The organism is Haloarcula hispanica ATCC 33960 (assembly GCF_000223905.1).
In the GTDB taxonomy this organism is placed as follows: domain Archaea; phylum Halobacteriota; class Halobacteria; order Halobacteriales; family Haloarculaceae; genus Haloarcula; species Haloarcula hispanica.
In genome coordinates this window covers 1,104,131-1,558,826 of the sequence record NC_015948.1, presented here as the reverse complement: position 1 = coordinate 1,558,826, position 454,696 = coordinate 1,104,131, and the positions used below count along the sequence as shown (strand labels likewise).

Annotated in this window: 445 protein-coding genes, 6 tRNA genes and 2 pseudogenes (2 of these 453 cut by a window edge); 233 read left to right on the top strand and 220 right to left on the bottom strand. The window is 63.4% G+C overall.

All coding sequences use genetic code 11. The features are described from left to right. Positions 1-336, top strand: the 3' portion of a protein-coding gene (locus HAH_RS07880; protein ID WP_014040443.1) for an NUDIX hydrolase. The gene continues 147 nt to the left of window position 1, outside the view; only the last 336 of its 483 coding nucleotides appear in the window; its start codon lies beyond the left edge, outside the window; its stop codon occupies positions 334-336. A 3-nt stretch (positions 337-339) separates the two neighbouring features. Here HAH_RS07880 and HAH_RS07875 read toward each other — a convergent pair whose 3' ends face one another. Then, positions 340-1,059: a DUF7117 family protein gene (locus tag HAH_RS07875; protein WP_004961169.1), complete on the bottom strand. Its 720-nt coding sequence runs from the start codon at positions 1,057-1,059 to the stop codon at positions 340-342. A gap of 59 nt (positions 1,060-1,118) precedes the next feature. On the opposite strand from HAH_RS07875, the gene HAH_RS19920 reads away from it, so the two are divergent. Then, complete coding sequence (locus tag HAH_RS19920; RefSeq protein ID WP_004961170.1) at positions 1,119-1,265, top strand: hypothetical protein; 147 nt, start codon at positions 1,119-1,121, stop codon at positions 1,263-1,265. A gap of 177 nt (positions 1,266-1,442) precedes the next feature. Here HAH_RS19920 and HAH_RS20460 read toward each other — a convergent pair whose 3' ends face one another. Beyond that, entirely contained in the window at positions 1,443-1,784 is a 342-nt protein-coding gene (locus tag HAH_RS20460) for an amphi-Trp domain-containing protein (protein ID WP_175055157.1), read from the bottom strand. Between the two features lie 209 nt (positions 1,785-1,993). On the opposite strand from HAH_RS20460, the gene HAH_RS07870 reads away from it, so the two are divergent. Further along, complete coding sequence (locus HAH_RS07870; protein WP_004518082.1) at positions 1,994-2,269, top strand: PadR family transcriptional regulator; 276 nt, start codon at positions 1,994-1,996, stop codon at positions 2,267-2,269. 119 nt (positions 2,270-2,388) lie between these two features. Here the strand turns inward: HAH_RS07870 and HAH_RS07865 are convergent, their stop codons facing one another. Beyond that, complete coding sequence (locus HAH_RS07865; protein ID WP_079891613.1) at positions 2,389-4,443, bottom strand: sensor histidine kinase; 2,055 nt, start codon at positions 4,441-4,443, stop codon at positions 2,389-2,391. A gap of 450 nt (positions 4,444-4,893) precedes the next feature. On the opposite strand from HAH_RS07865, the gene HAH_RS07860 reads away from it, so the two are divergent. Then, on the top strand, positions 4,894-6,177 hold the full coding sequence (locus tag HAH_RS07860; protein WP_014040441.1) for an MgtC/SapB family protein: 1,284 nt from the start codon (positions 4,894-4,896) through the stop codon (positions 6,175-6,177). On the opposite strand, the gene HAH_RS07855 is transcribed toward HAH_RS07860, so the two are convergent. Further along, positions 6,174-6,500 (bottom strand): hypothetical protein, encoded by a 327-nt coding sequence (locus HAH_RS07855; RefSeq protein ID WP_014040440.1) that lies wholly within the window; start codon positions 6,498-6,500, stop codon positions 6,174-6,176. The genes HAH_RS07860 and HAH_RS07855 overlap by 4 nt on opposite strands. 158 nt (positions 6,501-6,658) lie before the next feature. On the opposite strand from HAH_RS07855, the gene HAH_RS07850 reads away from it, so the two are divergent. From HAH_RS07850 to HAH_RS07840, 3 genes are all read left to right on the top strand, one after another. After that, entirely contained in the window at positions 6,659-8,518 is a 1,860-nt protein-coding gene (locus tag HAH_RS07850) for a HAMP domain-containing sensor histidine kinase (protein ID WP_014040439.1), read from the top strand. Positions 8,519-8,644: 126 nt separating this feature from the next. Continuing rightward, positions 8,645-9,580: an HhH-GPD family protein gene (locus tag HAH_RS07845; protein WP_044952223.1), complete on the top strand. Its 936-nt coding sequence runs from the start codon at positions 8,645-8,647 to the stop codon at positions 9,578-9,580. A gap of 47 nt (positions 9,581-9,627) precedes the next feature. Then, positions 9,628-10,635: a sodium:calcium antiporter gene (locus tag HAH_RS07840; RefSeq protein ID WP_014040437.1), complete on the top strand. Its 1,008-nt coding sequence runs from the start codon at positions 9,628-9,630 to the stop codon at positions 10,633-10,635. Between the two features lie 21 nt (positions 10,636-10,656). On the opposite strand, the gene HAH_RS07835 is transcribed toward HAH_RS07840, so the two are convergent. Beyond that, positions 10,657-11,196: a GNAT family N-acetyltransferase gene (locus tag HAH_RS07835; RefSeq protein WP_014040436.1), complete on the bottom strand. Its 540-nt coding sequence runs from the start codon at positions 11,194-11,196 to the stop codon at positions 10,657-10,659. A gap of 248 nt (positions 11,197-11,444) precedes the next feature. Here HAH_RS07835 and glmS (HAH_RS07830) point away from each other — a divergent pair, with 248 nt between their 5' ends. The 7 genes from glmS (HAH_RS07830) (at position 11,445) to HAH_RS07805 (ending at position 16,692) form a co-directional block, all read left to right on the top strand. Beyond that, positions 11,445-11,891, top strand: coding sequence for a methylaspartate mutase subunit S (glmS, locus tag HAH_RS07830; protein ID WP_014040435.1), 447 nt, complete (start codon positions 11,445-11,447; stop codon positions 11,889-11,891). Positions 11,892-12,025: 134 nt separating this feature from the next. Continuing rightward, entirely contained in the window at positions 12,026-12,187 is a 162-nt protein-coding gene (locus HAH_RS19765) for a hypothetical protein (RefSeq protein WP_162470422.1), read from the top strand. Between the two features lie 109 nt (positions 12,188-12,296). Further along, complete coding sequence (locus tag HAH_RS07825) at positions 12,297-12,875, top strand: NADPH-dependent FMN reductase (RefSeq protein ID WP_014040434.1); 579 nt, start codon at positions 12,297-12,299, stop codon at positions 12,873-12,875. 87 nt (positions 12,876-12,962) lie between these two features. Beyond that, complete coding sequence (locus HAH_RS07820; protein WP_023843271.1) at positions 12,963-13,610, top strand: YIP1 family protein; 648 nt, start codon at positions 12,963-12,965, stop codon at positions 13,608-13,610. A gap of 26 nt (positions 13,611-13,636) precedes the next feature. Further along, complete coding sequence (locus HAH_RS07815) at positions 13,637-13,900, top strand: hypothetical protein (protein ID WP_004592637.1); 264 nt, start codon at positions 13,637-13,639, stop codon at positions 13,898-13,900. Between the two features lie 64 nt (positions 13,901-13,964). After that, positions 13,965-16,163, top strand: coding sequence for a DHH family phosphoesterase (locus tag HAH_RS07810; protein ID WP_014040432.1), 2,199 nt, complete (start codon positions 13,965-13,967; stop codon positions 16,161-16,163). 40 nt (positions 16,164-16,203) lie between these two features. Further along, the gene (locus tag HAH_RS07805) at positions 16,204-16,692 is read left to right on the top strand and encodes a cupin domain-containing protein (protein ID WP_014040431.1); all 489 of its coding nucleotides are present in this window, start codon (positions 16,204-16,206) and stop codon (positions 16,690-16,692) included. A gap of 4 nt (positions 16,693-16,696) precedes the next feature. Here the strand turns inward: HAH_RS07805 and HAH_RS07800 are convergent, their stop codons facing one another. Beyond that, positions 16,697-18,589, bottom strand: a complete 1,893-nt coding sequence (locus tag HAH_RS07800; protein ID WP_014040430.1) for a methyl-accepting chemotaxis protein — start codon at positions 18,587-18,589, stop codon at positions 16,697-16,699. A 148-nt stretch (positions 18,590-18,737) separates the two neighbouring features. Beyond that, positions 18,738-18,872 carry a hypothetical protein gene (locus HAH_RS20290; RefSeq protein ID WP_014040429.1) on the bottom strand — a complete coding sequence of 45 codons (135 nt, stop codon included), beginning with the start codon at positions 18,870-18,872 and terminating at the stop codon, positions 18,738-18,740. Positions 18,873-18,979: 107 nt separating this feature from the next. On the opposite strand from HAH_RS20290, the gene HAH_RS07795 reads away from it, so the two are divergent. From HAH_RS07795 to HAH_RS07760, 8 genes are all read left to right on the top strand, one after another. Beyond that, complete coding sequence (locus tag HAH_RS07795; RefSeq protein ID WP_014040428.1) at positions 18,980-20,635, top strand: tRNA uridine(34) 5-carboxymethylaminomethyl modification radical SAM/GNAT enzyme Elp3; 1,656 nt, start codon at positions 18,980-18,982, stop codon at positions 20,633-20,635. 346 nt (positions 20,636-20,981) lie between these two features. Beyond that, a complete protein-coding gene (locus HAH_RS07790) occupies positions 20,982-24,497 on the top strand; it encodes a CARDB domain-containing protein (RefSeq protein ID WP_014040427.1) in 3,516 nt (1,171 codons plus the stop codon). A 114-nt stretch (positions 24,498-24,611) separates the two neighbouring features. Further along, positions 24,612-26,087 carry a prolipoprotein diacylglyceryl transferase gene (locus tag HAH_RS07785; protein ID WP_014040426.1) on the top strand — a complete coding sequence of 492 codons (1,476 nt, stop codon included), beginning with the start codon at positions 24,612-24,614 and terminating at the stop codon, positions 26,085-26,087. 71 nt (positions 26,088-26,158) lie between these two features. Further along, on the top strand, positions 26,159-27,193 hold the full coding sequence (locus tag HAH_RS07780; protein ID WP_014040425.1) for an NAD(P)/FAD-dependent oxidoreductase: 1,035 nt from the start codon (positions 26,159-26,161) through the stop codon (positions 27,191-27,193). Positions 27,194-27,229: 36 nt separating this feature from the next. Next, positions 27,230-29,383, top strand: coding sequence for a ribosome rescue protein RqcH (gene rqcH, locus HAH_RS07775; RefSeq protein ID WP_014040424.1), 2,154 nt, complete (start codon positions 27,230-27,232; stop codon positions 29,381-29,383). A gap of 45 nt (positions 29,384-29,428) precedes the next feature. Continuing rightward, on the top strand, positions 29,429-30,460 hold the full coding sequence (locus HAH_RS07770) for an AIR synthase family protein (protein WP_014040423.1): 1,032 nt from the start codon (positions 29,429-29,431) through the stop codon (positions 30,458-30,460). A 148-nt stretch (positions 30,461-30,608) separates the two neighbouring features. After that, entirely contained in the window at positions 30,609-31,307 is a 699-nt protein-coding gene (locus HAH_RS07765; protein ID WP_044951844.1) for a DUF4013 domain-containing protein, read from the top strand. Positions 31,308-31,383: 76 nt separating this feature from the next. Further along, positions 31,384-32,451, top strand: coding sequence for an mRNA surveillance protein pelota (locus HAH_RS07760; RefSeq protein WP_014040421.1), 1,068 nt, complete (start codon positions 31,384-31,386; stop codon positions 32,449-32,451). A 322-nt stretch (positions 32,452-32,773) separates the two neighbouring features. On the opposite strand, the gene HAH_RS07755 is transcribed toward HAH_RS07760, so the two are convergent. Then, on the bottom strand, positions 32,774-33,556 hold the full coding sequence (locus HAH_RS07755; protein ID WP_014040420.1) for a helix-turn-helix transcriptional regulator: 783 nt from the start codon (positions 33,554-33,556) through the stop codon (positions 32,774-32,776). A 128-nt stretch (positions 33,557-33,684) separates the two neighbouring features. On the opposite strand from HAH_RS07755, the gene HAH_RS07750 reads away from it, so the two are divergent. Further along, a complete protein-coding gene (locus tag HAH_RS07750; RefSeq protein WP_014040419.1) occupies positions 33,685-34,347 on the top strand; it encodes an HAD family hydrolase in 663 nt (220 codons plus the stop codon). A 212-nt stretch (positions 34,348-34,559) separates the two neighbouring features. Next, positions 34,560-35,717 carry a sensor histidine kinase gene (locus HAH_RS07745; protein ID WP_044951842.1) on the top strand — a complete coding sequence of 386 codons (1,158 nt, stop codon included), beginning with the start codon at positions 34,560-34,562 and terminating at the stop codon, positions 35,715-35,717. On the opposite strand, the gene HAH_RS07740 is transcribed toward HAH_RS07745, so the two are convergent. Then, positions 35,714-36,472: an MBL fold metallo-hydrolase gene (locus tag HAH_RS07740; protein WP_023843268.1), complete on the bottom strand. Its 759-nt coding sequence runs from the start codon at positions 36,470-36,472 to the stop codon at positions 35,714-35,716. The two genes, HAH_RS07745 and HAH_RS07740, sit on opposite strands and share 4 nt — an antisense overlap. A gap of 273 nt (positions 36,473-36,745) precedes the next feature. On the opposite strand from HAH_RS07740, the gene HAH_RS07735 reads away from it, so the two are divergent. After that, on the top strand, positions 36,746-37,360 hold the full coding sequence (locus HAH_RS07735; protein ID WP_014040416.1) for a class I SAM-dependent methyltransferase: 615 nt from the start codon (positions 36,746-36,748) through the stop codon (positions 37,358-37,360). A gap of 23 nt (positions 37,361-37,383) precedes the next feature. On the opposite strand, the gene HAH_RS07730 is transcribed toward HAH_RS07735, so the two are convergent. Both HAH_RS07730 and HAH_RS07725 read right to left on the bottom strand, forming a co-directional pair. Beyond that, entirely contained in the window at positions 37,384-38,208 is an 825-nt protein-coding gene (locus HAH_RS07730; RefSeq protein WP_014040415.1) for an ArsR/SmtB family transcription factor, read from the bottom strand. Between the two features lie 146 nt (positions 38,209-38,354). After that, positions 38,355-39,227 carry a dihydrodipicolinate synthase family protein gene (locus HAH_RS07725; RefSeq protein ID WP_014040414.1) on the bottom strand — a complete coding sequence of 291 codons (873 nt, stop codon included), beginning with the start codon at positions 39,225-39,227 and terminating at the stop codon, positions 38,355-38,357. 97 nt (positions 39,228-39,324) lie between these two features. Here HAH_RS07725 and HAH_RS07720 point away from each other — a divergent pair, with 97 nt between their 5' ends. After that, positions 39,325-42,075, top strand: a complete 2,751-nt coding sequence (locus HAH_RS07720; protein WP_014040413.1) for an ATP-dependent helicase — start codon at positions 39,325-39,327, stop codon at positions 42,073-42,075. 63 nt (positions 42,076-42,138) lie between these two features. Here the strand turns inward: HAH_RS07720 and HAH_RS07715 are convergent, their stop codons facing one another. After that, the gene (locus HAH_RS07715; protein WP_014040412.1) at positions 42,139-42,465 is read right to left on the bottom strand and encodes a hypothetical protein; all 327 of its coding nucleotides are present in this window, start codon (positions 42,463-42,465) and stop codon (positions 42,139-42,141) included. A gap of 149 nt (positions 42,466-42,614) precedes the next feature. On the opposite strand from HAH_RS07715, the gene HAH_RS07710 reads away from it, so the two are divergent. After that, positions 42,615-43,076, top strand: coding sequence for a PH domain-containing protein (locus HAH_RS07710; RefSeq protein ID WP_004961231.1), 462 nt, complete (start codon positions 42,615-42,617; stop codon positions 43,074-43,076). Then, complete coding sequence (locus tag HAH_RS07705; protein WP_014040411.1) at positions 43,073-44,758, top strand: PH domain-containing protein; 1,686 nt, start codon at positions 43,073-43,075, stop codon at positions 44,756-44,758. Before HAH_RS07710 ends, HAH_RS07705 begins: the two co-directional genes overlap by 4 nt. Here HAH_RS07705 and HAH_RS07700 read toward each other — a convergent pair whose 3' ends face one another. The 7 genes from HAH_RS07700 to HAH_RS07670 form a co-directional block, all read right to left on the bottom strand. Then, positions 44,759-47,446: an AAA domain-containing protein gene (locus HAH_RS07700; RefSeq protein WP_014040410.1), complete on the bottom strand. Its 2,688-nt coding sequence runs from the start codon at positions 47,444-47,446 to the stop codon at positions 44,759-44,761. A gap of 69 nt (positions 47,447-47,515) precedes the next feature. Beyond that, positions 47,516-47,911, bottom strand: a complete 396-nt coding sequence (locus HAH_RS07695; protein ID WP_014040409.1) for a DUF2237 family protein — start codon at positions 47,909-47,911, stop codon at positions 47,516-47,518. Positions 47,912-47,962: 51 nt separating this feature from the next. After that, positions 47,963-49,171, bottom strand: coding sequence for an AAA family ATPase (locus HAH_RS07690; RefSeq protein ID WP_023843267.1), 1,209 nt, complete (start codon positions 49,169-49,171; stop codon positions 47,963-47,965). A 108-nt stretch (positions 49,172-49,279) separates the two neighbouring features. After that, the gene (locus HAH_RS07685; protein ID WP_014040407.1) at positions 49,280-50,707 is read right to left on the bottom strand and encodes a DUF7519 family protein; all 1,428 of its coding nucleotides are present in this window, start codon (positions 50,705-50,707) and stop codon (positions 49,280-49,282) included. Next, positions 50,708-52,039, bottom strand: coding sequence for a DUF58 domain-containing protein (locus HAH_RS07680; RefSeq protein WP_044951839.1), 1,332 nt, complete (start codon positions 52,037-52,039; stop codon positions 50,708-50,710). Further along, positions 52,039-52,977: a DUF7269 family protein gene (locus tag HAH_RS07675; RefSeq protein ID WP_014040405.1), complete on the bottom strand. Its 939-nt coding sequence runs from the start codon at positions 52,975-52,977 to the stop codon at positions 52,039-52,041. The genes HAH_RS07680 and HAH_RS07675 overlap by 1 nt, the downstream gene beginning before the upstream one ends. Further along, the gene (locus HAH_RS07670) at positions 52,974-55,214 is read right to left on the bottom strand and encodes a DUF4129 domain-containing protein (protein WP_014040404.1); all 2,241 of its coding nucleotides are present in this window, start codon (positions 55,212-55,214) and stop codon (positions 52,974-52,976) included. Before HAH_RS07670 ends, HAH_RS07675 begins: the two co-directional genes overlap by 4 nt. A 216-nt stretch (positions 55,215-55,430) precedes the next feature. On the opposite strand from HAH_RS07670, the gene HAH_RS07665 reads away from it, so the two are divergent. Both HAH_RS07665 and HAH_RS07660 read left to right on the top strand, forming a co-directional pair. Further along, the gene (locus HAH_RS07665; RefSeq protein WP_014040403.1) at positions 55,431-55,976 is read left to right on the top strand and encodes a hypothetical protein; all 546 of its coding nucleotides are present in this window, start codon (positions 55,431-55,433) and stop codon (positions 55,974-55,976) included. A 40-nt stretch (positions 55,977-56,016) separates the two neighbouring features. After that, positions 56,017-56,352, top strand: a complete 336-nt coding sequence (locus HAH_RS07660) for a hypothetical protein (protein ID WP_014040402.1) — start codon at positions 56,017-56,019, stop codon at positions 56,350-56,352. On the opposite strand, the gene HAH_RS07655 is transcribed toward HAH_RS07660, so the two are convergent. Then, positions 56,349-56,576 (bottom strand): ribbon-helix-helix domain-containing protein, encoded by a 228-nt coding sequence (locus HAH_RS07655; RefSeq protein ID WP_004518043.1) that lies wholly within the window; start codon positions 56,574-56,576, stop codon positions 56,349-56,351. The genes HAH_RS07660 and HAH_RS07655 overlap by 4 nt on opposite strands. Before the next feature lie 74 nt (positions 56,577-56,650). Between HAH_RS07655 and HAH_RS07650 the strand changes: the two genes are divergently transcribed. From HAH_RS07650 to HAH_RS07640, 3 genes are all read left to right on the top strand, one after another. Next, positions 56,651-58,000 carry an MFS transporter gene (locus HAH_RS07650; RefSeq protein ID WP_079891635.1) on the top strand — a complete coding sequence of 450 codons (1,350 nt, stop codon included), beginning with the start codon at positions 56,651-56,653 and terminating at the stop codon, positions 57,998-58,000. Between the two features lie 70 nt (positions 58,001-58,070). Next, positions 58,071-58,757, top strand: coding sequence for a glycosyltransferase (locus HAH_RS07645; RefSeq protein WP_014040399.1), 687 nt, complete (start codon positions 58,071-58,073; stop codon positions 58,755-58,757). Between the two features lie 42 nt (positions 58,758-58,799). Next, positions 58,800-60,587 carry an ArnT family glycosyltransferase gene (locus tag HAH_RS07640; protein WP_014040398.1) on the top strand — a complete coding sequence of 596 codons (1,788 nt, stop codon included), beginning with the start codon at positions 58,800-58,802 and terminating at the stop codon, positions 60,585-60,587. Positions 60,588-60,623: 36 nt separating this feature from the next. Here the strand turns inward: HAH_RS07640 and HAH_RS07635 are convergent, their stop codons facing one another. From HAH_RS07635 to HAH_RS07620, 4 genes are read right to left on the bottom strand one after another with little or no spacing between them, the layout of a single operon-like run. After that, the gene (locus HAH_RS07635) at positions 60,624-61,646 is read right to left on the bottom strand and encodes a lysylphosphatidylglycerol synthase transmembrane domain-containing protein (protein WP_014040397.1); all 1,023 of its coding nucleotides are present in this window, start codon (positions 61,644-61,646) and stop codon (positions 60,624-60,626) included. After that, a complete protein-coding gene (locus HAH_RS07630) occupies positions 61,643-62,500 on the bottom strand; it encodes a polysaccharide deacetylase family protein (RefSeq protein ID WP_014040396.1) in 858 nt (285 codons plus the stop codon). Before HAH_RS07630 ends, HAH_RS07635 begins: the two co-directional genes overlap by 4 nt. Then, positions 62,493-62,879: a DUF2304 domain-containing protein gene (locus HAH_RS07625; protein ID WP_014040395.1), complete on the bottom strand. Its 387-nt coding sequence runs from the start codon at positions 62,877-62,879 to the stop codon at positions 62,493-62,495. Before HAH_RS07625 ends, HAH_RS07630 begins: the two co-directional genes overlap by 8 nt. A gap of 2 nt (positions 62,880-62,881) precedes the next feature. Continuing rightward, positions 62,882-63,556 carry a glycosyltransferase family 2 protein gene (locus HAH_RS07620; RefSeq protein WP_014040394.1) on the bottom strand — a complete coding sequence of 225 codons (675 nt, stop codon included), beginning with the start codon at positions 63,554-63,556 and terminating at the stop codon, positions 62,882-62,884. A 178-nt stretch (positions 63,557-63,734) separates the two neighbouring features. Between HAH_RS07620 and HAH_RS07615 the strand changes: the two genes are divergently transcribed. From HAH_RS07615 to HAH_RS07605, 3 genes are all read left to right on the top strand, one after another. After that, positions 63,735-64,157, top strand: a complete 423-nt coding sequence (locus HAH_RS07615; RefSeq protein WP_014040393.1) for a cobalamin B12-binding domain-containing protein — start codon at positions 63,735-63,737, stop codon at positions 64,155-64,157. Next, positions 64,154-65,212 (top strand): methylmalonyl Co-A mutase-associated GTPase MeaB, encoded by a 1,059-nt coding sequence (gene meaB / locus HAH_RS07610; RefSeq protein WP_014040392.1) that lies wholly within the window; start codon positions 64,154-64,156, stop codon positions 65,210-65,212. Before HAH_RS07615 ends, meaB begins: the two co-directional genes overlap by 4 nt. 100 nt (positions 65,213-65,312) lie before the next feature. Next, positions 65,313-66,254, top strand: a complete 942-nt coding sequence (locus tag HAH_RS07605) for an alpha/beta fold hydrolase (RefSeq protein ID WP_014040391.1) — start codon at positions 65,313-65,315, stop codon at positions 66,252-66,254. 3 nt (positions 66,255-66,257) lie between these two features. On the opposite strand, the gene HAH_RS07600 is transcribed toward HAH_RS07605, so the two are convergent. The 5 genes from HAH_RS07600 to HAH_RS07580 form a co-directional block, all read right to left on the bottom strand. After that, the gene (locus HAH_RS07600) at positions 66,258-66,644 is read right to left on the bottom strand and encodes a Zn-ribbon domain-containing OB-fold protein (RefSeq protein WP_014040390.1); all 387 of its coding nucleotides are present in this window, start codon (positions 66,642-66,644) and stop codon (positions 66,258-66,260) included. Continuing rightward, a complete protein-coding gene (locus HAH_RS07595; RefSeq protein ID WP_014040389.1) occupies positions 66,641-67,807 on the bottom strand; it encodes a thiolase domain-containing protein in 1,167 nt (388 codons plus the stop codon). Before HAH_RS07595 ends, HAH_RS07600 begins: the two co-directional genes overlap by 4 nt. Positions 67,808-67,963: 156 nt before the next feature. Beyond that, positions 67,964-68,161, bottom strand: a complete 198-nt coding sequence (locus tag HAH_RS07590; RefSeq protein WP_008309112.1) for a DUF5800 family protein — start codon at positions 68,159-68,161, stop codon at positions 67,964-67,966. A 115-nt stretch (positions 68,162-68,276) separates the two neighbouring features. Next, the gene (gene gfcR, locus HAH_RS07585; RefSeq protein WP_014040388.1) at positions 68,277-68,915 is read right to left on the bottom strand and encodes a transcriptional regulator GfcR; all 639 of its coding nucleotides are present in this window, start codon (positions 68,913-68,915) and stop codon (positions 68,277-68,279) included. Between the two features lie 334 nt (positions 68,916-69,249). Next, entirely contained in the window at positions 69,250-70,125 is an 876-nt protein-coding gene (locus HAH_RS07580; protein WP_023843264.1) for a hypothetical protein, read from the bottom strand. Between the two features lie 59 nt (positions 70,126-70,184). Here HAH_RS07580 and HAH_RS07575 point away from each other — a divergent pair, with 59 nt between their 5' ends. The 13 genes from HAH_RS07575 to HAH_RS07515 all read left to right on the top strand — a co-directional run bounded on the left by HAH_RS07575 (position 70,185) and on the right by HAH_RS07515 (position 84,607). Further along, complete coding sequence (locus tag HAH_RS07575; RefSeq protein ID WP_014040386.1) at positions 70,185-71,174, top strand: aldo/keto reductase; 990 nt, start codon at positions 70,185-70,187, stop codon at positions 71,172-71,174. A 61-nt stretch (positions 71,175-71,235) separates the two neighbouring features. Continuing rightward, positions 71,236-72,312, top strand: coding sequence for a TrmB family transcriptional regulator (locus HAH_RS07570; RefSeq protein WP_014040385.1), 1,077 nt, complete (start codon positions 71,236-71,238; stop codon positions 72,310-72,312). 233 nt (positions 72,313-72,545) lie between these two features. Continuing rightward, positions 72,546-74,078: an extracellular solute-binding protein gene (locus HAH_RS07565; protein ID WP_014040384.1), complete on the top strand. Its 1,533-nt coding sequence runs from the start codon at positions 72,546-72,548 to the stop codon at positions 74,076-74,078. A 78-nt stretch (positions 74,079-74,156) separates the two neighbouring features. Further along, positions 74,157-75,137: a carbohydrate ABC transporter permease gene (locus HAH_RS07560; RefSeq protein WP_014040383.1), complete on the top strand. Its 981-nt coding sequence runs from the start codon at positions 74,157-74,159 to the stop codon at positions 75,135-75,137. A gap of 1 nt (position 75,138) precedes the next feature. Continuing rightward, entirely contained in the window at positions 75,139-76,140 is a 1,002-nt protein-coding gene (locus HAH_RS07555) for a carbohydrate ABC transporter permease (RefSeq protein WP_014040382.1), read from the top strand. A 4-nt stretch (positions 76,141-76,144) separates the two neighbouring features. Continuing rightward, the gene (locus HAH_RS07550; protein ID WP_014040381.1) at positions 76,145-77,341 is read left to right on the top strand and encodes an ABC transporter ATP-binding protein; all 1,197 of its coding nucleotides are present in this window, start codon (positions 76,145-76,147) and stop codon (positions 77,339-77,341) included. A gap of 1 nt (position 77,342) precedes the next feature. Then, the gene (locus tag HAH_RS07545) at positions 77,343-77,546 is read left to right on the top strand and encodes a hypothetical protein (protein WP_014040380.1); all 204 of its coding nucleotides are present in this window, start codon (positions 77,343-77,345) and stop codon (positions 77,544-77,546) included. 29 nt (positions 77,547-77,575) lie between these two features. Next, on the top strand, positions 77,576-78,652 hold the full coding sequence (locus HAH_RS07540) for a Gfo/Idh/MocA family protein (RefSeq protein ID WP_044951836.1): 1,077 nt from the start codon (positions 77,576-77,578) through the stop codon (positions 78,650-78,652). 40 nt (positions 78,653-78,692) lie between these two features. Further along, positions 78,693-79,757, top strand: coding sequence for a glucose 1-dehydrogenase (locus tag HAH_RS07535; RefSeq protein ID WP_014040378.1), 1,065 nt, complete (start codon positions 78,693-78,695; stop codon positions 79,755-79,757). Positions 79,758-80,031: 274 nt separating this feature from the next. Beyond that, the gene (locus tag HAH_RS07530; protein WP_023843263.1) at positions 80,032-81,408 is read left to right on the top strand and encodes an ABC transporter substrate-binding protein; all 1,377 of its coding nucleotides are present in this window, start codon (positions 80,032-80,034) and stop codon (positions 81,406-81,408) included. A gap of 179 nt (positions 81,409-81,587) precedes the next feature. Then, positions 81,588-82,640 carry an HTH-type sugar sensing transcriptional regulator TrmB gene (trmB, locus tag HAH_RS07525; protein WP_014040376.1) on the top strand — a complete coding sequence of 351 codons (1,053 nt, stop codon included), beginning with the start codon at positions 81,588-81,590 and terminating at the stop codon, positions 82,638-82,640. A gap of 427 nt (positions 82,641-83,067) precedes the next feature. Further along, positions 83,068-83,844: a helix-turn-helix transcriptional regulator gene (locus tag HAH_RS07520; RefSeq protein ID WP_014040375.1), complete on the top strand. Its 777-nt coding sequence runs from the start codon at positions 83,068-83,070 to the stop codon at positions 83,842-83,844. Between the two features lie 49 nt (positions 83,845-83,893). Continuing rightward, on the top strand, positions 83,894-84,607 hold the full coding sequence (locus tag HAH_RS07515) for a dolichyl-phosphate hexose transferase (protein WP_014040374.1): 714 nt from the start codon (positions 83,894-83,896) through the stop codon (positions 84,605-84,607). Between the two features lie 32 nt (positions 84,608-84,639). Here HAH_RS07515 and HAH_RS07510 read toward each other — a convergent pair whose 3' ends face one another. Genes HAH_RS07510 through HAH_RS07485 form a run of 6 tightly spaced genes read right to left on the bottom strand, consistent with a single transcriptional unit; the run spans position 84,640 to position 92,394 of the window. Beyond that, on the bottom strand, positions 84,640-85,224 hold the full coding sequence (locus HAH_RS07510) for a gluconate 2-dehydrogenase subunit 3 family protein (RefSeq protein ID WP_014040373.1): 585 nt from the start codon (positions 85,222-85,224) through the stop codon (positions 84,640-84,642). Between the two features lie 9 nt (positions 85,225-85,233). Beyond that, the gene (locus HAH_RS07505) at positions 85,234-87,240 is read right to left on the bottom strand and encodes a DUF7846 domain-containing protein (protein ID WP_023843262.1); all 2,007 of its coding nucleotides are present in this window, start codon (positions 87,238-87,240) and stop codon (positions 85,234-85,236) included. After that, positions 87,237-88,367 carry an ABC transporter ATP-binding protein gene (locus HAH_RS07500; protein ID WP_014040371.1) on the bottom strand — a complete coding sequence of 377 codons (1,131 nt, stop codon included), beginning with the start codon at positions 88,365-88,367 and terminating at the stop codon, positions 87,237-87,239. The genes HAH_RS07505 and HAH_RS07500 overlap by 4 nt, the downstream gene beginning before the upstream one ends. Then, entirely contained in the window at positions 88,367-89,989 is a 1,623-nt protein-coding gene (locus tag HAH_RS07495; RefSeq protein WP_014040370.1) for an ABC transporter permease, read from the bottom strand. Before HAH_RS07495 ends, HAH_RS07500 begins: the two co-directional genes overlap by 1 nt. 1 nt (position 89,990) lies before the next feature. Continuing rightward, positions 89,991-91,193, bottom strand: coding sequence for an extracellular solute-binding protein (locus tag HAH_RS07490; RefSeq protein ID WP_014040369.1), 1,203 nt, complete (start codon positions 91,191-91,193; stop codon positions 89,991-89,993). 37 nt (positions 91,194-91,230) lie between these two features. Next, complete coding sequence (locus HAH_RS07485) at positions 91,231-92,394, bottom strand: hypothetical protein (RefSeq protein WP_014040368.1); 1,164 nt, start codon at positions 92,392-92,394, stop codon at positions 91,231-91,233. A 218-nt stretch (positions 92,395-92,612) separates the two neighbouring features. On the opposite strand from HAH_RS07485, the gene HAH_RS07480 reads away from it, so the two are divergent. Genes HAH_RS07480 through HAH_RS07470 form a run of 3 tightly spaced genes read left to right on the top strand, consistent with a single transcriptional unit; the run spans position 92,613 to position 95,254 of the window. Further along, positions 92,613-93,356, top strand: coding sequence for a beta-ketoacyl-ACP reductase (locus tag HAH_RS07480; RefSeq protein WP_014040367.1), 744 nt, complete (start codon positions 92,613-92,615; stop codon positions 93,354-93,356). 1 nt (position 93,357) lies between these two features. Next, complete coding sequence (locus HAH_RS07475) at positions 93,358-94,941, top strand: acyl-CoA carboxylase subunit beta (protein ID WP_004961318.1); 1,584 nt, start codon at positions 93,358-93,360, stop codon at positions 94,939-94,941. Between the two features lies 1 nt (position 94,942). Continuing rightward, positions 94,943-95,254, top strand: coding sequence for a hypothetical protein (locus HAH_RS07470; RefSeq protein ID WP_014040366.1), 312 nt, complete (start codon positions 94,943-94,945; stop codon positions 95,252-95,254). Here HAH_RS07470 and HAH_RS07465 read toward each other — a convergent pair. After that, positions 95,251-95,436 carry a DUF7836 family putative zinc-binding protein gene (locus HAH_RS07465; protein WP_008309156.1) on the bottom strand — a complete coding sequence of 62 codons (186 nt, stop codon included), beginning with the start codon at positions 95,434-95,436 and terminating at the stop codon, positions 95,251-95,253. The genes HAH_RS07470 and HAH_RS07465 overlap by 4 nt on opposite strands. A 143-nt stretch (positions 95,437-95,579) precedes the next feature. Here HAH_RS07465 and HAH_RS07460 point away from each other — a divergent pair, with 143 nt between their 5' ends. From HAH_RS07460 to HAH_RS07445, 4 genes are all read left to right on the top strand, one after another. Beyond that, positions 95,580-96,734, top strand: coding sequence for an ABC transporter substrate-binding protein (locus HAH_RS07460; RefSeq protein ID WP_014040365.1), 1,155 nt, complete (start codon positions 95,580-95,582; stop codon positions 96,732-96,734). Between the two features lie 6 nt (positions 96,735-96,740). Then, positions 96,741-97,568, top strand: a complete 828-nt coding sequence (locus HAH_RS07455; protein WP_014040364.1) for a DUF7551 domain-containing protein — start codon at positions 96,741-96,743, stop codon at positions 97,566-97,568. A 64-nt stretch (positions 97,569-97,632) separates the two neighbouring features. Beyond that, positions 97,633-98,784 (top strand): thiolase family protein, encoded by a 1,152-nt coding sequence (locus HAH_RS07450; RefSeq protein WP_014040363.1) that lies wholly within the window; start codon positions 97,633-97,635, stop codon positions 98,782-98,784. Beyond that, positions 98,781-99,161: a Zn-ribbon domain-containing OB-fold protein gene (locus HAH_RS07445; protein WP_023843261.1), complete on the top strand. Its 381-nt coding sequence runs from the start codon at positions 98,781-98,783 to the stop codon at positions 99,159-99,161. Before HAH_RS07450 ends, HAH_RS07445 begins: the two co-directional genes overlap by 4 nt. Here the strand turns inward: HAH_RS07445 and HAH_RS19470 are convergent, their stop codons facing one another. From HAH_RS19470 to HAH_RS07435, 3 genes are all read right to left on the bottom strand, one after another. Next, positions 99,162-99,302 (bottom strand): hypothetical protein, encoded by a 141-nt coding sequence (locus HAH_RS19470; protein ID WP_014040361.1) that lies wholly within the window; start codon positions 99,300-99,302, stop codon positions 99,162-99,164. Between the two features lie 59 nt (positions 99,303-99,361). Continuing rightward, a complete protein-coding gene (locus HAH_RS07440; RefSeq protein ID WP_014040360.1) occupies positions 99,362-99,841 on the bottom strand; it encodes an HTH domain-containing protein in 480 nt (159 codons plus the stop codon). A 79-nt stretch (positions 99,842-99,920) separates the two neighbouring features. Continuing rightward, positions 99,921-100,505 carry a DUF7547 family protein gene (locus HAH_RS07435; RefSeq protein ID WP_014040359.1) on the bottom strand — a complete coding sequence of 195 codons (585 nt, stop codon included), beginning with the start codon at positions 100,503-100,505 and terminating at the stop codon, positions 99,921-99,923. Positions 100,506-100,653: 148 nt separating this feature from the next. Here HAH_RS07435 and HAH_RS19915 point away from each other — a divergent pair, with 148 nt between their 5' ends. After that, positions 100,654-100,803: a hypothetical protein gene (locus HAH_RS19915; protein ID WP_004961340.1), complete on the top strand. Its 150-nt coding sequence runs from the start codon at positions 100,654-100,656 to the stop codon at positions 100,801-100,803. Positions 100,804-100,938: 135 nt separating this feature from the next. Here the strand turns inward: HAH_RS19915 and dpsA are convergent, their stop codons facing one another. Then, entirely contained in the window at positions 100,939-101,472 is a 534-nt protein-coding gene (dpsA, locus tag HAH_RS07430; protein ID WP_014040358.1) for a DNA starvation/stationary phase protection protein DpsA, read from the bottom strand. A 177-nt stretch (positions 101,473-101,649) separates the two neighbouring features. Next, positions 101,650-102,039 carry a hypothetical protein gene (locus HAH_RS07425; protein WP_014040357.1) on the bottom strand — a complete coding sequence of 130 codons (390 nt, stop codon included), beginning with the start codon at positions 102,037-102,039 and terminating at the stop codon, positions 101,650-101,652. A gap of 133 nt (positions 102,040-102,172) precedes the next feature. On the opposite strand from HAH_RS07425, the gene acs reads away from it, so the two are divergent. Beyond that, positions 102,173-104,278 (top strand): acetate--CoA ligase alpha subunit, encoded by a 2,106-nt coding sequence (gene acs, locus HAH_RS07420; protein WP_014040356.1) that lies wholly within the window; start codon positions 102,173-102,175, stop codon positions 104,276-104,278. Further along, a complete protein-coding gene (locus HAH_RS07415) occupies positions 104,275-105,351 on the top strand; it encodes a phosphotransacetylase family protein (protein WP_014040355.1) in 1,077 nt (358 codons plus the stop codon). The genes acs and HAH_RS07415 overlap by 4 nt, the downstream gene beginning before the upstream one ends. 198 nt (positions 105,352-105,549) lie before the next feature. Here the strand turns inward: HAH_RS07415 and bioD are convergent, their stop codons facing one another. The 4 genes from bioD to bioB are packed head-to-tail and all read right to left on the bottom strand — an operon-like array spanning position 105,550 to position 109,726. Continuing rightward, a complete protein-coding gene (gene bioD, locus HAH_RS07410) occupies positions 105,550-106,284 on the bottom strand; it encodes a dethiobiotin synthase (RefSeq protein ID WP_014040354.1) in 735 nt (244 codons plus the stop codon). Further along, positions 106,281-107,483 (bottom strand): aminotransferase class I/II-fold pyridoxal phosphate-dependent enzyme, encoded by a 1,203-nt coding sequence (locus HAH_RS07405; protein WP_014040353.1) that lies wholly within the window; start codon positions 107,481-107,483, stop codon positions 106,281-106,283. The genes bioD and HAH_RS07405 overlap by 4 nt, the downstream gene beginning before the upstream one ends. A gap of 21 nt (positions 107,484-107,504) precedes the next feature. Beyond that, positions 107,505-108,608, bottom strand: coding sequence for a saccharopine dehydrogenase family protein (locus HAH_RS07400; protein ID WP_014040352.1), 1,104 nt, complete (start codon positions 108,606-108,608; stop codon positions 107,505-107,507). Positions 108,609-108,610: 2 nt separating this feature from the next. Further along, positions 108,611-109,726, bottom strand: coding sequence for a biotin synthase BioB (bioB, locus tag HAH_RS07395; protein WP_014040351.1), 1,116 nt, complete (start codon positions 109,724-109,726; stop codon positions 108,611-108,613). A gap of 105 nt (positions 109,727-109,831) precedes the next feature. Between bioB and HAH_RS07390 the strand changes: the two genes are divergently transcribed. Next, positions 109,832-110,647, top strand: coding sequence for a cytochrome c oxidase subunit 3 (locus HAH_RS07390; protein WP_044951831.1), 816 nt, complete (start codon positions 109,832-109,834; stop codon positions 110,645-110,647). Between the two features lie 22 nt (positions 110,648-110,669). Here HAH_RS07390 and HAH_RS07385 read toward each other — a convergent pair whose 3' ends face one another. Together HAH_RS07385 and HAH_RS07380 are read right to left on the bottom strand one after the other, a co-directional pair. Beyond that, entirely contained in the window at positions 110,670-111,194 is a 525-nt protein-coding gene (locus tag HAH_RS07385; RefSeq protein WP_014040349.1) for a hypothetical protein, read from the bottom strand. Between the two features lie 3 nt (positions 111,195-111,197). Next, on the bottom strand, positions 111,198-113,480 hold the full coding sequence (locus HAH_RS07380) for a DUF6789 family protein (protein ID WP_014040348.1): 2,283 nt from the start codon (positions 113,478-113,480) through the stop codon (positions 111,198-111,200). A 177-nt stretch (positions 113,481-113,657) separates the two neighbouring features. Here HAH_RS07380 and coxB point away from each other — a divergent pair, with 177 nt between their 5' ends. Continuing rightward, a complete protein-coding gene (gene coxB / locus HAH_RS07375) occupies positions 113,658-114,380 on the top strand; it encodes a cytochrome c oxidase subunit II (protein WP_014040347.1) in 723 nt (240 codons plus the stop codon). 27 nt (positions 114,381-114,407) lie between these two features. Here coxB and panB read toward each other — a convergent pair whose 3' ends face one another. Further along, positions 114,408-115,217 carry a 3-methyl-2-oxobutanoate hydroxymethyltransferase gene (gene panB / locus HAH_RS07370; protein ID WP_014040346.1) on the bottom strand — a complete coding sequence of 270 codons (810 nt, stop codon included), beginning with the start codon at positions 115,215-115,217 and terminating at the stop codon, positions 114,408-114,410. A gap of 97 nt (positions 115,218-115,314) precedes the next feature. On the opposite strand from panB, the gene HAH_RS07365 reads away from it, so the two are divergent. Then, positions 115,315-115,542: a DUF5822 domain-containing protein gene (locus HAH_RS07365; RefSeq protein WP_005534398.1), complete on the top strand. Its 228-nt coding sequence runs from the start codon at positions 115,315-115,317 to the stop codon at positions 115,540-115,542. On the opposite strand, the gene HAH_RS07360 is transcribed toward HAH_RS07365, so the two are convergent. From HAH_RS07360 to HAH_RS07350, 3 genes are read right to left on the bottom strand one after another with little or no spacing between them, the layout of a single operon-like run. Then, entirely contained in the window at positions 115,521-116,063 is a 543-nt protein-coding gene (locus HAH_RS07360) for an HAD family hydrolase (RefSeq protein ID WP_014040345.1), read from the bottom strand. The genes HAH_RS07365 and HAH_RS07360 overlap by 22 nt on opposite strands. A gap of 48 nt (positions 116,064-116,111) precedes the next feature. Continuing rightward, a complete protein-coding gene (locus HAH_RS07355) occupies positions 116,112-117,239 on the bottom strand; it encodes an acyl-CoA dehydrogenase family protein (RefSeq protein ID WP_014040344.1) in 1,128 nt (375 codons plus the stop codon). A 37-nt stretch (positions 117,240-117,276) separates the two neighbouring features. After that, positions 117,277-117,780, bottom strand: coding sequence for a helix-turn-helix domain-containing protein (locus HAH_RS07350; protein ID WP_014040343.1), 504 nt, complete (start codon positions 117,778-117,780; stop codon positions 117,277-117,279). A 131-nt stretch (positions 117,781-117,911) separates the two neighbouring features. Between HAH_RS07350 and HAH_RS07345 the strand changes: the two genes are divergently transcribed. Next, positions 117,912-117,996 (top strand) — tRNA-Leu (locus tag HAH_RS07345). 265 nt (positions 117,997-118,261) lie between these two features. Here the strand turns inward: HAH_RS07345 and HAH_RS07340 are convergent. Both HAH_RS07340 and HAH_RS07335 read right to left on the bottom strand, forming a co-directional pair. Next, positions 118,262-118,489 carry a DUF7511 domain-containing protein gene (locus HAH_RS07340; RefSeq protein WP_014040342.1) on the bottom strand — a complete coding sequence of 76 codons (228 nt, stop codon included), beginning with the start codon at positions 118,487-118,489 and terminating at the stop codon, positions 118,262-118,264. Positions 118,490-118,697: 208 nt separating this feature from the next. Further along, positions 118,698-118,782 (bottom strand) — tRNA-Leu (locus HAH_RS07335). 86 nt (positions 118,783-118,868) lie between these two features. Here HAH_RS07335 and HAH_RS07330 point away from each other — a divergent pair. Beyond that, the gene (locus HAH_RS07330; RefSeq protein ID WP_014040341.1) at positions 118,869-119,177 is read left to right on the top strand and encodes a transcription initiation factor IIB family protein; all 309 of its coding nucleotides are present in this window, start codon (positions 118,869-118,871) and stop codon (positions 119,175-119,177) included. On the opposite strand, the gene HAH_RS07325 is transcribed toward HAH_RS07330, so the two are convergent. From HAH_RS07325 to HAH_RS07265, 13 genes are all read right to left on the bottom strand, one after another. Continuing rightward, the gene (locus HAH_RS07325; protein ID WP_014040340.1) at positions 119,178-119,666 is read right to left on the bottom strand and encodes a phosphopantetheine adenylyltransferase; all 489 of its coding nucleotides are present in this window, start codon (positions 119,664-119,666) and stop codon (positions 119,178-119,180) included. A gap of 70 nt (positions 119,667-119,736) precedes the next feature. After that, the gene (locus tag HAH_RS07320; protein WP_014040339.1) at positions 119,737-120,303 is read right to left on the bottom strand and encodes a winged helix-turn-helix domain-containing protein; all 567 of its coding nucleotides are present in this window, start codon (positions 120,301-120,303) and stop codon (positions 119,737-119,739) included. A gap of 112 nt (positions 120,304-120,415) precedes the next feature. Beyond that, positions 120,416-121,495, bottom strand: coding sequence for a glutamate--cysteine ligase (locus tag HAH_RS07315; protein ID WP_014040338.1), 1,080 nt, complete (start codon positions 121,493-121,495; stop codon positions 120,416-120,418). Positions 121,496-121,602: 107 nt separating this feature from the next. After that, positions 121,603-122,235, bottom strand: coding sequence for a fibrillarin-like rRNA/tRNA 2'-O-methyltransferase (locus HAH_RS07310; protein ID WP_014040337.1), 633 nt, complete (start codon positions 122,233-122,235; stop codon positions 121,603-121,605). Next, a complete protein-coding gene (locus tag HAH_RS07305; protein ID WP_014040336.1) occupies positions 122,232-123,071 on the bottom strand; it encodes an NOP5/NOP56 family protein in 840 nt (279 codons plus the stop codon). The genes HAH_RS07310 and HAH_RS07305 overlap by 4 nt, the downstream gene beginning before the upstream one ends. A gap of 81 nt (positions 123,072-123,152) precedes the next feature. Then, entirely contained in the window at positions 123,153-123,935 is a 783-nt protein-coding gene (locus tag HAH_RS07300) for a DUF5803 family protein (RefSeq protein WP_014040335.1), read from the bottom strand. 10 nt (positions 123,936-123,945) lie between these two features. Beyond that, a complete protein-coding gene (locus HAH_RS07295; protein WP_014040334.1) occupies positions 123,946-124,620 on the bottom strand; it encodes a DUF2110 family protein in 675 nt (224 codons plus the stop codon). Then, positions 124,620-125,150 carry a transcription factor E gene (gene tfe, locus HAH_RS07290; protein ID WP_004592762.1) on the bottom strand — a complete coding sequence of 177 codons (531 nt, stop codon included), beginning with the start codon at positions 125,148-125,150 and terminating at the stop codon, positions 124,620-124,622. The genes HAH_RS07295 and tfe overlap by 1 nt, the downstream gene beginning before the upstream one ends. A gap of 191 nt (positions 125,151-125,341) precedes the next feature. Beyond that, entirely contained in the window at positions 125,342-125,593 is a 252-nt protein-coding gene (locus HAH_RS07285; protein WP_014040333.1) for a hypothetical protein, read from the bottom strand. Between the two features lie 96 nt (positions 125,594-125,689). Continuing rightward, entirely contained in the window at positions 125,690-126,247 is a 558-nt protein-coding gene (locus HAH_RS07280; RefSeq protein WP_014040332.1) for a dihydrofolate reductase, read from the bottom strand. Next, positions 126,244-127,596 carry a sulfatase gene (locus tag HAH_RS07275; protein WP_044951828.1) on the bottom strand — a complete coding sequence of 451 codons (1,353 nt, stop codon included), beginning with the start codon at positions 127,594-127,596 and terminating at the stop codon, positions 126,244-126,246. Before HAH_RS07275 ends, HAH_RS07280 begins: the two co-directional genes overlap by 4 nt. A gap of 58 nt (positions 127,597-127,654) precedes the next feature. Next, positions 127,655-128,194: a tRNA (cytidine(56)-2'-O)-methyltransferase gene (locus tag HAH_RS07270; protein WP_014040330.1), complete on the bottom strand. Its 540-nt coding sequence runs from the start codon at positions 128,192-128,194 to the stop codon at positions 127,655-127,657. Beyond that, positions 128,191-128,853 (bottom strand): DsbA family protein, encoded by a 663-nt coding sequence (locus HAH_RS07265; RefSeq protein WP_014040329.1) that lies wholly within the window; start codon positions 128,851-128,853, stop codon positions 128,191-128,193. The genes HAH_RS07270 and HAH_RS07265 overlap by 4 nt, the downstream gene beginning before the upstream one ends. A gap of 117 nt (positions 128,854-128,970) precedes the next feature. Between HAH_RS07265 and HAH_RS07260 the strand changes: the two genes are divergently transcribed. Beyond that, on the top strand, positions 128,971-129,897 hold the full coding sequence (locus HAH_RS07260) for an NAD-dependent epimerase/dehydratase family protein (protein WP_014040328.1): 927 nt from the start codon (positions 128,971-128,973) through the stop codon (positions 129,895-129,897). 8 nt (positions 129,898-129,905) lie between these two features. Here HAH_RS07260 and HAH_RS07255 read toward each other — a convergent pair whose 3' ends face one another. Then, a complete protein-coding gene (locus HAH_RS07255) occupies positions 129,906-130,361 on the bottom strand; it encodes a YbhB/YbcL family Raf kinase inhibitor-like protein (RefSeq protein ID WP_023843259.1) in 456 nt (151 codons plus the stop codon). 48 nt (positions 130,362-130,409) lie between these two features. Between HAH_RS07255 and HAH_RS07250 the strand changes: the two genes are divergently transcribed. The 4 genes from HAH_RS07250 to HAH_RS07235 all read left to right on the top strand — a co-directional run bounded on the left by HAH_RS07250 (position 130,410) and on the right by HAH_RS07235 (position 133,241). Next, positions 130,410-131,192, top strand: a complete 783-nt coding sequence (locus tag HAH_RS07250; protein WP_079891612.1) for a DUF2797 domain-containing protein — start codon at positions 130,410-130,412, stop codon at positions 131,190-131,192. A 77-nt stretch (positions 131,193-131,269) separates the two neighbouring features. Continuing rightward, a complete protein-coding gene (locus tag HAH_RS07245; RefSeq protein WP_023843257.1) occupies positions 131,270-132,286 on the top strand; it encodes a DUF7490 domain-containing protein in 1,017 nt (338 codons plus the stop codon). Beyond that, positions 132,279-132,581 (top strand): hypothetical protein, encoded by a 303-nt coding sequence (locus HAH_RS07240; RefSeq protein ID WP_014040324.1) that lies wholly within the window; start codon positions 132,279-132,281, stop codon positions 132,579-132,581. Before HAH_RS07245 ends, HAH_RS07240 begins: the two co-directional genes overlap by 8 nt. A 225-nt stretch (positions 132,582-132,806) precedes the next feature. Further along, positions 132,807-133,241: a hypothetical protein gene (locus HAH_RS07235; RefSeq protein WP_014040323.1), complete on the top strand. Its 435-nt coding sequence runs from the start codon at positions 132,807-132,809 to the stop codon at positions 133,239-133,241. Positions 133,242-133,391: 150 nt separating this feature from the next. Here the strand turns inward: HAH_RS07235 and HAH_RS07230 are convergent, their stop codons facing one another. Both HAH_RS07230 and HAH_RS07225 read right to left on the bottom strand, forming a co-directional pair. Further along, entirely contained in the window at positions 133,392-135,638 is a 2,247-nt protein-coding gene (locus HAH_RS07230) for a hybrid sensor histidine kinase/response regulator (RefSeq protein WP_014040322.1), read from the bottom strand. Between the two features lie 158 nt (positions 135,639-135,796). After that, positions 135,797-137,416, bottom strand: coding sequence for a long-chain-fatty-acid--CoA ligase (locus HAH_RS07225; RefSeq protein WP_014040321.1), 1,620 nt, complete (start codon positions 137,414-137,416; stop codon positions 135,797-135,799). A gap of 134 nt (positions 137,417-137,550) precedes the next feature. Here HAH_RS07225 and HAH_RS07220 point away from each other — a divergent pair, with 134 nt between their 5' ends. The 5 genes from HAH_RS07220 to HAH_RS07200 are packed head-to-tail and all read left to right on the top strand — an operon-like array spanning position 137,551 to position 142,239. After that, a complete protein-coding gene (locus HAH_RS07220; protein WP_014040320.1) occupies positions 137,551-138,510 on the top strand; it encodes a 1,4-dihydroxy-2-naphthoate polyprenyltransferase in 960 nt (319 codons plus the stop codon). Then, positions 138,507-139,553 carry a mandelate racemase/muconate lactonizing enzyme family protein gene (locus tag HAH_RS07215; protein ID WP_014040319.1) on the top strand — a complete coding sequence of 349 codons (1,047 nt, stop codon included), beginning with the start codon at positions 138,507-138,509 and terminating at the stop codon, positions 139,551-139,553. The genes HAH_RS07220 and HAH_RS07215 overlap by 4 nt, the downstream gene beginning before the upstream one ends. Continuing rightward, positions 139,546-141,069, top strand: a complete 1,524-nt coding sequence (locus HAH_RS07210) for an AMP-binding protein (protein WP_014040318.1) — start codon at positions 139,546-139,548, stop codon at positions 141,067-141,069. Before HAH_RS07215 ends, HAH_RS07210 begins: the two co-directional genes overlap by 8 nt. A 54-nt stretch (positions 141,070-141,123) precedes the next feature. Next, the gene (locus HAH_RS07205; RefSeq protein ID WP_014040317.1) at positions 141,124-141,861 is read left to right on the top strand and encodes an NRDE family protein; all 738 of its coding nucleotides are present in this window, start codon (positions 141,124-141,126) and stop codon (positions 141,859-141,861) included. A gap of 27 nt (positions 141,862-141,888) precedes the next feature. Continuing rightward, positions 141,889-142,239 (top strand): helix-turn-helix transcriptional regulator, encoded by a 351-nt coding sequence (locus HAH_RS07200; RefSeq protein WP_004517952.1) that lies wholly within the window; start codon positions 141,889-141,891, stop codon positions 142,237-142,239. 21 nt (positions 142,240-142,260) lie between these two features. Here HAH_RS07200 and HAH_RS07195 read toward each other — a convergent pair whose 3' ends face one another. Beyond that, complete coding sequence (locus tag HAH_RS07195; protein WP_014040316.1) at positions 142,261-143,214, bottom strand: 1,4-dihydroxy-2-naphthoyl-CoA synthase; 954 nt, start codon at positions 143,212-143,214, stop codon at positions 142,261-142,263. 95 nt (positions 143,215-143,309) lie between these two features. On the opposite strand from HAH_RS07195, the gene HAH_RS07190 reads away from it, so the two are divergent. Both HAH_RS07190 and HAH_RS07185 read left to right on the top strand, forming a co-directional pair. After that, positions 143,310-143,624 (top strand): hypothetical protein, encoded by a 315-nt coding sequence (locus HAH_RS07190; RefSeq protein ID WP_044951827.1) that lies wholly within the window; start codon positions 143,310-143,312, stop codon positions 143,622-143,624. Positions 143,625-143,682: 58 nt separating this feature from the next. After that, positions 143,683-144,636, top strand: coding sequence for a J domain-containing protein (locus tag HAH_RS07185; RefSeq protein ID WP_014040314.1), 954 nt, complete (start codon positions 143,683-143,685; stop codon positions 144,634-144,636). Between the two features lie 4 nt (positions 144,637-144,640). Here the strand turns inward: HAH_RS07185 and menD are convergent, their stop codons facing one another. Beyond that, positions 144,641-146,419 (bottom strand): 2-succinyl-5-enolpyruvyl-6-hydroxy-3-cyclohexene-1-carboxylic-acid synthase, encoded by a 1,779-nt coding sequence (menD, locus tag HAH_RS07180; protein ID WP_014040313.1) that lies wholly within the window; start codon positions 146,417-146,419, stop codon positions 144,641-144,643. After that, a complete protein-coding gene (locus HAH_RS07175) occupies positions 146,416-147,753 on the bottom strand; it encodes an isochorismate synthase (protein WP_014040312.1) in 1,338 nt (445 codons plus the stop codon). The genes menD and HAH_RS07175 overlap by 4 nt, the downstream gene beginning before the upstream one ends. A gap of 267 nt (positions 147,754-148,020) precedes the next feature. Here HAH_RS07175 and HAH_RS07170 point away from each other — a divergent pair, with 267 nt between their 5' ends. After that, complete coding sequence (locus HAH_RS07170; protein ID WP_004517946.1) at positions 148,021-148,236, top strand: ribbon-helix-helix domain-containing protein; 216 nt, start codon at positions 148,021-148,023, stop codon at positions 148,234-148,236. A gap of 71 nt (positions 148,237-148,307) precedes the next feature. Next, the gene (locus HAH_RS07165) at positions 148,308-148,589 is read left to right on the top strand and encodes a UPF0058 family protein (RefSeq protein ID WP_004517945.1); all 282 of its coding nucleotides are present in this window, start codon (positions 148,308-148,310) and stop codon (positions 148,587-148,589) included. Between the two features lie 80 nt (positions 148,590-148,669). On the opposite strand, the gene HAH_RS07160 is transcribed toward HAH_RS07165, so the two are convergent. Both HAH_RS07160 and HAH_RS07155 read right to left on the bottom strand, forming a co-directional pair. Next, a complete protein-coding gene (locus HAH_RS07160) occupies positions 148,670-149,188 on the bottom strand; it encodes an Lrp/AsnC family transcriptional regulator (protein WP_014040310.1) in 519 nt (172 codons plus the stop codon). Positions 149,189-149,337: 149 nt separating this feature from the next. After that, positions 149,338-150,195: an enoyl-CoA hydratase/isomerase family protein gene (locus HAH_RS07155; RefSeq protein ID WP_014040309.1), complete on the bottom strand. Its 858-nt coding sequence runs from the start codon at positions 150,193-150,195 to the stop codon at positions 149,338-149,340. Between the two features lie 43 nt (positions 150,196-150,238). On the opposite strand from HAH_RS07155, the gene HAH_RS07150 reads away from it, so the two are divergent. The 3 genes from HAH_RS07150 to HAH_RS07140 all read left to right on the top strand — a co-directional run bounded on the left by HAH_RS07150 (position 150,239) and on the right by HAH_RS07140 (position 153,986). Then, positions 150,239-151,636, top strand: a complete 1,398-nt coding sequence (locus HAH_RS07150; RefSeq protein ID WP_014040308.1) for a cryptochrome/photolyase family protein — start codon at positions 150,239-150,241, stop codon at positions 151,634-151,636. 182 nt (positions 151,637-151,818) lie between these two features. Beyond that, entirely contained in the window at positions 151,819-152,430 is a 612-nt protein-coding gene (gene sod, locus HAH_RS07145) for a superoxide dismutase (protein WP_008309249.1), read from the top strand. Positions 152,431-152,618: 188 nt separating this feature from the next. Next, a complete protein-coding gene (locus HAH_RS07140) occupies positions 152,619-153,986 on the top strand; it encodes an ABC transporter substrate-binding protein (protein WP_014040307.1) in 1,368 nt (455 codons plus the stop codon). A 24-nt stretch (positions 153,987-154,010) separates the two neighbouring features. Here HAH_RS07140 and HAH_RS07135 read toward each other — a convergent pair whose 3' ends face one another. The 4 genes from HAH_RS07135 to HAH_RS07120 are packed head-to-tail and all read right to left on the bottom strand — an operon-like array spanning position 154,011 to position 157,981. Beyond that, the gene (locus tag HAH_RS07135; protein ID WP_014040306.1) at positions 154,011-154,766 is read right to left on the bottom strand and encodes an ABC transporter ATP-binding protein; all 756 of its coding nucleotides are present in this window, start codon (positions 154,764-154,766) and stop codon (positions 154,011-154,013) included. After that, positions 154,763-155,593 carry an ABC transporter ATP-binding protein gene (locus tag HAH_RS07130; RefSeq protein WP_014040305.1) on the bottom strand — a complete coding sequence of 277 codons (831 nt, stop codon included), beginning with the start codon at positions 155,591-155,593 and terminating at the stop codon, positions 154,763-154,765. Before HAH_RS07130 ends, HAH_RS07135 begins: the two co-directional genes overlap by 4 nt. Continuing rightward, on the bottom strand, positions 155,586-156,869 hold the full coding sequence (locus HAH_RS07125; protein WP_014040304.1) for a branched-chain amino acid ABC transporter permease: 1,284 nt from the start codon (positions 156,867-156,869) through the stop codon (positions 155,586-155,588). Before HAH_RS07125 ends, HAH_RS07130 begins: the two co-directional genes overlap by 8 nt. After that, positions 156,866-157,981, bottom strand: a complete 1,116-nt coding sequence (locus tag HAH_RS07120; protein ID WP_014040303.1) for a branched-chain amino acid ABC transporter permease — start codon at positions 157,979-157,981, stop codon at positions 156,866-156,868. Before HAH_RS07120 ends, HAH_RS07125 begins: the two co-directional genes overlap by 4 nt. A 319-nt stretch (positions 157,982-158,300) precedes the next feature. Between HAH_RS07120 and HAH_RS07115 the strand changes: the two genes are divergently transcribed. The 6 genes from HAH_RS07115 (at position 158,301) to HAH_RS07090 (ending at position 163,289) form a co-directional block, all read left to right on the top strand. Further along, positions 158,301-159,512, top strand: a complete 1,212-nt coding sequence (locus tag HAH_RS07115; protein WP_014040302.1) for a helix-turn-helix transcriptional regulator — start codon at positions 158,301-158,303, stop codon at positions 159,510-159,512. 140 nt (positions 159,513-159,652) lie between these two features. After that, a tRNA-Glu gene (locus HAH_RS07110) sits at positions 159,653-159,727 on the top strand. An 80-nt stretch (positions 159,728-159,807) separates the two neighbouring features. Then, positions 159,808-160,503, top strand: a complete 696-nt coding sequence (locus tag HAH_RS07105; RefSeq protein WP_008309260.1) for a competence/damage-inducible protein A — start codon at positions 159,808-159,810, stop codon at positions 160,501-160,503. Positions 160,504-160,699: 196 nt separating this feature from the next. After that, on the top strand, positions 160,700-161,770 hold the full coding sequence (locus HAH_RS07100) for an ATP-NAD kinase family protein (RefSeq protein ID WP_014040301.1): 1,071 nt from the start codon (positions 160,700-160,702) through the stop codon (positions 161,768-161,770). 106 nt (positions 161,771-161,876) lie between these two features. After that, on the top strand, positions 161,877-162,911 hold the full coding sequence (locus HAH_RS07095) for a phosphate uptake regulator PhoU (protein WP_004592822.1): 1,035 nt from the start codon (positions 161,877-161,879) through the stop codon (positions 162,909-162,911). 147 nt (positions 162,912-163,058) lie between these two features. Beyond that, positions 163,059-163,289 carry a HalOD1 output domain-containing protein gene (locus HAH_RS07090; RefSeq protein ID WP_014040300.1) on the top strand — a complete coding sequence of 77 codons (231 nt, stop codon included), beginning with the start codon at positions 163,059-163,061 and terminating at the stop codon, positions 163,287-163,289. Positions 163,290-163,313: 24 nt separating this feature from the next. Here HAH_RS07090 and HAH_RS07085 read toward each other — a convergent pair whose 3' ends face one another. Further along, positions 163,314-164,501 (bottom strand): LEA type 2 family protein, encoded by a 1,188-nt coding sequence (locus HAH_RS07085; RefSeq protein ID WP_049826654.1) that lies wholly within the window; start codon positions 164,499-164,501, stop codon positions 163,314-163,316. A 114-nt stretch (positions 164,502-164,615) separates the two neighbouring features. Here HAH_RS07085 and HAH_RS07080 point away from each other — a divergent pair, with 114 nt between their 5' ends. The 5 genes from HAH_RS07080 (at position 164,616) to HAH_RS07060 (ending at position 167,532) form a co-directional block, all read left to right on the top strand. Continuing rightward, positions 164,616-164,819, top strand: a complete 204-nt coding sequence (locus HAH_RS07080; protein WP_004961543.1) for a hypothetical protein — start codon at positions 164,616-164,618, stop codon at positions 164,817-164,819. A 64-nt stretch (positions 164,820-164,883) separates the two neighbouring features. Further along, positions 164,884-165,111 carry a DUF7123 family protein gene (locus HAH_RS07075; RefSeq protein ID WP_004592831.1) on the top strand — a complete coding sequence of 76 codons (228 nt, stop codon included), beginning with the start codon at positions 164,884-164,886 and terminating at the stop codon, positions 165,109-165,111. 67 nt (positions 165,112-165,178) lie between these two features. Further along, a complete protein-coding gene (locus tag HAH_RS07070) occupies positions 165,179-165,610 on the top strand; it encodes an SRPBCC family protein (protein WP_008309269.1) in 432 nt (143 codons plus the stop codon). Then, a complete protein-coding gene (locus tag HAH_RS07065; protein WP_014040298.1) occupies positions 165,607-166,425 on the top strand; it encodes a carbon-nitrogen family hydrolase in 819 nt (272 codons plus the stop codon). The genes HAH_RS07070 and HAH_RS07065 overlap by 4 nt, the downstream gene beginning before the upstream one ends. 78 nt (positions 166,426-166,503) lie before the next feature. Next, positions 166,504-167,532, top strand: a complete 1,029-nt coding sequence (locus HAH_RS07060; protein ID WP_014040297.1) for a DUF4349 domain-containing protein — start codon at positions 166,504-166,506, stop codon at positions 167,530-167,532. 264 nt (positions 167,533-167,796) lie between these two features. Here the strand turns inward: HAH_RS07060 and HAH_RS07055 are convergent, their stop codons facing one another. Then, entirely contained in the window at positions 167,797-169,914 is a 2,118-nt protein-coding gene (locus HAH_RS07055) for an AAA family ATPase (protein WP_014040296.1), read from the bottom strand. Between the two features lie 85 nt (positions 169,915-169,999). Here HAH_RS07055 and HAH_RS20285 point away from each other — a divergent pair, with 85 nt between their 5' ends. Beyond that, positions 170,000-170,134, top strand: a complete 135-nt coding sequence (locus HAH_RS20285) for a DUF7128 family protein (protein ID WP_004517924.1) — start codon at positions 170,000-170,002, stop codon at positions 170,132-170,134. A gap of 41 nt (positions 170,135-170,175) precedes the next feature. Here HAH_RS20285 and HAH_RS07045 read toward each other — a convergent pair whose 3' ends face one another. Further along, positions 170,176-170,601: a DUF5796 family protein gene (locus HAH_RS07045; RefSeq protein WP_008309277.1), complete on the bottom strand. Its 426-nt coding sequence runs from the start codon at positions 170,599-170,601 to the stop codon at positions 170,176-170,178. Positions 170,602-170,722: 121 nt separating this feature from the next. On the opposite strand from HAH_RS07045, the gene HAH_RS07040 reads away from it, so the two are divergent. Both HAH_RS07040 and HAH_RS07035 read left to right on the top strand, forming a co-directional pair. Beyond that, complete coding sequence (locus tag HAH_RS07040; protein WP_014040295.1) at positions 170,723-172,267, top strand: alkaline phosphatase family protein; 1,545 nt, start codon at positions 170,723-170,725, stop codon at positions 172,265-172,267. A 76-nt stretch (positions 172,268-172,343) separates the two neighbouring features. Next, the gene (locus tag HAH_RS07035; RefSeq protein WP_023843253.1) at positions 172,344-172,874 is read left to right on the top strand and encodes an Rrf2 family transcriptional regulator; all 531 of its coding nucleotides are present in this window, start codon (positions 172,344-172,346) and stop codon (positions 172,872-172,874) included. 36 nt (positions 172,875-172,910) lie between these two features. Here HAH_RS07035 and HAH_RS07030 read toward each other — a convergent pair whose 3' ends face one another. Beyond that, positions 172,911-173,861: a zinc-dependent metalloprotease gene (locus HAH_RS07030; RefSeq protein WP_014040293.1), complete on the bottom strand. Its 951-nt coding sequence runs from the start codon at positions 173,859-173,861 to the stop codon at positions 172,911-172,913. 476 nt (positions 173,862-174,337) lie between these two features. Further along, positions 174,338-174,619 carry a hypothetical protein gene (locus HAH_RS07025; RefSeq protein ID WP_014040292.1) on the bottom strand — a complete coding sequence of 94 codons (282 nt, stop codon included), beginning with the start codon at positions 174,617-174,619 and terminating at the stop codon, positions 174,338-174,340. A gap of 114 nt (positions 174,620-174,733) precedes the next feature. On the opposite strand from HAH_RS07025, the gene HAH_RS07020 reads away from it, so the two are divergent. From HAH_RS07020 to HAH_RS07005, 5 genes are all read left to right on the top strand, one after another. After that, the gene (locus tag HAH_RS07020; protein WP_014040291.1) at positions 174,734-175,792 is read left to right on the top strand and encodes a M20/M25/M40 family metallo-hydrolase; all 1,059 of its coding nucleotides are present in this window, start codon (positions 174,734-174,736) and stop codon (positions 175,790-175,792) included. 73 nt (positions 175,793-175,865) lie between these two features. Then, entirely contained in the window at positions 175,866-176,048 is a 183-nt protein-coding gene (locus tag HAH_RS07015) for an LSM domain-containing protein (RefSeq protein ID WP_004592851.1), read from the top strand. Then, positions 176,045-176,218 (top strand): 50S ribosomal protein L37e, encoded by a 174-nt coding sequence (locus HAH_RS19090; RefSeq protein WP_004517916.1) that lies wholly within the window; start codon positions 176,045-176,047, stop codon positions 176,216-176,218. Before HAH_RS07015 ends, HAH_RS19090 begins: the two co-directional genes overlap by 4 nt. Before the next feature lie 14 nt (positions 176,219-176,232). Next, positions 176,233-177,675 (top strand): amidophosphoribosyltransferase, encoded by a 1,443-nt coding sequence (purF, locus tag HAH_RS07010; protein WP_014040290.1) that lies wholly within the window; start codon positions 176,233-176,235, stop codon positions 177,673-177,675. Positions 177,676-177,736: 61 nt separating this feature from the next. After that, positions 177,737-178,297: a GNAT family N-acetyltransferase gene (locus tag HAH_RS07005; RefSeq protein ID WP_044951824.1), complete on the top strand. Its 561-nt coding sequence runs from the start codon at positions 177,737-177,739 to the stop codon at positions 178,295-178,297. A gap of 85 nt (positions 178,298-178,382) precedes the next feature. On the opposite strand, the gene HAH_RS07000 is transcribed toward HAH_RS07005, so the two are convergent. Both HAH_RS07000 and HAH_RS06995 read right to left on the bottom strand, forming a co-directional pair. Continuing rightward, a complete protein-coding gene (locus HAH_RS07000; protein WP_014040288.1) occupies positions 178,383-178,943 on the bottom strand; it encodes a DUF420 domain-containing protein in 561 nt (186 codons plus the stop codon). Positions 178,944-179,004: 61 nt separating this feature from the next. Next, complete coding sequence (locus tag HAH_RS06995) at positions 179,005-180,540, bottom strand: sensor histidine kinase (RefSeq protein ID WP_014040287.1); 1,536 nt, start codon at positions 180,538-180,540, stop codon at positions 179,005-179,007. Positions 180,541-180,671: 131 nt separating this feature from the next. Here HAH_RS06995 and HAH_RS06990 point away from each other — a divergent pair, with 131 nt between their 5' ends. Further along, positions 180,672-181,424, top strand: a complete 753-nt coding sequence (locus HAH_RS06990) for a TrmB family transcriptional regulator sugar-binding domain-containing protein (RefSeq protein WP_014040286.1) — start codon at positions 180,672-180,674, stop codon at positions 181,422-181,424. A 77-nt stretch (positions 181,425-181,501) separates the two neighbouring features. Here the strand turns inward: HAH_RS06990 and HAH_RS06985 are convergent, their stop codons facing one another. Together HAH_RS06985 and HAH_RS06980 are read right to left on the bottom strand one after the other, a co-directional pair. Beyond that, positions 181,502-183,775 (bottom strand): CDC48 family AAA ATPase, encoded by a 2,274-nt coding sequence (locus HAH_RS06985; protein WP_014040285.1) that lies wholly within the window; start codon positions 183,773-183,775, stop codon positions 181,502-181,504. Then, the gene (locus tag HAH_RS06980; protein ID WP_014040284.1) at positions 183,775-184,020 is read right to left on the bottom strand and encodes a DUF7127 family protein; all 246 of its coding nucleotides are present in this window, start codon (positions 184,018-184,020) and stop codon (positions 183,775-183,777) included. Before HAH_RS06980 ends, HAH_RS06985 begins: the two co-directional genes overlap by 1 nt. A 147-nt stretch (positions 184,021-184,167) precedes the next feature. On the opposite strand from HAH_RS06980, the gene HAH_RS06975 reads away from it, so the two are divergent. Continuing rightward, complete coding sequence (locus HAH_RS06975) at positions 184,168-184,944, top strand: alpha/beta fold hydrolase (RefSeq protein WP_014040283.1); 777 nt, start codon at positions 184,168-184,170, stop codon at positions 184,942-184,944. Between the two features lie 25 nt (positions 184,945-184,969). Here HAH_RS06975 and HAH_RS06970 read toward each other — a convergent pair whose 3' ends face one another. The 4 genes from HAH_RS06970 to HAH_RS06955 form a co-directional block, all read right to left on the bottom strand. Next, the gene (locus HAH_RS06970; protein ID WP_014040282.1) at positions 184,970-185,656 is read right to left on the bottom strand and encodes a protein sorting system archaetidylserine synthase; all 687 of its coding nucleotides are present in this window, start codon (positions 185,654-185,656) and stop codon (positions 184,970-184,972) included. Between the two features lie 70 nt (positions 185,657-185,726). Then, on the bottom strand, positions 185,727-186,419 hold the full coding sequence (locus HAH_RS06965) for a metal-dependent hydrolase (RefSeq protein ID WP_023843252.1): 693 nt from the start codon (positions 186,417-186,419) through the stop codon (positions 185,727-185,729). Between the two features lie 191 nt (positions 186,420-186,610). Beyond that, on the bottom strand, positions 186,611-186,907 hold the full coding sequence (locus HAH_RS06960; RefSeq protein WP_014040280.1) for a hypothetical protein: 297 nt from the start codon (positions 186,905-186,907) through the stop codon (positions 186,611-186,613). Between the two features lie 14 nt (positions 186,908-186,921). Further along, on the bottom strand, positions 186,922-187,446 hold the full coding sequence (locus HAH_RS06955; RefSeq protein WP_044951822.1) for a DoxX family membrane protein: 525 nt from the start codon (positions 187,444-187,446) through the stop codon (positions 186,922-186,924). A 215-nt stretch (positions 187,447-187,661) separates the two neighbouring features. On the opposite strand from HAH_RS06955, the gene HAH_RS06950 reads away from it, so the two are divergent. Both HAH_RS06950 and HAH_RS06945 read left to right on the top strand, forming a co-directional pair. Next, on the top strand, positions 187,662-189,125 hold the full coding sequence (locus HAH_RS06950; protein WP_014040278.1) for an RNA-splicing ligase RtcB: 1,464 nt from the start codon (positions 187,662-187,664) through the stop codon (positions 189,123-189,125). A 55-nt stretch (positions 189,126-189,180) separates the two neighbouring features. Beyond that, on the top strand, positions 189,181-189,597 hold the full coding sequence (locus tag HAH_RS06945; protein ID WP_014040277.1) for a universal stress protein: 417 nt from the start codon (positions 189,181-189,183) through the stop codon (positions 189,595-189,597). Positions 189,598-189,612: 15 nt separating this feature from the next. Here the strand turns inward: HAH_RS06945 and HAH_RS06940 are convergent, their stop codons facing one another. After that, a complete protein-coding gene (locus HAH_RS06940; RefSeq protein ID WP_014040276.1) occupies positions 189,613-190,752 on the bottom strand; it encodes an acyl-CoA dehydrogenase family protein in 1,140 nt (379 codons plus the stop codon). A gap of 83 nt (positions 190,753-190,835) precedes the next feature. On the opposite strand from HAH_RS06940, the gene HAH_RS06935 reads away from it, so the two are divergent. Further along, positions 190,836-191,630 carry an RIO1 family regulatory kinase/ATPase domain-containing protein gene (locus HAH_RS06935; RefSeq protein ID WP_014040275.1) on the top strand — a complete coding sequence of 265 codons (795 nt, stop codon included), beginning with the start codon at positions 190,836-190,838 and terminating at the stop codon, positions 191,628-191,630. Between the two features lie 17 nt (positions 191,631-191,647). Here the strand turns inward: HAH_RS06935 and HAH_RS06930 are convergent, their stop codons facing one another. The 5 genes and pseudogenes from HAH_RS06930 to HAH_RS06910 all read right to left on the bottom strand — a co-directional run bounded on the left by HAH_RS06930 (position 191,648) and on the right by HAH_RS06910 (position 197,089). Continuing rightward, a complete protein-coding gene (locus tag HAH_RS06930; protein ID WP_014040274.1) occupies positions 191,648-192,556 on the bottom strand; it encodes a DMT family transporter in 909 nt (302 codons plus the stop codon). Between the two features lie 144 nt (positions 192,557-192,700). Continuing rightward, on the bottom strand, positions 192,701-193,186 hold the full coding sequence (locus HAH_RS06925) for an SRPBCC family protein (protein ID WP_014040273.1): 486 nt from the start codon (positions 193,184-193,186) through the stop codon (positions 192,701-192,703). Between the two features lie 63 nt (positions 193,187-193,249). Continuing rightward, entirely contained in the window at positions 193,250-194,506 is a 1,257-nt protein-coding gene (locus tag HAH_RS06920) for a Glu/Leu/Phe/Val family dehydrogenase (RefSeq protein WP_014040272.1), read from the bottom strand. Positions 194,507-194,814: 308 nt separating this feature from the next. Then, positions 194,815-195,198: a DUF5658 family protein gene (locus tag HAH_RS06915; protein ID WP_014040271.1), complete on the bottom strand. Its 384-nt coding sequence runs from the start codon at positions 195,196-195,198 to the stop codon at positions 194,815-194,817. A gap of 128 nt (positions 195,199-195,326) precedes the next feature. Further along, positions 195,327-197,089, bottom strand: a pseudogene (locus HAH_RS06910) (acyl-CoA carboxylase subunit beta). 107 nt (positions 197,090-197,196) lie between these two features. On the opposite strand from HAH_RS06910, the gene HAH_RS06905 reads away from it, so the two are divergent. Continuing rightward, positions 197,197-199,206 (top strand): PKD domain-containing protein, encoded by a 2,010-nt coding sequence (locus HAH_RS06905; RefSeq protein ID WP_014040270.1) that lies wholly within the window; start codon positions 197,197-197,199, stop codon positions 199,204-199,206. Positions 199,207-199,222: 16 nt separating this feature from the next. On the opposite strand, the gene HAH_RS06900 is transcribed toward HAH_RS06905, so the two are convergent. Continuing rightward, the gene (locus HAH_RS06900; protein WP_014040269.1) at positions 199,223-200,098 is read right to left on the bottom strand and encodes a class 1 fructose-bisphosphatase; all 876 of its coding nucleotides are present in this window, start codon (positions 200,096-200,098) and stop codon (positions 199,223-199,225) included. Between the two features lie 269 nt (positions 200,099-200,367). Here HAH_RS06900 and HAH_RS06895 point away from each other — a divergent pair, with 269 nt between their 5' ends. Continuing rightward, the gene (locus HAH_RS06895) at positions 200,368-201,225 is read left to right on the top strand and encodes a 3-hydroxyacyl-CoA dehydrogenase family protein (RefSeq protein WP_014040268.1); all 858 of its coding nucleotides are present in this window, start codon (positions 200,368-200,370) and stop codon (positions 201,223-201,225) included. Positions 201,226-201,330: 105 nt separating this feature from the next. After that, a complete protein-coding gene (locus HAH_RS06890) occupies positions 201,331-202,479 on the top strand; it encodes an acyl-CoA dehydrogenase (RefSeq protein WP_014040267.1) in 1,149 nt (382 codons plus the stop codon). On the opposite strand, the gene HAH_RS06885 is transcribed toward HAH_RS06890, so the two are convergent. Together HAH_RS06885 and HAH_RS06880 are read right to left on the bottom strand one after the other, a co-directional pair. Beyond that, positions 202,476-202,730 carry a hypothetical protein gene (locus tag HAH_RS06885; protein ID WP_014040266.1) on the bottom strand — a complete coding sequence of 85 codons (255 nt, stop codon included), beginning with the start codon at positions 202,728-202,730 and terminating at the stop codon, positions 202,476-202,478. The two genes, HAH_RS06890 and HAH_RS06885, sit on opposite strands and share 4 nt — an antisense overlap. A gap of 87 nt (positions 202,731-202,817) precedes the next feature. Then, entirely contained in the window at positions 202,818-203,108 is a 291-nt protein-coding gene (locus HAH_RS06880) for a PadR family transcriptional regulator (protein ID WP_023843250.1), read from the bottom strand. Positions 203,109-203,195: 87 nt separating this feature from the next. Here HAH_RS06880 and HAH_RS06875 point away from each other — a divergent pair, with 87 nt between their 5' ends. The 4 genes from HAH_RS06875 (at position 203,196) to HAH_RS06860 (ending at position 207,677) form a co-directional block, all read left to right on the top strand. Further along, positions 203,196-203,483 carry a DUF7111 family protein gene (locus HAH_RS06875; protein WP_014040264.1) on the top strand — a complete coding sequence of 96 codons (288 nt, stop codon included), beginning with the start codon at positions 203,196-203,198 and terminating at the stop codon, positions 203,481-203,483. A gap of 289 nt (positions 203,484-203,772) precedes the next feature. After that, a complete protein-coding gene (locus tag HAH_RS06870; protein ID WP_014040263.1) occupies positions 203,773-206,439 on the top strand; it encodes an alkaline phosphatase PhoX in 2,667 nt (888 codons plus the stop codon). 45 nt (positions 206,440-206,484) lie between these two features. Then, the gene (locus HAH_RS06865) at positions 206,485-207,231 is read left to right on the top strand and encodes a cell surface protein (RefSeq protein ID WP_014040262.1); all 747 of its coding nucleotides are present in this window, start codon (positions 206,485-206,487) and stop codon (positions 207,229-207,231) included. 23 nt (positions 207,232-207,254) lie between these two features. Further along, positions 207,255-207,677, top strand: coding sequence for a hypothetical protein (locus tag HAH_RS06860; protein WP_014040261.1), 423 nt, complete (start codon positions 207,255-207,257; stop codon positions 207,675-207,677). Between the two features lie 162 nt (positions 207,678-207,839). On the opposite strand, the gene HAH_RS06855 is transcribed toward HAH_RS06860, so the two are convergent. Then, positions 207,840-208,280, bottom strand: coding sequence for a universal stress protein (locus tag HAH_RS06855; protein ID WP_014040260.1), 441 nt, complete (start codon positions 208,278-208,280; stop codon positions 207,840-207,842). A gap of 271 nt (positions 208,281-208,551) precedes the next feature. Here HAH_RS06855 and HAH_RS06850 point away from each other — a divergent pair, with 271 nt between their 5' ends. Both HAH_RS06850 and HAH_RS06845 read left to right on the top strand, forming a co-directional pair. Beyond that, complete coding sequence (locus HAH_RS06850) at positions 208,552-210,087, top strand: TrkH family potassium uptake protein (RefSeq protein WP_044951820.1); 1,536 nt, start codon at positions 208,552-208,554, stop codon at positions 210,085-210,087. 73 nt (positions 210,088-210,160) lie between these two features. Continuing rightward, entirely contained in the window at positions 210,161-210,520 is a 360-nt protein-coding gene (locus HAH_RS06845; RefSeq protein ID WP_014040258.1) for a hypothetical protein, read from the top strand. A 16-nt stretch (positions 210,521-210,536) separates the two neighbouring features. Here the strand turns inward: HAH_RS06845 and HAH_RS06840 are convergent, their stop codons facing one another. Both HAH_RS06840 and HAH_RS06835 read right to left on the bottom strand, forming a co-directional pair. Further along, a complete protein-coding gene (locus HAH_RS06840; RefSeq protein WP_014040257.1) occupies positions 210,537-212,231 on the bottom strand; it encodes a potassium transporter TrkG in 1,695 nt (564 codons plus the stop codon). Between the two features lies 1 nt (position 212,232). Further along, entirely contained in the window at positions 212,233-212,916 is a 684-nt protein-coding gene (locus HAH_RS06835) for a potassium channel family protein (RefSeq protein WP_014040256.1), read from the bottom strand. A gap of 132 nt (positions 212,917-213,048) precedes the next feature. On the opposite strand from HAH_RS06835, the gene HAH_RS20280 reads away from it, so the two are divergent. After that, the gene (locus tag HAH_RS20280) at positions 213,049-213,183 is read left to right on the top strand and encodes a hypothetical protein (protein ID WP_014040255.1); all 135 of its coding nucleotides are present in this window, start codon (positions 213,049-213,051) and stop codon (positions 213,181-213,183) included. Between the two features lie 100 nt (positions 213,184-213,283). Here HAH_RS20280 and HAH_RS06830 read toward each other — a convergent pair whose 3' ends face one another. Next, positions 213,284-213,721 (bottom strand): hypothetical protein, encoded by a 438-nt coding sequence (locus HAH_RS06830; RefSeq protein WP_014040254.1) that lies wholly within the window; start codon positions 213,719-213,721, stop codon positions 213,284-213,286. A 139-nt stretch (positions 213,722-213,860) separates the two neighbouring features. On the opposite strand from HAH_RS06830, the gene HAH_RS06825 reads away from it, so the two are divergent. After that, the gene (locus HAH_RS06825; protein WP_014040253.1) at positions 213,861-214,739 is read left to right on the top strand and encodes a shikimate kinase; all 879 of its coding nucleotides are present in this window, start codon (positions 213,861-213,863) and stop codon (positions 214,737-214,739) included. Continuing rightward, entirely contained in the window at positions 214,736-215,029 is a 294-nt protein-coding gene (locus HAH_RS06820; RefSeq protein ID WP_008309354.1) for a chorismate mutase, read from the top strand. The genes HAH_RS06825 and HAH_RS06820 overlap by 4 nt, the downstream gene beginning before the upstream one ends. Before the next feature lie 5 nt (positions 215,030-215,034). Here HAH_RS06820 and HAH_RS06815 read toward each other — a convergent pair whose 3' ends face one another. The 4 genes from HAH_RS06815 to HAH_RS06805 form a co-directional block, all read right to left on the bottom strand. Continuing rightward, positions 215,035-215,715, bottom strand: coding sequence for a carbonic anhydrase (locus HAH_RS06815; protein ID WP_044951817.1), 681 nt, complete (start codon positions 215,713-215,715; stop codon positions 215,035-215,037). Positions 215,716-216,019: 304 nt separating this feature from the next. Beyond that, positions 216,020-216,200 (bottom strand) — tRNA-Trp (locus HAH_RS19465). A 54-nt stretch (positions 216,201-216,254) separates the two neighbouring features. Beyond that, positions 216,255-216,482 (bottom strand): DUF5795 family protein, encoded by a 228-nt coding sequence (locus HAH_RS06810; protein ID WP_004961693.1) that lies wholly within the window; start codon positions 216,480-216,482, stop codon positions 216,255-216,257. Between the two features lie 41 nt (positions 216,483-216,523). Beyond that, positions 216,524-217,411, bottom strand: coding sequence for a DUF5794 domain-containing protein (locus HAH_RS06805; protein ID WP_014040250.1), 888 nt, complete (start codon positions 217,409-217,411; stop codon positions 216,524-216,526). Between the two features lie 413 nt (positions 217,412-217,824). On the opposite strand from HAH_RS06805, the gene guaB reads away from it, so the two are divergent. Further along, positions 217,825-219,309 carry an IMP dehydrogenase gene (guaB, locus tag HAH_RS06800; RefSeq protein ID WP_023843249.1) on the top strand — a complete coding sequence of 495 codons (1,485 nt, stop codon included), beginning with the start codon at positions 217,825-217,827 and terminating at the stop codon, positions 219,307-219,309. Positions 219,310-219,514: 205 nt separating this feature from the next. Here guaB and HAH_RS06795 read toward each other — a convergent pair whose 3' ends face one another. Then, positions 219,515-219,739, bottom strand: a complete 225-nt coding sequence (locus tag HAH_RS06795; protein ID WP_014040247.1) for a hypothetical protein — start codon at positions 219,737-219,739, stop codon at positions 219,515-219,517. 87 nt (positions 219,740-219,826) lie between these two features. Here HAH_RS06795 and HAH_RS06790 point away from each other — a divergent pair, with 87 nt between their 5' ends. Both HAH_RS06790 and HAH_RS06785 read left to right on the top strand, forming a co-directional pair. Beyond that, positions 219,827-220,267, top strand: a complete 441-nt coding sequence (locus HAH_RS06790) for a GNAT family N-acetyltransferase (RefSeq protein ID WP_014040246.1) — start codon at positions 219,827-219,829, stop codon at positions 220,265-220,267. Between the two features lie 136 nt (positions 220,268-220,403). Further along, the gene (locus HAH_RS06785; RefSeq protein ID WP_014040245.1) at positions 220,404-221,195 is read left to right on the top strand and encodes a YihY/virulence factor BrkB family protein; all 792 of its coding nucleotides are present in this window, start codon (positions 220,404-220,406) and stop codon (positions 221,193-221,195) included. Positions 221,196-221,628: 433 nt separating this feature from the next. On the opposite strand, the gene HAH_RS06780 is transcribed toward HAH_RS06785, so the two are convergent. Continuing rightward, a tRNA-Lys gene (locus HAH_RS06780) sits at positions 221,629-221,702 on the bottom strand. A 255-nt stretch (positions 221,703-221,957) separates the two neighbouring features. On the opposite strand from HAH_RS06780, the gene HAH_RS06775 reads away from it, so the two are divergent. Beyond that, positions 221,958-223,421 (top strand): DHH family phosphoesterase, encoded by a 1,464-nt coding sequence (locus tag HAH_RS06775; RefSeq protein ID WP_023843248.1) that lies wholly within the window; start codon positions 221,958-221,960, stop codon positions 223,419-223,421. Here HAH_RS06775 and HAH_RS06770 read toward each other — a convergent pair. Continuing rightward, on the bottom strand, positions 223,418-223,717 hold the full coding sequence (locus HAH_RS06770) for a PRC-barrel domain-containing protein (RefSeq protein WP_008309371.1): 300 nt from the start codon (positions 223,715-223,717) through the stop codon (positions 223,418-223,420). The two genes, HAH_RS06775 and HAH_RS06770, sit on opposite strands and share 4 nt — an antisense overlap. A 285-nt stretch (positions 223,718-224,002) precedes the next feature. On the opposite strand from HAH_RS06770, the gene HAH_RS06765 reads away from it, so the two are divergent. Further along, positions 224,003-224,458, top strand: a complete 456-nt coding sequence (locus HAH_RS06765; RefSeq protein ID WP_014040242.1) for a redoxin domain-containing protein — start codon at positions 224,003-224,005, stop codon at positions 224,456-224,458. Here the strand turns inward: HAH_RS06765 and HAH_RS06760 are convergent, their stop codons facing one another. After that, positions 224,459-224,998, bottom strand: coding sequence for a GNAT family N-acetyltransferase (locus HAH_RS06760; RefSeq protein WP_044951815.1), 540 nt, complete (start codon positions 224,996-224,998; stop codon positions 224,459-224,461). Between the two features lie 55 nt (positions 224,999-225,053). Then, a complete protein-coding gene (locus HAH_RS06755; protein ID WP_044951813.1) occupies positions 225,054-225,572 on the bottom strand; it encodes a GNAT family N-acetyltransferase in 519 nt (172 codons plus the stop codon). Positions 225,573-225,689: 117 nt separating this feature from the next. Between HAH_RS06755 and nth the strand changes: the two genes are divergently transcribed. Continuing rightward, positions 225,690-226,373 (top strand): endonuclease III, encoded by a 684-nt coding sequence (nth, locus tag HAH_RS06750; RefSeq protein WP_014040239.1) that lies wholly within the window; start codon positions 225,690-225,692, stop codon positions 226,371-226,373. Between the two features lie 15 nt (positions 226,374-226,388). On the opposite strand, the gene HAH_RS06745 is transcribed toward nth, so the two are convergent. Then, a complete protein-coding gene (locus HAH_RS06745) occupies positions 226,389-226,895 on the bottom strand; it encodes a universal stress protein (RefSeq protein ID WP_014040238.1) in 507 nt (168 codons plus the stop codon). 90 nt (positions 226,896-226,985) lie between these two features. Further along, a complete protein-coding gene (locus tag HAH_RS06740) occupies positions 226,986-227,468 on the bottom strand; it encodes a DUF7321 family protein (protein WP_008309382.1) in 483 nt (160 codons plus the stop codon). Between the two features lie 87 nt (positions 227,469-227,555). On the opposite strand from HAH_RS06740, the gene HAH_RS06735 reads away from it, so the two are divergent. The 8 genes from HAH_RS06735 to HAH_RS06700 all read left to right on the top strand — a co-directional run bounded on the left by HAH_RS06735 (position 227,556) and on the right by HAH_RS06700 (position 232,735). Beyond that, entirely contained in the window at positions 227,556-228,461 is a 906-nt protein-coding gene (locus HAH_RS06735; RefSeq protein ID WP_014040237.1) for a DUF7319 domain-containing protein, read from the top strand. Positions 228,462-228,525: 64 nt separating this feature from the next. Further along, a complete protein-coding gene (locus HAH_RS06730) occupies positions 228,526-229,182 on the top strand; it encodes a halocyanin domain-containing protein (RefSeq protein WP_014040236.1) in 657 nt (218 codons plus the stop codon). Then, entirely contained in the window at positions 229,182-229,601 is a 420-nt protein-coding gene (locus HAH_RS06725; protein WP_014040235.1) for a DUF7318 family protein, read from the top strand. The genes HAH_RS06730 and HAH_RS06725 overlap by 1 nt, the downstream gene beginning before the upstream one ends. Position 229,602: 1 nt before the next feature. Continuing rightward, positions 229,603-230,469: a Rieske 2Fe-2S domain-containing protein gene (locus HAH_RS06720; RefSeq protein WP_014040234.1), complete on the top strand. Its 867-nt coding sequence runs from the start codon at positions 229,603-229,605 to the stop codon at positions 230,467-230,469. A 3-nt stretch (positions 230,470-230,472) separates the two neighbouring features. Then, the gene (locus tag HAH_RS06715) at positions 230,473-231,276 is read left to right on the top strand and encodes a cytochrome b (protein ID WP_008309387.1); all 804 of its coding nucleotides are present in this window, start codon (positions 230,473-230,475) and stop codon (positions 231,274-231,276) included. Between the two features lie 4 nt (positions 231,277-231,280). Next, positions 231,281-232,045: a cytochrome b family protein gene (locus HAH_RS06710; protein WP_014040233.1), complete on the top strand. Its 765-nt coding sequence runs from the start codon at positions 231,281-231,283 to the stop codon at positions 232,043-232,045. 110 nt (positions 232,046-232,155) lie between these two features. Beyond that, the gene (locus HAH_RS06705) at positions 232,156-232,455 is read left to right on the top strand and encodes a DUF7315 family membrane protein (RefSeq protein WP_014040232.1); all 300 of its coding nucleotides are present in this window, start codon (positions 232,156-232,158) and stop codon (positions 232,453-232,455) included. Between the two features lie 10 nt (positions 232,456-232,465). Continuing rightward, entirely contained in the window at positions 232,466-232,735 is a 270-nt protein-coding gene (locus HAH_RS06700) for a DUF7314 family protein (RefSeq protein WP_004517812.1), read from the top strand. Positions 232,736-232,774: 39 nt separating this feature from the next. On the opposite strand, the gene HAH_RS19460 is transcribed toward HAH_RS06700, so the two are convergent. The 4 genes from HAH_RS19460 to HAH_RS06685 all read right to left on the bottom strand — a co-directional run bounded on the left by HAH_RS19460 (position 232,775) and on the right by HAH_RS06685 (position 235,692). Beyond that, positions 232,775-232,951, bottom strand: a complete 177-nt coding sequence (locus tag HAH_RS19460) for a DUF7317 family protein (protein WP_023843247.1) — start codon at positions 232,949-232,951, stop codon at positions 232,775-232,777. A gap of 234 nt (positions 232,952-233,185) precedes the next feature. Beyond that, positions 233,186-233,647 carry a DUF7313 family protein gene (locus HAH_RS06695; RefSeq protein ID WP_008309394.1) on the bottom strand — a complete coding sequence of 154 codons (462 nt, stop codon included), beginning with the start codon at positions 233,645-233,647 and terminating at the stop codon, positions 233,186-233,188. A 41-nt stretch (positions 233,648-233,688) separates the two neighbouring features. Further along, the gene (locus HAH_RS06690; protein WP_044951811.1) at positions 233,689-234,402 is read right to left on the bottom strand and encodes an NAD(+)/NADH kinase; all 714 of its coding nucleotides are present in this window, start codon (positions 234,400-234,402) and stop codon (positions 233,689-233,691) included. A 54-nt stretch (positions 234,403-234,456) separates the two neighbouring features. Further along, entirely contained in the window at positions 234,457-235,692 is a 1,236-nt protein-coding gene (locus HAH_RS06685; RefSeq protein ID WP_014040230.1) for a digeranylgeranylglycerophospholipid reductase, read from the bottom strand. A gap of 111 nt (positions 235,693-235,803) precedes the next feature. On the opposite strand from HAH_RS06685, the gene HAH_RS06680 reads away from it, so the two are divergent. The 3 genes from HAH_RS06680 (at position 235,804) to HAH_RS06670 (ending at position 238,072) form a co-directional block, all read left to right on the top strand. Continuing rightward, the gene (locus tag HAH_RS06680; protein WP_014040229.1) at positions 235,804-236,970 is read left to right on the top strand and encodes a hypothetical protein; all 1,167 of its coding nucleotides are present in this window, start codon (positions 235,804-235,806) and stop codon (positions 236,968-236,970) included. Positions 236,971-237,038: 68 nt separating this feature from the next. After that, the gene (locus tag HAH_RS06675; protein WP_023843246.1) at positions 237,039-237,587 is read left to right on the top strand and encodes a COG1361 family protein; all 549 of its coding nucleotides are present in this window, start codon (positions 237,039-237,041) and stop codon (positions 237,585-237,587) included. Beyond that, entirely contained in the window at positions 237,587-238,072 is a 486-nt protein-coding gene (locus HAH_RS06670) for a metal-dependent hydrolase (RefSeq protein WP_014040227.1), read from the top strand. Before HAH_RS06675 ends, HAH_RS06670 begins: the two co-directional genes overlap by 1 nt. Before the next feature lie 22 nt (positions 238,073-238,094). Here HAH_RS06670 and HAH_RS06665 read toward each other — a convergent pair whose 3' ends face one another. The 4 genes from HAH_RS06665 to HAH_RS06650 form a co-directional block, all read right to left on the bottom strand. Beyond that, the gene (locus HAH_RS06665) at positions 238,095-239,465 is read right to left on the bottom strand and encodes a cryptochrome/photolyase family protein (RefSeq protein ID WP_014040226.1); all 1,371 of its coding nucleotides are present in this window, start codon (positions 239,463-239,465) and stop codon (positions 238,095-238,097) included. Positions 239,466-239,564: 99 nt separating this feature from the next. Then, positions 239,565-240,350 (bottom strand): methyltransferase domain-containing protein, encoded by a 786-nt coding sequence (locus HAH_RS06660; protein WP_014040225.1) that lies wholly within the window; start codon positions 240,348-240,350, stop codon positions 239,565-239,567. 256 nt (positions 240,351-240,606) lie between these two features. Beyond that, positions 240,607-241,470 (bottom strand): 2-oxoacid:ferredoxin oxidoreductase subunit beta, encoded by an 864-nt coding sequence (locus tag HAH_RS06655; protein ID WP_014040224.1) that lies wholly within the window; start codon positions 241,468-241,470, stop codon positions 240,607-240,609. Further along, on the bottom strand, positions 241,467-243,227 hold the full coding sequence (locus tag HAH_RS06650) for a 2-oxoacid:acceptor oxidoreductase subunit alpha (RefSeq protein ID WP_014040223.1): 1,761 nt from the start codon (positions 243,225-243,227) through the stop codon (positions 241,467-241,469). Before HAH_RS06650 ends, HAH_RS06655 begins: the two co-directional genes overlap by 4 nt. A gap of 205 nt (positions 243,228-243,432) precedes the next feature. Here HAH_RS06650 and HAH_RS06645 point away from each other — a divergent pair, with 205 nt between their 5' ends. After that, a complete protein-coding gene (locus HAH_RS06645; protein WP_044951809.1) occupies positions 243,433-244,068 on the top strand; it encodes an FAD-dependent oxidoreductase in 636 nt (211 codons plus the stop codon). A 62-nt stretch (positions 244,069-244,130) separates the two neighbouring features. Here the strand turns inward: HAH_RS06645 and HAH_RS06640 are convergent, their stop codons facing one another. Further along, positions 244,131-244,997 carry a universal stress protein gene (locus tag HAH_RS06640; RefSeq protein WP_014040221.1) on the bottom strand — a complete coding sequence of 289 codons (867 nt, stop codon included), beginning with the start codon at positions 244,995-244,997 and terminating at the stop codon, positions 244,131-244,133. A 125-nt stretch (positions 244,998-245,122) separates the two neighbouring features. On the opposite strand from HAH_RS06640, the gene HAH_RS06635 reads away from it, so the two are divergent. Beyond that, positions 245,123-245,413 carry a transcriptional regulator gene (locus tag HAH_RS06635; RefSeq protein ID WP_004592932.1) on the top strand — a complete coding sequence of 97 codons (291 nt, stop codon included), beginning with the start codon at positions 245,123-245,125 and terminating at the stop codon, positions 245,411-245,413. A gap of 36 nt (positions 245,414-245,449) precedes the next feature. Here HAH_RS06635 and HAH_RS06630 read toward each other — a convergent pair whose 3' ends face one another. Beyond that, a complete protein-coding gene (locus HAH_RS06630) occupies positions 245,450-245,866 on the bottom strand; it encodes a Rieske (2Fe-2S) protein (protein WP_014040220.1) in 417 nt (138 codons plus the stop codon). Positions 245,867-246,083: 217 nt separating this feature from the next. Between HAH_RS06630 and HAH_RS06625 the strand changes: the two genes are divergently transcribed. Further along, positions 246,084-247,142 carry a saccharopine dehydrogenase family protein gene (locus HAH_RS06625; protein ID WP_014040219.1) on the top strand — a complete coding sequence of 353 codons (1,059 nt, stop codon included), beginning with the start codon at positions 246,084-246,086 and terminating at the stop codon, positions 247,140-247,142. Positions 247,143-247,401: 259 nt separating this feature from the next. Then, complete coding sequence (locus HAH_RS06620; protein WP_014040218.1) at positions 247,402-248,703, top strand: alpha-amylase domain-containing protein; 1,302 nt, start codon at positions 247,402-247,404, stop codon at positions 248,701-248,703. A gap of 75 nt (positions 248,704-248,778) precedes the next feature. Here HAH_RS06620 and HAH_RS06615 read toward each other — a convergent pair whose 3' ends face one another. From HAH_RS06615 to HAH_RS06595, 5 genes are all read right to left on the bottom strand, one after another. Continuing rightward, on the bottom strand, positions 248,779-249,651 hold the full coding sequence (locus HAH_RS06615; RefSeq protein WP_014040217.1) for an aminotransferase class IV: 873 nt from the start codon (positions 249,649-249,651) through the stop codon (positions 248,779-248,781). Continuing rightward, positions 249,636-250,385, bottom strand: coding sequence for an anthranilate synthase component II (locus tag HAH_RS06610; RefSeq protein ID WP_014040216.1), 750 nt, complete (start codon positions 250,383-250,385; stop codon positions 249,636-249,638). The genes HAH_RS06615 and HAH_RS06610 overlap by 16 nt, the downstream gene beginning before the upstream one ends. Beyond that, entirely contained in the window at positions 250,382-251,851 is a 1,470-nt protein-coding gene (pabB, locus tag HAH_RS06605; protein WP_014040215.1) for an aminodeoxychorismate synthase, component I, read from the bottom strand. The genes HAH_RS06610 and pabB overlap by 4 nt, the downstream gene beginning before the upstream one ends. 70 nt (positions 251,852-251,921) lie before the next feature. After that, positions 251,922-252,506, bottom strand: coding sequence for a helix-hairpin-helix domain-containing protein (locus tag HAH_RS06600; RefSeq protein WP_023843244.1), 585 nt, complete (start codon positions 252,504-252,506; stop codon positions 251,922-251,924). Positions 252,507-252,556: 50 nt separating this feature from the next. Further along, complete coding sequence (locus HAH_RS06595; protein ID WP_014040213.1) at positions 252,557-253,354, bottom strand: shikimate dehydrogenase; 798 nt, start codon at positions 253,352-253,354, stop codon at positions 252,557-252,559. A gap of 133 nt (positions 253,355-253,487) precedes the next feature. Here HAH_RS06595 and HAH_RS06590 point away from each other — a divergent pair, with 133 nt between their 5' ends. From HAH_RS06590 to HAH_RS19455, 8 genes and pseudogenes are all read left to right on the top strand, one after another. Then, positions 253,488-254,849 carry a sodium:calcium antiporter gene (locus tag HAH_RS06590; RefSeq protein ID WP_007190461.1) on the top strand — a complete coding sequence of 454 codons (1,362 nt, stop codon included), beginning with the start codon at positions 253,488-253,490 and terminating at the stop codon, positions 254,847-254,849. After that, the gene (locus tag HAH_RS06585; protein WP_014040212.1) at positions 254,849-256,204 is read left to right on the top strand and encodes a D-aminoacyl-tRNA deacylase; all 1,356 of its coding nucleotides are present in this window, start codon (positions 254,849-254,851) and stop codon (positions 256,202-256,204) included. The genes HAH_RS06590 and HAH_RS06585 overlap by 1 nt, the downstream gene beginning before the upstream one ends. A gap of 103 nt (positions 256,205-256,307) precedes the next feature. Beyond that, a complete protein-coding gene (gene ftsZ, locus HAH_RS06580; protein ID WP_004592941.1) occupies positions 256,308-257,468 on the top strand; it encodes a cell division protein FtsZ in 1,161 nt (386 codons plus the stop codon). Positions 257,469-257,596: 128 nt separating this feature from the next. Next, a complete protein-coding gene (locus HAH_RS06575; protein WP_023843242.1) occupies positions 257,597-258,835 on the top strand; it encodes an ABC transporter substrate-binding protein in 1,239 nt (412 codons plus the stop codon). After that, on the top strand, positions 258,832-261,285 hold the full coding sequence (locus HAH_RS06570) for a methyl-accepting chemotaxis protein (protein WP_014040210.1): 2,454 nt from the start codon (positions 258,832-258,834) through the stop codon (positions 261,283-261,285). Before HAH_RS06575 ends, HAH_RS06570 begins: the two co-directional genes overlap by 4 nt. Positions 261,286-261,433: 148 nt before the next feature. Beyond that, positions 261,434-261,613, top strand: coding sequence for a protein translocase SEC61 complex subunit gamma (locus HAH_RS06565; RefSeq protein WP_004592944.1), 180 nt, complete (start codon positions 261,434-261,436; stop codon positions 261,611-261,613). A gap of 4 nt (positions 261,614-261,617) precedes the next feature. Beyond that, positions 261,618-262,055, top strand: a complete 438-nt coding sequence (locus tag HAH_RS06560; RefSeq protein ID WP_004516836.1) for a transcription elongation factor Spt5 — start codon at positions 261,618-261,620, stop codon at positions 262,053-262,055. A 133-nt stretch (positions 262,056-262,188) separates the two neighbouring features. Beyond that, positions 262,189-262,260: pseudogene (locus HAH_RS19455) on the top strand (transcription elongation factor Spt5); the annotation flags it as partial. Between the two features lie 126 nt (positions 262,261-262,386). Here the strand turns inward: HAH_RS19455 and HAH_RS06555 are convergent. Continuing rightward, positions 262,387-262,686, bottom strand: coding sequence for a DUF7565 family protein (locus tag HAH_RS06555; RefSeq protein ID WP_004516837.1), 300 nt, complete (start codon positions 262,684-262,686; stop codon positions 262,387-262,389). 115 nt (positions 262,687-262,801) lie between these two features. On the opposite strand from HAH_RS06555, the gene HAH_RS06550 reads away from it, so the two are divergent. Then, positions 262,802-263,563 carry a PHP-associated domain-containing protein gene (locus tag HAH_RS06550; protein ID WP_044951805.1) on the top strand — a complete coding sequence of 254 codons (762 nt, stop codon included), beginning with the start codon at positions 262,802-262,804 and terminating at the stop codon, positions 263,561-263,563. On the opposite strand, the gene HAH_RS06545 is transcribed toward HAH_RS06550, so the two are convergent. Next, positions 263,560-264,066: a metal-dependent hydrolase gene (locus HAH_RS06545; protein ID WP_008309440.1), complete on the bottom strand. Its 507-nt coding sequence runs from the start codon at positions 264,064-264,066 to the stop codon at positions 263,560-263,562. The genes HAH_RS06550 and HAH_RS06545 overlap by 4 nt on opposite strands. Positions 264,067-264,102: 36 nt before the next feature. Continuing rightward, positions 264,103-264,612 (bottom strand): CinA family protein, encoded by a 510-nt coding sequence (locus HAH_RS06540; RefSeq protein WP_014040208.1) that lies wholly within the window; start codon positions 264,610-264,612, stop codon positions 264,103-264,105. A 79-nt stretch (positions 264,613-264,691) separates the two neighbouring features. Between HAH_RS06540 and HAH_RS19910 the strand changes: the two genes are divergently transcribed. Together HAH_RS19910 and HAH_RS06535 are read left to right on the top strand one after the other, a co-directional pair. Continuing rightward, a complete protein-coding gene (locus HAH_RS19910) occupies positions 264,692-264,835 on the top strand; it encodes a hypothetical protein (RefSeq protein WP_004961837.1) in 144 nt (47 codons plus the stop codon). A 38-nt stretch (positions 264,836-264,873) separates the two neighbouring features. Next, the gene (locus HAH_RS06535; protein WP_014040207.1) at positions 264,874-265,992 is read left to right on the top strand and encodes a pyridoxal phosphate-dependent aminotransferase; all 1,119 of its coding nucleotides are present in this window, start codon (positions 264,874-264,876) and stop codon (positions 265,990-265,992) included. Positions 265,993-266,007: 15 nt separating this feature from the next. Here the strand turns inward: HAH_RS06535 and citE are convergent, their stop codons facing one another. From citE to glmS (HAH_RS06510), 5 genes are read right to left on the bottom strand one after another with little or no spacing between them, the layout of a single operon-like run. Next, positions 266,008-267,048, bottom strand: coding sequence for an L-malyl-CoA/beta-methylmalyl-CoA lyase (gene citE / locus HAH_RS06530; protein ID WP_014040206.1), 1,041 nt, complete (start codon positions 267,046-267,048; stop codon positions 266,008-266,010). Next, entirely contained in the window at positions 267,045-268,121 is a 1,077-nt protein-coding gene (mch, locus tag HAH_RS06525) for a 2-methylfumaryl-CoA hydratase (RefSeq protein ID WP_014040205.1), read from the bottom strand. The genes citE and mch overlap by 4 nt, the downstream gene beginning before the upstream one ends. Next, positions 268,114-269,382, bottom strand: a complete 1,269-nt coding sequence (locus tag HAH_RS06520) for a methylaspartate ammonia-lyase (protein WP_023843240.1) — start codon at positions 269,380-269,382, stop codon at positions 268,114-268,116. The genes mch and HAH_RS06520 overlap by 8 nt, the downstream gene beginning before the upstream one ends. Beyond that, a complete protein-coding gene (locus HAH_RS06515) occupies positions 269,372-270,835 on the bottom strand; it encodes a methylaspartate mutase subunit E (RefSeq protein WP_014040203.1) in 1,464 nt (487 codons plus the stop codon). Before HAH_RS06515 ends, HAH_RS06520 begins: the two co-directional genes overlap by 11 nt. Before the next feature lie 2 nt (positions 270,836-270,837). Continuing rightward, positions 270,838-271,278 carry a methylaspartate mutase subunit S gene (glmS, locus tag HAH_RS06510; RefSeq protein WP_004592954.1) on the bottom strand — a complete coding sequence of 147 codons (441 nt, stop codon included), beginning with the start codon at positions 271,276-271,278 and terminating at the stop codon, positions 270,838-270,840. Between the two features lie 121 nt (positions 271,279-271,399). On the opposite strand from glmS (HAH_RS06510), the gene mct reads away from it, so the two are divergent. The 6 genes from mct (at position 271,400) to HAH_RS06485 (ending at position 277,836) form a co-directional block, all read left to right on the top strand. Then, on the top strand, positions 271,400-272,590 hold the full coding sequence (gene mct, locus HAH_RS06505; protein WP_014040202.1) for a succinyl-CoA:mesaconate CoA-transferase: 1,191 nt from the start codon (positions 271,400-271,402) through the stop codon (positions 272,588-272,590). Positions 272,591-272,660: 70 nt separating this feature from the next. Further along, entirely contained in the window at positions 272,661-273,101 is a 441-nt protein-coding gene (locus HAH_RS06500; protein ID WP_014040201.1) for a TRAM domain-containing protein, read from the top strand. Between the two features lie 203 nt (positions 273,102-273,304). Next, complete coding sequence (locus tag HAH_RS06495; RefSeq protein WP_004516850.1) at positions 273,305-273,865, top strand: TATA-box-binding protein; 561 nt, start codon at positions 273,305-273,307, stop codon at positions 273,863-273,865. Positions 273,866-274,011: 146 nt separating this feature from the next. After that, on the top strand, positions 274,012-276,459 hold the full coding sequence (locus HAH_RS06490) for an ATP-dependent DNA helicase (protein ID WP_014040200.1): 2,448 nt from the start codon (positions 274,012-274,014) through the stop codon (positions 276,457-276,459). 75 nt (positions 276,460-276,534) lie between these two features. Then, complete coding sequence (locus HAH_RS19905; protein ID WP_004516852.1) at positions 276,535-276,696, top strand: DUF7563 family protein; 162 nt, start codon at positions 276,535-276,537, stop codon at positions 276,694-276,696. Between the two features lie 51 nt (positions 276,697-276,747). Then, positions 276,748-277,836: an ArsA family ATPase gene (locus HAH_RS06485; RefSeq protein ID WP_014040199.1), complete on the top strand. Its 1,089-nt coding sequence runs from the start codon at positions 276,748-276,750 to the stop codon at positions 277,834-277,836. Between the two features lie 32 nt (positions 277,837-277,868). Here HAH_RS06485 and HAH_RS06480 read toward each other — a convergent pair whose 3' ends face one another. The 4 genes from HAH_RS06480 to HAH_RS06465 all read right to left on the bottom strand — a co-directional run bounded on the left by HAH_RS06480 (position 277,869) and on the right by HAH_RS06465 (position 281,529). Continuing rightward, on the bottom strand, positions 277,869-278,693 hold the full coding sequence (locus HAH_RS06480; RefSeq protein WP_014040198.1) for an SDR family oxidoreductase: 825 nt from the start codon (positions 278,691-278,693) through the stop codon (positions 277,869-277,871). Positions 278,694-278,735: 42 nt separating this feature from the next. After that, the gene (locus tag HAH_RS06475) at positions 278,736-279,557 is read right to left on the bottom strand and encodes an endonuclease V (protein ID WP_174878658.1); all 822 of its coding nucleotides are present in this window, start codon (positions 279,555-279,557) and stop codon (positions 278,736-278,738) included. A gap of 2 nt (positions 279,558-279,559) precedes the next feature. Beyond that, complete coding sequence (locus HAH_RS06470; protein ID WP_014040196.1) at positions 279,560-280,498, bottom strand: rhomboid family intramembrane serine protease; 939 nt, start codon at positions 280,496-280,498, stop codon at positions 279,560-279,562. A gap of 86 nt (positions 280,499-280,584) precedes the next feature. Beyond that, a complete protein-coding gene (locus tag HAH_RS06465; protein ID WP_014040195.1) occupies positions 280,585-281,529 on the bottom strand; it encodes a response regulator in 945 nt (314 codons plus the stop codon). A gap of 412 nt (positions 281,530-281,941) precedes the next feature. Here HAH_RS06465 and HAH_RS20550 point away from each other — a divergent pair, with 412 nt between their 5' ends. Then, positions 281,942-282,076, top strand: a complete 135-nt coding sequence (locus HAH_RS20550; protein ID WP_023843239.1) for a DUF7503 family protein — start codon at positions 281,942-281,944, stop codon at positions 282,074-282,076. Between the two features lie 65 nt (positions 282,077-282,141). Here HAH_RS20550 and HAH_RS06460 read toward each other — a convergent pair whose 3' ends face one another. Next, positions 282,142-284,226, bottom strand: coding sequence for a caspase family protein (locus HAH_RS06460; RefSeq protein ID WP_014040193.1), 2,085 nt, complete (start codon positions 284,224-284,226; stop codon positions 282,142-282,144). A 225-nt stretch (positions 284,227-284,451) separates the two neighbouring features. Here HAH_RS06460 and HAH_RS06455 point away from each other — a divergent pair, with 225 nt between their 5' ends. The 3 genes from HAH_RS06455 to HAH_RS06445 are packed head-to-tail and all read left to right on the top strand — an operon-like array spanning position 284,452 to position 287,099. Continuing rightward, on the top strand, positions 284,452-284,904 hold the full coding sequence (locus tag HAH_RS06455) for a DUF5788 family protein (RefSeq protein ID WP_014040192.1): 453 nt from the start codon (positions 284,452-284,454) through the stop codon (positions 284,902-284,904). Position 284,905: 1 nt separating this feature from the next. After that, on the top strand, positions 284,906-286,642 hold the full coding sequence (polX, locus tag HAH_RS06450) for a DNA polymerase/3'-5' exonuclease PolX (protein ID WP_014040191.1): 1,737 nt from the start codon (positions 284,906-284,908) through the stop codon (positions 286,640-286,642). Continuing rightward, on the top strand, positions 286,635-287,099 hold the full coding sequence (locus HAH_RS06445; RefSeq protein ID WP_023843238.1) for a Mut7-C RNAse domain-containing protein: 465 nt from the start codon (positions 286,635-286,637) through the stop codon (positions 287,097-287,099). Before polX ends, HAH_RS06445 begins: the two co-directional genes overlap by 8 nt. A gap of 24 nt (positions 287,100-287,123) precedes the next feature. Here the strand turns inward: HAH_RS06445 and HAH_RS06440 are convergent, their stop codons facing one another. Next, positions 287,124-288,143 (bottom strand): LolA family protein, encoded by a 1,020-nt coding sequence (locus HAH_RS06440; protein WP_014040189.1) that lies wholly within the window; start codon positions 288,141-288,143, stop codon positions 287,124-287,126. A gap of 116 nt (positions 288,144-288,259) precedes the next feature. Here HAH_RS06440 and HAH_RS06435 point away from each other — a divergent pair, with 116 nt between their 5' ends. The 3 genes from HAH_RS06435 to HAH_RS06425 are packed head-to-tail and all read left to right on the top strand — an operon-like array spanning position 288,260 to position 290,728. Next, complete coding sequence (locus tag HAH_RS06435) at positions 288,260-288,967, top strand: ABC transporter ATP-binding protein (RefSeq protein WP_014040188.1); 708 nt, start codon at positions 288,260-288,262, stop codon at positions 288,965-288,967. Further along, positions 288,967-290,202, top strand: coding sequence for an ABC transporter permease (locus HAH_RS06430; protein ID WP_014040187.1), 1,236 nt, complete (start codon positions 288,967-288,969; stop codon positions 290,200-290,202). Before HAH_RS06435 ends, HAH_RS06430 begins: the two co-directional genes overlap by 1 nt. A 46-nt stretch (positions 290,203-290,248) precedes the next feature. Continuing rightward, positions 290,249-290,728, top strand: a complete 480-nt coding sequence (locus tag HAH_RS06425; protein ID WP_004516865.1) for a DUF5797 family protein — start codon at positions 290,249-290,251, stop codon at positions 290,726-290,728. 56 nt (positions 290,729-290,784) lie between these two features. Here the strand turns inward: HAH_RS06425 and HAH_RS06420 are convergent, their stop codons facing one another. The 3 genes from HAH_RS06420 to HAH_RS06410 form a co-directional block, all read right to left on the bottom strand. Then, positions 290,785-291,831 carry a DUF5787 family protein gene (locus HAH_RS06420; RefSeq protein ID WP_014040186.1) on the bottom strand — a complete coding sequence of 349 codons (1,047 nt, stop codon included), beginning with the start codon at positions 291,829-291,831 and terminating at the stop codon, positions 290,785-290,787. 40 nt (positions 291,832-291,871) lie between these two features. After that, the gene (locus HAH_RS06415) at positions 291,872-292,537 is read right to left on the bottom strand and encodes a DUF4013 domain-containing protein (RefSeq protein ID WP_225306753.1); all 666 of its coding nucleotides are present in this window, start codon (positions 292,535-292,537) and stop codon (positions 291,872-291,874) included. A gap of 367 nt (positions 292,538-292,904) precedes the next feature. After that, the gene (locus HAH_RS06410; protein WP_008309479.1) at positions 292,905-293,336 is read right to left on the bottom strand and encodes a bis(5'-nucleosyl)-tetraphosphatase; all 432 of its coding nucleotides are present in this window, start codon (positions 293,334-293,336) and stop codon (positions 292,905-292,907) included. Between the two features lie 95 nt (positions 293,337-293,431). Here HAH_RS06410 and HAH_RS06405 point away from each other — a divergent pair, with 95 nt between their 5' ends. Further along, positions 293,432-293,764 carry an uS10/mL48 family ribosomal protein gene (locus HAH_RS06405; protein WP_044951800.1) on the top strand — a complete coding sequence of 111 codons (333 nt, stop codon included), beginning with the start codon at positions 293,432-293,434 and terminating at the stop codon, positions 293,762-293,764. Between the two features lie 64 nt (positions 293,765-293,828). Next, positions 293,829-295,100, top strand: coding sequence for an amidohydrolase (locus tag HAH_RS06400; protein WP_014040183.1), 1,272 nt, complete (start codon positions 293,829-293,831; stop codon positions 295,098-295,100). A gap of 5 nt (positions 295,101-295,105) precedes the next feature. Here HAH_RS06400 and HAH_RS06395 read toward each other — a convergent pair whose 3' ends face one another. Continuing rightward, positions 295,106-295,498 carry a type IV pilin gene (locus HAH_RS06395; RefSeq protein WP_014040182.1) on the bottom strand — a complete coding sequence of 131 codons (393 nt, stop codon included), beginning with the start codon at positions 295,496-295,498 and terminating at the stop codon, positions 295,106-295,108. Positions 295,499-295,804: 306 nt separating this feature from the next. Further along, complete coding sequence (locus HAH_RS06390) at positions 295,805-297,223, bottom strand: geranylgeranyl reductase family protein (protein ID WP_014040181.1); 1,419 nt, start codon at positions 297,221-297,223, stop codon at positions 295,805-295,807. A 183-nt stretch (positions 297,224-297,406) separates the two neighbouring features. On the opposite strand from HAH_RS06390, the gene HAH_RS06385 reads away from it, so the two are divergent. Further along, positions 297,407-297,739 carry a 2Fe-2S iron-sulfur cluster-binding protein gene (locus tag HAH_RS06385; protein ID WP_014040180.1) on the top strand — a complete coding sequence of 111 codons (333 nt, stop codon included), beginning with the start codon at positions 297,407-297,409 and terminating at the stop codon, positions 297,737-297,739. A gap of 195 nt (positions 297,740-297,934) precedes the next feature. Then, positions 297,935-298,537: a DUF7110 family protein gene (locus tag HAH_RS06380; protein WP_008309489.1), complete on the top strand. Its 603-nt coding sequence runs from the start codon at positions 297,935-297,937 to the stop codon at positions 298,535-298,537. Positions 298,538-298,610: 73 nt separating this feature from the next. Here HAH_RS06380 and HAH_RS06375 read toward each other — a convergent pair whose 3' ends face one another. Then, the gene (locus HAH_RS06375; RefSeq protein ID WP_014040179.1) at positions 298,611-299,228 is read right to left on the bottom strand and encodes a stage II sporulation protein M; all 618 of its coding nucleotides are present in this window, start codon (positions 299,226-299,228) and stop codon (positions 298,611-298,613) included. Between the two features lie 136 nt (positions 299,229-299,364). Between HAH_RS06375 and HAH_RS06370 the strand changes: the two genes are divergently transcribed. After that, on the top strand, positions 299,365-300,342 hold the full coding sequence (locus HAH_RS06370) for a phosphoadenosine phosphosulfate reductase family protein (RefSeq protein WP_005534748.1): 978 nt from the start codon (positions 299,365-299,367) through the stop codon (positions 300,340-300,342). Positions 300,343-301,044: 702 nt separating this feature from the next. After that, the gene (locus tag HAH_RS06365) at positions 301,045-302,235 is read left to right on the top strand and encodes an MFS transporter (protein ID WP_014040178.1); all 1,191 of its coding nucleotides are present in this window, start codon (positions 301,045-301,047) and stop codon (positions 302,233-302,235) included. Here HAH_RS06365 and HAH_RS06360 read toward each other — a convergent pair whose 3' ends face one another. Both HAH_RS06360 and HAH_RS06355 read right to left on the bottom strand, forming a co-directional pair. Further along, positions 302,236-304,257: an AMP-binding protein gene (locus HAH_RS06360; RefSeq protein ID WP_014040177.1), complete on the bottom strand. Its 2,022-nt coding sequence runs from the start codon at positions 304,255-304,257 to the stop codon at positions 302,236-302,238. 143 nt (positions 304,258-304,400) lie between these two features. Then, entirely contained in the window at positions 304,401-305,270 is an 870-nt protein-coding gene (locus HAH_RS06355; protein WP_014040176.1) for an SDR family oxidoreductase, read from the bottom strand. 245 nt (positions 305,271-305,515) lie between these two features. Here HAH_RS06355 and HAH_RS06350 point away from each other — a divergent pair, with 245 nt between their 5' ends. The 5 genes from HAH_RS06350 to HAH_RS06330 are packed head-to-tail and all read left to right on the top strand — an operon-like array spanning position 305,516 to position 310,454. Next, the gene (locus tag HAH_RS06350) at positions 305,516-306,865 is read left to right on the top strand and encodes an ABC transporter substrate-binding protein (RefSeq protein WP_014040175.1); all 1,350 of its coding nucleotides are present in this window, start codon (positions 305,516-305,518) and stop codon (positions 306,863-306,865) included. Between the two features lie 9 nt (positions 306,866-306,874). Next, a complete protein-coding gene (locus tag HAH_RS06345; protein ID WP_014040174.1) occupies positions 306,875-307,819 on the top strand; it encodes a branched-chain amino acid ABC transporter permease in 945 nt (314 codons plus the stop codon). Continuing rightward, positions 307,819-308,967: a branched-chain amino acid ABC transporter permease gene (locus HAH_RS06340; protein ID WP_014040173.1), complete on the top strand. Its 1,149-nt coding sequence runs from the start codon at positions 307,819-307,821 to the stop codon at positions 308,965-308,967. Before HAH_RS06345 ends, HAH_RS06340 begins: the two co-directional genes overlap by 1 nt. Before the next feature lies 1 nt (position 308,968). Then, positions 308,969-309,724 carry an ABC transporter ATP-binding protein gene (locus HAH_RS06335; protein ID WP_014040172.1) on the top strand — a complete coding sequence of 252 codons (756 nt, stop codon included), beginning with the start codon at positions 308,969-308,971 and terminating at the stop codon, positions 309,722-309,724. Next, positions 309,717-310,454, top strand: a complete 738-nt coding sequence (locus HAH_RS06330) for a branched-chain amino acid ABC transporter ATP-binding protein (protein WP_014040171.1) — start codon at positions 309,717-309,719, stop codon at positions 310,452-310,454. The genes HAH_RS06335 and HAH_RS06330 overlap by 8 nt, the downstream gene beginning before the upstream one ends. 28 nt (positions 310,455-310,482) lie before the next feature. On the opposite strand, the gene HAH_RS06325 is transcribed toward HAH_RS06330, so the two are convergent. Beyond that, entirely contained in the window at positions 310,483-311,187 is a 705-nt protein-coding gene (locus HAH_RS06325; RefSeq protein WP_014040170.1) for a helix-turn-helix domain-containing protein, read from the bottom strand. A 108-nt stretch (positions 311,188-311,295) separates the two neighbouring features. On the opposite strand from HAH_RS06325, the gene HAH_RS06320 reads away from it, so the two are divergent. Further along, a complete protein-coding gene (locus tag HAH_RS06320; protein WP_014040169.1) occupies positions 311,296-311,880 on the top strand; it encodes a GNAT family N-acetyltransferase in 585 nt (194 codons plus the stop codon). A gap of 19 nt (positions 311,881-311,899) precedes the next feature. Here HAH_RS06320 and HAH_RS06315 read toward each other — a convergent pair whose 3' ends face one another. Further along, the gene (locus HAH_RS06315; RefSeq protein ID WP_014040168.1) at positions 311,900-312,373 is read right to left on the bottom strand and encodes an FKBP-type peptidyl-prolyl cis-trans isomerase; all 474 of its coding nucleotides are present in this window, start codon (positions 312,371-312,373) and stop codon (positions 311,900-311,902) included. Positions 312,374-312,501: 128 nt separating this feature from the next. Here HAH_RS06315 and HAH_RS06310 point away from each other — a divergent pair, with 128 nt between their 5' ends. Both HAH_RS06310 and mce read left to right on the top strand, forming a co-directional pair. Next, positions 312,502-314,184: an acyl-CoA mutase large subunit family protein gene (locus tag HAH_RS06310; RefSeq protein ID WP_014040167.1), complete on the top strand. Its 1,683-nt coding sequence runs from the start codon at positions 312,502-312,504 to the stop codon at positions 314,182-314,184. An 81-nt stretch (positions 314,185-314,265) separates the two neighbouring features. Next, the gene (mce, locus tag HAH_RS06305) at positions 314,266-314,655 is read left to right on the top strand and encodes a methylmalonyl-CoA epimerase (RefSeq protein ID WP_014040166.1); all 390 of its coding nucleotides are present in this window, start codon (positions 314,266-314,268) and stop codon (positions 314,653-314,655) included. A gap of 25 nt (positions 314,656-314,680) precedes the next feature. Here the strand turns inward: mce and HAH_RS06300 are convergent, their stop codons facing one another. Beyond that, on the bottom strand, positions 314,681-315,328 hold the full coding sequence (locus HAH_RS06300; protein ID WP_014040165.1) for an NUDIX hydrolase: 648 nt from the start codon (positions 315,326-315,328) through the stop codon (positions 314,681-314,683). A gap of 84 nt (positions 315,329-315,412) precedes the next feature. Between HAH_RS06300 and HAH_RS06295 the strand changes: the two genes are divergently transcribed. Beyond that, positions 315,413-316,381 (top strand): sugar phosphate nucleotidyltransferase, encoded by a 969-nt coding sequence (locus HAH_RS06295; RefSeq protein WP_023843233.1) that lies wholly within the window; start codon positions 315,413-315,415, stop codon positions 316,379-316,381. 28 nt (positions 316,382-316,409) lie between these two features. Here the strand turns inward: HAH_RS06295 and HAH_RS06290 are convergent, their stop codons facing one another. The 4 genes from HAH_RS06290 to HAH_RS06275 are packed head-to-tail and all read right to left on the bottom strand — an operon-like array spanning position 316,410 to position 320,095. Next, the gene (locus HAH_RS06290; RefSeq protein WP_014040163.1) at positions 316,410-317,129 is read right to left on the bottom strand and encodes a diphthine--ammonia ligase; all 720 of its coding nucleotides are present in this window, start codon (positions 317,127-317,129) and stop codon (positions 316,410-316,412) included. A 35-nt stretch (positions 317,130-317,164) separates the two neighbouring features. Next, on the bottom strand, positions 317,165-318,286 hold the full coding sequence (locus HAH_RS06285) for a DUF373 family protein (protein WP_014040162.1): 1,122 nt from the start codon (positions 318,284-318,286) through the stop codon (positions 317,165-317,167). Between the two features lie 40 nt (positions 318,287-318,326). Further along, entirely contained in the window at positions 318,327-319,322 is a 996-nt protein-coding gene (gene sppA, locus HAH_RS06280; RefSeq protein WP_014040161.1) for a signal peptide peptidase SppA, read from the bottom strand. Continuing rightward, the gene (locus HAH_RS06275; RefSeq protein WP_014040160.1) at positions 319,322-320,095 is read right to left on the bottom strand and encodes a proteasome assembly chaperone family protein; all 774 of its coding nucleotides are present in this window, start codon (positions 320,093-320,095) and stop codon (positions 319,322-319,324) included. Before HAH_RS06275 ends, sppA begins: the two co-directional genes overlap by 1 nt. Positions 320,096-320,146: 51 nt before the next feature. Here HAH_RS06275 and HAH_RS06270 point away from each other — a divergent pair, with 51 nt between their 5' ends. After that, complete coding sequence (locus HAH_RS06270; RefSeq protein WP_014040159.1) at positions 320,147-321,058, top strand: RsmB/NOP family class I SAM-dependent RNA methyltransferase; 912 nt, start codon at positions 320,147-320,149, stop codon at positions 321,056-321,058. After that, a complete protein-coding gene (locus HAH_RS06265) occupies positions 321,055-321,555 on the top strand; it encodes a DUF7122 family protein (protein WP_014040158.1) in 501 nt (166 codons plus the stop codon). Before HAH_RS06270 ends, HAH_RS06265 begins: the two co-directional genes overlap by 4 nt. A gap of 31 nt (positions 321,556-321,586) precedes the next feature. Here HAH_RS06265 and HAH_RS06260 read toward each other — a convergent pair whose 3' ends face one another. Further along, positions 321,587-323,395, bottom strand: coding sequence for an ABC transporter ATP-binding protein (locus tag HAH_RS06260; protein WP_014040157.1), 1,809 nt, complete (start codon positions 323,393-323,395; stop codon positions 321,587-321,589). Between the two features lie 150 nt (positions 323,396-323,545). Here HAH_RS06260 and HAH_RS06255 point away from each other — a divergent pair, with 150 nt between their 5' ends. The 4 genes from HAH_RS06255 (at position 323,546) to HAH_RS06240 (ending at position 326,816) form a co-directional block, all read left to right on the top strand. Then, entirely contained in the window at positions 323,546-323,842 is a 297-nt protein-coding gene (locus tag HAH_RS06255; protein WP_023843231.1) for a PqqD family peptide modification chaperone, read from the top strand. Further along, entirely contained in the window at positions 323,745-324,260 is a 516-nt protein-coding gene (locus tag HAH_RS06250) for a lasso peptide biosynthesis B2 protein (protein WP_318526335.1), read from the top strand. Before HAH_RS06255 ends, HAH_RS06250 begins: the two co-directional genes overlap by 98 nt. 424 nt (positions 324,261-324,684) lie before the next feature. Then, positions 324,685-325,599, top strand: a complete 915-nt coding sequence (locus tag HAH_RS06245) for a phosphoenolpyruvate carboxykinase (ATP) (RefSeq protein WP_014040155.1) — start codon at positions 324,685-324,687, stop codon at positions 325,597-325,599. Then, on the top strand, positions 325,593-326,816 hold the full coding sequence (locus HAH_RS06240; RefSeq protein ID WP_023843229.1) for a nucleotidyltransferase domain-containing protein: 1,224 nt from the start codon (positions 325,593-325,595) through the stop codon (positions 326,814-326,816). Before HAH_RS06245 ends, HAH_RS06240 begins: the two co-directional genes overlap by 7 nt. A 78-nt stretch (positions 326,817-326,894) precedes the next feature. On the opposite strand, the gene HAH_RS06235 is transcribed toward HAH_RS06240, so the two are convergent. Next, on the bottom strand, positions 326,895-328,463 hold the full coding sequence (locus HAH_RS06235; protein ID WP_014040153.1) for a DUF790 family protein: 1,569 nt from the start codon (positions 328,461-328,463) through the stop codon (positions 326,895-326,897). A 129-nt stretch (positions 328,464-328,592) separates the two neighbouring features. Next, complete coding sequence (locus tag HAH_RS06230) at positions 328,593-329,927, bottom strand: DEAD/DEAH box helicase (protein ID WP_044952212.1); 1,335 nt, start codon at positions 329,925-329,927, stop codon at positions 328,593-328,595. A 113-nt stretch (positions 329,928-330,040) separates the two neighbouring features. Between HAH_RS06230 and HAH_RS06225 the strand changes: the two genes are divergently transcribed. The 3 genes from HAH_RS06225 to HAH_RS06215 all read left to right on the top strand — a co-directional run bounded on the left by HAH_RS06225 (position 330,041) and on the right by HAH_RS06215 (position 332,755). Continuing rightward, a complete protein-coding gene (locus tag HAH_RS06225) occupies positions 330,041-331,126 on the top strand; it encodes a right-handed parallel beta-helix repeat-containing protein (protein ID WP_014040151.1) in 1,086 nt (361 codons plus the stop codon). 95 nt (positions 331,127-331,221) lie between these two features. Continuing rightward, a tRNA-Pro gene (locus HAH_RS06220) sits at positions 331,222-331,292 on the top strand. Positions 331,293-331,504: 212 nt separating this feature from the next. Continuing rightward, the gene (locus HAH_RS06215) at positions 331,505-332,755 is read left to right on the top strand and encodes a mandelate racemase/muconate lactonizing enzyme family protein (protein ID WP_014040150.1); all 1,251 of its coding nucleotides are present in this window, start codon (positions 331,505-331,507) and stop codon (positions 332,753-332,755) included. 78 nt (positions 332,756-332,833) lie between these two features. Here the strand turns inward: HAH_RS06215 and HAH_RS06210 are convergent, their stop codons facing one another. From HAH_RS06210 to HAH_RS06165, 10 genes are all read right to left on the bottom strand, one after another. Then, positions 332,834-334,705: a hybrid sensor histidine kinase/response regulator gene (locus HAH_RS06210; RefSeq protein ID WP_014040149.1), complete on the bottom strand. Its 1,872-nt coding sequence runs from the start codon at positions 334,703-334,705 to the stop codon at positions 332,834-332,836. Positions 334,706-334,759: 54 nt separating this feature from the next. After that, positions 334,760-336,421: an AMP-binding protein gene (locus HAH_RS06205; protein ID WP_014040148.1), complete on the bottom strand. Its 1,662-nt coding sequence runs from the start codon at positions 336,419-336,421 to the stop codon at positions 334,760-334,762. Continuing rightward, positions 336,414-337,268 (bottom strand): alpha/beta fold hydrolase, encoded by an 855-nt coding sequence (locus tag HAH_RS06200; RefSeq protein ID WP_014040147.1) that lies wholly within the window; start codon positions 337,266-337,268, stop codon positions 336,414-336,416. Before HAH_RS06200 ends, HAH_RS06205 begins: the two co-directional genes overlap by 8 nt. A gap of 61 nt (positions 337,269-337,329) precedes the next feature. Further along, the gene (locus tag HAH_RS06195; RefSeq protein WP_014040146.1) at positions 337,330-338,493 is read right to left on the bottom strand and encodes a branched-chain amino acid ABC transporter permease; all 1,164 of its coding nucleotides are present in this window, start codon (positions 338,491-338,493) and stop codon (positions 337,330-337,332) included. A 139-nt stretch (positions 338,494-338,632) separates the two neighbouring features. Next, entirely contained in the window at positions 338,633-339,622 is a 990-nt protein-coding gene (locus HAH_RS06190) for a branched-chain amino acid ABC transporter permease (protein ID WP_014040145.1), read from the bottom strand. Further along, on the bottom strand, positions 339,619-340,317 hold the full coding sequence (locus HAH_RS06185; protein ID WP_014040144.1) for an ABC transporter ATP-binding protein: 699 nt from the start codon (positions 340,315-340,317) through the stop codon (positions 339,619-339,621). Before HAH_RS06185 ends, HAH_RS06190 begins: the two co-directional genes overlap by 4 nt. Further along, on the bottom strand, positions 340,314-341,126 hold the full coding sequence (locus HAH_RS06180) for an ABC transporter ATP-binding protein (protein WP_014040143.1): 813 nt from the start codon (positions 341,124-341,126) through the stop codon (positions 340,314-340,316). Before HAH_RS06180 ends, HAH_RS06185 begins: the two co-directional genes overlap by 4 nt. A 2-nt stretch (positions 341,127-341,128) precedes the next feature. Then, on the bottom strand, positions 341,129-342,541 hold the full coding sequence (locus HAH_RS06175; protein ID WP_014040142.1) for an ABC transporter substrate-binding protein: 1,413 nt from the start codon (positions 342,539-342,541) through the stop codon (positions 341,129-341,131). A 397-nt stretch (positions 342,542-342,938) separates the two neighbouring features. After that, entirely contained in the window at positions 342,939-343,271 is a 333-nt protein-coding gene (locus HAH_RS06170) for a hypothetical protein (protein WP_023843227.1), read from the bottom strand. Between the two features lie 416 nt (positions 343,272-343,687). Beyond that, positions 343,688-344,392: a helix-turn-helix domain-containing protein gene (locus HAH_RS06165; protein WP_014040140.1), complete on the bottom strand. Its 705-nt coding sequence runs from the start codon at positions 344,390-344,392 to the stop codon at positions 343,688-343,690. A 153-nt stretch (positions 344,393-344,545) separates the two neighbouring features. Here HAH_RS06165 and ppc point away from each other — a divergent pair, with 153 nt between their 5' ends. Both ppc and HAH_RS06155 read left to right on the top strand, forming a co-directional pair. Beyond that, the gene (gene ppc / locus HAH_RS06160; protein ID WP_014040139.1) at positions 344,546-347,242 is read left to right on the top strand and encodes a phosphoenolpyruvate carboxylase; all 2,697 of its coding nucleotides are present in this window, start codon (positions 344,546-344,548) and stop codon (positions 347,240-347,242) included. Between the two features lie 97 nt (positions 347,243-347,339). Continuing rightward, positions 347,340-347,792: a universal stress protein gene (locus tag HAH_RS06155; RefSeq protein ID WP_014040138.1), complete on the top strand. Its 453-nt coding sequence runs from the start codon at positions 347,340-347,342 to the stop codon at positions 347,790-347,792. 24 nt (positions 347,793-347,816) lie between these two features. On the opposite strand, the gene HAH_RS06150 is transcribed toward HAH_RS06155, so the two are convergent. The 3 genes from HAH_RS06150 to glpA are packed head-to-tail and all read right to left on the bottom strand — an operon-like array spanning position 347,817 to position 352,178. Next, on the bottom strand, positions 347,817-349,187 hold the full coding sequence (locus HAH_RS06150; protein WP_014040137.1) for an anaerobic glycerol-3-phosphate dehydrogenase subunit C: 1,371 nt from the start codon (positions 349,185-349,187) through the stop codon (positions 347,817-347,819). Further along, a complete protein-coding gene (gene glpB / locus HAH_RS06145) occupies positions 349,184-350,458 on the bottom strand; it encodes a glycerol-3-phosphate dehydrogenase subunit GlpB (protein ID WP_014040136.1) in 1,275 nt (424 codons plus the stop codon). The genes HAH_RS06150 and glpB overlap by 4 nt, the downstream gene beginning before the upstream one ends. Next, complete coding sequence (glpA, locus tag HAH_RS06140; protein ID WP_014040135.1) at positions 350,448-352,178, bottom strand: anaerobic glycerol-3-phosphate dehydrogenase subunit GlpA; 1,731 nt, start codon at positions 352,176-352,178, stop codon at positions 350,448-350,450. Before glpA ends, glpB begins: the two co-directional genes overlap by 11 nt. Positions 352,179-352,528: 350 nt before the next feature. Between glpA and HAH_RS06135 the strand changes: the two genes are divergently transcribed. From HAH_RS06135 to HAH_RS06120, 4 genes are all read left to right on the top strand, one after another. Continuing rightward, a complete protein-coding gene (locus tag HAH_RS06135) occupies positions 352,529-355,072 on the top strand; it encodes an extracellular solute-binding protein (protein WP_014040134.1) in 2,544 nt (847 codons plus the stop codon). A gap of 128 nt (positions 355,073-355,200) precedes the next feature. After that, positions 355,201-356,733 carry a glycerol kinase GlpK gene (gene glpK / locus HAH_RS06130; protein WP_023843226.1) on the top strand — a complete coding sequence of 511 codons (1,533 nt, stop codon included), beginning with the start codon at positions 355,201-355,203 and terminating at the stop codon, positions 356,731-356,733. 3 nt (positions 356,734-356,736) lie between these two features. Continuing rightward, positions 356,737-357,828, top strand: a complete 1,092-nt coding sequence (locus HAH_RS06125; RefSeq protein WP_014040132.1) for a hypothetical protein — start codon at positions 356,737-356,739, stop codon at positions 357,826-357,828. 62 nt (positions 357,829-357,890) lie between these two features. Then, positions 357,891-359,066 (top strand): Cdc6/Cdc18 family protein, encoded by a 1,176-nt coding sequence (locus HAH_RS06120; protein WP_014040131.1) that lies wholly within the window; start codon positions 357,891-357,893, stop codon positions 359,064-359,066. A 30-nt stretch (positions 359,067-359,096) separates the two neighbouring features. On the opposite strand, the gene HAH_RS06115 is transcribed toward HAH_RS06120, so the two are convergent. The 3 genes from HAH_RS06115 to kdgK1 all read right to left on the bottom strand — a co-directional run bounded on the left by HAH_RS06115 (position 359,097) and on the right by kdgK1 (position 362,971). Continuing rightward, the gene (locus tag HAH_RS06115; protein WP_014040130.1) at positions 359,097-360,068 is read right to left on the bottom strand and encodes an ROK family protein; all 972 of its coding nucleotides are present in this window, start codon (positions 360,066-360,068) and stop codon (positions 359,097-359,099) included. Between the two features lie 52 nt (positions 360,069-360,120). Further along, the gene (gene pyk / locus HAH_RS06110) at positions 360,121-361,911 is read right to left on the bottom strand and encodes a pyruvate kinase (RefSeq protein ID WP_014040129.1); all 1,791 of its coding nucleotides are present in this window, start codon (positions 361,909-361,911) and stop codon (positions 360,121-360,123) included. Positions 361,912-362,011: 100 nt separating this feature from the next. Next, on the bottom strand, positions 362,012-362,971 hold the full coding sequence (gene kdgK1, locus HAH_RS06105) for a bifunctional 2-dehydro-3-deoxygluconokinase/2-dehydro-3-deoxygalactonokinase (RefSeq protein ID WP_014040128.1): 960 nt from the start codon (positions 362,969-362,971) through the stop codon (positions 362,012-362,014). Positions 362,972-363,307: 336 nt separating this feature from the next. On the opposite strand from kdgK1, the gene HAH_RS06100 reads away from it, so the two are divergent. Genes HAH_RS06100 through HAH_RS06090 form a run of 3 tightly spaced genes read left to right on the top strand, consistent with a single transcriptional unit; the run spans position 363,308 to position 366,911 of the window. Then, entirely contained in the window at positions 363,308-364,516 is a 1,209-nt protein-coding gene (locus HAH_RS06100) for an ABC transporter substrate-binding protein (RefSeq protein ID WP_014040127.1), read from the top strand. A gap of 2 nt (positions 364,517-364,518) precedes the next feature. Then, positions 364,519-366,441 (top strand): HAMP domain-containing protein, encoded by a 1,923-nt coding sequence (locus HAH_RS06095; protein ID WP_014040126.1) that lies wholly within the window; start codon positions 364,519-364,521, stop codon positions 366,439-366,441. Between the two features lie 47 nt (positions 366,442-366,488). Beyond that, the gene (locus tag HAH_RS06090) at positions 366,489-366,911 is read left to right on the top strand and encodes a hypothetical protein (RefSeq protein WP_014040125.1); all 423 of its coding nucleotides are present in this window, start codon (positions 366,489-366,491) and stop codon (positions 366,909-366,911) included. 174 nt (positions 366,912-367,085) lie between these two features. On the opposite strand, the gene HAH_RS06085 is transcribed toward HAH_RS06090, so the two are convergent. Further along, the gene (locus tag HAH_RS06085) at positions 367,086-367,682 is read right to left on the bottom strand and encodes a hypothetical protein (protein WP_023843222.1); all 597 of its coding nucleotides are present in this window, start codon (positions 367,680-367,682) and stop codon (positions 367,086-367,088) included. 597 nt (positions 367,683-368,279) lie between these two features. Further along, a complete protein-coding gene (locus HAH_RS20275; protein WP_004962120.1) occupies positions 368,280-368,402 on the bottom strand; it encodes a hypothetical protein in 123 nt (40 codons plus the stop codon). Between the two features lie 1,442 nt (positions 368,403-369,844). Here HAH_RS20275 and HAH_RS06075 point away from each other — a divergent pair. Both HAH_RS06075 and HAH_RS06070 read left to right on the top strand, forming a co-directional pair. Next, on the top strand, positions 369,845-370,258 hold the full coding sequence (locus HAH_RS06075; protein WP_014040122.1) for a DUF5805 domain-containing protein: 414 nt from the start codon (positions 369,845-369,847) through the stop codon (positions 370,256-370,258). Next, the gene (locus HAH_RS06070; RefSeq protein WP_014040121.1) at positions 370,255-371,292 is read left to right on the top strand and encodes a tyrosine-type recombinase/integrase; all 1,038 of its coding nucleotides are present in this window, start codon (positions 370,255-370,257) and stop codon (positions 371,290-371,292) included. Before HAH_RS06075 ends, HAH_RS06070 begins: the two co-directional genes overlap by 4 nt. Before the next feature lie 351 nt (positions 371,293-371,643). Here the strand turns inward: HAH_RS06070 and HAH_RS06065 are convergent, their stop codons facing one another. From HAH_RS06065 to HAH_RS06025, 9 genes are all read right to left on the bottom strand, one after another. Continuing rightward, positions 371,644-372,360, bottom strand: coding sequence for a helix-turn-helix domain-containing protein (locus tag HAH_RS06065; protein ID WP_014040120.1), 717 nt, complete (start codon positions 372,358-372,360; stop codon positions 371,644-371,646). A 42-nt stretch (positions 372,361-372,402) separates the two neighbouring features. Beyond that, positions 372,403-373,389: an amino acid ABC transporter permease gene (locus HAH_RS06060; protein ID WP_014040119.1), complete on the bottom strand. Its 987-nt coding sequence runs from the start codon at positions 373,387-373,389 to the stop codon at positions 372,403-372,405. Next, entirely contained in the window at positions 373,386-374,138 is a 753-nt protein-coding gene (locus tag HAH_RS06055; protein ID WP_014040118.1) for an amino acid ABC transporter ATP-binding protein, read from the bottom strand. The genes HAH_RS06060 and HAH_RS06055 overlap by 4 nt, the downstream gene beginning before the upstream one ends. Next, positions 374,135-374,815, bottom strand: a complete 681-nt coding sequence (locus HAH_RS06050; RefSeq protein WP_014040117.1) for an amino acid ABC transporter permease — start codon at positions 374,813-374,815, stop codon at positions 374,135-374,137. Before HAH_RS06050 ends, HAH_RS06055 begins: the two co-directional genes overlap by 4 nt. A 4-nt stretch (positions 374,816-374,819) precedes the next feature. Beyond that, a complete protein-coding gene (locus tag HAH_RS06045) occupies positions 374,820-375,608 on the bottom strand; it encodes a basic amino acid ABC transporter substrate-binding protein (protein ID WP_014040116.1) in 789 nt (262 codons plus the stop codon). Between the two features lie 59 nt (positions 375,609-375,667). After that, a complete protein-coding gene (locus HAH_RS06040; protein ID WP_014040115.1) occupies positions 375,668-376,990 on the bottom strand; it encodes a class-III pyridoxal-phosphate-dependent aminotransferase in 1,323 nt (440 codons plus the stop codon). Positions 376,991-377,163: 173 nt separating this feature from the next. Continuing rightward, the gene (gene rocF / locus HAH_RS06035; RefSeq protein ID WP_044951789.1) at positions 377,164-378,111 is read right to left on the bottom strand and encodes an arginase; all 948 of its coding nucleotides are present in this window, start codon (positions 378,109-378,111) and stop codon (positions 377,164-377,166) included. 6 nt (positions 378,112-378,117) lie between these two features. Continuing rightward, the gene (gene gdhB, locus HAH_RS06030; RefSeq protein ID WP_008309650.1) at positions 378,118-379,401 is read right to left on the bottom strand and encodes a glutamate dehydrogenase GdhB; all 1,284 of its coding nucleotides are present in this window, start codon (positions 379,399-379,401) and stop codon (positions 378,118-378,120) included. A gap of 733 nt (positions 379,402-380,134) precedes the next feature. Next, complete coding sequence (locus HAH_RS06025) at positions 380,135-380,941, bottom strand: IclR family transcriptional regulator (protein ID WP_014040113.1); 807 nt, start codon at positions 380,939-380,941, stop codon at positions 380,135-380,137. A 535-nt stretch (positions 380,942-381,476) separates the two neighbouring features. Between HAH_RS06025 and HAH_RS06020 the strand changes: the two genes are divergently transcribed. The 7 genes from HAH_RS06020 (at position 381,477) to HAH_RS05990 (ending at position 389,083) form a co-directional block, all read left to right on the top strand. Beyond that, positions 381,477-382,202, top strand: coding sequence for a DUF7260 family protein (locus HAH_RS06020; RefSeq protein ID WP_014040112.1), 726 nt, complete (start codon positions 381,477-381,479; stop codon positions 382,200-382,202). A gap of 242 nt (positions 382,203-382,444) precedes the next feature. After that, entirely contained in the window at positions 382,445-382,957 is a 513-nt protein-coding gene (locus HAH_RS06015; RefSeq protein WP_014040111.1) for a plastocyanin/azurin family copper-binding protein, read from the top strand. A gap of 1 nt (position 382,958) precedes the next feature. Next, entirely contained in the window at positions 382,959-384,941 is a 1,983-nt protein-coding gene (nosZ, locus tag HAH_RS06010; RefSeq protein ID WP_014040110.1) for a TAT-dependent nitrous-oxide reductase, read from the top strand. A gap of 30 nt (positions 384,942-384,971) precedes the next feature. Then, positions 384,972-385,772 (top strand): hypothetical protein, encoded by an 801-nt coding sequence (locus HAH_RS06005; protein WP_014040109.1) that lies wholly within the window; start codon positions 384,972-384,974, stop codon positions 385,770-385,772. Then, on the top strand, positions 385,769-387,154 hold the full coding sequence (locus HAH_RS06000) for a right-handed parallel beta-helix repeat-containing protein (RefSeq protein WP_014040108.1): 1,386 nt from the start codon (positions 385,769-385,771) through the stop codon (positions 387,152-387,154). The genes HAH_RS06005 and HAH_RS06000 overlap by 4 nt, the downstream gene beginning before the upstream one ends. Beyond that, the gene (locus HAH_RS05995) at positions 387,141-388,142 is read left to right on the top strand and encodes an ABC transporter ATP-binding protein (protein WP_023843219.1); all 1,002 of its coding nucleotides are present in this window, start codon (positions 387,141-387,143) and stop codon (positions 388,140-388,142) included. The genes HAH_RS06000 and HAH_RS05995 overlap by 14 nt, the downstream gene beginning before the upstream one ends. Beyond that, positions 388,139-389,083, top strand: coding sequence for an ABC transporter permease (locus HAH_RS05990; protein WP_014040106.1), 945 nt, complete (start codon positions 388,139-388,141; stop codon positions 389,081-389,083). The genes HAH_RS05995 and HAH_RS05990 overlap by 4 nt, the downstream gene beginning before the upstream one ends. An 8-nt stretch (positions 389,084-389,091) precedes the next feature. Here HAH_RS05990 and HAH_RS05985 read toward each other — a convergent pair whose 3' ends face one another. The 3 genes from HAH_RS05985 to HAH_RS05975 all read right to left on the bottom strand — a co-directional run bounded on the left by HAH_RS05985 (position 389,092) and on the right by HAH_RS05975 (position 392,130). After that, positions 389,092-389,988 (bottom strand): hypothetical protein, encoded by an 897-nt coding sequence (locus HAH_RS05985; RefSeq protein WP_023843218.1) that lies wholly within the window; start codon positions 389,986-389,988, stop codon positions 389,092-389,094. Positions 389,989-390,027: 39 nt separating this feature from the next. Continuing rightward, positions 390,028-391,125, bottom strand: a complete 1,098-nt coding sequence (locus HAH_RS05980; protein WP_014040104.1) for a hypothetical protein — start codon at positions 391,123-391,125, stop codon at positions 390,028-390,030. Between the two features lie 171 nt (positions 391,126-391,296). Continuing rightward, positions 391,297-392,130, bottom strand: coding sequence for an MBL fold metallo-hydrolase (locus HAH_RS05975; protein WP_014040103.1), 834 nt, complete (start codon positions 392,128-392,130; stop codon positions 391,297-391,299). 197 nt (positions 392,131-392,327) lie between these two features. Here HAH_RS05975 and HAH_RS05970 point away from each other — a divergent pair, with 197 nt between their 5' ends. After that, a complete protein-coding gene (locus HAH_RS05970; protein WP_007189911.1) occupies positions 392,328-392,777 on the top strand; it encodes a universal stress protein in 450 nt (149 codons plus the stop codon). 112 nt (positions 392,778-392,889) lie between these two features. Here HAH_RS05970 and HAH_RS05965 read toward each other — a convergent pair whose 3' ends face one another. Continuing rightward, positions 392,890-393,288, bottom strand: a complete 399-nt coding sequence (locus HAH_RS05965; protein WP_004962180.1) for a YlbF family regulator — start codon at positions 393,286-393,288, stop codon at positions 392,890-392,892. 275 nt (positions 393,289-393,563) lie between these two features. Between HAH_RS05965 and HAH_RS05960 the strand changes: the two genes are divergently transcribed. The 7 genes from HAH_RS05960 to HAH_RS05930 all read left to right on the top strand — a co-directional run bounded on the left by HAH_RS05960 (position 393,564) and on the right by HAH_RS05930 (position 401,783). After that, positions 393,564-394,838 (top strand): methyl-accepting chemotaxis protein, encoded by a 1,275-nt coding sequence (locus HAH_RS05960; RefSeq protein WP_014040102.1) that lies wholly within the window; start codon positions 393,564-393,566, stop codon positions 394,836-394,838. 54 nt (positions 394,839-394,892) lie between these two features. Further along, entirely contained in the window at positions 394,893-395,939 is a 1,047-nt protein-coding gene (gene dph2, locus HAH_RS05955) for a diphthamide biosynthesis enzyme Dph2 (protein WP_014040101.1), read from the top strand. Between the two features lie 64 nt (positions 395,940-396,003). After that, a complete protein-coding gene (locus HAH_RS05950; protein ID WP_014040100.1) occupies positions 396,004-397,935 on the top strand; it encodes a PAS domain-containing sensor histidine kinase in 1,932 nt (643 codons plus the stop codon). Then, positions 397,928-398,374 (top strand): response regulator, encoded by a 447-nt coding sequence (locus HAH_RS05945; RefSeq protein ID WP_044952200.1) that lies wholly within the window; start codon positions 397,928-397,930, stop codon positions 398,372-398,374. The genes HAH_RS05950 and HAH_RS05945 overlap by 8 nt, the downstream gene beginning before the upstream one ends. A 2-nt stretch (positions 398,375-398,376) precedes the next feature. Then, entirely contained in the window at positions 398,377-399,450 is a 1,074-nt protein-coding gene (locus HAH_RS05940; RefSeq protein ID WP_014040098.1) for a hybrid sensor histidine kinase/response regulator, read from the top strand. A gap of 96 nt (positions 399,451-399,546) precedes the next feature. Further along, on the top strand, positions 399,547-401,106 hold the full coding sequence (locus HAH_RS05935) for a sensor histidine kinase (RefSeq protein WP_023843216.1): 1,560 nt from the start codon (positions 399,547-399,549) through the stop codon (positions 401,104-401,106). Between the two features lie 50 nt (positions 401,107-401,156). Then, positions 401,157-401,783, top strand: coding sequence for an METTL5 family protein (locus HAH_RS05930; RefSeq protein ID WP_008309681.1), 627 nt, complete (start codon positions 401,157-401,159; stop codon positions 401,781-401,783). Here the strand turns inward: HAH_RS05930 and HAH_RS05925 are convergent. After that, the gene (locus tag HAH_RS05925) at positions 401,780-403,438 is read right to left on the bottom strand and encodes a rhomboid family intramembrane serine protease (RefSeq protein WP_014040096.1); all 1,659 of its coding nucleotides are present in this window, start codon (positions 403,436-403,438) and stop codon (positions 401,780-401,782) included. The genes HAH_RS05930 and HAH_RS05925 overlap by 4 nt on opposite strands. 115 nt (positions 403,439-403,553) lie before the next feature. After that, positions 403,554-403,973: a DoxX family protein gene (locus HAH_RS05920; RefSeq protein ID WP_014040095.1), complete on the bottom strand. Its 420-nt coding sequence runs from the start codon at positions 403,971-403,973 to the stop codon at positions 403,554-403,556. A gap of 136 nt (positions 403,974-404,109) precedes the next feature. Between HAH_RS05920 and HAH_RS05915 the strand changes: the two genes are divergently transcribed. Together HAH_RS05915 and HAH_RS05910 are read left to right on the top strand one after the other, a co-directional pair. Then, positions 404,110-404,460, top strand: coding sequence for a winged helix-turn-helix transcriptional regulator (locus tag HAH_RS05915; RefSeq protein WP_014040094.1), 351 nt, complete (start codon positions 404,110-404,112; stop codon positions 404,458-404,460). Positions 404,461-404,506: 46 nt separating this feature from the next. Then, complete coding sequence (locus HAH_RS05910; protein ID WP_008309691.1) at positions 404,507-404,833, top strand: hypothetical protein; 327 nt, start codon at positions 404,507-404,509, stop codon at positions 404,831-404,833. 1 nt (position 404,834) lies between these two features. On the opposite strand, the gene aglJ is transcribed toward HAH_RS05910, so the two are convergent. Further along, positions 404,835-405,905: an S-layer glycoprotein N-glycosyltransferase AglJ gene (aglJ, locus tag HAH_RS05905; protein ID WP_014040093.1), complete on the bottom strand. Its 1,071-nt coding sequence runs from the start codon at positions 405,903-405,905 to the stop codon at positions 404,835-404,837. A 328-nt stretch (positions 405,906-406,233) separates the two neighbouring features. Here aglJ and HAH_RS05900 point away from each other — a divergent pair, with 328 nt between their 5' ends. After that, positions 406,234-407,082, top strand: a complete 849-nt coding sequence (locus HAH_RS05900) for a TrmB family transcriptional regulator (protein WP_014040092.1) — start codon at positions 406,234-406,236, stop codon at positions 407,080-407,082. Here the strand turns inward: HAH_RS05900 and HAH_RS05895 are convergent. The 4 genes from HAH_RS05895 to HAH_RS05880 all read right to left on the bottom strand — a co-directional run bounded on the left by HAH_RS05895 (position 407,073) and on the right by HAH_RS05880 (position 411,793). Beyond that, complete coding sequence (locus HAH_RS05895) at positions 407,073-408,527, bottom strand: sulfatase (protein ID WP_023843215.1); 1,455 nt, start codon at positions 408,525-408,527, stop codon at positions 407,073-407,075. The genes HAH_RS05900 and HAH_RS05895 overlap by 10 nt on opposite strands. A 2-nt stretch (positions 408,528-408,529) precedes the next feature. After that, on the bottom strand, positions 408,530-409,507 hold the full coding sequence (locus HAH_RS05890; RefSeq protein WP_014040090.1) for an alkaline phosphatase family protein: 978 nt from the start codon (positions 409,505-409,507) through the stop codon (positions 408,530-408,532). A gap of 68 nt (positions 409,508-409,575) precedes the next feature. Further along, positions 409,576-410,757, bottom strand: a complete 1,182-nt coding sequence (locus HAH_RS05885) for a glycosyltransferase family 4 protein (RefSeq protein ID WP_044951784.1) — start codon at positions 410,755-410,757, stop codon at positions 409,576-409,578. Positions 410,758-410,845: 88 nt separating this feature from the next. Then, the gene (locus HAH_RS05880) at positions 410,846-411,793 is read right to left on the bottom strand and encodes an alkaline phosphatase family protein (RefSeq protein WP_023843214.1); all 948 of its coding nucleotides are present in this window, start codon (positions 411,791-411,793) and stop codon (positions 410,846-410,848) included. 183 nt (positions 411,794-411,976) lie between these two features. Between HAH_RS05880 and HAH_RS05875 the strand changes: the two genes are divergently transcribed. Continuing rightward, positions 411,977-413,377: a flippase gene (locus HAH_RS05875; protein WP_023843213.1), complete on the top strand. Its 1,401-nt coding sequence runs from the start codon at positions 411,977-411,979 to the stop codon at positions 413,375-413,377. A 3-nt stretch (positions 413,378-413,380) separates the two neighbouring features. Here the strand turns inward: HAH_RS05875 and HAH_RS05870 are convergent, their stop codons facing one another. Further along, positions 413,381-414,526, bottom strand: coding sequence for a glycosyltransferase family 4 protein (locus HAH_RS05870; RefSeq protein WP_044951781.1), 1,146 nt, complete (start codon positions 414,524-414,526; stop codon positions 413,381-413,383). Between the two features lie 105 nt (positions 414,527-414,631). Next, the gene (locus HAH_RS05865; protein ID WP_023843212.1) at positions 414,632-416,332 is read right to left on the bottom strand and encodes a glycosyltransferase family 39 protein; all 1,701 of its coding nucleotides are present in this window, start codon (positions 416,330-416,332) and stop codon (positions 414,632-414,634) included. A gap of 236 nt (positions 416,333-416,568) precedes the next feature. Here HAH_RS05865 and HAH_RS05860 point away from each other — a divergent pair, with 236 nt between their 5' ends. From HAH_RS05860 to HAH_RS05850, 3 genes are read left to right on the top strand one after another with little or no spacing between them, the layout of a single operon-like run. After that, complete coding sequence (locus HAH_RS05860) at positions 416,569-417,603, top strand: glycosyltransferase family 2 protein (RefSeq protein WP_014040085.1); 1,035 nt, start codon at positions 416,569-416,571, stop codon at positions 417,601-417,603. 25 nt (positions 417,604-417,628) lie between these two features. After that, on the top strand, positions 417,629-418,594 hold the full coding sequence (locus HAH_RS05855; protein ID WP_064287912.1) for a lysylphosphatidylglycerol synthase transmembrane domain-containing protein: 966 nt from the start codon (positions 417,629-417,631) through the stop codon (positions 418,592-418,594). 56 nt (positions 418,595-418,650) lie between these two features. Continuing rightward, complete coding sequence (locus HAH_RS05850) at positions 418,651-419,754, top strand: sulfatase-like hydrolase/transferase (RefSeq protein WP_014040083.1); 1,104 nt, start codon at positions 418,651-418,653, stop codon at positions 419,752-419,754. 24 nt (positions 419,755-419,778) lie between these two features. Here the strand turns inward: HAH_RS05850 and aglG are convergent, their stop codons facing one another. Beyond that, entirely contained in the window at positions 419,779-420,714 is a 936-nt protein-coding gene (aglG, locus tag HAH_RS05845) for a glucosyl-dolichyl phosphate glucuronosyltransferase (RefSeq protein ID WP_044951778.1), read from the bottom strand. Positions 420,715-420,810: 96 nt separating this feature from the next. Here aglG and HAH_RS05840 point away from each other — a divergent pair, with 96 nt between their 5' ends. Further along, positions 420,811-423,636, top strand: a complete 2,826-nt coding sequence (locus tag HAH_RS05840) for an oligosaccharyl transferase, archaeosortase A system-associated (protein WP_014040081.1) — start codon at positions 420,811-420,813, stop codon at positions 423,634-423,636. Between the two features lie 133 nt (positions 423,637-423,769). Here the strand turns inward: HAH_RS05840 and HAH_RS05835 are convergent, their stop codons facing one another. The 4 genes from HAH_RS05835 to HAH_RS05820 all read right to left on the bottom strand — a co-directional run bounded on the left by HAH_RS05835 (position 423,770) and on the right by HAH_RS05820 (position 425,422). After that, positions 423,770-423,949, bottom strand: coding sequence for an HEWD family protein (locus tag HAH_RS05835; RefSeq protein ID WP_014040080.1), 180 nt, complete (start codon positions 423,947-423,949; stop codon positions 423,770-423,772). Positions 423,950-424,079: 130 nt separating this feature from the next. Further along, positions 424,080-424,535, bottom strand: coding sequence for a hypothetical protein (locus HAH_RS05830; protein ID WP_014040079.1), 456 nt, complete (start codon positions 424,533-424,535; stop codon positions 424,080-424,082). A 110-nt stretch (positions 424,536-424,645) separates the two neighbouring features. Continuing rightward, positions 424,646-425,089, bottom strand: coding sequence for an acyl-CoA thioesterase (locus HAH_RS05825; RefSeq protein ID WP_014040078.1), 444 nt, complete (start codon positions 425,087-425,089; stop codon positions 424,646-424,648). A 57-nt stretch (positions 425,090-425,146) separates the two neighbouring features. Next, entirely contained in the window at positions 425,147-425,422 is a 276-nt protein-coding gene (locus HAH_RS05820; protein ID WP_004515723.1) for a PadR family transcriptional regulator, read from the bottom strand. A gap of 247 nt (positions 425,423-425,669) precedes the next feature. On the opposite strand from HAH_RS05820, the gene HAH_RS05815 reads away from it, so the two are divergent. Genes HAH_RS05815 through purM form a run of 3 tightly spaced genes read left to right on the top strand, consistent with a single transcriptional unit; the run spans position 425,670 to position 428,950 of the window. After that, the gene (locus HAH_RS05815) at positions 425,670-427,199 is read left to right on the top strand and encodes a TraB/GumN family protein (RefSeq protein WP_044951776.1); all 1,530 of its coding nucleotides are present in this window, start codon (positions 425,670-425,672) and stop codon (positions 427,197-427,199) included. Further along, positions 427,199-427,873, top strand: coding sequence for a site-2 protease family protein (locus HAH_RS05810; RefSeq protein WP_014040076.1), 675 nt, complete (start codon positions 427,199-427,201; stop codon positions 427,871-427,873). Before HAH_RS05815 ends, HAH_RS05810 begins: the two co-directional genes overlap by 1 nt. A 60-nt stretch (positions 427,874-427,933) precedes the next feature. Beyond that, complete coding sequence (gene purM / locus HAH_RS05805) at positions 427,934-428,950, top strand: phosphoribosylformylglycinamidine cyclo-ligase (protein WP_014040075.1); 1,017 nt, start codon at positions 427,934-427,936, stop codon at positions 428,948-428,950. 27 nt (positions 428,951-428,977) lie between these two features. Here the strand turns inward: purM and HAH_RS05800 are convergent, their stop codons facing one another. From HAH_RS05800 to HAH_RS05790, 3 genes are all read right to left on the bottom strand, one after another. Then, positions 428,978-429,157, bottom strand: a complete 180-nt coding sequence (locus HAH_RS05800) for a hypothetical protein (protein WP_014040074.1) — start codon at positions 429,155-429,157, stop codon at positions 428,978-428,980. A gap of 86 nt (positions 429,158-429,243) precedes the next feature. Further along, positions 429,244-429,786 (bottom strand): CBS domain-containing protein, encoded by a 543-nt coding sequence (locus HAH_RS05795; RefSeq protein ID WP_004515718.1) that lies wholly within the window; start codon positions 429,784-429,786, stop codon positions 429,244-429,246. Positions 429,787-429,856: 70 nt separating this feature from the next. Further along, positions 429,857-430,228 carry a DUF555 domain-containing protein gene (locus HAH_RS05790; RefSeq protein WP_004515717.1) on the bottom strand — a complete coding sequence of 124 codons (372 nt, stop codon included), beginning with the start codon at positions 430,226-430,228 and terminating at the stop codon, positions 429,857-429,859. Between the two features lie 273 nt (positions 430,229-430,501). On the opposite strand from HAH_RS05790, the gene HAH_RS19900 reads away from it, so the two are divergent. The 6 genes from HAH_RS19900 (at position 430,502) to HAH_RS05765 (ending at position 435,174) form a co-directional block, all read left to right on the top strand. Next, a complete protein-coding gene (locus HAH_RS19900; protein ID WP_004593118.1) occupies positions 430,502-430,672 on the top strand; it encodes a hypothetical protein in 171 nt (56 codons plus the stop codon). 102 nt (positions 430,673-430,774) lie between these two features. Continuing rightward, on the top strand, positions 430,775-431,488 hold the full coding sequence (psmB, locus tag HAH_RS05785) for an archaeal proteasome endopeptidase complex subunit beta (protein ID WP_014040073.1): 714 nt from the start codon (positions 430,775-430,777) through the stop codon (positions 431,486-431,488). A 201-nt stretch (positions 431,489-431,689) separates the two neighbouring features. Beyond that, the gene (locus tag HAH_RS05780) at positions 431,690-432,490 is read left to right on the top strand and encodes an FkbM family methyltransferase (protein WP_014040072.1); all 801 of its coding nucleotides are present in this window, start codon (positions 431,690-431,692) and stop codon (positions 432,488-432,490) included. Between the two features lie 44 nt (positions 432,491-432,534). Continuing rightward, entirely contained in the window at positions 432,535-433,902 is a 1,368-nt protein-coding gene (locus HAH_RS05775) for a phosphopentomutase/phosphoglucosamine mutase (RefSeq protein ID WP_014040071.1), read from the top strand. A gap of 64 nt (positions 433,903-433,966) precedes the next feature. Continuing rightward, complete coding sequence (gene cdd, locus HAH_RS05770; protein WP_004962275.1) at positions 433,967-434,353, top strand: cytidine deaminase; 387 nt, start codon at positions 433,967-433,969, stop codon at positions 434,351-434,353. Continuing rightward, positions 434,350-435,174, top strand: a complete 825-nt coding sequence (locus HAH_RS05765; RefSeq protein ID WP_014040070.1) for a nucleoside phosphorylase — start codon at positions 434,350-434,352, stop codon at positions 435,172-435,174. Before cdd ends, HAH_RS05765 begins: the two co-directional genes overlap by 4 nt. Positions 435,175-435,416: 242 nt before the next feature. Here the strand turns inward: HAH_RS05765 and HAH_RS05760 are convergent, their stop codons facing one another. Both HAH_RS05760 and HAH_RS05755 read right to left on the bottom strand, forming a co-directional pair. Then, positions 435,417-436,586, bottom strand: a complete 1,170-nt coding sequence (locus HAH_RS05760) for an NAD(P)/FAD-dependent oxidoreductase (RefSeq protein WP_023843208.1) — start codon at positions 436,584-436,586, stop codon at positions 435,417-435,419. Positions 436,587-436,731: 145 nt separating this feature from the next. Further along, positions 436,732-437,265, bottom strand: coding sequence for an Rrf2 family transcriptional regulator (locus HAH_RS05755; protein WP_004515710.1), 534 nt, complete (start codon positions 437,263-437,265; stop codon positions 436,732-436,734). A 110-nt stretch (positions 437,266-437,375) separates the two neighbouring features. Between HAH_RS05755 and HAH_RS05750 the strand changes: the two genes are divergently transcribed. Further along, positions 437,376-438,293 carry an NAD-dependent epimerase/dehydratase family protein gene (locus HAH_RS05750; protein ID WP_014040068.1) on the top strand — a complete coding sequence of 306 codons (918 nt, stop codon included), beginning with the start codon at positions 437,376-437,378 and terminating at the stop codon, positions 438,291-438,293. 56 nt (positions 438,294-438,349) lie between these two features. Then, positions 438,350-439,264 (top strand): arginase, encoded by a 915-nt coding sequence (gene rocF / locus HAH_RS05745; protein WP_014040067.1) that lies wholly within the window; start codon positions 438,350-438,352, stop codon positions 439,262-439,264. Here rocF (HAH_RS05745) and HAH_RS05740 read toward each other — a convergent pair whose 3' ends face one another. The 3 genes from HAH_RS05740 to gyrB form a co-directional block, all read right to left on the bottom strand. Beyond that, positions 439,265-440,311, bottom strand: a complete 1,047-nt coding sequence (locus HAH_RS05740; RefSeq protein WP_014040066.1) for an FAD-binding oxidoreductase — start codon at positions 440,309-440,311, stop codon at positions 439,265-439,267. A 178-nt stretch (positions 440,312-440,489) separates the two neighbouring features. Further along, entirely contained in the window at positions 440,490-442,937 is a 2,448-nt protein-coding gene (gene gyrA / locus HAH_RS05735) for a DNA gyrase subunit A (protein WP_014040065.1), read from the bottom strand. Then, positions 442,934-444,862 (bottom strand): DNA topoisomerase (ATP-hydrolyzing) subunit B, encoded by a 1,929-nt coding sequence (gene gyrB, locus HAH_RS05730; protein ID WP_014040064.1) that lies wholly within the window; start codon positions 444,860-444,862, stop codon positions 442,934-442,936. Before gyrB ends, gyrA begins: the two co-directional genes overlap by 4 nt. A gap of 138 nt (positions 444,863-445,000) precedes the next feature. Between gyrB and HAH_RS05725 the strand changes: the two genes are divergently transcribed. Further along, entirely contained in the window at positions 445,001-447,391 is a 2,391-nt protein-coding gene (locus HAH_RS05725) for a DNA topoisomerase VI subunit B (RefSeq protein ID WP_014040063.1), read from the top strand. 1 nt (position 447,392) lies between these two features. Further along, positions 447,393-448,499, top strand: coding sequence for a DNA topoisomerase IV subunit A (locus tag HAH_RS05720; protein WP_008309777.1), 1,107 nt, complete (start codon positions 447,393-447,395; stop codon positions 448,497-448,499). A gap of 26 nt (positions 448,500-448,525) precedes the next feature. On the opposite strand, the gene HAH_RS05715 is transcribed toward HAH_RS05720, so the two are convergent. The 5 genes from HAH_RS05715 to HAH_RS05695 form a co-directional block, all read right to left on the bottom strand. Beyond that, positions 448,526-449,809, bottom strand: a complete 1,284-nt coding sequence (locus HAH_RS05715; RefSeq protein ID WP_023843207.1) for an outer membrane protein assembly factor BamB family protein — start codon at positions 449,807-449,809, stop codon at positions 448,526-448,528. A gap of 145 nt (positions 449,810-449,954) precedes the next feature. Then, positions 449,955-450,434: a hypothetical protein gene (locus tag HAH_RS05710; protein ID WP_007187990.1), complete on the bottom strand. Its 480-nt coding sequence runs from the start codon at positions 450,432-450,434 to the stop codon at positions 449,955-449,957. A gap of 90 nt (positions 450,435-450,524) precedes the next feature. After that, positions 450,525-451,271, bottom strand: a complete 747-nt coding sequence (locus HAH_RS05705; protein WP_014040061.1) for an MBL fold metallo-hydrolase — start codon at positions 451,269-451,271, stop codon at positions 450,525-450,527. A 63-nt stretch (positions 451,272-451,334) separates the two neighbouring features. Beyond that, positions 451,335-452,999 carry an ATP-dependent DNA ligase LigA gene (ligA, locus tag HAH_RS05700; protein WP_014040060.1) on the bottom strand — a complete coding sequence of 555 codons (1,665 nt, stop codon included), beginning with the start codon at positions 452,997-452,999 and terminating at the stop codon, positions 451,335-451,337. 38 nt (positions 453,000-453,037) lie between these two features. Beyond that, positions 453,038-454,696, bottom strand: the 3' portion of a protein-coding gene (locus HAH_RS05695; protein WP_014040059.1) for a type II secretion system F family protein. It continues 789 nt past the right edge of the window; 1,659 of the gene's 2,448 nt are visible here — the last part of the coding sequence; its start codon lies beyond the right edge, outside the window — the gene reads right to left on this strand; its stop codon occupies positions 453,038-453,040.

The following is a 454,696-nucleotide window of genomic DNA, read 5'->3' as shown; positions in this document are numbered from 1 at the left end:
GACCGCCTGCTGTTCGTCTACGAGGACGACATCTGGAAGCTCCCGGGCGGCGGCGTCGAAACCGGCGAGACGCGTCAGGAGGCAGTGTGCCGCGAGGTCCGCGAGGAGACTGGTGTGCGTATCGCTGTCGACGAACTGGCTGCCGTCACCGAGGTCACAGTAACCGACGGCGACCGCGAGGCGACGTTCTTCTTCGGAACCTATCGCGGGACGGCAGATGCAACGGCGCTCGCGTCGGACCCCGGCCTCGACGGCGAATCGATAGAGACCGTCACGTGGCGGGACTCGGTTCCCGAAAACTGTCTGGACGAGTCGCTTGTACGGCGACTCCGGTGACGGTTACACCGTGTCGTCCTCGATTCCGGTGAGCCAGTTTTCAGCTCTGACGAAGGCGCTCTCGTCGCCGGTGATGTACGACCCCAGGTCCCGCGCTGCATGGACGAGGCGGTTCGCGTCCGCGGGGTCGACATCGCCGTCCAGCGCCTCGACCCGCTTTCGATGGTCGCGAATCCGACCGGAGAGCTGTCGTGCGGTCGGTTCCGAATTGGCGTCCAGATACGTCCGCACGTCGCGCTGATAGCTGTCGACAGCGGCCGCCATCGCCAGCCCGTACGGCACGCGAAGGGCCGACGGGACCTCGTCGACGGCCGGACGGTCGCCGTCATCAGCCCCGCCGAGCAGTTCATAAAAGTACCGCTCTGCCGGGTCGCCGCTGCGTAACTCCCGGGCGAGGTGTGCGCCGACGTGCTGGAGTTCGACCGCGGCGACGAACGTCGGGTCGAGCGGGCGGAGCTCGCCCGCGTCGATGAACCCCCGCTTGCGCGTGTACTCCCGGCAGCGCTCCGCTGCCGCGTCGGCGACTTCTCGGGTCGTATCCGCATCGATTCGGCTCCGCACCGGCGTCAGGTCGAGCGTGGCCGGTGCGTCGGTGTGTTCGGTGTGCTCGTCGATGCCGACACTGTGGATGCTGCCACAGTCCGGACAGGCAATGCTTCCCGTCTCGTAGTACCGCCACCGCGTGCCACAGTCCTGACACTCGCGCTCCCCGCGGACTTTCATACCTGATGCTGAGAGGGCAGCCCTCAAGATTGTTCCGTGAGGGCTGTCTACACCAACGTATGCGCTCGGAAGACGAGATCCGTGAGCAGTACGAGTTCCTTGCTGAACAGTTAGACGACGAGGAGATGGACCACGAGCGGGTCCGAATGATGTTTACCCACTACAAGCGGGCACTTGGATGGGTACTTGAGGAAGAACACATCTAGGTTAGTTACAGCTTACATTCGATTCTAATTCGATAACTAACATCTGCTGGACGGGGCCGGTACTTTTAAGTTATTCTGCCCCATTCGACCAAGTGACGCTTCGCTTGGAGGGCCGAAGCGTCAGCGGGGACCAATTCAGGGCGGCAAGCGGTCGCGTTTTTCGCGACCGCTTTCCACTTACTTCGCTGCTAACGACCAGATACGAGCGATTGCTGTACATCCGAAAAGGAACCGCTGGACGATACGACGTACTCGATAGACCACTCTGTGTCTGTCGCGTTCTCGGGCCACTCCGGTTCGACTCCGATACTGAGTTACCGTCGCCCACTCCGGACTCGCGCGCTCGGCGTTCACCTCGAACTCCGCCTGTGATGGCGGCGCGACGTGGCCCCGACCCCTCCCTGCGCTGAGCGTGATCTCAGATCTATCTCCCGGAGAGTCGACCACCGTTCTGAGATATGCTGCGACGGCGCTGTGGTCGAGTCCTTGCTCGCTTTCGAGCAGGACTGTTTCTACCAACCTCTCAGTGCCCTCCAGTGACAAATAATACTGTCGCCATCAGTTTCCGAAGAATGATGATATACTGACTGTATTTACCATTTGAACAAAACGATGACTGAGGGCCTAAATACAGAAAATTCGATACTCTGGACTACCGAAACAACATCAAGTTCTCTGGGCCGATATATTTAACAGTATAGATACTAAATCATTACATAGGAAAACCGATGCACGACTTGACAGGATTCCAGCGTGACCTTCTCTACGTGATCGCTGGCAGGGAAGAGCCCCACGGCTTAGCTATCAAGGAGGAGCTCGAAGCGTACTACGAGAAGGAGATCCATCACGGTCGTCTGTACCCGAACCTCGACACTCTGGTCGACAAGGGACTGGTCGAGAAGGGCCAGCGCGACCGCCGGACCAACTTCTATACGCTTACGCGCCGCGGGCGTCGTGAGATCGACGCCCGCCGCGAATGGGAAGACCAGTACGTCGACCTGTAAGAGTGTCGCACCGCCCCTTGTGCTGAGGCCGTCGTATCGTCGGTAGCGGTGGGTCCGTCTTCAGTGACGGGAGCGGGTAACGCTACGATGACAGCATTCGTCGCTGGAGTCGTTCAGCGTCATGTGGTGTCGGGTTGGTTCACCATAGGTGACTCGTGGCACTCGATCACGAACCTGGCTCCGCCGCTCTCGCCCTCAGTGGCTGATATGTCCCACCCGTGGGCCTGCACGATGTCTTTAACGATAGCGAGGCCGAATCCTGTCCCCTCCGCGTTTGTGGTATATCCTTGTTCGAACACTGCGTCACGTTCTTCGCTGGGGATACCTGCCCCGGTGTCTTCAACGTAGAACCCGACCGCGTCGGGTAAGGACCCGGCTTTGACGGTCAGGTCAGCCGACTCGTTGTGCTCGACGCTGTTTCGGAACAGGTTTTCGAACATATTCCGGAGCCGATTACGGTCGCCATCGATCTGGAGCGTCGTTTCGACGACGAGGGTCGCCCCGCCAGTCTCGACGCTCTGCCAGGCATCGTATGCGATCAGTTCGAGGTCTACCTCGTCGGTCTCAGTCACCGTTTCTCCTGAGCGAGCCAACGTGAGCGAGTCGTCGATGATCGACTCCATGCGCTCGAGTTGCTCCTGAATCGTCCCGATCGACGCGTCGTGGCTAGCGACATCGCTCTCAAGTAGGCTAAGTCGTCCACTCGCGACGTTCAGTGGGTTCCGGAGGTCGTGCGCAACGATGCTCGCAAACTGGTCGAGCCGTTCGTTCTGCCGTTCCAGTTTCCGCTTTCGCTGTAGTTGCTCGGTCACGTCCCGGGAGTTGAGGACGATCCCCTCGACGAACGGGTCGGCGAGCAGATTTGTTGCGTGCGCTTCGATGAAACGCCAGTTACCCGCTGCGTCGCGGAACCGCACGACGTACGTGCCGGAGTAGCCGTAATCGTCGACGTATCTGGCCAGGTCCTCAACAACACCCTGTCTATCGTCGGGATGGATGTATTCGACGACGTTCTCACCGACCAGCTCGGGGGGTTCGTATCCAAGTATCTTTTCGACCGGTTGGCTGACGTACGTGAACTCCCCGCCTTCGTCCAGTACAGTTACCATATCCGAAGACCGCTCGATGAGTCGCTGGAACCGCTCTTCGGCGATACGGCGCTCAGTCACGTCACGGTAGATGAGCAGTTTTCCGATCACCGAGCCAGTTTGGTCGGTAAGCGTTGAACGGTTTATATCGAAGTAATGGGGCCCACTGTCGGACTCAATGACGACATCGGCGTCGGCACTGTCGTCGCCGTCTGGTAGCGAGTCGTAGGACGGCATGACCTCCGTCGCAGACCGGCCCAGCGCCGTCCCTTCATTGTCGAGGAGGGCTGCGCCAGTCTCGTTTACGTCGACAAGCCGCTCGTCTTTATCGACGACGAAGACGGGGTCGGCCATTTCTTCGACGAGCGTGTGCCTCGCGACGGGCATCAGGTCAAGGAGGTCAAAGCGAAAGAGCGCGATCGCGAAGACAATCCCGGTAAAAGTGAATGCGAACGCCGTCTGGTCTGCGGATCCCATCGGACCGCTGCCGAAGACGAACACCACGCTCGCAATCAGCGGAATAATGCCGCCAAGCAACATCAACGTCGCCTGTGTTCGGTACCGACCGCTCCGCCTGAGTCCGAAGAGCGCGACGATGACGTACGTCGTCCCTATCAGACTATACTGGTACAGGAGATTGAGCCAGAAGATGGGGCCGTTCTCGCGCTCTGGATTCGCGAGCGGCGGTCCCTGCACGAACCCGTCGAGGGTCCACATCAGGTCGTGTGACTGTGCGGTCACGACAAACCCCAAAATGACGACCGGCGGAGCGAGCAGTAGCGCCCAGCGTCGGCGAGTGAGAACCGATTCCCGGCCGCTGTATGTCAGCCCGAACCAGAACTGCGTTGGCCCGAGTCCGAGCAACCCGAGGTATTTGACAAGGAGACCGGCCCGGTACGTCGACATAGACGTGCTTGCTGCCAGTATGCCGTTACCGAGCGAATAAACCGCTACGCAGACCATTATCGCGGCGAGCGGGACCGCTCCGCGGACTCCCCTCCGGCGGATCGCAATGCCAGCAATTCCCAGATTTATACCGAAAGCGATGAGGAGAATCCACGTCGGTATGCCTGGCGCTAATCCCACACAAAAGAGTTGATTTAGGGCTTGTTTATAACTTCCTTCTATTATCAATGTTGAATAAGTATGTCTGTGAGTACATACATTATGCCTGAATATACCGTCTTATCCATGGATAACGGAAGACAGTAGACAGCAATCAGGTAGTCGATGTTTGATTGAGTGATACTCGTGGGAATACAAATACCGGAAACTGAGGGCGGAGGTGTGTCTGTGCTAAGAGCGATGATGTAATATTTCACGCATACAGCCTCGATTATCGGCAGAATACACTGTCTGTTTCATGCCAGTATGTAGCTCTCAAGCCAGAGACAACTTCCGAGAGATGTAATAGGCTGTCATAGCGGAGAGAGGAGTGAATCAGTCGCCGCATCTCGGACATTTCAGACTAGACATCAGGTAAACGGGTGCGGAACGAATGTATGACATCACCAACTGTTAACTCACAACTCACGTATGGGCGCTATGTCGACCCTCCTGCAACTATCCCCGGAGCCGATTCAGGCGACCGTGTTTCGAATCCTGCTTGCGGGGGCGCTCGGGATGTTTCTGGGCCTCGAGCGGGAGTGGTCACAGAAGTCAGCCGGTGTGCGGACGTTTGCACTGATTAGCCTGCTCGCTGCGGTGTTCACGCTGGTCGAGAGCCAGGCACTGCTCGTCGTGGGAGGCGTGCTGGTCATCGTGCAAGGGATTTTGCTCGCAGTGCAGGGGCTCCTCGGCGATGCGGAAGCCGATGGGCTGTCACTGACCACATCCGTGTCGATGCTCGTCGCCTACGGCGTCGGGGCGCTGGTCGCACAGGGGTTCATCCTCGAAGGCGTCTCAGTCGCCGTCTTCTCGTCGCTGCTGCTGGTGCTCAAGCGGGAGCTCCACTCCCTGGCGTGGGGGCTCTCCCGCGAGGAACTGCGCTCGGCGACGGAGTTCGCCATCCTCGCTTTCGTCATCTACCCCTTGCTCCCATCAGAACCGGTCGAGATACCTGGGGGACTGCTGGACATCGCCGTGGAGTTGCGGGTCATCTGGCTGATGGTGGTGTTCGTCGCCGGCATCGGCATCGTCAACTACGCTATCGTCCAGACCTACGGCGGCCGTGGCATCGCCGTCACCGGCTTTTTCGGCGGCCTGGCGTCGTCGACGGCGGTGGTCGGCACGATGCTTGACCACGTCCGACAGCAGCCGGACGCGACCTCGTACGCGGTAGCTGCGATTCTGCTCGCCGACGCGGCGATGGCGCTCCGGAACCTCCTCATTACCGTGTTCTTCACCATCGAACGGGGCGTCCTGGTCGAGGCGATCCTCCCGCTGGGAGCCGTCATCGTCGGCAGTGTCGCCGTCGCCGCGTACACCGCCGACTGGTCAGAAACAGTCGAGATGGGGCTTGAAAGCCCGTTCTCGCTACGGAACGCGCTGGCGTTTGGCGGTGTGTTCCTGTTAGTCGTCGTCGGCGGCGGGTTCGCGGAAACGCAGTTCGGGACGGCGGGGCTCTACATCACGTCGGCACTCAGCGGCCTGGTTTCCAGTGCTGGGGCGACGACCTCGGCCGTGTTGCTGTACCGCGGCGGCGCTATCGACGGGCCGACGGCGATGTTCGCCATTCTGACCGCGACGGCTGCCAGCATCATGGTCAAAGCTGCACTGACTGCCCCAGGACCGAACCGCGCTTTCGCCACGCGCGTCGCGTTCTGGAGTTCGGTGGTCCTGGGTGTCGCAACGGTGCTGGCGCTCGGACTCTTCGTTTAAAACTGGTAGCGCCGGTCGTCCTTGTCCTGTTGCTGTGGGAAGTCGTTCCCGGTCATCTGATCGAAGGTCATCCCCGAGAGATACTCGTCGTACGTGCAGTCGTAGCTCGACCGGAGGTGGAAATCCAGCGTCCCGCGGTCGACGGTCGACTGGAACAGCATGTGAACTGCGCGCCTGACGAGTTCGTCCGGGTCATCCGGGTCGAGTGCGACAGACAGCATCGCGAGTTCGTTGCGCGTCTCGCGGTCGATAGATAGCTCGAAGTCGTCGTCGAAGTCACCGTACGCCGCTTCGATATCCTCCTGTAGGTCGTCGAGGCTCATACGAAGGGGGACGGTGAGCGCGAGGAAACCCCTTACGACTCGTCCGGGACCGCTCCCTCGAAACACGGATGTCTACGATTATAACATATGATAAATTATATCATGGACTGAACATAACGGTTGGTAGCGGTCAACTACCGAAGGATTCAGATTAGATAATGACAGGTGGTGGGGACGAGACAGCAGCGTCCAGCCAGCCCGACGGGCTGCTAGAGCGGCTTCACGCAGTCCTCCCGGACGTGTACACGCGTAACTACGTGGCGAAGTTCGCTGTCGCGCTGGCGGTAATCGTCGTCGTACTCGCAGCCGTCGGCTTCGGCAGCTACCTGCAGATACAGGACCGGGTCGTCAGCGACGCGGTGACGGACCTCGAAACGTCGGCCACGCATCGCGCCGACAGTATCGGGCAGTGGCGGACGACCACCGAGACGGAGGCCATCGCTATCGCAGCCGCAGGGGTGTACGGCACTGGGACGCCCGCAGATATCAGACAGTACCTTACGACAGCAGCCACGGCAGAGTCGTCACAGATTCGTTCGCTTCACTACGTCTCCACCGTCGACAACTCTCAGATAGTCGTCGCGAGCACCGGAACGAACACAGAAGGCCGGCCACCGCGGGCGGTCGAACCCGCGTGGGAGTCCCCTGTGATGGCGACGATGAACGGCTCCACCGACACTGGCACAGTGATCCACTCGACAGCATACGCGGACGGTGACAACCATTCGATGGCGTTCGTGACTCCCGTCTCCGATGGAGCACTAGTGCTGGTTGCCCGGGTCCCGGTCGAGCAGTTTCAGGACGGGCGCGACGGGTTCGAGACGCAACTGCTCACTGGGGACGGAGACCCGCTTATCAGCGACCAGGGTGGTTCCGTGCCCATCAGTCAGGACGGTCTCCGGGCCGCAACAGCGGGCCGAACGACGACTATCGAAACGGGGTCCCATGTCGCGACGTACACGCCCGTCAACGGTACATCGTGGGTGGTCACGACGAGTGCGACGCAAGAGACACTGTACGGAACGAGTCGGCTCGTCCGCTGGGGCTTCCTCGCTGTCATCGGGACGGCAGTCGCCTCGCTGGGCATCGCGGGATATCTTTTCGGACGGCATACGGTTCGGCCCCTGAGACAGCTCCGTAACCGGACGCAGGCCATGGAACAGGGTGACCTCGGCGTTGACATCTCGACAGCCCGGCAGGACGAGATCGGGAGGCTGTACGACGCCTTCGGAAATATGCGGGACACGCTCCGGCGTCAGATCCGCCAGGCCCAGGCGGCTCGTGAGGAGGCCGAGCGGTCGAGCCACGAACTCGAACGCCAGAACGAGCGGCTGGACGAGTTCGCGTCGACGCTGAGCCACGACCTTCGAAACCCGCTCACGGTCGCCCGGGGGCACGTCGAACTGCTTGCGACGCGGCTGTCGGACCCGGAGACGGACTCGGACGACCTCCAGACCCACATCGAGAAACTCGAAGACGCACACGACCGTATCGAGTCCATAATCGACGACGTGTTGACGCTGACGAGAAAGGGCGCAAGCGTCGAGGAGACGGCCCCGGTTCCGCTGGAGGCCGTCGTCACTGACGCGTGGGACAACATCGACAACAAAAACGCCAGCATCGAGGTCGCGGGCAGTCGAACCATCGACGCCGACCGGACGCGGCTCTTGCGAGCCCTCGAGAACCTGTTTCGCAACGCCCTCGACCACGTCGGCCCGAAGGTGACCGTCACGGTCGGGCTGACGGAACACGGCTTCTACGTTGCCGACGACGGGCCGGGGATTCCGAGCGAAGCGGTCGACAACATCTTCGAGTACGGTCACACGACGAGCGCGGACGGTACCGGGCTCGGCCTCTCTATCGTCAAGACCATCGCGGAGGCCCACGGTTGGCGGCTGTACATCGATACGACCTACCCCGACGGCGCGATGTTCGTGTTCGCGGACGTGTTCAGCGAGGACGAGCCGGACTGGTACGGGACCGAGTTCGAGTGGGGACGGTCCGAAGTCGACGACTGATACTGTTGGCTGTAACTACTGTAAGATATCCGCCATCTCAGGGCGGCGATTCTTTCCAGACGTACAGCCGACGGGATGGGCGGCAACGACCGCCACGCACAAATCGGGACAGGGCTAAACGGGGGTATGACCGACCAGTCGACAGCGACGGACCGTCATGGGGCCGTGCCCGCGGACCCGTCGGCTGTCCAGGACGCGCTCGTGGAGTGGTACGAGGCGGACCACCGCTCGTACCCGTGGCGGGAGACGACTGACCCCTACGAGATTCTCGTTTCCGAAGTGATGAGCCAGCAGACCCAACTGGACCGGGTCGTCGACGCCTGGGAGGACTTTCTGGACCGCTGGCCGACTGCGGCGGCCCTGGCCGAGGCCGACCGTTCGGATGTCGTGGGCTTCTGGACCAGTCACTCGCTGGGCTACAACAATCGTGCGAAGTACCTCCACGAGGCGGCCGGCCAAGTGGTCGACGACTACGACGGCGAGTGGCCCCGCGACCCGGACGGCCTCAGCGACCTGATGGGTGTCGGTCCCTACACCGCCAACGCCGTCGCCTCCTTCGCGTTCAACAACGGGAACGCCGTCGTCGATACGAACGTCAAGCGTGTCCTGTACCGCGCCTTCGACGTGCCGGACGACGATTCAGAGTTTGAAGCGGCCGCAAGCAAACTCATGCCCGGGGGCCAGTCGCGAGTCTGGAACAACGCCATCATGGAACTGGGCGGGGTTGCCTGCGAAAAGACGCCGGATTGTGACGGCGCACAGTGCCCGTGGCGTGAGTGGTGTTCGGCCTACGAAACGGGCGATTTCACCGCGCCGGACGTCCCGACCCAGCCCGAGTTCGAGGGGAGCCGTCGACAGATGCGCGGCCGCGTCATCTCGGCGCTCAAGGAGTACGACGAGCTACAACTGGACCAGTTGGGGCCGCGTGTGCGCGTGGACTACGCGCCCGAGGGGGAGTACGGCCGCGAATGGCTCCGAGGGCTTCTGGAGGATTTGGCCGACGACGGGCTAGTCGATGTCGAGAACAGCGACGGCGAGGCGGTCGCGCGCCTCCAGCGCTGACCGCCAGTGGCATACACCCTTGAACCCGTGCGGTCAATACGTCCACAATGGCTGGCTTGCTGGGTTCGGTCGCTCTCATCGTCGTCGCAACCGCTGTCATCTGGAAAGGGAGCGCGTACTTCGAGCGGGCCGCAGAACGGCTGAGCAAGTACTACGGGTTACCGGTGGCGGTTCACGGCGCAATCGTCGTCGCCGTCGGGTCGAGCTTTCCCGAGATAAGTTCGGTCGTTATCAGCACCGTCGTCCACGACGAGTTCTCGCTGGGCGTCGGTGCAATCGTCGGGAGCGCGATATTCAATCTGCTCGTGATTCCGGCCCTCGCGGCGCTGTCGAGCGAAGAACTCCGGTCGACGCGTGACATCGTCCACAAAGACGCCCAGTTCTACGTCATCAGCGTCCTCATCCTGTTCATCGTGTTCGCGCTCGGGGCGACGTACGTTCCGGGCGGGACCAATCGGGCGGCTATCCTGACCCCGACGCTCGTCGCCGTTCCGCTCATGGCCTACGGTATCTACGTCTTCTTGCACCAGCAGGACGCCAGCGAGCACGTCGCAGACGAAACCCACAGCGTCCGTCCGGGACGGGAGTGGGGAATGCTGGGGGTCGGACTCGTCGTCATCACGGTCGGCGTCGAGGGGATGGTTCAGGGCGCGCTCGCCCTCGGTGTCATCTTCGACACGCCGACGTTCCTCTGGGGGTTGACCGTCATCGCCGCCGGGACGAGCCTCCCTGATGCCTTCGTCAGCGTCCGGGCCGCGAAAAACGACGACAGCGTCACGAGTCTGACGAACGTTCTGGGAAGCAATACGTTCAATCTGCTGGTGGCGATTCCCGTCGGCGTCCTCCTTGCAGGGCGGGCGACAATCGACTTTCTCGTGGCGATTCCGACGATGGGGTTTCTGGGGTTCGTGACGCTGGTGTTCATCGTGTTCATCCGGACGGACCTCGAACTCTCTGACCGCGAAGCGTACACGTTGCTTGGTCTGTACGTGGTGTTCGTCTGCTGGATGGCCCTCGAATCGGTCGGGCTCATCGAGACGGTCAGTGGTATCTGAGACGGATCGCGTTTGCTGACGCTACTCGTCGCCTTCTTCGGGCGACAGCTCGCGGGAATACACGGCCTCGTCGTAGGGATCGCCGCCGATCGTGAGTGTCCGAGTCTTGGTCCGCTCGAAGCCGAGGTTCTCGAAGAACTCCCGGCTCCGGTCGTTCGAGGCCAGGTCGAGCGCCCGGAACTGCTCAACGCCGTGTTCCAGAAAGATGTCTTCGAGCCGGTCGTACAGCGCCGTCCCGACACCCTCCCCGTGGTAGTCCGGGTGGACGTACAGCCGCAGCATCGTCCCCATCGTATGCATGGTGATGCCCTGGGTGAAGCCGATGATTTCGCCGTCCTGTTCGGCAACCAGTAACGTCGCCTCGATGTCGTCGAGGTCGTTGGCGGGGACGCCGCCGGCCCACCCGTGGAGCGCGCTGCCCAGCGGGTCGGCGTACCAGTCGGATATCGTCTCGTCGATGACGTCGGAGTCCAGCGAGTCGTAGGCGTCGTGCCACGCCGCCCGTGCGACCCGGCGGATGCCGTCGGCGTCGGCGTCGAAGGCTCGGCGGATGGTCGTCATGCGTGTCCCGACGACGGACAGACAGATTGTTCCGAGCGGGTGCCACAGTGGGTGGACTGACGCGATAGGCGGCGCAGTACCCGGGGATCTGCCAGATGCTGAATCGTGTCGCGTACCATAGATGCTGTGTCTATCGGTTCGTTTGGGCTATCATGGCTAATATCCTCTCCCCGGTGTGTGAACCATTCCCATAATCTATCATGGTTTATCATTAGGTTTATGTAGTTGACACCCATTGGTGGTCTTGTATGAGGACAGTCATCCTCGGTGTCATCGGCTCCGACGCGCACGTCGTTGGGATTACCATTCTGGAACGAGCGTTCGAAGCGGCAGGGTTCAACGTAGTCAACCTCGGTGTCCAGTCGTCCCAGTCGGAGTTCATCGACGCCGCGGATGAACACGACGCCGAAGCGATACTCGTTTCGTCGCTGTACGGCCACGCCGAGCAGGATTGTCAGGGGTTCCAGCAGCAGATCAACGAGGCGGGTCTGGACGTGACGACCTACATCGGCGGCAACCTCGCTGTCGGGCAGGACTCCTTCGAGGAGACGCGCGAGACGTTCAAAGCGCTCGGTTTCGACCGGGTCTTCGATTCGGAGACCGACCCTGAGGAGGCTATCGAGGCGTTGAAAGCCGACCTCGGCCACCGCTCCCGTGAGGAAGCGTCGTCCGAGAAGGTTCAGCTCGGCTCCTGAGCCACGGACTCCTTTTGCAGCCGTTAGCGTAGCGAACATGCGTAATCCGCCAGCCACTCATCGACTGCTGTCGTCGACCACGCACAGCCCGGGGTGCTTTACGACCAGGGTCCCTATGGAGTATAATGTCACACATGACAGCTGAGCTGAGTGACGGCACCGAAATCAAGAACATTCACGACGTGGTCGAGGGGTCGAACGGTGTCCATCTGAAGAAGGAGGTCGGCAGTGGCGGGCTCGAACGTGTCGCGTACATCCCGTATCCGAACCTCCTCTACGTCTACCACGACAACTGAGCGTCGGCCAGAGCGACCTTCATGGCCTGACAAACCGACAGCCGGAAAGGGACTAGCGCTGCGCCTCGTCTCCCCCATCGATATACCGGCCCCACTCCATAGACCCGACATGTCCGAACCACACATCGTCGGTGTCGTCGGCAGTCTCAGAGAGGAGAGCTACACCAGGGTCGGTATCGAGCGCGCGCTCGTCGCCGCCGAGGAGTTGGGGGCGACCACGGAACTGCTGGATCTTCAGGAATTCGACCTACCGGTGTTCGATGCCGACCATCGCGAGGTCGGCGACGCTGTCGAGTTCGCCGATAGAGTTCACGCGGCTGATTCAATTCTGCTGGGGACGCCGGTGTATCACGGGTCCTATTCCGGCATGCTGAAGAACGCACTCGACTACTGTGGCTTCGACGAGTTCGAACACAAAACCGTGGGATTGCTAGCGGTCGCCGGCGGGGGCTTTCCCATCACCGCGCTCGAACACCTCCGCTCGGTCTGCCGGGCGCTGAACTGCTGGGTCATCCCGCATCAGGCCGCGGTTCCGAACGCACACAATCACATCGCTGACGGTCAGATAGTCGACGCCGATATCGAGGAACGCGTGACGTCGCTCGGTGAGGAAGCAGTCAAGTACGCGAACATCGAGCCGGACTCGGCGTGTTTCGAGAGTACGGAGAACGTCGGAGCGGACGATTAGCCGTGAGGACCGCTGTGCGTGTCCGAGCCGAAGGGGGCTGACGGATAGAAGGAAACGGTCAAACCGGCTCGCGCCCAAGTTTCAGGCGTGACTCAGTGGGTCGAGAATCCGACCGGTGGCCGGGACCGCGGGCCAGCCGCGCTGGTGCGTGCGTGGGTGGAAATACTCCGCCGTCCGCGGCGGTTCTTCCGGACCGGCGTCGCGCCGGGTGACCAGGCCCCGGGGCTGGTGTTTGCGGCGACAGTAGTCCTCTTCGAGGAGGTGAGCCGCTACGCCGTCGTCAAGCTGGCCCAGCGGGGACTGCTGTCTACGGGGCCGTTCGACTACCCCGCTATCGGTGGCTTCTCGCCCGGCGTCGCGGTACTGGCGCTGTTTGCTATTCTCGTGTTCGTCACGCCGGCGACGGTGCATCTGACGGCGGCGCTACAGACGCTGCTGTTGCTTCCCCTCGGACTGCTCCCCGTCGCGTCGGACCGCGGCGGCGTGAGCGAAACCGTCCAGGTGATGTGCTACGCGATGGCCCCCTGTCTGCTGGCGGGGCTGCCCAGCGCAGAAGTCCGAGTGCTCGTCACCGCCTGGGGCGCGGGCCTGTACCTGCTCGGCACTGCCGTCGTCCACAATATCCGGCACCCCGTGGCCGCAATCGTCGGAGCCGTCCCCGCCGCAATTATTTTCGGCTACGGCTTCCGGGGCTTTCAGGCCGTCTCGGTGCTGGCCGCTGACTACGGGTTTTAGGGTCCGCCGGCGTGCGTTTCCACACGATGCTCAGTATCGACATCGACCAGTTCATGCTGGAACTCAAAGATGGAGCGTTCAAGAGCGTCGGCCCGTCGAACAAGGAAGCGACGATCAAGATGTACGACGTGGAGGGTGTCGACGTTCGCGAGTACGGCGACAAGCGCGTGAAAATTGCCTTCGAAGACGAACAGGGAAGCGAAATCGAGGTCGCTCTGTTTCCTGAACAGGCGAAAGCGGTCGCTTCAGGGCTCGAACTACTGGAAGAAGAGAGCGAGATGTTCGAATAGCGGCCCCGTTTGGTTCGTCCGGAATTCGACAACCGTTTTAGGCCCGACATGCTTGCACCGTGTAATGGGTTCGTGTATCATCTGCGGCAAATCTGTCGAAGGACGCATCTGTGACCTCCACGAGGAGGACGCCCTGTTCGAGTTCCGTGGCTCGCGTGCCGACCAGCTATCGGTCGACCGCTACTACCGCGGCAGTGTTGACGGCTTCGCCGAGTTCGGCGTGTTCGTCGACATCGGCGACAGCGTAACGGGGCTGCTCCACCGGAGCGAACTGGACCAGCGGCTCGATTCCCTCGACTGGGACTCGGGCGACACCGTCTACGTCCAGGTCAAGAACGTACGGGACAACGGCAACGTCGACCTCGGCTGGTCGATCCGCCAGTCCGAACGCGAGTTCCGCGGCGTCCTCGTCGACGACCCGGAAATCGGCCACTCAGTCCTGCTTGAGAACGAAGACGACGAAGACGAGACACAGTCCGACGATTCGGACGAGGAGGCGTCTCGACCCTCAACTGACGAGTCAGCGGGACAAAGCGACGACGAATCGGACGCGGACGAAGGCACCGAATCCGACGACAGCAGCGCCACGAACGCCGGCGCAGTCAGTCGGGCCAGCGATGACGACCGCGTCGAAGGCACTGCGGCCGTCGGCGGCAACGACAGCGGGTCGAACACCGCCGTCATGACCGAGTCCGACGAGGAAGCCGACGCAGAGAGCGACGAAAGCGAGGAGCAGACGGACGAGGCGACCACGGCCGAACCGGTCGCCGCGGCTATCGGCGATCTCGACGACCACGTCGGTGCGGACGTTCGACTGGAAGGCGAAGTCGTCGGCATCCGACAGACCTCCGGGCCGACGGTGTTCGAACTGCAGGACGAGACCGGCACTGTCGATTGCGCGGCCTTCGTCGAGGCAGGCGTCCGCGCCTACCCCGAGGTCGAAGAAGACGACTACGTCCGACTCTCGGGCGAAGTCCGCGAGCGTCGCGGTGAACTGCAGGTCGAGACCGAGGAGCTCGATGTCCTCGAAGCCGAGGAGCGCGAGGAAGTCGAACAGCGGCTCGCCGACGCCCTCGACGACGAGGCCCGACCTGACACGGCCGAACCGCTCGCCGATGATACGGCGGTTGCGGCCCTCTCCGATGATCTGGTCGAAGCGGCGACCCAGATCCGGAAGGCAGTGCTGACGGACCGTCCGGTCATCGTCCGCCACGCCAACACCGCGGACGGCTATCTCGCCGGCAGCGCGCTCGAACGCGCCGCACTCCCGCTGGTCACCGAGCAGCACCGCCGCGCCGACGCGAAGTACCACTACTTCGACCGGCGACCAATCGAGGGCGGCGTCTACGACATGGACGACGCGACGAAGGACACGACGACGATGCTCGACAACCGGGAGCGCCACGAGGAGAAGCTCCCGCTGTTCGTCTTCGTCGCCGCCGGCGGCACGCGCGAGAGCCTTGACGGCTTCGACCTGCTGAACGTCTACGGCGCACCGAGCGTCGTCATCGACGACATCGACGTCGACGGCGCGGTCGTCGATACGGTCGACGCCGTCGTCTCCCCCTCGGCCGACACCGTTTCGGAGACCACCTCGACGGCGCTCGCGGCCAACGTCGCTGCACACGTCAACGAGGACGTCCGCGACGACCTGCAGCACCTCCCGGCCGTGAGCTTCTGGGAGGACATCCCCGAGCCGTACGTCGAGGCCGCCAGCGAGGCCGGCTACGACGAGACCGCCGTGTCGGAACTCCGCGAAGCAGTCGCGCTCGAAGCCCACTACCAGTCCTACGAGGACAAGCGCGAACTCATCACCGACCTCGTGTTCGGCGACGACGAGGAGGACGTGGGCGGCCTGGCCGGCCACATCGCCGAGCAGTTCCGCGAGAAGGTCGACGAAGAGGTGTCCACCGCCCGGGCCAACCTCGACCACCGGACCGTCGGTGACGTGGACATCGCCGTGCTCGACACGGACGCCTTTACCCACCAGTACGAGTTCCCGCCGGAGTCGCTCCTGCTGGATGAACTCCACCGGGATGTCCGCGACGAGAGCGACGCCGTGCTCGGCATCTCGACGGACACGATGTACGTCCGTGCCAACGGCGACCTGGACCTGCACGAGCTAGTCAGCGAAGTCAGCGAGCGAGTTCCCGAAGGCGGCGTCGCGACGCGGAGCGTCCGCGAGGGGACCATCCGCTACCTGGCCGGCGAGCGACCGGCCGTCCTCGACGCCACGCTCGACGTGCTGGCCGACGAACTGTAGCGCAGAGGACTTTTTCTATCCGCCGGCAGTCTGACCGGGCATGAGCGACGGCCCCGTCAACGAAGCCGACCTCGACTGGACCGACCACGACCACGGCGACCGGACGTTCAGGCGCAAGCAGCTTGGTGACGCCGCCGGGGGCGAACAACTCGGCGCGAGCCTCTATGCCGTCCCACCGGGGAAACGGCTCTGGGTGCGCCACTACCACGAAGGCAACGAGGAAGCGATATTTGTCCAGGCCGGGACCGGCACGCTCTGGCTCGGCCCCGACGCTGAGGAACACGCACTCAAGCCGGGCGATTTCGTCGCGCTTCCGGCCGGCGAGGAGAGTGCGCACGAAATCGAAGCCGGCGAGTCTGAACTCCGACTGTTGATGGTTTCGACGATGGAGGAACCGGATATCACCGTCTACCCCGACCGGGAGATGGTCGGGCTGTACGCCGGGTCACCGCCGGGCGGCGAGAAGGCGGACCGGACGTTGTCGACGTATCTCGACAGGAACGCGGAAAAAGAGTACTGGGAGGAGTGAGCCGCTATCGGCTGTCGACTTCGAACTCCGACAGCATCGTCTGGAGCCGTTCGGACTGCTCGGCGAGTGATTCGATGCTGGCACTGACCTGCGACATGGACGCGGCCTGTTCCTGCGCGGTCGCGGAGGCGGTCTCGGTCTCCGCGGCGGTCGCCTCGCTGATGTCCACGGCCTCCTCGACCATCGACACCGCTTCCTCGGTCGTGGCGGCCTGGTCGTCGGTCGTGTCGCTGATCTCCTGAATCCCGTCGTCGGTCGCCTCGGCGTTCTCGGCCACCTGCGTGAACGTGTTGACGACGTCTTCGACGGCTTCTGTACTCTCCTGCATATCCTGCTTTGCCCCCCGTGCCTCTGTGACCGTGGTTTCGGTCTGGGCCTGGGTCTCCGCGATGAGCTGTTCGATTTCGGTCGCAGAGGCCTGCGTCTCCTCCGCCAGCTGTTTGACCTCGTCTGCGACGACAGCGAACCCATCGCCGCCCGACCCGTTTCCGGCCCGTGCGGCCTCGATGTTGGCATTCAGGGCCAGCATGTTCGTCTGCTCGGCGATGTCGCCGATGAGATCGACGATCTCACCGATCTCTGCCATCTTCTCGTCCAGCCGCTCCACGTTTTCGACGGTCGAATCGATCGCTGTCTGGACCTCCCGGGAGCCCGCTATCGCTTCCTGTGCGGTCTCCTCGCCGTCGTCCGCGATCTTGGCTGTCTCGCGGGACCGTTCCGCGACGGTTTCGGCCGAAGCGGCGACCTCCTCGACGGTGGCTGACAGGTCGGTCATCTCGCTTGAGACGGTTTCGAGCATCTCACGCTGGTCGACCGCCCCGCTGGCGATGCCCTGAATCGATTCGCTCATGTCTTCGCTGGCACCTGTTGCCTCGTTGGCACCGGCTGTGGCCTGGTCGCTCGTCGACGCGACCTCCTGCGAGAACGTCTGTATTTCGGCCATCGCCGACTCCGTCTCCGTCATCATCTTGTTGAACGACTCGGCGATCTGTGCCATCGCGTCACTCTCGCTGTCGGGGTCAATCCGGACCGTGAGGTCTCCGTCGGCCGCCCGGGACATCGCCGCGCTGTAAGCGTCGGCCGTGGCTTCGAGGTGCTCGTTGAACTCTTCGACCTCTTGCTGTCGGGCCTCGGCCTCGGCTTTCGCCTCTTCGGCCTCGGCGATGGTCCGCTCCATCTCGGCTTTCTTCTCCTCCAGGTTTTCGACCTCTTGGGTCTTCTCTCTGGCCTGTTCGAGTTGTTGTTCCGCCGCTTCACGGGATCGCTCGGTCGACGACCAGTGCGCCATCAGCGCCGCGGCCAGCATCAGAACGAAGCCCGCGTGGATGAACGCCCACACCCACGGGTTGTTGATCGCCGCCGAGTGGTTGTACACCCGACTCGGGTCGATCATGCCGAAAATCCCGTGCTGGACGGAGACGTACCCGATGCCGAGGAAGAACGGCAGCCAGTCTTCGTAGACGGCAACCACAGCCATCACGACGAAAAAGTGGAAGTGAGCCTCGATGTACCCGCCGGAGAAGTGGACCAGGAACCCGGACGTCGTGACGAGTCCCATCGTCGCCAGCGCGGTTCGCGTTCGCCGACCGAACCAGGGCAACCTCGCTAACACGGCGAGGCCGACGACGACCCCGACCTCTGCGAGAACGTGGAGCGTGTCTATCTCGGGAAGCGTCGCGCCCGTGACGAGCGACTCAGTTCCCGAATACAGCCCGAGTGCCAGCAGGAACGGCACATGCGCAAGCAGCAGAATGAGGATATTACGGTGTCGGCCGCGCCATGTCTCGTCGGGGATCGTATCGCCACTCGGAATGTATGCAATGAACTCTTGGAACCGTTCCGTCGGCGTCAATTCCCGGGAGCGAGTTTGTGCAGACCCACTGGTCGTGTCTGGCATATATACACAGTCGAGGAGAGCAATGACTAAAAGACTCCCCTGGCAGTATCATTCGAAATAACGGGGTAGAGCGCCTGAGACGGGGCTTCAACGACTCTGGAGTTGTTTTCAGACGGCTCATTCGCTGCCGACTGCGACCCGGGTCCCGCTACGTATCAGTCGCCGAGACGGACCTGGCTGCCTTCTTCGCACCGTAGTACGCCCACTCCGCGCTGTAACAGAACACACAGCCGCGGAAGGTCGGTCGGTCGGGGCTCCTGGTGTCGTCCGTTTCGCTTCTCATACCTCTCTTTGGTGTGACAGCACAATGAACCCCACGGCCACCCCCGTCGCTGACGATACCCGAGCGACACGCTTATTCGGCCGAGACGCCGATTTCGCACAACGCCGATGAGCACGGAGACGCCGGACCCAGACGAGACAGAGACCTTCCAGCAGGTGTGTGCGGAGCTGGTCGACCGGATTCTCGCAGGCGAGGTCGAGCGCGACGACGTCGAATCGGCCAAGATAGATGTCTGTCGAGAGTATTCCGCGCCGAAAGTGCCGAAAAACTCCGAACTGCTCGATTACGCGCCACAGGAGCACCGCGAGGTGCTGGAGGAGGTCCTCCAGCGCAAGCCCGTTCGGACTGCCTCGGGTGTCTCCCCTATCGCTATCATGACCTCACCCGAGCGGTGTCCTCACGGGAAGTGCCTGTACTGTCCGGGCGGCCCGGATTCGGAGTTCTCCTCCGCGCAGTCCTACACCGGCCACGAGCCCGCGGCCGCACGCGGCGAACAGAACGACTACGACCCCTACGGCCAGGTCACCCTCCGGCTCAACCAACTGCGGGAAATCGGCCATCCTGTCGACAAGGCCGAACTCATCGTGATGGGCGGGACGATGACGGCCCGGAGCCACGACTACCAGGAGTGGTTCGTCAAGCGGGCCCTGGAGGCGATGAACGACTTCGACGTGGATTCGGAGCCGACGCCCGCGGAGGACGTGAGCTTCGCCGAGGACGACTACGAGTTCCGCTATCTGGAAGATGTCATCGCGGAAAACGAGACCGCTGACGTCCGCAACGTCGCCACCACGTTCGAGACGAAGCCGGACTGGTGTGATCCGGAACAGATCGACCGGATGCTCGACCTCGGCGGGACGAAAGTCGAGGTCGGCGTCCAGACGACCTTCGAGCGGATCAACCGCGAGATGCACCGCGGCCACGGCGTGCAGGCCTCTATCGACGCCAACCGCCGCCTGCGCGATTCGGGGTTCAAGGTCGGCTTCCACATGATGCCGGGCCAGCCCGGGATGTCCAAGGAGATGTGTCTGGAGGACTTCCGGCGCATCTTCGACCAGACGGACTGGCGGCCCGACTACCTCAAGATATACCCGACGCTGATTGTCGAGGGAACCGTCACATACGACTGGTGGCGCAACGACGAGTTCGACCCGCTTTCCAACGACGAGGCCGCCGAACTGGTCGCCGAAATCAAGGACATGATTCCCCGCTACACCCGCCTCCAGCGCGTCCAGCGGGACATCCCGGCGGACTTCATCGAGGGCGGCGTCTGGAAGTCGAACCTCCGCCAGCTCGCCTGGCAGCGGATGGAAGAGCACGACTGGACGTGTGACTGTATCCGCTGTCGGGAGGCCGGACACAGCGACGATGCCGCCGAGAACATCGAACTCGACGTGATGACCTACGAGGCCTGTGGCGGCACGGAGCATTTCATCTCCTTCGAAGACTTCGACAACGACGTGCTCGTCGGGTTCTGTCGGCTCAGATTCCCCAACGATCCGGTACGCCGGGAGCTACAGGACGCCGCAATCGTCCGCGAACTCCACGTCTACGGCAACGCCGTCGGCGTCGGTCAAGAGGGTGACGACGAGGACCACCAGCACAAAGGCTACGGCAAGAAACTGCTGGAAAAAGCGGAAACACTGGCACGGGACGCCGGCTACCCGAAATTGGCCGTTATTTCCGGTATCGGCGTCCGGCAGTACTACCGGGAGAAGCTGGGGTACAAGCAGGACGGCCCATACGTGAGCAAGCGTCTCTGATAGCCTCACAGCCTCAGTCTAATTCTTACCGGCCTCAGGTGTGTCCCTGAGCGTCTCATCGATAGATTACAGCCGCGCTGTTGTGGATCCCGCCAGCGAGAGATGCTTTCATCGCGCGACGAGTGACGGGCGCTGACCGAAAGAACAGCCGCCGTTTGAGGTACTATATGTATACCGACGTGCCAGCCCTGTGGGCTGGGTGCGCCGAGTGAGCCATTACTTGTAATGCCACCTTTCAGCCCTTATTAGGATAGAACCGGCGGTAGCGGACGGTATACGCGATAATAGTACCTTACTCTGCGATTCGTTCCCGCTAACTAATTACCATACTGTCATCGCCCCTCCCATGGGTAAGATTACGGGCCTGTGGCTATCAGCGATGACGCTACTGGCTGTGGTTGCGGTGTCGACGGCCCCGGTGTTCGGGCCGGGTGTCGCAGCCGCGTCCAATCACGAGACAGCGGCTATCGAGGTGACCGACGCCTCTGCGACAAAGACCAACAGTTCCGGTATACACGATGCGCCGTTCTCTGTCGTCTCCGGGATGGAGTTCCAGGTGGAGCTCACGGCTGAGAACACCGGAGACAGCGATGGGACGAAACAAGTAGCCGTCACGGCGGACGGCGAGGAAATTGAGCAAGCCGACGTTGCGGTTGGCGGCGGCCAGCAGACGACGGAGACTGTTCCCGTCACCCTCGACGACACCGGCGAGTACGACCTCGCCGTCGATGGAGTCCCGGCCGGGACGGTAACCGTCGTCGAACCGCCGAACATCACGGTCACCGAGACGACAGTCGACCGGGCTACTGTCACGCGAGGCGAAACCATCGAGGTAACTCATACGCTCGAAAACACTGGCGGGCAAACCGGCGAACTGACGATCATACCGAAACTTGAGAACACGGACACCGGAGCGTCCCGGATGGTCAACGAACTCGCCGTCGAGGTCGGTGGCGGCGACACGGAGACGACCTCGTGGACGCTGGACACCGGGACCCTCGACGAGTTGCCTGCCGGGGCGTACGAACTGCGGGACGGTTCCGGCTCGAACCCGACCATCACCATCGAGGAATCCAGGCAGTTCACCGTCGAGTACTCGCAGCTAAGCGACGACTCGACGATCACCGGCGAGCCCGTCGACCTGACGGTCCGGATGCAAAACCCCAGAGGCGGGGACGGGTCGGCGACAGAGGACGTCGTTCTGCAGACTGACAGCTCCGAAATCGCCACCCGGACCGTCGAAATCGAAAACGGCGATACGGAGACGCTGGAGTTCTCACCGAGCTTCGACAGCGAGGGTACTTACGACCTGACGATAAACGGCGAATCGGTCGGGACTGTCGACGTTGCGGACGAGGGCTCGCTCCAGATTCAGGACGCCGGGCTCATCGACACCCAGGTCAATACTGACACGGACACGGGTGGCATCGGGACCCGCGAGCCGGAGCTGTGGGTGACGGTGGAGAACACTGGCGGACAGACCGGAACGATTACGCTGCCTATCGAAGTTGGCGGCACGCAGGTTAGCCAGGAGTCGGTAACGGTCCCGGCCGGAGAGACAGTCAACGAGACACTCCTCTATCGACTCGAAGGAGCTGTTGACGAGGGCGACCACGAGGTCACGGTCGACGGCGTCATCGCCGGCACCCTGACTGTCGGCCAGCCCGATATTCAGGTCACCGACGCGAAGTGGAACAGAACAACGGTCACCCGGGGCGACGCGGCAGAACTGACGGTGACGGCCAGAAACGATGGGACCGTGACCGCAAAGCAAGAGTTCTGGGTCGAAACGGAGAACGAAGCCGTCGACGCCGTCTCGTTCGATCTGGAACCCGATGCATCCGATACGGACACGTACGTGCACACGTTCGAGGAGCCCGGCACGTACCAGTTCACGGTCGGTAGCGAGACTCAGACCGTCACGGTGGAGCAGCCAGCGACGTTCGAAGTCTCCGAAAGGGCGCTGAACACGACGAGGGTGGGCGAGGGCGAGAGCGTCGCGGTGACCGCGACGGTTACGAACACTGGCGACCAGACCGGTACCTACGAGGTCCCGCTTACAGTCGCTGACGAGCGGGTGAACGCCACGGAACTGCAATTAGGCCCTGGAGAATCGACGACTATCTCGTTCACGGAGTCGTTCACCGCCGTCGGCACGTACCCTATCGACCTCGACGGCGAGCGGGTCGGAACAGTTCGAGTCTCCGAGGCGGCGACGTTCGAAACCACTAGCGTCGACCTGAACCGGACGAGCGCTCGGACAGGCGAACCGATTGAGGTGACTGCCACCGTTGTCAACAACGGCGACGAGACAGGGACCTCCCCGGTGCGCCTCCAGACCAACGACGACATCGTGGACACGAGGAACGTCACGCTCTCGGGCGGTCAACAGACCGAGGTCTCCTTCGTCTACGTCTTCGAGAGCGGCGGAGAGTACGACGTGGCGGTCAACGGTGACTCCGGCGGAAACATCTCAGTGACCCAACCCGCGACATTCGAGGTTCGCGACGCCCGACTGAGTAATTCGTCCACCGAAACCGGCGAGTCAGTGGACGTGACAGCGACTGTCGCAAACGTCGGGACAGAGAGTGGGAACTACACCGCGGCGCTTACAGAGACCAACCAGACGCTCAAGTCCAGAACTATCGGCCCGATTGCCGGCGGTGAAACAGTAACTGTCTCGTTCAGTATCTCCTTCGACAACGAGGGCAACCGCTCGCTCGCTATTGGCAACGCCGCCACTGAAACGCTTGCTGTCGAAGCCGAAAGCAGTAGTGACGGCGGTGGCGGAGGCGGCGGAGGCGGCGGAGGCGGTGGCGGTGGCGGTGGCGGCTTCGATCTCGACGACGAGTCGGACGAGACCGACGACGGCGGCGGCGCAGAGGCGCCCGCGATCTCGCAGTCCCAGATCGACAACGGAGTCACTGTCCGAGTGACTGCCGACGCCGCGAACTCGACGGTCACCCAATCGCTGAACCGCTCCGGGCCGTCCGAGACCGCGCCAGCGTTCACCCTCTCTGCACTCTCGCTCGACGTGACCAACGACAGTGATGGGTTCAACGCGACGATGCTCGGCCCGCAGGCCACGCCGAACAACATGACCGAAGTTCAGGCAGACGGTGTGCGTGGGTACGTGACCGTCACTTCCGGCGCAAATGCGTCTGCCATCAGCCGGGTGAGGTACACCCTGCGGCTCAACGAATCGGCGCTGCCGACCAACGGATCGATGGACGCCGTCCGGGTGTTCCAGTACCACAACGGGTCCTGGAGTCAGCTACCCAGTAGCGCCAACGCGACGAATACGTCTATCCAGGCGTCATCGTCCAACCTCTCGACCATCGCTGTCGTCTCCCCGGTCGCTAATACGTCCACCCCGACGACGACAGCCAGCTCCTCGAATACGAATGCATCGACGCCGACGCCCGCAGAACTCACTGTTGCCGATGCATCCCTGATGGCTGACTGGGTCCGGGCCGGCTTCAACACATCAGCGCGAGCGACCGTCGAGAACCCGACCGACGAAACCGTCGAACAGACGCTGACGGTCACTGTCGACGGCGACCCGGTCGCTTCTCGGACCGTTCGACTCGACGCCGGCGAACAAACTACCGTGACGATGGAGTTCGAAGCTGTCGACGGCGCAGTCGCGGTCAACGGCGTCAGTGCAGGTGACCTCCGCGTTGGCTCGAACTCGGCCCCGAGTACGGGCGGGTCCGGGACTGCCGAGACTGGTGAAAGCGGCGGCGGTGCGGAGCCAGCCTCCGAGACGGTCTCGGCCTCCGGGCCCGGATTTACTGTCCAGTTAGTCACACTTGTGCTGGCGTTAATCGGCGGTCTCGTCCGAGTCCATCGTAGGGTGTAGAGGTCGTACGGACGGCGGATTTTCCGGCCACACTACCGGTTCTGTGTACGAAGGACGACCTTACCGAGGGTTTGGCTGCTGGGTAACTAATCCTTTACTCGCGTACCTCCCTGTATGAGCGAGGTCAAACAACTCTTTGCTGCTGTCACTATCGTTTTCGGCACCGCTGCGCTCGCGTCCGTATTCGCTGTCGGCAGCGTGGGTGCCTCCGGCGCCGGCCCCCAGAACGGTGTATCGGACGCCGCAGTGAGCACACCCGGAGCCGCCGTCGAATCTATTATCGAATCCGACTCTGAGAGACTGCTCGGGCAGGTGAACGAAACGGACACACCGGCCGACGGCGAGCAGACTGCGGAGGCCCAACAGACGCCGACGGAACAGCCACAGACAGACTCCGAAGAAACCGAAGACCCGACTGAAAGCGACCAGACGGAGGAACCTACGGAGAGCCCGGAGACACCGACTGAGAGCGAGGAAACGGAGGAATCGACCGAAAACGAAGAAACGGAGGAGCCGACGCAAACCGAGAACCCCACAGAAAGAGAACATACCGAGACACAGACCCAGACTGAAGAGCCGAATGACAGTGAGGAGACCGAGGAACCGACGGACGATGGAGAGACTGAGCAACCAACGGACAGTGAGGAGACCGAAGAACCAACGGACAGTGAGGAAACTGAAGAACCAACGGACAGTGATGAGACCGAGGAACCCACTGACCGTGAGGAAACTGAAGAACCAACGGACAGTGAGGAGACCGAGGCACCGACGGACAGTGAAAGAACTGAGAACGGTACACAGGAGGAAACTGAGGCGGATAGCGATGTCGGCGCTGCCGACACTGACGACTCAGGTGGCAACTCCGACGACGATACCGACTCCAGTGGAGACGGTTCGAACGACTCAGGCGACTCCGACAATAGCGGCTCCGAGGACTCTGACGGCTCGGACAACGACGATGACTCCCAGTCTGACGGTGGAATCTATGACGAGATCACGGGGTCGGATGGCAATGAAAACGGGACGTCGACCGATGGGACGAACGCAACCGCGCGGAACGGAACAACAGGCGGGGGCGCGCCTGCCGGCAACACGACCGGCGACGGAAACGAAACCGCCGGATTCGGAACCGAAGTGGGTACCGATGGGGAACCCACTCCCGAAGGTCAGGGGAACGCCGATTTGCAGATCAGGGAGGCCTCACTGTCGGCTGACTGGGTTCGGGCCGGGTTCAATACGACCGTGCGAACGACAGTAAAGAACGCCCGTCCGCGACCAGTCAACGAGACACTGACCGTGACGGTCGACGGCGAACCGGTGGCAACGAACGAAGTGGCGCTTGAGCCCGGTGAGGAGACGGTCGTCGAGACAGAGTTCGAGGCGGTCAACGGAACCGTTCGGGTCAACGGCGAGACGGCGGGCCCACTCACAGTCGAAAACCAATCCATTCCGGCCACTGACAGCGATGACAGGGCAACGACCGCGGCACAGGGCCCCGGGTTCTCACTCCGCCAAGTGGGCGTCGGTGTCGCGATACTCGCCGTGGTCGGCTGGACGCGTCGGGGTCTCCGACGCCAGCGGGACCGCTGAACCGGACCACTGGCGGGCGGTCCGAACTGGTTGTGTGGTGGATTTTTACTCACACCGTCCGACTGGCACGTATGGCTCGTAACCTCGCAGTCGTCGGTGCCGGTGGTGCCGGTGCGGCGGCAACGTACGCGCTCCACGACGCGGAAGTCGACGTAACGGTGTTCGAGAAGAGCCGCGGCGTCTGCGGGCGCGCCGCGACCCGGCGGCACGGCGACTGCACGTACGAGTACGGGGCGAACTATCTCAAGGCGGACGACGGGCGCGTGACGGAACTGGTCACGGAGGCGCTCTCGACCGAGGGACTCGTCGATATCGAGGAACCGGTGCACGCGTTCGACAGGACCGGGGAAATCGACGCTGGACGGGACGCTGACGAACACAAATGGACGTACGAGGCGGGCATTACACAGCTTGCAAAGCGACTGTTCGACGAGACCGACGCCGACGTAGAGAACGGCGTCCGGGTCGAACGACTGGAGCGGCAGCGCGACGGCTGGCGGCTCGAGGACGACGACGGAGCGGACCTGGGGCACTTCGACGCCGCGCTGCTGACACCGCCGGCCCCCCAGACAGCAGATTTGCTGGGACAGTCGCGGTGGGATCACGACGACTGCCGGGCGCTTCGGCAGGAAATCGCTTCGGTCCCCTATCGAACGGTCATCGCGGGGGTGCTGCACTATCCCTTCGAAATCGACGTGCCGTGGTATGCCGCGGTCAACAGCGACAAGGACCACGACATCGGCTGGGTCGGCCGCGAGGAGTGCAAGGACGGCCACGTCCCCGACGGCGAGTCCCTGCTGCTGGTGCAGATGAACGAACCGTGGTCGATTGCGAACTACGACGAACACCCCGATACGCTCGTCGACGACATCGCGACGCGGACGGCTCGACTGCTGGACGACGACCGGCTTGCCGACCCCGACTGGACCGACCATCAGCACTGGCGCTACTCCCAGCCCGAGGGCAAGGTCGACCACGATCTGCTGGCGTGTGCCGCCGAGCACGACCTGTACTTCGCCGGCGACTGGGTGGCCGGCGAGGGGCGACTCCACGCGGCGCTGCGGAACGGACTGGAGACGGGCGAGGCAATCGCCGACAGCGGGTAACGGAACGCCTTTGGGTGCCCGCCGACAGCCACCGACATGGACCACAAGCGGGAACTGACGAGCGTCGACCTCGCCGCCCTGGAGGGCGAACTCGCCGGCTACGAGGGCGCGAAGCTCGACAAGGCGTACCTCTACCCCGAGGACGACCTCGTCAGACTGAAGCTCCGGGACTTCGACCGCGGGCGCGTCGAGTTCCTCATCGAAGTCGGCGACGTCAAGCGCGCCCACGCTGCCGACCAGAGTCACGTCCCCGACGCACCGGGCCGCCCGCCGGACTTCGCGATGATGCTCCGGAACCGGCTGTCGGGCGCTGACCTCGTCCGCGTCGAGCAGTTCGAGTTCGACCGCATCATCGAACTGGAGTTCGACCGCGAGGACGCGTCGACGACTATCGTCGCGGAGCTGTTCGGCGACGGGAACGTCGCCGTGCTGGACGAATACGGCGAGGTCATCGACTGTCTTGAAACGGTCAGGCTCAAATCCCGAACCGTCGCACCCGGGACGCCCTACGAATTCCCGTCGGCGCGGTTCAACCCGATGACTGTCGATTACGACGGGTTTGTCGCTCGCATCAAGGAATCCGACGCTGACCTCGTGCGGACGCTGGCGACGCAACTGAACTTCGGCGGCCTCTACGGCGAGGAACTGTGTACCCGCGCCGGCATCGACTACAACGTCGCCGTCGACGACCTCGATGAGTCCGATTTCGAGCGGCTGTACGAACTCATCGACGAGATGGGGACGCGCCTGCGTGAGGGAGATGTCGACCCGCGGGTGTACTACGAAACGCTCGACGACGGTGACGGTGCAGGCAACGGGGAATCCGGCGATGACCCGGACCGCCGGCGCATCGACGTGACGCCGATTCCGCTGGCGGAGTACGAAGAACTCTACAGCGAATCTTTCACGGAGTTCAACCCCGCGCTGGACGACTACTTCTTCAATTTCCAGCGGGAGGAGGAAGTCGAGGGCGGCGAGACACAGCGCCCGGACTTCGAGGCCGAGATAGAGAAACAGCAGCGCATCATCCAGCAACAGGAGCAGGCTATCGAGGACTTCGAAGCCGACGCCGAGGTCGAACGGGAGAAGGCCGAGCTGCTGTACGCCAACTACGACCTCGTCGACGACGTGCTCTCGACGGTGCAGGCCGCCCGCCAGGACGACGTGTCCTGGGACGACATCGAGGCGAAGTTTGACGAGGGGGCCGACCGCGGCATCGCGGCCGCCGAAGCAGTTGTCTCGCTTGACGGGAGCGAGGGGACGGTGACCCTCGACATCGACGGGACGCGGGTCACAGTGGACGCCTTCACCGGCGTCGAGAAGAACGCCGACGAACTGTACAAGGAGGCCAAACGCATCGAGGAGAAGAAGGAGGGCGCGCTCGCTGCCATCGAGAACACCCGCGAGGACCTCGAAGCGGTCAAAGAGCGGCGCGAGGAGTGGGAGGCCGACGACGGCGAGGACGAAGCCGATAACGACGAGGCCGAGGACGAACCGACGGACTGGCTCTCGATGCAGTCCATTCCGACCCGGTCGACCGAGCGCTGGTACGAGCAGTTCCGCTGGTTCCACACCTCGGACGGCTTCCTCGTCATCGGCGGCCGCGACGCCGACGACAACGAAGAACTCGTCCAGAAGTATCTGGAGGGCGGTGACAAGTTCTTCCACGCGCAGGCCCACGGCGGCCCGGTCACGGTGCTCAAGGCCACCGGTCCCAGTGAGCCGTCCAAGGAGGTTGAGTTCCCGCAGTCGTCACTGGACCAGGCCGCCCAGTTCGCGGTCTCGTACTCCTCGGTCTGGAAAGACGGGAAGTTCGCCGGCGACGTGTACATGGTCGACCCCGACCAGGTGTCGAAAACGCCGGAAAGCGGCGAGTATCTGGAGAAGGGCGGCTTCGCCGTCCGCGGCGACCGGACGTACTTCGAGGGCACGCCGGCCGGCGTCGCCGTCGGTATCACCTGCGACGACGAGACGCGGGTCATCGGTGGCCCGCCGGCGGCTATCGAGGGACAGGCCGCGACGAGCATCACCGTTGAACCGGGCCAGTACGCCCAGAACGATATCGCCAAGCGCCTCTACCGCGAGTTCAAGGAGCGGTTCGCAGACGAGACGTTCGTCCGGAAGGTCGCCAGCCCGGACCAGATACAGGAGTTCCTGCCGCCGGGCGGCAGCCGGATGACCGAGGAGTGACGATGCCGGGGCAGAGAGAACACCGCGCCGGAGGTAGCTGGCTGCATGAGTGATCTCGGAAAAATCGACCGCGAACTGTTCGATACCGTCATCTACCCGGAACTGGGCGCGGACCGAGAGGACGTGACGCTGGGGCCGACCCACGGTATCGATTTCGGCGTCATCGACGTCGGCGGCGACGCCCTCGTCACGGCCACCGACCCATTGTCGGTCCTCCCCGATTTGGGGTTCGAGCGGGCCGGTCGGTTCGCGCTTGACGTGGTCCTGGCCGACGTTGCCGTTTCCGGTCTCCCGCCGTCGCATCTCTCCGTAACGTTCACCCTCCCACCGGCGATGAGCGACGACGAACTGGCGGCGATGTGGCACGGCTTTGCCGGGCGGGCCGAGGAAGTCGGCGTGAGCGTCGTCACCGGCCACACCGCCCGCTACGCCGGCGTCGACTACTCCTGGGTCGGTGGTGCGACGGTGCTCGGCGTCGGGTCCCACGACGACATCGTCCGGCCGGACGGCGCTCGGGCGGGAGACAAACTGGTCGTCGGCACCGGCCCCGGGGCCGAAGTCACTGGCCTGTTCGCCAATCTCTTTCCGGAACAGATCGGGCTGTCGCCCGACCGAACCGCCATCGCACAGGAGCGACTGGCCGACACCGCGCTCGTCGAGGACGCGATGGCCGCGACAAACGCCGGCAACGTGACGGCGATGCACGACGCGACGGAGGGCGGTATCACCGGTGCGTTCATCGAAATGGCCGACGGTGCGGGCGTCCGGTTCGACGTGGATAGCGAGGCGATGCCGGTCGCCGAAGGCGTCGGCGCGCTCTGTGACGCGCTCGACATCGACCCCTGGCACGTCAGTAGTTGCGGGACGCTTCTGGCTGCCGTCAACCCTGCGGACGCTGATAGCGTCGTCGACGCGCTCAGGGACCGTGGGACGCCAGCAGCCGTCGTCGGCGAAGTGACCAACGGTTCAGGGCTCTACGTCGACGGCACCCGACAATCGCACCCCGGTGCGGACCCGTCGTGGGAGGCCTTTGGACGCCTGCAGGCGGCTGCCGAGGGCGACACAGACCAGCGGTGAGACACGGAGACCCTCCCGACGCGAACTGACAGCACGTAACACTACTGCTATATGTACTTGTAAGACGTATTATAATTCAATGTGACACATCGTCGTGACTGACGTGGCAGCGGCCACGCCAGCCAGGCTACTGTCACGGAGCGTCATCATGTTCAAAGAAGCTATATCGTATCCGCAGGACGGCGACAGCGCAGTGAAAACCATCGCTATCGGGGGTGCGTTGCTGTTCCTGAGTTTCCTCGTCGTTCCGCTGTTCTTCGTGTTCGGGTACGTCGTCCGGTCACTCCGGGCCGTGATGAACGGGGAGACGACGCCGCCGGAGTTCGACGAATGGGGCGACCTGGGCATAGACGGGCTGAAGGCGTTCGCTATCGGATTCGTTTACTCGCTGGTCCCGACGGTGATCACAGGGACAGCACTGTTTCTCACTGTTGCCACCTTCGGACCCAGCGAGACCGTCTTCAGTGGCGTAATCACGGGATTGCTCCTCACAGTCGCCGCGCTCGGAATGCTCGCGATTTCCCTGGCCGCAGTGTACATTGTTCCGGCCGCCGTCGTCGCCTCCGTTCGGACCGACAGCGTCGCCGCGGCGTTCTCGCCGAGTGACCTCCGCCCGCTCCTGTTCAGCCGCACCTACGCTACTGGCTGGGTCGTCGCGTTCGGTATCAGCCTCCTCGCCGGCGTCGTCGTCAGCGTCCTGAGCGCCACCGTCGTGGGTTCCGTCCTGACACCCTTCGTAGTGTTCTACGCTTACGTGGCCGGGGCCTACGCTATCGGGACCGCTGTCAGGGAGATGCCGGAAATCGCCTCTGAACCCGCGACGCCCGCTGCAGGCTCGGTCGCCTGATTAGTTCGGTCACGGTTTTCCTGTCCCAGCGCGTCGAATGGCAGAACACTTGTGTCCCTGAAGCGGACGCTTCAGTATGCAAATACAGAGTCAGGAGACCACCGCCGAAGGGGCAGAGCGCATCGAGGTGGTCCCCGAGACGCTGGACGACCTCTGGCATCTCTCGTACGTCATCGAGCCGGGGGACCTCGTCTCCGGCGACACGACCCGTCGCATCCAGCGCAACGACGACAACCTCCGGGACAAAGGCGGCGAGCGAGAGCCGATGTGGATTCAGATCGAGGTCACCGACGTGGAGTTCGCGAAGTTCGCCAACCGCCTCCGGGTCGGCGGCGAAATCGTCGACTGCTCTCGGGAGGACCAACTGGGTTTTCACCACACGCTCAACGTCGAGGAACACACCGAACTCACCGTCGAAAAGCATCTCAAACCGGACCAGGCCGACCGCCTGGAGGAGGCCGTCGAAGCCACGGAGAACCCCGATGTGGCGATCGCGACCGTCGAAGAGGGTGAGGCCCACGTCCACACCGTCGCCCAGTACGGCACAGAGGAGCGGGCGACCATCACCTCGACGACTGGCAAGGGCGAGTATGCCCGCCCGCGCAAGGAACTGTTCGACGAACTGGCGTCAGTCCTCAAACGCCAGGACGTGGACGCCTACATCCTCGCGGGTCCCGGCTTCACCAAACAGGACGCGCTAGACCACTTTCAGGACGAGATTCCCGATATCGCCGAGCAGATTACCGTCGTAGACACGTCTGCTGTCGGCGACCGAGGCGTCCACGAAGTACTCAAACGCGGCGCTGTCGAGGACGTGCAACAGCAGACCCGCATCGCCGAGGAGGCGGATTACATCGACGAACTGATGGAGCGCATCGGGTCGGGTTCGGAGGTGGCCTACGGCCCGGAGGAAGTCGCCAAGGCGGCCGACTACGGCGCTATCGAGACGCTGCTCGTGCTCGACGAGCGGCTCCGACTGGAGCGGGCCGGCGAGGGCGACTGGGACATCGACGTCGACCAGATCATCGAGACGACAGAGCAGAAGGGGGGCGACGTGACCGTCTTCTCCGCGGAGTTCGCGCCCGGCCAGCAGCTCTCGAACCTCGGTGGCATCGCCGCGCTACTTCGGTACCGACTCGATTGAGACCGCGTACCCACGATACCTGTATGTTATTTTTCATTTCGCCGGTGGTTCCCCCGAAACAGCTCTATTGAAATCCTATTGATTCGACATTATCGCTACCGAAACAATCGATAGGTGGGTGTGTATTGACCGGAACGGGATCAGAATTTCTCATCTGGTGACTATTTAAACAAGACCAGCAAAGTGTGTGAGATATTTGGTTATCACGAGAGGAATCAGTGCCCGACACAAAGAATCGTTCCTCACGCCGTCAGTTGGGCGTGTGAGCGTCTGGTACACGATCATGAAGTTCTTCGGGGCGAGACCTTGTCGGGGAGTTTCCTTAGCGCGGCGTGGCGGTCGCCTTGATTTCGTCGTACCTCTCCGCTGCCCACCGTCGGAGCTCCGATTGCGACGGTGCTGCTATTACCGAGTGGGTTCGCATTCGTTCGTCGAACGCTCCGAGTAGCACCGTCTCGTCGATAATCCCAAGTGCGTACTCCGGGACCGAACCCGACTCGTAGAGTGTGATGTTTTCAGACGCCCCAATTGCGTCGAGCGTCTCGTCGTAGTCAGGCCTCGCAGATTCGTACCCTGATGGAGGTGCGACGACCTCAAGTGTCAGATCCTCGTCGATACACTCCTGGAGTGTGTCGATGTAGAGCGGATTGATGGTCGGCACGAATCCCTTGACGCAGGCCGCACCCATCACGTTCCGGCGGACGTGGTAGAGCGGCTCGAACGGAGTATCGGTCGTCGATATTGTAATGTCGCACGACATGAGCGTGTCCGGACCGATTGGGAGTTCGGCCGGGAACCGCTCGAAGAAGGGGCCGACCGAGGCTCCAAGTTCGACCGTCGAAAGCGCGTTTCTGACCGCTTTGCACGCGATCTCTCCCGCTACGGTGACCTCGTATCGATTCTCCGTAACGACTTGGGAGATGTACCCCTGGTTCTCAAGGGCAGTAAGATTCCGCCGAAGCGTTGACCGTGGGAGGTCAAGTTCCTCTCCGAGTGTGTCAGATGACGCCGCACCCTCCGAAAGCGACCGCAGTAGTCGGTACCGATTCGGAGACGCGATCAAGAATTCAAGTCGTTCCAGCGCGGTCTCGCCAGAACGATTCATAGTCTATCACTACCGGTATGACACTTCTGCGTTTCGGTACGTCGTGTTCACCCCATGAGCAGTACTCACCCTCTGAACGTATCCCACCAGATAGCGTTATACATTTGATGTATCATATACTATTTAAGATGAGCTACGACGCGGTACTGTTCGACTGTGATGGTGTCATCGTAGAGATGCCCGACAGGACGGTTATGACGGAGGCGATGCGCCGTGTTCAGCGGCGGTTTGAACTGTCCGACCCGCCCGAACAGATGGTCGCCGACTTCTTCCGGGGCAATCTTTCGTCTATCACCGAGCGCTGCCGGTCGGCTGGAATCGAGCGCGATACCTTCTGCGCCGAGGCCGCCCGCGAAGGAGTTCGGGCGCAACTAACCGAGATCCGGTCGGGGCTCCGCTCAGTATATGATGACGTCGCCGCCGTTAAGAAGTTGAACTACCCGATGGGTGTAGTTAGCGACAACCACCCGCACGTACTCTCGTTCCTCCTGGGGCGGTTTGACCTGACCAGCTACTTCGAGACGGTGAGAGGCTGTCGGTTCACGCCGTCGGGGCTGGAACGTCAGAAGCCCAACCCGCATAACGTCCAGGCTGCGCTGGAAACGTTGGGTGCTGAGAGCGCTTTGTACGTCGGTGATCAGCAGATCGATGTCAAGGCGGCTGATAACGCCGGCATCGACTCTGTACTGCTACGACGTGAACGTCCGACTGAGAGTGGGATTGACGTTGCACCGACATACGAGGTGTCCTCACTCTGGCAACTCCACAACATCTTATCCCAGCGCGACTGATGCCGCTGGTCGGCTCCAACAGTCGTTCTATTGGCTGGTAACTACTCAACCAATCTTGACCATTCAGAGTGATCGATTAATGTTAGCTCTGTACTGAGCGATTGAGCACGCAAAACTATCAACTGCTGAGGGTTTCAACAGAGCCCCCGAAACCGTTTTTTGCCCCGCTCACTATTGCTACGTAGTTCCAATGTCTGCGAGGAGTGGGTGATATGTCGTTCGAAGAACAACAGGACTTTGCCAGACAGGTCGCCGACCTGAACAAGTACGGGCAGGCGCTCAATCGGTGTGAGTCCGTCGACGAGGTCGTTTCCCTCACGCTCGAAGCGATGTCGCTGCTGTTCGAGTTCTCCTACTCTACGTTCGTCGAGGTTCGTGACGACGACCTCCGGGTCGTCCACAGCACGAACCCGAATCTCGTGCAGGGCGAGCCACCCAGTGACCTGGCTCGACGGGCGCAGGAGGCCGGCGAGACGCTCGTCGAACAGGGCGCTGACGCCGCTGTCACGGCCGACTCGGACGTGACGGGTGCGCTGGCTGTCCCGGCCCGGATGGGTGATGAGGTGACAGCGGTGTTGGTCACACGGTCACAAACCGTCGAGGAGTTCGGGGACGAGTACGTCAGACCGATGGAGATCCTCGCGACCCACGCCGCGACGGCCATCTCCAACATCCGTTCCCGTGAACGGCTAGAACGGGCACACCGGGACCTGGAACGGCGAAAGGAGATGATCGAGATGTACGACCGGCTTCTCCGCCACGACCTGGGCAACGACCTTCAGGTCATCGCCGGGTTCGCCGATGTCGTCGCGGGACAGGTCGACGGCCAGACCGAGGAGTACGCCGGCAAGATACAGCGCGCGGCCGAGAGCGCCGCTGACCTCATCCAGCGCGTCGGCGACCTCGTCTCGACGCTAGAATCGCAGGACAACCCGGAGCCACAGGACCTCGCGACGGTTCTCGGGGACACAGTCCGGGATGTCAGAGCCAACTACGGGTCACTGACTGTCGATTTCGAGCCGTCAGCGTTCGAGTATCAGGTGTACGGCGGCGATTTGCTCGACTCGGTGTTCACGAACATCATGTCCAACGCGGCGGTCCACAACGAGGGCGAGGTACACATGCGAGTGGCCCCGGTGGAAACCAGCTCCGACGAGATCACCGTCTGTTTCGACGACGACGGGAACGGTATCTCGCCGGACCTGCGCGAGAATATTTTCGAAATGGGTGTGAAGGGGCAGGAGAGTTCGGGGACCGGCTTCGGCCTCGGGTTCGTTCGGGCGCTGACCGAGTCCTACGGCGGCAGGGTCAGCGTGGCAGAAAGCGACGCCGGTGGAGCCGAGTTCCGCGTCACGCTCGAACGCGTTTAGGTCCTGTCGACGGTTATCGTCAGGCCGTCTTCGGCGAACTGCACGTCGCCGTCGTAGCTGTCCGCTATCGACTCCAGCATCTCCTCGTGTCGTCCCTCCGTATGTGGATACAAGTGGGTGAGATACACACGCCCGACCTCGGCGTCGGCATCGCGGAGCGTCGCTCCGAGCGTCGTCGGCGTCGGGTGGTTCGACACGTCCACGTCATCCGGGAACGAGCAGTCGTGGACGAGCACTGCCGACCCTTCGGCGAACTCGACGAGGTCCGTGAACGCCTCTGAGTCTGCGCCAAGCGTTATCGCCGGACCGTCATCGACTGAGAGTCGGTAGGCGAAACACTGCATCGAGTGGCGCGTCTCGCAGGTGTCGCCGCTGAACCCAGCCAGTTCGAACGGTCCGCCATCGAGGTCCCTGAGCGTCAGGTCCAGTCGGTCCTGCATGTAGTCGTGTGTTTCGAGGAGGTCCCGAACCAGGTCGGACGTGCCCGGTGGACCCGCTATCGTGAGCTCTGTTTCGCCGGCCAGCCAGCGGGCCTTCATCAGCACGTCGAGGTCGGAAACGTGGTCTAGATGGTGGTGGGTCAGCAACACGGTGTCGACGCCTTCGTAGCCCGCGTCTGTTCGGGCCAGCGAGTGCAACACGCCGCTGCCACAGTCGACGAGCAGCCGTTTTCCGTCGCGTTCCAGCAGATAGCCGGACTGCATTCGAGAGCCGGTGGGCATGGCGCTTCCGGTGCCGAGAAACGTGAGACGCATACCGGACGACAGCGAGCGAACGGACAAAGGCGTTGGCGTGTGGGGGCGGGGAGACTACCAGGGAGCGTCAGCGGAGTGAGGGCGGTGGCCGTCGGCGGGGACGGGGTCAGGGCGGCTCGGTGGCAGGTCACCCGTCGACGGCGCAGTTCATGCTTTGGACGGGGATAGCAAAAGCCCACCTGTGGCTCAAAACGCGTTTTAAGTGAACCCGAGCCGCGACAAAACCGCGAAACGGAGCGGGAGACACTTGTGCGAGCACGACGAGAAGCGAGTATGAAGAAATCACTCGACGAACACGCCGAGCGCTTCTCCGAACACGCCGACGCGTACGACGAGGACCAGGATTCGGCGGCGTATCGCGCCTGTGTCGACTTCGCTGTCGAGCACGCGGCCCCCGAAAGCGACGACGTAGTCCTCGACCTCGGCACGGGGACCGGAGCGATTGCGTTCGCACTCGCGCCCGACGCAGGGGAGATCATCGGCCGCGACATCAGCGACGGCATGCTGGAGAAAGCACGGGAGAAAGCCGACGAGCGAGGCACCGAGAACGTGAGCTTCGGCGACGGCCGCTTCCGCGCTCCGAACGTCGACGGCCCGGTGGACATCGTCACGTCGAACTTCGCGATGCACCACCTCGCGGACGACGAGAAGCGCGACGCCATCGACACTATCGCCGATCTGGGGCCGCGACGAATCGTCCTCGGAGACGTGATGCTGTTCGGCGACGACGACCCTGATGCGCCGTTTTACAGCCCCGAAGTCGACGACCCGGCGACGGTCGGTGTCCTGGCTGACGCCTTCACCGACGCCGGCTACGCGCTGACGGCCGTCGAGATGGTCACCGAGCAGGCTGGCGTGCTGGTCGCCGAACGGATCGATTCGGACTGAATCTACTGGACCGCTAAGCCGGCTCAGCGGTAGTTCTTGTACGCCCAGAACGAGACGTACAGCGTCAGGACCAGCAGCCCACCGAGGAAGAAGGCCACGCCGGGTTCGAGGTCGATACCACCACTGGCCGCGGCGTCGGTCGTCAGTTGCCGCGCTTCCTCGGTCATCGCTCTGTCCGGGGTATCGGCTTCCGGAACCGGGGTGCTTTCCGGGGCCGGTGTAGCTTCCGGCGTCTCCGTCGCCTCGGCTATCTGGAACCCGCTGTCGTCTGTCTCCGTCGGGGCTGACGTGGGTTCGTCCGTCGCGGCCGTTTCGTTCGCCGCCTCGAGACTCTCGGCGTCCCCGCCCTGGGCACCGTCACCGGTGGTTCCCGCGTCGCCGCCGGCCCCGGAACTCCCGAGCTGGATCGGGAACTGCCCGAGCAGGAGTTGCAGCATGACGCTAGCCGCGGTGAGAACCCCGATGACAGGCAGGACCCGGCGAACGAGCGACCGGAGCGACTGCTTGCGCTCCTGCGTCCCGACGAACAACACCAGCGGGTCCTCCGGGGGCTCGTACACCTTCATCTCTTGGCCTTTTTCCGAGTACTGGACCCCGGCGACGGTGATCAGCTCCTCGTCTTCCAGCTTTTCTAGGTGATAGGAGACCTTCTGTATCGACATATCGAGCCGGTCGGCCAGTTCAGAGGGTGTTCCCGGCTCGTCGTAGACGGTGTTGAGGATTTCTCTGGCCGTTTCCGAGGAGAGGGCATCGAGGACATCTGAGACGTCTTCGTCGACCCCGACGACCTGTAGCTCCCCGTCCTGTGAGGTGCTCGTGTCGGGACCGCGGGAGGGCAGCAACGACATATATTGCGTTCACTGCCGCCCAGCGTAATGAATCTCGTGGAACCTCACAGGGCCATTTGAGTCTCAGAGCTCGCTATCGATGGACAACGACACACCCGTCCGCGACAGCGGGACTCGATATACAGGACAGCGCGTTCTGATTGCCACTACAACAGCCCGGTCACGGACGCTACTGCGTCCGGTGAGAGCGAGTCCCGGGGCGGCCGCACCGTCGCGTGGTCGATGATGCCGCGGTCGGCAAGCAACGCCTTCACGGTGGGCGCGAAACCGAACTCGGCACACGCTTCTGAGAGTGGTGAGAGGATCTTCCGCTGGACCGCTCTGGCTTCCGCCACGTCGCCGTTGGCGACGGCGGTGCCCGCTCGTTCTAGCTCGCTGTACAATAGATGGGAGAGCGCGCTGACGCCGCCGTCGCCGCCCAGCACGAGCGACGGGACGAACAGGCCGTCGTGGCCCTGATAGACGGTGAAGTCCTCGGGCGTCTGGTTCAGGACCGCAGTGACGTACGGGAGGTCGCCAGAGGAGTCCTTGAGCCCCGCGACGGCGTCGGACTGAGCGAGCGCGGCGACCGTGTCGACGGATAGCTCCTGTCCGACGGCCCCGGGGATGTTGTAGAGGTAGACGGGCAGCGGCACGTCGGCCAGAACCGATTCGAAGTACGCCTCGTTGCCTGCCCCGCTGGCCTGGCCGCCGTAGTACGACGGCACGACCAGCGTGCTGTCTGCGCCCTGCTCGGCGGCGAACGCCATCCGCTCGTGGACGGTCGCAACGTCGGTGGCGGCTGTCCCGACGATGACGCGGCAGTCCTCGGGCACTGTCTCTGTCGTGGTTCGGACGACGGTCCGGTACTCCCCGGGTGAGAGCGTCTCGAACTCGCCGGTCGTCCCGCAGGGGACGATGCCGTCGACGCCGGTCGTGGCGACGTGCCGGACCAGTGATTTCAGGCCATCCACATCGAGGTCGCCGTCGGCGTCGAACGGCGTCACCAGCGGCGTCAGTACGTCGAAGGATTCGGCCATGCCCCAGGCCAGACACGGTGGTCGCTTAGGCGTTTTCCCCGTCGATATGGCGGAACCCACTTGCCGTGGCGGTCCTACTGGTCGGTAAGAGCCGACAATGGGAGGACGCGAGCGTCTCGCAGCGACGGACCCGACTTTCGACCCGGAGGCGGTCGACATCGACGACGCCGAGGTGCTTTCCCGCCTCGCGCCCGTCGTTCAGGAGTGGTGGGTCGAACAGTTCGGCGAGTTCGTCCCCGGCAACGGCGGCTTCTTCACGCCGCCACAGAAAGAGGCCATCCCGCTCATCCACGAGCGCGAGAACGCGCTGATCTGCGCACCGACGGGGAGCGGCAAGACGCTGGCCTCCTTTACCGGTATCATCAACGAACTGTTCGGGAAGGCCCGCGAAGACGAGCTTGAGAACTCCGTCTACTGCCTCTATGTCTCGCCGCTGAAGTCGCTGGCCAACGACATCCACCGCAACCTCGGACAGCCCCTCGACGGCATCACGGCCAAGCTTGAGGAGCGCGGCGAAGACGTGGAAATCCGACACGCCATCCGTCACGGCGACACCAGCGACAGCGAGCGCCAGGCGATGCTCGAAACGACGCCGCATATCCTCAATACGACGCCGGAGACGCTGGCCATCCTGCTGAACTCGCCGAAGTTCAAAAAGAAGCTCGAAACCATCGAGTACGTCATCGTCGACGAGATCCACAGCCTCGCCGAGAACAAGCGCGGGACCCACCTCTCCGTGTCGCTGGAGCGGCTAGAGGAGATGGTCGAGGAATCGCCCACGCGAATCGGCTGTTCGGCCACCGTCGAGCCGCTGGACACCGTCGCAGAGTTTCTGGTCGGCCGCGCAGAACCCGGCGGCGACCCTCGGGACTACGAGATCGTCGACACGCGCTTCGCCCGCGATTTCGACATGGAGCTGTCCTGTCCGGCAGACGACCTCATCAACACGCCGCGGGACATCGTCACCGAGCGGTTCTACACCCAGCTCCACGACCACATCCAGTCACACACCAACACGCTCGTCTTCACGAACACGCGCTCTGGGGCCGAACGCGTCCTGCATAATCTTCGTGAGAAGTTCGACGGCTACGACGAATCGAACTCCGGCTGCCACCACGGTTCGCTCTCGAAGGAGAAGCGCCGCGATATCGAGGAGTCGCTGAAAGCCGGGACGCTGGACGTGGTGACGACCTCGACGAGCCTGGAACTGGGCATCGACATGCCTCACATCGACCTCGTCGTACAGGTGGGCTCACCCAAATCCGTCGCCGCGCTGCTCCAGCGCATCGGCCGCGCCGGCCACCAGCTCGGTGAGACGGTCGAAGGTCGCGTAATCGCACTGGACCGCGACGAACTCGTGGAGTGTGCGGTAATGCTCGAAAAGGCCGAGCGGGGCTTCGTCGACCGCGTGTTCATCCCTGAGAACGCACAGGACGTGGCCACGCAGCACGTCTACGGCATGGCTATCAACGACGTCCGTCCCGAGGCGACGTTTAAGAACGTCCTCCGTCGGGCCTACCCGTACCGGGACTACGACGACGAGAACTGGGAGCAGCTGATGCGGTACATGACCGCCGACTACCCGGGGATGGAAGACAAGAACGTCTACGCCAAGATCTGGCGGGACACGAACGACGCGCCCGACGGGGAGCACCACTACGAGGAGTACGACGTGGGTGAGCACCTCATCGGCAAACGGGGTCGGCTCGCGCGGGTCATCTACATGACCAACATCGGGACGATTCCGGACTCCTTTACGTGTGACGTGGTCACCCGGAGCGACGACAGCTGGGTCGGCCAACTGGACGAGTCGTACCTGGACACCCTGGAGAAAGGCGACGTGTTCGTACTGGGTGGGAACAACTTCGAGTACCGCTACCGCCGCGGGTCGAAGGTGTACGTCGACCGGACCGCCGCCCGCCCGACGGTCCCGTCGTGGTTCTCCGAGCGGCTCCCCCTCTCCTACGACCTCGGCCGCGAGATACTGGACTTCCAGGGCCAACTACTGGACCGGCTGGCCGACGGCGGGATGTCGGAGGTCCGCAACTGGCTCCGGGGGTTCCCCATCGACGAGAACAGCGTTCGCGCTATCGCCCGGATGTTCCGCGAGCAGGTGGCCTACGCCGGACCTGACAGCGTGGCCACGACCGACCGACTCGTCCTCGAGGAGACGCTGGACCACGACGAGTACGAGCGTCACTACCACGTCCACTCGAACTACGGCCGACGGTTCAACGACGGCTTCTCGCGGCTGCTGGCCTACCACATCGCCCAGGCGGCCAGCGCGAACGTGCAGGTCGCCGTCGCCGACAACGGCTTCACGCTCTCGATGCCGCTGAACCGCAAGGTCGACATCGCGCGGATCGTGGGCGACCTAGACCCGGACACGGCCCGCGCGGACCTTCGGGCTAGCCTCGACGGGACAGACCTGCTCCAGCGGTACTTCCGTATCAACGCCACACGGTCGCTGATGATACTCAAACGCTACAAGGGCTACGAGAAGTCGGCCAGCGAGCAGCAGGTCTCCTCGGAGATGCTGCTGGGGTTCGCCGAGGACCTCGGGGACTTCGCCGTCGTCGAGGAGACCTACCGCGAGATTCTGGAGGACAAGCTCAACGTCGACGGTATCGAAACCGTCCTGCGTGCGATGCAGGACGGCGACGTGGGCGTGGTCCGGACTCGCGTTGACTCGCCGTCACCGCGCGCCTTCGGCCTCGCGACGCTGATGGCCAGCGACGTGGTCCTCGCCGAGGACGAGTCGGCCGTCTTACAGGATTTCCACCAGCGAGTGCTGAACGAAATTGCGGACGGAGACGGCGACGACAGCGCCGTCGCGACTGACGACTGAGGCCGACCAGGTCAACGAGCGCGTGTAGGCCGGCGGAGTCTGTTGCGGTCGTCACCGCGCGACTCACGACGCCGTCTCGTTTTCGGCCATCGTGTCGTTCGTCACGTCGTCACCCATCGACTCGCCAGCCGTGGACTCCGTCATCGACTCGGTCATTGCGCCGGGTCCCATCGACTCCGTTTCGTTCACCTGCTCCATCGAGCCGCTCGCTTCGCCGCCCGTCATGGAGTCAGTCATCCCTTCATCCTCCATCGAACCAGTCGCCCCGTCGTTCATTGTATCCGTCCCCTCGTCTCCGGATCGCTCGTCGCCGCCGGCACAGCCAGCGAGCGGGAGCGTGACACTTGCAGCGGCGAGCGTCGTCAGAAACGTCCGTCGGCTTCGTGACATACGCTTTGTCCGGCGTCGGGGCTATACAAAGAGATTTTTCGAAGTCTCGGACGATTCCGCCCATAGTTTGGTCCGTGCGTGGACCGGAACTCTTCCAATTTCGCCCCTGAGCCAAACCGTTAATCCGCGGCCGGCCCCACGGGTGAGACATGGAGTCGCTTCACCCGCGAGTGAGACTGCTGTGGGTTCTGTCGACAGTTATCCAGGCGTCGGTGCTCGGTGTCATCGCGTATCTTGTCGACCGGTTCGCGGTTTCACTGCCACAGACGGTGGTCGTCGGCGGCTGGGTTGTGCTGGTGCTTCTGGGTGTTGCCCATGCCATCGCTGCCCACCGGATTTGGCGTTTTGACCTACAGGACGACGCGCTCTTTCTCCTTCGCGGTGTCGTCACCCGGACCGACACGTCGGTCCCGTACGTTCGTGTACAGCACGTCGACACCACGCGCGGCCCAGTAGAGCGAGCTATCGGGCTGGCGAGTGTCGTCGTCTACACTGCTGGGACCCGCGGCGCGGACATCACGATTCCAGGCCTGCGGCCCGAACGAGCCACCGAATTGCGAGAACAACTCCGTGACCTCGCGAACGAGAGCGAGGCCACGGACGCGGTATGAACCGGCTCCACCCGCGAAGTGCGGTTCTGAGCGTCGCCCGAGCGGCGCTACAAGGCGGCTTCTTCGGCTTCTTCGGCGGGTCACTGGGAACCGGAATGCTCGGACTGCCAGCGTTTGCGGTTCCGTTACTCGGCCTGCTCGGCGCGCTGACGTTTAGCGGCTACGCGCTGGCGCGCTATTTCCGTTTTCAGTACGAACTCGACGGCGACACGCTTACTGTCGAATCCGGCGTCTTCGCCAGGCAGTCCCGCCAGATTCCGCTGGGCCGCGTCCAGAACTTAGACGTCGAGCAGAACATCCTTAACCGCCTGCTCGGACTCGCAATCGTCCGCTTCGAGACGGCCGGTGGCAGCGCGACGGAGGCTACGCTGGACGCAGTCGACGAGGCCGAGGTCAAACGCCTGCGGAACTACGTGCGGACCCACGACCGGGACCAGGCCGCCGAGGCAGAGACAGCCACCGCCGACGCGGTGTCCGAAGCTGCGACACCTGGCCGGTCGGCCCACGCCGATCTGCCCGGCGTGACCGGCCCCAAACCGACACACACTGGCGACACTCAGTCGAGGAATGACCTCGGGGAACCGGTTTCCGAATCGGACACGGCGGAACGCGACGAGCCGGACGGATCGCTGCTGTTCGCGTTCGACCAGCGCGAACTCCTGACGTACGCGCTCGTCTCCGTTCGGCCGGCCGCGCCGGTCCTGACGCTGGCGTCACTCCCGCTTGGGATGGACGTCGTCTGGGCGGTTCTGCGGTTCAATGCGACCCTTGCTGGCGCATCGCTGAGCGGGCCGGTAGTTCGCTGGCTGACCGGCTCACCGGAAACCACGCGGCTCGCCGTCTTTGCCGTACTCTCCGTCGTCCAGTTCCTCCTACTCGCACTGGTCGTCAGCGTGGCGCTGACCGTCATCGAGTACTACGGCTTCCAGCTCACGCAGGCTGACGGCGACCTCCGGTACGAGCGGGGGCTGTTGCGCCGCTACAGCGGCAACATCCCGCTGGAGAAGGTCCAGACGGTCACTATTCGAGAGAACGTCCTGATGCGGCGGTTCGGCTACGCGACGCTGGCCGTCGAGACGGCCGGCTACAGCGGTGGCAACCAGCAGTCCAGTCAGGGCGTCGCCGTTCCACTCGCACCTCGCGAGGAGGTGTACGAACTGGCCCGTGACATAGAGCCGTTCGGTGACCTCGACTTCGACCGGTCGCCGAAGCGCGCCCGCAGACGGTATCTCGCGCGCTTTTCACTGGCCGCGGCCGGGCTCACTGCAGTCGCCTACGCCGTGGACTCGCTGGTGCTGGAGACGGGCTACTGGTGGGTCGCCGCCCTCCTCTTCCTCACAGTTGTGCCGGCAGCCCACCTTCGCTGGCGACACCGTGGGTACGACCTGGACGAGTCCGTGCTGGCGACCCGGAGCGGGTTCTGGCGGCGGACGACGCGAATCGTCCCGTACTACCGGCTTCAGACGGTGTTCGTCACGCGGTCCCCGTTCCAGCGCCGTCGCGACCTGGCGACTGTGGGGGCCGACACGGCGAGTTCGTCGAGCCTTCTCGGTGGTATCGCCCGGGTGTACGACATCGACGAGGACATCGCAAAAGAACTCAGAGACACGCTTCGGGAGCGCCTCACCGCACACGTCGCAGGGCTGCGGACGGGCGACAGGGCTAGCGACGCGGACGCGTAGTCAGCCCCGCGCCCACTCGACCATTCGGCCGTACACCTCGTCGGTCGCCAGTGCGTCGCCGTCGCCGACGAGGACGAGCGCCTTCTTCGCTCGCGTGAGCGCGACGTTGATGCGCCGGTAATCCTCGAAGATGGGGCTGTCGAGCGTGCCCGTGGCGACGAAGGAGATGACGATAACCTCCTTGCTCGACCCCTGGAACCGGTCGACCGTGTCGACGGTCACGTCCGGCAGGCGCTTGGAAATCTCCGCGACCTGGGCGCGGTACGGCGCGATGACACCGATATCGTTGGCCGGAACTCCTGCGGATCGGTACGACGCGACGATTTCGGCGATGCGGTCGGCCTCAGCCGGGTTGGTGTTGCCGACCTGGCTTCCGTCGGGGGCGACGAACGCCACGCGGTCCTGAAGTATCTCTGGCAAGTCAGCCATTGAGACGCCGCCGAGGTCGTCGAGCCGCTGGGCGGCTACCTCGCCGGTCGCCGGCCGCAACTGCCCGTCGTAGAACTCCCGCGAGGCGAAGGCCTGGATGTGCTGTGCCATCCGGTACTGCCGGTCCAACATTACGCCGGCTTCCGGGTGGGCGTCGATGAGCCGCTCGAACAGCGAGGTCGACAGCGTCTCGTCCTCGGACTGGACCACTGGCGGGAGCTGCTGGTGGTCGCCGACGAGCACGAATCGGTCGGCGAGCGTCGTCGCCGCGAGCGTCCCCGGTTCGGTCAGCTGGCCGGCCTCGTCGACGACCGCGACGTCGAACTCCTGGGTCTGGAGCGTGCTCCCGCCGCAGGTGGCCGTGGTCGCTGCGACGACCTGCGCGCCCTGGAGCCGACTCGCACATTCGCCGGGGTCGCCGCTGGTCTCCAGTCGGTATTTCTGCATGTCATCGCGGACGCCGCTCTCCGTGCCGACTCGGACGATATCGGTGTAGCCCTGTTCTTCCAGCGCCTCCAGCAGATTGTCGACGGCGCGGTTGGTGAACGCCGAGAGCAGCACTCGGTCACCGCGAGCAACGAGGGCCCGAACCATCCGCGCCAGCGTGTACGTTTTGCCCGTGCCAGGCGGGCCGTGGACGAGCGCGAAGTCCGCCGCGCCGACGGCTAGCTGGACGGCCTCGTTCTGCGCGTCGTTGTTGTCGATGAACGTCTCCTCGACCGGATTGAACTCCGGCTCGCGCCGCCCGAACAGCACGTCTTTCTGCTCGGGCGACTGGAGGAGCACGGCGTCGTGGAGCGCGTTCTGGAGCCGGTCGGTCGTCAGTTCGGAGGGATACACGTCCAGTCGGCGGAGGTCCAGCGGCTCGTCGGCCGTGACGACGATTTCTTCGCCGAGACGTTCCACGCGGGCCAGTTCGGCGTTGCCGGTCACCGGGTCGCCGTCGCTGGCGAGCACGAGATTGCCTTCGCGGATCTTCGAGACGGCACCGGTCCCTGTCGCGCGGAGTTCCCAGCGGCCGCCGTCGAGTTCCCGGCGGCCGGTCGGTTCGAGACCGATGAGCGCCCGGTCGTTGTCGGCGCGCTCTTCGGGCGTTTGCTCCCAGAGCTTTGCGTACTCCCGGTGGACAGCACGGCGCTCGGCCTCGATTGCCGTGTAGAACCGCTCGAAGTAGTCCAGTTCCTCCTCCGGCACCGCTCGACCGACCGTTCCGGCCTTGGATTCTTGATCGAGCCGGCCGGAGACGGCCATACAGGTGTCCTGCTCGAAGCAGTACTCGCACTTCGCGTTTGCCTCGTAGCCCGTCGGCACGCCCGAATCGTACTCCATCGCCGCAATCGCGTTGCGGGTCCGGACGACGTAGTTCAGCAGGCCGCTCCCGATAGAGAACTCCTTGGCCGGCGAGAGGTCGCCGCTCTCCTCGTTGCGGTCGACGGCGGCGTTTTTCGTGTAGAGAAGCGTGCCTGTGTCCGGCGCGGCGTCGACGGCGCTGCCCGCGCCGGCAGCGCGTTCGCCCAGCATCAGCGCGTACGCTGTCGCCTGAATCTTGTCCTGGAAGCGGGGCTCCCGCTTGGTGTTCTTGCCGGTCTTGAGTTCGACGGGCATCCCCCGCCGGACGGCGTCGGCCCGCCCTTTCATCCCGAACCGCTCGGAGATGAGCGTCATCTCGGAGCGCCACTCATCAGTTTCAGTAAGCGTCCCCTGCTGGAGCCACCCCTGGATGGCCGACGCGTGGTCGCGCACGTCCCCGGCCACCTCGTCGGCCTCCCGGCCGAGCAGTCCGATGTCGAGGCCGGCGGCGTCGACCTGTTCCTCGATAGCGGTATCGAGGTCCCGGCCCCGAAGTAAGTCGCCAAAGACCTCGTGGACGACGGTCCCTTTCACCAGCGGGTAGGCGTGCTCTGCGCCGTCGAGTTTCCGGAGGTAGTACATCCGCGGGCACTGTACCCACGCCCGGATGTCGGTCACGTCGACGAGGAAATCCGGCTGGACGACGAGGGTGGCGTCGCCGCCGACGGAGTACTGCTGCTCGCCCTGATACTCCCGCTCGTCGGGGTTGTAGACGGCGACCTCCATCCCCGTCTCGATGACGGCGGCGTTCTCGGTCCACTTCCCCCAGAGCGTCACCGTCGTCGGCTCGCCGGCCCCGCGGTCCGGCCGGATAGTCACCTCACAGAGGTCGCTCTCGCCGTACTGGGTGTTCACCGTCTTCGGCTCCTCGATGTCGACGACGACGCCACGAACGCGGTCGACGCTCATCGTTTGGCCCTCCCCTGTTGCACGACCCAAGCGACGGGACGCCCCCTCAAAAGTCGTTCGCGCCGCGGCTCATTCAGTCGTCGCATCAGCATTCGAGTCACCATCGGCAGCGAACTCCTGCAGCGTCTCCAGCGACACGTCTTCGAGTACGTCCTCGCTCGTCGCGTCGAGGTTCACCGGCGGTGCGCGCCCGGCCTCGTGGGCCTCTATCCAGCGCGGGACGCAGACACACCAGTTGTCACCGGGGTCGAGACCCGGAAAATTCAGCTCCGGCCGCGGCGTCACGAGGTCGTTGCCCTGGGCCTTGCTGTACTCTAGAAACTCGGCCGTCATCACGGCACAGATTTCGTGCCGACCCGGGTCGCGCTGGAGCGGGTAGCAGTAGCCGTCGCGCATGAATCCGGTCTCCGGGTCCATCGAGCAGGGGGCCAGCTCCCCGCCGAGGACGTTGCGTTCGCTTTCCATACCACGTCTGGCTGTTCCGTGGAGTAAAGCCGTTCGGCTACCCGCCTGCGCTCACTGTCCGTGTCCGCTGTCATCATCACTCCGGTCCCGACTGTCACCTGACGAGTCGGTGGGCTGACCGTCATCTCCGTCCAGTTGCGTAGCTTCGTTCTCAGCTGCTTCACCAGCACTCCGTTCGGGGCGCTGCCCGCGAGAATCGCCGTCTGGTGTCGCCTCCGATGGTGAGTCAGCGCGTTCGGACCCGCCTGTTGTCGTCTGTTTGGGCGTGTCGTCCGTATCCGGCGCATTCGGTGAGACTGCGGGCACGTCGACGGCGTCCAGAGCGGCCTGAATCACGTCGGCCTTCTCCGTCCCTTCGATAGTCGCCTCCGTCGTCAGGACCAGTCGGTGACTCATCGTCGCGTTCGCCAGCCGCTTCACGTCGTCCGGGGTGGAATACCGCCGACCGGCGATGACTGCGCTGGCTCGGACTGCCTCGAAGACACGCTGGACGCCCCGCGGCGAGACGCCGATTTCTGTCCGGTCGTCTTCGCGTGTCGCCCGCGCCAGATCGACGATGTAGCGACGAACCTTGGTGTCGACGCGGACGTCTTCCGCACACTCCTGCAGGGCGCGCACCGTCTCTGGGCCCATTACCGGCTCGACTGACGGCGCGATTGTTCGCCGGTTGGCCCGCCGGTCGAGCAGCCCCATCTCCCCTTCGACATCGGGATACTCCATCGACGTTTTCACGCTGAAGCGGTCCCGCTGGGCCTCGGGAAGCTGGAATGTGCCTTCCTGCTCGACGGGGTTCTGGGTCGCGATAACGACGAACGGTGTCGGGAGCGGATGCGTCGTCCCGTCGACACTGACCTGCCGCTCTTCCATTGATTCCAGCAGCGCAGATTGGGTCTTCGGCGGCGCGCGGTTGATCTCGTCCGCGAGCACGACGTTCGAGAACACCGGCCCCTGTGCGAACTCGAACTCCCGCTCGTGTTCGTTGTACACGTTCGACCCGGTCACGTCCGCCGGCAGCAGGTCCGGCGTGAACTGTACCCGGTTGAATTCGAGTCCAAGTGACTCCGCCAACACCCGCGCCAGAACTGTTTTCCCCGTTCCCGGCACGTCCTCAACCAGAACGTGGCCTCTGGCGATGACGCCAGCCAGTGTCTCGAACAGCACCCGGCGTTCGACGACGACAGCCTCCTCAACTCGCTCCACAATGTCGAGGCAGTGGTTTGACGCAGCCTCGACGCTCAAATCCCCCGTTAACCCGGCCATGCCCCATGCGTTACACTGGGGAAGTATCAATGTGTACCATTAGCCCTCGTTTGTCGAGCCACAGTGGCTACTGACACATTCTGGACGGGCCAGCAGCGAAGCAGTCCCTCAGCCACGAAGCGGGGCGAGCAGCAGTAACACACCGATCGCGGCGAGTGCCATTGTCTCCGGCGATCCGATGGCGGCACCGACGGCGTGACGCGCTGTATCGACGAGACCGACGGCGGCGATACCGAGAAGGCCGACGCCGACGGCGAACACGCTGTGATACAGCTCCAGCCGGCGCGTTTCCGGCCGATGCCCCAGTTCCGCTGTCAGCCCCAGGCCGAACGTGCCAACGTCCCAGACAACGAGGCCGCCGACGACGCCAGCAAACACCAGTAACGATGACAGGTCGGCCTGTGCCGCACCGGTGCTCGCACAGATGAGTCCCGAAGCGGTCAGTGCCGCGGGGCCGGCACGCGCCGGCAACAGGCCAAACGTGAGTCCCCCGATGACGAGAACGAGAAGCAGATACACCACCAGTGGGAGCAGGAGGGCACCGAAGAACACCGCCGGGAGCGAGGCGAACCCGAAGATACCGATTCGCAGGAGGAACGGGGCTAGCAACACGACGTAGCCAGCGGCCGCGATGGCGGCCCCGACAGTCCGCACCGAAGCGGCGTCGAACTCAGTCGTGAACTTTCGGATGACAATCGCACCGCTACCAGCAAGCAACGCGCCGGCTGTGACTGCCAGAAGCGGCGCGAGAACGACCCACGACGACAGCAGCCGGATACCGAGACTGAACGGGGGGGACGCCACAAGCTGGCCAAACGGCGTTACCAGAAGCGCCAGCGGAACGACTACACTGAACGCTGCCGAACCGAGTGCGACCAGTTTGAGCGACTGGGTACCCCGTTTCAGTCTGTTCGCCATCGCGTCGCGGCGGCTCCGAGCTGTCAACTGCAAGAGCGGGAGCTGTGTCACAGCAAAATACAGGCAGCCCGACGCGGCGACGCCGAGTACACCGAGGCAGACCGTGGTGGCTATCGGCGACGCTCCACCGGCGACAGCGCTTACCACCTTCCAGCAAAGCCACGCGAGCGCGACGACGACCGTACCCACGACGAGGCCCACCACGGCGAACAGATACGAAACGACGCTGCTCACTGTCGCTTCCGAAACGGTCTCTCTGTCGAGCACGTCGGTCCAGGCGGTCGCGACGCCGACCATTGCGACGGCGACACCGAACGCGATGAGCGGGGCGACTGACACCTGCCCGACCGAGGCAACGACGCCAGTCGCTGCCGGCAGGAAACAGAGGTGGCCAATGACCGTCGGTCCCAGTCCGTCCCGGTCCAGTAGCGTCAACCCCGCCACGGCAATGCCGGCGAGGAGTGCGATACCGCTGAACAGTCGCGGGTCGCCGGACAGAACCCCTGTCGCCAGGGCGAACGCAGCGACGATAAGCGCGACGATAGTTAGGCTGGTCGCCCGCGGCCGCCCCTCGTCGCCGACGGCCGATGGTGTATCGAGTCGCGGCCCGCCGATCATTTACGCTCCGCCTCCCGGCTGCACACTGCCACGCGGCTGGTGCGCCGCAACGGCGAAGGCGTAATCGAGGATGAGCGGCAGCGGTGTCCCACGCCGCCAGTCGATTGTCCGGGCCCCAGACGCCTGACACCGCGCCAGACGGGTCCGACGGCGGACGTGCTCGTACTGTCCGCTGACGGTGCTCGCCGCGGTTACGTCCGTCGAGAGCATGGTTCGCTGGCAATCGAACGCCGCCCAGGACTCCATCGCGGCGACCGGCGCGTCGTCGAGCAACGGCGACACGAGCACCAGCTGGCAGCGCGGTCCGGCTACCTCCATCACTTTCCGGAACTGCCGCTGTGTGTCGCCCTCGTCTTCTGGACCACCAGCCGGGTCGCTCTCGGCAGCATCAGCAGCGGCCCGTAGCCGTTCGACAGCCAGCGACCGCTGGTTGGGTCCGTCGCCCGGCTGGAGCCACGTCAGTCCCGCTGGACCGTCGCCGTCGATGCCGACGATTGCCAGCCCGACTTCGTGACCGGCATCCAGCAGCGAGGTCACTGCGTGCGTCGTCGCGTACGCGCCGAGTTCGACTGCCGTCGGGCGACCGGGGCCGGCGGTCACCCGCGCCGGCGAGCGGGCGTCGACGACGAACACGACCGTCGTCGACACCCACTGCTCGTAGTTGACCGTCGACAGCGCTCCCCGCTTCGCGTACCCGCGCCAGTCGATGCGGCCGGCCGGGTCCCCGCGCTGATACTCCCGCGTCGAGTGGAAGGTGAAGCCATCGCCGGGGTCGTCGGTTGTGAGTTGGCCCACGCGGTCGGTCCCCTGGTCGGACAGCGGCGGTGCCTGGGCGTCAAGCTGACACACCAGCCTGTCATCGCCCTCCGCCTGTTGTCTCGCAGTCGCGACCTCGCCGGCTCCCGTACCCCGGACGCGGAGCCGCGGCTCGCCGAAGTCGTGTTCGCCTCGGCGGGCGATGAGCATGTACTCGAGCGTGACTGATTCGCCGGCCGCAAGCGTCTCGCCGCCGCGTGGCGTCCCTTCCAGCACTGTGAGGTCAGTCGGAACGCCGTCGACGACCCGGATGTCCGACAGCGTCTGCTGGCCGCTGTTTGTCACCGTCAACTGGACTGCAACCGGGTGCCCCGGCGGCGCTGGAGTCGGGTCGACCGCCCGCGACACGACGAGCTCTGCCGGGACAGCAGCAGTCGACAGGATTCCGTAGGCCAGATACGAGAGCGGGAGTGTGGCGGCCAGCAGGAGTGTCCCGCTCCCCTCCCAGATGCCCGCTCCGGCGAGTGTCAGTGCGGCGACGATTGCGCCGCGCCACCGCATGGCTCGTCGGCCCATCAGTCCTGCACCTCCGTCACATCGCCCCAGTCGGCCCCGTCGGTCGCTGTGGTATCCGTTCCGTCCTCGTCAACCGGCGTTGTCCCGCCAGCTTCAGACTCGGAGTCAGCCGGGCGGTCCGCGGCAGTTGCGCCCTCGGTGGCGGCTCCGTCGACGTGGGCACCGTCAGACGCGCCGTCTGCGCTGGTCCCGACGGCTTCCCGCTCGGGAATCGACCCGTCGACGGCCCGCTGGAGGCTCCCGTCAGCCGCCCGCTGCAGGTCGGCGACCGCTGGGGCGACGACTGGCACCGGACGCGGCGCCTGCTGGCCGACCACTGTCGGCAACGCGTCGTCGGCCGCGACGCTGACTGCCGTCATCGCCCGTGCGCACCGCTTTCGGACGGCTTTTTCGGGAAACAGCCAGGCCCACAGGCGCGTGCGAAACGGTCGGTCCGGTGGCGTGACGGATTCGTCCAGTACCGCGGCGGCAACCGGGTCGTCCGTCCAGGTCCCCGCGGCTAACTGTGCTTTCACCGAGTCGGGGTCGTGGCCGCCCTGGACCAGTGCCTCCGTGAGCGCCGCCCGAAGTGGTTCCCGAACGGGGCCGACGCTCTCGGCGACCGACCCGTCGTCGCGGGCCTGTGCAGCCGCCGCTTCGACGCGTTCCGCGAGTTCGGTTCCGGAGACGGCGTCGTCTGTCGGTGTCGTCTCCAGAAACCCCTCGGTGAACTTGTCGTCAGCAGTCCACGGCGACGGTGATACCGAGGGGTCGTCGGGCGTCCGGAAGAGCTTCCAGGAGGCCACGAGCACGCAGACGAAGAGGACGAGGACACCCGCCGCACTCGGCCCGGAATCCGCCGGCTCTGGCGTCCCTGTCAGCCCGAGGACCGCGCCGGCAGCCACGAGTAGCAGGCCACACAACACGGCGATTCCCAGCCCGACGCGACGGCGATTCACCCTTCGTCCTCCTGCTCGTCGCTCGCACCCACCAGCGCATCGTACGCGCTACGGGCCTGCTCGCGCCGGCTGTCGCTCGAATGGCCGCCGTATTCGACGTCCCGGAACGCCTCTGTCAGTGCTTCGACGGGTGCCCTCGGGAGGCCGCTGTCGATTGCGGCCCGGGACACCTCGCCGGGCGTCCGCGTCCGCCAGCGCCCGGGGACGACATGCTTGGCGAACGCACGCCAGAGGTCGCGAATCGATGGGAGAGCCGATTCGCCGCCGCCCGACGAGTCAGTGACCGACCCGCTCGGTCCGGGGTTAGACGCCGTAGTCGGGCGGTCCGTATCGCCGACCTGGCCAGCGATGTAGACACCGACCGCACCCAGTGCCACCCCGGCCCCAGCCACGACGGTACCGGCCGTGCCCCAGCGAACATAGCTCACTGTCACGATGACACACGAGCCGCCGAGCGTTGCAATCCTGCGTGGCGTGCTTTCAGCCCTGGCCACAGTGACCGCTCGATACCCGGCCGACCGGAGCCACCGCTGGAAGCGACGCCACAGCCCTGACAGCGTTAGCGGAAGCGATGAGAGCCACGTCGCCAGACGGGCGGCCAGTCGGCGGCCCATGTTCAGCGTGGCTTCGATACGGCCGACGAGCCAGAGTGCCGTTCGCCGGGTCCACTGAACGACGCGGGCGACGAAGCCAGCCGCCGTTTCACCGCCGTTCTTGGCCGCGTATGCGACCGCCTGTCCGCCCGAGAAAGCAGCCGTCCGATAGTGGTACAGCGCGACGACGCCCACGACTGCGAGCGCGACGACCAGCCCGTCCCGTTCCCAGAGCACGCCGATGACAAACAGCGAATCGAAGATTGTCCAGAGAATACCGACGCCGCGTGCGACCTTGGGGGAGTACATCACTGCGGCGATAGCGACGGTCACGACGGTTGCCACCAGCAGTATCGAACTTACCACGATGGTCCCGGTGTACGCGCCCCAGAGCGTCGTTCTCGCTGTCTGTCTGTCTGTTGCCGCTGTGACGGGAAGCGAGGGGTTTGCTGGGAGCGAGACGGCAACAGCGCCGTCAGCGCCAGTCTTTCCCCGGCGCTGGTCGCCGAGCGTGACAGTCGCGTTCTCGACCGGGTTTCCGTTTATCGTAGCGTTGACAGCGGCCCTGTCACCTGGTACCGGGAGGGCCTTCGCAGGCACGACGCGGACGTGTAAGTTCAGCACGTCGACGCGCGCGGACCCCTCGAACTCGCCGCGGGACACCGTTACTGCGGCGGTATCGCTGTCGGGGACTGTCAGTTGATACCGGCCGGCGGTGTCAGTTCGACCGACGATGTCGCCGTTGCGGGTCACGGTCGCGTTTCGGACTGGCACGCCGTCGACCGTTGCGACGAGCGGGACGGTCGACCCGGGGTACGGCTCGCCGAGCAGTGTCACGTTGACGCTCCCGCCGACACGGTACTGACCGGTGTCGTTGCCGGCCGCGGTCTGCTGGCGTGGGGCCGTCGAATCGACCATCCCAGATGCGCCAGGAACCGTCCCAAATGCGCCAAGGGTACTTCGTGCGTCCCCGTCCCCGTTTGAGACCGAGGTAGTCCCGCCAAGCGACAACACATCTCCTTCCACGAGGAGGCTTGCTGTTTCAGTATCCGATTCCTCGTACGGTCGACGGTAGAACTGACAGGGCTCTGTTCCCGGCGATTCGACCGTTACGTTCAGCTCGCGCTGGTACGGAACCTGTGCGGTCACCTGGCCGTTCTGGTCAGTCCGGCCGGCGTATCGGTCGTTGAACCAGACACGGGTCGCGGCCGCCGGTTCGAGGTCCTGATACACCAGAACGGTGAGGGGATGCCCGGCTTTCGGCTCTGACTCGACGAGGACGCCACAGCCGTCCGCAGTGGGCGGGGCGGTATCGCCGGGAATCGGAATCGGCTCTGTTCCTCCCGTGACGCCGCCGCTCCCACCTCCGTCGCGACGGTGTTCCCGTGTGCCTGCAGGTGTCTGGGTGTCGGTGACGCTGCCGCCCCCGCCACCGTCGCGGCGTTGTTCCCGCGTATCGGCTGGCGTCTGCGTGACTGGCTCGGTGCCGTGACTCCCGTCACCGCCCCCGCTGCTGATCCCGCTCTCAGTGATCGGTGGCGGGGCCAGAAACGCGGCGACGATCAGCCCGACGAGGCAGAGACTTACCAGTGCCAGCTGCCGCCAGTCGACGCCGCCATGGCCGGTCTCGGATGCTGTACCCACTTGTCGCCCCTCGTAACTTACGCCCGTACCGCGACACCCAACGCTGTTATCATGGATATCTGCGTGAAAGATAATCAATCCCCGGTATGGTCGCCGACAGCAGCGACAGTCGTGTGGGCACGCTGGCCAGTCCGTATCCACGACCTCCCTGCTTCCGCCCGGCGACGGTCAGGACCGATGGGTTCATTCTGGCCCAGGCCGAACGGGAAACTGACAATGCGCGTTCGCGACTGGCAGGACATTCTCGAAGACGTGATGGAGAGCAATGCCAATCCGGGGGACTGGCGTGCCGTCGGGGGCGACCGCGCGAACGGTATCGGCGAGGACATCTACTTCGGTCACCCCGACGCCGGTGTCTACCAGCTCAAGACCTACGCGAAGAACCCCTTCGAGGTACAGGGCGTCGGGTCACAGGTGGCCCGCCGTATCGACGACGACATCGACCCGCTGTTTCCGAACGACGGGTCGGGCATCTTCGGCGTCCAGCAGGGACCGGAAGACGAGGACGACGCCAAGGAGAAGGCCAAGAACCTCGAAACGGTACTCGAAACCCACGCGGACGCACCCACGTCGCCGCAAGCGCTGCTTGAGGACATGATGGACGCGATGGACTCCCCGGCCTACGGCCCGATGGAGTTCGACCACCACGACCGGCCCGACCAGATGACCGAACTCACGGAGACGTTCGAGGAAGCGGAGGAACTACTCGACGCGGAGTTCGAGGACGTCATCGAGGAAGACGTAGCGCGGGGCTTCTACTGATGGCCGAACCGACGCGCGCCACCGGTTTCGGGGGTCGCTAATGGTCGGCCCCTCGATGACGGACGCCGACCGGCGACGCTTTCTCAGATACACGCAGGTCGGGTTCGCGCTTCTCATCGGCGTCTCGATGGGGCTGGTGACGTTGTACGGCGGTGCGGAACTGCTGGTTGTCGCCGGAATGTTTGTTGGCGGAACCGTCGTTGGCGGTGGCCTCGCGTGGTACATCATCCCGGAGAGCATCGCGGAAACGCCGTACGAGTCAGTCGACAGAGGTCCGAAACCCGGCGCAAAAATGAAACAACAGCGGCAGGAAAACGACGGCTCCGGACAGCGGGCATCCGAGGACGACGGCCGACTCTCACAGAACCGCGACTAGAGGAAATCGTCCTGCATCGCGGGGTCCTGCTGTTCGGATGCCGTCTGGTCGAAAATCTCTTCGTCGAGTGTCTCGGTCTCTTCCGTCGTAGTGTTGTAGGCCGAAATCCCTCGCTTCAGGAGGTCTTCGACGGCCTGGTCGCGGTTGAGGAACTCGCCCTGTTCGACGAGTCGCTGGATGTCCGAGTCCACCTGGTCCGGAAGTGACACCTTGATCTTGCTCACACTTGCCGCCTATACTGTTCGGACATAAAAACCCACCCCTGGTTTTGGGAGGGGTGAAAAAGGTGCACGCGCAGATACGCGGAACCGTCACACACTTGCCGGCGGCCGACACGAACCAGAGTGTGAACGCGAACGACCGAGCGATTACCGCGCTGGTCATGCTCGCACACGGGCTGGTCCACACCTACGAGATGGCGGTCCCGATATTCGTCGTCATCTGGCTCACCGAGTTTGACCTCATCAACCTCGGTATCGCCCAGTTCGACGTGACGACGGCCACCGTCGGCGTCATCGTGACGCTGGGCTACGGCCTGTTCGGGGCTGGTGCGCTCCCGGGCGGTATCGTCGTCGACCGTATCGGCTCCCGCCGACTCATCACCGGCTGTCTGCTGGGGATGGGCGGCTCGTACATCCTGCTGGGACTGGCTCCGAGCATGGTCGTCATCGCGCTGGCGCTCGTCCTCTGGGGACTCTCGGCCAGCGTCTACCACCCGGCCGGGCTCTCGCTCATCAGCAAAGGCGTCGAACAGCGCGGAACCGGGCTGGCCTACCACGGTGTCGCCGGGAACCTCGGTATCGGCCTCGGCCCACTCGTCGCCGCAATTCTCCTGCTGGTCGCCGAGTGGCGGACGGTCGCGCTCGTCCTCGGCGTTCCCGCGTTGCTCGCCGCCGTCTACGCCTCGCGGGCGAGTTTCGACGAGACGGCAGCCGTGACGACTGCAACCGACGGCGGGTCGAAGGCCAGCAGCGGTATCGACTCGCTCGGGGAGTTCCTCACGGAGAGCAAGCACCTGCTGACAGGGAGCTTCCTGCTCGTGTTCGTCGTCGTCATGTGCTCGGGGCTGTACTACCGCGGCGTCCTCACCTTCCTCCCGGAACTCCTGCGGGACCTGCCGGGCTTCGAGCCCATCCCGATAGAGACGTTGTTGCCTCCCAGCGTCCTGTCGGCGCTCGGTATCGAGGCCGGGACGGGCCAGACGCTCAAGCCACAGGACTACTTCTACGCCGGACTGTTGCTCATCGGCGTTTTCGGCCAGTACGCCGGCGGGAAACTGAGCGACCGAATTCCCGTCGAGTACGGTATCGCCGGCTCGTTTCTGGTGCTTGCCGTCCTTGCAGTGCTGTTCGTTCCGGTGTCGGCGATGGGCTTCGGTCCGTTAGCGGTGCTTGGTGCGCTTCTGGGCGTCGCCCTCTTCGTCGTTCAGCCGATGTATCAGGCCGCAGTTGCGGAGTACACGCCCGCCGGCACGCGCGGACTCTCGTACGGCTACACGTATCTGGGCGTGTTCGGCGTCGGCGCGCTCGGCGGCGGGCTGGCCGGGTCGATTCTGGCCTTTGCGAACGCGACGGCGCTGTTCGGGACGCTCGCCGGCATCGCCCTTGTCGCCGTCCTCGCGGGAACCGCCCTCGCGCGGCGTTCGTGACTGCCTGAGACCGGGGACAGGCCGTCGCATCGCTTGCTATTTCTGTCTGTACGATGTACCTGCCTCTCAGATGGACGCCGCAGTCATCGTCCCGGCCTACAACGAGGCGGAGTCGCTGGCCCGCTGTCTGGCTCCCTTCGAGTCACAGCCCGTCGAGCTAGTGGTGGTGGTTGGCGGCGACGACGGGACAGAGCAGGTGGCCCGTGACACGTCCTTTGTCGACACTGTCGTTCGGTGCGACGAGGGCGGGGCGGGAATCGCCAGAAACCGCGGAGCCGCGGCCGCGACAGCGCCGATACTGCTGTTTACTGACGCTGATACGGTCGTCCCCGAGGACTGGGTTCGCCTGCATCTCAGGCACTACACCGACGACGATGTGGTGGGGGTCGGCGGCCCCGCACGCCCGCTTGAAGACGATTTCAAACATCGCGTGCTGTTCAAACTGCTGTCGGACTACTGGTATCGGGTGTCTTGGCCGCTGGGCTTCGTTCAGCAACCGGGCTTCAACTGTAGCTTCCGGGCCGCGGCCTTCGAGGCCGCGGGCGGTTTCGATGAGGACATCCCGTTCATGGAGGACACCGAACTCTCGCTGCGGATGAAAGACGACGGGCGAATCGTCTACGACCCGGATTCCTGTGTCGCTACGTCGGCCCGCCGCGAGGCTGACGAGGGCTATCTCTCGCTGTTTGCGAAGTACGTCCGCGGGTACGCGAACCACTACATCCTCCGCCGGGAGTTCGATGCCGACTATTTCTGAGAAGGGCAGCCTTTTCAACACACACCCCGGAGCAGTGACACGATGAGTAGCTGGCGGTCACTGTCCCGACGTGCTGTCGAACAGGTACGGTCGGATTTCCGGGACGACCCCTATCTCCGCTACGTGCTCCTGCTGTCGACTGTTATGGTCGGGTTCTGGTTCTGGCACCGCATCCCGAACTTCGCGACCCGTGACGAGTACAGTCGTCTCCTTGACGCGATGGTCGTCTACGGGTCGGTCCTCGAAGAACCGAGTTTCGAGGGGCTCAAGGCCGGCGTCGAGTGGGGCCGGGCCCCCTTCGGCGCGACGCTGTACCTCTATGCGCTGGCTATCCTCCCCGTCGTGCTCGTCGCCGCCATCACCGGCGACCTGGGCGCATTCACCACGATTGCCTTCCCTAGCTGGGAGTTCGGCCACTACGAAGTCTGGGCCGCCACGCCAGAGTGGATCTGGACCTGGAGCCTGGTCTTCATCCGGCTAACCAACGTCGTTGCTGCAATCTGTGCCGTCTACCTCACCTACCGCCTCGGCGTCGCCATCGAGGGCCGCAACGCCGGCCGGCTGTCGGCCGTCGTGCTCTCGCTGACCTTCGGCTTCCTCACCATCTCGAAGGAGGCCGGCGAAGATATGCCGGCGCTGGTGTTCGTCCTCCTCGCGCTGTACCTGCTGGTCAGGTACGTCCAGACGGACGACGGAACGCTGTTTCTGGCGGCGAGCGCCGCCGGCGGTGTCGCAATCGCGTTCAAACTGACGGCCGCGCCGGTCGTCCTCCTCATCGGTGTCGCCTTCCTGCTGCGTGCCCATGCCGCTGACGCGCCGCTGACGGAGACGCTGTACCGGCCGAAGCTCCTGCTGAGTGGCGCACTGCTCGGGTTCGCCATGATTGTCCTCGGGTTCCCAACCGCGCTCGTGGCGGGAGCCGAACCGTTCATCGAGCGGGTCTTCGGCGGCTCGACCTCGCGGATGAGCCATCCGACGGGCCCCGACGCCCCGATGTGGTGGTGGTTCCTCCGGGGCTACTTCAGCGCGCTGGGGCTACCGCTGTTTGCCGCGGCCGCAGCGAGCGTCGTGGCGACCGTCGCAACCATCCGTGACCGCGGCTCTGCCTTCCACGGCACCGTCCTCGTTCTGACGGGACTGGTGGCCTACATAGCGATGTTCTCCCAGTGGCACGACTTCCGCGTACACCACCTCCTGCCGACCTTCCCGCTCATCGCCTTACTCGTCGGGGGCCGACTGGTGCAGCTCCGCGAGCGCTCGACCAGTCTCGCTCGCCCGGTGTTGGCCGTTCTGCTGGTGACGACGGCGGTCTACGCCGGTATCGGGACGGCACAGTTCGCATCCATGCCCCGAGACGAGGCGACGGCCTGGCTCGAAGACAACAGCGACGAGGGCGACGTGGTGGAGACCTACCGCGTCCACATCCAGGACACCGCCGTCCCGCATTCGATGACTGCCCGACACGTCGCCGGTCAGGACTCGGAGGCGGAGGAGGCGATGGCCTGCCCGCGGTACATCCAGGTCGGGTATCGGGATCTGCTGTATCTCAAGGAGGACACCTACTACCGGAACGGCGATGCACAGGCGACCTACCTCCGGAATCTCCTGAACGAGGAGTACAACTACAGAATCGTCGCCGAGTTCGGGGAGCGGCCGCCGAACTTCGTTCCCCAGCGACCGACCCCCGGGTCGTTCACCGACCTGCTGCGGCTCGGTGTCGTCCCGCACACGGACCAGTTCGCCGACGAGCAAGAACTCGCGGCGAACCAGTACACCCTCATTCTGGAACGGGACGGCGAGTGCGACACGAGCCGGCATCCGCCGTTCTGAGCCGTTTTCTCGACTTCCCGCTCCGTTTTCCGCCGACTACTCCGTCGTCAATGACGTGACGTCGAGCCGAACGGAGGGATACCAGCCCGCGAGCGAGGGCAGGTAAATACTGAGGAACCGGTCGACGAAGATGATAGGGATGATGACCTCCGCTGGGATACCCAGCGCGACGAACACCGCCGTCGCCGTGGCCTCGGTGATGCCGATGCCGCCGGGCGTCAGCGGCAGAAGCGTCACGGTGTACGCGACCAAGAGATACAGCGGCAACGCGACCAGCGGTTCGAACGCGACGCCGAAACTCCCCAGCAGCAGGCCGACGCGGACACCGGGTGCGAGCACGAGGTCGACGGCCCAGCCGACCGCGTAGCGGAGCCACACTGCCGGCTCGCTCGCGAGCGACCGAAACGTCGTTGTCGAACTGTCGGTGAACTCAAGCAGGCCGTCGAGCCGTGCCGCGAGTCCCTCACCGAAGCGTGGAACCCGGACCGCGACCCCGGACAGCCAGCCGATGAGCCGGTCCAGATACGAGAGATTGAGGCCTCCAAACAGGATGGCGAGGCCGGCCGCGAAGTACAGGCTCGTCGCGAGCGCTAGCAGCAGAATAAGTTCGAGCCGGAGCAGTGGAATCGCTAGAACGAGCCCTGCGGTCGCCGCGACGCCGTAGTATATCGCAAAGATGCCGGTGTGAAGCGCCGACGCCGCGGCGGCGTCGCTGTAGGCCATTCCGGTCTGGCTCCGGAGGACGAACGGCGCGGCCAGCCGTCCCGAGAGCCGCGAGGGGAGCAACTGATTAACGAAGTTCACGATGAGCGTCGTCCCGGCGGCGGTCCGGAACCGGACCGGTGCGAGCGGGGTGATCACCGCGTACCACGAGTAGGTCCGGCCACAGATACCGAGAACGCTGACGGCGACGACCGCGAGCGCCGTTTCGGTTTCGACGCTGGCGAGCAGGTCGATTGCGCTCGCGATGTCGAACTGCGTGAGCAGCCACGAAAGCGCAACGACGGCGATACCGTACTGGGCGACCGTGATCCCCAGATCACGAGCTCGACTCGTCACGGTGTCTCGCCCCTCTGTAGCTGCGTCGCGGCCGTTTCACCACCCGCCAGCACCGCCTGTGCGGTCGTGAACTCGAAGTCCTGCTGTAAGATCCGCTCGACGGCCCGTCGCATCCAGTCACCGGTCCTGACGTACACTCGCGTCGGCACCCCCTCTACGGCCGGCAGGTCCACCAGTTCCCACGGGTGGACGTACAGCATCGGCGTGATGCCCCGGCGGGCCAGTAGCCTCATGCCCAGAATCGTGTACCGCGGGCCGAAAAACCGGAGCCAGGTCCCGGTGAGGGGCAACTGCAGCCCCGGCATGACGCTCGCCGGGAACTCGGTGATACTGTCCGGCGCGTCCGGGTGCACCGCCGACGCCGGAACCGGTCTGTGGATGTCGTACTCGCCGCCGTACCACCCCGGAATCGACCGGCTTGAGACGACGCTAGAGTCGTACGTGTATCCGATGTCGGAAAGTAGATCGAAGTGGTCGTCGGTGATGTCGAATGCGGGCGCGCGGAACCCGGAGACCTGCTCGCCGGTGACCCGCTCCAGCACGTCCTTCGACTCGGCCAGTTCCGCCCGTCGTCCGTCGCTGTCGAGGTCCGAGAGCAACTGGTGGGTGTGCGTGTGCGACGCGACTTCCAGTCCCGCATCCGCAAGTGCCCGGACGGCGTCGGGGTGGGACTGGGCGACTGATGACACCACGAACGCGGTGGCAGTCGCGTCGTACTCCGCCAATATCTCCCTGAAAAACCGGCCGCCGTCGAGACCGACGCCGTCGCGGTCCGTCGTCCCCGACGCGCTCCGGTACGCCGGCGTCTGGGTGAACAGCTCGAAATCTATCGACAGCACCGCGCGGTTACTCATCCTGCTGGTCCTCGGTCTGTAGCTGGTGTTCCTCCAGTTCGCTCCGGAGGAGGCTCAGCTCCTCGTTCAGCCGCGACAGCCGGTCGTACATGTGGCCGATGCGATTGAGCAGATACGTCACCGCCACAAACAGCGTCAGGTTCGAGATGACGAGGATGGCCCGGGCTTTCCACTCCAGGCCCAGCAGCCGCGCCACGACCTCGAACACGTTTGGGACGATGGCGACGACGATGAGCCCCGCGCCGAGCAGCAGCGACATCACGAACAGCTCCAGCGATTCGCGTTCGCTTCTGACGATGATGTACCCGTTCGCGAGGAAGGCCAGGCCGATGACCAGCGACAGGAGGTTGACCAGTGAGTAGTCGAATCCAAAGACCATGATTAGCGAAAGAGGAGGACGCGAAACACCGTGTCGGTCATGCGTAGCGGGTAGAGCACGAGCGTGTCGAGGCTGAACTGCGACTCGCCCTCGTCCCGGATCGGCATCTCTATCGATACTTCTTCGATCCGCTGGCCGCGCTGGGCCGCGTCGAGCGTCTGTTCGACCGCCCAGTGGTTGTCCGAGCGGTGGAGGATGTCCTGTAGCGCCGACACGCGGTAGACGCGGAAGCCGCTCGTCACATCGGTGATGTCGATGCCGCCGAGCTTCCGTACGACGGTCGTGAAGAAGGTGATTCCCAGCCGCCTGATGAGCGGGTAGTCGTCGATGCTCTCGTTCAGGTAGCGGCTGCCGATGACCATGTCCGCGTCCTCGGCGTGGGAAAGCAGGGTCGGAATCTTCTCCGGGTCGTGCTGGCCGTCGGCGTCGACCTGCACGACGAAGTCGTAGTCGTGGCGGATGGCGTACTGGTAGCCCGTCCTGACGGCTCCGCCGACGCCGGTGTTAAAGACGTGTGTGACGACGTGTGCGCCGTGCTCGCGAGCGATGGCCGCGGTGTCGTCCGACGACCCGTCGTCGACGACGACCACCTCGTCGACGTAGCGGCTCGTTCCGTCGATCACCGACCCGATGGTGGACGACTCGTTGTACGCGGGGATGACGGCGACTGTTCGCACTGGTGGAAACGCCGCTAGCAGCGAACTTAGAATTGTCGTTCTATGGAATGGTCCTATTCTGGTCTGTGAGCCCGCACTCGACCCGGCAGCATATTTCGTTCCCTGCGGGGACTCGCAATCGACATCGGTCATGATGAATAGGGCAAGAATGAAAACACACCGCGCGGTACGTACTGGCATGAGTGTCGAGCAGGAGCAGACGGAACGGACCATCAGGTGTCTGGTGGCGAAAGTCGGACTCGACGGGCACGACCGGGGCGCACACGTCATCGCGCGGGCGCTCCGTGACGCTGGCTTTGAAGTGATTTACTCAGGGCTCCATCGAGCGCCCGACGAAGTCGTGCAGGCCGCTGTGCAGGAGGACGTAGATGTTGTCGGCATCTCCATTCTCTCGGGGGCGCACAACACGCTGGTCCCAAAGATTCTCGACGGGCTAAGAGAGTATGACGCGTTCGATGACCGGCTCATCCTCGTCGGCGGCATCGTCCCGGATGACGATCAGGCGGAACTCCGCGGCCAGGGCGTCGACGAGATATTCGGCCCGGGCGCGTCCATGGAGGAGATGATCGACTACATCCACGAGAACGCGCCCGAGCGATGAGCGACCTCGTCGCTGACCTGCTTGCGGGCAAGCACAGCGCCCTCGCCAGAGTCATCACACTGATAGAGAACCGTTCGTCGGGGTACCGAGAGATAATTTCCGACCTCCACCAGCACACCGGGACAGCCGACGTTATCGGCGTCACGGGCAGCCCCGGTGCGGGCAAGTCCACGCTGGTCGACAAGGTCGCAGCGACCTACCGCGAGCAGGGCCAGACCGTCGGCGTCATCGCTATCGACCCGTCCTCGCCGTTCTCCGGCGGCGCGGTGCTCGGCGACCGGATACGGATGGCCTCGAATGCCGGCGATATGGACATGTTCTTCCGGTCGATGTCCGCTCGTGGCTCCCTCGGTGGGCTGTCGACGGCGACGACCGACGCCGTGACCGCGCTGGACGCGTTCGGCAAGGACAAGATCATCGTCGAGACGGTCGGCGCAGGCCAGAACGAGGTCGACATCGTCCGCACCGCCGACACCGTTGCCGTGCTCGTCCCGCCGGGCAGCGGCGACGACGTGCAGATGCTCAAAGCCGGCATCCTCGAAATCGGGGACGTGTTCGTGGTCAACAAGGCCGACCTCGATGGGGCCGACCGGACGGTCCAGCAACTCCGGGAGATGCTGCAGGGGCGGAGCGGACGGCCGGACTCCGGCCATCACGGCCCGACCGAACTCGCCGGTGACCACGGCGACGCGTCCGACGACGACTCCGATGACGAGGACGACGGGTCGGAAACGTGGAACCCCCCCATCGTGGAGACAGTCGCCAATCGGGGCGAGGGCGTCGAAGATTTCCTAGATGCGCTGGCCAACCATGGGGACTACCTGGACCGAACCGGCCGCCGAGAGGGCCAGGCGCGGGAGCGCTTCGCCGCCGAGATTCGGACCCTGCTTCGGGAGGACGCCAACGAACTACTGGTCGACGAACTCGACCGCCGCGGCGGCATCGAGCAGTACGTCGATGCCGTTATCGAGCGAAACACCGACCCGTACACCGTCGTCGACGAGGTCCTCGCGCCGCTCCGTGCGTGTCTCGACGAGCGTCGCGACGGGGCCTGAGTACGAGGCTGGCACCCACCGGACTGAGAAAGCTCTCGGGCAATCGACACCTGATGCTCGTCCAGCATGTATAACACACTCCGGGCCCCAAGATATCAGTATGAGACTCCGCAAGGCGCTCGGGGCGGTCGTTGGTGCGGTCGGCGCGACAGCCGCTGCCAACCGCGTGCTGCAGTCGCGGGCCGGCGCGTTCGAACCGATGCTCGACGGGGAACAGGGGACGTACCGCTGGCGCGGGTTCGATATTGCGTACACTGAAGCCGGGGACCCGTCGGACCCGGACCTCGTGTTGTGCCACGGCATCAACGCCGCTGCCAGCAATCACGAGTTCCACACGGTGTTCGACACGCTGGCCGAGGACTACCACGTCATCGCGCCGGATCTGCCGGGCTTCGGGCACACGGACCGGCCGCCGCTGCTGTACTCGGCGTCGCTGTACACGGCCTTCGTGCGCGATTTCATCGAGGACAACACCACCGATGCGACCGTCGTCGCGTCGTCACTGACCGGGGCCTACGCCGCCAGCGCGGCACAGGAAGTCGACGTCAAGGAACTCGTCCTCATCTGCCCGACGGACAGTTCGATGGGTAATCGTACCGTCTGGCTCCGCTCGCTGCTCCGCGCGCCGGTCATCGGCGAGGCCATCTACAACCTTACCGTCTCGAAACCCTCCATCCGGCACTTCCACGCCGACCACGGCTACTACGACATGGATAATCTCACCGAGGACGTCGTCGACTACGAGTGGCAGAGCGGCCACCAGCCCGGCGCGCGGTTCGCACCGGCGTCGTTCGTCTCCGGCTTCCTCGACCCGGAGGACGACCTTGGTGAAACGCTGGCCGGCCTCGACGTGCCCGTGACGCTGGTCTGGGGCGAGGACGCCGACATCACGCCGCTGTCGGAGGGTCGCGACCTGGCCGAACAGGCGGACGCGATGCTCGTCGTGTTCGGTGACTCGCTGCTCCTGCCCCACGTCGAACACCCCGGTGAGTTCGTCGACGTGGTCCGCGACAGAGTGACGTCGGTAACGGTCGAGAACTGAGTTCTAGCGCGGCCGGAACACGACGGCTCTGTCGCCGGTCGTCACGCGCTCGCCGACGTCGATACCGACCACGTCGCCGATGGCAACGTCGTCCGGGTCCACGTCACGGACGAGTCCCGTGACCGACACCGGTCCGAAGTCGGCGATGGCGGTGACGTAGGGCGCGTCGTCCTCGAACTGCGGCGTCGGGACGGTAATCGTCGTGTGGCTCGCGATTTCGCCGGATTCTGGCAGATCGACCGCCGAGAGTTCCTGGTCGTGACAGCGCGGGCACACCCGCCGGGGCGGCAGCCAGCCGTGGCCGTTCGAACATTCGAGGTAATAACCGTCGTCCGATTCGATGCTGTCGAGCCACTCGTCGTACTCGCCGTCTCGTGCGGATTCGGTCATTCTTGCACCTCCATGACGTGGACGGTCGTAGACGCGACTGTACCGCCCGCGTTGTGCGCGACGCCGACGGTGCTGTCCGGGACGGCGTCGGCCCGCGGGTGCGACCCGTCGAGGAGCCAGGCAACGGTCGCCAACTGGGCGACACCGGTCGCGCCGACCGGGTGACCTTTGGCTTTCAGCCCGCCAGAGAGGTTTATCGGGAGGTCGCCGTCACGGGTCGTCTCCCCGTTGCGCGCCGCGGCGATGCCCTCACCGCGCTCGTAGAAGCCCAGCGATTCGATTGCGAGTACTTCCGCGATAGTGAAACAGTCGTGGACTTCGGCGAAGTCGACGTCGTCTGGACCGACGCCGGCGTCCCCATAGGCCTCTTCGGCGGCCTTGTCGGCGGCGGGGGTCTGTGCCAGATGCGGGCGGTCCTGCAGTGCGAGATTGTCGCCGCCCTGTCCGGTGCCGGTGATGGCGACTGGGGCGTCCAGGTCGTGTTCCTCAGCGTAGGCCTCCGTCGTCAGGACGGCAGCCGCGGCCCCGTCAGTAATCGGACAGGAGTCATAGAGGCCCAGCGGGTCCGCAATCGTCGGGGCCTCCATCGCGTCCTCGACCGTGATTTCCTGCTGAATCTGGGCGTGCTCGTTGACCAGCGCGTGCTCGTGGTTCTTGGCGGCGATGTGAGCGAGGTCCTCGTGGGAGCCGCCGTACTGGTCGAAGTACGACCGGGCCATCAGCGCGTACGCCCCGGGGAAGGTCATCCCGGCGCGGACCTCGTAGAGGTCGTCGGCGGCGATAGCGAGCGCGTCCGTCGCCGCCGCCGTCCCGATATTAGTCATCCGCTCTGCGCCGCCGACGACGACGACCTCCGCTTCGCCGTTCCGGATCGTCTTGACGGCTTCACGAACGGCCGTACCGGCTGATGCACAGGCCGCTTCGACGCGGGTCGCCGGAACGTCCAGGCCAATGGCCTCGGCCATAAGCGGGCCCTGATGGCCCTGGTGTTCCGCGAGCTCTCCCATGAAGTTGCCGTAATAGAGGGCTTCAGCGTCGTCCGGGTCGATTCCGGATTGCGATAGCGCTTCGAGTCCGGCCTCGGCGAACAGGTCTCGGCCGGTTCGCTCGGGGTGTTTCCCGAAATGTGTCACGCTGGCCCCGGCGATACGTGGGTCTGACATTATCTCCCAGTGTGCGCTGACGGCTTAAATGCCTACTGCTCGGATGCTTAATTAGCGCATATTCGGGGCCATAAACGCCTAAAAACGGGGTATGGGTTCTTTATCGAGGTTATCTCCCACGAGGGGTCTATCGCCCAGAAAGGAACTATCTCCGCTTCAGTTCACGATCTCGGCGATACGCTGGGGTTCTCCCGATAGCGCGGGTTCCGGCTCGACCATCTGCAGCACTTCGTGATCGGTCACGTCGGGATACGACTTCTGGATGGCGTCCTCGATGAGGGCCTTTTCGAGGCGGAACTCCGTCCCCTCGTAGACGACATCTACGCCCTGTTCGTCGAACGACAGTACAGTCATGCCGCGGATTACGCACGGCACGAATAAAAGGATAGTCTCTCGCGCGGCCACACTGATTCAGGTGCTTCGACGGCCGCTCGACGTAACACGCGCTCCGCTCAGTCCGTCAGGATTGTTACGAGTCGCCGTCGCTGCCGACTCGGATGACCTGCAGCAGGGAGTACACCGGGACGCCGCGGATGTCGCCGACGCCGCGCTTGTCAGCCAGCACGACGCAGGCCACGGGGTTGCCGCCCTGTTCGTGGATCGCGTCGATGGTTTCGCCCATCGTCTTGCCGCTCGTGATAGTGTCGTCGACGACGTAGCAGTCGCGGTCCCGGATCTGCGCGAAGTTCCGGGAGAACGAACCGTCACTGGTCTCGCTCTCGTCGTCGTCCCACTGGTGTTTCGTCGGGGCGTACGTCCCGAGGTCGGTTTCCAGTTCCCGGGCAACAGTCGTCGCAAGCGGTGCGCCGGCCTTCTCGATGCCGATGGTGAGGTCCACGTCGTCGCCTTTCTTCGAGAGCAGGTCCGCCATCGCCGCCCCCGCGTGGTACAGCCGGTTGCTGTCCCGCCCGACGGCGGACCAGTCGACGTGGATGTCGTGGGGACCGCCGTCGTCGCTCGTCTCCGGTTCCGTGCCGGTGCCGCTGCGTTCGACAAGCCAACTCGCCGTCTCGCGGGAGACGTTGAGCTCGTCAGCGATCTCGCCCTTAGAGAGGCCACGCTGTGCCAGGTCGGACGCGCTGTCGACGAGGTCGTCGATATTCTTCATACCACCATCTCCGTGTGCGAGGATTTAATAGGCAGTGTTCTTCACTTACCGAAAATTTATTTACAACATCAGTTGTATATTTCTAGCGGCTGGGTTTCACTCCCCCTGCCGTCCGGGACCAGGTGGGACCACCGTTGGGTCACCAATGTTCCCCACCACTCCGACCCGGCCGACGTCAACCGTCTCACGGAGCATGGTTGTCCGCGGGACCGCACGCACCAGCGGTACAGGCGGGACTCTCCCACCGTTCCCGTCCATCGTCTCTCCGAACAGAACCCGGCTAGCGTCTCGAATCCCGGACCAGACACCGATTCGGCCGTTCCTGTACCTCGTTTCAGTTGTCGCTCACTTCAAAGGTGTAGAGGCGCTGCTCGCAGGTCGGACAGACGAGCGTCTCGTCGGGGTCCTGCCGTGGTCCCAGATGGCCGCCACAACACGACACCGACGACGACTCGACCAGTTCGGCGCCACAGACCGGACACCTGTCGAGAAACATCCGGAAGGCTTCCGCGCCAGCGACTCTGAGCCGCTCGTCGTCGAGACGTTCGCCGAGGACCTCGTACGCCGCGAGCTCGGCGACGACGACCGGTCGAGGAAGGAGCTGCTTGTGGTCGGAGCCGAGTGCGACCCACTCCGCGTCGTCGGCGTACGGTTCTGTGTAGTCGACTCGCGGGAGCGACGCCTGCAGCGCCGTCGAAAGCGAATCGAGCGAGCGGTCGGCCAGTTCGTCCATTCGCTCGTGCCACGCCGAGTCGATGGCCGTCGCGAGAAACAGTTGCGCTCCCTCGACTTCGATGACGCCAGCCGCCGATAGCTCCCGGAGAACGGTCTCGCCGTCCATCCCCACGTCGTCGGCCAGCGATTCGCTTTCCTGGCGAGTCACATCTTGTCGGGATGACTCTCTGTGCGATGGCTTTCCGTGGAACCACTCGTCCGGGACCGGTGACGCTGCCACCAGCCGCGGGGCAAATTCGGGCGTGTACGGAACCAGATACCCCCGAAGGTAGACCACTGCGACGCCGACAACGGCGACCAGCAGGCTCGCCCGCGGGCGGTTGCGTGCGCGAAGGAACACAACACCGATTCCAACGAGCCCCAGATTCAGGACAGTACACGGCCAGCATCTGTTCTCTCCGGTGTGCGACTCGTCGCTGAGCGTTCTGAGTGCGTCCATCGGATCTGTTTCCTTCGGTGCGGACTCCCGGCTCATGTTCGGACATCGGTATGCAGTCCCAAAATTCTTTAACAACAGCTGTGGTACAAAGTGGCATGAGTGATTCGCCGGTGACATACACCACGCTCGGGTCGACAGGGCTCGACGTGTCCCAACTCTGTCTCGGAACGATGAACTTCGGGAGCGCGGAGCCCTGGATGCTGAACGACGAGGCTGAGAGCCGCCGGATACTCGAACGGGCGCTCGATCTCGGTATCAACTTCTTCGATACTGCCAACGCCTACTCGAACGGGGAGAGCGAGCGGATTCTGGGCAGTGCAATCGACTCCGCTCGCCGCGGCGAACTGGTCATAGCCTCGAAGGTATACTTCGATATGCACGACGGCCCGAACGGCAGCGGGCTCTCGAAGAAACACATCATCGATCAGTGTCACGCCACCCTGGACCGCCTCGGCGTCGACTATCTGGACCTCTATCAGATCCACCGGTGGGACGACGACACGCCCATCGAGGAGACGCTGGACGCGCTGACGTATCTCGTCGACGAGGGGCTGGTCCGCTATATCGGCGCGAGCACGATGGCCAACTGGCAGTTCCAGAAGGCGCTGTACACGGCGGACATCGAGGGGTACGAGCGGTTCGTCTCGATGCAGCCGGAGTACAACGCCGTCGACCGCCACGAGGAGGCGAACCTCTTGCCGGTGTGTGAGATGGAAGGGGTCGGCGTCATCCCGTGGTCGCCGCTGGCCGGCGGCTTCCTGGCCGGGAAGTATGAACGCGACGACGACCTCTCCGAGGGCCGAGCAAGCACGGACGAGTACACAGCAAACCGGTTCAGCGACGAGAACTGGGCGGTCCTCGACGAGGTGCGGGCGATTGCCGACGCGAAGGGCGCGACACCGGCACAGGTCAGCCTGGCGTGGCTCTGCCATCAGGACGTCGTCGACGCGCCGATTATCGGCCCGCGGACCATGGGCCATCTGGAGGAGAACGTCGAGGCACTCGACATCGAGTTAACTGACGAGGAGTGCGCCCGAATCGAGGCTCCGAAACAGCCACAGTGGCCGGTCGAGGGCAAGGACTGACCTGTGGACCTCGATAGATAACCATGCACGTTAACTGCGTACTCAGTTTCCCTGTACACACATGGACGACAGCGAACTAACCGATGTCCTCGAAGATGCCGGTCTCTCCCCGTATCAGGCGGAGGCCTACGTGGCGTTGCTTGGGCTGGGGACCGCATCGGCGACCGACATCGCGGACTCCTGTGACGTTCCGGACCCGCGGATCTACGACGTGCTCCGGGACCTGGAGACGAAGGGGTATATCGAGACGTTCCAGCAGGATAGCCTGACCGCCCGCGCCCGCAACCCGGACGTAGTGCTTGAGGACCTGCGGTCCCGGTCGAGCAAGTACCTCGACGCGGCAGAGACGATCGAGGAACGCTGGAACCAGCCCGAGATATCAGACCACGAGGTCAGTATCGTCAAGCGGTTCGAAACGGTCGTCAGCCGAGCCCGGGAGCTCATCGAAGCGGCCGAAAACCAGATTCAGGTCGGTGTGGACCCGGAGCAGTTCTACGCGGTTCGTGAGGAACTCATTGCCGCCCACGACCGCGGCGTGAACATCAAACTCAGCATCTGTACGGGTCCTGGCGAGGAAGTACCGCCGCTTTCCGACATCGAAGGGACCTGTACGGAGGCTCGAAACCGTGAAATTCCAGCTCCGTTTTTCGTGCTGGTCGACCGGACCTGGACGTGTTTTGCGCCTCACCACGACTCAGTCAACGAGTACGGCGTGCTCGTCAAGGACCGGACCCACACCTACGTCTTCCACTGGTTCTTCCTGACCTGTCTCTGGGAGATCTGGGACACGCTGTACACCGAACGGACGCCGGAAACACCGACGACGTACGTCGACCTCCGCCACGCAGTCCGGGATATCGAACCGCTGCTGAACGAAGATGCGACTATCGAGGCCGTCATTGAGGGGTACGACACGGAAACGAAGGAGTCGGTCGAGCTGACAGGGCGCGTTACCGACATCGACTACACCGGGAGTAGCATCGGTCGGAAGGACCCCGTCCCACTGGCACAACTGGCCGGTCGAATCAGTGCGACGCTGGTCACCGACGACGGGACGTACGAGGTCGGTGGCTGGGGGGCCGTCATCGAGGAAATCGAAGCGACCGAGATTACAATTACGGACGTCACGTACGAGTGACACAGACGCCGTTTTTTCGGGACCAGTAAACTCTCCCTCAGTTTGCGCGTTTGAGCACCTCTGTGTGGCAAACAGCTGTTTGACCTATCCCTGCGTATATATACTGAAAGATTTATACGAACCCTACTGGTCAATGATATATCACGATTGCCGGGCTGAGGCCGACAATTAACAACACCTGTGGTTAATTATGGACAACCTTTAAGGTGTGTCCGGGATAGCTCAGAATAGATATGTCGGACAATGGCACAAGCGGCGAGCGGAACTCGACAGGCGTCTCCCGGCGACGGTTTGTCCGTGCCGCCGGAGCAGCAGGTGTTGTCGGTGGACTGGCAGGCTGTGCGGACTTCGTTGGTGGTGGCGGTGACGGCGGTAGCGGTGACGGCAGTGACGGTGGTTCGACTGGCGACGGTAGCAGCGGCGAGACGACGACGGTCCAGTGGGGCTTCGACCCGGTGGCCGTCCAGAACAACGGCGACGCAATCAAGCAGGCACTGCACGACAACGGCCTGTCGGACGACATCGAGATAGAGTTCGTCCCGCGCGACCAGGACACCGGTGCGGCCCGGTCGAACTACAACCGACTGCTCTCGGCCGGCGAGACGAACCCGGATATGTTCCTGATGGACAACGGCTGGACGAACATCTTCATCCAGCGGGGACAGCTCCAGAACCTCTCGCAGACGCTGCCGGAGGAACTCCTCTCGGACGTGTCGGACAACTACTTCTCGGCGTTTACGGACACGGCCCGGAATCCGAGCAACGGTGACCTGTTCGGTGTCCCGGTGTTCCCGGACTTCCCGACGATGCAGTACCGCAAGGACCTCGTCGAGGAGGCCGGCTACAGCCCCGAAGAGAACAACTGGGCGACCGAGCCGATGACGTGGGAGGAGTGGTCGAACATCGCCGCGGACACCTACGACAACGCCGATGTCGAGTACGGCTTTACTACCCAGTGGGACATCTACGAGGGGACCTCCTGCTGTACGTTCAACGAGGTCATGTCCTCGTGGGGCGGCGCGTACTTCGGCGGCCGCGACAACCTCTTCGGGCCTATCGGCGAGCGGCCGATCACGGTCAACAACACCGAAGTCATCAACTCCCTCAACATGATGCGGAAGTTCGTCCACGACGAGGAGTTCGACGGGCAGTTCGAGGGCTACGGCGGCGGCTTCACCCCGACCGAAATCCTCGGCTGGAAGGAGGAAGACGCTCGCGCGCCGTTCGTCAACGGCAACGCCGTCTTCCACCGGAACTGGCCCTACTCGCTGGCGCTCGGCGGCCGCAACCCGGAGGAGACCGAGGACCCGGCGCTCGGCGAGAACCTCGGCGCGATGCCGATTCCGTACGCCGTCTCCGAGAGCGATGCGGCACAGCCCGGTACGGGCGGTACCACGGCCGCCCTCGGTGGCTGGCACATGACGGTCAACCCCAACAGCGAGGACTTAGACGCCGTGACACAGGTCATTCGCGCCGCCATGGAGCCGGACTTCCAGCTCACGCTGCTGTCCGTCCAGGGGTGGCTGCCGCCGCGGCCTGAACTGTTCAACTCCAGCGAGGCCCAGAACGTGCCCGTCGTTGGCCGGTACATGGACACGCTGCAGGTCGCTGGTAACAACACGATGCCGCGCCCAGTGACGGCTGTCTGGAGCGATCAGTCCAGCAAAATCGCACAGCAGGCGAACCGCGCAGTCGGGCAGGAAGCCTCCTCGGCCGACGCGATGGCGACGCTAGAGTCCGCACTGGAAGAGACCGAGCAGTCCTGAAGCCACGGGCAACCGTTACAAAACCACCCCTGTGATTATTTACCATGACACATTCAAACGACGGACGGAGGTAACCGAATGAGTACAGAAACCGGCCGTGAATCCAGACGCTCGGGGGCACTCGTCAGCGTGATGCGCTGGATGGAGAACCTCAGCGACACGCAGTACGCGTATCTGCTGTTGGTGCCCGTGTTCGTCCTTCTGGGCATCGTCGCGCTGTACCCGCTGTTGCGCACCTTCGAGCTGTCGCTGTTCGCGCTCTCGGCGGACTTTTCGAGCACGACTTTCGTCGGCGCTGGGAACTACGTCGAGCTGTTCACCGGCGAGAAGAACCGGTACCTGCCGGGCGGAACGACGTTCCTTCCCGAAGGGTTTGGCACGAGTGCACTGCTGAACAGCGCACTGGTCGTCACGATAATCTTCGCCGTCGTGAGTGTGCTGTTCGAGACGCTCATCGGCCTCGGACAGGCGCTCATCCTCGACCAGGACTTCTACGGTCGGCGGTGGATTCGCGCGGCTATCATCATCCCGTGGGCCGTCCCAATCGTCATTCAGGGGATGATCTTCTTCCTGATGTTCAACTCGAACGTCGGGTTCCTGACGCCACCGCTTGCCGACCTCGGGCTGCTCGCGCCGACGAACACGCTGAACGACACGGCAAGTGCGACGTTTATCATCATCGTCGCCGACATCTGGAAGACGTCGGCGTTCATGGCCCTGCTCATTCTGGCGGGGCTGCAGAGCATCGACCGGGGCCTGTACGACGTGGCGAAGGTCGCCGGCGCGACGAAGTGGCAGCAGTTCAAGCTCATCACGTTCCCGCTCATCCTGCCGACTATCGGCGTTGCCGTGCTGTTCCGGTCGGTGCAGGCGATGCGGGTGTACGGCATCATCGACACGGTGTCGAGCTGTACCGTCGTGCCGTCGCTGTCGTGTATGGTCGTCGCGACGTTCACCACCCGTGAGGGGACGTCCGCGGCCATCGCGTTCGTGACGGCCGCCATCATCGGGACGGTCGTAATGGGACTCATCGTCTGGCAAGGGGAGGACGCGATCTAACATGGCAACGCCAACCGACACCCAGGAGCAGTCGAGCGACGGACCGCTACAGCGCTGGACCCAGAGCGCCATCCAGGACCCGGAAAAAGTGTACCGGGCGCTGTTCTACGCGGCGATGGTGTTTTTCCTGGTGACGACGCTGTTCCCCTTCTACTGGCTCATCGTGCTGGCGGTGACCCCCGAGGGGAACCTGCTCTCGGGCAGTTTCCTCCCGACCGTGGACCTCTTCGGCGTTAGCGGGACGTTCCCGCTACCGGTTCCGAAGGGCTTCAACCCGGGCGCGTTCGTCACGGTCTTCGAACAGGTGCCGTTCCACCTGTACATGCTGAACAGCTTCGCGCTGGCGGTCACGACGACGGTCATCGTGCTGTTCGTCGCCAGCCTCGCCGGCTACGTGTTCGGCCGACTTCGGTTCCCCGGCCGCGCACTGCTGATGCTCGGTATTCTGGCGATCAGCTACTTCCCGCCGGCCGCGTTCGTCATTCCGCTGTTCCAGGCCTTTGCCGGCAACGCCCCGATCACGATACCGTTCACGTCCATCCCGCTGTTTACCCCACCGCGGATGCTGAACACCCCGGGATCGATGGTGCTGCCGTTCAGTGCGCTGTTCATGCCGCTGTCTATCTTCATCCTGACGACGTTCTACGGCCAGATTCCCGACGGGCTGGAGGACGCCGCACGGGTCGAAGGAACGACGCGACTGGGCGCGCTGTTCCGGGTCATCATGCCGCTGTCTGCGCCGGGCGTGGCGACCGCGGCCGTGCTGACGTTCATCGCCGTCTACAACGAGTACTTCTTCAGCTCGATCATGGCGACCTCGCCGGAGGCGGCCAAGTGGTCGCCTATCGTCGGCGGGATTCTCAGCTACCAGACCCAGTACACGACGCAGTTCAACCTCATGGCGGCCGCGAGCATCGTCGGGGTTCTCCCCGTCGTCATCCTCGTGATCGTCGCACAGGAACGCATCGTCAGCGGACTGACCTCAGGCGCACTCAAGGAGTAACACAATGGCAAGAGTACGACTCGAACACGTAACGAAGCGCTACGACGACCAGGGTGACGTGGTCACCGCGGTCGACGACATGAACCTCGACATCGACCACGGCGAGTTCATCTGTTTTGTCGGCCCCTCGGGCTGCGGGAAGTCGACGACGATGGAGACCATCGCCGGGCTCACCATCCCAACCGAGGGCGAGATATATATCGGCGACCGCGAGGTGACGAACCTCCCGCCGAAGGACCGCGGCATTGCGATGGTGTTCCAGAACATCGCGCTGTTCCCGCACATGGACGTGTACGACAACATCTCCTTTGGCCTCCGACTGCGGGACTACCCGCAGGACGAGATCGACCGCCGCGTCGAGCGGGCCGCCGACATCGTCCAGCTAGAGGGGATGCTCAACCGGATGCCCGAAGAGATGTCCGGCGGGCAGCGCCAGCGCGTCGCCATCGCCCGCGCTATCGTGCGCGAGCCCGACGTGTTCCTGATGGATGAGCCGCTGGCGAACCTCGACGCGAAGCTCAAGGTCCATATGCGGACGGAGCTTCAGCGCCTGCACAAGGAACTGGACACGACGATCATCTACGTGACCCACGACCAGGAGGAGGCGATGACGCTATCCGACCGCATCGCCGTCCTCGATTCGGGGCAGCTCCAGCAGATCGACCCGCCGCTGACCTGTTACAACGAGCCGGACAACCTCTTTGTCGCCGGGTTCATCGGCTCGCCGTCGATGAACTTCGTCGAGGGGACAGTCACCGAGACCACACTTGAGACGCCGAACTTCTCCCTCGAATTCAATCCGTCGTCCATTGAAGGCGTCGGAGTCGGTGACGACGTGACACTCGGCATCCGCCCGGAGGACATCTACCCGGGCGAATTCAAGTCAGAGGTCCCCGACCCGTCGGGAATGATTACGGCGACGACCGACATTCTCGAACCGATGGGTGACGAGATATTCGCCTACCTGCTGCTGGGCGACGGCGAAACGTCGATGTCTCAGGAACTGGCGACGAACGACCAGTTGCTGATGAGCATCGATCCCGACTCGGACCTCGAAGAGGACGACGAGATCGGGGTCGTCATCGACCGACGGAACGTCCACCTGTTCGACTCGGCCACCGGCGACGCGATCGTCCATGACCTCATCCCGTACGAGGCCGAAGGCACTGCATCCAGTAGCGAAGTAGAGTCAGACGACTGATATGAGCAGCCACCTCGCGATGCTGTACTGGAGCGGGATGCTCGTGCTGTTTTTCTTCTGGGCGTACGGTATCGTGTCGTTCATCCTGGACCTGAAGAACAAAATCGTCCCCGGCATCATCCAGTATCGGCGCGGTCGACGCCGTGAGAAGGCAAAGCAGGAACAGGAAGAGGAACGCGAAGAGCGTGAAAAGCAGTTGTATTAACCCGACACCGGGTGCAGACTTCGAGAGACATGACTGAGACCGTTCGGATAGGCATCATCGGACTGGGGAACATCGCGGACATCCACTGTACCAACCTCCGACAGCTCGACCAGCCGGTCTCGATAGCGGCGGGCGTCGATGTCGATGCCGACGCGCGCCGCCGGTTCGCCGAGACGTACGACGCGGCGGTGTACGAGGAAGCCGCGGCGATGTTCGAGACGGTAGATGCCGTGCTGGTGACGACGCCGAACAAGTTTCACGAACAGTACGTCGTCGCAGCCCTTGAGGCAGGGCTAGACGTGCTCGTCGAGAAGCCGCTGGCCCACACGCTCGAAAGCGCCGAGCGGATCGCCGCGGCCGCCGACGCGGCCGACGGGTTCTGCATGGTCGGCTTCCACAACCGGTTCGCCGACCCGGTCCAGACGCTTGTGGGCTACCGCGATGCAGGCGATATTGGCGAGGTGTCTCACATCGAAGCGAACTACATCAGGCGTCGCGGCGTCCCCGGCCGGGGGTCGTGGTTCACGCGCAGCGACGTGGCTGGCGGCGGGTCGCTCATCGATATCGGCGCGCACGCTATCGACCTGGCGCTGCACGTCGCCGACCATCCCGAGGTCGTCGAGGTGTCGGGCGACACCCGCGCTCAGTTCGGCGTCGACGAGGAGTACGCGTACGTCGAGATGTGGGGCGAGGATCACGGTGCGGCCGAGTTCAGCGTCGACGATTCGGCGAGCGCCTTCATCCGCTGTGGCGACGGGACAACGATCTCTCTGGAGGTCGCGTGGGCGACGAACCGGCCGGACAGCCAGGAGTACTACGTCCGCGGGACCGGGGCGGGCGCGAAACTCGACCTCGCGGACCAGTCGCTGACGCTGTTCGAAACCGCCGATACCGGCCGGATGCACCACCGGACGACCGACATCGAGACGCAACGGTCGGACCCACAGCACCGGGAACAGGCGCGGTTCGTCTCCGCAGTCAGAGACGGGACGCCGCCGTCGGCGAACACCGTTGAACAGGCGCTTCGCGTCCAGCGTGTGATGGACGGAATCTACCGCTCCAGCGAGACTGGCACGGCCGTCAGTGTCGGTGAGGCAGAACCCTGAAGAAAGACTTAATCCCCAGTGTTCTCACTCTCTGCCTGGCATGAAAGTGATTGGTGTTACGCGGGACGACGACGGCCCACAGCTCTTAGAGCGGGAGCGACCGTCGCCTGACCCGGGCGAGGCACTCGTCCGGACGCTCCGCGTTGGTGTTGACGGCACAGACCACGAAGTCCTGAACGGGTCCCACGGCGGGTTCCCCGACGGGGCGGACCACATGGTTCTCGGACACGAGGCGGTCGGCGTCGTCGAAGAGCCCAATGGCACGGGGCTCGAGGCGGGGCAGGTCGTCGCGCCGACCGTCCGACGGAAACCGAACGGTGAGACGAACGACTACTTCCGCCGAGGTGAGCCTGATATGGCTCCGGACGGCGAGTACACGGAACGCGGCATCGTCGGTGACCACGGCTTCATGGCGGAGTACTTCACCTCGCCGGCGGATTTCCTCGTCCCGGTCCCCGAGTCAGTCGCGGAGCACGGCTTCCTCGTCGAGCCGCTCTCGATCACCGAGAAGGCCAACGAGCACGCCTACGCGACGCGGGAACCGTTCGACTGGCGACCGGAATCCGCCTGCGTGCTGGGCAACGGCTCGCTCGGCCTGCTGACGCTGTGGATGCTCGACCAGGAGTACGACCGGACCTACTGTGTCGGTCGGCGGAACCGTCCCGACCCGACGGTCGACATCATCGACGAGATCGGCAGCACGTACGTCGATTCCCGCGAAACGCCGGTGGACGAACTCCCGGAGGCCTACGAGGCGATGGACTATATCTACGAGGCGACCGGGTTCGCCCCGCACGCGTTCCAGACAGTCAAGGCGCTCGACCAGAACGGGGTCGGCGTGTTGCTCGGCATCCCGGAGCCGTGGGAGTTCGAAGTCGACGGTGGTTCGCTACACAACGAGATCGTCCTGCACAACAAGTGTCTCATCGGCACGGTCAACTCACACGTCTCGCACTTCGAGGACGCCGTCGAGACCCTACAGGAGCTTCCGGAGTGGCTGCTCGATGATCTGGTCACGACGGTTACCGACCCGGAACACGTCGAGGCGGCCTTCGAAGATGGGGACGACCAGATAAAGGCAGTCGTCGAGTTCGATTCGCTGTAACCCTCGGGCCGAACCGCGCCCGAGCTTTTTCACGGCAGTTTGGCCTGAACACCCCCCATTTAGACGGGGATATGTCGGTATATGTAAGATAGTAGATGTAAGATTGTGAGGTATTTACTCGCATTCGATTAATTTCTTTCTCCACTCAAACCCGAAGAATCGTGGGATATAGATGATTTATCGGGACCGACCCGAATGTCAAATGCTGATTTTCGCTATACAGAAGTATTAAGTGCGAATCTTCAATAAGGAATTATGAGGTATTGGTGCAACCATGGCTGATGACAATTCAAACAGACGGTTGACGCGGCGTAACGCTCTTCGGATTGCTGGTGCAGCAGGTGCGGCCTCGCTGGCTGGCTGCGGTGGGAGTGACGGCGGTGACGGCAGCAGCGGCGATGGCAGCAGCGGTGATGGTAGTGACGGCAGCAGTGGTGACGGCAGCAGCGACGGCGGCAGTACTGACAGCGGGACACAGTACAGCACACTTGAAGTCGCCCACTGGTGGGGCGAGGGCGACGGACTGGAAGCGATTCAGTCCGTAATGGATGCGTTCAAGGAGCAACACCCGGACGTCCCGTTCGACGAGAACCTCATCGCCGGCGGTGCGGGTGAGAACCTGCAGGCGAACATCCGGACACGGGTCCAGAACGGCAACCACCCGAGTACGTGGCAAGCCTGGCCCGGAAACAATCTGCTCCCCTTCACCGATGCGAACCTGCTGAAGGATATCGGCGACTCCGTGTGGTCAGAGAACAGCATGGAGGACGCCTACCTTCAGGGCGTCAAGGACGCGGCCCAGCCCGCTGGGAACTACGTGACGGTGCCGCTCAACATCCACCGGATCAACAACCTCTTCTACAACGTCGAGGTCGTCGAGGACGCCGGGGTCGATCCGGCCTCCCTCGAAACGCCGTCTGACCTCGTCGACGCGATGGCGACGGTCAACGATGCCGGCTACACCGGAATGGCACACCAGACCGGGTCGCCGTGGTCCAGCTTCCAGATGTTCGCGACTGTCCTCCTCGGCGAAACGGACGCCGAGACCTACAGCGCTATCTTCGTCGACGGTGAGGTCGACGCCAACAGCGACGCGCTCGAGTCGGCAGTCGAGACGACGCAGTCCTATCTCGACTACATCCCGAGCGACGCTGGTTCGATTTCCTGGACCGAGGCCAACAATCAGGTCATCAACGGCGAAGCGGCGTTCCTCCACCAGGGTGACTGGGCGGCCGGAACGTACCTCACGAACGACCTGACGTACGGCGAGGAGTGGGACCATGTGACATTCCCGGGAACCGACGGCTACTATGCCCTCAACATGGACTCGTTCCCGTATCCGGTCAACAACCCGTCCCCGGAAGCGACCACGCTGTGGTGCCAGTTCGTCGGGACGACGGAGGCACAGGAGATCTTCAACCCGAAGAAGGGGTCGATTCCGCCGCGGACCGACGTCAACACCGACCCGTTCAACGACTTCTCCAAGGACCAGATAGAGGACTTCCAGAACAGCGAGGCCCAGCCGCCGTCCGTCGCGCACGGTCTGGCCGCACCGCCGGCAGTCAAGTCCTCGCTCGAATCCGCTATCTCATCGCTGAACTCCGGTGCTGCGCCCGCGGACGTCGTCTCCCAGATTTCCAGCGCCTACTAATAACCCAGCGACAGCACGCAGTTTTTTTGCCGTGTCGACTCGAACGATCGGAGTCACAGGAGTAGGCAGCCGCTGTGACGGGACAACCAACAGTAGCACAGAGTCACATGACTGGTTCTGAAACTGGCTGCTGAATAGAGTGCCGAAGTTCTTAGTACTCGACTCGCAAACGCTCCACTATGTCTAGTGACGACTTGGAAGCATCGCTCGAACAGGTAATTGCGCGGTTCAATCTCGGCGAGTACGAGATTTCAGCCTACCTGGCCGTGTTGCAACACGGTGAGCTGACAGCGTCGGAGATCTCGGAGAACACGGACATTCCACAGCCGCGGGTGTACGATACGGTCCGGAGCCTCAGCGACGTCGGACTCGTCGAACTCAAGGAGTCCCGGCCGATGAAGGTCCTGGCTATCGATCCTCGGGAAGCCTTCGAGGGGATTCAAGACTCGCTTGATGACCTCGTCGACGACCTGTCTTCGCGCTACACGGCCCCCGCACGGGAGCCGGAAGCCGTCTCGCTCGTCAAATCCCGGCCGACGATACTCCGGTACCTCGAAGACATCATCGAGACGGCCGAGTACGAACTGACGCTGTCGCTGACCCCGGCCCTGCTAGAGCGGTTCGAAGACAGACTCGCGGCCCGGAAGCAGTCCGGCATCGCTATTGAAATTCTCATTTCACCGGGTGTGGACGCTCCCGACCCAGCGCGGTTCGATTACGAGTCCATCGCGACCACGGTGAAGGCCCGCCGCGGTATCACGACACCGGTCGTCGCCGTCGCCGATGGGAACTACTCGATGTACGCCACCCGCGAGAGCGTCCGCGGCGACACAGACAGATACGGCGTCATATTCAATCGGTCGGAACTCGGGTTTCTGGTGTCCGGGTTCCTCAACACGGTGCTGTGGACAACGGCCGAAACGATTGCCAGCGACGGGGACGGGCTGCCGTTCCCGCGCCGCTACGGGACGATCAGGCGCTGTATCTCTGACTTGATGACATTGGACGGGGAGTTCTACGCGACTATCGAGGGGCGGGACGTGGAAACGGGCGACCACCGGGTCGTCGAGGGCAAAGTGGACCAGGCGTCGTTCAGTTCGAACCGCGAGGTCGCGACGCTGGTCGTCGAGACGGCCGAGGGGCCGGTAGAAGTCGGTGGACAAGTCGCTGCGTTCGAGGATATGGAGGCGTACGAGATCCGGATCGGAACGGACGAACCGCCCGAGAACTGACACTGTCGGCTGTAGCTGTTTCTCACGGTGACCGCCTGACTACAGACGGTCGATACGGAACCGGCGGACGGAGTCCGAAGTAAACAGACGCGGCTGGACGAGACGACAGCGGAGACAATGAGCACCGTGGGCGGGCAACCCACGGTGATTGCATGACCCTTCGGGCTGGCGAAGTATGTCAGAGGCACGATATCGCCTGGCCCGAACGTGGCAGTTCCACAAGACCAACGTGCTCCATTGCGTTCAGCGGGGACGTGGTCTTACGTGGACAGCAACTGTGTCTGTGTCACGAGCGGTAAAAAAGATGGACACATTGGCTGCAATAATATCCAATGCCCGAGAGAATAGTACAGCTTCCGGAGAGAATTCCATTACAAATGGAAACTGATATGTGCGAAAAATATGAGCTACAGTATATGGGGACAGTATGGGCGTAGAATCAGTTATTCAGTACGTCCGAACGTCGTCCGTCCGGACGGACATCATCGGCTCGCTGTGTCCCGGAGCCAAGGCCACCAACGAACTGCTGTCAGCGGTCACTGCGAGCGAGTCCGCGATATACGATGCGCTCTCGAACCTCGAAGGCCGCGGTCTGGTCACCTCGATGGATGACGGATGGCGACTCACCGGTACCGGCCGCCTCGTCGCGGATACGATTCACCGCCAGCAACGCCTCGAGGAACTCTTCGCCGTGGCCCCGCAGTACTGGGAGTCCCACGATACGTCAGTTCTACCACAGCCGTTCCGGTGTCGCCTCCCAGAACTCGACGAGTACACGGTCATCCGTGGCACGCAGACCGATATCAACCGCCCGGTCCGCGAAGTCGTCACTCGCGTCGAGAGCGTCCAGAACTGCGACGTGGTCTCGCCCGTCTACCACCCAGAGTACGAGGAAGCGATGCCAGATAGCCCCGACTCGAGACTGGTGGTAAGCTGTGCTGTCATCGACGAGATACTCGGCAAGGAGTCCGTCTCGCTCGATATGAATCGATACGAGGAGACGACCGTTCGTGTCACGGAGGTCCCGTACGCACTTGCCGTCGCCGACGACTGGATGATCCTGACGCTCCCAGAACTCGACGGAGCCTGGCCGTCGGCGAAAATCGTCTCCGAAACGGACAGCGCTATTTCGTGGGCACGGGACCTGTTCGCGCACCTCTGGACGGATGCAACCCCGATAGAAACGTATCTCGCCGACCGCTGATTTTGGCAAACCTAAACATTCAAGAACCGTGGGTTCTGACGGATGAGCAATGGCTATTCAGGGTTCACGGAGCGACGAACCGGCCGGCTACACCTTCGACGACCTCGCGGTCGTTATGGGCACGTACAACGAGGAAGAAGCAATCGGCACCGTGCTCGATGACATCGCTGCAGTGACTGACGGGCGCGCCGAAGTCGTCTGTGTCGACGGGTCCAGCGACCGGACACCGGAGATCGCCCGCGAGCACGGCGCTACAGTCATCCAACAGGAACCGCAGGGGTACGGCGTGGCAGTCCGCGAAGCCGTGCTGACACCGGACCGGCCGGTCGTCGTCACGACGGACTGCGACGACACGTATCCGATGGAACGCCTGCCCGATTTCCTCGCGGAAATAAACGACGGGGCCGACGTCGTCAGCGGTGACCGACTGTACTACGGGGCCGAACAGATGCCGGCGATGAACAAACTGGGGAACGAACTGTTCGCGCTACTCGCGAGCGTGCTCATGGGCAAGCGCGTCCACGACACGACGACTGGAATGCGCGCGTACCGCCGCGAGGTCCTCCAGAAGATCGTCTGGACCGAGAACACCGGACTCTCGGCCGAACTGCTCATGCGGCCGCTGATGCGTGGCTACGACGTGCGTGAGCGCCCCATCGCGTACGACGAGCGGAAAGGCGAGACGAAGCTCGACCCGTTCTCCGGCGGGGCCGCCATCGCGAAATCTATCGTCCGCGTTGCGCTCGAAGAACGGTTCCGGTAACACCGCCGAAGCAGTCGACGACGGGACCCGGCTTATCGGTCGTTCGGTGGCTGCTGATAGCTACCCGTTCCACCGGGGTGGCCCTGTGGATTCTCGATGCCGACGAGCTTACCGCCGGTCGGCGAACTGTACAGCGCGAACAGGAGGTCGTTGACGAGGTAGTAGCGGACGCGGTGCCTCGGGTCGCCATGTGGGTCCGGATCAGAGGCCTTGACCCCCATTCCCCGAAGCGTATCTTCTTTCGTCGCAGCATCGACCGCCACGAAGTCGGTGCCTTCCCACTCTCGGGTGTACGTGTCCAGAGCCGAAACCGCTGCCGCCATGGCTTCGGCTCGTTCGGGGTCTGCCTCGACCCGTCCGGCGACGTAGCTGTCGACGAATCCAGCGACGCCCGTCACCTCGCTCGGATAGACGATAGCGGCGACGGCACGGTACGTCTCGCGTTCGTGGTCCCCGAAGCTCGATTCGGAACTGGCGGCGTCGGCCTCGGCTGACTCGTCAGCATCGTCGCTTGTCGACCTGTCCCAGGCGAGCGCCGCCGCGCCGCCGGCGACGGTGACACCCGCCGCGCCGAGTGCTTTCAGTGCGTCGCGTCTGGTGAGTTCGTAGTCAGTCATCGGTGAGTCTCACGTATTCTCGCTTGTCGTGGTCGCGTTCATGCTGATGCCATCGCGATGCGTGCCCGGGACGTAGGCCGCTTCGCCGCCGCAGCGGCGCTGGTCCCGACAGACTTCGAGCCGCGGCGTCAGCGCCCGGACGCTCTCGTCTGTCTGCTCGACCGGGAGTTCCGCGCGGTACTCGAACCCCGCGCCGGTGCCGTAGTCGACGAACATAATCAGCGTGACCGTCCCGTCTTCCGGCGTCGGGACGCTGACCTGGTCGTCGATTCCGTCGCCGGTGAGTCGCGTCCGATTCCGGTCGGTCGAGAGCTGCAGATCCAGCCGGTCCGTTCCGGTAACTGTCGCGTAGTCGTTCTCACCCTCGCTTGCGAGCCGGATCGAGACCAGCGCGGCCTGCTCCGGAACCGACGCCGACACGTCCGTTTGGACCGTCTCGCCCTCCGCGACCGACACCGGCTGGAGTCGCGGCTCGACGGGCAGCCCCAGATACGGGACCCACTCGCCGCGGAACACGTAGCGGTAGTAGTCCCGCTCGGGATAGGCGTCGAGCACCTCGAACTGGCGGTGTTGCATCGCGTAGACGGTGTCGCCGTCGAAGCCGGGGTCGTTGCGAACCGACTGGAACGGGTGGTTGAGCCAGTCGCCATAGGGCGTGGGAAGCAGGACGAGGCTATTGTCGAGGTCACGCTGCTCGAATGGTTCGTAGGCCTGCTCTAGCTGCTGGGTCACCGCGTAGTTGTCCGAGACCGGGTCGGCCGCCGCTGTGACGGCTGCGCCGCCGCCCAGCGCCGCACTACAGAGCGCTATCGTGAGCAGAACCGGACGGACGCGGTCGGCGCTGACTTGGTCGGTGACGAGTCGGCTCGTCCATCGAGCGACCGCAACGACCCCGACGGCACCGAAGGCCGTCAGCGGGACGAGCATGTCGACGTGGTAGAACGGCCCCAGGAAGGCGACCAGACCGTCGGTCGGGTCCGAGAGGTCCCCGAGCATGTTCACGGTGCCCCAGAAGTAGCCGTTGCCGAGCGGGACCGTCAGGAGGACGCCGGCCAGCGCCGCCTGTCGACCATCTATCCCGCGGCGCACGGCAGCCCCGAGTCCGACGGCTGCAGCGAGCGTTCCCAGCGGCCCGGCGACGACCCACTGGGTGACGAGCTTCCAGAGGAGTTCGGCGTTCGCGTCCAGCGACATCGCTGGCGTGAACTCGCGCGAGTAGCCCAGAATCTCTCGGTAGCCGAAGCCCGGGCCGTCCTGCGGGGCGAACACCTCGTAGGGGAACAACAGCGCGGAGCCGGTGACGACGCGGTTGTATGCAAGCGTCGCGGCAACGCCGGTGAGCCCGCCGATGGCAGTCAGCGACAGTCGCGTGAACCGCGCCGGGTCGCGCGTCCGGAGCGACCACAGCGCGTGGGCGATGAACGGCGTCGCAAACAACACCGCCGTGTACGGCCGTGCGAAAAAGGCGATGCCGATCGCGAGCCCAGCACACGCCGCCGTCTTCCGGCTCCCCGTCCGGTCGGCGTGGAGATACGCCGCGGCGAAGCCGAGGTTCCAGAGCGTCGTCGGCACGTACGAGAGGAACACCGACGCCTCGACGAGGAACAGCGGCGATCCGAGCATGAGGACGGTCGCTACCACGCCGGTTCGAGCGTCGAATGCCTCACGGACGGTGTGGTAGGTCAGCGCCAGCACGCCGGTCGAAATCAGTCCGAGCGCAATGCGGTAGCCGCCGAGTAGTTTCCCGACGGCGAACATCGCCGCCGGAACCGGCGCGTATTTCGGATACAGCCGCTCGCCGTCGGCGACGAAAAACCACGGCCGGAACGACTCCTCGACCGGGGGGTAAATGAACAGTTGCCCCTCCAGCAACATCGCGGCCTGCTGGAGGTAGACGCCCTCGTCATGGTTGGTGGTGTGGTGCGGAAAAACGACGTGGGCAAGCGTGAAAACGGTGATCCCGCCCAGCAGCGCCACCAGCCCCGCCTGTACCCCCGGCCGGCGCAGTCGATTCATTCCGTCGGGTACCAGGCCAGGTCGTGGTCCGCGACCAAGTCGACCTCGACGGGCTGGCCCGGTTCGAACGTCTCGACGTGGTTGTGCATGCAGTGGACGACGTCGCCGCTGTGGAGCTCGACCCGGTAGACGAACGAGGGGCCGTTGTACTGGCGATGGACGACGTAGCCGTCGGCTTTGGACTCGTTCGTCGGCATCGCCTGCAGGTCATCGGGCCGGACAAGCACGTCCACCATTGCGCCGTTGTACGCCGCAACTGGCCCGTTCAGCAGGTCCACGTCGAACGAGCCCAGCCCTGTCTCGATTTGGTCGTTAGTCACCCGGGCCGAGAGGAAACTCGCCTGGCCGAGGAAGCTCGCGACGAAGCGGCTCTCGGGGTTCTCGAACACTTCAGCGGGGTCGCCGATCTGAGCGATGGTCCCGTCGTTCATGATGGCGACGCGGTCGCTGATCGACAGCGCCTCCTCCTGGTCGTGGGTCACGGAGATGGCGGTGACGCCGGCCCGCTTGAGGATCTTGCGGACCTCCTCGCGCATCTCGACGCGCAGGCGCACGTCCAGGTTCGAGAACGGCTCGTCGAGCAGGAGGACGTCAGGCTCCGGGGCCAGCGAGCGCGCGAGCGCGACGCGTTGCTGCTGGCCGCCGGAAAGCTGGCTCGGCATCTTGTCGTGATGGGCCGACAGGTCGACCAGTTCGAGCAGTTCGTCGACCCGCTCTCCGACAGCGTCTTCCTCCATCTCGGTCAGGCCGAACGCGATGTTCTCGGCGACGGTGAGATGCGGGAACAGGGCGTAGTCCTGGAAGACGATACCGACGTTGCGCTCCTCGGGCTTCCGGAACGAGGTGCCGTCGGCGATGACTTCGTCGGCGATAGAGATTTGCCCGTCGGAGGGGCGTTCCAGCCCGGCAATCATCCGGAGCGTCGTCGTCTTGCCACAGCCCGAGGGACCAAGCAACGTCAGCAGTTCGCCGTCTTTCACGTCGAGCGAGAGGTTCTCGACGGCGACTTCGTGACCGTAGTCCTTGGAAACGTCGTCCAGTTCCAGGACGGTCCGGTTCGGGTTCGCTACTGCTGCGTCCACGTCGTCGAAGTCCGATGTTTGCTGTGTGCGTGTTTGTCGAGACATTAGCTTGTGTCCTCCCGTCGAAGAATGACCAGCATGGAGAGTCCGGAAAGGCCAACGAGCACGAGGGCCGGGACCGCCGCCTGTCCGTAGTAGCCGGCACCCTGGACGAGCCAGATGTACGTGACGAAGGTTTCGAAGCCCGTCGGGCGTAACATCAGCGTTGCCGGCAATTCCTTCATAGTCGTCAGGAACACCAGCGCGGCCCCGGCGGCGATACCCGGCGCGACGAGCGGCAAGACGACCTTCCGGAACGCCGAGAGCGGGTGGTAGCCCAGCGACCGCGCCGCCTCGATGTACTGCGGATCGACTTGGAGAATCGAGGATTCGGTCGTCCCGACGGCCTGCGGGAGGAACCGAATCACGTAGGCGAACACCAGCAGGATGACGCTCTGGTACAGGAAGGGGACGTACCGGAGCCCAAGGTACACCAGCGCGAGGCCGAGAACGACACCGGGGACCGCGTAGCCGACGTACGTGGCCCGCTCGGGAAGTGACGAAATACCCGACGTGCCCCGCGCGGCGAGGTACGCAATCGGGAGCGCCGCCACGACGCAGATAGCGGCCGCGGCGGCGGCCAGACCGACCGAGTTCCAGGCATAGGACGCCTCGAACGCGAAGCCACCGCCGCTGTAGCCCGTGCCGGAACGGAGGAGCCACTGGAGCAGGATACCGATGGGAAGCACCAGACACAGGGACGCGATGGCACCGCAAAACAGCAGTGCCGGGGCCTTCCAGTACCCGAGCCTGATGAGACCGGGCCGGCGCGAACCGCTGCTGACGTAGGCACCGTCCCGGCCCGCGCTGAGCCGGGATTCGACGGCGAGGATGCCGAGCGCCATCACGAGCAACAGCATCGAGAGCACGGAGGCGTAGTCCAGTCGGCGCGCGCCGAACTCGTTGTAGATCATCCGCGTGAACACGTCGTACTGCATAATCGCCGGCGTTCCGAAGTCAGAGAGCGCGTACAGTGCCACCAGCAGCGCGCCGGCGGCGATGCCTGGTGCGATCTGTGGTAGCGTGACGCGGCGGAACGCCTCCCAACGAGTGTGATTCAGCGTCCGGGCGGCCTCGACGACGGTCCCGTCGAACGACAGCAGCGACGCGCGCGTAGTCAAGAATACGTACGGGTAGGTAAACAGTGTCAGGACGAGTATTGCGCCGTGCAGGCCGTATATTGTCGGGATTTGCTCGATACCGAGCGGCGAGAGCAGGTCCGCGAGGACGCCACGGGGGCCAAAGGCCGAGACGAACGCGAAGGCCCCGATGTAGCTCGGAACGACCAGTGGCAACGCGGACGTGATCGTCCAGAACCGTTTGAACGGCAGATCGGTCTGGGCGGTGAGAATCGCCAGCGGGACGCCGATGAGAATCGATGCGACAGTGACACCAGTCACCAGCGCCAGCGTGTTCAGCGTCACCGAGACGGTCGTGTCGCTTGTCAGCAATTCGACCGCACGCGCGAACTCGATTTCACCTGCCCTGAGAAAGATCCAAACCAGCGGTGCCAGTAACAGCAGCGAGATCGCCAGCGAGACCACTGCGAGCAGCGTGTGCGGCGACGAGTCTCGTTCCGACGTCGTCGCCTGCTCCCGAAGCCGCTCGTACCGGTCTTTTGTGCCCATATTAGAGGACGCCAGCGTCCCGAAGTAAGTCCACGGTTCCGGCCACGTCGGCCAGTTCGGTCAGGTTGATGTCCGGTGGGTTCAGGTCGTCGATGCGCGGCAGGTCGCCGACCGGTGCGACGCCCGGAATCATCGGATACGCGAACGTCCGGGTGGCGAAGAACTCCTGGGCCTCCGCCGAGAGAACGTGCCGGACGAAGTTCGACGCCAGGTCCGCGTTGTCGGTTCCGTCGATGATTTCCAGCCCCGAGACGTTGACGAGCGCGCCGGCGTCGCCCTCGGTGAACGCGAGGCCGATGGGCGAGTCGTCGCGGGCGGACTGGACCCGAAGCGTGTAGTAGTGGTTGGCGAAGCCGGCGGTGAGTTCACCGTCGGCGCAGGCGTTGGAAACGCGGAACTCGTCGTCGTAGGTAGTGATACCGTGGTCCTGCATCGCCTGAAGCCACGACATCGTCTCGTCGTCGCCGCGGATGAGCCGCATCGCGGTGACAAAGGACTGGAACGCGCCGTAGCTCGGTGCCCAGCCCATGCTGTTTTCCAGCGCAGCTGTCTCGGGGAACTCCTGAACTGTCGATGGGATGTCGGATTCGGAGATCTGGTTCGTGTTGTACGGGATCGCCCGGGCGCGACCGGCGATGCCAACCCAGCGGCCCTCGCTGTCCTGGTAGGCTTCGGGGACCGTCGAAAGGGCCTCTTCGGGGAGACTCGCGGTCGCACCGGCGTTGGCCACGGCACCGAGCGAACCGGCGTCGATGGACATGAACACGTCGGCGGGACTCGCGCCGGCCTCGTTTTCCTCGATAATCGTGTTCGCGAGGTCGCTGGAGGCTTCGAGCCGGTGGTTCGCCGTGAAGTCCGGATACAGCTGTTCGAGCAGGTTGATGAGGTCGAGATACAGTCCACCCTCGCCACCGCCGAGATACAGCGTCAGTTCGCCGCTGAGGTCCGGCAACTCCTCGATGGAGGTGCCGCCGGGAGCGTCCCGCTGTTCCACCAGTGGGCCGGACCCACGGAAGTCCGAAAGGGAAATCTGCCCGGCGCCGGTATCAGTTCCACCGTCACTTCCACCCTCACCGCCATCGCCACCACCGAGAATGCCGGAACAGCCGGCAAGCGCTGTTGCGGCAGTCGCGCCGCCGAGAGCGAGGAAGCGCCGTCGAGACTGCGTCGCGTTACGTCCAGTCAGATCGTTAGAATCACTCATTGTTTGATTTAGGGTTGCCTAAACAACTTAGGCCTTTCTAGTCGTCGGCGGTCGCGGGGACCTGTTCCGTCGCGGCGGCGTCCAGTTCGTCGAGACATTCCAGCCAGTCGAGCATGAACTCCCCGCAGTAGTTAAGGAAGGCACCGTTTTCCCAGTCGCTGAAATCGCCGTCGGCCATCGCTGTCCCGATTGCGTCGAACACTTCGGCGTAGGAGTCGGCGTCCGCGCCGGCCTCGTCAACGATCTCCCAGACGTGCTCGTTGAGTTCGAGCCCGTGGACCTCGTTGGTCAGGTCCGAGAACGTCGAGCGGGGCGCTTTGTTGTGCTCACAGAGGGGGTCGCCGTTGTAGATCTGCTTGCCGAGCACGTCACAGGCCCGCTTGAGGAACACGCCCGACCAGATGTCGTCGAAGCGGCCCACGTCCCACTCGTTGTCGTCCATCGGGAGCTGGTAGAACGCCGGAATCACTTCCCGGCGGAACGCGAGGTTCATCGAGCAGACGGTGAGGTACTGGCCCTTGGCGGCGACGAAGTCCTCGCCGAAGTCCGCCTCGCTCGTCCGGGTCTGGGCCTGTCCCTGGAGGTCGCCGTCCATCAGGATACGAACGGCGTCGAGGTCCGGTACGTTCGTCCAGAGGCCTTGAGAGGCGACCACATCGTCGACCTGCGTCGCTTCCGTCGAAACTTCCTCGTCCATCGCGGCGTAGGGGTAGCCGCGCGGGTAGAGACCGTGCTCGTCCTCGTTCTGGTAGAGCACGTTGACCCACTGCTCGTCGGAGCTGACCGTCTCTATCTCGCCCTCGAAGGACAGGTTCGACATGTGGGTCCCGAAGAAGTCTGCGTCCTCGTGTGGCAGCGTGTCATCGTCGATAAACACACCGTACTCGTAGTCGTTGGCCCACATGTAGAGGAGGCCAAACGACGTCTGCGCGTGGCTCGCTTCGGGGATAAGGTGCGAATACTCGCTCGCGCCGTGGTTCTCAAACCAGGTTTCGCGAGCAGTCCCGTCGTAGACGGCCCCGTCGACGCCTTCTTCGTCGAGCATCTGTTCCATCGCGTCGGTGTCACAGAAGTCCTCGGTGATGAGCACGACGAACAGTCGGTCCAGGTCGAACCCGTGGTTCCGGGCGTTCTGGAAGTACGAACGCATGCATTCGTGGTTTCGAATCGTCGGCACCATCACGCAGATGTCGGCTGTCATGTACTGGCCCTACCTCTTTAGGCCATCCTAAAAGATTTGGCGTTCTCACTTTGCTGCCCTCGTAGATCTGTTTTCCAGACATCATGTGTCCCGAAACCGGAACATCATTATATTCTAAATCTGACGTTTAATGTTGTATTAGGAGAACTATTATCTGGCTGTGCTTTGCCAGATTAGGTGATGAGCGTACGAAGCAACAGGGCTCCGATCAACCACAAATGAACCTGGATAATCAGACCTGTGTCGTCACCGGGTCCTCGCGCGGTATCGGCCGCGGAATCGCCAAAGACCTCGGTGCTCACGGGGCCAACGTCGTCGTAAATTACCGGTCCTCGGAAGCGGAAGCCCGTGCCGTCGTCGAGGATATCCGCGAAAGCGGTGGCAATGCTATCGCGGCGCAGGCCGACGTGGCGAAACTCGATGAAGTCCGGGCGATGCGTGAGAGGGTGGCCGACGAGTTCGGTCCCACGGACGTGCTCGTCAACAACGCTGGTATCACCATCGACAAGAAATTCGAGAACATGACCCGTGAAGACTGGGAGACGGTTATCGACGTCAACCTGGGCGGCGTGTTCAACGGGACGAAGGCGTTCTACGACGACATCCGCGACGCCGAGCACGGCCGACTGATAAATATCTCTAGCGTCGTCGGCCAGCAGGGCAACATCGGGCAGGCCAACTATGCGACGACGAAATCCGGGTTGTTCGGATTTACACGGACGCTTGCGCTCGAACTGGCACACACGGGCTCGACCGCGAACTGCGTCGCGCCGGGCTTTGTCAAGACCGATATGCTAGAGGAGGTGCCCGAACGCGTGCAGGAGAAGATTCTGCGGGAGATTCCGCTCGACCGGTTCGCACGCGTCGAAGACATCGCCGGCATCGTGAGGTTCGTCGCCAGCGAGGAATCGAGCTATATGACAGGACAGGTACTTGGTGTTAACGGCGGGATGGAGTGGTAGGATGAGTCAACAGGAAGAACCAGACGACGAGACTGGGGCGCCTGACGACGCGGTCGAAGAGTTGCGACAGAAACGGGCCGAAGCCGAACTCGGGGGCGGTGAAGCCCGTATCGAATCCCAGCACGAGAAGGGCAAGATGACCGCCCGCGAGCGTATCGATTTCCTCGTCGACGACGGCACGTTCAACGAGGTCGATCCGTTCGTCGAGCACCGGTCGACGAACTTCGGCATGGAGGAGAAGCGCTTCGCCGGCGACGCGGTCGTCACCGGCTACGGCGAGGTCGACGGTCGGAAGGTGTTCCTGTTCGCCCACGACTTCACCGTCCTCGGCGGCTCGGTCGGCGAGGTCGTCGCCGACAAGATCTGTAAGGTGATGGACCGGGCCATCGAAAACGGCGTCCCGGTCATCGGCCTCAACGACTCCGGCGGCGCGCGCATTCAGGAAGGTGTCGACTCGCTGGTGGGTTTCGCCAAGATTTTCGAGCGTAACACCAAGGCTAGTGGGCTCATCCCGCAGATTTCAGCCATCATGGGGCCGTGTGCCGGTGGAGCCACCTACAGTCCGGCACTGACTGACTTTACCTTCATGGTGCAGGACACCAGCCACATGTTCATCACCGGGCCGGACGTCATCGAGACGGTGACCGGCGAACAGGTGTCGAAGGAGGAACTCGGCGGTGCGGGCTCTCACTCTACCAAGTCCGGCGTCGCTCACTTCTCGTACCCGTCAGAGGAGGAAGCGCTCGAAAACATCCGCCGCCTCCTGTCGTACCTGCCGGCGAACAACATGGAGGACCCGCCGCGGGTCAAGCCGTGGGACGACCCCGACCGGGAAATTCCCGGCGTGACTGATATCGTCCCGTCGGCCCCGCGCAAGCCCTACGACATGACGAAAGTCATCGACGCCATCGTCGACGAGGACTCCTTCTTCGAGGTTCACGGCAACTGGGCGCGCAACGTCGTCGTGGGCTTCTCGCGGATGGACGGCCAGTCGGTCGGCGTCGTCGCCAATCAGCCACGCGTGAGCGCGGGGACACTCGACATCGACGCGGCGGAGAAAGCGGCCCGTTTCGTCCGCTTCTGTGACTCGTTTAATATCCCCATCCTCACGCTCGTCGACGTGCCCGGGTTCATGCCCGGCACCGACCAGGAGCACAACGGCATCATCCGGCGGGGCGCGAAGCTAATCTACGCCTACGCAGAGGCGACGGTGCCCCTGCTGTCGGTCGTCGTGCGGAAGGCCTACGGCGGTGCGTACATCGTCATGTCCTCGAAGTTCCTCGGCAGCGACGTGAACTACGCCTGGCCGGGGTCGGAGATGGCGGTCCTCGGTCCACGGGGCGCGGTCAACATCCTCTACCGGAACGAAATCGCAGACGCCGACGACCCGGACGCCAAGCGCCAGGAACTGATGGACGAGTTCCGCGACGAGTTCGCCAATCCGTACGGGCCGGCGAAACGGGGCTACCTCGACGACGTCATCGAACCGAAAGAGACGCGCAAGCGCCTCATTCAGGACCTCGACCTCCTGCAGCGCAAGCGCGAGGACACGCCGCCGAAAGACCACGGCAATATCCCGCTGTAATATGGCGACTCGCAACACACCACAGTCGGACGCGGAGACGCCGCCGCTTACCGATATCGAGGACCCCGAGGACCTGTCGCTGTCGATACCGGCGGACGCGTCACAGGCAGAAGCAGCGGCTATCGCCGCTGCGATCAGCGCTCACCTGACCGACTGCCGGCGCGCTGCTAAAGCGTCATCGCAGCGCTCGGCCGTCGAGTACGTGGACGAGTGGACGCTGGCCGGACGGCTGGCGAGCGTGGGCAAGCGCCGCCCCCCGAACGACGTCAAGCGGGGCGAGGAGTGGAAGGCGGCGGCGCGAGCGCGGTACTAAGAGTCCGTAAACTCCTGCAGCACTTCGAGGTCGCGGGTGGTCCGCATGAACTCCGACAGCGCCCGTTCGGCCCCGCAGTCGTCACAGACGAACTGTGTCTCCGGGGCCGGGAGGTCGGACACTTGCTCTTCCCAGGCAACTGAACACGCCGGACATTGTAGTTGGAGCCAGGCCTCCTGCATATTTCGTGTGTGGTTAGCACACACGGATATACTTTGTGTGGATTCTCACTGTCGGGGGCTATGGTGCTGTTTGTCGATTCATGGTGTTTTTGGGCTACCTAAATATGGGAAGATTTAAACCATTTAGGCAAGCCTAAAAAGATATGAACCGACGAGAGTACATCGTTGCGACCGGTGTCGGGCTGGCAGGTGCCGTCGCCGGCTGCTCGGGTCAGTCCGAGGCCGGGAGCGGTGGTGACGGCGCGACTGATGACGCGACGGATTCCGGTACGACGACCGCGACAGCGACCACGGAACCGACGGAGTCGGGCTACTCCGTCGCGATGGAACCGGTGGGCGAGGTCACGTTCGAGGCAGTTCCGGAGGGCTGGGTCGCGAACAACGGGAGCTGGGCCGACATGGGGATCGCGCTCGGCCTCGACGCACCAGAGGGCGTCTGGCTCCCCTCCCGATACCACACTCAGTACTACGACGAGATCCCGGGCGTCAGCGTTGACGGGAGTTCGATCCAGAAGCTGTGGGGGGACAGCGGTGTCGGGAAAGAGCAGTTCTACGAGATAGACGCCGACATCCACGTCATGGACCCGAACTTCCTGCAGAGCCGCGGGTCCTGGGAACAGTCGGATATCGACGAAATCGAAACCCAGGTCGGTCCCTTCTTCGGGAACAGCATCTTCTCGACCGGCTACGAGTGGCACGACTACACCTACTACACGCTGTACGAAGCTTTCGAGAAACTGTCCCAGGCGTTCCAGCGGACCGACCGGTTCGAGGCGTTCCGGACTCTCCACGAAGAATTCCAGACGAGCCTGGAAGACCTCGTGCCGGACTCGGAGTCCGAACGGCCCGAGGTAGCTATCGTATGGGCCGGCAGCGACGAGCCCACCAGCTTCTCACCGTACCTCATCGAGGACGGGACCAGCTTCAAACAGTGGCGAGACCTCGGGGTACGCGATGCCTTCGCGAAGACCGATGTCAGGGACTTCCACGCAGACCGCAGCAAGGTCGACTTCGAGACCCTGCTCGACATCGATCCGGAGTACCTGCTCCTGCGCGGACAGGAGAACAAAACGCGCTCGGAGTTCGAGGACACGGTCGTCAGCTTCCTCAAATCGGACCAGAGCGGAAGCGAACTGACGGCGGTACAGAACGGGAACGTGTATCGCGGTGGCCCGCTGTACCAGGGGCCGATAACGAACCTGGTCCTCACGGAACGGGCCGCGTCGCAGGTGTACGACGTGGACCGGAACCTGTTCGACCGTCAGCGTGTCGCCGATATCGTCGCCGGAGAGCTGTAGGGCACCATGGTCGGACGAACACTCGCGGACATCCGTGACAGGCTCTCGGAACTCAGCGTGGCTGTCGGGCCGTATCGCGTCGTCAGCGCCCGGACAGGAACGCCGCCGTTCCCGGTGTCGGGAATGCAGTTCCCGGACCGCGAGACGGCTGCCGAAGCGGCCAGCGTCGCGACCGCCTACCGGAGTGCCCTCCGCCGCTACGACCCCCGTGTCACCGTCCACGGCCTCATCGTCTGTGAAGCGCCGTGGGGGACCGACGCCGTCAGGACTGGCCCGTCATCGCTCCCGGAGTACTGTCACACGGTCGCCGGGTCGCTGTTCGAGGTGCTGTCGGGGCGTCATCGCTCCGTCGAGCAGGCAGTCATCGACAGCTACCTCGAAGCGGCCGAGGAGACGGAGAACCGCGAGCGCCTCTGTCTGGCGATGCTCGAAAGTATGGCCACGGCGATCGCCGACAATCTCGACCCGGAAGTACAGGCGGACACCCTCCGCGAAGCCGCCGGCCAGTTACCGAGGAAGCCAAGCGGGCCTGAGCCGGTCCGGGACGCCGTCGCCGACCTCGAAACAGCGGGGCTGGTCGACGAGACAGCAATCGAACCCGCCGCGGTCGGTCCCGGCCGCTGTTCCAGATATATTACATTACAGAACTATCGCCCGACGCTGTCGGACCTCCGCTGCCCAGTGTTGCCGATTGCCGTCGAACTGCTGCGCCGGACGAGTATCACGCCACAGATGGCCGAAGCCGAGCGAACCCCGGACGGCTGGCGCCTGCTCGTCTCACTGGCCGGTGACCAACCCGCCGAAGGGCTGTCGGTCGTCACGACGACTGCGTGAACATTCCACTCGATCTATAGGTCGGACCGTAATACATACACGAGACCCCTGTGACGGCACAGGTATGGGAGTCGCAGTAATCGGCGCGTCAATGACGAAATTCGGGCAACGCGACGCCTGGATCCGCGAGTTGCTCTCGCAGGCGGGCGAGGAATGCCTCACGGACGCCGGCGTTGCGCCCGACGACGTAGAGCACCTGTACGTCTCGAACATGGCCAGTGGCGAGTTCGAAGGGCAGACGGGAATCATGAATCTGCTGGCCCACGACCTGGGAGTGCTTCCGGCCTACAGCGAACGGGTCGACCAGACCTCTTCCTCGGGCGGAGCAGGCATCTACGAGGCCTGGCAGTCCGTCGCCAGCGGGGCCAGCGATATGACGCTGTTAGTCGGCGGGGAGAAAATGACTCACAAGACGACGGGCCAGGCGACCGACATCATCGCCTCGATTACCCACCCCGACGAGTACAAGCACGGCGTGACGCTCCCGTCCTTTGCCGGGATGACCGCCCGGCACTATCTGGAGCGGTTCGACGCCCCTCGGGAGTCGCTCGCCCGGGTCGCGGTCAAGAACCATCGAAACGGCGTGGACAACCCCAAGGCGCAGTTCCAGACGGAGATCACGATGGAGAAAGCGCTCGAGTCACCCATCATCGCGGACCCGCTGCGTCTGTATGACTTCTGTCCGATCACGGACGGCAGCGCCGCGCTCATGTTCACCACAGAGGAGCGCGCCAAAGAGATAACCGACGAGTACGCCCTCGTCTCCGGCATCGGCGGGGCGACCGACACCCACGTCGTCCACGAGCGCGACGACCCGACGGTCATGGGCGGGGTCGTCGAGTCGAGCAAGGAGGCCTACGAGATGGCCGGCCTCGGTCCCGAGGACCTCGATGTGGCGGAACTACACGACATGTTCACCATTCTGGAGTTCCTCCAGCTAGAGGGTATCGGCGTCGCCGAGCAAGGGACGGCCTGGGAGCTGGCGATGGACGGTGCCACTGCAAAGGACGGCGACCTGCCGATCAACACCTCCGGGGGGCTCAAGTCCAAGGGCCATCCGCTGGGGGCAAGCGGTGTCGCGCAGGGCGTCGAAATCTACGAACAGCTCGTCGGCGAGGCCGGGCCGCGACAGGTCGACGCCGACACCGCACTGGCGTGTAACGTCGGCGGCTTTGGCAACTGTGTCATCACCACCATCATGGAGGCCGCAGAATGACGCTGGAAGCAGGCATGTGCGCAAACGGTCACGTCTCGTACCCCACCCATCCGCTGTGTCCGGAGTGTGGCGAACCACAGGACGCGACGTTCGACCTCGCGGACCGGACCGGCGAAGTGGTCACTTGGACCCACTCGACGGCGACGCCGCCGGGCGTCCGCGAGCCAAACACGCTGGCTATCGTTGAGTTCGACATAACGGACGTCTCCGATGCGAGCGACGAGTTCGTCCGCGCGCTCGGGCAGGTGACCACGGACGAGGTCGAAACAGGTGACACGGTCGAACCCGTCTACGTCGAGGAACTCCGCGACCCCGACGCGGGCATCAAAGTGCCCGAGAGTCAGGACTGGGACGGCTACCGCTGGGACCCGGTCTGATCAGCTCTCCTCACCCTGTCGGATAATCCGACCGTCTGTCGTCGGCGAAATCGTCCCCTGTTCCTCGATAGTGTTGCTGACGAGGTCGGAGAGGAGTGCGTCCTCGTTCGACGAGACGAGGACAGTTGCGTCGCTGAGCATGCTGTACCCGTCGGCGCCGCCGAAGACGACGTAGAAGCCGCGAACAGAACGTGAGTGCGCTATACGGTCGAAACCGTTGTCGAATAGGTGTCGGGAAGGGCCCCCGTCTCAGCCAGCTCGGCGATACACTCTTCGACGGACTCAGTTCGGCCTCTGTCGGCGAAGGGGGCAACCTGTACGAGGTCACCGCTCTCGTAGACTGCGAGGCAGACGGCCGGCATGACGAGTTCGCGGCGCTTCTCGCCCGTCGTCGAACTGTAACGGAGCCGGGTGTCGAAAAACGGCGCGAGGCAGACACCAGCCTCGCGGGCCCACTCCGCAAACTCGTTGTACAGGTCCCGCTCAGGTCCGTTACCGGAGCCCTGCAGCGGCACGCGCTTCTCCCACTCGACTGTGTCGACGTCGTCGAGTACGCCACGGCACACCAGCTCCTGTAGCTCACGTTCGATAGCGGTACAGCGTTTCTGTGACAGCGCTGGGAGGTCAGACCGGACGAACAGGGTCGCCCGACGACTGCCCGGAGCAGTAGAGCTGGACATCGGTATTCGTACCTAGCTCTGTGACATAATAAATCATTATGTTTCCAGGAGTGAAACTCTCACACTACGCTGAAGTTCTTTACTCCTCGTCGCTCCCCTCTCCGTCTTCGGGACCGGTGTCGTCCCTGTCTGGACCTTCGATATCGTCCTTTATCGACCGTAGTTCGGCGTCTACGTCCACTGGGACGTCAGTAACCTGGTCGGAGTCGACCTCCTCGCTCACCCCTGGTTCATTGGCTAATCTATCCTGGATCTGGCCACGCAATTGTTGGGCTTCCTGAATAAGCTCGCGGGCCTCTTCATCTTCCGGTGTCCCTTCGACAGCCTGCTGGAGGTCGGTCAACGCACCGTCGAGGCGAGAGAGCGTGGCCCGACTCAGATCACTCGCACGCTGTCGCACCTCATCCGAGGCGGACCCGGTCGATGTCGGCCGCCCTTCGGCCATTCGGAGGGCTCGACGGAGTATCTTCAGCGCCTCGATGTTGGTCTTCAACACCAGAATGACCGCAGGAATGGTCACGTCGCTGGTGAACCGGAGGAGTTCGCTCGGTGTCGGCGGCCGCGGCAGGCCGCTGTCGGTCGTAGGCTCGACCTCCGTCTCTAGCTCCTGCAGCGTCGTAACGAGGTCCGTAATCAGGGCGGAAAGGTCGTCGTCCGAGCTCATACCTCTCTCTTGTCGCCTCGGGTACTAAAGGCCGCGCCGTGTGGCCGGCCGGTTTCGTGTCGTCTCTGCCCCCGGTGTGGGGGCTGGCAGCCACAGATGATTAGGCCAACCAAAATCCTTTTAGCTTTAGGGGTGCCTAACTCAGGTAATGCCATCACAGACGGACGATGTCGAGACCTCCGAGGACCGCCCGGACGTTGCAGCACTGGACAGCGGTGCTGACAGAACCGTGTTTACCGAAGACGGGAACCGAGACGGTTGGATTTCGACCGACGTCACCGTCGACCTTCGACGGTAGTCCGTTCGTCCGCGCCGCGTTTCTCTTTCCTCTGACTCCTGAGTTACTTTCTTCACAGGCGGGTCTCTCCACGATCTGAACTGGGTAGCGACGCTACCAGTAACAGAAAATTCGGCAGAAGGCGGTGGGCCGACGTTAGTCCAAGACGAGCGTGTCGTCTTCGAGGTAGTGCTCGATGTGGTGTGCGTCTTCCTCGGTCTGCACGATGATTTCCCGGAGGATCTGCGCCGTCGCGTGGTCACCGAGGTTCTCCGCGAGGTCGATGTGATCACGGAGCGACTCGATGATGTCGCCGTACATCTCGAGGTCGTTTTCGAGCGACGTCCGGATGTCGTACACGTCCTGCCCTTCCGGTTCTACCGATGCGTGCTCTTCCTGTGCCTTGCCGCCGGCGACGGGTGTGCCGCCCAGGGCCTGGGCCCGCTCCGCGAGTTCGTCGGCTGCCTCTTCGGCGTTGCCGGCGGCGTCGCCGAGGAACAGGTGGAGGTCGCGGAACTCCGCGCCCTCAACGTTCCAGTGGTGCTTCTTGACCTGATGGTACAGCGTGTACGTGTCCGCCAAGTCCTGATTCAGCGCGTTGATTACTTGCTCGGACTTCTCCTTGTCGAGGCGGAGTTCGTTCTCTTCGACGTTCCCGAACTCGCGTCGGACATGCTCTTGTGTTGCCATAGTCATCTTATTGTACAGGGGGAAGCCACTTAAAGATTGTTTTGTGAAAATATGTTTTCGGGAACCCAAAAAATATGTTCTAAGATAGAATGGCTGGTTACCTGAACAGAAATATTATCCGCTGATACCAACCCTCGCTCGAGTCAGCACTCTGCGCTTGAAACAAAAGGGATAGGACTACTCCGACAACGGCCGGGAAACGACGAGTGCAACGGCGTCCTCGTCGATACCGCTGCTGTCGACCGCTGTTTCACGGAGGACTTGCTCCTGATGGACCGCGACGACTGCGGCGAGGAGGTAGTCGTCCAGACCGAGATGTGCGCCGTACTCTTCCCAGACAGTTTCTCTGACCGCCATAAAGAACGTCTCGGGCGTGCGACGTAGCACTGCGTCGTCGAATCGCTTTCGCCACTCGTAAACGAGGTCCTCGACACCGGGATTGTCACGCATCGTTTGCTGGTGGTCAGCGAGCGCGGTTCGCAACTGTTCCTCGTCGACGCTGTTTGCTCTTGCGACTCCACGGACCACTTCGTCGTCGAACGGTGCTAAGAGCGCTGCGTCAGTCATCGGACGCCGCTACGGGGGTGACGAACAAAAACACCGTCACACCGAAATCGCGGTAATGAATCGTCTAGATTCCCGCTCGCTGGGAGTTCCCCACACCTATATTCGGGCCCCCCTGTAACCACCAGGTAGAGGCATGGGACGATTATCGACGTTGTTTGCGCCGGAACGTGTCGCAGTGGTCGGGGCGACCGATTCGGAGGGGTCCGTCGGTCACGCGGTCACCACGAACCTGCTCGATTCGTTTGCAGGGGAGGTCGTGGCCGTAAACCCGAACAAAGAGACAGTGCTTGGATTGCCGTGTTACGACAACCTCGCCGGCCTGGAAGACCCCGGGTCGGTCGACGTGGCTGTCGTCGTCGTGCCGCCGACGGTGGCGGTCGACGTTATCGAGAACGCCGGGGAAGCGGGTATCGAAAACGTGGTCGTCATCACCGCTGGCTTCGGTGAGACCGGCAGTGATGGGGCCGAACGCGAGCAGCGGCTCCGCGAGGCGGCCCGCAAATACGACCTGAATCTGGTCGGCCCGAACAGCCTCGGCGTAATGTCGACCCCTGTTGGGCTCAATGCCACCTTCGGCAATGAGATGGCCAGCGATGGCGACATCTCCTTTATGAGCCAGTCGGGCGCGTTCATCACCGCCGTGCTGGACTGGGCCGCCGAGCGCGATGTCGGCTTCAAAGACATCGTCTCACTCGGGAACAAAGCGGTGCTAGACGAGAGCGATTTCGTCGCTGAGTGGGGTGACGACCCTGATACTGATGTCATTCTGGGCTATCTTGAGGACATCAATGATGGGTCCTCGTTCGTACAGACGGCTCGTGAGGTGACACAGGAGACGCCGATTGTGCTTGTCAAGTCCGGCCGCACGGACGCGGGTGCGAGCGCGGCGGCCTCCCACACCGGTGCGATGGCCGGTTCGGAGCGGGCCTACGAGGCCGGCCTCGACAAGGCCGGAACGCTCCGCGTCGAATCCGTACAGGAACTGTTCGACTACGCCCAGATTCTCGCCGGCCAGCCGCTCCCGGACGGAGACGAAATCGCTATCGTCACGAACGCCGGCGGCCCCGGCGTGATGACGACCGACGCCGTCGGCGACTCGGACCTGCAACTCGCGCAGTTCGGCGACGAGACGTTCTCCCGACTCCGCGAAGAGATGCCTGATGAGGCCAACATCTACAACCCGGTCGACATTATCGGCGATGCTCCCGCCGAGCGCTTCGAGACAGCCCTCGAAACAGTCCTTGCGGACGACAACGTTTCGATGGCCGTCGTCGTCGCCTGTCCGACCGCAGTGCTTTCCTTCGAGGAACTCTCGGAACGCGTCGTCGAACAGCAAGAGCGGTTCGAAAAACCCGTCGCGGCGACGCTGATGGGTGGGAAGTCCGTCGACGCCGGTGCGAACGTCCTGAGCGAAGCCGGCGTGCCGAACTACTTCGATCCGGCCCGCGCCGTCGGGAGTCTGGACGCTCTCAGACGCTATCGGGAGATCAGGACGACCGAGTACGAGGAGCCGACGACGTTCGACGTGGACCGCGAGCGGGCCCGCGAGATACTCGAATCCGGTGCCCGGCGCGGGTCGAACCGGCTCGGCGTGGAAGCGATGGAACTGCTCGACGCGTACGGGATTCCGACACCGCAGGGCGATGTCGTCTCCTCGCCCGTCGAAGCGGAGGCTATCGCCGAGGAAATCGGCGACGACGTGGTGATGAAAATCGTCAGCCCGGACATCCTGCACAAGTCAGACATCGGCGGTGTCGAGGTCGGTGTCCCCGTCGAAGACGTCCGGGACACCTACGAGGACCTCGTCGTCAGAGCGCGCAACTACCAGGAGGATGCGACAATTCTCGGCGTTCAGGTACAGGAGATGGTCGACCTCGACAACGGCGTCGAGACGATCCTCGGGATGAACCGCGACCCGCAGTTCGGGCCGCTGCTGTTGTTCGGCCTCGGCGGGATTTTCGTCGAGGTGCTCGAAGACAACACTGTCAGTGTCGCCCCCGTCAGCGAGACCGAGGCGAAAGGGATGCTCGACGACATCGACTCCGCACCGCTGTTGCGCGGTGCGAGAGGCCGCGACCCCGTCGACGAAGCGACGCTGGTCGAAACCATCCAGCGGCTCTCGCAGCTCGTCACTGACTTCCCCGCTATCGTCGAACTGGACATCAACCCCCTCGTCGCGACGCCCGACGGGGTGCAGGCGGTCGACCTGCGACTCACCCTCGATCAGGAGAAACTATGACCGACACGAACACGCTACTCGTCACGTCACTGGAGGAAGGTATCGGCAAGACGGCTATCACGCTCGCGCTAGCGACGCGTGCCCACGACGCGGGCTACGACGTCGGCTACATGAAGCCCAAGGGGACGCGCCTGCGGAGCGCGGTCGGCAAGACGCGAGACGAGGACCCGATGCTCGCCCGCGAACTGCTCGATCTGGAGACCGACCTCCACGACATGGAACCCATCGTCTACTCGCCGACGTTCATCCAGGAAGCCATCCGCGGGCGTGAGGACCCGGATGACCTCCGCAAGCGACTGCAAGAGGGCATCGAGACGTGTTCTGACGGGACCGACCTGCTCCTCGTCGAGGGGAGTAGCGACCTGACGACCGGCAGTATCGTCGACCTCACAGACATCGATATCGCGGAACTGCTCGACGCCCGCGTGCTGTTAGTCACCGGCTACGATACGCCCAGTGATACGGACGAGATTTTGTCCGCGGCCCGGGCGATCGGTGATCGACTCGACGGCGTCCTGTTCAACGGCGTCACCGACGCGACGGTGGACGAACTCGCCGACGACGTGGTTCCGTTCCTCGAAGGCGAGGGGATTCCAGTCCACGGCATTCTGCCGCGTGACCGCTCGCTCGCCGGCGTCACCGTTGCCGACCTCGCCCGGAACCTCGGCGCGGACATCCTCACTGGCGATGCCAACACTGACGTCCACGTCGAGCGGTTCAGCGTCGGCGCGATGAGCGGGAGCAGCGCACTCGAACGCTTCCGGCGGACGCGCGATGCCGTCGTCGTCACCGGCGGCGACCGCTCGGAGGTCCAGACCGCTGCTCTCGAAGCGTCCGGTATCAAGGCGCTACTCCTCACGGGTGGGTTCCAGCCCCCCAGTGCGGTCATCGGACAGGCGGCCGAGAAAAACGTCCCAGTGCTGTCAGTCCAATCGGACACGCGGACGACGATAGACAGGGTCGAGGAGGTGCTCCGGACCGGCCAGACACGCAACGAGGCAACAGTCGACCGTATGCAGTCGCTACTGGACGACGGTGTCGATATCGAGGCGCTGCTGTCAATCGATCTGTAGTACCGTCGTTTCGGCTGGGCGTTAGTCCGTTCCTAACGGAACATGGCCCCGCGCTAGGGCGAAACCTCCACATGAAACGTGCCTTACTATTTTAGTGGTTGGTAGTCAAGTATCAGATGGAGCCTTACCGGCTCCGTAGTGTCACACGACGGGGTTTTGCCCCCGTTCTATCCCCTTTGCTCGGCCACGTATGGACAGCTACTGGTCGATAGCTGGCCGTACCACCGACCGCGGGAGATCTGTGCTGATCCCCGAAATCACGCTGTCTGACGACTCGACGTCCAGCGGCGGAACGGGCCAGACGGAGCACCCGGTCATCCGTTCGATGACCGACGGATTCGTCCGCTCTGCGGTCGTCGCGCCTTCGTACTCGTTGAGAACGACACCGACGACTGGCACATCTCTCTGGCGGAGCGCTCGGACCGTCAACGCCGTGTGATTGAGCGTCCCGAGGCCCGAGCGGGCGACGACCAGCGCGGGAAGCCCGATATCCGAAACGAGGTCGATGATCTCCCGACCGTCCGCGAGTGGGACGCGCAGGCCACCGATACCCTCGACGACAGCCGTCTCGCTTCCTGCCACGACATCGGCGACTCCGTCGCGGATCGACTCGTAAGAAAGCGTGACATCGTCATCTGCTTCTCTTGCGGCCACTTCCGGTGCCAGCGGTGGCGACAACCGCTTCAGACAGACCGCGGCCTCGGTCGCACCGCAGACGGACTCGACGAACGCCGCGTCGTCGTCCGGCGGATATCCGGTCTGGCAGGGCTTGACGGCGACTGCCTCCGTACCCGCGTCCCGTAGCCAGCCCGTCAGCCCGGCAGTCACGACCGTCTTGCCGACGCCGGTGTCGGTGCCGACGACAAACACGCCGTCCTCCGCGATGCGGCCAGTCCCGCGGTCAAGGCCCGAATCCTCGCTCGTATCGCTCATAGCACGCCCACCTCTGTACCGGCGGTTCGGAAGGCGTCGAGACACTGCGCGATGTCGTCGGCGGTGTGTGTCGCCATCGGCGCGACCCGGATACGAGAGGTGCCCTCGGGCACTGTCGGCGGTCGGATCGCAGGCGCGACGATACCGTGGTCGCGGAGTCTGTCGGCCAGTTCCAGCGCGTCCCCGCGGTCACCGACGACGACTGGGAGGATATGCGTCTCGCCGAGCACCTCGTAGCCCATCGTCTCCAGTCCGTCCCGGAGCGTGGCCACAGTGTCCCAGAGTTCCGCCGCGCGGTCGGTCTCGCGAGCGATTCGCAGCGCTTCGCGGGCCGCCGCGGCGTTCGGTGGGGATAGCCCCGTCGAGAAGACGAACGACCGCGCGGCGTTCAGCAGATACTCGATAAGCACCTCGTCGCCAGCGATATAGCCGCCCTGGCTCGCCAATGCCTTCGAGAGCGTACCCAACTGCACATCGACGCGGTCGCTCAGCCCCTCGCGCTGGACGACACCGCCGCCGGTGTCGCCGAACAGCCCGGTCGCGTGCGCCTCGTCGATCATCAACCACGCGCCGTACTCGTCGACGGCGTCACAGATGGCCGATAGCGGCGCGATGTCTCCGTCCATCGAGAACACGGAGTCTGTGACGACGAGCCACTGTTCGTCTCCGCCGACATCGGCCGCTCGCGTGTCCATCTTTGCTCGCAAGTCGTCCGGGTCACAGTGGTCGTAGACGACTGTCTCGCTGGCTCCGACGCGACAGCCGTCGATAATCGAGGCGTGGTTCAGCTCGTCTGAAAAGACAATGTCTGGTGACAGCGCGTCGATAGTCCCGATGTTGGCCGCGTAGCCTGACGAGAACACCAACGCTCGCTCGGCCCCTTTCGAGGCTGCGAGGTCGCGTTCCAGCGCCCGGTGGACCTGCGTGTCGCCGGTGACCAGCCGCGAAGCCCCCGCGCCGGTGCCGACGGTCCGTGCGCCCAGTTCCGCCGCTCGCTGGACCCGGCTGTCGTCGGCCAGCCCGAGGTAGTTGTTCGAGGCGAAGACGACGGCTTCGTCGCCGAACTCCGGTGGTTCGCCTTTCGGGTCGTCGGCAAAGCGGGTCCGAGCCGAGACGGACTCGGCGACTTCCAGATGCCGGCGGAGGTTCTGTGCGTCACGCTGTTCGAGTCGGTCGTTCAAGTCGAAGCCGTGAGTCATGAAAAGCAGAATCAGGCGGTCTCAGAAGCCGGGCATCAGATCGGCGGGGCCGAACACGCCGTAGTGCCCGGCGCGGTTGTTCCGGACGCCGGCTTTCAGGTAGCCAAGCGCCGGGCCGTTGACGTTGGCCTCCATGCTGGTCACGTCGTCCAGTTCGAAGGTGTTCGTCCCCGTCTCCCCGTCGAATGTCGTGCCAGTCACGCTGACCGTCGTGGTGGTCGGTTTCTCGTCGGAGCGAACGTCGAGGACGCCGCCGACGTGGACGTCCTCGGCGTCACAGATGCCGGCCCGCTCCAGCAGCACGTCGTCGGCGTGTTCCATGTCGTGGAACTCCAGCACGCCGTCGTGCTCGTCGATGAGTGCCTCGATTTCGGCTTCGCTCATCTCCCTGGCCGTCTCGATGTCGTAGCCGTCGAGATGGGCGATGTCTTCCCGGACCGTCCCCCGGTTGTCCTCGTAGCCGGACTTGAGGCCGACGCCCCACCAGATCTCGACCTCCTCGACTTCGACGAAGGACTGGGCGGCGAGTGCCGCCGCGCCGGTGAGGAAGCCGGGGGTCGCGCCGGCCCCGCAGACGAACGTGATGCCGGACGCTTTCAGCAGGTCCTCGCGGTCGTCGAGCATGCCGATGACGCGGGAGCGTTTGAGCACGTCAATCATGACGCCCTCGTAGTCGGCCTCGGCGAAGCGCTCAGCCACGCGCGGGATGAAGTCGTGTTCGAGGTTCGGGAGCGCCAACAGCACGGCGTCGATAGCGTCGCTCTCGGCGATGATGTCGTCGATAGGTGTCTCCGTGGGTTCGCCCTGTTCGCTGGCGACGATACCGGACTGATCGCCATGTTGTTTGACGCCGCCACCCTCGACTGCGGCCGCCCCGCCGTCCGAGGCGTAGTCGTCCGTGGGTGCCGCGGGGGTCGAGTCGGATGCGTGTTCCGCCGGCCCACTCGCGATATTGCCTTCCGTCGCCGCCAGCAGTTCGTCTACGTCGAGGCCATCGTGGTCGAGAGCCACGCCGTTGCGGTCACAGGCCGCGACGGCGGTGAGGCCGTCCTTGTGCTGTGAGACTTCGAGCGTCCGCCGTCCGATACCACCGGTTCCAAGCACTGCAAAGTGTATGTCGTCCATTGTCAGTCGTCGGATTTGAGCTCTGATTTGGTCTGTGCTGTCCCTGCTGCCGTCTCGGCTTCTGTCTCGTCGGCCGCGCGTTCTTTGACCGCCTCGGGGTCGAACTCGTTGGCCTCCGTGTTGGGTTCCAGTCCGGCCTCTTCCATGATTTCGAGGTCGTCGGCCGCCGTCTGTCCCTCGGTAGTGAGATAATCACCAGTGAGGATGCCGTCAGCACCGGCCTCCAGCGCGGCCACCTGCCCGTCCGTGTCGAGATTGACCTCGCGCCCGCCGGTCAGGCGCACGCGGGACTCGGGATGGAGCAGGCGGTACACTGCGATGGTCTTGACGACTTCCTCGGTCGTGATGTCGGGCAGCCCCTGTTCGGCCATGGGGGTCCCAGCGACCGGATTCAGGATGTTGACCGGGAGCGAGGAGATGCCGATGTCCTGCAGGGCCATCGCCGCGTCGACTCTATCGGTCGGGGACTCGCCCATCCCCAGGATGACACCGGCACAGAGGTCCATACCGGCGTCCTTGGCGACCCGGAGTGTCTCGACCCGCTTCTCGAAGGTGTGGGTCTGGACGACCTCCGGGAAATACCGGGGGGAGGTCTCGATATTGTGATTGTAGTGGTTGAGTCCTTCATCAGCCAGAATCGCGGCCTCCTCCTCGGTCAGAATGCCGAGGCTCGCGTCGACCTCCACGTCCGTCTCGTCGCGGACGAGGCGGATGGCTTCGAGGACTTCCTCCCACTCCTCGGGGCGGTTCTCCTTCGAGACGCCCTTCTCGGCGACGACGATACCGAACCGCTGTGCGCCGTCGCGTTCGGCGCGCTTTGCGGCCTCCAGTATCTTCTCGGGGCCGAGAAAGCCGTAGTTGTCGATGCCGGTGTCGAAGTGGACCGACTGGGCGCAGAAGCCACAGTCCTCCGCGCAGTTCCCGGCTTTGGCGTTTACGATCGAACACGCGTCGACGGTGTCGTCACCCAGTTGCGTGCGCACGTAGTCGGCCCCGGCTGCCAGGTCGTCGACCGGCTGTGCGATGAGAGCCAGTCCGTCCCGTCGGTCGAGGCGTTCGCCGTCCAGCACGCGTGCGACAGCGTCGTCTACCGTTTGGTTGCCCGTCTCGTAAACCACACTCTCGCTGTCGGTTGACGGTATGATAAAGATTCGGGTGAGTCCGGCGATGGACGTGTCAGTCGCGGGGGTACCGTTTTACCAACCCCGATGCTACGGGTTCACATGGCTGGATCGACGGAAACGGCAACTGAACACGCCGCCGACAATGGCCACGAACACCGGAGTCGGTGGCCCCTAATAGCTGCAATCGGTGCTGCGTCGCTGTACCTGGGCGTCGGATTGGTGTTTGTCGGGCTCGATCTGGTCCCGTCCGTGGTCCCAGTTGTACTCGGCGGCGCTGGTGCGGTTGGCTTGCTGGCCGGACTCGCCGGGTGGGCCAACGAGGCGTTCATCGCCGATTACGTCCGGAACCGCAGGGACAGCGATTCCGACCTGTACGCCACGACGATGATTCTGTTTCTCGTCTCAGACGTGGCGACGTTCTCGGCGGGCTTCGTCTACTACGCCTTCATCCGGACCGGGTCGTGGCCGCCGGCCCACCTCCCGCCGTTGCTTGGCTCGCTGGTGGTCATCAACACGGCGCTGCTGCTGGCAAGCAGCGTAACGCTCCACTACGGCCACGAGGCGCTGGAACGCGGAAACCGACAGCGGTTCCTCGGCCTGCTCGGGGTGACGCTCGCGCTCGGCGTCGTCTTCCTCGCCGGACAGGTGTACGAGTACTACGAGTTCGTCGCCGTCGAGGGATTCAGCATCGGCTCCGGCGCGTTCGGGAGCGCGTTCTACGGCCTGACCGGCCTCCACGGCCTCCACGTCGCCCTCGGCGTGCTCCTGCTCGCTATCGCCTTCGCTCGTGCGCTCCGGGGCCATTACGCGCCCGAACGCGACACCGCCATCCGGACCACGTCGCTGTACTGGCACTTCGTCGACCTCGTGTGGGTGTTCCTCGTCGTCGTGCTGTACGTCGGCGCTGCGCTCTGAGCGAACACCGAGCGAGGGACCGCTACTCTGACCGGCCGGCCCGCTGTTCCAACCGCACCAGCCGCCGGTACAGCGGCGGGGCCAGGACGCCGAGGAACCCGAGCGCGATGGCGAACACCCCCAGCGGGAACTGTAGCGGCGCGGCCGCAAAGCAGGTGTTCTCGGCGACGAGGGTCACGTAGTACTGCTCGCCCTCGTAGGTGACGAGAGCCCCGCGGCGGAAGGCGTCGGCGTTGGGCACGTCACCCACGACCTGCTCCTCACCGACCGGGTCGTCTACGGCCGTCAGGAACGCCGTCTGTTCGTCCGAGGAGAGGTCGTCGAAGGCCAACTGCGGAAGCCGCGGTCCCGGCTCGTCCCCGCCGAACCGCTCCGCCGTTGCTTCGGGTGATTCGACACCGATGGTCGGGTTCCCGCAGTTCTCCAGGTCCGGCTCGATAATCGCGTAGCCGCCGGGCACGGCTCCGGCGATACCGACCGCGATGAGCAAGACGCCGACGAAGGGCGCGAGATACTGAAAGACGAACGAATCAGCGCCGTCGCTCATCTGTCAGCCGCCCCCGTCGGTCTGGGTCCGAAGCGTCTCGTCCGACTTGAGGTACTGGAAGGTCACGGTTAGCCCGATGCCGTAGGCCCAGTGAGAGACGAGTACGAAGGTGAGGTACCCGACAAACGCGAGCCCGCTCTGTCCGGTGTAGAACGCGATAGCAAACCCGCTGGATATCAGCGTTGCGAACACCAGCCCGGTCTCGAACAGCAAGCGACCGGGGAGGTAGTCGGAGAACGCAAGGAACAGGAGCGGCCAGGTGACGGTCCCACCGACGAGGAAGAGCACGGCCCCGATAGCCGGGCTCGCGGGCAGCCCGACCAGTTCGGCGATTTCACTGAAGGAAACCGGGTCGAGGACGCCGATGAGTATCGCTGTGATGAGCCCGCCGCTCATCAGGACTGTGCCGACAAACCCGCCAGCCGCGGCCATCCAGGCGTTTCGTGAGACGGTCTCGGCGACGGTACCGACGCCGCCGGCCAGTCCGGTCGGCTCGGCTTCAGGGGCGTAGGAGCGCCGTGTCGTCTCGGGCTCGGTCGGCTCCATATCGTACTTGTTCATCATGTGCTGTTCGAACCACTGCCACTCGCGGGTGAACTGGCTCGTCGCCTTCAGGCCCCACGGGTCCGTCGTCGACACGGGCGTCCCCCGCCAGTAAGAGACGAGCATGTTGTACAGCCACAGCAGGGCGCTCAGGCCGATGATGTAGCCGCCCACGGTCGCGATTTGCTGGGCGAACTGGTACTCCGGTGGGTAGATGGCCTGTCGTCGCGGCAGCCCAAGCCCGCCGATGACCAGCAATGTCATGAACGTCACGAACGAGCCGAAGACGATCAGCAGCGCCTGGAATCTCGCCATCCGCGTGTCGTACCACCGACCAGTGATGAGCGGGTACCAGTAGTAGCTCGCGGCGATCATCAGGAACGGGATGATGCCGACGACGATGAGATGGAAGTGGCCGACGACGTAGTAGGTGCCGTGATAGAGGATGTCGATCGGGATAACTGCGAGGAACACGCCGGTGACGCCACCGATGATGAACGTCCCTATCCCGCCAGCACAGAGGATAAACGGCGCAGTCAGGCGGATGTTCCCTTCCCACATCGTCGTGATCCAGTTGAACACCTTGATCGCGCTCGGAACGGCGATAGCGATGGAAACCGCCATGAACGACAGCTTGACCCGCGGGTCCGCGCTCGTCGTGAACATATGATGCGCCCAGACGCCGAAGGAGAGGACGCCCAGCCCCAGCGTCGAGTAGACGATGAACTGGTAGCCGAAGAGTTTCCGGCCGACGAACTTCGGCAAGATAAGGCTCATCAGCCCCGTCGCCGGGAGGAAGAGGATGTACACCTCCGGGTGGCCCCAGAACCAGAACAGGTGTTGCCAGAGGATAGCACCACCGCCTTCCGTCGCAAAGAACGTCGTCGCGAGGTTCCGGTCTAGCAGGAGCATCACGAGCGCGCTCCCCAGCAGCGGGAACGCGAACAGTGCAATCCCGCTCGTGACGAGCATGTTCCACGAGAAGATGTCGAGGTTCGCCCAGGTGACGCCCTCGCCACGTTCGTAGACGATTGTGGTGATGAAGTTGATAGCGCCGACCGTCGTGGCGATGCCGCTCAGGTGCAACCCGAGCAACAGCAGGTCTATCTGCGGATTGGGCTGTTGCACGGACAGTGGTGCGTACAGTGTCCAGCCGATGCTCACTTCGCGCATCGTGAGGAAAAACCGGATAGCGTTCGCCGGGAGCACCAGATTCAGAACCTGGCCGAGGACCTGGATCATGAGTCCCATCCGGACCATAATGAGTGCCGGCGGCAGGAGCCAGAACCCGATAGCGTTGACCCGCGGGAACGCCATGTCGTCGGCTCCGATGAGGAGCGGCAGGACGTAGTTCCCGATGCCGAAGAACACGGGCAGGACGAAGAATATCAGCATCGTCAGCCCGTGCGTTGTAAACAGCGCGTTGTACGTCTCCGGCGTCCAGATGTCCGCCGGCGGCGTCAGCAGTTCCGTCCGGAGCATCATCGCGTCGACGCCACCCCACAGACCGGCGGCGGTGCCGAAAGCGATGTAGAGCAGACCGATGTCCCGGTGGTCCGTCGTCGTCAGCCAGCGGGACACTTCAGACTGGAGTCGACCGATTTCGAATTCGATCTCCTCTCGGGTCGTGTAGCCGCCGTCGCTCTCCGGTCGTGCTTTCTGCCGCTCCCGGAGCCACAGAAGAAGCACCGACAGCGCCAGCACGGCCAGGGCAGTTCCCTCAACGATAGCCCTGTTTAGCATCTGTGTGTAACGTGCCGTCCCGGAACGATTGCTCGTCTCGTCATGCTACACGTTACCAATAATTGACACGCCCACATTCATAAAACTACGCTGGGAACCCGACACCAGTACGGGTCACCGGTCAGCTGTCATCACCTTGGGCAAGTTATTTGACACGGCGATTGGTACAGTGTGACAATGCGTCTCCGACGACGCGTGATTCAGGCGGGCCTTGTCGTGGTCGGGCTCTCGCTACTTGCTGCCCCGGCCACAGCGCAGTCGGTCAACAGGGCGGCTATCGACGACCTCAACGAACAGCTCCTGTACGTCGCTCTGCCGTTGACGTTGTTCGTCGAACTCACGCTCGTGTACGTGATCTACCGGTTCCGGAACAACGACGACCCGCAACCGACGGTCGACGACCCGGCGCTAGAGGTGACCTGGACGGCCGCGACGGGCGCAATACTTGTCTTTGTCGGGATCTCGGCGTTCGTGGTGATGGCTAACCCCTACATCACGCCTGCAGCGGCCGAGGCATCCGCCGGCGGAGGCGACGCCTTCGCGGAGGATACGGAGATAGACGTGCTTGCCTACCAGTGGGGATGGGAGTTCTCCTACGCCGAAGCGAACGTCACGACGGAGGAACGGCTGGTCCTTCCAGCGGACAGGAACGTCACGTTCAGGCTGCGGACGACGGACGTGATCCACGCCATCTACATCCCGCAACTAGGCGTCAAACAGGACGTCTTCCCCAGCCGGACGATAACGGCCCGAACGCACGCGACCGAACCCGGCGAGTACCGGCTGTACTGCGCTGAGATGTGCGGGTCCGGCCACAGCAAGATGAACGCCACCGTCGTCGTCAAGAATCAGTCCGCCTACGACGCCTGGATGGAGAATCAGACGGCTTCGGCCGACTAGCGGACTGCTGAGTAGGCGTGAAAAGCGTCAGTACAGGTCGTCGAGTTCGCCCTCGGTGTGGCTGTGGGACTCAGCCGGGAACTCGCCGGATTCGACGGCGTCGATGTACTCGTCGACAGCGTCGGCGACTTCGCCGCGAACGTCGCCGAACTGCTCGGCGAAAGGCGGGCTGGACTCGGAGAGGCCGACCACATCGGTGAACACGAGCACTTGCCCGTCACAGTCGCCGCCGGCTCCGATGCCGATAGTCGGGATGTCGACGGCCTCGGTGACCTGGGCGGCGAGGTTGGCCGGGATGTGTTCGAGCACCAGCGCGAACGCGCCGGCGGCCTCGTGTTCCCGCGCGAGGTCGAGGATCTCCTCTGCCTCCTCGCGGCCGGTCGCCTGCCTCGTGTAGCCGGTCTGGTTCACGCTCTGTGGCGTGAGTCCGAGGTGGGCCATCGTCGGGATGCCCAGCTCCGTCAGCCGCTCGGTCAGCTCGACCGTATGTGGCCCTGATTCGAGCTTGACCGCGTTTGCGCCCTCTTCTTTCAGCATCCGCCCGCAGTTCTGGATGCTCTCGCTCTCGTCCGTGCCGAAGGAGAGAAACGGCATATCGGCGACGACCAGCGCGTCGTCCGCACCGCGTGCGACCGCGCCGACCCGTGAGGCCATCTCGTCGAGCGTGACCGGGAGCGTGTCGTCGTGGCCGAGGACGGCGTTCCCCATGCTGTCGCCGACGAGAATGACGTCCACGCCGGTGTCGTCAACGATGCTCGCGGTCACGGCGTCGTACGCTGTCAGCATCGTGATCGGCTCCTCACCAGCCATCGCCTGCAGATCCCGGACAGTTGGCATATCCGAGCGGGGGCGCGCCTGCGCCTTACCTGTTCGGGTTGCGCAGTTCGCACAGGAAACCGCAAGGTGCTTGCCGCACCTAGCTGTACCATCAGCCGTGCCAACAGTCGAGAAGACGGACCCGGACGGCGTGGACTTCGGGTGGGTGATGCAGGTCACGTTCGTGACGACGATATTGGTCGGCTCGCCGCTCGTTGTGCTCGCGTCGACCGCGGTCACGCTCCAGACCTGGACCGCGCGGGCGATGTTCGCGGTCCGCGTCGGCGCACTCATCTGGTTCCTGACGGCCGTCTGCGTCTACCTCTACGCGCGATACCGGGCTTGATCGAACTCGCTCGCCCACTCGAATGCCATCCCGGCCCGCCGGGCGGCCGTCGCGTCGCTCTCTGAATCGCCGACGAACACGGCCGCGCCAGGGTCGACCCCGATTTCTTCGGCAATCGCCAGCAGACCCTCCGGGTCAGGTTTCGGTGACTCGACGGTGTCACGGCCGACGACCGGCCCAACGTGACCGTCGAGGCCATGGACATCCAGCGCGGCCCGACACGCCTCCTCGGCGTTGAGCGAGCACACGCCGACGGGGACGCTGTGTGGGAGGCCGTCGGCGAGGGTCAGTCGCTCCGACTCGTGCGCCCCGGTCCGCTCGTGGTCGGTGATCGCCGCCTCGACGGCGTCACGGTGGCCGGTCTCGGATGACAGCGTCAGCATCTCCCAGAGGTCGCGGTTCTCGGGGTCGACGTTTCGTTCCCGCAGGACCGTCGCGACGTCGCTGGTCACCGTAGCCCAGTCGACGGCCAGCCTGACGAGCGTCCCGTCGAGGTCGTAGATGACGGCGTCGTGTGTCACACCAAGCGATAGGGCCGACGCCCGCAAAACCGCTTCGCCCCGTCGAGCCTACTCCAGCAAGTCCTGTGCGATAATGTTCTGCTGGATTTCGCTGGTCCCCTCATAGATGGTCGTCACCTTCGCATCGCGGTAGAAGCGCTCGACGGGGTAGTCCGTCGTGTAGCCGTAGCCGCCGTGGATCTGAATCGCCTCGTTGGCTACGTCCACCGCCGTCTCGCTCGCGAAGTACTTCGCCATGCTCGCCGCCGCTCTCGCTCGCTCGCCGCGTTCCAGTTGCTTTGCGGCGTCCCACGTCAACAGCCGCGCCGCCTGCACGTTCGTCGCCATGTCCGCGAGCTTGTGCTGAATCGTCTGGAACTCGCTGATCGGCTGGTCGAACTGCTCGCGCTCCTGCGCGTAGTCGAGGGCCTCGTCGAGCGCGGACTGTGCGAGTCCGACGGCCTGCGCGGCGATGGCGACCCGACCGGTCGTCAGAATCGACAGCGCCGCGGCCAGTCCCTTGCCCTCCTCGGTCAGTTGGTAGCGCTCGGGCACGCGGACGCCGTCGAACTGGAGCGGAGTCGTGTCGCTCGCGCGGAGGCCGAGTTTGTCCTCTTTCTCGCCGACGGTGAGCCCGTCGGTGTCTTTCGGCACCAGAAACTGCGTTATCGAGTCCGGGTCGTCGGGGTCGGTCTTCGCGAAGACGATGACGACGCCCGACCGCTTGCCGTTGGTAATCCACTGCTTCTCGCCGTCGATGACGTACTCGTCGCCGTCGCGCCGGGCGGTGGTCGACATCTCCCGCGGATTCGACCCGGCCTGTGGCTCCGAGAGCGCGAACGCGCCGACCGGGCGGCCGTCGGCCATGTCGGGGAGCCAGTCGTCCTGCACTGCTTTGGAGCCGAACTGTGCGATACACGAGGTCGCGAGACAGTGGACCGACAGCGCCGTCGCGACCGCGAGCGACCCGTACGCGAGTTCCTCGTTGACCAGCGCGTACGTCGGCTTGTCGGCGTCGAAGCCGCCGTATTCGGCCGGTGTCGTCAGCCCAGTGATGTCGATATCCGCGAGCCCGTCCCAGCACTCTTCGGGAAAGGACTGCTCGCGGTCGGCATCGGCGGCTTTCGGACGGATGTCCTCGACCGCGAACTCTCGAACGGTGTCACGGATGGCTCGCTGTGCAGCGGAGAGATCCATACCGACCGTTACAGCGGAGTCACGAAAATATTCGGGGTCAGTTGGACTCGACGAGGTCGATGTCGAGGTACTGTTCGAGCGCCTTGATCGTCGACCCACCGACGTTCGCCTGCGTCGCGCGCCCCTGCTCGACAGCGAGGATGTCCGCTTCGTCAAGATCGAGCTCCTCGGCCAACTCACCTGTCTGGAGGCCCTCGCCCTGACGCGCCTCCGTCACGCGCTCGCCGTACTTGCTGACCAGATACGGGAGCTGGTCGTCGTCGTAATCAGCGCCGTCCTCCCAGTGGGAGGCATCGGCCTGCTGTGCGTCTTGCATCTTCGCCGCGTTCTGCGCGGCTTTGCGTTTCCGGTTCTGCTCGTCGCGCGAGCTGTCACTGCCCGTCGTTCGCTCGTTTTCCCCGTGGTCACGCGCACAGCTGTCACACACCTGGAGGGTCGCACCAGCGACGTTCGCGGTCTGGAGGTCGCCGCCGTCGCTACCGCAGAGCTCACAGCTCCCGCCGGCGCTATCGCCACTACTGCCGGTCGAGTATTTGGCCATGCCCCCCGTAGCGGTTTCGTGATATTTCAAACGTCCGGTTCGCGCGAGTGACACACCCTCCCGGGGCGGGTCCAAACGAAAGCGCTTTTATTATCCCACCGGGAACGATTGAATGCACTCAGCAAGAGCGCGCGTGGGTAGCCAAGCCAGGCCAACGGCGCAGCGTTGAGGGCGCTGTCCCGTAGGGGTCCGCCGGTTCGAATCCGGTCCCACGCATTCTCTGAGCGCGAACATATCGTGAGCGCTCGGTAAGTCGGTCGGAGCGAATTCGAACCTTGCGAGGAACGCACAGCGAACTGCTGTGAGCGAGCATTTCTTGCTCCGGTTCGAATCCGGTCCCACGCACTCTCAGAGTGCAGGTGCATTCCCTTGGGACTGCACCCACGCAAACTTACTTCGGACACAACGCTTCCAGAGCGTTCGCTGTCCCTTCTGTCGTCAAAAACAAACAGACACGACCCTGAGCGAGCCCACTCCTCGCTCACCGCATCTCGTCGAGCGCGACGGCGTGCTCGATGTCGACCGAAATCCAGTGGGTGGGGAGCTCATCGTCCTGATCGCTGAAGACGGTGAGCTCGGTCGGATTGTCCGCATCGTCGACCGCATACTCAAACCGAGTCGATCCCGCGGGGCGAGCAGACGGGTCACGGAGTGGGTCATACACCGACATCGTCAGTCCCTCGTTTGGAACGACGCGGACACTCCTCATAAGCGGCAGTTGTGATTCCTGCGGTGTGAGAATCAGCCAGTAGAGGCGGTGGATGCTATCGCCCCAGTAACTGTTCGGGTAGAGCGGTGTGCGGGACCGGATTCGAACCGGATGGAGACGGTCGGCCTCGCGTTGCTCGGCCGCTGCGACTCCCAGGGTTCGGAATCCGCTGGCGATTCTGCTGCTCGCGGTTTGCTCGCAGCAAGAATGCGCGGGACCGGATTCGAACCGGCGGACCCCTACGGGATAGCGTCCTAAGCGCTACGCCTTTGGCCTGGCTCGGCAACCCGCGCGCACCAGTCGGTATCCGCGTTGGCATCAAGAACCCTTCGCTTGCGGGCGACGAAGGTTTAGGTAGGATGGGGAACAACGAACTCGTATGTACCGCGCCAGCGACCGAATCGAGCACGACGAGTGGCTCTCCGACATCGAAGCCGCGTCGGATAGGCTCGACCTCGGGACGGAGGCGCGGTCCCACGCGGTCGACCTGTTTCTCTCGACAGTTCCGGACGAAGACCGGTCGAAACAGGCGACAATGGCTGCCAGCGTGTACGTCGCCGCGCTGGTCGCTGGTGAGGAGCGGTCCCAGTCCGCTGTCGCGGAGGCGACTGGCGTCTCCCGGTTGACGATTCAACAGCGCTGGAAGGACTTGCTGGAGACGGCCGGGCTGGAAGCGCCGGGCTGGTAGCTACGAAATGTTCTGACGGCCGGTGCGGTTCGGCGTGAGGTTCCCGTGTTCGTCGATTTCGCCCTCGACGATCCGGGTCGAAGAGATGATGTCGCCGTCCTCGGCGCGGACGTGCGGGACGACTTCGATTTCGAGCGGGTCGTGGCCCCGCTCCTCGCGGATCTCGTTGATGCGGCGGCCGCCGGTCTCCGTCTCGGGCGAGACGACGAGCGTGTCGAACTGCGGCTCCGTGGCGATACCGGTCGGCTCGGTGAGTTCCCGGACCGCCCATTCGCGGCCCTGGTCGGCGGCGAGCGTCGCGAGTTCGTCGGCGAGTGCAGATTTCCGTTCGCTGAACGGCCGAACGTGGCGCTGGTCGTGGCGCGTCTTCGGCGCGAGGTCGTCGCTGGTGAGGCCAACTGTCACGTCCCCGAGTTCGAATGCGCGTTCGAACAGCGCGCGGTGTCCGTCGTGAATCGGGTCGAACGTTCCCCCCAGCGCGACATTCATATCCCGGGCAACGGCGCGGGTAGGTTTAGTAATATCGACTCGCGAAACGGCTTGCAGGAACCCGTTTTGACTACACGTCGGCGTCGTCGTCGCCGCCCTCGGACCCGTTTCCTTCGTCGCCAGTGTCCTCGCTGGCGTCGGCGTCGTTCGTGCCGTCGTTCGCATCCTCGACCGAAATCGTTACCGGCTCGTCGTCGGGTTCCAGCGTCGTCTCGCCGCCGCCGATATGGTCGTCGAGGTTGAACACCGTGTTCAGTTCCGACTGGATGTCACCGACGATGGTGTTGACGAGGTCGCTCGGCGGAATAGCGCTGTACTCGTAGGGGTTGTTGCCCGCGCCGTCGCTCTCACGCTTCTGGCGGGTCACGACTTCCTCCTCGGTGAGCGCCGCCAGAGCCTCGCGGACCGTGCTCGGATACAGACCGGTCCCCTCGGCTATCTCCTCGCTGGTGCTCTCGGGATGCTGTCTTAGGTGGACGTAGATCCGCGCCCGCGTCTCCGTGTCGAGCACCCACGCCAGCAGGTCGACGATCCCTTCGTCGAACTGCTCGACCGCGCGGTCCGCCTCCTGTTCGATTCGTTCACGGACATCGCCTGTGTCCTCGAGGTCGTCGTGATCGTTGTCGTCTGCAGACATGCGTTGTCTCTGTGAGGACAAAAGCTACAGCTGGATAAAAACCCTTGGCTCAGACTCTCCTGTCGCTCCGCAGTATCGAGCAGGCAAGTCCGGCCGCGGACGACAGCCCAGATCAGGACAGGCGAAGCGAGTCAGCGAGCGCCATGACCCCCTCCTCCGCACGAAGCCGGCGCTGTCGCTCGGCACCGCTTTCGCGGTCGTACAGCTCCCACAGTCCGTCGATACCCAGCCGGTCGCTCTCCATCTCGACCAGTTCCTCGACCGAGCGTGTCGTCGAGATGTCACGCAATATCAGTTCTGCGGACTGGCCGTGGCGGATTGCACGCCACTTGTTCTCGTCGAGGAACTCCCGGCGGAGTCGCCGGCCGGACTCCCCGTCTTCGTAGCGCTCGGCGAGATCGACGACGAGTTCGCGGACGTACTCGACGAAGGCCAGCACCCGGTCCGGGTCGGCTTGCCCGTCCGGAGCACGTACCTCGACGGTGCCGTGGCCCGAATGCGGTCGCACGTCGAACCAGAGTTCGCCGCGGTCGTCGATACTACCAGTTTCGAGCATCCGCCGTTCGTAGGTCTCGAAGGCGTCGTAGTCGTCGAACGCTGTCGGCATCCCGGTGTTGGGCAGGCCCTCGAATATCTTCCCGCGGGCGGACTGCAGCCCGGTGTCGAAGCCGTTCCAGTACGGCGAGTTCGCCGACAGTGCAAGCATCAGCGGGAGATGCCAGCGGAGTTCGTTCGCCACCCAGACGGCCTTGTCGGCGTCGTCGACGCCGACGTGGACGTGCAGGCCTGCGGTCGTGTTGCGGTGCTGTGGGTACTGGATTCGGTCTAGCTGGGACTTGTACCGGGGCTTCTCGGCGTGTTCGAGTTCGCGCCACTTCGCCAGCGGGTGCAGTCCAGCAGCGGCGATACCGAACCCGTTCGCTTCGGCGTGGTCGACCAGCGCATCCCGGACTGACCGAAGGTGCTTCCCGGCGTCCGCCGGGTCGTCGATACGCGGCGTCTGCGTCTCGATAACGCACTTGAACAGTTCGTGGTCGAGCCGGCCGTCGAGAACCGCAGGCGGCTCCGTCTCGTAGACGAGTTCGTCCGTGCCAGACGTCGGGCGACCGAACTCGTCGACGACGTAGAACTCTTCCTCGATGCCGAGCGTCCCCATCCGGGTAAAATGCTCGGCAGATCCCGTCGCGTCCATTACTCAGCACATCGGAATCGACCCGGTAAAGCCTTCCGTCCCCGCCCGCTCAGCCCGCACAACTGGATTCCGTCTCGGACGATTATCGCGGGCAGTACCAATCCCAACTAGTCCTCTCGCGGCCGGGCAACGATACCGAGGTGGTCCTCGTGGAACGGGTCCAGACGCGCCGTCTCAAGCAGTTCGTACTCAGCGCTGAGTTCCGTACGCACACTGTCGAACACGGCGTCGGGGTCGGCGGTCACGTCTTCGCTTCTGGCCTTGATAGCCGCGAGGAGCCGCCCGTCGTCAGTCAAGAACTGTTTGTTGAGCGTCGCCACCCGAGCCTGCCCCCTGGTCGCCACGTCCTGCACGACGACGTCGACCGGTTCGACGACGTGGGCGTAGTTCTCAGGCTTGCGTGCGTCCTTGAGCAGCGGGAAGAGATTCCGCCGGCTCTCCGCGGCGTCCAGCAGTTCCCGCACGGGCCGGGGCGCGAACTCGACGGCGTAGGTCGGGCCGCCGAAATCGGCAACGTGACTCACGGTCGTCCCGGCCGCCGCACCGAGGTACAGGACGGTCTCACCGCCCTCCAGACCGGTGTCCATCCCCTGTTCGAGCATCGCGCCGAGCTTCGAGCGGTGCGGGTCCCACCGCCGCCAGTCGCCGTCGGTCCGCTCGCCGTACACCGGCTGACCCTGCGTGGCGAGGCTCGTCTCGCCGTCGAAGTCGTGGCGCTCGACGCCAGTCGGGAGCGTCATTCGTCGCCCTCCTCGGCCCGGGCCTGAATCCGCTCGATACGCCCGTCGAGTTCCGCCTGCAGGTCCGGCCGACGGTCGCCGCTGTAGTGGTCGACGCGAGCGGCGATTGAGAGCTTCCCGGCCAGCGCCCGCGCGGCAGACCCGCGGTCCGCACGACGGGTCCCGCGCACGTACTCGTGGGTGAAGATGACGCCGTGTTTCGGGGACGGCGCGTTCCCTTTGAGGTGTGCGAACAGCGCGTCTTCCGCGCCGAGGACCTGTACCGTCCCGCTCGGTTTCTTCGCCAGCGCTTCGAGGCCGCCGGCCAGTGAAATCAGGCGGGCCGCAAGCACCGGCCCGGCCAGCATCGAGAGGTTCGGCGCGACGGCGGGCGCGGTCCGTTCGATGTACGCCCGAAGCGAGTCCGCTTCGTCGGCCAGCTCGGCCGTCTGCCCGGCGAGCGACCGGAGGGCAGTGTCTCCCTCGTCCTCGTCGTCTCGGTCGGCCAGCGAGCGAGCGTACTCGACGCCGCTCCCGCTATCACCGTGCCGGCTCCCGCCCCACTCGGCGACCCGTTCGGCGAGTTCGTTTGCCGTGCGCTCGCAGTCGGCCATCGCCCGGACCGCGTGGACGAGCTGCTGGTCGTCAGCGCCCTCTCGTTCGGCGACCGCCGCGCTGGTGGCCGCCATCGTCACCTCGTGCAGACGGTCGTAGTAGTCCGCTTCGTCGTCTGCGAACCCCGCCTCGACTGCCTGCTGTGGCCAGTCCTCCGGCGTGTCGGCTCGCCCGGCCTCTATCTGTTCGACAGCGGCCGCGTCGTCGTCCGGGTCCAGCCCGGCGAACCACCCGTTGCTCATAGCCGTGTGTGTACGCCCGACGCGAAAAAGTGACCCGGTTAGCGCCTGCGAAACGCGTCGGATCTCGCTTTCGATCCGGCCTCAACGCATCCCTGGCGGCGGACCACGGTCCCGCGGGTCGTCGTCACCGTCCTCTTCTTCGAGGTCGATACCGGCCTCCTTGCGTCGGCGAATCACTTCCTGCAACTGCCGATAGTAGTACAGCGTCCCCACGACGCCGATGACGATGGCGATGGCCGACAGGCCGCCGAACAGCCACAGGTCGCGGTCAAGATAGTACCGGACGACAATCTGGTCGGAGGTCACCTCGTCCCAGCGGATGACCTGCTGGCCGTCGACGGTCTCCGACTCGTAGCCTCCCGGGCTGATTCGCGAGAGGAACGGAATCCCGGCCCCAGTGTTGGGCGGGAGCACGACCGTGTACGAGCCGTCCTCGACGAGCGTGGGGGAAGCGAAGCGCTTGCCGGTCCGAGCGACCGAGTAGCCCACCTTTCCGGAGACGTTCCCGGAGAGATTGACTGTCGTTCGCTGGCGACTCTCCGAAGCGCTCAGCGAGGAGTTTGCGGCGCTAACGACCGTCCCGTTCGCGTACCGGAACCGAAGCGCACTGATAGGGACACTCCGCTCGCGCCCGAGGCCGTCGACGGTGTACACGTCAAATGAGGTCTCGTTCTCCACGGCGTAGACGGCGGTGTATCTCGATTCCTCGATGACGATTGTTCCGTCTGCCGAGGTATTCCAGTCGTAGCTCGCGTTCTCGTTCAGCCGCTCCGGGTCGACCTCTTCGGAGCCGAAGAAGCCGCTACACCCCGAAAGGGCGACCAGTGCGAGAACGGCGACCAACAGGAGATGGCGGCGTTTCATAGCTCGAAAGTCAGGGCACGATTGCCAGCAGCTCCGACGGCATGTACTGCCCGATGTCGGCGAGCAGCCCCGGCGGGTCGGTGTCCGGGTTGCAGATGATGCTCTGTTCTAACAGGCCGATGCGTTCGACAGTGACGATGTCCTGTGCGTGGCCGGCGCGGTTGACCGTCGCTCGCGCCTCGGAGCGCGTGACGCTGTTCGCGTTGATACGACCGTTGTCGCCACGGGTCCACTCGTAGAGTCGGTCCTGTTCGACCTCCGCGAGGCGTGCTGGGTCGCCGGCGACGAACCGGAGCGGAAGGTGCTGGACCAGTCCGAACCGCTTCCGGATCTGGCTGGGCGTCCCCTGCCCGAGACCGAGCTGATCGGCCGGAATTCGGACCGTCTGCCCGAAGCCGACATCGAGGACGAAGCCGTCCTCGTCCCAGCTATCGAGCGTTCCGACGTACGTCTCGCCGTCCTCGTGGTCGGCGACCATCTCGCCGAACTCCTCGCGCAGCAGGTTCTTCGCGACCGTCTCGTCGGGGCCGTCGACGGTCACTGACGGGAACTCGTCGTCCCGGAGGCCGATGTCGTACGCCACGTCGAGGTCACCGAGTTCGTTGCCGACCATCGAGCGCAGGCCGTCGAGCGTACGGTCCCGGGCGTCGCCGGCGACGTACACTTTTGTACCGAGGACGACCATCAGGCTTCCACGTCCACGTCAGCGTTCAGTTCGTCTCTGAGCTCCTCGATGCGGTTCTCCATCGCGGTGACGAGACGGGTGTTCTCCATCGTCTCGACCTGATTACCACATTCGGGACACTCGAAGCCGAACTCCATCGCCTCACCGAACTCGAAGCGGATGCCGCAGTGTTCACAGAGGTAGAACTCGTTTTCCCGCTCGTACTCGCGGCGCTCTTCGAGGCCGTCGAGCAGGCGGTGCATCTCCTCTTGCAGTTGTTCGGGGATCTTCTCGTACTGGAACGTCCAGAGGTACGTGAGCCACCCGGAGTCCTCGTCGCGGAGCCGACGATAGGTCGCGAGGTCGTTCTCGTAGAGAATAAACAGCGCTCTGCGCACGTCGTTCAGTTCGAGCCCGAGCTCCTCGGCCAGTTCCTCGTCGGTCACTTCGCCGTCCGGCGGCGCGGCGGCGACCGGCATCCCTTTCGGTCCGACCAGCTCGTGGAGGTACTTCTGTATGACGGGGTCCTCCAAGAGTTCCTCAAAAGCCATTACCCGCACATCCGGGAGTCATGTGGTTAAAACCATCGGGTCGTCCTCTCTCGAACGCTGACGCAGAGGCCGGGGCCATGATGCTGTCGGGGAGTTCCCGATGTGCCCGCAAACGGGCCACAACGACGGACAGCAGTCCCTTTGTAATACCACCAGCACTGGAACCCGTTGCGACGACCTCGACAACCCCGCTATTCGATTTTCTCGACCGAGGTCCGGCAGGAGGAACAGGTCTCTTTGTCGATAGCGACGAAGACGGAGTCACAGGAGGGGCACTCGTAGAGATTCGATTCAGGTCCGTCGGCCGCGTCCGTACCGCTATCCCCGGCAGAACTGGCCTTGACTCGTTTCTCCGTCACTGCTCCGGCCTGTGGTCCGCTGTCCGACTGCCGTTTCCCACCCGAGAGTACGTCCGATACGGATTTTTTGATTTTGTCTAGCATCGCGAGTTGTTACAATATACTAGTCACTTGTATTACTTTAATAGCTGTGATTTCCCAGACAGTGACAACTCTAGTCGGTTTTCCCCTGATGAACAGTCAGAGGTCGTCGAGCGGTCGCGGCGACGCCTGTTCGTATTCGATAACGTCGAACCCGTCGTGGAACTCCCGGGACAATTCCGTCCATTCCGCTCCCAGGTCCGGGAAGTAGCGGTCCCCCTCGTTTCGCTCGTGGATGCGGCTGAGAAAAATCCGGCCGGCAAACGGGAGAAACAGGTCGTACACCGCCTCGCCACCGATGACGTAGGTGACGGGTGGCGAGTCGCTCGGTTCGGCTGAGTCGTCGCCAGCGAACGCTTCGGTTGCGCCAGCGCGGGCGGCGGCATCGACGGCTATCTGCGGCGTCGTGGCGTACTCGACCGTCTCGGAGTCGGCGCTCCGGCTATCATCGGTCGTCAGAACGACAGTGTAGCAGTCAGTTAGCGAGTCCATCGAATCGAACGTCCGGCGGCCGAGGATGACCGGGTGACCCGCGATGCGGTCCTTGTACTGGCGCACGTCCTCGGGATAGTGCCAGGGGACGCCGCCGTCCAGGCCGATGACGTTGTTCTCGTCGGCTGCGACTACGAGGACTAGTTCGGTGTGGGGTGCTGTCATTTGTAACCAAGTGCCTCCAGCCGGTCGTCGAGCGCCCCGGCAAACTGTGTGTCGGACGCGTCCTCGAACTCGGTGTAGCCATCGAGTAGCGTCGCGATATCCACGTCGGCGTACCGGTCGCTGTCGAAGTGGTTCCGGACGACAGTGGCGTCGATATCGCGGTCCTCGACCGTGCCGCCACAGCCCTTGATGACGGATTCGTGGGCACTGTCGCCCCACGCCGCCCGCTTTCGGACCTCGTCGCCGGGCCGGTCGTGGTAGACCAGTCGGGCGTGCTTCGCAAAGGGTGCGGCGTCGCCACAGATCCGTTCGGCCTCCTCGCGCATCGCCGGGCCGATGGGGGCCTGGGACGCGACGACGGTCCCGTTCGGCGAGGCGAACGCCGGGCCGTCCGCGTTGCCGTCGCCGAGTGCCATCGCGCGGACGGCGTCGGGGAACCGGCTGAGCGTCGCCAGGTCGGTGACGCGGTGTCCCTCCCGCTGGCCGGGGGCACGGACGACGAGTGGGACGTGATACATACTGTCGTGAGTCCCGATGCGGTGGCTGACGGCCGGCGGTTCCTCGGGGATTGCCGTTGGCTCGCCGAAGCCCTCGCCGTGGTCACCGGCGAAGACGACCAGCGTGTCGTCGAGGACGCCCTGTTCGTCCAGTCCGCGGATCAGTGTCTCGAAGATGGCGTCGGCCTGCCGGACCGCGCCGTCGTATATCTGTTCGAGAATGCCGGCAAAGCCAAGCGACAGGTTCCCGGAGAGGAACTCCCAGTGCCACTTGAACCCCATCGACTCCTGGAGTTCGCGGGAGCGCTCGTCGCTCCACTCGTCGTAGTCGGCGAGCGGTTCGTACGGGCGGTGGGTGTCCATCAGATTGATGCAGGCGGCCCACTCGTTCTCACGCTCGTCAATCCACTCCAGCGTCCGGTCGGCGTACCAGAAGCCGTTGGGCCAGTCACCCAGCGAGCCGTTCGTCTCGTAGGCCGAGTCGTACTGCTCGGGTGAGCCGATGGCCGTCTGGAACACCTCGTCGAGCCCCGACTCGTGGTCGGTCAGGAACGGATTGTCGGAGAACAGCCCTGTGTCATAGCCCGCTTCAGCCAGCTCCTCGAAGATCGTGTGGCCGGCGTCGAGTCTAGCGGTGTGGTCGACGCCGTGTTCGTGGGTCTCGTGGCCCGTGAACATGCTGACGTGGCTGGGGACGGTCCAGTTGCTCGGGCTCCGAGCCTGCGTGTACACCGTCGCCTCCTCGGCGAAAGCGTCGAGAAAGGGCGTCGTCTCCCGGCGATAGCCCAGTACGGAGGTGCTCCGGGCGCGGAGACTGTCGGCGACGACGACCAACACGTTGTGACGCGACATCTGCACCACAGTTAGCGTCGAGCGATAAAAGGCCCGCGGCACAACTGCGTGGGTATCGCTACTCGTCGGGGTCGACGACTCGTTTGCCGGTTTCCTGCGGGACGACGACTCTCTCGGGGTTCTCCCACTCGCGGTCCAGTTCCCGGCCCTCGAAGAGGCGGTCGAGGAAGACGGCCAGGGAAGCGACCTCGGAGTGTGGCTGGTTGGTGACGCCGACGTTCCAGTCGGCGTGTTCGTACACTTCGAACGGGACCTTCTCTGCGCCAACGACGACCAGCAGCGGTTCCTCGGTGTGGGCCTCGCGGACATCACCCTCGATATCTTGCACCGGTTCGCCGTACATCGTCAGGTGGACCACGCGGCCCTCGAAATCACGGATGAGCCGCTTCGGTTTCTCTGTCGAGGCCACGTCGAAGGGGCCGCCAAAGCGGTCGGTGATGTCTATCACCGTGTCGGCCTGATTGCGAGCGGCGTTGGCCAGCACGACTTTGTCAGCCCCGAGCGCGCGTGCGGTGAGACCGACGTGGGTCGTCATCCGCTCGTCCCGGCCGGGCCGGTGGCCCAGTCGAAGCACCGTCACCTGCGGCGACCCTTTCATCCGTCGCTCCGTGCCGCTTCGATAGCCGACCGAACCGGCTCGTAGGCGATTTCGCTCCACTCGACCCGCTCGTCGTTGACGAACACGGTCGGCGTCCCCTGGACGCCACGGTCGATACCGGCGTCGCGGTCGCCGGAGACCGTTGGACGGTACAGTTCCCCCGTCGCGGCCGCTCGAACCGTTTCGCCGTCGACGTCCAGTCCCTCCGTCAGTTCGGCGTAGGTGTCCGGCCCCAGCTGGTTCTGGTTCGCAAACAGGCGCTTGGAATACGTGAAGAAGGCCCCGTCGCCAACGTTGTCCTGTACGGCGCGCGCCGCGCTTGCGGCCTGCCACGAGATTTCCTCGTCGACCGGAATCGGGAAGTCGTGGTGCTCGTAGCGGACGGTTCCGTCAGCGAGGTAGTCGTCGCGGAGTTGCGGGAAAACGGATTCCGAGTAGGTCGCACAATGTGGACAGGCGTAGTCTTCGTACACCGCAACGGTCACGTCGGCCTCGGGGTCGCCCGCAACCGGCGTTGAGAGCGGTTGGCCCGGGAGCGGCGTCGGCGTCTCCGTTGTCCCGGCTGATTCCGACTCCGAGCTACCGCCGGCACAGCCGGCCATCGCGCCGATAGCGCCGACGGTGGCCGCCAGCAGCCCGCGGCGAGTGAATCGAGTCATAGCCGACTCTCACAGGGGAAGCTATAAAACGACGTTGTCATCCGTTACTGGGGTACGGATTCCCCTGGAATCGGCCGCGACCACAACGTTTTTTCTCGCATGGGAAGCATCGCACCTATGGACGTATCAGAGAAGCGAATAGTCGTCACCGGCGGGGCGGGCTTTATCGGGTCGCATCTGGTCGAGCGCCTCGTTCTGGACAACGACGTAGTCGTCGTCGATAACGAAGCGAACGGGCAGTCCGAGTGGGTCCACGAGGGCGCGACCTACCTCGATGGAGACCTCACCGATCCCGACGTCGTCGCCGAGGCCATCACCAGCGATGTCGACCTCGTCGTCCACCTCGCGGCGTCGAAACTGGTCGACACGGACACGCCCCGCCGACAGTTCGAGGACAACAGCGACATCACCTACAACATCCTCGAACGGATGCAGGAAGTCGGCGTCGAGAACCTCGTGTTTACGTCGTCATCTACTGTATACGGCGAAGCGCCGCGGCCGACTCCGGAGGATTACGCGCCGCTCGAACCAATCAGCGTCTACGGCGCGACGAAACTCGCCGAGGAGTCGCTCGTCTCGACGTACGCCCACAGCCACGACATCCAGTCGTGGGTGTTCCGCTTCGCCAACATCGTCGGCCCCCGCCTGCGCGGCGCGGTCATTCCTGATTTCATCAAGAAGCTCACCGAGGACCCGTCGACGCTGACGATTCTCGGTGACGGCCGTCAAGAGAAGTCCTATATGCACATCTCCGAGTGCATCGACGCGATGCTGTTCGCCGTCGAACACGCCGACAAGGACCACAACGTGTTCAATCTCGGGACGCGGACCACCACGTCAGTCGACCGCATCGCCAGCATCGTCGCCGACGAGATGGGCATCAACCCCGAGTACGAGTACACCGGCGGTGACCGCGGCTGGACGGGTGACGTGCCGCGAATGCGCCTCTCCGTCGACAAGCTCTCGGCACTGGGCTGGGAGCCCGAACAGTCGAGCGACGACGCGGTGCGGCAGTCGACCCGCGAACTACTCGAAGAACTCTGAGCGCGGCGTCAGGCCGGGTACGTACCGTTTAATTGTGCTTTTTCGACGACGTGGCCGCTGGCCGCGTCGTATACGTCGTCCTTGTCCGCTGCCGGGGAGAGGTCGAGCGTCGTGTCTAGCGCGTACAGCAGGAACCGGTACGTGTGCTCCCGGTCCGGCGGGCTCGGACCGCCCCAGCCGACCTCGCCGAAGTCGTTCTGTCCCTCTGTGGCCTCGTCGGGTGCCCATCCCTCTGGAATCCGGTCGATATCCGGCGGGATGTTCCAGATGAGCCAGTGGTCCCACACCTTCCCGGCCGGCTCCTCGGCGTCCGGGTCGTCGACGATGAGGAGGAGCGACGACGCGGCTGACGGGACGTTCTCGACTTCCAGCGGGGGGTTCGTGTTCGCTGCCGAGTAGCCGTGTTCCTCGGGGATGCGCTCGCCGTCGTCGAAGGCCGGACTCCGGAGCTGTAGGTCTGCCATGTCGGGAGATATGACAGACAAACACAAAAACGTCGTCCCGGCAGCCATTTGCGGCTCCGCACCGAACCGCCGGACGTGCAGGTCGTGGGCTACCATGCGCGGGTCGACGAACACGCCGCGCTCCTGTTAGCTGAGGACGGGAGCGTCACTATTGAGCGACTGGACCCGGGAACCGAACTCTCCTACACGCTCGGCGAGCGCCACTGTGCTGGCGCGGTTGACGGCGATCGACATTTTCACTGCGACAACGACCCCGCGCCGTACTGCCCGGAACACACCGACATCTGGCCGTGTGCCCGCTGTACCGGGGACTGCAACAAGCCGCTCGAAACGTGTGACGAGGAACACGCGGTGTATCTGGCGGCGTTCGCATCGGATACCGTCAAGGTCGGCGTCACCCGCTTCTGGCGACTGGAGACGCGGCTCCGCGAGCAGGGGGCCGACAGGGCCGCCCACCTCCGGACCGTCGCCGACGGCCGAATCGCCCGGCAGGTCGAGGCCGACATCGCCGTCGAGTTGGGAGACCGGGTCAGAGTTCCCACGAAGATATCGGGATTCGACCAGTCCGTCGACACGGACTGGTGGGCGTCGCTCTGTGAGCGCTACGACCCGCTGGCGACCTACGACTTCGAGTACGACCTGTCCCTTTCGGACCGTCCGATGGCCGAAACCCTGGCGACGGGGACTGTCCGGGGGACGAAGGGGCGAGTCGCTGTGCTTGAGAACAACAGCAGCGTCTACGCCGTCGACCTCCGACAGCTCGTCGGCTACGAACTCACAGACGGCGGAACGGACCGCAACCTCCAGTCGAGTCTCGGTGCGTTCAGGTAACACGCGAGACTGGCGTCGCTGTAATCCGTACTTGTCCGTGCAGAAGACATTTAGTGGCGGCTGTTGCCCATCCTCGTGTGCGACGTGAAACCCTCCTGACCGGTGGCGTGGTCGTGGTCGTCCTGACCATGCTCATCGGTGCAACAGCGGTCCCCGGCGCGCTCTCCGAACCACAGGACGACGTTCGCGAGAGCTATCTCGACCTCCGCGAGACGACCATCGAACCGGCGTCGGTCGACGGCCAGACAGTGACGCTCTCTATCGACGCCCGGCTCTCGCACCGCGGCGGTCCCGCCGAGAACGTCACCGTCGAGACGCGGGCCATCGACGCGGACACCGGCCTCGTCGCGACGACGACGCGGCAGTCAGTCGGCACAATCGAAGGGGAACGAGAGGTATCGGTGCGGTCGAACATCACGGTCGAGCGGGCAGGCGGCTATCGTATCGACACAATCGTCTACGAGGACGGTGACCGCGTCGAGACCGGTCAGCAATCGGTCCAGAACGTCGACGCGCTCACGCCGGCGTACGCCCGGAGTAGCGTGACCTTCCAGCGGTTCGAGAACGCCGGCGTCCCGCTCGATTCCATCACCTACCGAATCGACGGCGTCTCGGACAACCGGACGACACTGAACGTCTCAGTGTACGTCACGAACGCCGGCAACGACCCGTCTGATGACCTTTCGCTCCGGCTCCGGGCGCGGCAGGCCGACTCGAACGTCATCGCCGACGAGTCGACCGTGCGGGTCGGCCAGATTCGCCCCGGCCGGACGGAAATCGTCAGAACCCAGCTGACGGTGCCTGACGGCTACAACTACTGGCTCGACGGCATGCTGCTCTCCGACGGCGTCATCGTCGGGACCGAAAGTTCCCCGGCGAACCTCCATCCGACGGAGCGCCTCCAGGAGAACGAAACACGACAGGAAGTCGGCTTCCAGTCCAGCGACTTCGAACGGGACCGCCCCGAAGAACGAGAGATGGACGAACCACGGCAGACGATGGCTGAAGAAGGTCCCGGCTTCACGGCGCTGGCCGGCCTGATTGCGGTCCTCGCAAGCGCGCTCCTCATCGCACGGAGACAGACCAATGAGTGATACCTCCAACACCGACACAGTGGCACAGGATATCGACGCGGAGACCGGCGACACTGTCGGCGAGCCAGACGGCGACTCTGGTCCGGCGATAGCTATCTACGCGCAGTGGGCGGTGTTCGCTATTCTCACGCTCGTGGCGCTCATCGCGACACTGCAGTTCTACTTCTCCGCGTCGTCGGCGATTGATACGTTCGTGACTGACAGGTATCGGCCACTGTTCAACGCGGCGTTCAACCTCGCCGTGGTGCTCGCCTGTGGCCTCGGCCTCTCGGTGCTGGTCCGACGGCTCGCCTGAGCCCGGCACCATCCATGTCAAGCGCCCGCAGTCGCCGTTTCACTGTTCCGAGGTCTCAGGCGAGTTGCAGCGCCATCGCTGATATGAGTTCGGCTAACTGTACCGGGGCGACGAACCCCCCGAAGACAGCGCGATTCTCCGGACCAGCGCCCCCGCTGACCAGCTGTCTACTCGGGCTATCTCTGGACGGCAACCCTTTTCAGCGGGCCAACCAAAACCGGGCGTATGGCAGACGATGAACCCGAAAACGCTGACGAATCGGCGGACGCGACCGAGGACGGCGGCGAGGAGAAGTCCTTCCGCGAGCGGGTCGAGGAGATCCGACAGCAGCGCGCCGAGGAGCGCGAAGAAGGCGAGGGCGACGGCAAAGAGATGAGCCGCGAGGAGCGCATGGAAGAGATGATGGGCGGTGGCGGTGGCCCCGGCGGCATGGGCGGGGGCAACCCCTTCGCGCAGATGATGGGCGGCATGATGGGCGGCGGCCCCGGCGGCCCCGGTCCGGGCGGCCCCGGCGGCATGGGCGGCGGCCCGCCAGGGCAGCACGAGGAATCGGGCGGCAACGACAACGAGGAACTCACCCGTGAGATGCGAAAGCTCCGGGACGAAGTCCACGACATGCGACGCTCGCTCGACCGCATCGCCGACGCGCTCGAAGACTAACGGAACACGACTTGCCGACGTTTTTGCAGACAAACGAGGCAGAGACATCTCCTCCAGATAGATCGCGTCCGCTCACCATCGAACAGTGGCGAGGCGACGACCGGCTCCCAGTGAGTGCCAGCAAAACCGCAAACGACTCCTCGACAGTCGCTACACCTCGTCAAACGAGACGCCGGTAACCTCGAAGCGTGCACCACCGTCCGCGCTATCGCGAACGTTGATTTCCCAGCCGTGGGCCTCCGCGACCTTCCGGGCGATACTGAGCCCGAACCCGGTCCCCTCCGTGCTCGTCGAGTAGCCGACTTCGAACACGGTGTCGCGGTCGGCTTCGGGGATGCCGGGGCCGTCATCCGCGACGTAGAACCCGTCGTCTACCGCCCCGACCGTCACGGTTACGTCCGCCCCGGCGTGCTCGACCGCGTTCCGAACGAGGTTCTCGAATAGCTGTTTCAGACGGCTCTCGTTTGCCAGGACGGTCCGGTCGATGTCGGTGACGAGCGTGGCATCGGCTGTCTCGACGTTCGTCCAGCAATCTTCCACGAGCGATGCGAGCGCGACCGGTTCGCGGTCGGTCACCGTCTCCCCGTCCTGTGCCAGCGTGAGCAGGTCCGTTATCAGCGTGTCCATCCGCTCGTGTGCCCGCTCGACAGCGGCCAGATGCTCGCTCTCGCACTCCTCGCGTGCTAGTTCCAGTCGTCCCTCGGCGACGGTCAGCGGATTCCGCAGGTCGTGGGAGACGACGCTGGTAAACGCTTCGAGCCGGTCGTTGTGCTGTTCGAGTTCCTGCTGGTGGTCGCGCAACTGTTCGGTCCCTTCGACCTGCTTGAGCGCGCTGGTGACGTGTCCGGCCAGGATCTCACCGAGGACGACGTCCCGCTGGTCGAACGCCGCGGCCGTCTCCGAACCGGCCAGCAGGATTCCGTGCTCGCCGAGCGGGAGATATAGCTCGCTCTTGATCGGCGTGTCCGGGTTGTAGATGTCGGGGTCGGCATGGACGTCATCGACGGCGAGCGCGTCGCCGGACTCGTAGACACGCCACGCGATGCTGCCTCCGGGCGTGAAGGTCGGCAAATCGTCTAGCAGGTCGTATATCGCGTCGGACGCGGCGACCGGTTCGAGGGTCCGGTCGCCCTCGTCGTAGAGGTGGATCGTGTTCGCTTCGAGCCCGAGCACAGTGCACGCCGTGTCGACGCCGATCTCGGCGACTTCCTCGCGTGTGTCTGCCTGAAGGAGGTTCTGTACAGACTCACTGAGAGCTCTGAGGCGGTGTTCGTGTTCCTTCCGTTCAGTAATGTCCTGCTGGAACCCGACGTAGTTGACGACTGTTCCGTCGTCGTCGCGGACTGGGGCGATAGTCACCTGATTCCAGAACATCGTTCCGTCCTTCCGGTAGTTCCGGAGTTCGACCGACACGGGTTCGTCCGCGTCGATGGCCGCTCGCATCGCGTCGACTGGCTCTGACTCGGTCTCCTCACCCTGCAGGAACCGGCAGTTACGGCCATACACCTCCGACTCCGTGTAGCCGGTCAGTTCCAGAAACTGCCTGTTGGCGTAGGTGATCGGGTTATCATCTTGTTCGGGGCTGGTAATCGTGATCCCGACCGGTGCCTCGTCCATGGCACGTTTGATCCGGGAAAGTTCCTCTTCGCCGTCTCGCTGGTCGGAGATATCCCGGACAGTACAGACCAGTTCACCGCGGTCGGTCCGCGCGAGTACGTGGTCTTCCGTGAACGTGCTCCCGTCGGCACGGAGCCCGGTCGTCGTCCCACTCCAGTACCCAGTTTCATCGACAGTCGGGACGATCTCGTCGTAGATTCGCGGGATGTCCTCCGCCTGATACAGTAGCTCCCAGTGCTCACCGACCATCTCGTCCGGTTCGTAGCCGTAGAGGTCGGCGTAGGCTTCGTTGACGAAAATGAACGTCCCGTCTTCGTCGAGAATGCTGATTCCTTCCTGTGCGGTCTCGATGGCGTCGAGTTGGCGGTTGCGCTCGCGTTTGACGCGCTGTGACTCCACAGCGTTCGTGATTCTGTTCGCGAGCACCGCGTACTGGTCGGTGCCGCTTTGTTTCTGTAGATAGTCGGTGACACCGGCCGAAATCGCATCGCTGGCGATCTCCTCCGAGCCTTTGCCGGTGTAGAGAATGAAGGGGAGCGAACCGTACTCCTCGCGAACGGTTTCGAGGAACTGGATCCCGTTCCGGTCAGGCATGTCGTAGTCGGAGACGACGCAGTCGATGTCGGTGTCGGTCAGGATTTCCAGTCCCGCCGCGACGCTCGTCGCGGCCTGCACGTCCAGCCGGTCGTCCTCGCGTTCGAGAAACGTCGCCGTCATGTCGGCGAATCCCGGCTCGTCGTCGACGTGGAGAATACGCATCGTCCCAGCGATATCAGTCATAACTTTGCCCAGTAGTCACACATTACAGGACGCCGAATTAAAAGACCGTCTCTGTACTCAGAAGGTGACATATCGACGCCGTTAATGGTCAGTCTGGACTATATCTCGTCCCGAAGAATATTACACCTTTCTGATGTTTTTCCGTCTGTTGGCTGTTTCTATCCCTGGCCGACCATCTCGTCCTCGTCTTCCCACTCCTGTTCGCGGAGTTCGTACTTCTGGACTTTCCCGGTCGCTGTCGTGGGTAGTTCCTCGACGAACTCGACGCGGCGGACGACTTTGTAGGTTGCCAGTTCCTCTCGGGTGAAGTTCCGGAGATCCTCGGCCGTCACGCCCGGGTTGTCGGGGTCACCGGAGTTCGGGACGACGAAGGCCTTCGGCGTCTCGCCCCACTCGTCGCTCGGCGCGGGGATAACTGCGACATCGCTGACGGCGTCGTGTTCGTAGAGGGTGTCCTCCAGTTCGATGCTGGAGATGTTCTCGCCGCCGGAGATGATGATGTCCTTCTTGCGGTCGCGGATGGCGATCATGCCGTCCTCGTCGACTGTCGCCAGGTCTCCCATGTGGTAGTAGCCCTCGACGCGGTCGGAGAAGGCCTCCTCCGTCTGTTCGGGCTTGTTCCAGTAGCGGTCCATCACCTGATTGCCGCGGACGACGACTTCCCCCAGCGTCTCGTCGTCGTGTGGCACATCGTTGCCGTCCTCGTCGACAACCCGGACATCGGTCCCGAGGTAGCCGATGCCCTGGCGCTTCTTGACGCTGAAGCGGGCGTCGCTGCCGTCCTCGAAGAAGCGGCGAGCGTCCGAGGTCGTGACGAGCGGGCCGGTTTCGGTCGCGCCGTAGACGTGTTTCAGGTACCAGCCGAAGTCGTCCTCGACGGTTCGGATGACGGCCTCCGGCGGCGCGCTGCCGGCCGTCGCGATGCGCACGTCGTTGGCACCGGTCGTCTCGATCTCCCCGTCATGGTCCTCGTAGCGGTCCGCAAGGATGTTCAGCACCGTCGGCGCGCCACAGAGATAGGAGACGTCCTCGGTCCTGACGGCGTCGAAGATGCCCTCGGCGTCAACGCCGCGGGTACAGACGTGTTTCGCGCCCATGCCGGTAACCGAGAAGATGTGGCCCCAGCCGTTGACGTGGAACATCGGCAGCGTCCAGAGGTACACGTCGTCGTCCGAGATCTCCTGATGGAGCGCGACAATGTACGCGTGGAGCGTCTCCGTCCGGTGGGTCCGGCAGACGCCCTTCGGGTCGCCGGTGGTCCCCGAGGTGTAGTTGATGGTGATGAGGTCGTCCTCGTCCATCTCGGGCCGCTCGTAGTCGGTTCCCGCCTCCTCGATGATTTCGTCGAAGGACTCCCAGTCGCCGTCGACGGCATCCGTGTCGTTAGTAACGAAGATGTCGGTGGGCACCTCGTCACGGATCGGCTCGATCTTGTCCGCGTACTCGTAGTCCGCGTAAACGGCGTCGACTTCGGCGTCCGAGAGGATATATTCGAAGTCGTCCGGCACGAGCCGATAGTTCAGCGGCGTGTGGACCGCACCCAGTTGCATGGTCCCGTAGGCCGCTTCGAGCTGGTAGTGCGTGTTCGGGTCCAGCACGGCCACCCGGTCCCCCTTCTCGATGCCACGGGCGGCCATCGCCGCCGAGAACCCGTCGGCTCGCTCCCCGAACTCGTCGTACGTGAAGCGTTCACCGGTCGTGGCGACGACAGCCTCTTTGTCCCCGTAGTATTCCCGCGCACGGTCGAGAAAATCCGTGGTCAGCAGTGGCTTATGCATCTCAGACTATCGTATGGTTAATCATGATAAAGTGGTTGTGATACACCCCTGATCTTGCTGTCACGCGACGGGTCATATTTCGGGTATCGGTCGAACCGCAGTCGCTTTGGGGATAGCGTCCCCAGATTTCACCAATGAGTACAGCGACGGCGGACGTCTCGAAGCGGCAGGCGTGGGTGATGGCCGCGCGGCCACAGACACTACCTGCCGGGGCCGCGCCGGTCATCGTCGGGATGGGGCTGGCAGTCCACGCCGGCGTCTTCGCTCCATTGCCGGCGGTCGCAGCGCTTGTGGGCGCGCTGCTCATCCAGGTCGGAACGAACTTCGCGAACGACTACTACGACGCGGTGAAGGGGGCCGACACCGACGAGCGCGAGGGGTTCACCCGCGTGACGGCTGGCGGTCTCATCGACGCCGACGAAGTCAAACGAGCGATGATCGCGACCTACGGGCTCGCCGTCGTCATCGGTGTTTATCTCGTCGCCGTCGGCGGCCTCCCCATCGTCGTCGTGGGTCTCTCGGGTATCGCCGCCGGGATTCTCTACACCGGCGGTCCGTTCCCCTACGGCTACCGCGGTCTGGGTGATCTGTTCGTGTTCGTCTACTTCGGCCTCGTCGCTGTGACCGGCACGTACTACGTGCAGGCCGTTGCGAGCGAAAGCGGCGTCGGCACGTTCCCGATGACGCTTCCGGCGGGGTCGGTCACTGCCGCCGCCATTACAGCGAGTCTCCCGGCGGCCGGCCTGTCGACCGCGATTCTCGTCGTCAACAACATCCGCGACCGGGAGACGGACCGCGCCACGGGCAAGAAGACGCTGGCCGTCTATCTGGGCTACGGGTGGAGCCGCGTCGAGTTCCTCCTGATGGTCGGGATGGCCTACGTCGTCCCGGTCGTGTTCGCCCTCGACAGCCAGTACGGCCTGCCGGCACTGGCCCCCCTGCTGACGCTACCACTGGCGGCGATTATTTCGAAGACAGTCCTCACACAGACCGGCGGCGACGCATTGAATCCGACGCTCGAACGGGTCGGGCAGACGCTCTTTGTCCACTCCGTCCTGTTCGCGCTGGGACTCGCCGTCCCACAGCTACTATGAAGGTCGACCCGTTCTCGCTCCCGCTGTCGAGTCCGCTCGCCACCGCCCGCGAGACCATCAGCCAGCGCTCGGGGTTCGTCGTCCGCTACGACCACCGCGGCGAAACGGGTGTCGGCGAAGCCACGCCGCTTCCGGGCTGGACGGAGTCGGTCGACGACTGCCAGCGCGGGCTCAACGACGCTGCCACGGTTGCAATTGACGGCGGCCACACCGACATTCTCCTGTCGCTGGACGCCGCGTCCGTCCCCGCCGCCCGACACGGCTTTGCGACCGCGCTACTGGACGCCGACGCCAGAGCCGACGGCGTGCCGCTGTACCAGTGGTTCGAGCCCGACAGGCGATGCGACCGGGTCCCGGTCAACGCGACGGTCGGCGACGGGTCACCGGCCGAGACAGCCGACGCCGTCGAGCAGGCGGTCGAGGCCGGCTACGACTGCTGTAAGCTCAAAGTGGGAAAGCACACCGTTGATGAAGATGTCGCGCGCGTTCGGGCCGTCCGTGAGCGCGTGGGCGACGACGTGACGCTTCGCGCCGACGCCAACGGCGCGTGGTCTCGCAAGGAGGCCGCTAACGCCTTCGACCGCCTCGCGCCGCTGGACGTGGCCTACGTCGAACAGCCGCTTCCGGCCGACGACCTCACCGGGCACGCCGAATTGCGGGGCTCCGGGGTCGGCGTTGCGCTCGATGAATCCCTCGTCGACCGCCGGGTCGACAGCGTCCTCGATGCCGACGCAGCCGACGTGCTGATACTGAAGCCGATGGTGCTGGGCGGCCCCGGCAACGCCCACACGCTGGCACTCCGGGCACGCGAACAGGGTGTCGAGCCGGTCGTCACGACGACCATCGACGCCGTCGTTGCCCGCCTCGCGGCGCTGCACGTCGCCGCCGCGATTCCCGACGTGGCCGCGTGCGGTCTGGCGACCGGCGACCGACTGGCGGCCGACCTCGCGCCGGACCCGACGACAGTAACGGATGGTGCGATGTCGGTCCCCCAGTCGACCGGTCTGGGAATCGATCCGACAGAGGTGGGGACCGATGCGTGACCCCCTCAATTGGCCGACACAGGACCTCGTAACGCACCGCGCCGACACGACACCCGACCGAACGGCGATGGTCGCGGCGGCCTCCGGGAACGCGGTCACCTACCGGAAACTCGATGCTGCCGTCGATGCGGTGGCTGCCGAACTCGACCGGCGGGTCGACGCCCCGGACGCCACCGTCGCGACGCTCCTGCCGACACGGCCGGCAGTCGGGACGCTCCTGTTTGCGGCGATGCGACTGGGGGCGACACTCGCGCCGCTGAACGTCGAACTCGACGCGGCGACGCTCCAAAGCCAGCTCTCGACAGTTGACGCGGACCTGCTGGTCTGTGGAGACGGCACCGCGTCGCTGGCGGCCGACATCGACGGCTGTCCCACCGTTTCGGTCGACAGGGAACTGTCAGCGGCTGCCGTCGCCGACGAGACAGCAGCGGCGGGTTCGGCTGATGAAACAGCCACCGACGTGACCCCGGCACCCCTCTCCCGCACGGACACCCAGCTGGTCATCTTCACCTCGGGGACGACCAGCGAGCCGAAAGGCGTCCGACTGACCGTCGGCAACCTCGTCGCTAGCGCCGTCGCGTCGTCGTACCGCCTCGGCGTGCTTCCGGATGACCGCTGGCTGGTCTGCTTACCGACCTACCACATGGGCGGACTGGCTCCGTTCATCCGGAGCGCGCTATACGGCACTGCGGCCGTCGTCCAGCGGTCGTTCGACGCCGACGCGACACAGCAGGTGCTCGCGGAACACGGGGTGGCGGGCGTCTCGCTGGTGCCGACGATGCTCTCGCGGCTGCTGGACGCTGGCTGGGAACCACCGGCCTCGCTTCGCTTCGTCCTGCTCGGTGGCGGGCCGGCCAGCGAGACGCTCATCGAACGGTGTCGGGAGCGGGACGTACCGGTCTATCCCACCTACGGGATGACCGAGACGGCGTCACAGATAGCGACGGCGCGGCCCGAGACAGCCTTCGAACACGCCGGCACCGTCGGCCAGCCGCTCGTGTTCACCGACGTGACGGTCGTCGCTGACGGGGCCGCCTGTGACCCCGGCGAACGTGGCGAGATAGTCGTCGACGGCCCCACTGTGACGCCGGGCTATCTGAACGGCGACGATGACGCGTTCAGCGACCACGGCTTTCGGACCAGCGACATCGGCTACCGGGACGCGGACGGCCACCTCTGGGTCGAAGGCCGTGTCGACGACCAGATCGTGACCGGCGGAGAGAACGTCGACGCGTCGACGGTTGCTGACACCATTCGCGAACACCCGGCAGTCGAGGACGCGGCCGTCGTGGGACTCGCCGACGAAGAGTGGGGCCAGCGCGTCGCTGCACTGGTCGTCGGGAATGTATCGCCCGAGGCGGTTCGCGACCACTGCGCCGAGCGACTCGCCGCCTACGAAGTCCCGAAGACGGTGCAGGCTGTTGATTCGCTCCCACGGACGGCCTCAGGGACCGTAGACCGGGCCGCCGTCCGGTCGCATTTCGGGACTGCCAGCGAGTCGAACGAATCGGCATAGCGGATTGGGGCTCGCGGCCAAGCGGTTTTCTACGTCGATAGCGTATGCAGTCCCGTGTGTACAATCGTCCTCGCGTGGCAGGTCTTCGATGACACGCCGGTCGCGGTCGCGGCGAACCGCGACGAGCGACTCGATAGGCCGTCACAGCCGCCACAACAGCGCCACTGGGGGAGTCACGTCGTCGCGCCGGCCGACGAGGAGGCCGACGGGACGTGGATCGGCTACAACGAACACGGCCTGCTGGCGGCGGTGACGAACCGCTGGGTCGACGCTGACTTGGCCGGCGACCGCTCGCGCGGCCTGCTTGTCCGGGACGCGCTGAGTCACGAGAGCGCGGAGTCCGCAGCGCGCGCCGTCGAACAGGCCACCAGAGCGGCCGAGTACGCGGGGTTCAATCTCTTGCTGGCTGATGAGAACGCCGCTGTCCTGCTGGAATGGGACGGCCAACTCGCAGTCCGGAACTTCCAGCCCGGCGTCCACGTCGTCGTCAACGTCGGGGCGGACGGCGACTACCGGATTCCAGCCCACCGACCCGACGCGGGCGAGGAGCAAGCGAACAACGCGACGCGGTTGCGCGAGGCGCTGGTTCCGGAGCCCGGCGAATCCGCCGGCGAATGGATGGACCGTGCGGGCGACACCATCAGCGACCACGAGTACGGTGTCTGCGTCCACGGCGACGGCTTCGGCACGCGGTCGTCGTCGCTCATCACGCTTGGTGCCGACAGGGAGTATCAGTACGCAGATGGGCCACCGTGCCGGACGCCCTACCGCCCGGTCGAAGGTCAGATTTAAGCGGCCGTCTCACGGTGTACACAATACATGAGTTCAGCAGCGTCGGAGGCGGACCTTTCTGACGGCGAGCGGGCCGGGCTCGAACTGATTCGGGAGTCCGGTGGCATCCACCAGAGTGACTTCTGGAAGGAACTCGACGTCTCCTCGCGGAAGGGGAGTCGCATCGTCGAGTCCCTGTTCGAGAAGGACCTCATCCAGCGCGAGGAGACGGTGTACGAGGGGCACAACACGTACTACCTGACGCCCGCGGCCCGCGACCTCGACTTCTCGCTTCTGATGGCCGGTGACCAGCTCTCGCCGTTTATCGGCGACGAAGAGGTCGACCCCCACGACGACACCTTCTCGCAGTGGGTCATGACCCTCGCGTACGAGGACTGACCGACGGTTACGCGGCGTGCGTTAGTAGTGCCACGGCACGTCGTCGAAGTCCGGGTCGCGGCCCTCGTTGAACGCGTCCCGCCCCTCCTGGGCCTCGTCGGTCATGTAGGCCAGCCGCGTCGCCTCCCCGGCGAACACCTGCTGACCGACCATCCCATCGGAGTCGAGATTGAATGCGTACTTGAGCATCCGCATCGCCGTCGGTGACTTCTCGTTCATGCGCTCGGCCCACTCTATAGCAGTGTCCTCAAGGTCCTCGTGAGGAACCACGTCGTTGACCATCCCCATGTCGGCGGCTTCGGCGGCGTCGTAGGTCTTGCCGAGGAAGAACACCTCGCGGGCCTTCTTCTGGCCGACCTGTCGCGCGAGATACGCCGAGCCGAAGCCGCCATCGAAGCTCCCCACGTCGGGGTCCGTCTGAAGGAACTTGGCGTGCTCCTCGCTGGCGAGCGTGAGGTCACAGACGACGTGCAGCGAGTGGCCGCCGCCGACGGCCCACCCTGGGACGACGGCGACGACGGGCTTTGGGATGTGGCGGATCTGGCGCTGGACTTCGAGAATGTGGAGGCGGCCGACGTTCTCCGGCGCGTCATCTTCTACGCCGTCGCTCGTCTCTCGTGGGTCGCTTTGCTCCCCGCTCGCTGTGTCCGAGTCGCGTGGCGACTCGCTGTACTCGTAGCCGCTTTCACCGCGAATGCTCTGGTCCCCACCGGCACAGAAGGCCCAGCCGCCGTCCTTCTCGGAGGGGCCGTTCCCGGTCAGGAGGACACAGCCCACGTCAGTCTGGCGCTTGGCGTGATCCAGTGCCGTCGCGAGTTCGTCGACCGTCTCCGGGCGGAAGGCGTTGCGCTTCCCCGGTCGGTCGAAGGCGATACGCACCGCGCCCGTGTCGGTCGAGCGGTGATAGGTGATGTCGGCGAAGTCGAACCGGTCGATGGCCGTCCACCGCTCCGGGTCGAATAGTTCAGAGACCATACCGTGGCTCGGGACGGCCCTCGCAAAAAGATTCCTCGTACGGACTGTCACAGCGGAGGAAACCCTTTGGTGTCGCGCACCTGAACCGACTAGCGATGCCCTCCACATCGAACAAGAAAGCAATGGTGGGGATACTCGCGGGCCTCTCCATCGTTGTTGTCCTGTACAGTCTCATCATCGTCCAGCAGATTCTGCTCGGACTGATCGTGGCTGTGGTCCCATGGCTCCTGTATCTGGTTGTACGGTTCATCCTCACGCTCGAACGAATTGCCACGGCGCTGGAACGACTTGCGACAGCGCGCGCCCGTGAGTCGGAGTCGGCTGGGTCTGGATCCGCTGGAGACTACCAGCGACCGTCCGAGTCGTACGAACGCGGTACGGAGACCGAAGGGGGCGTCGAGAACGAGTGATTGAGTGCGGTAGCTGGCAGCGAACGTCGGTCGCGCGCTTACAGGTGTTACGCCCGGCATGACGGAGACGTTCTACGAGGTACTGGGCGTTTCAACCGACGCCTCGACGGCGGCTATCGAAGCGGCGTACCGGGAGCGGCTGAAGGAAACCCATCCCGACGTGAGCGACGCGGCCGACGCCGGCGAGGCGACACAGCGACTCATCGAGGCCCGCGACGTACTCACCGACGAGGACGAGCGGGCGCGATACGACCGGGTGGGTCACGACGCCTACGTCGCGGGCGAGAGCGATATAGCGGACGGCGGCGGCAGTGACGCGGCCGAAGCGGCACGGCGCGCGGGCTACGACGGGTCTGCGTCGGCCGGCGACCGGGCCGAAGCGAGCACTGACCGCAGTACATCTCGGACGAGCGCCCGGGAGCGGGCACGCCGCGAACGGGCCGCCAGGGACCGCGTCGCAGAGGACAGACACGAGCGCTCGACGGACGACACTGATGCGTCGTCGAGCGACGACAAGTCGAGCGAAACGACCAGCGAGACGGCGACAGCGTCTGAGTCAGATTCGGGCTGGCAATCCGGAACCACCGCGACCAGTGGCTTCAGCGACAACGCCGGCGGCGGTGCCACCTGGAGTTCGTCGTCCGCGTACTCTGTCCGCCAGACCGACACTCCCTCCCGCGGATCGCTTTTGGAGAAGCCAACCGGCCGGGGGCTGACACTGTTTGCCATTACCTTTGCGCTCTATCCGGTAATGCTGTTCAGCGCGCTGCTCCCGGCGTTCCCGCTGTGGGTCAATCTGACAATCGGGGTCTGCACCCTCTTCATGATCGGCTATCTCCAGTCCGAGCCCACTATCGCGATCATGGTATTCGGGAGCTGGAGCCTGACGACGACGGTGCTGCTGGTCACGCTGAACATCAGCGCGTTCTCGCTCATCGGGGCGCTCGCACTGTCGGGGACGTGGCTCCCGTTCGGACTGTCGCTGTTGACGGCGTCCGTGTTGCGGCTCTGAAAAATCAGTCGCCAGCGAGGGTTTCGGCGACCCGTTCGGCAAGCCGGGCTCTGACCGCGTGGCTGTCGCCCGCGTCGAACTGGACCTCGATGACTTGTGTCCCATCGGCTCGGACCGACTCGCCGAACCGCTCGCGGAACTGCCGGCGGTCGGCCACCCGCTCGAACTCCAGCGAGTAGAGCGCCTCCGTCGGCTCGAAATCGAGCCCGTGTGGCGTTCGGAACTGGTCCTCGAAGGTGGGGTGGTCATCGATTGGGAGCATGTGGAAGATGCCGCCGCCGTCGTTGTTGAGCAAGACGACCGTCGCGTCCACCGCACAGCGACCGAGCGCGAGGAGGCCGTTCATGTCGTGGTAGTACGCCAGGTCGCCGGTGACGAGCACGAGCGGGTCCGCCGTCGCGCTCCCGGCCCCGAGCGCCGTCGAGGTGATGCCGTCGATCCCGCTCGCCCCGCGGTTTCCAAGCACGGTCAGGTCGGCGTCACGGGGCCGGCCAAAGCGGTCCATGTCCCGTATCGGCATACTGTTGGAGACAAACAGCGTGGCCGGGTCCGGGGCCAGCGCGGCCACGTCAGAGAGGACGCCGCCTTCCCAGTAGGTTTCCGCGGCGGTTTCGCTCACGGCGTCCCAGTGGGTCTGTTCCGCCCTGGCGAACTGTTCGCGCCACGACGCCGCAACGCTACCCAGCGACCCTGCCGCGAGCGCATCCGCGGTGGCGTCGGGGTCGGCAACGAGCAGGTCCGTCGCCGTGAACTCGGCCTCCGACCAGCCGCCGGCCGGGTCAACGAGGAACTGCTGGCAGTCGGCGTCCCGGAGGTAGTGACGCAGCGGCTTCGAGGTCGGCGACGCGCCGAAGCGGACGACGGCATCGGGGTCGCTCCACTCGTCGACGCCGTCGCTTCCGAGATAGCCGTCGTAGCCGCCACAGACCGGCACGTCGAGCCGGTCGACGTGCGGGCCGAACCGCAGGTCCGACAGCGGATCCGCCAGAACGGGGAAGCCCGTGGCTGTTGCCAGCCGTTCAAGCGACTCTGCGCTGAGTCCCTGGTCGGCCGGCCCAGCGACGATGAGGCCTCGCTCGGCGGACCGAAGCGTGTCCTGTACCCGGCGCACCGTCCGCTCGTCCGGCGCAGCGACGCCCTGGCTCGTCGTGACGAACGGGCCGTCGCGGCCAACCTCGGCCGCGTCGTCGCCGCCCGCCCAGCCAGCGGGAACGCCCGCCGGGTCGTCATCTGGCATCGGCGTCGGCTCCAGCGGCTTCCGGAACCGACAGTTCAGGTGGACCGGCCCCGGGTCGGCGCCGGTGCTCTCTGCGAGCGCGCGGGCCGCGGTGGTCCGCAGCATCCGAATCTTCCGTGGCTCGGCCTCGGGTTCGGGCATGTCCCGATACCAGCGGACGGCGTCGCCGTACAGTTTCTCCTGGTCGACGGTCTGGTTTGCTCCGCTGTCGATGAGTTCCGGCGGTCGGTCCGCCGTCAGCAAGAGTAGTGGAACGCCTGACTGGTTCGCTTCGATGACCGCCGGGTGGTAGTTCGCCGCGGCAGTGCCGGAGGTACAGACCAGCGGCGTCGGCTCACCCGTCCGGCGGGCGCGACCCAGCGCGAAGAAGGCCGCCGAGCGCTCGTCGAGGTGGGAGAACACTTCGATGTCGGGGTGCTCGGCGAATGCCACCGTCAGCGGCGTCGAGCGACTGCCGGGCGAGAGACACACCGCGTCGACGCCACCCGCGGCGAGTTCGGAAACGAGCGTCTCCGCCCACAGCGTGTTGACGTTCGGGGCGGTCATTCTAGTTCGTCGAGTATCGGCCGGTATTTGAGCTGGACCTCGTCCCACTCGCGGTCGGGGTCGCTGTCCGCGACGATGCCCGCGCCTGCAAAGAGCGTCGCCTCGCGCTCCGTGGCGACAGCCGAGCGGATGCCGACGGCAAAGGTCCCGTTGCCGGCGGCGTCGACCCAGCCTATCGGCGCGGCGTACCAGCCGCGGTCGAACGCCTCCGTCTCGCGGATAGTCCGCAGCGCCGCGTCCGGCGGCAGTCCGCCCACGGCCGGCGTCGGGTGAAGTGCCTCGACCAGCGAGAGGACGTGCTCGTCGTCGTCGAGTTCGGCCGTTATCGACGTGCGGAGGTGCTGGACCGTGGCGAGCCGGCGGACGGTCCGGTCGCCGATGCGGACCGTCGAGGCGAACGGTTTCAGCTGGTCCCGTATCGCGTCGGCGACGAGCTTCTGTTCGTGACGGTCCTTCTCGCTGTCGAGGAGTTCGGCGGCGAGCCACTCGTCCTCGGCGGGCGTGTCGCCCCGCCCCGTCGAGCCAGCGAGGGCCTCCGTGCGGACGGTTCGCCCGCGGACCGACACCAGCCGCTCCGGCGTAGCCCCGAAGAAGGTGCCGCCGGAGTCGGGCGACAACATGAACCGGTAGCAGTCCGGGTACGTCTTCGACAACCGGGCCATCACGTCCGGGACCGATAGCTCCGCGTCCAGTGTGGCGCTGAGACTCTGGGCGAGCACGACCTTCTGGAGCTCGCCCCGGTCGATACTCTCTGTGGCGGCCGCCACCTGCTCGCGCCAGCCGTCCTGTGTTGGCGTGCGCTTCCGGTGTGAGATTCCCGGCGGTGTACCCGGATTGCGCTCGGAGTCTGCGACCAGCCGGTCGCGCCACTCCTCAAGCAGCGTCTCCGCTTCGGTCGCGGCCTCAGGTCCTGTCGCGACCGTTGTGAGCCAGGCATCGTCGTCCCTTCTGGTTACCTGTATTTCGGGGAGGAAAAACGCCGCACTGGGGAACCCATCCCAGGGAGAGTCCTCTCCTTCATGCGTTCCGTTGTGGAAAGCGAACCCGCCGAACGCTCGCGGTCGAGCGACGCTCGGGAGGTCGTCGGGAACTGAGCAGTCAGCGAACAGCGCTTCGACCGCTGTCCGCACGTCGTCGAACCGCGACTGCCCGTCGGCAGTCACAGTCGCCGCGCTCCCGCGGGCCGCGATTGACTCTGTACCGGCCGCCCAGAAGAACCGGGGGCGAGCGTCCGTTTCCAGTACCGCCCGCACCGGTGCATCGTCGAGGCGACACCCGCGTGCGACGACCGTTGTCTCACCAACCGTCGTCTCGTCACCACGCAGTGGTTCCATCAGCAATGCCTTAGGATTGCGTACCTTTGAGCCTAACTATACGCTCGATTCTGCGTAGTCGGAATCAATCGGACGGACACGGTGGAACTGTCGATTTCACGCCGTTCTGGCCCGCCACGTACTCTGCCGGCTATTGGTTCAGATTCGCGGAAATTAATCTCCGAGTTTACGAATTTCCTATCACGGTTCTACAATTGTAATTCTGCAATCTGCGAACACACCCCCGTCAGGTTTAAATAGGGCATAGTCGAAGCCCCCTATGTTGCGATGCCTAAGGTAGAGATCAATATCCCGGAACACCTGGAGATGCAGATCGCGCAGCTCGTCGAGAAAGGCGAGTTCCTCAACCGCGAGGAAGCCATCGAGGACCTCCTGTCGACCGGGCTCAAGGCGTACAAAACCTCCGGACCACAGGACGAAGACGAGGAGCCAGGGTTCGAAGAAGACGGCATGATGGGCCACGACGACGAGTACGTCTTCTGAAAATACGGGCGTGAGCGTCTGGTATCCCTTCTCAAGCAATTCTTATGGACGTGCCACCGCATACTATAGCTATGCACAAAGACGAGCTTCTCGAGCTACACGAGCAGATGGTGACGATCATGGAGTACTTCCGCGACGACATGGACTCGGTCGACCCGGACCTGTTCGACGCGTATCAGGAACTCGACGTGCGGCCATCGGACGTACACAAGTCAAAAAGCGAGCACAAACACGCCGTGTTCGTGCTCGGGAACTCCCTGGCGACGGCGATGAGCGAAGACGAGTTCTCGGACGCGGGCCGGGTCAGCAAGCGAATGAAGGAACTGGCCGAGGACGCCGAGCGGAAACTGTAAGCACGACGCTATCGAGTCGCAGTCTCTCTCGTCTTTATCTCGATCTGTCTTCCCTTGGTTACGATCGCTCTCCCCCTTGGTTACGACCGCTCCCCGTCGAGTTCGGTGAACAGCTCCGGGTCCGTCTTGAATTTCAGGACGTTGTGGACGACTGAGTTCCGGATGTTCTGAATCACGTCGCCGTGGTCCTTGTAGAAGTCGTGTATCCAGCGGGATTCGGCCGTCCGACTCGGGAACATCATCACTGACTTCCACTGATATTCGCCGTCGGAGAGGAAGTAAAACAGCGTGTGTCGGTCGTTGCGGATGGCGACCATCGCGTCGTGCCAGGAGTCGGCGAAATGCTCGGGGTTGAACTTGAACTCGAACAGCGCGAAATTGAACAGTTCCTCGTTCGGGACGATTGTCTCCCGGAAGACGCCCGCGTCACGCATCTCCCGGATCGATTCGCTGACCGTCACATGGGACACGTCGATGCCGTACTCGGACTCCAGCAAGTCCGCAAGCTCGCGGGACGACCGCTGTGGGTCCGCCGAGAGTTCGCGCAGAATGTACATGTCCCGCTCGCTGAACTCCCAGTCCGGGGGGTCGTCGGTCATGCTACAGTCGCCCTCCACTTGTGGGTGAAAGAGCGGGTAGTCGTGGTTCCGGTCGATGCTCGGTCCGGTGTGAGATGGATCGTAGCTGGCATCTGTCTTTCCGGTGGTGGCCGGGTGGACCAGTCCTGACGCTGGTCACAGCAATCAGTTTACTGACCCGTGAACTCCGGGTCACGTTTCTCGACGAACGCGGTTGCGCCCTCCTCGTGGTCGTCGGTCGTGAAAGCGACGCCCTGTGCGGTGGCTTCGTTTTCGAGTGCCTGTTCCAGCGAACTGTCCAGACTCCGGTTGACCAGCCGCTTGGCGTGGCCGAGCGCGACCGTCGGTCCAGCGGCGATGTCCGTGACGAGTTCCGAAAACTCCGATTCGAACGTCTCCGCGTCGAACACCCGGGTAAACAGCCCGAGTTTTCCGGCCGCCTCGGCGTCCAGCAGTTCGCCGGTAAACAGCAGTTCCTTGGCCTTGTTCGGGCCGACGATTCGCGGAAGGAAATAGGAGACGCCGGAGTCACTCGCCAGTCCGACCTGGCGGAAGCCGAAGCCGATCTGGCCGGCAGTGCTCGCGACCTGTATATCACAGGCCAGCGCGAGACCGGCACCGGCACCGAAGGCGGGGCCGTCGATTTTTGCGACGACCGGGAGGGGGCAGCTGTGGACGGTCCGGATCGCTTCGTGGAGCGACGAGACCACCAGTTCGACTTGTGCGGCCGGTGGTCGGTCGTGCTTCACTCCCTGTAGCATTGCATTGATGTCCCCGCCGGCACAGAACGCCGGTCCCGCGCCCTCCAGTACGACACACCGGGCGTCGCTGTCGGTCACCGATTCGAACTGGGCAGTGAGTGCTTCGGCCAACTCCGCCGACAGAGCGTTTCGCGACTCCGGCTGGTTCAGCGTCACTGTGGCAATCCCGTCGTCGACAGACAGCGTCACTGTCGCATCTTCCATGTGGTGGCTCTCGACCGGCGGAAAGATAACAGTGGTGTCCGTCAGCGCCTGCCAGACCAACATCGTTGGGCAGTACCTTTTGCCCGGGCTAGTCCGTGTACTAGGTATGCGCCTGCACTGGCATCGCCGTGACCTCCGGGCGACGGACAACGCCGGCCTCGCCGCGGCGACCCCGTCCGACCCCGTTGTCCCGGTGTTCGTCTTCGACAGGGACGTTCTTGACCACGCCGGCCCGCCCCGGGTCGCGTTCATGCTGGACGCGCTCGACAGTTTGCGCGAGTGGTACCGCGACCGCGGCAGTGACCTCGTCGTCGCCGAAGGCGACCCCACGGCCGTCCTGCCGGACCTCGCAGCCGAGTACGGCGCGGAAAAAGTCACCTGGGGCAAAGACTACTCCGGGCTCGCACGAGAGCGCGACGCCGCCGTCCGGCAGGCGCTGGACGACGCGGACGTGGCGCGCGAGGCGGTCCAGAACGCCGTGTTGCACGAACCGGGCGAGATTACGACGAACGACGGCGACCCCTACAGCGTCTTCACCTACTTCGGCCGGAAGTGGCACGACCGAGAGAAAGCGACTCCCTACGAACCCCCGCCAGCCGACGAACTGGCTGATGTCGACGGCGACGCGCTCCCGACACTGGCCGACCTCGGCTTCGATGAGCCAGAGGCGGACGTGCCTGCGGCGGGGACCGACGAAGCGCGGGCCCTGCTCGATGACTTCCTCGCGGAGAACGTCTACGAGTACGAGGAGCGCCGGGACTTTCCGGCCGACGAGTGCACCTCGCGGCTCTCGGCTCACCTGAAATTCGGGACCATCGGCATCCGCGAAGTGTACGACCGCACCGAGGACGCCAAAGAGGGGACTGGCGGTGACCGACGGGAGTCAGTCCGGGAGTTCCAGTCCCAGCTAGCCTGGCGGGAGTTCTACACGCAGGTACTGTTCGCCCACCCGCACGTCGTCAGTTCGAACTACAAGTCCTACGAGAACCCTATCGAGTGGGAAAACGACGAAGAGCTGTTGCAGGCCTGGAAGGACGGCGAGACGGGCTATCCCATCGTCGACGCCGGCATGCGACAGCTCCGGGAAGAGGCGTACATGCACAACCGCGTCCGGATGATCGTCGCCTCCTTTCTCACCAAGGACCTGCTCATCGACTGGCGGCACGGCTACGAGTGGTTCCGGGAGAAACTGGTCGACCACGACACGGCCAACGACAACGGCGGCTGGCAGTGGGCGGCCTCCACAGGGACCGACGCTCAGCCCTACTTCCGTATTTTCAATCCGATGACACAGGGCGAAGACTACGACCCGGACGCCGAGTACATCAAGGAGTACGTCCCGGAACTGCGGGATGCCGCGCCGGAAATTATCCACGACTGGAACGACTGCTCGCTCACGCAGCGGCGCAATGCCGCGCCGGAGTATCCGGACCCGGTTGTCAAGCACAGCGACCGTCGCGAGCAGGCGCTGGCGATGTTCGAGCGGGCCAGGGGTGACGACTAGGATGGGAACATTCTGCTGTGCTGGACTCTTCTGAACACTTACACCAGCGCCGGAGCCGAGATGTGGCAGTGCAACAACGGACAGTTACGGTCCCGTCCCGCTGTCCTTGTAGAGTGATACCAAATGCCTCCTAAACGTTTAACAGGCAGCCGCGCGACACGTATTGATGGAGGCGTTTTCATATGCCCGAACATTCCAATCCCGAACTGCCACCGCTCCCGTACGACTACGACGCGCTGGAGCCACACATCTCCGAGCAGGTGCTCACCTGGCACCACGACACCCACCATCAGGGGTACGTAAACGGCCTCGAATCGGCCGAGGAGACGCTCGCCGAGAACCGCGAATCCGGTGACTTCGGTTCGAGCGCGGCCGCGATGGGCAACGTCACCCACAACGGCTGTGGACACTATCTCCACACGCTGTTCTGGGAGAACATGGATCCCAACGGCGGCGGCGAGCCGGAAGGCGAACTCCTCGACCGCATCGAGGAGGACTTCGGGTCCTACGAAGGCTGGAAGGGCGAGTTCGAAGCCGCCGCATCAGCCGCCGGCGGCTGGGCGCTGCTCGTGTACGACCCCGTTGCCAAGCAACTGCGCAACGTGCCGGTCGACAAACACGACCAGGGCGCGCTCTGGGGCTCCCATCCAATCCTCGCGCTCGACGTCTGGGAGCACTCCTACTACTACGACTACGGCCCCGCTCGCGGCGACTTCATCGACGCCTTCTTCGAGGTTGTCGACTGGGACAAGGCCGCTGAAGAGTACGACAAGGTCGTCGGCCGCGTCGAATAAGGGGCGACACTCGACGTTTTTTCGCGGATGTGTTGAGAGTCCGAGTGACGTCTGTGCCGATAGCGGTTTCTCCGGCGTTAATATCTAACGCCGCCGACAAAAAATATCGGCGTGACTGGAGCAGACTACGGAACAGCAAGGTTACGGGAGGATATAGTTTTATAAGATGTGAATCAGTGGTAAGTGGTATGAGTCGCGATACCAATCGGCGAGCGTTCATGAAGCGCACTGGGGCGATAGGCACCGTGGGTCTGCTTGGTGGGTTGGCAGGCTGTTCAACCGAACAGACTGACGGTGGCGGCGGCGACGGCGGTGATGGTGGGATGACCGGTACCGGGACCGACTCGGGTGGCGACAGCGGCCCGGAATCGCCGGACGTGCTGATGGTCGTCGGCTATCCACAGAGCGGTGTGCAACTGTTCAAGGACTTCTACGCCGACTACGGCGACGACGCTGCTGACATCCTCGTCACCGACGGACTGCAGGACGGCGAGCTACCGAGTAACGTCGGCGACGATATGTCGAACGTCCGCGGCACGGCCCCGTCGGCGGCCGGTCCCGGAGTCGATACGTTCACGGAGCAGTTCACCTCCGAGTTCGACTACGACGAGGCCGGCGTGTTCACATCACAGGCCTACGATGCGACAGCGGTCCAGATTCTCGCCAACCTGCTGGCCGGGGAAAACGACGGACAGGCCGTCCGAGATCATATGCGTGTCGTCGCCAATCCGGGCGGCGACACGTACGGCCCCTCCGAACTGCCAGCGGCCGTCGAAGCGGCCGCCGCGGGCGAGAACATTCAGTACGAGGGGGCTTCGAGCGCGGTCGACTTCGACGAAAACGGGGACATGGCCTCGGCGCAGTACCAAGTCTTCGGCTTTCAGGACGGTGGGGGCGTCGATACGCTCAACACCGTCGACTTCGACGCGGGCGACGACATCCCGCAGCCGGAACCGAACGGCTCCGGGAGCGACCCCGGACGAACGGTCCGGTTCGGTGTGCTGATGCCCGAGACCGGCGATCTCGGGCCGCTCGGCAGGCCGATCCGCGACGGGGCGATCCTCCCGGCCCTGCAACTCGAAGGCGAGGTCGACTTCGAGTTCGATTACCAGGTCGGTGACACCCAGACCCAGGCACAGGCGGGCATCGACGCGGCCAACTCCCTCGTCAGCGATGGATATCCGTCGATTACCGGAGCGGCCAGCTCCGAAACGTCGATACAGGTCGCCAGAAATGTGCTCGTCGACAGTGGTGTCGTCGGCTGTTCGCCAGCGTCCACGTCGCCGACGATTACCGACCTCGAAGACAACGACTACATGTTCCGCACCCCGCCCAGCGACGCGCTGCAGGGACAGGTTCTGGCGCAAGTCGGTGTGGACGAGCTCGGTGCCGCAACCGCATCGACGCTGTACGTGAACAACAGCTACGGCCAGGCACTGCAGGAGGCGTTCGCCGGCGCGTTCGAAGCAGAAGGCGGGACCATCGTCAACCAGGTCGGCTTCGAGCAACAGCAGTCCTCCTACACGTCCGAAATCAACAGCGCGATGAACCAGTAACGGGGCCGCAACCGCTGTCCCGTTTTATCCGCCGAGGAAGTCCTGTCGCACCTGCTCGTCGTTGAGGAGAACCGTCCCCTCGTCCTCGTAGCGGTTCTGTCCCTGGACGAGGACGTAGCCCCGGTCACACCGCCGGAGCGCTTCCTTGGCGTTTTGCTCGACCATCAGAATCGCCGTCCCGTCGTCGTTAATGCGGTCGATACGGTCGAACATATCGTCGACGAGGTCCGGGGCCAGCCCGGCGGAAGGCTCGTCGAGCAACAGCAGGTCAGGGTCGAGCATCAGCGCCCGCCCCATGGCGAGCATCTGCTGTTGGCCGCCCGACAGCGTCCCAGCCGACTGGTCGGACCGCTCCCGAAGAATGGGGAACCGCTCGTACACGTCCTCGATGCGGTCTTCTGGGACTTCATCGAGGATGTACGCGCCCATTTCGAGGTTCTCGCGCACGCTCAGCGAGCCGAACACGTTGCCGGTCTGGGGGACGTAGCTGATTCCCTCGTAAATGATTTCGTCGGGATTGCGCCGGCTGATGTCGGTCCCGTCGAAGATGACGTCCCCGCCCATGTACGTCGTCAGGCCGAAGACGGATTTCATCACCGTCGACTTGCCGGCTCCGTTCGGGCCGACAATGACGACGTACTCGCCGTCCGCAACGTCCATGTGGACGTCGCTGAGGACCTGCAGGTCGCCGTAGCCTGCATCGAGGTTCCGGATGGCGAGGAGTCGCTCGGCTGGGTCAGGGAGCGTGACAGCCTCGGACTCCGTCGCGCGCTGGCTCATACGTCACCTCCCAGATACGCCTCCAGTACCCGCTCGTCCGACGTGATAGTCTCGGCGTCCCCTTCGGCGAGGACGCTCCCCTGGTGCATGACGATGATGTGTTCGCAGTTGTTCATGATGACGTCCATGTCGTGTTCGACGAGCAGGAAGGTCAGCCCCTGCTCCCGGCGGAGTTCGTGAATCCGCTCCAGCAGTTTCTCCTCCAGCGTCGGGTTGACGCCGGCCAGCGGCTCGTCCAGCAGAATCATCTCGGGGTCGGTCATCAGGACCCGCGCCATCTCCAGCAGTTTCCGCTGACCACCGGAGAGATTGCCGGCGTTCTCGTGGGCGAGGTGGTCGATCTCGAAGAACTCCAGCGTCTCCCACGCGCGGTCCCGGACGGCCGCCTCGTCCTTGATTACGTCCCCGCGCAGTCCCGGCGTCACCGAGCGAACGACGGATTCTCCGACTTGTCCACCCGGTGCGAGCATCACGTTCTCCAGGACCGTCATCTCGGACAGTTCACGGGCGATCTGGAACGTCCGGACCAGTCCCTGGTTTGCGAGTGTGTACGGCGGGAGCCCGGTAATGTTCTGGCCGTCGAAGGTGACCCGGCCACCAGTTGGCTCGTGAATGCCGGTGATACAGTTGAACGTCGTCGACTTGCCGGCCCCGTTCGGGCCGATGAGGCCGGTGAGCGACCCCTCTGCCACGGAGAACGTCGCCCCGTCGACCGCGACGACGCCGCCGAACTCCTTGCGGAGGCCGTCGACTACGAGCAGGGGAGAGTCAATAGCGTCGCTCGTGACGGCCGTTTCCCGTTGCTCTGCGACGTCGGGCTCACTCATCGGCCTCACCTCCGGACCCGGACTGCGGTCTGTCCAGACTCACGCTCGTTGCGGGTTCGTTCCGGTGGCCGAGCAGCCCATCTGGCTGGTTCTGGATGATGTATATCAGGACGACGCCGATGAGCACGAACCGGAGCGTGCTGACGTTGCTAATGGTGTATGCGAGGAGGGGGAGCGGGTCAAGTGACGCGAACCCGGCGACCGCGTCGACGATGTTGCCGGGTGCGCGAGTGCCGCCCAGCGAGACGTTCTCCCCCAGCCGCGCCGGCAGATAGAACAGCAGTCCGGAGAACGTCGCCGCCCCGACGATACTGCCGGTGTTGGACCCGGAGCCGCCGATGATGAGGGCCGCGAACACGTAGAACGTGATCGTCGGTCTGAACTGCTGGGGGCTGACGTAGCCCGCCTGTCCGCGGAACAGGACGCCGGCCAGCCCCATCAGCGCGCAGCCAATCATGAACGTCTTGATTTTGAACTGGCGGGTATCCTTGCCGAGTGACTGAGTCACGGTTTCGTCCTCGCGGATCGCCTTCAGCACGCGACCGAACGGCGAGTTCGTGATGCGGGCGAGCACCCAGTAGCTCCCGGCCACGACTAGCAGGAGGAGTATTCCGTACGTGAGATTCGCCAGGTTCGGCCCGGAGACGCCGACGCCCTCCGCGGCGGTTACGATCGGCTGCCCGACGCCGTTGATGAGCGTCGCCGCCACGTCGTTCGCGGACTTGAACGAGATGCCGGTCGCGCCGCCGGTGCCGACCGGCACCCCGAACAGTGAGAACTCGGCGAGGCCGCTCCAGTTGACGACAAGTCGGATTATCTCCGAGAACGCGACTGTCACGATAGCGAGGTAGTCCGCTTTCAGTCTGAGCGCCGGGAGCGCCGCAAGACCGCCGACGATAGCGGCCATAACCATACCGCCGATGAGGCCGACCCACAGCGGGAGGCCGAGCCCAGGGACCGCCCCGGCGGCCGGGTCAGTTGGCGCAGTGAGAATCGCCGTGGTGTACGCGCCGACGGCCATGAACCCCGCAATGCCGATGTTGAACAGGCCAGTGTACCCCCACTGGAGATTCAGTGCCAGCGCGAGGATTGCGTAGCCGCCGATGAGTACGGTCACGCTGCCGATGAAGCCGGCGGCGAGGTTCGCCCAGTTCGCCCCGCCGACAGCGATTGCCAGCACGAGCATAACGGCCCAGATACTGGCGATGAAGCCGACGACCAGCCCCACGTCCGGGAGCGCGTCCAGACGGTCTCGAACAGTGTCAACAGTACTCATGCTGTCGACACCCCCCCGAAGATGCCGGACGGGCGCAACAACAGGACGACGATGAGCACCAGGAACGCGGAGGCCCGCGTCAGCCCGGACGGCAGCCAGATCAGGGCCAGGCTATCGACCAGCCCGATGAGGATCCCACCGGCCATCGCCCCGTATATCGAGCCGATACCGCCGACGATGACAGCGGCGAAGATGAGCAGGAGCAGAATCCAGCCGAAGTTGAACGATATCGTGCCGCTTTCCAGCACGAGCAGGTAGCCACCGATGCCCGCCAGACCGCCACCGAGAATCCAGGTGAGCCGGATCACGCGCTCGGTCGGAATCCCGGTCACGCGTGCGAGGTCCTCGTTGTCGGCCATCGCCCGCATCGCTTTGCCGAGCTTCGTCCGCTGTAGCAGCAGGTGGACGCCGAGCATCAACAGGAGCGACACCACCAGGAGGGTGATTTCGTTGTCGGTGACCGAGATCATCGAGAACACCGTCACTCGGAGCCCGCCGCTTGCGACCCCGCTGGTCTGTGTTCCAAAGACGAACGCGATGAGGTATCGCAATGCGAGTGCGACACCGATTGACGCGATCAGCAAGGAGATGTTGTCCGTATCGCGCATGGGGCGATAGGTGAGTCGGTCGATGAGTAACACGATACCGATTGACCCGACCCCGGCGACGACGAGACCGAGAAGCACCGGAACGAACGTCGAAACGGTACTCAACTGCCGTCCAGAGTTGAGCATGAATAGTTCTGCGATCGGGGCACCGGTCCCGAGACCGGCGGTGATGTACGCGGCGACCCACCCCAGGAACGCCCCCACCGTCACTGTGTCCCCGTGTGCGAAGTTGGCGAAGTCGAGGATGCTGTACGTCATCGACAGGCCGATTCCGGCGAGGCCGACCGCCAGTCCGACGAGCAGTCCGTCCACCACCATCGAGAGCAACGAGCCCACGGTGAGGGACCCCCCCAGTAACCTGGTCCCGAGGAAGAACACGGTTGTCCCAGCGAGCTTTGCAACTAAATCCAGCAAGAGGAAGCCACTTACGGCGGCCACCACCGCTGCCCCCGGCCGGTCACCCATCACCACGCGGCCGTCTCTTGCGAACTCAGCAATTCCCATAGGTTACCGTTCGTTGGACCCTCCTGTCTAAATAACCCACCGGAAATTCGTGCGAAATAACCGTGTAGAAGCCAGGACACCGCTGTCAAAACAGGAATCGCCCCCTCCCATGGTCGCGTGTCAAGCGAGAGATTAGTGATACCACGGTACAGACTGGCGAATAGAGCCACTTCGAACCCAGCGCGGATCATGAATTCGAGCGCCCGCAGAGCGCGCGCCACCAGTTTCGGTCACCACCGCTTCGAGTCGTACCCGTACCGAGAAATCACCGGACACCGGCAGGATACTGGCTGAGAACGGTGCTATTCACAGCGCTTTTATGCGGTCCATCGATGATATACGACAGATGGTACGCCTGGTCGTCGCCAGTCTCGTGCTGGTTCTCCTGCTGGGGAGCGGTGCCGCGCCGCTGGCGATGTCACAGCCGGCCGACGAGAGCGTCGGCGTCCAGACGCCCGACAGGTTCGACCGGACGACGTTCCAGGTCACGCTGTATCAGAACGGGTCAGCCGAGTGGGCAATCGTCCACAGGACCCCGCTCGAAAACGACACCGACCAACAGCAGTTCGAGGAGTTCGCCGAGGCGTTCGAGCAGACGGAGCAACCGCTGTACCAGAATTTCGTCGAGCAGTCGACGCTGCTGACACAGTACGGGACGAACGTGACTGGCCGGAACATGAGTGCGACCAACTACGACCGGTCGGCATCGGTCGACCCGCTCCAGAACACCGGCACGGTTCGGATGTCGTTCCGCTGGCATAACTTCGCTGTCGTCGAGGGCGACTCCATCGTGGTCAGCGACGTGTTCGACGGCGGGTTCTACATCGGGTCGAGCCAGTCGTTCGTCTTCGAGCGCGGCCCCGAACTGGCATTCGTCAATGTCAAGCCGGAACCTGACTCACAGAGTACCCCGGACTCGCTCAAAAACAGCGAGAGCGTTACGTGGAACGGCGAGCAGTCGTTCAACGACCGCCGGCCCTACGTGGAACTGCAACCGCGCGAAACCGGGCAGAGCGCTGGTACTGAGCAGCGCACCACGGCTGGCGGTGATACACCTTCCGAGGCCGCCGGCGGGCCATCGTGGATGCTCCCGGCCGCCATCGTCGGTCTCATTGTCGTCGCCGGTGGCGTGGCCGCGTGGCGGTCCGGCGCGCTGGGACAGGTCCTGGGAACCGACAATGACGAACCACCCGCTGCGTCACCGTCGGCCGCTACGGACACGGAGCAGTCGTCGACGGCTCCGCCGGGCGATGCGGCGGCCACCGACACACCAGACGAACCGGCCGTCCCCGACGAGGAACTGCTCACCGACAGCGACCGCGTCCGCAAACTGCTTGAGGAAAACGGCGGCCGAATGAAACAGGTCGACATCGTCGACAGCACCGACTGGTCGAAGTCGAAGGTGAGCATGCTCCTCTCGGACATGGAGGACGACGGCGACATCTCGAAGCTCAGAGTCGGCCGCGAGAACATCATCAGCCTCGCCGGTCAGGAGCCCGACGCCGCTGGCTCGCCGTTCGACGACGAGTGAGACTGCCGGCTGTACGTCTGTACAGAACTCTGCCACTGTGAATACCGTGCCATAGTTACAGCCAACAGTATGAGGAACCAACACAGGGCGGGGCCGAAACGCAATGATTATACGTATCTCCTCGCTACGAATTTGTGTACGCTCCGTTGGTGTAGTCCGGCCAATCATATCACCCTCTCACGGTGATGACTAGGGTTCAAATCCCTGACGGAGCATTTCTCTGCGATTCGACGGATACACAGTTACCACGTTCTGTGACCGACAGTATTTGTGTCTCCCAGTCCAACCGGGCGGTATGCGCGTCGCGGTAGTCACCGTCGGAGACGAACTGCTCAGTGGCGAGACGGTCAACACGAACGCCGCGTGGCTGGGACAACAGCTCGCGCAGCGTGGCGTCACTGTCGGCCGCACGACGGTCGTCCCCGACGAGATATCGGATATCGCCCGCGTGGTCAACGAGTACCACGCGGAGTTCGACGCCGTCATCGTCACCGGCGGCCTTGGACCGACGCACGACGACAAAACCATCGAAGCCGTCGCCGCGGCGTTCGGCCGGGACGTCGTCGAGAGCGAGGACGCCATCGCGTGGCTGGAGGAACATGGCGGCTACACGCGCGAGGACCTGACCGACGGAACCGGCGAGGTGCCAGAGGGGTCCCGTGTCCTGCCAAACCACGAGGGCGTCGCGCCCGGCTGTGTCGTCGAGAGCTGTTACGTCTTACCGGGCGTGCCGGCCGAGATGAAGCGGATGTTCGAGGAGATTGCGGGTGAGTTCGCCGGCGAGCAGCGGTACGTTCGCACCGTCGACGCCGATGAGCCCGAGAGCGCGCTGCTGGATCGACTGGCGGAGGTACAGGAGCAGTTCCCGGTCAAGGTCGGAAGCTATCCCGGCGACCACGTAACCGTCCGGTTCGAGGGAACAGAGGAGGAGCTAGTCGAGGACGCGGCCGCGTGGTTCGGCGAACGCGTCGAGTCACCGACGGCGGAGTGACTACCGGTAGAGGTGGTTCAGCCAGAGAAACGTCAGGAGCAGGCCACCGAGCGTGATGACCGCGCCGGACGCGTTGATGATCCCTGTCTGAACGCCGCTCTGGAGTAGGACTGACATAGCTGTGCGTTCTTCGTGGGGTGGCTTGAAAGGCACGCTCCCGGGCCCCTTTTGCCGCGGGGTCGCCAAGAGGAAGCGAATGCGACGAATCGGTGTCGTGGTCAACCCCATCGCCGGGATGGGCGGCCGCGTCGGCCTCAAGGGCACTGACGGGAAAGTCGCGGAGGCGCGCCGCCGCGGCGCGGAGCAACGCGCACCGGATCGCGCACGGACTGCGCTGGAATCACTCGCCGAGGTGGAGACGGACGTGGAACTGCTCACGTACGGCGACCCGATGGGAGAGGGTATCGCTCGTGAGGCAGGGTTCGATCCGACGGTCGTCGGCGCTCCGGCGAGCGCTGACGAGACGACGAGCGAGGACACCCGACATGCGGTCCGGGCGTTCGTCGAGGCGGACGTGGACGCGATCCTGTTCGTCGGGGGCGACGGCACGGCCGTCGACGTAGCAACGACGCTTGACGACCTGGACGCGGACATTCCGATCCTTGGCGTCCCGGCCGGCGTCAAGGTGTACTCCTCCGTGTTCGGCGTGTCGCCGCGCGCGGCCGGGCGCATTGTGGCCCGCTTCTCCGAGACGGAGCGTGCGGAGGTCAACGATATCGACGAGGACGCCTTCAGAGGCGGGGAAGTGGTCACTGAACTCCGGGCTGTCGCGACGGTCCCCGTTGCCGACCAGCGCCAGTCGGCCAAGCAGTTGGGCGGCGGCAGCGTCGAGTCCCTCGCCGAGAGTCTGGCCAACGCCGTCGAAACGGGCGTCACGTACGTCCTTGGTCCGGGGAGCACTGTCGGCGCTATCAAGGAACAGCTCGGGTTCGACGGGACGACGCTCGGCGTGGACGTGTGGCGCGACGGAGAGGTGCTTGCCCGTGACGCCGCCGAGTCAGACATTCTCGACGCCCTCGGCGACCGAAACGTCATCGTGGTTTCGCCCATCGGTGGGCAGGGGTTCGTGTTCGGCCGGGGGAATCAGCAACTGTCACCGGCGGTCATCAGGCAGTGTGACCTCGAAGTCGTCGCCTCGCGGCGGAAACTGGACGGTATCGGGACGCTCCGGGTCGACACCGGTGACTCGGACCTCGACGAGGAACTGCGCGGCTGGCTGCGGGTCCGCATCGGCCGTCACGAGCGCCGACTCGTCGAAGTCGTCTAATCTGTATGGGCCTCCCCAGCCGAGAGACGTAAGCCATGATATATCGGCTCCGGTATTTTATCATGTATAGTCAAGATTAAGGTATCTCACGCCCCACAAAGGACATATGGAAACTCGGAAAGTCCAGCGATTGGGGCCGTCGACGCTCGCGATGACGTTGCCGGCGGAGTGGGCCAGTGCGCACGACGTCGAAAAGGGCGACGAGGTGTCGCTACGGATGGGCGGCAAAGGCACGCTGACAGTCATGCCCGAGTCCGTCCAGACCGAGGAATCAGAGGCTATCATCCACGCAGAGAACCTCGATGCCGCGTCTGTCGAGCGGGCCATCGTCGCCCAGTACGTGCTCGGACGGCGCGTCATCCACGTCGAAGCCCCGGAAGGCGAGACGCTGGAATCCTCTCACATTAACGCCGTCTACAACGCCGAAACCCAACTGATGGGCCTCGGCGTCATCGAGGAGACGCCGGACAGAATCGCGATTCGCTGCTCCGTCGACCCGGAGGACTTCACGCTCAACAACCTCCTCGAACGGCTGGAATCCACCGGCTCGACAATGCGAAACGAGGCGGTGAAATCCCTCGCCCACGGCAACCCCGACCTCGCTCAGCGGGCGCTCAACCGCGAGCGACAGGCCAACAAGATATTCGTCCTGCTGCTACGGCTCATCTTCACGGCCTACCAGAACCCCAACCTCGCGCGGGCTATCGGCCTCAACGACGGTTTCCCGCTCATCGGCTACCGCTCGATTGCGAAGAACCTCGAACTGACGGCGGACAACGCCGAGGACATCGCCGAGATCGCGCTAGAGACCGACGATCACTCGCTCAACGTCGACAGCTCGACGATGCGTCGCATCCGCGAGTTCACCGACCAGGTCAACGACATCACCGAACTTGCGGTCCAGGCGGCCGTCGACCGTAACTACGACACCGCGATCCAGGTCCGAGAGCTGTACAAGGACATCGGCGACAAGGAACACGAGATCCTCGATGACCTGCCGGAGATGGACAACGAGGCGCTGCTGGAAGTGCGTGAAGTGCTCGTCAGCCTCCAGCAGACCGCCGAGTTCGCGGTCCGGAGCGCCGAGATTGCGACGAACCTCGCGCTCAACGAGGAGTCCGAGCACACGACCATCGAGTGAGCACCGGCCACCGCCGACTCCCAGTTTCGGGTCATAGCGACAGCCCGGTTTTGACAATTCGTCGCCGCCCGCAATATCAGGTTCACTACAACGACAGGGAGTTGTGAAAAACGCGTGTCTCTTTGGGCTTCGAGTCGTAGTCCTCGTATGAAGCGCACTGTCGACCAATCGACTGCCGTTCACGTCGCAGTCAGAGAGGCCGTCGCGACGCTCGAGGACTGTCACCCTACCCAACTCGGGAGCCTCAGCCTAGTCGTCGACGGTGAACGACTGGACGCGGTGCTGGACGCCCCGCCAGAGGAGTTGCCGATGTTGTTCCAGTACTGTGGCTACACGGTATCAGTCGATGACACGGGGACGCTCTGTGTCGAGAACTGAGGGATAGTAAACTGGCAGTGCTGGCTACCCGAGCAGGCCGCCGTCGTCGGTTTCGGTCTCAGTCGCTGTCTCCGTCGGCGTCGCGGTTTCCGATTCTGTCTCCGTCTCGGTTGGCGTTGCGGTTTCCGTCTCAGACTCGCCGCCACCCAGTAGCCCGTCATCCGTCTCGGTCTCCGTCGGTGTCGGCGTCGGGGTTTCAGTTTCCTCGTCGCCGTCCGGTGACTCGTCGGCCGACCCGTTGTCGGGCTCAGCGCTCGTTCCGTTGCCGGTCGGGTACTGCGCTTTGTTGCCGAAGATATCCGTCTGGATCTCCTGTTGGTAATCGATAGCGTCCAGATCGACCCGGAACTGCTCCCCGCCGCCCTCCAGCACGAGGTAGAAATCGATGTAGAGGTCCGTCCGCTGGTTTCGCTGGAGGTGGGTCACCCACCAGCGGTCGAGGTTCCCGTTCTGGATAGCGGTGTTCGCTTCGAGTGTCGTCTCCTGGCCGGGGCTGAGGACGTAGCCACGGTCAGTCTCGCCCTCGCCGACGGTCACGTCGTTCATCCGGATGGTGTAACCGACTTTGGTGATCGTGTAGGGGTACGGCTTGGGGTTGTACACGTCGAACGCGAGGTTCAGCGGCGTCTCGGACTGGGTGAGGTTCTCCTGGTCCCACGCGCCGCGGGTCTCGTTGATGTAGATGACGGGGTCCGAGACAAGCGGCTGGTCCGCCTCGACGGGGCGCGTCTCGGTGGAGTTGAACTGGCTGAGGAGGTCCGTCTCGATGGTCCGCTCCTGGCTGAACGACACTGACCGGCCCCCGAGCGTTGAGGAGGTGACGGTAGCGTCGATACCGACCGTCGTCGTCTCGCCGTTGTCGATGTGGGTGACCCACCACGGCGGGATACGGTCGTTTTGCATCTCGGTGCTGAACGCGAGCGTCGAGTTGCCGGTCCCGAGGCCGATGCCCTGCCTGTCGCCCTGTGCCATCTCCACGCCGTTCATCGAGATGGTGTAATTGAGTCCGACACCGCCCAGCTGGACACCGACTGGGTTGGGGTTGGTCACGGTCAGGTTCGTCGCCACAGTAGTCGTATGGTTCGAGACACCTGCGAAGTGATTGTCCACCGACGCGACACTGGGCGTGCCCAGGACGCCGAGTGCGACGCTGCCCCCCGCGACAGCAGCGACTGCGACAACCAGCACGCCAACTATTTTCAACCGACCCATAGTTGCACATCCATCTCCCATGGGGAGGTATATGTCCTGTGGCCCCAGCCCGAATGAACTAAGTGGGCAACACCGAAAGCGTCGTACATGAGTTCCAAGGCGTCCAAAAGCGACATGGGGACGGGCCTGGCCCTGCTGTTCGGACTCGTCTCGGTCGGCGCGGCCGTAGTCACAGCAACCAACAGCTACAACTACGCGATTCTGCACGCACAGGAGCTTGAGACCGGCAATCTGCTCGTGACGTCCGGCGGCGCGTTCGGGCTCGCAATGCTGGCCGCGGCTGTGGCTATCGTGGCGATTCACGCCTACGACGCCTGACGCCTGGTATCAGCGGAGAGACTGTGAAGGGAACCGTTAAAAACGCTGAGACCCATTCTCTAGTATGGCCGATTACAGCGAGGAAGACCGACGCATTCTCGAATATCTCCGGGACAGCGTCTCGCGTGGAGAGAGCTACTTCCGCGCGAAGAACATCGCTGAGCAGCTCGGCCTCTCGTCGAAGCAAGTGGGAGCGCGGCTGCCACGCTTAGCTGAGGAGGCCGACGAAGTCGAGATCGAGAAGTGGGGACGGGCACGGTCGACGACGTGGCGCGTCACGCCGACCGGATAGCCGCTGCCGGGTTTTACGCACTGCGACAATCGGTGGATTCATCGGCCAGTAGTCCCGAGTACCTTCCATGACTGTCCGGGCCGAGCGAACGATGACTGTGCCGGCCACACCGGAGCGTGTCTGGGAATTCATCACTGACCCGGATAAACGGGCCCGGCCGATCAGCGTCGTCACAGACTGGGAAGTCATCGACGACACACACGCGAACTGGTCGATAGAACTCCCGATTCCGGTTGTCAGCCAGACGATGACGGTGAAAACCGAGGACGTCGAACAGCGCCGCCCGGAGTACGCCCGCTTCATCGGTCGCTCGAAAGTGATGACCGTCCAGGGCGAACACGAACTCGAAGAGACGGCCGACGGCGGCACGAAACTGACCAACCGGTTCATCGTCGACGGCAAGCTCCCGGGCGTCGAGCGGTTCTTCAAGCGGAACCTCGACGACGAGATGCAGAACCTCGAACAGGCGCTGCGGGACGACCTCGAAGTCGAAGCATGAGACTCACGCTTGCCCAGATAGACGTGTCGTCGGACGCGGTGGCAGAGAACGTCGGCCGCGCAACCACCGCCATCAAGGACGCGGCCGCGGACGGCGCGGACCTCGTCGTGCTCCCGGAACTGTTCAACGTCGGCTACTTCGCGTTCGACCGCTACGCCCGCGAAGCAGAGGGGCTGGAGGGCGAGACACTCACCCGAATCCGCGGCGTCGCCGCGGACAACGACGTGGCGGTGCTCGCCGGAAGTATCGTCGAGGACCTCGAAGCCAGCGCCGATAGCGGCTTCGACACGCCGGCTCCGGAGGGGATGGCGAACACCGCCGTGTTCTTCGACCGCGACGGGGAACGACAGGCGGTGTACCGCAAACATCACCTGTTCGGCTACGACTCGGCGGAGTCCCAACTGCTCGAAGCCGGCCGGAGGATTCCGACCGTCGACTTCGAGGGGTTCACCGTCGGCATTACCACCTGCTACGACCTCCGGTTCCCGAAGCTGTACCGCCATCTCGTCGACGAGGGGGTGACGCTGACGCTCGTCCCGAGCGCGTGGCCCTATCCCCGCGTCGAGCACTGGAAACTGTTCGGTCGCGCCCGTGCCGTCGAGAACCAACTGTACGTCGCCGCGGCGAACGGTGTCGGCCAGTTCGAGGACGCGGAACTGCTGGGTCGGTCAACGGTGTATGACCCGTGGGGAACGACGCTCGCCAGCGCCGACGACCACCCGGCGCTGGTGACTGCCACTCTCGACCCGGCTCGCGTCGACCAGGTCCGCGAGGAGTTCCCGGCGCTCGCGGACCGCCGGACGGACTGGTCGTAACTGCAGTCGCTGTTTTACAAAAAGCGGTTTTTGAGCGTTCGCCGTCGTTATGCCGCTCTCAGGACGAGTACGACCCGTATGGCTTCGCGAATCAGGGTCCTCGCTGTCGTCGGTCTCCTCCTCCTTGCCGGCTGTACCGGTATGGGTGGGAGCGGCGATGCGGGCGAGGCACAGGGCGGCGGTGACGGCGCACAGATGTCCAGCGGCGACGGCGGGTCGAGCCAACCCGTCGAAGCGGACTCCGAGGCGAACGCCGCGGATAGCGGGAATATTCAGGCCGGCGACGCGGCGGCTGACCGGGCCATCATCCGCAACGGTCGGATGGTGGTCGAAGTGGAGAACTACTCCACGACAGCCGACGCAATCGCTGCTCGGGCGCGCACGTCCGGCGGGTACGTGAGCGACTCCAACCGCGAACTCCACCGCAGCGACGGCGAGGCGTGGTACACCGGGTACACCGGGTACATCGTGGTCAGAGTGCCAAGCGAGGAGTACGAACCGACGCAGTCGATGGTGAGCGAGCAGGGGACGGTGCGCTCCGAGGAAACAACGACGAAAGACGTGACCGACAAACTGGTCGACCTCGAAGCGCGATTGACCAACCTCCGGGAGCGCCGCGACCGACTGCGGACCTTCTACGAACAGGCCAACAGCACGGCGGAACTGCTCCGCATCGAGGAAGAACTGTCGTCGGTCCAGAGCGACATCGAACGCCTCGAAGCACAGAAGCGCTCGCTCGAACAGCGGGTCGCCTATTCGACGCTGCGCGTCGAGATCCATGAGCCAGCGCCCGAGCCGTCGGCCCAGCAAGTGCCGTACCACGAGCGGTCGCTTGTCGCTGCGTTCCTCTCGTCAGTGACCGACGTGTACGTGTTCACTCGTGGGCTGCTGGTGACCGCCGCGAGTCTCGCTCCGTGGCTCGTCGTCCTCGCCGTCCCAGTCGTCGGTGGCCGACGGCTCCTTCGCGGTCGGTCGGTCCCGCTGCTGGGCCGACGTGGCGCGTCGGAACCCGCCACAGAAGACAGTGCCGGTGGAGGCGAAAGCGACGCCCCACAGCAGGAATCCACTGAGGAATCGGACATGGAGTCGCCAGACAGGGACGCGTAGCCGGAACCGAACACCGGGCCTTTTTTGCGTGTGCACTCGCTACGAGTAGCTGCCGGCAAGGCGCTTTTCACGTCGATGCCGGCGCTAACGCCCGTCTCGCTGCTCGGCCACTCGGCGTCGCTCGTCCGCCAAGGCTGTCCGGACAGCCTTTTCACTCCTCTCCCGGAGTCGATCCTTTCGCCTCTCCTCGTCTTTCGGATACTACCGACGAAGCGCTCCCGCTCAGCGGATAGTCCGACCAAGATTCCCAGCGAGCCACGCGAGCTACCGTGTGCGTTCCCGTTCAAGCGCTTCGCTGAAGTGTGCTGGTGTGATCTCCACTTCCTCAGCGTTCTCGGTGGCTTCTTCTGGTCCGTAGGCGGACGCGACCTCCCGGATAGCCAGCATTGACGCTTCGCGGACGACGGCCTCCAGCTCTGCGCCAGAGAAGCCGTCGGTCTTCTCGGCAAGGTCCTCGATATCGGTGTCAGCGGCGAGTGGCTTCCCGGCGGTGTGGACGGCGAGAATCTCCTCGCGGGCGTCACGGTCGGGGTTCGGGACCTCGACGTGCTGTTCGAGGCGACCCGGTCGCAGGAGCGCATCGTCGATCATGTCCCGGCGGTTAGTCGCAGCCAGCACGACCAGATTGGGGTTCTCGGTGATGCCGTCGAGTTCAGCGAGTAGCTGGGAGACGACGCGCTCGGTGACTTCGTTGCCCTGACCGCGGTGGCTGGCGATGGCGTCTATCTCGTCGAGGAAGATGATGCTCGGCGCGGTCTGGCGGGCGCGTTCGAACAGTTCCCGGACCGCTTCCTCGCTCTCGCCGACGTAGCGGTCCATGATTTCGGGGCCGGCGACGTGGATGAAGTTCACGTCGCTCTCGCCGGCGACGGCCCGAGCGAGCAGGGTTTTGCCGGTCCCCGGCGGGCCATAGAGTAGAATGCCGCTTGGCGGGTCGGTGTTCGTCGCGGTGAACAGTTCACCGTACGACAGCGGCCACTCGATGGTCTCGGTCAGCGTCTGCTTGACCTCGGCCAGCCCGCCCACATCGTCGAAGGTCGCCGTCGGCGACTCGGCGACGTACTCCCGCATCGCACTGGGGTCGACCGTTGCAAGCGCGGTCTCGAAGTCGTCCTGATGGACGTCGCCATCATCGCGGTCGGTCCGGAGCGCGGCCATCGCGGCCTCAGTAGTCAGTGATGCGAGGTCAGCCCCGACGAAGCCGTGGGTCTGTGCGGCGATCCGGTCCAGATCCACGTCGTCGTGCAGCGGCATGTCCCGCGTGTGGACGTCCATAATCTCGCGGCGGCCGTGTTCGCCGGGGACGCCGACTTCAATCTCGCGGTCGAAGCGGCCACCGCGGCGCAGCGCCGGGTCGATGGCGTCGACGCGGTTCGTCGCGCCAATGACGACGACGCGGCCCCGGTCTTCGAGGCCGTCCATCAGCGTGAGCAACTGGGCGACGACCCGGTTCTCCATGTCGGCGTCCTCGTCGCGAGAGCCGGCGATGGAGTCGATTTCGTCGACGAAGAGGATAGCTGGCGCGTTCGCCTCCGCCGTCTCGAAGGCCTCCCGGAGCCGCTCCTCGCTCTCGCCCTTGTACTTGGAGACGATTTCGGGGCCGGAGATAGTGTCGAAGTAGGCGTCGACCTCGTTTGCCACCGCTCGCGCGATAAGGGTCTTCCCCGTCCCGGGCGGGCCGTGGAGCAACACGCCGCTGGGCGGGTCGATACCCAGACGGCGGAACTCCTCGGGCTCCGAGAGGGGCATCTCTATCATTTCACGGATACGATCCAGTTCCTCGTCGAGGCCGCCGATGTCCTCGTAGCTCACCCCCGATTCCGTCTCGGCGGTCGGTGTGTTCGCCGTTGTTGCCTCACCGGACGACGACTGGCCCGCATCGCTGCCACCGTCGAGGCCCGGCAGCACAGTCACTGCCGTCGTGCCGGTGACGCGAACCGGCCCCGAGGGAGAGGTCTTGCGAACGAGGAACGTGCCCAGCCCTTCGATGTGGGTCCGCTCGTCGGCCTGGATTATCTGGTCGACCAGCCGCTTCCTGACCAGGCTCTCGTAGTCCTCGCTGCCCGGTATCGGTTCGACCGACTGGACGGCGATCTCAGTGGCCTCGGAGACCGACCCGCTGGTCACTGTAACCGTGTCGCCGATGTTGACCCCGGCGTTCGCTCTGGTGTCTGAATCGATGCGGACGAAGGAGCCGTCGTCGTCCGCGGGCCAGACCTTCACGACGGTTCTGTCGTCGCCTTCGATGATGACGGGCGACCCGCTCAACACCCCGAGTTCGGTCCGTGCGGACTCCGGTAGTCGTGCGATACCGCGCCCGGCGTCGCGCTTGTTCGCACCCTCGACGGTGAGTTCGACACCGGCGTCAGTGGACCCGCTCATGCCGCCTTCTTGCAATCCGACTCCCTTGAGGGTTCCCGTTGTGTTGCGGGAAAATAATATACGGTCGGCCGTCGGAATTTCAGGTATGGTTGTCCAAACCGAGCGAGACGAGGTCACTTGGTACAAGTGCGAGACCTGTGGCCTGATGTTCGACGACCAGAGCGACGCGCGCCAGCACGAGGAGAACTGTGACGACGAAGACCCGTCCTACATCCAGTAGCGGCCCTCGCCCTCGCAGTCACGCCACCCACACCACAGGCATCACGCCTCGACGATCTCGAAGCTCCGCTCGCCGAGTTCGTCTTCCTCGAAGACGAACACGCGGCCGTTCGTTACGTCGTAGTCCACTTCCACTTTCGTCCGCATCTGATTGTCCCGGACCGTGACGCCGGGGAACAGTTCGTCCTCCTCGCCGTCGTCGAGGATGACCCGTCCGACGCCTGTCTCTTCGAGAATATCGTCGTGGGTCCGGAGGTCGTTGACGTACACGAGGATGCCCGACGTCTCCGTCTCGTCGGTAATCAGGACGTGTGTGTCTTTTCCCGGCGCAGTCTGGATACTCCCTTCGACCGCCGTTGGGACGCCGTGATAGAACGCCTGGCGGCCGTCGAGGTACTCCACGACGACGCCGTCCTCGGTCAACTCGACCGAGACGGTGTCCGGTGCGATGTCCGACCGGTTGCTCATACCGGCCCTTCCGGCGGCGCGCTCAAAAGTGACGCGTTGTCCGTTTCAGCCGACCGGTCGGTTCCCAACCCCTTGGACGGGGTGCGAAAGGGACTAGTGACTCGCCTGTCTCCGTCGCAACATGACGAAGACCCTCGTCGTCGGACTCGACGGAGCGAGCTGGGAACTGCTCGACCCGTGGATCGAGGCCGGCGAGCTCCCGAATCTGGCCGCGCTGCGGGACACCGGCACCTGGGCGGGGACGCAGAGCTGTCTGCCGCCGGTGACGTTCCCGAACTGGAAGTGCTACTCCTCGGGCAAAGACCCGGGCGGGTTCGGCGTCTTCTGGTTCGAGAACGTCGACCTCGCCGCGGGCGAGATCAACGTGATGAACGGCGGCGACTACGACACCGCCGAGCTGTGGGACTACCTCAACGACGAGGGGCAGTCGGCCGGTGTCGTCAACATGCCGACGATGTACCCGCCGCGGGACATCGACGACCTCGTCGTCGCCGGGGGTCCGGACGCCGTCGAGGGCGAATACCGGTCGATCAGCTCCGGCTACACCTCGCCGCCGGAACTGGCCGACGAACTCGAATCACGGTTCGATTACAGCGTCCACCCGGACCCGCTGCTGTCCTCGAACGACGAGCGCGGCGCGGAAGTCGAGGCCATTCTGGACCTGCTAGAGAAGCGCTTCGAGGTGGCGACGACGCTCATGGACGAGCGGGACCTCGATTTCGTCCACGTCACGCTGTTCTATCTCAACGTCCTGCATCACTTCTTCTGGGACGACGAGCCCAGTCTGCGCGCGTGGCAACTGGTCGACGAGTGGGTCGGCCGGCTCGACGACCGCGAGGACCTGAACCTCGTCCTGATGTCCGACCACGGCTGTGACGCGACCCAGACGGAGTTCTACATCAACGAGTGGCTGGCCGAGAACGGCTACCAGGTCCGGGATACGAGCGTCGACGCCGTGCTCACTCGAATCGGGCTCGACCGCGAGAACCTGCTCGCGGTCGCAAAGCGGGCTGGACTGGTCGACACACTTGCCCGCGTCGTCCCCGAGTCCATCCAGCAACTCGTCCCGCAGCGCGACGGCGTCAAACGGGACCGCAAGCTCGAAGCCATCGACCTGGAACAGACGAAGGTCGTCGCCAGCGGGCAGGGGCCGGTGTACATCAACCCCCGGTTCGACGTAGAATCGGTCCGTGAGTCGCTCATGGCCGACCTCCGCGAGGTAGAAGACGAGCACGGCCCGCTGTTCACGGACGTCTACAGAGGCGAGGACGTGTACAACGGCCCCTACGTCGACGCCGGCCCGGAGGTCGTCGTCGACCAGCGCCCGGGCGTCCACGTCAACGACGGCATCGGCGGCGGGACCGTCCAGAGCGGCCCCGACCGCTGGGCGGCCGAGAACACGCCCTACGGCATCTTCGCCGCCAGCGGGCCGGACTTCGAGCCGCAGGGCGAACTCGACAGAATCAGCATTCTCGACATCGCGCCGACGGTGCTGGCCGCCCACGGCTGTGCGGTGCCGACGGACATGCGCGGCGAGGTCCTCCCGGTGTTCCCCCAGGACCCCGCTGTCGGCGAGCGTGCCCCACTCAGTATCGAGGACGCCCTCGGAAGCGACGACGGCGACGCCGTCGAAGACCGGCTGAAACAACTGGGATACATGGAGTAGGTCCGTCTATGAGTTCGACCGGCGTTCAAATGAGTGAACCCAATGGGATAAGTAGCCGCTCCCGATACACACCGGTATGGTTAGCATCGATCTGAACAACAGCCAGCGAACAATGCTTACGACGCTGGTAAACAGGTATCAACAGACCGGTGAGGCAGTTACCGGCGAGACAATCGCGGAGGAGATCGACCGGAACCCCGGAACGGTACGGAACCAGATGCAGAGTCTGACCTCGCTGGGACTCGTCGAAGGCATTCCCGGCCCGACGGGCGGGTACAAGCCGACGTCCGAGGCCTTCGACGCAATCGACCGCCAACAGATAGACGAGGCCGAGAGCGTCGTCGTTGCCCACGACTACGAGCGCGTCGACGTCACCGTCGAGGAAATCAACTTCACGAACGTCCACGACCCGGAGAAGTGCCGTGCCCGGTTCCACCTCCAGAGCTCGGTGCAGGACTTCAGCGAGGGACAGGCCGTCATTCTCGGGCCGACGCCAATCTCGAAGCTCGTCGTCGCCGGGACGGTTGTCGCCGTCGACGAATCGAACAGCGAAATCCTCCTCGACGTCGCGAAGATCGAAGCGCCTGTGGAAGAACCGGAGAAATAAGCGGTCCGTGCGGCCACGCGGCGTGTCGTAGCTCTTTCAGGGGTCGACGCGGTCGATCCACAGCGTCGGCGTCTCTATCTCGTCTTCGGTGGGGAGGGTGTCCGGCGAGTCCCAGACGCGCCCGGCCGCAGCGACGCCGCGGGCGTCGGCGACCGTGTCGAAGAACGCCTTCCCGCGCTCGTACTGCTGGCGCTTCATCCCGAGGCCGAGCAGCCGGCGCATGAGCGACGCGATGGGGCCACGCCCCTGCCGGCGCTCGTCGACTTTTCGGCGCAGGTCGTCGTACTCGTCGTCGAAGGCGCGGTCCATCAGCAGTTCCGCGTACCCCTCGACGGCGGTCATCGTGGTGTCGAGTTCGCCCAGCGTCGTCCGGTCGATGTTGCCGTCGGTGAGGTTGTCGATGGCGTCCTCCATCGCCGTTTCGAGGTGGTCGGACAGCCACGGGGCCGCGCCGAACTCCGCCGCGTGGGTGACCTCGTGGAACGCGATCCAGCGGCGGAAGCGGTCCCGCTCGACGTTCAACTGGTCGGCGACCCGATGGATGTTGGGGCGCACGAAGTACAGCGCGTGGGCGTCGTTGTCCGCGAGCAGGACGGGGTCGTACTGACCCAGGACGTTGTTCCCCAGAAACGAGAGCGCAACGGCCATCGATCCGGTGTTGACGACGCGGGCGATGCCGGGGATGTACTCGGCCTGCTGTTCAATCGGCTCCATCACGCGGCTGAACGTGGCGACGTTGGCGTCAATCCAGTGGTGGCGGTTCTGGATCTCGACGGTTTCGGGCAGGTCGAAGGCGAGTTCGCCGACCTCCCGGACGCGATCTCTGGCGTCCCGAACGTCGGTGGCGTAGCCGTCGCGTTCGGGCGTCTCGACGGTGAGGTCGCCCGTGTCCGTCGCGCCCTTCGCGGCGTCGGCGACGGCACTCCAGTCGATGGGGCCGTCACCGGTCGCACCGGCGACAGCCTGAACGCTGTGGTATATTCCCATACGTCTGAAATGTGGCCGGAGAAAATAGGCCTTCTCCCTGTGAAAACGACCACCGGCGTTCGGTTCGTGGCCTTGCTGTGGAGTTGGACGGCGTCTTACAGCGGGAGCAAGGCGAAAGCCCACCCCTTCAGGGGTGTGGATGAAGCCGACAACCCGGCAGCTTCGCCTGTAGCCTCACTCAGCCGGAGTTTTATAACCGGTGACACCGTATGCATGACCATACCGAGGCGGATCAGCCGCCCAGATAAACGGATAATATCGGGATTCAGGCCACGCTACGTCCAAAAGAATCCCTTTCGGGCCGCTGGCTGTGGATTCCGACACACGGTAACTCTGAATCCCCATACCGGGGATAGGAGTAACGGCGGCTTGGCCCCGCCAGGAGTCCGGTCATGCCGACCTGGCTACAAACCTGAAACTCCCAACCTAGCGGTGCGGTGCCGCGGGAATCCCGCGCCTTCAGGCGTGGGAGGAGGTCAAAGGGCTTCGTCGCTGTCGTCGCCGTCTGACCCACCGAGGTACAGACGCAGGACGACCGCGACGAGCCCGACGGCACCGAGTACCGCGAGCGCGAGGCGACCGACGTTACGGCCACCGTCAGCCTCAGCGTCCGTTTCGTTGGTCGTCTCGCTCGTCCGGGACCGGGACCACCGCGAAGTGCGCTCCGATTTTTCGTCATCGTCCGAGGAACTGAACGGAGCGTTCGCAGTGAACTCAGCGCCGTCGAGATGCAGTTCGAGGAGAGTGAATTCGGCCATACTGACAGTTCGACGCCGTGACTCTTAGCCGTGGCGGTACCAGAGCCACGGTGGGACGGTCCCAGACCACGTGCCGTCCGCTGTTTTCATGACCACGGGGTGATTATCCCGCATATGGACACACGACGACGCGAGTTCCTGGAATCGCTTCTGACGACGCCCGGCCCGTCGGGGTACGAGGCCGACAGCCAGCGGGTGTGGCTCGACTACGTCAGCGAGTTCGCCGACGAGGTCCGAACGGACGACTACGGCAACGCCGTCGCGAAGGTCGAAGGTGGCGACACGACCGTCGCGCTCGCGGGCCACGGCGACGAAATCGGCTTCATCGTCCGGGACCTCACCGACGACGGCTTCGTCAAACTGGGCCGCATCGGCGGCTCGGACAAGACCGTCTCGCGCGGGCAACACGTCACCATTCACACGGCCGACGGGCCGGTATCGGGCGTCGTGGGCCAGACCGCGATTCACCTCCGGGATTCGGACGACGACTCCGTGCCGGAGATCGCCGAACAGCACGTCGACGTGGGGGCCGAGGACGGTGACGAGGTGGAATCACTCGTCGACCGCGGCGACCCGGTGACGTTCGTCCAGACGCTGAGCGAACTGGAGAACGGCCGCCTCGCGGCCCGAGGAATGGACAACCGTATCGGCATCTGGGCGGCCGCTGAGGGGCTTCGGCGCGCGGCGGAGGCCGGTGCGGACGCGACGGTGTACGCCGTCTCCACGGTGCAGGAGGAGGTCGGCGTCCAGGGGGCGAAGATGGTCGGGTTCGATCTCGCGCCGGATGTCGCTATCGCCGTTGACGTGACCCACGCGACGGACTCGCCGGGTTCGCCGGGCAAAGCCGACACCGGCGTCGAACTCGGTGCGGGACCGGTCGTCGCTCGCGGGAGCGCGAACCATCCGGTCGCCGTCGACGCTCTCCGAGAGACCGGCAAAGAGGAGGACATCGACATTCAGTTGCAGGCGACGGGCAGCAGGACCGGAACCGACGCGGACGCCTTCTACACTTCTCGGGGTGGGATTCCGTCGGTCAACGTCGGACTGCCGAACCGCTACATGCACACACCGGTTGAGGTCATCGACCCCGACGACCTCGACGTGCTCGCAGACCTGCTGGCCGGCTTCGCCGTCCGAGCGGCCGACCGAGCGCCCTTTAGCGTCGACGTGTAGGGAAGCGGACCGGCCTCGCGCGTGCCACCATACAAACGGTACGTTTAAGCGCCCGTCACTATCCAAACCGTACATGAGTGGACGACCGCTGGATGTACTCGAAGCGTCCCTCGGTGAGACAGTCACCGTACAGCTGAAGGGTGGCGAAATCTTCGAAGGGGAACTCACCGGCTACGACCAACACATGAACCTCGTCGTCGAGGATGAAGACACAACGATTATACGCGGCGATAACGTCGTCTCAATTACTCCATGACTGGCGCAGGAACTCCGAGTCAGGGCAAGAAAAACACCACGACACACACGAAGTGTCGCCGGTGTGGCGAAAAGTCGTATCACACGAAAAAGAAGGTCTGCTCGTCGTGCGGTTTCGGCAAGTCGGCCAAGCGGCGTGACTACGAGTGGCAGTCGAAAGCGGGCGAATAACACACTCAACACAAATGCACGAGAAGTGCGGCGTTGTTGGCATCTCTTTGGAGGACCGTGACGCCGCCCGACCGCTTTACTACTCCTTGTACGCGCTCCAGCACCGCGGTCAGGAATCAGCCGGTATCGTCACCCACGACGGGTTCCAGCAGTACAGCCACGTCGAAATGGGACTCGTCGGTGACGCCTTCGACCCCGGTGACCTGGAATCGCTCAACGGCGCGAACGGTATCGGCCACGTCCGATACCCGACCGCCGGGAGCGTCAACGCCTGCTGTGCCCAGCCGTTCTCCGTCTCGTTCAAGTCGGGGTCGCTGGGGCTGTCCCACAACGGGAACCTCGTCAACGCCGACGAAATCGGCGACGAACTGGCCGACCTCGGCCATGCCTTCACGTCCGACGGCGACACTGAGGTCATCGCCCACGACCTCGCGCGTAATCTCTTAGAGGAGGATCTGGTTCGGGCTGTCAAGCGGACGATGAACCGTATCCACGGGTCGTACTCGCTGACGATTATGCACGACGAGACGGTGCTCGGCGTGCGCGACCCGCAGGGGAACCGACCGCTGTGCATCGGCGAACTCGAGGACGGCTACGTCCTCGCCTCCGAGTCGGCCGCCATCGACACGCTCGACGGCGAACTCATCCGAGACGTCAAGCCCGGCGAACTCGTCGTCTTGCACGCCGACGGCACCGGCTACGACACCTACCAGCTCGTCGAGCCCGAGAACACGGCCCACTGCTTCTTCGAGCACGTCTACTTCGCGCGACCGGACTCGACCATCGACGAGAACCTCGTCTACGAGGTCCGGCGCGAACTGGGCCGGAAACTCTGGGAGGAGTCCGGCGTCGAATCCGATGTCGTGCTCCCGGTTCCTGACTCCGGGCGCGCGTTTGCCTCGGGCTACGCAGAGGCCGCACAGGACGACGGCTCGGACATCGAGTTCGCAGAGGGGCTGATGAAAAACCGGTACGTCGGCCGGACGTTCATCATGCCGACTCAGGACGAGCGCGAACGGGCCGTCCGGTTGAAACTCAACCCCATCAAATCGACCATCGAGGGGAAAAGCGTCACCATCATCGACGACTCTATCGTCCGCGGGACCACCTCGACGCAACTGATTCAGTTGTTGAAAGACGCCGGGGCCGAGGAGGTCCACGTCCGTATCGGCGCGCCGCCCATCGTCGCCCCGTGCTACATGGGCATCGACATGGCCTCCCGCGATGAACTCATCGCCGGGAACCAGTCCGTCGACGAGATTCGCGACGAAATCGAGGCGGACTCGCTGTCGTATCTCTCTATCGATGCCATCGCGGAAACGCTGGACAAGAGCCGGGCTGACCTCTGTCTCGGCTGTGTCACCGGCGAGTATCCCTACGATATCGACGGCGAGGCGACGGACCGAGACGTTACCCGCCCGGATATCGGCACGCAGTCGCGCCCAGCTGACGACTAAGGCGGCTGTGAGCGGCCACAAAGACATCACGTTTTTACTGCCTCCGGGTGAGCGTCCAGCCATGCCTGGTCCCGCGTTTCTCGAAACCGAGCGGACAGCCCTCCGGTCACCAGACCGCGACGACCTCGACTGGATACGGCAGGTGTTCCACCACGAACAGGTCTGGGGGCTGGGGACGTACGCGAAACCCTCAACGGCCGACCAACTGGAGACGTTCTATGAGGAGACACTTTCCAATGAGGACTCGGTTCATCTGCTGGTCTGTGTCGACCCGGCCGGGAGTCCCGGACGGGTCGAGGACCGAACCGAACCGGTCGGGCTCGTCGCCATGACTGACCACGACCCGGAGCGGGGCACAGCCGAACTGGGCTACTGGCTTGACCCGGACGCCTGGGGCGAGGGGTACGCCACTGAGGCGGCGGGCAGACTGGTCCAGTACGGCTTCGACCAGCGGGCGCTCCGGAAGTGGTCGGCAAAGATTGTGGGCGGGAACGACCGCTCCGTCGCGGTGGTCGAACGGCTTGGATTCACGAAGGAAGGGACACACCGCGAGGAGTGGTATCTCGACGGCGCGTGGCGTGACATGTTGTGGTTTGGGTTGCTCCGAACGGAGAGCGACTGATAGTGAGTATTGCGACTGGTTGCCGCTCCGACCGCACGCTGTCGTGCGGTCGATGTGGTACTGACTCGCAATAATCACTATGACGTTACCAGACCAGATACAGCATCGCGTAGACGGCGATACCCATCGAGAAGGAGATCAGCCACAGCCCCGCGGCCAGCTTTCCGGCCCGCGGGTGGTTCGTCGACGGCAGTTCCGAGACGGGGTACGTGTAGGCCAGCAGCAGGACGTAGTACACCGCTGGGATGGCGATGATGGCAAGCAGGATGTGGATAGCGAGGAAGGGGAGATAGAAGTACGTCTCGACGACTGCCGGGCCGGTGAAGTCCGTCGGCCCTTCAAGCGTTATCCGGTAGAGGTACAGGACGAGAAACAGAGCGAACAGGCCGAACGAGGAGAGCATCAGCTTCCGGTGTCGGGCGACATCGCCGCGGCGGATCGCTCGGATACCGCCGACGATTGTTCCGATAGCGAGGGCGCTGACCACGGCGTTGGCGTGGGGGATCGCCCCGAGTACGCTCGCGGGCGCAGCCGGGAGAGCGGACTGTGGAATCGCCCCGAGAACGGCCCCGAACACGAGCGCGAGCGACACGACCGTCAACAGGCCAGTGAGTGCTGGCACGCGATACCGAGCCTGGAGATCCATACCACAACTCCGGACTGGACGCAAAATACGGTTTCGAGTCACGTACGGCGAGGCGGGGTCGTTACGTGGTTTTCGCTGCCGGCCGCTCGACGTTGGTTACGTCCAGTCGGACCCGTCCCGTCGAGTCGTTGGAGAGGGCGGTTTCCCACCCGTGACCGTGTGCGATTTCCCGGATCACGGCGAGGTGGAGCCCAACCCCTTCGTCACTGGAGGCGTAGTAGAGTTCAAACGGTTTCTCGTTTCCCGTCTCCAACGGGGTGCCGTCGTGTTCGAGGGCGAACCCGTCGACCGTGTCCGTGATCGTTATCTTCTCGGTATTGCCCTGCTCCGTCGCGAACCGGAAGAAGTTCTCCGCGAGCTGACACAGTCGGCCACTATCGGCCAGTATCGTCTCGGTACAGTCGATTTCGATGGTCGACCCGTCGGTGTCGACCGTCGTCCAGGCGTTCGCCATCACGTCGGAGAGTGTTACCGGCTCGACGATGTACTGTCGGCCGCCCTGACGGGCGATTTCCATGAGGTCGTCGATGAGAAATGACATGCGGGTGTGGCTGCGCTGGATGGCGTCGAACTCCTCGGCGGCGTGTTCCGCGGCTAGCAGTTCGACTCGTCCCATCGCCGCCTGAAGCGGGTTCCGGAGCTCGTGTGAGATTATCTGTGCGAGCTCTCGGAGTCGCTCTTTTTGTCGTTCCAGTTCCGTCGTCCGCTGCTGGAGCGCGTCTTTCGTCTGGCTCGCGTCGATAGCCAGCGCGATGTTGTGGCCGACCTCCCGGAACGTGTCCTGTTCTTCCGTGTCGAAGATATCGACGCGGTCTGCGTACACTCCGAGGACGCCGTACGACGTCCCATCGTACACCAGTGGGACAGCGAGAACTCGGGCGCAGTCCGTTTCCAGTGCGTCTGTGTCATTTGCGAACGTTGCTGGGTCGATATCCGCAACGACCAGTCGGTCCTCCGACTCGGCGCGGCACAACGGCTCCGGCACGGTGATGGAGACGCGGTCACGCTGTGAACCCAGCGCTCGAACGACTGGCCTGTCGTGCTGACAGGTCACCGTACAGGCCTCGCTGTATCTGGCTGTGCCCGCCAGAACCGCCGTGATGTCGCGTTCGATATCCACCCGCGACTGTGAGCGGACGAGCGCTTGATTGACCAGCCGGACGGCCTCGTTGAGCTGTTTTCGCTTGTTCGCCCGTTGACGGGCCGGGCTGGAAGCGACGGCGGCGTCGACCCGCGCTAGGAGCCGCTGGTGAGCGTCGCTCACTGTGCTCGGAACGTAGCCGAACACGTCGCGGCTGTAGGCCTCGCGGGCGATGTCGCCGTTTGTCACCTCGGCAAAGAGGACGACCGGGAGTTCGGGGTGATTTCGTTGCAGTCGATCGATAAGGGTCAACCCACCGAGATACTGTGTCCCGTCCGGGTTCTCCACTTCGCAGTTCGTGACGACACAGTCCGTGTCGTAGTCGCCGAGCGCACACTCCAGATCGCGAACACCGTCGAACTCGTGGACGGTGAGATCACTGTCCCGGAGCATCGAAATCGCGGCCCTGTCCTGGCTCGGACTACGGACAAACAGGACGGTGGGCTGTGACTTCATCACCCTTCCGAGGAGACACACGCATAAAGAAGTTACACCACGAAACACTCCATTATTGACACCTCCACCATCTCAGCGACACTATTGCCCATTTCAGGGGACGATTTATACACACGGCACCGTATCCTTTGATGATGGCACAACCGGGGCTGGAAATCCATCGGACCCAGTCGGCAGTCATCGATGCGATACAATCTCTTATCGACAGTGCCGAGGAGAGCCTCACGGTTGCGGTCCCGAAATCGTCCCTCCCGGAGTTTGTCCCGCAACTCAGCGCCGCTATCGAGCGGGATGTACTGGTACTGTTACTGGTCCACGGCGATGCGACGGCACCGACGCCCGCATACGAGGATATCGCAACGGCGGTCAGGACAATCGAGAGCGGTATTACCCCACTGCTCGTGACCGCAGATATCCAGCGCGGATTCACTGGGCATTCCGGACTGTTGACCGACTCGATAGCAGAATATCAGGCGACCGAGTTCGACAACGAAAACCTCGCTCACGACGAATTCGCGATGTTTCTCGGCACTCATTGGCTGATGGGGACGGAACACTACATCGCTAGCGTGTGTGCGTTCCCGCGAACGTTCTCCGCGTTCCAGTTCGCGGTACTCATGGCGGCGCTGGCGTTGCGCGCGGGGACGGCGATCACTGCTCGCGCTCGGGTCATCTCGACTGCGGACCGGACGGAGACGACGATATCGGGACCGGTGATAAACGTCCGGCAGAGCGTCGTCTATCCCGCATCGAGCACGAACCCGGCCGAACGGTCACTCACTATCGAGACCGATGCCGGACCGGTCACTGTCGGCGGGGCCGGTGCGACGAAGGAAGCCTACGAGTGTCGCGAGATCACGCTGGACAGGGCTGACGACGAATAACGCAGCGAGAAAATCGCCTGTAAGACGTAACAATCAGCGTCGGTGTGTCGACCGTCGCTATCGAGTGCCGACCGTCGCTACTGGAAGGTGCGACTGGCCGTGCTCTCGTCAGTGACGCCGGGTTCGGCCCGGTCGAAGCGCTGCTCGATTTCGTCGTAGCGCTCGCGGGTCTCCTCGGTGACGCTGGGGCCGACTTCGGAGAGCGCGTGCTCGAAGTGGTCCATCGTCACGCGGACGTTGCTGACACTGTCGCCGATGTCCTCGGGGTCCACGCTGTTGATGAACTCCCGGGTCGCGGCCATCGACGCCTCGCGGGCGACCGCTTCGATGTCCGCGCCGACGTAGCCGTCCGTGCGGCTGGCCAGTTCGTCGAGGTCGACGCCGTCGGCCAGCGGCTTGTCGCGGGTGTGGACCTGGAAGATGGCGCGGCGCGCTTCCTCGTCCGGGACGGGCACATGGACGTGCCTGTCGAGTCGGCCGGGGCGCAGGAGCGCGTCGTCGATGAGGTCCGGCCGGTTCGTGGTCGCGACGACCACGACGTTCTCCATGTCCTCGATCCCGTCCAGTTCCGTCAGGAGCTGGGAGACGACGCGTTCGCCGACGCCGGAGTCGGTCGTGCCGCCGCCACGTTCGCCGGCGATGGAGTCGATCTCGTCGAAGAACACCACGGTCGGGGCGTTCTCGCGGGCCTTGCTGAACACTTCGCGGACGCCCTTCTCGGACTCACCCACGAACTTGTTCAGGAGTTCCGGCCCCTTCACGGAGATGAAGTTGGACTGGGCCTCGTTGGCGACGGCCTTCGCCAAGAGCGTCTTCCCGGTGCCGGGCGGGCCGTACATCAGTACGCCCTTCGCGGCTTCGAGGTCCATCGACTCGAACACGTCTTCGTACTCGAGGGGCCACTGGATAGTCTCCCGGAGCCGTTCCTTGGTGTCTTCGAGCCCACCGACGGAGTCCCAGGTGACGTCCGGGACTTCGACGAACACTTCCCGGAGCGCGGAGGGCTCGATGCCCTTCATCGCCTCGCGGAAGTCTTTGTCGCTGATCTCCAGGCGTTCGAGCACCTCGGCGTCGATCTCGTCGGATTCGAGGTCGAGTTCGGGGCGGATGCGCCGGAGGGCGTTCATCGCGCTCTCTTTCGTGAGGGTCGCGAGGTCAGCGCCGACGAAGCCGTGGGTGTTCTCGGCGTAGTTCTCGATGTTGATCTCCTCGGAGAGGGGCATCCCGCGGGTGTGGACCTGCAGGATCTCCTTGCGGCCCTTCTTGTCCGGGACGCCGATTTCGATCTCGCGGTCGAAGCGGCCGCCACGGCGCAAGGCGGGGTCGATATCGTCGACGCGGTTGGTCGCGCCGATGACGATGACCTGTCCGCGCTCTTCGAGCCCGTCCATCAGGCTGAGCAGCTGGGCGACGACGCGGCGCTCCACGTCGCCCTGGGTCTCGCCACGCTTCGGGGCGATGGAGTCGATCTCGTCGATGAAGACGATAGCGGGGGCGTTCTCCTCGGCCTCTTCGAAGACCTCACGGAGTTGCTCCTCGCTCTCGCCGTAGTACTTCGACATGATCTCCGGCCCGGAGATAGTGGTGAAGTACGCGTCGATCTCGTTGGCGACGGCCTTGGCCATCAGCGTCTTGCCCGTGCCGGGCGGGCCGTGCAGGAGGACGCCCTTCGGCGGCTCGATGCCGAGCTGCTGGAACAGTTCGGGGTGGCGCATCGGCAGCTCGATCATCTCGCGGACCTGTTCGAGTTCGCGGTCGAGCCCGCCGATGTCCTCGTAGGTCACGTCGGGAGTGTCGCTCGCTTCAGGTGCGCCCTCGCCGCTGTGGACCTGCTCGGCGGGCATCTCGCTGACCTGGATGTCCGTGGAGTCGGTCACGACGACCGTGCCGGAGGGCTCGGTCTCGGCGATCTTCAGCGGGATTTTCTGGCCGGACATCGAGGAGAGCGGTCCGAGGCCGAAGCTCACCGGAACCGTCTGGCCCTGCGTGACGGCCTGGCCGCTGAGGTTGTTGCGGATCATCGGACCGACGTTGCCCCGGACCCGAAGGTTCTGGGGCAGCGCGACGGTGACCGAGGTCGCGGGGTTGACGTCGGCCTTCTCGATGTTGACGGGGTCGTCGATACCGACGTTGGCCTCCTGGCGGAGCTGCCCGTCGATGCGGACGATGCCCTTCCCCTCGTCCTCGGGGTAGCCGGGCCAGACCCGGGCGACAGCGCGACTGTCCTGCTTCCCCTCGAGAACTATGTAGTCGCCGTTCTCGAGTTCGAGTTCGTCCATCGCGGCGCGGTCAATCGCCGCGAGGCCACGGCCAGCGTCTTTCTGTTTGAGTGGTTTAACAGTAAGTCTCATCAGTTATCTCCCTCGCCGTCTGACAGTTCGATAGTGAGAACCCCGTGGTTGATAAACGCTCGTGCGTCGCCAGCGGGGATCTCCTGTTCGTACTGGTGGCCGTCTGCGACGACGATGACGGTCCCGTCGACCACATCGACACTCGCATCGGCGGCAGGTCCCACGTCCGCCGCGAACACGACGCTGTCGTCGTACTCGAATCGGCGGAGGGGCGTCTCGTCGAACAACTGCTGTTCTGAAGTCATGCTAACTCAAAGTAAGCGTGACAAGTATATAAATCTACCGCTGAAATACGCTGTACGGCGGAAAAATGAGTGTAGTTGCTTGAATGCGGTTCACACCTCAGCTGAGCGCGCCAACCTTTTATCCACACCGCTTCCGAACGGTGTCGCATGGAACGGGTCAATCACGACGGGCGAGTCACGGCGTACAGACAGACACAGCCTGCGGCATCGGGGCCGACGGCGCTGTATGTCCACGGCAGCGGGGCGACACACCGCGTGTGGGGTCGTCAGTACGCGCCATCCGGACCGGCTCACCCCGCCGTCGCACTGGACCTGTCAGGGCACGGAGATTCGGACGATATCGACACCGACGCCGGGACCACGACACTCGACGCCTACGCGGACGACGTGGTCGCTGTGGGGCGGGAGACAGACGCGGAGGTGCTGGTCGGGAACTCGCTGGGCGGGGCCGTCGCCCAGTGGGTCGCACTGGAGCGGGACTGGACGCCCGAGGCGATAGTGTTGCTGGGGACCGGCCCCGAACTCCCGGTGTTCGAGGGATTACAGGAGTGGCTCGCGGACGACTGGGACCGCGCCGTCGAGTTCCTGCACGAACGGGACCGCCTGTTCCACGACACCGGCCACGAGGCCGTGTCGCGCTCCCACGAGCAGATGGAGACGGTCGGGCAGGCGGTAACCCGCCGCGACTTCATGACGTGTCACGGTTTCGACGTGCGCGAACGACTGGGCGAGATTGACGTGCCCCTGCTGGCCGTCTGTGGCGAACACGACAAACTGACCCCGCGTGCGTATCACGAGACACTGGCCCGCGAGGTCCAAGACGGAGCGGTGTCGTTTATTCCCGACGCTGCACACCTCGCGATGGTCGAACAGGCCGAGACGTTCAACGACGTCCTAGAGGAGTTCATCGATGACACGGTCTGAGCGGGCCTGAGCGGCTGGAGAGGGGTTACTCTCCGGAGTAGACCCACGGCCCAAGCGCGAAAAACAGCAGCGAGATGGCGAGCATCGCCCGCGGCCCAGCCCGGAAGAACGCCGCTGGTGCGACGACGGCGACAGCCTGCACGACACCCATCGGGATGGCGTGTTTCGGCCCTGGCTTGGGGTAGTCGAAGGGCGCGATCATCGCAAGCGAGAGGCCGAGCGCGCCGACACTCAGCACGAGCGGGTTCGTGACGCCGCTCAGATACGCCGTCGCGATGATGATACTCCCGAGCGTGTTCGGCATACCCGGCCGCTCGTCGGGAGAATCGAAGTACGTCGAGTAGAACGCGGTCCGGACGATAGAGCACACGACGTACGCGGAGGCGAGCAGGGCGAGGCCGACGAACACGGCCGGGTGGGCGGACTCGATGCCGCCGTAGGCGTCTGTCAACAGCACGTACAGAAAGAGGCTCGGTGTCGCGCCGAAGGAGACCACGTCAGTCACAGAGTCGAGCAGCGGGCCGACCGCCGAACTGTCGCCGTTCCGGGCGACGATCCCGTCGATAGCGTCGGCGATAACAGCCAGCAGAATGAGCCGAGCGGCCAGATGCGGGTCGGTGAAGGCGATGGCTCCGGCGACAAACCCGACGACGGCGTTGAACAACGTCACCGTGTCGGCGACACTGAGTCGTCGGCGTACCTCGAAGCCCATGGTTCCCCGGTTGGCCACGGCGTATATGAAGGACTCGAAAACGAACGCTACGCAGTGCCGACCGGCCGCGTTACTCCTCCGGGAGGTCGTGGCCGATAACGAGGCGAGCGGTGGTGGCGAGCGTCCCAACGACGAGGACGACCAGTTCCCAGCCGCTTCGGGCGATGGGGAACACGCGGTCGACGTTTTCTGGTTCCGGTTGTCCCGGATTCGGGTCGATGCCGGTACTCATCTGTACCTCGCTGGAGTTGCCCATCGACTGCGTGGTCGACCCGCCGCTCCCGCCCGTGCCGGTGCCACCGGAAGCCTGAGAAGACGGCTCGGGCAGTTCGACGAACGTCTGGACGATGCCGCGCTGGCTCGACAGCTCCAGATGGCCGCTGAGCTGATAGAACTGGTCGTACAGCGGCCAGAAGAGGTTCGCACCGCCCGTAATCATGTCAAGCAGGACGTGGCCCACCGCATACACCACGACACAGAACCAACTGACTCGAACACCGTAGGCCCCCCATCGGCCCCTGATATACGAGTCGTCGCGCACGTACAGGTCAACTGCGATGAGGAGCGCCAGCACCGCGGGGATGACGAGGTTCGTCGTCGCAGCCCGGTGGCCGGCCTGCCAGTAGAGGCCCACGAACGCGTCTACATCGGGAAACGTGACAACAAGTATTGAAAGGAGCAGCGACCGCTTGTCGAATGCAGCACCCAGCAGCGTTGCGGCGAGTAACCCAACGAAGGCGTAGTGAACCACCAGCGAAGGCATATAGATATCAACACCACCACAGAAATGAGCGTTGTGGTGGGCGCTATCAGAATGAGAAACTACCCCACTTGATTAATATACCCATAGTAAATACGTTGTTAGTGGGGAATCGGTGGGGTGGTGCGGCACCCACTATCACTTCTGTAAACAGTATCGACACACCGAGTCAAAACAGCGAAAACGAGAACCGCTCAGTCTGCCGTGATTTCCTGCTGTGCCGTGGCCGTCTGATTCTTCATTGGGGCGACGAGCCTGTAGAGCGCGTACAGGGCCAGGACCAGGAGGCCGGCCAGGACCAGTCCGGTCCGGAGCGTCGGATCGATCATCGGGGTGGCGATGATCTCGCCCGCGTCGTTCGTCAGCGGTGCCGCGCTGTAGGGCTTACCCGCCAGTATCTCCACGATGCCGAGGACGACGACGCCCAGCAGCATCAGTCCGCCGCTGAGTGCCATCGCCGCTTTGTCGATGACGGTGGTGTGTTGTTGCATTGGTGGTCACCTCCTTAGCCGAGCAGGTACCTCAGTTTCGGGTGTCGTTTGACCAGTGTGGTCTTCTCGATGATCGCGTCGAGGCCGTAGTAGCGACCGGTAGCCAGCACGATCATCGTCATGAACAGCAGCATGCCCATGAAGTCGCTGTTGACCAGCCCGTGGCCGAACTCCGCGTTGCCGATCCAGAACAGGGCCATGAAGAAGACCCCGAAGACGGAGGCGAGCCTGACTAGCGCGCCGACCATCAGTCCCAGCCCGATGAGCGTCTCGCCCAGCGGGACCATTGCCTGAATGAGCCAGCCAAGGTATTCGCCCATCAGCACGGGGAGCGGACCGAGTGCCGTGCCAGTCATCTGCTTGAGATACGTCGGCCCGTAGCTGTAGGCCAGCCCGTTCTCGATGAGCTTCGTTACGCCTGCGTGGAAGAACCACCAGCCGGTTACGACACGCAGGAACGCCAGCCAGTATGCGGTCCAGGCCCCGCCGAGCTCGAGCTCGAAGTCGTCTGCCAGGGGGTTCGCCGCTTGATAGGACATCTGTGTCACCTCACATATGGAGTTCCGCACCACGGTGGCATATAAGGGAGAGGGTGTTCCCACCGAGTGAAAACACATCTCAGCCCCTGAGAAGGGATGTATCAGCCGTTTAGCGTTTCGACACCTGTTCGGTTGCGTTTTTATTTCCTCCGACGGGGAGACACCACGGGCCACCGTGAGGTTCAAACCATCCATGCAACTACGGTAGGACACCAATGGTACTCGAACTGACGGGCGAACACACCACAGCGCGGGTGATGGTCGACGACGAATCGCTCGTCGAGGCTGGGTGTCGGGAGCAGATAGAGACGCTCATCGACCATCCTGCGTTCACCGAACCGGTGCGGATCATGCCGGACACGCACTGGGGGGCCGGCGCACCCATCGGCTTCACGATGCCGCTTGGCGACCGCGTCGTCCCGAACATCGTCGGCGTCGACGTCGGCTGTGGGATGGCCGCGACGAACCTCGGGCCGGAGCTCCCGCTGGAAGACGAAGAGCGCGAGCGCCGCGTCCGCGAGGCGGTCCCGATGGGGCGGTCGGTTCACGACTACGACGACGCGGTCCATTTCGTCGAGGAGTTCCCGTTCGAGCGGGCCAACCGCATCTTCGAGCAGTTCGACGCGGCCTACGCCGAGCGGTTCGGCGAGCACATCGACCCTGTAGAGTTCGATTTCGACGGCTACGACGAGGAGTACTTCGAGTCGCTGTGTGACCGCGTGCTGGCCGACCAGCGCCAGGGAATGGGGTACATAATCAAGAGTGCGGGGACGCTGGGCGGCGGGAACCACTTCGTCGAGTTCGGCCGGGCACGCGAGTCGGGCGACTACTGGCTGGTCATCCACAGCGGGTCCCGGTATCTGGGTAAGTCTGTCGCCGAATACTGGCAATCGACGGCGACGGACCGCCGGACCATCGGCGAGATCCGCGAGCAGATCCCCGACGAGTACGTCGAGTATCTCAAGTTCGACCCCGATACAGTCGAATCCCGCGACCTTTACGCCTGGGTCACTGGCGGCATGGGCGAATCCTACATCCGGAAGGACCGCCTCCGCCGCGAACTGGACGGCAAGGAAATCGAGGACGCCTTCGACGCGCTGGGACAGGTCCAGGACGCCATCCACAGCAGCGACGACGAGGACCGCAACACGGACTTAGACTGGCTCGAAGGCCGCGAGGCTCACGGCTACCTCGTCGACATGCTGTTCGCCCAGCAGTACGCCCGCTGGAACCGCGAACTGATGAGCGACGCCGTCTGCGACGCGCTGGGGATCAACCCCGTTGACCAGTTTCAATCGATTCACAATTATATAGATTTCAGGGACCTGACCATCCGAAAAGGTGCGACCCCGGCCCGCGAGGGACAGCGGCTGCTGGTCCCGTTCAACATGGCCGACGGGTCGATTATCGCACGCGGGAGGGGCAACGACGAGTACCACCAGACAGCGCCGCACGGCGCGGGTCGCGTGATGAGTCGCCGGCAGGCCCACAGCGAGGTCGACATGGACGAGTTCGCCGCAGCGATGGACGGCGTCTACTCGGAGTCCGTCATTAAAGGTGTCCGGGACGAAGCGCCGATGGCGTACAAGGACGCCGAGGCCATCCTCTCGGCCCTCCGGCCGACAGCAGAGGTCGTCGAGTGGGTCGACGCGGTCCACAACCTGAAGGCGACTGAGTGAGCGGACCTGTTAGTTCGGCAGAAAGTGATTTGCACGCGAAGGCCTTGTGTCCTGTATGACCATTCTCGTGGCTATCGCCAACGATTCGGTCTCTCCGGCGGTCATCGATACGGCAGTTCGACTCGCTGACGGGCTCGACGAGGAACTGTACGTCGTCCACCTCGTCGACGAGGACACCGCCGACGGCACGGCCATGCAACTCCGGGACGAGATGCGCGAGCGGTTCCGCGACGCCACCATCGTGGCGACGGTCGCCATCGAACACGTCGGTCGGTCCGCGATGCGTTCGGGCACGCGGATCGGCAACGAACTACTGGAACTCGCAGCCGACGTGGATGTTCGGCACATCGTCATGGGCCACGAGCCGAAGGGGCTGGCCGGCAGACTCCGGGAAGGCGACGCCGCAGTCGCTGTCATCGACGCCGCCGACGTGCCCGTTACTATCGTCCCCGAACGCCCGTCCGACGTGTAAGCGTCGCTCTGAGTATCACAGACCCAGTTCCCGGCCGAGTACCATTCGCTGAATCTCGCTTGTCCCCTCGCCGATTTCCATGAGCTTCGCGTCCCGGTAGAACCGCTGTGGCGCGAAATCAGTCGTGTAGCCGTACCCGCCAAGCACCTGGACGGCGTCCTCGGCGACCTCACGACAGATTTCGCTGGCGTCGAGCTTTGCCAGCGAGGAGAGCCGCGTCACGTCCTCGCCTTGGTCGTACATCGTCGCCGCCTTGTGGGTCAGCAGGCGGGCGCGCTCGATTTTGCGGTCCATCTCGACGATCTTGTCCCGGACGGCGTCGAACTTCGAGATGGGGCGGTCGAACTGCTCGCGTTCGGTGGCGTAGGACTTCGCGGCCTCGAAGGCCCCCTGTGCGAGCCCCGTCGAGAGCGCAGCAATAGAGATGCGGCCGCCGTTGAGCGTCTTCAGCGTCTGCTCCCAGCCGTCGCCTTCGTCGCCGAGCAGTCGGTCCGCGGGAATCCGACAGTCGTCGAACTGGAGTTCGCAGGTCGGTGAAGCGTTCAGCCCCATTTTGTCCCACTCGGTCGTCACCTCCCAGCCGTCGTCATCGGGACCGACGATGAACGTCGAGATGCCGTCGTAGCCGGACTCAGGATCGGTGACGGCTTTGACTAGCACCGACCCGGCGACGGAGGCGTTCGTGATGAACTGCTTGGTGCCGTTGATGACGTACTCGTCGCCGTCCCGCTCGGCCGTCGTGTCCATGTCGCTGGCGTCGCTCCCGCTGCCCGGTTCAGTCAGCGCCCAGCCGCCGAGGTGTTCGCCGGAAGCGAGCGGTGTGAGCCAGCGCTCTTTCTGTGCATCTGTGCCAAACAACTCTATGGGCTTGCTTCCGAGCGAGGTATGGGCCACGTACGAGAGCCCGATGCTCCCGGAAACGCGCCCGAGTTCCTCGGCGACGAGCGCGTACATCAACGTATCGCCGCCCAGACCACCCCACTCCTCGCTGATCGGCACACCCATGACATCAAGCTCGCCCAGTTCCTCGAATATTTCCGCCGGAAACCGGTGCTCGTCCTCTATCTCCTGGGCTATCGGCTGAATCTCGTTCTCGCAGAACTCGCGGACCGAATCCCGTATCATCCGGTGTTCGCCGGGAACGTCGAACTCCATACCGAATCTATGTCTTGTGTTATTAAATAGCACACGGGGGCAGACACAAGCCATTTGCCCGTCCACGGCTTTTCTCAGGTGGAATGGCGTTCCGGCGACTCCTCCGCGGGACGGTCCCCTGGGAGCAACTCGAAGGCGTGGTGCGAGCGGTAATGGAGCGGTACGACGAGCCCGCGGCCCATGTGGCGTTTCTGGAGGCGGACAACTGGCTCTCGACTCCGCTGGTCGTCAATGATCAGTGGTTCGTGAAAGTCATCACGGGGCAGAACTCGCTGGTTCATACACTGTTGACCGCCGGCCGAAACATCGGCGCGTTCTCGTCAGGGACCGAGGGTTTTTTCGAGCATTTCGGGACGCCCTACGAGATGGCAGAACACGAACTGGCGGCGACCCGGCGGATGCGGGAGATCGGCGTCAACGCCCCCGAGCCGATAGAGGCCTTCGAATACGACGGGATGGGGGTACTCGTGCTGGAGTACATCCCAGACTTCGAACCGCTGGACGACCTCCCGGCCGAGACCGTCGAGCGACACAGCCCGACGGTGTTTGACTTTCTTCACCGGATGCACGAGGACGGCCTGGCTCACGGCGATTTCCGGTGTGAGAACGTGCTCGTGGCCCACGACGACCTGTACTTCATCGACGCCACGAGCGTGCGCGAGGAAGCGATCAGCGACGCTCGCGCCTACGACCTTGCCTGTGCGCTGGGCGCGTTGGAGCCGCTCATCGGTGCGCCACCGGCTGTCTCCGCCGCCGCACGCCACTACGATACGTCCGAGTTGCTGGCCGCGGAGGAGTTCCTCGACTTCGTCAACATCCGCCCGGACCACGACTTCGCCGCCGCAGAAATCCGCGGGGCCGTGGAAAAGCGCGCCTAGACTGGCTCGGAACAGTGTCAGTCCGCCGGCGTTGCCCCGACCGCCCGGCTTCTTGCGACAACGCCGATACCGACAAGCACGACGGCCCCGCCGGCGACGGTCGACGGCCCGGGTATCTCCGCGAGCAACAGCAGCGCCAGCAGCGCGCTCCCGACTGGCTCACCCAACAGCGAGACGCTAACCATACTGGATTCGACGTGTGCCAGTGCCCAGTTGAGGACGGTGTGGCCGAACACGCCGGGACCGACGGCCATCGCCAGGAACAGGGACCATTCCTGCGGCGGGTAGCCGGTCACGGGGTGGCCCGACACGACGACGAAGCCGAGGAGGCATATCGCGGCGACGCCGTAGACCACGGTCACGTAGGGGATGAGGGGGAACCGCTGGCGGAGCGAGCGCCCGGCGAGCACGTAGCCGGCGGCCATGACACCGCCGACGAGGGCCAGCGCGTTGCCGTACAGCGGACGCGGGCCGATGGCGCCACCGCCGAGCAGTTCGCCGACGGACATCACGACGATGCCGCCGATAGCGACGAGGATGCCCGCCGTCGTGCCGCGTGTGACGCGCTCGTCGAGCAGCGCCCACGCGCCGACAGCGACGAACAGCGGCTGGCACTGGACCAGCGTGACCGAGGCTGCCACGCTTGTCCACGCCAAACTCTCGAACCATGCGGCGAAGTGAATTGCGAGCGCGACGCCAGTCGCCGCAGCCGCCAGTACGTCCCGCCGGGAGAGCCGTCCGAACGCCGACCGATGCCGGCCCAGCGCCAGCGGGGCCAGCAGCGCGGTCGTCAACAGGACGCGATAAAAGGCCGCCACCGACGCCGCGGCCGCGCTCCAGCGGACGAGAATTGCGCTCGTACTGACCGCAAGTACGGCGACGGCCAGTGCGATTCGCGGGTCGATTCGCGGCTCGGTCACGCCCATCTCGCTCCGTTGTGGCGCGGAGACAGCAGGGCCCCATCAGTTACCGCGACGACACGTCCACTCATCCCGTGGCAGTATCAGGCATGGGAATAAAGAAACACCGGAGACCATAGTCGGGGCCGTGCCGTCCGCGGACAGGGCGAGTTACCCTTCGAGCAGTTCCTTCGTCTGCTGATGGCGATACCGGAACATCGGCTCCATCCCGAGACAGCCGAAGGGGCCAAGGGCCTGGCCCAGCGGTCCGCCGGGCAGTTCGAACTCGACGTGGTCGTGGACGAGCGTCTCCCTGTCGCTCAGCGCTTTGAACGTATGCGTGTGTTCCCAGTGGGGGAACGGCCCTTCCTCCATCACGTCGCGGAACATCGCTTCGTCCTCGCCCTCCTCCCGCGCAACGATATTCGAGACCCAGCGCTGGCGCGGCGGCACGCCGAACGGCTTGATTGAGGATTCGACAACCGACCCGGCGGTCAGTTCCTCGGGATTCGGCTCGCCATCCGGTCCCCGCTCCGCCTCGATGCGGATGTTCATCCAGTCGGGAGTCAGCGCGACCAGCCCATCGCCCGTCGCGTGGAACTTCCAGACTTCTGACAGCGGGGCTTCGACGCGAACCTGCCGCTCGTAAACGTTCATACACGCAGTAGGGGAAGCGCCGGCAAAACACCCGCGATAGCCACGACCGATGCCGGGACGGAGTCAGGGCCAGATACCGCCTTCCTCTGCGGCAGCGACGACGCGCTGGATGGCGACGACGTACATCGCCGTCCGGAAGTTCGGCGCGCCGGTCTCCTCGTAGGTCTCGACGAGGTCGTCAAACGCGTTCGTAATGATGGTCTCCAGTTCGTCGTTGACCCGCTCTTCGGACCAGTAGAACCGCTGGCGGTTCTGGACCCATTCGAAGTACGACACCGTGACGCCGCCGGCGTTGGCGAGGATATCAGGGAACACGGCCACGTCGCGCTCCGTGAATACGTCGTCCGCGTTCGGTGTCAGCGGGCCGTTTGCCGCCTCCACGACGATGTCGGCCTGTACGTCGCGTGCGAGGTCGCCGTCGATGGCGTTTTCGAGCGCCGCCGGAACGAGCAGATCCACGTCCATCGTCAACAGCTCCTCGTTCGTCAGCTCTTCCGTCGCGCCCTCGTAGCCGGCTAGCGACCCGGTCTCGCTTTTGAACGCCTTCGCGTCGCGTGCGTCGAGTCCGTCGGAGTTGTAGACGGCACCGGAGGAGTCGGACACTGCGACAATGTTCGCGCCCAAGTCCTCGATGAGCTTCGCCGCGACGGAGCCGGCGTTCCCGTAGCCCTGCACGGCCACGGTTGCGTCCTCGATGTCCTTGCCGAGATAGTCGAACGCTTCGCGTGCGGTGAGCATCACGGAACGACCCGTCGCCTCGACGCGGCCCGCACTGCCGCCCGACTCCGGGGCCTTGCCGGTGATGACGCCGGGCTCGGTGGTGTTCTCCAGCGTCTCGTATGTGTCTTTGATCCAGTTCATCTCGCGCTGTCCGGTGTTGACATCGGGCGCGGGGATGTCCCGGTCCTCGCCGATGATCGGGCGAAGTTCCTTCGCGAACGACCGCGTTATCCGCTCTATCTCGTCGGCCGAGTACTGGCGCGGGTCGATCTCGATACCGCCTTTCCCGCCGCCGTAGGGGATGTTAACGGCGGCGCACTTGTACACCATCCAGCCTGACAGCGCCTTGACCTCGTCGCGTGTGACCTGCGGGTGATAGCGGATTCCGCCCTTGTACGGCCCTCGGTCGCCGTTGAACTGTGAGCGATAGGCTCGAAACACCTCGACGGAGCCGTCGTCCATCTCCACGGAGAGGTTCGTCTCCAGCACTCGCTCGGGGTGTTTCAGCCGTTCGAGCACGTCGGTCGAATATTCGAGATAGTCCGACGCGTCGTCGATCTGCTCCTGTAAACTCTCAAACGGGTTTACCTCTGGAGACATACGCGGAATGTCTCAGACTGTGGGCAAAAGAGTACCGCCGTCCATGGGATTCTCTAGACGAGCGATACCCACAACGGCACTAGTCGGCCACATGGATTGCTGGCGATTGAGCACAGTCGTCCATGGCGATACGATCCGTGCGGAAACGGCGGTCCTGTACAAGCGACTGACCGGCGACGAGGCCGTGGTATCGCTACGATGCAGGTCGACGCTGCAGCAAGGGCGACACGCTCGTCTGTACGTTCGAGCGGACGGCCTTTGTCCAGCGTGCAGACGACTGAAATCGGAGGACGGAAACCCCGAGACGGCTACAGGCTAATCAAGAGGACCGCGTTTATCACGACGGCCGCCACCCACGGGAGCGCTAGCCCGAGCGGCACGACGACGCCGCGCTGCTCGTTCAGCAGCTGGCGGGTCAGCCCTGCAAGCCCGAGAACGCCGACTTTCGTCGCTCCGAGAACGGCGATCCCGAACGTCTCTATCGCGGCCCGCATCACGGGGTTTCCCTCGTGGAGGCCGTGCTGGAGGCCGACGTGTGTCAGCCACACGTCGATGATGAGCGTCACGGCGACTACCAGCCATAGCTCTCGCTCGACGGCTGCAAGTTCGTCAAGCAGGGCGCTACACCACCCGTCGATGATCCCTATCGGGACCGTTCGGTCCGTTGTGAACACGTCACCCTCCGCAACCACGCCCCCACGTGGTCTGTTTTCCTGTTTTCACCCAATGTATTAAATACACAGTGTTTACTACTGAAACGGATGGGGTAGGGGCTGTCTACTCCCAGGAAGCACGGGTGTATGGGCCGCCGCGAATACAGTCAGAGAATCGTCCCGTGTTTCTTCTCGGGCCGGTCCATTTCGACATCCTCGTACAGGTCAAACCGGGCAACGGTTTCGTCTCGGAGGTCACCCGGCGGAACGATCTCGTCGATGACGACTTCGCTCGCCATCCGGTGGACGTCGATGCCTTCGCGGTACGCCTCGCGTAGCTCCTGCTCGCGCTCGGCCCGCTCTTCCGGGTCGCCGATTGCGTCCAGTTTGTTCGCGTACACCGCGTTTATTGCGGCTTCGGGGCCCATAATCGCGATTTCGCTGCCCGGGAGCGCGAGTGTCGTTTCTGGGTCGTAGGCGGGGCCTGACATGGCGTAAATGCCCGCACCGTAGGCCTTCCGGACGACGACGCACTGCTTCGGAACGGTGGCCTGTGAGGTGGCGTAAATCATTCGCTTGCCGGCTTCGAGGATGCCCTCTTTTTCGACGGAGGAGCCAGCCATGAATCCCGGCGTGTCACAGAGGTACAGCAGTGGGATGTTGTAGGCGTCACAGGTCCAGACGAAGCCGGCCGCTTTGCGGGCCGAATCAGGGAATATCGCGCCGGCCCGCTGGCTCGGCTGGTTGGCGACGATACCGACGGGCCGGCCGTCGACTCTGGCGAATCCAGTCAGAATTTCGGCCCCGTACTCCGACTGCAGTTCGAAGAAGGAGTCGGCGTCGACGATGTGTTCGATAACTCGGTGCATATCGTAGCCTTTGTTCGGTTCTGCGGGGATGACCGAGTCGAGGCCCGCAGGGTCAACTGCCGGCGCGGTCCCGTCGGTCCGTGGCGGTTTCTCGTCAGCGTTATCGGGCAGATACGTGAGAGTTGCGCCACGAGCTCGCGGGCGTGGTCCTCGTCGTCGGCGACCAGATCCGCGCTGCCGGAGTGACGGGCGTGCAGGTCCGGCCCGCCGAGCGTTTCGAGGTCGATGTCCTCGCCAGTGACCATCTCGACCATTCGGGGGGATGCGATAGCCAGTGCGCTCATGCCACGGACCATGACGGTGAAGTCGGCGAACACCGGCGTGTAGGCCGCGCCAGCGATACACGGGCCGTATAGGACGCATATCTGTGGAATCGCGCCAGATAGCAGCGAGTGGTTGTAGTAGAACTTCCCGATCCCTTCGCGGTTGGCGAAGAAGCCTCGTTGCTGGTCGATACGGCCGCCCGAGGAATCGACCAGATACAGTAACGGCTGTCCGCTCTTCAGCCCGCGCTCTTGCAGTCGGAGGAACTTCTCGACGCCGTGGCGAGCGATTGATCCCGCCTTGACGGTGAAGTCGTTGGCGGCGACGTGTACCTGTCTGCCCTCGAAGGTCCCCGCGCCGGTGATGAGTCCGTCAGCCGGCAGCCGGTCGTCCTCGTCGTCCACGTCGGGACTGCTGGGATGCCACGAGTCGAAGTTCGCGAACCGGCCGTCCTCGAAGTCCAGGCCATCGTCGCCGAACCAGAGTTCGAGTCGGTCGCGGACGAACAGCTTCCCCTGCTCGGTGAGGCGGTCGCGGTACTTCTGCGGCCCGCCACGTTCGATGTCGGCGATCTCTTCACGGAGGCGTTTCTCTCGTTCCGTCGGTGCAGCGTCCGCCGAATCGCCGTCCACGGCTGTATCTTCGGCCCCATCTTCATCGGTCACCTCGCGGACTAACGTCGGGGTTTCATCGTCGCCGACGTACACTTCCACAGTTCGGCCGGTGTGTTCGGCGACGGCGGCCGCGATGGCCGACGCCTCGTCGCGCGTGGCCTCGGCCGCGATATGCACTTTCATACCACACCCAACGGACCCGGGGATCACAGTAGTTACCCCGCGTGCGATTATCACCTCTCGTAATGGTGGCGCACCATTGATATCGGGTGCCGGACTACTCATGTACCATGAGTGCCACCGGCCACCCCCGAGAGACGCCGCCGTCGGCCAGGCGTCGTCGCCGGTGGCTCCTGCTTCTCGCGGTATTCCTTTTGTTCCCGCTGCTCATTGCAGTCGCTTCTGGCACGGTCGCGGCCGAAGACACCGAGTCGCCGGAGTGGGGCAATGCGACGCGGGGCAACGCGACGACTATCGAGGTGTCCCTGTACGACGACGGTGGGTCGGTGGACACGAGTACGATTCAGGCAGCGGATTTCGAGCTAACCGCGGGTCGAGTGGAGAACGTCTCGGTCGCATCGATCAACGCCTCCGGCGAAAACAGGACCGGGGTGCGCGTCTCCCTGCTGCTAGAGAGAAAAGTCGACACAGACAACGTCACTGTCAGCCTCCGTGACACCGCCAGTATCACCGACGAAGCGGGGAACGAACTTCCCCACGAGTCGGTCACCGTCACCGGGATGGACGCCGTCGTGCCGAAGTACCAGTCGTTCGAGGTACGCCGCGTCAATAGCTCCACCGCCCGCATCTCTGTTGGGATTCACGAACCGATACAGCAGCTTCGAATCTCCGTCGGCGGCCCATCGCTAGACACACTCAACATCTCGGGATTCACCGAACGCACCGGTAACACGATCACGTACACACGAAAGTACACGTTCCCGGAGGAGGGTGAGTACTCGCTGCTGCTGATGTCGGTGACCGACGAGAACGGTAACGAGAACTCCTTTGGCCGACAGCGGACGTTCCTCTATGACGATTCCGCACCGAACGTCACCGTTGCCGGTCCGGAGAACGCGACGGTCGGCGAGTCGGTGACTTTCTCCGCGGCGGGGACGACAGACGATCAGGGCGTCGAGTCGGTCCGGTGGCAGGTGGGGAGCGATACGATCCTGACCGGCGAGAACATCACCGTGGCCTTCGCCTCGCCCGGCAGTCACGAAGTCACAGTGACCGCCGCCGATCCGCTCGGGAACACGGAAATTGTGACCAGAGTCGTGTCTGTGACGGGCAATGGAACCGCCGGGAATGTGACTGTGCGGCAGCCGAACGCGACCGTGGCGAACGTCTCGGTGAACGGGTCCGGCCAGACACAGCAGATTCGGCCCTCGGAGGGGCCACTCGTCACCAGTGAGAACGGAACGCTGGAGCGGCTTGCCGCGTCGTTCCCGCGTAACGAATCCGCCACACTCACCGTCCGCTCCCGCCAGCCCACGCCAGCGTTCACGACTGCCACCGGGCACACCGGCGTCAGCCGGTTCGATATCGACCACGGCTCCGTTCCGGCCGAGGACGCGACGTTCACGTTTACTGTTGACCGTGACGCGCTGGCGGCGGTCGACGCGGAACCCGATGCTGTGACGCTGTTCCGGAAAGACGACGGGTGGACGCCGTTAGCGACCGACATTGCCGGCCGGAGCGAGTCACACATCGTCTACCGGGCTGACTCTCCGGGCTTCTCGACGTTCGTCGTCGGAGTCGAACAGACAGCAGCGACAGACATGGATGCGGAGGCGGCGACAACCGACTCGGAAACGTCGACGGCCGAACCCGAGACGACCGAGACACAGACAGAAGAACCCGGACAGCCGGATATCGTGGTCACGAACGCCACGGCAGTTCCATCGGAACTCGGCCCCGGCGAGCGAACCGTCATCGCCGTCGAGCTTGAAAACCGGGGGACTGCGAGCGGGGACCACAACGTGATCGTCGCGCTCAACACCTCGATACTGACGACGCGGACGGTCACGGTCCCTGCCGGTGAGACACGAACGACGGAGTTTGCTCGCTCGGTACCCGCAAACAAGACTGGTGAGCTAATGGTCGACGGGCAACGCGTCGGGAACGTGACAGGCGGCAGCGGTGGCCTGCCGATTCCCGCGTTGCCGTCCATCGGGATTCCGAACCCGCTCTCGCTGTGGCCCGACGGCATCGTCGGCACCGTTCTCGGCGGGCTCCTGGGCGTCGCTGTCGGGCTGTACGGCGTTCTCAAAGCGCTGGCGATATATCTCGGTTACTGAAACAATATCCGAGCCGTCAGTCGATAGTCGCTTCGAGCCGGTCGATCAGGTCGTCGTTCCCGAGATACAGCGGCGTCCGCTCGTGTAGCTCGTCAGGCTCGATTTCGAGCAGCGACTGGTCGCCGTCGGAGGACCGACCGCCGGCCGATTCGAGGATATAGGCCATCGGCTGTCCCTCGAACTGGACCCGGAGCTTTCCTTCGGGGCGTGACTCCAGTGCGGGGTACGAGAAGATACCGCCGTAGGTGAGTACCTGATTGATGTCCGCGACCATCGCTCCGCCGTATCGGAGTTTCAGTTCGTGGCGGACCGACTCGGCGTACGATTCGAACTCGTCTGTCCAGGAGTCGACCCCGCCGCCGAACCCGAACACTGTGGGGTCCTCCGGAACCGTCACGTCGTCGTCGACGACCCGCTTGTCGCCGTCTTCGAGGATGTACTCGCGGACGCTGCCGTCCCGGGCGACGACCATCGAGGTGATGGGGCCGTAGATGACGAACCCGGCGGCGAGTAGATTGGTGCCGACCGTCGGCGGCTGTTCGCTGTAGACGCCGAAAATCGTCCCCATCCCGCTGTTGGGTTCGAGGTTGCTCGACCCGTCGAGCGGGTCCATGGCGACGTGGAGGCGACCGTCTGTCGTTTTCACGTCCGCGCGTTCCTCGCTGGCGTAGGAGGCGACACCGTCGATGTCAAGCACCCGCTCCTCGAACAGTTCGTCGGCGCGCAGATCAGCCGCGAGCTGGTCGTCGCCGGTGGGGTTGACGGAGTTGCTCTGGCCACGGTGGTCGGCGATGGCGCGGCGGACGTCCGGTGTCGTCGCGGCGATGGTCTCGATGACTGCTGTGACTGTCTGCTCGGCTTCGGTGGTCGAAATGTCGAGTGACTTACTCATTTGTCAGATTAGGGGCAGGGACTGGCCATCCGGTGACCAGTCGAATTTTTCTCCGAGCCTGCTGCCCGCAGGGTCTCTCATCACCAGTACGTTCCCCGGCACACCATAAGTATCTTTTTGCTGACATTTACTACATTTCGAGTGAATATTCAGCCGCGGGGCAGTGCTTGCCGCTAAGCCTGTGACAGGTTGACTCGGTCGGATTGGGGCCGCCATGCCGATCCGATACCGTCGGCAGACTTACACGACCGCCGGACGAAGGCGCGGGTATGCATCTCGAAACAGTCGACACCGTCGGCGTCGTCGGAGCCGGAACGATGGGTAACGGTATCGCACAGGTCACAGCGACGGCCGGCTACGACGTCGTCATGCGCGATGTAACAGACGAACTGGTTGCCGCCGGGTTCGAGGAGATCCAGTCGAGCTTCGAGACGCTCGTTGCGCGCGACACAGTGACAGAACAGGAAGCAGAAGCGGCAACAGCCCGCATCACCGGAACCACAGAGATGGAGGACCTCGCGGATGCCGACCTCGTCGTCGAGGCCGTAACAGAAAACATGGACATCAAGCAGTCCGTGTTCGAGGAGCTCGACGCCGTCTGCGGGCCGGACACGGTGCTAGCCAGCAACACGAGCACGCTCTCGATTACGACCATCGCTAGCGTCACCGAACGGCCAGAACAGGTCCTCGGACTGCACTTCATGAACCCTGTACCGATCATGAAAGGCGTCGAACTCGTCGTCGGTGAGAAAACGAGCGACGAGACGGTGACGCTGGGCCGCGAGTTCGCACACGACATCGGCAAGGAGACCTGGGAGGCCGACGACAAGCCCGGGTTCGTCGTGAACCGGGTGCTGATGCCCTGGATAAACGAGGGCATCCGGGCGTACGACGAGGGCGTCGCGGATAAGGCCGACATCGACCGCGGGCTAACTCTCGGAACGAACGTCCCCATGGGGCCGCTCGAACTGGCCGACCACATTGGCCTCGACGTGGTCCTCGATGCCTCCGAAACGCTGTATGAGGAACTGGGCGACCGCTACAAGCCCGCATACCTGCTCAAACGCAAAGTCACGGCCGGCGACCTCGGCAAAAAGTCCGGGCGGGGCTTCTACGACTACGACTGATAGATCTGCGGTGGCGAGCACAGATAGTAGCGAGCCGAGTACCATACCCGGCAACGGGCCGCGCGTTGGCCAACAGTAAAGACCCAACCCGCGTTAGAATCTGTCATGGACTTTAGCCCCACACAGGAACAACGCCAGATACAGGAAATGGTCTCGGAGTTCGTCGACGACGAGGTCAAGCCGCGGGCGGCGGAGATCGACGAAACCGACGAGTTCCCGTGGGACCTCGTCGACGAGATGGCTGATCTGGGCCTGATGGGAATGCCGATTCCGGAGGAGTACGGCGGGGCCGAACTGGACTACCACAGCTACGCGATGGCCCTCGAAGAGATTTCGCGGGGAAGCGGCGGGCTCGGCACAATCGTCGCCGCCCACATCTCGCTGGCCTGCAACATGATCTACGAGTTCGGCGACGAGGCTCAGAAAGAGACCTACCTCACGCCGCTGGCCGAAGGCGAGGAGATCGGCGCGTTCGCCCTCTCCGAAGCAGGCGCGGGCAGTGACGTGCCGGCGATGGATACCACTGCCGAACCGGTCGACGGCGGCGACGCCTATCTGGTCAACGGCGGGAAGCTCTGGATCTCCAACGGCTCCGTCGCCGACACTGTCGTCCTGTTCGCGAAGACCGACCCCGAGGCCGGCAACAAGGGTATCTCCTCGTTCATCGTCCGCCCCGAGGAGGACGACGGCTTCATCGTCGAAGGGACCGAGCACAAACTCGGCGACAAGGGCTGTCCGACCGCCGAACTGCGGTTCGACGATATGCGCATCCCCGCCGACCGTATGCTCGGCGAGGAAGGCCGCGGGTTCGTCCACGCGCTCAAGACGCTCAACGGCGGCCGCATCACTATCGCGGCCCGCGGCGTCGGCATCGCCCAGGCCGCACTGGACGAGGCACTGCAGTACGCGCAGGACCGCGAGCAGTTCGACCAGCCCATCAGCGACTTCCAGGCCATCCAGCACAAGCTCGCCGACATGGACACGAAAACGCAGGCCGCCCGCCTGCTGATGCATCAGGCGGCCGACAAGAAGATGGCCGGCGAGTCATTCGTCAAAGAGGCCGCCCAGGCCAAACTGTACGCCTCAGAGGTGTCCCGTGAAGTGGCGAACGAGGGCATTCAGGTCCACGGCGGCTACGGCTACACGAAGGACTTCCCGGCCGAGCGGTTCTACCGCGACGCGAAACTCAACGAGATTTACGAGGGCACCAGCGAGGTCCTCCGTAATACGATTGCCAGCGAGCTTCTCGATTAGGGAAACGAGAGGAGCGCTTCGACGACCACCGCACGCGTGAAGTAAAACGGCTTTCCGTCCGCACGGTAGCAGTTCGCACTGATTGTTCCGAGCGTGAGGAGTACCGCCACGCCGACGGTCCCGGCGAGCATCCCGACAATTTCCGACGGCTGAACAGCTGTGCGTGCGAAGACGTACGTTGCGACGCTGGCGAGCGCCGCGAACGGGAGGGCGTCCAAGCCTGCCAGGAGGAGCGAGCGGGACAGGGACATACCTGTGTTCTGTGGGAGCGGTCACAAAAAGGGTACCCCATCAACGGCGGCGCAACGAAATCCAGCAGAGGCTGGCAAGCAGCGCCGTCAACCGTCCTCACCAAGCGCTTCGCGCATCCACTCGAACTGGTCTCGAAGCCGCCGCTCACCGGCGTCGGTCAGTGAGTACTTGTCAGCGATGCCGTCCTCGCGGTGGGTAACGAACCCGGCCGATTCCAGCGCGTCGAGCGCGCCGTAGAAGCTCTTCGGTTCGATTCGCGTGTCGTAGCGGCGTTCGAGCCGCGTCTTCAGCCGCTGGCCGGAGAGTTCGCCGTCCTCGGCGGCGGCCAGCAGGACGCACATATCGCGCCGACGGCCGCTCTGAAGCCACTTCGCCATATGTGTCTCGTCACAGCCGTCCGGTTTCGCGTTTGCGGTTCCGAGCGGACCGCCAGGTTCGCATACCCCCGCTCCCTAGAGCCGCCGATGACCGACTCCGAACTCCCCGTCGAGGCGTCAGCGGACGGTATCACGGCCACCTATCGAGAGACCGACGAGGAACGGCTGCTGACATTCGAGAGCGACGGCGGGAGCGCCGCGGTCGCACAGAACATCGAGGGGTACGCGATGCTGAAGGTCCGACCGACCGCGGACGGCGACGAACTGGAGCGATACTACGGCTTCGACATGGCGCTCGACCACGCGGCGGAACTGCTGGGCGTATCCCCGAATGTGCTTCCGGTCCCAGAGCCGGCTGCCGACATGGGGATGTAGCCACCCGGCTCGCCCGCCACAGCGACTACTTGTTTGACTCGTGACTCGGTCGGGAGTGGGGCGACACTGTGCCAGCTACTCGAAGCGGACTGGTACGTAGGTGAGGACGAATCAGTGCGTGAACGACTGCAATCAGAGCTATTCAGTACCCATCCCGACAAAATAGCACTATTTCTGATACGTCTAATTCATTAGCAGTACGTATCGAACCGAGGCAATATGACCGCTCTAAAAACATCATACGAATATTATAAACTTGCTTTAATAATCACTGCTACCCCTCACTCGCATGGTCGATTTCACTCGACGGCAGGTACTTTCACAGTCGGTGGCTGCTGCGCTTGGGGCCAGCGTCATCGGCGTGGCAAGTGGGGAAGAGGTCGAAGAGACAGACACACCGGGCGCTCCGAGCGTCGCCGGGAGTCTCAAACGCTTCTCGACGACGGCGTTCGGTGCGGAGGTGACCGGCCCGTTCGTCTTCGAAGACGGGTCACTACTGTACAGTCTCCAGCACCCGGAAGGGGAGAACCCCGAACCGTTTGGACGGGCTGCGGTGGGCTATTTCAACGGATTCCAGTTCAAGTTCGACGGGAGTAACGACGATTTCCCGGAGGTGGGGGTTCCGGACACCGAGGAGAAACAGCGTCAGGTCCGGTCCGCAGCCGGCGACTACGAAATCCTCGTGCAGGGACGCGAACCAATCAACGGCGGGGCGGAACGGCTCGGTGTGGTCCAGACGCCTGACGGAACGGATATTACTCAGGAGAACTTCGCCGGCACCCAGTACGGCGGCGCGGCGACGAACCCCGACTGTAACCAGTTCGTCCCGAGCAACGACGAGGGAACCGAGGGCTACCTGTTCACGAACTGGGAGAACAGCCCCGGGTGCGTCTCGCGGGTCCCGCTCAGCCAGGACGAGAACGGTGAGTGGAGCGCGGACACCGGGAACGCAATGAACTTGACCAACACCGACTCCCTCCGTGAACACGGCGGGACGCGGATCAACTGCTACGGGGACCTCAGCCCGTGGGAGACGATGATTTCCGCCGAGGAGAACTACGCACACCCCCGAGTCAGTCTGACGGCGACGGTGAGCGACATCGTCGAGGCGGGGTCGGGCGAGGGACTCATCGGCGGATGTCAGTTCTGGAACCGGCCGAACCCGAGCGAGATATCGGGCGCGATCGAGTCCTACGCCGAGAGCGGCGACCTCGACGAGAACTTCGGCCCGCAGGGCTACTGGGCGCTGACCGGTGTCGAGTTCCTCGCGTACTACCTCGGCGCGGAGCGCGATGACCAGGGCGACGGCGAGAACCTCGCAACGACGCTGCTCGACGACGTGTATCCGAACCCGTACCGGTACGGGTACTTCGTCGACTTCCGCGAACCGACCGCCGACGAACCCGAAGCGGTCAAGTACTACGTGATGGGGCGGGCCTCGTGGGAGGCACCCGACATCGAAGGCGACCAGCGGACCGTCTACGGCTGTTCCGACGGCGACAGCAAGGGCATCTACAAGTTCGTTGCCGACGAGCCGATTCCGGAGTACGACGACCCAATGGACGTCGCCGGGACGCTGTACGCACCGAAGATCACGAACGACGCGGCCAACGCCGCCGAAGCCGGGGAGCGGAACTCCCCTGCACAGACCCCGCTCGAAATCGAGTGGATAGAACTCGGCCACGCCACGAACGGCGAGGTCGAGTCCTGGGTCGCCGAGTACGACGACGTGACCCAGGCCGACTACCTCAGCGCACACGCTGACTGGGAAGACGGCGACGAGGTGACCGAAGCGGCCATCAAGGAAGCCGATCTCTCCGTCATCGAGAACGGGAATCAGAACTACATCACGAACGAGGACATCGTCGAGTGGGCCGAGCAGTACGAGGCCAACGGTCCCGACGGCGTCGACGAGGACCTCCGGCGCGTCCCGTTCTTGGAGACCCGCGCGGCCGCCAAGGAAATCGGCGCGTCAATCGAGTTCAACAAGGCCGAGGGCGTCGACAGCGTCGACGACTCCCAACCCGGCGATTTCATCTACTTCGGCATTTCGGAGTTCAACGACGCGCTCGCGGACGACGAGGGCGACATCCAGATGGACCGCGTCGACGGCGGCGTCGTCTACCGCGGGGTGCTGGAATCGGACTACAACGTCTCGACGCTCGAACCGGTCATCACCGGCCCCGACTTCACCGACTCGCCGGAGGACGCAAACGACGCGCTCCGGAACATCGACAACGTCTACACGATGCGCGACGGCCGCGTCATCTGCTGTGAAGACGGCTTCGGCGGCCCCGCACGCTCGTATCCGAACGACGGCCTCTATGTCTACCAGCCCAACGTCGTCGTCAGCGCCAACTCCGCCGCGGTCGGCAGCGGGTCGACGGGTAGCGTCCCGCTGACCGCCTCGTCGCTCCCCGCTGGCTTCTCCGGCGCTCGGCTCACCGTCAGCGTCTCGAACCCCGAAATCGCGTCTATCACCGGTGTCTCCTTCCCCGACGCGCTCGGACTCACCGAGAGTTCCATCAGCGACGACGGCTCGTCGGCGACAATCCGGGTTGCCGACGTCAACACGAACGTCCAGTCCGGTGCGATGGACGTGCCACTCGCAACGCTTGACGTCCGCGCCAACGGCGGTGGCACGACCGACCTGACCGTCTCCATCGAGCAGATGGACGACGAGAACGGCAACGCCATCGAGGCAGAGGTCCGAAACGGCATCGTCGTGGGCGGCCCGAAGACGGTCGTCGGCGACGCCGCGCCGACCGATCCCGACGGCGACGGCCACTTCGAGGACCTCAACGGTAATGGCCGTCTCGACTACGAGGACGTGCAGGTGCTGTTCTCGAACATGGACTCCGACAGCATCCAGTTGAACACCGGCGCGTACGACTTCAACGAGAACGGCAAGATCGATTTCGCGGACGTGACAGCGCTCTACGAAGAGGTCAACTGACTGCCGCGACCGAGCCATCCTCCCATCTTTCGATACAGCAACACAATGACCGACGACACCACCTGTTCGATACGCGGTCGCGTCCGAACCGCCAGTCGCCCCCTCGCGCTCGTCGCGCTCGTCCTCCTCGCGGGGACGGTCCCCGCGCTCGCCACAGGGCAGAGCACGCCGACAATCAGCATCGAGGCCGGCTCCGTCGCTGCCGGCGAAACGACGGCCGTGCCGGTGGTCCTCACCAGCGCGCCGGACGGACTGGCCGGCTACCAGCTCGAACTCGCCGTCGACGACCCCGCTGTCGCCCGGTTCGAGAACGCGAGCTACCCCGACCGGTTCGGACTCACGACCGACCCCGTTGTCAGTTCAGACGGCGGGACGGTCACGCTCGAAGCGGCGGACCTCGACGGACAGATCGAGCCCGGAGCCAGCGACGTGGTACTCGCGACGGTCTCGCTTACCGGCGTCGACGGCGGTGAGACGCAGGTGACCGTCGCATCGAACCAGGTCGACGCCGACGGCGGCGGCGCAGTCGAGCCAGCGACCGAACCGGCGGCGCTCGCAGTGTCACCGGGCGCGACGACGGAGACAGTGGCCGCCGTGACCGAAGCATCGTCACCCGCCAGCGAGTCCACAGCCGAGTCAGCCGGCACCGCGAGCGTCGCAGGTGCCACAGAGGACGACTCCGCGGGCGGCGGCGACCAGTCGACGACCGGAGCGAACGGTCCACTCCCGATAGCGCTGGCCATTGCCGCACTCGCCGCGGTGGCGGCGCTCGCAGCCAGAACGAGCCGATGACCGTAGACCAGTCCAACCTATCCATGCCACAACCAGACACCACCGCTGCACCGACGGATAGCTCGACCTACCGCGAGTACATCCTCGACGTACGTATCGTCGAGCGAACGACAGGCGACGGCGACACGCGCTACCGATTCGAGGCCCCGGACCACCAGGGGGTCGAGTTCGCCGACCCCGAGATGGCGACGCTGTACGCCGACGTGTACTTCGACGTGAACGGCTTCCAGGAGGCCGGGACCGGCGACCGCGGCGTGCCGCCGACGGTCATACAGGCTGGCCGTGATACGCTCGTGGCGTACTTCCTCACACAGGACGGCGTCGACGTCCACTGGGCCGCGTCGTTCTACGGCGAGAAACCGGAGAAAATCGAACGGTACGTCTCACGCGTCCGCAAGCGGTCGGAGAAGATCCGCGAGGGGGCGAAAGCACAGGGCCACGCCTGAGACACGTCACTTCCATCCCTCTTCGGGGCCGGTCTGTGCAAGCGCTGTGAGTGTCACGACAGGCCTACCTTCGGTTCTCGAACAGCGCAGTTTAGCAATAGTTTCTCCGGGGTTTCAGCGTCGACAGCACCACCACGAGCTCCGGCGCCAGTTCCTCGGCGCTCACTCGCCCGAGTCCGTCTGCGGAAGCGCAATCACCGGGACCTCCGCGTTTGTCACAAGCTTCAACGAGAGATCACCGGAGAGGAACTGCATGAGGCGACCGCCACCGCGGGACCGGTATGCGATAGCGCTCGCCTCGACTTCCTCGGCGACATCGAAGATAGCCTCGACGACGTCCCGAGCGTACGCGGTGCGGTCGTCGGCGTCAGGGAACACCGTCCTGACGGCCGCATACGACTCTGCCGCCAGCTCTTCTGACTGCTCGACTGGCGTCTTGTCCGGAACACCCTCGCCTTTTTCGACGACGTGTAACGCCGTCACCTGCTCCGGCTCGTACGGTTCGAGCGCAGTCGCCGTCGTAAGCCCGTCGTCCTCGTTGGCAACCGGTAGCAAGACATGTGCAAGAATGTCCGTGGTTGTCTCGTTGGTGCTACTGTTCATACACAGACGGAGTAGATAGGTCGGTAAGAATGTGTCTACTTATATCGTATATTCGAACATTATTTAAATATAGATGTTCGAATTCGGAAAACCAACGTCGTCAACGGAACACTCGGATCGGTACCTGTCAGTATATATCGAGTTCCGTGGCGGAAGGGAAAACCCTACAGCAGCGCTGTTCCCGAGTATCTCCGTCAGAAGCAGCGCTGTTGGAACGTGGGGCTTTTTCATATCGGGAGTGTGAGCGTCAGTTAATGGTCGGTGATCAGTGATGTCGGTTCGCGTCGACTGGCGACAGAGTGTCGCCCTGACCGGCACAGTAATCAAGTATCTCGCCGTCGCAATGCTGGTCCCGCTGGGAATCAGTTTCGTGTACGGAGAAGATACCGTCGTGTTCCTGACTTCTATCGCAATTGCCATCGTGGTCGGCCTTGCACTGGAGCAAGCCAGCGACAGTCACGAACTCGGGCCACGCGAAGCGTTGCTGTTCGTCGGTCTCTCGTGGGGGGCCGTCGCGGTCATCGGTGCGATACCCTACATTATCGCCGGCTACGGGACTGAATCTGCGCTCCGACAGCCCGTGAACGCGTTATTCGAGTCGATGTCCGGTTTCACCACAACTGGGGCGACTGTCACCAACGAAATATCGTTTGCCCGCCACTCCCACGCGCTGTTGATGTGGCGACAGCTCACCCAGTGGCTCGGCGGGATGGGTATCATCGTTCTGATGGTCGCCATTCTTCCGGAAGCGGCCGTCAACGGGGCGCAGTTGATCGAATCCGAAGCGCCCGGCCCCGAACTCCAGAAGCTGACGCCGAAGATAGCCGAAACCGCACGGCTCCTCTGGCTGTTCTATCTGGGCTTTACCGTTCTGTATATCCTCATTCTGCTCGGCCTCCATTACACGGGCTACGCACCGAACATGGATGCGTATAATGCCGTCGCACACGGGTTCACGACGCTGCCCACCGGCGGGTTCTCCCCCCAGGCCGAGAGCATCGCCTACTTCTCACCGGCCGTCCAGTGGGTCGTCATCCCGTTCATGCTCATCGCCGGGATGAACTTCGCGCTGTTTTACCTCCTGTTACAGGACGAGTACGCCGCCTTCCTTCAGGACCGCGAACTCCAGGCGTACCTCGGTGCGAACGCCGGCGTGGCCGTCATCCTCTGGGGACTGCTCTTTACCGGGTCCGCGCCGCCGCTCGAACTCGGCGGTGTGACACAGGGAGCACTGGAGAACTCGCTCCGGCAAGCCACGTTCCAGGTCGCCTCGCTGCTGAACTCGACCGGGTACGCGACCAGTAACTTCGCCGAATGGGGTAACACCGCAAAGGGAGTCCTGTTGTTCGCGATGTTCATCGGTGGCTCCGCAGGGTCGACCGGTGGCGGTGTCAAGATAGTCCGATGGCTGGTCGTGCTCAAGAGCATCCGACGCCAACTGTTCACGACAGCTCATCCCAGCGCTGTCAAACCAGTTCGGCTCGGCGGGCAGGTCATCGACGAGGACGTCATCAACGCGATATACGGGTTCACGCTGTTGTACCTGCTCACGTTCGGTGTCGCGACAGTGTTTCTCCTCCTCGATGCGGGCCGTGTCGGGCTCGACCTGACTGTCTTCGAAGCCATCAGCGCAAGCCTGGCGACCATCGGGAACATCGGTCCCGGGTTCGGGTTTCTGGGGCCGTTCGGGACCTACGAACTCTTCCCGGAGACCAGCAAACTGCTGATGATATTCCTGATGTGGATCGGTCGACTGGAGATCATCCCGGTGTTCGTTATATTCACCGGCGCGTTCTGGAACGAGTGAGTCCGGGAGACTCGTTCCGTCGGCAGTTCTAGCTGGCAGTTCAGTTATGTACCTACCCGACGGAGACTTCGGTATGACCAGTCCTGCAGACGAACCGACACCACCTGAGGGGGTTCCGGACCGGGTGGCGACGGACCTACCGGAGTTGACGCCTGAAGAACTCCGCAACACGATCATCTACGCGCAGGAACTGCTGCAGTTCCACGACGAGACGGCGTCGCCGATAGAACCGGGTCCCAACGAAGACATCATCCGGGCAACCGAACGCGACGGCTACACTGAGGTGGTAAAGCTGGCTTCCTGTGCTCAGGGCTGTGACGACTGTCCCCACGGTCCGTATCTCTACCACGTCAAACAGGAATCCCGGCCCGAGGGTGGAACGAAGGCACGCTGGATGTTCCTCGGCGAGGTCTATCCCGACGACGGAGAGTAAGGGGCCGCCCGCTCAACTACGGTTCCAGCCCGTACAGTCCAGCGCGGATGAACACGAGTATCGGGATGATTTCCAGCCGGCCGACCCACATATTCAGCACGAACATCCCCTCTGCAAGCGGGGGCATCGACGGGCCGGTGATGCCCGAGGAGAGGCCGACGTTCCCCTGCGCGCTGGCGACTTCAAACAGGGCATCGGCGTAGCCGAACTCCGGTCCCGCGACGTTGGTGAGGACGACGCTGCTGGTCACCAGAATGATGAGCCACAGCAGCGTGACGATGGCCGCTTCGCTGAACTCCCGTTCCATCGACTCGCGGTCAAGCGTCCGGTCCCCGATGCGGGCCGTAATCACCGCGTTCGTCGGGAGGAACACCCGCGAGAACTGCCAGATGATGCCGCGAGCGATGGTGTAGCCACGGATGATCTTGATGCCGCCGACGGTGGACCCGGCAGCGCCGCCGAGCACCATCGCGCCGACCACGAGCACTTTCCCGCCAGCGAGCCAGCGGCCGATCGGGGCCGACTGGAACCCGGTACAGCTGAGGGCGCTGACCCACTGGAACGTCGAGTCCCGGACCGCATCGAGCTGTGCGGCGTCGAGCATCGGCACCGAAAACGGCAGGAACGACTGGGTGGCAAACGCCTCAGTCGTCGCGGGCACGGACCATACGTTCTGTGCCGAGAGCGCGACGACGCCGAGCGCGAGCAGGATGAACAGCCAGCGAGTCTGTAAGTCCGACACCAGTTCGCGAATCTGCCTGTCGTGCAAGACGACGTAGTGGACCGGGAACGCGACCGCACCGAGAATCATGATCGGCAACAGAACGGTTTCGACGAGCGGCGAGTTGTACGTCGCAATCGAGTTGTCCGTGACCGAGAACCCGCCAGTCGTGAGCCCGGTCATGGCGTGGTTGAGCGCCTGCCAGGCGACCTCCCACAGGGGGAGCGACTCGGCGTACTCGCTATCGCTGGCGAGGATGGCACCGAACAGGAGCGCGAACGAGAGCACCGTGTAGCCGACGACGAGTTTCCAGACCGTTCGGACGGTGGAGACGACGCTCGGGTGAATCTTCTCCTCGCGGGCCTCGCTCTGGTAGAGCGCGTAACTGCCGCTGCCGGGCCGCGAGAGGATGGAGACGGTCAGGACGATGACGCCGACGCCGCCGACGTACTGGATGAACGACCGCCACCACTGAACTGCGCGGGGGAGCGAGGGCTCGTGAATCGCCATCGTCAGGCCGCTCCCGGTCCATCCGCTCATGCTCTCGAAGAAGGCGTGAAGCGGGTTCCGGAAGTACGCCAGACTGGAGAGCGTCGTCGTCCCGCCGACCCTGATCGGCTCCCACGTACTCGTGTCCGCTCCGACTGGAACGAACGTATCCATGACGGCGGGGGGCGTGAACCACGCGGTCAACAGGAACGGCAGCGAGCCGAACGTGGCGACCAGCAGCCACCCGCCGGCGGCGATGACCATGCCGTGTTTCATCTCTGGGGCCGGCGCGTCAGTGAAGCCACGGTTCGCGAGACCGCCGACGGCGGCGGTCACCCCGGCCGCGGTGAAGAACCCGAGGGCGGCGTGGAACTCCCGAAAGCCGAGCGCAATGGCGGCCGTAATCGTCATCAGCCCGGCCTCCATCAGCAGGAGGGAACCGATGTCGCGGGCGATGGTCCGCAGGTCCATCGGGAACAGCCCGCCGTTCCGTCGCGACATGTCAGTTGTGGTCCTCGGAGTGACCGAAGATGTCGGTTACCTCCGGTGTCGCCCCCTCGCCCGAGTAGACCGTTAGCAAGTCGTCGGCCTCGATACGTGTATTGCCGCGGGGTGTTATCGGGTCGCCCTCGCCGTTGCGCTCGATGGCCACGATAAGTGTCTGGCCGCCGATGAGGCCTTCCGTATTGGCCTCCTGCAACGTTTTGCCCGCAATCGGTGCGCCGGGTGTGACAGTGATCTCGAACACTTCCGCCTGGTCGCCGATACGCATGAAGTCGACGATAGACGGCCGTTTGACGGCCCGATAGAGGTACTCGGCGATGAGCCGCTGTGGGTTCTGCATCGTGTTGACCCCTATCTGGCGGAACACGTTCATGTGCTCGGGGTTGTGGACGACCGAGACGATGTCCGGCACTTCCAGTTCCTGTGCCAGCAGACAGACCATGATGTTCGTCGCGTCCTGGTCAGTCGTCGATATGAGCGCGTCGGCACGGTCCGCACCGGCGTCCTCTAGCGTGTCTTTCGACGTCGCATCGTCGTTGATAACGAGACAGTCGTACTGTCTCGACGCACGTTCCGCTCGCTCCTCGTCCCTTTCGATGGCAACGACCTCGTTGCCGCCTGCTGTCGCGATTTCAAGCAACGGCGACCCGATATCACCGGCGCCGACGATGACGATATACATTTTTGCCAGTGTACTGAACCGATGGTTGAAAGACTACCGTTATCAATCACAAGCAGGACATTGCGGGTAGTTCGGTCTGTCAGTGCCTTCTCCTCCCAAACCACTATACTGTCCCCGATTGAACTGCTCGGTATGGCAAACATCACCGAGCAGTTCGACCATCCGGCCTGGCTGACAGCCGCCGGGACACTCGCCGGCTACGGCCTCATCCTTCTGTTCATGTTTCTGTTACTGTTCATCGTCCCGTACCTCCTCTTCCCGGCCTGAGACGGGACGGTGTAGATTATTTCCGGGTAGCTCCCGGCGTCGGAACAGACCGGGACATCGCGCAAACAATCCGTATGCGTCGAAGCCGTCCCACCGGCCGCTACTCGTACCTCGAATCGATGAGAAATCCGAGCGAGATGAGTCCACAGACCATCGACAGGAACCCGGTCATAGCGAGGCCAAACGGCGGTTCGTCGCCGGGATAGGTTACGAGTCCGCCGAAGGAGCCGATACTGATGCCCCACAGGCCGACCGTTAGCACGAGGTCCGCATACGTGTTCCAGGCGTCTTCGAGCGCGGGTTCGACGCGAGCGAGCCACCACCCGGTCGCGTCCTCCTGAGATGACGACCCGCGACCCAGAACCTGGCGAACTGCGGGCCGGCCGCCAGCGACGGCGAGTGCAGCAGTAGCGAGTACCGCAATTCCCGCCAGCACTGACACTGAGGCCGCCCGGACCTGCAACAACAGAAACAGGCTGACGTAGCCCAGAACCGCGATGCCTGCCGTGACTCCCCGGAGTGCGTTCCCGATGCTCATTTCCCGTTGCTGGTTCCCTTCGAACTGATCGGTATAGTGTTGTCCGTCTTACTGCGACGCTACTGCTTCGTACTGCGGTCAACGTGCCGCTACAGGGGTATCGCAGTTAGTAAATAGGTCCGCGAGGGAGTACACGTCGATGGAAGGGAAGGCAGCAGCGCCCGCAGCAGGGACGGTCCTCAACGCGCTCGCGACCGGCCGCGGTGCGGCGTTTGCTATCGACGAGTACACGACAGCGACCGTCACGCTCTCGACTGAGACCGACGGTGTCACTGGCGAGGTGGATGGTGCTCCGGACGCCGACACGCGGCTCATCGAACGCTGTGTCGAGTACGTCATCGACGCCCACGGCGGCCCACAGAACGTGGGCGTCCCGGCGGTCTCCGGCGGGACTGTCCGCACAGAGAGCGAGGTTCCGATGGCGTCGGGGCTCAAAAGCTCCAGTGCGGCCGCAAACGCGACCGTCATGGCGACGCTCGACGCACTCGACGCGACTGAGCGGATGAGCCGCGAGGACATGGCCCGCCTCGGCGTCATGGCCGCCCGCGACGTGGGCGTCACCGTCACCGGGGCCTTCGACGACGCGTCGGCGTCGATGCTCGGCGGTGTCACCGTCACCGACAACGAGGACGACGCGCTCCTTGCCCGCGAGGAAATCGACTGGGACGTGCTCGTCTGGACGCCGCCGGAACAGTCGTTCAGTGCTGACGCGGATGTCGAGCGATGCCGCCAGATCGCACCGATGGCCCGCCTCGTCGAGGACCTCGCACTCGACGGCGACTATCAGCGGGCCATGACGGTCAACGGCCTCGCGTTCTCGGCCGCGCTGGACTTCGAGACGGACCCGGTACTCGACGCGCTCCAGCACGTCGAAGGCGTCTCGCTGTCGGGGACGGGGCCGTCGTTCACTGCCGTTGGCGAGCGGGCCGCACTCGAAGCCGTACAGGACGCCTGGGACGAGCGACCCGGAGCGACCTGGCTGACGACGACACAGACCAAGGGAACACACACAGTATGAGCACGAACCCGAACCCAGAGGACATGTCGCTGGACGAACTGCGCGACGAAATCCGGACTATCGACCAGGAGATCGTCGAGAAGATCGCACAGCGAACCTACGTGGCCGACACCATCGCACAGGTCAAAGACGAGAAGGGGCTGCCGACGACCGACGAGCAACAGGAGCAAGCCGTCATGGACCGCGCCGGCGACAACGCGGAGCAGTTCGACGTTGACGAGAACCTCGTGAAAGCGATTTTCCGACTCCTGATCGAACTGAACAAGGTCGAACAAAGAGAGAGTCGATAGCGGGACTAGTACTCCCAGAGGCGGGTAATCCGCGAGTCGATATCGGGATGGGCCGCTCGGAGTGCGTCGACATCGGTTTCACCGTCGACGTTGATGACGTGGACTGCGCCTCGTCGGCCGCCGTACACGTCCTGAAAGTCGTAGACGACGCCGAACACGTCCACAGCGTCGGGAACGTCGTCGCTGCTGCGGAGGAACTCGACTTGCCTGTCGACGTTGTACTCGACGAGTCGGTTGACAGCCGCCGCCCGCTCGATGTCTTCGGGAAGGTGTTCCAGCGCGGGCTCAAGATGCGGTTTGAGAACGCCGAGGCAGTGCTCGATACCGGCCGGCTCATCGAGGCCGTCCGTCAGGTCGTCGTAGGTCGCCGTCACCGCTCCACAGCCGGTGTGGCCGACGACGATGGCGGTTTCGGTCATCGTGTGCTCGATGGGGTACAACACGTCACCCGAGACCGCCTCGCCGGACGCGGTCCGCTGGATGACTCGGTTTCCGATATTGCTACAGGTGAAGAGATGTCCCGGCTCGCTGTTGCCCCACATATGGTCCTGGAGCACCCGCGAATCGGAGCAACAGACCGTGACAGCGTCGGGCGTTTGCGAGTTCTGGACCTGGTCGAACCGGTCCCGGAACTCCGCCGCGTGGTCGGCGTTTCCGGCAAGTAAATCGCGTAATAACTGGCTCATGCGTGGGCAGATAGCCGCCATGAAGTAAACTCATTGGACTGGGGCAGTGTTGCCCTCCCAAACCTGACGCCGACTCGGAGCCGTGTTCGGAACGCTCTGGCTGCGTCGAGAGGGTGAAAACCGAGACTGAAGGGGCTTAGACGTACGACTACGGCGAAAACAAACGAACAGACGGATCTGGAAGAGTAACAGTATGGGATCGGAGATTATTTACCTGACTGCGAGACTCACTTCGTTCGTCTCGCGTGGCTCAAATCCACCTCTCAACAGTTCTGCCGCTCGCGTTATAGCTCGCGGCAGGAAATGGGGTCGGAGGGATTTGAACCCCCGATCGGCTGATATCTCCGTCCTGCGCCTCGGAACTCCAGAGGGTCATCGTCGCGAACCGGTGATCAGCCGGCCGCTCAGTATATCAGCCCTCGAAGTGTCGTCCCAGGCGCGTGGCCTCTGGAGTCAGCCGCCTTCCCGGACTAGGCCACGACCCCGCACTCCGGCGTAAGCCGACTCGCATTAAAGGGATTTCGATTGGCAGACGGCGATCAGTCGCGGTCGGTGTCGGACCAGTCGCACTCCTGGCATTTATACCCAGTAACAAACTCCAGCGCAGAGGGCATGTACCCCACGGAGATGACGTTCTCGCCGCATTCCGGGCAGTCGTCATCGGCGTCTTCGATAGGCTCTGCGTCCATAACACCGTCTCCTTCGATGAGTTCGGCCAGGCTCTCGGGGGTCTGCATCCGACCCTGGACCACGCGATTGTCGCTCATACCGGACGACCGGGCCTGAGAGGCCTAAAAGTTCTCCCTCGTCACAGCCACGGGGCGCGTTCTTGATCCGGTTCGTACTCGACCGCGGCCCCTTCGTCGGTCTGTTCGTCGGCTGCGACGCCCTGGGACGCGCCGCCGTCGGCGAAGGCGGCGGTGAGGTCCACAGCGTCGGGGCGGTATTCCGTGTGGCGCGTGCGGGCGTTCTCCGGATCGAACGACAGCAGCGCCGTGACGGCGAGCACGGCCAGCGCGACTGGTGCGTCGGTCGGCATCACGCCGAGGACGGAGAGGGCGAGCACGCCGAGCGCGACAGCGCTACCGAAGCGGAACCGGTCTATGTCGACGGCGTTGCGGAGCCACGGGCTCGCCAGCGCGACGGCGAGGGCGAAGCCGATACCGACGCCGGTGGTGGCAGCCGCGCGGAGCAAGACGCCGGGTTCGATGGCGGTGACCAGCGTCGCGCCGGCGGGGTCGAGGCTGGCCAGCAGGCCGAGCACGACGATGACGGCTGGACGCGGCAGGTACTCGCCGATCCGGGCGCTTGCGGTCTGTGCGGCGATGGCGAGGATGACGAGGCCGGCGAATCGTTCGAGGGTGCCCAGTTTGACAACCCCCGCAATCGTCGGTGCGAGCGCTGCTTCGATGAGCGCAATCGGCATCAATACGGCTCCGATGATGAGTACCGCGCGGGCCTGCTGGCGGGGACCGCCTTCGAGCTCGGCCAGCACGACGGCGACGGTGGCCGACCCGCCGAAGACCAGCAAGCCTACTTCGAGGACGCCCATCCAGGTCGAGAGTGCCCCCGCGAGGACGAGCACCGGGAAGATGCCGTCGACGAGCGGGAGGCCCATGACGGTCGCTAAGAGCCGGCCGCCGCGGCCGACCTGTTGCTCGATGTCGAGCGCAATCGGGTGTCTGGAGATACTCATGTCGTGTTACGGTCGAGCGTAACCCAACTCCCGTCGGGAGGTTCTCACTCGGTCCTGACAAACACGACAGAACTGCCAGAACTTGGTACCGAACCACGCGAACGCTGTGTTGCCCGACGCTGTAGGCGTCATCTGGCGGGCAGTACCGTTCCGTGCGGGTTCGGTGAGTCGCATGTTTTTAATTATCCTTCATTCCCACATAACCGTTGCGTGAGAACTGCGCACATACGCCACCGATTCTCCGAAATACCTCGATGTTTGTGGACGAATGTCTCACCTTCGAGAGCAGGGAATGACAAGTGCGGCATCACGGGCGTATTTCTGGAACGGGCTTCCCGAGACAAGTGTGGCATCGAACCCCACGTAGCGCCGAGTCTCGCAACGTTTTTGCCGGGCCGTCGTGGACGATTTACATGGCGAACGATTCCGAGCCTTTCTCAGAGAAGCTCCGAATGCCGGAGGCGCTGACGTTCGACGACGTACTCCTCAGACCCAAGGAGTCCCGGGTCGAACCAGACGAGGCAGACACGACGACGCGGGTCTCGAAATCCGTCGAGCTGACCGTTCCCGTCCTCTCCGCGGCGATGGACACCGTCACCGAGAGCGACATGGCGATCGCGATGGCGCGACAGGGTGGTATCGGCGTCCTCCACCGCAACATGAACGCCGACGAGATGGCGACCGAGATCGAGCGAGTCAAACGCGCCGACGAGCTCATCATCCGCGACGTCGTGACGGCCAGCCCGAACCAGACCGTCAGTGAGGTCGACGAGATGATGGAACACGAGGGTGTCTCCGGCGCGCCGGTCGTCGACGACGACAACGGCGCAGTGCTGGGCATCATCTCCGGGACGGACATCCGGCCGTATCTGGAGGTCGGCGAGGACGACGCCGTCACGGACGCGATGACCGACGAAGTCGTCACCGCCCCCGAGGACGTGACGCCCCGTGAGGCGCTGGAACTGATGTACGACCACAAGATCGAGCGCGTCCCCATCGTCGACGACGAGAACCGGCTCGTCGGGCTGGTCACGATGCAGGGCATCCTCCAGCGCCGCGAGTACGACCAGGCCGCCCGCGCGGACGACGGCTCGCTCCGCTGTGGTGCCGCCGTCGGTCCCTTCGAGATGGACCGCGCGCAGGTCGCAGACGAGGCCGGCGTCGACATCCTGTTCATCGACTGCGCGCACGCCCACAACGCGAACGTCATCGAGAGCGCCCGCGAGATCAAGGCCGAAGTAGACGCCGACGTGGTCGTCGGGAACATCGGCACCCGGGAAGCCGCCGAGGCCGTCGTCGACTTCGCCGACGGCGTCAAGGTCGGTATCGGTCCCGGTTCCATCTGTACGACCCGCGTGGTCACCGGTGCGGGAATGCCCCAGATCACCGCCGTCGCGCAGGTCGCTGACGTAGCGAGCCAGCACGACGTGCCGGTCATCGCCGACGGCGGCATCCGATACTCCGGGGACGCCATCAAGGCCATCGCCGCGGGTGCGGACGCGGTGATGCTTGGCTCGTACTTCGCCGGGACCGACGAGGCTCCGGGCCGCGTCATCACCATGAACGGCAAGAAGTACAAGCAGTACCGCGGGATGGGCAGCGTCGGCGCGATGAACGAGGGTGGCGGCGAGCGCTACCTCAAGGACGACGAGGAGGGCGAGGAGTTCGTCCCCGAGGGCGTCGAAGCCGCGACGCCGTACAAGGGTTCGCTGGCCTCCGAACTCCACCAGCTCGTCGGCGGGATGCAGTCCGGGATGGGCTACGTCGGGGCCGAGACGATTCCCGAGTTCAAGCAACGCGCCGAGTTCGTGCGGGTCTCCGCGGCCGGACAGCAGGAGAGCCACCCGCACGACGTGATGATTACGGACGAAGCGCCCAACTACAGCCCCGACAGCTAACGCTGACAACCGAAGGGGATGTAAAAAGCCGCAGCTGATTATACCGCGGTTTCGCAGGTCGGACTACACGCTTCTTTCCGTGCTGCATTCGCGTCGGGGTACGCTTTGAACGACTCACCACAGCTCGAACACTCGAACGTGTCGAAGTCGGACATAGCGGACGGCCGTACTCGCGCCGCGGAAAAAATTATTGCGGATACGTCGATTAGTCGTAGTAGTCTTCGTCCAGTGGCAGATCCGTCCCGGACGACGTGACTTTGTCGACGGTCGTTTCCAGGCAGAGTGTCTCGCTGCATTCGGGGCAGATGACGGCCACGTCGACCTGTAGAGAGTCATCGGAGTCGTAGATTCCCAGAACCTCTGCGTCAGAGGCGTACAGATACTCCGCCGACAGTTCGTGCTCGTGGTCGCGAGCGTAGTCGTACGTCATGCATGCCCGCTACACCCGGGTCTGTGTTGATGGTTTCGGCGATTCCCAGTAACAGCACATACAGGGGACCCGCTCGAAGTTGCGGTCATGAGCGACTACGCTGTCGAGGTTGGGACCTGGGACCAGTTCGAAGACGCGGCAACAGCCGTCCGAACAGCGGTGTTCGTCGAGGAACAGGGCGTCTCCGAGGACGAAGAACTCGACGGGAACGACTCGGACGCCGTCCAGTTTCTGGCCCGTGACGGCGAGTATCCTGTCGGGACCGCCCGACTCCGGTTCCCCGAGTCAACGGTCGGCAAGGTCGAACGGGTCGCGGTCCGCGAGCCCTATCGGGGCGACGGCGTCGGCGCAGCGCTGATGCGAGCCGTCGAAGACGCCGCTCGCGACGACGGCGCGACTACGCTCACACTCCACGCACAGACCCACGTCGAGTCGTTTTACGGGCAACTCGGCTACGAAACGGTTAGCGACGAATTCGAGGAAGCCGGCATCCCACACGTCGAGATGCGAAAGCGATTGGACGGCTGAGCTAACCATACGTGGCCCTGCAGGCGCAGTACGTCGTGAGGGCTGAGGACGGTCTGCGGACGACCAGTCGTAGCTGTCCCTCGACCACAGTTATCTCAGAACAAACATGTTTCCCTGCTTCCACCCTTTTCGGGATATGGTGCGACGAGCCGAGTGGGTGGCAACTGCGAAGACAGTCGCCAGCATCGCGTACGAGAGCGACATCAGGTACATCGCGACGTCGCTGGCGTACTACGCGTTCATCTCGCTCATGCCGGTGCTGTTGCTCGTTTTCATCGTCTTCGGCCGGCAACTGGCCGGCGTGGTTTCAGTCACGGGCGCGCAGTTTCTCACCCCTGACACACAGCAACTACTGTACGAGGGATTGACGGCGGCGACGGGCCGGACAGCGGCGACTGTCCTCTCCGTGGTCGTGCTGGCGTGGAGCGGTGCCAACGTCGCCGTCGGCGTCCTGACCGTCGTCGAGCGTATCGAGGCGGTGACAGAGCAGCCACTCGCGCGGCAGGTGTGTGACGCCGCAACTGTCCTCGGGACGCTTACGGCCGCCGTTCTGGTGATACTTGTCCAGAGCGTGTTTTTGGCTCTCTTTGCTACCGGCCCGCTGAGCGTACTCGTCGGGTTCGCCGTCCTGTTCGTCGCGCTGACCGTCACGCTGCTGCCCCTGTATTTCGTCCCGTCACGCGTCGCGAGTTCGCCACAAGATGCCCTCCCCGGCGCGATGACGACCGCAATGGGCTGGACCGCTCTCCACGCGGCAATCCAGTTCTTTGCCGCCAACGCCGGACAGTACGCCATCTACGGCGTTCTCAGCGGGCTCATCCTCATCCTCACGAGCACGTACGTGGCCGCGATTGTCCTGATGGTCGGCGTCGTCGTCAACGCAGTGCTCGCCACCGACACTGACGACCTGTACGACGTGAGTGGCTGAGTCTGTAAACGTCGCCCCCTTTCCGCCGCTCGTTCCATCGTTCACTCCGCCCGGTAGCTGCTTCGCTCTCACAGAGAGGGCGTCGCAAAAACGGGCCGGAATGGATTTGAACCACGGTCGGACGTGCTCGCTTCGCTGTGCACGCCCTCCTTACTTCAAATCCTTCTGGAGTTTTCACTTCTCACCGTCGTTCGCAGGAAAACGGGCCGGAATGGACTTGAACTACCTGCACTTCGCTCGTTGACACTCACTCGTGCCGTCATTCAAACCCATTCCTATCGAATTCGCGCCGCTCACGGTTTCGTTCGCGGCGCAAGAATACGGGCCGGAATGGATTTGAACCACCGGAACTTCGCTCCCACAGGTCGCTCGCTCCATCGTTCAAAACCGCTTCGTAGCCGCTTTGCTCCTCACGAAGTGTTCGTCGCAAAAGCGGGCCGGAAGGGATTTGAACCCTCGACCGACGGCTTAAGAGGCCGTCGCTCTGCCAGACTGAGCTACCGGCCCAGTGCACTCATTGCTCTGGACGGCCCGGTAAAATAGGTTTTCATTCGGACGCCTCGTGTCGGTCGGTCTCACGTTTCTTGTACACACCAGTCAGCTAGCGGTGCTGAACTGAGAGACCAATCGCACAGGGTCCGACTATGCCCACACTAGACGCCCTTTGACGCCCTCTCGAACCGATCTTTCGGGGAGCCGTTCCCAGTTGTTGGAGAAATAGCTGGCATTAAAGAGGCTTGACGCCAAGCGATATAGACACTAATGAGTACAGCCAGCGGCATCACGATGGCCTCTATGTCGACCTACGCCATCCTCGGGTGTGGGAGTGTTGGCCACGCCGTGGCGGAAGAACTCGTCGAGGAGGGGAAAGACGTACTCATCCTCGACGCGGACGAGGGGCGAGTCGAGGCGCTCCGCGATCAGGACCTCAACGCACAGCAGGCAGACATCTGCGAGACTGACGTCGCCCAGACGGTCGCCGACCGCGACGTGGTGCTCATCATGTCCCCGGACGTGAACGCCAACGCCGAAGCAGTCCGGAACATCCGGGAGTCCGGCGGCGAGCAGTTCATCGTCGCCCGCGCCGACGACCCGGTGTCGGCCGACGACCTCACTGAGCTCGGTGCGGACGTGGTCATCAACCCCTCGGCGGTCATCGCCGATTCGGCGCTTCGAGCGCTGGAAACCGGGGAACTGGAGTACAAGGCCTCACAGCTCGGGGACGTCATCGACGGGACCGAGGAACGCATGGCGATACTTATCCACCGGTCGCCGGACCCGGACTCCATCGCTTCAGCGGCCGCGTTGCGGGCCATCGCTGCGAGCCGCGACGTCGAGGCCGACATCATCTACGAGGGCGAGATTGGCCACCAGGAGAACCGCGCGTTCGTCAATCTCCTCGGTATCGAACTGACATCGAACGAGGACGTCGACCTCGACGAATACGACACGTTCGCGCTGGTGGACGTTGCCAAGGGCGGCGAACCGGCCATCGACTCGGTCGACATCGTCGTCGACCACTACGAGCACGAACACGAACTAGAACACGACGCCGCCTTCTCCGATATCCGGCCGAACATCTCGGCCACGTCGACGATTCTCACGAAATACATTCAGGAACTGGACCTCAATCTCGACCAGAGCGTCGCCACAGCGCTGCTGTACGGCATCCGCGCCGAGACGCTGGATTTCAAACGGGACACGACGCCGGCGGACCTGACCGCCGCGGCGTACCTGTATCCCTTCGCCGACCACGACACGCTCGAACAGGTCGAATCGCCGTCGATGAGTCCGGAGACGCTCGACGTGCTCGCGGAAGCGATCCGGAACCGCGAGGTTCAGGGAAGCCATCTCGTCTCCAACGCCGGATTCATCCGGGATCGCGATGCGCTGGCGCAGGCGGCCCAGCACCTCCTCAATCTGGAGGGCATCACGACCACAGCCGTGTTTGCCATCGCCGACGACACCATCTACCTCGCCGCGCGCTCGAAGGATATCCGGATGAACATCGGCAAGGTGCTGTCGGACGCGTTCGGCGGGATGGGCGAGACGGCGGGTCACTCCACGGACGCCAGCGTCGAGATACCGCTCGGCATCTTCACCGGTTTAGATACGAGCGACGACAACAGAGACACCCTGCTAGAACTCACTGAAGAAGCAGTCAAGCGGAAACTGTTCGAAGCGATGGGTGTCGACAGCAGTAGCGAGAGTTCGAACGGAAACTAGGCGGGGACTTCCTCTTCCTCGTCGCCGGCCTCGGGCTGGCGGAGCCGTTCGACGATATCGCTGACGATGACGACATCGCCGACAGCCTGGACCCACCGGTACGGAATGATGACGCCCCGGGCTGTGTTCACTTCTTCGTCGAACAGCTCCGTGTTGAGCTGGGTGAGTGCCAGCCCCGTCACTTCCTTGCGGTCGAGTTCCAGCCGAAGGTCTTCGACTTCGCCGACGAACACGCCGTTTTTCGAATACACCTCGCGACCCACGAGGGCTGTAATCTCCTGTGGTAGATTCTCCATTCCCATACGACGGTGGTTGGTCGGACGGCTTATAAAGCTTCTTTGCGACTGAAACGTCTCCAGCTCGGGGGAGCAAATGCTACGAGATGCCCCCGGACAACGACTGCTGGCCGCACTCTGATGCCGCTGCCAGCGTCCCTACACAGGGAGCAGTCGCCTGTCTATAGTAACAATTGAAACGAATTACACACTGATCGCACTGCCGTCGTGCGAGCAGGTGTGCACTGATTTTCAATGGCTACTATAGGTCGCGGGACTTTTGTCCCGCTTCCCCGTTCGCTCGGTATGCTCAGCCCTGGCGATCCGGCCCCGGACTTCGACCTGCAGGGGACCGCTGGCGGAGGTGTTGGTACCTATCGGCTGTCGGCCGCAACGAACCGCGCGCCGGCGGTCGTCGCCTTCGCTCCCGGCGACGCCTCCGATTCGCGGACCCTCCTCACCGAGTTAGCCGAGACAGACTGGGCAGGCGTCTCGGACGCTGTAGCAGTCTTTGGCGTTCTCCCGGCGGGTATCGACGACTGCCAGTCACTCGCGGCGGCGCTGTCGCTTCCCTACCCCCTGCTGGCCGACACCCACGGCGTCGCTGCGCAGTTCGGCGTCCGAAAACAGGACGGGAGCATGCAGCGAGCGGCGTTCGTCGTTGACAAGCGATGTCGCGTTCGGGCGGCGACAGCATTCGATGATTTGGACGGGACTGTACCGGACCTCGACACGGTTCTGCGTGGCCTCGCCGAGTTGTAGCTACTCACCGCGGTCCAGTTCGCCCTCTAGCAGTCCATAGAGATACACGTCCTCGTAGCGGCCGTCGCGGAACCAGTGGTCCCGCATCGTCCCCTCCCGCTTGAACCCCGCCTTTTCGAGCACGCGTTGGGACCCCTCGTTGCCGGCGAAGACCTTCGCGTACACCCGGTGGAACCGCCGCTCCTGAAAGGCGTACTCGGTGAGCGTCCGGACGGCGTCGGTCGCGTAGCCGTTGCCCCACGCGTCCGGCGTGAGCCAGTAGCCGACCTCGGCCATACCCATTCGGTCCGTGACGTCGTTCAGCCCGATGATACCGACCGCCTCGCCGTCAGCACAGACGAGCAGGTGGACGTCATCGGACTCGCCGCTGGCCACGGATTCGACCCACTCGCGTTCAGCCCGTTCGGAGATCGGCTCCGTGGCCGAGAGGCCGTGTCTGACATCCGGGTCGTTGATGGTCTCTTGCAGGAACGACACGTCTTCGTCTTCGACCGTTCGGAGCGTGATTGTCTCGCCCCGGAGGAATGTTGGTCCGGGCATACACAAGCCGACGAAGGGATGGTGAAAGAAGCTTCGGTAGGTGTGTGAGATATTTTCAAGGACACCACTCGTCAGCGAGCAGGCCATACTCCAGCAGGTCGACGTACTCGCCGTCGACGAAGGCGTGGTCGCGGCGTCGACCCTCCTGCTGGAACCCGACTTTTTCCAGCACACGCGCGGAAGCCGGGTTGGTGGCATAGCAGTCCGCTCCGAGTTTGTTCAATCGCAGTTCCTGAAACGCGTACTGTGCGAGGCAGTCGACAGCGTCAGTCGCGTAGCCGTTGCCCCAGCGGTCCGGACACATCGAGTACCCGAGCACACCAAACCCCCACGGGTGGTAGTCTTCGTGAAGCGAACACGTCCCCACCGGCTCGTCGTCTACACAGACGACGAAGTGCGTGTCGGCATCGCGGCTGTCGAGGTCTTCGGCGGCTGGCTCGGAGAGTGGCTCGGTGAACCCGATGTTTTGCCGGACCTGCGGCTCGTTTAATAGTCGCTGTAGCAGGTCGCTGTCGGTTGCTTGCTGTGGGTGGAGTGTCACCTGCTCGCCGTGGATGAACACTGGTCCTGGCACGTACAAGAGTACTCATAGTTGATACAAGGGTGTTGCCGTGGTATGTGTAATGATACCAGTTGTAGACCAGACAGCGAAGAACGACACGCCAAAGGGAACCCAGCACTGCTCTGAGGTATGGGAACGCTGCTGGAGTCACGCGAAGAACAGGCAACAGAGGTCGTCGACCGCCTCCACGAAGAATACCCCGATTCGGCTATCTCACTGAACTACAGCAACCGCCTGGAACTGCTGATCGCTGTCGTCCTCTCCGCGCAGTGTACCGACGAGCGGGTCAACGAGGTCACGGCGGACCTGTTCGAAAAGTACCAGAGCGCCGAAGACTACGCCGAAGCTACCGAGGAGCAACTCGCTGAGGACATCTACGGCATCACCTTTCACAACAACAAGGGCGGCTACCTCCAGGGAATCGGCGAAATTCTGGCCGAGGAACACGACGGCGAGGTGCCTGACACGATGTCGGCGCTGACCGACCTCCCGGGCGTGGGCCGGAAGACGGCGAACGTCGTCCTCCAGCACGGCCACGACATTGTCGAAGGCATCGTCGTCGATACGCACGTCCAGCGCCTGTCGCGGCGACTGGGCCTTACCGAAGAAGAGCGTCCGGAAGCCATCGAACAGGACCTGCTCGACGTGGTGCCCAGCGACGAGTGGCAACAGTTCACGCACCTTCTTATCGACCACGGGCGAGCGGTGTGTGGCGCGCGCTCCGCGGAGTGCGGAGCGTGCGTGCTCGCGGACATCTGTCCCTCCGAGAAAGGAGACAGCGACGTCGACCTCGCTAGCGGCGAGGCGTGGTAGCCCCGCGCGAGGGCTTCAGCTGTCGTCCTCTCCGAGGCGTACAGTGAGAACCGGCACATCGGACGTTCTGACGACTTTTTCGGCGACGCTACCGAGGAGATATCGCTCGACTCCTGTTCGACCGTGGGTCCCCATAACGATGAGGTCGATGTCGTTCTCGTCGACGTAGTCGAGGATCGCGCTGTGCGGTGGGCCGTGTTCGACGGCGGTGACGGTGTCGACTCCGTCGACCTCGTCTGCCGCCGCGTCGACGATGGCCTGTGACCGCTCCCGCAGCGACGATTCGATGTTGTGTTCTTCGTTGACCATCCCCGACTCCGACTCGTCGTGCTCCTCCGCAGTCATGCCGGTCGTTGCCCCTTCCGGGCCTGCGGCAGTCATCCCGATATGCGGCGACGACGTATCGAGGACGGTCATGATGTGTAACGTCGCGTTGTGCGTTTCGGCGAGAGTGCGTGCGTGTGCCAGCGCGGCTTCTGCTCCGGAACTACCGTCCGTCGGAAAGAGGATGTGTTCGTACATTGGAACCACAGCTAGCGATGGACATGCAATGCTAATGAAACATCTAGTCCGTTCGCAGATTCCGAGAATCAGATCCGCTATCGACGGCGCTCACGCCACGTAGCGGAGGGCGTACCGAGCGATACCGACCAGATACGCCAGCAGCCAGAAGATGACGTATCCGAACACGCCGATACGGAGCCGCGAGCGCCAGTGGCTGAACGTCTCGTCCCCGATTTCGTCCAGTAACAGGTCTTCGTCGTACTCGTTGTAGAGGTCGTGTTCCCGCTTTGCGCGGAAGATGCGAACGATTCCGGTTCCGCCGAAGGCAAGCAGCGCGTAGGCCTGCAGGCCGAGCATCGCGTGGACGGCGGACAAGCCACCGAGCTGGTCCGGCAGGCGTGGAATCATCCAGAACACCATCGGGACTGTGGTCAACACCAGCCCCGTCGTGACGAACTTCAGATGGTGCACGAGCACGTCCCAGGTGACCGGCTCCGTCTCGATGATGTAATACGCGCCGTACAGGAAACAGGGGAGGCTGAGGCTCACCGACAGTAACACGACTGTGGCCACGAGGCCGTCCGACACCATAGGCCGACCTAGGGACAGTGCTCGCTAAAGACTGCCGGATGCAGAAGGTCAGAACTTGTAAGCCGTCGCGGTCCGTACACCCGGGCAATGGCCGACCCGGACTCGACGTCTCCCACGGAGGACGAGCGCGGGAACACCCCTGCGGACGCGGTAGCTGCCGAAACCGAGCCCGGCGAACACGGGGCCAAGGATGACGGCGGCGAGACGGCCGACGACGGAGAGTCGGGCGAGGAACTCGACACGGAGGCACTCCGGAAGCAGGTCGAAGAGAAGTACGACTTCGACAACTTCGGCCCGGCGGACATGGCCGAGATGACTGCTGAGGAATGGGACGTTGCCTTCGACGAGGACTCCTGGATCACCGGCGACGACCTGCTCGACCGGGTCACGCGGGACCTGCGGAACCGCGTTGCAAACCGCGACGTGTTCGCCCGCATCGAACGCCATCGGGACCCGCCGCGAGTTCTCGCGTACTCCGACGAAGGCTACGCGGTTGTCTATCCGGACGGCAGCCTCGAAGGCGAGGGGACTGTCATGCGTGACGTGAAGCCCACGGTCGCGCTGTGTTCCATGGATTCCTACGACGTGCCAGAGAACGTCCCCGACAGGCCCCTTCCCGAACCGGAGTCAGTTCCCGAGGGTGGCGGCGAACTCGGTAACTGGATGTTACAGGCGATTGCCGGGGCGCAGCTCCTGGCCGGGATTGCCCTGCTCGGGGGCGCAGTACTCGCGACCGCTGGCGTCATCGGCAACAGGGGAACCAGCATTGCGCTCCTGGTCGTGGCTGGCGCTGCCTTCATCGGTGTGTCGCTCGTCCTCTTTTTCACCGTCGCAAACGCGAGGCTCTCGGACACGTTCCGCGCCGAAGAGTACCGGGACAGACTCCGGGCTATCGGACTCGAGGACGGCGAACGACCGGAGTTCGTTCCGGAGCTCGACCCACAGAATTCGGGGTCTGAAGACGGGGCGACCGAGACTGACGAAGCCGGGTAATGACGGTTCCTGCGGGTGGTATTCGGTGGGTTTATACAAACTCAGTCCTGATTCCAGAGTGTATATGAACAGACGGGAGTTCGTCCGGACAGCAGGGGGGGCCGCCGGTGCTGCGGCGACCCTCAGTGCCACCGGCGCAGCCGCCGCACAGGAGGAAGGCGGTGACGGTGCGAAAACCGTCCCGGACTACGGCGGTTTCCTGGATTCGGTCGGGAACTTCGATGGATCGACCGTCGATGCGACCGGACAGGACACAGTAACTGTCGAGGTCGGCGTGCAGGCCAACGGCGGCGCGTACGGGTTCGGCCCGCCAGCCGTCCATGTGGACAACGGGGCGACCGTCCAGTTCGAATGGACGGGCAACGGCGGCGGCCACAACGTCGTCTCGGACGGCGACGGACCGCTGGACTCCGGCAGCACAGCCTCCAGTGCCGGCGTCAACTACGAGCACACCTTCGAGGAGGACGGCATCTACCCGTACCTCTGTGTCCCCCACGAGGGACTCAACATGAAGGGCGCTATCGTCGTCGGCGAGGAGTACCCGACGCAGACAATCGGTGGCGGCGGCCCGGTCGAAGTCGACCCGCACTACGCCGGCGTCCCGATTCAGCCACACTACGTCGGGTTCGGCGCTGGCCTCGCAGTCATCATCCCGCTGATATTCACGTTCTTCCAGCTGAAGTACGGCGAGTCGCCCCACACTAGCGGAGGGAACAACTAATGGCGTCCGAAGGCTCCACGTACGGTGATATCCACCGGTACGAACCGCCGCGCGAGAGCACAGCAGCGGCTGTCGGTATCGTACTTCTGACGGTGATTCAGGTCGGCCTCGTCGGCCTCTTCACCTACGGCATGATCGCCGGATGGGCGTCCGGCATCGGCACGGTGTTGACGGTCCGTCTCATCGAGGCCAACATGTTCATGGGCGGCGTGCTGACGGCGATTTTCATCGACCTGGCGTTCATCATGCTGCTGTACCGAAAGGAGTTCCTCCCCGACGTAATGATCGTCAAGAAGCGCCGTCGCAAGTGGGAAGACCTCTATATCCGTCAGGAAGACGTCGACGGCACGACGATGGCGGACGGCGACAAGTTCGCAGAGACATTCAAACGCGCAGTGTACCCATACTACAAGAAATAATATGCCACTTGATGAAGACAAATATCCGGCTGAAACAGGCCGTCGTCGCTTCGTAAAGGGCGTCGTCGGGAGTGCGGCACTCTCCAGCGTCGGCGTCGGTGGCGCCGCAGCCGTCGACGCGACGACGGATGCCGCCGGCGAAGGTGGCGGAACGACGCCGTTCGTCGCCGTCGAGAACACTGACGGACCGGCTCCGCGAGGAATGCCGATCATCCCCATCGAGATCAACGGCGGCGAAATCAGCGGTATCTGGCCGGAATACGACGAGAACGCCGGTGCGGCGGTCGCATCCGACTTCGGCGGGAGCGGTATCGACTACTCCTCGCAGTGGTTCCAGTACTGCGGTATCCAGAGTACTGCGGCTATTTACCCGCAATCCGAACGGAACAACACGTTCCTCAACAGTACTGGATCCTTCTCCTGGCAAGGGGAGTACGAGTCCGGCAAGCCGATGACGGTCGACATGTTCGACGACTACCAGGAGTGGGGCAACGGCATCGGCGACCCTGGCGTCGGGAAGCCCGCAAGCGTCGTCTGGCGGACCAACAGCGAGGGCAAGAACGGCGCCCCAGTGCAGATAATCCGGTCAGTCGAAGTCGAGAAGATGGCCAACGGCGAGGGCGAGTACGCGAACCTTCCCGGAAACGTCCAGTCATTCGTCTCCGAGGCGACCGACCAGGGCTTCATCGCTTGGCTGAACAAATGTACACACTTCTGCTGTGTGCCCGGGTTCAAGACACAGGAGGGAAGCGCTAACTTCGCCGCAGCCAACGACATCTACTGTCAGTGCCACCAGTCCGTGTACGACCCGTTCAGTCCTGTGCAATCGACGTTCGTGGCGCTGCCACGCCCACCAAAAACGGAGTAATCAATGAGTCTCGAACGCAAAGACGAACACGACCACAAAGGCTGGATGGAATCGCGCGAGCTGACGCCGGTGGAATCGGTGTACTTGACCGTGCTCATCTGGCTCGACAGGCGACTGCGCGTCGTTGACTACCTAGAGATCCTCGAAGATCTCTACTACAAGGTCAACATGCAGATGCCAAAGAGCCACACGGAACAGTACAATCTCGACAACAAGTTCTGGTACTGGTACCCACTGTACGCACTCGGATCGTTCTCGACAGTTGCGTACGTCGTCGCCGCGATATCCGGCGCGCTGCTGGGCTTCTACTACGCACCGGCCGCCGCAGCTGCCGACGGGTCGCCGACGGTCGCGTACGATTCAGTGATGCTCATCATGGGCCAGCTCAACCTCGGCTACTTCCTGCGCTCGGTCCACCGCTGGGCCGCACAGATCATGGTCGCCGCCGTGTTCCTCCACATGCTCCGCGTGTACTTCACCGGAGCGTACAAGGAGCCGCGGGAGCTGAACTGGCTCATCGGCATCGTCCTGATTTCGCTGACGCTAGTGTTCGGGTACACCGGCTACCTGCTGCCGTGGAGCCAGCTCTCGTTCTGGGCCGGCCAGATCGGCGTCGAGATGTCCCTCTCCATCCCGCTTATCGGTGAGTGGGTCGCACAGCTGATGTTCGGCGGGTTCACGCTCTCGCAGGCCACGCTACAGCGGATGTACATCCTGCACGTGTTCTTCCTGCCGTTCATCACGACTGCCATCATCGCGGTCCACATCGGCATCGTCTGGATGCAGGGGATCGCTGAGCCACACTAATACTATGAGCGACAACGACACAGACGACGTTCGCACGGACGGTTCCGGCACCGGTATCGTCTCGCCGGACGACGAGACTCCCGCATGGTCCGAGCGAAAGGAGCGGACCCAGGGGCTCTCCCGGCTGACCTACGAGTACTTCGAGCGGGCGCGCCGCGAGGACCAGGACCTTCGCCAGCAGTCGGACTACGTCGAGCGTGACGTGCTCGCGTTCCCGGCCTGGCCCCACGAGATGATGCGCAACATCGCGCTGACGTCGTTCTTCGTGGGCATGATCCTGTTCGTCTCGGCGACGTTACCGCCAGAGATGCCGAACCCCGCTAACTCCGCTGTGACGCCGGCAATTATCCTGCCGGACTGGTATCTCTACTGGTCCTTTGGCCTGCTCAAGCTCGGCCCGCTGAACCCCGAGCTGAGCATCCTCGGCGGCTCGAAGCTCATGGCTGACCGAACCTACGGTGTGCTGGCAAACGTCGTGGTCGTCGGCTTCGTTGCCATCGTCCCCTTCCTGAACAAGGGGTCCGCGCGCCGTCCCGTCGAGCAGCCGTTCTGGGCTGCGGTCGGGATGTCCGGCGTCATCTTCAGCCTGACCATCGCCGCGCTGTCCATCAAGAACCTCGTCCCGATGGACTCGCACCTGCTGTTCGACCTGACGTTCCTCGTCCCTATCGTCAGCGCGACCATCACCTACGCGGTGCTCAAGACGATGCGCGAGGGCTACATGTTCGACCTCAACCGTCGGTACTACCGGCTGCGGCCGCCGAAGTAATCTGACCGGTCGATTTCTCCGTCGGTTTTTACATTCTCTGCTTACTACTACCGCGAGCGTTGCGACTGCATCTCGCCGCAGTAAAGTGGCTCCCGCCCGTACTAGCGACGATGACAGAGGACCAGTCAGCGGGGGCTGAGGACGGTTCGGAGCGGCGGGACGTTGTGGTGCCGCTGCGCGTGTACAAGGCCGTGACGGTGTTTTCGACGCTGTTTGCGGTCGTCAGCGTCGTCGCCGGATTCATCCTCGTCGACGTGGCGACACAGCGGGCCTCGGCGCCCGCCTCGGAGATCGACGTTCCGGTCGGCATCGCCGGGATCGCGTGCATCCTCGCTGGCACAGTCGTCTATGCGTTCTCGACGCGCTTCCGTACCGAGGAAATGGGAAAGTCTAAAGACGACGCTACCTAACGTTCGGATAATGGCTGACGAGTTCATGAAGGGGTTCGCGTGCCTCATGGTCGGCGGACTGGGCTGGATGACCATCAAGGGCTGGTACAACACGCCGAGTTTCGAGGGGGCACAGCTCACCGGCGAACTTACTATCGAGGAACCGACCACGTTCGATCAGATCGCCCTGTTCATGGGCGACGCGTTCTTCTGGTTCGCGGTGCTGGGCGCGCTGACCTTCTGGGTCGTGCTTCCGCTGATCAGTGAATTCCAGGCGTATCTCAACGAGCGGTCGGCGTAATAGTACGCAGTAGCCTTTTCTGCGGGACCGACGCCGCTCTCAGTTCGGAGTCCGGTCGACTGGCGCGCCGTCTTCGTCACGCACCTGAATGCCGCGCGAGCGAAGCGCCGTAGCGAATTTTGTCGGTGATACCCCGCTGTACGTCGCCGCCTCTTCGAGTGTGAGTGTTTCCCCGCGATACAGTGTCAGCGCCGTTGTGAGGGACCTGTGTGACATCTTCGTCTACACCGATACAAATACAGTGCGAGTATTAAACTATTTCGCCTACTTCTAAGCCAATCGGCCAGACTATCCGGAGAAAAGTGAATATATGGGGCCAATAAAGGAAAGAATGTGTACAAAAGTAAGATATTGAAGCCAGTATTGCTTGCCGACCACACACGTAGGGCTATCAGTACGCGCGACTAGCGGATTATAGGCACTCGAAGACGACAGAACGAGAAACCGTGTTTAGATGATGGCGCTCCAGGGACCCTTGATGACCCAGAACAGGCTCTGGTAGCCCGCGTACATGAACACTACGAGGGCAGCGACGATGGCCCCTTTCGGCCGTTCCAGCGGAATGTCACGGCGCGCCTCGACTTTCCGGGATTCGAACTCGAAGAAGTCAGTGATGACTGCGCCGAGGACGAGTACCGACAAGACCATCCCGCCGTGATGGTGGAGCGTCATGTAGAAAAACGACAGCACGACCAGCGCGATGTTGGTGAACGTGTGCGCCGGGTGGCGGCTGACCGCGTCCGCGCCATCGTTTTCGTACTGTTTGACGTGGCTTCTGTGGGCGAGCTGCCGGGTCAGGAAGTTGACGATTACCACTCCGAAGATGACGTATTCGATGAGGAGCGCGCCGCCGACCGTGGGGCTCCCCAGAATGGTATCCAGTGGCCCAAAGAACGTTACGGATGGCTGCATATGCAAAGCTCTGTCCACCGTCCATTAGTGTCTTTCCAATCTCACTCGAACCTGGACTGGCTCTCGTCGACGACGGCGGTCCGAACGGGGGAGCCGAGCGAGATCGTGATACTCTCCTGATAGCCCACGGGCTGCGATACGCGGTCATCGACGAGTAACTCGACGGTCGCCTCGTCGCGTTCCACCGAAGCACTGAGTCCGGCGACAGGCAACACCCAGTGATCCGGGTCGGTCGCAAACGGTGCGATCGGTGCCACCACTGCCTGGTCCGACGGCGCCAGAATCGGGCCGCCGACGCGGTGGACGTAGCCCGGTGAGCCAGCGGCCGTCGCGATTACGACGCCGTCGGCCCGGAACTGCCCGATGCGGTCGGCCGTCGACGCGATAGTGAACTCGGAGATGCGGGCCGCGTCGGCGGTAACGAGAGTCACGTCCCAGAACGCCTGTTCGACCGTTCCGTCAGGCATCGCCACGCGGAGGACCGGATGCGTCTCAACCCGGGCGTCAGCAAGCCCTGACACAGCGGCGACGGCGTCGTCTCGCGGTACTGATCGGACGCCGCGACCAGCCGCGACCGGCAACACGAGCGGGTCACCGTCGACCCGCGCCGCTGCAGCGACGGCGTCCTCACCGACTGCCACGACCCGGTCGGTCTTCGGAACAGTGCCGTCACTACCCCGTTCAACAGCCACGCCAGCGTCTCGAAGTTCGTCTGCTATGGCGTCGTCACCGACCACACCAACGGGGGTTCCCATCATCTGAAACTCCGGGCCGGCGGAAAAAAACCTGCCGCACTCCGCGCGGTCACTTCAAATATCGAGGCGACGGCGCGCGTATTCGACGAGAATCGGCATATCCGAAAGGTGGGTCAGCTTCGCAATCGCCCGACGGTCACCGCCGTTGATCTGCCTGAGGGTGTCCTGTCCGGTGCTCCGGAGGTCGTCCATCAGCTGATCGTACCGCTCGTTAGGAGCGAGATACAGCAGCTCCGTCATCATCAGGCGGGCGTTGTGTTTCGGGGCTACCTCGCTGTGCCAGAGCTGATCGTAGACAGAGAGGTTCTCCGCGGAGGTGTCGGGTTCGTCGGGCTTGAGCGCCGAATCGGCTGTCGCGGCGGCGGCGCGGGCCGACTTCATCCCCTTGTGGATGCCCTCGCCCCACAGCGGGTCGACGGTCGGGACGGTGTCGCCGATAGCCATGAAGTTGTCCGTGCTCATCGAATCGGGGGGCTGGATGTGGGCCGACCCGCGGTGGGCTTGCGTACCCTCGATCTTTTCGGCGTCGTCGAATCTGGGGTCCGAGTCGAGCCAGTACTCCAGATAGTCGTCGATGCCCATCCCGTCTTTCGCGTACTTCTGGTGAGAGCCGTTCTGGATGTAACAGAGGCCGACCTTCGCTGTGTCTTCACCGGTGTGGAAAATCCAGGAGTAGCCGCCCGGGGCGAGGTCGTGATCCAGGCGGAGCATCATCGCGTCCCGGAGGTCGGCGTAGTCGTCGTGGTTGACTTCGACGCCCTCGAACTCGTACTCGACACCGATAGCCTGATGATCCCGCTTGAGGTTACACACGTCGAGTTTCTTCGCCAGTGGCGCGGCAGGGCCGGTGGCGTCGATGACGATGTCGGCGTACACCTCCTCGTCGCCGTCGTACCGGACGCCGACGATCTCCCCGTTCTCCATGATCGGTGCTGAGACACGGGCGTCGAAGCGGTAGGTCGCACCCTTGCTCCGACCCTCCGAGACGAGCCACTGTTTGAACTCCGCGAACTCCAGGACCGCTCCGGTCTGATTGCGGACGTAGTGGTCGTTGGGGGATTCGAGCACGACGTCGTCCGTGTAGTTCATCACCACGTCATCGGGAATCGCAAAGCCCGTCATCGCCGACATGAACGTCCCGGCGGTGGACTTGTTGCTCTGACGCGGGAACTCGTCTTCGGACTCGGTTTCGAGAACGAGCACCTCGTAGTTTCGCTCCGCTAGATCACGGGCACACTGCGCTCCAGCGGGCCCGGCTCCGGCTATCACCACGTCAAAGCGCTCGCGCATGGTTGTGGGTATTCCCTGTCGGTAATCAGTCTTTCCGAATACACCGAGGGCGGTCTCGAAAGGGTAAAGACGGCCCCACTACCATGACGGGAACACCCGGGGCGACATACAATGTTCAAGACAGGCGCGGGCGTGCTCGCGGACAGGCGGCGGCTTCCCACGGCACTACGGGCAGTGCTGGGATACTACGCGGACACCGGCGTGTTCGACGCCGGCAGCCTCTCGCTGAAATCCGAGATCGACGACCGCACCGAGGCGATGGTCGACGACGTGACCGACCGCATCGAGGACGCCCTCGAAGACGAGTTCGGCCGTCCGGTCGAATTCTCCTATGACACGAAGCTCATCCTGCCCGCGCAGCTAACGCTGGGCTACGTCTACCGCAACGCTCGTCAGCAAGCACCCGGCGACCCCGTTATCGACGCTATCGCCGACGGCGTGCCGACTGTCGACGAGACGGCACTGGAACAGGGGCCGGCACAGGACCTCGCCCCCCGCGAGATGGTCGTCCGCGCCGAGCAGATGACTCGCCTCTCCATCGAGGCGCTTATCGACGGCGACATGCGTGACGCGATCAACGACGACGAGTTCGAAGATTTCGAGGTCGACTTTGACGCGAGTGAAGCCGACCGCCGCCGCGTCGCCGAGGTCGCCCAATCCGCGCTCCAGTCCCACCTCGACGGCCTGTTGGAGGATATGCCGCCTGTTGTCGAGAACGCCTACCAGTGGGCCGTCGACTACAGCGAGGCCCATCAGGACCGCGACGGCTACTTCCGGGAACTGATGACCGCGGCTGAGGACGGTGACGAGGACTCTCTGACAGATATCCGCGAGGAGTACAAGTTCGCCGAGTACGACGAGGAGCCGGCGACACTCACCGAGACCGAAAAGGAACTCCCCTACAGCAAGACCCAGTACGCGCGCGTCGGCGTCCTCTACGACGGGATGCTAGACCTCTACCGACTCGCCGGCCTCGATATCGACGACGAGTTCGCGAAGGCCATCGTCCTCGCCATCATCGGCGCGCAGGTGTGGCTCGACGACGTGGACGACTACGGCGACGACCGCGCGGAGGGGCAACTGACGCCCGTCACCGCCGAGTACCTGCTCGCACCCGACGACGAGGCCGCCTATCGGCGCGTCGTCGACGTGACCGAACAGTATCTCGACCTCGCGAAGTCGTACGCGACGGTCGCCGACTCGCCGCTGACCGGCGTCGCTGTCGAGTACATCTACCGCTCCGGCGAGCCGGACGTCCTACCCGGCAAGCCCGAGTAGGCGCACGAACGACAGCGACTCGACCCAAGCGCCAGAGTTTATATCCCGCCGCCCGCACCGGGATTTGAATGCTTCACTCGTGGGTGGGCAGGGTCGTCGCTATCTGTGGACTGTTGGCCGTGCTGTTCGCGCTCATGGTCGGACTGGGGGCGGCCACGCCCGCTCCGGCGCTGGGTGACTACCCAGCCGAGGACGCACTGGCCGAGGACTACGACAGCCACGTCGGCGAGTACGTTCAGGTGACCGGCACGGTCAGTGGGACCAGCCCCGTCGAAATCGCCGTCGAGTACGAGTACGCTACTGGCGGCGAGCGCCACAGCGGGACGCTCACAGTCACGGTCCGGAACGTCGACAGAGCCGTCGCCGAAGGCGAATCGCTGCAGGTGTACGGGACGCTCGGCCCGGATTGGACCATCACCGCGGAGAACAGCGTGAGTGTGCCCGCGACAAACTACGTTGCGATGTACCTCGTTTCTGCCCTCGCCGGCCTGTGGACCCTCGGGCGACTGATCTGTGGCTGGCGGCTTGACTGGCAAACGGGGGCACTGTGCCGGCGTGAAGAGCCGCTCAGGCCGATACGAGCGCTCCTTACGATGATGCGGGAGGTGCGTGCCTGATGCCGGATCTGCTCTCGCACGCTTTCATCGCGTTCACCATCTGCACCCTCCTGTCACTGCGGTACGACTGGCTCTCTGGAGAGTACGTCACCGTGGGGATGGCCGGCGCGTTCATCCCGGACATGGCGAAGATCAAGCTTCTCGTGGATGCTGCAACCGTCGAGGCAACACTGGATATCCCGTTCGACTGGCTGGGCGTCCATACGCTCGGCGGCGCTCTCGTCGCCGTCCTCGTTGGCGTGGTCGTCGTGAACCGCTCCGACCGACGGCGCGTGTTCGGTCTGCTGTCGCTTGGAGCCACCAGCCATCTGTTTGCCGATGCGCTCCTGTTGAAAGCCTCTGGGCGGTCCTACGAAGTGCTGTGGCCACTGACGCAGTACCACCCGCCGACGCCGGGGCTGTATCTGAGTACGGATATCTGGCTCACCGGCGTCACTGGGTCCGTTGCAGTGGCGGCCTATCTCTTTGTGCAGTACAGAGCGTAGCGCCACTTCCCTCGACCCTCCCTCAGCGTTTCCCCAGCGCTGTCTCGAACACGCGCTGGGCTCGCTCGTAGGCGGCGTTCCGGTCGACGATTGGATGTGGGTACTCCGGTGCCAGTTCCTCGCGTTCGCCGTTCGAGAGCGTCGGCCAGTCGACGATCATGTTCGCCGGAACGTCGCGAAGCTCTGGCACATACTCCGTGACGTAGTCCGCCCCGCTGTCGTACTTGCTCATCTGTGCGACCGGGTCGAAGATACGTACGTCCACGGAGTCGGTCCCGGTCGATGCTGTCCACTGCCAGTTCGCGGCGTTGCTGGCGGGATCGTGGTCAACGAGCTTCCGGCGGAAATGACGGGCCCCCTCGCGCCAGTCCACGAGGAGATGCTTCGTGAGGAAGGAAGCGACGTTCTGACGCGGTCGGTTGTGGATGTATCCCTCCCGTTCGAGCTGGCGCATGCCAGCGTCGACGAACGGATATCCAGTTTCGCCACGCTTCCAGGCCTCGAAGTCATCCGCGTCGTTTTCCCATTCGATGGGGTTCGGGAACGCCTTGTAGTTCTCCGACAGCAATGTGGGGTTGTAGTACAGTAGATGGTAGTTCTGCTCGCGCCAGGAGAGTTCGTAGCGGTACTTCTGGATGTTCCGCTGGGCGTCGCCGGTGGCTTCGGCGTGGCGGTCGGACGCGTCGCGCCACATCTCGCGGATGCCGATCATCCCCGCTGCGAGATACGGCGACATACGCGAGACGGCGCTGGTGGGCCGCTCAACGGCGGCCCGCATGTCGTCGCGGGTGTCGTTGTAGGTCTCGATACCGCCGGTGAGGAAGTCGTCGTACCGCTGCCGTGCGCCCTCGTAGCCGGGCGTCGGCAGGTCGATATCCGTATCGATGGTCGGGGCCGTCGTCGGGTCCGACACATCGACGAGCGAGTCCGAGTCCGGACTCCCGACCGGCGGTAGCTTGTGGTGGGCCTGCCAGTCGTCGTAGAAGCGACTGTGGTTCTCGTACTCGCGGTCAAGTCCGGCCGGGTCGACCAGCGCGAGGTCGGTCAGCGATTTCGTCGAGAGCGCGTCGTCGACGCGGCGTTGGCGGTTGCGTCGCGCGGGACGGTAATGCTCGTTGTAGTACACGCGGTCAGCGTTGTACTTTTCGACGACGTCCGAAAGCACATCGACGGCGGCCCCCTTCCTGACGAGCAAGTCCCCACCGTGGTCCCGATAGGCCTGTTTCAGCGCTCGCACACCGGCCAGCAGGAACGCCCGCTGGCGCTTCCCGACGCTTGCCAGCAGGTCTGTGTCGATAACGTACACCGGTAACACTTCGTCGTCTGCGGCGGCGGCAGTCAACCCCCGGTTGTCCGGTATCCGGAGGTCACGCTGGTGCCAGAAGACGTGCATACCTTTCATTGGGGATACCTGCATATGGGTCCGAACCCGATTCTATTGTGTGTGGGAATCAAGGCCACAGCACAGTCTGTGGTCGGGATACTGAGACCGCTACGCAGGCTTGTGAACGAGGTAGCAGTACTGCGTGAAACTAAAAAAGGTCTCCCCGTGAGCCGCCTGTTCTCGGAGGTCATCGGCCCAGGCCTGTGCCTCTCTCGGCCCGATTGCCTCGTGGTCGGCCGCGTAGTCCTCGATGAACGTCATGAGGTGGGCCGCGAAGGTGTCGTCGAGGCTGGTGTTGACGATGGTGTTCGGTTCGACCCGGTCAATCGTCAGTCCGGCCCCGCGAAGATGCGGGGCAAGGTGGGAACCCAGCCGCGGGTGCGGGCAGTGGTCGTCGAAGGCATCGAGAACGCGCGCCATTCGTTCGGGATTGGGGCTGCGCCACACCAGCGAGGAAAAGTCGGCGTCACAGACGACAGCTGTCCCGCCGGGCCGCAGAACTCGGGCCAGTTCCGAAACAGCCGAAGCAACTGTTTCGAGGTACTCGAACACCTGCACCGCAACGGCCGCGTCAGCCGATTCGTCGGCCACTGGGAGGTCATCGGCGTTTCCCTGTGCTAGGGTCACCTGCGGTAGCGGGGCACAGCGCGCTCGGGAGAGTTCGAGCATCGCCTTGCTCCGGTCGATACCGTGAACGTGTCCCGCATTGCCGACCGCCCAGCCGATCTCCGCCGGCTCAAAGCCCGGCCCACAGCCGATAGAGAGAACCTTGTCGCCTGGTTCGGGCGCGAACAGGTCCCGTACTCGATCCCGTCGCGCCACGGCCGCCGGCGTGCTGTATATCGCTTCCTCTTGCCGGGCTTCCGCCTCGTCGTAGTCGAGTGTGCCGCCCATTTCCGTACACTGCCCATTCAGCTGTCATAAATAAAACCATTCGGTAGCGTTGCACTCGACTCAACTCGGCCCTGGGATTTACTACTGAGAAACCGTCACTGTTACCGGTTCAAATAGAACCACCAGCATACGGCGGCCGCAGGCCGCCGTTTCACGACTTCGCGGCGCGCCGCGAAGTCGCCTTTTTAGCGTAGATTTTTGGGCGGGGGTTGAGCGCTCGCCAGTGGCGAGCGCGAACCCCCCGTCGAAAAAGGTACTAGTAGAACTCGCGGACGAGATCCATCGCACCTTCAGGCGCGCCGTCGGGGATCTCGGCCATCGAGCCCTCGACGCCCTCGCGTTCCTCGAAGGGAACGGAGTCTTCGTCCTGATACAGGACGCCCATGTACTCCTTTTCGCTTTCGAGGATCTTGTCCTTGGCCTGGTCGCGGTCGGACGGGTCGTGGTCGGTCTCGTCGAGGTCGACGATGGCGTCGCGGAAGTAGTCGTAGGTGTCCACGTCGTTGAACGTCACACACGGTGAGTAGACGTTCACGAAGCCGAAGCCGTCGTGTTCGACGGCCTGCTTGACGATCTCGGCGTGTCGCTGTGCGTTCGAGGAGAACGACTGCGCGATGAACGTCGCACCGGAGGCCAGCGCCAGCGCCTTCGGGTTGACCGGCGGCTGGTTCGGCCCGTCGGGCGAGGTCGAGGTCTCGAAGTCCTCGCGGCTCGTCGGCGAGGCCTGCCCCTTGGTCAGCCCGTAGATGCGGTTGTCCATCACGACGTAGCTCATGTCGACGTTCCGGCGGACGGCGTGGATGAAGTGGCCGGCACCGATAGAGTACCCGTCACCGTCGCCGCCCGAGACCATCACTTCGAGGTCCGGGTTGGCCATCTTCACGCCGATGCCCACCGGCAGGGCGCGGCCGTGGACGCCGTGAAGGGCGTAGCTGTGCATATACGTCCCGATCTTACCGGAACAGCCGATACCGGCGACGATGAAGGTGTTGTCGGGGTCGTTGCCCGTCTCTGCCAGTGCCTTCATCATGCCGTTCATCGTCCCGAAGTCACCGCAGCCGGGACACCAGGTCGGTTGCTTGTCGGATTTGAAGTCTGTGAAGCGAACGTCGGAACTCATTGTGTTGCCTCCGGGGGTGTGTCAAGCGTTTGCTTGATCTCGGTTGCCAGTTCGTCTGCTTTGAACCGCACGCCGTTGTACTTGTTGATGCGCTGAACCCGTTCGAGGACGTCGTGTTCGATGACGTCCGCGAACTGGCCGGTGGCATTACACTCGACGACGATGACGTCCTCTGCGGCTTCGATTTCTTCGGAGAGGTCCGGTCGCGGGAAGATGTACGGTACCGAGAGGAACCGCACGTCGTAGTCGTCTTCCTCCAGCAGCGTCAGCCCCTCGCGCAGGGCTCCTTCGTTGGAGCCCCAGGAGATGACGAGCGTATCGGCGTCGGAGTCGCCGAACTCGCGGTAGTCGAAGTCCTCCTGCTCGCGGGCGGTCTCGACTTTCCGCTGGCGCTTGTCGACCTGCTCGATACGCACGTCCGTGTCTTCGGTCCGCCGGCCGAGTTCGTCGTGTTCGAGGCCGGTCGTCATGTGCGCGCCGTCGGTCGTGCCGGGGAACGCACGCGGCGAGACCCCGTCTGCGGCCGCGAAGTGGGCCTGGAAGCGCCCCTTCTCGTCCAGCCAGGCGTCGATCTCGTTCTCGTCGACGACCTTCCCGCGGTCGATTTCGACTTCGTCCATGTCGAAGGTCTCGGGGGAGAAGGTCTGTTCCGTCACGGCCATTGCGAGGTCCGAGACGAGGAAGACCGGCGTCTGGTATTTTTCGGCGAGGTTGAACGCCTCGACGGTCTTCCAGAAGCACTCCGAGACGGTCGTCGGCGCGACGACGAAGCGCGGAATCTCGCCGTGGCCGCCGTACAGCGTCATGTTGAGGTCGCCCTGTTCCTGCTTGGTCGGCATCCCGGTCGAGGGACCGGAACGCATCACGTCACAGATGACCAGCGGCGTCTCGCTGGTGGCGACAAGCCCGAACGTCTCGGTCATCAAGTCGATACCCGGACCGGACGTAGCGGTCATGGCTCGGGCACCGGCGCGGGCCGCACCGAGGGCCATGTTGATGGCGGAGAGTTCGTCCTCGGCCTGGACGACCTTGCCGCCGAACTGGTCGACGCGGCCGGTCATGTACTCCATCACGTCCGTCGCCGGTGTGATGGGGTAGCCGGCGTAGAAGCGACAGCCGGCGGCGATAGCGCCCATGCCGATGGCCTCGTCGCCGTTGAGAAGCACGTAGTCCTCGTCGGTCGTCTCCATGTCGTAGTCGAACTCGCCGTACTCCTCCTGGACGTAGTGCTGTCCCTTCCGGGCGGCTTCCTTGTTGTTCTCGACGATGGCCTCGCCCTTGTCGCCGAAGCGTTTTTCGAGGCTTTCGTCGAGGTTCTCGATGGGGAAGCCGGTGACCTCACACGCCGCACCGAGGGCGACGACGTTGAGCATGATGGCCCCACCCGCGTCCTCGGCGAGTCGTTTCAGCGGTACTTCGAGCGCCGTCGCGTCGCCGGGCACTTCCACGTCCTGCATCGTCGAGCGCTCGCCGTCGTAGATGATGACGGAGTCCTCGTGGAGCTCGTCCTCGTTCTCGTGGATCGTGCGCTCGGTGAGTGCGATCAGGATGTCCAGGCGGTCGACGACACTCTCAACGCGGTCGACTGACGTCCGTACCTTGTAGGCAGTGTACCCGCCGCGGATGCGGGAGGCGAAGTCCTTTGAGGTGAAGACGTGTCGACCAGCCCGGGAGAGTGCCTGCGCGAAAATCTTCCCGGTGGAGTCGATTCCATCGCCGGCTTCGCCGCCGATGGCCCAGTTCAGGTCCTCTGGCATTATATCCCTCGGGTAGCCAGCGTGGCAGGAAAAGCCTTCCGTAACCGCCCGCGCGCGCACTACTCGGTTTCGAGTGAATTCCGCCGTAGTTTCGAGGGAATACCGGCATAATCCCCCGTATGTGGGAAAACACCGGCAACATATGCTGGCTAACGTGAAACTCCGCGACCGTAACCCCCTTGCCCAGTCACGGCAACTCTCAGGTATGGATGAACGAGTCCTCGACGTGGTTGCCGTCCGAGATGTCGGACCAGACACCGTGGCGATTGACTTCGAGACGCCGGACGCCTTCGACGCACAGCCGGGCCAGTTCGTCAAGCTGACGCTGACCGTCGACGGGGAGGACATCTCGCGGTTCTACACCATCTCCTCGCCGACGGTCGATGGGGCGTTCGAGATCACCGTCGGCATTGACCCCGACGGCGAGCTGGCACCACAGCTCGGCGCACTCGAAGCGGGCGACGGCGTCCGCATCGCTGGGCCGTTCGGTTCGGATTACTACGAGGGCGAGAGCCGCGTCGTCGTGCTCGCCGGCGGTCCCGGGGTCGGCCCGGCGGTCGGGATCGCCGAGCGTGCGCTGGACGACGGCAACGAGGCCGCAGTCGTGTACCAGGACGACGCGCCGGTCCACGAGGACCGACTGGACGCGCTCGCCAAGGCCGGGGCGCTCGTCTCGGTCATCGACGACGACGAGCCCCTGACTGAGCCGGTCGCCGAGGCCGTCGAGGACGGCGGTCAAGTGTTCATCTACGGCTTCGCGGACTTCCTCGATGCCGCCACGGAAGCGCTCGAAGACGCCGGCGTCAGTACCGACGACGCGAAGGTCGAGAACTTCGGATAGGTCGGTCAAGCGCCGTGTCACCGGTCGGTCCTGACTTCATCGATGGATAACCGGGAGCGATGTTAGCTTTCATCACCAGCGTCCGGCGCTCGAACAGTCATCACCGGCACCGGCGAGGTTCGGACCAGTTTTTCCGCGACGCTGCCCAGCAGGTAGCGGTCGATACCAGTGCGACCGTGAGTCCCGATGACCACGAGGTCGGCATCAGCCTCCTCGATGGCGTCGAGGATGGCCCGATACGGGACACCGTGCGTGATAGCTGTCTCGACAGTCTCGACTCCCATCCCGGAAAGTCGATCGGACGCATCTCCGACAGCATCCGTCGCGACAGACTCCAGTTCGTCGACGATAACGCTCGACCCGACATCGATGCCGAGTGATCGCGTATCCACGACCGAGACGAGATGGACAGTGGCATCGGTCGCGCTTGCGAGCGCGCCCGTCGGTTCGATAGCTGCCTCCGCGCCGCTACTGCCATCAGTCGGGAGCAGAATGTCGTCGAACGAGACGGTCCCCGGCTCCGCGTCGGCTTTGACCGAGAGGACTGGTACGTCGGCGAGGCGGACGACCTTCTCGGTAACGCTGCCGAGGAGGAACCGCCGGACACCGGTGCGGCCGTGAGTCCCCATGACGATGAGGTCGATCTCGTTCTCGTCGCCGTAGTCGAGAACCGCGTCGTGGACGACTCCCTCGCGGACCGCGGTGGTGACGGACAGGCCCTCGGTGTCGACGTGGTCGGCTTGGGACTCGATGAACGCTTCTGCTGGGGAGTCGCCGTCGTAGTCCCAGTCGTCCGTAGGCCCGTGTTCGTCGACGACCGAGAGAACGTGGACGGCTGCATCGTGAGTGCTGGCGAGCGTCGCGGCGACCTCGAACGCGCGCTCGGAACCGGGGCTTCCGTCGGTCGGAACGAGGATTCTGTCGAACATTGGGTGTCGCTATTCACCGCCGTCGGTGATAAAGTATCGTGGCTGGTACAGGAACGTGGGAGAGCGTCACTGCGACGCAGTGAGTCCGGAACAAAACCTATAACAATCGGATGCCAACATCCCCCATGCGCGAGGCAAGTCGGACGACGCGCCAGCGCATCGCTGACCAACTACGCGACGAAGCGATGGCCGCCGGGACAATCGCGAACGAGTTCGAAATACAGACCAGCGACGCGCTCACGCACGTAGAGCATATTTCGAAATCCCTGGAATCGACCGACGAACAGCTCCTCGTCGCGCCGCCGGAGTGCGAGGAGTGCGGCTTCACGGACTTCGACGACCTGACAAACCGACCAAGCCGGTGTCCGGAGTGTAAATGCGAAGCGGTCTCAGAGCCGGCGTACCGGATCAGCTAACCGGTACGGAGTCCCGGAGAAGCCGATTCCAGCCGCTCAGTTCCCGGAGAAGCCGATGCGACCGCGCGAAGAGAGGTCGTGGTCGCCGGACGGCCCCTGGTTTTCGAACTCGTAGCGCTCGTCGGTCAGGTAGACGACGTCGTCCTCGGTGGTAATCGAAACTTCCTCCAGAACCGCTCCTTCGCAAGGGCCGTAGTTACACAGCCCCGAATCGGATTCGAACGTCGCCCCGTGTTTCTCACACACCAGTTCCCCATTCCGAACAGTCGCCCCACTGCCTTTGTCGAGTCGGACGTCTGTCCAGTGTGGACAGTAGTTCTCGAACGCGACGACCGCGTCGGACAACTCGACGATAATCGCCTCCTTCGTGTCGAAGCCGTCGCGAACAGTGAACAGAAAGGTTCCGTCAGCGGGCACCTCGTCCAGCGCGACGATACAGCTGTCCTCGTCCATACTACGCATCCGTACGGACGTAACCCGTTTCAAACCGCCGATCCCGGCGAGTAACCGCGTGAAGCGCCACGGGCTATTCAGACGGAAACGGCACCGTGCAGTAAGAAGCGAGGCCAGAGCGCGGCCAAAGCTCTCGTGAAGTGAGTAGCCAGCGGTCACTGGTCAGGTTGTCGATTCAGTGTCAACTGTTATCGGGGGACGCTGCGAACGCGACGCTATGGGAGATGTCGTCATTTACGGCTCGTACGGCTACACCGGCAACATCATCGCACAGGCGGCCATCGACCGGGGATTAGAGCCCGTACTGGCCGGCCGGAACCGGGACGAACTCTCGACGCAGGCGATCAAACTCGGCTGTGAGTCCGAAGTCGTCGGGCTGGATGAACCCAAAGTGCTCGACGTGCTGCTCGACGACGCCGACGCCGTCGTCCACTGCGCCGGCCCGTTCAGCCGGACGTGGGAGCCGATGGTCGAGGCCTGCCTGCGAACCGGGACGCACTACCTGGACATCACCGGGGAGCTCGACGTGTTTGAGGCCATCCACAAGCGGGACAGCGAAGCACGGGAGGCCGGGATCGTGCTCCTGCCTGGTGTCGGTTTCGACGTGGTCCCGACGGACTGCCTCGCTGCACACCTCGCCGACCGGCTGCCCGACGCCGACACGCTGGCGCTGGCGTTTCACGCGGAGATGGGCGTCTCGAAGGGAACCGCGAAGACGATGGTCGAACACATCGACGCAGGCGGGGCGGTGCGCCGCGACGGCCGCATAGAGCGAGTGACCGTCGGGAGCGAATCGCGCGAGATAGACTTCGGCTGGGGACACGATGGGATGAACACCGTCTCGATCCCGTGGGGCGACGTGTCGACGGCGTACCACACCACCGGCATACCGAACGTGACCGTGTACATGTCGATGCCGCCGTCGGCGGCCCGACAGCAGCGATTTGCGGGGCTGTTCGCGCCCGTACTCGGTCTCCCGCCGGTGAAAGCCACGCTCAAGTGGTTTATCGAGCAGACGACCGAGGGACCCGACGCTGAAGAGCGCGCAAGTGTGTCCAGTTTCGTCTGGGGCGAAGCCAGAACTGACGACGGCGACCGCGTCGAGTCCCGACTGCGAGGGCCACACACCTACGACCTCACGGCGGCGACGGCGGTCGAAATCACCCAGCGGGTCATCGACGGCGACGCGCCCGCCGGGTTCCAGACGCCCGCCGGCGCGTACGGTCCCGACCTCATTCTCGCTGTCGACGGTGTCGAGCGCGAAGACGTGGTGTGAACGGACTACTTCGAGGTTGGTGAGAAAGTCGGGTATATATCACAAATAAAATAGGAGCGTCGAAGTGTGTCTTCCGGGAGCCGGAAACGCGGTAGAGATAGTGGTTCAGTCCCCGTATCATCGCTATATTACTGTTCAGGTGTGATTGACTTCCGATATGTAACAAATCATATATGCCAACTATTTATTGTGATGTAGAATCTCATCATCTTTTGCGGAAAAGCATGGTAGATAACATGAGACATACCTCGGAGAGCAAATGAATCGACCCCGAATTACCGGCAGTAAGCAGGCGTCTCGGCGAACCGTTCTGAAAGGAATCGGAGTGCTCGGTGCCGCAGTATTCGGCACCGCCGCCTCAGTCGGCAGTAGCGCGGCTGTCGGCGATAGCGCGGTGTACCAGTACTACCACACAGACTGGACAGAGATCACAGCGACGCTGGAAACAGTCGCACAACAGGGCTACGACGCGATTCAGGTCCCACCGGCCCAGCGGAGCCGCCTCGACCGGAGCCATCAGAACGGCGTCACCGACCCACCGCTTGGCTATCAGCCCGTCGACCTGACGGATTTCAACAGCGTGTTCGGCACAGAGGACGAGTACGAGGCGATGGTGCAGGAGGCCCACAATCAGGACCTCGACGTCGTCGCCGACGCGGTCATCAACCACATGGCCGCAAACGACGACTTCCGGGACGCGCCGGGCATTACCTTCGCGGACCTCCCCCGGTTCAGCGAACGCGACTTCCACCCGAAAGACGACATTAACTACGACAACCCGGAATCGGTCGAGGACGACTGGCTCGTCGGGCTGAAGGACCTGAAACAGGAGTCCGCGTACGTCCGCGGCGAGTTGCAGGCCTACGTCCAGAAGTACGCGGACCTCGGCGTCGACGGTATTCGCTGGGACGCCGCCAAACACGTCCCCGAGTCGTTTTTCGCCGACTACGCGAACCAGTGGGCCGACGACCTCGATCTCTGGACAGTGGGTGAGGTGCTCGACGGCGATATCGGCGTCTGCCAAGGGTACGCCGACACGGGGATGTCCGTCACCGACTACCCGCTCTATTACACGATGAAAGAGGAGGCGTTCCACAGCGACGGCAACATGCAGGCGCTCGACGGCGCCGGCATGGTGAATCAGTCGCCGTTCCAGGCGTTTACGTTCGTTTCAAACCACGACAGCGGGCCGCCGGACTACGAGAAACTCGCGTACGCCTACATCCTCACGTACGAGGGGTATCCACGCGTGTACAGCAACCGTATCAGCGTCGACGACGACGATATCCGGAACCTCCTCTGGATCCGGAACAACCTCGCGAGCGGCGGCTCACAGACCCGCCACGTCGACCAGGACCTGTACGTCTACGAGCGAGAGGGGAACCTCCTCGTCGGCCTGAACCGTGCGAGCGGCCAGCGGAGCAAGTGGGTCCCCACGAGCTGGACGAACCAGACACTCAATGATTACAGCGGCAACGCGGGCAATATCTCGACCAACGGCGATAGTTGGGTCCAGATCACCGTTCCCGCGACAAGTTGGGTCTGCTACGCACCCGAGTAGACCGCGGACGCGGACACCAGTAAGCTGGCACGCCAGCGACCCGCGCTGGCTCGCTTTCCACTACCTTCAGCGCGATCAGTAGTACCGCTCCTCGATTCGCTCGTCGAACAGCCGCTGAAGGAGCTTCGTCATCGGCCCGCTCCCCACGGAGATACCGTCGACGGTCGAAACGGGGCGGATCTCCCACGTCGAGTTGGTGAGAAACGCCTCGTCGGCGTCACGCAGGGCATCGAGCGAATAGTGACCGGTCTCGACAGGGAAATCCTCGCCGCGAGCGATGTCCATTACCACGTCGCGGGTGACCCCCGGCAGTAGGTCCAGATCCGTACTCGGCGTCCGGAGGCCGTTGTCCGTGACGAAAAAGAGGTTGCTCGTCGCCCCTTCTGCAAGGTTCCCGTCCGTGTCCCGGATGAGACACTCGTCGGCTGGTTCGCCGCCAGCGGCGGCCTTTCGGAGTTCGAGCCGGCCGAGAATCCCGTTGAGGTAGTTGTGGGTCTTCGCGTCCGCCGGGACGGCCTCGCTCGGAATCCGCCGGGTCCGGACCGTCTGGACCGACGCCGGCTCGTCCCAGACGCGTCCCCCCTCTAACCCACCCTTCGGGAGCCCCTTGCAGATGACGACGACCGTCGGGTCGACATCGCTCCCCGGCGTGAGCTTCCCAGGCTGGACGCCCCGCGTGACCGACAGCCGGACGTACGCCTCGTCGAGGTCGTTGGCCGCGAGCGTCTCGTCGACGCGCTCCCGGAGGTCACCAGGCACGGCGTCGGCAAACCCCAGCGTCTCGGCCGTCCGCTGGAGGCGGTCGCGATGGGCATCCCACCGGAACGGCTCGCCGCCGTAGGCCCGGAGCGTTTCGAACGCCGCGTCGCCGTACATGAACCCGCGGTCGCGCACTGACACCGTCGCCTCGTCTTCGGGGACGAGGTCGCCGTCTACGTGGTATTGCATAGCAGGCAGAAGTTCTCGATCATGGTCTTGCCGTGGTCGGTCAGAATGCTTTCGGGATGGAACTGGACGCCGATGTGCGGGCGGTCGCTGTGGCGGACGCCCATGACGACCTGGGACTCGTCCGTGCCGTCGGCGGTGGCAGGTTCGGACGAGTCTGGCGTCTCTGTGGCTCCGTCGGCATCGTCGTGGCCAACAGTGTACGCCGTCTCGGTCAGCACGTCGGGAAGGTCCTCGCGGTCGACCGCGAGCGAGTGGTACCGACCCACCTCGACGGGGTCCGGCAGGTCTTCGAACACGCCTGTTCCGTCGTGGGTAACCGACGACGATTTGCCGTGGACGACCGCCTCGGCGTGGCCGACTGGCGCGCCGTTGGCCGCACACAGCGCCTGATGACCGAGACAGACGCCCAGCGTCGGGTAGTCCAGCTCCTCGAAGATCGGCATCGAGACGCCCGCCTCTTCGGGCGTCCCTGGCCCCGGCGAGACGACGATGCCGTCGGGGTCCAGTTCGCGGATGCCCTCGATGTCGATGGCGTCGTTGCGCCGGACGATGACGTCGTCCTCAGTCCCGCCGAGTCGGAGGACCACCTCGCCGACGTACTGGACGAGGTTGTACGCGAACGAGTCGTAGTTGTCGACGACCAGCACGGTCGGAGCCAGCGAGTCCGCTGTCGGGCCACCCGCGGCGTTGGTGTCGCTATCGTCGCTGCCGTCGCTACCACGGGAGCCGCTCATTGCTGGTCCTCCATCGCCAGGTCGACGCGTCTCCCCAGCGCTTCGTCGACGGCGTTGACCAGCGCACAGCCCTTGTCAAGCGTCTCCTGATACTCGCTGTCCGGGTCCGAATCGTGAACGATGCCCGCGCCGACGCGGAGGTGGTACTCCTCGGCGTACCGGACCAGGGTCCTGATGACGATGTTCAGCGTCGCCCGGCCGTCGAAGCCGAACAGGCCGATAGAGCCGGTGTACGGCCCCCGTCGCGTGGCCTCAACCTCGTCGATGATCTCCATCGTCCGGGGTTTCGGTGCGCCGGTGATGGTGCCGCCGGGGAACACCGCGGCGATGGCTTCCTGCAGGGACGCGCCGTCACGGAGTCGGCCCTCGACGACCGAGACGAGGTGCATCACCTCTGAGTAGCGGTCAACGCGGCGGTAGTCCGACACCTCGACGCTCCCAAATTTGCTCACTTTCCCCAGGTCGTTGCGCTCCAGATCGACGAGCATCGCGTGTTCGGCCCGCTCCTTCCCGTCGTCGAGCAGGTCCGCTTCCAGTCGGTCGTCAGCGTCGGGCGTCTCGCCCCGCGGGCGGGTGCCAGCGATGGGTTCGGTCTCGATACGGTCGCCGTCGCGGTGCAAGAGGAGTTCCGGGCTGGCGCTGACGAGGTCAACGCCAGGGAACTCAAGCAGGGCAGAGTACGGTGCGGGGTTCACAGTTCGAAGCGCGTCGAACGCCTCGACGGGATGGACTGCGGCGGGTGCGCGGAGACGCTGTGAGACGTTCGCCTGAAACGTGTCGCCGTCGCGGATGTACTGCTTGACCGTTTGGACTCGGTCAGCGAAGGCCTCGGGCGTGCAGTCGCTCTCGAACGTGGCTTCGTCGGCCTCGACCGGCGGGTCCCCGACGGCGGGGTCACCCTGCACGGCCGCCCGGGCCAGGTCCAGAGCGTGTTGCTTGCCGAACTCGTAGGCCAGTTCGGGCGTTTCAAAGTCGTCGACCCGCGGGCAGGCTGTCACGCGCAGCGTCACCGACTCACCGCGGGGTTCCTCCCAAGCGGCGAAGCGGTCGTAGCGGGCCACCTGCAGGTTTGGGAGCGCGCGGTCGGCATCGGCGCTGTCGGGCAGTGACTCCAGTTCCCGCGCCACGTCGTAGGAGAGCCATCCAACGGCTCCGCAGGGATACGGCACGTCGCAGTCACCACGGACCAGCCGCTCGCCGTCGAGAAACTCAGTCAGTGCGGCGAGGGTCCCGCCAGCTCGGGGGTCGACCTCGCGGAAGTCCGCCGGAGCGGTCCCGAAGTAACCCCACCCCGACTGGCCGCCGGTCGTCGCCAGATACACGCCGCCAGTTTCGTCGCGCGCCCGGCGATAGGCGAGAAACGGGTCATCGACGTCCACTCGAACCTCGACAGGGACGCGCGCCGCTGGATGCGCGTCGGCCGCAAGGTCGGTGAACGTGGTCCGGTCGGTTTCGACCGATTGCATTACCGAACGAAAACAGTGCGGCGACTAATTCCCTTGCGGTTCGGCGCAAAAAGACGGAACGTCAACGGTTTCAGAAGTCTTCGGCCCGCTCGATCCAGCCCGAAACACGGCTCTCTGAGAGGTCGGTGTCTGCGGCGATGTCCGCTGCATCCGCAGCGGCCAGTTCGCCCACCGTCTCGATACCGATATCGGCGAGTCGGTCGGCGTAGGCGGGACCGATACCCTTTATTTCCGTGACTGGGGCAGTACTTTCCTCGTCCTCAGTCTCGGCATCAGCCTCGGCCGGTTCTTCGTCAGCGGTGGCTTCCGAGTCGCTGGCTTCGTCGTCGACCACTGGTTCTTGCTCGGACCCTGCTGGAGAAGCATCGGTCGCAGATGTCGATTCGTCGTCGGTAGTCGGTGACTCAGTAGTCTCCGACTCGTCTGTCTGAGCAGATGTTGCACTCCCATCCCCTGATTCAGTCCCGGCCCCGTCCGCGGTATCGGATGTGTGGGTCTCGGTAGTCGTCGCGGTGTTCGTCCCCTTCACAGCGTCTTCGTCTTCAGTAGAGGGCTCTCGCTCGACAGTCACGTCCACGTCGCGATTGGTTCCCGACGTGGATGACCCAGTCCCGTCAAGCCCGAGGGCAGATTTCAATTTCTGAAGCAGACCCATACATGAACGTATTTATCCCCAACACAAATCTCTTGCTGGTGACCGCTCCGTTACAAGTGTTCGCGCAATCGGCCGTTCATCCTGTCTACAGGTGCGTCCTCGCCAGTCCAGCGTTCAAACGCTTCAACCCCCTGATACAGGAGCATCCACGCGCCGTCAACGGTCGTTGCGCCCGCGGCCGCCGCGTCCTGTAGCAGACGGGTCTCGATTGGCGTGTACACCGCATCGAGCACCGCGAGGTCGCTGTGTAACGCGTCGGCGGGGACCGGCGTCTTGTCCTCCTCCATGCCGACGCTGGTGCAGTTGACGAGGATGTCGGCGTTTGCGAGCAGGTCGGAGAGCGAATCGAGCCCGTGGCCGGAGGCGTCCGGGACTTCATCGGCGAGCGCGTCGGCTTTAGACTCGGTCCGGTTCGCGATCCGCACCGACAGCCCCTCGTCGGCGAGACCGAACGCGGCCGCTCGCCCCGCACCGCCGGCCCCAACGACGACCGCCGTACCCGACAGCGACACGTCGTGGTGGTCCAGCGCTCGGACCGCACCGACCGCGTCGGTGTTGTAGCCCGTCGGCGTCTCACCCGCGAAATCAATGGTGTTGACCGCGCCGATGCGCTCGGCGAGCGGCGCGGGGTCGACGGCGTCGAGTACGTCCTGCTTGAACGGGATGGTAACGTTGAGGCCGTCGATTCCGAGCGTCTCCGCCGCTTCGACGGCTTCGGCACCGGCGTCAGCCGACGGTTCGAACGTGACGTAGCGCGCGTCAAGTCCCAGTGCCTCGTAGCCCGCCTCGTGCATCGGCGGCGACAGCGAGTGCCCGACCGGGTTCCCGATGAGTCCGTAAACGTCCATACCAACGCCAGCGCGCCCCGGTCGTATGAACGCCACGCTCTGTGGGAAGCACGGTCTGCAGCCGACACTTTCGCAAGCTTTTCAGCCAGACCCAGCCACACTTCCGACAGTGAGTCGTTTTCGCCATCCACTGATGCAAGTCGCAGTCGCGCTGGCCCTGACTGTCGGCTGGATTTACCTATTTATCTCCGGCATTGAGGTCGGGAACGTGACCACCGTCGCGGTCAGTGGGCTCGCCGTCCTCGGGGCGTCGTTCCTCTTGGCCTGGGGCGCTGAAACCGCCGAGAAAGACGTACCGAGGGCGTTCGCTATCGCCGTCCTCGCCATTCTCGCCGTGGCTCCCGAGTACGCCGTTGACGCGCTGTACGCCTGGAACGCCGGGGCTGGTGGGGCGACGACGGAGGCCTGTCGCCAGTTCACGGCGGCAGAAATCGAGTCCGCAAGCGGGGGGCTCGCTCGCGCCTGTCACGACGCGAACCTCGCGATTGCGAACATGACCGGCGCGAACCGCATCCTCATCGGTATCGGCTGGGCGGGTATCGCCGTGTTCACCGTCTGGCGCGCCGCAAAGACACGGGACCCCGCAGTCACGAAACGCGACGGCTTCCTGAAAGACGCCGTCCAGCTGGACACCGACATCGCAACCGAGATCTCCTTCCTCTTTCTGGCGACGCTGTGGGCGTTTCTTGTCCCTCTCGGCGGCGGTATCGGTATCTTCGATACGCTGTTTCTGGTGGGCCTCTACGTCGCGTACATCGGCCTCGTGCTCAAGTCCGATATCGAACACAGCGAGCACACCGTCGGCGTCCCAAAGTACTTCCAGGAGTGGTCGCTGCCGTGGCGGCCACTCGTCGTCTTGGCGTTGTTTGGCTACTCCGGCGCAATGATTTTCACCGCGGTTGAGCCGTTCGCCCACGGTCTCGAAGAGATCGGTGTCGCGAACGGGATTCCCGAGTTCTTCATGATCCAGTGGGTCGCCCCGCTGGCCAGTGAGTCACCTGAGCTCATTGTCGTCGCCGTGCTGGTCAACAAGGCCCGCTCGACGGCGGGGTTCAACGCCCTCATTTCCTCGAAACTCAATCAGTGGACGCTGCTCATCGGGACCATCGCAGTGGTGTACTCCATCGCACTCGGCGGGTACGGCGTCCTGCCGTTCGACGCCAGACAGGGCGCGGAGATCTGGATTACAGCGGCCCAGTCCTTCTTTGCGCTCGCCATTCTGGTCAACTTCGAGATCAGTATCCGGGAAGCAATCGGGCTGTTCGCGCTGTTCATCTCGCAGGTGGTTCTGGAGTTCGCCATCATCAGGGACCTTCTCGCTCTGCCGATATCGAGTCACGACCTTCTGCTGGCGTATACAGGGCTGTACGTCCTCCTCGGGGTCGGACTGTTCGTCCAGCGCCGCGAAGCGCTGAAACACCTGCTTGGGCTGGCCGGTGACGCCGTCCGGTCCGCGGTGGGTCGTGAACCGGTCCATCTGGAGAACGCCGATTGATGCTCGGAATCGTTGTCTCACACGCCGACGCGGCATCGATGCACATCGGAGAGCACCTGCGCTCATTGCGGGACTGGGAAACGAGCATCGACGAAACGCGGCCCGACGACGAAGGCGGCGGTACGGTGTACCAGATTGACAGCGTGGAACTCCGCGAGTTCGAGGCGTTACATCTGGACATCGAAAACGTCGCGGCAGCGTTCGACGACCCGGACCTGCTGGTGTTCGCCTCAAAACACGCCGGCGAGACGGACGAGCTCCTGACAGCCCACCACACCGGAAACTTCGGTGTCGCGGAGTACGGCGGCGAAGACGGGCAGTTCGCCCGCGCCTGTCCCGGGGCTCACAAGGCCGTGGTGTCGGCACTCCAGCGCCACGCTCCGCCGGACTACGAAGTCGGGATGGAGTGTACGCACCACGGCCCGACAGCAGTCGGTGTCCCGTCGATGTTTGTCGAGGTCGGCAGTGCGGAGCCACAGTGGGAGGACCCCGACGCCGCCGAGGCCGCTGCCAGAGCGATACTGGACCTCGCCGACGAACCGGCTGACAGGCCGCGTGAGAACGGGACGCGCCGCCACCTCCTCGGGGTCGGCGGCGGCCACTACGCCCCGCGGTTCGAGCGAGTTGTTCGTGAGACGGACTGGGCGGTCGGCCACATCGCCGCCAACTGGTCGTTGGACGCGCTGGCGGAGTGGGCCGTCAGCGACGCGGAGCGCGACACAGTGCTCGACCGCGCCTTCCGTGCCAGCGCGGCCGACTACGCTCTCATGGAGGGCGACCGGCCGGACCTCACGGCCGCCATCGAGTCGCTGGGCTACCGCGTCGTCAGTGAGACGTTCGTTCGGGAGACGACCGGTGTCGACCTGGGCCTCGTCGAGACGCTGGAAGACGCTGTCCGGCCGGTCGACGATGGTCTCAGGTTCGGAGAGCTTGCGTCCGGGTACGACGGGGAATGGACCGTAATCGACCTCCCGAACGAGCTTATTTCCGACGTGCGCGGCGTCGATAGCGAGGCACTGCGTGAGACTATCGAACGCCAGTCCATCGCGTACGCGACCGAGCAAAACGGGACTGTCCTCACCGGACCGATTGTCTGTCCGGCGGCGACAGAAATAGAAGCGGTCGTCGAACCGCTGGTCGAAATCCTCGAACGGCGCTTCGACAGCGTCGACTGGACCGCGGACGAACTGGTCGCCCGGGAGACGGCGTTCGACCCGGACCTCGCACGAACGGCCGGTATCCCCGAAGGGCCCAAGTTCGGGAAACTCGCCTCGGGCCAATCCGTCGAAATCGACGGCGAAGAGATTGACCCGGAGCGGTTCCAGCGCGAGCGTATACGTCGATATACGCTGTGAACACTGGCGCGTCAGCCGGTAAAACTATGACTCAACACGTCAGACGTGCGTCAGACGTAGGGGGAAAACTAATAACTGTTCGTCTGCAAGGGGGTTTTAAATTATGGATTCGATAATTGACGACGCTATCGACGAGGCAGAACAAGACGGGGAGGACGCGGCTGGCGGAACTGTCGACGAAACGACATCGACGCCGTCTCAAGACATGTCCACGTCCGGGACGATGTCCGACGAGGAACTGGCAAGCGTCGTCAAGGACCTGGAAACGAAGATCACGGTCGTCGGCTGTGGCGGTGCTGGCGGGAACACGGTCACCCGGATGATGGAGGAGGGCATCCACGGGGCCAAACTCGTCGCCGCAAACACCGACGCACAGCACCTCGCCGACGAGGTGGCCGCCGACACCAAGATTCTCATCGGCCGCAAGCGCACCGGCGGCCGCGGCGCGGGTTCGGTCCCGAAAATCGGCGAGGAGGCCGCCCAGGAGGACATCGAGGACATCCAGCAGTCTATCGACGGCTCAGACATGGTGTTCGTCACCGCAGGTCTCGGCGGCGGCACCGGCACCGGCGCGGCCCCGGTCGTCGCACAGGCCGCGCAGGAAGCCGGCGCACTCACCATTTCTATCGTCACGATTCCGTTTACCGCGGAGGGTGAACGCCGCCGTGCCAACGCCGACGCTGGCCTCGAACGACTCCGTTCGGTCTCCGATACGGTCATCGTCGTGCCGAACGACCGCCTGCTGGACTATGCGCCGTCGATGCCGCTGCAGGACGCGTTCAAGATTTGCGACCGTGTGCTGATGCGCTCGGTCAAGGGCATGACCGAACTGATCACCAAGCCCGGCCTCGTCAACGTGGACTTCGCCGACGTTCGGACCATCATGGAGAACGGCGGTGTCGCGATGATCGGCCTCGGCGAGTCCGACTCCGAGAACAAGGCCCAAGACTCCATCCGCTCGGCGCTCCGCTCGCCGCTACTTGACGTGGAGTTCGACGGTGCGAACTCCGCGCTCGTCAACGTCGTCGGCGGCCCCGACATGAGCATCGAGGAAGCCGAGGGCGTCGTCGAGGAGATCTACGACCGCATCGATCCCGACGCTCGCATCATCTGGGGCGCGTCGGTCAACAACGAGTTCGAGGGCAAGATGGAGACGATGATCGTCGTCACCGGCGTCGAGAGCCCACAGATCTACGGCCAGAGCGAGGCCGAACAGGAGAAGGCCGCCCAGCAACTCGGTGAAGACATCGACTACGTCGACTGAACTGCCTCGTCGTCTCAGTTTTCTGACTCTCCCTAGCTGCCGGTAAATGAATTTATATCCACACGTATGCTATCATAAATGATACTCTCGCCGAAAAGCGTTTATCCGGAAATTCTAACTCTCTTCGCATGTACTCAGATTCGAGGCGTAATGTTCTCAAAAAGTGTCTGGCCGTTGGGAGCTTGGGACTCTCATCCGGTTGTCTCGGCTCTCTGAGCGGAGGCGGTGACACTGTTCAGTTCGGTGCACTCCTTCCACTCAGTGGTGCGCTCGCCCCACTCGGACAACACGGCAAGCGCATGGTCGAGCAGGCGGCAAGCGACGTCAACGCCGCCGGTGGTATCGGCGGTAACGACGTCGAAGTGACCATTCTCGATACCGAGGCGAACGCCGAAACCGCGGTAGAGCAGTACGGAGCACTCGTCGACCGTGGTGTCATCGGCTTCGTCGGCGGCCTCGTCAGTGACGCGTCGCTCGCGCTCGCTCCGGAGGCAGCCAGCGACGAAATTATGGAGGTCAGCCCCGCCAGTACTGCCCCGCAGCTATCGACTGCCGGCCGGGCCAACGGCCGGAAATACTTCGGCCGAACAGTGCCGAGCGACGGGACGCAGGCAGTGGTGATGGCGAAGGCCGTCGACGACCCGCTGTACATCGATGCGGACTCCGTCGCGTTACTGAGCATCGACAACTCCTTCGGTGCCGGACTGGCGGACGCACAGCGTGAGGCACTGAACGCCGATATCGTCGCCGATATCCGATATGACCCGTCGTCGGGATCGTTCGACGACACGCTCGCAGACGTGTTCCAGAACGACCCTGATGCCGTCAGCTTCACCAGCGTCTCCGGCCAGGAGCGCGGTATCCTTGATGCGTACAACCAGTCGGAGTACGACGTTCCATGGGTGCTGTCTGCGGGGATGTTCGGCGGTGACCTCCCGTCGTACTACGACGGGTTCTACAGCGCGTCGCTGTCCTCTGCACGGACGCAAGCGTACTTCGAACTCGTCCGCCGGCTCTCGGATATCGACCAGCCCAGAGCGTACTCGGTCAATGCGTACGACGCGCTGTTTTTGATGGCGTGTGCCGCTGAACAGGCCGGTGAAGCCAGCGGTCCGGCAATCGCCGAGACCATTCAGTCGGTTTCCGGCGGGTCTGGACACACTGTCTCTGTCGGCGACTTCGGTCGTGTTCGGTCACTCACTGAAGCAGGCCGGGCAGTGAATTACCAGGGTGCGTCCGGAAGCGTCGACCTGACGGCTGACCTCGAACCGCTGAGTTCGTACCTGATCGAGCGGGTCACTAACGGGTCAGTCGAGTCGCTGGAGCTATTGCAACCACAGTTCTTCAAATCGGGAGGGTCCCGATGAGTTCGCTCCCGAGCCGGCTGGTTCAGGCAACGGAGCGTGCGCTCCCTGACGTCATTCGGCGTCGGTACGCGGCGAAGTTCGGCGTCCTGTTGCTCGGCGTGGTCGTCTTGCTCGCACTCGGTGGGGCAGCCATCAACCTCGAAACGGGGGCGCTAGTTGAGTCACAGACAGAGGATCAAATCCGCGGTGTCGCGGAGTCCCAATCGAGTTCCGTCTCAACTTGGGTCTCGAACAAGCAGTCGACGGCGTCGTTTCTCGCGGCGTCTATCGGTGATCGGTCCGAGTCCACCTCTGACAGAGAACACCAGCGGTGGCTCGAACAGAAGCTCATTGGGTTACCGGGAGACGTCCGGGCGCTTCATTACGTCGACGCCGCTGACGGTACAGTCACCGCCAGCACCGACGACGAACTGAACGGCGTCGCACTGAGCAACGTCGACGATCCGTGGACCGACGCGAGTGGTGCAGTCGTCTCGTCGGGTCCGACGGGCACGTCCGAAGCGTACAAGAGCAGTAACGAATCGGTTATTGCGTTCGTCCAGCCTGTCTCCGGCAGCGACGAATACGTCGTGCTGACGGCGTCGCTCGAAGCGCGCTCCCACGAGTTCACGTCACCGTTTGCGACCGGCGACGTGAAGGTCGTCGGGTCGAACGGACAGATCATTCTCGACAACCGGAAGAGTTCGATTCTCGAAGAGTACGCAGCGACCGGGGACGCGACCGACACGAGCGTCGAAGCGGCACTGAACGGCGAAACCGGCTACAAGTCCGTCTCCGCCAGAACGGGCATGGAAGACGGGCAGTACGTGATGGCGTACACGCCGGTCACCGGCACTGAGTGGGCGTTGCTGTATCACGTCCCGCAGGACCGCGCGTTCGCCCTGCAGTCGGCTGTCTCCGAGAACATCGCGCTCCTCCTGGCGCTTGCCGTGGGGGCACTGTTCGTCGTCGGCGTGACAATCGGGCGCGGAACCGCGAACGCGCTCTCCCGCGTGGCCGAAAGCGCCGAGGACATCGCCGCCGGTGAGATCAACAGCACCCTCCCCGAGACCACGCGCGTCGACGAGATGGGGCAACTGTACGACTCATTCGCGTCGATGCAGGCGTACCTGACGACCGCTGCGAATCAGGCCGACGCGCTCGCTGACAAGCGGTTCGACGACCCGGCGCTCGACGAGAGCATCCCCGGTGAGTTCGGCGCGGCGCTGGAGGAGATGGGCGAGGACATCCAGACGTTGATTACCGACGTCGAAGCCGCCAGAGACGAGGCGGAGGCGGCGAAGGAAGACGCCGAGGCGATGGCGTCCGCCCTCGAAGCGAAGGCGGCCGAGTTCAGCGACGTGATGGACAAGTCGGCGGCCGGGGACCTCACCCAGCGGATGGCCACCGACAGCGACTACGACGCGATGGTCGACATCGCAGAGAGCTTCAACGAGATGATCACGGAGCTCGAACGGACGGTCAACCGCATCGAAGGGTTCGCCGGAACCGTCGACAGTTCGACGGAAACGATCTCCGCGAGCGCACAGGAAGTGCGGTCGGCTAGCGAGTCGGTGAGCGAGTCGGTGCAACAGATCGCCGAAGGCGCTGACGAGCAAAACCGGAACATCCAGCAGGTGAGCGACGAGATGACCGACCTGTCGGCGACTGTCGAGGAAATCACCTCGTCGACCGACGAAGTCGCGTCGAAGTCCCAGCAGGCCGTCAACGACGGCGAGTCCGGCCGCGAATACGCCGAGCAGGCCGCCGCCGAAATCGAGGCGCTCGAACGGAAGTCCACCGAAGCTATCGAACAGGTGGAGTCCCTCGCAGAGGAGATGGAGCGCATTGGCGAAGTCACGACGCTCATCGACGAAATCGCGGAGCAGACGAACATGCTCGCGCTCAACGCGAACATCGAAGCCGCTCGGGCCGGTGAGGCGGGCGAAGGGTTCGCCGTCGTGGCCCGCGAGATCAAGACGCTCGCCGAGGAAACCCAGGAAGCGACGACCGATATCGAGTCGATGATCGACGACATTCGGTCCCGGACCGACACCACTGTCGAGGACATGCAGGAGATGGGTGAGAGCGTCGACACCGGGAAGAAAACGGTCGAAAACGCGACCGACTCGCTGACCAGTATCGTCCAGCAGGTCAACGAGGCAAACGACGGCGTGCAGGCTATCAGCGACGCGACCGACGAGCAGGCGGCCTCGATGGAAGAGGTCGTCTCGATGGCCGAGGAAGTCGGCTCGATCAGCGAGGAGACATCCGCAGAGGCCGAGAACGTCGCCGCGTCCGCCGAGGAACAGACGGCGTCGATCACGGAGGTCACCGAGAAGATACAGTCGCTCTCCAGTCAGGCGACCGACCTCAAGGACCTCATCGACCAGTTCGAAACCGGCGATGCCGGTGACGGTAGCGACCTTGGGACACACGGATCGGACGGGACTGCGTTGACCGACGACTAACCGAACGTTCGGGAACGCTCGTCCCGGTTATCGCCCCGTTCTGTCGGCTACTTTTTTTCTGTGACGCTGTACAGCTCGCTCTGTGACGGGTTCGGACTCGTCGCCGCGCACCACAATATAGAAAAGCCACCAGTGGGTACGACCCGCTATGGACGTTCCATACGATCTCACCTCCTACATCCGCGTACTCAAACTGGCGAGTACGCCGTCGTGGGAGGAGTTCTCCCAGATCGCGAAAATCGCCGGCGCGGGCATCGCGCTGGTCGGACTGCTCGGGTTCATCATCTTCGCCGTGATGACCTTCATCCCTGGCAGCAAGCCGGTGTAAACCGATGGGAATCTACGCAGTCAAAACCACGGCCAGCCAGGAACGCACCGTCGCAGACATGATCATCTCCCGCGAGGAAGACGAGATCCACGCCGCGCTCGCGCCGGACTCGCTCACGAGCTACGTGATGGTCGAAGCGGACGATCACAACGTCTTCGACCGCATCCTCGACGAGATCCCCCACGCCAACGGCGTCGTGCAGGGGGAGTCCTCGATGGCGGAAGTCGAGCACTTCCTCTCGCCGAAACCGGACGTGGAAGGCATCGCGGAGGGCGACATCGTCGAACTCATCGCCGGCCCGTTCAAGGGCGAGAAGGCGCAGGTCCAGCGCATCGACGAGGGCAAGGACCAGGTCACCGTCGAACTGTACGAGGCGACGGTCCCGATTCCGGTTACCGTGCGTGGTGACCAGATTCGAGTGCTGGACTCCGAAGAGCGGTAGACCCATATCCACCGGCGGAGCCGGTAGTTCACGGGCCTGAACGACTGAGGGCCCGCGTTTTCGCCCACGTTTTTCGAGGAGTGGTGCGCGAGCACAGTGAGCGCACCCGACGAAGAAAAAGGTGGAACAGTAGGAGGCGACGGTCCCGATTCCGGTCACCGTGCGTGGCGACCAGATTCGCGTTCTCGACTCCGAAGAGCGGTAGGCGAACGGGTCTCGTGCAATTCGAACGGATGCGTAGCGACCCGCAAGGGAGCAATCAAGCGTTTTCAGACTAGTTGGCAATCATTGTCGAGCAAAGTCAGGCACCGTCGTAAAACAGCGGTAGTTGCTACGCTTCGCCGCCTTCCAATCGGTCGATGACCTCGCTCATGTTGGCGGCGGCCTCAACGGATTCTTTTATCTGTTCACGACGACGGACCTCGGCGGCGGAGGCGTCGTAGGCGCGAACGTACTCCGCGCGGGAGTGTTCGTCGAAGGCGTGCTTGATAGCGAAGTAGCCGTCGGGGACGACGGCACCGCAGACCTTGCACTCGATGCGGTCATGCTCAACCGACTGGTGGATGATAAGCTCCTCGACGCGGTCGAACTGTCTGTCGTCCCCTTCGATGTCGCACTCCCAGCGTGGCATTTGCTCAGTGGCAGGCGACCCGGGGTTAAAAACGTTGGCTGCCACCTGTCAGAAGTCTGTCTCTCAGACTGCCAAAACGGAAACCCCTAATGGCAGTACGGAGTTAGCGTTCACCGTGCAACCCGAGGGGTACGCCGTTGATCTCCACGTGAAAGTGCTCGACGACGGGGTCGTCGAGCGTGCGAAGGCACGTGGTCTCGACGCGCTGGTGTACGCACCGCATTTCACGCGGCTGCCGGAGATACGGCGGCAAGCAGAGGCGTTTTCCGACGAAGAGCTGACTGTGTTTCCAGCCAGAGAGATATTTACTGGCACCTGGCAACAGCGCCGGCACGTACTGGGTATTGGACTCGAAGAGCCGATCCCGGATTTCATTACCTTCGACGGCGCGATGCGAGAGCTGGACCGTCAGGACGCAGCCGTGCTCGTCCCCCATCCCGGATTTCTCAATGTGAGCCTCGGACTCGACGACATCGAAGCGTACGACGACAGCATCGACGCGCTGGAAGTGTACAACCCCAAGCAGTTGTCCCACCACCGAGACCGCGCGCAGTCGTTCACGTCGGAGACCGGCCACGAGCCGTTCGTCTCGTCGTATGCCCACGTCCGTGGTACCGTCGGCGAGGCGTACGTGACCTTTACCGAGGCGTTCGAGGACGTGGCGGCGCTCAGTGCGGCGCTGAAAGACGACGTGGAGCGGTCGCTGTTCCATCGCGACGGCATCTCACACGACATCCGCCGGGCAGTCGAGTGGGCGCATCTGGGGCTGGAAAACACCTGGGGAAAGTTCGACCGGCTGATGCTGCAGGGGACCGAGCCGACTCATCCGGACCACGTCGCGTACAGCGGTCGGTTCGACGACGTGAAAGTGTACTAAACCAGAAACGCGCTGTTCTCGACGACGAAGGTACGGACCGACGGCGGCAGGTACTGTGGGAGCACATGTATCAACAGCCCGACCGCGGCCAGTTCGAAGATGGTAATCGCGACGGTGACAACCTCCGCATACTCACTGGAAGTCGTCACACCCGTCGGTGACCCGTACTCTTTGTCCGAGATGGGGTAAAACAGTGCGATGCCTCGGCGGGAACCGAAGTAGTCCAGCACGTAGTGGGTGAGGACGCCGAGCCACACCCACTGGAGATTGCCGCCGTGATACAGCGGATGGGCCAGGAAGATCACGAGGACAGGGATGTTGTGCAGCGTCTTGCGGTGCTTGCCGAAGGCGGTGTCGACATCGGGGAACAGTGCGCCCAGAACGACGGGAAGGAACACTTCCGTGATTGTCGCGAATGTCGTCACGTCGCCCGAGGGGTCAAGGACGTATCCCAGTCCGATGCTCAGGAGGACGGCGTTCAGGACGTGCCCACGTTTGTTCATCTACCGGACCGTCTGTGTCCCAACTGAAAGAGCTTACTACTCCTGTAGGGCGGTTTCCAGGTCCCGGAGCGCCTGTGTCGCGATGGCCGCTTTGACCTCGCGACGGGTGCCATCGAACTCGTAGCGGGACACTGTCACGCCGGACTCGTTGGTCCCCCACGGGGCGGCCTCGGCGACGGCGATGTACACCGTCCCGACGGGCGTTTCCGACGAGCCGCCGCTCGGCCCGGCCACGCCAGTCGTGGCGACGCCCCAGTCTGTCCTGGCGGTATCACGAGCGCCCTGAGCCATTTCGACAGCGACCGGTTCTGAGACTGCGCCGTGGGCGTCCAGCGATTCCCGCGAGACGGCGAGCAGCTCTCGCTTGGCCTCGTAGGAGTAGGTAACCAGCGAGCGGTCGAAGTAGTCGCTCGAACCGGGTATGTCCGTTATTTTCGACCCGACAAGGCCGCCGGTACAGGACTCCGCGGTAGCGACTGTGGCATCAGCTTCTCGGAGACGCTTGCCGACGCGCTTCTCGACTGGGTCCGCTGTATCGTCTGTCATTAGCGGTAGTTGTCGCGATGGGCGAATAAGCGTTCAGGGCGGGCCGGAATACTTTCAGTTCGGAGACACAACTGCGTGTATGAGCTATCAGACGACGCTTGGCTGGTCACTTGTTACCTCGGGTCTCGTGACGCTATTCCTCTGGGTCCTGCCGGGGTCGGACCTCCTGTGGGGGATGCTGTTGCTGGTCCTCGGCGGACTGACGCTGTACATCCGCCAGTAGACAGAAAAGCAAACGGGGCCGGCAGCCCGAGACCGGGTATGGACTACACGGAACCCCAGTTCTTCCGGGTCATGCAGTATGCGGCCCGGGCCGACCGGGACGTGGTGGACATGGTGTCGGGCAACCCCGACTGGGACCCGCCCGAGGGGCTTCGGGACGGGCTCAGAGACTACGCCGAGGCTCCGGCCGACGACTACCAGTATCCGCCCAGCGTCGGGCTGACGCCCCTCCGCGATGAAATCGCCGCTCGGCGTGGGGTGGACCGGAACCGAGTCCTCATCACGAACGGCGCGGGTGAGGCAAACCACCTCGCGATGACCGGCGGACTCCACCACTTCGACGGAAACGAGATTCTCCTGACGGACCCGGTCTACCCCTACTACGCCGGCCGGGCAAACTTCGTCGGCGCGGACATCTCCTTCGTCCCAGTCGACGAGCGCAACCGACTGGACCCCGCGGACGTTCGGGCAGCCGCGAGCGACGAGACGGCCGTCATCGTCGTCAATTCGCCGAACAACCCCACCGGCGCGGTGTACGACGCCGACGCGATGGCCGAGTTCGCAGCCATCGCCGAGGAGTACGACGCGCTGCTGCTCAGCGACGAGGTGTACGACCACTTCGACTACGCGGGTCGGTTCAGTTCGGCGCTGCACGCCGACTCCGACCACGTCGTCGCCACCAACTCCCTCTCGAAAACGATGGCGATCACCGGCTTCCGGGTCGGCTATGCAATCTTCCCGCCGGAGGACGGCCCGACCGGCGCACTTCTGGAACGCGCTCGCACCCAGCATATGCTCACGAACGTCACCGGGAGCCGGCCGGCGCAGTACGCCGTCCTGCGGGCGCTGAAGACCACGAGTCCCGACTACTACGCCGCGTGCCGACGGCGACTCGAAGACCGCGTCGACGATTTTTGCGCTGCGCTGGCGGAAGTCGGGGCCGAGTACAACCGCCCCGATGGCGGCTTCTACGTGATGGCGCGGTTCCCCGGCTTCCCCGGGTCGTTCGAGAACGTGTACGAACTCATCGACGAGGCCGGCGTCGCCGGGATGCCCGGCGAGGCCTTCGGCGAGTCTCGGCGTGACTGGATACGATTCGCACTCGTGACGCCTCGGGTGGACGAGGCAGCCCAACGGCTGGCGAACTATTTCGAGTAAAAAGCGACTGCCGGCTTAGCCGAAGATCAGTTCGACGTCTTTCGCCCGCGCCAGCAGGTCGTCGTCGTAGTACTCCTCGGTCTGGGCGGGATGGGTTTCGTCGATAGCCCGGACGGTTTTGACGGTGTTGGCGAAGTTCTTGTAGGTCGCTTCGTCGACCATCTGGCCGTCGACGACGACTGCGCCGGTCCCCTCGCGCTTGGCCTCGTTGAACGACTCGATCTTGTGGAGGTCTCGCTCCAGTTCCTCCACCGTCGGCATGTGGATGCGATTCGCCTGCTCGGTCTGCTTGGGGTGCAGCGACCACGAGCCGTCGATGCCGATGGTCGCCTCGTGTTCCACCTGGTCGGCGTACCCCTCGGCGTTGTAGTAGGTAACGCCGGCGCGCTCGTGGAACAACTGGTCGAAGGGGCCGCCGATGGCGACGATGTCAGCGGCGCTCGTCTCGTTCGAGAGAGCTTCGAGCAGGCCGTCCCAGCGGGGCCGTTCGCCGTTGAGCGCGCGGCCGCCGAGTTCCGCTGTGTAGTCCACCGGCCCGAACACGAGCCCGGAGAGCCGGGAGTCTGTGGCGTACTGGCAGATCTCGCGAAGGTCCGAGCGACCGGGAGCGGTCTCCAGAATGATCGCCATCTCCAGCGTCCCCTCGGGAAGCCCGGCATCGCGCTCCGCGTCGGCGACGACGCCCGCGGCGTCGCGCACGTCGTCGAGGCGGCCGACCTTCGGGAAGACGAAGCCGTCCAGTTCCTCGCCGACCTCGGCCGCGAGGCGGGTCACCTGCTCGATGCCGCGCTCGCGGGCGTCGGCGTCGTCGTAAGCCCATTCGACCCGCGGGAGAATGTCCCCGGCGAAGTCGTCGGCGTGGTCCGGGACGTGCTCGACGATGTTGTCGACGGCCTCGTCTTTCATCGACGGGGCGGTGCCGTCCTCAATGTCGGGAACGAGCCAGTCGGGGGCCTGAAATCCCTCGCTGGTGAGTCCCGAGACGAGGAACTTCGCGCTGTTGTCGTTCGGTATCGCGGCCGGTGCGGTCTGGAAGGTTCGGCAGAGTCGTGTCATTGGTGTCGCTGAATGTGTGCGGTTCGCCGGCCCGAGTAGACCGGGGTCTGCTCCTGATTGAACGCGACGTGTTCGAACGTGACCGCGCCGGCTCGTTCCGGCCCGGCGTCTGGGTCGCAGTCGAGGACGCGGGTGAAGCCGTAGACGGTGTCGCCCAGCGTGACGAAATCGTGGAACCGCTCGTCAGCAAACCGCTGTTCGCGGTAAGTCGCCTCGTCCGAGCGGGCGTGGGCCAGCGCAATCGAGCGGGTCACGTCGCCGTAGGCGACGATGTCGCCCGACGGCGAGTCGGCCATCTCGTCGCGGTTGTGGTGCTGGCGAGCGGTGTTGAGCGTCGAAAGCGGCAGGCCGGCGACCAGCTGGTCGTCCATCGTCCGCCCGCGTTCGTGGCGGTAGGCGACGGCGGCGTTCTCCTCGCGGGCGGTGTCGAGTGCCGCTTGGAAATCCCCGAAACGTTCGCCGTCGGGCGAGAGGAGAGTGTCAGGCATTGCCGGTCCGCCCTCGTCCTGTTCGCCGACAGCGCCGCCGTCGGTCGCCGCAGGCTCGCGGCGCGGAATCATATTCGTTCGCCGGTAGGAGACCAGCGTCTCGCCAGTCTCGCGGTCCCGACCCTCCGTCTCCCAGGTGACGATGCCGTACTTCGGCCGGGAGGAGGACGTTCGGGTGTCGACGACGGTCGAGGTGACCGACAGCGGCGTCCCGGCCGTCGCGGGCTGGTGGAACTCCACGTCGTCTCGGCCGAGGAAGTAGCCGCCCTTCTCCGAGAGGTCCTCGACGGTGATGCCCATCACGCACGCCAGCAGGTAGTCCGGGTGAACCGGGCGCTCCTCGAAGCCACGCTCTTGTGCGGTGTCGGCCCGCCAGTACGCCGGGTCGTGGTTGAGCGTCTGGCCCATCCACTGCTCGCTGCCGTGATGGGAGAGTCGGAGGCCGGGGTCGTGAGCGAGTTCGTCGCCCTCCGCGAAGAACTCGAAGAAGTGGCCCTTCTCCCTGGTATCGGCCCGGTCAAGCAGCGAGTCGAACGTCTCGCCGTCCGAGAGGTCCAGCGCGTCGGGATCGGTCCAGTCAGTCATCGGCCGGCACCTCCCGGGCGGCGTCTCGTCTGGCAAGCGCCCGCCGCATCTCGTTCGTGACGACCATGAACCCTTCGTCGAAGCCCATGCCCGGTTTCGCCAGCACCTGCGCGGCGTCGGTCGCCAGCGCGACGTGGGCACAGGCCCGCGCGGAGGTCACTGTCTCGTTACAGGTCCCGCCGACGTAGGCGCGGGTGTCCGTGCCCTCGCAGTACAGCACCGCTTCGGCCGAGCGCTGGATACCGCCGAGGTCCGGCGTCTTAATCTGGACCAAGTCGGCCGCTTCCGCGTCGACGAACGCCTGCACGTCCTCGAAGGTGTTGCACCACTCGTCGGCGACGATATCCACGTCGACGCCGGCGTCGGCCAGTCCCTCGCGGAGTTCGGCCATCGCGGTTATCTGTGCCTGCCGGCCGCCAGCGTCCATTGGCCCCTCGACCTGGAGGGGGTACGGCGCGGCAGCCTCCCGCAGCGTTTCGAAGTAGTCGGTAACTTCGGTCCGGTCGTACGGCGGCCCGAACACCTTCCCGAGGATGCCGTACACGTCGACGTGGAAGCGCGGCGAGTACGGCTCCGGCCCGAGCGCTGTGGCCCGGTCCGAGAGCCAGGCGAGGTAGTCGCGCAGCCCCTCGCCGTTCTCGCCGACCTTCTCGACGCTGTTGAACAGGCCGTGGGGCAGGACCGGAACGCCCTTGATGAGCATCTTCTCGGCGTTGATACGGCGCTCGTCGCCCGATTGCCCGAACACCGGGACCGGCGAGGTCGCCGGCTCGGTGTCGTAGGTGTCTGCGAGCACGTCCGTCGGCGTCACTCCCCGCGCTTGCGCGGCGGCGTTCAACAGCGCCTGCGAAACGCCGTAGCGGACCGCGGTGTGGAGCTGGTCGCCGCCCGACCGCTGTGCGTCCATCTCCTCAAGCATCGTCGCGTTGGCCCCGAACTGCGTCGCGTCCTGTCCACGGAGCGCGTCGGCGACGGGGCCCTCGACGACTGGGCGGTACTTCTCAGCCCGGAACAGCGGGTCGCGGCCGCCGGCCCCGGAGTACTGGACCGCGGCGCAGTCACCGGTCGCGATTGAGCCGTCAGCGAGTTCGATTTCCACGATGAGCGCCTCGCCTGCCTCGCGGATGCGGTCGAACCCCTCCGTGACCGGCTGGCCGTCGTAGGCGAACCCGCTCTGGGTCGCCCCGTCCTTGATGGCCTGCTGGTCGTCGAAGAAGAACCCCGAGAGGCCCGGAACCGTTCGAACGTCTTCAATCCGCATCGCTGGCACCTCCCGCGGGGCTGTTGTCGCCGGTTGGACGCCCGATGAGCTTCCCGTCGCTGATAGCGTCCACGTCGTCGGCGACCATCCGGAACGACTGGTCGCGGCCTTCGGTCTCGGCCCGCTCGCCGAGCCGCGCGGCGTGGATCTCCTTGATGTCGTCCGGGAGCGCGAGGTCCGCGAACTCGAAGATGCGGACCCGGCCGTCGTCGTCTCTGGCCGGCAGCACCGCGCCCTTGGCGGCGTCGCTGGGCGCAAAGGGAACATCCAGCGCGCCGCTGTCGAAGGCGTTGATGACCCCCCGTGCCACGTCGCCGTCGCCGGCGTCGTAGATCGCGTCCATCAGCGCCCGTGTCTCCCGCTCGATGAGCGCCTGTTCCTCGTCGATACCCCCGAGGTCGATGTCCTGTTCGATCATCATATCGATAAGCTGTCTCGTCGTCCGCAACCCGGCCGCGTTGGCCTCCTTCGTCGGCACGCCCTGGAACTCCTGGGCGGACTTCGTGATGACTTTGTCCGGCTGGGCGACGGCTGCCGTCGCGCCGCCGAGACTGATGACGCCGTTAGCGCGGGCCTCGTCCGGCGGGAAGCCGCCCATCCACTCGTGGAAGACGGTCGTGACGGTCACCTCGTCGCGGAGGTACTCGTTACCGAGCTTCCGCAGGGCGCGCAGCGCCGCCACGTCCTGCACGAGGTTTCCGACCTGCCCGTAGCCCAGCGTGAGCGACCGGACGCCCTGTGTCGCAGCAAGCTCGCCTTCGACGAGCATCACCGCGATGGCGATGCTCGGTGGGACGAGCGTGCCCGTCAGCGGGCCGAACGGTTCGCGGTTGATTGTCACGCCACGCTCGGTGTAGGCCCCACAGAGCCGGTCGACGAACTGCCAGTGCTCGATAGTCGTCGCGAGGTCGTGCCGCTTCGTGTACGGAATGTTGTATGAAATCGGCCCGCCCTCGAAGCTCTGGAAGCCGCCGGCAAGCGTGACCATCGCCAGTAGCCGGGCGTCAGGCGTGCCGTGCCGGACCTCGACCGGTGCGTCGAGCGCCCGGATGAGCCGCCGGCAGTCTTCGACGCCGTGGTTCACCGCGGGGAAGCCGTTCAGTTCGTTCTCGTCGCTGCCGCGGGAGGCGGCCAGTCCCTCCTCGGCCTTCTCGTACTCGTTGTCACGCGTGTACGAGTCGATGGTCGTCGGCAGGAGGTCCGCACCGCCCTCGTCCTGTAGATACCGCAGCAGGTCGATCTGTTCTTCGAGGCAAGGGACGCCCGCTCGCGGCTGGAGGAGCGGCTGGTCAGCCGACTCCAGCACCGTGGCGAACTGCTTCGAGGCCGGCAGCGACTCGTGGAAGGCAATGGCCTCCTCGAAGTCGACTTCCCGGCCCGTGTGCCAGTTGTCTCTGAGGTCGTTTGCGATGCGCTGTAGCTGGTCGTCGCTGAGTCGCTCGTCAGTTGGCATAGTCACCCGTCAACCCTGATCTGCTCCGCCTCTGTTGTCGTCAGTTGCAGGTCTTCGCGGAGCATCTCGATTGCCTCCTCCGGGTCCGTCTCCGCGTCGAAGACGCGGTCGAAACCCATCTGTCGGAAGGTCGCCTGCGTCTCCTCGAAGTCGGACTGTCCGACGGCGAGGTTCCCACCGACGTACGTGAGCACGTCGAGCCCAGCGTCGTCGAGCTCGTCGTGCAGCCCCTCGCAGTCCTGGCGGGCGTGCCCGTACAGCGAGGATACCAGTACTGCCTCGGCGTCATGAGATTTCGCGGCGGAGACGAACTCGTCCTGTGCGGTCTGGACACCGAGGTTAATGACCTCGAAGCCTGCGGCCGAGAGCGCCTGCTCTAGAATCGTGATGCCGACGACGTGCGCGTCGGAGCCAATCACGCCGAGGATAACGGTCCGGGGCATGTACTTCCCCGTCATCGGCGGGTAGTGATAAACCTAATGGTCTTTCATGATAATATGGCCTTAAGGAATTTATAACGGACATTCAAGAAGGTTTATGCGGCCGCCCCGTCGTGGTTTTCCCATGGGTGCGCTTGACGACTTGCGTGTGCTCGACCTGACACAGGTCCTCGCCGGACCGTACTGTACGATGTTGCTCGCAGACATGGGCGCGGACGTGGTAAAGGTCGAACGCCCCGGCGGCGACCTCATCAGGTCGAACCCGCCGTTCGTGAGCGACGGTGACGAAGAAGCCTACGGCGGCTACTTCCAGAGCGTCAACCGCGGGAAACGCTCGCTCGAACTCGATCTGGGGACCGATGAAGATCGCGAGGCGTTCCTTTCGCTCGTTGAGCGCGCAGACGTGGTGGTCGAGAACTTCAAGGCTGGCACGATGGAGAAGTTCGACTGCGGCTACGAGACGCTGCGGGAACACAACCCGGACCTCATCTACTCCTCCATCCGGGGCTTTGGCGACCCGCGGACGGGCGAAACCCACCGGCAGGGCCAGCCCTCGTTCGACCTCATCGCGCAGGCGCTGGGCGGGGTCATGGAAATCACGGGGCAGTCGGACGGCCCGCCGACGAAGGTCGGCCCCGGCGTCGGCGACCTCTTCACTGCCGTGCTGAACGCCGTCGGTATCCTCGCGGCCGTGCATCACCGCGAACGCACTGGCGAGGGGCAGTACGTCGATACGGCGATGTACGACTCGATGGTGTCGCTGTGTGAGCGAACGGTGTACCAGTACTCCTGTGACGGCGAGTCGCCGACCCGGCAGGGGAACTCTCACCCGACGCTGTTCCCGTACGACTCCTTCGAGGCCGCCGACGGCCACGTCGTCATCGCGGCGTTTGCCGACGGCCACTGGGAGACGCTGTGCGAGGCGATGGAGCGTCCGGACCTCGCCGCGGACTACCCCGACGCCGGCAGTCGGATCGCGAACCGCGAGTCCCTGCGCCGCGAAATCGCCGACTGGACGGCTACCATCGACTCGGAGACGCTCCTCGACCTGCTCGAAGGGCGCGTGCCGGCCGCGCCGGTCCAGAACACCGCCGACATCTTCGACGACCCCCACATCCACGACCGGGAGATGCTCACCGATGTCGACCAGCCCGGCGCCGACGAACAGATAACCATCGCCGGCAGTCCGATAAAGATGACCGAAACCATGCCCTCGCCCGGTGGTCGCGCGCCGCTGCTAGACGAGCACAGGGCGGAACTGCTTGACGAGGCCGGGGTCGGTACGGGCACCAATCGCGTCGAAAGCGACGACTGATCGCCAACTGCCGGCAATTTTCACCACATCAGGGCAGGACCATTATCTATCATGAGCCGTAGAATAGGCTATGGTCGAAGTTCCAGATGCACTCAGTACATTGTTCAGTGCGCGAGTAGAGACTGACGGGGACCGATATATTGTCGAGATTCCGAAAAGCGAAGTGTCCCACGGCGCGATTTCGCCGGGCGAGACTTACCGCGTCGGTCTGCTATCACAGGTCGATGCCGGTTCGTCGGCGCCAGCCCAGCCACAGACGCCCACACAGGATACCGACCCGGAGCGAGCCGACACCGGCGTCCCGCAACCACCGGTCGACGAGGGCGAGATCCGAAACGTCACCATCGAATCGCTGGGCGACCAGGGCGACGGCATCGCCAAGGTCGAGCGGGGCTACGTCGTCATCGTCCCCGACGGCGAACCGGGCGACTCGCCGACCGTCGAGATCGAGACCGTACAGGAGAACGTGGCGTTTGCGAGCGTCGTCGACAACGACGGACGGACCGTATAGCGGAACAGTTCCGTTTTCAGCGGCCCAGTGACCGCCGGGCTGGCAGTCCTTACAGGGCCGGAACAAACAGTCACAGCGGGTCGCTCGGCCGACGTGCCCCTACTTGAATGGAATCTGTCGGACGCGGTAGAGGTCGAAGAACGACTAGTAATCACAGCATCACAAACGTTTATATGATTTAAATCCGGTATTTAAAACACTATATGGTCGACCCAAAAGAGAGCATTGACATCGAAAATGTCGTTGCTTCGACCGGTATCGGACAAGAACTCGACCTTGAGAGCGTCGCGATGGACCTGGAGGGGGCCGACTACGACCCCGAGCAGTTCCCGGGCCTCGTCTATCGGACACAGGACCCCAAATCCGCCGCGCTCATCTTCCGGTCGGGCAAGATCGTCTGCACGGGTGCGAAATCCACGGACGACGTCCACCAGAGCCTGCGTATCGTCTTCGACAAACTCCGCGACCTGAACATCCAGGTCGACGACGACCCCGAAATCGTCGTCCAGAACATCGTCAGTTCCGCGGACCTCGGGAGTTCGCTCAACCTCAACGCCATCGCAATCGGCCTCGGCCTCGAGAACATCGAGTACGAGCCGGAGCAGTTCCCGGGCCTCGTCTACCGACTGGACGAGCCCGACGTGGTCGCGCTGCTGTTCGGTTCGGGGAAGCTCGTCGTCACCGGCGGGAAGCGAAAGGAGGACGCGGAGGAAGCCGTCGACACTATCGTCGAGCGACTCAGCGATCTCGGCCTGCTGGACTAACGGCTCGGTGCTAGTGACTGGGCGGCGGTCAGTCACTGCCCGTTTTTCCGTTCATTGCGGTCTCGACACTGTTCACACAGAGCGGGAGCGACGGCGATGGACTCGAACCCCGCGGTTCAAATACCGGGACGACTAATCCCGGCCCAATGGCAGACCCCGCCTCGACGGGTACGGAGTCCTGGCGCACGTACTTCGGCTTCGACGAGCCATACGAGAACCAGGCTGACGCCGTCGAACGAGCCATCGAGGCGGGCAAGGCGCGCGGCTTTCTCGCGATGGAGGGGCCCTGCGGGACCGGCAAGACGATGGCCGCGCTCACCGCCGGCGCGACGCTGGTCCGCGATACGGATTTGTACGAACGGATGGTCGTCGTCACCCCGGTCAAACAGCAGCTCCAGCAGTTCGTCGACGACCTTCGGACGCTCAACGCTGGAATAGAGGAGCCCTTCGACGGTATCTCGCTGGTCGGCAAGCGCGACCTCTGCCCGTACGGTCGTGAAGGGCAGTTCCCCGACGACGTGAGCACGCACGACCGCTGTGAGGACCTCAGGGAGGCGACGGCGCGGCTGGTCGAGGACGGCGGGCGCTCGGACGGCGCAGCCGTCGCGGACGCCGCAATCGCCGGTGAGACTGACGACGACCAGTGGTGGGACCCGCGGAAGGGCCAGGACCTCGCCGCGGCCGCGCGTCCCGACGCCGCCGACCAGGCGACGCTGGGCGACAACACGCTCTCGACAGCGGGTGCGAACTCGCCGTACCGACAGGCCCAGCCGACCGCCCCGGAGTCGATGGCCGACGGGTCGGACCCGCCGCTGTACTGTCCGTTCGAAGCCGATTGGTACGCCCGCAACAAGGGGTCGCCTGTCGATTTCTCGGCCGGCGAGGAACACGTCGTAACGATGGACGACTACCTCCCGGCGGCGACGGAGCGCGGGACCTGCCCGCACCGGGTCATGAGCGTCATGCTTTCTGAGGCCGACGTGATCGTCGGGAACTACAACCACCTGTTCGACCCGGGCTCTCGACCCCTGCTGTCGGACGTGCTCGACGACCAGACGCTCGTCATCGTCGACGAGGCCCACCGACTCGAAGAGCGCGTGCGGGACCTCCTGTCGGACCGCCTGGGTCGCCAGACCATCGTCCAGGCGCGCAACGACTGCACGACGCTCATCCAGCGCGCCCAGCAGAGCGCCGACCACAAGGCGCAGGTCCGCGAGGTACTGTCGGCCCGCGAGGTCCCGCTGGACGCAGTCGACCAGGCCCGGAAGTTCTACGATGACCTCGTGCGGTGGCTCGACGACCGCGTCGAGGCGTTTCTCGACGCCGAACACGAGGGGTGGCGTGCGGACCCGTCGACCCTGCCGGAGCACGACCGCGAAATCCCGCTGCGGGACCCCGACACGGTCGAGCAGGACGAACTGACCGAGTGGGCCGAGCGCAAGGGCTACGACGGGTCGCTCTGGCGCTCGCTGTCCCAGGTCGGGGCCGCCGTCGAGGACGCGATCGACCAGCTCGGGCTGACCCGCCAGCCGGTCTGTGCCGCCGTCGGCGTGCTGGCCGGGCAGTGGTGGGAGCGCGACCACGCGACGTTCCTCCGGGAGATCGAACTGGAGCACTCGCCCAATCACGGGCAGAGCCTCGACGCCGACTACCAGGCCGTGTACACGCCGGGCCTGCTGTGTTACAACTGCATGCCCGCGACGGCCCTGCGGAACGTCTTCGACGACCTCGGGGGCGGTATCCTGATGAGCGCGACGCTGGAGCCGCTGGACGTGTTCACCCGCGTTTCCGGGCTGGACTCGATGGCCGAGACGGGGTCGACGGCCCCCGACGAGGATTCCGGCGACGGACGACCGGTCCGCACGACCACGTACGATCTGCCGTTCCCGTCCGAGAACCGGGCGTCGTATCTCGTCGATGCGACGCCGTTTACCGCGCGCAACCGCGGCGATCCCGAGACGATGCGGCCGCTCGGTGACAGCTGGAACCCGACGCGTGATGAGTACGCCCAGGCGCTGCGCGCGCTGGGTCGCTCACCCGGAAATGTGATGATAGCGATGCCGAACTACCGGGAGGCCCGATGGGCCGGCGCGTACCTGCAAGCGGCCGTCGAGAAGTCGGTCCTCGTGGACGAGTCATCGAGCAACGAGGAGACCGAACGGCTGAAACGCGAGTTCTTCAGCGGCGACGGGAAAGTCATGGTCACGTCGACGCGCGGAACGCTGACGGAGGGTGTCGACTACGACGGCGAGAAGCTATCGACCTGTGCCGTCGTGGGCATCCCGCTGGTGAATATCGGGTCGCCCCGCGTCCGGGGTGTCCAGCGAGCATACGGCGACGCCTTCGGCGAGGACAACGCCTTCGAGTACGCCCTGACAGTGCCGGCCGTGCGGCGCGCGCGCCAGGCCATCGGTCGCGTCATCCGCGGTGTCGACGAGGTCGGCGTGCGGGCGCTAGTCGGCCGCCGATACACGCCGGACGCGCGCCATTCGGTGTATCAGTACCTGCCCGCTGGCGAGCGCGAGGAGTTCACCCGGATGACACCCGATTTCCTCGCGAGCCAACTAGATTCGTTCTGGGCCGACCACCAGTAGTGCCGCCTGTTGATTAACCGGAAGATTTCGTTGTCAGCGGAAAGCATTTACATCGTGGAACGAGTGTACCTATAGATGCCCGAGTGTCAGAACTGCGGCGAGTTCGTAACCGAGCAGTACGTACGGGTTTTTACACCAGAAGCCGTCGAAGGCCATGGCCCCCGGGTCTGTCCGAACTGCGAGGACAAACTCCGGGACGGCGCGGACGTCCGTGAAGCGCGTTCCTCGAGGCAGTAGGACAACTCCTTTTCGGGAAGTACTCAAGGCCGGACGAGCGTAGCTTCTGGCATGAGCGAACTCGACGTCGAGGCGGTCGACGACATCGACGCACCCGCGGGAATCGACGCGGCGGAGTACGTCCTCTACGGCGGGAAAGGCGGGGTCGGCAAGACGACGTGTGCCGCGGCCACCGCGCTGGCCTCCGCGCGCGACGACACGGCGACGCTCGTCGTCTCTACGGACCCCGCCCACTCCTTGTCGGACACGCTGGAGGCAGATATCCCGGCAACACCGACGCGCATCCGCGAGGACATCCCGCTGTACGCCGCAGAAATCGATCCGGAGGCCGCCGTCGGTGAAGGGCCGCTCGGCGTCGAAGAGGACGCACTCGGCGGCGTGGGCGAACTGCTCGGCGGCGACGGCATGTTCGGCGGTGGCGCAGGCGGCGCAGCAGGCGCAGGCCAGGGCGAGGACCCCCTCGGCGGCGAGGAGGGACTCCTCGGCGGGTCGATGCCCGGGGCCGACGAAGCCGCGGCCCTTCGCCTCCTGCTGGATTACGTCGACGACGACCGCTTCGACCGCGTCGTCATCGACACCGCCCCGACCGGTCACACGCTCCGACTGCTGGAACTCCCCGAGACGATGGATTCGATGGTTGGGAAGATCCTCCAGCTCCGCGAGCGATTTTCGGGGATGATGGACAACCTCACCGGCATGTTCGGCGACGATCAGGACGTCGACGCCGAGGCCGGCATCGAGGACCTGCAGGAGCTTTCGGACCGAATAGAGCACCTCCGGGGGATTCTACAGGACCCGCAAAAGACGGATTTCCGCATCGTGATGGTGCCCGAAGAACTCTCAGTCGTCGAGTCCGAGCGACTGCTCGCCCAGCTCGGCGAGTTCAACATTCCCGTCAGCACCGTCGTCGTCAACCGGGTGATGCAGGACCCGAGCGAAGTGCTCGGCGAGGACGTAGACATCGCCGGCCCGAACCACGCCGACTGCGAGTTCTGTGCCCGGCGCTGGCAGGTCCAGCAGGACGCGCTGGCCCGGTCACAGGACATGTTCCGCGGCCACGATGTGCGCCGCGTCCCGCTGTTCGCCGAGGAAGTGCGCGGCGAGCGGTTGCTGTCGGTCGTTGCGGCCTGTCTGGACTGAGACGGATCGGTGTAGCGGGCGGCAGTCGTTGCTTAACTCGTCAGTTTCCGGATGACGCCAAAGGCCGCGTCGCGCCACCGCGCCGGCAGGTAATCGAGCATGAGAAGCAGTTGTGCGCCCTGACCGACGGGATACCGCGGCTCGGGGTCGCTGGCGCTGGCGGCGTCACGGATAGTCAGCGCGACCGTGCCGGGCGTGACCGACAGCGCGTCCTGGATGCCGACGAGGTTCGAATCCTCGTGGGCCTGGTACAGCCAGTCGTACGCGCCGGACTTGTCGAGCTCGTCGAGTTCTTCCTCGGCGCGGTCGTCGAAGTTGGTCTCCACCGGTCCGGGTTCGACGAGCACCACGTCGATGCCGAACTCCTCGACCTCCATCCGGAGCGCGTCGCTGAGCCCCTCCAGGGCGAACTTCGAAGCGGCGTAGCCACCCTGATTCGGGAACGCGATACGGCCTGCGACGCTGGAGACGTTGACGATGGTCCCGTTCTCCCGGGCACGCATGTGTGGGAGCGCTTCGCGGATGAGTCGGTGCGGGCCGTAGAGGTTCACGTCGAACTGTTCGTGGAGCGCCGCCGTCGACACGTCCTCGACCGCGCCGAACTGCGGGTAGCCGGCGTTGTTCACCAGGCAGTCGAGCCGTCCCTCGGCCTCGATGAGCGACTCAACGACCCGCTCGCATTCGCGCGGGTTCGTCACGTCGAGTTCGGCAGTCTCACAGCCGTCTTCGCCGAGGTCTTCGATGTCCGATTCCTCGCGGGCGGTCGCCCAGACTGTCCAGTCGTCGGCCAGGAACGCCTCGGCACTCGCCCGCCCGATACCCGAGGACGCCCCCGTAATCAGCACCGTCTTCGCCATGTGTTGGCCGGGAGAACACACCCCGGGAAGTTATACTGTCGGTTATTCGGACGGATTATTCACGGCTGCCTTTGCCTCGTCGGCGTAGCTGTCGGCCACCCGGGTCGGCTCGGGGAGCTTGTAGCCGTCGGCGGTGGCTTCGACGATGTCCGCCGCCGTACTTGCGCTGACGCGATGGCCGGGGCTGACGATAAGTGGATTGATATACCGGTTCGGCGAGTCGTACTGCCGCGTCTGGAGTGCGTGGCCGATGACCGTCCCGTCGGGACAGGTCTCGACGCTGTCGTCGGCTGCAATCGGAATCCGCGTCCCTTCCGGGTACGTCTCGTCGAGGGACTGCTCCGGCGCGCCACAGAGGAGGCTCTTGGCGACACCGACGGTCGGTACGTCCAGTGTGATGCCGATGTGTGTCGCCAGGCCGGCCTCCCGAAAGTGGATTCGACCGCTGCCGTCGACGAGTACCACGTCCGGGTCGGCCTCCAACTCCGCGAACGCGGCCAGGATTGCGCCGCCTTCGCGGAACGACAGCAGGCCGGGAATGTATGGAATCTCGGTTCGCTCGACGGCGCTGACCCGCTCGATGACCTCGCCGTTCCGTAGTACGACGATAGCCGAGACGGCTCTGTCGTCGACGAACGCCTGGTCGACGCCGGCGACGAGCGGCGGGTTCGTTGTGTCGTCGGTGCTGGCGCTCAGCGTCGTCTGGTCGTCGTCCGGTGCATCCCCAGCGGACGCGATGGCCGCTGGCGAGACATCCAGGTCGTCCTCGAACCGCGCGACCTCGGCAATGTCGCGTTGCAGCGCCTCCATCTCCGCCTGAGATAGCGACGGGTCGGGGATGAAATCGGGGCGAACTGGGTCCATCGTCACGGACGACGCCGGCCCGGACCACCGGGACCGCCCGGTCCACCGGGGCCGCCGCCACCGCCGAACTGTATCTGGCCGGGCATCCGGGTCTGCCCCTTGATTTTCTGGCCGTACCAGAGGCCGATGACGAGGCCGATGAGGTGGGCGAGGTGGGCGATGTTGCCGCCGAGCAGCCCGGCCCCCTGCATGCTGAACGTCCCGGCGATGCTCAACAGGAAGTAGAAGGCGGTGATGGCCCAGATTGGAACCGGGATCAGGAAGTACAGGTAGACGCGTAGGTCCGGTTTCAAGACAGTCAGGAATGCCATGATAGCCAGTGCAGCGCCGCTGGCCCCGAGGACGCCGTAAGCGGGGCCGCTCAGGAACATCTGGAGGCCGACCTGACCGAGGCCCGCCAGCGCGCCGGATACGAGGAAGAAGATCGCAAACTTCTTCGATCCGATCTGCTGTTCGACGAGTCGGCCGAAGAAGTAGATGATAATCCCGTTTCCGAAGATATGGAACAGGCCCCATCGTGCATGAGAGAATATTGATGTAAACCAGGTCCAGACGTACTCAGGGTTGTTCGGGTGGAGGACGAACAACGCCTGGTGGACCTGCTCGCCAAGCGCGAGCGTTACGACGTGTTGTAAAACAAAGACGATCCCCATGATCGCCAGGAACAGGTACGTGACGTTCCCCCGGAAGTACGCCAGCGGCCCGCCGGGTCCGGTGTCGATACCGAGCCGGTCGGCGACGCCGCCGCCCCCGGAGGTCTGGCCAGTGTTTACACTCTCGTCGAACCCGCTGTCGAACACGCCGCCCGGATCGCTCCAGTTATCCAGTCCGGGGCAATCGTGGGCCTCGGGCAGTCTGTGTTCCGCACAGTAGGTCCCGCCACAGTGCCCACACTGGTACGGCATGTTCTCCTGCTTTCCACAGGCATCGCACTCCGACATTGTCCTACGGTAGGAGTGGGCGGTGGAAAGGGATTGTGCTTATACTGTCGGCTGTCAGTCTGTGACGGGTTTCGCGACGCAGCGGCTTATTCGCCGATGTCAGGGTTGCTTTCAGCGTCCCGGAGCACGCCGATCCACGCCGGTTCGCCGTCGTACTCGATTGACCCGCCGGACACCTCAATGGTGCGCGTTTCGCCGTCGGCCTGTTGCCCCGCAAATTCCGAATGGAACGTGTCACGCTCGTCTGACTCTGCCGTTCGGAGTGCGCCGGGGAATCGGCTTTCGTCGCCCTCTGGAGTGAGTATAGTCGGTGATTCGTCGATGAGTTCACTCTGGTCGTAGCCGAAAATGTCGGCCAGCTTCTGGTTCACGTAGACGAACGTCCCGTCCTGAATGATACAGACGCCCGCGAGCTCCTGTTCGACGAGCCGTTGATACCACGAGAGGGCGTTCCAGAACCGCTGTTCGGTGCGGTGTTGCTCGACAGCATTTTCGATTCGGTTGGCGAGGACGTCGTACGTATCTGACCGGCCTCCCTTCTGCATGTAGTCCGTCACGCCCGACGCGATGGCCTCGCTCGCGATCTCCTCGCTCCCTTTGCCGGTGAACAGAATGAACGGGATGTCCGGGTACTGCTCGCGGATGAGTTCCAGAAACTCCAGCCCGTCGGTGTTTGGCATGTCGTAGTCGCTGACGATACAGTCGACCTGCTTGGTCCGGAGGAAATCGAGCGCGGCGACGGCGCTCGTCTTCGTCACGACGTCGAAGTCGTCGTTGATGCGTTCGAGATACATCTCGACCAGTTCACCCACCTGTGGATCGTCGTCGACGTGCAACACGGTACACTGCTGGGACTGCTCGACTTTCGCCAGCGGAATCGGTACCTCTGTCTGCATTTCGTCGTGTTGATCCGCTGATTCGGTCCGGAGAAGCGGTGTGTGACGCGTCGTCGCGCGGCGACTTCCGCTGATGGCCTCGCTGGAGAGTTCCACTATCTTGTCTCCGAGCCGCCACTCCTCCTCAGAGGTCATCTTTTTTCCCCGGTGCTGTCGATACTACAGAAGACGAACGCAATCAGCCATCCAGTCAGGCTGGTAGTGATTGTTCTAGACCCCGATCCCACCACGTCTGGTCCCCGAAGCGAGCCAGCAGGACGTATATATTTCAAATAATAGTCAGGCGAGTTCCATCTAGGCATCAATACCTAATCCTGGCCGTAGTTACATACCAGTCTACTAAACGCTACTGATGGGGTGTATCGCTGTGGGCCTTCTTGAGAACGTTCGACCCGTTCGTGTTATTTGATCGCTAGACGGGAGATATAAGTGCTGTCTGTGTTGATTTGTGGATTTATCTTTTAATTCTATACTTAATACAATATATAATATGTAGGTACACTTCAGATAAATTTAATTATTTCCCGACCTACATCAAAATCGTATCATGTCCGATACTACCATGCGCGAATACCTCGCAGAGCACCCGAAAATGGCCGGCGCACTGTTCACCCTCCTGATGCTACTGTCACAGGCAGGGACTGCAGCAGCTGCAAACAATAGTTCATATATCGGTCCCTGATTCCGGAGATTACAGGCGCTTATCAGCTTATTACGCCAGATTCAATACTGGAATGTGATACTTCTTTAGGTAGCTTCGCTTAAATCAAGAGACGTACTCCAATACAGTTCCTCTCCGAACTGCACTGGAACTTCTTGCGCTAGAAGGAAATCTTCCAGTTCTGGTCTCTCAAGCAACAGTGGACCAATCTCGCCAGATGACAGGTGGTGATATGAATAATCTTCTACTAAAGGCATAGTAATACTTCCCAACCCGTCGATGTCTGTCGGATACATATTCATGAATAATTTGAATCCTGTCTCATTAGGTGCTATTTCAAGCATATTTGGCGTTCCTCCTTCTGACTGCGTGACAGTAACACCACCATCACCAACCACGATATACTGCCCACCGAGAATACTCTCACCGCGTGCGATAGTAAGCGCGGCTCGAAGAGGGAAGCCGCAGTTCAACAGCCTAGCGACCGTTTCACCGATGCGAACCGCGCCGTCGTTCAGCACTTCGTTAAGCGTGACGATGCCAGCGATTGCACCCTTTTCGACGAGCGCTAACCCCTGGTTGTAGGAGTTGCAGGCGTTCAGCAGGAACGTATCGACCCCTACAGAGTCGACTGTCGTCACGTCGAGCTTGCCATCGCGGCAGACGAAGCCGTCGTGTTCGGTGTGGCCGATGTAGTGGAAGAACTCCGCGTCGGTCGTGAGAACGGTCCTGAGCTCCGCCGTCGTCAGGTCGTCGTGGACTGTGACATCGAACGGCAAGTCGTCGCGGGTGCCGTACACGTCGTCGACGACCTGCCGTTCCTCGTCCATGCGGGCGTCGTTCTGGACGACGCGAATCGTGATGTCCTCGGCGTTCGTGTCGCGGTCGAGTCGGTGTTCGAACGCCGCTTTGGTCAGCTTGCTCGCACCGATCGGGATACTGTCCCCGATCCAGGCCTGTTCCAATGAGTCCTCGGCCTGCGGTTCGACGTAGTCCGCCTCAGATGGAGCGGTCGCAGCGTCGGAACTCGCGGCGCGGGTGATGACGTCGTCCCGGGTGAATTCGGCCTCGACCTCCGCCGGAACGCTCGCCTGATTCAGCCGCTGTTGCTGATGCGTTCGGACGATAGCCAGGTCGTCGACGACGTACGGGAGCTGTTCCGCGTTCGCCGGCACCGGGTCGATGTGCGTCGTCAACCGCCACTTCGGGATGTGGTCCTCGATGACGTCGTACGGGACCTGCAGATAGGTAGCGACCTGCTCCGCCAGCGGCTGCTGATACAGCGACTGGAAGTTGAGGTCGACGTACGGTTCGATGGCCGCTCGCTCGTGTAAGTCGATCTGGTGGAATCCCTCGGTGCGCGTGACACAATCGAGGAAGAAGAGGCGTTTGAGCGTGCGTCCGACCTCGGATTCGAAACCCCGTGCGGTATCGAGCGAGTACGTGAATCCTGTGTCGGTTGTGAGCCGCGGCTCGGACGCGGGAACGAGCGAAGCCCCGAGGTAGTACGACAGCGGTGCGGCGACGAAGATCGAAGCGAGGTCAGGCGGCAGTTCGAGCGTGACACCAGTGTCCGGCCTGTCGATATCCGTCGGGATGTCCAGACTGTCTCCGACCTCAAGCGCCGGTGGATGGCCGCGAAGCGTCGGGTAGGAGCGCTCGGGGTCGTAGGCCTTGAGCGCCGACCCGAAGGTCTCGACCGCGGCCATCACGTCGGTCGGTTGCTCGGTCGTCGTGACCGTGGCCGCCGGCCGGTCGTGCTGGGAGCGAGCGCCGATGAGCAGGTCTGTCGGAGCGTCGAACTCGATACGGGTCCGGTCCGAGTCGACGGTGACCTCTACCGCGGTGTCCTCGACCCGCATATACGTCTTGATCTGGGTCAGCGGGTCCAGCACGTAGTCATCCGCCGGCAGCGTCTCAGACTCGAACTGGGCAACCTCAGCGGCTATCGCGCCGGCATCGTCACGGACGTACACCATGACCACTGTCGGCAGTTCGATAGCGCGCGTTCGGATCCGGACAGCGTCCCCGACCGGGTACTGAAACACGTCGGTCGCTGCCTCCCGGAGCGCGACGGGGGTCGGCGTGTGTATCCGGTAGCGCTGGCGCTCGATCTGATCAATAACCGCAAGTCCAGGGCGGTCGTCAAGCGGTTCGAACGTTAGAGTCATGTAATAAGCGAGGGGGACGGTATTACTCTCGTACAATGAGAACGACAGAAACCATGAAAAAGATATCGCCGACTTCGTTTTCTATCGGTCGGGGCCGCCCACGAGAGTCGCCTGAAACAGGGCGCTGACCGGACTCAGTCGGTGGTGCGAAGCAGGCACCGCTGTGGAAACCCTGGTAGCCGATGGGCGAAGCGGGTAAGGGCACCCCGGTCTAACACTCAGGTAGTGAAAGAGTTCGAGCGCAAACAGTTGCTGGAGCGCATCGAACGCGACAGCGCGACCGTCGGTGCGGATATCCCCGATGAGATCACCGTGCAGGGCGAGGAGATCGAACTCCAGTCGTTCGTCTTCGAAATCAAGCGTCGGGAGACGATTCCGCGGGGCGAGCGCGAACGCGTCGAGCAGGCGAAAAAGAACCTGCGGCGCGAGCGCCTCCAGCGCAAGCAGCGGATCGAGGACAACGAAGTGAGCTACGAGCGCGGCGAAGAGCTTGCCACGGCCATCATCGGTATCGACCGGGCGCTCAACGCGCTCGAACAGCTCGGTGCGGCCAACATCGAACAGGAAGCGCAGACCCAGGAGACGGCCGACAGGAAGCGCTGGATGAAGTTCCTCCAGAAAGCACTGGGTCACGAGGACGCGGACTCCGGCACGGGTCGTGCCGGGCGGAGCTACTAACATGAGCCGGAACGACGAAATCGCGACACTGCTCGAAGAGTTTGCCGACCTGCTGGACGCGAAAGGGGTGGAGTACAAGCCCCGAGCCTACCGCCGGGCGGCCGAGAACATCAGGGACTTCCCCGGGGCTATTGAGGGCCTCGCCGCGGAGGGGGAAGACAGCGTCGGCGAAATCGACGCCGTCGGCGATGCAATCTCCTCGAAGGTCGTTGAATACGTCAACACTGGCGAAATCGAGGAGCTAACCGAACTCCGCGAGGAACTCCCAGTCGAGATGGATGCTCTCACGGCGGTCGAGGGCGTGGGACCGAAATCCGTCGGCTCGCTGTACGAGGCGCTTGGCATCACCACCCTCGACGAACTGGAGTCGGCTGCCGAAGCCGGCAGGATACAGGAAGTCTCGGGCTTCGGGGCGAAAACGGAGCAGAACATCCTCGACAACATCGACTTCGCCCGCGAGGCCCACGAGCGGTCGCTGCTCGGCGAGGCGCGGCCGTACGGCGACCGGATTCGAGAGTACATGACCGGCGGCGACGCCGTCGAGGAGTGCGCGCTCGGTGGATCGATTCGTCGCTGGCGACCGACCATCGGCGACGTGGACGTGCTCGTCGGGAGCACCGATCCCGAGGCCGTCGTCGAGCGGTTCGCCGACTGGGAGGGACTCGACCGGGTCATCGAGTCCGGCGAGACGAAAGCGAGCGCCTACGCGGACGACGTTCGGGTCGACCTGCGGATCGTCGACCCATCGGAGTTCGGCGCGGCGCTGCAGTATTTCACCGGCAGCAAGGACCACAACGTGGCGGTCCGCAACCGCGCTATCGAGCGGGATCTGAAGGTCAACGAGTACGGGGTCTTCGATGTCGAGGGCGTTGAGGATGACGACCAGCGGGCCGGTGAACTAGTGGCCAGCGAAACCGAGGACGCAGTGTACGACGCGCTGGGCATGGAGTGGGTGCCGCCGGAACTCCGCGAGAACCGCGGCGAGGTCGAAGCCGCCGCCAACGGGTCGCTCCCGGACCTCCTCGCCGAGGGCGAGGTCCGCGGCGATATCCACACCCACACGAACTGGTCGGACGGCCGTAACACGATTGCGGAGATGGTCGAAGGGGCCGCCGCGTTCGGTCACGACTACCTCGCGGTCACGGACCACGCGACGGGGCCGGGGATGGTCGGCGGCGTCGGCGTCCCGGACGAGAAACTCCGCGAGCAGATAGTAGAGGTCGAGTCGGTCGCGGCGGACGCCGACATCGACGTGTTCACCGGCGTCGAGGCCAACATCGCCGCGGACGGCAGCGTCTCGGTCGCCGACGACTTGCTGGCGGACCTGGACGTGGTCGTCGCCTCGCCACACGCCGCGCTGGACGGGGACGGCACGGACCGCCTCGTCGCCGCAGCGGAACACCCCGACGTGAACGTCATTGGCCATCCGACAGGCCGGTATCTCAACCGTCGTGAGGGGCTGGACGTCGACATCAAGCGCCTCGCGGAAGTCGCCGCTGCCAGCGACACAGCGCTGGAGATAAACGCCAACCCCGCCCGGTTGGACCTCGGCGGCGGCGCGGTCAAGCAGGCCCTCGAAGCCGGGGCGACAATCGCCATCAACACGGACGCACACAGCCCACGCGATCTCGAACTCCTGCGCTACGGCGTCCACACGGCGCGGCGGGGCTGGGTCGAGACGGACGACGTGCTGAACACCCGCGACGCCGAGGACCTCCGCGAGTTCCTCGATGCCTGAGAATTCCCCAAGCGACCGGCTCGTGCTCGATGCGATGCTCGGCAAGCTCGCCACCTATCTGCGGATGTGTGGCTACGACACGGCGTACGCGCTGGACCGGGACGCCGAGGCTGATGACGACCTCCTCGCTATAGCGGAACGTGAGGACCGGCTGGTGATTACTCGGGACAGCGACCTCGCCGCCCGCGCACCCGAGAGCGTGCTCCTCACCGAGCGGGCAGTCGAGGACCAGTTGCGGGAACTCGCCGATGCCGGCTTTCATCTTTCACTCGCTCCGGAGCCGGCCCACTGTGGCGTCTGCAACGGGCCGGTCGAACAGGTCGATCCGGTGGCACCGACGCCGGAGTACGCACCGAACGCGGACGACGAGACGGTCTGGCGCTGTACCGACTGTGGACAGCACTTCTGGAAAGGGAGCCACTGGGCGTCAGTTCAGGCGACGCTGGACGGCCTGTAGAACGTAGAAAGTCAGCGGGCGTCGCTACAGTTCTTCAGCCGCGGCGACGGCCTCCTCGGTCGTCCCCTCGACGACCACGCCGGTCGTGACATCGTCCTCGGTCCAGTAGACGACAGCACTGTCGTCGCGCTCGATTGCGGTCGCGTTCTGCCCGTTCACCTGCACTGCCGTCCCGTTCTCCACGTCGTCAAGATAGCTCGACGCGCCGGTAGCGGTCAGAACTGTCACGTTCTCCCCGTCAGCGTCGTACTGCTGGGCCACAGCCGTACTCTCGGGCCGGCTGATGTACCGTGCCTCTTCGAACGTCCCGTTCTCGTACTTCGGCAGGTCCAGGTCCGTCGCGGACTGGGCCGCGTCGTAGGAGTCGTACCTCTCGACGGTCGTGACGGCGACCCGGTCAGCCGGTGGAGCGAACTGGCTGTCGTCGATGCTGACGTTGAAGTTCGTCTCCTCAACGGTGAGTTCCGTCCGGTTCGTCCCGTCGTCGGTGGTCAGCTTGTGGACCCGGTAGTCCTCGGTATCGACCCATAGCGTCGTGTTCGGCGCGTCGATGCTCTCGTTCGTCGGTTCGAGGTCCAGGACGTACGTCGACTCGCCGTCGACTTCGGCGGTCCCGCGGAGCGTCGCAGTGACGTTCTCCTCGGGAACCGGGTCCGTAGTGTCGTTCATCGCCGCGGCTTCCTCGGGCAGTTCGCGGCCGTAGGACTGGTTCTCGCCGACCGCCCAGACGACGGTTCCGTTCGTCCCCATCTCGTAGGACCGGTTCTCACTCGTGACGGCGGCCCACGTCTTGTTCGGCTCAGCGGCAGCGTACTCCACCGTCGCAGTCTTCGATTCCGAGTCGTTCGTGACGGTCACTGTCGCGGTCCCGGTAATTGTCTCGGCCGCATCGTAGCGCTGCTCGGTTCGGTCGAGCACGTCGTCGCCGGACGGCTGCCCCATTTCGCTGAGGCCGGACACGCCGGCGACCGCCCCAGCAGCCAGTAGTCCAATGGTGACGAACACCGCGACGATAGCTAGTCTCCGTCCGGTATCGGCTGTCATTGTCCGGGCTTAGGACTGGAGTGGTAAGTGGGTTCCTCTTGTCAGAAAACGGACTGTATCCGGCGGAATCTGCACCCGGCGAACCCCTCATTGCTGTCCAGTCCGTACGCCGGGCTGTGAGCGAGTCAGCGAACACGACTGTCCGCGTCGACGGCGTCAGCAAGCAGTACGACCTCGGCGGGACGGTGACGGCGCTGGACGACGTGAGCCTGGACCTGTCGGCGGGGTCGTACACGGCGGTGATGGGTCCAAGCGGTTCCGGCAAGAGCACGCTCCTGAACCTCATCGGCGGGCTGGACACGCCGTCGTCGGGGCAGGTCGTGGTCAACGGACAGGACGTTTCGTCGGCTAGCGAGGCCGAACGGGCTGACATCCGCGGCACCGAGGTGGGCTTTGTCTTCCAGACGTTCAACCTCATGCCGCGCCTGTCCGCGGTGGAGAACGTCGCCTTGCCGCTCGTCTTCGACGGCTGGGACCGCGACCGTCGCCGCGAACGGGCAGTGTCGCTCCTCTCGGAGGTGGGGCTCGCCGACCGTACCGACCACGTCCCCTCGGAACTCAGCGGCGGCCAGCGCCAGCGGGTCGCCATCGCCCGCGCACTATCGACCGACCCGGCGCTGATACTCGCCGACGAGCCCACCGGTAACGTCGACACGGACACCGGCGCGCAGATACTCGACCTGTTCGACGACCTCCACGCGGCGGGCAACACGTTCCTGCTGGTGACCCACGAGCGCCACGTCGCCGAGCGGGCCGAGCGCATCGTCCACGTCGAGGACGGTCACATCCAGTCCGTCGAGAACGTCTCCGGGGGGCGGCACTGATGGACACCGGCGAGAGTGTCCGCATCACGCTCCGATCTATCAGGGCGCACAAGCTCCGGTCGGCGCTGACGGTCGTCGGCGTCGTCATCGGCATCGCGTCGGTCATCACGTTCGCCACGTTCGGGGCCAGCGTCGAGGCCGAGATCGTCGGTGACATCGAGACGTCAAACGCGGGCAACATCTACGTGTTCGGGACGCCGTCGGGCGACGACGACTTCGACCGGACGCTCCAGCCGGTGTTCACGGAGTACGACATTCAGCAGTTAGAAGGAATCCAGGGCGTACAGGCGGTGCTCCCGCGCGGGATCGTCCAGACACAATCGATACAGCACGGGAATCGGACGCTCGCCAGACAGCAGGTCACGGCGACACGGCCGGCCAGCATCACCGACGGCGTCCTCGTCGAGGGGCGTTCCTTCGAGGCCGACGAGGAAGCCGTCGTCGTCAACGAGCGCATGGCCGGATCGTTCTCCGAGAACCTCACGACCGGCGAGCGGCTCACGATGACGATGCCCGACGGCAGCGAACGGAACGTCACCGTCGTCGGCGTCGTCAACGGGACCCGCGGCGAGGTCCCGGTCAGCGAGTTCGCTCGTCAGCCACGGGTGTACGTCCCCATCGACCCGTTCTACGACTCCGTCGTCGAGAGTCCTTCGGCGGGCGTGCGACAGCGTGCGTATCCGCAGGTGACCCTCGTCGTCGATCCTCGGGCGATCCCGGAAACGCAGTCGGCGATTCAGACGTACCTCTCCGGTAATTCTGACGCGCGGTCGCTGTCGGCCGACGACACGGAACTGGTCGCTCGCTCGGGCAACGACTTCGTCGAGGAGATCAGTGACGTCATCGAGCGCATCACGCGCTTCGTCACCGGCATCGCCGTCATCGCGCTGGTCGTCGGCGCTATCGGTATCGCCAACGTGATGCTCGTCAGCGTGACCGAACGGACCCGCGAAATCGGCATCATGAAAGCCGTCGGCGCGCGCAACCGCGACGTGATGCAGGTGTTCCTCGTCGAGGCCGCACTGCTCGGAACTATCGGCTCGCTGCTCGGCGTCCCGCTCGGACTGCTCGTCGGCTACGGCGCGACCCAGTACGCCGAGGTCACGTTCTCGCTTGCACCGCTGTGGATGGCGCTCGCGGTCGGCGTGGGCGTCCTTGTCGGCGTCGTGGCCGGTCTCTATCCGGCGTGGCGAGCGGCGCGGGTCGACCCCATCGACGCACTCAGGCACGAGTGATCGGGATTCAGAACACCGAAATACGTGGTCGTCGTACCGACGGGCCATGACCCTCTCGGAGGAGGCCCGCGAGCGACTCGCCGACATCGTCGAACTCCAGCCGACGAAAAACGGCGAGCTACAGGAGCGCTGGGACATGGACAGCGGGAGCGAGGTACACCAGTACCTCGAATCCGAACTCAAGGAGTACTACTACCGCAACGACAACAGCCTCATCTGTGCGACGCCGGAGGCGACGACGCTCATCGACGGGGAGGACTCCGAACGGATACAGACGGTGACAGTCACCCCGCTCCAGCAGGCTATCGTCGACGTGATCGCCGGGCCGGACGAGGAGAGCCAGAGCGTCGTCGCCGTGTTACACGCCCTCCGTGAGGTCGGTGAGGACCGCGACACTGACGATGTTCGCTCCGCGCTCCGCAGCCTCGCAGACAAAGGTATCGTGGAGACGGTCGAGAAGACGGTGCCGACGTTCAGGCTCGCCGTTCCCCGGGACGAACTGGACATCGAGCTATCCGAGGAGTGAGTGCGTCCCGCAGTACCGGTCGGTTACTCTGACAGCCCGGCCGCGGTGTCGGTCCGCTACTCCGACAGCCCCGGCCGCTGGCGGCGGCGTCGCCGCGCTAACACCCGTTTTATTGCTTTGCCCGGCCCGCCGTCGAGCGGCCAGTCCTTCGACCGCCACGCCGGCGGTTCCGGCTCGTAAGACGGACACTGCCCCCGACACTCCGCCGCCGTCGGGAGACACCCTTTCGCGGCGCAGTGTGGATAGACGCCAGTTTCGTCGGCGCTGAGTTGGAAGTGCCTGCAGTCGGGGCGCATCGTGTCCGCGTACGCGCGCCAGCCGCGATCGTATGCCCGTTCGGCGATGGCGAGCCGCCGCTCTTGCTTCCAATCAGGACTCGCGTACTCGAACCGCGCCGCGCTGGTGTCGTCGTCCGGTCGGTCCAGAATGCGCGTTCCGGGGTCGGTCACTGACAGCGACCGCGGTTGCCAGACCGCCTCGGCTGTGCCGGATTCGGGATCGACAGTCAGCACGCCGGCGGCCGCGGGCAGGTCCGCCAGCAGGACCGGTTCCACGCGCTCGTCGGTCGTCGCCGTCGCGACCCACACCTCGTCGGCCAGCGACAGCGCGATGTCCCGCTCCAGTTGTGGGACGAGATTCCTGGCGGCGCTGGCCGTCAGGTCGGGCTTGTTCTCGATGGCGACGACCCGACGGAGCCAGTCGGGATAGGGTCGCACCCGACGGATTTCGATGCGGTTGCCCCGCTTTCGGGTCTCGATGGCGTCCCGGTCGGCCGCCTCGTGAATCGACTCCCGGACGTACCGCCACGGATAGCCCGGGTCAGGCAGCGCGTCGCGGTAGTACGTCCAGTCGGCCGGCGCGTTCTGCAGGACGTGCAGGAGGTCCGAGTCGAACGCGTCTCCGCCGAACGTCGCTCGCTCGCGGAATCCGTCGGGGTCACACTCCAGTACAATCGTGTCCCAGCGTCGGTGTTTCGTCCCGAACTGTCTGGCGATCAGCACCGCCGCATCGTCGGACGGCGACCACGCTCGCTCGGCCCATTGACAGACGGCCAGTTCGAAGGCGAACTCGGAGTCTGAATCGGCTCCACCACTCGATGTCACGTATCTCGAAAAAATAGCCGGCCGCGTAAGAACTGCTGGGTTAGGCTGACGTGGTCGGACCTGTTACCTGCTGTGCGCTCTTGTTCGTCTGGCTTGCGAATGCCGTTCCGAACATACGGAAGACGGCGACCTGCCCGTAGTAGGTGACGAACGGAACGAGAACGAGTCCGATGACAGTAAACGCCAGAATATTGCTGATGAGGTTCGTAATAATGCCAACGACAATCGGCATCAGGACTGCGATGAAGTAGTCACTCGTAAGGACGACATTTTTCAGCAGCGAGAAGTCGAACGCTGCTCCAAGGCTGCCTTCGACCGCCATATTGGCGAGTGCTGCCGGGACAATATAGTAAATGAGAAACATTACCGGAATCAGAAGGAGCAGTGTCATGAGCCCGAAGCCGGCGATGATTCCGCCGCCAGAGTTCCCAGCAGCACCACCCAATCCGAGGAGGACGCTCCCGATACCGAAGATGACAGCTATGGGAACGATAGAGTACACGAGACCGACGATACTGAACTTGACTCCGTCGATGATGAGTTCACCCCAGTCGTCCCAGGCAGGTGGTTCGGATTCGCCCTCGACGGTCGTTCCGATCACACGAAGCAAGTAGCCGTTGAACGCGAACACTGGGATCAGGAGGAAAAAGAACACCAGCAGTACGCCGCCGATCAACATCTGTGCTATCCAACTGTCGCCTTGCATTGGGTACGATAGTCCGTCTTCTAACATTTTAGACGCCTCTTTGAAAACTGTAATCTTATCCTATTTAAAAATACTGTTAGTATTGGGGGAAATACTGTTTATAAAATAAATCCCCATTCGTAATTATCTCAACGGCAGATGATATCGCGGAAATAAAGGTTAGGCTACATATGGGGTGGGCAGTCGTGCATTTTACTATCGAATGTAATTCTGTATTTTAATTTATATGTTAGTTTAGGGGATCTGTGTTCATGGGCTGGTTATCCGGTGAGGTCACTTGAGCCGGTCAGCAAGCGACGACGGAGCGGTAGCTATCCAGAGCGCCGCGTCGGTGCTGGATGAATCCGGCCGAGTGTCGCCGCTCTCTCTACTCCTCGTCGTCCGCTCGTTCGTCGAGGAACTCGTCTGCCTGTTCGAGTATCTCGCGGGGGCCGTCCTGCGTGACTGTGTTGATGGCCTGCTCGTAGTCGCGCCACTGCAGGTCGCGGTGTTCTGTGGACAGTTCGGCTGACGCTTCGAACGATTTCGCGACGAACAGGTGGACCGTCTTGTGGATGGTGTTGCCGTTCGCCTCGAACACGTAGTCGTAGTCTTCGCGGAACCCGTCTAAAAGCCGGAAATCACCGATGCCGGCCTCCTCTTTCACTTCGCGTATGGCGGTCTGCTGGAGCTCTTCCTCGCCCTCGACGCCGCCCTTGGGGAACTCCCAATCGCCGGGTCGGCTCTTGAGCAGGAGGTACTCCCGCCGGCCACGCGTATCGCGAAAGAGGATGGCTCCCGCGCTCGTGGCCTCTATCATTATCGGATTTTATGACACCGCTACTTAAGAGAATATCGGAGACACAACGGAAACAGATGGCCTTTTGTCACTCGCGGCTGAGTGTTCGTCTACAGATGCCCTTCGTCACGACGCTGACTTTCAGCAGTGGGGACCGACACCGCCTCGAGGACATTGTCACAGAGATCAAAGAGAGCGCCGAACAGAAGGGGGTCGAACTGAAAGGCCCGCATCCGAAGCAGCCACAGGAGCTGCGGGTTCCTCAGTCGAAGTCACTGGGGCCAAGCGGCGGCCGCTTCGAGTCCTGGACTCACACCGTCTACACCCGAACGATAGAGATCGTCGGGTACGAGGAGTTCGCTCGGAACGTTACTCAGCGAACCTTCCCGAACGCCATCCACGTTGAGGCCGGCGTCGAACAGCGGACGCAGGTCGGCAGCGGGTCGTAGCCCCGGAGTGACTGTCGTCCGCTCCTGTGGATTCGTATAAGTAGCTGTGCCCCGTTTCGCCGGCATGAACGAGTCTCAACAGGAACGGCTCAGGTCCGTTCGGCGCGACTTACACAGCTATCCCGAACCCGCGTGGCGGGAGTTCTACACCACCAGTCGCATCGTCGACGAACTCGAACGGATCGGCGTCGACCAGTTGCATCTCGGTCAGGATGTCGTGGACGGCGACGCGCGGATGGCAGTCCCGGACGCTGATGAACTCGAAGACTGGCAGGCGAAGGCCCGAGAGGCCGGGGCTCGTGAGGACGTGCTGGAGGCCGCCACTGGGGGATTCACCGGTGCCCTCGCTGTGCTCGAACAGGGCGATGGGCCGACCGTCGCGCTCCGGGTCGACATCGACGCGCTTCCGATAACGGAGTCAGACAGCGTGGCACATGCCCCGGTGACGGAGGAGTTCCGCTCAGCCAACGAGGGGTACATGCACGCCTGCGGGCACGACGCCCACGCGACGATTGGCCTTGGCGTGCTGGAGGCAGTGAAAGAGAGTGATTTCAAGGGGACGTTCAAAGTCGTCTTCCAGCCGGCCGAAGAGGTTATCGGCGGCGGGAAGGCCGTCGCCGAAAGCGGTCATCTCGACGACGTGGACCACTTGCTGGCGATACATATCGGTCTCGATCATCCGACCGGTGAGATCGTCGCCGGCGTCGGCGGCTTCCTCGCGGTTCGGCAGTTCGAGGCGACGTTCACCGGCGAGACGGCGCACGCTGGAGGGCATCCCGCACAGGGACGGGACGCCGTACAAGCGTTGGCGACTGCCGTCCAGAACCTTCACGCGATTCGACGGCACGGCGACGGCGCGACCCGGGTCAACGCCGGGGTCGTCGAGGGTGGCACAGCCACGAACATCGTCCCCGAGGAAGCGACGCTGGAAGGGGAAGTCCGGGGTGAGATGACCTCGCTCAAAGAATACATGAGCGAACGGGCGGACACCGTCATGTCGTCCGCGGCCGAGATGCACGACTGCGAAGTCGCTGTCGAGACGACCGCAGAAGCGCCGAGTGCGGTGAGCGACGACGCGCTTGCGGGTGTAGTGTACGACGCAGCAGAATCAGTTCCCGGCGTCACAAGCCGCCTTCGGACCGACGACCTCGGTGGGAGCGAGGACGCGACCTATCTGATGGACCGCGTCCAGGGCCGCAGCGGGACGGCGACGTTCGTCGGTATCGGGACCGACCACCCCGGCGGCCACCACACGCCCACGTTCGACGTCGACGAGAATTCACTGGCAATCGGTATCGATGTCGTCAGTAAAGCGATTAGCCAACTGAGTGAGTGAATACGCTACGGCGCTTCCCAGCTGGCGAGTTGGATCGATTTGCCGCTATCCGGCGACTTCCAGTTCAGCGTGACCGTCGCATCCGAGAGATCGAGCGGGCTCCTCGAAAACATCACCTTCGACCCGGCTGTGATTTCCGAACCGGCCGCCGGTGCGCCGCCGAGACTCGGGAAATCGTGCTGCCCGTTGGCGGTTGAAGCCCCGCTAACGGTGATATACAGATTCCCGGCCTGAATAGAGTCGCCGCTCCGGTGCTCGATTGTCAGGCTGTCGGGACTACCCGCGTCGTAATCGAACGTAAACGCCGCCTGTGGCGCGCTTTGGCCGAGACTTCCAGAACCGAAATCGAGGAAGAACGTCGCTGCTGTCGCCGCCAACAGCACCGTTATTGCAACCATTAGAATGACACCAACAACTGGCGAGACTGCACTATCGTCGGGTTGGAATCTGCGTGCTAGCATGATTGACCCCCACTCGGGCGACGGTCGACACGCTGTCTCCGTCTCGGTGACCCCCCGGTCGACCGACCCCAGTGCGACTTCGTTTTGATATCATGTTGTTAAATAATAAAACTTGTTGTTCAGAACTATAGTTCATGATTTCAGCAACTACTATCCGAATAGCTGTTCGAAACGCCGTCGCTGCTGCTGGCAACCCCGCGCCAGAATATCAGAATCAAACGGAAAACGCAACGAGCCGCGGAATCAGTACTTGGGCTCTGCGCCAGTGACTTCGTAGATATCGTCCATAATCGAATCACGCTCGCGCTGCCAGGCCTCGAAGCCGCTGCGGTCGCTGGGGTAGGATTGGTAATGGTCCAGCAGCCGGTCGGCAGCCTTTTTCGTCTGGTAGAGGTCCCGGATGGTCCCCAAGTGGCCGATGCTCTTGACTGCCATCTTGATTTTGAGTCCGAGCCCGATACTGGTCGAGCCGCCGTACAGCGCCTCGGCGAGCTTCTCGCCGGGTAACGCGGCCAGCAGCGCCATCAGGTCGTCGACGTCGTAGGCGGTGGTGAAGATGTTGTACACGTCAAGCGCCGCGTACCGGGCGCCGAAGTGCTCCATCACGCGCTCGTTGTACTCCCAGAGCGCGGCTTCGTCGTCCGTCCGGCCGGATTCGATAGCCTCGATTGCCTGTTCGGCGGCGTAGGTCCCGGCGTAGGCCGCACCGGCGATACCGCCGCCGGTGGTTGGATTGACGTGTCCAGCGGCATCCCCGACGGCCATGAATCCGGGCGCGACGGCGGAGTCGTATGGCCGGCGCGTCGGCAGCGCAGCGCCGAGTTTATCCTGTACCTCCGCACCCTCGAACTCGCTTCGGCCCTGCAGGTCGCGCTTGAGGTCGTCGACCAGTTCCATCGGCTCCTCGTTCATCTGGAAACCGAGGCCGGCGTTGATCTCCGTGTCCGTACGCGGGAAGTACCAGAGGTAGCCGGCGGAGCGCTCGGTCGGCTTGAACACGAGCGCGTCGTCCCACTCGACCGGCTCGTCAACCTCGATAATCTCCCGGTAGGCCGAACAGAACTGCGAGTACTGGACGTTCGTGTCGAAGGTCGCGTCTTCGAGGTCGGTCTTGTCCTGCAGAATCGAGAGCGCGCCGGCCCCGTCGATGACCATGTCACCCTCGTATGTGACGGGGTCGCCTTTCCGCATGGCTTTCACGCCTGTCACGCGGCCGCTGTCGTCCTGCAACACGTCCTGAACGACCGTGTCGTAGTGGAACTCCACACCGCTGTCGTTTGCACCCTCGATGAGACAGCGACCGTACTCCCAGCGGTCGATGACGGCGAGTTCGCCCGGCACGGGAATTTCGAGAACGGTGTCCTCCTGTGGAATCTCGAACCGGCCGTGGTCGACATCGGTGTTGGTAAACGCCGGTTCGAGCTGTGACTTCGGAATCGCTTCAGGGAAGTCGCTGGCTCCCTTGAGCGCGTCCCCGCAGGCGATGTGGCCGGCCTCGGTCTCGTCCTTTCGCTCTACGACGACGACGTCGTAGCCCGCGTCCGCAACGGTCGCTGCGGCGTAACAGCCGGATGTCCCGGCCCCGACGACGACAACGTCCACGGAAACGGTCCGTGCAGTCGCCGACGCTCCGCCGGCGTTGCCGTCCTGGTGTGTGGTCATGCACTCCCGTCCTGCCCGGAGAGAGAAAATTATTCCGACTATCGGTTTTACGCACTGCTATAACTGTTTCTGCGATGCACAGCCGACTACGGGTGCGTCATGCGGCATTGACGGACAGCGGTCCGTTTCACTCCGGGACAGCGGTGATAAAGAGTTTTGCTGGGGGGTGTCAAAGGGCCGAGCATGACCGAGTACACGGTGACGTTCGTGGGGACGGGCGAGGAAATCACCGTCTCCGAGAAGGAGACGATTCTCTCGCGGTGTATCGAGGAGGGTATCGCCCAGGAGTACTCCTGCCGCGTGGGGATGTGCCTGGCCTGCTCGGCGAAGATTGTCGAGGGGTCGGTTACCCAGCCTGCCGCCCGCGGACTGACCGACCGGGAACGGGAGGACTACGCACTGACTTGCATGGCGCGGCCGCAGTCGGACCTGAAACTCGACCGCGGGAAGTACCCGCCCAGTATTGAAGCGGATGTCGACCTGGAGGACGGCGATCCCACGCCTGCGGACGACTAGTAGGCACTGAATACCACTACCATATAGCCTGCTAGAAGGTCTGTAAATACCTTTAACATACGCCTGATATATTGCCTGATATAGAGCGGTGAAACCGCGAATGAAGGACAGGTCATATAAGCAAGTGGCCCCTATAGAGTAATGACTACAGCGTCAGCGGACGGCCTTCGACGACTGATACACGCTTCCCCAACCATGACCAGCCGCGTATACAGACTTCACTCGACACTTGAACTGCCACTGGAAGACGCCTACGATTTCTTCGAGGATCCGGACCTTCCCCCCGAAATCGCTGACATCGACATCACCCGTCGAAACAATACGCTAATCGTCAGCGCTGTCGCCAAAGACGACTCCATGAGTAAGTACACCCCGACGGCCCAGCTCAAGGCCAGCGTCACGGAGAATCGGGTGTACGAGGAAGACCCCGACGAGATGGGACCGCCCGGGGCCGCGAGTACCGGGAGTTCCGGCGGTGGCCCCCAGTGGGGCGCACTCGAAGAGGAAGAGGAAGAAATCGAGTCCGAACTCGTTGAGTACGCCTGCTTCAAGGGCGACCGCGAGACCGTGCTCCAGAACACAGCGCTCCAGTACGCGATGTTCGAGGTCCTGTGTGAGGTCGCGAAAGTCGCGGAAAAGGGCACGCTGACGGCAATTGCGGCGGTCGACGAGGAACTCGAAGCTGTCCGCATCGTCGATGGGGAAGAGCGACCCGCCGCGATCAACGTTGCAGAGGAACCCCGCGACGGCGAGGAAGAAGAGGGCGTCAACTGGCGCGACAACGAGTTCATCTCGTAACGCGCGTAGTCCGGTCACGGATTCAATTTTGCTGAGCCGTAGCTCAACACAGAATAGCGGACGGTCCGAACCGCTACGCTGGCGTGATGCCCGAGAGATCGGCGTCCGTGAACCGTGACGCGATTTCGATTGTGAGGTTCGCTTCGATGTAGGCCGCAATCACGATTAGTACGGCGGCCGTCGCAAGCAGCCAGCCGGCTTCCCGGAGATCCTGTCCGGTGACCAGTTCGTCCGTGCGGCCGCGGATGTACTGTATCGTGCGCCACCCGAACCGGAGCCCGACGGCGGCGACGATGAGCAGTGCGGGGATCTCGATGAGGCCATGTGGGACGATGAGTGCGGCGACGACGACGGGCGAGACCTGCTTGAGTGCGATACCGACGACGACCCCGATGAGCAGGCCGTTCAAGACGAGCGACAGGACCGTCATCGAACCGAGCGAGATAGCGCCGAGTGCCATCACGAGCAACGCCCCGAGGTTGTTAACGGTCAGAGAGACTGTCGTGAGCTCAGCCGGCATGAAGGGATTCTCGCCGGTCGTTCCGGGGTTCTGAAGCCACTCGGCGGGTACCTGACTGCCGAGTCCGTACCCGAGGAGTCCACTGACTATCAGGATCAGCGCGGCTACAGGGACATAGCGCAACAGCCAGCGGTGAAAGAGGCGAGCCGGGAGGGTTGGGCGGTCGTCCATACCACGCCTTTCGCGCCGGCAGCAAAAAACCCGAGTGACCTGAACGGGCGCGGCCGCCGTTTTATTTGCCACCGCCTCACACACCTGTCGGCCATCCAAAAAGTACTTGGCACTCGTAATTATATCTCATTACACTATGTCCGAATCAGCAGAGTTCCCGGACTATCTGGACGTTGATTACACTGACGGGGAAGGCGAAGACCCCGAAGAGTACCCGACTGTCAACCACAAGATCGAGAAGGCAATCGAGGTCACGAAGACCGGCCTCGAAGAGTACGAGAACCCTGTCGTGATGTGGACCGGCGGCAAGGACTCGACGCTGACGCTGTACTTCGTCAAGGAAGTCGCCGAGCGCTTCGACCTCGAAGTACCCCCGGTCGTCTTCATCGACCACTATCAGCACTTCGACGAACTCATCGACTTCGTCGAACACTGGGCCGACGAGTGGGACCTCGACGTCATCTGGGCGCGCAACGAGGACGTGGGCAACTACGTCGACGAAAACGGCCTCGAACCGGGTGACGACATCCCCGTCGACGAACTCTCTGAGCACAACCAGCACCACATTCGGAACATCCTCGAATACGAGGAGGACACGTTCCCGTTCCTGCTCGACACCTACGTCGGCAACCACCTCCTGAAGACGGTGGCGCTCAACGACACTATCGAGGAGCACGACGTCGACGGCATCCTGTCGGGCATCCGCTGGGACGAGCAGGAGTCCCGCGCCGACGAGACGTTCTTCTCGCCGCGTCACGACCCGGACATCTACCCGCCGCACGACCGCATCCAGTCGATTCTCCAGTTCGCGGAAGCCGACGTGTGGGAGGCCTTCTGGAACTTCGTCGTCCCGGACACCGTCGAGGGCTACCCGGACGACGGCTACGTCCCGCAGGGACAGGACGACCTGCCTGAGGGCATCGAGAAGGAAGACGTGCCGGTCTCGCCGAAGTACTTCGCCGGATTCCGTTCGCTCGGGAGCGAGGTCAGCACCGACAAGTCCGCCGAAGAGCCCGCTTGGCTGCAGGACATGGCGAACACGACCGAGCGCGCCGGCCGCGCCCAGGACAAGGAAGACCTGATGGAGCGCCTGCGCGACCTCGGCTACATGTAAACGGCCACGGAACGACGCCGGTTCCGTATCGCTGTTTCTCTTGCTGTCTCAGTAGCGACGTTCGCCACGACAAACAGTAAATACACGGCCGAATCCGCCTGTCGACCGAGACGAGTGGTCGCCGGTAGCTGACCCCCGGAGCACAGAAGCCCCTATCAGCACTGAATATTGTCACTCTAACACTTCGACAGGAGTCGATGTATTCCGCGCCGGCAGCAATCCCGAACCCGGTGTGGTCGAACGCACAGAGTGGACACGGCTGCCGTTATGTGCGCGGCAACGGCTACAGGCGGCGACCAATACCCGTTTTAGACCCTTGTTCATCCTTTCTGAACGATGCAATTATCCGTCCCACAAGCCGGTTGATTGCAGTCTAAGCCTCGCTACGTCCCGTAACGCGGCCGAAAAAACGTTATAGACGATTGTCGAGAAAAGGTTTAGGTACTGTCGAACAATACGAGTAGGTGAATGAGTTCAGACCAGTACAACTGTCCGAACTGCGGGGCGGAATTGAGCTACCAGACGACGAAGCACAACGGCTGTTCGAACTGCGGGTTCGTTCCGCCGCATAGCGCTGAGTAAGGCGGTTTGGCCCGAGTTAGCGGCTGCGACGTTCTGTGGTAGATAGTTGTGGAATCCTACGATTAGCGTCACGTATTCGGGTCGACATCTATTTTTCTCGGCTCGCTGTATCCGTTGTCTGTGACGGACCGCACAGACCGGGGCGTTCTCGCGGGCGTTATCTTCGCCGTTTTACTGGCGCAGGTCTTGCTGTATCCGGGTGTCGACAGGCTCGTCCGGTCGCTGGGTGCGACGACGGACCTGAACGCCAGCATGTGGTTCCTGGCCGCTGAGTTCGGGTCTTTCGTCGTCTTCGCTGGCGTATGGGGCGTGCTCAGCGACGCCACCGGACGGCGCACGCCGTTCATCATCGGCGGGGCGGGCGCCAGCGCAGTGCTGTACGCCCTCATCGCGTGGCTCCCCGGCGCTGTCTCGCTCCCGTTTGCCGGCGTACTGGTCCTGCGAGCGCTTCAGGGCGGAGCCACCATCGCGGCGTTCTCGCTGGCGATGACGATGCTGATGGATCTCGGCGGCGGCCACGGCAAGAACATGGGGGCGGCAGGCATCGCTATCGGCAGTGGAACGGCGCTCGGTGCGCCACTGGGCGGCCAACTGTACGAAATCCAGACCACGCTCCCGCTGTACGTGGCGAGCGTGCTGTCGCTCGTCGTCGCAGTGGCCGCCCTGCTCGTGACCGACCGCGCACCGTCGGACGGGCGGTCGGGCCTGGCTGCGACCGTGTCCGGGCTCAAACAGCGACCGACCCTCGGCGTGCCGTACGCCTTCGGGTTCATCGACCGGCTCACCGCGGGGTTTTTCGCGCTTGTCGGAACCCTGTACTTCAGGGAGACGTTCCAACTGGGACCCGGCGAAACCGGCGTCATGCTGGCGCTGTTTTTCGCGCCGTTCGCCCTCCTGCAGTACCCCTTCGGCGTGCTCTCGGACCGCATCGGTCGAACCGCACCCATCGTCGCCGGATCGGTACTGTACGGGCTCACCGTTATCGGCGTCGGGCAAGCGCCGACGGTGACCATCGCCGGTGCGGGGATGGTACTGACCGGTGTCATCGGCGCACTGATGGCTCCGGCGACAATGGCGCTCGTTTCGGACCTCGCCGGCGAGACGGAGCGCGGGACCGCTATGGCCGGGTTCAACATCTTCGGTAGCGTCGGCTTCCTCGCCGGCATCCTCATCGGCGGTACCGTCGCGGGAGCCTTCGGCTACGCAGTCGCGTTCTTTGTCGCCGGCGGGACAGAAGTCGTCCTCGCGGTGCTCGCGCTCCCTGGATTACTCCGGCTGGAGAAGCCGGCCGAGGACGCCGTCGGGGGCTGACTACGACGCCTCGCGGACCTCGTCCAGTGCGTCCGGGTTCTCGATGCTGGACATGTCGCCCAGGTCCTCGCCGCGGTAGACGCCGGCGATTGCCCGGCGGATTATTTTCCCGCTCTGGGTCTTGGGGAACTCATCGACGAACAGTACTTCTCGGGGCCGGAACGGCTTGCCGAGTTCCTCGCCGACGGCGGCGCGGATGTCGTCCCGGAGGTCGTCGTCGGGTTCGTAGCCGGGTTCCAGCACGGCGTAGAGGACGACGGCAGTGCCGGTGGTGTCGTCCGGCGCACCGACGGCGGCGGCCTGATTGACGGCGTCGTGTTCCATAGCCGCACCCTCGACCTCCGCCGGCCCGACCTTCCGCCCGGCGACGTTGAGCACGTCGTCCGATCGGCCGTGGAGGAACCAGAGGCCGTCCTCGTCTTTCTGCGCCCAGTCGCCGTGGTCCCAGACGTCGTCCCAGGTCGACCAGTACTCATGCAGGTAGCGGTCGTCGCCCGACCAGAGCGACCGGGTCATCGACGGGCAAGAGTCCCTGGCGACCAGATAGCCGCGCTCGTGGGTGTCGGCTATCGATTCGCCATCGGAATCAACGATGTCGATGTCCATCCCCAGTCCCGGACCGCCGAGTGTGCAGGGTTTGAGCGATTGAATCGGCATCGGCATGAGGAAACAGCCCATGATCTCGGTTCCGCCGGAGATATTGATGATTGGGCAGTCCTCGTTGCCGACGTGCTCGTGGAACCACTGCCAGCTCTCGGGGTCCCAGGGTTCGCCGGTCGAGCCCAGCAACCGGAGGCTGGAGAGGTCGTGGCCCTCCAGCCACTCGTCCCCTTTCTTTCGGAGTGCCCGTATTGCGGTCGGCGAGACGCCGAACGTGGTGAGGTCGTGGCGGTCGATCATCTCCCAGAAACGGTCTGGTTCGGGGTGGTCCGGCGCGCCCTCGTACATGAAGACGGTGCCGCCGAAGGCGTGGTTCCCCAGCAGCGTCCACGGACCCATCATCCAGCCGATGTCGCTCACCCAGAAGAAGCGGTCGCTCGGCTTGTGGTCGAACCCGAAGTAGATCTCCTTGGCCGCCTGCATGAGTGCGCCGGCGTGCGTGTGGACGATGCCCTTCGGTTTCCCGGTCGTCCCGGAGGAGTACAGCAGCATCGACTCCTGGTTGCTCGGGAGTTCCTTCGCCGCGTACTCGTCGTTGGCGGTCTCTATCGCTTCGTCCCACCACTCGTCGCGGCGGGTCCAGCGAATCGTCTCGTCGGGGTCGTCCGCGATACCGAGGCGGTCATAGACGACAGTGTGTTCGACCGGTGTCGTCCCGAGTTCCTCGCCGGCCTGCTTGATGGCCTCGTCGGCGCTTTCCTTGAGGTGGACACCGGAGCCCCGGCGATAGAAGCCGTCACCAGTGAACAGGACGGAGCACTCGGCATCGGCGATGCGGGTCGCCGTCGCGTCAACGCCGAACCCGGAGAAGATCGGCACGGCGATCGCGCCGACCTTGAGACAGCCGTACAGTATCGACGCCACCTCGGGGACCATCGGCATGTACAGGCCGACAGTGTCGCCGGTGCCGACGCCGACGGATTCCAGGTAGTTCGCCACCTTGCTGGCCTGCCGGTTCAGTTCGTGGTACGTGACCTCCCGAACGTCGCCGGGTTCACCCTCCCAGATGAGCGCGACTGTGTTTCGAGTCGGGCTGTCCCGCGCAGCGTGGCGGTCTAGAACGTTGTGGGCGGCGTTGATGGTCCCGCCGGGGTACCAGTCGGTGAACTGTGGTCCCTCACTATCGTCTCGGACTTCGTCGTACGCGTCGAAGAACTCGATGTCGAGGTACTCCGGGAGCAGGTCCCAGAACCACTCGACGCCGGATTCTGGTTCCTCTGGCAGGTCCGTGGTCGTTCGCTCGATGAGTTCGTCGTAGTTGTCGATGTCGTATTCCTGCATGAACTCCCAGACGTTCGTCGACTCGACGAACGCGTGGCTCGGTTCGTGGACGATGGAGTCTACGTGGTCTTGTTCGCTCATAGCGTCAGTATTCCGTAGTGTTTGGCCGTCTGGTATAAACTCGTACCGCCGCTGCCCCGTGCGTCCGTTGGTCGGTCGGGGTAGCCCGACTCCGCGTCGCTTGTGTGTGGCGCAGGGACAGTGCATGTCCACACACCACTGTCTCACTCGTAGGTCGTTGTCATGCCGCCGTCGAACAGCAGGTCCCCGCCGTTGAGATGGTCGGCGTGTGTCGAGAGCCCGAACACGAAGAGGTTCGCCACGTCAATGGGGTCCATCATCTCTTTGACCCGCGCCTGGCCCAGCATCACGTCGTCGATGACCTCGTCGACGCTGATGCCACGTTGCTCGGCGGTGTCGGGAATCTGGTCGACCACCAGCGGCGTCTTGACGTAGCCGGTACTGATAGAGAACCCACGGAGCCCGTCACCGCCTTCCGCGGCGATAGACTGTGTCAGTCCCCGCAGGCCGAACTTCGAGACGTTGTAGGCCACCTTATCCGAGGTAACGTAATGGCCGTGGACCGATGCCATGTTCCCGATGGCACCTACGCCGTCGTCAGTCCCGCGGATGTGAGGGATGACGCGCTTCGACAGCGCGAGCGGCGCGCGAAGCATTACGTCGTGCATCTGGTCGTACGTCTCCATCGGGAAGTCCTCGATGGCGTCGATGTGCTGGAGGCCGGCGATGTTCGCGAGATACCGTACGGTGCCGTGGGAGGCCGCGGTCTCGACGATGGACTCGATATCCGCGTCGTTCGCGAGGTCGCCGGCCACGGTCTCGACGGCCCCATCAAGGTCGAGGTCCGCCGCCGTGTCCGCGACCTCAGCGAGACCGTCTTCGTCGATATCCGTGGCGACGGCAGTCACCCCGTTGGCGGCCATCGCCAGCGCTGTCGCCCGGCCGATGCCCGATCCGCCGCCGGTCACCAGACAGACAGTGTCGCTCGTGTAGTGGTCGTCGTCGACGAACAGTATCGAGGACTCGTCGATGGGCTCGACTTCGAGCCGTTCGTGAGAGGTGCTGGATGCCATTCAGTCACACGTTCTCTAGACATGTCCGAATAGGGGCGGGTTGACATGTATACCCGACTGACCGTGTGGTGCTGTCACAGCCCGGCGCGAGAACGCTGCTCCGCTGTCTCACCGACGACGTGGTTTACGTGTAAACCTCCCGTTATTCGGGGGTTACGTCGGAAGAATCAGTCATCCCTGTGAGCGTGGCACACACCGCGTGACCAGACATCCCGGACTCATCCGGGGCGTATTGGGACACACCTATGGAACAAACGACAACGGACCATGACACTGGTGGCATCGGCAGGCGACAACTGCTCTCCGCCGTCGGCGGCTCGGCCGTCGCCGCAGCACTCGCTGGCTGCTCGACGCTGCTGAGCGACGGTGAAACAGCGGACCAGGGCGGGCAGTCCGGCGGTGAGATTTCCGACGAACCGATACAGGCCGGGTTGTTGACGTTCACGCGTGGCGCACCGGGCGTACTCGGGATTCAGGCCCAGCGCGGGGCCGAACTCGCCGTCCAGCGCATCAACGAAGCGGGCGGTGTCGGTGGACAACGCGAAATCGAACTGGACGTCGTCAACGAGGGGTCGAACCCGCTCGACAGCTACAACCAGTTCATCGAGGAGGGAAAAGAGGTCACGTTCGGCCCGATTTCCAGCGGCACGCACAGCCAGATCGCCCCCGAAGTCGAGAAAAACGAGATCATCAACGTCAGCACCGACGGGACGGTGACGACGCTCTACGAGGAGACCGTCCCTGACCCGACCTACTCCTTCCGTTTCCAGAACTACGACATCATGGAGGTGGTGACGATGGCCCGCGAGGCCGTCGAGCGCATCGGTGCGGACAACATCTCGACCGTCGCCGGGGTCAACCCCAGCTACTCCTTCGGCGAGGACGAGATGCGGGTGTTCACGCAGGCAATCCAGAAACTCACGGACGCCGAAATCGTCTACGAGGGGTTCCCGGAACTCGGAGCCAGCGACATGTCGAACCACATCACCTCGATCAACAACGAGGAGCCGGACGTGACCTTCTCCAGCCTGTGGGGCGGCGACGTGACGACATTCGTGCGACAAGCGAACGCCAACGACATGTTCGAGAACACGACGGTGTTCGGCACGACGCTGTACAGCGCGGCCGGCGACGTGCCGGGCGATGCACTGGCCGGGACGGACATCTACTCCGGGTCGCGCAACTACTACTGGGGCCTGCCGGCGCTCGGTAACTGGCAGCCCGGCCGCGAGTTGTTCGACGCCGCGACACAGCAGGAGGGCGTGACCGTCCCGACCGCACACTACATGAGCGGCTACGGCGCGGTCACCGCTTGGGCGACGGCCACCGAGAAGGCCATCGACCTGCTGGGGACCTACCCCAGCCAGGAGCAGATCGCGCAGGTCCTGGAGGGCCACGGCTTCTTCACGCCGGCCGGCTACCACAACATCGCCGAGGACCACCAGGGAGCGTCGAACTCCTTCGCCGGGCAGATGGTGTACGACGACGACCTCGGCGCGGCCAGGCTCGACGACGTGAACACCTACGCGGCGACCGAGACCGCGCCGCCGCCGGGCGTCACCGGCAGCGACTGGCTGGATAGCTGGAGCGCCTGATACCGAGCCATGGCCGTAACACCCACAGCCGCGCTCGTCCAGACGCTCAACGGCATCCAGTTCGGGTTCATCCTGTTCATGATCGCCTCAGGACTGACCGTCATCCTGGGCATCCTGGACGTCCTGAACCTGGCCCACGGAGAGTTGTTCTCCATCGGCGCGTACACCGCCATCGGCGTGTTCGGGTTTATCATCGGCATCGTCGGCCCACCGGGTGGCGGCGTCGTCGGTACCGCCGTGTTCGTTCTCGCGGTCCTCGCAGCCGTTCTGGTGACGGCAGCCATCCTCCTCCCCGTCGGGACCCTCTTCGAAGCAGTGTTCCTGCGCCAGATTTACGACCGCGACCAGGTGTACCAGCTGGTGCTGACCTTCGCCCTCCTGCTCATACTCCTCGACGTGAAGAAGGTCATCTGGGGGGACAGCTCGATACGGACCGACGCCGTCTACAGCGCCATCAACACGATTCCGACGAGCGAACTCGTCGGGCTGAACTACCCGACTTACAACGTGTTCGTCATCCTCGTCGGGTCGGTCGTCGTCGTCGGCCTGTTCTGGTTCTTCGAGCGCACGAAAACCGGCCGTATCATCCGCGCGACCGCCATCGACCGCGAGATGGCGACCGCCATCGGCGTCAGCACCGACCGCGTGTTCACGCTCGTGTTCGCGCTCGGTGCGTTCCTCGCCGGTTTCGCCGGTGCGATGGCAGTCCCGCCGACGTCGGCAACGCTCGAAATGGGCACCAATCCGCTGGTACTGTCCTTCGTCGTCATCGTCATCGGCGGCCTCGGCAGCCTCCGTGGCGCGTTCGTCGGGGCGCTTCTGGTCGGTGTCATCCGGAGCTGGATGATCACGCTGTACCCGCCGGGCGAAATCGCCGCCCCGTTCGCCATTATGGCGCTCATCCTGCTGGTCAAGCCCGAGGGCCTGTTCGGGACGTGGGGTGAGACAGCGTGATGCCGGAGCGCGTCGACCGTGACGGGACGCCAGCGTATCGCTTCCTCGGGGTCGAGGTGACCCGCCGGGAGGCGGCCTTCCTCGTCATCGGGGTCGTGTTCCTGTTCGTCATCCCGGACATCGCGGGCCTCTCCGACAGCCTCCAGCTCAGCGTCATCCATCAGGGCCTGCTGTTCGGCTTCGCGGCGGTCGGGCTGAACCTCCTGCTTCGGCACACGAAGCTCACGTCGTTCGGCCACGCGGCCTTCTTCGGCACCGGCGCGTACGCGACCGCAGTGCTGGCCCGCTACGCCGGCGTCCAGAGCGTCGGCCTGCTGTTGCTCGGGGCCATCGCCGCCGCGACGGTGATGGCGGCCATCATCGGAGTGCTATCCCTGCGACACACCGGGCTGTACTTCGCCCTCCTGACGCTGGCCTTCGGCCAGCTCCTGTACGCCATCGCGCTCGGCCAGAGCGCGCTCGGCGGGAGCGACGGGCTCCCGATCCGGCCGGGGCCGGCGAACCAGCCGCTCCTGTTCGGGACCGCGTTTAGCCCCGACGTGTACCAGATCTTGACGTATTACCTGACAGTGGTCGTCATCCTCATCGGCCTGTTCGTGATGTACCGCATCACGCAGTCGCCGTTCCGAAACGCCCTCGACGCCATCGGGCAGGAACGGACCCGGGCGCGGTTCATCGGCCTGCCGGTCCGCCGCTACGTCTGGGCCGCGTTCGTCATCTCGGGCATCTACGGCGGCGTCGCGGGCGGGCTGTACGCCGTCGTCCGCCAGTACGTCCGTCCGGAGGGGACGCTGTTTTTCCTCCGGTCCGGTGACATCCTGTTCATGGCGATTCTGGGTGGGTTCCGGACGCTTGCCGGCCCGCTCATCGGCGGTGTCGTCCTCGTCTTCCTGCAGGACGTTGGGCAGGACGTGACCCAGTACTACGATTTCCTGACGGGCGTAGTGCTCCTGATCCTGGTGTACGGCTTCCCGCGGGGAATCGTCGGCTCGCTCCGGTCCGGCGGCATCGTCAACACGCGGCTCAATGAACTGCGTCGAGAACCCTCCGTCCTGTCATCGTGGGGCCGGACCGCCGTGCAATCGATAGAGCAGAAGGTGGCCGAGTCGCTGACCAGCCTGCGGATAATCCTCTTCGGAGTCGACTGATATGCTCGAAGCACGCAATCTGCGGAAGTCATTCGGTGAACTGGTCGCGACTGACGACATCACGCTTGAGTTCGGGAAAGAGGACGGCGAACTCGTCTTCATCGTCGGCCCGAACGGGGCCGGGAAGACGACGTTCATCAACCTGCTGACCGGCTTTCTCTCGCCGGACGAGGGCTCCATCGTCCTCGACGGCGACGACATCACCGGCATGTCGGCAAACGGGCGCGTCGACGCCGGCATCGCCCGGAGCTTCCAGGTCGTCAAGGTGTTCGAGGAGATGACGGTCCGGGAGAACCTCCGGACGGTGGTGCTGACCGAACAGGGCAAGACCTGGAGCCTTTTCTCGATGGCCGACGGTCACGAGGAGGTCGAAAAACAGGTCGATGAACTGCTTGCGAAGTTCCGGCTCGAAGACGCGGCCGATACCATTGCCGAGGAACTGCCCCACGGCGACCGGAAGCTACTGGACGTAGCGATGTCGTTCGGTCTCGACCCGGACTACCTCCTGCTCGACGAGCCGACCTCCGGGGTGTCGACCCGCGAGAAGGAGTACGTCATCGAGACCATCGTCGAGGTCGGCCGAGCCGAGGGCGTCACGACGGTCACCATCGAGCACGACATGGACATCGTCACCGAGTACGCCGACCGCGTCGTCGCCCTCCATCAGGGGACCGTCCACGGGGTCGGTCCGCCGACGATGCTCGAAACGGACGACGAACTCCGACGGCTCCTCCTGGGGGTGGGTGACGATGAGTAGCGACGCCCTGCTGTCCGTCCGCGGTCTCAACGCCGCCGTCGAGGGGTTTCAGGTGACCGAGGACGTCGACCTCGACGTAAACGCCGGCGAGGCGGTCGGCCTCGTCGGCCGGAACGGGGCCGGCAAGACGAGTACCTTCCGGGGCATCATGGGCCTGACGCCAGTCTGGAGCGGCTCGGTCCGGTTCCGCGGCGAGGAGCTGACCGACATCCGATCGGAGCTGATTCCCAAGCGGGGCATCGGCTACCAGCCCGAGGACCGGAAGCTGTTCACCGGGATGACTGTCGACGAAAACTTCCGGCTCCCCATCTGGACCAGTGGGAAGGCCCGCGGTATCGACGACGAGGACGCGGTCATCGAGAGCGTCTACGACGTGCTGACCGAACTCGACGACCGCCGGGACGCGAAGGTCCAGAACCTCAGTGGCGGCCAGGCAAAGATGGTCGCTATTGGCCGGGCGCTAGCGCTTCAGCCCGACCTGCTCATCCTCGACGAACCGCTGGAGGGGCTAGCCCCGGTCGTCGTCGAGAGCCTCAAACGCTACATCCGGGAGATTAACGACCGCGACATCGCGGTGCTCATCGCGGAGTCCAACGTCACGCACGTCCCCGATGTCGTCGACCGCCTGTACGTCATCGAACGGGGCGACATCGTCGCCAGCGGCGACCCGGAGGAGTTGGCGGCCGACGAAGACATCCAGAAATTGATGCAGGGGAGCGGTACGGAGTAGCAGAAAACCGGAGCGCCGGATCGGTGGCCTACTCGGTCACGTCGTTCATCGCCGTCGTGACGCGGTCGAGGATTTTCCGCTGACTGCGCCGGAGGTTCTTCGAGATAGCCATCTTAGAGACATCGAACTCCTCGGCGAGCGACGACAGGGTGGCGTCCCGCGGCGTGTCGAAGTAGCCGCCCTCGACGGCTTTCTCCAGCGTGTCCCGCTCCACATCCGACAGCTCCCGGCAGCCATCGACCAGCCGCTTTGCCGAGTCGATGTTCTGCAGCAGGTCGTAGTAGTCTTCGAGGTCGACCGATTCGCGGGACCGGATGGTGTAGTCGTTGTCCCGCTCCAGTTCAGACAGGGTGCCCTCCGCGACGCGTTCGGTATCGAAGCCGACGTGCCAGATTTCCGACCCGTTCCGGATGCGGAACGGCCCGGTAATGTAGCCGCTGTGGTCGCGGATGACGCTCATCGCGTTCGTCTCGTCGATTCGTGAGCGGATGAGCGCCAGGTCGCCTTTCCGGCGGAGGAGCTGATAGGACTCCATGTGGTCGTGTGCTTCGAGCGCGTTCAGCCCGCGATCCAGTTCCTCCCGGTCTGCGCCGTTGACCATGATCCGCGTCTCCAACTCCCGCTCGACAGGGTGGAAATCCCACTGCTTGGCCAGAAACGACACTTCGTAGTCCCGTGTTGTGTCGATATACGGACAGTCGTACTGGACCATGTCCATCTCGAGCGAGATCATGGGTAATCAATCATGTTGAACTCTCTTAGTGATTGCCTATCCGCTACGTAACTCGACCGTGCCAGTTACGCCGCAAACCCTTTTGACTGCGGCAGTTAACTTTCGAGTATGTACGTCCGGGATGCGAAAAACCGAGAGGAAGTCTGGTTGCTCGACCGTATCGAGGAGATGGGGCTGGACGAGACGGCTTTCAGATCCCGGGACTACGTCGTCGCTATCGACGAGGAGAGCCACGAAAAGGCGGGCTTCGGCCGTATCCGTATCCACAAGGGCGACGAGGAGTCCGTCTGTGAACTGACCAGTATCGGCGTGCTGCCGGAGTGGCGCAACCAGGGGGTCGGCGCACACGTCATCGAGCGCCTGGTCGAGTACGCGGGCGACGAGGGGTTCGACACAGTCTACTCGCTGACGAACGCCTCGGAGTATCTCTCGCAGTTCGGCTTCGAGCGCATCGAACCGGCGCAACTCCCCGACCGGCTCCGGGACCGGCTCGCGACCAAACAGGAGAACATCCAGCCCGACGCGGTGCCGCTCCGGGTGGCCATCGACCGCTTCGAAGTACCGGGGCACCTCCGCAAACGGTTCAAGCAGGCCAGTGCCGGCGAGTCCGAGGAACCCGAGCCGGAGGAGGGACCCGAGGACTTCGGCATCGATCCCGACGAAGCGACCTACAAGTACGACACGGGCGACTGATTATCCGACGACGGACGGATTATCTGACGTCGACGACTTCGATATCGAACACGAGCGTCTTGCCGGACAGTTCGTGGTTGAAATCCACCTCGACAGCGTCGTCACGGACCGCAGTCACGTCCCCGTGCAGGCCGTTCTCGGCCTCGACGTGGAGCCCGACCTCCGGCTCTTTTCCGACCATACCCTCGAACGTCTCGGGGTCGTACTCGCGGACGCGGTCGGCCTGGAACTCCCCGTAGGCTTTCGCCGGAGGCACCGTGACAGTGGCCTCCTCACCCGCAGTCATTCCGACGATGGCCTCGTCGATCCCTTCGATGATATCCCCTGCACCGACGGTGAAGGAAAGCGGTGCGTACTCGCTCGCCTCGACGCCCTGTGCCTCGATGAGTCCGTGCTCTCTGGCGACTTCGGGACGTGACGTATCGAAGACGCTCCCGTCCTCGAAGCGGCCGACGTACTCGATGGTGACGCCGTCTCCCGGTTCGATTGGCATACGTCCTCGATAGATACCGACGATATAAACCCACCTCGGAACAGCGCGCTGCCGTATCGTGACGGGATGCATTACAAACCGTGAAGGATTTAAGAACCCTTAAGCCTCCGCCGTCCGACAATCCGTCCATGTTTGACCCCGACGAGCTGGAAGAGATACGGGAGTCGAAGGCTCAGTGGGAGGAAGACGACGTCCAGCCCACCGTCGACCGCTTTGGCGAACGCAAGGAGACGTTCACCACGGACACCGAGGGACACGAAGTAGACCGTCTGTACACCCCTGAAGACATCTCCGATCTCGACTACGAAGAGGATCTGGGCTTCCCCGGCCAGGAACCGTACACCCGCGGCGTGTATCCGACCGGCTATCGAGGCCGACTCTGGACGATGCGCCAGTACGCCGGGATGGGAACTGCGACGGAGACCAACGAGCGGTTCAACTACCTACTCGACCAGGGCCAGACTGGGCTCTCGATGGCCTTTGACCTGCCCACCCAGATGGGTTACGACTCCGACCACGCGATGGCTGCCGGCGAAGTCGGCAAAACCGGCGTCGCCATCGACTCGCTGGACGACATGGAGACCGTGTTCGACGGCATCCCGTTGGACGAGGTGTCGACCAGCATGACCATCAACGCCCCCGCGTCGGTGCTGCTGGCGATGTACATCGCCGTCGGCGACAAGCAGGGCGTCGACCGCGAGGAACTCCGCGGGACCATCCAGAACGACGTTCTCAAGGAGTACATCGCCCGGAACACGTTCATCTACCCGCCGGAGCCGTCGATGCGGCTCATCACCGACATCTTCGAGTTCTGCGCCGCCGAGACGCCGAATTTCAACACCATCTCCATCTCGGGGTATCACATCCGCGAGGCCGGCTCGACGGCTGCTCAGGAAATCGCGTTCACGCTGGGGGACGGCATCGAGTACGTCGAGGCAGCCATCGAGGCCGGCCTCGATGTCGACGAGTTCGCCCCGCAACTGTCGTTCTTTTTTGCCTCCTACAACAACATCTTCGAGGAGGTGGCGAAGTTCCGGGCCGCGCGTCGCCTCTGGGCGAAAATCATGGACGAGCGCTTCGACGCCCAGAACCCCAAGTCCAAGCAACTGAAGTTCCACACTCAGACCGCCGGCTCGACGCTGACCGCCCAGCAGATCGAGAACAACGTCGTCCGCGTGTCCTACCAGGCACTCGCGGCGGTCCTCGGCGGGACCCAGAGCCTCCACACCAACGGCAAGGACGAGGCCATCGGCCTGCCGACCGAGCAGTCTGTCAGGACTGCGCTGCGGACCCAGCAAATACTCGCCCACGAATCCGGCGCGGCCGACACAATCGACCCGTTAGCCGGCAGCTACTACGTCGAGTCGCTGACCGACGAACTCGAAGCCGAGGCCCGCGACCTCATCGAGGAGGTCGACGACCGCGGCGGGATGCGCCGCTCCATCGAGGAGCAGTGGGTCCAGCGCCAGATCCAGGACGTGGCCTTCGAGCGCCAGCGCGAACAGGAGGCCGGCGAGCGCATCATCGTCGGCGTCAACGAGTATCAGGTCGAAGAAGAAGGAGAACAGGACATCGAAGAGGTCGACGAGGCCGTCGAACAGGCCCAGCAAGACAACGTGGCTACCGTCCGGGAGGAGCGCGACGAGGAGGCCGTCGAGGCGAAACTCGACGCGCTCCGGGGGGCCGCCGAGGGCGACGAGAACGTCATGCCCTACATCATCGACGCCGTGAAGGTGTACGCCACGACCGGCGAGGTGTGTGACGTGCTCCGGGACGTGTTCGGCGAGTACCAGCCCGGTTCGTCGATGTAAGGTCGGTCGAAACGCGGGACCGTCCTGTTTTCGAGCCATCTGTGCTCCAGAATTATAAGCTACCCCGGTGTACGGCCGTCCATGCGATTCGACCACGCCGGTATCGCAACTGACGACGCCGCTCCGCTCGTGGAACTGTTCGCCGAGGCTTTCGAAACACCGGTCGTCCACGAGGAGACGTTCGACGGCCTGCAGGTGACGTTTCTAGAGATGGGCAACGGGTACTTCGAACTGTTGGAACCGCTGCCGGACGCCGACGGCGCGATTCCCAGATATCTCGACAGCAACGGCCCGGGTATCCATCACGTCGCCCTGGAGACAGACGACATCGCTGCCGCGCTAGAGACAGTCAGTGACTGCGGCATCGACCTCATAGACGAGAAGCCGCGGCCCGGCGCGTGGGGACACGACGTGGCCTTTCTCCATCCGAAGACGACCGGCGGGGTGCTCGTGGAGTTAGTCGAACACTAATCGGCTTCTCGTCCCGGGCCCGGATTCACTCGTCGTCGAGCAACGCTGCAAACCGTTCTTCGGCACCGGGCGTGAGCCGCTCGGGCGGCTCCGCGAACCACGCCGCTCCAACGAGTTCCGACTCGTCCACATCGAGGCTTCCCTTCTTGTACTCCGCTTCGAGGTAGATGTCTAGCGTGTGTACCGACCCCTGTGCGTCGGTATCCGGATAGTACTTCGAGTGAACGACCTCTGCGACGCCGGAGACCGTACAGCGGATGCCGGTCTGTTCGTTGACGCGGCGGACGGCGGTCCCCTGTACCGATTCGTATTCGTCGCCTTTGCCGCCGCCCGGCAGCGCCCACATATCAGCGCCGCGGCCCAGCACCAGCAGAACGCGGTTGCGGGTGTCGCCGGCCGCCTGATCGGGTATCTGGTCGCTTAGCTCCGGGAACTCGGAGCCGTCCCGAGTGACGAACACGACGCTGTTTCCGGAGTAGCCGGTCCCGCGTGTCGCAGCGAACACGTCAGCGTATTCGTCGGGCGACAGCTCGAAGGCCTCCTCGGTGACCGGAACCTCGTCGTAGGCCGCTTCCAGGCTCGCAATGCGCTTGTCGACGTTCGTCTGGTTGATTTTCTCTGTGAGGTTCGCGTCGCCGGCCTCCGCGTCGGCCGGGGTGTCGTCGCCAGTCATACGAGGTGATACTGCGGGCCACCGATAAGTGCCGCGGTCCAGCCGATGAAAAAGAACTTGTATTCTGGTTGTCTGCTTCCGGACATGAAAGCGATTGTCCTCGCAGGCGGGTACGCCACCCGGCTCTGGCCTGTCACCAAGAACCGGCCCAAAATGCTGCTTCCAGTCGGTGAGACGACTGTCATCGACCGGATTCTGGGCGAACTGGAGAAGGACGATCGCATCTCGGACGTGTTCGTCAGTACGAATCAGCGCTTTGCCGACGACTTCCGGGACCACATCGCCGCGAGTAGTTTCGAGAAGCCGTCCCTGACCGTCGAGGAAACCGCCGAAGAGGACGAGAAGTTCGGCGTCGTCGGCGCGCTCGCCCAACTGGTCGACCGGGAGGGGCTCGGCGACGAGGACCTGCTGGTCATCGCCGGCGACAACCTCATCAGCTTCGACATCGCCGATTTCGTCGATTACTTCGAGCAGTACGGCGACCCCACGCTCGCCGCCTACGATGTCGGCTCGCGGGAGAAGGCGAGTTCCTACGGCCTCATCGAACTGGACGGCGAGGAAGTCACGGACTTTCAAGAGAAGCCCGACGACCCCAACAGCACGCTCGTCTCGATTGCCTGCTACGCGTTCCCGGCCGATGCGATTCGCTTCAACGAGTATCTCGAAGATGGAAACAACCCCGACGAACCCGGCTGGTTCATCCAGTGGCTCGTCGACGACGGTCCGGTCCGGGCGTTCACCTTCGACGACGCCTGGTACGACATCGGGACGCCCGAAAGCTATCTGGAGGCCGTCGCGTGGGAACTCGACGGCGACAACGTCGTCGCAGAGGACGCCACCATCGAGAACACCACGCTCGGCGAGAACGTCCACGTCCTCTCGGGGGCAGAAATCGTCAACTCCAGCCTCGACGGCACCATCGTGTTCCCGGACACGACCATCCTCGATTCGGACATCCGCGAGTCGATTATCGACCGGGATACGCAGGTCGAGAGTCTGGACCTCGCCGGAGCGCTCATCGGCGCACACACACAGTTGACGAACGGCGACTGACTCCGCCTAGCCGTCTTGATTCTCCCGATTACGCCAGCCACGCGTCTTCGATCTGTAGCGTCCCGCGACTGCCGTCCCACTCCGTCTCGTACTCCAGTTCGATCCGGCGGTCCATGTGTGGCCCGTCGGTGACGAGCGTCTCGAACTCGCCGCCTTCGCCGAGAATATGGACGCCGTACTCGTCGTTGAGCGCCTCCAGTTCGTCGAGCGCGTCGGCATCGAGCGTGCGACCCAGCCAGGACTCATCGAGCCCGTAGGCGGCCACGCGGATGATCCGTATCTCGAAGCCGGCGTCGAGCATCGCGTCGGCGAGGTCGCGTGGGTTCTCTTGCCACAGCGGCGCGAACACGTTGGCTTCGAGGCGGTCGGCCATCGATTCGATGCGGGTCGTCTGGTACTCGCTCTCGACTGCGCCAGCGGTGACGCCGGTGATGCCGCCGTCCAGTTCGGCGTCGAGTTCGCGTAGCGCGGCCTCCAGCGGTTCGAGTTCGGCGTCGCCCTGGTCGCCGGAGTCGAGCACGTCGTCGGCCTCGAAGTCATCGGGCTCGATTTCCACCAGTGGGATACCGATGCTCTCGGCGGCCAGGCGGGCCAGTCGAGTCGCCGGAACGTGGTACATGTAGGAGTCGCCCTCCGGGTGGACCGTCACCAGATGTTCGACAGGGTGGCCCCGTTCCAGTGCCCGGTACAACGCCCACGAGGAGTCTTTGCCGCCGGAGAACAGCGAAACCCACGCGCCGTCTGTCATAGCCGCCGGTAGCCGGCGGCGGCGTAAATCGCTGTCTATTCCACCAGTTCGTCCTCGATATCGGTGTGGCTGACGTAGGTCGCCACCCGGACGCCGACGATGCTGATGAGGATACCTGCGAGGATGAACAGCCCGAGGCGGGTCCCCGCCTCCAGTATGAACCCCTGGACCTGAACGATGCCGAGGTTCGTCTCCGGCACCTGAAACGGCTCGAACACGCCACCGCGTTCGAGGAAGTACGCAGAAAAGCCGCGAACGACCAGCCCGACCGCGACCGCACCGAAGGGGAGGTTCACGTACGCGCTCCGGACCCCTTCCTGCTGGATGAGTTCGTCCAGCAGGCGACCGAGCGAAGCGGCCAGCGCCGCGCCGGTCAGCCACGGCACGGACGCGAAGGCAAAGCGGTTCGCAAGCAGGAAGGGGCTGATATCGCCGACCGCCGAGACGCCCAGCACGCCGGCGAAGATGCCGACGAGCGAGAGGCCGGCGGCGACGACGTAGGTCACGAGCGACACCTGTCCCGAGTACAGGGCTTCCCGGGTCTGGCTGGGAAGTCGGGAGAGGTATGCGTCGATACCCAGTCCCTTGTAGATGAGGAACACGCCGATGGCGGCCGCGATAGCGCCGACGGCGATGGTCGGGCTGGTGACGACGAGCAACAGCGGGAACGCGAGCATGATGATCCCGACGGGGACCAGCACCGTCTTGCGCAGTTCCTCGTCGGCCAGGAACTGCTTGAGCAGGTAGTACGTGGATTCGATGTCGCGGGCCTGACGAACGACGACCCGGTCGACGGCGTCGACCTGGACGCGACTCTCGATGATGGGAACCAGCCGCTCGTCGTCGGCACTGTCGACGACGACGACCGCGGAGTCCGGGTCGTGCTTGGCGACCAGGTCGTCGATCTGGCTGGCGATCTCCCGGTCCGAGCCGACACTGTCGCTCCCGCCGCCGACGACGGCAAGCACCGGCGAGGACCCCTCGGCTTCGAGTTCGTCCGCGACCGCGAGCCCTTCCAGCAAACAGTTGACCCGGCTGTCTTCCGGGTCTACGACGCCCGTCTGCGTGATGAGTGACTCGACGGCGTCGCGGCCGACGACGGGACACGCCGCTGCGGCCGGACTGTCCCTGTCGATACACACCACCAGCGTAGTCACACTACGGCGAAGGCGGTCCCCGAATAAAAAACCTCCCGAGCTATCGCCGGAAGGAGAGGCCCTCGATATCGCCGTCGGCGACGCCGGCGATACCCGCGCCGAGGGCGAAGGCGACCTGCTGTGCGCCTCCGCGGAGTTTGCCGGTCAGGCCGCGCTCGGGTTCGTACTCCTTGATTGTCACAGCCTCGCCCAGCCGTTGCTCCAGGCTCGCCTCGACGTCATCACGCGTGCCGAGCCGGTCGACGAGCCCACGTTCTTCCGCCTCGTCGCCGAGGAAGATGCGCGCTTCGGTATCTTTGAGCGTCTCAGCGTCCATCTCGCGGCCCTCGGCAACGGTGTCGATGAACTGATCGTAGTAGTCGTCGACGATACCCTGGAGGTACTCGCGCTCGTCCTCGGTCATCTCCTTCAACGGCACGCCGGCGTCCTTGTACTCGCCGGCGGTGAACTGCTCGTAGGAGAGGCCCAGGCGGTCTGCCAGTTCCTTGGCGTTGACCCGCGAGCCGACGACGCCGATCGAGCCGACGATAGAGCCCTCGCGCGCCCAGAGCTCGTCACAGCCGGCGGCGATGTCGTAGCCGCCGCTGGCACAGACATCCGTCGCGTAGGCGATGGTCGGGCCGTCGAACTCCTCGGCGGCGATGCGGATGTCCTCGCTGGGGACGATTTCGCCGCCCGGCGTGTTCAGTTTCAGGAGCAGCGCCTCTGAGCCGCGGTCCGCGTCGGCACGGTCTATCTGTTCGACGATGTCGTCGGCCGACGCGCCCACCGGTGGACTGGTGATGCCGCCACCGCCGTCACGGCTGATCGGCCCTTCGACGGCGACCTCCGCGACGTTGTGTGCCGGGAGGAGGGAGCCGGCGACGTTGCTGCCGATACGGGCGGTGGCGACGGCGACAGCGACGACCAGCAGGACGCCGAGCAACTGGGCGAGGTTGTCGGGCGTTCTGACGAACAGCACCCAGCCCAGGACCGTGCCGATACCGACCACAATTACGACCAGTAACCCACGAACGATGTCGTCTGTGCCCGCCATTACTGATACATCCCGAGCGGCTGTGCGCTCGTGCTCTCCTCCTGATTTTCCTGAAGCTGCTGTGCGAGTTGCGCCTTGGCTCGACCGATTTCCTCGGCCTGCTCGACCAGTGCCTCGGTATCGACCTCGAAGTCGGCCAGCGGGCTTATCGCCGTCTGCAGGAGCGCCCGCGCCGCTTCCGGGTCAGGAAAGCGCTGATCGGCCTCGACGATGAGCCCGATGCTCGTCAGCCCGACCCGCTGTGATTCGTGGACCAGCGCCCCGGTCGGCCCGGTGATCGCGCCGTTCTCCGAGGGCGAGTCCACGTTCGCCTCCTCCAGCATCGCTGCCCCGTCGCCGGTTGAGACGCCGTACACGTCCGGTAAACCGTCTTTCTCGGCAGGACGGCCGCTGAGGTAGATCGGCGTCGCGTCGTTGGCCTCAAACCAACTGACCATACAGCCGGCGAACTCCTTCGCGCCGGACGGGGAGATCGGGGCATCGCTCTGGAGGACGAGCAGGTCACGGCCCTCATCCGCGTACAGTCGGACCGGCGGGCGAACGTCCGGATCGTCCGTCCCGTACACGGCGATCTCTGGCAGTCCCTCGCAGTGGGCTGACGCGTAGTACTCCATATCGTAGACGTCGACGAGATGGTCGGCGGCTATCTTGCCGACGAGTCCGACGCCCGGGAGCCCCTCGACCAGTGTCGGGGAATCGAGCGAAATGTCGTCGCGGTGGACCTGTATGTGTGCCATGTCTGTGGTATCGGCCGCCGGCGGCTTGAAAGCCATGGGCCGGTGCCGTTCGAAACCCACAAACCGACCGCCAGCGAACGCCGGACAATGGAACCACTCGACCGCTACCGACCCATCATCGACGACTTCGAGGCGTTCATCGACGCATGTGAACGCCCGCTACCGTCGGCTGTCAGGGTCAACACCATCAAAGCCTCCGTCGAGAGGGTCCGAACGGCGCTTGCGGACGCGGACATCGCCTACGAACCCGTCGACTGGCACGACGGCCTGTTCGTCCTGCCCGAGGACTCCCCCGGCGCGAACTGGCCGTACTTCCACGGCTGGATTCACGGGCAGGAGGAAGTGTCCGTGATTCCGGCGACCGTACTGGACCCCCAGCCTGGCGAGCGAGTCTGGGACGCCTGTGCGGCACCGGGGAGCAAGACGACCCAGCTCGCCGCGCTGATAGAGGACACCGGCGAAGTCGTCGCGACCGACAACAACCTCGGACGGATTTCGGCGCTACGGACCAACACTGAGCGGCTGGGCGCGACCACGGTCGCTGTCACCCACGAGGACGGGCGCAACCACTCGCTCAAGCCCTTCGGCGGCGAGGGATACGACCGGGCACTCGTTGACGTCCCCTGTTCCTGTGAAGGGACCATTCGCAAGAACCCCGATACGCTGGAAGATTGGACGCTCTCGCACGTCGAAGGCATCTCCGGCGTCCAGAAAGGCATTCTCAAGCGAGCCGTCGAAGTGACCGAACCCGGCGGAACCGTCGTTTACTCTACCTGTACGTTCGCCCCGGAGGAAAACGAGGCCGTACTGGACTACGTTCTCGGCGAGACGGCTTGCGAAATTGTGGACTACGACCTCCCACTCGACCACGCCCCCGGCATCACCGAGTGGCAGGACGAGACATTCGACCCCAGCGTCGCCGACGCCAAGCGCATCTACCCGCATCACAACGACACGGGCGGGTTCTTCTGTGCGAAACTGGAGGTACCCGCGGAATGAGCGACCAGAGCACGGAGTTCACGCGGCTCCCAGAGACAGACGAAGAGCGAGAAGACCCCGAGCGGGCGACCCGCGAGGAAGTCCTCGACTTCTGGACCGAGCGGTTCGGCGTCCCGCCGGAGACTTTCGAGGGATACACGTTCTGGGAACGCGGCGCTGGCAAACTGTGGCTGTATCAGGGGAGTCCGCCATCGCCTGTCGACATCGAGGGCCTTGGAATGACGTTCCTGCGGACGCGCCAGGAACACTGGAAGCCGACGCTGGAGGCCGTCCAGCGATTCGGCGAGCACGCCAGCCAGAACGTCATTCACCTCGACGAGGACACTGCCCGAGCGTTCGTCGCGGGCGAGGATCAGGAACTCGACTGGGACGGCGACTGGGGGTATCTCGTCGTCACCCACGACCTCGCCGGCGAGGCCGAACCGGTCGGCGTCGGCCTGTACGTGTACGGCGAACTCAGGTCCCAGGTGCCGAAAGGACGTCGCCGAGAGGTCTAACCCGAGGACCCACCCGTCCCACTGAGAACCATTAGCCACTGGAAGACTGTGCGGCTGCCGTTCCCTGCATCGCGTACAACTCCGCGTACGTGCCGTCGTCGTCAAGCAGTTCGGCGTGGCTGCCCCGTTCTGTGACCTGCCCGTCCTCGACGGTGTAGATTCGGTCGGCGTTAGAGACGGTCGAGAGCCGATGGGCGATTGCGATCACGGTCTGGTCCCCGTCGAGCGTCTCGACGGTTCGATGGATTTGCCGTTCCAGGTTCGAGTCGAGGTCGCTGGTGGCTTCATCGAGTACGAGTATCTCTGCGTCCGTCAGCAGCGCGCGGGCCAGTGCGACGCGCTGGCGTTGCCCGCCGGAGAGTTTCACGCCGTCGTCGCCCAGCACCGTGTCGAGCCCCTGCGGAAGGTCATCGAGAAATTCGAGGACGAGGGCCTTCTCGGCGACCTCGTACAGCGTCTCGTCGGAGATATCCCTGCCGACGGTGAGGTTGTACCGCAAGGAGTCGTTGAAGATATGCGGGTCCTGTCGGACCATCGCAACAGCGTCACGCCATTCGTCGAGGGCATAGGTCGAAATCGGCGTCCCGTTCGCCAGAACGTCACCGCTATCCGGCGCATAGAGCCGAGTGAGCAGCGAGACGACTGTCGATTTGCCACCACCGGACTCACCGACGATACCGACGAACTCGCCTCGCTCGACAGCCATCGAGAAATCCGCGAGCACTGGCTCGTCCTCGTAGGCGAACGAGACGTTCTCGAACGCGACTTCCTCGATGCAGTCCGGGACTGGCTGCCCGCCAGTGGGCTCCTGCTGGGTTTCGAGGCGGTCGATGAACTGGTGGGTGCGAACCAGATGTGGGAGCTCTCCCTCGACGGCGTAGATGGTAGAATTGAGCGAACTCAGTCGGGGCGCGAGTCGGAGCATCGCGAACAGGAACACGCCGAGTTCCGCGATAGACAGCGCCCGAAAACTGATTGCGACGTAGACGAGCCCAAACAGGAGCAGCGAGACCGAGAGCCGATAGAAGCTACCGATTGCGACCTCGTTCCGGCGAACGGCGATGCTGGTCGAGGTGTATCGGTCGAGCGTGGCCCGGAACTCGGCAAGCAGTCCGTCGCGCATACCGAACAGCTTCACGTCACGGATACCCTGTGTCCCCGCCTGTGTTGTCTCCTGCAGCCGTTCGTTTGCCGTCGCCACACGGTCGCCGACGGCGTACCCGGGCTCGATGCCGTATCTGATGATCGCCGTGACACCGCCGAGAGCGACAGCTGCACCGACTGCCAGCACCGGAGCGATAGCGAGTGCGATCCCGATATACACTAGACAGAGGATTGCCTGCTGGAAGAACTGGATAATCCGGCCGATGACACGGCCAGCGTACCGGGTCTGTGTCAGAATCGTGTTCATGATGTCGTCGGAGCCCTTGTCGTCGTAGTAGGCGACCGACGCGCCCATCGCCAGTTCATAGGCCCTGTTCTTGAGATCGCGTTCGTACGTCTGTGTAAGCTTCGCCGCGAGCCACTTCACCGCAAACGATGCCGTGAACCGGACGACCATCACGCACGCGAGACCGAGTAACAGGGATTCGAGCGTGAGCGGCAGTCCGGCGGCGGCGTACGCGGACAGGAACTGGCCGGTGACGCCGTCCGCCTGCAGTGGGAGGCCTTGCCCGCCCTGTGCAGCGTCGAGTATGGGAAACAGGAACGAGAGGCCAACGCCCTCCAGCAGCATCACGAAGAGGCTGGCGGCGACGATACTCCCCGTCAGCGCCGGACGATACAGTGCCACACGGCGCAGCGATGCGTATTTTTCACTGACGGAGGGAGTATCAGTCATTGTTCCGGATGCGAGTGCTATGTAACATAGTTACCGACTCACTACGGTTGGGCAGTACGGGAGCGAAGGGAGCGTCTACCACCTGTCTGGGTTGTGACGGCGACGAAAAGAGGCCATAACAAATAGTGCGAGTATCCCTGGAGTCCTCATATGGTCGCGATAGATTCTGGATCGACTGTCGTCGCAACTGATAACTGTGTGACCACGACTATCGACGGCGAGATCGTGCTGCTCAACAACGAGACGGGGCGGTACCAGGGCCTGTCGGGCGTCGGCCCGGACATCTGGGACCGAATCCAGGAACCGACGGAACCAGCGGCTATCGTTTCAACGCTAGTCGAGGAGTACGATGTCGACAGAGACCGAGTGGCAACTGACGTGGAACGATTCCTGGAAACGCTTGCCGCGGAGCAACTCGTCAAGATCGATGCGAGCCCGACTCCGTGAGTTCAGGGCGTTGCCACGGGCGCAGAAGCTATTGCTCTGTGAAGCTGTGGTACTGATCGTTGCGAGCAAGGTATTGCTTGCAGTCGCTGGGCTGGAGGACGCAGAGCGATATTTCGGTATAGTCTCTCAGTACCTCCCGTGTCATCGTCAGTCCGGGTCACCAGAGTCAGTGCGGTGGGCGGTTCTGACAGCGGGATCACGTCTTCCGGGTACCTACGATTGTCTTGACCGAGCGCTCACTGGTAGCACACTGCTGGTAGCCAACAACCTGCCGCATCGTCTCCGCTTCGGCGTGGACACCCAGTCCGAGACGTTCGAGGCTCACGCTTGGATCGAGTCTAACGGGGCTGTCCTTATCGGGGATGTCGACGACTTCGGGCGCTTCCGCACACTCACGGAACGCGAAGTACGTGGCTAACGGATAGTAAACACGCTATTCTGTGTGAATTCAACGGTAATGGATACTATAACAAATACACCTACATCTGAAACCAGAGGCGGGGGTAACCCATGAAGGAATACGAAACGCCGTCGGTCGAAACGTATGGAACTGTCGAAGAAAAGACGAACTGGTGGGACCACGACGACGGATACGGGAAGTGGAGTTAAAGTCCGCAGTCGGTTCACGTATCTAACTGATCCCTCCTTTATTGATCCTCGACACTGGCACCGGTCAATGGCTACGTCGTGACGGTTTCGTGGCTGTGTGTCGGAAGTAGAGAGCGCATTCTTATCCACCACAGCAGTCAAGCGATCTGGTATGAACCAGGGGTGTCGTAGATGGGGTGTGTTTCAGCACGGACGGAATCGATGGACAACTACGCAGGGAGGGACCTAGCAGGATGGCAACAGTAAGCACAGCCACGTACGAAGCTTTTGGACTGACAGTCCGCTCGGCATTCGACGTACCGGAGCTTCCGCCCGCTGAGACAGAGCCCGACGGGCGGGCCGACGTCACCATCACTGAAGAACGGCTCCCTCGCCCACTGTCGGCTGACTCCGAATCGACCTTTCACGCGGTAGACGAGCGCGAATACTACCTTCTATACGACGCCGCAACGGTCAGAATTCTCGACGGGACGTCCATCGCTGTAGACCCGGCCTCGGACGTGCCAAGCGAAGTCCTCCGCCACGTACTGGTCGGCCCGGCGTTGAACCACCTGCTGGACCAGCGGGGCTACTTCGTACTGCACGCCAGTACTGTCAGCATCGACGGGCGTGCAGTGGCGTTCGTCGGGGAGTCCGGGGTCGGAAAAACGACGACTGCGATGGCCTGTTTGCTTGACGGGCACCGTGTCCTGAGCGACGACGTGGCTGCGATAACGCTGGATAATGCGGGACCAGTCGTTCGGAGCGGCTACCCATCGATGAAACTCGACCCGGAGGCAGTTGCGGCGTTTGACCCCCCGGTCGAGCCGCCGGAACAGGTCCACAGCGGGCGCCCGCGACACTTCTACGGGCTCAGACACGACCAGCCCGCGACTCCGGTGCCGCTAGAACGCATCTATCTGCTCGAAGACGGTGAATCTATCGGGGTGGACTCAGTCAGGCCGGACGAACAGGTCATGGCGCTCGTCGATAACACGTACACGCTGGGCGCGCTGGATGCCGACGGCCAGGCCGTGGCCAATTTCAGTGCTTGCGGGGAGATCGTCGATATGACAGATATAAAATGGCTCCGCCGGCCGTTCGATCTCGATATGCTCCCGGAGGTCGTAGACCGGATTCAGTCTGATCTCGAGAGTGAGCCATGCTAACGGAGGCTGAACCCGAGCTCCAATTGGTAGTCGACTGTGTTCGTACCGCAATCGTCACCGACGCTTCCCCCGAGCTTCCCGCGCTGGATGACACGCCAGACTGGGACCGCGTCGTTGAACTCGCTCGGTATCACGGCGTCGTGCAACTCCTCTATCAGGGGCTGGAACCGATGGCACGCGAGAGCAGTGCTGCGTTCACCGTGCCAGAGTCCGTGTTGACACGACTTAACAGCACAGTACAGGGAAAGCGGATGCGGAATCTCGCGTTCACGACCGAGCTACAGGAGATAATCGAGAGTTTTGAGACACGCGGTGTACGCGCGGTACCGTTCAAGGGACCGGTGCTTTCGGCCGCCACCTACGACGACGCAACGGTGCGGGAGTACAACGATCTGGATCTGCTCGTCCATCCTGAAGATATCACTGTCGCCGCGGATATTCTGGAAGAGCGAGGCTACGAGTGGCGCGGGGGCACGCCGCGATTGGACGACGCGGCGCTGTTGGGCGGTCCCGTGACGAAGGCTATCGTTCACGAGTACGAAATGCGCGGTCCGGAGTTCGACGTGGAACTTCGCTGGCGCGTTGGCGATGCCGAGCGACCGTTCTCCACATCCTTCGGTGAACTCTGGGACCGCCGCGACACCGTATCGGTCGGCGGCCAACCGCTTCCGGCGCTTGCACAGCCAGATCGGCTACTCGTATTAGCGTTCCACGGCACCAAGCACCGCTGGTATCTCCTGAAGTGGCTCTGTGATTTCGTTGCGGCGCTGGAGTCGACGGAAGCCGACTGGTCACACGTCCTCGCTCGGGCGCGGGAAACTGGCGTCCAGCGGAACCTACTGCTCGGGGCCGCGCTCGCCCGTACTGTCTTCGGGTATGCCCTCCCAGCGCCGATACTGGATCGCCTTCGCACGGACGACCGCGTCACCGAGTTAACCGAGGCCGTCGTCGAATCGCTGGCCGCTGGGACGCCACAGGCACCCACGCAGTTCGAGGCCGCTCAGTTTCACCTGGCTGCCAGCGATTCGGCAACTGCGCTGGTGCCGCTCCTGCTGTTGCATTCGTCGCTTCACCCGACTTACTCGGAGTACCAGTTTTGCCCGCTCCCCGGTCCGCTGCATCCGCTGTACTACGTCATCTGGCCGCTCCGACTCCTCCTCGAAGTGCCACAGTGGCAGCGACAGCGGTCCGAAGAGCCACTTGACGAAGCGACCTGAACGCCGAGTCGCTCGCTTCGTTCCGGCGACGATTCGCTGTATCTGGGGGCTGATTCTCAGCGGTATCCCACAGGCGGCTCACTCCCGTGGCCGGATTGTCCCCTCACCCAGCCCTTCCCAGGCAACGCGGTAGCCAAGGCGTGCGAGGGCGGCGCTGTCGTCCTCGATACCGTAGTCAGCCAGTCTGTTGCTCGCCGCCTCGTACGCCATTCCGGGCTCGATCTCCTCGGCCAGGTCGTCTAACACGGCAGGGGAAACGAGCGTGCGCCCGACGCGCTCGTGGTCAGGATAGGCCACGTCTTCCAGCGCATCCTCGCTGACGCCGTACTCCGCGGCGAGGTCAGCGAGCGAGGTAACGTCGGCATCCGGCCGGAGTTCATCGGGTATCTCCGCGGCGCTCTCGCGAACCAGTCGTTCCTCGTAGGGCCGCAGCGCGTCCCGCACGTCTTTCACGCTGACCGTCCCGGCGTACGGGATCGCTCGGGTCTCCGTCGCTTCGATTTCGTCCCCGACACCGAGCGATTCGTCGACGGCGACCAGCATCTCGACGTCCTCCAAGGCGTCAAGGCGGGTGAGTTTCTTCTCGACGTACTCCGGCGTCCAGAAACCCATAATTTCGAAGAAAATCCGGAAGGGAGCGTCACTGGCAGCCCCGTCCGAGCCCCCGCCACTGCGCCCGGTGTCCCGAACGCCGGTATCAGCGCCGGGTCGCCACTCGAAGGCGAAATCCGGGATGATGACGTGTTCCCCTGCCGCTAGAGGCTCCGGTTCCCGGATCAGGTCCCAGTCGAGGTCCAGCGCGGCGAACCGCCCGGCGAAGTCGGCTTCGACGCCGCTGTCGTAGCTGACCTCAGTTACGGGCTCGACGCCGGGAACGGAGACATCCGCATCTGAAAGGGTGAGTTCCCGCTCGGTACCCCGGTCATCGATGGTCGCCGTCAATTCCCACTCGCTCGCGGCCGCGACTGTCCGAAGGAGACGAGCGAAGCGGGTGCCGTACCGGCGTGTATTCGAGAACAGCGCGTCCGGCCCCGTGACGATGACCTCCCGACCGTTCGCAGTCTGTCGAATCTCGTACATCAGCCGGAGGCGCTTGACTGCCGAGACGAGCGCCTTCGGGTCGGAGGAGCGGACCCGTACCTCGGTGGCGTCGAACAGCGCCGTTTGCGCCAGCGAGAGGTCGTACTGGGTCCGCAGTTCGGCCGGCCCCCAGCGCGAGTCGACATCGGTGAGAATCTGTCGTGAGTCGCGGTCGGCGTACAGTGTGTCGGCCAGCGTCTCGGCATCCGTGCCGAAGTGGTCGGCCGCCTCGGAGAGTGCCTGCTGGCGCTCGGCCTCGGTCACGACGCCGACGTCCGCAGCGGCTTCGAACACCCGACGGCGGGCGCGGACAGGGTCGACCAGAGCTTGCGTCCCGAAGGTCGCCTCCCGCTCGACGAGTTTCGCCAGCCCGCGGACGAGTTTGAAATCGTCGGCCTCTCGCTCTACGTCTGTGAGTGCCGCCACCAGCGTCCCGCGGGATTCGCCGACGTGACCCTGATAGATTCCGAGCACGCGGGCCGCCAGCCGCTCCGCGTCGGCGTCGGCGAACTGCAGGTGGTAGCCGCCGCCGGCCCGGGACACCCGCAGGAGGTCTTTCGTCAGCACACGCGTGTGTCCGCCACGGAGCGACAAAAACGCGGGGTGTCACGGCGACCCATTCAACTGTCGGGGGTCGTCCGGTGTCATCCCGACGGGTGCCTCTCCTCGAACGTGACTTCGAGGCTGCGCCGCCCGCTATCTGCGTCGTCTGGCGACCCGCTCTTCCGCGGTCTCCTCAGTAACGAGCTCGTACAGCAGCGCCCGCCCGCCGTCGGCTTTCGGCCGGAGGATTCGTCCGAGCCGCTGGGTAAACTCCCGCTCTGATCCGCTCCCCGAGAGGACGACGGCGACGTTCGCGTCGGGCACATCAACCCCCTCGTCGAGGACGTTCGCGGTCACGACCCGGGAGTATGTCCCGTCGCGGAACCGCTCTAAGATCTCCCGACGCTCGCTCGCACCGGTCTCGTGTGTTATCGCTGGAATAAGGAACCGCTCGGAGAGGCGGTACACGAGGTCAGTGTGGGCGGTGAAGACGATGATGCGGTCCTCACGGTGGCGGTCCAGAATCGTCGCCAGCCGGTCGACCTTCCGCTGGGCGTTCATCATCACTTCGCGGGCGCGCTGTTTCGCCAGCAGCGCCTCGCGGGCCGCCGGGTCGTTGCCGGACCGCTTCACGAGTTCCTGATAGTCACTTCCGGACCGGAGTTGGATGTTGGACTGTTTGAGGTAGTCGGTGAACGTCCCCTGGTACTCCTCGTAGCGGTCCCGTTCGTCCGGCGTGAGCGCGACTTCGATTCGTTTGATATCGTAGTCCGCGAGGTGCTCGCCCGCCAGGTCGTCAACGCTGACTCGCTGGACGAGCGGCCCGACGAGGTCCTCGATAACCTCGTGGGCTCCGTCCGGGCGCTCGAACGTCGCCGTCAGCCCGAGCCGTGCCGGCGCGGCGAGCAGCCGAGCGATGTCCCGGTACCCCTCCCCGCCGAGGTGGTGGACCTCGTCGAAGACCACGAGTCCGAATCGGTCCCCGAGTTCGTCGGCCCGCAGGTACGCCGAGTCGTACGTCGACACCGTGATGTCCTCGACGCGCTGTTCGCCCCCGCCCATGCGGCCGACCGGCTGGTCGAACTCCCGCTGTAGCTCGCGCTGCCACTGCTCCAGCAGGTCGATAGTCGGGACCACGACCAGCGTCGGCGTCCCCAGCGCGACCATCGCCGCGATGCCGATGACGGTTTTGCCGCTCCCCGTCGGGAGTTCCAGACAGCCTCTATCGCCGGTCGTTCGCCAAGCGTCCAGCGCTGCCTGCTGGTAGGCTCTGAGGTCGTACGTCGTCGAGAGCGACAGCGACGGGAGCGAACTGACGTGGTCCTCGTATGCCAGCCCGCGCTCGTCGAGCGCGGCCCGGAGTTCGGCGTACCGGTAGGCCGGCGCTCGATCTGTCTGCGAGCGCTCGTCGTACTCGACGCCGGGCAGGTCCGACGGCGGGTCCCCCGTCACGCGGATGGTCCCCGACTCGTACGTCAACTCCAGCACACTCCGGGGTTCGCCGGTCCGGCCGATAACGCTTTCGTGGGCCACATCGCCGGGGGCACCACCGGGTAAAATACCAATACAGTTTACGTCCGTTCGCACCCACTATTCTTAGTATGGACGACGCACGAGCAGCAGTAATTGCCCTCTTGCTGTCGGCAGTGCTGACCCTCGCCGTGGTACCGGCAAGCGTAGCAGGAACACAGACGGCACAGGAGACACTAACCGTCGACAAAGACGGGAGTGCCGACTACCGGTCGATACAGGCCGCCGTGGACGCCGCCGATAGCGGTGACACCGTCGAGGTCCGGCCGGGCACCTACTACGAAGAAGTCCGAATCAACGAGAACATCTCCCTCGTCGCACCCGACCGGGCGATACTGGACGGCTCGCGGTTCGTCAACGGTACCGGCGTTACGGTGGCCGGCCCAGCCGAACCGACCGTCACCGGATTTACCGTGCGGAACTACCGCTTTGGTGTCATGGCCAACGGGACCAATGGCGACTGGACGGTCAGTAATACGACCGTTATCGCTGCCGACGTCGGCGTCTACGCGCCGAATTCGTCCGGGAACTGGACTATCGAGGACGCCGCCGTCGCCAGCACGACCTACAGCGGCGTGTTCGCCCGCGAGACCAGCGGCGACTGGACGATTCGCGACACTCGCTTCGTCGCTGTCGGCGGCGACGGCGCCGACGTCCGCAGGTCTTCCGGCGACTGGGCGGTCGCAGCGGTCGTCGTCGACCGGTCCGGCGCGGACGGCGTCGATGCCTCCGGGACAACTGGCGACTGGACGGTCCAGAACACGGAGGTCCGTCGTAGCGATACCGGCGTCAAAGCTATCGACAGCGACGGCGACTGGACGGTGACCGACCTGACGGTCCGCCGGAGCGACACCGGCCTGGTGACCGCTTTCTCGGGCGGTGCGTGGACGCTCGAAAATGCCACCCTCGAAACCCGGGATATCGGGGTCTTCAGCGCTCGAACGACCGGCGCGTGGACCATCCAGAATACGATCATCGAAAGCCGGCAACAGGGAATCCACGCCGTCAAGACCAACGCGTCGTGGACTGTCTCTGAATCGACCGTCTCCGTGACCGCCGAGCAGAACGCCATCGGTGTCGACGCCCGCTCCGCGAGCGAGGGCTGGTCGCTTGAGAACGTCACCATCGACAGCCCCGATATCAAAGTCGCCGAGTGAAGCAGACACGCCGGCATTGCCTACCCCGTCACGGGCTGCCACTCTCGCCACCAAAGCGAAGCCCTTAATTAAAACACCCTCTTCTCCCAGAGTGCGGGACCGTGGGGTAGCGGTATCCTCGGCGGATGGGGTCCGTCGGACCTGAGTTCGAATCTCGGCGGTCCCACTTCAAGGCTTTGTGCAAGGAATACAACTGGACAGCAGCGGTTTCATACGGGCCGCGAGGGTTGCGCTGCCACAGTGGTTGACGGAAACATCAATCAGACACCCAAGGCGGAAGCAGAGGAAGGCTGACAGCCAAATTGTGATTTGTGCGGCCCCGCCAGAACGAGACCGATTTCCTCTACACTTTTGTAATGCCGATAGCAAGCGAGGGGTATGGGAAAGGCAAACGACGTAGACTACGCTGACCTGCACGACCCGAACGCAGAGTACACCATGCGGGAGCTCTCTGCGGAGACAATGGGCGTCACCGCCAAGCGCGGTGGCGGCCGTGACGTGGAGATCACAGACGTTCAGACGACGATGGTCGACGGGAACTTCCCGTGGACGCTCGTCCGGATCTACACCGACGCAGGCATCGTCGGTACGGGCGAGGCATACTGGGGCGCGGGCGTCCCGGAACTCATCGAGCGGATGAAGCCGTTCGTCGTCGGCGAGAACCCGCTGGATATCGACCGCCTCTACGAGCACCTCATCCAGAAGATGAGCGGCGAGGGGAGCGTCGAGGGCGTCACCGTGACGGCCATCGCTGGCATCGAGGTCGCACTGCACGACCTCGCGGGCAAGATCCTCGAAGTGCCGGCCTACCAGCTCCTGGGCGGCAAGTACCGCGACGAGATGCGCGTGTACTGCGACTGCCATACCGAGGAAGAGGCTGACGCCGACGCCTGCGCCGAGGAGGCGCGCCGCGTCGTCGACGAACTGGGCTACGACGCGTTGAAGTTCGATCTCGACGTGCCGAGCGGCCTCGAAAAGGACCGCGCGAACCGCCACCTCCGCCCGGGCGAAATCCGCCACAAGGCCGAGATCGTCGAGAAGGTCACCGAGGAGGTCAAAGACGAGGCCGACGTGGCCTTCGACTGTCACTGGACGTTCTCGGGCAGCTCCGGGAAGCGCCTCGCCGACGCCATCGAGGAGTACGACGTCTGGTGGCTCGAAGACCCCGTTCCGCCGGAGAATCTCGAAGTGCAGGAGGAAGTCACCAAGTCCACGACCACGCCGATTACCGTGGGCGAGAACCGCTACCGCGTCACCGAGGAGCGGCGGCTCATCGAGAACCAGGCCGTCGACATGATCGCGCCGGACATGCCGAAGGTCGGCGGGATGCGCGAGACGCGCAAGGTCGCCGATGTGGCGAACCAGTACTACATCCCGGTCGCGATGCACAACGTCTCCTCGCCGATTGCGACGATGGCGAGCGCCCACGTCGGGGCGTCTGTCCCGAACTCTCTCGCCGTCGAGTACCACTCCTACGAACTCGGCTGGTGGGAGGACCTAGTCGAGGAGACCGTCATCGAGGACGGCTACATCGAGATTCCGGAAGAGCCGGGTCTCGGTCTGACGCTCGATCTCGACGCCGTCGAAGAGCACGTCGTCGAGGGCGACACCGTCTTCGACGAAGCGTAAGTTCAGCCCCCCATCTGTTGGTGTTGACTGGGACGGCACCGGGTGACGTGGTGGTCACCCGATATCACGGCGGCACAGTTACGCCGCATCGAATTCGACGCCGGTGATCTCGAAGCGAGCACCGCCGGCGTCGCTTTCTGCGACCGTTATCGACCAGCCGTGGGTGTCGACGATCTCATCGACGATTCGGAGGCCGAACCCGGGACCCGAAGCCAGCGAGTACCCGCCCTCGAACACGTCCTCGCGCTCGTCGGCCGGAATCCCGACGCCGTCGTCCGCGACGTAGAAGCCGTCGTTCAGTTCGCCGACAGTTATCGTCAGGTCGGTGGCCGCTCCCTGCGACTGTGATATCGAGGTTGTCGCACGCTGCTCGCCGGTGTCTCCCTGTTTCTCGGTGTGTGGCGTTTGTCCATGTTCCACACTGTTGCGGATGAGGTTCTCGAACAGTTGCCGGAGCCGGCTGGGGGCCGCGCGGACCACGGCAGCGGTCCGTAGCTCCAGTGTCGCGTCGCCGGTCTCGACGGTTTGCCAGCACTGCTCGACGACGGTCTGGAGCGGCACTGACTCGCTGTCGAGCGCGGCCTCGCCGTTCCGGGCCAGCGACAGGAGGTCCTCGATGAGTTGGCCGATACGGTCGTGGGCTCGCTCGACTGCATCGAGATGCTCGCTGTCGTGTTCCATCTGTGCGAGTTCTAGCTGTCCCCGGGCGACGTCAAGCGGGTTCCGGAGGTCGTGACTGACGACGCTGACGAACTCGTCGAGGCGCTCGTTTTGTTGTTCGAGAGCCTGTTGACGGCTGTCGAGGGTAGAGATTTCCCGTCCGATACCGGCCACGCCGAGCGTCGAGCCGTCAGCAGCCGTTATCCGGCCGCCAGTGAATTCGTACGGGACTGTCGTTCCCTCGGCGGTCAGCAGGTCGGCTTTGAACGACGCCTCACCGGTCTCGAACGCCGCCTCAATACCTTGACGAACCGTCTCGCGGTCGGACGGGGCGAAGAAGGCTGTCAGACCCATCGACTCGAGGTCAGCGTCTTCGTGTTCGGTGGCTGCCGCCAGTGCATCATTCCAGCGAACCAGATCGCCGTTCTCGTCGAGTTCATAGAACAGATCCGGCACTGCATCGACCGGCGCGTCAGGGCTATCCAGTTCCGTGATGCGTTCGGACTCGCGTCGCTTCCGCTCGGTGATGTCGCGCGAGGCCCCGACGATTCTGGTGACTGTGCCGTCGTCGACGATCGGTTGCGCCTCGGCCCGCACCCAGCGCTGTTCGCCATCCGGTTTGGTAATACGGAATTCGAGGTCGACGGATTCGCCGGCTGACACGCGTTGCATCGCCTGCATGACTCTCTCCTGGTCCGTGTGGTGAATCGCTGTCATGAACTCTGCGGGGTCAGCCTGCAGGGACTCCACGGAGCGGCCGTAGAGCGTTTCGTATGCCGAATTGACGAACTGTATCTCGGTCCAGTCCCCGGAGAACACCCACAGCAGTTCGTTCGACTGTTCCGCCAGTTCTGTGAGTTGCCGTCTGGTCCGGCTAGCGGTTTCTGTCGACTGGTGGTGTTCGACGAGCAACCGAATCCGATTGGCGAGGAGATCGCCACGCCCGAGAGCCGTGTCTCTGCTGAAAACGTCGGTGACTCCGTTCGAGACCGCGTCACTGGCGACGGATTCCGACTCGGTCAGCAGCAGTACCGGGACATTGCTATCCCGCTCGCGGACTATCTCAGCGAATTCACGGCCGGACCGGTCCGGGAGGTCGTCCGCGGTAACGATACCATCGATAGCGTTGTCTTCGAGACGTTCGAGCGCACTGTCAGCCCGGTCAGTCGTAGTCAGGGTAAGCGAGTCCGGGTCTCGTCCATCCGGGAACTCGACAGTCTCGTCGAGTAGCGGGGTGTCGTCCACCTGCAACACATGTATCGAATCCGTCGTCGCATATGTGTCAGCCATCTTGTGTAAGTGGAACTGCATCACCCCTCTTGAAGATACGCCTGCATTGACGGATTACGCCCCGAACCGGTCCGAGATTGCACCCCGGTCGATCTTGTCCGGACCGCTGGTCGGCATCGCCTCGACGAACGCAATCTCACGGGGGTGTTTGTACCGGGCTAGTCGGTCGTCGAGGAACGTCCGGAGGCCGTCGAGTGTCAGCGACCGGTCGCTGGCCCCGCCTGTCGTGCTATCGGTCGCAGGTTCGATGACGGCCTTGCCGACCTGGCCCCACCTGTCGTCGGGCACCGGAATCACGACGACTTCACCGACCGACGGATGGTCGGCGATAGCGTCCTCGACCTCCGCGGGATAGACGTTCTCGCCGCCGCTGACGAACATATGCTTGGTTCGACCCTCGATGTAGTAGTAGCCGTCTGCGTCGGCGCGGGCGAGGTCGCCAGTCGACACCCAGCCGTCGCCGAACGTCTCGGCGGTGGCCTCGGGGTTGTCGAGGTAGCCCGTCGCGGCGTGGGGCGAGCGCAACTGGAGTTCGCCGACGGTGCCGGGGTCGACCGTCTTTCGTGCGTCGGAGGGACCATCGCCGGTGTCACCGTCGTCGGGTTCGACGACTCTGGCGTCGACGTGCATCGCCGGCTTGCCAACGGAATCGGCCTTCTCGCGGGGCCAGCCCTCCGGCATCGCGAAGTTGTTCGGGCCGCACTCGGTGAGGCCGTAGCCCTGTGAGAGGTCGACACCGCGGTCCCACCACGCCTCCATCACGCTCTTGCGACAGGGGCCGCCGCCGGACTTGGCGAAGCGCAGCGTCGAGAGGTCCGTCTCCGCCCAGCGGTCGTGCTGGGTCATCATCCGTAACACTGCGGGGACGGCGACGAGGACCGTCCCGCCCTCGGCGTCGATGGTCTCCAGCACGTCGCCGGGGTCGAACTCGCGGGCGATGACCACTGTCCCGCCCAGATGCCACAGCGGGACGGTGAGGACGTTCCAGCCCCCGGTGTGGAACATCGGGAACACCATCGGCGTCACGTCGTCGGCCCGCAGCCCCCAGGCCGTGATCGTGTTCAGGGAGTTCCAGACGATGCCGCGATGCGTGATTTCCGTCTCCTTGGGCGTCCCCGTCGACCCGCCGGTGTGGAGGAGGAGGTGGGTGTCACCGGGGGCCGGGGTCGCCGTCTCGACGGGCGCGTCATCCTGGGGGAGGGCCGAAGCGTAGAGCGTGCTGTCGAGCGTGGAATCCGAGGACGCGCCGTCGGTGGTTTCGAGCTGGATGATTTCGGGCGCAGTCGCGTCGGCTGTCTCCAGAGCGGTCGAGACAGTCTCTGCGAAGGGGGACTCGACGACGAGGATTTCAGGGTCCACGCGGTCAAGGAGTTCGGCGAGTTCAGGGGGCGCGAGCCGATGGGACAGCGGGGCGAGTCGGCTCCCGGTCTTGCCCGTGGCGAAGAACAGGTCGACGACGGCGGGGCGGTTCCGCGAGACGACGGCGACGGTGCCGGCTGCCGCCGTGGCGTCCGTCGCAGTGCGGGCGGCGTCGGCGTCCGCACCGACCCCGTACTGCCGGAGCAGGCGAGCGGTCCGGTTCGCTCGCCGGTCCAGTTCGGCGTAGGTGAACCGCTCGCCGGTGGTCGCATCCACCAATCCCTCGCGGTCCGGCGTGAGCGCGGCCCGGCGCTCGCTCCAGGCACCGACCCACTCCTGTGGCGTCCCCTCAGACATCGTCGATGAACTCCCGTATCTGTGTGTTGACGCGGTCGTACTCCTCAATGAACAACAGGTGCGGACCGCCGTGGACGGTGATGAAGTCGGCGTTTGGCAAGCCCCGCGCCAGCAGTTTCCCGTTCTCGTAGGGGACGACCTCGTCAGCGGTCCCGTGGATGACCAGGCACGGCTCCGTAATCTGCTGGAGGCGGTCCGACACATCGTGGGCCTGCACAGCCGCGCCTTGCCATTCGAGGGCTTGGTCGCTGGCGTCGCTGTCGATGCGCCAGTCGATGATGCGCTCGATGAGGTCTTCGTGGGTGCCCATGAACCGATCCGAAAGCGCGGGCTGCATTTTGTACCGCCGGAGTTCGCGCTTGTCGAGGTCCTCGGGTACGTTGAACATCCGCTGTTGGGTCTCCTCGGGGACCGCCTTGGCTTCCGGCCCGCCTGGCGAGGTACACATGAGCGTCAGCGACTGCGCCCGATCGTACTCCAGTGCGTACTGCTGGGCGATCATCCCGCCCATACTGGCCCCGACGACGTGGGCCTGCTCGACGCCGGCGTCGTCGAGTACGGCCTCTAGGTCGCTGGCCATCTCGCGCATCGTGTAGGGCCCGTCGGGCTCCTCGGAGTCGCCGGTGCCGCGGTTGTCCCACACGATAGTCTGGTACTCATCGACCAGGGCTTCCTGTTGCCACAGCCACATCCAGCGGCCATAGCCGATGCCTTCGACGAAGACCACAGTCTCGGCGTCTTGCGGCCCCTCGCGCTCGTAGGCGAGCGAGACGCCGTCGTTGGTCGCGTATTGCATACTGACCGTTTCTGGTTGGATATCCTTCAAGTGGTCCGGTTTCTGGCTCATTGCGTTACCGGCTCCGTTTTCGGTTGCTCAGACGGTTCGACGGTCGGCTGCACTGTGTTGATCATTCCGAATCACCCCAGAGCTTCTCCGGCAGCGCCTCGGCGAACGTTCCGCCGATGCGCGCTCGCAGCGTCCCGAGCAGTCCGTCGGGGACGTAGAGCACGAACAGCACGAACACGAGCCCGACGTAGAGGCTCGCGTGGCCGTTCAACAGCAGGTCGATGAGGCCGCCGATGGTCGTGTCTCCGACCAGCGTCGCGTCCAGCGTTTCCTGGCCCAGCAGCGCGCGGAGATAGGGCAACAGGCCGCCACCCTGTCCGGCCTTCGAGAGGAACTCTCTCACTGTTTCGTCGAACAGATGGCCGTACAGCGAGCCGGCAAGCGTCCCGAAGCCGCCGATAATGCTCGCCAGCAGGGCGTCGCCGGTTACCAGGAAGTAAAAGGAGTTCTCCGGGCTGGCTGAGCGCTTGAAGCCGGCGAATAGTCCACCGGCGACAGCGGCGAAGAACCCGCTGACCGCGAAGGCTCCGAGCTTGTAGAGGTAGGTGTTGTAGCCGATGGCGATAGCGCGCTCCTCGTTTTCCCGGATGGCAATCAGCACCCGCCCGAACGGGGAGTGGATTATTCGCTGCATGGCGAAGTAGCATGCGAGGACGACGAGGCCGATCATGTAGTAGGACACTTCCGTCCCGGACAGCGTCGACCCAAGCAGGGCCACCTCGTCGCCGGTGAGTACGCCGATTGACAGGGATAGCTGGTCAATGCCGGGAACCCCAATCTGGAAGCCTTCGGCGTGGCTCGGCCCGACCGCGGGGCCGTCCCGGGGGTTGGTCGCCACGTAGTCCCAGCCGCGGACGAACACGTAGAACACCTGCGCGAAGCCGAGCGTAATCATCGCGAAGTAGACACCAGAGAGGCGGAACGAGACGAGGCCGACGAGCATCGCCAGCACGACGGCGATGAGACCGCCGACCAGCAGGGACAGCATGAACGGCGTCCCGGGGCCAAGCAACGGCAGCTTCCCGTTAGCAATGAGGATGACGGTGTACGCGCCGGTGCCGTAGAACACCGCGTGGCCAAACGAGAGGTAGCCGGTGTAGCCGCTGATGAAGTCAAAGGAGATAGCAAAGAGGCCGAAATAGAGGACGCCGACCATCGTCTCTACGGTCGGCAGTAGCATCTGCGTCTCGGCACCGACAGGCGAGTTCAACAGCGTGTGATACACCGGCGGGTACAGCGCCAGCAGGGCGATAACGAGGATGTGAGCGGTGTGGTCCCGCAGGTACTCGCGGGGCCAGCCCGTCTCAACAGTCGTGGGGGTCTGTGGCTCGGACGCCGCCTCGGCGTCGGCCTCGGTCTCGGCGCTAATGGCCCCCCACCTCCTCGACGCCGAACAGGCCCTGCGGGCGGACGATGAGCGTCACCACGAGGACCAGAAACAGGACGAGTTCCGGCAGGCCCGTGAACTCGATGACGTTCTGGAACCACCAGGTCGTCACCGCGTCGGCCATCCCGACGACCAGCGCGGCGACGACGGTGCCCCGGAACGTCCCGAGGCCGCCGACGATGACGACGATGAACGCCGGCAGCAGCGTCTCGGCCGCCAGCGGGACGCTCGCGCCCCACGTCGGGTCCCACATCAGCAGCGTTCCGGCCGCGCCGGCCAGCCCGATACCCAGCGCGAACACGACGGTGAACACCTGACGAACGTCGATGCCAAGCGCCGATGCCATCTCCGTGTCCTCGCTCCCGGCCCGGATGTACAGGCCATAGCGGGTCTTTGTGAGGAACGCCCAGATGCCGACCACCGTGATAGTTCCAAGGAGTATCTGGAACAGCGACATCCAGCCGACGCTGACGGGACCGAGGGCGACCGGTTCGCGGAGGAACTGCGGCTTGGTCGCCAGCGCGGCCTGCCAGTCCGACAGCGGCTGGAGGCCGTAGACACCCAGCACAATGCGAACGACCTCCTCGATGACGAGCGTCAGGCCGAACGTCAGCAGGATCTGGTATATTGGCGGCCGGTCGTACAGCGGCCGGATGATGGTTGTCTCGATAGCCCCGCCAAGCACCGTCAGCAGCGCGAACACGACGACGATGGCGACGAAGAACAGGCCGAGGCGGGTCAGCGGCGCTGTCCCGCCGGTGACCGTCACCACCATCAGGAGGCCGCCGAGGTACGCCCCGACCATCGTCAGTGACCCGTGGGCGAAGTTCAACACGCCCATCAGGCCGAAAATCAGCGTCAGACCGCTGGCAATCATCACGTACAGCGCTGACTTGGCGAGCCCGTTGACGATGACACCGCCGAGTTCGCCGAGCGTCAGGAACTCCACGAGCGCTTCGAGTATCATGCCGACAGATACCTCCTGAACCGCTCGTCGTCGGCCGTCACCGCCGCCGTGTCGCCGTCGTCGACGACGCGGCCCTTGTCGAGGATGTAGAACCGGTCGGCCAAGTCGAGCGCCAGCGGGAGGTTCTGCTCGACCAGCAGCATCGTCACATCCTCGCTTGCTTTCGACAGCGCCTCGGCCACGTCGGCGACGATTTGGGGGGCTAACCCCTCACTCGGTTCGTCGACCAGCAGCAGGTCGTTGTCGCCGACCAGCCCGCGGGCGATGGCGAGCATCTGCTGTTGGCCGCCCGACAGGGTCCCGGCCTCCTGCCCCCGCCGCTCTTCGAGGATGGGGAACGAGTCGAAGGCCAGGCGGAGGCCGTCGCTCACGTCGTCCGGGTCCGGTATCGCCGCCCGAAGGTTCTCCTCGACACTGAGTTGGCTGAACATCCGACGGTCCTCCGGAATCCATCCCAGTCCGCGCTCGGCGACCTCGTGTGTCTCCAGCCCGACCAGCGACTCGTCGCGGAAGGTGATCGACCCCTCGCGTGGCGGTGTCAGTTGCAGAATCGTCCGCAGCGTGGTCGTCTTACCGACGCCGTTGCGGCCGGCCAGCGCGACCACCTCTCCCTCCTCGACGGAGAGGTCGACGCCTTCGAGAATGTGGCTGTCGCCGTAGTACGTGTGGACGCCGCTCAGTTCGAGCAGGCTCACGCCGTCCCCTCCTCCGAGTCCGTTCCGGACCCGGTCGCTGTCGTGTCATCGTCCAAGCTGCCCGGTTCGTAGCCGCCGAGATACGCCGACTGGACGTCGGGGTTAGCCCGTACCTCTGCTGGCAGTCCGTCGGCGATGACCGCACCCTGATGGAGCACGACGACGCGGTCGGAGACGCCCATCACGATGTCCATGTTGTGCTCGACCAGCAGGACTGGGTAGTCCTCTGCCACCGCCTCGATGAGGTCCCGGATTTCGTCAACACTCTCCGAGGAGACGCCGGCGTTTGGCTCGTCCAGCAGGAGCACCGCGGGGTCGCCGGCCAGCGCGATAGCGACTTCGAGCTTGCGCTTTGCGCCGTGGCTCAGCGTGCTCGCGAGGTCCTCGGCCCGGTGGGCAAGCCCGACCCGGTCGAGAATCTCGTGGGCGCGCTCCGTGAACTCGTCGTAGTGGTCGACGTTGCGCCAGAACGTCGTGGCGTCGTCGCTGTGGGCCTGTTCGGCGACCCGGACGTTCTCAAGCACCGTGCTGTTGGGGAAGACATTCGTCACCTGATAGGACCGATGGATGCCCTTGCTGGCCGTCTCGTGGGGCGACGCGTCGGTGATGTCCTCCCACTGTCCGTCACGCCGGAGTTCGACCGTCCCCTCGGTGGGCGAGAGGCTCCCGGTCAGCAGATTGAAGAACGTCGTCTTGCCGGCCCCGTTCGGGCCAATGAGCGAGCACAGTTCCGCGTCGAGTTCGAAGTCGACGCTGTCGACAGCAGTGAGTCCCCCGAACTCTCTGGTCAGTCCCTGTGTTCTGAGCATACCTACAGTGAACAGTCCATCTGGTCGCTGTCCTGCGGGATGGTCGTCTCGTCGGCGCTGATGCGAGCGAGCGGTTCGCCGGGCATGATGGCGGCTCCCCAGTTGTCGGCCCACTCGTCGGTCGTCGGAATCGGGTTCGCGACGGTCATCGCCGACTGTGCCTGATTGTTGTACTCCTGGAAGGTGTAGCCGTTCTCGCCTTTCGGCGTGTCGGTGACTGTCATCCCCTTCAGGGCATCGGCGATGTCCGTACCCTCGGTCGACCCGCTCTCCTGAACCGCCTGATGGATCGCTGACGCGCCGGTGAAGGTCCCCGCTGAGAACAGGTCCGGGACGACGCCGTAGGCGTTGGTGTAGCTCTCGACGAACGCGTCGTTGATCGGGTTGTCGTACTGGTTCCAGTGGTAGCGAGTCGTGAACGGCCCGAGCTGTGAGTTTCTGATCTTTTCCTCGGTCAGGGGTTCGCCGAGCACGCTCTGCATCGTCCCGCCGACGACGCTGTTGGTGATTCTGGTGGCGAACCCGCCGAACACCCGATAGGAGTACTCACCGGAGAGGAAGGCGTTGAACATCGCCGGGAGCGTCGCGACGGTGAACCCGCCGACGACGCCTTCCGCCCCGGCTTCCTCGGCGTTGTCCAGCAGCCCATCCCACTCGGCGTAGCCCTGTTCGACGAAGCGTTCGCCGACGATATCGACGCCCTCGGCTTCCAGCACGTCTCGGTAGTTGTTGACGACCGCGCGGCCGAAACTGTAGTCCGCGCCGAACAGGTAGACGGTCGAAACGTCCGTCTCTCTGGCGACGTACTTCCCGCCCGAGCGGGCGTCCATCGCGGTGTTCTCGCTCGCTCGGTAGACGAGGTCGCTACAGGTCTCGGAGTTGGACGTGATGTCGGCCGACGCCGCCGGACCGAGCATGATGGGGACCTGCGCCTGATTGACGACCGTCGTGACGACCCGGCTGGCGACCGCCGAGGACGCACAGCCGGCGAGCATGTCCACGCTCTCGTTCTCGACGAGGTTCGTCGCCGCCGTCTGAGCCGTGTCCGCCGAGAACTCCGTGTCCCGTATTAGCAGGCGGTACTCCGTGTCACCAGCGGTAATGGTTACCTCGCCGCTGCCGGCGTCTGTCGGCGGATCGGTCTCACCCTTGTACGCCAGCCCGGAGAGGAAGCCCCACAGCGACTGGTCGCCGTAGTATTTCAGGTCGCCGGCGCGGGGCTGAAGCACGCCGATGCTGACCGTCTGCGTCGAGTCACCGCCGCCCGATTCGCCGTTCGTGCCACTGTCCGTCGTGCCGCCGTCCGAACCGTCCTGTTCAGTCATGGATGAGTCGTCACTGACACAGCCGCTGAGCCCGACAACGCCGGCACCGAGCGCGCCGAGAACGCGCCTCCGTGTAGCCGTGTTCTGCATAACAGATTATCGTAGACTCGCCGACTACATAGTGTGCTGAGTTAACATGTTAACGCGGCGAGACAGACCGCAATTCTCGTCCGTACCGGGACTGTCACAAAACTGGTCGTAAACGGTCTGTATCGTTCTTTCCTTGGCGAATTATGCGCTCACACCGATTTGACTATCTGCTACGTAACTGCTTCAGTAACTGTCAATCGATATATTTCAGCGGTCACCCACGTTAGTAACGCCGGAATGAGAGAGAGGACCAGTCCAAGGGCCACAGCGAACTGTGTGTCCGACGAAATCGAGTGGATATCTGCGACAAAGGTACATCAGAGAACTGTTTATCAACCCGACCAGAGCTCGGACGAAAATACGCCGCTGTTCGCTGTCCCAGTCGCATTGCGGGTAGTTAGAGAATTTCGTGGTCAGTGTATCGATGCAGGATACCGAGGATGACCACCCACGGCAAGGTCATTCCGACGGTGATTGAAATCAGAAACCCAATCTGACGGTTCACACCGAGGAAGTCAAACAGTTCCATTCCTCCCGCAAACCCCGCAAAAATGAACACGCCGAGGAATACGGCAACTGGTATCAGGATAACTCCAACAAGCAACCGCCTTGCGAGCCGACGGTACGGTGCGAGTATGATTCGCAAGAGCAACCCGAATACCGTTTTGAAAAGCATTCCAAGAGCCGGTATGGCTCTTCTAGATGATGATTCGTCTTCTTCAGCAGTCATGATTATGTTGTCTTTGCTTTTGTATAAAAATATCTTTGGTCGAAATATTTGTTTGACCGGTCCCCTCCTTTGCACTCGTATTGCGTCCGGCCGTGGGAATATGATTTAAGCAGGTCTCAATCTCGAAATCATGCATGGAAGTAACCCTTACTCTATCCGTCTGGGTGGAACCAGTGGTCACCACCCAGCAGCACAGATATGCGGACAGTTCAGGATTCGTTTGACCGGCATTTGCTGATTCATATCTCAGCCCACGCAATCGGTGTTGTCTTGTATCGATGTCGCTCTCACGAGTGTCAGTTATGCAGTAAAACAACGCTAAGGCCTACAGTGGGAGCTAGGTACGGCCGTTGTGACAATTGCACCCAGCTGTCATTCTGGACAGGGTAGGGAACAGGCCGGGGGAGACAGCGAAATCAGTCCTCGATGTCGTCCAGCGCCTCGACGACGCGCTGGATCATCTTCCGCTCGCCGCGTCGGAGATTCTTCGAGACGGCGGGTTTGGACACGCCGAAGTCCTCGGCAAGCGACCCCAGCGTCGCGTCCCGGGGCGACTCGAAGTAGCCCTCGGAGACGGCGGTTTCCAGCGTCTCACGTTCGGTGTCCGAGAGGTCCCGACAGCCGTCCACGAGCGTCATCGCCGCGCCGGCGTTCTGCACGAGGTCCTGGAGCTGTGGGAGCGTCGTCGACGTGCGTTCGACCACGTCGTACTCGTTGTCGCGGTCGAGTTCCGAGAGCGTCGTATCGGCGTCCCGGCCGCGGTCGAATCCGACGTGCCAGGTTTCGCTGCCCGCCTCAATGTGGAACGGGCCGGTGATGTAGCCGCCGTTGTCCCGGATGGTCTGCATCGCCGCCGTTTCCTCGATAGTCGTCCTGATGTGGGCGGCGTTGTCCTCGCGGCGCAACAGCGCACAGTCGTTCATGTTCTCGTGGGCCTGCAGACTGTCCAGCCCCGTATCGAGGATCCCCGCGTCCTCGGCTTCGACAACCATTCGCGTCTCCAACTCCCGCGCACGCTGGTCGAAGTCCCAGTGTACCGCTGCAAAGGCGACGTCGTGGTCTGCCGTCGTGTCGATGAAGGGACAGTCGTACTGCTCCATGTCCAGGGCGATATCTATCATTGGCAGTCCACTGTATCCTGTGTGATTCGTGTGATACGGTAAAGAACCCCACGATTAATAATAGCTATTTCCCGAAACCGGGTTCTTCACGAACGTCTATCCCTGATACACCGTTTCAATAATGTTTTAGGGCTCGGTTCTGGAGGAAGTGGTATGACTTTGCACGCCAGAGAGATAAACCAGGACGTACGGGAGTTGGGTGCGCTCCTGGGCGAAGTGCTGGAAGCACAAACCTCGACCGAGGCGTTCGAAACGGTGGAAACCATTCGAACGTCGTGTATCGACTACCGGCGCGGTGACGCCGAGACGCGGGACGAAGTCCACCGGGCACTGAACCGACTGAACCCGGAGACCCAAGATATCGTCGCACGCGCGTTTACGACCTATTTCGAACTTATCAATCTCGCCGAGGAGCGCGAACGGGTCCGCGAAATCCGAGAGGGGAGCGAGGAGGGTGTACTGGCCGACAGCGTCGAGGAAGCCGTCCGGGACCTGGCCGAACGCGGCGCAGACCCGGAGGAGTTCGAGCAGGTGCTCGAAGACGTTCTCATCCAGCCGACGTTCACGGCTCACCCCACCGAAGCCCGCCGGAAGACGGTGAAGGCGAAGCTCCGGTCGGTCGCCCGTGACATCGAACGACTCGACGAGCGGCGACTCACCGAACGCGAACAGAAGCGTATCGAGCGGAACCTCGACGCTGAAGTGACGAGTCTCTGGCAGACACCGCAGGTCCGGGACCGCCGCCCGGAGGTCACCGACGAAGCGCTAAACGTCCAGTGGTACCTCGAAAACGTCCTGTTCGACGTTATCGACGAGGTGTACGACGAACTCGAACACACCCTCGAAGACGTGTACGACGAGGACATCGATATCGACACACTCTACGAGTTCCGCTCGTGGGCCGGCTCCGACCGCGACGGCAACCCGTTCGTCACCACTGAGGTGACCGAGGAGACGCTGGAGCGCCAGCGTGACACCGTGCTGCCGCTGTACCGCAACAAGCTCAAGGAACTCTCCGGGGTGCTGAGTCAGGACGCCTCGAACATCGCGACCGACGCGCTGTTCAACGAGCGACTGGACCGTCACAAGTCCAGGCTCCCCGGAATTGCCACGGAGGCCGAGGAACGGTATCCGGACGAGCCCTACCGCCAGAAGCTCCGGCTGATGCGCGAGTCCGTCATCCGGGTCAGCGACGTTCGCCAGGGCGGCTACGAGAGCGACGAGGAACTGCTGACCGACCTCCGCGTCATCGCCGACAGTCTCCGTGAGAACGACGCCGAGGTCATCGCCGAGGCCCACGTCGACCCGCTGATCCGCAAGGTCGAGACGTTCGGTTTCAACCTCGCCAGCCTCGACCTGCGCGACCACCGGAAGATGCACACCGATGCCATCGCCGAATCCGTCGAGCGCGAGGGCATCGACTACGCCGGCATGGACGAAGACGAGCGTGTCGAGTTCCTGACCGAGGCTATCATCCAGGACAACCCCGTCATCGACATGGAAGACACCGAGGGGCTCTCGGAGGACGCAACCCGCGTCCTCGACCGCTTCCGCGCGGCCGCCGACTGGCAAAACGAGTTCGGCATCGACGCTATCGACACCTACGCAATCTCTTGGTGTGAAGAACCAAGTCACGCGCTTGAGGTCCTGTTCCTGGCCGACCAGGTCGACATCGTCGACTTGCCCGGCTACTGCGGGTTCGACGTGGTGCCGCTGCTGGAATCGGAGTACGCCCTCTCCGGAGCCCGCCGCATCATGGGCACGCTGTTCGAGAACGAGGCCTACTCCCAGGCTCTTGAGGCCCGGGACAACATCCAGGAGATCATGCTGGGCTACTCCGACTCGAACAAGGAGAACGGCTTCCTTGCCGCCAACTGGTCGCTGTACAACAACCAGAAGCGACTGGCGGACATCACCGACGACTACGACGTGGAGATGCGCCTGTTCCACGGCCGCGGCGGCTCCATCTCCCGCGGCGGCGGCCCGATGAACGACGCCATGCTGGCCCTGCCGAACGAGACAGTGACCGGTCAGATAAAGTTCACCGAGCAGGGCGAGGCCATCGCCGAGAAGTACGCCAACCACGACATCGCCGAGCGCAACCTCGAACAGATGCTCAACGCCCAGATCCGGGCGCGGAAAAACGCCATTGAGGAGCCCGTCGAGGAGATTCCCGACGAGTGGGAGGAGGCGATGGAGACAGCGTCCGACGCCGCCCGCAACGAGTACCAGGACCTGCTCGAAACGGACGGCTTCGTCGAGTTCTTCGAGCAGGCGACGCCGATCACCGTCATCGAGAACCTCAACATGGGCTCGCGGCCGGCCTCCCGAAGCGAGGACCGCAGTGTCGAGGATCTCCGGGCCATCCCGTGGGTGTTCTCCTGGACGCAGGCCCGATGTATCATCCCCGGCTGGTACTCTATCGCGACCGGACTGGACGCCTACCTCGAAAACGGCGGCGACATGGAAACGCTACAGGAGATGTACGAGAACTGGCCGTTCTTCCGGACGAAGCTCGACAACGCGTCGCTGGCGCTCGCCCGTACTGACCTCGAAATCGCCGAGGAGTACGCCGACCTGGCCGACCCCGAACTCCGCGAGCGCATCTACCCGCGTATCGTCGAGGAGTACGAGGACACCGTCGAGAAGGTGCTCGAAATCACCGGGCAGGACGGCCTGCTCTCGCGTGAGTGGCTGCAGGAGAACCTCGAGCGCCGGAACCCCTACGTCGACCCGCTGAACCTGTTGCAGGTCCGCCTGCTCAAGCAGTCCCACCGAACCGATACCGAGCGCCGGACGCTGCGGCTGACCGTCCAAGGTATCGCGGCCGGGATGAAAAACACCGGGTGAGGCACTGAGCGACACTGGGTGCGGCATCGTGCGAACGACTTACTACAAAAGTAGTACCCATCGAAGGATTTAGGCGTCTTCCCCCGGAGTAGCCGGTATGGCACTCGAAACTGTTCTTCTTGCAGTTGGACCAAACGACGCCGACCGAATCGACGAACTCGCCGACGCCGTGCTCGATATCGCGAGCCCGGCCGGCGCGACAGTCATCGTCGCACACGTATTCACCGACGACCAGTACGACGGCGTCGTCGACAGGCTCGAATTCGAATCGACCGGCGAAGCCGACCCCGACGAGGTCGCCGACCGCCACACAACCGTCCGGGAACTCGTCTCGCGGTTCGACGACGCCGGGCTGTCGACACAGGTTCGCGGTGCCGTGGGCAATCACGGCGAGCAAATCGTCAGCCTCGCCGAGGTGACGGACTCGGACCTCGTCGTCGTCGGCGGCCGCAAGCGCTCGCCGACCGGGAAGGCCGTCTTCGGCTCCACCGCACAGGAAGTCATGCTGAACGCACCGTGTCCGGTCACGTTCGTCCGCGGCGAGGACTAAGACCGCAGAAACCGAGTTTTTCAGTTACTCCACCAGCGCGGCTTCGAGCAGTTCGAGCGGATGCCGGATCTCGTAGCCGCTGCCGTGTTCCATCTGCATCGCGCAGGTCGGGCACTCGGTCATGCCGGTTTCGCCCTCGGCGTGTTCCATGTGCTCGAACATCTCCTCGCCGATTTCCATCGACTTCTCGTATTTCTCTTCCTTCCAGCCGTAGGTTCCCGAGATGCCGGAACAGGAGTCGCCCACGTCCTCGACTTCAGCGCCGTCGAGGTCGCGGAACAGTTCGACGGCCTGGCGGTCAAGTCCCTGGTTGCGTGAGTGACACGGGGCGTGGTAGGCGAACTCCTCGGCGAGGTCGCCGTCAACGTCAGCCGCCTGCACTTCGCCCTTGAGGTCCTCGTGGATACGGAGGTACTCGACGGCTTCGAAGGTGTTCTCCGCCACTTTGTCGATACCGTCGATGTCGAACAGCTCGGGGTATTCCTGCCGTAGCGCCATCGAACACGAGGTACAGGAGGCAATGGCGTGGTATCCCTCGTCGACGAGTTCGGACATCGACGAGACGTTCGTCTCGGCGTGGCGGCGGGCGTCGTCGAGCATGCCGTTGGCGAACATCGGCGTCCCCGAACATTTCTGCTCGGGCGCGACGACCTCGTAGCCGAACTCCTCGTACACCCGGACCATCGCCTTGCCCACCTCCGGCGTGTTGTAGTTGGAGTAGCAGCCGTGGAAGTACGCCACTTTCTTGTCGGCGTCCTCGGGGAGACCGCGGCGCCTGCGGGCGGCTCTCGCGTTCTCCCGTGATTGGGCCTGACCGCCGCGGTCGGCCCACCAATCGCGGAAGGTCTGTTTCGCGAAGGCGGGGAAGTCACGCTCGCTGGTGATACCCATCGTCTTTTCCATGACCCAGCGGGCCGGCCCGAAGTTCATCGCGAAGTTTGCGAGTCGGGGGACCTTGCTCGCCAGGAACGCGGAGGTGCGGTAGTTCGCGAGGATGCGGTTGCGGATGTACTCGACGGAGAGCTTGTCCATCTGTTCGCTGACGTACTCCCCGCGAGCGGTGTTGTGCATCTGGCTGAGCGGGACACCCGACGGGCAGGCGTTGTCACAGCGCATGCAGTTCGAGCAGTCCATCACCGAGTCGTCGATCTCGTGGTCGTCGTCGGACTGCTTGAGCCGCCACTGCTCGGGGCCCTGGAACTTCGGGCCGGGGAAGTCGTCGTCGACCTCGGCGACGGGACAGTTCGTGTCGCAAGTCGAGCATTTGTAACAGGAGTCCGCGCCGGGTCGGAGGTCGAAGTCGTCGCTGTCGGGGAAGACATCGACTGGTTCGAACTCCTCGCCTGTGTTCGGTGCAACCGGGTCAAAGTCTGGTGGGGTTTCAGCGTCACTCATCGTGCCTCCTGTGCGGCGCGCTGGCCCGCCGCGTAGCCTGTGGCAATCGAGACGCCGCTACCGGATTTCTCGGCGGCGAAGTCGTAGCCGCCGAGCACGGAGCCGGCGGCGCGTAAGTTCTCGAACTCTCGGTCGTCGCTCGCATCGAGGGGCCGCAGGTCGTCGTCGGTCGCCACGCCGTAGCGGGCGAACTCGTGGTCGCCGAACAGCTCGCCCTCGAACCAGTCGTAGCGGTCCGCGGCGTGGGGAACGTGGCAGTCGAAGACGGGTTCGTACACCCCCTCGCGGTCGGACTCGACGCCCTTGCCGACGAAGCCGCCGGTCGCGAGGACGTACTGGTCGGCGCTGTTGGGTATCCTCGCGCCGTTCTTCTCGATGAACACTTTCTCGATACGGTCCTCGCCCTCGAAATCGACGACCGGATTACCGGTTTCGATGCTGGCTCCGGCCTCGTCAAGCGCCGCGAACAGCGCGTCTTCGAGTCGGAGGCCGGGCAGGGACGGCGGCCCCATCGGCACCTCGAACACGTCGACGCCGAGGTGGTCACTCAGCGCGTCACGGATAGCGCCGGGGTTGTCGTCGCCGAGAATCGCCGGGAAGCCGACCCGTTGTTCGTCTTCGAGCAGCGGGTTCACGCGCTGAGCAAGCGCCTCGCGGGCTGGGACCATGCGTCCGCGAACCGCCACCTCGCTGTTGGTATCGAGCAGTTTTGCGTACCGCGTGACCTTCGCGTCCGCGCGCAGGTCGCCCGGGAACCGGATGGTCTCGCCGCGGACATCGAATGGCACGCCCGTTGCGTCGAGATGGGCGGCGACGTGCGGGGCGTCGAAGTCGACCATTTCCTCGATGCCGACTAGCAGCGTGTCCCGGGTATCGCTGGCGAGGCCGGCGCTGGCCCCGGCCGGGTAGCGGGCGGTCGGTTTGATACTCCCGCCGTGGGTCGGCAGGAGCGCGTTCGCGTCCGTGTGGTCGCCTTCGTAGGTCGGGACCGCGTCGTCGAACAGCGACAGCGCGTCCCTGACTGTCTGGACGCCGACTTTCCGGTACGGATGCTCCGCCGGCAGGGTTGGAATCGCCTCGTACGGGTCAGTCAGCGGGCCGTCGCCGTCCGGTGTGTATCCGAGTACGTCGACAAGGCCCGACGCCTGCCGGAGCGTGCTCTGTTTGTAGGAGACCAGTCGCACGTCGGCTCCCTCACGAGCGGCCGCCAGCGCGCTGGTCAGCCCGCCGAGGCCGCCGCCGATGACGAGCACCTCCGACTCAATAGCCATTTGTCCCTCCGTCGGCGGCTACGTCCGCGCTGTCGACGCTGCCGCCTGTCTGTCCGCGGCCCGAATCGAACGCCGAGAAATCGACCGGGTCGCCGTCAGCCGGGTCCTGGTCGCGGTTCTGCGTGGTGGCGTGCAGCGCGTAGTTCAGCGCGGCCTGGGAGAGCTGTTCGCCCCAGAGAGCGTGTCGCTGCCCCTTCCAACGCTCCTGTAGCAGTTCGTCCCAGGCTTCGCGGACGACCGGCTCGTCGTACTCCGAGTGGAGCTCGCTCGCCATCCGGTGCGAGCAGAAGCCACCCTGACAGTTCCCCATCGACGCGCGGGTACGGATGCGGACGGCGTTGAGGTCCGAGCCGGACCCCTCGATGGCGTCCTGAATCTCGGCGCGGGTGACGCCCTCGCACTCACAGACCGTCGGGTTCGGCCCGTCGGTGTTGAGCACCTCGTCGGCCCGAGAGCCGAGCCGTTCGACACTCCGGCGACCGATTGGCGAGCGGAGCCCGAACTCGTCCATGTAGTCCCGCAGCACCGAGAAGTCCTCACTGCCGGGCAGGGGCACGTCGGCGGTCCGGCAGTCGGCGTCGATGCCGAACTTCCCACAGACGTGGTCGGCGATCTGCTCGCCCATCATCCGGTAGGTAGTGAACTTCCCGCCGACGATGCTGGTCATGCCGGGCAGGTCGTCGCGCTCGTCGTGATCGAGCAGGAAGAAGTCACGCGTGATGTCCGTCGGGTCGTCGCTGCCGACGTCCGGCGGTTCGTACAGCGGGCGAACGCCCCAGAACGAGCGGATGGTTCGCGCCTCGTCGAGCATCGGAATCAGCTCCGAGAGGGTGTCGATCATCATGTCGACTTCCCACTGCTCCTCGGGGTAGTCCTCGGGGTCCTCGACTTCCTCGTCGGTCGTGCCCAGAATCGCAGTGGTCTCGTGGGGCACGACGATATCGGCGTCGCCCTTGGGCCGACAGCGGTTGATGACGGTGTCGACCTGGCGGATGTTCATGATGGTCATGACGCCCTTGGAGGGGCGGACTTCGATATCGAGTCCGGCCATGTCGCCGATGCGACCGGCCCATGCTCCCGTCGCGTTCACGACGTAATCGGCGCGGATCTGTTCGGTTCCGCCCTCCGTGCCGTGGACGCGTTTTCCGGGGCCGGAGTCGTGTTCGACCTCGATGCCGACAACCTCGCCGCTCTCGACGAGGAGGTCGGTCACTTTGGAGTGTGTCTCGATGCGTGCGCCGTGTTCCTGTGCGCTCGCGGCGTTCGCGACGACTAGCCGGAACGGGTCGATGGCCCCGTCGGGAACGCTGATTGCCTTGTCGATGTCTTTCGCCAGGTGGGGTTCCATCGCCCGAGCCTCCTCGCCGGAGACGACTTCCGCGGGAATCCCGCACTCCTCACAGCCGCTCAGTTTCTTCTGGAAGTACTCTTCGGAGTCCTCCGGCCGCTTGACGAAGAGGCCGCCAGTCATTTCGACGCAGTGACTGGCGATGTCTCGGAGGACGCGGTTCTCCTCGATACACTCGGTCGCACTGGCCTGGTCCGAAACGGCGTATCGCCCGCCGCTGTGGAGCAGCCCGTGCATCCGACCCGTGGTCCCGTGGGTCAGGTTTCCCTGTTCTACCAGGGTCACGTCGAGCCCGCGCATCGCGAGGTCCCGCGCGATGCCCGCCCCAGTCGAGCCGCCACCGATGACGGCGATGTGTGGTGTCGGTCCCATCTATCTTTCCGTGGGTTTGGAGCGCATACACTTCACTTTACCGTTGCTGGTGCTTGGGCAGTAAATTTTCTATGTAATCATGAGGAATCCCGGTGACACCCACTGTTAATCGGAAACGCACACCACATTATTTTTTACTGATTGGTCAAGGCAGTGGTTGAACATATTCTCTCAAATTCGAGAGATAACTCCACATTTTCAATTACTGACGTACTACAGACGACGTTGCAGGATAGAAACCGCGCTCACGGATTAATTATCACTCCTACCGTTTCGACAGTAACTATTATATATTTTGATAGTGGACTATTCCCGAGAACGTGTTGGCCGTTCGGCCAACGGGAGCGACAATGAGTAAATGGAACCCACTTGATTCAGAAGACGGCCCGCCTGACGGGGAACGCACCGACGGCGGCGTCACAGAGGGGCGGGACGGAAACGAGTCGGAGACTGAACCGCCGTCAGCAGAAGCCCTCCAGAAGGACACAGAGACCGGAAACGGTCCTGAACAGGCGGAGCTGGAAGCACGATGTGAGCAACTGGCGGCGGAACTCGAACAAGAGCGGGCGGAACGTGAAGCGCTCGAAACCGCTGTCGACCGTCTCACTTCTGTTGCCAGGGCGAACGCCGACGGCGACCTCACTGCGAAACCGGGGCAGCCACCAGCTGAGGCAGCTGAGCCGCTGTACGACGCATACAGTGAACTGCTCCGGGAATGGACCGACACCGTCGACCGGATGGCATCGTTCAGCGAGCAGGTGACCGCCGCAACGGAACAGGTCGACACCCGTCTCGGGTCGGTCAAGTCCGCCAGCCGGGACGTGAGTGGCGCTGTCGGAGAGATTTCGACCGGGTCGGACGAGCAACGCGACGAGATACAGTCGATCTCCGACGAGATGCGGAACCTCTCGGCGACGATCGAGGAGATAGCGAGCGCCGCAAACGAGGTCGCGGACACGTCAGGCGAAGCCAGCGTTCGAGGCGAATCCGCACTGGAGTCGGCGTCCTCGGCGATGACGACGCTCGACCGGTTGACCGACAACGCCGAAGCGACCGTCGACAAGGTCGAACAACTGAACGACCTGCTGTCGGACATCGAGGAGATTGTGGGTTTCATCACGGACGTCGCGGACCAGACCAACATGCTGGCGCTGAACGCCAACATCGAGGCTGCCCGAGCAGGCGAATCCGGCGACGGGTTCGCCGTCGTCGCAGAGGAGGTCAAATCGCTCGCGACCGAGACGAAGGAGGCGACCGACGAGATCGCAGCCTCCATTCAGGAGGTCCACGAACAGGCCGACACGACGGTTTCGGAGATGTACGATACGCGGGAGAGTGTCGAAGACACCCGCTCGTCAGTCGCCAGCGCGCTCGATGAACTGGATTCTGTCGTCTCGATGGTCGAGGAGGTCGATTCGAGCGTCCAGGAGATCGACGATGCGACGGATACGCAGGCCGACTCCACGCAAGAAGTCGTGTCGATGGTCGACGACGTCGAGGACATCAGCGCCCGGACGGCCGAAGAGGCGGCTATCGCCGCCGACGCCGCAGCGGACCAGACGACGGAACTCGCAGAGGTCTCGACGCGGGTGTCGACGCTCACCGAGCGGGCCGAATCACTGGACGCGTCGCTGGATTCCTTCGAACTTGCGACCGGTTCGGCGGCGGCGAACACGGACGGAACCGTCGTCGAGTTCTGGCACGCGATGGGCGGCGAGAAAGCGCTACTGCTTGAAGAGCTCGTCCGCGAGTTCGAATCACAGACCGAGGGTATTAGTCTCACACTGCGGTCGAAAGGGAGCTACCGCGGGACCCTCGATGCAACGCTGAACGCCGCCGAAAACGGCGACCCGCCTGCGATCGCACAGATCTTCGAGATCGGCACTACGCGTGCGCGCGACAGTGGACACTTTACGCCAGTCGAGGAACTCCTCCCCGCAACCCACATCGACTCGCTGCTCGACCCGGTGACGAACTACTACCGCTTCGACGGGACGCTCCACTCGCTCCCGTTCAACGCGTCGAACCCGGTGATGGCGTACAACCGCGACGCGTTCAGGGAGGCGGGGCTCGATCCCGATTCACCGCCGGAAACCCTCGCTGACGTACGAAGCGCGGCCGAGCAGCTCGTCGACGGGAGAGGCGTGGATACAGGTATCACGTTCGCGAACTACTCGTGGTTCGTCGAACAGTGGTTTGCCGAGGCTGACCAGCTCCTCGTGGACCAGAACAACGGGCGGTCCGGGTCGCCAACGGAGAGCCATCTCGACGGGAAGTTCGCCCACGACTTATTCGAGTGGTGGAAAGGCCTCGAAGCGGACGGACTGTACCACGACCCCGGCATCGAAGCCAGAGGAGCCGCTCGGACTCACTTCGCTGAGGGGAACGCTGCGATGCTGATCGGCTCGACATCGTCGCTGAACAGCATCGAAAGCAGCGCTGACTTCGACGTCGGAACCGGCCGGTTCCCCGTCCTCGACGACCGGACCGGCGTACTCGTCGGCGGTGCGTCTCTCTGGGTCGGTGATGCGGTTTCCGAGGCCGTGCACGACGCGGTCGGCGAGTTCCTCACATGGCTCACCGAACCGGCCCAGCAGCGTCGGTGGCATCAGGAAACCGGGTACTTCCCAGTGCACGCCGATGCGATTCCACAGCTCCGGTCGGCGGACTGGTTCGAACAGAACCCACACTACAGAACGGCGTTCGACCAGCTCGTCGACACACGCGACACCACGGCGACACGGGGCGCACAGATCGGTCCGTTCGATACGGTGCGAACGATCATCGAAGACGCGGTCGACAGTATGGACGGGCCCGACTCGATCCCGTCCGCGCTCGACCGACTCGACACACAGGTCACGAAACAGCTTGAGCGGTACGATTCCGACCGGTAGCGCCGTCCCGTCCTTTCTTTACTAGCCAAACATCACCATTAGTAATCTTTATAATGGTTCACTATGTTGTTTACTGTCAAGGTGGTAGCTTTCATAAATAAGCTACCTCCACCACGGAGAACACAACAATGGCAGACACATACGTTGGCGCGATCGACCAGGGAACGACTGGCACTCGCTTCATGGTATTCGACCATAGCGGCCAGGTCGTTGCGAACGCCTACGAGAAGCACGAACAGATCTATCCGGAGCCCGGCTGGGTCGAGCACGACCCCGTCGAAATCTGGGAAAACACGCAGGAAGTCGTGACCAAGGGGCTTGCGGATGCAGGTGTCGGTGCCGAACAGCTGGAGGCACTCGGCATCACGAACCAGCGTGAGACGACGATCGTCTGGGACAAAGAGACCGGCAAGCCGGTCCACAACGCGCTGGTCTGGCAGGACCGCCGAACCACCGACCGCGTCGAGGAGATCCAAGAGGAAGACAAGGTCGAGTGGATCCGGGGGAAGACCGGGCTGGAATGTGACGCCTACTTCTCGGCAACCAAGACCGAGTGGATCCTCGACAACGCGGAGCCACTCAAGATGCAGAGCTCGCGCGGCGCTGACCTCCGTGAGCGGGCCGAAGACGGTGAACTCCTGATGGGGACCATCGACGCGTGGCTCATCTACAAGCTCACCGGCAACCACATCACGGACGTCTCGAACGCATCGCGGACGATGCTGTACAACATCCACGACATGGAGTGGGACGACGAACTCCTCGAAGAGTTCGGCGTCCCGGAGTCCATGGTTCCGGAAGTCCGCCCGTCCTCCGACGAGAGCCTGTACGGACACACCGATGCGGACGGCTTCCTCGAAGAGGAAGTCCCCGTTGCGGGCGCGCTGGGTGACCAGCAGGCCGCACTGTTCGGCCAGACCTGCTTCGACAAGGGTGATGCGAAGAACACCTACGGTACCGGCGCGTTCTATCTGATGAACACCGGTTCCGAAGCAGTCGCCTCCGATAACGGCCTGCTGACGACGATTGGCTTCCAGATGTCCGGTGAACCCGTCCAGTACGCGCTTGAAGGCTCCATCTTCATCGCCGGCGCGGCAATCGAATGGCTCGAAGACGTCGACCTCATCAACAACGCCGCCCAGACGGCGGAACTGGCCCGCTCGGTCGAATCGACCGACGGTGTCTACATGGTGCCGGCCTTCACGGGGCTCGGCGCTCCGCACTGGGACGGCCGCGCTCGCGGGACGATTGTCGGGATGACTCGCGGAACGCGAAAAGAGCATATCGTGCGTGCGACCCTGGAATCCATCGCATACCAGACCCGCGACCTCGCGGAGGCGATGGAGGAAGACTCCGGTGTCGAGATGACGACGCTGCGAGTCGACGGCGGTGCAGTCAAGAACAACTTCCTCTGTCAGCTCCAGTCGGACATCATCCAGACGGATATCGCCCGCCCGCAGGTCGACGAGACCACCGCACTGGGGTCGGCCTATGCGGCCGGTCTCGCCGTCGGGTACTGGGACACCGTCGACGAGCTCCGCGACAACTGGCAGGTCGACAAGGAGTTCTCGCCGGAGATGGACGCCGAGAAGGCAGACAAGATGTACGATCGCTGGGACGACGCCGTCGACCGTTCCCGCGACTGGGCACAGGAGGAATAACAGATGGCAATCGCATTCGGACTCACGGCAGTCGATATGCTCGTCCTCGCCATCGCGGCGTTCGCGGGCGGCGCGTTCGGGGCATCTATCGGTGCACTCCCGGCGTTCTGTTTCACCGGCTTCATGGTGCTTATCGGAGAAGCCGGCAACGTCGTCTCAGAGTCGTTCGTCGGCGGTTCTCCTGACGTCATCGCGGGTGGCGCCGGTGGGTACGGAGCCGGCATCGTCGGCCCGCTGGCCTTCGGTCCCGTGTTCGGGCCACACGTCGCCTTCGCTGGTGGTGTGGCAGCAGCCGCTTACGCCGCGAAGTACGACGGAATGTACGAGCCGGACGACGGTGACTACCACCCGGCGAAGGACATCGCCTACGCCCTCGGTACCCGACCGGACGTCCTCGCCGTCGGTGGTGTGTTCGGCATCCTGGGGATGGCAATCCGGCAGACGTCCGGTGGACTCGGGATTCCAATCGACCCGCCTGCAGCAGGCGTTATCCTGACGGCTGTTATCGCCCGTCTGGTCTTCGGCTACCCGGTTATCGGCCGTGCCCGCGGAAGTGGCCTGCTCGATATGTCGCCGTTCGAGAGCGGAAAGATGCGGTCGAGCAACAGTGAAGAAGTCGCAACGGATGGCGGAGCCATGGCTGCCGAGCGACCGGCTGTCGAGCCGTGGCTGCCACACCAGTACAAGTGGACACACGTCGCAATGCTCGGGCTCATCACCGGCATCCTCGGTGCGTACATCTTCGCGAAGACTGGAAGTCTCTTCCTCCCGTTCGGTATCTCAGCAGCGAGTCTGCTGTTCCTGAACCTCGGCGTGGAGAAATTCCCGGTCACACACCACATGACGCTCCCAGCAACGTTCGTCGCTAGTATGGCGATGACGGATGGAGCGAGCGTCCTAGTCGCGCTCGGACTGGGCGCATTCTTCGGTATCCTGGGTGCGCTGTTCGGTGAGGTCTACCAGCGCATCTTCTATGCGCACTCGGATACGCACTTTGACCCGCCAGCCGCCTCGATCATCACGACGACCCTCATCCTGGGCATTCTGGCACTGGCTGGAGTGTTCACGACGTCCGCAGCGATCCCCCTGCCGTAAGAACTCATACGGCTTTTTATTTACAGGTCCAATCGAATATACACACGATCTAATTTCCAAGCATGGACATCGAAGCGAGAATCAAGCGTCGACAACGCCGGAACGGTGAGCCACGGCTCATTCAGGATTACGAGTCGATCTCACCGGTCGTCCACATAGAGGAGCCGGCTGACCGCGGTCCGGTGCTCGAGCGCCTACTTGACCACCTCGATCCGGTGTTCGATGGGCAGCTTCCGCCGAACGCGTACGTGTACGGCCCCCGTGGTTCAGGGAAGTCCGCAGTTATCACGGCGCTGTTCGCCAATTTAGAACAGCTCCCGACGGAACAACAGGCGATTATCCACACGACGACCCGTGCACAGCCACCGACCTCGCCGTCGTTCGTCTACGTGAACGCCCGAGAGACCGCAAGCGAGTTCGCGTTCTACCATGCAGTGCTGGACTCGCTCGTGGACGAATCGGTGCCGGAACACGGGATCGGGACGGAGACGCTCAAATCCCGACTCCACGAACTGGTACGAGAGCAACGCACGGGCATCGTCATTGCAGTCGACCACATCAGCGAACCGGAGAGCATCCAGGCCCCGGCCCTCGTTGACCTGTTTGCTGGCTTACCGAGCAACGTCAGCTGGCTCGCTATCGGTCGCGACGACCCGTCGACAACGGAACTGACGCGGTACACCGCCGAGTCGATCAGTATCGACCGCTATCAGCGGCAGATGCTCGTCGACGTGTTGATGACCAGAACCTCGAACGGGCTGGCTCAGCAGGGACTCGATCACGGTCTGGCGAGGCATATCGCCGATTGGGCGGACGGAAACGCCCACGATGCCCTTGCCGCACTGTTTATCGCTGCGGAGTTGGCCGAGGAACGGGGCCAGGACCGCATCACACAGGCCAACGTCGACGCGGCCATCGCGGAGGTGCCCGACCCCTGCATTTCGTTGGGCGTCGTCCTCTCCCTGCCGACGAACCGACAGGCCGTTCTCAGGGAACTCATCGACCTGGAGGAGAGCGAACGCTCCTCGGTAACGGCAACGACGGAGGCGATTGCGTCGGCACAATCAGTCGATCTCTCGGCCGGGACCGTCAAGCGGTTCCTCTACGAAATGGCCGAATCCGGTGTCGTCGACCGTGTCGAGGCGACGACCACCAACGGACAGGGCCGCCCGCCGAGCCGTGTCGAACCGCGGTTCCCCCCGACGGCCTTCCGGCGGCTGTACGACCTGCAACAGTAGGCCGACGTTTCGCGGTCAGGTCGACGCTTTTCAAACGCGCTGTGACGGGTCACCTGTGCCGCCAGTCAGCGCGGACGCCAGTGCGCCACGGACTACGACATCGTCACCGAACTGCGTCAACTGGATATCCGGAATGTTCGACATCACCATGTCGTCGAGCCGGTCTCGGATCGGGTCTAGCACCTGCTCGGGGTTGTTGAGCGCAACGGCCCCACCGACGTAGACGACGAGGGGCGCGTACGCGTGGACGATGTTCGCGACGCCGATCGCGTTCCAGTGACAGATCTGGTCGAGGACGTGGGACGCGAACTCGTCTTCGCCGGCATATTCGAAGATATCCGCCGCGGAAAACTCCTCAGTCTCGATCGGGAGCGCCGTCTCGACGGGGTCCTCCCGGTGCAGTTGTGTGGCGTACCGCGGGATGTTCTCGCCCGAACAGTACGCTTCCCAGTGGCCGTCGTGCCCACAGCCACAGGTCATGAACCCATGTGGGTCGATCGTCAAGTGGCCGACTTCTCCAGCGTTGCCGTCCCAGCCTGAGAGGATATTCCCGTCGACAGCGACCCCGGCACCGACCCCGGAGGAGATTGTGAGATACACCATGTCATCGGGGCTCCGGTCCGAGTAGAACCGCTCACCGATGACGCCGGCGTTGGCGTCGTTGTGCAGCGACACCCGCTCGCTGCCGATGAGATTTTCCACCGGCCCGGTCAGCGGAATCCGGTCGATGGTGTCGGGGAGGTTCGCGGGGTTTTCGACGACCCCTTCGGCCAGATCCATCGGACCGAAGGACCCGATACCGGCGGCAACCACGTCTGTGGGGGCGATATCGGCGGCGTCACAGGCCTGTCGGATCGCGTCGAGGACCGCCTCCGTGACCGCGATACCTGCCGGTCCACGCGGTGTCTCAGTTTTGTGTGACGAGAGTATCGAACCCGTCTCGTCACCGATAACAGCCCGAATATGTGTCGCTCCGAGGTCGACCCCTGCGTAAGCGCCCATGCTGGTCGAAGGGTTGCCCCACCGATACTTAACTACACAGATTCTACCGCGGTCAGTAGTCTCGCTCCCTGCCCGAGATGTCCTCTCGGCCAACGGCCTCCTCGTAGACGACGCCGCGCTCGGAGTCTAGCGTGACGGTCGATCCGTCGGAGACAGCATCGGGCAAGTCCGCGTTCGAGATCATCGGAATCGAAAGCTCGCGGGCGACGATGGCCGCGTAGCTCGTGACGCCCTCGTGGGCGTCGATGATGCCCCCGATGCGGCTGGTGTCGCCGACGAACTCGCCGTCGAACCCTTCGGGCACTGCCAGAATAGCCCCGTCGGGGACGTTCGAGAGGTCGCCCGGCGACTCCCGGGGCGGCGCTGTCGAAATCCGGTGGACGGGGCCGGTCACCAGGCCGTCGACGATGGACCGACCGCTAGCGACTGTTTCGGCCGCGACGTGGACTTTCAGCATGTTCGCCGTGTTCATCCCCTCCAGTTCAGTCATCATCCCGGAGAGAACGACGACCGTGTCACCGCTGTCCGCGGCTTCGGTGTCGAGAGCCGCCTGCACTGCCGTCTGGATGACGGCATCAGCGCCTTCGGTGGTGTACTCGGTCGTTACGGGTGTGATACCCCACGAGAGCGCGAGCTTCCGGCGGACGCGCTCGCTCGGCGTCGACGCGACGATGGGGATCGAGGGCCGGTACTTGGCCGATTTCAAAGCGGTGTAGCCGGACTCGGACGCGGCGACAATCGCCGACGCCCCGATGTCGCGAGCGAGGAACCGACCGGAGCGCGCGAGCGCGTCTGTCCGGGTGTCACCGGCGTTTGGCACGCGCTGTTCCCGGGACTCGGCGTACTCCTCGCTGCTCTCGACATCGCGGATAATCCGGTCCATCGTCTCGACGACGCGAGCCGGGTGGTCACCGATCGCCGTCTCGCCCGAGAGCATCACTGCATCGGTGCCGTCAAGCACTGCGTTTGCTACGTCTGAGGCCTCCGCGCGGGTCGGCCGCCGGGAGTGGACCATCGAGTCGAGCATCTCGGTGGCCGTGATGACCGGGACGCCGGCCTCGTGACACCGACGGATGATACGCTTTTGAATGATCGGCACGTCTTCGAGCGGGCACTCGACGCCGAGGTCACCGCGGGCAACCATCACGCCGTAGGCCTCGTCGATGATCGAGTCGAGGTTCTCGACGGCCCCGGCCCGTTCGATCTTGGCGATGATCGGGATGTCGACGCCGCGCTCTTCGAGCGCCTGGCTGATCTCGTAGATGTCCTCGCCGTCACGGACGAACGACGCGGCCACGAAATCCGGCTCCTTCTCGGCGGCCACGTCGAGTTCTCGCTCGTCGTTTGCCGTAATCGTCGGCAGGTCGAGTTCGACGCCGGGAACGTTGACACCCTTGCGGGCGGCCAGTTCACCGCCGTTCTCGACGGTCGCAAACACCGTGTCGTCCTCGACACGTTCGACAGTCGTCTCGATGCGTCCGTCGTCAAGCAACACCCGGTCGCCCGGCTCGACCGCCGTGATCGACTGCGAGAGGCCGACCTCCTCGGGCGTCGCGTCGTCGCCGACGACGTAGCGGATGGTGGACCCCTCCGTGAGCTGAATCGGCTCGTCGATCTCCGCGGTCCGGACTTCCGGCCCAGGCATATCGAGCATGGCCGCGACCGGTTCCTCGACCGCCTCGTCTACCTCGCGGATGCGATCGATCATTTCACGGCGGTGTTCCGGCGAACCGTGGCTCGCGTTCAGTCTGGCAACAGACATCCCGGCCTTTGCAAGTGACGCGATGTCGTCGACCGAGTCCGACGCAGGGCCGAGGGTACAGACAATCTTTGCGCTACGCATTGTGACCTCCGTCTCTGGGGAGCCACAGTTTACAGCGTTCATAGTTAATCATACCCTGCCGTTCCCCGCGAAGGGATAAGAACCTTGCTGGACGGCGTAGCTACCGGGAAATCGCTTCCGTGTCGCCACTGAGAATCGAACGGATCTCGTCGGGTGACACGACGGCAATGTCACCCGGAATCGTCCGTTTGAGTGCGGCTGTCGCAGCACCCCAGGCGAGCCCGTCCGCGACGCTGCCACCGGAGAGATACTGCGAGAGGAAGCCGCCGACGAAGGAGTCGCCGGTCCCGACCGGATGGGCGTCGGTCGACTCGAACGTCGGTTGCTCCGTTACAGCCCCGTCGGCAAGCGCGAGCGCCCCGTCGCTGCCACGGGTGATTACTGTTGCTTCGAACCCGTACTCGGCGGCGAGGTCCCGGGCAATCGTTTCCGCATCACCGGTCCGGTCCAACACGACGTTCGCGTCGCGTTCGGCGACGACGAGTACGTCGACAGACGGGAATAGCCCGGTCAGGACCGAGCGGGCTTCCGCCGGCGTCCAGAGCTTCGAGCGGTAGTTCAGATCGAGGCTCGTGGTCGTGCCCGCGTCCTGTGCGAGCGAGAGGAGGTCAGCAGTGGTCGATTCGAGCGTCTCTGAGAGCGCCGGTGTGATACCCGAGGTGTGGAATCCCGCGGCGTCCGCGATGGTCTCCGTCGGAAGCTCCCCCGGTGTGGCGGTCGTGACACTGGCGCTCTGGCGATCGTAGATAACATCGTTGCCCCGCGGTGGACTACCCTGCTCCAGATAGTAGGTTCCCTGTCGGGCGCTGTCTGAGTCGTCCCAGGCGACATCGACCGATACGCCATGGTGTTTGAGTTCTCCCGTGACTCGGCGACCAACCGGTGAGTCGGGGAGCTTTGAGGCCCACAATGCATCGAGCCCAAGCCGTTGAGCAGCGACCGCGACGTTTGACTCCGCACCAGCCGCCCTGACGGTGTACTGGTCTGCAGTCTCCAGTCGCTCGTCGTCAGGTGGCGACAACCGCAACATCGTCTCACCGAACGTAACTAACTCCGTCATATCCGACGTTGCTCACTGGCTGGGTATAAATCCCGGAGAACCCGTCGTCTAACGGACCTGTTAATTACACCTTACTGGGGTGGAGGGCGTTAGCTCGTATTTTTCGTCATGGGTTATGGACAGTATAAGTTTTCTCCAAAAGTTTATGTGCTATACTAATTTAGACACGCCAGTATGGATTCAGGGAGAGATGGTGGTGGGCCGTCCGTCTTTAGGCGGAACCTACTCCGTTCGATTGGTGCGGCCGGACTGGCCGGACTTGCAGGCTGTGGTGGCAGCGAGGGAGTGACAGATGGGGACGGGACGCCGACCCCAACGCCAGTTGGAAACTTTCCGGTGTCCGGGGATTCGGTGACGTTCGGTTTCAACGTCGCTTCCTCGGGGGCATACTCAACGGCCGGCAAGCAGGAGCTCCGAGGTTTCAAACTCGCGGTCAAGCACATTAACAACGGTGGTGGGTGGGTAACGAGCGAGCAGTACGAGTCACCGCTGGACGGTGACGGACTTCTCGATAAGGATGTCGAATTCGCTGTCGAAGACACGGGTGGTAATTCGGAGACCGCCCGGAGCAACGCACAGCGGCTTGTTGATAGCGAGGAGGTGATTATGCTTGCTGGCGGAACGTCCAGCAATTCCGGCCTGGCCAATCAGGAGGTCGCCGCACAGAACCAGGTCGTGTACATGGCGACGATGGCCAACGCGAACTCGCTGACGGGTATCGACTGCAACCGGTACTCCTTCCGCGAGATGTACAACAACCACATGGCGGCCAAAGCGCTGGCTCCGGCCCTCAGTAACGAGTTCGGAGACGACGTCAATTACGTCAAGATCTCCCAGGACAATGAGTGGGGACAGACGCTCCGGGATGAGATGGATACAGCCCTCGGGAATCTCGGCTGGGCACCTGTTTGGGACACAACTGCACAGGTCGGGACGACCGACTACTCTCAGTACGCAGAAGACATCAAGTCGGTCGATTTCGACGTGATAGTGCTCGGACTGGGGGGCCTCGACGCAGTAAACGCACTCAGAGCGTTCCGGGAGGAGTTCCCGGAGTCGAATATCGTCCTTCCGATAGCCTCGAAAGATATTGCCCGGACCGCAGGCGATGCGATAGAGGGTGTTATCGGGACGGTCGCCTGGAGTCCGGAGATCAACTCGCCGCTGTCTGATACCTTCCGAGAATCGTTCCGTGAGGAGTACGGCAGTTCGACGGGGACCTCGAAATCGGCGTCCCCATCAGGAGCAGCCCACATCGCATACACGCAAACGCTACAATACGCCAGTGCAGCCGAGCGGGTGGGAACGTTCAATCCGATCGATGTCATCGGAGCGCTCGAAGGACACGAGTACGACGCCGGTCTCGGACCGCAGACGCTCCGAGCCTGTGACCACCAGGCGATGCGCCAGGTGCCAGTCGTGAAAGGAAAGCCAGAGGTTCAGCAGTCCTACGGCACCTACTACGGCCTGATTGGGGAACCAGCGGATGTACAGTACGCATGCGACAGCGGTCCAGCGGCTAACTGCTCGCTTGGAGGGAACTAGCTATGAGTTCAGGAGACACACAGATACCAGACAGTTCAGAAAACGATTCGAACGCCTCCGGTGGGATTCTTGCAACAGTCGTCCCGGATTTCATCCGGCGAAACTTCGCACTCAAATTCGGTATCGTCCTCTTCGTGATGGCGCTGTCGGTTGGGCTCATCGGCCTTGCCGCGACAGAGCAAGTCAAGGACTACACGGAACAACAGGTTCTGAGCGACTACGAAAACGCCGCCGCACAGGAGGCTGATATCCTGTCACAGTGGGTTGATCGAAACCGGTTATCGACCCAGTTCGTCTCTTCCGACGACGTTTGGGCCAGTAGTGATACCGAAGACATCAATATCGAACTCAACAATCGGAAAGCCGCCTTGTCCGCAGATGCTGCCGACATCCATCTGGTCGAACGGAATGCCGGCCAATCCCAGGTTGTCGCCAGCACATCTAACTCACAGGTGCTAACTAACTCGGCGCTCGAATCGACGAGCAGGGCCTGGCTTACCGGTGCGAACTTCGAAACGGCAAGCGATGTCGCCGTCTCCGACGTGTACCAGACGAACTCCGGCCCGGTCGTCGGCTTCGCCAGTCCTGTCGATGCCTCACAGAACCGGTATATCCTCATCGAGTACTCGCTCGACGAAATCGCGAACTCGCTTCAGGGGAACAACAGGGCCGAAGGCGGATTCACGCAGGTCGTCAACGGGTCGGCGGTCGTCATGATCGACGAACCCAGAGACGGGAGCCGCGGCCTCGGCGAAAACATGCTGCAGTCGTATAGCTCGAACAGCCCTGCCACGGAACCGATCGACGCGGCAGATGACCTCCGCTCGTCGGAGCAACAGTCCGGCGTCACCGCTGACATGCCGGCGACTGACGTACTCAACGAGCGCTACACTGTCGGCTATGCACCGATTCAGGGCACTGACTGGGTCGTTCTCGTACACGCACCCAACTCCGCGGTCTTTGGCTTCGTCCAGAACGTCCAGCAGTACGGACTTATCGGCACGGCACTGATGGTGTTGCTCATCGCGGGCGTCGGTGCGATACTCGGGTACAACACGGCAACGTCCATCGACCGCCTGACCCGAAAGACGGACCAGATGCGACAGGGGAACCTCGACGTCGAGATCGCCACCAGTCGTATCGACAATATCGGCCGCCTGTACAGCGGGTTCGCTGATATGCGCGACGCGCTCAAACAACAGATCAACGAGGCCGAGCGTGCACAGAAAGAGGCAGAGGTTTCCCGCGCGGAAGCCCTTGAAGTCAACAAATACCTCCAGAAGAAGGCCGAAGAATTCTCCGACGTGATGGAGGAGACGGCCGCTGGAAACCTCACCGAGCGGATGGCAACCGACGGCGAGAACGAGTCGATGGACCGGATCGCCAGCGAGTTCAACGGCATGGTCGACGAACTCGAAAAGACGATCGGTCAGCTCAACAGCTTCGCCGACGAAGTCGCGGAATCCGGAGACGTCGTTCTGTCGAGTGCGGAGTCCGTCCGTGACGCGTCCGAGCAGGTGGCCGAATCCACACAGAAAATCTCCGACGACGCCTACGACCAGAAGGACCGCCTCGCGACCATCTCAGAGGACCTCGATACCCTCGTGGACACGCTCGAAGAACTGGAAGCGGACAATCCGGACATCGACCTTGGTGACTCGCTCGAGCGGTTCCGGACGGTGGCGACGACGCTACAGTCGGCAGCCGAGACAAGTGACCAGATGATGGCCGAAACCCAGACCGTGGCCGGCGCAGCCGAAGAGCAGGCCGCAGAGCTCAACGAAGTGTCTTCGCGTGCCGAACAGCTCAAACGCTACGCGAAGCCACTCGGTGACATCCTGAACCGCTTCGAGACCGAAGCCGAGCACGAGTTCGTCTTCTCGGGCGGTCCGTCACAGAGTCTGGGCGAAGAGGAAGAAGAGTAATCCGGTTCACCGAAACCGATTTTCGCGCTGGCGACGTACTTCTTTCAATGAGCGACGACGCAGGAGAAATCTCGCAGGCGGAACTCGCCGAGTACTGTCGAACCCAGGCTGCGATTCTTGCTGGCCATCTGGACCAGCGCAGTGCGGAGCTCTCCGATTTGCTCGAAGAAATCGAACAGGACACCGCCGACGCTCGTGCGACATTGTCTGAAAGTTCAGGCCGACCGGAACCCGATGCGGAAGCCGCTGTCGAAAACATCGAGGCCAAGCAGAAGCGAGCGCAGGCGAAACAGGACGTAATCGACGAATACCGGACGCTCGCAGAGGGCTATACGGATCTCGCCGAGCAACTCACTGAGGGGTCCGGTGATCTTGAAACCGTTCTTGAATTCGAAATCGATACCGATGCCCCGACATATTTCGACGCCGAGACAACGATTCTGGGAGTGGCGACTGGAGAAGACAAGTAGTAGTCTATTTTACAGGACGCTCTGCACCACAGACAGGCTGCTCTACAGCGCCGGGGCTGGTGGCAACTGCGGTTCGGCAACGACCCAGCGCTGGTACAACATTCGACATCACTGAGGTGGGGCAACAACTACCCCCACCGCGTTCACCGTGCTAAACCGTTTTAGCGCCAGCGGTCAATCAGTCGACACTGCTGACTCCATCTTAGCGGATTTAGCTGTCGCAGCCTCGGGGCTTCCTTGTCCGAGTTCCACAGCAGCCAGTACAAGAAAGCCACCGATGAATATCGTGTTTTTCAGAATGTACGCCGCGAACGCGTCAAACAGCCACGGAACTGTCCCTAGTAGAAACGGTTCCTGGAAGTACGCGGATCGGGCAATCACGAGCGTCGCGAGGGTGACAAACTGGTGGCCAAGGAACAGGAAAAATATGGCCCGAATTTTCTGGAGGAGGAACAACAGCCCGATCGTCAGCTCATACACTCCAATGAACACCATCACTGCGGTCAGAGAGATCCCTAGTTCCGGAAGACCAAGGATAGTGACCACCGCATGGACCTCACCACGGACTGGTGTCGATAGCCCGCTAAACAGTGCCTGGACCTTCAGAAACCCATAATATGAAAAAACGAAGGCATACGTGAGGAATGCTATGCGTGTCCCGTACGGCACTAGTATGCCCTCGACGACGCGGTCAATCACTTCATTGTACTTCTGTACCATGAACCGAAGTGGTGACAGTCCACCACCGGTTTGACTTTGTACCTCACCCATACTCCGTTTCCCATCCAAGTCCCCACTATATATAATCTTATGCTGACATTTGGGCGCAAAGTGCCACAGAACGAACCAAATTCATCAGTAGCTTCTGAAATGCGGTGGCCGAGAGATAAAGAGAGTTCCCGCTATTCAGAAGTGTAGTTGTTGGATCGGCTGATTCCATGTGAGACTGAGTAGGTTGAACCACCTACGTCCGACGAGACGAACCAAATTGACGACCGTCGCTCCGGCGCTTCGAACACGGACGACGAGCAATAGGATTACCCTTGACTGTGGAACCAGTGGCGAGCCGCCGCTGTTTCCTCAAAGAGATCGCGGTTGATCGAGTCGTCAGCCATATCGACGACTTCTCGACGGATATCTGTGAAACGACGCTCTCGGGCATAACCAGCGAGGTGTTCGAGACCGGGACATGCCCGCTAAATTCACGTCGTTTCGACCACCAACCCCCATTCGATATAGCTGCATACAGTTTATGTGTTCGGAACAGACCGTATGATGGTGAGTCCGAGGACAGTAGATGGACTACAGACAGTAATCTCAGCCACTTAGCTCCACAGACTTCCGACACGCACTGGTGAGGAAACGAGATCACGAATTGAACGTCCGCTCGACGAGGTATTTGACCAGATAGAACCCACCAATAAGGGTAACAGCCATGACTACGAGTACAATCGCAATCATGAACAAAAGGACAAGTGCGTCGTTAGCCATCGGACCCACCCGCCTGAGAGAGTGCGTATCGTCGAACGCGCATGTCGCTAGCTTCAGCCTGGACACGCTAATGAAGTAGGGTTTCAGTCCGACATTCTCTGGCACTCGCGGTTTATATTGGGTCCACTTTCGATATACCTGGGTGATCCATGTGAAAAAGGGATAGCAAGGCTCGAGTAGGTCACGTATCTGGTTGCTGACAGCGTCCTATACCTTGCACTGAACAGAGCGTTCAGGGACGGTGGTGGAAAGCGGGACATTCCGCTCAGTCGGGAGCGGAAATATCGAATATGGCTGACCGTAACCGAAGTCACCGGTACGCAGCGGTCGCTTCTGAGGAAGGCCATTCTGCATTTGGCTACGGAACCGTCGACAGGGTATTTTAATGGCGATCTGTGTTTCCCAACCGAGTCACGACGGAACAGAACCAAATCGTGTTCTCGTGGCGAGAGGGCGCTTTTCGGCCACTGCAGCGAACCAGTGGTGTGTAGGGTCACGATAGCGAGGGTCGCCAAGACTGGCACTGTAGCAGCGACGGGTGCGCGCTTTAGCAGCTTGTGGAGTACACTTTGGGGCCTTGAGTCCGAGAGAGAACAGTCCCGGCATACTTAGGCAACGACGGCTTCCCCCAATAAAGTCGTAATATGGCGATTACGGCGGGACATAGACGGCCTCTCCATTTGGCAACAGCGCCAACAGGCGCGTCACCAGAACTGACGCGCGTGTCATCCGGGAAAGTCGCGGCTGTCGGTATGCAGCGTGAGAGAGCAAGGGGACAGTATGCAGGAAGGGTCTGCGACACCTGAGCGGTTGCGACAGACTGTCCGGTCCACTGGTTTGAGTATTGGTGAGTAGCTGAACCAGGCCGGAATAGTCTCGGACCCACTCGAAGTGGTCTCTCACTAGATCAGAACGACACTGCCTCGTATTGACAATCCGTGACTGTGCTACCATACGTCTTTATCCTGCTGTGTTGAATAGCGTCTCCTGAGCCACGGTGAGGCGGCACCGATTTTGAGATTACCGGCATCAGCCCCTGACAAGTCAATTCAAATTTCCACTGTCCCGACCAGCACCGCTATTCAACACAGCAGTCTACTCTGCTCTGTTGAATAGCGGCATCTGAGCTACACTGAGACGACCCCGGTCTTGAGACCACTAGCGTCAGCTACTAACAAGCCGACTCAAATTCCGACCACCTCAACCAACACCGCTATTCAACAGAGCACTTTATCCGGGTAATGGAATGGACCGATCAGATGAGGGACAGAAATCTACGCTCCTTTTGTATTTGTGTATCTGACCTTATCTACTGCTAAAATGACAGACTAATATCAGTATCGGCGCATAACTCCCGAAAATAGGGTACCACGCACCCAAATAAGTGTGTTTATCCCTGAGTATGGGACTACATTGAAGTCCCCGGCGTCCCAGGGTAAAATGTGTCCAGTGACAGTGAACGAACGACGGTTCGGACGTACATTCCGGCCTACCAGAAAGAACAGTGGCAGGCCCACGCCGAGGAACTGGATATGAGTCAAAGCGAGTTCGTCCGGACGATGGTACAGGCGGGCCGAAGCGGGTTCGAGCCAGTAGCATCCGAAACAACCGAGTCGGACGCCGCTGAGAGCGAGAGCGAGGAACCCCGTTCTCCGGACGCTACCCCTGGGGGTGACGGGCTGGAAGACCGGGTCCGAGAGATTCTGGCTGACGGAGACTACTACGAGTGGGACGACCTGCTCGCCGAACTGACCGACGATATCGAGGAACGCCTCGAAGAGACGCTGCAGGAACTGCAGTCCAACAACGAAGTGCAGTACAGCGGGCGACACGGAGGGTACGTTCGGGACGAATGAGCACGGATACGACCACGCCGGACGCCGAGTCGGACCCGGTCGGGTATTTCCTCGATGACATCACGTACCACGGAAAGAGCGACCGAACTCGTGCCTCCTACGAGCGCGTCCTTCGGGACTTCGAGTCCTATCTGGCAGACGGCCACCAGCCCATTCCCGTCCAGGAGGCCTCCCACCGGGACTGCATGGCATATGTTCACAGCCTCCGCGGTAACGTCGAAGAAAGCACAGTCGCGACGTACGCCTCCTATCTACACCGGTTTTTCGCGTACATGACACAGGTAGGTGTCTTCGAATCGAACCCGATGACGCTGGTCATGGAAGAGATGGACGAGTCCATCAATACCGACCCGACCCGCCGCGAAATCGACCTCCAGTCGATGCGGACGTTCGTCGACAGCGTCCCACATCCGCTAGAGCGGGCTATCGTAGTGACGTTGCTGAAAACGGGTATGCGGGCCGGCGAACTGTGTAACCTCGATATCCATGACCTCAACCTCGAAACCCCCGGCCCCAGACCGGAGATCCCGGTCCGAGCGGGGCTCGACGGGCGTCCGGACTCGTTGTTCGTCGCGGCAGACACGGCTCGTGGCGAGGCCAGTAACGGGGAAGAGCGGACAGCGTCCAACAAGCGGAAACGGGAGACGACGATCCCTGTCGACGCCGAACTGGCATCAGTGCTGCGGCACTGGCTCGCAATTCGGCCGGACACACAGTCCCCAGCAGCGCCACTGTTTGTGTCTACAAGCGACAGCTGGGGGGAACGGCTCACGCCGAATATGGTACACCACATCGTCGAATCCCACGCCCGCGAGTTCGGTTGGTACACGGACGGTGGGGGAGCCGAAGAGAACGTTACGCCGCACTACTTCCGGCACTTCTTCACGACGCATCTCCGGGACCGGACCGGTGATCGCGGCGTCGTCAAATACCTCAGAGGCGACGTGGCACAGGACGTCATCGATACCTACACCCACGAATGGGGAACTCGGGTCAGGGATGTGTACGAGGCCGAAATTTACTCGCTACTGTGAATTTTATTGTTGGATTTTCAACACTATGGCCACACTCCGAGTGGTGGCTGCTGAACTGATAAATCATATAGCGCTATATAGAACTGGGCGAATTCTGCTTCCCAGCCGTGTTGTCTCAATGGACGATTTCGATAGCCGCTACGAGACAGGAGGTACGGCCGGGTTTCACTGTGGGGCCTCCCAGCGGTAGCTCGACCGAGCAGCGCTCTGGCACGCGCTTGTTGGGGGATTCCCGACCGGACTACAAGAGATCATACCGGCTCGAAATGGAACGTCCTACTGGTGGCTGCAGATGCCGGGATCACGCACGTCTCAGACGTAGACCCTTCCGGATGCAGGTCCCTGGGAGGGCTACTCGGGGTCCAGAAGTTTCGACTCCGCAGTTCGGAGATGTTCGAGGAGCGTGGTCTTCGAAATATCCATCTGGTCGGCGAGTTCGCGGACCGAAATCCCACGCGGCCACTGATAGTAACCGGCCTCGCGGGCCGCTTCGAACGCGCGCCGCTGGGCCGGCGTTAGCGAGTCGGTTCGGAGCCCACCCACCGACCGCTCGGAGTCGCTGTCAGGCGTGACGATGGACTCGACCGACACGTCAGCGTCGGCGTCGGCTTCGACGGCATCGAGTGCGGACTGTATTTCGGGCCGCTCTCCGGTGAAGCTCACTTGCCACCGTTCGCGCCCGTCTTCGATACGAACGGGCGCGCTGTGGACGAATCCGTGTTCGAGGAGTGTTGGGCAGACTAACTCTTCTGGGTCGTACTCTAGCAGGAACTGTCTGACGACGGTTCCCGGTGCATCGCGCTTGTGTCCGATGCGTGCCTGAAGTTCCTGTATCTCTCCGGCGTGAGGTGACGCACGGACTGCGTCGAGGCAGTTCTCGACGTCTGACTTCGTAGCGCCATACGCTGTAAACACGCCATTGACCGATGCCGCTGGCGACTGGGCGGTCTGTTGCACCGTGTGTGCCAGGATGCCGCCATCAGTGCAGTCGGTCGCTTCGATAGCCCAGCAGTTCGGATGCCACAGGTCGAGTGTTAGCCGTGCTCCGGCGCTATCGGTTTGGCTCATGGGATGTGCTGAAATATTTGATCGGAGCCCCTAAGAGCGTAATCATTGTCTGGTGTGTCCGACACCGGCGGTTGCGGTGTGCGATTCAACTCGGTCCATCAGTGCTGATGCCGACACGACCAGGGCCAGATACAGTATCGCCACCAGCACGAAGAGTTCGGTATACTGGTACGTTTCGTTAGCGATGGTACTCGTCCGGCCGTACAGCTCTTGGACGGTGATGAAACTCGCCAGCGAGGAGTACTTGATGAGGTACACGAGTTCGTTCGTCCAGCTGGGAAGCGCGAGTCGGAGGCCCTGTGGAACGACGACGTACCGTATCCCTTCGAGCTTCGAGAGCCCGATGGCGCGTGCAGCGGTCAACTGCCCGCCGTCGACGGACTCCAGTGACGCGCGCAGATACTCGGACTGGTAGGCGGCGCTGTTCAGCGTGAAACTGATGACAGCGACCCAGAACGCCTGCGCGGGAATGAATCCGACGCCGACCCCCGGGACGCCTCTGAGAACCTGCGTGAGTGAGGTCGCAAAGTAGAGGACGAACAACTGGGCGAGCAATGGCGTCCCGCGGATGAGTTCCGTGTACGACAGGGCGAGCCAGCGGGCCCACCGCCCACCGTATACGCGGACGACGCTGAGCGGGAGCGCCAGCGTGAACCCGAGACAGACGCTGAAAACCGTCAGTAGCACCGTCGTCCAGACGCCGTGGGCCAGTGCCGGCAGATACGCCGTCGCGTCGGCGGCAAACCGGAGCGCGTCGGCGAACCACACGAGCGGCGCTCCGGCAACACCAAGTGACGCGGCGAGCGAGGCGACAGTGTCCGCTGTCGTCAGAAACGGGGCCGCCGGAACGAACGGCGTGCCGCGGTCAAGCCCGAATACCCCCGCGAGAACGAAATCAGTGGTCCAGCGGGCGAGAACCCAGACCCAGAACAGTGCCAGGCCGACTGTGAGGGGGCGGACGGTGAAGACCGTCTCCACGCGGTCACGGAGCCCCGGATTCGGCGACGTTGTCGATTCGGCCGTGCTCATGCCGTCTCCTCGTGTGCGTGCAATCTGCTCAGGAACTGTTCGGTTCTGTCCGCTGTCGGGTTCTGGAACAGTTGCTCCGGTGGGCCGTGTTCGACGATTTCACCGTCGTCGAGGAACACGATGTCCGACGCGGCCGACCGCGCGAAGTCCATCTCGTGACTGACCACGAGCATCGTGATGCCCTCCGCTGCGAGGTCGCGCATCACCTCGACGACCTCGCCGACGAGTTCCGGGTCGAGCGCGCTGGTCGGTTCGTCGAACAGTAACAGTTCCGGGTCCATCGCGAGTGCGCGCGCGATACCGACGCGCTGTTTCTGTCCGCCGGAGAGTTCAGCGGGGTAGGAGTCGGCCTGCTCCAGCAATCCGACCTGTTCGAGATGGGTCCGGCCGGCTTCCTCGGCGTCAGCAGCGTCCATGCCGAGTACTTTTTTCGGGCCGAGCGTGACGTTTTCGAGCGCCGTCAGGTGCGCAAAGAGGTTGAAATCCTGGAACACCATGCCGACCTCCTTTCGGAGTTCGTTGACGTCAGTGTCGGCTCCGGTCACGTCCTGCCCGTCGAGGGCGATCCGGCCACTGTTGATCTCCGTCAGTCGGTTCACACATCGGAGCAGCGTGGACTTGCCCGAGCCGCTGGGGCCGATGAGGACCGTCACGTCGCCCTGGTCCATCTCGAGGCCCACGCCCTCCAGTACCTCTTCGTTCCCGTAGGACTTGTGCAAGTCGTCGATTGAAAGTAGTGGCTGTGTCATGTCGTTCCCTCCGGTACGGCGTAGTAGTCACTGAGCTTGTCGAGCGACCGATTCGTCGCGAACGTCAGCACGAAGTAGACGAGGCTGACGGCGAGGAATATTTCGAGTGCCGCCGTCGACTGCCCGCCTTCGTAGAGGTTCTGTCCCGTCGTCAGCAGCTCGCCGATTCCGATGACGATGGCAATGCTTGTGTCCTTGAGGACGATGGTAAACTCGTTCTGGAACCCCGGGACGCTCCGGCGGAGCGCCTGCGGGACGACGACGTGTCGAATCGCTTCGAACCGGGACATCGCGACGGCGCGTGCCGCTTCCAGCTGTCCGTCGTCGACGCTCTGGAGCGCACCGCGGAAGATCTGTGACTGGTAGGCGGCGCTCCGGAGACCGAGCGCGATGGTCGCCGTGACGAACGCGCTACTGGAGATAGAGAGGCCGAAGTACAGAATCATAATGATGACCAGCAGCGGGGTGCCACGGAGGACGACCCCGACCTGTTCGACCAACCGCCGGGCCCTGTCCGAGCCGTACACCTCTATCGCACCGGCCGGGAACCCGACGACGAATCCCAGGAGAATACTGGAGACGGTGAGCGCGATGGTGACAGCTGTCCCGCCGAGCAACAGGCCCCAGTTGTTGGCGACGAACAGCCAGTCAGCGGTCTGGAGTAGGATTGCTGCCATGGCCTCACTTCTGTCCGAACCACTTCTCGGTCAGGTCCCGGTACGTCCCGTCGTCCTCGACGGTAGTCAGCCCGCTGTTGAGCGCACCCGCGAGTTCGTCGTTGCCGGACTGAACCCCAAAGCCGAACTGCTCGCCGGTTTCGTGGACGAACGCGGACTCGATAGGGCGGTCCGCCACGAAGGAGTTCGCGACGGGGACGTCGATGATGATGACGTCGACGTTTTCGTTCAGCAAATCCTCGACGGCGAGCACGTAGTTGCCGTACGCGTTGTAGTTCGACTCCGGAACCGTTCCCGCTTCGATGAGCTGGTCCTTGATGACGGATTCGCCGGTCGTCCCCTTCTGTGCACCGACCGTCGCTCCGGAGAGGTCGTCTAACGACGACGGCGAGAACGACCCGCTCTCGCGGACGACGATGGCCTGGTTCGAACTGTAGTACGGGTCGGAGAAGTCGATCGCTTCGTCGCGGTCGTCGTTGATCGTCATGCCTGCCGCGACGACGTCGACGTTCCCGTTGTTCAGCGCCGGAATGAGTGATTTGAACTCCAGTTCTTCCCACCCGCTCAGTTCGTACTCCGACGCCGCGATAACAGCTTCCAGCAACTCGACGTCGAAGCCGACGAGTTCGCCGTCCTGCTTCATCTCGAACGGCGGAAAGCCCGGCGCTGTTCCCGCGGTGAGCGTCTGTGAGTCCCCGCTGCCCGATTGACAGCCAGCGACCGACAGGGTCGCGACAGTGCCACCGATTGCCTGCAGATACCTCCGTCTGTCTACGCGTGCCTCTCGTGGCATAGTCCCACAGTCGAATCAATCATATTTTAACATTTCGGTTACCGCAGAAGTCGCGAGGGTCAGGCCGACGCGACAGGGTCTGCAACCTCGGTAAACACCGAATCGAGGATGTCGAGACAGAGTTCCAGTTCGCGCTCGGTGACGTCGAGTGGCGGGAGGAGCCGGAGGGATTTCTGGCCACAGCCGAGCGTGAGAAGGCCGTGTTGGAGCGCGGTTTCCATCACGGCATCGCGTCGGTCAGCCGTATCGAACTCCAGCGCGGTCATCAGGCCGAGACCGCGAACGTCCTCGACCAGCTGACGGTCCGCCGAAACCTCGCGGAGCCGATCCATGAAGTACGTCCCCTTCTCGGCGGCGTTGTCCAGCAGGTCGTGGTCCTCGATAGCGGCGAGTGTCAGTGCGCCGCGCATGGAGCCGAGGATGTCTCCGGCCCCCCACGTCGAGGAGAGCCGCGACGTTTCGGACGGGAAGATGTCCGAGCGGGAGATGGTCGCGCCGACCCGGAGCGCTTTCGCGCTCGTGATGACGTCCGGTTCGATGTCGTAGTGGTCGACAGCCCACATCTCGCCCGTGCGGCCGGCTCCCGACTGGATTTCGTCGGCGATGATCGGGATGTCGTGTTCCCGGCAGAGGTCGTCGACGGCCGAGAGGAACTCGGGGCTCGGGACGCGATAGCCGCCTTCGCCCTGTATCGGCTCCAAGATGAGGAATGCGACTTCCTCGGGCGGGATGTGGCCGGTGTCTGCGTCGAGTTTCGAACGGAGGCGCTCGACCCCGGCCTCGGAGTACTCCACGTCGTGGATCCCGCTGAGTTCGGGGAACTTCCGGCGGTAGACGGACTTCGAACGGTTCAGCGAGAGCGCTCCCAGGGTCCGACCGTGGAACGCGCCGTCGAAGGTAATGCCGTACTTCGGCGTCTCGCAGTTGTCGTAGCAGATCTTCATCGCGTTCTCGACGGCCTCTGCGCCGGAGTTCGAGAGGAAGACGGTGTCGAAGTCGTAGTGGCTAGTAATGTCGGTCAGCCTATCCATCAGGTGGGCGGGACCCGGCAGCGACGTTTCGTCGGGCGAGCCGCCGGTGCTGACGTAGAAGTCCTGTCCGGCTATTTTCAGCGGGTCGACCATGTCGAACTCGTCGGCTCGGTCGAGCACTTTCGGGTTGTTGTAGCCGAGCGGCGACGCGGCGACGTGGCAGGTAAAATCGAGCAGGACGTTGCCGTCCGCGTCGGTACAGAACGGACCGATTGCGTCTTCAGTGATGTCCCAGACGAAATCGTACACGTACGTGCTCGGTGCGGCGGTTTCGTGGTGGTACTCGACCCACTCGCTGCTCTGTGGGCCGGGAAGGCTATCGACACGCGGCTCCGCAGTATTGCGGTCCATGTTATCACAATCGCCATCATTGGTAATAAATCACTGTGTTCCGGCCCCGCGTGCCGGCCACACAACTGGGTGCGTGCCGCAGTTCGAAGCTGTAACAATTGAAACAATTTACACACTGATAGCACTGCCGTCATGCGATCAGGTGTGCCTTGATTTTCAATGGCTACGATACGCTACAGGATCCGCTTGCCGAACGCGCTGGCGGCGAGTTCGGCCGCTCGTTCGCCCGTCGTGTTGCGCTGGTCGAGGATAGGGTTGACCTCGACGACGTCGAGCGAGCGCAGCACCGATTCGGCGGCGTCGCGGTCGGCGACCCGTTCCATCGCCGTATGTGCCTCCCGGTAGGTGACGCCGCCCGGGACTGGCGTCCCGACCCCCGGCGCGTCGTCCGGGTCGAGCCAGTCGAGGTCGAGGCTGACATGGATGTCGTCGACGCCGTCGGTCGCGATGTCGAGCGCCTCGTCGGTGACCGGTCCGATACCGCGCCTGTCGATATCTTCCATGGTAAAGACGGAGATGTCGCTCTCACGGAGGACCGCTCGTTCGTCAGCGTCGAGGCTCCGCGCTCCGACGATGGCGGTGTTCTCCTCGGCGACGTTCGGGGCGGTCGCCCACGGCATCTCTGCGAAGTCGCCGTAGCCGTGGGCGGCCGCAAGCGGCATACCGTGGACGTTCCCGCTAGGCGACGTAGTCGGGGTGTTGTAATCGCCGTGGGCGTCGAACCAGATGACGCCGAGTTCGGCCGTCTGGGCCGCGCCGCGCATCGTGCCCATCGCGATAGAGTGGTCGCCGCCTAACACCAGCGGCACGCTCCCGTCGGCTATTTCCGTCGCCACCCGGTCGGCGAGGGTGTCGGTCATTTCGGCGATCGCATCGAGGTACTTCGCGCCGTCGTCGGTGGTCGCCGACTGCGACTGTAGCGTCGGCAGTGCGAGGTCCCCAGCGTCAGTGTATTCGACGCCGGCCGTATCGAGGGCGGTACTGAGGCCGCCGTAGCGAATCGCCGACGGCCCCATGTCGACGCCACGCCGGTCGGCGCCGAGCGCGAAGGGGACACCGAGCACCGCGACAGGTGACACGGAACGACTGTGGTCTCGCGAGTGGGTAGACTGAAGGGACATCCGTTGCTACGGCCATAGCCCGCGGGCGTTCATAGCCTCACCGATTCGTGAGAGCGCGACGATGTAGGCAGCCGTTCGCCATGTGACGTCACGGTCCTCGACTTCGGTCCGGAGAGCCTCCCAGGCATCGAGCATCTCGGCTTCGAGTTCTTCGTTGACCTCTTCGCGGGACCAGCTCCGGCGATTGATGTGCTGGAGCCATTCGAAATAGCTCACAGTGACGCCACCGGCGTTGGCGAGGATGTCCGGGATGACTGGGATGTCGCGCTCTTTGAACACAGCGTCGGCTGCTGTCGTTGTCGGGCCGTTCGCCCCTTCGACGACGATGCTCGCCTGCACGTCTGCAGCGTTTTCCTTGGTCAGGACGTTCCCGACTGCCGCGGGAATGAGGACGTCAACATCGAGTTCCAGCAGCTCGGCGTTAGATATCTGCCGTGGTGCGTCGACGTCCCCTAGCTGGCCGTGTTCGTCGCCGTCAGCCGAAATCGATTCGATATCGAGGCCGGATTCGTCGTAGATGCCGCCGTCGACGTCGCTGACAGCGACGACGGATGCGCCCCAGGAGTCGAGGAGGCGTGCGGCGTTCGCGCCGACAGCACCGAAGCCCTGTACGGCGACAGTGGCACCCTCGACGGTTCCGTCGTAGTAGTCGAGCGCTTCGCGGGCGACGATGGCGACGCTCCGGCCGGGTGCTTCCTCGCGGCCGTGTGTCCCGCCGACCGCTGTCGGTTTGCCGGTCACGATGCCGGGGACCGTCTCGCCTTCCTGCATCGAATACGCGTCCATGAACCAGGCGACGGTCTGTTCGTCGGTCCCCATATCGGGTGCTGGGATGTCTTTCGTCGGCCCGACGACTTCGCGGAGCTCCTCGGCGAACCGACGGGTCAGTTGTTCGGTCTCCTGTGCGTCGAGCGTCGACGGATCGACGACGATGCCGCCTTTCGCGCCGCCGAAGGGGAGGTCCATCACCGCACACTTCCACGTCATCAACATCGCCAGCGCCGTACACTCCTCGGCGGAGACGCTCGGATGGTATCGCATGCCGCCTTTGTACGGCCCTCTGACCTCGAAGTGCTGGACGCGATAGCCGTTGAACACCTCGACGCTCCCGTCGGTTCGGCGGATCGGGACAGACACCTCGACGGTTTTCGATGGGTGACGGAGCTGCTCAAGCAGCCCCTCGGAGAGATCGAGGTGTTCGGCCGCCCGCTCCAGTTGGCGGCGGGCTGTCGCGATTGGCGATTCATCGTCGTCTGGTGCTTGTTCTGATGGCTCCTTCTGTGTGCTCATGATTGGTTGGTGGATTCGGCTCTTGGTTCCGGTGCGTACGCCCGTTCGCTTCGGGACCAATGGGGCGAGTACGCTGCGTCGTTCAGCACGCTGCTTCCGTCCTGACTGTCAACATCCGACGGCTGGAGTGAGACAGTGTATCGGCACCAATACCGGTATTGTTAATAAATATTTGGGACTGTCTGCGGGACAAATAGTTTGAACATAGCAAAACCAAGCAGACATCTTCATTCGTCGCTTATAGAGTATTATGGGCCAGATTAGTGGCGTATTTGCGGAATATCCGATAAATATAGCTTTGATATGCTCAACATAGGCGAGGCCACACTGGTCAGATGAAGCCACGCCGGATAGCAGAATATCGACGCAGACGTGCTATACCATGGCCTAGTACTGAACAGAGAATTTCCCCGTGCTTTGACTATCTCAAAAATAGACTTGGCACAGCAGTGTCGGAGCACTGTACTGAGAGAGACCACCCACGACAGGTATAACTCCCGCGGCGACCCGCCGGAAACAGCCTGCAGGCTTGGCTATCGGGCCTGATACGCTACCTCGACCTCTTACTAACGATGGTACGACTGTTATTGTGGCTCATTTGCTGGGTGAATCGCTCCGTTCGACGGTCACAGTAGCACAGCCGAGATTTGAGCTATCCAAATGTCGGAGACCGGACGCCGTCGTCGTTTCGTGGTCGTCGCCGACAGATGGAGACGAGTGTCCGACACCGTCGTTACGTGCCCCGGTCAAACGAGGTCATTTCGAGATTGACTTCGATGAGGTTCGCGGCCTCCATCACCATCTCTGGGATTTCGGTGTCGAAACGGGTCCCTTTCAGACGGCTGGTCGGTGCAGTCACACTGACCGCGCCGACGACGGTCCCGTCGTTGTCCAGAATCGGCGCACCGACCGCCCGAAGGCCGCGAATCTCTTCCTCGTCGTTCGTCGCGTACCCTCGCTCCCGGATGGTCTCTAGCTCGTCGCAGAGCGTCTCTCGGTCCGTAATCGTGTGCTGTGTCTGTCGCGAGAGCCCTTCACGGTCGATTATTTCCTCGACGCGTTCGGACGGGAGACACGAGAGGATCGCCTTCCCCGAAGCACTGTCGTGGAGGTGCTGTGGGGCCTCCCGCAACTGGAGGTGGTAGTCCATCCCGACGGCGTGTTCCCCTCGCCGCTCGTAGATGGCGACTTCGCGCCCGTCGTTTTCGACGACCAGATGGACGTACTCGCCGGACCTGTCCGCTAGTTTGTCCACTTCCTCCTGTCCAGCGGTGTAGAGTTCCGTCTCGTTGCGGACGTGTTCGCCCATCGTGACGAACCGAAAACCGAGCTGGTACGTGTCGTCGTCCTTCGTGAGAAAGCCACAGTCGGTCAGCGTCGCAAGATACGTGTGAAGCGTTCCCTGGGAGAGCTCGATTCGCTCGTTCAGTTCCTGCAACGTCGCGCTGTTTGACTCCTGAACGGCTTCGATGATCTCGCAGGCGTTCTCCACGGACTGTATCCGCCGGCCCGTGTTTTGTGTGTCGGCGTCGTCGGTCATTACCCCAGTAGAGTTGCCGTCATTATTTAAAAACCCGGATGTGAGCGATGAGCGACCGGAACACCCGCTTGGACGCTACCGACCGACAGGGAGTAATGCCACGCACAGTATGACCGTCCGACTCATTGCGGACAGAATCGGTAACAGCCGAGCTGTGAGTGTGTCTGTGCTGTGAGCCGTAGGGCGCTGTCTTATCGAGGCGTTCAGATTGACGGTCAATTTGCACCTACTAACGAGTTATTTATCCTTAAGATATCAATTTCAATATCGTATATCGCACTTCTAGATTGAAAGTTCGGGATCGTCTCTAATATAGTCTGTTTTTCTATCCAGAAATGATGAATACAGATATAGTTACCTCTGATAGAATCTGCTGCTGTTCTACAGTACCGTAATCGCTGCTAGATCGAAACCGCACGATGGGTCCCGGAGACGGTGGTGCTAGCCGACAAGGATATATAAATAGTCGTCCAGAACACGGGGGTGTTGTCCGGTAACTAAAACACTTATTGTTGTTACTGAACGAGACACTAGTATGTCAACGACGCCTGCGCAGGACGGCACGCAGTGGTTCCTGCATACATGGCGAGACCACATTCTCGAGCCGATAGAGACGGCTCTCTCCGTGCTTGACGTGGAGCATACGGAGCTTGCGGCCGAGCAAAATGGTCTCGAAGACTTCCTCCAGCGCCTGCGTGCCGTCGACCCCGCCGACCAGCCCTCCTCCCCCGTCGGTGCGCGAGGTCGACAGTCCGCATCAGACCCCGTCGAAGCGCTACGGGACGCCTACGCCGACACGGTGCTGGCTGTCGACCACTACGAGTCAGTGTACGACGAATCGCTGGTCGAGAACGTCGCTATCGAGTTTGGGCCGGACTACGCAGCGCTGTTTCACCCCGAGACGAACGTCGGGTTCTCGCCGCCGCTCAAACGCTCGCTGGTGGCAGCGACCGAGCAAGCAATCGACGAACGGACCTCGCTGGACCGCGCTGTCAAAATCGAACAGGAGTCGATGCTGGAGTACCGCAGCAGTCTGCAGGAGATCATCGAGACGCTCGACAGCACAGTCGTGCCCGAGTGGTATCGCGAGACGTTCCAGAGTGACGTTACTGCGCTTCTACAGGAGCGCCAGGACCAGCTCCACTCAAGCGTCTACCGGTTCGAGACACACGAGTTCTGTACGTACATGTACGAAGAGCAACTCTGGACGTATCCGGTGTTGACCAGTCTCGCGCGGTTACAGGAATCTGTGGACAGCTGAACGGGCGGCTCTCTGGCAGACAGGTGTAGGCGTCACTGAAGCGCGGTGAACTGGACGCCGGCACACCCTCCCAACTTGAGGAGTACTGAGACGAGTACACAGTCGTTGTATTCCGCGGCAACCGTCACGAGAGGACACCATTCACTATCTCCGGGCGAACATATTCGCCCCGCTTCCTGCGAGATGAGAGTGCGGTTCCCTATATATACAGGTTGGTCTTCGAGTTGCAGCCGTGAGCTACCATGGAAACGCGTAGAACATTCGTTCGCGGTCTGGGTCTCGCGGCTGGAGTCGCGCTAGCTGGCTGTTCATCGGGCGGCGGCTCCGACAGTAGCGGTGACGGCGACTCAGGTAGCGGCGGTGACGGATCAGACGGCGGCGAGACCGAGTCCAGTGACGGCGGGAGCGGGTCCGAATGGACCGAGACGAGCACCGTCGAAATGACGGACGAACTGGCATACGAGCCGAAGAAAATCCAGGTCGAGGCAGGCACGACGGTCACGTTCGAGAACGTCGGCAGCATCGGCCACACGGTGACGGCCTACGAGGAGGAGATCCCCGACGGCGCGGACTACTTCGCGTCCGGCGGGTTCGACTCCCTGCAGGCCGCGAAAGACGGCTACAGTAACGGGCAGGAAGGCAACATTCCGAAAGGCGAGAGCTACGAGGTCACGCTGGAGACGACGGGGACCTACGAGTACTACTGCATCCCCCACGAGATGAACGGGATGGTCGGCACAATCAAGGTGGTCTGATATGAGCAAAAACGAAACCCCACGCGATCCGAACGAAGTCCTCGAAGAGTACGAAGAAACCCTCGACTCGGTACTGGTGGAGGTCGAGTCTCCGGACGAATCGACTGCGGACGACGACCTCTCGCTGGGACTGCCCGGCCTCTCGCTCGGCCGCCGGGACTTCATGAAGGCCGGCGTCGCCGCCGGTGCGATGGGGTCCGTCGCTGGCTGTTCAGCGCTGACCGGCGGTGGCGATGGCAGTGCCGGCAGCCAGTCGACACCCTCGGGCAGCGGCGCGAGCCACACGGTCGAACCGGGCGAACACGACGAATACTACGGCTTCTGGTCCGGCGGCCACTCCGGCGAACTGCGGGTCATCGGCATCCCGTCGATGCGGGAGCTCACCCGCATTCCGGTGTTCAACACCGACTGTGCGTCGGGCTATGGGTTCACTGACGGGACTCAGGAAATGCTGGAAGAGGGCGGCGGGTATAGCTGGGGTGACAATCACCACCCGAACCTCTCGGAGACGGACGGTGACTACGACGGCGAATACCTGTACGTCAACGACAAGGCCAACGGCCGCATCGCCCGTGTGAACCTCACGTATTTCGAGACGGACGCCATCACGGACGTCCCGAACATGCAGGCCATCCACGGCTGTTGTGTCCTCTCGCCGGACACGAAGTATGTGCTGGGCAACGGCGAGTTCCGCGTGCCGCTGCCCAACGACGGGACCGACGCGAAGAACCCGGACAACTACACGTCGCTGTTCGTCGCCGTCGACCCCGAGTCGATGGAGACCCAGTGGCAGGTCAAAGTCGACGGGAACCTCGACATCGTCGACACCGGCAAAGAGGGTCGGTGGGCCATCTCCTCGGCGTACAACAGCGAGGAGGCCACCGACATCCAGGGCATGACGAAAGACGACCGGGACAACGTCAAGGCGTTCGACATTCCGGCCATCGAGCAGGCCGTCGAGAACGGCAACTACGAGGAGGTCAACGGCATCCCCGTCGTCGACGGCACGCAGGGGAGTTCGCTCAACCAGGGCGACCGCCCCATCGTGAAGTACATTCCGACGCCGAAAAGCCCCCACTGTGTCGAGGTCGGCCCGAACGGCGACTACGCCTTCGTCGCGGGGAAGCTCTCGCCGACGGTGACGATGATCGACCTGAACGCGCTGGCCGATTCCTCCGACCCCGAAGATGTCGTCGCCGGGCGACCACGCGTCGGACTCGGCCCGCTACACACTACCTTCGACGGCAACGGACACGCCTACACGTCGCTGTTCATCGACTCACAGGCCGTCAAGTGGGACATCGAGGCGGCCGTCGAGGCCGAAGAAGGGTCCGAGGACCCCATCATCGAGAAGCAGGACGTCCACTACAACCCCGGGCACATTCAGGCCCTCGAGGCGATGACGACCGACCCCGACGGGGAGTGGCTCGTCAGCCTCAACAAACTCTCCAAGGACCGGTTCCTCCCGGTCGGCCCGATTATGCCCGACAACGACCAGCTCATCCACATCGGGCAGGGCGAGGAGGAGATGGAACTGGTCGCGGACCACCCGGCCTACCCCGAGCCACACGACTGCGTGTTCGCCCACAAGGACAAGATAGACGCCAAGAAGGTCTACGACAAGGACGACTACGAGGAGACCTACATCACCGAGGAGGACTCCGGCGTCGAGCGCACGGGCGAGAACAGCGTCCACGTCAAAATGACGACCAAGCGCTCGGAGTTCGGCCTGCCGGACTTCACGGTTCAGGAGGGCGACGAGGTGAAACTCTCCACGACCAACATCGAGGGCGTACAGGACATCATCCACGGCGTTGCCATCCCCGAGCACGACATCAACTACGCCGTGGCCCCACAGGACACCCGCGAAGTCACGTTCACGGCTGACGACCCCGGGGTGTACTGGATCTACTGCACGTACTTCTGTAGCGCCCTGCACCTTGAGATGCGCAGCCGGATGATCGTCGAACCGGCGGAGGGGTAGCGACACAACCCATTTCGGAGGTGTTCAGCCATGCAACGACCCACCATCGACGACTTCCGCGAGATTCGACGGGGCCTCCCCGTGGGAGCGGCGCTGCTGTTCGTCGCGGCGCTCGCGTTCCCGATGTGGCACATCAGCGTCGACGCGGTCCAGTATCCGAGCACGACGCTGCACGTCTCCCTGTACGCCTACCCCCACCTGACTGGGGATTTCATCGAGATGGCGCGGCTGAACCACTACGTCGGGTTCTACTTCCCCGACCCGGTGTTAGTCGAGCCCAACTTCCCCGTTGAGGAGAACGCCATCGACGTGCCCGAGTGGGCGCTCGGGCCCGTTGCGTTCATCGGCGTGTCACTGCTGTCGGTGTTCGTCGCCGTCGCACCGACTACCGAGAAGCTCAAGCGCGGCCTGAAATACCAGTTCGGCGGCACCGTGCTGGTGTTCACCGTGATGCTGGCCGATATCCAGTACCGGCTCTGGCAGGCCGGCCACACGCTCGACCCGGGCGCGCCGGTGATGGGCGTCGACGGCTTCACGCCGCCGCTGTGGGGCCAGTATCAGGTCGCCAACATCACGAGCGTCTCCCGGTTCGGCCTCGGCGCGTACATGGCCGCAGCTGCCGTTGGACTGCTCGCGGTTTCGTACTACTACCGCGACCAGGCGGCGACGTTCAGCGAACTCCCGGCCCGATTCCGTAGCGGGCTCACCGGGCTTCCCGACGCCGTTCGGGACCGCCTCGGCCGTGACGGCGACACCGACGACGAGGATGACGCCCCGCACCGCCCCACGACCACCGCGGTCAAATCTGACCAACCAGAAACCCACTCATGAGCCCACTGTCCCACGATTTCGAGCGCGTGTTCGCCGTCGCTACCGCGGTCCTGCTCGTGCTGTCGGTCGTGGCTGTCGGGATGGCCAGCGCCGGCCCGACCGGCAGCGACGACCTCGCCTTCAACCCCGACGTGCCCGAGACCGACTCGTTCACCGCCCCGTCGGCCGACGGCACCGCAACGGTCGACGGCGAGACCTACGACAGCGCACAGGCGGCAGTCGACGCGGCGGACCCCGGCGACACCGTCACGCTTGACGGTCGCTTCGACGAGACTCTCGTCGTAACGACGCGGAACGTCACGCTGTCCGGGAACGGTCCCGGGTCAGCGCTGCTGCACGGCGACGGCGAGGGCGACGTGCTCGCCGTCGAAGCGCAGGGCGTCACCGTGGCGGACCTCTGGGTCCGCAACAGCGGCTACAGCGCCGCGACGAACGACGCCGCGATATTCGTCAACGGAAGCGACGTCACCGTCCGCGACAGCCGCGTGACCGACATGACCTTCGGCATCTGGCTCGACGGCGTCGACGACGCCGAGATCCGCAACAACACCATCGTCGGCCGCGAGGAGATAACGCAGTTGACCAAACGCGGCAACGGCGTCCAGATCTGGAAGACCGAGGACAGCGTCATCCGGAACAACGACATCACCACCGTCCGGGACGGACTGTACTTCAACTGGGCCAAAGACGTCAACGCCAGCGAGAACACGATGTGGGACCTCCGCTATGGAGTCCACTACATGTACTCGGACGACTCGCACCTGCGGGACAACACCGCCTTCAACAACGACGTCGGGTACGCGCTGATGGTGTCGAAACACCTCGTCATCGAGGACAACGTCGCGGTCAACAACAGCGGGCAGTCCGGCCACGGCATCCTCGTCAAGAGCATCGACGACACGGACATCCGCGGCAACCACCTCGTCGACAACGAGAACGGGCTGTTCGTCTACAACTCCGTCAGCAATCGCATCGTCGGCAACCTCGTCGTCGGCAACGATATCGGTGTCCACATCGCCGCGGGGAGCACCGACGGAACCGTGACCGAGAACAGTTTCATCCGCAACAACCGGCCGGTGCTCGCGGTGATGAGCGACCAGGTCCACTGGAACGAGAGCGTCGGGAACTACTGGTCCCGGGCGAACCCGACCGATGTTGACGACGACGGCGTCGGCGACACCCGCTACCAGCCGGCCGGGACCGTCCAGCAAGTGACTGCCGAAAAGCCCGCCGCGCGGGTGTTCGCCAGTAGCCCGGCCTTCGACGCCGTTCGGCTGGCCGAGTCGTCCGTGCCCGTCGTCCAGTCGCCCGGTGTCGTCGACGCCCGCCCGCTCACCGAACCACCCCACGAGAACTGGAGGAGCTACTATGAACGTGATTGATGTCGACGACGTATCGAAAGCGTACGGCGACGTGCAGGCGCTCGACGGACTGAGTCTGTCTGTCGAACAGGGGGCCACCCTCGGCGTGTTCGGCACGAACGGGGCCGGCAAGACGACGCTGTTCAAACTGCTCGTCGGGCTGAACCGACCGGACGCTGGCAGCGTCTCCGTCGCCGGCGCGGACCCGACCGACGGGACCACCGTCCGCGAGCGAGTGCGCTACCTGCCGGAGCACGCCGGTTTCCCGCCGAGCCTGACCGGCCGCGAGATACTCAGCTTCCACGCCCGGATGCGCTCGGTGCCCCGGGAAGACCGGGCACACCACGTCGAGCGCATCCTGCACACCGTCGGACTCGCGGACGCCGCGGACCGCCGCGTCGGCGGCTACTCCAACGGGATGAACCGTCGGCTCGGACTCGGCACGGCGCTCGTCGGCGAACCGGCCGTGCTGATACTCGACGAACCGACGGCAGGGCTCGACCCCGACGGCATCCGGGCGTTCCACGAGGTCGTGGAATCCCTGGCAGCCGAGACGGACGTGACTATCGTCTTCTCTTCGCACGCACTCGGGGAGATTCAGCGGCTCTGCTCGGAGGCAGTCATCATCGCCGACGGACAGGTGGCGACGGCGGGACCGGTCGAGGAGCTTCGCCGCGCCGCCGCCGACGAGGTGACGGTGTCGCTGTCGCTCGCGTCCGAGGCGGCTGCGAGCGACGCGGCGACCGACCTCGGGGACCACGAGGCAGTGTCCAGCGTCAGCCGCTCCGGCGCGGCGGTGACGGCACGGACTACGCCGACCGACGCCTACGACCTGCTGACCGCCGTCGGTGAGGGGTACGACATCGACCGCTTCGAGGTCCGCGAACCCGGCCTTGAGGCCGCGTTCCACGAGGCCGTCGGGGCGGACGACAGCGATGACACCGGCTCCGACAGCACGGCGGCGGCTGCGGAGGCGGCGACCGAGGACTCCGGAGGTGAGCCGGCATGAGCGAGGGCGACTCCTCGACAGATCCGACCCCGGACGGCGGCGTCGTTTCGGTCGACGCTCCGGCTACCCGGTTGCACGACGGCGGAACCGAGGGAAGTACGGCCACGGACGCTGCCGACGAATCGGCGCTCGCCCGGATCGCCGACAGCAGTCTGCTCACCATCGCTCGTCGAGAGTACCGGCTGGCCGTGCGGAGCCGGTGGGCGCTCGGCGTGGCGCTGCTGTTCGGTCTCTTCACCACCGCGGTTGTCCAGTTCGGCGCGAGTTCGGTCGGCCCGGGTCGCTTCGACGCGGTGATCGCGACTATCGCCGAACTCGGCGTCTACCTCGTTCCGCTGACCGCGCTGGCGGTCGGCTACGACGCCATCGTCGGGGCGGACGAGCGCGGGTCGCTCGAACTCATGCTCGCGCTCCCGGTGACGAAAGGCCGTGTCGTCGTCGGGACCGCCGTCGGCCGGGCGGCGGTGCTGTCCGGCGCAATGTTGCTGGGCTTCGTCCCCGGCGCGCTGCTGACCGTCCGCTACATCGGTCTCGCCAGCGTCGGCCAGTACGCGGCCGTCGCACTCGCAGCGGTGCTGACCGCCTGTGCGATGCTCGGCGTGGCGGTACTCATCTCAACGGTCGCGCGGACGAAAACCCACGCGCTCGGGGCCGCACTCGCCATCTGGCTGTGGGTCGCGCTGTTGCACGACCTGGTCGCACTGGGGGCCGTCGCGGGGTTCGACCTCGGGTCCGGCGCTATCGCCGCGGCGATACTGCTCAACCCCGTGGACTGCTTCCGCGTGCTCGCGCTCTCACAGGTGGACGTGGTCGCCGGCGGCTTCGGCAGTGTGCTGGCCCAAGCTGGGCTGACCACGCCGATGGTCACCGCGGCGCTTGCGGCGTGGGTCGTCGTGCCCGTCGGTGTCGCTGCGAAACTCATCCAGCGACGCCGTCTCTGAAAACGGTTTTAGACCGACTGCAGCGCTGTTTCTTCCGGTTCCTCGAACAGACTGGCGACCTGTTTCGTCGTCTCGGTGCGCTCGTGGGCGTTTTCCAGAAGCACGGTCTCGCTGGGGAACAACTGCTCGCCGAGTTCGAGGCCGTGGTCGCGCGCGGTCGACCCCGTGACGGTGAGGTAGACGCCGAGGCCGGTCGCCGCGATGTCTTCCTCTTCTTCGCCGCCCTCCGTCGGATAGGTAAAGGAAATGCCATCGAGCGCGCTGGTTCCGAGAACGGCTTCGACGAGCCGCTCGTAGCGCGGTGAGATGCAGAGCTCGCCCTCGTAGTTGGTGACGAAGGCCCGGTCGAGGGGGCCGTCCTGTGTGTCTATGACATCCGGCGTTGCCAGCAACGTGTGGTACACCGTATCGCCCAGCCCGGTCACGACCCGTACGTCCGTATCCAGCGGGTCGATGCGGTCGTTGATTTCGTCGATGGCGGTCAGCGGTTCGTCCCGAAGCTGGACGACCTCTTCGAGAACGAGGTCGGCACTGTCGAACCCGAGCGCGAACTCGTGGGTCCGGAGCGCCCGGAACGGCTCCTCGCGACCGACCAGCTGGACGTCACCGTGTTCGGTCGGGACAGTGACGCTGTCGAAGACGATCCGCCGTGGCATCCCGTCGCGGTCGTCGCGGAGCAGCGTGTATTCTGGCTCGTATGGCTCATCGAGCGAGGAGTAGTCGCTGATGCGATGGTACACGTCGGCGACCGCGTCTTGCTTGCCCTTGGTGACGGCCTTCTCGTAGCGAAGCGTCGAGATTATCTCGTCGGCCAGGTCGGCGGTCCCCGTGCGCCCGGCGAGTCGCTCCAGCACTGCTTCGAGGGGCCGGCCCTTGCGCGGCACGGCCACTCTCGTCGTCGTCATTATGCAGGCACAAACGGGGGATCGGTAAAACGAGTTCGGTTATTCGCCGCCGCCGATAACCGACGACAGCTGTTCGCGCCACTGTTTGAGCTCTTCGATCTCCGATTCGGTTTCGTCGATCCGGTCGGCGAGTTCGCCGTCGTCGATCTCCTCGCGGACAGCTTCGATATCGTCTTCGAGGGCGTCAAGCTGCCCTTCGACGCTCTCGACATCCCCGGAGAGGTCGTCGACCTGATCGGAGGCGGACGTGGCTGCATCAGTCGCCGACTGGACCTCGTCCTCGAAATCCTCTAGAGTCGCTTCGAAGGAATCGAGGCGCTCGCCGAACTCCTGAATCATGTCCTCGCCGGTGCCGTTCTCTTCGAGGAACTCCTCGAGAGCGTCGGTGTACGCACGGAGGTCCGCGATGTCACCCTGGATGCGCTGGATCCGGGCGTCGTTGACGCCGCCGGCGTCGCTGTTGTCCTCGGAGACGGCGTCGAGCGCACGCTTGAGGAGCTTCACGTCTTCGGGGGAGACGTTCTGATCGCGGATTTCCTGTGCCATCGTCGCGACGACAGCGCCGGATTGGACCTCGGAATCTGCCGGTGCGGCGTTGCTCTCTTCCGGGGCTTCGACGCTTGAGTCCGGGTTGTTCGGGTCCGAGAGGTCCAGCGTCTCGATGTCCTCGTCGTCATCGTCTTCCAGACCGGGAACGCTGTCGGCGTCACCGGCGATGACGTCCCGAACAGCCTCGTCGCCGCCACCGACGAGGTCTTCCTCGTCCTCGTCCAGAGGCGGGTTCACACTCTCGATTTCGGGTTCCGTCAGGAACTTCTCGACGTCGTCGGTGCCCGTCGCACGGATACCGTAGACGGTCGTGTAGTCAGCTTCGGGTTCGAGTTCCTTCTCGAAGGCGATCCGGTTTTCGTTGATGTCCCAGTACTCGCTGCCGTACTCGGGGTGAAAGCCCAGATCCTCGACTGCTACGTCTTCTGGAACGGTGTCGACTAGCCTGACCGTCACCGGAACAGACCGCCGTGAAGTGAGATTGAACGCTATCGCGGGTACGGGGAACTCGTCCGCCTCGAACCGCTTGGTCACTGTCACGCCATCTGCGGTGACAGTGACTTCGTCGTAGGCTTGCGAATTGCTCATGGTCTGTATGGTCTCAGCAATAGTATTAAAGGTACGTACCTGACCAACATTTACACCTTTTTTCTATACGATACTGATTAATATAATATAGAGACGTAACCTCAGTAACACGAACAGGACGTGAGCCAGCAAAGACGGACAGACCGTCCGTGCGACACTGGCAGACCGTTGTCAGTCGAGATCGTACCGGTCGCCGATTTCAACGATTGAAAGCGTCGAGGGATGCGCGAAGCTGTTGGCGTGGTTGTGCAGGACGGTCGGCTCCGTCGTCATTCCCTTCCACATGTCCCAGTGGGTCGGGATGAGGGTGTCCAGCTGGAGTTCGTTCGCGGCTTCGATAATCATGTTCTCGTCGTTGTACCACTGCGTTCGCGTCGGTTCGCCGGTCTCCTTGTCGTCGATCATCCCGACCGTCCCGAACGCGAGAACGCCGACGTCAATGTCGTAGCGCTCGCCGACAGACTCGAACTCGCCGGGGCGGGCGTCGCCGCCGTGGAAGAACGTACCGGCGTCGTGTTCGAACACGTACGACACCGGGTGCTCGGCGTCGGGATCGTTGGCCGGTTCGACGTGAACTGTCAGGTCGCCGATTTCGAGCGTGTCCCCCTCCGTGACTTCGTGGAGCTGGTCGTCGGTGACGCTATAGTTCTCCAGCCACGCCTCCTCTCGGATAACGTCGTGACCACTGTCAGTCGTATAGTAGTCCGCGCCCGTCCCGGCGAGAATCGGCGCTTGTGACGGCCCGTGAACGTGGTCGGTATGCTCGTGGGTACCCAGAACCGCGTCGCACTCGGTGATATCTTCGGGATTGAACGGCACTGGGACCATCCGGACGGTTCGCGGCGGGTCGCCCGTGCCGAGATACGGGTCGATGAAGACGGTCGTCCCGCCACTGGATTTCACGATGAAGCCGTTACAGCCCAGATACCAGATCGCCAGTCCGTCGGGTGTCGCCGACTCCACCGCACGCGGGAGCCAGTCGTCCCAATCAGATTCGACTGTCATGTCGGGAGATGCCACGCCCGGTCGCTAAGATGTTTCGAAGACGCCGGGCCGTCGGTCGCTGGCTGCTGTACGGATACTTGGCCAGCAATTCGAACCGACCTCCGCAGTCGCCGATGGCTTTCGGTCGTCGTGGGGCCTCTCGCTGTCTGAGAACGGAGCCATCGGTTTATTTACCAACTGAGAGAAATACAACCTGTATGTACGATCACATTCTCCTCGCCTCGGATGGAACAGAAGCTTCAACCAACGCCGAGTCCCACGCGATTTCCCTCGCAGCGGAACACGGTGCGGCCCTCCACGTGCTGTATGTCGTTGACGAGGACGTGTACACGGCCTACAGCGGTGACGAATACGTCGACGAATCGGAGGGGCCCGAGCATGGTCTCGAAGAGACGGGTCAGGAGACGCTGGCCCGGATACAGGCCGACGCGGAGGCGTCGGGCGTCGACGCAACGACGACCCTGAAACACGGACGGCCGGCCGAATCCATCATCGAAACCGCCGACGAGGCGGACGTCGATCTGCTCGTGCTCGGGACGAAGCGGCGGCCGGCGGAGTACCGGAGTCTCCTCGGCAGCATCACCGACAAAGTGCTCAGGCTGAGCGAGCGACCAGCGGTCGTGGTGAAAACCGAAGTCGAGGAGTAACCCTCAGTCGGTCAAGTGTTTCGCTGACTGGCAATAGCTGTCGGCGGCATCGGCGCTCCTGACCGGCAGCTTCAGGGTCGGCGAAAAGTACGACCGCGAAAAATACCGGGGTTCAGTCCTCGCAGCAACCGCCGGCTTTCTGGCCGAAGTCGACAGCCAGTTCCTCGGACACGATCTCGTTGAGTTCCTGCAGGCGCAGCTCGAGTTCGTTCTGGGCCTCAAGATAGTCGCTCATCACCGGGATGTCGTGAAGTTCCTCCTGCTTTTGCTGGACCTTCCGGAGGTCCTCCTGAGAGGCGTTCCCGGTCTGGCGGGCGAGCATGAACTCCTCGCGGATCTGCTCGAACTCCTTGATGGCCGCCTGCGCCTCGTCATGGTTTTCGACGGCGTCTTTCGTCTCCTTGAATCGCTGGTACACTGGGAGCTCGGCGATTGCTTCGCCGAACTCTGTAGCGAGTGCCTCGACGCGGTCACCGTCGATGTCAGCGGCGGTATCGGTCTCGATACTCATCGCTATATCGTATGGACTCGGGCGGTATAGGCCTGCCGAAACCGGGTTGTTATACGCAGGACAGTGCCTCAGTGCTAGCACAATAGGCTGCGTCTGTTACGTTGGGTGGGACCCGGAACTGTAGTTCCAGTTGCACATAGCCAGCCTTGCTCGGTCTCGATATGGCGAGCCGGAGTTATCAGTGGTTGTAATCGGCCAGAAATCATTTATCCGGTTCATTGCTGTTTACAATAATGGCTAAACAAGCTACAGCGGGGGAACTGCTGCCGGAATCTATGGACAACAGCGGAGAATTCTGGCTCCACGCGTTCGAGTCGCTTGTCGAAGATCTACCAGAAGCGGCGTTTGTGGTCGACGCGGACGGAGATATCACACACTGGAACGACACGGTCGAAGGTATGCTCGGGCTCCCGGCGAGCAAGGCGGTCGGGATGAACGCCTACGACGTGTTTGGCACGGAAGGCCAAGACGAGACGCTCGCCCAGGAGGTCATCAGAACCGGGGAGCCAGTCCGGGAAGACGAGTTCCGCTCCGCAGAACGACCCGACGGGACGATGGCACACGCGCGGGCAGTGGCGATCCCGCTCATGGGTCCCGGCGGGGACGCTATCGGTGCGCTAGAGCTACTGATCGATTTCAGCGATATCGTCGAACAGCGCGAAGCGCTCCAGAACCTCCAGTCTCAGATGGCGACGGACGTCGAGTCGGCGGTCGGCGAAATCAGCGACTCCGCCGCGGCCGTTACCGAGCAGTCCGACGAGATCAAAGACATGGCCGGCGAGCAGTCCGACAACCTCGACGAGGTCCAGTCCGAGGTCTCCGGGTTCAGCGCCACAGTCGAGGAAATCGCCTCCAGCGCCGAGGAAGTGAGCAGTCAGAGCGGCGAGGCCAGGGAGCTCGCCGAGGAGTCCGTCGAGACAGCCGAAGAAACCATCGAACGCGTCGAGGACGCGACTGAGTCCGCCGAACAGGTCGCGTCGGACTCGACGGAACTCCGCGGCCACATCGAGGAGATCGACGAGTTCGTCGAGGTCATCAACGACATCGCGGACCAGACGAACATGCTGGCGCTGAACGCCAACATCGAGGCCGCGCGGAGCAACAGCGACAGCGACGGGTTCGCGGTCGTCGCCGACGAGATCAAGGAACTGGCCGACGAGTCCAAACAGCACGCCGACGAGGTCGAGCGCATCGTCGGCGAGGTCCGCGAGATGGCCGACAACACCGCCGAAAACGTCGAAGAAACGACCGATGCGGTTCAGCAAGCCCTCACCGATCTGGAGACGGTGCTAGACAACCAGCAGGCCATCCTCGACGCGACCTCGGAGACGGAACAGGGTATCAGCGAGGTCGCGGAGGCGACGGACGACCAGGCCGCAAGCGCCGAAGAAATCGCCAGCATGATCGACGAGATCGCCCAGCGTGCCGCCGAGGTCTCCGAGTCTATCGACGAACTGGCTGACGCCAACGGGACGCAACACCAGATGGCTCGTGACTTAGAGGAGAACGTCGAGCGGGTCGAGCGACAGCTTGCCGAGATTATGGAGTAACTGTCGCTCGCCGAAACACGGGGGTTATGCCGCTCGAACCGATACAGGGTTGCAATGAGTCAAGAGCGGACTGACGGCGACCTCCGGAACACCGGACTGTCGCTCAAACACGACCGCGAGTGGGATTACGAGCTCGACCGAATCGTCGAAGCCGTCGAAGAGCGAGACGCCGAGAAGGTGGGCCTGCAGTTCCCCGAGGGGCTGAAGCGCCGCGGCCCGGCCGTCGCCGATGACCTCCGCGAGAACCTCCCCGACGACGTGACGGTGCTGCTCTCGGGCCAGCCGTGTTACGGGGCCTGCGACCTCGACACGTACATGATGCGCCGGACGGACGTGTTCGTCCACTTCGGCCACTCGCCGATGAAGGAATCGGACAAGATCATCTACGTACCGCTGTTCTCGAACGTCGACGTCTTCCCCATCATGGAGCAGGCCCGCGAGGAACAGCTCGCGGACCCCGAAGAGGACCCTGACGTGGGGCTGGTGACGACGGCCCAGCATATGAACAAGTTCGACGAGATGCGCGAGTGGCTTGAGGAGCGCGGTTACACAGTCCACACGCGCCGGGGCGACGAGCGGCTCACCCACGAGGGACAGGTGCTGGGCTGTAACTACGCCAGCGCCGACGTAGACGCCGACCAGATGCTGTACGTGGGTGGCGGGAAGTTCCACCCTCTCGGACTGGCGATGGAACACCCCGAGAAACACGTCGTCATCGCGGATCCGGTGAACAACGTCGTCACCGTCGCCGACACGGAGAAGTTCATGAAGCAACGCTACGGCGCGGTCCACCGCGCGATGGACGCCGAGTCCTGGGGCGTCATCTTCTGTACCAAGATCGGTCAGGGACGCTGGGACAAGGCCCAGGAGATCGTCGAGAACAACGAGAACGCCTACCTCATAACCATGGACGAAGTCACGCCGGACCGGCTGACGAACTTCGGGATGGACGCCTACGTCAACACCGGTTGTCCCCGGATCACCACCGACGACGGCCCGCAGTTCAAGAAGCCGATGCTCACACCGGGCGAGTACGAAATCGCTATCGGCGAGAAACCGCTCGAATCCCTGGAGTTCGACACCTTTCACGGTACCTGGTAGCGCCAGTTTTCACCGCTGATAACAAGGGGCGTACTGTCTTGTAGCGCGGGCGCTGATACGGTCCATGGCTTCTACAGAGGACGCTGTTATCTATCAGGACGTTTTTGAGGCGAGTCCGGACCCGATTATGATCCACGACGCCGACACCGGAACCGTCGTCCGGGCCAACCAGGCCGCGGGCGCGCTCCTGGGGTGTACTCCGGACGACATCGTCGGGATGCACGTCGGCGAGTTCAGTCCGCCGGGGTTCTCCACGGCGGACGCAAACGACCTGATAGCCGAGGCAGCCACGTCAGGTTCGGCGCAGGTCGAGTGGGCAACGGAGGGACCCGACAGCACGGACCAACTGGTCGAGGTAACGCTCAAGCGAGCTGCTCTCGGCGACGAGACCCGTGTTGTGGCGTTCATTCACGATGTGACCAGCATCCGCGAGCGGGAACGAAAACACGCAGAACAGAGCGAACAGCTCCACACCCTGATGGGGAATCTCCCTGTCGTGGTGTTTACGCTAGACCCGGACGGCGTGTTCACGTATTCAGCCGGGAAGGGGCTGGAAGGGCTCGGAATGGAACCCGGCGACCTCGAAGGGACATCGGTGTTCGAGACGTACAGTGAGTATCCGGACATCATCACCGCCGTCGAGAAGGCCCTCGACGGGGAGGAAGTCCGCGTGACACAGGAAGTCGACAACCTCGTCTTCGAGACGTGGTATCGACCGGTGTTCGACGACAGCGGACAACTCAAACAGGTCGTCAGTGTAGCTAGAGATATCACCGCCCTCAAACGCCGCGAGGAGCGCGTCGAGGCGCTCAGCGACGCGACGAACGAATTGCTGTACAGCCGCACAGAGACTGCGGCCGCGGACACAGTCACACAGATTGCACAGCGTATCGTCGACCAGCCGCTCGCCGCGATATGGTCCCACGACAGCGGCGACGACACGCTCTATCCAATCGGCGCGACGGCAAAGGCGACCGACTTCGCCGGCGTGGAAACGGCGGCGGATCTCCCGCCGATGGGGCCAGACAGCGACGAGAACCGTATTTTCCACACCAGCGAGCCGACCGTTATCGAGGATTATCAAAAACTGTCGAACCCGTCAGCGCCGGCGATGCCGATGCGGACGCTCCTGTGTCTCCCGCTCGATGACCAGGGGATGCTGTGTATCGGGTCCGAGACCGTGGCGTCGTTCGACGGCGACGAGCGGTTCCTGCTTGAGATTCTCGCGAGTACGGCGGCTGCCGCGCTGGAGCGAATCGAACGCGAGACGCGGCTCAAATCGAAACAGGCCGAACTAGAGCGCTCGAACGAGGCGCTCCAGCAGTTCGCCTACATCGCGTCCCACGACCTGCAGGAACCGCTCCGGATGGTGTCGAGCTACGTCGACCTGTTGGACAGCGAATACGGCGACGACCTCGACGAGGAGGCCGCCGAGTACATGGCCTTCGCCGTCGACGGTGCCCACCGGATGCAGGAGATGGTCGACGCCCTGCTCCGGTACTCCCGCGTCGAGACGAAGGCGGGTGACTTCGAGGAGACGGACCCGGAAGCGGTCCTCGACCGGACGCTGGACGCCTTACAGATGCGAATAGAGGAGGTGGACGCTACCATCACGGCAGAGTCACTGCCACGCGTCGACGCCGACTCGAACCAGGTCGGCCAAGTGTTCCAGAATCTGCTGGAAAACGCCATCGAGTACGCGACGGAGGCCGGCATCGAACCCCGTATCGAGGTCAGCGCCGAAGAAGACGACGGCATGGTGACGTTCACCGTCTCGGACAACGGGCCGGGGATTCCGGCGGCGGACCGTGAGGAGGTGTTCGACATCTTCCACCGCGCCGGTGCCCACGACACGGAGGGCACCGGCATCGGGCTGGCCGTCTGCCAGCGAATCGTCCTGCGCCACGACGGCCGCATCTGGGTCGAACCGTCCGACGACGGCGCGATATTCAAATTTACGCTGCCCGCGGTGACGGAGGTGAATGGCGATGACTGACTCCAGCGAGGGGCGGCCGGTGGAGATTCTGCTGGCGGAGGACAATCCCGGCGATGTCAAACTGACCGAGAAAGCCCTGGAGAAGGGGAAGGTGCTGAACAACCTTCACGTCGTCAACGACGGCGTCGAGGCGCTTGCGTTCCTCCGGCAGGAAGGTGAGTACGACGACGCACCGCGGCCGGACCTGCTGTTGCTCGATCTCAATATGCCCCGCAAAGGAGGGCAGGAAGTCCTCGAAGAGATGAAAGGCGACGAGTCGCTCCGGCGGATTCCGGTCGTCGTGCTGACCAGTTCCGAGGCGGAAGAGGACATCATCGAATCGTACGATCTCCACGCGAACGCCTACCTGACGAAACCGGTCGACTTCGACGGCTTCGTCGACATCGTGAGCAGCATTGAAGATTTCTTCCTTACGGTCGTCAAGCGGCCGCCGAAATAACGATGGCTGAGACGGTGCATCTCGACGTGCTCCTCGTCGAGGATAACCCGGGCGATGCCCGCCTCGTCGAGCATCACCTGAACTCGCCGGCGGTGGCGCACTTCGTCGACGACGTGACGATTTCCCACGTCGAATCGCTTGCGCCGGTCGCCGAGCATTCGGAGGCGGCCTACGACGTGGTACTGCTGGACCTCGGACTCCCCGAGTCAACAGGGCTTGCGACCCTTGACCGGGCAACCGAGATCGTGGAGGGAGTGCCGATCATCGTCCTCACCGGGATGCAGGACCGGGAGGTGGCTATCGAAGCGATCAACCGGGGCGCACAGGACTACCTGCCGAAAGAGGACTTGGACGGCGACCGACTCGTGAGAGCGCTCCGGTACGCAGTCGTCAGGAGCCGCCAGCAGCGTGCCATTCAGCGACAGACCGACCAGATGGACTTCTTCAACAGCATCCTGCAACACGACATCCTCAACGGGATGAACGTCATCCGGGCGCGTGGCGAGCTCCTTGAAGACACGCTCGACAGCGAGGAACGCGAGTACGCGTCGACCATCGTCCAGTGGAGCGACGACCTCATCGAACTCACCGAGAAGGTCCGGGCGGTGCTGGAGACGGTCACTGAGGAGGGCGGGCGGGACCACGAACACCGGGAGCTACAGACTGTCCTCGACGATGCGGCGGACCGCGCCCGGTCAGTCAGCGACGACTGTACCGTTACTATCGAGCCACAGGTGGTCACTGTCGTCGCTGACGAGTTGCTCGATGACGTGTTCGGGAACCTCTTTCTGAACGCGGTCGAACACGCCGGACCAGACGTGACCATCGACGTGACGACAACGGTCAAGGAAGGCGTCGTGACCGTCTGTTTAGCGGACGACGGGGACGGGATTTCGAACAGCGAGGCCCGCCGCATCTTCGAACGTGGCGAGAAAGGGTCTGAGTCCGGCGGTACTGGCTTCGGCCTCTACTTCGTGGCCACGATGGTCCGGAGCTACGGCGGCGATGTCTGGGTCGAGGACAGCGACCTCGGTGGCGCAGCGTTTTACGTCGAACTCCCGCACGCGACTCTGTAGGGGTGGCTGCTTGTCACACCGTCATCGCTCGGGTGCATTTCAGCTCCTGAGAAACGGGTCCGAATCTTCAACTCCCGGGAGACCGAGTCACCTGCTATGGATGATCCGCTGGACTGTCCCGAGGGTAGCGACTCGGAGGAGCGAGATCGCTATCTGGCAGCTATGCAGGACCTCACTGCAGCGATGGCGGCCAGCGGGACCTCGTTTCGGGAGCGTGTCGAGCCAGTCTTGGACGTCGGTCGAGAACACCTGGGGTTTCCGAACGGGCATATCGCGGTCGTCTCCGGCGACGAACACACAATTGTCGCCAGTAGCGGCCTGTCTTCGACGATTACGCCGGGGGACGAGACACCACTTTCCGAGACGTACTGCAGACACACCCTCGACGAATCCGGGATACACATCGTCACCAACGCGAGCGAGTCAATGTCGACTGACCCCGCCTACGAGCGGTTCGGACTGGAGGCGTACGTCGGCACGACGCTTCGGGCGGACGGGGCGGAGTACGGAACGCTGTGTTTCGTCAACGACATCGAGGCGATTTCGGAGTTCTCGGACTGGCAACAGACGCTGTTCGAGCATCTCACGCAGTGGGTCGAAGCGGAGATCGAACGCGAGCTAGCTGTCGACACACGCGAGCAGAGCCAGCAGCTGTTGGAAGCGACGTTCAACTCACCGGAGACGTTCATCGGTATCCTCGACGCTGACGGAAACCTCCTCAGAGCGAACGAAACAGCGCTCGGGTTCGTCGATGCTGATGACGAAGCCATATTCGGGGAACCGTTCTGGGACACGCCCTGGTGGAACCACAGTGAGGCAGTGGCGTACCGTTGTCAGGATGCTGTCGAGCGGGCGATGGACGGTGAGATGGTCAGGTTCGAGGCCGAGCATATCGGCGCAGACGGCCAGCGGATCTCGACCGCTGTCGTGGCCCGACCAGTAGCGGTCGACGGTACCGTGCAGAAAATAATCGTCGAGGGGACAGACATCACGGATCTCAAGCGCCGCGAAGAGCAGATGGAGTTTTTCAACAGCATCCTCAGACACGACATCCTCAACGGGATGACCGTCATCGAAGCGCGTGCGGAAACGCTTGCAGACGCACTCGGCGGGACACAGGCGACGTACGCCGAAACGATTCTGGACTGGAGTCGGGATATCGTCGACCTCACACAGAAGGTCCGGAGCGTGCTGAGCACGATGTCTGACGACGGCCTGACCGAGGCAGAGACGATCGCACTGGGGCCGGTCGTCGAAGGGGCCACGAGAAAAGCGGCCTCGATGGACGAGGACTGCACACTCAAAACAGACATCCCTGACGGCATCGAGGTCGTGGCTGACGACCTCCTCGACGATGTTGTCGGGAACATCTTGACGAACGCCGTCGAACACGGCGGTTCAGGCACCACAATCGAGGTGACGACGGAACGCGTCGACTCGATGGTCCACCTTCGCATCGCGGACGACGGCCCTGGGATACCGCCCGAAGAGCGCGACGCTATCTTCGAGAAGGGGGAGCGGGGAACCGAGTCGACGGGGACTGGGTTCGGACTCTACTTCGTGTCGGTGATGGTCGACAGCTACGGCGGCGACATCTGGGTGGAAGAAAGCGACCTCGGCGGCAGCGAATTCGTCGTCGCACTCCCATCTGAATAACTACTGGGCATTTCCAAACGTTTTTGAATGAATCGGGCGTATCTCCAGTAATGCCGACAAAGAGTGCGCTCGCCCAGCAACTCGCCGTTGTCGCCGGGTTCGACAACCCACGGGCCAGTCTCGAACAGTACCGGACACCGCCGGACCTGGCAGCGCATCTGGTCCATACTGCGGACCTCCAGGACGATATCCAGGGACAGACGGTCGTCGACCTCGGCTGTGGCACCGGGATGCTGGCGCTGGGTGCAGCGCTGCGGTCGCCGGCACGGGTGGTCGGGCTAGATATCGACCCCGCACCGCTGTCGACGGCGCGCGAAAACGAGCGGAAGGTCGGGTCGACGACGCCAGTGTCGTGGGTTCGAGCGGATGCCACCACAGCCCCGCTGTGTCCGCCCACCGAGGAAACCACCGTCGTGATGAACCCACCCTTCGGCGCGCAGTCGGACAACGAACATGCCGACCGTCGGTTCCTCGAAACCGCCGCGTCCATCACGGGCGTCTCCTACTCGATTCACAACGAGGGGAGCCAGTCGTTCGTCGAGTCCTTCGCCGCCGACAACGGCGGCGAGGTGACCCACGCCTTCGAGACGGAGTTCGACCTACCGCGACAGTTCGAGTTCCACGAATCGGACCGGCAGGCGATCACCGCGGAAGTGTACCGCATCGACTGGACCTAGCTCCGCGCCGCTTGCTGGCGACGCTCCGCGATCTTGACGCGAGTGCCGTCGGTCCGTGCGTACAGCCGCGAGCGGTTCCGCTCGAAGGTCAGCCCGCCGATCCGCGCCCGCGTCATGTTCGCCGGGAGCGGTGCCTGCCCGACCGTTTCGTTCCCCCGTGTTACGCTCACGTCGAACCCGTTCTGCTGGGCAGCCACTGTCACGTTCCGCCCGTCCAGTATCACGTCCGCCGTCGACGGCTCCGAGGTGTAGGCCGTCCGGGGCTGGCCGCCCTCACGCCTGAGTTGGACCCGATAGACGCTGTCGTTGCCGAGCACCGACCAGTCCGTCCGGTTCGCGTAGACCGACTCGCGCCAGGTCGCCCCGCCGACCGTGACTCGCTCCTTGCCGTTGACCGCGAGCCGGCCCGGCTGGACGGCGGCGATCCAGACCTCACGCTCCGCGCTGGCAACGATGACACCGCTGGCGTTGACGCTCGCCCCCTCCCGCTGCGTTGGGACCCAGATGCTCTCGAAGTACGCGTTCGGGACGTTCTCGTCGTAGGTCACCACGTAGTCTCCGACCTCGATGCCGTCTTCGGGGAGCTGGTCGTCCTCCAGGTCGACGATGTTCGTCGGGACGGCGGCAAGACTCAGTGCGCCGAGGACGACGAGCAGGACCACCACTGCGAGTGAGGCCGGGCGACGATCGAATCCAGGACGGAATTCGCGGTCGGAGCCGACGGTCGACGCGGCGACGACGAGCGCCAGAACGAACACCAGTGCCGTCCCGGCCCAGCGGAACAGCCGAAACCGGCCGCCGCCAAGCGGTATGTACACCGCCCAAAGTCCCTGCGCGACGGCGAACACGAGCGTCGCAAAGAACACCCGCAGCGTGTCGGGGCGTTCGTCCCGGTTCCACAGTAGCGCGAGGGCCACGATGACGCCAGCCAGAATGCCGATGGCGTGGCCCTGGATGGCGATGTTGGACCACCACGGCGTCACGAACCGGGTCTGGCCCGAGGCCGTCGACACCGGGTAGCGAAGCGCCGAATACAGGAGGTCGAGTACGCGGTTCCCGAGAAACGCGCCGAGAAACAGCGTCGGCCGCGTCACGAGTGCGAACCCGGCTATGGCAAACACCACGCCGGAAAAGCCCACAATCGGCCCGATAGCGAACACCGCGGAGAACACGCCCACGACGAACATGGCGACGGGAACGGCCAGAATCCGGGCGAGCGGGTTCGTCCGCAGCGACGTGAAGGTCTGGACGCCACGCTTGCGGGGGTAGTGGCCCCAGACGTACTCCGCGACCGTCCCATACACCAGTGTGCCCATGAGGTTCCCCGTGATGTGCCCCTGACTGCCGTGGGTGAACGCCCCGGTGAGCATCCCGAACGGGTAGAAGTACGACCACGTCCGGAACGGCGTGACAAGCGGGTTCCGCGGGTGCCACCACGCGCCCTGCAGGAACAGATACACCGCCAGGACGCCGGCCATCGTCAGCAGCGTCCCCCACGGAACGCCGAGGAAGAGGCGCGCCCGTACGCCGTCGCCAGGTCGCGCGGCCGACAGGCGGCGGACGGCAACGAGGACGGCGAGCACCACAATGAGGACGACCGCTTCCTGCCACGGGAGCCACGCGGGCATGGCCGGCGTCGGCAGCGACTGCATCATTCATGCACAGTTCAGGTACGGGACGGCTTATGGATGGCGGCAGGTGTCACTCTCCAGCAGTGACGAACGGGGAGCGGACCGGAATCAGGCAACCGTGCCAGCCAGATACGTCACCTCAAAACAGGGACATACCGACGCTGTACGGCCACGACGTGCCGGCCACTGCAAGCAGGGACAGCGCGCCGCCGGCGAGGGCGACGTTCTTGAGGAACTGCGTCATCTCGTCCTGTACTTGGTCGTCCGGAACCGCCCAGAAGTTGTGCATCATGACGGCGGAGGCGACGAGGAACGTCGCCAGCGCCCCGGCTGCGATGACGGGGTACGCACCGAGGATAACGAGGATACCGCTGACGAGGAGCAGTCCGCCGCTCCCGTAGACCGACGCCACCGGTGCCGGGAGCCCCTTTGCCTCCGCGTAGGGGGCCATCTGCTCAGCGCTCTGGAAGTGGTTCAGGCCCATGAAGGCGAGGACGCCGCCGAACAGGATTCGTCCCAGCAGGAACAGTTCGCCCGCACCAGCGGACTCGAACGCCATCAGGCGCTCACCGCCGGTACAGGAGTGGTTTCGCTACGAGACTGTCGAACCGCGATTGGTAGTTTCATTACGTTACTTGGTTCGTATGCGAACCTATTTGTACGTTCCCGGACAAGGGAGATACCAGGTAGCACCGATGTCATCTGAAGTATTCACCACCGCGGACGAGGAGGAAGAGAGCGGGCCGTGTGCCGTCATCGAGTCGCTGGAACAGATCGGGTCGCGCTGGCGGCTGGTCGTGCTCCACGAACTCCAGAACGGTGAACAGCGGTTCAACGAACTCAAGCGCGCCACCGACGCCAGCTCCCGAACCCTCTCGCGGGTCCTCGACGACCTCCAGGAGATGGACTTCGTCGACCGGCGGCTCGAAGAGGACGCCCCCGTCGCGACGTACTACCAGCTCACGCCCAAGGGCGAATCCCTCTGTCCAGTGTTCGACGAAATCGAGGACTGGGCCGAGGAGTGGCTGGCCGGTTGCCAGAGCTGATCCGACAACGCAGACTTTTCTATCCCCCGGCCCCATCGCTTTACCAATGGGAGTACGGCCACCAGCCGATAACAGCGACGAGCCAGACGTCATCGAGTTCGGTATCGCGGCACTCGACGCCCGCCTGTCGGACGTGGACATCGAGTATCCCGCGACGGCGAGGGAGGTCCGGGACGCCGCCGGCCACATCGCGGTCCCGTTCGACGCGTCGGGCCACTCGATGACCGTCGCCGAGGCACTCGAGGAGACGACCGCCACGGAGTTCGACAACGAGCAGGAGCTACTCAACGACCTTCATCCGATATTCGAACGGAAACGGGAAGCCACCAGAAACAGTATTCTCTCCCAGCTACGCGCGCTGGTCCCGTTCTGAGCTACTCGTCGGAACTGTGGGAGGACACCGCCGGCTCTGTCTCTATGTCGCTGTCTCCGGTGTCTTCCGCGTCGCCCTTCTTGCCGTGCTCTGCGTCGCCGACCCGCTGGTCGTCGAACACATCCACCGGCCGACTACGGCTCTCGTGTGTGAGCTGGACTGCGATGTCCTCTAACCGGCGCGTCTGCTCGCGATTCACCGCCACGAGCATATCCGATAGGACGCCGAACATGAGGAGCTGAATCCCCAGTAGAATGGCGAACGAGCCGACAACGGCAATCACCTCGTGTGAGATACTGTTGACGACCCAGTCGTAGGCCACGTACGCTCCAAGTAGGAACCCGACCACGGTGCTCCCGAGGCCCACGCTTCCGAAGTAAAACAGCGGATTGTTCGTCTTCGCCATTTGGTACAGCGTCAGGATGATCGTCGCGCCGTCCCGGAACGGACGGAGGTTCGTGTCGGACTCGTCTGGTCGGGGCTGATAGGTGATCGGCACCACCGCCGTCGAGACGTTATGTTTGACACACTCGACGGCCATCTCCGTCTCGATACCGAAGCCAGACGCCGTCAGCGAACTCCGCTGGAACGACTGACGCGTGAACGCTCGATACCCCGAGAGGATGTCGGTGAGGTCCCGTCCGTGAATCGTTTCGAAGGCCCTGTTGATGATGCGGTTGCCGATCTGGTTCAGCTTCGTCATCGCGCCGGGTTGCATATCCGCGAACCGGTTCCCGATGACGTGGGCAGCCTGACCCGACAACAGCGGCTTGAGGAGCCTGTCCGCCTCGTCGGGCCGATAGGTCGCGTCCCCATCGGCCATCAGGACGTACGGCTGCTCGATGTGGCGCGTCACCGCCTCCCTGACGGCCTGCCCCTTCCCCGAGCCGGACTGTTCGACGACCCGCGCGCCGGCCGATTCGGCGATGTCCTGTGTCCCGTCGGTTGACCCACCGTCGATGACGAGGACGTCGTCGAAGCCCTGCTCGCGGAACCCGGACACGACCGACTCGATAGTCTCTGCCTCGTTGAATGTCGGCAACAGTATACAGACGTCGTCTCGGTCGGCCATTGATTCAACGTCATCCACGCGAAGGCAAATAAATGCGGGTCTGGCCGCGTGCGGATTCTGTTTTAAGTTCCCGCAGTCATCGGCAAGCAAGCGGCGACAGTCGGAAGCAACTGATAACAGCCGTGTCAGTCGTCGCGTTGCTCGCTCATGTGCTCCCAGACCTCCGCGCAGCCACAGCCGTCTTCGATGTCTGCCAGGTGATCGTCTTCTTCGGTCTGGGATGTCGCAGTCATGTTACTCACTCTGCGAGTAACTACTCACAGCCACCCACTAATAGGTTCCGGCGATGGGCGACGCGTTTTACATCCCCTGCCACACATGAGCGTGTATGAGCGACCCTGCGGACGTGTTCGACCTGGTCGGGCTGACCGAATACGAGGCGACGGCGCTGGAACAGTTGCTCTCGCTCGGCCGGACGACGGCCCCGAATCTCGCTGAAGCGAGCGGCATCCCGAAGGCCCGCGTCTACGGCGTGCTGGAGGCGCTGTCCGACCGCGGCTTCATCAAGGTGATTCCCGGTCGTCCCAAGGAATACCAGCCGAAATCGCCCGGCGAAATCCTCGACCGGGCGGTCGAGAACCACAGACAGTCATACGAATCGTTCGCCGCCGACATCGACTCCTACCGCGATGCGTTCCTCGCCGAGTACGAACCGCGGTTCGACCGCGCCAGCGAGGACATCTCGCCGACGGCCGAACTGTTCCACGTCGTCGACGTGGGTGAACCGAGCGAACGCGAGACCAGACGGCTATACGACGACGCCGCCGAGACGCTTCGGGTTATCACCAATAGCTTCGCCTACCTCGACAACGTCGAGCGTGCACTGGCCAAGACACTCGACCGTGGGGTCGAAGTCAGCGTTCTCTTCCTGCATCCCGACGAACTCCCACCGGAGAAGGCAGCCATCCAGGCTGACATCGTCGAGCGGCTGACGGCGGAGTTCCCCGCTGTCGACCTGCGGTTCAGCACGGAGAAACTCCCCTGGCGCGGCACGCTCGTCGACCCGAGCATGGACTACGACAGCGGCGAGGCGATTCTACTGGTCGAGGAGCCGGACGTTCCCAACCACATGCGCCAGGCCGCGATTACGGACAACGGGTCGTTCGTCGCCGGGATGAAGCGGTACTTCGATCTGATCTGGGAGTACGAGAGCGTCGAAACGGCCCATCAGACGTAGCCGAGGTCTTCCAGCCGCTGGTACGTCCCGTCGTCGAGGTCGTCGAAGTCCTCGCCCGTCGTCTTGACGTCGAGTTCCTCTATCGATTCGAATGCGCTGTCGACGTGTTCCGCACCGCCGTCGGACACTTTGTACGACGTCTGGGCGTCGCGGCTGACGACGGTGGCGGCGCGGTCGCGGTTAGTACAGTACTTGACAACTCCCTCACTGTCGTCTTTGAACACCGCTCGCGACGTGGCGGTCCACGGCGACAGGTCCCCGACGTACGCACCGGCGCGTTCCTGCAGCGGCTCGTCGAGGCCGACCGCAGTAGCGAGGACCGGTCCGTCGGGACAGAAGCCGGCAGTCTGTTGATCGTCGGCCCGAAGCCGGTTCACGACCCGCGGAAATTCGACCAGCGACGCGGGACGGTCGACCCGATGAGACTCGGTCTGGCCCGGATAGCGCACGATGAGCGGGACGTGGAGTACGCTGTCGTGAATCGCGACGCCGTGTTCGGCGACCCGGACACCCGGCCGAACGTCGCTCTGTTCGCCGAAGCCCTCGCCGTGATCGCTCGTGATGACGAGAAGCGTGTCATCAAGCTCACCACGCCGTTCGAGCGACGAAACGAGCCGTTCGAGTTCCGCGTCCATCTGGCGAATCCCCCCGTCGTACAGCGACTCGACCGCCTTCTTCTGCCACCACGGGCGGTGTCCGCCGTTGAAGTCCCACTTCTGGTCCTCGAAGGAAGCCTGCAACGACGACGCCTCCGAGCCCCCCCACTGGTCGTAGTCCGGCATCGGTTCGTACGGAATGTGGGCGTCCATCAGGTTGAGACACGCCGCCCACGGCCCGTCCTGTCGGTCGCTCCAGTCCAGCAGCGAATCCACGTAGACGTCCGCCGGCGTCGATGCTCTGACGCTATCCGGGAGGAACCGCTTGTAATCGGACTGGAGTTTCGTCGCCACACCGTTTGCCAGCGACCGGAGCGGCGCGTCGTCTGTCAGCGCGAGTCTGACGAACTCCGCGTACTGTCCCCGTCCCTCGTTCGAGACAAACTCGTGGGGGTTGACTGCGCCCGGGAACGGGACGTTCCGCGCCCCGACGATCTCGTCAAACCCGTCCCGGAGTCCGACATCGACGGCCGTCAGCCAGTCATTTTCGGTGAACACGCCGGTGCTGTACCCGTCTTCTCGCAGCTGTGCGAAGACTGACGCCGACGGGTCGAGCCGATGCCCCGCCGAGACGATACCGTGTTCTTCGACGTGCAACCCGGAGAAAATGCTCGCGTGGCTCGTGACGCTCCGCGCACCAGGCGCTCGGGCCTGCTCGTACAGCGTCGCCCGCTCTGTGGCGAACGAGTCCAGAAACGGCGTCGTCTCGTTGACGTGGCCGTAGGCGCTGAGGTTCTGTGCACGGACGCTGTCGAGGATGACCAGCAAGATGTTTGGATCGCCCGACATGGCTACATATACCCGAGATCTTCGAGGTGCTCTTTGACTTCCTCCCCCGACCGGTCGCCGTCGTCCGACGCCGTCACCTGCGGTGTCGACGTGTGGTCTGTTTCGTCGAGTTCGGCTTCGATAGCCGCCCGGACGTCGACGACACTCTCGATTGCGTCGACCATGGCTGCGTCGGTCCCCGCAACCATCGCCTCATCGGTGTGGACGCCGTCCTGCAGACCGTGGTCGCTGACGAGCAGTAGCTCGTCGTTGTCACCGAGGTCGTCTCGAACCTCGCCGACGAACTCGTCGAGTTCTTCATAGGCGCGGTCCTGTAGAGACGGTTGTTCGTACGCAACGTGGCCGATGAGGTCGAGCCCGCTCGTGTATGCAAACACCAGTTCGTGTCGCCCACCTCTGAGCGCCCGACGTGCGCGAGCGAGGCGAACCATCGACATTTCGAGGCACTGCTCGTAGAACAGCGCCGGGTCTGTCGACGAGTGGCCGCCTTTCGCTTCGAGGTCGCGCTCGAAGAGGTCGCCGAGGTTCCGCCGGAGGCTGTGTTCGCGGTCCTCCGTGTCCGGGTCGATGACGTAGTTGGGGATGCCGATTGGAGCCGCCTCCCGGCCGTCGAACACTGTCGACAGGCCGTTCTCCTCGTAGTAGGTCGCCGGGATCCGGAACGCGTCCTGTTCGGTGTTGTTCAGTAGCCACGCGCCGAGACGCGTCTGCAGCCCCGACGGGAGAAGGTAGTCCGCGGCAGCACTCCCGAACCGGAGGACGGGGTTCTCCCAGGCAACGCCGTCGTCAAGCGTGATGCCGTGTTCCGGGGGCCTGAGCCCGGTAATGATCGTCGGCCAGAGTTCGTGCGTGCTGGGGCCGCCCTCGACGCTCCTGATCGTCTCGATAGCGTGGTGGTCAGCGAGCGTCAAATTCGGATGTGCCGTCGAGTCTACTAGTTCCGGGTCGAGTGCATCGATACCCAGCACTACGAGGACCATATCTACCCTGAACGTCTCAGTCGACGGCTTAAGACCTTTCGATGCACGCGATAGACGGCGGTACGACCTTAGCCAGACAGCGAACGGTACAGGTCGAGGTACTCCTCCGCGATTTTCCGCCAGTCGTACTTCTCCTCAACACGGTCTCGTGCCTGTCTGGATATCTGTTTCGTGAGTTCGTAATCGGAGAGCAAGGTGGTGACGGCGTCTGCGATTGGTTCCGGTTCCTCTGTCGGAACGACAAAGCCCTCCTCCCCGTCGCGGACCATTTCGTTTGCTCCAGAAACATTGGTAACGACCACTGGACAGCCGGTCGACATGGCTTCCAGACGGACCATGGAAAAGCCCTCTGACCGAGAAGGGTGGACGAAGGCACGTGCTCGGGATAAGTGTTCTCGGACAATAGACTGGTCAACATACCCGTGGAACGTGACGTTTTCGTCTAGATCGAGATGCTTGACCTGAGCGACCAATTCGTCTTCTTGCGGCCCGTCACCAAAGACGTGGAGCTGGACTTCGGGATATTCCTGCTGGATTTGATCAAGTGCTTCGATCAAGATATCATAGCCTTTCCGTTCCCGAAGGCTACCGATGGCCACGAGTTCATGTGAGTCGTCCGGTTCACTGTACTCGAAGACGTCCGGATCAACGCCCAGCGGGATCGTCCGGAGCTTCGATTCGTCAACGAGGTCAGCATACATCTCGTAGGCTTCTTGATCGACAACCACAATTCGGTCTGCGGCGTCAAGCGTTCGCTTGAACAAATCCATCCGAGGTGGATCAAGGATTACATCGCGAGTCGCGTCAACAATTGTGTGAAGTGGATCGGTAAATGGCCTCGGAAGGTTTCTCCCTACCCAAGAAGAAAGCATCCGATTGAATTCCTCAGCCATGATGGCATGCCCTGTTTGGCACGGTCCAACGACGACAGGAACATTGTCATGAAGCTCTGAAACGAGGATTGGATTGAACCACCTGTAGCTGAGATTCATGTGGTGATATATATCAACAGATCCCTCCCGAAGTTCTCTTAAAAGTCTATAATACAAATAACTATAGAACGAGATCCTGTTAGAGCCCCCAAGCGGATACACAGTAACGTTTTCCGGTCTAAGAGTATCAGAAACTGATCTCGTGTATATATCGACAGTAAAATTATCGTCGTACAGGTTATTCAGGAGATTGTAACTCTTCCCGTATTCGTTGTTATGAATGTCTGTTTTGGTCGGTCCGATGAGAACTCGCGGCATACTGATGGTGGGAGATGGGGGAATTAACAGTTATTCTTGTCGTCTCTCTACTAGCCAGATAGCCATGGAGTGTATTCAGATATGATTATCACTTATAACCTAAGGCTTCAAGTTGCGATTCACGGGCAGGCTTTTGATCATCTCCGCCGCTATCAGAGACATTATACTCAGGGGTATATTCCTCAGTATCTATCCCGTCTAGTGTAATCCACGGGACCTCTCTTACAGCACTGACCGGAACTCCTTTCGGGTGGCCATATACCCCGCATTCACCTTTTGCATTGCCGTGGTCAGCGGTTAGAGCGATGGAGCCATCAATAGACGTTGAGAGGATACTAACTTCTTCCAGTATCCACTCTAGGTTGTCAATATATGCAGTCCAGAAGTCATCGTGCGAAACGGTGCCATCACAGAGGCGCCACCAGACTTTGCTACCGAACTTCTTTGTGCCCTTGAATTCACGAAACCACTCTGGTCGCGACCGGAAGGGTGCATGTGGTTGCATGTAATGAACAATCATTCTATCAACGCCCTTCTCGTCGCGTTTTCTCCAAGTGTTAATCGCGTGATTAGTCAGTTTCCGAGGCGAAACCGTCCGAATATCATACTCCGTACTGGCGATCCCAAAATGAGTGAACTCTGAAAACTCATCGTATTGTATCTGGTCCGTATATGGATTGCCTGTGATATATGCGGTTTCTTGGATCTCTGCTGAATGTCTTTCATTAAACGTTTTTTTGATCCATTCAGAGCTGGTACCGCCGACTGACCAGCGCGTCTCGAGTTTGCTATCAGCAAAAAGAGATTGATAAGAAGTTCCCTGTATGATTTCTTCCATGGCATCAGCCCTGCATCCGTCCAAGATGACCAATATATCCCAGTCTTCGTCCCAAACCACCTGCCCTTCCTGTTGCTTTGGAGCGAATCTCCCGAGCAAGCCGGCCCATAACTTTCTGAGTGCTATCTCGAGATTCTTTGGAGAAGGATCTGATTGTAGGCGGTCCACTGTATCAAAAAACCAATCAGAGAAGCTCATCTGTACTGTGTTGATTTGGTGGTCGAATGAATGTTTTGAAATGGCACCCTGTCCAGGCCCGGATGATTAAATACGGTACAATTGGAGAGTCGAGTTGAGAGACAATATCTAGCATCGCTAAGAACCCTCGTTGTTTTAATAAGGACAGAATAATAAACATATGGAAGAAATCCACAGATATCGATGGATATCGACCGGTCAAGTGTTGTTATATACGCCAGTAATATCGTACTGAGTCTAATTGGTTTTGTTGGAACCGCATATTTTGCTCAAACTCTCGGAGGAACGGTTCTTGGAATCTTTTTCACCTTTGATGCGGTCACGAGCGTGTTGATGACCGGAGCGCGGCTTGGAGTCGATACAGGGATAGAGAAGCGAATCAGCGAAACGACAACTCAACAGCGTGGGTCGTACTTGACTGCAGGATACCTCATAACACTCGCTCCAATTGTAATTATGTCTCTCGGATTGTTCGTACTTGAAGGCTATGTAGACGAATACATTGGTGTGGCGGCCGTACCCTTACTGATTGTATTTATTATTTCCAGTACCGGGAGATGGCTTACCGGAGCAGCCCTTCGTGGTGAAGGGCGAGTGGCGCTTAGCTCTCTTATCGAACTCTTTGGTGAAGTAATTCGTATAGTAACAAGTATCGCGCTAATCATAGCCGGGTTGAAGATATTTGCTCTGTTATATGGTGTCTTGATTGGAGTTGTCGTGAAGTTTGTCATATTTTACTTCGCCTTATCAAGTACGCTATCTATCCCAACTTGGGAAACTGTCAGAGACCTCTGGAGTTTCTCGAAGTATACATCATTCAATAGTGTGAGTTCCCTAGCATACAACTGGGCAGACACGCTCGTGTTGGCATACTTCGCGTCAAAGACCGCTGTTGCCGTATACGAGGCTTCTTGGAAGGTCAGTGTAGTCGCAGTAATGGCTAGCCAAGCCCTAAGCCAGGCAGTGTTTCCATCTATCAGCGAGTGGGCGTCACGCAATGAGTACAGTCGCATTGAAACGGCCCTAAGCGAAGGCTTCACATATGGTCTCCTGCTTGTCATCCCCGCCGTAGTCGGTGTAGCGATACTCGCCGATCCATTCATGCAACTCGTCTATGACTTCGACACGGGTGGGTTAATCCTCATCCTCCTGATGGCGGAGAAGTTGTTGCAGGCCCCGAGAATCCTGATCCAGCGGACGCTCACGGGGATCGGCCACCCGAATCTCGTATTCCGGACGGCAGCGCTGACCCTCGTTGCAAACGTTGTACTCAATCTGTTACTGGTCCCGGAACTCGGATCGTTCGGTGCAGCGGCGGCAACAATAACGACAGTCAGCATCGCGCTCGTCATTCAGATCGCGTATCTCCGGCGGTTCATCACTGTGACAGCAAACTGGCGGGCGCTCGGAAGGCAGACGGTCACAGCGTTAATGATGGGCGCAGTGGTGTACGCGGCGTCAACCATCTTCCCGCCATCGACGCTTTTGAAGCTTGGTGGCTTAGTCGCACTCGGCGTCGTCGCGTACGGTCTCGGCATGGCAACGGACCGCGAAATCAGAGAGCGCGTGTTACAGATGGTGTAGCGCCTACCGATTGCACGCCACAAGTATCGACCTGTACCGCTCGCAGGCCGCCTCAAAGCTGTACTCGGTATCGATTCGATCGCGTCCGTTCTCGCTGATGCTGTCGAGGTCGTCTCGGTCCAGAATATCGAGTATTGTCTGTCGAAGCGCCGCCGGCTCCCGTGAATCGAGCAGGAAGCCGGTTTCGCCCTCGCGGACAACGTCTGGAACGCCCGAAACCGGCGAGGCCAGTACCGGCGTTCCGCAGGCCAGCGCCTCCAGAATTGTCGTCGGTAGTCCCTCCGTCGGCTGTGACGGCAACACGAGCAGCGAGAGATCGTTGAGTTGATCGGGTACGTCGTCGTGATCAACCCAGCCGGTGAGTTCGACTGCGCCACGTTCGATTTCAGACGCGAGTTCGGTTTCCAGCCACTCACGGAGGTCACCGTCGCCGATGAACCGGAACGTCACGTCACCAGGTAGTTCCGCGGCGACAGAAGCGAGTTCCCGGATGCCCTTCTCTTCGTCGAGCCGTCCGAGGAACCCAACGACGCGGTCGCGGTCGGCGTAGGGCTGCTGGACGCGAAATTCGTCCGTCCGGACGTAGCGCGCCCCCATCGGATACACGGTCGGGGATTCCGGATGCAGGTCCAGTTGGCGGGCCATCTCGGGCGTGTACGTGATGACCCCGTGAGCCGCGGCGAAGCCGGCTCGTTCGAGTGCACGGACGGCACCGGCGAGCCCGGCAGCCACCGGGTCCGGCAACTGCTGTTCCCAGTTCAGCCGGAGCGTCAGCGGCACGTCGCCGCGGGGTTCGACGAGAACCGTTTTACCGAGCAACCGAGCCGCGATAATGGGAAGCAGGTACGACGTTGCGCCGAAAAAAAGGACTACGTCTTCGTCACGGTCAGCAATAACGCGACACATCCGGAGTTGGTTCAGCAGGAACCGGACGGCGGCGGTGACGACGGAGTCGCCCGCGCCTTTTCGCGTGAGCTCAACGAGTTCGTGCCGGTCGCGAATCTCGGAATCAGCCGGCAGGTCAGCCGTCACGAGCGCGACTGATGTCACAGCCGACAGGATGTCGAGTAGGCTTCGTGTGGCGTTCTCGCCAGCAGCGGCGAGGGGATGGGTCACGACGCAGACGCTCTGGAGCGATTCGTCAGTCATAGATGCCACTTTCGCCCAGTGTCACGGGTGATTCGCTGGCTACCCTGTAGTGTCCGTGGGTGGAGAGAACGGGTCCCGGGGAGTGATCTAGACATATAGTTGTCATTAACAGGTCGGTTCATCGTCTATCCGCTTCATCACGAGGATAGTCGGATTTCCGTCCTCGGGGAACGACGAAAGTCCGGCGCTGTCTCTGAACTTTCGCTCCGCGCTGAGTTCGGTGTTCACCGGCGGACCGAACGTCCGGACGATTTCGTAGTCTTCCTCGGCAAACAGCGCCGACATGCGTTCAGTCACATCCGGGAACACGGACGGATCCTTGAAAAAGCGGAAGTAGTGGTAACTGGAGAGCACGACGTACTCGGGCGCGTTACAGTCCAGACGTTCAAGCCCTGGCTGCCAGTTTTCTCGGGGGAAGGTGGAGTGGATTTCATATCGGTTCACAGTTGTCTCGTCTGGAAATTCTGGGAGATACACTTGCTGCGAGTACACGTCAACAGTGTCGGAGCTATCTAGGTTGGCGTGTGTCCACGCCGTGGCCTCCTGACGTGATTCGTTAATATCTGCGACACCAACGGTCGTGTGTACGCCAGAAAAGACAATGACAAGCGTTAGAAGTCCGATCCCGGCTAGACGGACCGGATGGGAGAACTGACTCAACTCCGAGCCAGCGATACCAGCGAGGACCGCGAGAATCGGGAAGAGCGGCATTACCCGAGGGAACTGTGTCATATTCCCTTGCGTGATGACGATGAAGTACGGGATGGCATAGACGAGCAACAGCCAAACCGCACTGTCGAGGGTACCCCGCAAGAGGAAGGCGATGACAAGCAGTACGGACAGTATAGAAAACAGGAATAGCATGATTCCCTGCCCTTCGGCGAGGTGTGCGAGCTGGATGAGCCACCCCGGGTCCGACCAATTGTACGCAACAGAATCGCTCGTACTTCGGTAGATATATCGAGATATCTCGTCGGCCCATGAACCCGGATGGACGAATATCGATGGCGTTGTAGTGACGTAGCTGAGTATAGTTAGCGTCGGGTACCTCCAAACCGCTTTGACGAACTCACCAACGGTCCTCGACCCGTCCCAGTGGCGTTCGATGATGACGATAGCGATCGGAAGAACGAGGAGCCCGGCCGTTGCTTTCGTTGACGCTGCCAGGCCAGCGACCAGTGCGGCAGCCAACAGCGTTCTGGTCTCTCTCGAATGAAACGCACGAACCGTTAGCAGGAACCCGAGCATGAGGAAGAACGTCATCGGGACGTCCTCAGTTGCGTAGTGGGCGGTGAGGACATACCCGACAGAAGTCGTGAGAAAAACGGACGCAAGGATTCCGGCACGGCGGTCCAGTAGTTCTCTACCGAGGTAATAGAGGACGACAACAGTCCCAACACCGAACAGGACAGATACTAGCCGACCGGCGAACAGCACGTCGTAGAAGGCTGTGAGAAGATCAGGCGACACACCCCAGCTCGGCGAGCTGCCGACGCTAGCTGCGCCCGACATGATGTCGCCGAACTGTCCGGTCACGAGCCAGTACAGCGTCACCGGGACAAAAGAGAGCGCCAGAAGGTAGAGGTGAAGGTTCCCACCCTTCCGGAAGTTATCGATGAAGGGGTTCTGCTCGTATCCCATCCTGAGAGCGAGTTCGATAGCGCCGGTTTCGTCCGGAAACGTCAGATGCGGCCGCAGTCGCCAGGTACCGAAGAACATCAACAGGAACGCAGCGAGCGCAATGATCGGGACAACCGGCTCACGTCGGACCGACTTACTGATTCTGTTCCACAGATTAGAGGGCATTTCTTCTTGATTACCCACTGACTGTAATAGTCTGTGCGATTTTACGAGAGTACCCTCTGCACATGGTTATCATAACTTGTTCTTCGTGCTGAGATTACTGAGTCTTCTCCAGCCCCAGAAGACAATTACTAACAACTACCGATACAACGACTCTATATGATTTCTATCGTGGGCAGTACTGTGAATGACAACTGTTAATAAACCTGCTTGAAGAATCACAGTCACGGCATCACATAATGGCGACGACAGAGGACGTACGGGGTAACGCAAGTGAATTCACAGGTGAAGACCATGACAAGGTTCGAACCTCCGTTGTACTGCCAGCGTACAATGAAGTGGATAATGTCGAGCCACTAATCGAGGAAATCCAGTCAGTATTCCAGGACGAACCGGCATTTTCGCCATATAACATCGTTATCGTTGATGATGGTAGTACCGATGGTACTAGGAGCGTTATCCGTGACTTGGCAGAACACAATGAGAACGTTCTCGGATTATTACTGTCCCGCAACTTTGGACAAAGTGCAGCCTTGAACGCGGGTATCAAACAAGCAACTGGCGAATTTATCGTAACTCTTGATGCTGATCGACAGAACGACCCACAAGACATTCCGGACCTCCTCAATATGTTGATAAGTGGGGACAGCGAATCCGATAGCTATGATTGCGTCAGTGGCTGGCGGCGAGACCGGAACGACCCGTTGACAAAGACGATACCATCCGCGATACAGACACGGATGGCACGCTGGACCGGGCCAGATATCCACGATTTCGGTTGTACTCTGAAGGCATATCGGTCAGATGCTCTTAACGAAATAGAGTTGTATGGAGAGGGTCACCGGTATATTCCGGCAAAATTGTACAACCGGGGCTACAGAATTACAGAAATCCCAGTTAACCATCGCCCCCGGACGGAGGGCAGTTCAAAATACGGCACGAAACGACTCATAAGGGGCTTTGTTGACCTCTTGTTTCAGGTATTCTGGAACCGGTACTCAACCCGACCGGTTCACTTCCTCGGTGGGTTCGGATTGGTTTCGTTTGGGATAGGGATGCTAATCGGGATTCATGCAGTGTTCTCGAAGTACGTATTGGGTGTCCCGCTACTGCCAAATCTTCCCCGACTTGTACTAACGGTTGCACTCGTTCTATTTGGCCTTATTTTGATTATGTTCGGATTTCTGGCGGAGATGATTACAAAGTTACACTACATTGAGAGAGACCCCTACCGTGTGGAAGTAGTTATCGGCGGTGGCGCGGAAAACAAGTGACCTATAGCTGACACCCTGTATTAGTATGTCAAGAAGAAACACAGACATCCGTAGCATCCTCTCGGCTTTGCTTCGCGTTTCTATCAGTGTAATACTACTCTGGTATGTGATCAGTAGAGTCGGATTCGACACACTCATTGAACATCTCCAAACGCTTGAGCCAGTCACACTAATTATCGCTGTTGGACTAAGTGTTCTTGGTGTCGGCCTCAGCGCTTGGAAGTGGCGAGTTCTGCTTTCTGTGAAAGGTATAAAATTAACGCTCCTCACCGCTTGGGTTTATTACTACATCGGCCAGTTCTTCAATGCGTTCCTCCCATCAATTATCGGTGGAGACACTGCACGGATGTACTACCTCTATGCGGATACAAACGACGGATCCGCATCAGTTTCTTCTGTCGTGATTGAGCGGATTGCTGGCCTCTACTCGATCTTGTGTATCGTTTTGGTTGCGGTCGCATTTGGCTACGAACTAGTTCCGACTCGGATCGCAGATATGGTACTCCTCGGCTGTGCGGTCGGGATAATTACGATACCACTATTGCTATTTACTGACCTGTTACGTCCAGTCCTAGAAACAACGATTTTTGACATACAAGTGCTCGACATCGGGAACCGGGCTGAAAGATTGTACACTGCAGTGTACGAGTATCGTCAAGCCAAACGAGCAGTGGTCATTGCACTTTTACTTTCGGTCGTGTTCCGAGTCTTACTGATCGCCAGCAACTACGTCGTCGCCTTGGGGCTTGGGATTGAGATACCACTCGTGTACTTTTTTGTATTTATTCCACTAGTGGAACTCTTCCTCTTTTTGCCGATATCAATCCAAGGCTTTGGGGTGCGTGAGAGCGCGTATCTATATCTGTTCACTTCGGTGGGAGTCGGAGACGGTGTCGCGTTGACGTTCGGAGTCGTAATGCAGCTTATTCTCCGAGTAATAAACAATATTATCGGTGGCGCCGTATATGCCGTTCATACTCTCCGTTCCTGAAACTTCGAAACCTGATTCAAGAAGGGATATAATGCCCGACTGTCAATCCCAAGTAAATGAACGATATCGTGCTGATTACAGCTGATTCGGTCCGGTATGACTACATCGAAGAGATGGAGTTTCTTTCGGGATTCCCAACACAATCGGGAACGACAGTCGGCCATTACACCAGGCCGAGTCTAGCAGGCCTCCTGTCTAGTCAGTACCAGGCAACGATGAAGTCGGCTGTAGCTGGACCAACAATACCCGAAGTCATGTCGAACGCCGGGTACACGACAATCGGTCTAGCTCCGAGCCCACAACTTGACGAAGTGTTCAATTTCAATCAGGGGTTCGATAAGTACGAGAATTTCGTTGATGCAGGCAATCGCGGCAGCAACCGACGGGAGATTCTCGGGCAGTTTGATCTTCTTCGAAAAGTCTACCATCGCTTCTTTCCGCCACATGCGAAAATGTCCGATCTTCCGACTGATAAAGCGGTTGTCGAGCAAGCAATAGAGCAGTTCAACGAAGCTACTGGGCCTCGGTTCATGTGGGTGCATTTAATGGGTAGCCATCGGCCATATGGCCGTGGTGATGACGCCATTTCGAGGTCACTCGATAGGAAAGCCTTGTTTTCACCGTCCTCGCTCAAGGATTCCGAACACCAAGAGATTACATCGGCCTATAAAAATGCCCTCTCAAGAGTCGATACCGTCATTGAAGATCTTTTGATGGATCTCGATGGTGATCCGACGTTCATATTCACCTCAGATCACGGCGATGAATTCGGGGAAGAGGGGTACTACTATCATCAACCACAGCGCAGGCGAACAGCCGATAAGCTGGTCACCGTTCCCATTGTCAGCAACGATATTTCGCTTACTGGAGATCGGTGTAGTCTCCTCGACATTGGGCCGATGATCGCTACTCAAGCCGGCATAGATCCGCCCGAGGAGTGGAACGGTATCGATATTCGATCAGAATCCAGGTCGTATACGCTGACAATTGCGCCCTGGCACAATACGGCTTCACTCCGACTCGCAACCAACGACTACACCGTTACCAGCACCGATGGACGTGTATCGATGACGGAAGCAGGTACTGATACCCATGTCAAAAGGAACGAACAGGCAGAAGAGGTCCAAGAGCGACTTCAGGACCTTGGATACGTTGAGTAACGTCGTACTGTAGACCGGTCAGTGCTATCTCCAGACGTACATTCCGTAAAGGTATCCCACGCCGACACTGCTGGTGAGAAGAAACAGGAAGACCAGCTGCAGGACTGCGCCGAGCGACGGAGATTCGACGAGTCCACGGAGACGTAACGGGAGGAACCGAAACAGGAGGTCGCTGAGGAAATCGGACTCCTCGCCGGTCGATTCCGGTACAAACACCTCCATGCCGCGCTTCGAGTACCCCTGCCAGAACGCGCGGTCGACGAGCCACCCGGGGTCGGTTCGGTAGTCGAATATCTTGTGCGCGACGAGCGCGTCCGGGGTGTAGTACACTCCCTCGTCGTATTCCGTTCGCAAGCGCGCACAGAGTTCCGTCTCCCCGCCCTGGAGGTTCTTCTCGCCCTGGCGGCCGCCGATATCGTCGTCGAAGCCGCCCAGTTCAAGGAACACGTCCCGGTCGAAGGAGATGTTCGAGCCGAAGGTGTTGCGGACGACGCCGGGTTCGTCGGGGTCGCCATTCGGGCCAAAGCCACGGTGGGTGACGCCGATGAGCCAGTAGAACTCCTCGGGGAGAAAGCTCGGTTTGCCGGCGACCCACGCCGGCGTCATTCGGCCGCCGACCGCGAGGGCGTCGTGTCGTTCGTAGGCATCGACTAGCGCCGCGACCCACTCTTCATCGGCGATTGCGTCGTCGTCGATGAACGCGACTACGTCACCGGTGGCGACTCCGGCCCCGTTGTTCCGGCTCTCTAGCAGTCCGACGTTTGCATCGTTGCAGTGAGTCATGACAGCGTCCCGGTCGCCGTAGTCAGAGTCGTACTGTTCGTACACTTCTTGGTTACCATCCGAGACCAGTACGAGTTCCACGTCGTCGTAGGTCTGGGCTAAGACACTCTCGGCCGCCGCCCGGCAGTCGTCGTACCGCTCCATCGTGTGCGTACAGAGCACGACCGAGACTCGCATGGTCGGTGGTGTGCCACCGGTGCTGTTAGGCGTTTCCATCCTGCGCTCGCACAGAGGTCAAAAGGCTTATGCGCGCCTTGGCAGTTTTTCCGTGCAATGAGTCAATCACGGGGCTATCTTGACGACAACCCCGAACTCGAGTCCGCCCTGGAGTGGGCCGAGCGCTGGTACCACGTTCCGGTCCTCCTGGTACTGCTCGGGTTCATGCTGTGGAATCGTGTCCGGAGTTGGCAGAACTTTATCGTTGACGGCGAGGTGCTCTTCAGCGGGAACGACGCCTGGTACCACTACCGTTCGACGCAGTACGTGGTCCAGAACTGGCCCTCGACGATGCCGTTCGACCCCTGGACGAATTTCCCATACGGAACCAGTAACGGGCAGTTCGGGACGCTGTTCGACCAGATCATCGCGACAGTGGCCCTGATTATCGGTCTGGGTTCACCCAGCGACCAGACGGTCGCGATGACGGTCCTGTTCGCGCCAGCCGTGTTCGGAACACTCGTTGCGATTCCGACGTACCTCATCGGACGGCGACTCGGCGGCCGCCTCGGCGGTGTAACTGCAGTTACTGTGATGGCATTCTCGACGGGGTGGCTCCTGCAACGGAGCCTCGTCGGTTTCTCCGACCACCACGTCGCTGAAGCGCTCTTTCAGGTACTCGGTGTCCTCGGAGTCATGGTGGCTGTCAGCGTCGCCGCGCGGGACAAGCCGATCTACGAGCAGTTCCTTGAGCGAGATATCGATGCATTGCGGGACACCATCAGTTGGTCCATGCTGGCCGGTGTGGCGATTGCCCTGTATCTCTGGGTTTGGCCGCCGGGTGTACTCCTTCTCGGGATTCTCGGTGTCTTCTTCCTGCTCCGGTTGTGTCTGGAGTATGTTCACGACAGCAGCCCGGAACACACGGCCATCGCGGGCGCAATCACGATGATAACTACCGCTGTAGTGAGCGCGTCTCGAATCACCGTCCTTGAAATCACAGCGACCTCTCAGTCGCTGCTACAGCCGGGACTGGCACTGGCCGTTGGCCTCGGCTGCGTGTTCATGGCATGGCTGGCCCGATTCATGGAGCAGCGCGAGTACGGCCGGTACGTGTACCCTGCGACCGTGTTCGGGATTCTCGCTATCGGGGCTGTCCTGATGGCCGTCTTGACCCCTACTCTGTGGGAATTCTTTACGCGAAACGTAATGCGGGTCATCGGATTCTCCATCAGCGAAACGGCCAGCACCGTCGGCGAAGCGGCCCCACTGCGGGACGCCGGCGTTCTGTTTAACGCACACGGCTTCGCTGTCATCGTTGCGGCGATCGGTGGCCTGTTTTTGCTCGGAAAGCAGCTCCTCTCCGACGACGCCCCCGCCGAAGAGCTACTCGTCGTCGTCTGGGCGCTGTTCATTCTGCTTGCTACGTTCACCCAGCAGCGGTTCGCGTACTATATCGCTGCGCCAATCGCAGTGCTGTCAGGGATGGTCGTCGGTCGGTTTATACTCTGGTTCGATTTCAGTGCCGACGACGGGATCGAATACTATCAGGTCATAACAATTCTCGCGGTACTCCTCGTCATCGTCGTCCCGCTGTTCGCCTTTGGTACGACATCGCCGGTCGAGGCTGGCAAGACCGGTCCCGGACCGGCTATTCAGGGCTGGGACGAGAGCCTGCAGTGGATGGAAGGGAACACGCCTGCGGAGGGCGCGTACGGCTCCGGTGGCGACGCGACGCTCGATTACTACGGTACCTATGATCAACAGGAGGACTTCGACTATCAGGAAGGGCAGTACGGCGTCCTGTCGTGGTGGGACTACGGGCACTGGATTACTACCAGGGCCGAGCGCGTCCCGAATGCGAACCCCTTCCAGCAGGGAACGGACACGGCTGCCCCGTTCCTAGTTGCACAGAACGAAACGCGGGCGAACGATGTCCTCGACAGCACAGACGAGGATGACGCGAAGACGCGGTACGTGGCCGTCGACTGGCGGATGGTCGAGACGAACGGGAACGACCCCTACCGTGGCAAGTTTTTCGCTCCATCGGCATTCGTCGACGGGGTGCAGGCCAGTGACTTCTACAGTCGAATGTACGTCCAGTCTCGGGGCGGCGGTGTCCAGCAGGTGACGTTCCAGCAGCAGGCCTACTACGAGACGATGGTCACTCGGCTGTACCGGTTCCACGGCAGTGCCGCGGAGCCGCAACCGATTGTCATCGACTGGGAGAACAAGGAGACTCGCCAAGGAGGCCAGTACCGTGGTGCGCCGACCAACGAAGAGGAACCGGAGGGCCAGCGGCAGGGACAGATCGTTCGCCAGTTCCAGAGCATGGAGGAAGCCCGTCAGTACGTCGAACAGGACACGACCTCACAACTCGGTGGGTACGGTGGCGCTCCACCCGAGCGGGTTCCGGCGATGGAGCACTACCGCCTGGTTGGGTCCAGTGAGACCGAGGCGTTCCCAGACACTTCGCAGTACCGGCACTCGGCCTGGACGAAGATATTCGAGCGCGTCCCCGGTGCGACGGTCGAAGGGACTGGACCGGCGAACACGACAGTGCGGACCGCCGTGGAGATGCGTAACCCGGCCACGAACAAGACGTTCGTCTACCGCCAGCGGACCCAGACCGACCAGAACGGGAACTTCGAGATGACCGTTCCCTACTCGACTACCGGATACGACGACTGGGGGACCGACGAGGGCTACACGAACGTGAGCGTCCGTGCCGAGACTCAGTACCAGTTCACAGCAATCGGGACCAACGACGGGAACCGGACCGGCTTTACCGGCACGACCGAGGTGACCGAAGGACAGGTCATCGGCGAGGACGACTCCGCCGCAACCGTCGAACTGGAGCCGATAACGATTCAGCAGGGCGACGAGACCAGCGGTGAATCGCGCACCCCGATGACCGAGGACGCGGCTGAAGCGGGCGCATAACGGAGTCCCAGCGGTCAGTCACCGTCAGGCCGACTGTTCGGTCCAACTGAGAATTTTTACAGGATTTCGTCGACGGGCCGCGTTCTAGCAGTGGTCCATGCTCGCGAAAAAACCGACAGCAGCGGTACCGCGCTCACTCGGCTAGCGGATTGAACGTGCCGTTGATGTCCCACTCGTGGAGGCAGTGCGGGTCACCGGACTGCTTGGTGTCGTCGTCGGTGACGATGCGCCAACTGTGTTGTTCTGGGTCCCACTCGTCGACCCGCCCACACCGCTCACACTCGCGTTTGCGTGGGGTGACGATTTCAGCCATATCTGGTGCAAGCGCGTGGGTCGTTATCAGGCTGCCGGTCCCTGACCGGGCTGTCCGAAGCGATTCGCAACCGACGCCGTGGGTGTGCTGTACCGACACTGACTCCCGGGTAGTGCAAACGATACGACGCTCAAAAGTCCGGGAGGTCGTCCGCACCGACTTCCTCCGCTTCCCAGTCGATGTACTCGTCGGCCAGCACCTCACAGACGACCTGTCCGAACTCGGTCAGTCCGGCGTTGATACCTGAGACAGTGCCCCAGGAGTCGATGTCCGGGTGAATCTCCCGTTCACGCCAGTCCTCGGGCAAGCCCGGGGCATGGTAGCCGACACGGCCCGCGAAGGAGTCCCAGAAGAAATCGAACTCCTCGATGAGGCCTAGATCCGTGACGATGGCCCACTGGTCGGCATCGAGCGACGCGTCCGCGGCCCACTCCTCGAAGGCCTCCGCCCACGCGCCGTCGTCGAGGGCCGCGGCGAGCTCCTCGCGCCGGTATTCGTCGCCCTGTACTTCGGCGTCGTCGTACTCGTCGGCAGCGACGCCGGTGGACAGTTCCGGCCGTTCCGGCGTCTCGACATCCAGTGTCATAGTCGTGGTTGGCAGCGGAGCGGAATAAAGGTCGTACTGTTGGCTGTCTCTCTGACGGTCGTCGTCACTCCGAGGTGGCAATATCCATTGCGTGAGTACAGCAGACAGTATCAGCGGTTCGCTTCCCCGTCGAGGGCGCGCTGTCGCAGTCGTTCCCCGCGGTCAGTCTCGGCCGTCACGTCGGGAACGGGAACCGGGTCCCTGTCCTCGTCGACCGCGACGTACACCGAGTACGACTCCGCTGTCGACTCAGTCTCGCCGGTTCTGAGGTTCTCTCGGGCGACTCGAAGTCGAACTTTGACACTCGTTTCGCCCGTGTCGTAGACGAACGCTTCAATGAGAGCTGTGTCACCGACAGGTATCGGCCGTTTGAAGTTCACCTGGTCCATCCGCGCGGTGACGCAGGTCTCGCCGGCAAAGCGCATCGCCGACATCGCCCCGAGTTCGTCCATCCACTTCAGTACGTTCCCTCCGTGAGTCGAACCCAGGTGGTTCGAGTGGTTGGGCTGAACCATCCAGCGGTTCTCGATATAGGTTTCCAGTACCGTCGGCATGGCGCGAGGTTGGCCAGCACCTGGGTTGAGTCTGTCGGACGGGCGTCGAAAACGTGGCTATGCCGAAACGTACTGCGCTTCCCACTCTTTCCGGGCGTCGAGTTCGCGCTGGCCGCGCTTGGTCAGCGTGTAAAAGTTCGTTCGGCGGTCGCGTTCGCCCTTCTCGATAAGCGCCTTTTCGACGAGCGTGTCAAGGTTCGGATACAGTCGGCCGTGGTTGACTTCGCTCTCGTAGTAGTTTTCGAGTTCTTCCTTGATCGCTAACCCGTGGGGCTCGTCAAGGCCTGCAATGACGTACAGCAGGTCCCGCTGGAATCCAGTCAGGTCATACATCGTATATCCGATACAGTTTGACCCTGTACATATCAGTCTTTTGAATCGGCAAATCTATTGCGTATTTACAAACCCCGACACCGTCCAGTAGTTACCACGGCATCTGTGGCTGTATTAACACGAGAGTCGGTAATAGCTTCGCCGCGTAACGGGAACATACAATGCCGCAAACATGATTTCGACCGCCGTTTCTCGGCAGTCACCCGGACCCGACAAGGGTAAAGGAAACGAATGTGTAACGCGGGTGATGACCGAACACGCGGAGTCGGCGGCAGACGAGTTCCCGGACCCGTCAGGAGCGGGACGCGTCGATGTCGTCGGAACCGCCCACGTCTCCGAGCACAGCGTCAAGGAAGTGGAATCAGCGATCGAAGAATCCGAGCCCGATATCGTCGCCGTCGAACTCGACGAGGGCCGGTATCGCCAGATCAAGGGTGAAACGCCTGACGATCTCGATGCGAGCGATCTTCTTCGCGGGAACACCGTCTTTCAGTTCCTCGCGTACTGGATGCTGTCGTACATCCAGACCAGACTGGGCGACCGGTTCGACATCGAGCCGGGTGCGGACATGAAGGCGGGTATCGACACCGCCGAACGGCTCGGTCTGGGCGTCGCACTCGTCGACCGAGACATTCAGACGACCGTCCAGCGGTTCTGGGCGCGGCTGACGGCCGTCGAGAAACTCAAGCTCGTCGGCAGCCTCGCAGCCGAGATGGGGCCGCCGTTGACCGTCGGGCTGACCATCGGTGCCGTCTTCGGCGGGCTGTTTGCGGTCGTCGCCGGGGCCTTCGGTGGCCCGTTCATCGTTCCGAGCGGTGCCCTTTCGGTTTTGCCGGGTGGTCTTGGCGGGACGGCCGAGGGCCTGCTCGACACGCTGTTGCTCATCTGTGTCGTCGCGGCCGGCATCGGGATTCCCATCGCCGCCCTGTTGGTCCGGTTCCGCGGTGAGGCCGACGTCGAGGAGTTCGACATGGAGAAACTGACCGACACTGATGTCGTCAGCGCGATGATGGAGGAGTTCCGTCAGTTCTCCCCCGGCGGCGCGGAGGCGCTCATCGACGAACGCGACGCGTTCATCGCCCATCGGCTCATCGCCCTCCGTGAGGCCGGTTATCACGTCCTCGCCGTTGTCGGAGCCGGCCACCGCGAGGGGATTCAGGGCTATCTCGACGACCCGGAGACGCTCCCACCGATGGAGTCGCTCACTGGAACCGAAGGCGGTCGTCGCTTTTCACTGTACAAGCTCGTCGGCTACGGCTTCGGCGTCGTCTTCCTCGTCTTCTTCGGCCTGCTCATCCTCGGTGGCGCGAGCCAGGCGGTGCTGCTAGAGCTGTTCGTCGCGCTGGTCGCCGTCAACGCCGTGCTAGCCGGCGGTCTGGCGAAGGTGGCCGGCGCTCACTGGTCGAGTGCGGCCGCCGCCGGCGCGTTCGGCTGGCTGACGAGCCTGTTTCCGCTGCTTGCCGCCGGCTGGTTCGCGGGCTACGTCGAACTGCGATACATCTCCGTTAACATCAGCGATATCGCGACGCTCAACGAGATACTCAACGACCAGGAGTCGCCGGTAATGGACCTCGTCAGCCAGATGCGCGGCGTGCCGCTGTTCCGGCTGATCCTCGTCGTCGCGCTGACGAACGTCGGCAGCGCAATCGCCTCATACGTCGTCTTCCCGGTGTTGATCCCGTACATCTCGTCGGACATCGGCGGGATGCAGGGCGTCTCGCGCCTGCTCTGGCAGGGCGTCAATGAAGGAACGCAGATACTTCTGGGGGTCCTCTGATGGCGGGTCGACGACAGCGAACCGCTGGAGGCCGGACCGTCGGCGGCCTCAGTTTCAGCCAGCGCGAACTCCGGGACCTCCTCGTCGCCTGGCTCGCACTCGGACTGGCGTTTACGTTCTTCCTCGAACGAGAGTTCCGCCGCATCGTCTTCGGCCAGTTCGGCGGGCTGTCGACGGCCGAAATCGCCAGCACGTTCGCCGTCAGCCTGCTGACCGTCGGCGTCGGCTTCCTGTTGCACGAACTGGCCCACAAGGTCGTCGCCGTCCGCTTCGGTCAGATCGCCGCGTTCAAGGCCGACTACCGGATGCTCGGGTTCGCAGTCCTGGGCGGCCTCGTCGGCTTCCTGTTCGCCGCGCCGGGCGCGGTCGTTCATCGTGGCCGTCTCACGGCGAAGCAACACGGCCTCATCGCCGTCGCCGGACCGGTAACGAACCTCGCGCTCGCCGTCGTGTTCCTCGTGCCGTTCGTCGCGGCGCTCCTGTCGAGTACGGGCGGCTTCCTCTGGGAGGTCGCGCGGATGGGCCTGCAGATCAATCTCCTGCTCGCCGGCTTCAACATGCTGCCGTTCGGTCCGCTCGACGGCCGAACGGTCCGGGAATGGAGCACACCGGTGTTTCTCGCCGTGGCGGTTCCGTCGATTCTGCTCGGAGTCGGCGCGCTGTTCGTTCTCTGAGCGGGCGCAACGCTCCGCCGGAACGACGCTCTTTTGCCCGCGCCACGCACGCTCTCGGGTATGACCGACGGTGAACCCGAGACCGACGACACGGACGAGGAAGACGCGGATGGGCTGACCTACGCGGAGACGGGCGTGGATATCGACGCCAGCGAGGCGGCAACGAAGGCGCTTATCGGCGCGGCCGGCGAGTTCGAGGGCGACTACGCGGGGCTCGTCGACATCGGCGACCAGTACCTCGCGCTCGCGACGGACGGGGTCGGCACCAAGCTCCTCGTCGCCGAGGCCGTCGACGACTACTCGACTATCGGTATCGACTGCATCGCGATGAACGCCAACGACCTCATCGCGACCGGCGTCGAGCCGGTGGCGTTCGTCGACTACCTCGCAGTCGAGACGCCGGACGAGGAGACGAGCGAGGACATCGGCGCGGGGCTCCGGACGGGGGCCGAGCGGGCCGGCGTGGCGCTCGTGGGCGGCGAAACTGCCGTGATGCCGGACGTCATCAAGGGGCTTGATATCGCCGGCACCTGCGCCGGACTGGCACCGAAAGACGCCGTCTTCCCCGGCGAGGCCGAACCCGGCGACGCCATCGTCGGCTGGCCGTCCTCCGGCATCCACTCCAACGGCCTCACGCTCGCACGCGAGGCGGTCACGCGCGACCACGAGTACACCGACCCGTTCCCGCCGAACCCCGACAGAACCATCGCCGAAGAGCTGCTGACGCCGACACGGATTTACAGTGAGGTACTGGAGCCGCTCCGAGCCAACGAGACGCACGCGGCCGCCCACGTCACTGGCGGCGGCTGGACGAACCTCACGCGGATGGGGAGTCACCGGTACGAGATCACGGACCCCTTCGAGGCCCAGCCCGTCTTCGAGTTCGTTCAGGCGGAAGGCGAGGTAACCGACGAAGAGATGCACCGGACGTTCAATATGGGTACTGGGTTCGTCGCCGCAGTCCCCGAAGCTGACGCCGACGAGATCGTCGAGAAAAGCGAGGACGCTCGCGTGATTGGGACGGTAGCTGACGGAGACGAGGCGGTCGCGATTCACGGGCTCGAACTCACCGACTGAGCGGTTCGAAGAGCTGACAGAAACCGATCAGGCGGACAAGATGTCTTTGCCGGCGGTCTCCTCCGCGATCCGTATCTGGAGTGCCTGCCGGATGTGGTATCTGGCCGCTTCGCTTTCAGCGTTCTCGAGGGCCTTTTCGAGTTCGGCATACAGTGGGTCGCTGGGATTGGGCATGTCGATACGTCTCTCATTGGTGAGAATAGACATATACCCCTGACACCGTTTTCGGTTTTAAGCCCCTCCTACGGGCATTACGGAGTCACTATCGCGGTTCGCGCATCTGAGAATCGGAGTTAGCTGACCGTACGCGCGATGTCCGCTTCGGTTATGACACCGATAGTTTCCCCGCCTTCGACGACCATCACGGCGGCATTGTGGTTCAGGTAAGCATCGACTTCGTCGATGGGTGCGTCGGGCTCGACGGTCGCGATAGATTCGTTCATCACTTCAGCCACCGGAAGGTCGCCGACGTTCTCTTCGGGTCGCTGGCGGATGTCGGAGTTCCCGATGAGTCCCTGCGGTGCCCCGTCACGGATGACGGGGACTTGCGAGTACCCTTTCTCGTCCATCAGGTCCTTCGTCTGGTGGACGGAATCGTCGGGTGCGACGCCAACAACGGGAGAGTTCATCAGGTCGCGGGCCTTGATGATACCGCCTTCGGCCTCTTCGAGGGCGGTCACAATCCGCCGGAGTGTCGACAGCCGCGGGTCCACGTCGCCACCTTCGATACGAGCGATAAGGGGCTGAGAGACGTCAGCCCGTTCCGCCAGTTCGCTCTGAGTTAGCCCGAGTTCGTTGCGGCGCTCCCGCAGATCCTGTGGCGTCGGTAAGTCCATATCCGCTAATTACCAGAGGTAATATAAAAAGCCCACGGCTACTGCGGCGGGCGAATCATGTGGAGCGCGATTATGCTTCGGCTTCGGCTTCGTCCTCGTCGGCTTCGGTCTCAAACACCTCAACGACTTTCAGCGGGACGTCCCGAAGTGCGCCACCGATTTCGCTTTTGGCGATCCGCTGTGCGTGTTCGGGGGATTCGGCGTTGAACACGTCCATTTCGAGCACCAGTCCGACAAGCGCCGTGTCGGCCGCGATAAACGCCGAGTCGAACGGTTCGCCACAGGCCGGGCAGCCGGTCGCGCCGACCTCGACCTCGACGTAGTCCATCTCGGCCTCGTTGAGCCGCTTCCCCGCTTCACTCACTGCGACACCGATAGCGTCGTCGATGTCGTCTACGTCACGAACCAGCCAGGCTGCTTCCATCGCCACGAGGTAGTTCATACACTAGCTCTCGTGGCCCGACTATTCGATAGTTTTGATTCGCTTCTGTTGCGCACGTCACCATTACTATCTCTATAACTTATGTGAACCAGCCCTCTGACTCACGTTCCCATTATGTCTGATCGGGGAGTCGTTCGGGTAGTCGTCCGTTTTCTCAGGCATTTCAGCAAACCGCAAGACAGCGGGCCAGTAGTTCTTCACAATCGATAGTCCGCAACTGAAATCCGGCGACAAGACTTATATACCAGACTCACTCTGGAACGACCGAGGAAGATGGTAGCTCGACTGTACACCGCAACGCTGTTCGCACTGTATCAACTCACCCTGCTGCTGGGCATCATGCTGCTGCCGGTGGCGATGCTCACGGAGCAGTTCGGTCTCCGACTGCCGATGGACCGGGCCGTGTCGGGACTCAACGAGGCCTACGACCAGGCGAGCGCGTAACGCGGGCAGCCGATAGCCGCCTGGCCGGACGGTGGCGGTCAGGCCCCACTAGGAAAAGAGGTTTTATCAGCGCCCGACTAGTATCGCACAGTAATGCGAGATATGACTCCGGGGCCGGAGCTTTCTGGACCCCAGGCTGCTGACGAGTTCCAGAGCGACCCGTACGCGCCCGAAGTCGGCGAGCTCCCCGAACAGTCCGCACAGGATTCGGAGAAGGTGAACAAGACCGGGACGACCACCATCGGCATCAGCACGTCCGAGGGCGTCGTCATCGCGACTGACATGCGCGCCTCGCTCGGTGGTCGCTTCGTCTCGAACAAGAACGTCCAGAAGGTCGAGCAGATTCACCCCACGGCGGCGCTGACCCTCGTCGGGAGCGTCGGCGGCGCACAGTCGTTCATCCGGACGCTTCGCGCCGAGGTCAACCTCTACGAAGCACGACGCGGCGAGGACATCAGCATGAAGGCCCTCTCGACGCTGGCCGGCAACTTCGCCCGCGGCGGCCCCTTCTTCGCCATCAACCCTATCCTCGGTGGCGTCGACGACGACGGCCACCACGTCTACTCCATCGACCCGGCCGGCGGCGTCATGAAGGACGACTACACCGTCACCGGCTCCGGGCTCACCGTCGCGTACGGGACCCTCGAAGACCGCTACGAGGAAGACATGACCAACGAAGCGGCCAAGGAAGTCGCTGCCGCCTCGATTAACGCCGCCGCCGAGCGTGACACCGGGTCCGGCAACGGCATCTTCCTGGCTGATGTCACGAGCGAGGGTGTCGACATCAACGGCTACGACTTCGACGAACTGCTGTAGCAACAAGCGTTACACGGGCTGTTTCCCGGATATCGGACCCGTTTTTTATGCCGAGACTGGCTTCCGTAAGAGCGCGCTCGAACCCCTGGTACGGGCAACTGTGGCCCGAGGTACCGCCGTCTGAAAAGAGCGTGTGCATATCTCGAATCAAGCGACCTTGATTCGACAGGCATACGTAACATGCCTGAATTGTGTTCTCCAATGATGTCTTCCGATATCGTCGTTCAGATGGCGTCTCGTTTCGGATTCCGGAAACCTCTCGATTACGCTTACGGCAGCTATCGGTCTCTCTCTTACCGCCTCGCCGGGGACACGTACGCGGTCACGGTCGGTGATGTCAGCACAGAGTTTCTGATACCAACCTACAACGAGTTTACTGACCTCTGGAAAATAGACGAACGGCCGGTACTCGCCGATCTACTGGGGGAACTCCGGCCCGACGACGTGTTCTACGATATCGGGGCCAATATCGGCCTGTACGCCTGTCTGGCATCGCAGGTGACCGACAACCCGGTCATCGCGTTCGAACCACATCCCGACAACGCCGAGCGGTTGCGACAGAATATGCAACACAACCGGACCGATATCTCGCTATTCGAACACGCACTGGTCGATGAAAACGGTGAGGCAGAACTCTCCATTACGCTCGAAAAAGTCGGTTCAGCCGGGCATTCACTGGTGACGACAGCCAACACGCACGAGACAATCACAATTAGCAAGCGACACGGCGACGAGTTCATCGCCGACAACCAACTGCCGACACCAACCGCAATTAAAATCGATGTCGAAGGAACGGAGGGCGCTGTTCTCAATGGTCTCTCGACGACGCTCGACCAGCCCTCGTGCCGACTCGTCTACTGTGAAGTCCACGGAGACCGACTCGAAGCCAATGGCCACTCCGTCGCTGGCATCCGGAGTCAACTGGAGGGCCATGGTTTTGCTGTGGCCGAACGGGTCATCCGTGACGGCAAGGGCGACACATTCCTCATCGGGAAGAAGTGAGGGCCGAACGAGAGAATTATACGGTCGGCTTCCGCATCGCCGGTATGGAACTGTTCGGGACCGCGGGAATCCGCGGTGATGTCGTATCGAAGGTGACGCCGGACCTTGCACTGCGAGTTGGACAGGCGACTGGCCGAGACGGCGAGACGTTCGTGCTGGGGTACGACGGGCGCGTAACCTCGCCAGCACTCGCTGATGCGATGGCCGCGGGACTGCAAAGCGCCGGCGCGCGCGTCGTCAGAATCGGCCGCGTACCGACGCCGACGCTGGCGTATGCCTCACAGGGCCGCCACGGCGTGATGATTACCGCAAGCCACAACCCACCGACCGACAACGGCATCAAGCTGTTTGCAGACGGCACCGAGTACGGCGACGACGACGAGACGCGCATCGAAGGGCGAATCGAGGACGGCTCGACACCGACAGCCTGGCGCGACTGGGGCGACACGGAGTCGGTCGACTACCTCGACGAGTATCGAGGCGCTGTCGCCGACTACGCCGAGTCGCTCGGTGGCGACCCGTCGGGGCTGACAGTCGCCGTTGACTGCGGGAACGGCATGGCCAGCGTGGCGACGCCGCAGGTCCTCCGAGAACTGGGTGCCGACGTGCTGGCGACGGAGGCGAACGTCGACGGAACCTTCCCCGGCCGTGAGAGCAAGCCGACGCCGGAGACACTGGCCGATTTCCGCGAGTTCGTCGCCGAATCCGACGCCGACTTCGGGTTCGGCCACGACGGCGACGCTGACCGTATCGTCGTCGTTGATGCCGACGGCGATGTCATCCACGAGGATACGATACTCGCGATGCTCGCCGAACACTACACGCGTACTGCGGACGTTTCGGACCCTGTGGTCGTAACGACGCCCAACGCCTCTGGCCGCATCGATGAACGGGTCGAAGCCGCCGGCGGCCGTGTCGAACGCATCCACCTCGGCTCGCTCCACGTCGGAATCGCCGACGTTCGCGCGGACGCGACCGACGAAACTGAGGTCGTCTTTGCCGCAGAACCCTGGAAGCATATCCACACCGCCTTCGGGGGCTGGATCGACGGCGTTGCTAGCGCAGCCGTGCTGACGCGCCTGTTCGCCGGAGAGAGTGTGGGCGACAGGCGGGCTGTCATCTCTGAGCGACCCTATGAGAAAGTAAGTGTGGAGTGCCCCGACGACGCCAAAGCCGAAACGATGGAGCAACTGGAATCCGACCTGCCGGACGCGTTCCCCGAGGCCGACGTCTCGACCGAGTACGGCGTCCGACTCTCCTTTGACGACGGGTCGTGGACGCTCGTCCGGCCGAGTGGCACCGAGCCGTACGTCCGGGTGTACGCAGAGAGCGACGACATCGACGCGCTGGTCGCGGACACCACACAGGCGGTCCGCGACGCCGTCGCGGTCGTCAGTGCCGCTGACGCCTGACGCCCGAGCACCGACTGCTACCGAGACCGATAGAATTTCTACACGGCCCTTCGACGCCCAGTGCATGGAGGACCTCCTCGACGCAGCGAGAGACGCCATTGACGAGGCGTACGCGCCGTACTCGGAGTACACGGTCGGCGCGGCGCTCGAAACGAGTGATGGAAGCGTCTACACCGGTTGTAACATCGAAAACGCCAACTACAGCAACAGCTTGCACGCCGAGGAAGTGGCCATCGGTGCGGCTGTCAGCGACGGGCACCGGTCGTTCGAACGCGTCGCCGTCACCTCTGGCAAGCGCGACGGCGTCACTCCCTGTGGGATGTGCCGACAGACGTTCAGCGAGTTCTGTGACGAGTCGTTCGAGATCATCACCGACGGCGACGAGCCGACGGTGTACGAGCTCGGGGAGCTCCTGCCGACAACAATCACCAGCGACCATCTCGACAAATGACAAGCGATAGTGAAGACCCGAACGACGACGTACAGTACCATCTGGAAGTGAGCGAGGCCGACGTGGCCGACAGCGTCCTGCTGCCGGGGAACCCGGAACGCGTCGAAAAGGTCGTCGACTACTGGGACGACCACGACATCGTCGCCGAGCACCGCGAGTACCGCACGGCAACGGGCACTCACGACGGCACGCCCATCTCTGTGACCTCGACGGGTATCGGCGGCCCGTCGGCCGCAATCGCGCTCGAAGAACTGGCCCGCGTCGGCGCTGACTCGTTCATCCGGGTCGGGTCCTGTGGCGCAATTCAGGAGGAAGCCAGTATCGGCGACCTCGTCATCACGACTGGCGCAGTACGGCAGGAGGGGACCAGCAAGGAGTACGTCCGCGAGGACTACCCCGCCAGCGCCGACCACCGGATCGTTTCGGCACTCGTCGCCGCCGCCGAGGAACTCGGCTACGACTACCACCTCGGCGTCACCTGCTCGACGGATAGTTTCTACGCCGGGCAGTCACGCCCGGGGTTCGAGGACTTCGAGGCCAGCGGCAGCGACGAACGCATCGCGGCGCTTCAAGAGGCCGGCGTCCTCAACTTCGAGATGGAGGCCGCGACGATTCTCACGCTCGCGAACCTGTACGGCCTGCGGGCCGGCGCTGTCTGTACGGTGTACGCCAACCGCGTCACCGGCGAGTTCCGAACCGAAGGCGAGCGCAAGGCAGCGAAATGCGCCAGCCTCGCCGTCTCCTATCTCGCCGAGATGGACGCGGCCGTCGAGGAGGCCGACGCCGACGGGTGGCACGCCGGCCTCTCTATCGACCGCTAGTCCGATTTCTAACCGCTGCTAGCCGCCAGCAGGTGCTGTTGCAGTAGCAGAGCGGTAGCGGCGGCGGGCGCTGTGCAGTCGCAACGCGGTAGAAACAGCATACCGCGCGCCATCGGCGCGCGGTTTTACGTCTCGCGACCAGCGGGAGCGAGACGGTCGTTTTTAGCGTAGATTTTTGCGAGGAGTGGTGCCCGCAGCGCGCTCGAAGAGCGCGTGAGGACACCCGACGAAGTAAAAAGGTACTACATGTCGGGCCAGGCCTTGACGGCCCGACCGACGCCAGTAACGTCCTTGATCCAGCGGGCGGCAATCGCCTTTTTCAGCAGTTTCGCGGGCATCCCGCCGAAGGTTTCGATGGGCATGTTCACAACGTCGTGGGCGACGGCTTTCTCGCCGACCGACACAACCGTCCCCTTGTCCTTGTGGGTCCAGGTCTTCAGCGGCTGGCCCCGCACCGCACGAGCCAGGTTCTCGCCGGCGACTTCGGCGGCTTGCCAGGCGGCCTGGGCGGTCGGCGGGGCGGGCTGGTCGCCCGGCTGGTCAATCAGCGCCGAGTCACCGATAGCGAAGACGTGCTCGTCGTCGGTCTGGAAGTTCCCTTCCGCGTGGACGCGGTGGTTGCGCTCGTCTTTGTCGAGGTCGACATCTTGCATACAATCGCGGCCGGTGATGCCGCCAGTCCAGACCAGCACGTCGTAGTCCAGTTCGTCCTCGTCGCCGATGTACACCGTCTCCTCGTCGACCTCGCCGATGAACTCCCCGCACTTGATGTTCACGTCGGCGGCCTCCAGGCGCTTGCGCAGGGCACCCTGAAGCTCGGGGTCGCTGTTTGGCAGGACCTGATCGAGCCCTTCGACGAGGTGGATGTCGATGGGCGCGTTGTGTTCGTCGCGGAACTCGGCGACTTCGCCGGCGGTCTGGATGCCCGAAAGGCCAGCGCCGCCGATGACGACCTGCGCGGGGTCGTTGGTGGAGGCGTCACGAGCGGCCTGCTGGATGTTGTCGTGGATGTCGAGCGCGTCGTCGAGGCTCTTGAGCGTCAGCGCGTGCTCTTCGAGGCCGTCGATGCCGAAGAATGCGGTCTGCGAGCCCAGCCCCACGAGCAGGTAGTCGTACTCGATGGTGTCGGAATCGGCGAGGGCCACTTCCTGAGCGTCGGTGTCGATGCCGACGACCTCGTCCTGGACGAACGAGGTCGAGGGCTGTTTGATCTCGTGGACGGGAATAGCGATGTTCTCCTGAACGCTCGGGTCCCGAATGCAGCGGTGGGACTCGTGTAAGACCAGGTGATAGTCCGTCTCAGAAATCCAGGTTACATCGACGTCCGTCACACCGTCTAGCTCGTCCTCTAAACTCTTTATTGCCCCCGCGCCAGCGTACCCCGCACCGAGTACGACCACGTTCTCTGTCATACCGGAGACTCCGCAACCGACTGATACAAACCCTTTGAAATCCCTCTCAGCGGGGGAACAATTCTCCAGCGAGACTCGTGGCAAGTACGGTATGTCGCGGCCCCGGTGACCGCAGGAAAACAATTCAAAAGACCAGTGACACGTACTAGTGTTCCGGCTCGCCCGCCGGTGCCCGCATATCGTCGATAGCGAGGATGAGTTTGTTGTTGGTGTCGTCTTTCCCTTCGAGGGTCCCGATAATCTGAAGCTTCGACAGCGGTGTCGGTCCGACCGTCACCGAGTCGCCCTCGTGGAATTCGGACATCGTGCCCTGTAGCTGAATCTCCGCGCGGCACTCCTCGGGGTGGTGGACGCTAGTCAGGTCGATTTCCTCGACGTTCGAGTGTTCGACGAGCTCGCCGTTGTGGCGTAGCGGGACCTCCGCGGCCTGGTCCATGTCCTGAATCTGGAGTGCGTCGTAGGCGTTGGCGGTAGGCTTGTACCCACCTTTGGGACCGGGGACGCCCTCGACCAACTGCAGGGCTTTGAGACTCTGCATCTGGTTGCGAATCGTGCCCGGGTTACGGTCGACTTTTTCGGCGATGTCTTCACCTTTGACAGCGCTTTCACTTTCCCGATAGAGATTTACCAGTTCCTGCAGAATGTTCTTTTGACTGGGTGTCAGTTCGATAGATGACATAATCTGTTGTTCGGTACAGCCGTCCTTAAATGCGACGGTAAACCGTCTGGAACCGTCCCAGAATCGCGGAAAACGTTAGTACTTTATTCCAGCGCTGACCTGACACAGATATGGAAAGTCAGCGCGTTCTGGTGACCGGCGGTGGCGGGTTCATCGGGGCAAACCTCGCGAACAAACTGGCCGAGAACAACGATGTCGTCGCTCTGGACGACGGCTATCTCGGCACGCCGGAGAACGTATCAGACGACGTAGAGTACGTCGAGCAGAGCGTGCTTGCGGACGACCTGCCGACCGACGTGGACGTGGTATTCCACCTCGCGGCCCTATCGTCCTACGCGATGCACGAGGACAATCCGACCCACGGCGCTCGCGTGAACGTCGAGGGGTTCGTCAACACAGTCGAGCAGGCCCGGGACGACGGCTGTGATACCATCGTCTACGCCTCGACGTCCTCCATCTACGGCAGCCGGACCGAACCCTCGCCGGAGGACATGGACGTGACGGTCAACACCGGCTACGAGGCCTCGAAGATGGCCCGGGAGACGTACGCGGAGTACTTCCAGAACCACTACGACCTCACGCTGGCCGGGATGCGCTTCTTCTCGGTGTACCAGGGCTACGGCGGCGCGGAGGAACACAAGGGCGAGTACGCGAACGTCATCGCCCAGTTCGCCGACGACCTTGCCGGCGGCGACGCGCCGAAGCTGTACGGCGACGGCGAGCAGACCCGCGATTTCACCCACGTCGACGACATCGTCCGCGGGCTCGTCCTGGCCGCCGAACACGAACTGAACGGCGTGTACAACCTCGGGACCGGCGAGGCCTACGACTTCAACACCGTCGTCGAGATGCTGAACGACGAACTCGGAACAGATATCGAACCGGAGTACGTCGAGAACCCGATTCCCGAGGACGTCTACGTCCACGACACCTGCGCTGACTTCTCGCGGATGCACGACGCGACAGGCTGGGAACCGGAGATCAGCTTCGAAGAAGGCATCGAACTGGTCTGTGCGCCCTACACGTAAGTTATCGGAGAACAGGCAAACACTGATATTTAGTCCTGGCCCGTCGAAGCACGAGTATGGACACACAGGTTCGCGTCCTCGGCGTTCCGATGGACCTCGGCGCCGACCGGCGCGGCGTCGACATGGGGCCGTCAGCGATACGGTACGGCGGCCTCGCCGACCAGTTGGCGAGTGCCGGTATCGACTGTATCGACGGCGGTGACATCGCTGTGCCGCGACCGGAGGAATCCGACCCGGACGCGGGCGGTCTCCCATCCGGTCGTGCCAAGTTCTTCAGAGAGACGAAAGAAGTGTGCGAAGACGTGGCAACGGCCGTCGACGCCACGCTCATGGACGGCCAGTTCCCGCTCGTGCTGGGCGGCGACCACTCTATCGGTATCGGGACCATTGCCGGCGCGGCCCGTGATGGTGAGGAACTGGGTGTCATCTGGTTTGACGCACATGGCGATTTCAACACGCCGGAGACCACGCCAAGCGGGAACATCCACGGGATGTCGCTGGCGGCTGTCCTCGGCGACGGGGCATTTGCCGACCACGACTGGGCCCACACCCCTGCGGTGCGCGAGGAGAATGTTGTTCTCGTCGGCTTACGGGATGTCGATGACGGAGAGCGCCGCCGTTTGTACGAGAGCGACGTGACCGCGTTCACGATGTCGGATATCGACACCCGCGGCGCACCGGAGGTCGTCGCGGAGGCACTAGAAATCGCGACTGACGGGACGGACGGGATACACGTCTCGCTCGACCTCGACTGGCTCGACCCGACAGAAGCCCCCGGCGTCGGCACGCCGGTTCGCGGCGGTGTCTCCTACCGTGAGGCCCACATCGCGATGGAGTACGTCGCCGAGTACCACGACCAACTGCGCTCGATGGAAATGGTCGAGGTGAACCCGATTCTCGACGAACACAACCGCACCGCCGAACTGGGCTGTGAACTCGTCGCCAGCGCCTTCGGCAAGCGCGTGCTGTAGCTATCCGAACCCCTCGTACTGCATTTCGGACTCGGGAATCCCGACGCTTCGCGCGGCCCGGACCAGCGTCGATACCATCGCACTGATACCGCACGCGTACAGTTCGACGTTCGACGGATCAATGCGGGCGTCGACGCCGGACTGGGGGCGCTGCTCCCGAACGGCGTCGAACCGCGCCGGCAGGTCCGCACCCTCCAGCGCGTCGTTTGCGACGTAGTTGACGAACACCGACTGGACGTAGTCGGTCGCGCCGTCCCAGTCGGTCAGCAGCGGTTCGCGCGTAAGCGTCGGAACGAAATGGAAGTGGTCGTACTCGGCGTCGAGTCGCCGAAAGTGTTCACGGTGGGGCAGGTCGTCCTCCCAGCCACAGCCCAGAAACAGCCAGATGTCGCGGGGCTCGCCGTCGACCACGTCCCGCCCCTGCTCGAACGTGTAGTCGATCATGCTCTTGAACGGCGCGACGCCGGTCCCGGTGGCCAGAAAGACCATATCCCGGCTCGATGGCGGGTCCAGTACCATGTCGCCGTTCGGCCCGCGAACGACGACATCCTCGCCGACGTCGACGTGTTCGAACAGCCCACTGGTCAGTTTCCCGCCGGGGACCAGTCGGATGCAGAACTCCAGTTCGTCCTCGCTGGGCGAGTTCGCAAGCGAGTACGCCCGCGGCGTGCCGTGAAGCCTGAGCGTCACGTACTGGCCGGGCGCGAAATCGAGGTCCACGTCGGGTTTAACACGCAGTCGCAGCAGGGAGGGGTAGGGGCGGTCAAAGCGCTCGGCAAGCGTCTCGATTCGCGCGAGCCGCCGTTTCGACGCCCCGGCATCGCGCAAACGGTCGAACAACGCCGACCACCGGATTGTCGAGCCGTTTCGGGCGGCCGCCAACCACGACCGGTCTCCAACAGGTGCGATTTGCTCCCGGACCGCGGACAACACCTCGTTGTTGCGGTTACGGTCCATCGGTTCGACGAGCGTCACCTGCGCGTCCTCGGTCACCAGCGGCAACTGCGCCGCCCGGTCGTGCTGTGAGAGATGCCGCGGCAAGTCCATAGACGGGGTACGACACCGACACGGGTATGTCTAGCCCACCACCTTTTTCCCGCTCGGGTGGCCGTAGGCCACCACTCGCGGCAAAAACGTGGTCTTGCTGAACGAAGTGAAGCAAGGCTCGAAAGACGAGCGACGCGAGTCTTTCGGTGGCGAAAAAGGCCGCTCGCTTCGCTCGCGATTACTTCTCGCTTTCTGCCGGCACAACCGTCACACTCGCCACGCGGTCATCCTCTTCGAGTCCCATAATCGTCACACCCTTTGTGTTCCGACCGACCTGGGACACGTCGCCGGCGCGGATACGCATAATCTGGCCCTGTTCGGACATGATGACCAGATGGTCCTCGTCAGTGACGGCCTTGGCGGTCGACACCCGGCCGTTGCGGTCGTCGGTCTTGATGTCGATGAGGCCCTTGCCGTAGCGGGATTGGGTCCGATACTCGTCGAGTTTGGTGCGCTTGCCGAAGCCGTGTTCCGTGACAGTCAACAGCGAGCGGCGGTCGTCGCCGTCGGTGGCGACCATCGCCGCGACCCTGTCGTCGCCCTGCAGTTTGATGCCGTTGACGCCGCGTGCGGACCGACCCATCTCGCTGACTTCGCTCTCGCTGAAGCGGATGGTCATCCCCGCCTCCGTGGCGATGACGAGGTCGCCGGTGCCGTCGGTGACGTCCACGTCAATGAGTTCGTCGCCGTCTTCGAGCTTGGCGGCGATGATTCCGGTCGAAAGGATGTTCTCGAACTCCGAACAGCAGGTCCGCTTGACGTAGCCGTTCCGGGTCACCATCGTGATACACTCGTCCTCGCCGAACTCGTCGGTCGAGACGACGGCGGTCAGTTCCTCGCCGTCGTCGAGGTCGATGAGGTTGATGGCGGACTTGCCCCGTGCGGTTCGGGACATTTCCGGGATCTCGTAGGTCTTGAGCCGGTAGACCTGTCCCTGATTGGTGAAACAGAGCAGGTAGTCGTGGCTGTTGGCCCGGAACACCTTCGAGACGCGGTCGTTCTCCTTGGGGTCGGCCCCGATGATCCCCTTGCCGCCGCGGTTCTGGGGATCGAAGTTCTCGACCGGCATCCGCTTGATGTAGTCGTCCTCGGTGATGACGACGACGCAGTCTTCCTCGGGGATGAGGTCCTCGTGGGTGACCTGGCCCTCGTCCTCGATGATGCTCGTCCGGCGGTCGTCGCCGTACTCGTCTTTGACTTCCTGCAGTTCGTCTGCGATGACGCTGTCGAGCTTCTCGCGGCTGTTGAGGACAGATTCGAGGTAGTCGATAGTGTTCTGTACGTCCTCGTACTCCTCCTCGATTTCCGTCGCTTCCATCGAGGTGAGCGAGCCGAGTTGCATCCGCACGATGTGAGCGGCCTGCTCCTCGGAGAACTCGAAGGACTCCTGTAGCCCGGTGCGGGCTGCGTCGCGGTCCTCGCTGTTTTGGATGAGCTCGACCACGTCCTCAACGTTTTCCAGCGCCTTCAGCCGGCCTTCGAGGATGTGTGCGCGGTCCTCGGCTTCGGCGAGGTCGTACTCGGAGCGCCGGCGGACGACCTCGCGGCGGTGGTCGATGTAGTGCTGCAGGGTCTCTTTTAGCGAGAGGACTTTCGGTTGGCCGTCGACCAGCGCGAGGTTGATGACGCCGAAGGTGGATTCGAGATGGTGGTCGAGCAGGCGGTTCTCGACCACGTCGATGTTCGCCCCACGCTTGAGTTCGACGACGATGCGGACGCCGTTGCGGTCGGACTCGTCACGGAGGTCGGCGATGCCCTCGATTTTCCCCTCGTTCACGTCGTCGGCGATGCGCTCGACGACGCGGGCCTTGTTCTCCTGGTAGGGGAGTTCGCTGATGACGATGCGACCCTCCTCGGGGTCGACCTCATACTCGGCGCGAACCCGCAAGCGGCCGCGGCCGGTCGCGTACGCCGAGTAGATGGCGTCGCGGCCGACGATGTTGCCGCCGGTCGGGAAGTCCGGCCCCTTGATATGCTCCATCAGGTCCTCGACCGTGCAGTCGGGGTTTTCCAGCAGTTGGACCGTCGCGTTGACCAGTTCGCCGAGGTTGTGCGGCGGGATGTTTGTCGACATCCCGACGGCAATCCCCGAGGACCCGTTCAACAGGAGGTTCGGGACTTTCGACGGCAGCACGTCGGGTTCCTGCAGGCGGTCGTCGTAGTTACTGGAGAAATCGACGGTGTCCTTCTCGATATCTTCGAGCAGTTCCTCGGCGATGGGGTCCATCCGGGCCTCCGTGTACCGCATGGCGGCCGCGGGGTCGCCGTCCATCGAGCCGAAGTTCCCCTGGCCGTCTATCAGCGGATACCGCATGGAGAAGTCCTGTGCCATCCGGACGAGCGTGTCGTAAATGGCTGAGCCGCCGTGCGGGTGGTAGTCACCCATCGTGTCGCCGACAATTGAGGAGGACTTCCGGTGGGCGGTGTTCGAGGAGACACCCATCTCGTGCATCGCGTAGAGGATGCGCCGATGGACGGGTTTGAGACCGTCTCGAACGTCCGGGAGCGCCCGACCCGCGATGACCGACATCGCGTAGTCGATGTAGGACTGCTCCATCTCGTCCTCGATGCGGACGTGCTTGATCTGCTCTGCCGGGGCGTTCGCGTCGTTAGCGTCAGAGCTCATATGTCGACCCACTCCGCTTCAGGCGAGTTCTCCTTGATGAATTCCTTGCGAGGTTCGACGGCGTCGCCCATCAGAATGTTGAACATCTTGTCGGCGGCCGCGGCGTCCTCGATAGTTATCTGTTTGAGAATCCGGTTGTCGGGGTTCATCGTCGTCTCCCAGAGCTGTTCGGGGTTCATCTCACCGAGTCCCTTGAACCGCTGGACGTGGGTGGGGTTGCCGTCACACTTCTCTTCGATTATCTTGTCGCGTTCTGCATCCGTCATTGCATCGTACGTGTTTCCGCGGTAGCGAATGCGGTACAGCGGCGGCTGGGAGGCGTAGACGTAGCCGGCTTCCAGCAGCGGCTTCATGTGCCGGTAGAACAGCGTCAACAGGAGCGTCCGGATGTGTGCCCCGTCGACGTCCGCGTCCGTCATCAGAATGATCTTCTCGTAACGCAGGTCGTCGATATCGAACTCGTCGCCGATACCGGTCCCGAGCGCGGTGATGAGGTTCCGTATCTCGTTGTTCTCCAAGATCCGGTCTAGCCGGTGTTTCTCGACGTTCAGAATCTTCCCCTTGATGGGGAGGATGGCCTGGAAATCCGGGTTGCGGCCCTGTTTGGCGCTGCCGCCCGCGGAGTCACCCTCGGCGATGAACAGTTCGGCTTCCTCGGGGTCCCGGGTCTGGCAGTCGGCCAGCTTTCCGGGCAGTGCGGTCGAGTCGAGCGCCGACTTCCGGCGGGTGAGTTCCTCTGCCTTCTGTGCGGCCTTCCGTGCTTTCGCGGCTTCGACGGCCTTTCCGACGATGGCCTCGGCCGTGTCGGGGTTCTCCTCGAAGAAGGTAGCAAGCCCGTCGTGCATCGCCGATTCGACGATACCCCGGACCTCGCTGTTGCCGAGTTTCGTCTTGGTCTGGCCCTCGAACTGGGGGTCGGGATGTTTGACAGAAATGACGGCTGTCAGCCCTTCGCGGATGTCGTCGCCTTTGAGCGTATCGTCTAGGTCTTTCAGCAGATTATTGTCGGTCGCGTAGTCGTTGACGACCCGTGTGAGCGATGTTTTGAACCCTGTGAGGTGTGTCCCGCCCTCGCGCGTGTTGATATTGTTGGCGAAGGCGTGAATAGAGCCCTGCAGGTCGTCGGTCCCCTGCATGGCAATCTCGACCTGAACCGGCCCCTCAGCGATTTCCTCCTCGTCCTCGAAGTAGATGATGTCGCGGTGGAGCGGGTCCTTTGTCTCGTTCAGATACTCGACGAACTCGCGGATGCCACCGTCGTAGGCAAACGTCTCCGTTTCGCCGTCGCGCTCGTCGATGATAGAGATGGCGACACCGGAGTTGAGGAAGGCGAGTTCCCGCAGTCGGGACGACAGCGTCGAGAACTTGAACTCGCCGGTCTCGAAGATCTCGTCATCCGGCCAGAACCGGACCGTCGTGCCCGTCTCCTCGTCGGGTTCGAGGTCGCGGACCTTCTTGAGGTCGTACTCCGGTTTGCCGTGGTCGAAGCGCTGCTTCCAGAGCGCGCCGTCGCGCCTGACCTCGACTTCGAGCCACTTCGAGAGTGCGTTGACCACGCTCACCCCGACCCCGTGGAGGCCACCGGAGACCTGGTAGGACTTGTTGTCGAACTTCCCACCGGCGTGGAGAATCGTCATCACGACCTCCACGGCCGGGCGGCCGTGCTCTTCGTGGGTATCGACGGGGATGCCCCGTCCATCGTCGCTGACAGAGACGGAGCCGTCGTCGTGAATCGTTACGTCGATGTTGTCACAGTAGCCGGCGAGCGCCTCGTCGATCGCGTTGTCGACCACCTCGTAGACGAGATGATGGAGGCCGCGAGCGTCCGTCGACCCGATATACATCGCGGGTCGCTTCTGGACGGCTTCCAGCCCTTCGAGGGTCTGGATCGACTTTGCGCCGTACTCATCAGACTCTCCTGACATAGGAACTTACCCGTCCTAATAGAGGGGGACGTATAAAGCTCCCGCACGCGCGCGGGACTGCGATTTTGAAGGGAGGGTTTACTTTCACTCCGGTGGCGATTACCTTTTAACCCCGACGCGGGTACGTACCGCACGACAATGACCTCGTATCAGTCGCAACTCGGCGAGGGCGAGGGGATCGCCGAGGAGTTGGCCGAATCCCAGCGGGCCATCTCCATTGCCGAGTTCTTCGAGAAGAACAAGCACATGCTGGGCTTCGACTCGGAGGCCCGAGCGCTCGTCACGGCCGTCAAGGAGGCCGTCGACAACGCGCTCGACGCCTGCGAGGAGGCCGGTATTCTCCCCGATATCTACGTCGAGATTCAGGAGTCCGGCGACTACTACAAGCTGGTCGTCGAGGACAACGGCCCCGGTATCACGAAGGAACAGGCACCGAAAATCTTCGGGAAGCTCCTCTATGGCTCCCGTTTCCACGCCAGGGAGCAGAATCGCGGACAGCAGGGGATCGGGATCTCTGCGGCCGTGCTCTACTCACAGCTTACCTCCGGCAAGCCGGCGAAAATCACGTCCCGGCCGAAGGGCCAAGACGAGGCCCAGTACTTCGAACTCATCGTCGACACGGACACCAACGAACCCGAAATCAGCGTCGACGAGACGACGACCTGGGAGCGACCTCACGGCACGCGCATCGAACTGGAGATGGAGGCCAATATGCGGGCCCGCTCGACACTGCGCGACTACATTCAGGACACGGCCGTCGTCAACCCCCACGCCCGTATCGAGTTCGACGAGCCGGGGCTGGACGAATCGCTGAAGTTCGAACGCGCCGAGCGCGCCGAGCTCCCCGACGAGACCGAGGAGATACGGCCTCACCCACACGGCGTCGAACTGGGAACCCTGCTGAAGATGCTCGAAGCCACGGACTCCTACTCCGTGTCGGGGTTCATGCAGGAGGAGTTCACCCGCGTCGGCGGGAAGACCGCCGACAGCGTCATCGCGAACTTCAACGACCGCCACTACGGCCGCGGCATGGCCTGGCAGCCGCCGAAAGTCGGGGAGGACGCAGACATCGAGGCCGCCGTCGAGGACGCCGTGGCGAACAAGGGCGCTGAAACCACGGCGACGTTCGCCGCCGCCGTCTCCGACGCCATCCACGACCGCGACCGGGTCGCGTACCACGAGGTCGAAGCCATCGTCGACGACGCGGCCGAAGACGCCGAAGCCGACGGCGACACGACGTTCGGCTCCACTGTTCGGGAGAACGCCGTCGACGCCGCCTGGGGAGCCGTCACCGCGGACCTGACCGGCGACCTCTACGCGCTCGTCGACGACGTGACGACGAAACGCAAGGACGACGCCGCCATCGAGGGGCTGGCGAGCCGACTGGCCGACAAGTTCGACGACGACGGCCGCCACCGGCTGACCTGCGACGAACTCCGGGGCTACATCGACCGCGCGGCCGACATGACCGAGGAGCAAGACGACGCCACCTTCGGCGAAACGGCCCGTGAGAACGTGCTAGAGGCGCTCTGGACGGCCGCCGAGGGCGTCCCGGAGGAGCCGCCGAAGGTCTCCGACATCGCCGACGACCGCGATACGGCGAGTCAGTTGCTGTCGGCGATGCGCGAGACGGACATCATCGCGCCGCCGACGGACTGTCTCTCCCCCATCAGCGCGGAACTCGTCGAGGAAGGACTCCGGAAAGAGTTCGACGCGGACTTCTACGCCGCATCGACGCGGGACGCGTCGGTCCACGGCGGCGACCCGTTCATCGTCGAGGCCGGCATCGCCTACGGCGGTGAACTGGAAGCCGAAGGGACCGTCGACGTGATGCGATTCGCCAACCGCGTGCCGCTGGTGTACCAGCGCGGGGCCTGTGCGACGACTGACGTTGTGAAGTCCATCCGCTGGCGCAACTACAACCTCGACCAGCCCGGCGGCTCGGGCATCCCGAAGGGGCCGGCCGTCATCATGGTCCACGTCGCCTCGACGAACGTGCCCTTCACCAGCGAGTCCAAGGACGCCATCGCCAACGTCCCCGAGATGGAAGACGAAATCGAACTCGCCATCCGGGAGGCTGCTCGCGAACTCAAGAGCTACCTGAACAAGCGTCGCTCGATGCAACAGCGCCGCGAGAAGCAGGACAAGCTGGCGACTATCCTGCCCGAGATGGCCGAAAAGCTCACCGAAGTCACGGACAACGACGAGCTACACATTGATGACTCGCTGGCCCGCATCATGAACAACGTCCTCGTCGAGCGCGAGGTCGAGGACGACACGGTCCGGGTCCGTATCGAGAACAACGACGACACGAACGCGGACGTGGAACTGACCGACATCGTCACCGCCGAACCGCAGGTCACCAACGGCGCGACGGTCGTCGAGATGGACGGCGAGTGGTTCGTCAAGTGGTCCCCGACCGTCGGGGCCGGTGAAACCGCCGTCCTCGAATACAGCGTGACCGACGAGGCCGAGTTCACCGTCTCGGTCGACGGCATCGAAGAGGAGAAACTCACGGTGAACGCCTGATATGAGCACCGACTCAGACACCACACCCGACACCGAGGAAGCGCGCGAGCAACTCATCGACCTCGCGGCGGACTTCTACGACCAGTTCGCCGACGGCGAGGTGCCGACGATGACCATCCCGACCCGGACCAAGTCCAACATCGTCTTCGACGAGGACGAGCAGGTCTGGGTGTACGGCGACCGGAACTCCACGCGGTCGGCCAAGACGATATCCGGGGCCGAGAAGATCCTGAAGGCCGTCTACACTATCGATTTCCTCTCCCAGCAACTAGAGGAGGACCGCTCATCGACCCTGCGTGAACTGTACTACCTCTCGGAGTCCTGGGACCTCGACGAGGCCCAGTTCAACACGCAAGACGAGTCGAACAACCTCATCGAAGATCTGGAAATCGTCTCCGATGTCAAGCGCGAGGACTTCCATATGCGTCCGGAGGAGTCTGGTGCGAAGGTGATGGGACCGCTGCTCCTCCGCGAGCAGACCAACCGCGGCGACCGCGAGATCCACTGTCAGGACGACGTGGGACAGGGCGGCTACCAGATCCCGAACAACCCCGACACCATCGAGTTCCTCGACAACGACGCGAAGTTCGTCCTCTGCGTGGAGACCGGCGGCATGCGCGACCGACTCGTCGAGAACGGCTTCGACGACGAGTACGACGCGCTGGTGGTCCACCTCGGCGGTCAGCCCGCGCGGGCGACTCGGCGGCTCATCAAGCGCCTCCACGACGAACTCGACCTCCCGGTCACGGTATTCACTGACGGTGACCCGTGGTCGTACCGCATCTTCGGGTCGGTCTCCTACGGCTCCATCAAGAGCGCGCACCTCTCGGAGTATCTGGCGACGCCTGAAGCGCAGTTCATCGGCATCCGCCCGGAGGACATCGTCGAGTACGAACTGCCGACGGACCCCCTGTCGGACTCCGACGTCAACGCCTTAGAGAGCGAACTTGAGGACCCGCGTTTCCAGACTGACTTCTGGGAGGAACAGATAGAACTCCAGCTCGACATCAACAAGAAGGCCGAACAGCAGGCGCTCGCTTCTCGGGGGCTTGACTTCGTGACTGAGACGTACCTGCCCGAGCGGCTGGACGAGATGGGGCTGCTTTAGACGGCATCAGCGGGGCGTTTTCTCGGCTATTCCAGCGCGTACACGGTATCGGCAGCGGCGACATAGGCCCCATTTTCGTCGACGGACAGATCGGTCAGATTGCTCCCGACATCGAACGCCCACCGTTTCGTTCCGGCCGTCGTATCGACCGCGAACTTGAATCGATTCCGCGGGTCGCCGTCCGTCCACGAGTCCACGTACAGGGTATCGGAAACGACTGCTGCCGGCACCACTCCTTCAACGTCCGCGTCGGGCTCCCACGTCCATCTCTGTTCGCCGTTGCTACCGTCGTAGCCACGTATCTTGTCACCACCTGCATAGAGGACGCCGTTCTGAACCGGGGCTTGTTGGACGTAGCCGGACTGCTCCGCTTGCCACTGTTGCTCGCCACTCGCGGGGTCGAGCGCAGCGACGTGTGTGCCACCGATATAGAGCGTTCCGTCGTGAAGTGTCGTCGATGCGACGGACCCCTCGTCGTGTCTCCAGACGGTCTCACCGGTGTCGGCAGCGACGCCGATTAGCGTGCCGCGGGTCTCGTCCACGTCGGCGGCATAACAGAGCGTGTCGTCGGTGGCGACCATCGTCCGAGAGTAGTAGTCGGCAACGTCAGTAGCCCACCGTTTCTCACCGGTCTCAGCGTCGTACGCGTAGAACCGGCCGTACGACGCCACGTATATCGCCCCGTTGCGCACCGCTCCCTCGTACTGGTCCCCGATTTCCCCGGACCATTGCACCGACCCGTCGGCAACAGCGAGCGCGTAGAGCGTCCGTCCCTGCTTCGACGGGGCATCGGTGTTGGTCCCGACGTACACCATCTCCTCGGTCGCGCCGAGCAACTCCAGCCACCACTCCCCGGGCGAGAACGTCCACTGCTTTGCACCGCTTTCGGCGTCGAGTGCCACGACGATGTGGTCCTCGTACAGCCCCTCTTTCCCGCTTACGACGAATACGGTGTTCCCGACGCGTCTCGGCTGCGCGCGGATGGGGTCGCTCGCATCGTACATCCACTGTTGGCTCCCGTCAGCAGTTGCAAATGATTTGACCGTTCCCGACTCAGTCCCGACGGACAGACCGCTCCCCGTACTAATTGGCGGGGCAGTGATCGGTGAACCGAGTGATTGCTGCCAGGCGACGAACGGTTCCGTTTCCCTGCTCTGCTTGTGGGCGGCCGTCCCAGCCTCTAATTCTGGTGTCGTCTCAGTTCCAATCGGTGAAGTCTCTATGTACCCGTTCGAACCGAGACAGCCAGCGGACGCCAGTCCGAGGGTCGCCACACAGCCACGAAGGTATCGCCGACGGGAGGAGGGCATTGGGATTCCATCTCCTGTCACTCGATAAATGTTTTCTGTCGAGTGGAAAACGGGAACAGTCGTGGTGAGGCCGGTGCGCAATTAGTGTACTACCCGGAACGACTGACCGGCAAAACGAATCCGCGTTTGCTCGGTCGAGAATCCATCAGTCGTGATCGACTGACCGGTCTTGTGGCGGTAGTTTCAGCAGAGAGCGGACATGTCGCCGGAACCAGTTCCGTATGTTCGCACCGACCGGGGTGAACACCAGCGTCGCGGCGAGACAGATAGACACGAGTTGGACAGCAATCGTAACCCACGGTGTAAAGGTCGGAACGAAGACCGTAACGACCCCGACAGCCAAGACCAGATAGATACTCAGTTCCGCGACAAAATAGCCGAAACTGGCCCTGAGTGAGGGCTGAAAGCCGGCGGTCCAGAACGACACGACGACTATCGTTCCGAACAGCAGGCCGGCTCCCATCGTCGACAGCGGCAGTTCGGCCTGAATCGCATCGGCCACGGCAGAACCGAGGGACCACAGCGACGGCCCGACGAGGAGCCAGACGAGCAGTAGGTGACCAAACGAGGGCGTTCGTTCGGCTGGGGAACGTGTTTCCCCTGTTCGGTCACTGGCGCGTTCCATGTCGGTGGTGTTCTGCTGAATCCTTCAATGTTGTTTTGACTGACAGATAGACCGTCCGCTGTCTCGGGTCGCCGAAGACGGGTTCGCCAGTCAGTTCTCGTCCAGCACGACCGGAACGCCGCGTTTTGCGACATCCTCGGCGAACGCACCCGAGTCGGCTTCGAGCGACTCGAACGTGTTGTAGTGCATCGGGAGCACGAGGTCCGGGTCCATCGCCTCGGCCAGATCGGCGGCCTCGTGGCGGTTCATGGTGTAGTTCTTGGCGATAGAGGGGACGAACAGCGACACGTCGAGTTCGGCGTGGCCGTCCAGCACGTCGGTGTCGCCCGGCCAGAACACGCGGGTGTCGTCCAGCGAGACGAGGAAGCCACAGCCGATGCCTCTCGGGTGGATGGGGCTGCCGTCGTCTTTCACGTTCCGGCCGTCCTCGTGGTTGTAGGCCGGCATGGTCCAGATCGGGACGTCGTCGACCAGCACGTCGGCCTCCATCGACACTTTGCGGACCTCGTAGTCGAGGTCGGCGAGGCGGTCGAGGTCGCGGTCGGTCGCGTGGACGTTGATACCTTCGAACGCGACGACGGTGGCGTCCTCGCTTGCGACGCGGCGGATGCCGTCGGGGTCGTAGTGGTGGATGTGGGTCACACAGACGATGTCGCCGTCTTTCGGGGCGTAGTCCCGCGTCGGCGGATGGCCGATACCGGGCGTATCTGGCTCCCACTCGCCGGTGAGCACGCCGTAGCGGCCGGGGTCAAAGTAGACGACTGTGTCATCGCCTTCCAGTCGGAGCGTCGCGTAGCCGAGCCACTCCGCGGTGATGCCGTCGTGTCTGACTGTCATGTACGGTCGTTCTCGGAGACGCCCATTACGCGTGTCGGTCCGCCTCGAATTACACCGGCGGCGTTACTGTGACGCCGCCAGCCGCTCGACGCGCTCCAGCGAGTCAGCGCCGGCGGGCGTCTTGTCCTCGCGGACCGAGAGGAACCGGGGGAACCGAAGCGCGTAGCCCGAGGCGTAGGACTGTGAGGCCTGGATCTCCTCGTAGCCGACCTCGAAGACGATAGCTGGGTCGAGCGCCACGTCGCGGCCGTCCTCTCGCCGGATGTGCGGTTCGAAGCGCTCCGTCAGGTCGTCCAGTTCCTCGTCGGTAATGCCCGTCGCGACGTTGCCGACGGTGGCGTAACCGTCGTCGGTCCGAACAGACAGTTCGAACGAGCCCAGGACGTTCGCCCGGCGGCCCTCGCCCCACTCCGCGCCGGTGACGACGCAGTCCAGCGTCTCCACGTCGGGCTTGCGCTTGCGCCAGTGCTTGCCCCGCTTTCCGGGCGAGTAGGCTGCAGTCGGGTCTTTCAGCATGATTCCCTCCTGCCCAGCGGCGAGGGCCTCAGCCTCCAGATTTTCAATTTCCTCGGCGTCGTCGGACAGCCACATCCGCGAGACAACGTCACTCCCGGCAGGCAAGAGTGATTCGAGGCGGTCATGGCGCGTCTTCAGCGAGGCATCGAGCAGGTCCTCGCCGTCGGCGTGCAGGCAGTCGAAGGCGTGCAGGCGGACGGCCACGTCCTCGCGGGCCGCGGCAACGTCGTGTTTCCGGCGGAAGCGCCGCAGCACCTCCTGAAACGGGAGCGGGTCGCCGTCGGCGTCGACTGCGACCACCTCGCCGTCGAGAATTGCCGGTGCGTCGAGTGTCGACTCGACAGTGTCGACGACCTCGGGAAGCGGGTCCGTGACTTCCTCCATGTTCCGGGAGAACAGCCGCGCGTCCTCGCCGTCGAAGTGGACCTGCACGCGAGCCCCATCGTACTTCCACTCGACCGCGGCGCGGTCCCAGTCTTCGAGCGCGCCAGCGACCGTGCCCGCCTGTGCCAGCATCGCCTGAACGGGGCGGCCGATTTCGAGGGTGACGGTCGCCAGTCCGGACTCCCCCTCGTCGCGGGCCACTTCGGCAACCATACCGTAGTCGTTCGACACCTGCACGGCCCGTTCGACGGCCTCGACTGGCACGTCGAAAGCGGCCGCCACAGCGTCCCGGACCGTCCCCTCGCCGACGCCGATACGCATCTCTGAGAGGACGAGGCGGGCGAGGTAGCCGGCTTCCGTCGACGAACACCGCGAGAACAGGCCAAAGAGGATATCGACTTTCGTCCCTTGGCTCCCACTGCCGTCGACAGCCGCCAGGTTCCGTAGCTCGTCGTCGAGTTCCGCGACGGTCAGCGCGTCGTCCCCTCCACCACCAGCACCGAACGCGGCGAGGCCCTGCTGACCACCGAGGTCGTAGCTGGCCGCGACGGCCCCGATTTCGCCCAGGTCCGCGAGGCGCTGCTCCACGTCGTCAGTACTGACGTTCTGGCCCGCCGCCCGGGCAATCGCCTCGTAGCAGAGCCGCGGCCCGATGTCGAGCGTGCGGGACTCGTAGGACGGAAACACACGGCCCTGGACGAAGCGAGCGAGCGTCGAGAGGTCCGGCCCAGCGTCGGTAAGTAGGGCAGTAACCGCCTCCGTAATCGCGGTATCGGCACTCTCAGCTTCGATTTTCTCGGCCCGGTCGGCGAAGGCGGCAAACTCCATCAGCGCCTCCTACCCGATTGTGAACCGTAAATCCAGCGTCACTCGACCGTGTACTCGACGGTGACGTTCTCGCCGGCCGTCGACGACGAGTATGGTCGGTCCGGCGTCCCCGAATTGTCACCGAAAGGGTAGTCGAGTTGCTGGTTCCCGTTGGTGTCCTGATGAGCCACCAGTACGAGCGACTGGCCAGTCGACGGCGGCCTGTCAAGCGTTATCTGTACGTCGCCGTGGGACCCTGAAGAAAGGTACTCGGAGGTCCCGAGCACTCTGCCGTCCTCCTCGAACTCCCGGACAACAATGAACCCTCCCTCCGAAAGAGACGCTGATTCGACCGTTATCTGGTCGCCGGACACGGCGGGGCTGGTGACCGTCATCGACGCGACCGGCGAGGACAGCAAGATGAACGCGACGTACGCGACACCCAGCAGAATTGCGGCGTGTTTCGCGCCGTCCTTGAGCGTGCCCTCGCCGAGTTGGCCGCCGATGAAGCCGGTGAGGACGGCCTGAATCAGCGCGGTGTGGAAGAACACGAGCGTGTACGCGGCCTTGTCGACGCGGCCGAAGCGGGCGAACTGGTCGACGTTGACGCCCAGTCGGTTCGACTCCCCGGCCGGCGTCGGCACGCTGGACGGCAAGCTCGGGACGAGCACCTCCTGCACGGCGACGATGATGACCAGAAACACCAGGAAGGCGACGTAGATGACGACGAGGTAGGTGAGCATCTGCTGGCGTCGCCGCCGTTTCAGTCGGAGGTCCGCCCGTGACTGGGTGGCCGCGATGCGGAACACCGGGCCGAGCTGGCCCGAGGCGTGCATCGCGTGGGTCAACAGCGTCACGATCCGCGTGACGGCCGTGGTCTGGACCCGGCGGCCGAACCGGACGAGCGCGTCGTCGACGTTCGCGCCCATCCTGATGTCGGCCCAGATGCGGTGCATCTCCTGGGTGAGCACGCCGATGTCACTGCCGCGGACCCGGCGGAGACTCTCCACGACGGTCATCCCGGCCTCGTTCAGGCTCGCCAGCCGTTCGAGCAGGTCCGGCGTCGCGTCCTCGATTCGGGATAGCCGCTGCGTGTAGATGAACCGCACCAGCGCGAACGGCCCCAGAATCAGCAGGACTGACTGGATGACGAGGTCGTCGAGGAGACGGATGTTGACCGTCGATGCCTGGAACGCAGGTGGGGCACGGACGAGCAACAGCACTACCGCGACGGGCACGGTGAGATAGAGGACGTACACCGGGTTCCAGACCAGCGACTGAATCGGGGAGCTGAGCAGTTCCCGAAGCGATTCCACGCGGTCGTGGAACCTGAGCCGGTCCCAGTTCGCCTCGTCGGCCGGGACGACGCCGCCATCAGGCAGGCCGAGAGGGCCAGACCCCAGACTGGGTTTCCCCAGCGTCGCCGTTTCGTACCGGTCCAGAATGTCTGTCGTCCCGCCGTTCCCGATACCAAGCGACTGGAGCTTGCTATCGAGATATACCATGAACCCGACGTTAGCCAGCGGGATGACGAGATATGCCATCATCTGTAACAGCCAGAGCGTGTCCGTCGTCGTCAGGCCGAACACGAGGAGAATCGTCATCAAGAAGAGCACGGCGGCGACGAACACGGTGACGTACGCCTCGGCGACCGTTGCCAGCCGTTCCAGCAGGTCCTCCTGACGCTCGGCGGCTTCCTCCTGATGGCGCTCGTACTG

Coding starts and splice junctions, on each gene's coding strand:
- HAH_RS07875 (WP_004961169.1), bottom strand. CDS start 1,059: ATGAAAGTCCGCGGGGAGCGCGAGTGTCAGGACTGTGGCACGCGGTGG.
- HAH_RS19920 (WP_004961170.1), top strand. CDS start 1,119: ATGCGCTCGGAAGACGAGATCCGTGAGCAGTACGAGTTCCTTGCTGAA.
- HAH_RS07870 (WP_004518082.1), top strand. CDS start 1,994: ATGCACGACTTGACAGGATTCCAGCGTGACCTTCTCTACGTGATCGCT.
- HAH_RS07860 (WP_014040441.1), top strand. CDS start 4,894: ATGGGCGCTATGTCGACCCTCCTGCAACTATCCCCGGAGCCGATTCAG.
- HAH_RS07855 (WP_014040440.1), bottom strand. CDS start 6,500: ATGAGCCTCGACGACCTACAGGAGGATATCGAAGCGGCGTACGGTGAC.
- HAH_RS07850 (WP_014040439.1), top strand. CDS start 6,659: ATGACAGGTGGTGGGGACGAGACAGCAGCGTCCAGCCAGCCCGACGGG.
- HAH_RS07845 (WP_044952223.1), top strand. CDS start 8,645: ATGACCGACCAGTCGACAGCGACGGACCGTCATGGGGCCGTGCCCGCG.
- HAH_RS07840 (WP_014040437.1), top strand. CDS start 9,628: ATGGCTGGCTTGCTGGGTTCGGTCGCTCTCATCGTCGTCGCAACCGCT.
- HAH_RS07835 (WP_014040436.1), bottom strand. CDS start 11,196: ATGACGACCATCCGCCGAGCCTTCGACGCCGACGCCGACGGCATCCGC.
- glmS (WP_014040435.1), top strand. CDS start 11,445: ATGAGGACAGTCATCCTCGGTGTCATCGGCTCCGACGCGCACGTCGTT.
- HAH_RS19765 (WP_162470422.1), top strand. CDS start 12,026: ATGACAGCTGAGCTGAGTGACGGCACCGAAATCAAGAACATTCACGAC.
- HAH_RS07825 (WP_014040434.1), top strand. CDS start 12,297: ATGTCCGAACCACACATCGTCGGTGTCGTCGGCAGTCTCAGAGAGGAG.
- HAH_RS07815 (WP_004592637.1), top strand. CDS start 13,637: ATGCTCAGTATCGACATCGACCAGTTCATGCTGGAACTCAAAGATGGA.
- HAH_RS07810 (WP_014040432.1), top strand. CDS start 13,965: ATGGGTTCGTGTATCATCTGCGGCAAATCTGTCGAAGGACGCATCTGT.
- HAH_RS07805 (WP_014040431.1), top strand. CDS start 16,204: ATGAGCGACGGCCCCGTCAACGAAGCCGACCTCGACTGGACCGACCAC.
- HAH_RS07800 (WP_014040430.1), bottom strand. CDS start 18,589: ATGCCAGACACGACCAGTGGGTCTGCACAAACTCGCTCCCGGGAATTG.
- HAH_RS20290 (WP_014040429.1), bottom strand. CDS start 18,872: ATGAGAAGCGAAACGGACGACACCAGGAGCCCCGACCGACCGACCTTC.
- HAH_RS07795 (WP_014040428.1), top strand. CDS start 18,980: ATGAGCACGGAGACGCCGGACCCAGACGAGACAGAGACCTTCCAGCAG.
- HAH_RS07790 (WP_014040427.1), top strand. CDS start 20,982: ATGGGTAAGATTACGGGCCTGTGGCTATCAGCGATGACGCTACTGGCT.
- HAH_RS07785 (WP_014040426.1), top strand. CDS start 24,612: ATGAGCGAGGTCAAACAACTCTTTGCTGCTGTCACTATCGTTTTCGGC.
- HAH_RS07780 (WP_014040425.1), top strand. CDS start 26,159: ATGGCTCGTAACCTCGCAGTCGTCGGTGCCGGTGGTGCCGGTGCGGCG.
- rqcH (WP_014040424.1), top strand. CDS start 27,230: ATGGACCACAAGCGGGAACTGACGAGCGTCGACCTCGCCGCCCTGGAG.
- HAH_RS07770 (WP_014040423.1), top strand. CDS start 29,429: ATGAGTGATCTCGGAAAAATCGACCGCGAACTGTTCGATACCGTCATC.
- HAH_RS07765 (WP_044951844.1), top strand. CDS start 30,609: ATGTTCAAAGAAGCTATATCGTATCCGCAGGACGGCGACAGCGCAGTG.
- HAH_RS07760 (WP_014040421.1), top strand. CDS start 31,384: ATGCAAATACAGAGTCAGGAGACCACCGCCGAAGGGGCAGAGCGCATC.
- HAH_RS07755 (WP_014040420.1), bottom strand. CDS start 33,556: ATGAATCGTTCTGGCGAGACCGCGCTGGAACGACTTGAATTCTTGATC.
- HAH_RS07750 (WP_014040419.1), top strand. CDS start 33,685: ATGAGCTACGACGCGGTACTGTTCGACTGTGATGGTGTCATCGTAGAG.
- HAH_RS07745 (WP_044951842.1), top strand. CDS start 34,560: ATGTCGTTCGAAGAACAACAGGACTTTGCCAGACAGGTCGCCGACCTG.
- HAH_RS07740 (WP_023843268.1), bottom strand. CDS start 36,472: ATGCGTCTCACGTTTCTCGGCACCGGAAGCGCCATGCCCACCGGCTCT.
- HAH_RS07735 (WP_014040416.1), top strand. CDS start 36,746: ATGAAGAAATCACTCGACGAACACGCCGAGCGCTTCTCCGAACACGCC.
- HAH_RS07730 (WP_014040415.1), bottom strand. CDS start 38,208: ATGTCGTTGCTGCCCTCCCGCGGTCCCGACACGAGCACCTCACAGGAC.
- HAH_RS07725 (WP_014040414.1), bottom strand. CDS start 39,227: ATGGCCGAATCCTTCGACGTACTGACGCCGCTGGTGACGCCGTTCGAC.
- HAH_RS07720 (WP_014040413.1), top strand. CDS start 39,325: ATGGGAGGACGCGAGCGTCTCGCAGCGACGGACCCGACTTTCGACCCG.
- HAH_RS07715 (WP_014040412.1), bottom strand. CDS start 42,465: ATGTCACGAAGCCGACGGACGTTTCTGACGACGCTCGCCGCTGCAAGT.
- HAH_RS07710 (WP_004961231.1), top strand. CDS start 42,615: ATGGAGTCGCTTCACCCGCGAGTGAGACTGCTGTGGGTTCTGTCGACA.
- HAH_RS07705 (WP_014040411.1), top strand. CDS start 43,073: ATGAACCGGCTCCACCCGCGAAGTGCGGTTCTGAGCGTCGCCCGAGCG.
- HAH_RS07700 (WP_014040410.1), bottom strand. CDS start 47,446: ATGAGCGTCGACCGCGTTCGTGGCGTCGTCGTCGACATCGAGGAGCCG.
- HAH_RS07695 (WP_014040409.1), bottom strand. CDS start 47,911: ATGGAAAGCGAACGCAACGTCCTCGGCGGGGAGCTGGCCCCCTGCTCG.
- HAH_RS07690 (WP_023843267.1), bottom strand. CDS start 49,171: ATGGCCGGGTTAACGGGGGATTTGAGCGTCGAGGCTGCGTCAAACCAC.
- HAH_RS07685 (WP_014040407.1), bottom strand. CDS start 50,707: ATGATCGGCGGGCCGCGACTCGATACACCATCGGCCGTCGGCGACGAG.
- HAH_RS07680 (WP_044951839.1), bottom strand. CDS start 52,039: ATGGGCCGACGAGCCATGCGGTGGCGCGGCGCAATCGTCGCCGCACTG.
- HAH_RS07665 (WP_014040403.1), top strand. CDS start 55,431: ATGCGCGTTCGCGACTGGCAGGACATTCTCGAAGACGTGATGGAGAGC.
- HAH_RS07660 (WP_014040402.1), top strand. CDS start 56,017: ATGGTCGGCCCCTCGATGACGGACGCCGACCGGCGACGCTTTCTCAGA.
- HAH_RS07645 (WP_014040399.1), top strand. CDS start 58,071: ATGGACGCCGCAGTCATCGTCCCGGCCTACAACGAGGCGGAGTCGCTG.
- HAH_RS07640 (WP_014040398.1), top strand. CDS start 58,800: ATGAGTAGCTGGCGGTCACTGTCCCGACGTGCTGTCGAACAGGTACGG.
- HAH_RS07630 (WP_014040396.1), bottom strand. CDS start 62,500: ATGAGTAACCGCGCGGTGCTGTCGATAGATTTCGAGCTGTTCACCCAG.
- HAH_RS07625 (WP_014040395.1), bottom strand. CDS start 62,879: ATGGTCTTTGGATTCGACTACTCACTGGTCAACCTCCTGTCGCTGGTC.
- HAH_RS07615 (WP_014040393.1), top strand. CDS start 63,735: ATGAGTGTCGAGCAGGAGCAGACGGAACGGACCATCAGGTGTCTGGTG.
- meaB (WP_014040392.1), top strand. CDS start 64,154: ATGAGCGACCTCGTCGCTGACCTGCTTGCGGGCAAGCACAGCGCCCTC.
- HAH_RS07605 (WP_014040391.1), top strand. CDS start 65,313: ATGAGACTCCGCAAGGCGCTCGGGGCGGTCGTTGGTGCGGTCGGCGCG.
- HAH_RS07600 (WP_014040390.1), bottom strand. CDS start 66,644: ATGACCGAATCCGCACGAGACGGCGAGTACGACGAGTGGCTCGACAGC.
- HAH_RS07595 (WP_014040389.1), bottom strand. CDS start 67,807: ATGTCAGACCCACGTATCGCCGGGGCCAGCGTGACACATTTCGGGAAA.
- HAH_RS07590 (WP_008309112.1), bottom strand. CDS start 68,161: ATGACTGTACTGTCGTTCGACGAACAGGGCGTAGATGTCGTCTACGAG.
- gfcR (WP_014040388.1), bottom strand. CDS start 68,915: ATGAAGAATATCGACGACCTCGTCGACAGCGCGTCCGACCTGGCACAG.
- HAH_RS07580 (WP_023843264.1), bottom strand. CDS start 70,125: ATGAGCCGGGAGTCCGCACCGAAGGAAACAGATCCGATGGACGCACTC.
- HAH_RS07575 (WP_014040386.1), top strand. CDS start 70,185: ATGAGTGATTCGCCGGTGACATACACCACGCTCGGGTCGACAGGGCTC.
- HAH_RS07570 (WP_014040385.1), top strand. CDS start 71,236: ATGGACGACAGCGAACTAACCGATGTCCTCGAAGATGCCGGTCTCTCC.
- HAH_RS07565 (WP_014040384.1), top strand. CDS start 72,546: ATGTCGGACAATGGCACAAGCGGCGAGCGGAACTCGACAGGCGTCTCC.
- HAH_RS07560 (WP_014040383.1), top strand. CDS start 74,157: ATGAGTACAGAAACCGGCCGTGAATCCAGACGCTCGGGGGCACTCGTC.
- HAH_RS07555 (WP_014040382.1), top strand. CDS start 75,139: ATGGCAACGCCAACCGACACCCAGGAGCAGTCGAGCGACGGACCGCTA.
- HAH_RS07550 (WP_014040381.1), top strand. CDS start 76,145: ATGGCAAGAGTACGACTCGAACACGTAACGAAGCGCTACGACGACCAG.
- HAH_RS07545 (WP_014040380.1), top strand. CDS start 77,343: ATGAGCAGCCACCTCGCGATGCTGTACTGGAGCGGGATGCTCGTGCTG.
- HAH_RS07540 (WP_044951836.1), top strand. CDS start 77,576: ATGACTGAGACCGTTCGGATAGGCATCATCGGACTGGGGAACATCGCG.
- HAH_RS07535 (WP_014040378.1), top strand. CDS start 78,693: ATGAAAGTGATTGGTGTTACGCGGGACGACGACGGCCCACAGCTCTTA.
- HAH_RS07530 (WP_023843263.1), top strand. CDS start 80,032: ATGGCTGATGACAATTCAAACAGACGGTTGACGCGGCGTAACGCTCTT.
- trmB (WP_014040376.1), top strand. CDS start 81,588: ATGTCTAGTGACGACTTGGAAGCATCGCTCGAACAGGTAATTGCGCGG.
- HAH_RS07520 (WP_014040375.1), top strand. CDS start 83,068: ATGGGCGTAGAATCAGTTATTCAGTACGTCCGAACGTCGTCCGTCCGG.
- HAH_RS07515 (WP_014040374.1), top strand. CDS start 83,894: ATGGCTATTCAGGGTTCACGGAGCGACGAACCGGCCGGCTACACCTTC.
- HAH_RS07510 (WP_014040373.1), bottom strand. CDS start 85,224: ATGACTGACTACGAACTCACCAGACGCGACGCACTGAAAGCACTCGGC.
- HAH_RS07505 (WP_023843262.1), bottom strand. CDS start 87,240: ATGAATCGACTGCGCCGGCCGGGGGTACAGGCGGGGCTGGTGGCGCTG.
- HAH_RS07500 (WP_014040371.1), bottom strand. CDS start 88,367: ATGTCTCGACAAACACGCACACAGCAAACATCGGACTTCGACGACGTG.
- HAH_RS07495 (WP_014040370.1), bottom strand. CDS start 89,989: ATGGGCACAAAAGACCGGTACGAGCGGCTTCGGGAGCAGGCGACGACG.
- HAH_RS07490 (WP_014040369.1), bottom strand. CDS start 91,193: ATGAGTGATTCTAACGATCTGACTGGACGTAACGCGACGCAGTCTCGA.
- HAH_RS07485 (WP_014040368.1), bottom strand. CDS start 92,394: ATGACAGCCGACATCTGCGTGATGGTGCCGACGATTCGAAACCACGAA.
- HAH_RS07480 (WP_014040367.1), top strand. CDS start 92,613: ATGAACCTGGATAATCAGACCTGTGTCGTCACCGGGTCCTCGCGCGGT.
- HAH_RS07475 (WP_004961318.1), top strand. CDS start 93,358: ATGAGTCAACAGGAAGAACCAGACGACGAGACTGGGGCGCCTGACGAC.
- HAH_RS07470 (WP_014040366.1), top strand. CDS start 94,943: ATGGCGACTCGCAACACACCACAGTCGGACGCGGAGACGCCGCCGCTT.
- HAH_RS07465 (WP_008309156.1), bottom strand. CDS start 95,436: ATGCAGGAGGCCTGGCTCCAACTACAATGTCCGGCGTGTTCAGTTGCC.
- HAH_RS07460 (WP_014040365.1), top strand. CDS start 95,580: ATGAACCGACGAGAGTACATCGTTGCGACCGGTGTCGGGCTGGCAGGT.
- HAH_RS07455 (WP_014040364.1), top strand. CDS start 96,741: ATGGTCGGACGAACACTCGCGGACATCCGTGACAGGCTCTCGGAACTC.
- HAH_RS07450 (WP_014040363.1), top strand. CDS start 97,633: ATGGGAGTCGCAGTAATCGGCGCGTCAATGACGAAATTCGGGCAACGC.
- HAH_RS07445 (WP_023843261.1), top strand. CDS start 98,781: ATGACGCTGGAAGCAGGCATGTGCGCAAACGGTCACGTCTCGTACCCC.
- HAH_RS19470 (WP_014040361.1), bottom strand. CDS start 99,302: ATGCTCAGCGACGCAACTGTCCTCGTCTCGTCGAACGAGGACGCACTC.
- HAH_RS07440 (WP_014040360.1), bottom strand. CDS start 99,841: ATGTCCAGCTCTACTGCTCCGGGCAGTCGTCGGGCGACCCTGTTCGTC.
- HAH_RS07435 (WP_014040359.1), bottom strand. CDS start 100,505: ATGAGCTCGGACGACGACCTTTCCGCCCTGATTACGGACCTCGTTACG.
- HAH_RS19915 (WP_004961340.1), top strand. CDS start 100,654: ATGCCATCACAGACGGACGATGTCGAGACCTCCGAGGACCGCCCGGAC.
- dpsA (WP_014040358.1), bottom strand. CDS start 101,472: ATGGCAACACAAGAGCATGTCCGACGCGAGTTCGGGAACGTCGAAGAG.
- HAH_RS07425 (WP_014040357.1), bottom strand. CDS start 102,039: ATGACTGACGCAGCGCTCTTAGCACCGTTCGACGACGAAGTGGTCCGT.
- acs (WP_014040356.1), top strand. CDS start 102,173: ATGGGACGATTATCGACGTTGTTTGCGCCGGAACGTGTCGCAGTGGTC.
- HAH_RS07415 (WP_014040355.1), top strand. CDS start 104,275: ATGACCGACACGAACACGCTACTCGTCACGTCACTGGAGGAAGGTATC.
- bioD (WP_014040354.1), bottom strand. CDS start 106,284: ATGAGCGATACGAGCGAGGATTCGGGCCTTGACCGCGGGACTGGCCGC.
- HAH_RS07405 (WP_014040353.1), bottom strand. CDS start 107,483: ATGACTCACGGCTTCGACTTGAACGACCGACTCGAACAGCGTGACGCA.
- HAH_RS07400 (WP_014040352.1), bottom strand. CDS start 108,608: ATGGACGACATACACTTTGCAGTGCTTGGAACCGGTGGTATCGGACGG.
- HAH_RS07390 (WP_044951831.1), top strand. CDS start 109,832: ATGGCTGGATCGACGGAAACGGCAACTGAACACGCCGCCGACAATGGC.
- HAH_RS07385 (WP_014040349.1), bottom strand. CDS start 111,194: ATGAGCGACGGCGCTGATTCGTTCGTCTTTCAGTATCTCGCGCCCTTC.
- HAH_RS07380 (WP_014040348.1), bottom strand. CDS start 113,480: ATGCTAAACAGGGCTATCGTTGAGGGAACTGCCCTGGCCGTGCTGGCG.
- coxB (WP_014040347.1), top strand. CDS start 113,658: ATGCGTCTCCGACGACGCGTGATTCAGGCGGGCCTTGTCGTGGTCGGG.
- panB (WP_014040346.1), bottom strand. CDS start 115,217: ATGCCAACTGTCCGGGATCTGCAGGCGATGGCTGGTGAGGAGCCGATC.
- HAH_RS07355 (WP_014040344.1), bottom strand. CDS start 117,239: ATGGATCTCTCCGCTGCACAGCGAGCCATCCGTGACACCGTTCGAGAG.
- HAH_RS07350 (WP_014040343.1), bottom strand. CDS start 117,780: ATGGCCAAATACTCGACCGGCAGTAGTGGCGATAGCGCCGGCGGGAGC.
- HAH_RS07340 (WP_014040342.1), bottom strand. CDS start 118,489: ATGAGGAGTGTCCGCGTCGTTCCAAACGAGGGACTGACGATGTCGGTG.
- HAH_RS07330 (WP_014040341.1), top strand. CDS start 118,869: ATGTACCGCGCCAGCGACCGAATCGAGCACGACGAGTGGCTCTCCGAC.
- HAH_RS07325 (WP_014040340.1), bottom strand. CDS start 119,666: ATGAATGTCGCGCTGGGGGGAACGTTCGACCCGATTCACGACGGACAC.
- HAH_RS07320 (WP_014040339.1), bottom strand. CDS start 120,303: ATGTCTGCAGACGACAACGATCACGACGACCTCGAGGACACAGGCGAT.
- HAH_RS07315 (WP_014040338.1), bottom strand. CDS start 121,495: ATGGACGCGACGGGATCTGCCGAGCATTTTACCCGGATGGGGACGCTC.
- HAH_RS07310 (WP_014040337.1), bottom strand. CDS start 122,235: ATGACGCTCCCGACTGGCGTCGAGCGCCACGACTTCGACGGCGAGACG.
- HAH_RS07305 (WP_014040336.1), bottom strand. CDS start 123,071: ATGAGCAACGGGTGGTTCGCCGGGCTGGACCCGGACGACGACGCGGCC.
- HAH_RS07300 (WP_014040335.1), bottom strand. CDS start 123,935: ATGAAACGCCGCCATCTCCTGTTGGTCGCCGTTCTCGCACTGGTCGCC.
- HAH_RS07295 (WP_014040334.1), bottom strand. CDS start 124,620: ATGGTCGTCCTCGGTACAAAAGTGTACGTCGCCGGCGACGCCCGGGAC.
- tfe (WP_004592762.1), bottom strand. CDS start 125,150: ATGGCTTTTGAGGAACTCTTGGAGGACCCCGTCATACAGAAGTACCTC.
- HAH_RS07285 (WP_014040333.1), bottom strand. CDS start 125,593: ATGCTAGACAAAATCAAAAAATCCGTATCGGACGTACTCTCGGGTGGG.
- HAH_RS07280 (WP_014040332.1), bottom strand. CDS start 126,247: ATGACAGCACCCCACACCGAACTAGTCCTCGTAGTCGCAGCCGACGAG.
- HAH_RS07275 (WP_044951828.1), bottom strand. CDS start 127,596: ATGTCGCGTCACAACGTGTTGGTCGTCGTCGCCGACAGTCTCCGCGCC.
- HAH_RS07270 (WP_014040330.1), bottom strand. CDS start 128,194: ATGAAAGGGTCGCCGCAGGTGACGGTGCTTCGACTGGGCCACCGGCCC.
- HAH_RS07265 (WP_014040329.1), bottom strand. CDS start 128,853: ATGACTCGATTCACTCGCCGCGGGCTGCTGGCGGCCACCGTCGGCGCT.
- HAH_RS07260 (WP_014040328.1), top strand. CDS start 128,971: ATGGACGTATCAGAGAAGCGAATAGTCGTCACCGGCGGGGCGGGCTTT.
- HAH_RS07255 (WP_023843259.1), bottom strand. CDS start 130,361: ATGGCAGACCTACAGCTCCGGAGTCCGGCCTTCGACGACGGCGAGCGC.
- HAH_RS07240 (WP_014040324.1), top strand. CDS start 132,279: ATGAGTGATACCTCCAACACCGACACAGTGGCACAGGATATCGACGCG.
- HAH_RS07235 (WP_014040323.1), top strand. CDS start 132,807: ATGGCAGACGATGAACCCGAAAACGCTGACGAATCGGCGGACGCGACC.
- HAH_RS07230 (WP_014040322.1), bottom strand. CDS start 135,638: ATGACTGATATCGCTGGGACGATGCGTATTCTCCACGTCGACGACGAG.
- HAH_RS07225 (WP_014040321.1), bottom strand. CDS start 137,416: ATGCATAAGCCACTGCTGACCACGGATTTTCTCGACCGTGCGCGGGAA.
- HAH_RS07220 (WP_014040320.1), top strand. CDS start 137,551: ATGAGTACAGCGACGGCGGACGTCTCGAAGCGGCAGGCGTGGGTGATG.
- HAH_RS07215 (WP_014040319.1), top strand. CDS start 138,507: ATGAAGGTCGACCCGTTCTCGCTCCCGCTGTCGAGTCCGCTCGCCACC.
- HAH_RS07210 (WP_014040318.1), top strand. CDS start 139,546: ATGCGTGACCCCCTCAATTGGCCGACACAGGACCTCGTAACGCACCGC.
- HAH_RS07200 (WP_004517952.1), top strand. CDS start 141,889: ATGAGTTCAGCAGCGTCGGAGGCGGACCTTTCTGACGGCGAGCGGGCC.
- HAH_RS07195 (WP_014040316.1), bottom strand. CDS start 143,214: ATGGTCTCTGAACTATTCGACCCGGAGCGGTGGACGGCCATCGACCGG.
- HAH_RS07190 (WP_044951827.1), top strand. CDS start 143,310: ATGCCCTCCACATCGAACAAGAAAGCAATGGTGGGGATACTCGCGGGC.
- HAH_RS07185 (WP_014040314.1), top strand. CDS start 143,683: ATGACGGAGACGTTCTACGAGGTACTGGGCGTTTCAACCGACGCCTCG.
- menD (WP_014040313.1), bottom strand. CDS start 146,419: ATGACCGCCCCGAACGTCAACACGCTGTGGGCGGAGACGCTCGTTTCC.
- HAH_RS07175 (WP_014040312.1), bottom strand. CDS start 147,753: ATGGAACCACTGCGTGGTGACGAGACGACGGTTGGTGAGACAACGGTC.
- HAH_RS07170 (WP_004517946.1), top strand. CDS start 148,021: ATGCCTAAGGTAGAGATCAATATCCCGGAACACCTGGAGATGCAGATC.
- HAH_RS07165 (WP_004517945.1), top strand. CDS start 148,308: ATGCACAAAGACGAGCTTCTCGAGCTACACGAGCAGATGGTGACGATC.
- HAH_RS07160 (WP_014040310.1), bottom strand. CDS start 149,188: ATGACCGACGACCCCCCGGACTGGGAGTTCAGCGAGCGGGACATGTAC.
- HAH_RS07155 (WP_014040309.1), bottom strand. CDS start 150,195: ATGTTGGTCTGGCAGGCGCTGACGGACACCACTGTTATCTTTCCGCCG.
- HAH_RS07150 (WP_014040308.1), top strand. CDS start 150,239: ATGCGCCTGCACTGGCATCGCCGTGACCTCCGGGCGACGGACAACGCC.
- sod (WP_008309249.1), top strand. CDS start 151,819: ATGCCCGAACATTCCAATCCCGAACTGCCACCGCTCCCGTACGACTAC.
- HAH_RS07140 (WP_014040307.1), top strand. CDS start 152,619: ATGAGTCGCGATACCAATCGGCGAGCGTTCATGAAGCGCACTGGGGCG.
- HAH_RS07135 (WP_014040306.1), bottom strand. CDS start 154,766: ATGAGCCAGCGCGCGACGGAGTCCGAGGCTGTCACGCTCCCTGACCCA.
- HAH_RS07130 (WP_014040305.1), bottom strand. CDS start 155,593: ATGAGTGAGCCCGACGTCGCAGAGCAACGGGAAACGGCCGTCACGAGC.
- HAH_RS07125 (WP_014040304.1), bottom strand. CDS start 156,869: ATGAGTACTGTTGACACTGTTCGAGACCGTCTGGACGCGCTCCCGGAC.
- HAH_RS07120 (WP_014040303.1), bottom strand. CDS start 157,981: ATGGGAATTGCTGAGTTCGCAAGAGACGGCCGCGTGGTGATGGGTGAC.
- HAH_RS07115 (WP_014040302.1), top strand. CDS start 158,301: ATGCGGTCCATCGATGATATACGACAGATGGTACGCCTGGTCGTCGCC.
- HAH_RS07105 (WP_008309260.1), top strand. CDS start 159,808: ATGCGCGTCGCGGTAGTCACCGTCGGAGACGAACTGCTCAGTGGCGAG.
- HAH_RS07100 (WP_014040301.1), top strand. CDS start 160,700: ATGCGACGAATCGGTGTCGTGGTCAACCCCATCGCCGGGATGGGCGGC.
- HAH_RS07095 (WP_004592822.1), top strand. CDS start 161,877: ATGGAAACTCGGAAAGTCCAGCGATTGGGGCCGTCGACGCTCGCGATG.
- HAH_RS07090 (WP_014040300.1), top strand. CDS start 163,059: ATGAAGCGCACTGTCGACCAATCGACTGCCGTTCACGTCGCAGTCAGA.
- HAH_RS07085 (WP_049826654.1), bottom strand. CDS start 164,501: ATGGGTCGGTTGAAAATAGTTGGCGTGCTGGTTGTCGCAGTCGCTGCT.
- HAH_RS07080 (WP_004961543.1), top strand. CDS start 164,616: ATGGGGACGGGCCTGGCCCTGCTGTTCGGACTCGTCTCGGTCGGCGCG.
- HAH_RS07075 (WP_004592831.1), top strand. CDS start 164,884: ATGGCCGATTACAGCGAGGAAGACCGACGCATTCTCGAATATCTCCGG.
- HAH_RS07070 (WP_008309269.1), top strand. CDS start 165,179: ATGACTGTCCGGGCCGAGCGAACGATGACTGTGCCGGCCACACCGGAG.
- HAH_RS07065 (WP_014040298.1), top strand. CDS start 165,607: ATGAGACTCACGCTTGCCCAGATAGACGTGTCGTCGGACGCGGTGGCA.
- HAH_RS07060 (WP_014040297.1), top strand. CDS start 166,504: ATGGCTTCGCGAATCAGGGTCCTCGCTGTCGTCGGTCTCCTCCTCCTT.
- HAH_RS07055 (WP_014040296.1), bottom strand. CDS start 169,914: ATGAGCGGGTCCACTGACGCCGGTGTCGAACTCACCGTCGAGGGTGCG.
- HAH_RS20285 (WP_004517924.1), top strand. CDS start 170,000: ATGGTTGTCCAAACCGAGCGAGACGAGGTCACTTGGTACAAGTGCGAG.
- HAH_RS07045 (WP_008309277.1), bottom strand. CDS start 170,601: ATGAGCAACCGGTCGGACATCGCACCGGACACCGTCTCGGTCGAGTTG.
- HAH_RS07040 (WP_014040295.1), top strand. CDS start 170,723: ATGACGAAGACCCTCGTCGTCGGACTCGACGGAGCGAGCTGGGAACTG.
- HAH_RS07035 (WP_023843253.1), top strand. CDS start 172,344: ATGGTTAGCATCGATCTGAACAACAGCCAGCGAACAATGCTTACGACG.
- HAH_RS07030 (WP_014040293.1), bottom strand. CDS start 173,861: ATGGGAATATACCACAGCGTTCAGGCTGTCGCCGGTGCGACCGGTGAC.
- HAH_RS07025 (WP_014040292.1), bottom strand. CDS start 174,619: ATGGCCGAATTCACTCTCCTCGAACTGCATCTCGACGGCGCTGAGTTC.
- HAH_RS07020 (WP_014040291.1), top strand. CDS start 174,734: ATGGACACACGACGACGCGAGTTCCTGGAATCGCTTCTGACGACGCCC.
- HAH_RS07015 (WP_004592851.1), top strand. CDS start 175,866: ATGAGTGGACGACCGCTGGATGTACTCGAAGCGTCCCTCGGTGAGACA.
- HAH_RS19090 (WP_004517916.1), top strand. CDS start 176,045: ATGACTGGCGCAGGAACTCCGAGTCAGGGCAAGAAAAACACCACGACA.
- purF (WP_014040290.1), top strand. CDS start 176,233: ATGCACGAGAAGTGCGGCGTTGTTGGCATCTCTTTGGAGGACCGTGAC.
- HAH_RS07005 (WP_044951824.1), top strand. CDS start 177,737: ATGCCTGGTCCCGCGTTTCTCGAAACCGAGCGGACAGCCCTCCGGTCA.
- HAH_RS07000 (WP_014040288.1), bottom strand. CDS start 178,943: ATGGATCTCCAGGCTCGGTATCGCGTGCCAGCACTCACTGGCCTGTTG.
- HAH_RS06995 (WP_014040287.1), bottom strand. CDS start 180,540: ATGAAGTCACAGCCCACCGTCCTGTTTGTCCGTAGTCCGAGCCAGGAC.
- HAH_RS06990 (WP_014040286.1), top strand. CDS start 180,672: ATGATGGCACAACCGGGGCTGGAAATCCATCGGACCCAGTCGGCAGTC.
- HAH_RS06985 (WP_014040285.1), bottom strand. CDS start 183,775: ATGAGACTTACTGTTAAACCACTCAAACAGAAAGACGCTGGCCGTGGC.
- HAH_RS06980 (WP_014040284.1), bottom strand. CDS start 184,020: ATGACTTCAGAACAGCAGTTGTTCGACGAGACGCCCCTCCGCCGATTC.
- HAH_RS06975 (WP_014040283.1), top strand. CDS start 184,168: ATGGAACGGGTCAATCACGACGGGCGAGTCACGGCGTACAGACAGACA.
- HAH_RS06970 (WP_014040282.1), bottom strand. CDS start 185,656: ATGGGCTTCGAGGTACGCCGACGACTCAGTGTCGCCGACACGGTGACG.
- HAH_RS06965 (WP_023843252.1), bottom strand. CDS start 186,419: ATGCCTTCGCTGGTGGTTCACTACGCCTTCGTTGGGTTACTCGCCGCA.
- HAH_RS06960 (WP_014040280.1), bottom strand. CDS start 186,907: ATGCAACAACACACCACCGTCATCGACAAAGCGGCGATGGCACTCAGC.
- HAH_RS06955 (WP_044951822.1), bottom strand. CDS start 187,446: ATGTCCTATCAAGCGGCGAACCCCCTGGCAGACGACTTCGAGCTCGAG.
- HAH_RS06950 (WP_014040278.1), top strand. CDS start 187,662: ATGGTACTCGAACTGACGGGCGAACACACCACAGCGCGGGTGATGGTC.
- HAH_RS06945 (WP_014040277.1), top strand. CDS start 189,181: ATGACCATTCTCGTGGCTATCGCCAACGATTCGGTCTCTCCGGCGGTC.
- HAH_RS06940 (WP_014040276.1), bottom strand. CDS start 190,752: ATGGAGTTCGACGTTCCCGGCGAACACCGGATGATACGGGATTCGGTC.
- HAH_RS06935 (WP_014040275.1), top strand. CDS start 190,836: ATGGCGTTCCGGCGACTCCTCCGCGGGACGGTCCCCTGGGAGCAACTC.
- HAH_RS06930 (WP_014040274.1), bottom strand. CDS start 192,556: ATGGGCGTGACCGAGCCGCGAATCGACCCGCGAATCGCACTGGCCGTC.
- HAH_RS06925 (WP_014040273.1), bottom strand. CDS start 193,186: ATGAACGTTTACGAGCGGCAGGTTCGCGTCGAAGCCCCGCTGTCAGAA.
- HAH_RS06920 (WP_014040272.1), bottom strand. CDS start 194,506: ATGTCTCCAGAGGTAAACCCGTTTGAGAGTTTACAGGAGCAGATCGAC.
- HAH_RS06905 (WP_014040270.1), top strand. CDS start 197,197: ATGAGTGCCACCGGCCACCCCCGAGAGACGCCGCCGTCGGCCAGGCGT.
- HAH_RS06900 (WP_014040269.1), bottom strand. CDS start 200,098: ATGAGTAAGTCACTCGACATTTCGACCACCGAAGCCGAGCAGACAGTC.
- HAH_RS06895 (WP_014040268.1), top strand. CDS start 200,368: ATGCATCTCGAAACAGTCGACACCGTCGGCGTCGTCGGAGCCGGAACG.
- HAH_RS06890 (WP_014040267.1), top strand. CDS start 201,331: ATGGACTTTAGCCCCACACAGGAACAACGCCAGATACAGGAAATGGTC.
- HAH_RS06885 (WP_014040266.1), bottom strand. CDS start 202,730: ATGTCCCTGTCCCGCTCGCTCCTCCTGGCAGGCTTGGACGCCCTCCCG.
- HAH_RS06880 (WP_023843250.1), bottom strand. CDS start 203,108: ATGGCGAAGTGGCTTCAGAGCGGCCGTCGGCGCGATATGTGCGTCCTG.
- HAH_RS06875 (WP_014040264.1), top strand. CDS start 203,196: ATGACCGACTCCGAACTCCCCGTCGAGGCGTCAGCGGACGGTATCACG.
- HAH_RS06870 (WP_014040263.1), top strand. CDS start 203,773: ATGGTCGATTTCACTCGACGGCAGGTACTTTCACAGTCGGTGGCTGCT.
- HAH_RS06865 (WP_014040262.1), top strand. CDS start 206,485: ATGACCGACGACACCACCTGTTCGATACGCGGTCGCGTCCGAACCGCC.
- HAH_RS06860 (WP_014040261.1), top strand. CDS start 207,255: ATGCCACAACCAGACACCACCGCTGCACCGACGGATAGCTCGACCTAC.
- HAH_RS06855 (WP_014040260.1), bottom strand. CDS start 208,280: ATGAACAGTAGCACCAACGAGACAACCACGGACATTCTTGCACATGTC.
- HAH_RS06850 (WP_044951820.1), top strand. CDS start 208,552: ATGTCGGTTCGCGTCGACTGGCGACAGAGTGTCGCCCTGACCGGCACA.
- HAH_RS06845 (WP_014040258.1), top strand. CDS start 210,161: ATGACCAGTCCTGCAGACGAACCGACACCACCTGAGGGGGTTCCGGAC.
- HAH_RS06840 (WP_014040257.1), bottom strand. CDS start 212,231: ATGTCGCGACGGAACGGCGGGCTGTTCCCGATGGACCTGCGGACCATC.
- HAH_RS06835 (WP_014040256.1), bottom strand. CDS start 212,916: ATGTATATCGTCATCGTCGGCGCCGGTGATATCGGGTCGCCGTTGCTT.
- HAH_RS20280 (WP_014040255.1), top strand. CDS start 213,049: ATGGCAAACATCACCGAGCAGTTCGACCATCCGGCCTGGCTGACAGCC.
- HAH_RS06830 (WP_014040254.1), bottom strand. CDS start 213,721: ATGAGCATCGGGAACGCACTCCGGGGAGTCACGGCAGGCATCGCGGTT.
- HAH_RS06825 (WP_014040253.1), top strand. CDS start 213,861: ATGGAAGGGAAGGCAGCAGCGCCCGCAGCAGGGACGGTCCTCAACGCG.
- HAH_RS06820 (WP_008309354.1), top strand. CDS start 214,736: ATGAGCACGAACCCGAACCCAGAGGACATGTCGCTGGACGAACTGCGC.
- HAH_RS06815 (WP_044951817.1), bottom strand. CDS start 215,715: ATGAGCCAGTTATTACGCGATTTACTTGCCGGAAACGCCGACCACGCG.
- HAH_RS06810 (WP_004961693.1), bottom strand. CDS start 216,482: ATGAGCGACAATCGCGTGGTCCAGGGTCGGATGCAGACCCCCGAGAGC.
- HAH_RS06805 (WP_014040250.1), bottom strand. CDS start 217,411: ATGAGTATCTCCAGACACCCGATTGCGCTCGACATCGAGCAACAGGTC.
- guaB (WP_023843249.1), top strand. CDS start 217,825: ATGGCGAACGATTCCGAGCCTTTCTCAGAGAAGCTCCGAATGCCGGAG.
- HAH_RS06795 (WP_014040247.1), bottom strand. CDS start 219,739: ATGACGTACGACTACGCTCGCGACCACGAGCACGAACTGTCGGCGGAG.
- HAH_RS06790 (WP_014040246.1), top strand. CDS start 219,827: ATGAGCGACTACGCTGTCGAGGTTGGGACCTGGGACCAGTTCGAAGAC.
- HAH_RS06785 (WP_014040245.1), top strand. CDS start 220,404: ATGGTGCGACGAGCCGAGTGGGTGGCAACTGCGAAGACAGTCGCCAGC.
- HAH_RS06775 (WP_023843248.1), top strand. CDS start 221,958: ATGAGTACAGCCAGCGGCATCACGATGGCCTCTATGTCGACCTACGCC.
- HAH_RS06770 (WP_008309371.1), bottom strand. CDS start 223,717: ATGGAGAATCTACCACAGGAGATTACAGCCCTCGTGGGTCGCGAGGTG.
- HAH_RS06765 (WP_014040242.1), top strand. CDS start 224,003: ATGCTCAGCCCTGGCGATCCGGCCCCGGACTTCGACCTGCAGGGGACC.
- HAH_RS06760 (WP_044951815.1), bottom strand. CDS start 224,998: ATGCCCGGACCAACATTCCTCCGGGGCGAGACAATCACGCTCCGAACG.
- nth (WP_014040239.1), top strand. CDS start 225,690: ATGGGAACGCTGCTGGAGTCACGCGAAGAACAGGCAACAGAGGTCGTC.
- HAH_RS06745 (WP_014040238.1), bottom strand. CDS start 226,895: ATGTACGAACACATCCTCTTTCCGACGGACGGTAGTTCCGGAGCAGAA.
- HAH_RS06740 (WP_008309382.1), bottom strand. CDS start 227,468: ATGGTGTCGGACGGCCTCGTGGCCACAGTCGTGTTACTGTCGGTGAGC.
- HAH_RS06735 (WP_014040237.1), top strand. CDS start 227,556: ATGGCCGACCCGGACTCGACGTCTCCCACGGAGGACGAGCGCGGGAAC.
- HAH_RS06730 (WP_014040236.1), top strand. CDS start 228,526: ATGAACAGACGGGAGTTCGTCCGGACAGCAGGGGGGGCCGCCGGTGCT.
- HAH_RS06725 (WP_014040235.1), top strand. CDS start 229,182: ATGGCGTCCGAAGGCTCCACGTACGGTGATATCCACCGGTACGAACCG.
- HAH_RS06720 (WP_014040234.1), top strand. CDS start 229,603: ATGCCACTTGATGAAGACAAATATCCGGCTGAAACAGGCCGTCGTCGC.
- HAH_RS06715 (WP_008309387.1), top strand. CDS start 230,473: ATGAGTCTCGAACGCAAAGACGAACACGACCACAAAGGCTGGATGGAA.
- HAH_RS06710 (WP_014040233.1), top strand. CDS start 231,281: ATGAGCGACAACGACACAGACGACGTTCGCACGGACGGTTCCGGCACC.
- HAH_RS06705 (WP_014040232.1), top strand. CDS start 232,156: ATGACAGAGGACCAGTCAGCGGGGGCTGAGGACGGTTCGGAGCGGCGG.
- HAH_RS06700 (WP_004517812.1), top strand. CDS start 232,466: ATGGCTGACGAGTTCATGAAGGGGTTCGCGTGCCTCATGGTCGGCGGA.
- HAH_RS19460 (WP_023843247.1), bottom strand. CDS start 232,951: ATGTCACACAGGTCCCTCACAACGGCGCTGACACTGTATCGCGGGGAA.
- HAH_RS06695 (WP_008309394.1), bottom strand. CDS start 233,647: ATGCAGCCATCCGTAACGTTCTTTGGGCCACTGGATACCATTCTGGGG.
- HAH_RS06690 (WP_044951811.1), bottom strand. CDS start 234,402: ATGGGAACCCCCGTTGGTGTGGTCGGTGACGACGCCATAGCAGACGAA.
- HAH_RS06685 (WP_014040230.1), bottom strand. CDS start 235,692: ATGCGCGAGCGCTTTGACGTGGTGATAGCCGGAGCCGGGCCCGCTGGA.
- HAH_RS06680 (WP_014040229.1), top strand. CDS start 235,804: ATGTTCAAGACAGGCGCGGGCGTGCTCGCGGACAGGCGGCGGCTTCCC.
- HAH_RS06675 (WP_023843246.1), top strand. CDS start 237,039: ATGCTTCACTCGTGGGTGGGCAGGGTCGTCGCTATCTGTGGACTGTTG.
- HAH_RS06670 (WP_014040227.1), top strand. CDS start 237,587: ATGCCGGATCTGCTCTCGCACGCTTTCATCGCGTTCACCATCTGCACC.
- HAH_RS06665 (WP_014040226.1), bottom strand. CDS start 239,465: ATGCACGTCTTCTGGCACCAGCGTGACCTCCGGATACCGGACAACCGG.
- HAH_RS06660 (WP_014040225.1), bottom strand. CDS start 240,350: ATGGGCGGCACACTCGACTACGACGAGGCGGAAGCCCGGCAAGAGGAA.
- HAH_RS06655 (WP_014040224.1), bottom strand. CDS start 241,470: ATGAGTTCCGACGTTCGCTTCACAGACTTCAAATCCGACAAGCAACCG.
- HAH_RS06650 (WP_014040223.1), bottom strand. CDS start 243,227: ATGCCAGAGGACCTGAACTGGGCCATCGGCGGCGAAGCCGGCGATGGA.
- HAH_RS06645 (WP_044951809.1), top strand. CDS start 243,433: ATGGATGAACGAGTCCTCGACGTGGTTGCCGTCCGAGATGTCGGACCA.
- HAH_RS06640 (WP_014040221.1), bottom strand. CDS start 244,997: ATGTTCGACAGAATCCTCGTTCCGACCGACGGAAGCCCCGGTTCCGAG.
- HAH_RS06635 (WP_004592932.1), top strand. CDS start 245,123: ATGCGCGAGGCAAGTCGGACGACGCGCCAGCGCATCGCTGACCAACTA.
- HAH_RS06630 (WP_014040220.1), bottom strand. CDS start 245,866: ATGGACGAGGACAGCTGTATCGTCGCGCTGGACGAGGTGCCCGCTGAC.
- HAH_RS06625 (WP_014040219.1), top strand. CDS start 246,084: ATGGGAGATGTCGTCATTTACGGCTCGTACGGCTACACCGGCAACATC.
- HAH_RS06620 (WP_014040218.1), top strand. CDS start 247,402: ATGAATCGACCCCGAATTACCGGCAGTAAGCAGGCGTCTCGGCGAACC.
- HAH_RS06615 (WP_014040217.1), bottom strand. CDS start 249,651: ATGCAATACCACGTAGACGGCGACCTCGTCCCCGAAGACGAGGCGACG.
- HAH_RS06610 (WP_014040216.1), bottom strand. CDS start 250,385: ATGAGCGGCTCCCGTGGTAGCGACGGCAGCGACGATAGCGACACCAAC.
- pabB (WP_014040215.1), bottom strand. CDS start 251,851: ATGCAATCGGTCGAAACCGACCGGACCACGTTCACCGACCTTGCGGCC.
- HAH_RS06600 (WP_023843244.1), bottom strand. CDS start 252,506: ATGGGTCTGCTTCAGAAATTGAAATCTGCCCTCGGGCTTGACGGGACT.
- HAH_RS06595 (WP_014040213.1), bottom strand. CDS start 253,354: ATGGACGTTTACGGACTCATCGGGAACCCGGTCGGGCACTCGCTGTCG.
- HAH_RS06590 (WP_007190461.1), top strand. CDS start 253,488: ATGCAAGTCGCAGTCGCGCTGGCCCTGACTGTCGGCTGGATTTACCTA.
- HAH_RS06585 (WP_014040212.1), top strand. CDS start 254,849: ATGCTCGGAATCGTTGTCTCACACGCCGACGCGGCATCGATGCACATC.
- ftsZ (WP_004592941.1), top strand. CDS start 256,308: ATGGATTCGATAATTGACGACGCTATCGACGAGGCAGAACAAGACGGG.
- HAH_RS06575 (WP_023843242.1), top strand. CDS start 257,597: ATGTACTCAGATTCGAGGCGTAATGTTCTCAAAAAGTGTCTGGCCGTT.
- HAH_RS06570 (WP_014040210.1), top strand. CDS start 258,832: ATGAGTTCGCTCCCGAGCCGGCTGGTTCAGGCAACGGAGCGTGCGCTC.
- HAH_RS06565 (WP_004592944.1), top strand. CDS start 261,434: ATGGACGTTCCATACGATCTCACCTCCTACATCCGCGTACTCAAACTG.
- HAH_RS06560 (WP_004516836.1), top strand. CDS start 261,618: ATGGGAATCTACGCAGTCAAAACCACGGCCAGCCAGGAACGCACCGTC.
- HAH_RS06555 (WP_004516837.1), bottom strand. CDS start 262,686: ATGCCACGCTGGGAGTGCGACATCGAAGGGGACGACAGACAGTTCGAC.
- HAH_RS06545 (WP_008309440.1), bottom strand. CDS start 264,066: ATGAACAAACGTGGGCACGTCCTGAACGCCGTCCTCCTGAGCATCGGA.
- HAH_RS06540 (WP_014040208.1), bottom strand. CDS start 264,612: ATGACAGACGATACAGCGGACCCAGTCGAGAAGCGCGTCGGCAAGCGT.
- HAH_RS19910 (WP_004961837.1), top strand. CDS start 264,692: ATGAGCTATCAGACGACGCTTGGCTGGTCACTTGTTACCTCGGGTCTC.
- HAH_RS06535 (WP_014040207.1), top strand. CDS start 264,874: ATGGACTACACGGAACCCCAGTTCTTCCGGGTCATGCAGTATGCGGCC.
- citE (WP_014040206.1), bottom strand. CDS start 267,048: ATGACACGACTCTGCCGAACCTTCCAGACCGCACCGGCCGCGATACCG.
- mch (WP_014040205.1), bottom strand. CDS start 268,121: ATGACTGACTGGACCGATCCCGACGCGCTGGACCTCTCGGACGGCGAG.
- HAH_RS06520 (WP_023843240.1), bottom strand. CDS start 269,382: ATGCGGATTGAAGACGTTCGAACGGTTCCGGGCCTCTCGGGGTTCTTC.
- HAH_RS06515 (WP_014040203.1), bottom strand. CDS start 270,835: ATGCCAACTGACGAGCGACTCAGCGACGACCAGCTACAGCGCATCGCA.
- glmS (WP_004592954.1), bottom strand. CDS start 271,278: ATGCCCCGGACCGTTATCCTCGGCGTGATTGGCTCCGACGCGCACGTC.
- mct (WP_014040202.1), top strand. CDS start 271,400: ATGGGTGCGCTTGACGACTTGCGTGTGCTCGACCTGACACAGGTCCTC.
- HAH_RS06500 (WP_014040201.1), top strand. CDS start 272,661: ATGGTCGAAGTTCCAGATGCACTCAGTACATTGTTCAGTGCGCGAGTA.
- HAH_RS06495 (WP_004516850.1), top strand. CDS start 273,305: ATGGTCGACCCAAAAGAGAGCATTGACATCGAAAATGTCGTTGCTTCG.
- HAH_RS06490 (WP_014040200.1), top strand. CDS start 274,012: ATGGCAGACCCCGCCTCGACGGGTACGGAGTCCTGGCGCACGTACTTC.
- HAH_RS19905 (WP_004516852.1), top strand. CDS start 276,535: ATGCCCGAGTGTCAGAACTGCGGCGAGTTCGTAACCGAGCAGTACGTA.
- HAH_RS06485 (WP_014040199.1), top strand. CDS start 276,748: ATGAGCGAACTCGACGTCGAGGCGGTCGACGACATCGACGCACCCGCG.
- HAH_RS06480 (WP_014040198.1), bottom strand. CDS start 278,693: ATGGCGAAGACGGTGCTGATTACGGGGGCGTCCTCGGGTATCGGGCGG.
- HAH_RS06475 (WP_174878658.1), bottom strand. CDS start 279,557: ATGGACCCAGTTCGCCCCGATTTCATCCCCGACCCGTCGCTATCTCAG.
- HAH_RS06470 (WP_014040196.1), bottom strand. CDS start 280,498: ATGTCGGAGTGCGATGCCTGTGGAAAGCAGGAGAACATGCCGTACCAG.
- HAH_RS06465 (WP_014040195.1), bottom strand. CDS start 281,529: ATGACCTCTGAGGAGGAGTGGCGGCTCGGAGACAAGATAGTGGAACTC.
- HAH_RS20550 (WP_023843239.1), top strand. CDS start 281,942: ATGTCCGATACTACCATGCGCGAATACCTCGCAGAGCACCCGAAAATG.
- HAH_RS06460 (WP_014040193.1), bottom strand. CDS start 284,226: ATGACTCTAACGTTCGAACCGCTTGACGACCGCCCTGGACTTGCGGTT.
- polX (WP_014040191.1), top strand. CDS start 284,906: ATGAGCCGGAACGACGAAATCGCGACACTGCTCGAAGAGTTTGCCGAC.
- HAH_RS06445 (WP_023843238.1), top strand. CDS start 286,635: ATGCCTGAGAATTCCCCAAGCGACCGGCTCGTGCTCGATGCGATGCTC.
- HAH_RS06440 (WP_014040189.1), bottom strand. CDS start 288,143: ATGACAGCCGATACCGGACGGAGACTAGCTATCGTCGCGGTGTTCGTC.
- HAH_RS06430 (WP_014040187.1), top strand. CDS start 288,967: ATGGACACCGGCGAGAGTGTCCGCATCACGCTCCGATCTATCAGGGCG.
- HAH_RS06425 (WP_004516865.1), top strand. CDS start 290,249: ATGACCCTCTCGGAGGAGGCCCGCGAGCGACTCGCCGACATCGTCGAA.
- HAH_RS06415 (WP_225306753.1), bottom strand. CDS start 292,537: ATGCAAGGCGACAGTTGGATAGCACAGATGTTGATCGGCGGCGTACTG.
- HAH_RS06410 (WP_008309479.1), bottom strand. CDS start 293,336: ATGATAGAGGCCACGAGCGCGGGAGCCATCCTCTTTCGCGATACGCGT.
- HAH_RS06405 (WP_044951800.1), top strand. CDS start 293,432: ATGCCCTTCGTCACGACGCTGACTTTCAGCAGTGGGGACCGACACCGC.
- HAH_RS06400 (WP_014040183.1), top strand. CDS start 293,829: ATGAACGAGTCTCAACAGGAACGGCTCAGGTCCGTTCGGCGCGACTTA.
- HAH_RS06395 (WP_014040182.1), bottom strand. CDS start 295,498: ATGGTTGCAATAACGGTGCTGTTGGCGGCGACAGCAGCGACGTTCTTC.
- HAH_RS06390 (WP_014040181.1), bottom strand. CDS start 297,223: ATGACCACACACCAGGACGGCAACGCCGGCGGAGCGTCGGCGACTGCA.
- HAH_RS06385 (WP_014040180.1), top strand. CDS start 297,407: ATGACCGAGTACACGGTGACGTTCGTGGGGACGGGCGAGGAAATCACC.
- HAH_RS06380 (WP_008309489.1), top strand. CDS start 297,935: ATGACCAGCCGCGTATACAGACTTCACTCGACACTTGAACTGCCACTG.
- HAH_RS06375 (WP_014040179.1), bottom strand. CDS start 299,228: ATGGACGACCGCCCAACCCTCCCGGCTCGCCTCTTTCACCGCTGGCTG.
- HAH_RS06370 (WP_005534748.1), top strand. CDS start 299,365: ATGTCCGAATCAGCAGAGTTCCCGGACTATCTGGACGTTGATTACACT.
- HAH_RS06360 (WP_014040177.1), bottom strand. CDS start 304,257: ATGAGCGAACAAGACCACGTAGACTCCATCGTCCACGAACCGAGCCAC.
- HAH_RS06355 (WP_014040176.1), bottom strand. CDS start 305,270: ATGGCATCCAGCACCTCTCACGAACGGCTCGAAGTCGAGCCCATCGAC.
- HAH_RS06350 (WP_014040175.1), top strand. CDS start 305,516: ATGGAACAAACGACAACGGACCATGACACTGGTGGCATCGGCAGGCGA.
- HAH_RS06345 (WP_014040174.1), top strand. CDS start 306,875: ATGGCCGTAACACCCACAGCCGCGCTCGTCCAGACGCTCAACGGCATC.
- HAH_RS06340 (WP_014040173.1), top strand. CDS start 307,819: ATGCCGGAGCGCGTCGACCGTGACGGGACGCCAGCGTATCGCTTCCTC.
- HAH_RS06335 (WP_014040172.1), top strand. CDS start 308,969: ATGCTCGAAGCACGCAATCTGCGGAAGTCATTCGGTGAACTGGTCGCG.
- HAH_RS06330 (WP_014040171.1), top strand. CDS start 309,717: ATGAGTAGCGACGCCCTGCTGTCCGTCCGCGGTCTCAACGCCGCCGTC.
- HAH_RS06325 (WP_014040170.1), bottom strand. CDS start 311,187: ATGATCTCGCTCGAGATGGACATGGTCCAGTACGACTGTCCGTATATC.
- HAH_RS06320 (WP_014040169.1), top strand. CDS start 311,296: ATGTACGTCCGGGATGCGAAAAACCGAGAGGAAGTCTGGTTGCTCGAC.
- HAH_RS06315 (WP_014040168.1), bottom strand. CDS start 312,373: ATGCCAATCGAACCGGGAGACGGCGTCACCATCGAGTACGTCGGCCGC.
- HAH_RS06310 (WP_014040167.1), top strand. CDS start 312,502: ATGTTTGACCCCGACGAGCTGGAAGAGATACGGGAGTCGAAGGCTCAG.
- mce (WP_014040166.1), top strand. CDS start 314,266: ATGCGATTCGACCACGCCGGTATCGCAACTGACGACGCCGCTCCGCTC.
- HAH_RS06300 (WP_014040165.1), bottom strand. CDS start 315,328: ATGACTGGCGACGACACCCCGGCCGACGCGGAGGCCGGCGACGCGAAC.
- HAH_RS06295 (WP_023843233.1), top strand. CDS start 315,413: ATGAAAGCGATTGTCCTCGCAGGCGGGTACGCCACCCGGCTCTGGCCT.
- HAH_RS06290 (WP_014040163.1), bottom strand. CDS start 317,129: ATGACAGACGGCGCGTGGGTTTCGCTGTTCTCCGGCGGCAAAGACTCC.
- sppA (WP_014040161.1), bottom strand. CDS start 319,322: ATGGCGGGCACAGACGACATCGTTCGTGGGTTACTGGTCGTAATTGTG.
- HAH_RS06275 (WP_014040160.1), bottom strand. CDS start 320,095: ATGGCTTTCAAGCCGCCGGCGGCCGATACCACAGACATGGCACACATA.
- HAH_RS06270 (WP_014040159.1), top strand. CDS start 320,147: ATGGAACCACTCGACCGCTACCGACCCATCATCGACGACTTCGAGGCG.
- HAH_RS06265 (WP_014040158.1), top strand. CDS start 321,055: ATGAGCGACCAGAGCACGGAGTTCACGCGGCTCCCAGAGACAGACGAA.
- HAH_RS06260 (WP_014040157.1), bottom strand. CDS start 323,395: ATGACTGATACTCCCTCCGTCAGTGAAAAATACGCATCGCTGCGCCGT.
- HAH_RS06255 (WP_023843231.1), top strand. CDS start 323,546: ATGGTCGCGATAGATTCTGGATCGACTGTCGTCGCAACTGATAACTGT.
- HAH_RS06250 (WP_318526335.1), top strand. CDS start 323,745: ATGTCGACAGAGACCGAGTGGCAACTGACGTGGAACGATTCCTGGAAA.
- HAH_RS06245 (WP_014040155.1), top strand. CDS start 324,685: ATGGCAACAGTAAGCACAGCCACGTACGAAGCTTTTGGACTGACAGTC.
- HAH_RS06240 (WP_023843229.1), top strand. CDS start 325,593: ATGCTAACGGAGGCTGAACCCGAGCTCCAATTGGTAGTCGACTGTGTT.
- HAH_RS06225 (WP_014040151.1), top strand. CDS start 330,041: ATGGACGACGCACGAGCAGCAGTAATTGCCCTCTTGCTGTCGGCAGTG.
- HAH_RS06215 (WP_014040150.1), top strand. CDS start 331,505: ATGGGAAAGGCAAACGACGTAGACTACGCTGACCTGCACGACCCGAAC.
- HAH_RS06210 (WP_014040149.1), bottom strand. CDS start 334,705: ATGGCTGACACATATGCGACGACGGATTCGATACATGTGTTGCAGGTG.
- HAH_RS06205 (WP_014040148.1), bottom strand. CDS start 336,421: ATGTCTGAGGGGACGCCACAGGAGTGGGTCGGTGCCTGGAGCGAGCGC.
- HAH_RS06200 (WP_014040147.1), bottom strand. CDS start 337,268: ATGAGCCAGAAACCGGACCACTTGAAGGATATCCAACCAGAAACGGTC.
- HAH_RS06190 (WP_014040145.1), bottom strand. CDS start 339,622: ATGATACTCGAAGCGCTCGTGGAGTTCCTGACGCTCGGCGAACTCGGC.
- HAH_RS06180 (WP_014040143.1), bottom strand. CDS start 341,126: ATGCTCAGAACACAGGGACTGACCAGAGAGTTCGGGGGACTCACTGCT.
- HAH_RS06175 (WP_014040142.1), bottom strand. CDS start 342,541: ATGCAGAACACGGCTACACGGAGGCGCGTTCTCGGCGCGCTCGGTGCC.
- HAH_RS06170 (WP_023843227.1), bottom strand. CDS start 343,271: ATGACTGCTGAAGAAGACGAATCATCATCTAGAAGAGCCATACCGGCT.
- HAH_RS06165 (WP_014040140.1), bottom strand. CDS start 344,392: ATGATAGATATCGCCCTGGACATGGAGCAGTACGACTGTCCCTTCATC.
- ppc (WP_014040139.1), top strand. CDS start 344,546: ATGACTTTGCACGCCAGAGAGATAAACCAGGACGTACGGGAGTTGGGT.
- HAH_RS06155 (WP_014040138.1), top strand. CDS start 347,340: ATGGCACTCGAAACTGTTCTTCTTGCAGTTGGACCAAACGACGCCGAC.
- HAH_RS06150 (WP_014040137.1), bottom strand. CDS start 349,187: ATGAGTGACGCTGAAACCCCACCAGACTTTGACCCGGTTGCACCGAAC.
- glpB (WP_014040136.1), bottom strand. CDS start 350,458: ATGGCTATTGAGTCGGAGGTGCTCGTCATCGGCGGCGGCCTCGGCGGG.
- glpA (WP_014040135.1), bottom strand. CDS start 352,178: ATGGGACCGACACCACACATCGCCGTCATCGGTGGCGGCTCGACTGGG.
- HAH_RS06135 (WP_014040134.1), top strand. CDS start 352,529: ATGAGTAAATGGAACCCACTTGATTCAGAAGACGGCCCGCCTGACGGG.
- glpK (WP_023843226.1), top strand. CDS start 355,201: ATGGCAGACACATACGTTGGCGCGATCGACCAGGGAACGACTGGCACT.
- HAH_RS06125 (WP_014040132.1), top strand. CDS start 356,737: ATGGCAATCGCATTCGGACTCACGGCAGTCGATATGCTCGTCCTCGCC.
- HAH_RS06120 (WP_014040131.1), top strand. CDS start 357,891: ATGGACATCGAAGCGAGAATCAAGCGTCGACAACGCCGGAACGGTGAG.
- HAH_RS06115 (WP_014040130.1), bottom strand. CDS start 360,068: ATGGGCGCTTACGCAGGGGTCGACCTCGGAGCGACACATATTCGGGCT.
- pyk (WP_014040129.1), bottom strand. CDS start 361,911: ATGCGTAGCGCAAAGATTGTCTGTACCCTCGGCCCTGCGTCGGACTCG.
- kdgK1 (WP_014040128.1), bottom strand. CDS start 362,971: ATGACGGAGTTAGTTACGTTCGGTGAGACGATGTTGCGGTTGTCGCCA.
- HAH_RS06095 (WP_014040126.1), top strand. CDS start 364,519: ATGAGTTCAGGAGACACACAGATACCAGACAGTTCAGAAAACGATTCG.
- HAH_RS06090 (WP_014040125.1), top strand. CDS start 366,489: ATGAGCGACGACGCAGGAGAAATCTCGCAGGCGGAACTCGCCGAGTAC.
- HAH_RS06085 (WP_023843222.1), bottom strand. CDS start 367,682: ATGGGTGAGGTACAAAGTCAAACCGGTGGTGGACTGTCACCACTTCGG.
- HAH_RS20275 (WP_004962120.1), bottom strand. CDS start 368,402: ATGGCTAACGACGCACTTGTCCTTTTGTTCATGATTGCGATTGTACTC.
- HAH_RS06070 (WP_014040121.1), top strand. CDS start 370,255: ATGAGCACGGATACGACCACGCCGGACGCCGAGTCGGACCCGGTCGGG.
- HAH_RS06065 (WP_014040120.1), bottom strand. CDS start 372,360: ATGAGCCAAACCGATAGCGCCGGAGCACGGCTAACACTCGACCTGTGG.
- HAH_RS06060 (WP_014040119.1), bottom strand. CDS start 373,389: ATGAGCACGGCCGAATCGACAACGTCGCCGAATCCGGGGCTCCGTGAC.
- HAH_RS06055 (WP_014040118.1), bottom strand. CDS start 374,138: ATGACACAGCCACTACTTTCAATCGACGACTTGCACAAGTCCTACGGG.
- HAH_RS06050 (WP_014040117.1), bottom strand. CDS start 374,815: ATGGCAGCAATCCTACTCCAGACCGCTGACTGGCTGTTCGTCGCCAAC.
- HAH_RS06045 (WP_014040116.1), bottom strand. CDS start 375,608: ATGCCACGAGAGGCACGCGTAGACAGACGGAGGTATCTGCAGGCAATC.
- HAH_RS06040 (WP_014040115.1), bottom strand. CDS start 376,990: ATGGACCGCAATACTGCGGAGCCGCGTGTCGATAGCCTTCCCGGCCCA.
- rocF (WP_044951789.1), bottom strand. CDS start 378,111: ATGTCCCTTCAGTCTACCCACTCGCGAGACCACAGTCGTTCCGTGTCA.
- gdhB (WP_008309650.1), bottom strand. CDS start 379,401: ATGAGCACACAGAAGGAGCCATCAGAACAAGCACCAGACGACGATGAA.
- HAH_RS06025 (WP_014040113.1), bottom strand. CDS start 380,941: ATGACCGACGACGCCGACACACAAAACACGGGCCGGCGGATACAGTCC.
- HAH_RS06020 (WP_014040112.1), top strand. CDS start 381,477: ATGTCAACGACGCCTGCGCAGGACGGCACGCAGTGGTTCCTGCATACA.
- HAH_RS06015 (WP_014040111.1), top strand. CDS start 382,445: ATGGAAACGCGTAGAACATTCGTTCGCGGTCTGGGTCTCGCGGCTGGA.
- nosZ (WP_014040110.1), top strand. CDS start 382,959: ATGAGCAAAAACGAAACCCCACGCGATCCGAACGAAGTCCTCGAAGAG.
- HAH_RS06005 (WP_014040109.1), top strand. CDS start 384,972: ATGCAACGACCCACCATCGACGACTTCCGCGAGATTCGACGGGGCCTC.
- HAH_RS06000 (WP_014040108.1), top strand. CDS start 385,769: ATGAGCCCACTGTCCCACGATTTCGAGCGCGTGTTCGCCGTCGCTACC.
- HAH_RS05995 (WP_023843219.1), top strand. CDS start 387,141: ATGAACGTGATTGATGTCGACGACGTATCGAAAGCGTACGGCGACGTG.
- HAH_RS05990 (WP_014040106.1), top strand. CDS start 388,139: ATGAGCGAGGGCGACTCCTCGACAGATCCGACCCCGGACGGCGGCGTC.
- HAH_RS05985 (WP_023843218.1), bottom strand. CDS start 389,988: ATGACGACGACGAGAGTGGCCGTGCCGCGCAAGGGCCGGCCCCTCGAA.
- HAH_RS05980 (WP_014040104.1), bottom strand. CDS start 391,125: ATGAGCAATTCGCAAGCCTACGACGAAGTCACTGTCACCGCAGATGGC.
- HAH_RS05975 (WP_014040103.1), bottom strand. CDS start 392,130: ATGACAGTCGAATCTGATTGGGACGACTGGCTCCCGCGTGCGGTGGAG.
- HAH_RS05970 (WP_007189911.1), top strand. CDS start 392,328: ATGTACGATCACATTCTCCTCGCCTCGGATGGAACAGAAGCTTCAACC.
- HAH_RS05965 (WP_004962180.1), bottom strand. CDS start 393,288: ATGAGTATCGAGACCGATACCGCCGCTGACATCGACGGTGACCGCGTC.
- HAH_RS05960 (WP_014040102.1), top strand. CDS start 393,564: ATGGACAACAGCGGAGAATTCTGGCTCCACGCGTTCGAGTCGCTTGTC.
- dph2 (WP_014040101.1), top strand. CDS start 394,893: ATGAGTCAAGAGCGGACTGACGGCGACCTCCGGAACACCGGACTGTCG.
- HAH_RS05950 (WP_014040100.1), top strand. CDS start 396,004: ATGGCTTCTACAGAGGACGCTGTTATCTATCAGGACGTTTTTGAGGCG.
- HAH_RS05945 (WP_044952200.1), top strand. CDS start 397,928: ATGACTGACTCCAGCGAGGGGCGGCCGGTGGAGATTCTGCTGGCGGAG.
- HAH_RS05940 (WP_014040098.1), top strand. CDS start 398,377: ATGGCTGAGACGGTGCATCTCGACGTGCTCCTCGTCGAGGATAACCCG.
- HAH_RS05935 (WP_023843216.1), top strand. CDS start 399,547: ATGGATGATCCGCTGGACTGTCCCGAGGGTAGCGACTCGGAGGAGCGA.
- HAH_RS05930 (WP_008309681.1), top strand. CDS start 401,157: ATGCCGACAAAGAGTGCGCTCGCCCAGCAACTCGCCGTTGTCGCCGGG.
- HAH_RS05925 (WP_014040096.1), bottom strand. CDS start 403,438: ATGATGCAGTCGCTGCCGACGCCGGCCATGCCCGCGTGGCTCCCGTGG.
- HAH_RS05920 (WP_014040095.1), bottom strand. CDS start 403,973: ATGGCGTTCGAGTCCGCTGGTGCGGGCGAACTGTTCCTGCTGGGACGA.
- HAH_RS05915 (WP_014040094.1), top strand. CDS start 404,110: ATGTCATCTGAAGTATTCACCACCGCGGACGAGGAGGAAGAGAGCGGG.
- HAH_RS05910 (WP_008309691.1), top strand. CDS start 404,507: ATGGGAGTACGGCCACCAGCCGATAACAGCGACGAGCCAGACGTCATC.
- aglJ (WP_014040093.1), bottom strand. CDS start 405,905: ATGGCCGACCGAGACGACGTCTGTATACTGTTGCCGACATTCAACGAG.
- HAH_RS05900 (WP_014040092.1), top strand. CDS start 406,234: ATGAGCGACCCTGCGGACGTGTTCGACCTGGTCGGGCTGACCGAATAC.
- HAH_RS05895 (WP_023843215.1), bottom strand. CDS start 408,527: ATGTCGGGCGATCCAAACATCTTGCTGGTCATCCTCGACAGCGTCCGT.
- HAH_RS05890 (WP_014040090.1), bottom strand. CDS start 409,507: ATGGTCCTCGTAGTGCTGGGTATCGATGCACTCGACCCGGAACTAGTA.
- HAH_RS05885 (WP_044951784.1), bottom strand. CDS start 410,757: ATGCCGCGAGTTCTCATCGGACCGACCAAAACAGACATTCATAACAAC.
- HAH_RS05880 (WP_023843214.1), bottom strand. CDS start 411,793: ATGAGCTTCTCTGATTGGTTTTTTGATACAGTGGACCGCCTACAATCA.
- HAH_RS05875 (WP_023843213.1), top strand. CDS start 411,977: ATGGATATCGACCGGTCAAGTGTTGTTATATACGCCAGTAATATCGTA.
- HAH_RS05870 (WP_044951781.1), bottom strand. CDS start 414,526: ATGACTGACGAATCGCTCCAGAGCGTCTGCGTCGTGACCCATCCCCTC.
- HAH_RS05865 (WP_023843212.1), bottom strand. CDS start 416,332: ATGCCCTCTAATCTGTGGAACAGAATCAGTAAGTCGGTCCGACGTGAG.
- HAH_RS05860 (WP_014040085.1), top strand. CDS start 416,569: ATGGCGACGACAGAGGACGTACGGGGTAACGCAAGTGAATTCACAGGT.
- HAH_RS05855 (WP_064287912.1), top strand. CDS start 417,629: ATGTCAAGAAGAAACACAGACATCCGTAGCATCCTCTCGGCTTTGCTT.
- HAH_RS05850 (WP_014040083.1), top strand. CDS start 418,651: ATGAACGATATCGTGCTGATTACAGCTGATTCGGTCCGGTATGACTAC.
- aglG (WP_044951778.1), bottom strand. CDS start 420,714: ATGCGAGTCTCGGTCGTGCTCTGTACGCACACGATGGAGCGGTACGAC.
- HAH_RS05840 (WP_014040081.1), top strand. CDS start 420,811: ATGAGTCAATCACGGGGCTATCTTGACGACAACCCCGAACTCGAGTCC.
- HAH_RS05835 (WP_014040080.1), bottom strand. CDS start 423,949: ATGGCTGAAATCGTCACCCCACGCAAACGCGAGTGTGAGCGGTGTGGG.
- HAH_RS05830 (WP_014040079.1), bottom strand. CDS start 424,535: ATGACACTGGATGTCGAGACGCCGGAACGGCCGGAACTGTCCACCGGC.
- HAH_RS05825 (WP_014040078.1), bottom strand. CDS start 425,089: ATGCCGACGGTACTGGAAACCTATATCGAGAACCGCTGGATGGTTCAG.
- HAH_RS05820 (WP_004515723.1), bottom strand. CDS start 425,422: ATGTATGACCTGACTGGATTCCAGCGGGACCTGCTGTACGTCATTGCA.
- HAH_RS05815 (WP_044951776.1), top strand. CDS start 425,670: ATGACCGAACACGCGGAGTCGGCGGCAGACGAGTTCCCGGACCCGTCA.
- HAH_RS05810 (WP_014040076.1), top strand. CDS start 427,199: ATGGCGGGTCGACGACAGCGAACCGCTGGAGGCCGGACCGTCGGCGGC.
- purM (WP_014040075.1), top strand. CDS start 427,934: ATGACCGACGGTGAACCCGAGACCGACGACACGGACGAGGAAGACGCG.
- HAH_RS05800 (WP_014040074.1), bottom strand. CDS start 429,157: ATGTCTATTCTCACCAATGAGAGACGTATCGACATGCCCAATCCCAGC.
- HAH_RS05795 (WP_004515718.1), bottom strand. CDS start 429,786: ATGGACTTACCGACGCCACAGGATCTGCGGGAGCGCCGCAACGAACTC.
- HAH_RS05790 (WP_004515717.1), bottom strand. CDS start 430,228: ATGAACTACCTCGTGGCGATGGAAGCAGCCTGGCTGGTTCGTGACGTA.
- HAH_RS19900 (WP_004593118.1), top strand. CDS start 430,502: ATGGTAGCTCGACTGTACACCGCAACGCTGTTCGCACTGTATCAACTC.
- psmB (WP_014040073.1), top strand. CDS start 430,775: ATGACTCCGGGGCCGGAGCTTTCTGGACCCCAGGCTGCTGACGAGTTC.
- HAH_RS05780 (WP_014040072.1), top strand. CDS start 431,690: ATGATGTCTTCCGATATCGTCGTTCAGATGGCGTCTCGTTTCGGATTC.
- HAH_RS05775 (WP_014040071.1), top strand. CDS start 432,535: ATGGAACTGTTCGGGACCGCGGGAATCCGCGGTGATGTCGTATCGAAG.
- cdd (WP_004962275.1), top strand. CDS start 433,967: ATGGAGGACCTCCTCGACGCAGCGAGAGACGCCATTGACGAGGCGTAC.
- HAH_RS05765 (WP_014040070.1), top strand. CDS start 434,350: ATGACAAGCGATAGTGAAGACCCGAACGACGACGTACAGTACCATCTG.
- HAH_RS05760 (WP_023843208.1), bottom strand. CDS start 436,586: ATGACAGAGAACGTGGTCGTACTCGGTGCGGGGTACGCTGGCGCGGGG.
- HAH_RS05755 (WP_004515710.1), bottom strand. CDS start 437,265: ATGTCATCTATCGAACTGACACCCAGTCAAAAGAACATTCTGCAGGAA.
- HAH_RS05750 (WP_014040068.1), top strand. CDS start 437,376: ATGGAAAGTCAGCGCGTTCTGGTGACCGGCGGTGGCGGGTTCATCGGG.
- rocF (WP_014040067.1), top strand. CDS start 438,350: ATGGACACACAGGTTCGCGTCCTCGGCGTTCCGATGGACCTCGGCGCC.
- HAH_RS05740 (WP_014040066.1), bottom strand. CDS start 440,311: ATGGACTTGCCGCGGCATCTCTCACAGCACGACCGGGCGGCGCAGTTG.
- gyrA (WP_014040065.1), bottom strand. CDS start 442,937: ATGAGCTCTGACGCTAACGACGCGAACGCCCCGGCAGAGCAGATCAAG.
- gyrB (WP_014040064.1), bottom strand. CDS start 444,862: ATGTCAGGAGAGTCTGATGAGTACGGCGCAAAGTCGATCCAGACCCTC.
- HAH_RS05725 (WP_014040063.1), top strand. CDS start 445,001: ATGACCTCGTATCAGTCGCAACTCGGCGAGGGCGAGGGGATCGCCGAG.
- HAH_RS05720 (WP_008309777.1), top strand. CDS start 447,393: ATGAGCACCGACTCAGACACCACACCCGACACCGAGGAAGCGCGCGAG.
- HAH_RS05715 (WP_023843207.1), bottom strand. CDS start 449,809: ATGCCCTCCTCCCGTCGGCGATACCTTCGTGGCTGTGTGGCGACCCTC.
- HAH_RS05710 (WP_007187990.1), bottom strand. CDS start 450,434: ATGGAACGCGCCAGTGACCGAACAGGGGAAACACGTTCCCCAGCCGAA.
- HAH_RS05705 (WP_014040061.1), bottom strand. CDS start 451,271: ATGACAGTCAGACACGACGGCATCACCGCGGAGTGGCTCGGCTACGCG.
- ligA (WP_014040060.1), bottom strand. CDS start 452,999: ATGGAGTTTGCCGCCTTCGCCGACCGGGCCGAGAAAATCGAAGCTGAG.